This window comes from Algoriphagus pacificus (genome assembly GCF_017254845.1).
Classification (GTDB): domain Bacteria; phylum Bacteroidota; class Bacteroidia; order Cytophagales; family Cyclobacteriaceae; genus Algoriphagus; species Algoriphagus pacificus.
In genome coordinates, this window is sequence record NZ_JAFKCU010000001.1 from 858,445 (window position 1) to 1,319,817 (window position 461,373).

Annotated in this window: 383 protein-coding genes, 2 tRNA genes and 1 pseudogene (1 of these 386 only partly in view); 178 read left to right on the forward strand and 208 right to left on the reverse strand. The window is 39.3% G+C overall.

What is annotated here, in order from left to right; translation table 11 throughout:
- Together J0A69_RS03690 and J0A69_RS03695 are read left to right on the forward strand one after the other, a co-directional pair.
- On the forward strand, window positions 1-584 hold the final stretch of the coding sequence (locus tag J0A69_RS03690) for an NAD(P)/FAD-dependent oxidoreductase (protein ID WP_206585158.1). It extends 748 nt beyond the left edge of the window; 584 of the gene's 1,332 nt are visible here — the last part of the coding sequence; its start codon lies beyond the left edge, outside the window; it ends in the stop codon at window positions 582-584.
- An 89-nt stretch (window positions 585-673) separates the two neighbouring features.
- Window positions 674-1,108: a DUF4890 domain-containing protein gene (locus J0A69_RS03695; RefSeq protein ID WP_206585159.1), complete on the forward strand. Its 435-nt coding sequence runs from the start codon at window positions 674-676 to the stop codon at window positions 1,106-1,108.
- A gap of 92 nt (window positions 1,109-1,200) precedes the next feature.
- Here the strand turns inward: J0A69_RS03695 and J0A69_RS03700 are convergent, their stop codons facing one another.
- From J0A69_RS03700 to mutY, 5 genes are all read right to left on the reverse strand, one after another.
- Entirely contained in the window at window positions 1,201-2,679 is a 1,479-nt protein-coding gene (locus J0A69_RS03700; RefSeq protein WP_206585160.1) for a glutamate synthase subunit beta, read from the reverse strand.
- Window position 2,680: 1 nt separating this feature from the next.
- Window positions 2,681-7,171, reverse strand: coding sequence for a glutamate synthase large subunit (gene gltB / locus J0A69_RS03705; RefSeq protein WP_206585161.1), 4,491 nt, complete (start codon window positions 7,169-7,171; stop codon window positions 2,681-2,683).
- A 396-nt stretch (window positions 7,172-7,567) separates the two neighbouring features.
- Window positions 7,568-8,917, reverse strand: coding sequence for a gliding motility-associated protein GldE (gldE, locus tag J0A69_RS03710; RefSeq protein WP_206585162.1), 1,350 nt, complete (start codon window positions 8,915-8,917; stop codon window positions 7,568-7,570).
- Window positions 8,918-8,986: 69 nt separating this feature from the next.
- Complete coding sequence (locus J0A69_RS03715; RefSeq protein ID WP_206585163.1) at window positions 8,987-9,442, reverse strand: single-stranded DNA-binding protein; 456 nt, start codon at window positions 9,440-9,442, stop codon at window positions 8,987-8,989.
- 44 nt (window positions 9,443-9,486) lie between these two features.
- Complete coding sequence (gene mutY / locus J0A69_RS03720) at window positions 9,487-10,554, reverse strand: A/G-specific adenine glycosylase (protein ID WP_206585164.1); 1,068 nt, start codon at window positions 10,552-10,554, stop codon at window positions 9,487-9,489.
- 145 nt (window positions 10,555-10,699) lie between these two features.
- On the opposite strand from mutY, the gene J0A69_RS03725 reads away from it, so the two are divergent.
- From J0A69_RS03725 to J0A69_RS03735, 3 genes are all read left to right on the forward strand, one after another.
- On the forward strand, window positions 10,700-11,008 hold the full coding sequence (locus J0A69_RS03725) for an HU family DNA-binding protein (protein WP_074225800.1): 309 nt from the start codon (window positions 10,700-10,702) through the stop codon (window positions 11,006-11,008).
- A gap of 19 nt (window positions 11,009-11,027) precedes the next feature.
- A complete protein-coding gene (locus J0A69_RS03730; protein ID WP_206585165.1) occupies window positions 11,028-11,852 on the forward strand; it encodes a tetratricopeptide repeat protein in 825 nt (274 codons plus the stop codon).
- Window positions 11,853-12,033: 181 nt separating this feature from the next.
- Window positions 12,034-13,605, forward strand: a complete 1,572-nt coding sequence (locus J0A69_RS03735) for an Rne/Rng family ribonuclease (RefSeq protein WP_206585166.1) — start codon at window positions 12,034-12,036, stop codon at window positions 13,603-13,605.
- Window positions 13,606-13,702: 97 nt separating this feature from the next.
- On the opposite strand, the gene J0A69_RS03740 is transcribed toward J0A69_RS03735, so the two are convergent.
- From J0A69_RS03740 to J0A69_RS03785, 10 genes are all read right to left on the reverse strand, one after another.
- Window positions 13,703-14,809, reverse strand: coding sequence for a DUF4221 family protein (locus J0A69_RS03740; protein WP_206585167.1), 1,107 nt, complete (start codon window positions 14,807-14,809; stop codon window positions 13,703-13,705).
- A 33-nt stretch (window positions 14,810-14,842) separates the two neighbouring features.
- Entirely contained in the window at window positions 14,843-16,060 is a 1,218-nt protein-coding gene (locus J0A69_RS03745; RefSeq protein ID WP_206585168.1) for a hypothetical protein, read from the reverse strand.
- Between the two features lie 15 nt (window positions 16,061-16,075).
- Complete coding sequence (locus tag J0A69_RS03750) at window positions 16,076-16,828, reverse strand: LytR/AlgR family response regulator transcription factor (protein ID WP_206585169.1); 753 nt, start codon at window positions 16,826-16,828, stop codon at window positions 16,076-16,078.
- Window positions 16,809-17,906, reverse strand: a complete 1,098-nt coding sequence (locus J0A69_RS03755) for a sensor histidine kinase (RefSeq protein WP_206585170.1) — start codon at window positions 17,904-17,906, stop codon at window positions 16,809-16,811. Before J0A69_RS03755 ends, J0A69_RS03750 begins: the two co-directional genes overlap by 20 nt.
- 71 nt (window positions 17,907-17,977) lie before the next feature.
- Entirely contained in the window at window positions 17,978-18,622 is a 645-nt protein-coding gene (locus tag J0A69_RS03760; RefSeq protein WP_206585171.1) for a tetratricopeptide repeat protein, read from the reverse strand.
- Window positions 18,623-18,633: 11 nt separating this feature from the next.
- Window positions 18,634-20,793, reverse strand: coding sequence for a TonB-dependent receptor (locus J0A69_RS03765; RefSeq protein WP_206585172.1), 2,160 nt, complete (start codon window positions 20,791-20,793; stop codon window positions 18,634-18,636).
- Between the two features lie 146 nt (window positions 20,794-20,939).
- On the reverse strand, window positions 20,940-22,739 hold the full coding sequence (locus J0A69_RS03770) for a M14 family metallopeptidase (RefSeq protein WP_206585173.1): 1,800 nt from the start codon (window positions 22,737-22,739) through the stop codon (window positions 20,940-20,942).
- A 103-nt stretch (window positions 22,740-22,842) separates the two neighbouring features.
- Window positions 22,843-24,177, reverse strand: coding sequence for a glucuronyl esterase domain-containing protein (locus J0A69_RS03775; RefSeq protein WP_206585174.1), 1,335 nt, complete (start codon window positions 24,175-24,177; stop codon window positions 22,843-22,845).
- Between the two features lie 106 nt (window positions 24,178-24,283).
- A complete protein-coding gene (locus J0A69_RS03780; protein ID WP_206585175.1) occupies window positions 24,284-25,948 on the reverse strand; it encodes a carboxylesterase/lipase family protein in 1,665 nt (554 codons plus the stop codon).
- Between the two features lie 200 nt (window positions 25,949-26,148).
- The gene (locus tag J0A69_RS03785) at window positions 26,149-28,680 is read right to left on the reverse strand and encodes a M14 family zinc carboxypeptidase (RefSeq protein WP_206585176.1); all 2,532 of its coding nucleotides are present in this window, start codon (window positions 28,678-28,680) and stop codon (window positions 26,149-26,151) included.
- A gap of 221 nt (window positions 28,681-28,901) precedes the next feature.
- Between J0A69_RS03785 and J0A69_RS03790 the strand changes: the two genes are divergently transcribed.
- Both J0A69_RS03790 and J0A69_RS03795 read left to right on the forward strand, forming a co-directional pair.
- The gene (locus J0A69_RS03790; RefSeq protein ID WP_206585177.1) at window positions 28,902-29,213 is read left to right on the forward strand and encodes a rhodanese-like domain-containing protein; all 312 of its coding nucleotides are present in this window, start codon (window positions 28,902-28,904) and stop codon (window positions 29,211-29,213) included.
- A gap of 199 nt (window positions 29,214-29,412) precedes the next feature.
- Complete coding sequence (locus J0A69_RS03795) at window positions 29,413-30,384, forward strand: glycoside hydrolase family 43 protein (protein ID WP_206585178.1); 972 nt, start codon at window positions 29,413-29,415, stop codon at window positions 30,382-30,384.
- A gap of 248 nt (window positions 30,385-30,632) precedes the next feature.
- On the opposite strand, the gene J0A69_RS03800 is transcribed toward J0A69_RS03795, so the two are convergent.
- The 3 genes from J0A69_RS03800 to uvrA (J0A69_RS03810) form a co-directional block, all read right to left on the reverse strand.
- A tRNA-Val gene (locus tag J0A69_RS03800) sits at window positions 30,633-30,707 on the reverse strand.
- Window positions 30,708-30,894: 187 nt separating this feature from the next.
- Complete coding sequence (locus J0A69_RS03805; RefSeq protein ID WP_206585179.1) at window positions 30,895-31,425, reverse strand: hypothetical protein; 531 nt, start codon at window positions 31,423-31,425, stop codon at window positions 30,895-30,897.
- A gap of 139 nt (window positions 31,426-31,564) precedes the next feature.
- Window positions 31,565-34,381 (reverse strand): excinuclease ABC subunit UvrA, encoded by a 2,817-nt coding sequence (uvrA, locus tag J0A69_RS03810; RefSeq protein WP_206585180.1) that lies wholly within the window; start codon window positions 34,379-34,381, stop codon window positions 31,565-31,567.
- 140 nt (window positions 34,382-34,521) lie between these two features.
- On the opposite strand from uvrA (J0A69_RS03810), the gene pnuC reads away from it, so the two are divergent.
- From pnuC to J0A69_RS03825, 3 genes are read left to right on the forward strand one after another with little or no spacing between them, the layout of a single operon-like run.
- Window positions 34,522-35,136: a nicotinamide riboside transporter PnuC gene (pnuC, locus tag J0A69_RS03815; protein ID WP_206585181.1), complete on the forward strand. Its 615-nt coding sequence runs from the start codon at window positions 34,522-34,524 to the stop codon at window positions 35,134-35,136.
- Entirely contained in the window at window positions 35,126-35,656 is a 531-nt protein-coding gene (locus J0A69_RS03820) for an AAA family ATPase (RefSeq protein ID WP_206585182.1), read from the forward strand. The genes pnuC and J0A69_RS03820 overlap by 11 nt, the downstream gene beginning before the upstream one ends.
- On the forward strand, window positions 35,653-37,179 hold the full coding sequence (locus J0A69_RS03825) for an arylsulfatase (RefSeq protein WP_206585183.1): 1,527 nt from the start codon (window positions 35,653-35,655) through the stop codon (window positions 37,177-37,179). Before J0A69_RS03820 ends, J0A69_RS03825 begins: the two co-directional genes overlap by 4 nt.
- 24 nt (window positions 37,180-37,203) lie before the next feature.
- Here the strand turns inward: J0A69_RS03825 and J0A69_RS03830 are convergent, their stop codons facing one another.
- Entirely contained in the window at window positions 37,204-38,289 is a 1,086-nt protein-coding gene (locus J0A69_RS03830) for a serine hydrolase domain-containing protein (RefSeq protein WP_236032608.1), read from the reverse strand.
- A gap of 122 nt (window positions 38,290-38,411) precedes the next feature.
- Entirely contained in the window at window positions 38,412-39,953 is a 1,542-nt protein-coding gene (locus J0A69_RS03835) for a M20/M25/M40 family metallo-hydrolase (RefSeq protein WP_206585184.1), read from the reverse strand.
- A gap of 169 nt (window positions 39,954-40,122) precedes the next feature.
- Here J0A69_RS03835 and J0A69_RS03840 point away from each other — a divergent pair, with 169 nt between their 5' ends.
- Genes J0A69_RS03840 through J0A69_RS03860 form a run of 5 tightly spaced genes read left to right on the forward strand, consistent with a single transcriptional unit; the run spans window position 40,123 to window position 47,909 of the window.
- Window positions 40,123-41,154, forward strand: a complete 1,032-nt coding sequence (locus tag J0A69_RS03840) for a family 43 glycosylhydrolase (protein ID WP_206585185.1) — start codon at window positions 40,123-40,125, stop codon at window positions 41,152-41,154.
- Window positions 41,155-41,171: 17 nt separating this feature from the next.
- On the forward strand, window positions 41,172-43,313 hold the full coding sequence (locus J0A69_RS03845) for a beta-L-arabinofuranosidase domain-containing protein (protein ID WP_206585186.1): 2,142 nt from the start codon (window positions 41,172-41,174) through the stop codon (window positions 43,311-43,313).
- Between the two features lie 4 nt (window positions 43,314-43,317).
- A complete protein-coding gene (locus J0A69_RS03850; RefSeq protein WP_206585187.1) occupies window positions 43,318-44,850 on the forward strand; it encodes a glycoside hydrolase family 43 protein in 1,533 nt (510 codons plus the stop codon).
- A 40-nt stretch (window positions 44,851-44,890) separates the two neighbouring features.
- Window positions 44,891-46,744 (forward strand): glycoside hydrolase family 2 protein, encoded by a 1,854-nt coding sequence (locus J0A69_RS03855; RefSeq protein ID WP_206585188.1) that lies wholly within the window; start codon window positions 44,891-44,893, stop codon window positions 46,742-46,744.
- Window positions 46,745-46,787: 43 nt separating this feature from the next.
- Entirely contained in the window at window positions 46,788-47,909 is a 1,122-nt protein-coding gene (locus J0A69_RS03860) for an aldose epimerase family protein (RefSeq protein WP_206585189.1), read from the forward strand.
- An 8-nt stretch (window positions 47,910-47,917) separates the two neighbouring features.
- On the opposite strand, the gene J0A69_RS03865 is transcribed toward J0A69_RS03860, so the two are convergent.
- The 5 genes from J0A69_RS03865 to J0A69_RS03885 form a co-directional block, all read right to left on the reverse strand.
- On the reverse strand, window positions 47,918-48,574 hold the full coding sequence (locus tag J0A69_RS03865; RefSeq protein WP_206585190.1) for a transmembrane-type terpene cyclase: 657 nt from the start codon (window positions 48,572-48,574) through the stop codon (window positions 47,918-47,920).
- A gap of 506 nt (window positions 48,575-49,080) precedes the next feature.
- Window positions 49,081-50,163, reverse strand: coding sequence for a serine hydrolase domain-containing protein (locus J0A69_RS03870; RefSeq protein WP_206585191.1), 1,083 nt, complete (start codon window positions 50,161-50,163; stop codon window positions 49,081-49,083).
- A 9-nt stretch (window positions 50,164-50,172) separates the two neighbouring features.
- Complete coding sequence (locus J0A69_RS03875; RefSeq protein ID WP_206585192.1) at window positions 50,173-51,075, reverse strand: serine hydrolase; 903 nt, start codon at window positions 51,073-51,075, stop codon at window positions 50,173-50,175.
- Window positions 51,076-51,267: 192 nt separating this feature from the next.
- Window positions 51,268-52,188 (reverse strand): alpha/beta hydrolase, encoded by a 921-nt coding sequence (locus J0A69_RS03880; protein WP_206585193.1) that lies wholly within the window; start codon window positions 52,186-52,188, stop codon window positions 51,268-51,270.
- A 152-nt stretch (window positions 52,189-52,340) separates the two neighbouring features.
- The gene (locus J0A69_RS03885; RefSeq protein ID WP_206585194.1) at window positions 52,341-53,918 is read right to left on the reverse strand and encodes an amidohydrolase family protein; all 1,578 of its coding nucleotides are present in this window, start codon (window positions 53,916-53,918) and stop codon (window positions 52,341-52,343) included.
- A gap of 22 nt (window positions 53,919-53,940) precedes the next feature.
- Between J0A69_RS03885 and J0A69_RS03890 the strand changes: the two genes are divergently transcribed.
- Window positions 53,941-54,096 carry a hypothetical protein gene (locus tag J0A69_RS03890; RefSeq protein ID WP_206585195.1) on the forward strand — a complete coding sequence of 52 codons (156 nt, stop codon included), beginning with the start codon at window positions 53,941-53,943 and terminating at the stop codon, window positions 54,094-54,096.
- A gap of 27 nt (window positions 54,097-54,123) precedes the next feature.
- Here J0A69_RS03890 and J0A69_RS03895 read toward each other — a convergent pair whose 3' ends face one another.
- From J0A69_RS03895 to J0A69_RS03905, 3 genes are read right to left on the reverse strand one after another with little or no spacing between them, the layout of a single operon-like run.
- The gene (locus tag J0A69_RS03895; RefSeq protein ID WP_236032611.1) at window positions 54,124-56,610 is read right to left on the reverse strand and encodes a YbcC family protein; all 2,487 of its coding nucleotides are present in this window, start codon (window positions 56,608-56,610) and stop codon (window positions 54,124-54,126) included.
- Between the two features lie 60 nt (window positions 56,611-56,670).
- Window positions 56,671-58,338, reverse strand: coding sequence for a proton-conducting transporter transmembrane domain-containing protein (locus J0A69_RS03900; protein WP_206585196.1), 1,668 nt, complete (start codon window positions 58,336-58,338; stop codon window positions 56,671-56,673).
- 15 nt (window positions 58,339-58,353) lie between these two features.
- Entirely contained in the window at window positions 58,354-58,659 is a 306-nt protein-coding gene (locus J0A69_RS03905; RefSeq protein ID WP_206585197.1) for a hypothetical protein, read from the reverse strand.
- Between the two features lie 92 nt (window positions 58,660-58,751).
- On the opposite strand from J0A69_RS03905, the gene J0A69_RS03910 reads away from it, so the two are divergent.
- Window positions 58,752-59,645 carry a LysR family transcriptional regulator gene (locus tag J0A69_RS03910; RefSeq protein WP_206585198.1) on the forward strand — a complete coding sequence of 298 codons (894 nt, stop codon included), beginning with the start codon at window positions 58,752-58,754 and terminating at the stop codon, window positions 59,643-59,645.
- Between the two features lie 5 nt (window positions 59,646-59,650).
- On the opposite strand, the gene J0A69_RS03915 is transcribed toward J0A69_RS03910, so the two are convergent.
- A complete protein-coding gene (locus J0A69_RS03915; RefSeq protein WP_206585199.1) occupies window positions 59,651-60,247 on the reverse strand; it encodes a hypothetical protein in 597 nt (198 codons plus the stop codon).
- 597 nt (window positions 60,248-60,844) lie between these two features.
- Here J0A69_RS03915 and J0A69_RS03920 point away from each other — a divergent pair.
- Window positions 60,845-61,555 (forward strand): Tat (twin-arginine translocation) pathway signal sequence containing protein, encoded by a 711-nt coding sequence (locus J0A69_RS03920; RefSeq protein ID WP_206585200.1) that lies wholly within the window; start codon window positions 60,845-60,847, stop codon window positions 61,553-61,555.
- 70 nt (window positions 61,556-61,625) lie between these two features.
- On the opposite strand, the gene J0A69_RS03925 is transcribed toward J0A69_RS03920, so the two are convergent.
- Complete coding sequence (locus tag J0A69_RS03925) at window positions 61,626-63,809, reverse strand: xanthine dehydrogenase family protein molybdopterin-binding subunit (RefSeq protein ID WP_206585201.1); 2,184 nt, start codon at window positions 63,807-63,809, stop codon at window positions 61,626-61,628.
- 3 nt (window positions 63,810-63,812) lie between these two features.
- Window positions 63,813-64,274 carry a (2Fe-2S)-binding protein gene (locus tag J0A69_RS03930; protein WP_206585202.1) on the reverse strand — a complete coding sequence of 154 codons (462 nt, stop codon included), beginning with the start codon at window positions 64,272-64,274 and terminating at the stop codon, window positions 63,813-63,815.
- A gap of 313 nt (window positions 64,275-64,587) precedes the next feature.
- Between J0A69_RS03930 and J0A69_RS03935 the strand changes: the two genes are divergently transcribed.
- From J0A69_RS03935 to alr, 3 genes are read left to right on the forward strand one after another with little or no spacing between them, the layout of a single operon-like run.
- Window positions 64,588-65,811 (forward strand): ATP-grasp domain-containing protein, encoded by a 1,224-nt coding sequence (locus J0A69_RS03935; RefSeq protein ID WP_206585203.1) that lies wholly within the window; start codon window positions 64,588-64,590, stop codon window positions 65,809-65,811.
- Between the two features lie 13 nt (window positions 65,812-65,824).
- Window positions 65,825-67,813 carry a hypothetical protein gene (locus J0A69_RS03940; protein WP_206585204.1) on the forward strand — a complete coding sequence of 663 codons (1,989 nt, stop codon included), beginning with the start codon at window positions 65,825-65,827 and terminating at the stop codon, window positions 67,811-67,813.
- A complete protein-coding gene (gene alr / locus J0A69_RS03945) occupies window positions 67,786-68,964 on the forward strand; it encodes an alanine racemase (protein WP_236032614.1) in 1,179 nt (392 codons plus the stop codon). Before J0A69_RS03940 ends, alr begins: the two co-directional genes overlap by 28 nt.
- A gap of 57 nt (window positions 68,965-69,021) precedes the next feature.
- Here the strand turns inward: alr and J0A69_RS03950 are convergent, their stop codons facing one another.
- The 5 genes from J0A69_RS03950 to J0A69_RS03970 form a co-directional block, all read right to left on the reverse strand.
- Window positions 69,022-70,191, reverse strand: coding sequence for an alpha/beta hydrolase-fold protein (locus J0A69_RS03950; RefSeq protein WP_206585205.1), 1,170 nt, complete (start codon window positions 70,189-70,191; stop codon window positions 69,022-69,024).
- Between the two features lie 105 nt (window positions 70,192-70,296).
- Window positions 70,297-71,013, reverse strand: coding sequence for a hypothetical protein (locus J0A69_RS03955; protein WP_206585206.1), 717 nt, complete (start codon window positions 71,011-71,013; stop codon window positions 70,297-70,299).
- Between the two features lie 2 nt (window positions 71,014-71,015).
- Complete coding sequence (locus J0A69_RS03960; RefSeq protein WP_206585207.1) at window positions 71,016-72,170, reverse strand: serine hydrolase domain-containing protein; 1,155 nt, start codon at window positions 72,168-72,170, stop codon at window positions 71,016-71,018.
- A gap of 100 nt (window positions 72,171-72,270) precedes the next feature.
- Window positions 72,271-73,065 (reverse strand): LytR/AlgR family response regulator transcription factor, encoded by a 795-nt coding sequence (locus J0A69_RS03965; RefSeq protein ID WP_206585208.1) that lies wholly within the window; start codon window positions 73,063-73,065, stop codon window positions 72,271-72,273.
- Between the two features lie 162 nt (window positions 73,066-73,227).
- Entirely contained in the window at window positions 73,228-73,761 is a 534-nt protein-coding gene (locus J0A69_RS03970; protein WP_206585209.1) for a dihydrofolate reductase family protein, read from the reverse strand.
- A 507-nt stretch (window positions 73,762-74,268) separates the two neighbouring features.
- Here J0A69_RS03970 and J0A69_RS03975 point away from each other — a divergent pair.
- Entirely contained in the window at window positions 74,269-74,463 is a 195-nt protein-coding gene (locus J0A69_RS03975) for a hypothetical protein (RefSeq protein WP_206585210.1), read from the forward strand.
- Here the strand turns inward: J0A69_RS03975 and J0A69_RS03980 are convergent.
- On the reverse strand, window positions 74,460-76,031 hold the full coding sequence (locus J0A69_RS03980) for a phage tail sheath family protein (protein ID WP_206585211.1): 1,572 nt from the start codon (window positions 76,029-76,031) through the stop codon (window positions 74,460-74,462). The genes J0A69_RS03975 and J0A69_RS03980 overlap by 4 nt on opposite strands.
- 622 nt (window positions 76,032-76,653) lie before the next feature.
- On the opposite strand from J0A69_RS03980, the gene J0A69_RS03985 reads away from it, so the two are divergent.
- Window positions 76,654-78,399, forward strand: coding sequence for a pyridoxal phosphate-dependent aminotransferase (locus J0A69_RS03985; RefSeq protein ID WP_206585212.1), 1,746 nt, complete (start codon window positions 76,654-76,656; stop codon window positions 78,397-78,399).
- A 20-nt stretch (window positions 78,400-78,419) separates the two neighbouring features.
- Here J0A69_RS03985 and J0A69_RS03990 read toward each other — a convergent pair whose 3' ends face one another.
- From J0A69_RS03990 to J0A69_RS04085, 20 genes are all read right to left on the reverse strand, one after another.
- Entirely contained in the window at window positions 78,420-79,199 is a 780-nt protein-coding gene (locus tag J0A69_RS03990; RefSeq protein WP_206585213.1) for a DUF6090 family protein, read from the reverse strand.
- A 71-nt stretch (window positions 79,200-79,270) separates the two neighbouring features.
- Complete coding sequence (locus tag J0A69_RS03995) at window positions 79,271-80,038, reverse strand: DUF6090 family protein (RefSeq protein ID WP_206585214.1); 768 nt, start codon at window positions 80,036-80,038, stop codon at window positions 79,271-79,273.
- Between the two features lie 130 nt (window positions 80,039-80,168).
- Window positions 80,169-80,927 (reverse strand): hypothetical protein, encoded by a 759-nt coding sequence (locus J0A69_RS04000; protein WP_206585215.1) that lies wholly within the window; start codon window positions 80,925-80,927, stop codon window positions 80,169-80,171.
- Entirely contained in the window at window positions 80,924-81,718 is a 795-nt protein-coding gene (locus tag J0A69_RS04005) for a DUF6090 family protein (RefSeq protein WP_206585216.1), read from the reverse strand. The genes J0A69_RS04000 and J0A69_RS04005 overlap by 4 nt, the downstream gene beginning before the upstream one ends.
- Before the next feature lie 241 nt (window positions 81,719-81,959).
- Window positions 81,960-82,541, reverse strand: a complete 582-nt coding sequence (locus J0A69_RS04010) for a DUF6090 family protein (RefSeq protein ID WP_206585823.1) — start codon at window positions 82,539-82,541, stop codon at window positions 81,960-81,962.
- A 75-nt stretch (window positions 82,542-82,616) separates the two neighbouring features.
- Window positions 82,617-85,793 (reverse strand): WD40/YVTN/BNR-like repeat-containing protein, encoded by a 3,177-nt coding sequence (locus J0A69_RS04015; RefSeq protein ID WP_206585217.1) that lies wholly within the window; start codon window positions 85,791-85,793, stop codon window positions 82,617-82,619.
- A gap of 117 nt (window positions 85,794-85,910) precedes the next feature.
- Window positions 85,911-86,678, reverse strand: a complete 768-nt coding sequence (locus J0A69_RS04020) for a DUF6090 family protein (protein WP_206585218.1) — start codon at window positions 86,676-86,678, stop codon at window positions 85,911-85,913.
- A 578-nt stretch (window positions 86,679-87,256) separates the two neighbouring features.
- Window positions 87,257-87,859 (reverse strand): DUF6434 domain-containing protein, encoded by a 603-nt coding sequence (locus J0A69_RS04025; protein ID WP_206585219.1) that lies wholly within the window; start codon window positions 87,857-87,859, stop codon window positions 87,257-87,259.
- A gap of 24 nt (window positions 87,860-87,883) precedes the next feature.
- The gene (locus tag J0A69_RS04030) at window positions 87,884-88,246 is read right to left on the reverse strand and encodes a VOC family protein (RefSeq protein WP_206585220.1); all 363 of its coding nucleotides are present in this window, start codon (window positions 88,244-88,246) and stop codon (window positions 87,884-87,886) included.
- 247 nt (window positions 88,247-88,493) lie between these two features.
- The gene (locus J0A69_RS04035) at window positions 88,494-89,216 is read right to left on the reverse strand and encodes a DUF6090 family protein (RefSeq protein ID WP_206585221.1); all 723 of its coding nucleotides are present in this window, start codon (window positions 89,214-89,216) and stop codon (window positions 88,494-88,496) included.
- 240 nt (window positions 89,217-89,456) lie between these two features.
- Window positions 89,457-90,140 carry a hypothetical protein gene (locus J0A69_RS04040; protein ID WP_206585222.1) on the reverse strand — a complete coding sequence of 228 codons (684 nt, stop codon included), beginning with the start codon at window positions 90,138-90,140 and terminating at the stop codon, window positions 89,457-89,459.
- 70 nt (window positions 90,141-90,210) lie between these two features.
- Window positions 90,211-91,386: an amidohydrolase family protein gene (locus J0A69_RS04045; protein WP_206585223.1), complete on the reverse strand. Its 1,176-nt coding sequence runs from the start codon at window positions 91,384-91,386 to the stop codon at window positions 90,211-90,213.
- A gap of 528 nt (window positions 91,387-91,914) precedes the next feature.
- Window positions 91,915-93,132, reverse strand: a complete 1,218-nt coding sequence (locus tag J0A69_RS04050; RefSeq protein ID WP_206585224.1) for an agmatine deiminase family protein — start codon at window positions 93,130-93,132, stop codon at window positions 91,915-91,917.
- 433 nt (window positions 93,133-93,565) lie between these two features.
- Window positions 93,566-95,116, reverse strand: a complete 1,551-nt coding sequence (locus J0A69_RS04055) for a dienelactone hydrolase family protein (protein WP_236032617.1) — start codon at window positions 95,114-95,116, stop codon at window positions 93,566-93,568.
- 264 nt (window positions 95,117-95,380) lie between these two features.
- Window positions 95,381-96,934, reverse strand: coding sequence for an arylsulfatase (locus J0A69_RS04060; RefSeq protein WP_206585225.1), 1,554 nt, complete (start codon window positions 96,932-96,934; stop codon window positions 95,381-95,383).
- A 431-nt stretch (window positions 96,935-97,365) separates the two neighbouring features.
- Window positions 97,366-97,995 (reverse strand): hypothetical protein, encoded by a 630-nt coding sequence (locus tag J0A69_RS04065; protein WP_206585226.1) that lies wholly within the window; start codon window positions 97,993-97,995, stop codon window positions 97,366-97,368.
- Between the two features lie 15 nt (window positions 97,996-98,010).
- Complete coding sequence (locus J0A69_RS04070; protein ID WP_206585227.1) at window positions 98,011-99,300, reverse strand: condensation domain-containing protein; 1,290 nt, start codon at window positions 99,298-99,300, stop codon at window positions 98,011-98,013.
- 176 nt (window positions 99,301-99,476) lie between these two features.
- Window positions 99,477-100,424 (reverse strand): hypothetical protein, encoded by a 948-nt coding sequence (locus J0A69_RS04075; RefSeq protein ID WP_206585228.1) that lies wholly within the window; start codon window positions 100,422-100,424, stop codon window positions 99,477-99,479.
- A gap of 216 nt (window positions 100,425-100,640) precedes the next feature.
- On the reverse strand, window positions 100,641-101,213 hold the full coding sequence (locus J0A69_RS04080; protein WP_206585229.1) for a hypothetical protein: 573 nt from the start codon (window positions 101,211-101,213) through the stop codon (window positions 100,641-100,643).
- 5 nt (window positions 101,214-101,218) lie between these two features.
- Window positions 101,219-102,322, reverse strand: a complete 1,104-nt coding sequence (locus J0A69_RS04085; protein WP_206585230.1) for a ligand-binding sensor domain-containing protein — start codon at window positions 102,320-102,322, stop codon at window positions 101,219-101,221.
- 110 nt (window positions 102,323-102,432) lie between these two features.
- Between J0A69_RS04085 and J0A69_RS04090 the strand changes: the two genes are divergently transcribed.
- Both J0A69_RS04090 and J0A69_RS04095 read left to right on the forward strand, forming a co-directional pair.
- A complete protein-coding gene (locus J0A69_RS04090) occupies window positions 102,433-103,323 on the forward strand; it encodes a winged helix-turn-helix domain-containing protein (protein WP_206585231.1) in 891 nt (296 codons plus the stop codon).
- Window positions 103,324-103,808: 485 nt separating this feature from the next.
- On the forward strand, window positions 103,809-105,176 hold the full coding sequence (locus J0A69_RS04095) for a hypothetical protein (RefSeq protein WP_206585232.1): 1,368 nt from the start codon (window positions 103,809-103,811) through the stop codon (window positions 105,174-105,176).
- Between the two features lie 204 nt (window positions 105,177-105,380).
- Here the strand turns inward: J0A69_RS04095 and ggt (J0A69_RS04100) are convergent, their stop codons facing one another.
- The 43 genes and pseudogenes from ggt (J0A69_RS04100) to J0A69_RS04310 form a co-directional block, all read right to left on the reverse strand.
- Window positions 105,381-107,003 (reverse strand): gamma-glutamyltransferase, encoded by a 1,623-nt coding sequence (gene ggt / locus J0A69_RS04100; protein WP_206585233.1) that lies wholly within the window; start codon window positions 107,001-107,003, stop codon window positions 105,381-105,383.
- Window positions 107,004-107,476: 473 nt separating this feature from the next.
- Window positions 107,477-108,871 carry a sodium:solute symporter family protein gene (locus J0A69_RS04105; RefSeq protein ID WP_206585234.1) on the reverse strand — a complete coding sequence of 465 codons (1,395 nt, stop codon included), beginning with the start codon at window positions 108,869-108,871 and terminating at the stop codon, window positions 107,477-107,479.
- A 7-nt stretch (window positions 108,872-108,878) separates the two neighbouring features.
- Entirely contained in the window at window positions 108,879-110,069 is a 1,191-nt protein-coding gene (locus tag J0A69_RS04110) for a serine hydrolase domain-containing protein (RefSeq protein ID WP_206585235.1), read from the reverse strand.
- A gap of 257 nt (window positions 110,070-110,326) precedes the next feature.
- A complete protein-coding gene (locus J0A69_RS04115) occupies window positions 110,327-111,052 on the reverse strand; it encodes a DUF6090 family protein (protein WP_206585236.1) in 726 nt (241 codons plus the stop codon).
- A 96-nt stretch (window positions 111,053-111,148) separates the two neighbouring features.
- A complete protein-coding gene (locus J0A69_RS04120) occupies window positions 111,149-111,880 on the reverse strand; it encodes a hypothetical protein (RefSeq protein WP_206585237.1) in 732 nt (243 codons plus the stop codon).
- Window positions 111,881-112,268: 388 nt separating this feature from the next.
- A complete protein-coding gene (locus J0A69_RS04125) occupies window positions 112,269-113,036 on the reverse strand; it encodes a DUF6090 family protein (protein WP_206585238.1) in 768 nt (255 codons plus the stop codon).
- Window positions 113,037-113,258: 222 nt separating this feature from the next.
- The gene (locus J0A69_RS04130) at window positions 113,259-116,888 is read right to left on the reverse strand and encodes an amidohydrolase family protein (protein WP_206585239.1); all 3,630 of its coding nucleotides are present in this window, start codon (window positions 116,886-116,888) and stop codon (window positions 113,259-113,261) included.
- A 142-nt stretch (window positions 116,889-117,030) separates the two neighbouring features.
- A complete protein-coding gene (locus J0A69_RS04135; protein ID WP_206585240.1) occupies window positions 117,031-118,071 on the reverse strand; it encodes a response regulator in 1,041 nt (346 codons plus the stop codon).
- Complete coding sequence (locus tag J0A69_RS04140; protein WP_206585241.1) at window positions 118,068-118,463, reverse strand: response regulator; 396 nt, start codon at window positions 118,461-118,463, stop codon at window positions 118,068-118,070. Before J0A69_RS04140 ends, J0A69_RS04135 begins: the two co-directional genes overlap by 4 nt.
- A 74-nt stretch (window positions 118,464-118,537) precedes the next feature.
- On the reverse strand, window positions 118,538-122,266 hold the full coding sequence (locus tag J0A69_RS04145; protein WP_206585242.1) for a two-component regulator propeller domain-containing protein: 3,729 nt from the start codon (window positions 122,264-122,266) through the stop codon (window positions 118,538-118,540).
- A 452-nt stretch (window positions 122,267-122,718) separates the two neighbouring features.
- Window positions 122,719-124,101 (reverse strand): sensor histidine kinase, encoded by a 1,383-nt coding sequence (locus J0A69_RS04150; RefSeq protein WP_206585243.1) that lies wholly within the window; start codon window positions 124,099-124,101, stop codon window positions 122,719-122,721.
- A gap of 161 nt (window positions 124,102-124,262) precedes the next feature.
- Entirely contained in the window at window positions 124,263-129,005 is a 4,743-nt protein-coding gene (locus J0A69_RS04155) for an ATP-binding protein (protein WP_206585244.1), read from the reverse strand.
- Window positions 129,006-129,010: 5 nt separating this feature from the next.
- Window positions 129,011-132,397 carry a sensor histidine kinase gene (locus J0A69_RS04160; RefSeq protein WP_206585245.1) on the reverse strand — a complete coding sequence of 1,129 codons (3,387 nt, stop codon included), beginning with the start codon at window positions 132,395-132,397 and terminating at the stop codon, window positions 129,011-129,013.
- A gap of 91 nt (window positions 132,398-132,488) precedes the next feature.
- Window positions 132,489-133,253, reverse strand: a complete 765-nt coding sequence (locus J0A69_RS04165; RefSeq protein WP_206585246.1) for a DUF6090 family protein — start codon at window positions 133,251-133,253, stop codon at window positions 132,489-132,491.
- Window positions 133,253-133,975 (reverse strand): hypothetical protein, encoded by a 723-nt coding sequence (locus J0A69_RS04170; RefSeq protein WP_206585247.1) that lies wholly within the window; start codon window positions 133,973-133,975, stop codon window positions 133,253-133,255. Before J0A69_RS04170 ends, J0A69_RS04165 begins: the two co-directional genes overlap by 1 nt.
- A 4-nt stretch (window positions 133,976-133,979) precedes the next feature.
- Complete coding sequence (locus tag J0A69_RS04175) at window positions 133,980-136,361, reverse strand: ATP-binding protein (RefSeq protein ID WP_236032620.1); 2,382 nt, start codon at window positions 136,359-136,361, stop codon at window positions 133,980-133,982.
- A 32-nt stretch (window positions 136,362-136,393) separates the two neighbouring features.
- On the reverse strand, window positions 136,394-138,541 hold the full coding sequence (locus tag J0A69_RS04180) for a tetratricopeptide repeat-containing sensor histidine kinase (RefSeq protein ID WP_206585248.1): 2,148 nt from the start codon (window positions 138,539-138,541) through the stop codon (window positions 136,394-136,396).
- 202 nt (window positions 138,542-138,743) lie between these two features.
- The gene (locus J0A69_RS04185; RefSeq protein ID WP_236032623.1) at window positions 138,744-144,923 is read right to left on the reverse strand and encodes a S8 family serine peptidase; all 6,180 of its coding nucleotides are present in this window, start codon (window positions 144,921-144,923) and stop codon (window positions 138,744-138,746) included.
- A gap of 560 nt (window positions 144,924-145,483) precedes the next feature.
- On the reverse strand, window positions 145,484-149,209 hold the full coding sequence (locus J0A69_RS22705) for a sensor histidine kinase (RefSeq protein ID WP_317194833.1): 3,726 nt from the start codon (window positions 149,207-149,209) through the stop codon (window positions 145,484-145,486).
- 3 nt (window positions 149,210-149,212) lie between these two features.
- Window positions 149,213-154,537: an ATP-binding protein gene (locus J0A69_RS04195; RefSeq protein ID WP_206585249.1), complete on the reverse strand. Its 5,325-nt coding sequence runs from the start codon at window positions 154,535-154,537 to the stop codon at window positions 149,213-149,215.
- A gap of 311 nt (window positions 154,538-154,848) precedes the next feature.
- Complete coding sequence (locus J0A69_RS04200; protein ID WP_206585250.1) at window positions 154,849-155,040, reverse strand: hypothetical protein; 192 nt, start codon at window positions 155,038-155,040, stop codon at window positions 154,849-154,851.
- A gap of 239 nt (window positions 155,041-155,279) precedes the next feature.
- Window positions 155,280-156,008, reverse strand: a complete 729-nt coding sequence (locus tag J0A69_RS04205) for a DUF6090 family protein (RefSeq protein WP_206585251.1) — start codon at window positions 156,006-156,008, stop codon at window positions 155,280-155,282.
- Window positions 156,005-156,688, reverse strand: a complete 684-nt coding sequence (locus tag J0A69_RS04210) for a hypothetical protein (protein WP_206585252.1) — start codon at window positions 156,686-156,688, stop codon at window positions 156,005-156,007. Before J0A69_RS04210 ends, J0A69_RS04205 begins: the two co-directional genes overlap by 4 nt.
- Window positions 156,688-157,410 carry a hypothetical protein gene (locus J0A69_RS04215; RefSeq protein WP_206585253.1) on the reverse strand — a complete coding sequence of 241 codons (723 nt, stop codon included), beginning with the start codon at window positions 157,408-157,410 and terminating at the stop codon, window positions 156,688-156,690. The genes J0A69_RS04210 and J0A69_RS04215 overlap by 1 nt, the downstream gene beginning before the upstream one ends.
- A gap of 3 nt (window positions 157,411-157,413) precedes the next feature.
- Entirely contained in the window at window positions 157,414-157,941 is a 528-nt protein-coding gene (locus J0A69_RS04220) for a VOC family protein (RefSeq protein ID WP_206585254.1), read from the reverse strand.
- Between the two features lie 32 nt (window positions 157,942-157,973).
- A complete protein-coding gene (locus J0A69_RS04225) occupies window positions 157,974-158,741 on the reverse strand; it encodes a DUF6090 family protein (RefSeq protein ID WP_206585255.1) in 768 nt (255 codons plus the stop codon).
- Window positions 158,738-159,394 carry a DUF6090 family protein gene (locus J0A69_RS04230; RefSeq protein ID WP_206585256.1) on the reverse strand — a complete coding sequence of 219 codons (657 nt, stop codon included), beginning with the start codon at window positions 159,392-159,394 and terminating at the stop codon, window positions 158,738-158,740. The genes J0A69_RS04225 and J0A69_RS04230 overlap by 4 nt, the downstream gene beginning before the upstream one ends.
- Before the next feature lie 55 nt (window positions 159,395-159,449).
- Entirely contained in the window at window positions 159,450-160,520 is a 1,071-nt protein-coding gene (locus J0A69_RS04235) for a hypothetical protein (RefSeq protein ID WP_206585257.1), read from the reverse strand.
- Window positions 160,521-160,979, reverse strand: coding sequence for a YybH family protein (locus tag J0A69_RS04240; protein WP_236032626.1), 459 nt, complete (start codon window positions 160,977-160,979; stop codon window positions 160,521-160,523).
- Between the two features lie 9 nt (window positions 160,980-160,988).
- Window positions 160,989-161,525, reverse strand: coding sequence for a DsrE family protein (locus J0A69_RS04245; RefSeq protein WP_206585258.1), 537 nt, complete (start codon window positions 161,523-161,525; stop codon window positions 160,989-160,991).
- Window positions 161,526-161,546: 21 nt separating this feature from the next.
- The gene (locus tag J0A69_RS04250) at window positions 161,547-163,577 is read right to left on the reverse strand and encodes a S9 family peptidase (RefSeq protein ID WP_206585259.1); all 2,031 of its coding nucleotides are present in this window, start codon (window positions 163,575-163,577) and stop codon (window positions 161,547-161,549) included.
- Window positions 163,578-163,617: 40 nt separating this feature from the next.
- Window positions 163,618-164,916 carry an APC family permease gene (locus tag J0A69_RS04255; protein ID WP_206585260.1) on the reverse strand — a complete coding sequence of 433 codons (1,299 nt, stop codon included), beginning with the start codon at window positions 164,914-164,916 and terminating at the stop codon, window positions 163,618-163,620.
- A 141-nt stretch (window positions 164,917-165,057) separates the two neighbouring features.
- A complete protein-coding gene (ggt, locus tag J0A69_RS04260) occupies window positions 165,058-166,755 on the reverse strand; it encodes a gamma-glutamyltransferase (RefSeq protein WP_206585261.1) in 1,698 nt (565 codons plus the stop codon).
- 18 nt (window positions 166,756-166,773) lie between these two features.
- Entirely contained in the window at window positions 166,774-168,426 is a 1,653-nt protein-coding gene (locus J0A69_RS04265; protein WP_206585262.1) for an arylsulfatase, read from the reverse strand.
- A 138-nt stretch (window positions 168,427-168,564) separates the two neighbouring features.
- Window positions 168,565-169,896, reverse strand: coding sequence for a DUF418 domain-containing protein (locus J0A69_RS04270; protein ID WP_236032628.1), 1,332 nt, complete (start codon window positions 169,894-169,896; stop codon window positions 168,565-168,567).
- A gap of 47 nt (window positions 169,897-169,943) precedes the next feature.
- A complete protein-coding gene (locus tag J0A69_RS04275) occupies window positions 169,944-171,014 on the reverse strand; it encodes a DUF3500 domain-containing protein (protein ID WP_206585263.1) in 1,071 nt (356 codons plus the stop codon).
- A gap of 17 nt (window positions 171,015-171,031) precedes the next feature.
- Window positions 171,032-171,916 (reverse strand): dioxygenase family protein, encoded by an 885-nt coding sequence (locus J0A69_RS04280; protein WP_206585264.1) that lies wholly within the window; start codon window positions 171,914-171,916, stop codon window positions 171,032-171,034.
- A gap of 11 nt (window positions 171,917-171,927) precedes the next feature.
- Window positions 171,928-172,692, reverse strand: a complete 765-nt coding sequence (locus J0A69_RS04285; RefSeq protein WP_206585265.1) for a hypothetical protein — start codon at window positions 172,690-172,692, stop codon at window positions 171,928-171,930.
- A gap of 415 nt (window positions 172,693-173,107) precedes the next feature.
- Window positions 173,108-173,326 (reverse strand): annotated as a pseudogene (locus J0A69_RS22555) (methyltransferase); the annotation flags it as partial.
- A gap of 62 nt (window positions 173,327-173,388) precedes the next feature.
- Window positions 173,389-175,158 (reverse strand): patatin-like phospholipase family protein, encoded by a 1,770-nt coding sequence (locus J0A69_RS04295; protein WP_206585266.1) that lies wholly within the window; start codon window positions 175,156-175,158, stop codon window positions 173,389-173,391.
- A 189-nt stretch (window positions 175,159-175,347) separates the two neighbouring features.
- The gene (locus J0A69_RS04300) at window positions 175,348-175,764 is read right to left on the reverse strand and encodes a DUF3052 family protein (RefSeq protein ID WP_206585267.1); all 417 of its coding nucleotides are present in this window, start codon (window positions 175,762-175,764) and stop codon (window positions 175,348-175,350) included.
- A 4-nt stretch (window positions 175,765-175,768) separates the two neighbouring features.
- Window positions 175,769-176,887: a P1 family peptidase gene (locus tag J0A69_RS04305; protein WP_206585268.1), complete on the reverse strand. Its 1,119-nt coding sequence runs from the start codon at window positions 176,885-176,887 to the stop codon at window positions 175,769-175,771.
- Between the two features lie 131 nt (window positions 176,888-177,018).
- The gene (locus J0A69_RS04310) at window positions 177,019-178,071 is read right to left on the reverse strand and encodes a hypothetical protein (RefSeq protein WP_206585269.1); all 1,053 of its coding nucleotides are present in this window, start codon (window positions 178,069-178,071) and stop codon (window positions 177,019-177,021) included.
- Window positions 178,072-178,463: 392 nt separating this feature from the next.
- Between J0A69_RS04310 and nth the strand changes: the two genes are divergently transcribed.
- Genes nth through J0A69_RS04325 form a run of 3 tightly spaced genes read left to right on the forward strand, consistent with a single transcriptional unit; the run spans window position 178,464 to window position 182,124 of the window.
- On the forward strand, window positions 178,464-179,126 hold the full coding sequence (gene nth / locus J0A69_RS04315) for an endonuclease III (protein WP_206585270.1): 663 nt from the start codon (window positions 178,464-178,466) through the stop codon (window positions 179,124-179,126).
- 2 nt (window positions 179,127-179,128) lie between these two features.
- Window positions 179,129-180,904 carry an asparagine synthase (glutamine-hydrolyzing) gene (gene asnB / locus J0A69_RS04320; protein WP_206585271.1) on the forward strand — a complete coding sequence of 592 codons (1,776 nt, stop codon included), beginning with the start codon at window positions 179,129-179,131 and terminating at the stop codon, window positions 180,902-180,904.
- Window positions 180,901-182,124: a glycosyltransferase family 4 protein gene (locus J0A69_RS04325; protein WP_206585272.1), complete on the forward strand. Its 1,224-nt coding sequence runs from the start codon at window positions 180,901-180,903 to the stop codon at window positions 182,122-182,124. The genes asnB and J0A69_RS04325 overlap by 4 nt, the downstream gene beginning before the upstream one ends.
- On the opposite strand, the gene gldB is transcribed toward J0A69_RS04325, so the two are convergent.
- A complete protein-coding gene (gene gldB / locus J0A69_RS04330; RefSeq protein WP_206585273.1) occupies window positions 182,087-183,091 on the reverse strand; it encodes a gliding motility lipoprotein GldB in 1,005 nt (334 codons plus the stop codon). The genes J0A69_RS04325 and gldB overlap by 38 nt on opposite strands.
- A gap of 213 nt (window positions 183,092-183,304) precedes the next feature.
- Between gldB and J0A69_RS04335 the strand changes: the two genes are divergently transcribed.
- The 11 genes from J0A69_RS04335 (at window position 183,305) to J0A69_RS04385 (ending at window position 196,419) form a co-directional block, all read left to right on the forward strand.
- Window positions 183,305-184,204, forward strand: coding sequence for a radical SAM/SPASM domain-containing protein (locus J0A69_RS04335; protein WP_236032702.1), 900 nt, complete (start codon window positions 183,305-183,307; stop codon window positions 184,202-184,204).
- Window positions 184,205-184,333: 129 nt separating this feature from the next.
- Window positions 184,334-186,922 (forward strand): SLBB domain-containing protein, encoded by a 2,589-nt coding sequence (locus J0A69_RS04340; protein ID WP_206585275.1) that lies wholly within the window; start codon window positions 184,334-184,336, stop codon window positions 186,920-186,922.
- Window positions 186,922-187,989, forward strand: coding sequence for a GumC domain-containing protein (locus J0A69_RS04345; protein WP_206585276.1), 1,068 nt, complete (start codon window positions 186,922-186,924; stop codon window positions 187,987-187,989). The genes J0A69_RS04340 and J0A69_RS04345 overlap by 1 nt, the downstream gene beginning before the upstream one ends.
- A 12-nt stretch (window positions 187,990-188,001) precedes the next feature.
- Complete coding sequence (locus J0A69_RS04350) at window positions 188,002-189,291, forward strand: oligosaccharide flippase family protein (RefSeq protein ID WP_206585277.1); 1,290 nt, start codon at window positions 188,002-188,004, stop codon at window positions 189,289-189,291.
- The gene (locus J0A69_RS04355; protein WP_206585278.1) at window positions 189,275-190,210 is read left to right on the forward strand and encodes a glycosyltransferase family 2 protein; all 936 of its coding nucleotides are present in this window, start codon (window positions 189,275-189,277) and stop codon (window positions 190,208-190,210) included. Before J0A69_RS04350 ends, J0A69_RS04355 begins: the two co-directional genes overlap by 17 nt.
- A complete protein-coding gene (locus tag J0A69_RS04360; RefSeq protein WP_206585279.1) occupies window positions 190,201-191,604 on the forward strand; it encodes an O-antigen ligase family protein in 1,404 nt (467 codons plus the stop codon). The genes J0A69_RS04355 and J0A69_RS04360 overlap by 10 nt, the downstream gene beginning before the upstream one ends.
- A complete protein-coding gene (locus J0A69_RS04365; protein WP_206585280.1) occupies window positions 191,601-192,731 on the forward strand; it encodes a glycosyltransferase family 4 protein in 1,131 nt (376 codons plus the stop codon). The genes J0A69_RS04360 and J0A69_RS04365 overlap by 4 nt, the downstream gene beginning before the upstream one ends.
- The gene (locus J0A69_RS04370; RefSeq protein WP_206585281.1) at window positions 192,728-193,621 is read left to right on the forward strand and encodes a class I SAM-dependent methyltransferase; all 894 of its coding nucleotides are present in this window, start codon (window positions 192,728-192,730) and stop codon (window positions 193,619-193,621) included. Before J0A69_RS04365 ends, J0A69_RS04370 begins: the two co-directional genes overlap by 4 nt.
- Window positions 193,618-194,778, forward strand: a complete 1,161-nt coding sequence (locus J0A69_RS04375) for a glycosyltransferase family 4 protein (protein ID WP_206585282.1) — start codon at window positions 193,618-193,620, stop codon at window positions 194,776-194,778. Before J0A69_RS04370 ends, J0A69_RS04375 begins: the two co-directional genes overlap by 4 nt.
- Window positions 194,754-195,929: a glycosyltransferase gene (locus tag J0A69_RS04380; RefSeq protein ID WP_206585283.1), complete on the forward strand. Its 1,176-nt coding sequence runs from the start codon at window positions 194,754-194,756 to the stop codon at window positions 195,927-195,929. Before J0A69_RS04375 ends, J0A69_RS04380 begins: the two co-directional genes overlap by 25 nt.
- 76 nt (window positions 195,930-196,005) lie before the next feature.
- Window positions 196,006-196,419, forward strand: a complete 414-nt coding sequence (locus tag J0A69_RS04385) for an OsmC family protein (RefSeq protein ID WP_206585284.1) — start codon at window positions 196,006-196,008, stop codon at window positions 196,417-196,419.
- A 116-nt stretch (window positions 196,420-196,535) separates the two neighbouring features.
- Here J0A69_RS04385 and rlmF read toward each other — a convergent pair whose 3' ends face one another.
- From rlmF to J0A69_RS04405, 4 genes are all read right to left on the reverse strand, one after another.
- Window positions 196,536-197,489, reverse strand: coding sequence for a 23S rRNA (adenine(1618)-N(6))-methyltransferase RlmF (rlmF, locus tag J0A69_RS04390; RefSeq protein WP_236032631.1), 954 nt, complete (start codon window positions 197,487-197,489; stop codon window positions 196,536-196,538).
- 153 nt (window positions 197,490-197,642) lie between these two features.
- A complete protein-coding gene (locus J0A69_RS04395) occupies window positions 197,643-198,161 on the reverse strand; it encodes a CIA30 family protein (RefSeq protein ID WP_317194836.1) in 519 nt (172 codons plus the stop codon).
- Window positions 198,162-198,207: 46 nt separating this feature from the next.
- On the reverse strand, window positions 198,208-198,939 hold the full coding sequence (locus tag J0A69_RS04400) for an SIMPL domain-containing protein (RefSeq protein WP_206585285.1): 732 nt from the start codon (window positions 198,937-198,939) through the stop codon (window positions 198,208-198,210).
- Between the two features lie 101 nt (window positions 198,940-199,040).
- Entirely contained in the window at window positions 199,041-200,522 is a 1,482-nt protein-coding gene (locus tag J0A69_RS04405; protein WP_206585286.1) for a M14 family zinc carboxypeptidase, read from the reverse strand.
- A gap of 90 nt (window positions 200,523-200,612) precedes the next feature.
- On the opposite strand from J0A69_RS04405, the gene J0A69_RS04410 reads away from it, so the two are divergent.
- Window positions 200,613-201,626, forward strand: a complete 1,014-nt coding sequence (locus tag J0A69_RS04410; RefSeq protein ID WP_206585800.1) for a dipeptide epimerase — start codon at window positions 200,613-200,615, stop codon at window positions 201,624-201,626.
- A gap of 196 nt (window positions 201,627-201,822) precedes the next feature.
- Here the strand turns inward: J0A69_RS04410 and J0A69_RS04415 are convergent, their stop codons facing one another.
- Together J0A69_RS04415 and J0A69_RS04420 are read right to left on the reverse strand one after the other, a co-directional pair.
- Window positions 201,823-202,518, reverse strand: coding sequence for a response regulator transcription factor (locus J0A69_RS04415; RefSeq protein ID WP_206585287.1), 696 nt, complete (start codon window positions 202,516-202,518; stop codon window positions 201,823-201,825).
- Window positions 202,515-204,224 (reverse strand): sensor histidine kinase, encoded by a 1,710-nt coding sequence (locus J0A69_RS04420; RefSeq protein ID WP_206585288.1) that lies wholly within the window; start codon window positions 204,222-204,224, stop codon window positions 202,515-202,517. The genes J0A69_RS04415 and J0A69_RS04420 overlap by 4 nt, the downstream gene beginning before the upstream one ends.
- Before the next feature lie 212 nt (window positions 204,225-204,436).
- Here J0A69_RS04420 and lysA point away from each other — a divergent pair, with 212 nt between their 5' ends.
- The 4 genes from lysA to J0A69_RS04440 all read left to right on the forward strand — a co-directional run bounded on the left by lysA (window position 204,437) and on the right by J0A69_RS04440 (window position 210,416).
- Window positions 204,437-205,669, forward strand: coding sequence for a diaminopimelate decarboxylase (gene lysA / locus J0A69_RS04425; RefSeq protein WP_206585289.1), 1,233 nt, complete (start codon window positions 204,437-204,439; stop codon window positions 205,667-205,669).
- A gap of 231 nt (window positions 205,670-205,900) precedes the next feature.
- Window positions 205,901-206,944, forward strand: a complete 1,044-nt coding sequence (locus J0A69_RS04430) for a PorP/SprF family type IX secretion system membrane protein (RefSeq protein WP_206585801.1) — start codon at window positions 205,901-205,903, stop codon at window positions 206,942-206,944.
- 376 nt (window positions 206,945-207,320) lie between these two features.
- Complete coding sequence (locus J0A69_RS04435) at window positions 207,321-209,387, forward strand: T9SS type B sorting domain-containing protein (RefSeq protein ID WP_206585290.1); 2,067 nt, start codon at window positions 207,321-207,323, stop codon at window positions 209,385-209,387.
- A gap of 3 nt (window positions 209,388-209,390) precedes the next feature.
- Window positions 209,391-210,416 carry a PorP/SprF family type IX secretion system membrane protein gene (locus J0A69_RS04440; protein ID WP_206585291.1) on the forward strand — a complete coding sequence of 342 codons (1,026 nt, stop codon included), beginning with the start codon at window positions 209,391-209,393 and terminating at the stop codon, window positions 210,414-210,416.
- Window positions 210,417-210,491: 75 nt separating this feature from the next.
- Here J0A69_RS04440 and J0A69_RS04445 read toward each other — a convergent pair whose 3' ends face one another.
- From J0A69_RS04445 to J0A69_RS04465, 5 genes are all read right to left on the reverse strand, one after another.
- A complete protein-coding gene (locus J0A69_RS04445; protein ID WP_206585292.1) occupies window positions 210,492-211,424 on the reverse strand; it encodes a mechanosensitive ion channel family protein in 933 nt (310 codons plus the stop codon).
- A gap of 110 nt (window positions 211,425-211,534) precedes the next feature.
- The gene (locus J0A69_RS04450) at window positions 211,535-211,987 is read right to left on the reverse strand and encodes a hypothetical protein (RefSeq protein ID WP_206585293.1); all 453 of its coding nucleotides are present in this window, start codon (window positions 211,985-211,987) and stop codon (window positions 211,535-211,537) included.
- Window positions 211,988-212,072: 85 nt separating this feature from the next.
- Window positions 212,073-212,423, reverse strand: a complete 351-nt coding sequence (locus tag J0A69_RS04455) for a hypothetical protein (protein WP_206585294.1) — start codon at window positions 212,421-212,423, stop codon at window positions 212,073-212,075.
- 232 nt (window positions 212,424-212,655) lie between these two features.
- Complete coding sequence (locus tag J0A69_RS04460) at window positions 212,656-213,687, reverse strand: hypothetical protein (protein ID WP_206585295.1); 1,032 nt, start codon at window positions 213,685-213,687, stop codon at window positions 212,656-212,658.
- Window positions 213,688-213,695: 8 nt separating this feature from the next.
- A complete protein-coding gene (locus J0A69_RS04465; RefSeq protein ID WP_206585296.1) occupies window positions 213,696-215,447 on the reverse strand; it encodes a ferritin-like domain-containing protein in 1,752 nt (583 codons plus the stop codon).
- Window positions 215,448-215,583: 136 nt separating this feature from the next.
- Between J0A69_RS04465 and J0A69_RS04470 the strand changes: the two genes are divergently transcribed.
- Genes J0A69_RS04470 through J0A69_RS04480 form a run of 3 tightly spaced genes read left to right on the forward strand, consistent with a single transcriptional unit; the run spans window position 215,584 to window position 218,787 of the window.
- Window positions 215,584-216,150, forward strand: coding sequence for an OsmC family protein (locus J0A69_RS04470; protein ID WP_206585297.1), 567 nt, complete (start codon window positions 215,584-215,586; stop codon window positions 216,148-216,150).
- A gap of 1 nt (window position 216,151) precedes the next feature.
- Window positions 216,152-217,387 (forward strand): FIST signal transduction protein, encoded by a 1,236-nt coding sequence (locus J0A69_RS04475; RefSeq protein WP_206585298.1) that lies wholly within the window; start codon window positions 216,152-216,154, stop codon window positions 217,385-217,387.
- A 5-nt stretch (window positions 217,388-217,392) separates the two neighbouring features.
- A complete protein-coding gene (locus J0A69_RS04480; protein ID WP_206585299.1) occupies window positions 217,393-218,787 on the forward strand; it encodes an adenylate/guanylate cyclase domain-containing protein in 1,395 nt (464 codons plus the stop codon).
- A 94-nt stretch (window positions 218,788-218,881) separates the two neighbouring features.
- On the opposite strand, the gene J0A69_RS04485 is transcribed toward J0A69_RS04480, so the two are convergent.
- On the reverse strand, window positions 218,882-219,919 hold the full coding sequence (locus J0A69_RS04485) for a glycoside hydrolase family 43 protein (protein WP_206585300.1): 1,038 nt from the start codon (window positions 219,917-219,919) through the stop codon (window positions 218,882-218,884).
- A 364-nt stretch (window positions 219,920-220,283) separates the two neighbouring features.
- Between J0A69_RS04485 and ileS the strand changes: the two genes are divergently transcribed.
- The 5 genes from ileS to J0A69_RS04510 all read left to right on the forward strand — a co-directional run bounded on the left by ileS (window position 220,284) and on the right by J0A69_RS04510 (window position 229,507).
- Window positions 220,284-223,658, forward strand: coding sequence for an isoleucine--tRNA ligase (ileS, locus tag J0A69_RS04490; RefSeq protein WP_206585802.1), 3,375 nt, complete (start codon window positions 220,284-220,286; stop codon window positions 223,656-223,658).
- Window positions 223,659-223,672: 14 nt separating this feature from the next.
- The gene (locus J0A69_RS04495) at window positions 223,673-224,314 is read left to right on the forward strand and encodes a lipoprotein signal peptidase (RefSeq protein WP_206585301.1); all 642 of its coding nucleotides are present in this window, start codon (window positions 223,673-223,675) and stop codon (window positions 224,312-224,314) included.
- A 216-nt stretch (window positions 224,315-224,530) separates the two neighbouring features.
- Complete coding sequence (locus tag J0A69_RS04500; RefSeq protein WP_206585302.1) at window positions 224,531-227,455, forward strand: DEAD/DEAH box helicase; 2,925 nt, start codon at window positions 224,531-224,533, stop codon at window positions 227,453-227,455.
- Between the two features lie 185 nt (window positions 227,456-227,640).
- A complete protein-coding gene (locus J0A69_RS04505) occupies window positions 227,641-228,987 on the forward strand; it encodes a PhoH family protein (RefSeq protein ID WP_206585303.1) in 1,347 nt (448 codons plus the stop codon).
- A 274-nt stretch (window positions 228,988-229,261) separates the two neighbouring features.
- A complete protein-coding gene (locus J0A69_RS04510) occupies window positions 229,262-229,507 on the forward strand; it encodes a hypothetical protein (protein ID WP_206585304.1) in 246 nt (81 codons plus the stop codon).
- Window positions 229,508-229,587: 80 nt separating this feature from the next.
- Here the strand turns inward: J0A69_RS04510 and J0A69_RS04515 are convergent, their stop codons facing one another.
- From J0A69_RS04515 to J0A69_RS04545, 7 genes are all read right to left on the reverse strand, one after another.
- A complete protein-coding gene (locus J0A69_RS04515; RefSeq protein WP_206585305.1) occupies window positions 229,588-230,343 on the reverse strand; it encodes a LytR/AlgR family response regulator transcription factor in 756 nt (251 codons plus the stop codon).
- Between the two features lie 135 nt (window positions 230,344-230,478).
- Window positions 230,479-231,213, reverse strand: coding sequence for a LytR/AlgR family response regulator transcription factor (locus J0A69_RS04520; RefSeq protein ID WP_206585306.1), 735 nt, complete (start codon window positions 231,211-231,213; stop codon window positions 230,479-230,481).
- Window positions 231,214-231,227: 14 nt separating this feature from the next.
- Entirely contained in the window at window positions 231,228-232,280 is a 1,053-nt protein-coding gene (locus J0A69_RS04525; RefSeq protein ID WP_206585307.1) for a sensor histidine kinase, read from the reverse strand.
- 80 nt (window positions 232,281-232,360) lie between these two features.
- Window positions 232,361-235,192, reverse strand: coding sequence for an excinuclease ABC subunit UvrA (gene uvrA, locus J0A69_RS04530; RefSeq protein ID WP_206585308.1), 2,832 nt, complete (start codon window positions 235,190-235,192; stop codon window positions 232,361-232,363).
- 155 nt (window positions 235,193-235,347) lie between these two features.
- Window positions 235,348-236,625, reverse strand: coding sequence for a M24 family metallopeptidase (locus tag J0A69_RS04535; RefSeq protein WP_236032636.1), 1,278 nt, complete (start codon window positions 236,623-236,625; stop codon window positions 235,348-235,350).
- Between the two features lie 58 nt (window positions 236,626-236,683).
- Window positions 236,684-237,634, reverse strand: a complete 951-nt coding sequence (locus tag J0A69_RS04540; RefSeq protein ID WP_206585309.1) for a lytic transglycosylase domain-containing protein — start codon at window positions 237,632-237,634, stop codon at window positions 236,684-236,686.
- Complete coding sequence (locus tag J0A69_RS04545) at window positions 237,634-238,356, reverse strand: LOG family protein (RefSeq protein ID WP_206585310.1); 723 nt, start codon at window positions 238,354-238,356, stop codon at window positions 237,634-237,636. The genes J0A69_RS04540 and J0A69_RS04545 overlap by 1 nt, the downstream gene beginning before the upstream one ends.
- A gap of 163 nt (window positions 238,357-238,519) precedes the next feature.
- Between J0A69_RS04545 and J0A69_RS04550 the strand changes: the two genes are divergently transcribed.
- Genes J0A69_RS04550 through J0A69_RS04565 form a run of 4 tightly spaced genes read left to right on the forward strand, consistent with a single transcriptional unit; the run spans window position 238,520 to window position 240,675 of the window.
- Window positions 238,520-239,131 carry a YkgJ family cysteine cluster protein gene (locus J0A69_RS04550; RefSeq protein ID WP_236032639.1) on the forward strand — a complete coding sequence of 204 codons (612 nt, stop codon included), beginning with the start codon at window positions 238,520-238,522 and terminating at the stop codon, window positions 239,129-239,131.
- Window positions 239,132-239,191: 60 nt separating this feature from the next.
- Window positions 239,192-239,557, forward strand: coding sequence for a phage holin family protein (locus J0A69_RS04555; RefSeq protein WP_206585311.1), 366 nt, complete (start codon window positions 239,192-239,194; stop codon window positions 239,555-239,557).
- On the forward strand, window positions 239,547-239,924 hold the full coding sequence (locus tag J0A69_RS04560) for a hypothetical protein (protein ID WP_206585312.1): 378 nt from the start codon (window positions 239,547-239,549) through the stop codon (window positions 239,922-239,924). The genes J0A69_RS04555 and J0A69_RS04560 overlap by 11 nt, the downstream gene beginning before the upstream one ends.
- On the forward strand, window positions 239,896-240,675 hold the full coding sequence (locus J0A69_RS04565; RefSeq protein WP_206585313.1) for a geranylgeranylglyceryl/heptaprenylglyceryl phosphate synthase: 780 nt from the start codon (window positions 239,896-239,898) through the stop codon (window positions 240,673-240,675). Before J0A69_RS04560 ends, J0A69_RS04565 begins: the two co-directional genes overlap by 29 nt.
- Here J0A69_RS04565 and J0A69_RS04570 read toward each other — a convergent pair.
- The 6 genes from J0A69_RS04570 to panC form a co-directional block, all read right to left on the reverse strand.
- The gene (locus J0A69_RS04570; protein WP_206585314.1) at window positions 240,661-241,587 is read right to left on the reverse strand and encodes an AraC family transcriptional regulator; all 927 of its coding nucleotides are present in this window, start codon (window positions 241,585-241,587) and stop codon (window positions 240,661-240,663) included. The genes J0A69_RS04565 and J0A69_RS04570 overlap by 15 nt on opposite strands.
- A 141-nt stretch (window positions 241,588-241,728) precedes the next feature.
- Window positions 241,729-242,868, reverse strand: coding sequence for an acyl-CoA dehydrogenase (locus tag J0A69_RS04575; protein WP_206585315.1), 1,140 nt, complete (start codon window positions 242,866-242,868; stop codon window positions 241,729-241,731).
- Between the two features lie 97 nt (window positions 242,869-242,965).
- A complete protein-coding gene (locus tag J0A69_RS04580; protein ID WP_206585316.1) occupies window positions 242,966-243,652 on the reverse strand; it encodes a zinc metallopeptidase in 687 nt (228 codons plus the stop codon).
- A gap of 29 nt (window positions 243,653-243,681) precedes the next feature.
- A complete protein-coding gene (locus tag J0A69_RS04585; protein WP_206585317.1) occupies window positions 243,682-244,686 on the reverse strand; it encodes a lysylphosphatidylglycerol synthase transmembrane domain-containing protein in 1,005 nt (334 codons plus the stop codon).
- Window positions 244,686-245,033, reverse strand: coding sequence for an aspartate 1-decarboxylase (gene panD / locus J0A69_RS04590; RefSeq protein WP_206585318.1), 348 nt, complete (start codon window positions 245,031-245,033; stop codon window positions 244,686-244,688). Before panD ends, J0A69_RS04585 begins: the two co-directional genes overlap by 1 nt.
- Window positions 245,034-245,054: 21 nt before the next feature.
- Window positions 245,055-245,903 carry a pantoate--beta-alanine ligase gene (gene panC, locus J0A69_RS04595; RefSeq protein WP_206585319.1) on the reverse strand — a complete coding sequence of 283 codons (849 nt, stop codon included), beginning with the start codon at window positions 245,901-245,903 and terminating at the stop codon, window positions 245,055-245,057.
- 129 nt (window positions 245,904-246,032) lie between these two features.
- Between panC and J0A69_RS04600 the strand changes: the two genes are divergently transcribed.
- From J0A69_RS04600 to glmS, 3 genes are all read left to right on the forward strand, one after another.
- Window positions 246,033-246,845: a glycogen/starch synthase gene (locus J0A69_RS04600; protein WP_206585320.1), complete on the forward strand. Its 813-nt coding sequence runs from the start codon at window positions 246,033-246,035 to the stop codon at window positions 246,843-246,845.
- Window positions 246,805-248,178: a DUF4270 family protein gene (locus J0A69_RS04605; RefSeq protein ID WP_206585321.1), complete on the forward strand. Its 1,374-nt coding sequence runs from the start codon at window positions 246,805-246,807 to the stop codon at window positions 248,176-248,178. Before J0A69_RS04600 ends, J0A69_RS04605 begins: the two co-directional genes overlap by 41 nt.
- Window positions 248,179-248,299: 121 nt before the next feature.
- Window positions 248,300-250,141 carry a glutamine--fructose-6-phosphate transaminase (isomerizing) gene (gene glmS, locus J0A69_RS04610; RefSeq protein WP_206585322.1) on the forward strand — a complete coding sequence of 614 codons (1,842 nt, stop codon included), beginning with the start codon at window positions 248,300-248,302 and terminating at the stop codon, window positions 250,139-250,141.
- Between the two features lie 43 nt (window positions 250,142-250,184).
- On the opposite strand, the gene J0A69_RS04615 is transcribed toward glmS, so the two are convergent.
- On the reverse strand, window positions 250,185-250,487 hold the full coding sequence (locus J0A69_RS04615; RefSeq protein WP_206585323.1) for a helix-turn-helix domain-containing protein: 303 nt from the start codon (window positions 250,485-250,487) through the stop codon (window positions 250,185-250,187).
- A gap of 176 nt (window positions 250,488-250,663) precedes the next feature.
- Here J0A69_RS04615 and J0A69_RS04620 point away from each other — a divergent pair, with 176 nt between their 5' ends.
- From J0A69_RS04620 to istB, 11 genes are all read left to right on the forward strand, one after another.
- The gene (locus J0A69_RS04620; RefSeq protein WP_206585324.1) at window positions 250,664-252,187 is read left to right on the forward strand and encodes a vitamin K epoxide reductase family protein; all 1,524 of its coding nucleotides are present in this window, start codon (window positions 250,664-250,666) and stop codon (window positions 252,185-252,187) included.
- Between the two features lie 115 nt (window positions 252,188-252,302).
- A complete protein-coding gene (locus J0A69_RS04625; RefSeq protein ID WP_206585325.1) occupies window positions 252,303-252,527 on the forward strand; it encodes a hypothetical protein in 225 nt (74 codons plus the stop codon).
- Between the two features lie 230 nt (window positions 252,528-252,757).
- Window positions 252,758-252,982 (forward strand): hypothetical protein, encoded by a 225-nt coding sequence (locus J0A69_RS04630; RefSeq protein ID WP_206585326.1) that lies wholly within the window; start codon window positions 252,758-252,760, stop codon window positions 252,980-252,982.
- 73 nt (window positions 252,983-253,055) lie between these two features.
- Complete coding sequence (locus J0A69_RS04635) at window positions 253,056-254,168, forward strand: 6-bladed beta-propeller (protein WP_206585327.1); 1,113 nt, start codon at window positions 253,056-253,058, stop codon at window positions 254,166-254,168.
- 4 nt (window positions 254,169-254,172) lie between these two features.
- Window positions 254,173-256,374: a peptidase domain-containing ABC transporter gene (locus J0A69_RS04640; RefSeq protein WP_206585328.1), complete on the forward strand. Its 2,202-nt coding sequence runs from the start codon at window positions 254,173-254,175 to the stop codon at window positions 256,372-256,374.
- A 2-nt stretch (window positions 256,375-256,376) separates the two neighbouring features.
- Window positions 256,377-257,681 (forward strand): HlyD family secretion protein, encoded by a 1,305-nt coding sequence (locus J0A69_RS04645; RefSeq protein ID WP_206585329.1) that lies wholly within the window; start codon window positions 256,377-256,379, stop codon window positions 257,679-257,681.
- Between the two features lie 14 nt (window positions 257,682-257,695).
- On the forward strand, window positions 257,696-258,757 hold the full coding sequence (locus J0A69_RS04650; protein ID WP_206585330.1) for a glycoside hydrolase family protein: 1,062 nt from the start codon (window positions 257,696-257,698) through the stop codon (window positions 258,755-258,757).
- Between the two features lie 7 nt (window positions 258,758-258,764).
- On the forward strand, window positions 258,765-259,541 hold the full coding sequence (locus tag J0A69_RS04655) for a glycosyltransferase family protein (RefSeq protein WP_206585331.1): 777 nt from the start codon (window positions 258,765-258,767) through the stop codon (window positions 259,539-259,541).
- Window positions 259,542-259,577: 36 nt separating this feature from the next.
- Entirely contained in the window at window positions 259,578-259,910 is a 333-nt protein-coding gene (locus J0A69_RS04660) for a hypothetical protein (RefSeq protein ID WP_206585332.1), read from the forward strand.
- 262 nt (window positions 259,911-260,172) lie between these two features.
- Complete coding sequence (istA, locus tag J0A69_RS04665) at window positions 260,173-261,708, forward strand: IS21 family transposase (RefSeq protein WP_236032642.1); 1,536 nt, start codon at window positions 260,173-260,175, stop codon at window positions 261,706-261,708.
- A gap of 12 nt (window positions 261,709-261,720) precedes the next feature.
- Window positions 261,721-262,464, forward strand: a complete 744-nt coding sequence (gene istB, locus J0A69_RS04670) for an IS21-like element helper ATPase IstB (RefSeq protein ID WP_206585333.1) — start codon at window positions 261,721-261,723, stop codon at window positions 262,462-262,464.
- A gap of 43 nt (window positions 262,465-262,507) precedes the next feature.
- Here istB and J0A69_RS04675 read toward each other — a convergent pair whose 3' ends face one another.
- Window positions 262,508-263,227, reverse strand: a complete 720-nt coding sequence (locus J0A69_RS04675; protein ID WP_206585334.1) for a lantibiotic dehydratase — start codon at window positions 263,225-263,227, stop codon at window positions 262,508-262,510.
- Window positions 263,228-263,569: 342 nt separating this feature from the next.
- Here J0A69_RS04675 and J0A69_RS04680 point away from each other — a divergent pair, with 342 nt between their 5' ends.
- The 7 genes from J0A69_RS04680 to J0A69_RS04710 all read left to right on the forward strand — a co-directional run bounded on the left by J0A69_RS04680 (window position 263,570) and on the right by J0A69_RS04710 (window position 267,307).
- The gene (locus tag J0A69_RS04680) at window positions 263,570-263,875 is read left to right on the forward strand and encodes a hypothetical protein (RefSeq protein ID WP_206585335.1); all 306 of its coding nucleotides are present in this window, start codon (window positions 263,570-263,572) and stop codon (window positions 263,873-263,875) included.
- A gap of 27 nt (window positions 263,876-263,902) precedes the next feature.
- Window positions 263,903-264,316, forward strand: a complete 414-nt coding sequence (locus J0A69_RS04685) for a hypothetical protein (RefSeq protein WP_206585336.1) — start codon at window positions 263,903-263,905, stop codon at window positions 264,314-264,316.
- 3 nt (window positions 264,317-264,319) lie between these two features.
- The gene (locus tag J0A69_RS04690; protein WP_206585337.1) at window positions 264,320-264,766 is read left to right on the forward strand and encodes a DUF5675 family protein; all 447 of its coding nucleotides are present in this window, start codon (window positions 264,320-264,322) and stop codon (window positions 264,764-264,766) included.
- Window positions 264,766-264,957: a hypothetical protein gene (locus tag J0A69_RS04695; RefSeq protein ID WP_236032643.1), complete on the forward strand. Its 192-nt coding sequence runs from the start codon at window positions 264,766-264,768 to the stop codon at window positions 264,955-264,957. Before J0A69_RS04690 ends, J0A69_RS04695 begins: the two co-directional genes overlap by 1 nt.
- Window positions 264,958-265,162: 205 nt before the next feature.
- Window positions 265,163-265,414 carry a hypothetical protein gene (locus tag J0A69_RS04700; RefSeq protein WP_206585339.1) on the forward strand — a complete coding sequence of 84 codons (252 nt, stop codon included), beginning with the start codon at window positions 265,163-265,165 and terminating at the stop codon, window positions 265,412-265,414.
- Between the two features lie 197 nt (window positions 265,415-265,611).
- Complete coding sequence (gene prfA, locus J0A69_RS04705) at window positions 265,612-266,688, forward strand: peptide chain release factor 1 (RefSeq protein WP_206585340.1); 1,077 nt, start codon at window positions 265,612-265,614, stop codon at window positions 266,686-266,688.
- 85 nt (window positions 266,689-266,773) lie between these two features.
- Window positions 266,774-267,307 (forward strand): GNAT family N-acetyltransferase, encoded by a 534-nt coding sequence (locus J0A69_RS04710; protein ID WP_206585341.1) that lies wholly within the window; start codon window positions 266,774-266,776, stop codon window positions 267,305-267,307.
- 2 nt (window positions 267,308-267,309) lie between these two features.
- On the opposite strand, the gene J0A69_RS04715 is transcribed toward J0A69_RS04710, so the two are convergent.
- Window positions 267,310-270,120, reverse strand: coding sequence for a YCF48-related protein (locus J0A69_RS04715; protein ID WP_206585342.1), 2,811 nt, complete (start codon window positions 270,118-270,120; stop codon window positions 267,310-267,312).
- A 263-nt stretch (window positions 270,121-270,383) separates the two neighbouring features.
- Between J0A69_RS04715 and J0A69_RS04720 the strand changes: the two genes are divergently transcribed.
- The 9 genes from J0A69_RS04720 (at window position 270,384) to J0A69_RS04760 (ending at window position 284,987) form a co-directional block, all read left to right on the forward strand.
- Window positions 270,384-271,037: a Tll0287-like domain-containing protein gene (locus J0A69_RS04720; RefSeq protein ID WP_206585343.1), complete on the forward strand. Its 654-nt coding sequence runs from the start codon at window positions 270,384-270,386 to the stop codon at window positions 271,035-271,037.
- Between the two features lie 325 nt (window positions 271,038-271,362).
- Window positions 271,363-274,515: a SusC/RagA family TonB-linked outer membrane protein gene (locus J0A69_RS04725; protein WP_206585344.1), complete on the forward strand. Its 3,153-nt coding sequence runs from the start codon at window positions 271,363-271,365 to the stop codon at window positions 274,513-274,515.
- A 12-nt stretch (window positions 274,516-274,527) separates the two neighbouring features.
- Window positions 274,528-276,396, forward strand: a complete 1,869-nt coding sequence (locus tag J0A69_RS04730; protein ID WP_206585345.1) for a RagB/SusD family nutrient uptake outer membrane protein — start codon at window positions 274,528-274,530, stop codon at window positions 276,394-276,396.
- Between the two features lie 248 nt (window positions 276,397-276,644).
- Window positions 276,645-279,797 carry a VCBS repeat-containing protein gene (locus J0A69_RS04735; RefSeq protein ID WP_236032644.1) on the forward strand — a complete coding sequence of 1,051 codons (3,153 nt, stop codon included), beginning with the start codon at window positions 276,645-276,647 and terminating at the stop codon, window positions 279,795-279,797.
- Window positions 279,798-279,854: 57 nt separating this feature from the next.
- Window positions 279,855-280,814 carry a formylglycine-generating enzyme family protein gene (locus J0A69_RS04740; protein ID WP_206585347.1) on the forward strand — a complete coding sequence of 320 codons (960 nt, stop codon included), beginning with the start codon at window positions 279,855-279,857 and terminating at the stop codon, window positions 280,812-280,814.
- Between the two features lie 20 nt (window positions 280,815-280,834).
- The gene (locus J0A69_RS04745; protein ID WP_206585348.1) at window positions 280,835-282,148 is read left to right on the forward strand and encodes a Gfo/Idh/MocA family protein; all 1,314 of its coding nucleotides are present in this window, start codon (window positions 280,835-280,837) and stop codon (window positions 282,146-282,148) included.
- Between the two features lie 3 nt (window positions 282,149-282,151).
- Entirely contained in the window at window positions 282,152-283,069 is a 918-nt protein-coding gene (locus tag J0A69_RS04750) for a hydroxypyruvate isomerase family protein (RefSeq protein WP_206585349.1), read from the forward strand.
- Between the two features lie 8 nt (window positions 283,070-283,077).
- Window positions 283,078-284,106 (forward strand): WD40/YVTN/BNR-like repeat-containing protein, encoded by a 1,029-nt coding sequence (locus tag J0A69_RS04755; RefSeq protein WP_206585350.1) that lies wholly within the window; start codon window positions 283,078-283,080, stop codon window positions 284,104-284,106.
- Between the two features lie 146 nt (window positions 284,107-284,252).
- The gene (locus tag J0A69_RS04760; protein ID WP_206585351.1) at window positions 284,253-284,987 is read left to right on the forward strand and encodes a 1-(5-phosphoribosyl)-5-[(5-phosphoribosylamino)methylideneamino]imidazole-4-carboxamide isomerase; all 735 of its coding nucleotides are present in this window, start codon (window positions 284,253-284,255) and stop codon (window positions 284,985-284,987) included.
- Between the two features lie 60 nt (window positions 284,988-285,047).
- Here J0A69_RS04760 and J0A69_RS04765 read toward each other — a convergent pair whose 3' ends face one another.
- Entirely contained in the window at window positions 285,048-285,401 is a 354-nt protein-coding gene (locus J0A69_RS04765; protein WP_206585352.1) for a hypothetical protein, read from the reverse strand.
- Between the two features lie 80 nt (window positions 285,402-285,481).
- On the opposite strand from J0A69_RS04765, the gene J0A69_RS04770 reads away from it, so the two are divergent.
- A complete protein-coding gene (locus J0A69_RS04770; protein ID WP_206585353.1) occupies window positions 285,482-285,820 on the forward strand; it encodes a tRNA-binding protein in 339 nt (112 codons plus the stop codon).
- Here J0A69_RS04770 and J0A69_RS04775 read toward each other — a convergent pair.
- The gene (locus J0A69_RS04775; protein WP_206585354.1) at window positions 285,817-286,140 is read right to left on the reverse strand and encodes a Rieske (2Fe-2S) protein; all 324 of its coding nucleotides are present in this window, start codon (window positions 286,138-286,140) and stop codon (window positions 285,817-285,819) included. The genes J0A69_RS04770 and J0A69_RS04775 overlap by 4 nt on opposite strands.
- Window positions 286,141-286,255: 115 nt before the next feature.
- Here J0A69_RS04775 and J0A69_RS04780 point away from each other — a divergent pair, with 115 nt between their 5' ends.
- A complete protein-coding gene (locus J0A69_RS04780) occupies window positions 286,256-287,014 on the forward strand; it encodes a hypothetical protein (protein ID WP_206585355.1) in 759 nt (252 codons plus the stop codon).
- Between the two features lie 33 nt (window positions 287,015-287,047).
- On the opposite strand, the gene J0A69_RS04785 is transcribed toward J0A69_RS04780, so the two are convergent.
- From J0A69_RS04785 to J0A69_RS04795, 3 genes are all read right to left on the reverse strand, one after another.
- Window positions 287,048-288,190 carry a cysteine desulfurase family protein gene (locus J0A69_RS04785; protein WP_206585356.1) on the reverse strand — a complete coding sequence of 381 codons (1,143 nt, stop codon included), beginning with the start codon at window positions 288,188-288,190 and terminating at the stop codon, window positions 287,048-287,050.
- A gap of 40 nt (window positions 288,191-288,230) precedes the next feature.
- Window positions 288,231-289,625, reverse strand: coding sequence for a phosphoglucosamine mutase (gene glmM, locus J0A69_RS04790; protein ID WP_206585357.1), 1,395 nt, complete (start codon window positions 289,623-289,625; stop codon window positions 288,231-288,233).
- A gap of 62 nt (window positions 289,626-289,687) precedes the next feature.
- On the reverse strand, window positions 289,688-289,918 hold the full coding sequence (locus J0A69_RS04795) for a hypothetical protein (RefSeq protein WP_206585358.1): 231 nt from the start codon (window positions 289,916-289,918) through the stop codon (window positions 289,688-289,690).
- A 72-nt stretch (window positions 289,919-289,990) separates the two neighbouring features.
- Here J0A69_RS04795 and mazG point away from each other — a divergent pair, with 72 nt between their 5' ends.
- From mazG to fumC, 4 genes are all read left to right on the forward strand, one after another.
- Window positions 289,991-290,791, forward strand: coding sequence for a nucleoside triphosphate pyrophosphohydrolase (gene mazG, locus J0A69_RS04800; protein ID WP_206585359.1), 801 nt, complete (start codon window positions 289,991-289,993; stop codon window positions 290,789-290,791).
- 76 nt (window positions 290,792-290,867) lie between these two features.
- Complete coding sequence (locus J0A69_RS04805) at window positions 290,868-291,248, forward strand: RidA family protein (protein ID WP_206585360.1); 381 nt, start codon at window positions 290,868-290,870, stop codon at window positions 291,246-291,248.
- 6 nt (window positions 291,249-291,254) lie between these two features.
- The gene (locus J0A69_RS04810; protein ID WP_206585361.1) at window positions 291,255-291,740 is read left to right on the forward strand and encodes a hypothetical protein; all 486 of its coding nucleotides are present in this window, start codon (window positions 291,255-291,257) and stop codon (window positions 291,738-291,740) included.
- A 74-nt stretch (window positions 291,741-291,814) separates the two neighbouring features.
- Window positions 291,815-293,215: a class II fumarate hydratase gene (gene fumC / locus J0A69_RS04815; protein WP_206585362.1), complete on the forward strand. Its 1,401-nt coding sequence runs from the start codon at window positions 291,815-291,817 to the stop codon at window positions 293,213-293,215.
- Window positions 293,216-293,282: 67 nt separating this feature from the next.
- Here fumC and J0A69_RS04820 read toward each other — a convergent pair whose 3' ends face one another.
- The 5 genes from J0A69_RS04820 to J0A69_RS04840 all read right to left on the reverse strand — a co-directional run bounded on the left by J0A69_RS04820 (window position 293,283) and on the right by J0A69_RS04840 (window position 299,121).
- Window positions 293,283-294,611 (reverse strand): dicarboxylate/amino acid:cation symporter, encoded by a 1,329-nt coding sequence (locus J0A69_RS04820; RefSeq protein WP_206585363.1) that lies wholly within the window; start codon window positions 294,609-294,611, stop codon window positions 293,283-293,285.
- Window positions 294,612-294,629: 18 nt separating this feature from the next.
- On the reverse strand, window positions 294,630-295,706 hold the full coding sequence (gene aroC, locus J0A69_RS04825) for a chorismate synthase (protein ID WP_206585364.1): 1,077 nt from the start codon (window positions 295,704-295,706) through the stop codon (window positions 294,630-294,632).
- Entirely contained in the window at window positions 295,706-297,148 is a 1,443-nt protein-coding gene (locus tag J0A69_RS04830) for a BatD family protein (protein ID WP_206585365.1), read from the reverse strand. Before J0A69_RS04830 ends, aroC begins: the two co-directional genes overlap by 1 nt.
- Before the next feature lie 369 nt (window positions 297,149-297,517).
- Window positions 297,518-298,747, reverse strand: a complete 1,230-nt coding sequence (locus J0A69_RS04835) for an ammonium transporter (RefSeq protein WP_206585366.1) — start codon at window positions 298,745-298,747, stop codon at window positions 297,518-297,520.
- 35 nt (window positions 298,748-298,782) lie between these two features.
- Window positions 298,783-299,121 (reverse strand): P-II family nitrogen regulator, encoded by a 339-nt coding sequence (locus J0A69_RS04840; protein ID WP_206585367.1) that lies wholly within the window; start codon window positions 299,119-299,121, stop codon window positions 298,783-298,785.
- 278 nt (window positions 299,122-299,399) lie between these two features.
- On the opposite strand from J0A69_RS04840, the gene J0A69_RS04845 reads away from it, so the two are divergent.
- Window positions 299,400-300,305, forward strand: a complete 906-nt coding sequence (locus tag J0A69_RS04845; protein ID WP_206585368.1) for a nucleotidyltransferase family protein — start codon at window positions 299,400-299,402, stop codon at window positions 300,303-300,305.
- Between the two features lie 25 nt (window positions 300,306-300,330).
- Here the strand turns inward: J0A69_RS04845 and recF are convergent, their stop codons facing one another.
- On the reverse strand, window positions 300,331-301,431 hold the full coding sequence (recF, locus tag J0A69_RS04850) for a DNA replication/repair protein RecF (RefSeq protein WP_206585369.1): 1,101 nt from the start codon (window positions 301,429-301,431) through the stop codon (window positions 300,331-300,333).
- A 91-nt stretch (window positions 301,432-301,522) separates the two neighbouring features.
- Here recF and pdhA point away from each other — a divergent pair, with 91 nt between their 5' ends.
- The 5 genes from pdhA (at window position 301,523) to J0A69_RS04875 (ending at window position 305,760) form a co-directional block, all read left to right on the forward strand.
- The gene (gene pdhA / locus J0A69_RS04855) at window positions 301,523-302,542 is read left to right on the forward strand and encodes a pyruvate dehydrogenase (acetyl-transferring) E1 component subunit alpha (RefSeq protein ID WP_206585370.1); all 1,020 of its coding nucleotides are present in this window, start codon (window positions 301,523-301,525) and stop codon (window positions 302,540-302,542) included.
- Window positions 302,543-302,655: 113 nt separating this feature from the next.
- Entirely contained in the window at window positions 302,656-303,369 is a 714-nt protein-coding gene (locus J0A69_RS04860; RefSeq protein ID WP_206585371.1) for a tetratricopeptide repeat protein, read from the forward strand.
- Between the two features lie 86 nt (window positions 303,370-303,455).
- Window positions 303,456-303,932: a 6,7-dimethyl-8-ribityllumazine synthase gene (gene ribH / locus J0A69_RS04865; protein ID WP_206585372.1), complete on the forward strand. Its 477-nt coding sequence runs from the start codon at window positions 303,456-303,458 to the stop codon at window positions 303,930-303,932.
- Window positions 303,933-304,051: 119 nt separating this feature from the next.
- Window positions 304,052-305,371, forward strand: coding sequence for an aspartate kinase (locus J0A69_RS04870; RefSeq protein ID WP_206585373.1), 1,320 nt, complete (start codon window positions 304,052-304,054; stop codon window positions 305,369-305,371).
- 62 nt (window positions 305,372-305,433) lie between these two features.
- Window positions 305,434-305,760, forward strand: coding sequence for a DUF6787 family protein (locus tag J0A69_RS04875; RefSeq protein ID WP_206585374.1), 327 nt, complete (start codon window positions 305,434-305,436; stop codon window positions 305,758-305,760).
- 159 nt (window positions 305,761-305,919) lie between these two features.
- Here the strand turns inward: J0A69_RS04875 and recG are convergent, their stop codons facing one another.
- The 3 genes from recG to J0A69_RS04890 form a co-directional block, all read right to left on the reverse strand.
- Window positions 305,920-308,013 (reverse strand): ATP-dependent DNA helicase RecG, encoded by a 2,094-nt coding sequence (gene recG, locus J0A69_RS04880; RefSeq protein WP_206585375.1) that lies wholly within the window; start codon window positions 308,011-308,013, stop codon window positions 305,920-305,922.
- A gap of 79 nt (window positions 308,014-308,092) precedes the next feature.
- Entirely contained in the window at window positions 308,093-309,163 is a 1,071-nt protein-coding gene (locus J0A69_RS04885) for a phosphotransferase enzyme family protein (RefSeq protein WP_206585376.1), read from the reverse strand.
- Between the two features lie 90 nt (window positions 309,164-309,253).
- Window positions 309,254-310,774, reverse strand: coding sequence for a choice-of-anchor I family protein (locus J0A69_RS04890; RefSeq protein WP_206585377.1), 1,521 nt, complete (start codon window positions 310,772-310,774; stop codon window positions 309,254-309,256).
- Window positions 310,775-311,121: 347 nt separating this feature from the next.
- Here J0A69_RS04890 and J0A69_RS04895 point away from each other — a divergent pair, with 347 nt between their 5' ends.
- The gene (locus tag J0A69_RS04895; RefSeq protein WP_206585378.1) at window positions 311,122-312,897 is read left to right on the forward strand and encodes a sodium:solute symporter family protein; all 1,776 of its coding nucleotides are present in this window, start codon (window positions 311,122-311,124) and stop codon (window positions 312,895-312,897) included.
- Here the strand turns inward: J0A69_RS04895 and gldD are convergent, their stop codons facing one another.
- Window positions 312,898-313,470 (reverse strand): gliding motility lipoprotein GldD, encoded by a 573-nt coding sequence (gene gldD / locus J0A69_RS04900; RefSeq protein WP_206585379.1) that lies wholly within the window; start codon window positions 313,468-313,470, stop codon window positions 312,898-312,900. It abuts the gene before it with no gap.
- 77 nt (window positions 313,471-313,547) lie between these two features.
- Here gldD and J0A69_RS04905 point away from each other — a divergent pair, with 77 nt between their 5' ends.
- Window positions 313,548-314,078 carry a DinB family protein gene (locus J0A69_RS04905; protein ID WP_206585380.1) on the forward strand — a complete coding sequence of 177 codons (531 nt, stop codon included), beginning with the start codon at window positions 313,548-313,550 and terminating at the stop codon, window positions 314,076-314,078.
- Between the two features lie 38 nt (window positions 314,079-314,116).
- Here the strand turns inward: J0A69_RS04905 and J0A69_RS04910 are convergent, their stop codons facing one another.
- The 3 genes from J0A69_RS04910 to J0A69_RS04920 all read right to left on the reverse strand — a co-directional run bounded on the left by J0A69_RS04910 (window position 314,117) and on the right by J0A69_RS04920 (window position 318,573).
- Window positions 314,117-314,719 carry a nitroreductase family protein gene (locus J0A69_RS04910; protein WP_206585381.1) on the reverse strand — a complete coding sequence of 201 codons (603 nt, stop codon included), beginning with the start codon at window positions 314,717-314,719 and terminating at the stop codon, window positions 314,117-314,119.
- Window positions 314,720-314,786: 67 nt separating this feature from the next.
- Window positions 314,787-316,301 (reverse strand): S10 family peptidase, encoded by a 1,515-nt coding sequence (locus J0A69_RS04915; protein ID WP_206585382.1) that lies wholly within the window; start codon window positions 316,299-316,301, stop codon window positions 314,787-314,789.
- A gap of 31 nt (window positions 316,302-316,332) precedes the next feature.
- A complete protein-coding gene (locus tag J0A69_RS04920) occupies window positions 316,333-318,573 on the reverse strand; it encodes a TonB-dependent receptor domain-containing protein (RefSeq protein WP_206585383.1) in 2,241 nt (746 codons plus the stop codon).
- A gap of 230 nt (window positions 318,574-318,803) precedes the next feature.
- On the opposite strand from J0A69_RS04920, the gene J0A69_RS04925 reads away from it, so the two are divergent.
- From J0A69_RS04925 to J0A69_RS04945, 5 genes are all read left to right on the forward strand, one after another.
- Complete coding sequence (locus J0A69_RS04925) at window positions 318,804-320,852, forward strand: alpha-L-fucosidase (protein WP_206585384.1); 2,049 nt, start codon at window positions 318,804-318,806, stop codon at window positions 320,850-320,852.
- A 110-nt stretch (window positions 320,853-320,962) separates the two neighbouring features.
- A complete protein-coding gene (locus J0A69_RS04930) occupies window positions 320,963-321,532 on the forward strand; it encodes a gluconate 2-dehydrogenase subunit 3 family protein (protein ID WP_206585385.1) in 570 nt (189 codons plus the stop codon).
- Entirely contained in the window at window positions 321,525-323,234 is a 1,710-nt protein-coding gene (locus tag J0A69_RS04935) for a GMC oxidoreductase (RefSeq protein ID WP_206585386.1), read from the forward strand. Before J0A69_RS04930 ends, J0A69_RS04935 begins: the two co-directional genes overlap by 8 nt.
- A 361-nt stretch (window positions 323,235-323,595) precedes the next feature.
- A complete protein-coding gene (locus J0A69_RS04940) occupies window positions 323,596-325,062 on the forward strand; it encodes a hypothetical protein (protein WP_206585387.1) in 1,467 nt (488 codons plus the stop codon).
- On the forward strand, window positions 325,028-325,588 hold the full coding sequence (locus J0A69_RS04945) for a hypothetical protein (protein ID WP_206585388.1): 561 nt from the start codon (window positions 325,028-325,030) through the stop codon (window positions 325,586-325,588). Before J0A69_RS04940 ends, J0A69_RS04945 begins: the two co-directional genes overlap by 35 nt.
- Window positions 325,589-325,814: 226 nt before the next feature.
- Here J0A69_RS04945 and J0A69_RS04950 read toward each other — a convergent pair whose 3' ends face one another.
- A complete protein-coding gene (locus J0A69_RS04950) occupies window positions 325,815-326,765 on the reverse strand; it encodes a pyridoxal-phosphate dependent enzyme (protein WP_206585389.1) in 951 nt (316 codons plus the stop codon).
- A 253-nt stretch (window positions 326,766-327,018) separates the two neighbouring features.
- Here J0A69_RS04950 and J0A69_RS04955 point away from each other — a divergent pair, with 253 nt between their 5' ends.
- On the forward strand, window positions 327,019-327,687 hold the full coding sequence (locus tag J0A69_RS04955) for a peptidoglycan DD-metalloendopeptidase family protein (protein ID WP_206585390.1): 669 nt from the start codon (window positions 327,019-327,021) through the stop codon (window positions 327,685-327,687).
- Here J0A69_RS04955 and J0A69_RS04960 read toward each other — a convergent pair.
- Entirely contained in the window at window positions 327,684-328,454 is a 771-nt protein-coding gene (locus J0A69_RS04960; RefSeq protein ID WP_206585391.1) for a type III pantothenate kinase, read from the reverse strand. The two genes, J0A69_RS04955 and J0A69_RS04960, sit on opposite strands and share 4 nt — an antisense overlap.
- Before the next feature lie 75 nt (window positions 328,455-328,529).
- Between J0A69_RS04960 and J0A69_RS04965 the strand changes: the two genes are divergently transcribed.
- Window positions 328,530-329,006 (forward strand): GNAT family N-acetyltransferase, encoded by a 477-nt coding sequence (locus tag J0A69_RS04965; RefSeq protein WP_206585392.1) that lies wholly within the window; start codon window positions 328,530-328,532, stop codon window positions 329,004-329,006.
- Between the two features lie 68 nt (window positions 329,007-329,074).
- Here J0A69_RS04965 and guaB read toward each other — a convergent pair whose 3' ends face one another.
- From guaB to J0A69_RS04985, 4 genes are all read right to left on the reverse strand, one after another.
- A complete protein-coding gene (gene guaB / locus J0A69_RS04970) occupies window positions 329,075-330,553 on the reverse strand; it encodes an IMP dehydrogenase (protein WP_206585393.1) in 1,479 nt (492 codons plus the stop codon).
- Window positions 330,554-330,688: 135 nt separating this feature from the next.
- Window positions 330,689-331,141: an ABA4-like family protein gene (locus J0A69_RS04975; RefSeq protein WP_206585394.1), complete on the reverse strand. Its 453-nt coding sequence runs from the start codon at window positions 331,139-331,141 to the stop codon at window positions 330,689-330,691.
- A gap of 66 nt (window positions 331,142-331,207) precedes the next feature.
- Window positions 331,208-332,395: an RsmB/NOP family class I SAM-dependent RNA methyltransferase gene (locus tag J0A69_RS04980; protein ID WP_206585395.1), complete on the reverse strand. Its 1,188-nt coding sequence runs from the start codon at window positions 332,393-332,395 to the stop codon at window positions 331,208-331,210.
- Window positions 332,396-332,451: 56 nt separating this feature from the next.
- Window positions 332,452-333,282 (reverse strand): hypothetical protein, encoded by an 831-nt coding sequence (locus J0A69_RS04985; RefSeq protein WP_206585396.1) that lies wholly within the window; start codon window positions 333,280-333,282, stop codon window positions 332,452-332,454.
- Between the two features lie 56 nt (window positions 333,283-333,338).
- Here J0A69_RS04985 and prmC point away from each other — a divergent pair, with 56 nt between their 5' ends.
- Window positions 333,339-334,178 carry a peptide chain release factor N(5)-glutamine methyltransferase gene (prmC, locus tag J0A69_RS04990; protein WP_206585397.1) on the forward strand — a complete coding sequence of 280 codons (840 nt, stop codon included), beginning with the start codon at window positions 333,339-333,341 and terminating at the stop codon, window positions 334,176-334,178.
- Between the two features lie 3 nt (window positions 334,179-334,181).
- Here prmC and J0A69_RS04995 read toward each other — a convergent pair whose 3' ends face one another.
- Together J0A69_RS04995 and J0A69_RS05000 are read right to left on the reverse strand one after the other, a co-directional pair.
- Window positions 334,182-334,793 (reverse strand): thiamine pyrophosphokinase, encoded by a 612-nt coding sequence (locus tag J0A69_RS04995; protein ID WP_206585398.1) that lies wholly within the window; start codon window positions 334,791-334,793, stop codon window positions 334,182-334,184.
- A gap of 3 nt (window positions 334,794-334,796) precedes the next feature.
- Window positions 334,797-335,786, reverse strand: coding sequence for a dipeptidase (locus J0A69_RS05000; protein WP_206585399.1), 990 nt, complete (start codon window positions 335,784-335,786; stop codon window positions 334,797-334,799).
- A gap of 119 nt (window positions 335,787-335,905) precedes the next feature.
- Between J0A69_RS05000 and J0A69_RS05005 the strand changes: the two genes are divergently transcribed.
- Genes J0A69_RS05005 through J0A69_RS05015 form a run of 3 tightly spaced genes read left to right on the forward strand, consistent with a single transcriptional unit; the run spans window position 335,906 to window position 339,130 of the window.
- Entirely contained in the window at window positions 335,906-336,418 is a 513-nt protein-coding gene (locus J0A69_RS05005) for a 3-hydroxyanthranilate 3,4-dioxygenase (RefSeq protein ID WP_206585400.1), read from the forward strand.
- Window positions 336,419-336,466: 48 nt separating this feature from the next.
- Window positions 336,467-337,753 carry a kynureninase gene (gene kynU, locus J0A69_RS05010; RefSeq protein WP_206585401.1) on the forward strand — a complete coding sequence of 429 codons (1,287 nt, stop codon included), beginning with the start codon at window positions 336,467-336,469 and terminating at the stop codon, window positions 337,751-337,753.
- A gap of 24 nt (window positions 337,754-337,777) precedes the next feature.
- Window positions 337,778-339,130, forward strand: a complete 1,353-nt coding sequence (locus tag J0A69_RS05015) for an FAD-dependent oxidoreductase (RefSeq protein ID WP_206585402.1) — start codon at window positions 337,778-337,780, stop codon at window positions 339,128-339,130.
- A gap of 12 nt (window positions 339,131-339,142) precedes the next feature.
- On the opposite strand, the gene J0A69_RS05020 is transcribed toward J0A69_RS05015, so the two are convergent.
- From J0A69_RS05020 to tpiA, 6 genes are all read right to left on the reverse strand, one after another.
- The gene (locus J0A69_RS05020) at window positions 339,143-340,684 is read right to left on the reverse strand and encodes a GH3 auxin-responsive promoter family protein (RefSeq protein WP_206585403.1); all 1,542 of its coding nucleotides are present in this window, start codon (window positions 340,682-340,684) and stop codon (window positions 339,143-339,145) included.
- Window positions 340,684-341,421, reverse strand: a complete 738-nt coding sequence (gene lptB / locus J0A69_RS05025; protein ID WP_206585404.1) for an LPS export ABC transporter ATP-binding protein — start codon at window positions 341,419-341,421, stop codon at window positions 340,684-340,686. Before lptB ends, J0A69_RS05020 begins: the two co-directional genes overlap by 1 nt.
- Window position 341,422: 1 nt before the next feature.
- The gene (gene recJ / locus J0A69_RS05030; RefSeq protein WP_206585405.1) at window positions 341,423-343,147 is read right to left on the reverse strand and encodes a single-stranded-DNA-specific exonuclease RecJ; all 1,725 of its coding nucleotides are present in this window, start codon (window positions 343,145-343,147) and stop codon (window positions 341,423-341,425) included.
- An 82-nt stretch (window positions 343,148-343,229) separates the two neighbouring features.
- Window positions 343,230-343,424, reverse strand: coding sequence for a hypothetical protein (locus J0A69_RS05035; RefSeq protein ID WP_206585406.1), 195 nt, complete (start codon window positions 343,422-343,424; stop codon window positions 343,230-343,232).
- A gap of 1 nt (window position 343,425) precedes the next feature.
- Window positions 343,426-344,253: a 50S ribosomal protein L11 methyltransferase gene (gene prmA, locus J0A69_RS05040; protein WP_206585407.1), complete on the reverse strand. Its 828-nt coding sequence runs from the start codon at window positions 344,251-344,253 to the stop codon at window positions 343,426-343,428.
- Window positions 344,254-344,260: 7 nt separating this feature from the next.
- The gene (gene tpiA, locus J0A69_RS05045; protein WP_206585408.1) at window positions 344,261-345,022 is read right to left on the reverse strand and encodes a triose-phosphate isomerase; all 762 of its coding nucleotides are present in this window, start codon (window positions 345,020-345,022) and stop codon (window positions 344,261-344,263) included.
- Window positions 345,023-345,096: 74 nt separating this feature from the next.
- Between tpiA and J0A69_RS05050 the strand changes: the two genes are divergently transcribed.
- Window positions 345,097-345,612 (forward strand): regulatory protein RecX, encoded by a 516-nt coding sequence (locus tag J0A69_RS05050; protein ID WP_206585409.1) that lies wholly within the window; start codon window positions 345,097-345,099, stop codon window positions 345,610-345,612.
- Window positions 345,613-345,738: 126 nt separating this feature from the next.
- Here J0A69_RS05050 and crtD read toward each other — a convergent pair whose 3' ends face one another.
- A complete protein-coding gene (gene crtD / locus J0A69_RS05055) occupies window positions 345,739-347,205 on the reverse strand; it encodes a 1-hydroxycarotenoid 3,4-desaturase CrtD (protein ID WP_206585410.1) in 1,467 nt (488 codons plus the stop codon).
- 168 nt (window positions 347,206-347,373) lie between these two features.
- Here crtD and J0A69_RS05060 point away from each other — a divergent pair, with 168 nt between their 5' ends.
- Complete coding sequence (locus tag J0A69_RS05060) at window positions 347,374-348,363, forward strand: hypothetical protein (protein WP_206585411.1); 990 nt, start codon at window positions 347,374-347,376, stop codon at window positions 348,361-348,363.
- 63 nt (window positions 348,364-348,426) lie between these two features.
- On the opposite strand, the gene J0A69_RS05065 is transcribed toward J0A69_RS05060, so the two are convergent.
- The 12 genes from J0A69_RS05065 to J0A69_RS05120 form a co-directional block, all read right to left on the reverse strand.
- Window positions 348,427-349,893, reverse strand: a complete 1,467-nt coding sequence (locus J0A69_RS05065) for a glycine--tRNA ligase (protein WP_206585412.1) — start codon at window positions 349,891-349,893, stop codon at window positions 348,427-348,429.
- Window positions 349,894-350,037: 144 nt separating this feature from the next.
- Window positions 350,038-350,481: an outer membrane insertion C- signal gene (locus J0A69_RS05070; protein WP_206585413.1), complete on the reverse strand. Its 444-nt coding sequence runs from the start codon at window positions 350,479-350,481 to the stop codon at window positions 350,038-350,040.
- Between the two features lie 144 nt (window positions 350,482-350,625).
- The gene (locus J0A69_RS05075) at window positions 350,626-351,675 is read right to left on the reverse strand and encodes an oxidoreductase (protein WP_206585414.1); all 1,050 of its coding nucleotides are present in this window, start codon (window positions 351,673-351,675) and stop codon (window positions 350,626-350,628) included.
- Window positions 351,676-351,677: 2 nt separating this feature from the next.
- Window positions 351,678-352,304: a response regulator gene (locus J0A69_RS05080; protein ID WP_206585415.1), complete on the reverse strand. Its 627-nt coding sequence runs from the start codon at window positions 352,302-352,304 to the stop codon at window positions 351,678-351,680.
- Between the two features lie 63 nt (window positions 352,305-352,367).
- Window positions 352,368-353,126: a sensor histidine kinase gene (locus J0A69_RS05085; protein ID WP_206585416.1), complete on the reverse strand. Its 759-nt coding sequence runs from the start codon at window positions 353,124-353,126 to the stop codon at window positions 352,368-352,370.
- On the reverse strand, window positions 353,113-353,880 hold the full coding sequence (locus J0A69_RS05090; RefSeq protein WP_206585417.1) for a histidine kinase: 768 nt from the start codon (window positions 353,878-353,880) through the stop codon (window positions 353,113-353,115). Before J0A69_RS05090 ends, J0A69_RS05085 begins: the two co-directional genes overlap by 14 nt.
- Before the next feature lie 62 nt (window positions 353,881-353,942).
- Window positions 353,943-354,392, reverse strand: coding sequence for a hypothetical protein (locus J0A69_RS22565; RefSeq protein ID WP_236032648.1), 450 nt, complete (start codon window positions 354,390-354,392; stop codon window positions 353,943-353,945).
- Window positions 354,393-354,748: 356 nt separating this feature from the next.
- Complete coding sequence (locus J0A69_RS05100; RefSeq protein WP_206585419.1) at window positions 354,749-355,144, reverse strand: molecular chaperone DnaK; 396 nt, start codon at window positions 355,142-355,144, stop codon at window positions 354,749-354,751.
- 142 nt (window positions 355,145-355,286) lie between these two features.
- Entirely contained in the window at window positions 355,287-358,259 is a 2,973-nt protein-coding gene (secDF, locus tag J0A69_RS05105; protein WP_206585420.1) for a protein translocase subunit SecDF, read from the reverse strand.
- A gap of 92 nt (window positions 358,260-358,351) precedes the next feature.
- Window positions 358,352-358,711 carry a hypothetical protein gene (locus J0A69_RS05110; protein ID WP_206585421.1) on the reverse strand — a complete coding sequence of 120 codons (360 nt, stop codon included), beginning with the start codon at window positions 358,709-358,711 and terminating at the stop codon, window positions 358,352-358,354.
- Window positions 358,712-358,773: 62 nt separating this feature from the next.
- The gene (locus J0A69_RS05115; RefSeq protein ID WP_206585422.1) at window positions 358,774-359,394 is read right to left on the reverse strand and encodes a uridine kinase family protein; all 621 of its coding nucleotides are present in this window, start codon (window positions 359,392-359,394) and stop codon (window positions 358,774-358,776) included.
- 37 nt (window positions 359,395-359,431) lie between these two features.
- Window positions 359,432-360,007 (reverse strand): non-canonical purine NTP diphosphatase, encoded by a 576-nt coding sequence (locus tag J0A69_RS05120; protein ID WP_206585423.1) that lies wholly within the window; start codon window positions 360,005-360,007, stop codon window positions 359,432-359,434.
- A gap of 141 nt (window positions 360,008-360,148) precedes the next feature.
- Between J0A69_RS05120 and J0A69_RS05125 the strand changes: the two genes are divergently transcribed.
- Entirely contained in the window at window positions 360,149-360,712 is a 564-nt protein-coding gene (locus J0A69_RS05125) for an LOG family protein (RefSeq protein WP_206585424.1), read from the forward strand.
- A gap of 76 nt (window positions 360,713-360,788) precedes the next feature.
- Entirely contained in the window at window positions 360,789-361,292 is a 504-nt protein-coding gene (locus tag J0A69_RS05130) for a hypothetical protein (RefSeq protein ID WP_206585425.1), read from the forward strand.
- Window positions 361,293-361,305: 13 nt separating this feature from the next.
- Here J0A69_RS05130 and J0A69_RS05135 read toward each other — a convergent pair whose 3' ends face one another.
- On the reverse strand, window positions 361,306-362,235 hold the full coding sequence (locus J0A69_RS05135; RefSeq protein WP_206585426.1) for a LysR substrate-binding domain-containing protein: 930 nt from the start codon (window positions 362,233-362,235) through the stop codon (window positions 361,306-361,308).
- 100 nt (window positions 362,236-362,335) lie between these two features.
- On the opposite strand from J0A69_RS05135, the gene J0A69_RS05140 reads away from it, so the two are divergent.
- The 3 genes from J0A69_RS05140 to J0A69_RS05150 all read left to right on the forward strand — a co-directional run bounded on the left by J0A69_RS05140 (window position 362,336) and on the right by J0A69_RS05150 (window position 364,187).
- Window positions 362,336-362,893 carry a peroxiredoxin gene (locus J0A69_RS05140; RefSeq protein WP_236032649.1) on the forward strand — a complete coding sequence of 186 codons (558 nt, stop codon included), beginning with the start codon at window positions 362,336-362,338 and terminating at the stop codon, window positions 362,891-362,893.
- 80 nt (window positions 362,894-362,973) lie between these two features.
- A complete protein-coding gene (locus tag J0A69_RS05145; protein ID WP_206585427.1) occupies window positions 362,974-363,564 on the forward strand; it encodes a carboxymuconolactone decarboxylase family protein in 591 nt (196 codons plus the stop codon).
- A 287-nt stretch (window positions 363,565-363,851) separates the two neighbouring features.
- Window positions 363,852-364,187 (forward strand): hypothetical protein, encoded by a 336-nt coding sequence (locus tag J0A69_RS05150; protein ID WP_206585428.1) that lies wholly within the window; start codon window positions 363,852-363,854, stop codon window positions 364,185-364,187.
- Between the two features lie 161 nt (window positions 364,188-364,348).
- Here the strand turns inward: J0A69_RS05150 and gndA are convergent, their stop codons facing one another.
- On the reverse strand, window positions 364,349-365,761 hold the full coding sequence (gene gndA / locus J0A69_RS05155) for an NADP-dependent phosphogluconate dehydrogenase (protein ID WP_206585429.1): 1,413 nt from the start codon (window positions 365,759-365,761) through the stop codon (window positions 364,349-364,351).
- A gap of 311 nt (window positions 365,762-366,072) precedes the next feature.
- Here gndA and zwf point away from each other — a divergent pair, with 311 nt between their 5' ends.
- Window positions 366,073-367,599: a glucose-6-phosphate dehydrogenase gene (zwf, locus tag J0A69_RS05160; protein ID WP_236032651.1), complete on the forward strand. Its 1,527-nt coding sequence runs from the start codon at window positions 366,073-366,075 to the stop codon at window positions 367,597-367,599.
- Window positions 367,600-367,639: 40 nt separating this feature from the next.
- Window positions 367,640-368,356: a 6-phosphogluconolactonase gene (pgl, locus tag J0A69_RS05165; protein WP_206585430.1), complete on the forward strand. Its 717-nt coding sequence runs from the start codon at window positions 367,640-367,642 to the stop codon at window positions 368,354-368,356.
- Between the two features lie 41 nt (window positions 368,357-368,397).
- On the opposite strand, the gene ruvB is transcribed toward pgl, so the two are convergent.
- Window positions 368,398-369,429, reverse strand: coding sequence for a Holliday junction branch migration DNA helicase RuvB (gene ruvB, locus J0A69_RS05170; RefSeq protein WP_206585431.1), 1,032 nt, complete (start codon window positions 369,427-369,429; stop codon window positions 368,398-368,400).
- A gap of 122 nt (window positions 369,430-369,551) precedes the next feature.
- Here ruvB and J0A69_RS05175 point away from each other — a divergent pair, with 122 nt between their 5' ends.
- From J0A69_RS05175 to acs, 5 genes are all read left to right on the forward strand, one after another.
- Window positions 369,552-370,616 (forward strand): FAD:protein FMN transferase, encoded by a 1,065-nt coding sequence (locus J0A69_RS05175; protein ID WP_206585432.1) that lies wholly within the window; start codon window positions 369,552-369,554, stop codon window positions 370,614-370,616.
- A gap of 133 nt (window positions 370,617-370,749) precedes the next feature.
- Window positions 370,750-371,502: a ZIP family metal transporter gene (locus J0A69_RS05180; RefSeq protein ID WP_206585433.1), complete on the forward strand. Its 753-nt coding sequence runs from the start codon at window positions 370,750-370,752 to the stop codon at window positions 371,500-371,502.
- A gap of 181 nt (window positions 371,503-371,683) precedes the next feature.
- Entirely contained in the window at window positions 371,684-371,947 is a 264-nt protein-coding gene (locus J0A69_RS05185; RefSeq protein WP_206585434.1) for a DUF4212 domain-containing protein, read from the forward strand.
- 27 nt (window positions 371,948-371,974) lie between these two features.
- The gene (locus J0A69_RS05190; protein WP_206585435.1) at window positions 371,975-373,660 is read left to right on the forward strand and encodes a sodium:solute symporter family protein; all 1,686 of its coding nucleotides are present in this window, start codon (window positions 371,975-371,977) and stop codon (window positions 373,658-373,660) included.
- A 54-nt stretch (window positions 373,661-373,714) separates the two neighbouring features.
- Window positions 373,715-375,607 carry an acetate--CoA ligase gene (acs, locus tag J0A69_RS05195; RefSeq protein ID WP_206585436.1) on the forward strand — a complete coding sequence of 631 codons (1,893 nt, stop codon included), beginning with the start codon at window positions 373,715-373,717 and terminating at the stop codon, window positions 375,605-375,607.
- 45 nt (window positions 375,608-375,652) lie between these two features.
- Here the strand turns inward: acs and J0A69_RS05200 are convergent, their stop codons facing one another.
- A complete protein-coding gene (locus J0A69_RS05200; RefSeq protein WP_206585437.1) occupies window positions 375,653-375,826 on the reverse strand; it encodes a hypothetical protein in 174 nt (57 codons plus the stop codon).
- 105 nt (window positions 375,827-375,931) lie between these two features.
- On the opposite strand from J0A69_RS05200, the gene J0A69_RS05205 reads away from it, so the two are divergent.
- The 4 genes from J0A69_RS05205 (at window position 375,932) to J0A69_RS05220 (ending at window position 380,431) form a co-directional block, all read left to right on the forward strand.
- Entirely contained in the window at window positions 375,932-377,878 is a 1,947-nt protein-coding gene (locus J0A69_RS05205; RefSeq protein WP_206585438.1) for a DUF294 nucleotidyltransferase-like domain-containing protein, read from the forward strand.
- Window positions 377,879-377,922: 44 nt separating this feature from the next.
- Entirely contained in the window at window positions 377,923-378,546 is a 624-nt protein-coding gene (locus J0A69_RS05210) for a 3'-5' exonuclease (protein WP_317194840.1), read from the forward strand.
- Between the two features lie 135 nt (window positions 378,547-378,681).
- On the forward strand, window positions 378,682-379,923 hold the full coding sequence (locus J0A69_RS05215) for an LGFP repeat-containing protein (RefSeq protein ID WP_206585440.1): 1,242 nt from the start codon (window positions 378,682-378,684) through the stop codon (window positions 379,921-379,923).
- A gap of 19 nt (window positions 379,924-379,942) precedes the next feature.
- Window positions 379,943-380,431, forward strand: a complete 489-nt coding sequence (locus tag J0A69_RS05220; protein ID WP_206585441.1) for a HEAT repeat domain-containing protein — start codon at window positions 379,943-379,945, stop codon at window positions 380,429-380,431.
- Between the two features lie 48 nt (window positions 380,432-380,479).
- Here the strand turns inward: J0A69_RS05220 and J0A69_RS05225 are convergent, their stop codons facing one another.
- Window positions 380,480-381,880: a DUF4403 family protein gene (locus J0A69_RS05225; protein WP_206585442.1), complete on the reverse strand. Its 1,401-nt coding sequence runs from the start codon at window positions 381,878-381,880 to the stop codon at window positions 380,480-380,482.
- A 72-nt stretch (window positions 381,881-381,952) separates the two neighbouring features.
- Here J0A69_RS05225 and ytxJ point away from each other — a divergent pair, with 72 nt between their 5' ends.
- Window positions 381,953-382,297, forward strand: coding sequence for a bacillithiol system redox-active protein YtxJ (gene ytxJ, locus J0A69_RS05230; RefSeq protein ID WP_206585443.1), 345 nt, complete (start codon window positions 381,953-381,955; stop codon window positions 382,295-382,297).
- A gap of 118 nt (window positions 382,298-382,415) precedes the next feature.
- Window positions 382,416-385,280, forward strand: a complete 2,865-nt coding sequence (locus J0A69_RS05235) for an outer membrane beta-barrel protein (RefSeq protein WP_206585444.1) — start codon at window positions 382,416-382,418, stop codon at window positions 385,278-385,280.
- An 89-nt stretch (window positions 385,281-385,369) separates the two neighbouring features.
- On the opposite strand, the gene J0A69_RS05240 is transcribed toward J0A69_RS05235, so the two are convergent.
- The gene (locus tag J0A69_RS05240) at window positions 385,370-385,936 is read right to left on the reverse strand and encodes a fasciclin domain-containing protein (RefSeq protein ID WP_206585445.1); all 567 of its coding nucleotides are present in this window, start codon (window positions 385,934-385,936) and stop codon (window positions 385,370-385,372) included.
- Window positions 385,937-386,132: 196 nt separating this feature from the next.
- On the opposite strand from J0A69_RS05240, the gene pheS reads away from it, so the two are divergent.
- Window positions 386,133-387,161 (forward strand): phenylalanine--tRNA ligase subunit alpha, encoded by a 1,029-nt coding sequence (pheS, locus tag J0A69_RS05245; protein WP_206585446.1) that lies wholly within the window; start codon window positions 386,133-386,135, stop codon window positions 387,159-387,161.
- 85 nt (window positions 387,162-387,246) lie between these two features.
- Here pheS and ccsA (J0A69_RS05250) read toward each other — a convergent pair whose 3' ends face one another.
- From ccsA (J0A69_RS05250) to J0A69_RS05270, 5 genes are all read right to left on the reverse strand, one after another.
- Window positions 387,247-389,766, reverse strand: a complete 2,520-nt coding sequence (gene ccsA, locus J0A69_RS05250) for a cytochrome c biogenesis protein CcsA (protein WP_206585447.1) — start codon at window positions 389,764-389,766, stop codon at window positions 387,247-387,249.
- Window positions 389,767-389,792: 26 nt separating this feature from the next.
- The gene (locus J0A69_RS05255) at window positions 389,793-390,209 is read right to left on the reverse strand and encodes a cytochrome c maturation protein CcmE domain-containing protein (RefSeq protein ID WP_206585448.1); all 417 of its coding nucleotides are present in this window, start codon (window positions 390,207-390,209) and stop codon (window positions 389,793-389,795) included.
- 106 nt (window positions 390,210-390,315) lie between these two features.
- A complete protein-coding gene (locus tag J0A69_RS05260) occupies window positions 390,316-390,558 on the reverse strand; it encodes a CcmD family protein (protein WP_206585449.1) in 243 nt (80 codons plus the stop codon).
- Between the two features lie 3 nt (window positions 390,559-390,561).
- A complete protein-coding gene (ccsA, locus tag J0A69_RS05265) occupies window positions 390,562-391,236 on the reverse strand; it encodes a cytochrome c biogenesis protein CcsA (protein ID WP_206585450.1) in 675 nt (224 codons plus the stop codon).
- 142 nt (window positions 391,237-391,378) lie between these two features.
- Complete coding sequence (locus J0A69_RS05270; protein ID WP_206585808.1) at window positions 391,379-392,044, reverse strand: heme exporter protein CcmB; 666 nt, start codon at window positions 392,042-392,044, stop codon at window positions 391,379-391,381.
- 161 nt (window positions 392,045-392,205) lie between these two features.
- Here J0A69_RS05270 and htpG point away from each other — a divergent pair, with 161 nt between their 5' ends.
- The gene (gene htpG, locus J0A69_RS05275; RefSeq protein WP_206585451.1) at window positions 392,206-394,092 is read left to right on the forward strand and encodes a molecular chaperone HtpG; all 1,887 of its coding nucleotides are present in this window, start codon (window positions 392,206-392,208) and stop codon (window positions 394,090-394,092) included.
- A 242-nt stretch (window positions 394,093-394,334) separates the two neighbouring features.
- On the opposite strand, the gene J0A69_RS05280 is transcribed toward htpG, so the two are convergent.
- Both J0A69_RS05280 and J0A69_RS05285 read right to left on the reverse strand, forming a co-directional pair.
- Complete coding sequence (locus J0A69_RS05280; RefSeq protein ID WP_206585452.1) at window positions 394,335-396,125, reverse strand: Kelch repeat-containing protein; 1,791 nt, start codon at window positions 396,123-396,125, stop codon at window positions 394,335-394,337.
- 6 nt (window positions 396,126-396,131) lie between these two features.
- The gene (locus tag J0A69_RS05285) at window positions 396,132-397,202 is read right to left on the reverse strand and encodes a hypothetical protein (RefSeq protein ID WP_206585453.1); all 1,071 of its coding nucleotides are present in this window, start codon (window positions 397,200-397,202) and stop codon (window positions 396,132-396,134) included.
- 348 nt (window positions 397,203-397,550) lie between these two features.
- On the opposite strand from J0A69_RS05285, the gene J0A69_RS05290 reads away from it, so the two are divergent.
- From J0A69_RS05290 to J0A69_RS05325, 8 genes are all read left to right on the forward strand, one after another.
- On the forward strand, window positions 397,551-397,967 hold the full coding sequence (locus J0A69_RS05290; protein ID WP_206585454.1) for an RrF2 family transcriptional regulator: 417 nt from the start codon (window positions 397,551-397,553) through the stop codon (window positions 397,965-397,967).
- A gap of 75 nt (window positions 397,968-398,042) precedes the next feature.
- On the forward strand, window positions 398,043-398,315 hold the full coding sequence (locus J0A69_RS05295) for a DUF2061 domain-containing protein (RefSeq protein WP_206585455.1): 273 nt from the start codon (window positions 398,043-398,045) through the stop codon (window positions 398,313-398,315).
- Window positions 398,290-398,994 carry a phosphoadenylyl-sulfate reductase gene (locus J0A69_RS05300; protein WP_206585456.1) on the forward strand — a complete coding sequence of 235 codons (705 nt, stop codon included), beginning with the start codon at window positions 398,290-398,292 and terminating at the stop codon, window positions 398,992-398,994. Before J0A69_RS05295 ends, J0A69_RS05300 begins: the two co-directional genes overlap by 26 nt.
- A 98-nt stretch (window positions 398,995-399,092) precedes the next feature.
- Window positions 399,093-399,992: a sulfate adenylyltransferase subunit CysD gene (gene cysD / locus J0A69_RS05305; RefSeq protein WP_206585457.1), complete on the forward strand. Its 900-nt coding sequence runs from the start codon at window positions 399,093-399,095 to the stop codon at window positions 399,990-399,992.
- A 141-nt stretch (window positions 399,993-400,133) separates the two neighbouring features.
- A complete protein-coding gene (locus J0A69_RS05310) occupies window positions 400,134-401,393 on the forward strand; it encodes a sulfate adenylyltransferase subunit 1 (protein ID WP_206585458.1) in 1,260 nt (419 codons plus the stop codon).
- A 123-nt stretch (window positions 401,394-401,516) separates the two neighbouring features.
- A complete protein-coding gene (locus tag J0A69_RS05315) occupies window positions 401,517-403,616 on the forward strand; it encodes a nitrite/sulfite reductase (protein WP_206585459.1) in 2,100 nt (699 codons plus the stop codon).
- The gene (gene cobA / locus J0A69_RS05320; RefSeq protein ID WP_206585460.1) at window positions 403,613-404,383 is read left to right on the forward strand and encodes a uroporphyrinogen-III C-methyltransferase; all 771 of its coding nucleotides are present in this window, start codon (window positions 403,613-403,615) and stop codon (window positions 404,381-404,383) included. Before J0A69_RS05315 ends, cobA begins: the two co-directional genes overlap by 4 nt.
- Before the next feature lie 137 nt (window positions 404,384-404,520).
- A complete protein-coding gene (locus J0A69_RS05325) occupies window positions 404,521-405,096 on the forward strand; it encodes a precorrin-2 dehydrogenase/sirohydrochlorin ferrochelatase family protein (protein WP_206585461.1) in 576 nt (191 codons plus the stop codon).
- Between the two features lie 47 nt (window positions 405,097-405,143).
- On the opposite strand, the gene J0A69_RS05330 is transcribed toward J0A69_RS05325, so the two are convergent.
- Window positions 405,144-406,781, reverse strand: coding sequence for a DUF885 domain-containing protein (locus J0A69_RS05330; protein ID WP_206585462.1), 1,638 nt, complete (start codon window positions 406,779-406,781; stop codon window positions 405,144-405,146).
- Window positions 406,782-407,016: 235 nt separating this feature from the next.
- Here J0A69_RS05330 and metK point away from each other — a divergent pair, with 235 nt between their 5' ends.
- The gene (gene metK, locus J0A69_RS05335) at window positions 407,017-408,270 is read left to right on the forward strand and encodes a methionine adenosyltransferase (RefSeq protein ID WP_206585463.1); all 1,254 of its coding nucleotides are present in this window, start codon (window positions 407,017-407,019) and stop codon (window positions 408,268-408,270) included.
- Window positions 408,271-408,335: 65 nt separating this feature from the next.
- Here the strand turns inward: metK and J0A69_RS05340 are convergent, their stop codons facing one another.
- The 3 genes from J0A69_RS05340 to J0A69_RS05350 form a co-directional block, all read right to left on the reverse strand.
- Window positions 408,336-408,821, reverse strand: a complete 486-nt coding sequence (locus J0A69_RS05340) for a hypothetical protein (protein ID WP_206585464.1) — start codon at window positions 408,819-408,821, stop codon at window positions 408,336-408,338.
- Between the two features lie 216 nt (window positions 408,822-409,037).
- The gene (locus J0A69_RS05345) at window positions 409,038-410,021 is read right to left on the reverse strand and encodes a D-alanine--D-alanine ligase (protein ID WP_206585465.1); all 984 of its coding nucleotides are present in this window, start codon (window positions 410,019-410,021) and stop codon (window positions 409,038-409,040) included.
- A 168-nt stretch (window positions 410,022-410,189) separates the two neighbouring features.
- Window positions 410,190-410,429, reverse strand: a complete 240-nt coding sequence (locus J0A69_RS05350) for a hypothetical protein (RefSeq protein ID WP_206585466.1) — start codon at window positions 410,427-410,429, stop codon at window positions 410,190-410,192.
- Between the two features lie 106 nt (window positions 410,430-410,535).
- Between J0A69_RS05350 and J0A69_RS05355 the strand changes: the two genes are divergently transcribed.
- The 3 genes from J0A69_RS05355 (at window position 410,536) to atpC (ending at window position 412,979) form a co-directional block, all read left to right on the forward strand.
- A complete protein-coding gene (locus tag J0A69_RS05355; RefSeq protein WP_206585467.1) occupies window positions 410,536-411,015 on the forward strand; it encodes a C40 family peptidase in 480 nt (159 codons plus the stop codon).
- Between the two features lie 153 nt (window positions 411,016-411,168).
- The gene (atpD, locus tag J0A69_RS05360) at window positions 411,169-412,671 is read left to right on the forward strand and encodes a F0F1 ATP synthase subunit beta (protein ID WP_206585468.1); all 1,503 of its coding nucleotides are present in this window, start codon (window positions 411,169-411,171) and stop codon (window positions 412,669-412,671) included.
- 62 nt (window positions 412,672-412,733) lie between these two features.
- Window positions 412,734-412,979: an ATP synthase F1 subunit epsilon gene (gene atpC / locus J0A69_RS05365; protein ID WP_206585469.1), complete on the forward strand. Its 246-nt coding sequence runs from the start codon at window positions 412,734-412,736 to the stop codon at window positions 412,977-412,979.
- Between the two features lie 119 nt (window positions 412,980-413,098).
- Here the strand turns inward: atpC and J0A69_RS05370 are convergent, their stop codons facing one another.
- Together J0A69_RS05370 and J0A69_RS05375 are read right to left on the reverse strand one after the other, a co-directional pair.
- Window positions 413,099-414,232: a hypothetical protein gene (locus tag J0A69_RS05370; RefSeq protein ID WP_206585470.1), complete on the reverse strand. Its 1,134-nt coding sequence runs from the start codon at window positions 414,230-414,232 to the stop codon at window positions 413,099-413,101.
- 9 nt (window positions 414,233-414,241) lie between these two features.
- Window positions 414,242-414,412 (reverse strand): hypothetical protein, encoded by a 171-nt coding sequence (locus J0A69_RS05375; RefSeq protein WP_206585471.1) that lies wholly within the window; start codon window positions 414,410-414,412, stop codon window positions 414,242-414,244.
- Window positions 414,413-414,683: 271 nt separating this feature from the next.
- On the opposite strand from J0A69_RS05375, the gene J0A69_RS05380 reads away from it, so the two are divergent.
- The 5 genes from J0A69_RS05380 to J0A69_RS05400 all read left to right on the forward strand — a co-directional run bounded on the left by J0A69_RS05380 (window position 414,684) and on the right by J0A69_RS05400 (window position 418,823).
- Window positions 414,684-415,574: a glycoside hydrolase family 16 protein gene (locus tag J0A69_RS05380; RefSeq protein ID WP_206585472.1), complete on the forward strand. Its 891-nt coding sequence runs from the start codon at window positions 414,684-414,686 to the stop codon at window positions 415,572-415,574.
- A 135-nt stretch (window positions 415,575-415,709) separates the two neighbouring features.
- Window positions 415,710-415,904 (forward strand): 30S ribosomal protein S21, encoded by a 195-nt coding sequence (gene rpsU, locus J0A69_RS05385; protein ID WP_206585473.1) that lies wholly within the window; start codon window positions 415,710-415,712, stop codon window positions 415,902-415,904.
- A 117-nt stretch (window positions 415,905-416,021) separates the two neighbouring features.
- Entirely contained in the window at window positions 416,022-416,906 is an 885-nt protein-coding gene (locus J0A69_RS05390; protein ID WP_206585474.1) for a tyrosine-type recombinase/integrase, read from the forward strand.
- A gap of 35 nt (window positions 416,907-416,941) precedes the next feature.
- Entirely contained in the window at window positions 416,942-417,247 is a 306-nt protein-coding gene (hpf, locus tag J0A69_RS05395) for a ribosome hibernation-promoting factor, HPF/YfiA family (RefSeq protein ID WP_206585809.1), read from the forward strand.
- 67 nt (window positions 417,248-417,314) lie between these two features.
- On the forward strand, window positions 417,315-418,823 hold the full coding sequence (locus tag J0A69_RS05400; protein ID WP_206585475.1) for an ArnT family glycosyltransferase: 1,509 nt from the start codon (window positions 417,315-417,317) through the stop codon (window positions 418,821-418,823).
- Window position 418,824: 1 nt separating this feature from the next.
- Here the strand turns inward: J0A69_RS05400 and J0A69_RS05405 are convergent, their stop codons facing one another.
- Entirely contained in the window at window positions 418,825-420,495 is a 1,671-nt protein-coding gene (locus J0A69_RS05405) for an ArnT family glycosyltransferase (protein ID WP_206585476.1), read from the reverse strand.
- Between the two features lie 119 nt (window positions 420,496-420,614).
- Between J0A69_RS05405 and J0A69_RS05410 the strand changes: the two genes are divergently transcribed.
- Together J0A69_RS05410 and J0A69_RS05415 are read left to right on the forward strand one after the other, a co-directional pair.
- Window positions 420,615-421,595 (forward strand): glycosyltransferase family 2 protein, encoded by a 981-nt coding sequence (locus J0A69_RS05410; RefSeq protein WP_206585477.1) that lies wholly within the window; start codon window positions 420,615-420,617, stop codon window positions 421,593-421,595.
- 93 nt (window positions 421,596-421,688) lie between these two features.
- Window positions 421,689-422,528 (forward strand): lysylphosphatidylglycerol synthase transmembrane domain-containing protein, encoded by an 840-nt coding sequence (locus tag J0A69_RS05415; protein WP_206585478.1) that lies wholly within the window; start codon window positions 421,689-421,691, stop codon window positions 422,526-422,528.
- Window positions 422,529-422,530: 2 nt separating this feature from the next.
- On the opposite strand, the gene J0A69_RS05420 is transcribed toward J0A69_RS05415, so the two are convergent.
- Both J0A69_RS05420 and J0A69_RS05425 read right to left on the reverse strand, forming a co-directional pair.
- The gene (locus J0A69_RS05420) at window positions 422,531-422,977 is read right to left on the reverse strand and encodes a hypothetical protein (RefSeq protein ID WP_206585479.1); all 447 of its coding nucleotides are present in this window, start codon (window positions 422,975-422,977) and stop codon (window positions 422,531-422,533) included.
- The gene (locus J0A69_RS05425) at window positions 422,967-423,485 is read right to left on the reverse strand and encodes a hypothetical protein (RefSeq protein ID WP_206585480.1); all 519 of its coding nucleotides are present in this window, start codon (window positions 423,483-423,485) and stop codon (window positions 422,967-422,969) included. The genes J0A69_RS05420 and J0A69_RS05425 overlap by 11 nt, the downstream gene beginning before the upstream one ends.
- 131 nt (window positions 423,486-423,616) lie before the next feature.
- Here J0A69_RS05425 and pyrF point away from each other — a divergent pair, with 131 nt between their 5' ends.
- The 5 genes from pyrF (at window position 423,617) to J0A69_RS05450 (ending at window position 428,436) form a co-directional block, all read left to right on the forward strand.
- The gene (pyrF, locus tag J0A69_RS05430) at window positions 423,617-424,432 is read left to right on the forward strand and encodes an orotidine-5'-phosphate decarboxylase (protein WP_206585481.1); all 816 of its coding nucleotides are present in this window, start codon (window positions 423,617-423,619) and stop codon (window positions 424,430-424,432) included.
- A gap of 106 nt (window positions 424,433-424,538) precedes the next feature.
- The gene (locus J0A69_RS05435) at window positions 424,539-425,834 is read left to right on the forward strand and encodes a DUF2851 family protein (protein ID WP_206585482.1); all 1,296 of its coding nucleotides are present in this window, start codon (window positions 424,539-424,541) and stop codon (window positions 425,832-425,834) included.
- Between the two features lie 55 nt (window positions 425,835-425,889).
- Entirely contained in the window at window positions 425,890-426,528 is a 639-nt protein-coding gene (locus J0A69_RS05440; RefSeq protein WP_206585483.1) for an acetyltransferase, read from the forward strand.
- Window positions 426,529-426,598: 70 nt separating this feature from the next.
- Window positions 426,599-427,576 carry an oxygen-dependent tRNA uridine(34) hydroxylase TrhO gene (trhO, locus tag J0A69_RS05445; protein WP_206585484.1) on the forward strand — a complete coding sequence of 326 codons (978 nt, stop codon included), beginning with the start codon at window positions 426,599-426,601 and terminating at the stop codon, window positions 427,574-427,576.
- Entirely contained in the window at window positions 427,573-428,436 is an 864-nt protein-coding gene (locus tag J0A69_RS05450) for a nucleoside phosphorylase (RefSeq protein WP_206585485.1), read from the forward strand. The genes trhO and J0A69_RS05450 overlap by 4 nt, the downstream gene beginning before the upstream one ends.
- Window positions 428,437-428,442: 6 nt before the next feature.
- Here J0A69_RS05450 and J0A69_RS05455 read toward each other — a convergent pair whose 3' ends face one another.
- On the reverse strand, window positions 428,443-428,718 hold the full coding sequence (locus tag J0A69_RS05455; RefSeq protein ID WP_206585486.1) for a hypothetical protein: 276 nt from the start codon (window positions 428,716-428,718) through the stop codon (window positions 428,443-428,445).
- Window positions 428,719-428,830: 112 nt separating this feature from the next.
- The gene (locus J0A69_RS05460) at window positions 428,831-429,466 is read right to left on the reverse strand and encodes a response regulator (protein ID WP_206585487.1); all 636 of its coding nucleotides are present in this window, start codon (window positions 429,464-429,466) and stop codon (window positions 428,831-428,833) included.
- A 338-nt stretch (window positions 429,467-429,804) separates the two neighbouring features.
- Between J0A69_RS05460 and J0A69_RS05465 the strand changes: the two genes are divergently transcribed.
- Window positions 429,805-432,234, forward strand: a complete 2,430-nt coding sequence (locus tag J0A69_RS05465) for an outer membrane beta-barrel family protein (protein ID WP_206585488.1) — start codon at window positions 429,805-429,807, stop codon at window positions 432,232-432,234.
- A gap of 23 nt (window positions 432,235-432,257) precedes the next feature.
- Entirely contained in the window at window positions 432,258-432,974 is a 717-nt protein-coding gene (locus J0A69_RS05470) for a DNA alkylation repair protein (RefSeq protein WP_206585489.1), read from the forward strand.
- A gap of 227 nt (window positions 432,975-433,201) precedes the next feature.
- Here J0A69_RS05470 and J0A69_RS05475 read toward each other — a convergent pair whose 3' ends face one another.
- On the reverse strand, window positions 433,202-435,112 hold the full coding sequence (locus J0A69_RS05475) for an ABC-F family ATP-binding cassette domain-containing protein (RefSeq protein WP_206585490.1): 1,911 nt from the start codon (window positions 435,110-435,112) through the stop codon (window positions 433,202-433,204).
- Window positions 435,113-435,188: 76 nt separating this feature from the next.
- Between J0A69_RS05475 and J0A69_RS05480 the strand changes: the two genes are divergently transcribed.
- The 3 genes from J0A69_RS05480 (at window position 435,189) to J0A69_RS05490 (ending at window position 438,928) form a co-directional block, all read left to right on the forward strand.
- Window positions 435,189-435,674 carry a peptide deformylase gene (locus tag J0A69_RS05480; protein ID WP_206585491.1) on the forward strand — a complete coding sequence of 162 codons (486 nt, stop codon included), beginning with the start codon at window positions 435,189-435,191 and terminating at the stop codon, window positions 435,672-435,674.
- 152 nt (window positions 435,675-435,826) lie between these two features.
- Window positions 435,827-438,646: a carbamoyl-phosphate synthase large subunit gene (carB, locus tag J0A69_RS05485; RefSeq protein ID WP_206585492.1), complete on the forward strand. Its 2,820-nt coding sequence runs from the start codon at window positions 435,827-435,829 to the stop codon at window positions 438,644-438,646.
- Between the two features lie 24 nt (window positions 438,647-438,670).
- Window positions 438,671-438,928, forward strand: a complete 258-nt coding sequence (locus J0A69_RS05490; protein WP_206585493.1) for a DUF4834 family protein — start codon at window positions 438,671-438,673, stop codon at window positions 438,926-438,928.
- A 13-nt stretch (window positions 438,929-438,941) separates the two neighbouring features.
- Here the strand turns inward: J0A69_RS05490 and J0A69_RS05495 are convergent, their stop codons facing one another.
- Both J0A69_RS05495 and J0A69_RS05500 read right to left on the reverse strand, forming a co-directional pair.
- Window positions 438,942-440,129 carry a class I SAM-dependent methyltransferase gene (locus tag J0A69_RS05495; RefSeq protein ID WP_206585494.1) on the reverse strand — a complete coding sequence of 396 codons (1,188 nt, stop codon included), beginning with the start codon at window positions 440,127-440,129 and terminating at the stop codon, window positions 438,942-438,944.
- Complete coding sequence (locus tag J0A69_RS05500; protein ID WP_206585495.1) at window positions 440,129-441,118, reverse strand: aspartate-semialdehyde dehydrogenase; 990 nt, start codon at window positions 441,116-441,118, stop codon at window positions 440,129-440,131. Before J0A69_RS05500 ends, J0A69_RS05495 begins: the two co-directional genes overlap by 1 nt.
- Window positions 441,119-441,296: 178 nt before the next feature.
- On the opposite strand from J0A69_RS05500, the gene J0A69_RS05505 reads away from it, so the two are divergent.
- The 4 genes from J0A69_RS05505 to scpB all read left to right on the forward strand — a co-directional run bounded on the left by J0A69_RS05505 (window position 441,297) and on the right by scpB (window position 445,357).
- The gene (locus J0A69_RS05505; protein WP_206585496.1) at window positions 441,297-443,816 is read left to right on the forward strand and encodes a lamin tail domain-containing protein; all 2,520 of its coding nucleotides are present in this window, start codon (window positions 441,297-441,299) and stop codon (window positions 443,814-443,816) included.
- A 67-nt stretch (window positions 443,817-443,883) separates the two neighbouring features.
- Window positions 443,884-444,054 carry a hypothetical protein gene (locus J0A69_RS05510; RefSeq protein WP_206585498.1) on the forward strand — a complete coding sequence of 57 codons (171 nt, stop codon included), beginning with the start codon at window positions 443,884-443,886 and terminating at the stop codon, window positions 444,052-444,054.
- A 355-nt stretch (window positions 444,055-444,409) separates the two neighbouring features.
- Complete coding sequence (locus J0A69_RS05515; RefSeq protein ID WP_206585500.1) at window positions 444,410-444,793, forward strand: TraR/DksA family transcriptional regulator; 384 nt, start codon at window positions 444,410-444,412, stop codon at window positions 444,791-444,793.
- A gap of 3 nt (window positions 444,794-444,796) precedes the next feature.
- A complete protein-coding gene (gene scpB, locus J0A69_RS05520; protein ID WP_206585509.1) occupies window positions 444,797-445,357 on the forward strand; it encodes an SMC-Scp complex subunit ScpB in 561 nt (186 codons plus the stop codon).
- On the opposite strand, the gene J0A69_RS05525 is transcribed toward scpB, so the two are convergent.
- The 4 genes from J0A69_RS05525 to era all read right to left on the reverse strand — a co-directional run bounded on the left by J0A69_RS05525 (window position 445,358) and on the right by era (window position 448,529).
- Window positions 445,358-445,978 carry a SprT-like domain-containing protein gene (locus tag J0A69_RS05525; RefSeq protein WP_206585510.1) on the reverse strand — a complete coding sequence of 207 codons (621 nt, stop codon included), beginning with the start codon at window positions 445,976-445,978 and terminating at the stop codon, window positions 445,358-445,360.
- Between the two features lie 66 nt (window positions 445,979-446,044).
- Window positions 446,045-446,242 carry a hypothetical protein gene (locus J0A69_RS05530; RefSeq protein ID WP_206585512.1) on the reverse strand — a complete coding sequence of 66 codons (198 nt, stop codon included), beginning with the start codon at window positions 446,240-446,242 and terminating at the stop codon, window positions 446,045-446,047.
- A 77-nt stretch (window positions 446,243-446,319) separates the two neighbouring features.
- On the reverse strand, window positions 446,320-447,633 hold the full coding sequence (gene der, locus J0A69_RS05535; RefSeq protein ID WP_206585513.1) for a ribosome biogenesis GTPase Der: 1,314 nt from the start codon (window positions 447,631-447,633) through the stop codon (window positions 446,320-446,322).
- A gap of 2 nt (window positions 447,634-447,635) precedes the next feature.
- Window positions 447,636-448,529: a GTPase Era gene (gene era / locus J0A69_RS05540; protein WP_206585521.1), complete on the reverse strand. Its 894-nt coding sequence runs from the start codon at window positions 448,527-448,529 to the stop codon at window positions 447,636-447,638.
- A 329-nt stretch (window positions 448,530-448,858) separates the two neighbouring features.
- Here era and J0A69_RS05545 point away from each other — a divergent pair.
- The 6 genes from J0A69_RS05545 to J0A69_RS05570 all read left to right on the forward strand — a co-directional run bounded on the left by J0A69_RS05545 (window position 448,859) and on the right by J0A69_RS05570 (window position 454,911).
- A tRNA-Met gene (locus tag J0A69_RS05545) sits at window positions 448,859-448,931 on the forward strand.
- Window positions 448,932-449,299: 368 nt separating this feature from the next.
- Window positions 449,300-450,757: an IPT/TIG domain-containing protein gene (locus tag J0A69_RS05550; RefSeq protein ID WP_206585522.1), complete on the forward strand. Its 1,458-nt coding sequence runs from the start codon at window positions 449,300-449,302 to the stop codon at window positions 450,755-450,757.
- 117 nt (window positions 450,758-450,874) lie between these two features.
- Entirely contained in the window at window positions 450,875-451,924 is a 1,050-nt protein-coding gene (locus tag J0A69_RS05555; protein WP_206585524.1) for a DUF4249 domain-containing protein, read from the forward strand.
- A gap of 384 nt (window positions 451,925-452,308) precedes the next feature.
- Window positions 452,309-453,052, forward strand: coding sequence for a hypothetical protein (locus J0A69_RS05560; RefSeq protein WP_206585526.1), 744 nt, complete (start codon window positions 452,309-452,311; stop codon window positions 453,050-453,052).
- A 52-nt stretch (window positions 453,053-453,104) separates the two neighbouring features.
- Window positions 453,105-454,139 carry a sensor histidine kinase gene (locus tag J0A69_RS05565; protein WP_206585527.1) on the forward strand — a complete coding sequence of 345 codons (1,035 nt, stop codon included), beginning with the start codon at window positions 453,105-453,107 and terminating at the stop codon, window positions 454,137-454,139.
- Between the two features lie 55 nt (window positions 454,140-454,194).
- Window positions 454,195-454,911 carry a LytR/AlgR family response regulator transcription factor gene (locus tag J0A69_RS05570; protein ID WP_206585528.1) on the forward strand — a complete coding sequence of 239 codons (717 nt, stop codon included), beginning with the start codon at window positions 454,195-454,197 and terminating at the stop codon, window positions 454,909-454,911.
- 24 nt (window positions 454,912-454,935) lie between these two features.
- Here J0A69_RS05570 and J0A69_RS05575 read toward each other — a convergent pair whose 3' ends face one another.
- A complete protein-coding gene (locus J0A69_RS05575; RefSeq protein ID WP_206585529.1) occupies window positions 454,936-455,850 on the reverse strand; it encodes a TolB family protein in 915 nt (304 codons plus the stop codon).
- Window positions 455,851-456,061: 211 nt separating this feature from the next.
- Between J0A69_RS05575 and J0A69_RS05580 the strand changes: the two genes are divergently transcribed.
- The 3 genes from J0A69_RS05580 to J0A69_RS05590 are packed head-to-tail and all read left to right on the forward strand — an operon-like array spanning window position 456,062 to window position 458,014.
- A complete protein-coding gene (locus J0A69_RS05580) occupies window positions 456,062-456,499 on the forward strand; it encodes a Rieske 2Fe-2S domain-containing protein (protein ID WP_206585530.1) in 438 nt (145 codons plus the stop codon).
- A gap of 30 nt (window positions 456,500-456,529) precedes the next feature.
- A complete protein-coding gene (locus J0A69_RS05585) occupies window positions 456,530-457,450 on the forward strand; it encodes a DUF5777 family beta-barrel protein (RefSeq protein WP_206585531.1) in 921 nt (306 codons plus the stop codon).
- A gap of 18 nt (window positions 457,451-457,468) precedes the next feature.
- Window positions 457,469-458,014, forward strand: coding sequence for a YceI family protein (locus tag J0A69_RS05590; RefSeq protein ID WP_206585532.1), 546 nt, complete (start codon window positions 457,469-457,471; stop codon window positions 458,012-458,014).
- Window positions 458,015-458,027: 13 nt separating this feature from the next.
- Here the strand turns inward: J0A69_RS05590 and J0A69_RS05595 are convergent, their stop codons facing one another.
- Window positions 458,028-459,005, reverse strand: coding sequence for a GlxA family transcriptional regulator (locus J0A69_RS05595; protein WP_206585533.1), 978 nt, complete (start codon window positions 459,003-459,005; stop codon window positions 458,028-458,030).
- A 120-nt stretch (window positions 459,006-459,125) separates the two neighbouring features.
- On the opposite strand from J0A69_RS05595, the gene J0A69_RS05600 reads away from it, so the two are divergent.
- The 3 genes from J0A69_RS05600 to J0A69_RS05610 are packed head-to-tail and all read left to right on the forward strand — an operon-like array spanning window position 459,126 to window position 460,865.
- On the forward strand, window positions 459,126-459,551 hold the full coding sequence (locus J0A69_RS05600; RefSeq protein WP_206585534.1) for an SRPBCC family protein: 426 nt from the start codon (window positions 459,126-459,128) through the stop codon (window positions 459,549-459,551).
- On the forward strand, window positions 459,548-460,006 hold the full coding sequence (locus J0A69_RS05605; protein ID WP_206585535.1) for an SRPBCC domain-containing protein: 459 nt from the start codon (window positions 459,548-459,550) through the stop codon (window positions 460,004-460,006). The genes J0A69_RS05600 and J0A69_RS05605 overlap by 4 nt, the downstream gene beginning before the upstream one ends.
- A 10-nt stretch (window positions 460,007-460,016) precedes the next feature.
- Window positions 460,017-460,865 (forward strand): VOC family protein, encoded by an 849-nt coding sequence (locus J0A69_RS05610; protein ID WP_206585536.1) that lies wholly within the window; start codon window positions 460,017-460,019, stop codon window positions 460,863-460,865.
- On the opposite strand, the gene J0A69_RS05615 is transcribed toward J0A69_RS05610, so the two are convergent.
- Window positions 460,862-461,263 carry a DoxX family protein gene (locus J0A69_RS05615; RefSeq protein ID WP_206585537.1) on the reverse strand — a complete coding sequence of 134 codons (402 nt, stop codon included), beginning with the start codon at window positions 461,261-461,263 and terminating at the stop codon, window positions 460,862-460,864. The two genes, J0A69_RS05610 and J0A69_RS05615, sit on opposite strands and share 4 nt — an antisense overlap.
- Between the last annotated feature and the right edge of the window lie 110 nt (window positions 461,264-461,373).

Genomic DNA, 461,373 nt, shown 5'->3' on the forward strand with positions numbered 1-461,373 from the left:
ATTACGATGGAGAAACCGTCAAATTAGAAAGAAAAGATCCGATCCATACGCATACTTTGCTTTGGGCGGCAGGGATTAAGCCTAATTATATCGAAGGTCTTGGTCAGGAACATTACGCTCCAAATGGCCGAATCTATGTGGATGAATACAATGAAATCTTAGGAGAGAATGGCATTTTTGTTTTGGGAGATGTGGCTTTACTGAGAGAGGAAAACTATCCAAAAGGCCATCCACAAGTTGCTCAAGTAGCCTTACAGCAAGCGGAGAATTTAGGGAAGAACCTATTGAAGGTAGCTGAAGGAAAAGAGAGAAAACCATTTCACTACAAAGATTTGGGCTCGATGGCCACTGTCGGTAGAAAAAGAGCTGTCGTTGACCTACCATTTATGAAGTTTCAAGGGATGATGGCCTGGTTGACTTGGCTTTTTGTACACTTGATGGCAATTCTTGGGGTTAAGAATAAGCTGTTCATTTTTATGGATTGGGCTTGGAATTACCTGAGCTTTGATCCGAGTCTTAGGTTATTGATTAAACCTAAATATGTTCGGGCAAGTGAGAGAAAAGAGCTGATTGAGGAGAAATAGCCATTTAAGGTTTGTTAACAACAAAAGGGAGGTTCTGATTAAACCTCCCTTTTTTATTGCTGTCTAAAAGACAAACAAATCCATAAGACATGAAAAAATTAATTTTAGCAGCAGCACTAGTATGCATGGCAACATTTGGTGCTTTTGCCCAACAGCAAAAAAGAGGCGAAACAGCTACTCCGGAAGAAAGAGCTCAAAGACAAACAGAGAGAATGGCTGAGCAGCTTCAGCTTTCAGAAACTCAAAAAGCTCAGATTTTGGCAATCAATCTAGAGCATGCGAAAAAAAGGCAAGCAGAGATGGAAGCAAGAAAAGCTGAAATGGATGCTAAAAGGGAAGAAATGAAAGCGATGCGAGAAGAGATGAAAGCTCAAGATGAGCAAATCAAGGAAATCCTTACCGAAGAGCAAAGAGCAAAGTGGGAAGAACTAAAAGAAGCCCAAATGGATAGAAGAGGCCGAAGATCCGGAGGAGAGATCCGCGAAAGAGGAGAAATGCCTCAAAGAAAAAGAGGAGGTAATTAAAATAGGAAAGCCATCTGCCGAAGCGGATGGCTTTCTGTTTCGCAGGGTTGTCAACTAAACAGGGATTCTATTGGATTATTTGAGCTTTAGACTCAATCAATACCTGCGATTTCTTCTTCCACCTGAAAAAAGGATTCATCCTTTTGTGGTAGAGATGAGCTCCCCATTAGATATTCGTCTACTTTTACAGCAGCTTCCCTTCCTTCTGAGATCGCCCAAACTACTAAAGACTGTCCCCTGCGCATATCACCGGCAAGGAAAACTTTTGAGTTTGAACTTTGATAATTTTTAGATTTTGGAAGGGTGTTTTCCATGGTATCTACTCCAAAGGCTTCTAAAAGACCATTTTGAGCTGGTCCGCTATATCCAATTGCTATAAATGCACGATCGCAAGGAACCACTCTTTCAGTACCTTCTAACTCTTCGAAAGTCATTCTTCCGCCTTTTTCAACCCACTCAATATCGACGAGCTTTAACCCAGTCACTTCACCTTCATCATTTCCAATAAATTCTTTTGTGAGGATAGAGAATACACGTTCTGCCCCTTCATCATGAGAACTTGATGTTCTCAAAGTCATAGGCCATTCTGGCCAAGGGTTTAAGGTATTTCTTTGTTTAGGTGGTTTCGGTAAAAGCTCAAGTTGTGTGATCGAAGCTGCACCGTGTCGATTCGATGTACCGATACAATCCGAGCCTGTATCTCCACCGCCGATGACAATGACATGCTTGTCTTTAGCTGAAATAGGATTTTCCTTTATTTCTCCATTGATCACGCGGTTTTGGTTACCCAAAAACTCCATTGCAAAATGGACACCTTTTAATTTGTCACCGTTGATTCTTAGTTCTCTTGGTTGGCCTGCACCGGTAGAAAGTACGACTGCATCAAAGTTTCTAAGAATATTCTCCGCTTTGATGTTAAAACCGACTTCTGTGCCGCAAGTGAAAATAACTCCCTCTTGCTTCATGACATCAATTCGTCGATCGATAACCCATTTTTCTAATTTGAAATCAGGTATACCATATCGAAGCAAACCGCCAGGTTTGTTGTCTTTTTCAAAGACCGTAACCTCATGACCAGCTTGATTTAATTGATCAGCTGCTGCCAAACCAGCAGGTCCCGAACCAATGACTGCTACTTGCTTGCCCGTTCTTTTCTCAGGTGGGCTTGGTTGAATCAGTCCCAGTTCATAGGCTTTCTCAGCGATGCTTTTCTCAATCAGTTCGATAGCAACCGGGTCTTTGTTGATTCCCAAAACACAGCTTGCCTCGCAAGGGGCAGGACAAATTCTTCCTGTAAACTCTGGGAAGTTGTTTGTGCTTTTTAGAATCTGGATAGCCTGTTCCCACTCCTGATTGTAAACTGCATCATTGAATTCTGGAATCACATTGCCTAACGGACATCCGTTATGGCAAAATGGAATCCCACAGTCCATGCATCTTGCAGCCTGATGATTTAATTGCTCGCCAGAAAATGGCTTATAAATTTCCTTGTAATCGCCGATCCTTTCTTTTGGATCACGGCTCAAAGGAGTTTCTCTCTTGAATTGTAAAAAACCTTCTTTCGCTCCCATCTTACACCAATGATTTAGATTGTTGTTCAGCTCTTTTTTTCAAAACAGCCTTGTAATCTCTTGGGATTACTTTAATAAATTTCTCTTTTGATTGATCCCAGTCTTCCAAGAATCTAGTACCAAGCGCACTTTCAGTTAGCTTGACATGTCGCTTCAAGTAAGCTTTGATTGTGGCAAAGTCTTCTTCTTCTAAGATGTCAATGTCCACAAGCTCTGGGTTGATTTCTGTAATGTAATCTTTCAGGATATAAGCGATACCGCCACTCATTCCAGCAGCAAAGTTTCTTCCTATTTCTCCTAAATTGATTACCAATCCGCCAGTCATATATTCACAGCCGTGATCTCCGATTCCTTCGATGACTGTTTTAACACCGGAGTTTCTTACACAGAATCTCTCGCCACCTTTTCCGTTGATATAGGCTTCACCTGATGTAGCTCCATAAAATGCCACGTTTCCGATGATGATATTCTCTTCAGGAAGGAACTTTGAGTTTCGACTTGGATAGATGATCAGTTTACCACCGGAAAGTCCTTTTCCGAAATAATCATTAGCCTCACCTTCCAATTCAAAATTGACACCCTTAGTAAGGAATGCTCCAAAGGTCTGTCCTGCGGAACCTGTAAACTTAAACTGGATAGTATCATCTGGTAAGCCTACACTTCCAAAGATTTTCGAAATCTCATTTGAAAGCATCGCTCCAACAGATCTATCGGTATTTTTGATCTGGAAATTACCTGAAGAAGGTACAGCCTGCTCCAATGAAGGATGGGCTGCTTTGATCAATTGTCTGTCCAAAACCCGCTTCAATTCAAAATCCTGGTCAATTTGCTTGTGGATACCCACATGATCAGGAACTTCTACTCTGTGGAAAATTGGAGTCAAATCAACTTTATCCCACTTCCAGTGATTCAAATGACCTGTAGATTGTAAGATATGGCTTTGGCCAACCATCTCATCAACAGTTCTGAAACCTAAGGATGCCATGATCTCTCTTAGATCCTGAACCAAGAAGTTGAAATAGTTTACCACATGATCCGGATCACCGGTAAATAACTTTCTTAATTCTTCATTTTGAGTGGCGATACCCACTGGGCAGGTATTCAAATGACACTTACGCATCATGATACACCCTTCCACTACCAATGCAGCGGTAGAAATACCCCATTCCTCAGCACCAAGTAAAGTAGCTATTGCCAAATCTCTTCCGGTTCTCAACTGACCGTCAGTTTGAAGAGTCACACGGCTTCTAAGGTTGTTTTTTACCAAAGTTTGATGAGCCTCAGATAATCCAAGTTCCCATGGTAAACCAGCGTGTCTGATCGAACTTAGTGGAGAAGCACCTGTTCCTCCATCAGCTCCTGAAATCAGAATTACGTCTGCCATTGCTTTTGCAACACCAGCTGCTACAGTTCCGACACCAGCCTGTGACACTAGCTTCACATTGATTCTGGCCTTTCTATTAGCATTTTTCAGATCGTAGATTAGCTGAGCAAGATCCTCGATAGAATAAATATCGTGGTGTGGTGGAGGCGAAATCAGCCCAACTCCAGGAGTAGAATGTCTTACTCTTCCAATCCAATCATCAACCTTATGGCCTGGAAGCTGACCTCCTTCTCCTGGTTTGGCGCCTTGTGCCATTTTAATCTGCAATTCAGCGGCATTAGTAAGGTAATTACTGGTCACTCCAAATCGACCAGAGGCCACTTGCTTGATAGCTGAGCGTTCCCAATCCCCGTTTTCTTTTCTTGCAAATCGGATTTCATCTTCTCCGCCTTCACCGGAATTACTCTTTCCACCAATTCGGTTCATGGCTATTGCCAATGTAGAATGGGCTTCATGAGAAATAGAACCAAATGACATCGCGCCAGTAGCAAATCTTCTCATGATGCTTGATGCCGGTTCGACTTCATCAATCGGAACGGTAACACGCTTCTTGAATTCAAAAAGACCTCTAAGCGTCAAAGCGTCTTTGGACTGCTCATTTATTTTGCTTGCAAATTTCTTGTAAAGTGCAAAGTCGTTTAATCTTGTTGATTTCTGTAATAAATGGATGGTTTCAGGGTTGAAAAGGTGCTTTTCACCTCTTCTTTTCCACTGATACACACCACCAGTTTCCAATACAGGACTCTTGGTGCCGTAAGCGGCTCTGTGTCGAATCAAAACTTCTTCTGCCAATTCATCAAATGAAATTCCTGAGATTCTTGAAATCGTTCCTTTAAAACATCTATCTACTACTTCAGGACCTAAACCAAGTGCCTCAAAAATCTGGGCTCCCTGATAGGACTGAAGGGTACTGATACCCATTTTGGAAAGAACTTTTAGCAATCCTTTTCCGATAGCCTCTTGGTAATTGGAGAATAGCTTTTTCTTGTCAGTCACTTTGGTAAGCTGACCTTTTTCAAACATTTCCAAAAGTGACTCAAGCGCCAAATACGGGTTGATTGCAGAAACACCATACCCGATTGCAGTAGCAAAATGATGAGTTTCTCTGATGTCTCCTGACTCAAGCACTAATCCTGCTTTGGTTCTTATTTTCTTCTTCACCAAGTGGTGATGAACAGCTCCAATAGCCAATAAGGATGGAATAGGAGCCCATTCTTCATTACTGTTTCTATCAGAAATGATCAGAATGTTTTTACTTTCTTTGATTGCATCTTCCGCTTCTTGGCATAATCTGTCCAAGGCTTCCAACAATCTACCAGGCTGATGATCTGTCTTGAAATGGCTGTAGATTTTTTTACTTCTATAGCCCAGATGCTCCATGTTTTGGATTTTGTCCAGATCCTCATTTAGCAAAACAGGCTGAGAAATATGGATTTGACGCGTATGCTTAGGGCTTTCCTCCAGGATATTATGGCTTTCTCCTAAACGTGTAAATAAGGACATCACCAATCTCTCTCTAATCGGATCGATCGGAGGATTACTTACCTGAGCGAAAAGCTGCTTGAAGTAATTGGAAATATGCTGACTCTGCTTGGAAAGCACAGCCAATGGCGTATCTGCGCCCATTGATCCAATTGCTTCATAGGCGGTATCACCCATCGGCGCCAAGACCACTTTTACTTCTTCGGAAGTATATCCGAAAACAGTCTGACACTTTTTAAGATCCTTGGTATTGTAAGGATGAGAAAGCACTTCTGGATCTGGAATCAATCGAAGTTTGATTCGCTGATCAGCTACCCATTTTTCATATGGTTGCTTGGTACAGATTTCACCTTTTACTTCTTCATCAAATAACACCCGTCCTTTTTCCAAATCGGCCCAAAGCATTCTTCCTGGGCTGATTCGGCCTTTTTCCATGATCGTAGCTTCCCGGATTGGCAAAGCTCCTGCTTCTGAAGATAGGATTAGTCTTTTGTCTCTAGTGATGAAATATCGTAATGGCCTTAAGCCGTTTCTGTCAAGAGTAGCACCTACAGATTTTCCGTCTGTAAAGAGCAAAGCTGCTGGACCGTCCCATGGCTCCACAAGAGATGCATGGAATTTATAAAATGCTTTACGGTCTCTATCCATCACTTCATTGTCCTGCCAAGCCTCAGGTACAAGCATCATCATGGCATGAGGAAGGGATCTTCCGGTCAGAGTCAATAGCTCAACCATCGCATCCAGGTTTGCTGAATCCGAATTGGATTGATTAGTGATAGGTAGAAGCTTTGCAAACTCTTCATCGGAGAAGAATTTGCTCTTCATCAAGGTTTCCTTCGATTTCATCTTGGTGAGGTTACCACGAATGGTATTGATCTCACCATTATGAGATAGGAATCTAAATGGCTGGGCAAGCCTCCAGTTAGGGAAGGTATTGGTAGAGAATCTCGAGTGAACAATCGCAAAAGCAGATTCAATTTTGCTGTTTTGAAGGTCTTTGTAAAAAGCCAAAACTTGATCAGTTCTCAGCTGTCCCTTATATATAAGTGTATTGCTGCTTAAACTGGCAAAATAGAATGAATTGTTAACTCCAGGAATTTTAGAATTGATTTCCGAAGTAGCGTAGTTTCTTAATAAGTATAGCTTTCGCTCCAGATCTATTCCCGTCAGCCCCTTTTTGTGCTTCACAAATAGCTGCTCAATATTTGGCATTACTTCTAAAGCCCCAGATCCAGGAACTGTCTCGTCTACCGGAACCTCTCTATATCCAATCAATTCGAAATCAAGCTCGTTTATGATTTGATTTAGGAGTTCTTTTGACTTATGAAATAGCTGCTTGTTTTTTGGGAAAAAAGTCATTCCCACGCCATAATATCCCGCTTCCGGTAGGTCAATTTCTGACCGGAGTGTAATGTCTTTTAAGAATTGATGGGGTACCTGTATAAGTATACCTGCTCCATCACCTGATTTTGGATCGGATCCTCTGCCTCCACGGTGCTCCATGTTACTAAGCATGTATAAGGCATCGCTAATTGTCTCATGAGATGGTATTCCAGTCAAGTCGACAACTGCACCAATACCGCAGGAGTCATGCTCAAACTCCGATCGATACAACCCTTTTTGCATTTTTGGTAGAATTTAATAGGTTCAAAATTTCCAAAAAATACAGAAAAAAAATCTTTCATTAAAATTAAGGCAATGAACAGGCCTTCTAAATGCTGTATTTTTTATGGAATTAGAGTTTATTGATTTTTTGGCAATGAACTATTGGGTTTCTCAAATCCATTGACTTTATAAAATTTAATCAAAAATTTGAAAAGTGGGGTATAAAAGGGCAATAAAGTGGTCAAAAAAATGCGAATTCTGTAAAAACCGGTTTTTTGGAAAAAATTTTTAAAAAATTTAAAAAAATTTTCGACAAAATGAGGGCAGACCTATTTGTTAAGAAATCTATTTCAAAAACTGCAGAATAATATTTTGAAAAAGACAAAAAACTAAAAATTCAATTTTATAGCCTTCCCACTAGTCAGTATATGGTCCCGTGCTGTCTTTTTCTGACCCAATTAAATGTACCTTCACTTTTTTGATCTTTCGGGCATCGACTGCCAGAATCGTAAATTCAAACTCGTCAAATTTTATTTTTGTGCCATTCTTTGGAAGCTTGGAGTTCAATTCAAGTAGCAATCCACCCAAAGATTCACTTTCTCCTTTGACCTCTTCAAAAATCTGTTGATCTAGTTCTAGCTTTTTACAGAAATCATTTAAAGAAACCTTGCCTTCGAAGATAAACGTGTTGGGATCCAATTCCTGAAAGAAGATATCATCCGTATCGTCAAACTCATCATTGATTTCTCCGATGATTTCCTCGATCAGATCTTCAAGAGTTACAAGTCCCGAAGTGCCTCCATACTCATCCACGACTATGGCCATGTGTACACGCTTCAATTGAAAATCCTTCAATAAGCTGTCTACTTTTTTGTTTTCAGGAACAAAAAAACTTTTACGGATAAGGTCCTTCCAAGCAAAATCCTCATCCCGCTCTATGTATGGCAGAAGATCTTTGATGTAAAGGATTCCAGAGATATTGTCTATCGTTTCTTGATAAACTGGAATTCTGGAATAACCGCTTTTATTGATTTTATCCATCAATTCATGGAAATCCATCTCTTCATCGATAGCGGTAATATCCATTCTACTTCGCATTACTTGCTTGACCGTGAGAGTACCAAAGTTTACAATCCCCTTCAAGATATCCCGTTCCTCTTCTGGAGTATCTTCAGTTGTCATTTCCAAAGCCTGATTCAGCTCATTTACAGAAAGGGAGTAACCTCTTTTTTGTATGTTTTTCTCGATCAGATTGCTCATAGCCATCAAAAATACTGAAATAGGTTTAAGCAATGAGCTAAAGAAATTTATGCTAGGCGCCATGATGAGGCTAAACTGCATACTCGCTTTGGAAGCATAAACCTTGGGGACAATCTCTCCAAAGAAAACGATGGCAAAAGTAACTCCGATGGTCTGGATCAAAATGATCAAAATCCCTGTGGCATTCATTCCAAAGATGGACCAAGAAACAAAAGTGGTCAAAGTGACGATTCCTATGTTGATCAGATTATTCAAGATAAGAATGGTACTCAGAAGCTTTTTTGGGGATTCTACCAGCTTAATGACAGATTTGGCGTTCCCAGATTGATCCATTTGCAAGGATTCAAGATCTTCATTGGATAGGGAGAAAAATGCAACCTCTGAACCAGAAACAAGGGCAGAGCCAATTAATAGAATAATAAAAAGTAAACTGTTAATGATCAGGTAACTTACGCTTACGTCACTGATCTGAGCGAGTAATTGGTAACTCGGGTAGGGATCGTCCATGAATAATCCAGAATGTTTGATACAAAAGTAAAAAAAAATCCCCCGAAAATAGCTTTCGAGGGATTTGAATTAAAATGGAAGATCGTCATCTCCTTCGTCCATCACCATATTACCTCCACCAGTCTGCATCGGAGCAGGCGTTGATTTGGACTGTGGACTGCTCATTGGTGCATTGGATGGGCTTCCACCCTCCGGTTTACCACCCAGCATGGTGAAGCTGATCACTCGGATTTTGGTTCTTTTACGGTTCTGACCTTGTTCATCTTGCCAAGTGTCAGATTTGATTTTTCCCTCAACATAGATTTGGGAACCCTTTTTTAGGTATTGCTCAGCGATTTTTGCCTGACCATCCCACATTTCCAGATCATGCCATTCGGTTTGATCAACGCGGTTTCCGTTTCGGTCCTTGTAAGATTCGGTTGTGGCCAAACGAAGGTTTGCAACTGCCTTATCACCTTCTAGATATTTTACTTCTGGATCAGCTCCGAGATTGCCTAATAGAATTACTTTATTGACTCCTGCCATAATTTTTGATGATTAAATGAAAAAAAATGAAAGATTGAAGTTACTTAAATACCCTGATCAGTCAAAAAATTGACGATCAACTTTGGCTTTGCCAAATAGTCGATCTGTTCTTCATTGACAAGCAGAAATCCTTCTTCTTCACACCATGCAGCCAGTTTTTCTTTGTTTTTCTGGGGTATTTCCAATTCTGAAAATGTTGCGTTTAATTTTTGATGCGACAAGATATGTCGGTATTTTTTTGGGTATTCCTGTATTTCCTCCGCTTCAAAATCTTCCCAAGGATGTGCTTTTGTCGGTTTTTCTTTTTCAGATAGAGGAAAATCAAAAAGACCTTCCCAGATATCTCCAGACGTTCTTTTCTTCCAGACCCATTCATTCCCGCATTTGACAACGTAGTAGTGGAGATTTCTTTCTTTGACCTTGACTTTGTTGATTTTCACCGGTAGTTCTTTGACCATATTCTGCTGCTTTGCAAAGCATGAACCACTCAAAGGGCAAGACTCACAATCCGGATTCAGGGGAACGCATTGCCTGGAACCAAAATCCATGATAGCCTGATTGAATTCACCTGGTTCATCTTGGGGAATTATTTTGTTAGCTAGCGATTCAAATTCCTTTTTCGCTTTAGAGCTTGCGATGTCAGTCTCAATTCCGAAATAACGAGCTAAAACCCGGAAGACATTTCCATCTACCACGGCTTTGGCTTCTCCAAATGCAAAACTTGCAATAGCAGAAGCGGTATAGCTACCCACACCTTTTAGTTTCAGAAGACCCTCATAGCTTGTTGGAAATTTTCCATCCAACTCCTTATATATATAAATGGCGCAGGAGTGGAGGTTCCTCGCCCGGCTGTAATAGCCCAATCCCTGCCAGAGTCTCAAGACTTCCTCTTGGGGCGCCAAGGCAAGATCTTTGACGGTGGGGTATTGGTTGACAAACTTATAATAATATGGTAATCCCTGGGCAACGCGGGTCTGCTGAAGAATGATCTCCGAGAGCCAAATTTTGTAAGGATCTTGGGTTCCACGCCAAGGTAAATCTCTTGGATTTGATCGATACCAAAAAAGGATTTGATGCGAAAATGCCTGAAATTCAGAGTCTTTATAGTTCATTTAAGGAAAAATTCTACTATACAAAGCAAGCTAATTTTTGCCAATTTGTTTTTTAATTGCGCAGGTTCTCGTACATTTGCAGTCCCAAAAACACTTGGTTAATAGGTTGTTAAGCTTATTTCATAATTTCTAAATTAATATTACTGTGACAAAAGCAGAAGTAATCACTAAGATTTCAGACAAAACAGGAATCCAAAAGGATGATGTTACACAAGCCGTTGAGGCGTTCTTCAAAGTAGTGAAGGATTCTATGTCTGAGGGAGAAAACATCTACGTGAGAGGTTTTGGTAGCTTTATCAATAAGAAAAGAGCTAAGAAAATCGCCCGAAACATCTCCAAAAATACAGCTATCGTAATTGATGAGCACTACATTCCGGCTTTCAAGCCATCTAAAGTGTTTGTAGAGAAGATCAAGAACAGTAAGAAAATTAAAGAATTGGCTCCTCAGGATTAAGCTGAGAGGATAATTTGACATGAAAAAGACTCAACTCATTCTCATCGTAGTGGGAATCATCGCAATTGCAGGGCTTTATGCTCTTCCAAGTGTGGTGGTAGATAATGAGGGCGAAGTCAATGCTATATCCCAGGATAATGCAGGGGCAGAATCTTCAGAATCAAATCCAGTGGCTATGCATGAGGCTGAGTTGACTCCTGATCAGGAAGCAGCTGTAGCTTCTTTACGAGGTCAATTGAATCAGGGAAATACTGCAAATGCAGTAGAGCTCTTGGATTCACTTGGCAACATCTATCAGGAGTTGGGTAAATACGATAGTGCAGGTTACTATTTTGCCCAAGCTGCAGACGAAAGCAAAAGTTTAGCACTTGCTGAAAAAGCAGGGGAATCTTTCTACGAAGCTTTTACGTTTGCACTTGAAGCAGAAAAAGTTGCCTATACTGCCGAGGAAACCCGAAAGTATTTTAATCAGGTGTTGGAAAAAGATCCCACCCGATTGGATTTGAAAACCAAAGTCGCGATGACTTATGTTTCTTCATCAAACCCGATGCAGGGCATTACCATGCTTAGAGAAATTCTCGAGCAGGACCCTCAAAATGAGGATGCTTTGTTTAATATGGGTATCTTGGCGATACAATCAGGTCAGTATAAGCGTGCTTCGGAGCGATTTGAGGAATTGATCAAGTATCATCCTCAAAACCTTCAAGGACAGTTTTACCTTGGAGTAAGCTATTTTGAGGCCAATCAAAAGAATAAAGCAAAAGCTCAGTTTGAGGCAGTAAAGGAAATGACAGGAGATGAAATGATTCTCAACAGTATCCAGGGCTATCTTGACAGGCTATAAATTATTATATCACTTAAATTCTAAAAACTATGCCTTGCGGTAAGAAAAGAAAAAGACATAAGATCGCTACGCACAAGCGTAAGAAAAGACTTAGAAAGAACAGACATAAGAAGAAGTAATCACTTCTTCTTATGCCCGTTTTAATTAAACACGTTCATTTACATTATTATTAGACGCGATTTTGAGTACGGAATTATTAATTGATTCTGCTCAAAGTGGTAGTCGTATTGCACTCCTTCAAGATAAAAGCTTGGTTGAATTGCATTCCGAAGGAATGGATAATCAATTCAAGGTTGGGGATATATATTTGGGAACGGTCCGCAAAATCGTCAATGGGCTCAATGCAGCTTTCATTGATGTAGGTTATGAGAAAGATGCCTTTCTTCACTACCAGGACCTAGGCCCGAATTTCAACAGCCTGATGAAGTTTACCAAACTGGTAAGAAACAACAACTATAGCAATTACATGTTGAAGGGTTTCGAAAACGATCCTGAAATAGACAAGATTGGGAAAATCTCTAACATCCTGTCTAAAAATAATCAAGTGTTGGTTCAGGTCGTCAAAGAACCCATCTCCACAAAAGGACCCCGACTATCCTGCGAGCTCTCTCTACCGGGTCGCTACCTCGTGTTGGTTCCCTTCTCTGATTCAGTCAATGTATCAAAGAAAATCCGAAGCAACGATGAGCGTAAACGTCTTTTGAGACTCATCAACTCTATCAAACCTGCCAACTTCGGTGTGATCATACGCACAGTGGCAGAAGGTCAATCTGTCACAGAATTGGACAAAGACCTTCGTAATCTTCTCACTAACTGGGAAGAGGGAATGAAAAAGTTGCTGAAAGCAAAAAGCCGAGACAAGGTAATAGGAGAGATGAGTATGGCTTCCTCACTTGTGAGAGACCTCCTCAATGAATCCTTCGATGCAATCACCGTAGAAGAAGAATCAACTTACGATCAGATCAGATCCTACATCAGGTCCATAGCGCCTGAAAAAGAAAAAATTGTCAAGCTTTACAATGGTAAAGCGAAGCTATTTGAAAATTTTGGAATAGAAAAGCAGATCAAAAGCCTGTTTGGACAGACAGTCAGCCTTCCTCAGGGAGGTTATGTCATTATAGAACATACCGAAGCTTTGCACGTCATTGACGTGAACAGTGGCAACAAGTCCAACCAGGAAAGTGACCAGGAATCAACAGCATTAAAAACCAATCTGGTCGCTGCGAAAGAAATTGCCAGACAGCTGCGCCTCCGAGATATGGGAGGTATTATCGTAGTTGACTTCATAGACATGAGAAAGGCCGAAAACAAAAAGGTCATCTATGAAGCAATGAAAGAAGAGCTGAAACTGGACAGGTCTAAACATACTATTTTGCCGCTGAGCAAATTTGGGCTCATGCAAATTACCCGGCAAAGAGTAAGGCCGGAAGTAAATATTGTCACCAAAGAAACCTGTCCAGCTTGTAATGGAACCGGCAAAATTCAGGCATCAATCCTGATAGCCGACAAGTTGGAAAAAGATCTGGAACATATTGCTACTATCCAAAATGTGGCTAAAATCCACATCGGGCTGCATCCCTACCTGCACGCATACTTTACTACCGGTATTATCAGCCGCAGAGTAAAGTGGTTTTTCAAGTATTACAAATGGATTAAACTGATCAAAGATTCTTCCCTACCAGTGACGGAATACAGATTCCAAGACGAATCTGGAGAGGAAATAGAACTTCAAGTAAAAAGCGAGACTGAATAGTCTCGCTTTTTTTTTCGGCTTTTTTAACCGCAATTTTCATAAACAAAGCTGCTTTTGATTTGGTACTAGTATCCAGAAGAGGAACTATAAGCCCTGATTAGTTTGAAGTAATGATTTTCGAAAAGTCCAGTCTAACAAAAGCTACCTCATCTTCAGAATGAGGATAGCCAATATTGAGGTAGTAACCTTTTGGTGTAGAGAAACCCCTTGTGGGGAATGGAAGAGCCACTTCCATAGTCTTTTTAAAGGCGCTATTCAAGATTACTAATTTCGTCAAGGGTTTTCTTCCCTGACTTCTGTTTTCCTCGTTATCGGTAGTGACGATTGCTTGTCTAATGTACACTTGGGCTAAAGGATCGTAATCTACCCAGCTAAATTTACTTGAATTGTAATTGGGATGATATGCGATCCATTCTCCCTCTTGAGTAGTAGTGCCCGGGAAGAAATCCATTTTATCCTTGACACCTGCATACACTATTTGATTTTCATTTTCGGAAATAATTATCAAGGAGTCACTTGCTGGAAGAGATATTATTTCTTTACCGGAAGGAGTAAATGTGCTGTTATAAGGCCCTAGGTTCGGATCATCTAAAAATTTTCTATAACTATCAGGATACCTGAATTTTAAATGGTCCGAACAGAGATTTTGTGGGTTGAATTTTAAAATCCAGTTTTCATATTCCAAATTTGCCTCTTTTAATACAAATGGAACATCGGCTATAATTAATTCTTCTCCTGATTTACTAATTCTATTCCCATGCATTGTACTATAATTTGCTGCTAGCCTAGATTCAGAAACCTCAGGTAAATCAATTCTATTTCTGACTTTTCCGAATAGATCAGCTTCGATCAGTTTATTGTTTGAAAGAAACCAAACAGTGGTATCGTCCACAAAACTTCCGGATATAAAACTGCCGATACCATCTGGCCCTTCGGCAAAATAAAATTGATCTCGGACAAGCTTGCCTTCAGGATAACTGAACTCCAACAGTCTATTTTGGATAGCAGTTACCAGAAATTCCTCTGTTCCTTTTATTATAAACCTAAAGTCAGAGCCAATATCCTTAGTCAAGGTATCTTTTTCTAAATACAAGGTGTCTACTATCAAATCCTCCAAATCGAGTATGGGAACTATTTTTTCCGATTCTTTGGAGCAGGAAGAAAATAGCAGAATTAAGCTTAAAGAAATTAAGAGAACCTTCATTTCAAATTGTTTAAAGGGAAAAATCAGGATGTATTACTTCTTTATAAAACTGAATTTGGACCAGTTTTGACGGAACTTTACATCTGGAACATTATCCGTAAAACCATAAATCAGTAAAAGCTTTTCCACTCTAACATGATGTACACCCTGACTTAATTCCTTGATATCCAACACTCCTTGATATATTCTTTGTCCGGTTTCAGGTAGTCTGAACTTCTCCCAGTGATCGATTTTCACTAGAGAATCATCAATGTAGATTCGATGCAAATCAGCAGTTTCATCAAGCTGATGCCAATTCAAAGTGTCAATGGTTGTTTGAAATTGATTGTTTAAATCCTCAAGAATTTTTCGATCACCCTCGAATCTGGCAATTCCTAATTTTAAAAAATCCTCATTTATTTCTTCTGAGGGAATAAATACTCTTGGAAATCTTTTGTTCGGATCATGTAGGTCTTGAAAAGTTTGATTCTTGGCAGGCCACTCTTGCTCAAATTCATTGAGATTAGTTTCATTTGAAAAAAGTGAGAAGTCCTTCACATCAGAAGTGATGATTGGGGTAGCCAATACGAATATGAATAAGCTGTAAAATACAGCAAACCACTTTCCAAGATTACTTTGATAAATTGCTCCAATTGAACTGATGATTGTCTGGGAGTACCATGTTTTAAATTTTGATTTTTTCTTACTTAACTGTCCCAATGAGAGAATCAACAGACTTGTCATGAATATCAGATAGACCGTGAGATAAGTCAAATCAAACCAAACATAAACCGCTACTAATAGCCCTAAGTAAAGGGTAATTACAAGAATCGTAATGACAAGTGATAGTGGAAATGCGAAAGTCATGCTACAGATTTTCTCCATCCTCAACACCATCTGCTCTGGTTTTTGATAATTGTAATTCTGTGCTGCTTTGAAAAGTTTTTCATTTATCGCTCCATGAGGAAAAGCATAGCTTAAGCCAAGAAGACCAGTCCAAAAAAATCTTAAGCAAAGGTGTAAAACAAAGAATATCTTAAATACAGATATGATAGCGGTAAGATAAAAGACAAGGAGAAGACTGAATAAATACCCTACCCCAAGCTCTTGATTGATATAAGCGCAGAATTCATAAATTTTAGCTGGGAAAATAAACAAGAAAGCAAGCGTAATACCCGAAATGATTACTTCAGGTTCCCAGCTGTTCCGCTGAAGATTTTCCAACCAGGTTAATTCATCCTGTTTTTTGTCACTATCAAATTCTTGTTCCATTTTCTAAAAAATCATTTAGCCATCCAACCAATTTTTAAAGTCTGACACTTTCTCTCTACTGATTAAAATATCATCATCTTGACAATGATGTAATTTGATTTTCAGCCGACTGTTGGAATAGGTAAAAATATCTGAAATAGATGGATAGGAACAAAGGTATTTCCTGTTAATCCGAAAAAATTGTTTTGGATCCACTTGAGACTCTACTTGTTCCAAGGTACTGTCCAAAACGAATTTTTTGCCCTCAAAAGTCTGTAGAAATGTAACTCGCTCCTCGCTATAGAAAAAGGAAACATCCTCGGTTGAGATACTCTGGATTTTTTCTCCGAACCTAACCAGATAGCGGCTTTTATAATTTTTCTTGTTCTGCTCCAAATAACTGGTTAAGGCAGAAAAATCTAAGGCTGGCGTTAGCTGCTGAAGATTGAATTTGGAAATTGCTCTTTTTAGTTCTTCTGGGTCAATTGGTTTTAATAAGTAATCAACTGCATTCACCTGAAATGCCTTGATCGCATATTGATCGTAGGCTGTAGTAAAAATAATCGGTGTGGATAACTTGATGTTTTCGAATATTTCAAAGCTGATTCCATCCGCTAATTGGATATCGCAAAAGATCAAATCCGCAGGCTTGTTTTCTTGAAACCAATTGATACTTTTTTTGACGGTATCCAGTTCTGCAATAAACTCAGCTTCACTAAAATGGGGCTCTAATAGCTTTTTGAGCCGATTAGCAGCTGGGCGTTCATCCTCAATGATTAGTATTCGCATGTGGATAAGTCAATAATGGAAGTTTGACAAGAAATTCATTTTCAGTTTGGGTGATACTGATTTCTTCTTTGCTGAGATGGAGATATCTGAGTCGGATATTTTCTAAGCCTATGCCAGAAGAGCTTTCAATCCCTTTTGATTTAGGCTGAAATGTATTACTTATCCACAATTGATCTTCCTTCTGGATAATGTGGATAAACAAGGGATCTTCTTGGCTTGCCACGTTATGTTTGATGGCATTTTCCAGAAGCAATTGAAGGGAAAGTGGAGGCAGAAAAAAATCAGTTGTATTGGTGATTTCAAGCTTAAACTCCAATGCCTCTTCAAACCTGATCTTTTGGAGTTCCAAGTAGTTACCGGCAAAGGCAAGTTCTTTTTCCAAAGAAACCAGTTCTTCTTGCTGCACATCAAGAACATAGCGATAGATCTTTGAAAGCTTTTGGATAAAAGCCGCAGATCGGTCTGCATCTTCGTAAACTAAATTGGAAAGGGCGTTTAAGGAGTTGAACAAAAAATGCGGATTCAATTGGTTTTTCAAGCCTTGATAGGAGGCTGCTAATTTTTCTGATTTTAATTTTTCCGCTTCCAAAGCAGAGATTCTCCATTCTTTCAACCAAGACCAAGTAGTAAACAGTCCCATGAAAATCAAAGCTGCCCACATGGGCGTTTTTGTGTAGGGAATAAGTTCTATCCACGGGATATTATCTGCTTGGATTTGTCCATCCAAAATTGTTATGAAAAGGATGACAATGTATGAAGCTACAAATGCATAAGACATGTAGTAGATCACTGTTAAAACCAATCTTTTGACAGGTTTTTCAATCCAGGAAATCCTTTCGTCGAAATAGGTCACTACGAGATTTCCACCAAAACTCAAGACAGAGGAAAAAACAAATGAGGCAAAAAATTCCGGAACCATATTTTTGATCCCTTCCCAAGTTAACCAACAGCTAGGGCAAACAAATAGTAGGATAATCAAAGCTATTACAACCTGAACAGCAATAAATCTGAAAATATTGGAATAGCGCCAGACCCTATCTGATTTGAAGGATAAGCCAGCTTTTAAAAGGTTTAACATGGGACTGAAGATAATAAAAATGGCAGTACCGATATGTATTTCGGTCCTGCCATTAGTCTTTGGTTTAAATTTTATTGACAAACTTTTTCAAATTGAGATGCCATTCTTTCTCCCCAAGTCGGTAAGATGTAGGATTCGTTGATCTTACCTTTTTCTTTTTGGAGTAAATCACTTCCCATTCTTGCCACTCCACATGCTTTTTCGGGTCCAGAACCAAAGAATTGAGCCATTCCCAATTCCATTTGAGCCATAAGGAGAACTGCTCGTGGATTCTCTCTATCCAAAGCGATTGCTTTGCCAAACAACTGCATCGCTTCCGGTGTCAAGTTTTGCCCGCGATTGGCTGGATCCACACTGAGTTTACCCATCACTGCATACCCTTCTAATGCAGTCAATTCGGAATTTTCAGGGGCAATTTTTTTGGCCTTTTCGATGTACTCAAGGGCTTGGTCAAATGCCTGGTCTTTGTTTATATCAAATCGAAATGCGGATTCAATTTGTAATAAACTGGCATAATAAAGAGGAAGCCACTCTTCAGGTTGAGCTTCAGAAATTCTCAAAAAAGAATTGGAAACTTTCTGTGATTCCTCCAGAGTTTGGATGGTTGCCATCGCTTGAATTTGCTTGGACATTGCTTTTTCGAATGCAGGGTCAGAAGCATTTGCTACGTGGATACAGATAAAGGATAAAGCGAAAATCAGGATGTACTTTTTCATTGTTGGTAAGATTATAGGTTGTTTAAATTATTTGCTGTTTTGTCTTTTGATAGGGTAAGGAACACTCCCAAAAGCAGGAATCTAGGTGCAGCCTGTCCTGAAGGAAGAGATTCGTAAACTCCGCTTGCGTTTGGAGTTTGTGCATATTGGTAGCCGAAAACATTTTCCCTGCCCAGTACATTGCTCACTGCAAAGTGAATGATCAAATTGGGTTTAGGTAAGTAGCTCCAGCTTAGGCTTAGATTTTGGAATGAACGGGTCTTGGAGTTCATTTCACCTGACTGATTTGGATCAGTGTAAGCATAGCCGTCGTTCATGGAAAAACTCATTCCCAATTGTGACTGTAGCTTTTGAAATCCATGCTTTGCTACAACGGAGAAGTTGTGCCTTGGAGCAAAAGCCGGCTGAACCTTCGTGCTATATTGATCAAATTGTCTTTTGCTGTCCACAAAGCTGTATGTGACCCAGAAATCTGTGTTTTTGATCAATCGACTTTCTCTGTAGAACAGGTCAATTCCTTTGGCAAATCCTTTCCCTTCATTGATTGGTTTTTCAGGTGCCATTGGAGAGCCGTCAAATGTCACCAAGTTGTCATAGGACTTGTAGAATGCCTCTGCTCGTAGTGTTCGACCATTGGCTCCGTAGAGATAATTCAGAATCAGATGCTTGGACTTTACATTTTTCAATTCTGGGGTGAGAGCTCTGAAGTTTTCTGTAGGAACCTGGGAGAAAGTACCACCAGCCAATGAAATTTGACCATTTTCAGAAACTTGGTATGCGAAAGAGGCCCTTGGATCAACCCAGGTTTCTTGGTTCAAAGAGCTATTTCCGCCTCTCAGTCCTGTTCGGAATACCAGTTTTTTACTCAGGTAAAAGTCCCATTCTGTAAATCCATAAAACTGATGATCGGTGTAATCTCTTTCCAAATTGGCTTCAACTATTCCTTCGCTGTAGTCATTTTGGATATATTCTATGCCCGAGTTAGCAGAAATTCGATCTGAGAAATCCTTGATTCCTGTGAATTTTGCATGGATTAGCTTACTGTTCTTTTGAAGGTTGACAGAATCGTAGAAGATATCGTCTTTGTTATTGGAATAAGAGATTCCTGAGAAAAGCGTCCAGCCATTTTCATAAGCTTTCTTCCAATTAGTCTGAGCAAATGTGTAGCGGTTGTCAAGGTCAATGAAAACTCCTCTTCCTTCCTTTCCTGGCTGCTTTTGCCAAAGCTTCATACCCCCAGATTCAGTTCTTGCCATCACTTTCAACAAACTTCCATCGGCCAGTTTTTTTTGCGAAGCCATTTCCAAGTCCCAGCTATGAGGACCTCTTTCCCAGTCAATATTCTGCTTAACCAAGTTTTGATAAGGACCTAAGTCAAAGAAATTTCCAGTAAGAGTAATGCTTTGTTTATCTGATGAAAGCGTGTGAGAATACCCTCCTCCCAAAGACAAAAGGCTCAAATCTCCCTGACTTCTTGGAGAAATATCCTTGGAGTTCAGTGCCAAAGCAGAGGAAAGTGCTTGTCCATATTCAGCCGAATAACCACCAGTAGAAAAGAAGGTTCCTTTGAAAAGGTTAGGATTGAATCGTGTACGGGTGGGGAAATTGCCGGCGGTAGAGCCATAAGCATTTCCTACTCTCAACCCGTCAATGTAAATCCCAACTTCGCTGGCATCTCCTCCACGAACGAACAATCTGCCATCATTCCCAACAGTACTTGTACCAGGTAAAGTCTGAAATGCACCTATGATATCACCCATAGCGCTTGGGGTGGTTACGATATCCAAAGGTTTCAAAACAACAGCTTTGGAAGCATCGGATGCCTGCATTGCTCCGGCCGAAATGGTCACAGCATTCATATCCGTGATCATCTCTCTTAAAGATACATTTTGGAGGGAAATCGGACTGGAATCACAATCAATTGCAAATTCTTGGGTTTTGAACCCCATCAATTGATAGATGATCGTTTGAGATCCTTCCTCTTCTGTTTCGAATTCAAAGCTTCCATCCACATCCGATGTGGCTCCATCGTAGCTTCCTTTGATATAAATGTTTACTCCTGGAAGTGGTTGATTTTTCTCATCGAGTACTTTTCCGGAAAGAATGGTTTGGGAAAAAGCTCCCAAGTGGAATAAGAAAAATAGGGCAGTTAAATAATGTTGGCGTTTCATATCGTATCAATGTTTGATTCGAATATGCAGCCTTCAATTCGCCCTTAAAATTGAAACTGACTGAAGTGTAGATATCCCTGACTGAAATGTAAAAAGCGACAACTGAGTTTTTCAGATGTCGCTTCGAAATCAAGTAAAAACAGGAATTACCACTCTCTTCCAACTGGAATAACTTTCCAGTTTTGGTCTAAGTAAGGTGTTTGTTCATAAAACCATCGGTAAATCCTTCGAGGGGATTTGGCAAATGCTTCGTCTTTTGCCTTTTCCTCTTCAAACCTCTTTTTGAGGTCTGGGTCTTTTTCCAACATGGACTGGATCATGGGTTCCATCACATAGGTCTCCATGTATTCAGTCTGGGATAAAATCGTATTGAAATAGCCCCATTGAAAGAAACTATCCACAGATTCTGGTTCCATCAAAATCACTGCTAACTCACCAAGGTCCTGATCGGTTTTGACTCTGACTGAACCCGGTTGTAGCGTTACCTTTCTATATTCCTTCTCTAGTTCAAATGATTGAAACCGCATCAATCCCTCATAAGGCTGGCTCACCATTTTGAATTCTGTCACTGTGGAAAACTCCAAATTCAATTCTTTTGCCTCTTCCAAAACTTCCATTTCAATTCCATGAGCTTTCATTTTTTGGATAACTTCATGCCATTCTACTGGTACCCAATAGGCTTTTGGAACTGGTACTGAAGTGACAGGCTTGTCCATCAGGATGCTGGGCACTAATTGAGTATCGGGCTCACCTAACCAAGACACATATTCATTTCCTGTCAATTCTGACTTTACCTTTTCAGATTTTACTCCCAAAAATTCTACGGAATCAGCAGGAGTATCTCTAAATCCAAATTTCACAACAATGGATTCTTTTGGCTGATCTTGGTCGGATGCTATTGCAGCTTGCAATGACTCAAAGTGATTTCCGACCGATTTGATGGCTTGTTCCAAAAACACATAAGTTCCCAAAACCCGCTGCTCAAATGGTTTTAAGGAATGGTTTTCAATTAAAATAGATGGTAGGTGCCTGATGTCTCCATAGGTGTGGGAGAATCTAGGGCTGAATGAAAAAGCGATATTTCCTTCAGTAAAATCCTCGCCATTGGCAGCAAATAAAAGTGGACCAGGGATATGTCCCTGATCTTTTAAAGCCTGATCTACTTCTGGTTTGAAGTGATTGGACAACCATGAGGAAATTTCTGGTGAATAACCTCCAGTTTCCACAAATCCATAAGTCACATCATATTGGTAATCGGCTCCGTCCGTGACATGAATATCGATGTACAAATCTGGATCATAGTCTTTGATTACTTTGGCGATGGCTTTGATTCCTTCTGTTTCTAGTTTGGTGTAATCTCGATTTAGGTTCAGATTTACTGCATTGCTTCTCCAGCCCATGATCTTTGGACCACGTTGATTGACTCTGCCATAGGCACTTTTCCGTTCATGTCCATCTACATTCAAAATTGGGATAAACAGCAAGTTGGCATAATCCAAAAGCTCAAGTTTTTCACCCACATTGATATCTCTCAGTAGCATCATGCCGGCGTCTTTCCCATCAATTTCCCCAGCATGAATCCCCGCTTGGAAAAGAATCAGAGGTTTTTTGGATGTGGATAACTCTTGAGCAGTAAAGTCTTGATCTTTAGAAACCATCACCAGTTGAATCATTCTTCCTTGTTCGCTAGTTCCGATGGAATTGATGGCAATGTAAGGAGAGCTTTCACTTAATTTTTCTAGCCATGCCATGGTTTCATCATAGCTTGGAGATTCTGTTAATCCTGAGAGTTCACCTGGTGTGATCCAAGGATCTGAGGGTTCAGCAATGAGTGATTTGCTTTTTCCGTTCCAAGGAATTAAAGGTGGTAGAAAGTCCTGAGAAATTGCTTTGGTGGTAATCAAAACCAAAAAGAAAAGGGGAAGGAACGTTTTGAAAGAAGACATTTTAGGAATTATTCTAGTAAATGGGGTTACACTATTTGTTAGGTAAAAATAAGGTTAAATCTCATGGTATTATCATTCATTAAACTGGGATTTATCCACACGATTAGTGAAAATACCGCTTGGCAAACTCAATAAAATAGGCCCAGTTTGGACCTTCGGTATGACCTCCATCGTGTTGTCTGAAAGCTAAATCACCTTCCATCAAACCAATATTGGTACCAGGATACGTATCGGTTTCAATGCCTTTTTTTCCAAGGAATTCATAAACTGGCGTTGCAGCTACCGCAGTTTTGAACATGCCCACTGCATCTATCCAGTGTCCTTCCACCTCTGGATCTCCTCCAGAAATAAAAACAGGTCTAGGAGCACAAAGAGCTACCATTTCATGGGCATCGACGGGCAAATCCATAGGAGTCAATGGGCCTGCATATTTGATGAAATTGGGTGTAAACCAATGATATTCTCCAGAGGAAGCCAAATTCTCCACTTGTTCTCCGTAAACTCTTCTGAAGATTTTTGCCCCACCTGCTCCAGAGGAAGCTAAAAACCCAATGGCAAACCTTGGTTCATCCACCATTGCTACCAAAGCGGCTTTTCCGTATCTGGAAAGGCCTTCAATAGCCACCCGTTTAGCATCCACACTTGAATCGGTTTCTAAATAGTCCAAAGCCCTGCTTGCACCCCATCCCCAAGCTCTCAGGGTTCCCCAATCATCCAATTTTCTTGGTTGGCCTTTATTGACCAAACCAATAATTCCAGACCTCAAACCTGATCCGTTATCTACCTGAAAACTGGTTGGTATCAACATGGCAAACCCCCAGCCTTCTTTCAGCATCTGCTCTTGCCAAGTTGCACCTTGTGGCCTAGGTCGCTGCATACTTGCTGGCCAGATCCAGCTGAATTGCATCACCAGAGGAACTGCTTTTTTTACTTCCAAAGGAGTGGCCATCATCATTTCAATGGTTACCTCAATTTCCGGATAGGATGAGTTATCCACATGTCCGAGCAGCTTTTTAAATCTGGCAGGAACCTCGCCAAAAAGGCTATCTTTTTCTTCAATGATTTCCCAAGTTACAGAGGGAGTGTTTTCTGGAATCCGTCCATAGACCTCAGAAGCAAAATGCTCTTTGATTTCTAGCTTTCGCTGCTTCCAATCCCTTGGGCTTTTCAAAGGAATTCCATTGTCAAAAACCAATGGGTCAGGAAGGGAAGTATAAGGTGTGGCTTTAGACTCATCTTTATTGGCTGCATTAGGAGCTTCTGGATTGCCGGAAGGGCCAGGCCGAAAAGATTCTATTCCTAATTTTTGCATTATGAGTTGATGATCTTGCTGGCTGAGTTTTGCGATGCTGTCCCTAGCCTGTTGGGACATTTGGGCAAAAGAGGTAAAAGCTGAAATGAAAAAAATGAATACCAGAAGTAAGTTTACCTTTCTCATAGGGAATAGATTTTGGGTTGACCGCAGAGATACAATGTAATAAAAAAGTTCAGGCTCGCGTTAGCAAACCTGAACTGTGGTAAATTATTGATTTGTTGATTTTTAATTAGCTAGGAAGCGCCTCTCTGCCTCTTTTGTCAGGATTGTTTTTCAAAGCACTTGTATCATTGAGGATCATGGTTTCTCCACCTTCAGCAGTGTATTCTTTCCAAGTTGGCAATGCGCTAGCATTTGGATTGCCCGTTTTCATAAATGATAGGAGTGAAGCTGACATTGCTTTGGAAAGTTTCCTTGGACGGTCACCGCCACCCGTATGGGTGTACATTCTGTCGGTATTGTCAAACCAGAAACAAATATCGATACAGTGGAAAGCCTTCATTCTACCATTGTAGAGATCTGGCTCCCAACCAAACCATGCTAGATAAACTGGTGCTTTTTGCTTGGATTTGGCATTCGCAGTACTGATTGCTCCCTGCCTGTTAGAAAGAACCATGGCCCAAATATCCGCAGGCGAAGCATCAGGAAAATCCTGTCTATAGGCTTCAACGATTTTCTGTGAACTGTCACCAAATCTCGGTTTGATGTTTTCCACCACTCCGGCCCAGTCAATTTTTTCCAGTTCTGGTGAAGTTCTAGTAGGGTTCCATTCATGAAATGTGGTACAAATCAACATTGGAATGTCTGAAGCCAATCCGTTTGGATCGGAAAAGAACTCGCCTTTTGGAATATTTACTCCATCCGCCACCGGTCCAAATCCACCTCTGAAACCCGGAGTTGGATTGTCTTTTCTCATTTTTTCCAAGGCCTTATTGGCTACGTCAATGTATTCTCTCCAACTTAATTCCTGCAGTTTATCGATAGTGTCTGGAGTAAGACCAGCTTCTTTCATGACATATTCACCTAGTTTTCGGGAATATTCCTGATCATTTGCTCGAAGCATGGACCCACTCAAAGGGACTCCTTTGTGCACCAATCCTTTTGCTGCAGGCATGGACATGGTGGCAGTTACTTTTGCTCCACCTCCAGATTGTCCCATGATGGTGACATTACCAGGGTCGCCTCCGAAATTAGCAATGTTGTCTCTCACCCATTCCAAAGATGCGATGATATCTAGTTGACTGACATTTCCTGAATTGGCATATTTTGAGCCACCAACACCAGAAAGATCAGTAAATCCAATCGGACCTAAGCGATGGTTGATGGAAACAAAAACGATATCACCGTTTTTGCTGATGTTTTCACCATGATATCCATCTTGCTCGATTCCGTTTCCATTGGTAAAACCACCGCCATGCAACCAAACTAATACAGGTCTTTTCTTAGTGTCTAGTGCGGGAGTCCAAACATTCAGTTTGAGACAATCCTCACTGACATCATCATAGTTCCAATGGTCTGCAAAAGAATAATCAGGACTGGCATAACGGTTGTCCATAATTTGAGGAGCCGTATTTCCCCACCAAATAGTTGGCTTTACCCCAGTCCATTTTTCAGGTTTCTGTGGTGGCATAAAGCGGTTTTTTCCAGCAGTATTTGCTCCATAAGGCACACCGAGGAAAGTGTAAACGTCATTGAGGATATACCCTCTGATCTTACCAGAATCGGTATTGGCTTCTGCTATGCCATCTCCTATTTGAAGGAATTGGTCTGAAGGGGCATGGCGGAAAGAATTAGAAGTATTTGCAGTGGCAGCAAAAGGTACCGTCGCAGCCAAGCCAAGGCCTGCGGTTCCTACTCCCACTTTCTTAAAGAATTCGCGTCTGTTGTTTTTCATCATTTTGGGTTCTTGGTAATGGTTTGAAATTCAAGAAAATATAGCTTGCTATTTTTTGTAATCTCAAATTAAACAGGATTTCTTAATGAAGAATTATTTAAGTGGGAAAATATTGTTTCAAAATGAAAAAATAGAGGAAGAGCTCATAAAAAAAACCGACCACTCTTCAGCAGTCGGTTTTCTTTTACTCTCTTTAATCTTTATTGGCCAACCATAAAAATGGCATTACTCAATACCAATTTTCCTGATTCCCAGAAGCCTCTGAAGATTGGATCATCCACAAAATAAACGATTTGGCCTCTTCCAGCTCGTTCCGCTCCTACAGCCATAGACTCACCCATTTTGGATTTGATTTTAAAACCAATATATCCGGTTCGATAGGCATCGTTATTGGCAATGATACCGGCATTGACTCCATTATTTAAGAAGGCATATCTGCTGGAATTGTTCTTCAGGATATAATATTTACCACCTGTTCCATAACCTAATGGATGCGTTTCGTCCATGGTAACCTCATAGATTGCACCTGCAGCACCGCCAGAAATAGCCACACGCTCACCTTCCTGATAAGGGGCTAATCTTTCTTCTTTCTCAAGCGCAGAAGCTTCCTTTTCAGCAGCTTTCTTTTCCTCGTCGGTATCAAATGTTTTCAGATCAAAGCCTTCTTTGTTGGCAAATGCTCCTAAAGCACCATCGATGGCGATTAACTTTCCTCCACCACGAACCCACTCCATGACATTGTCCATGGCAGGCTTTGCTAAACCGCCGCCTCTGGTAGATGGCATGATCAATACATCGTATTTTCGCAGGTCATATCTGGCCATATTTTCCAGTTCGAGATTCACCAAAGGATAGTTCAGCTCTTTTTCAAAGAAATGCCAAATCGCTCCATAATTCAATGAATTGGTACCAGAACCCCCGATCAATGCAACTTTGGGTGCCTGTATGATTCTGATATTTGGTGAGCCAAAATCTTTGCCTTTGTCCATATATCCACTCATGGTAGTGGATAAGGTAACGCTATATTTATTCGCGATTTCTACTACTTTCTGGTCAAAGTTCGGAACATATTCATTCCCACCTTTGGTAATCAGCAAGGATCCAGCAGGGAAGCTTTTTCCTTCTACTTCGAATGGAAACTCTGGATATTTAACCCGGATTCCAGCATTGAGCAGTTCAGCAAGAAATGCCACATCTCTGGTTCCTTCCCATGCTGCCATGTAAGCAACAGGAGTTTTTCCCGCAGTGTTGGCGGTAAACTCAGGAGCTTTGTATTCTCCAGCAGGATCTATTCTAGTTTCGACAGCATAGGCTTCCAATCCATAAGCATAGGGTAAAGCCCAGCTGGTGATGTCATAGGTAATGCTATCATGTAAAGCAGGATTTGGTTCGAAGAAAACCTGCGCCAATACAGATTTTGGTTGGTAGGCACTGATGATGATATCTTCATCAGAAGTGGCAAAAGAACCACTCTTTCCTGTTTGATATTCATATCCTTTAAGGCCAGTTTTAGAACCTGCCTTTCCATATCTGATTCCATTCTTATCCAACAATTCCAATAATTTGGCTACTTGGGCTGGGTTGCTTTCTCCTTTGATGATAAAGCTTTTATACTTACCCTTTGGATTGGTGGAATTGTCTTTGTAAAACTTAGCATACTCTGAAAGTAATTTTTCAGCATTCTGGCTAGTTACTTCAGCAGCTGACATCGCTGCAGTATAATGTCCAGCTATTCTATAACTCAAGGTCACAGTATCACCTACAGAATTATAGCCACCAATACCAGCTTGACCGCCACCGCCTTGTTCGATAGTCATCCCGATGGCACCATTAAACATCGGATAGGAATCTCCATAGGATGGATAAAGTAAATCAAAGCGCTCTTTGGTGAAGTAAAATCTTCCAGCCTCGTCGAAGTACTTTGCTGTATTCCTTCCAAAAGTATCTTGGAACTCATGCTGCCAAGGAGTCAATTGCTCATGCAAAGGCTCTGCGGCAGGCGCCATATAAAAAGGGTTATTGATTCCCTGCTCATGGAAATCCAAATGCAACTGAGGCATCCATTGCTGATACATTTTTAATCTTGCCTGAGATTCTACTTGTACTTGCCAAGCCCAGTCTCTGTTTAGGTCAAACAAGTAGTGGTTTGCACGGCCACCTGGCCAAGGCTCATTGTGTTCTACAGATTGTAAATCCGGCTGAAGTGTGGTATTCATTTTTTGGTTGTACCACATGGCATAACGATCTCTACCGTCAGGGTTGATCGCAGGATCGATGATCACGATCTGATTTTTTAGCCATTCCTGAGATTTTGCATTCTGAGGGTTAGCCAAAGTATAAAAAGAAGAAATGGCTGCTTCCATTCCTACAGATTCATTGCCATGCACATTAAAAGACATCCAGTTGATAGGGATGGAAGTCGAAGGAGTTCCTTCCATTAAACCAGCTCTTTTGAGATTGTCCGTGCGGATTTGCTCTAGGTTTGCCATGTTTTCAGGGCTGGAAAGAATCGCAATGATCAAAGGGCGTTTTTCGTTCGTTTCCCCGTATTGGATCAATTTGACATTTGGGTTGTTGGCAGCCACATGTTCAAAATAATCCACCATTCTGTGGTGAGGAGTAAATCGATCGCCAGGTTTGTAACCTAAAAATTGCTCAGGAGTCTGAATTTGTGCCCAAGAGCAAAGGGTGATCGAAAAAACGAATAATGTGAGAAGTAGATGTTTTTTCATAAAGGTTGGTAAAGAATGATGCCCTGAAGTTAAAAGGAATTGTCTTTTTCATTGTCACCAATTAAAAAAAAGCTTGGATTGGCTGAGATATGATGGGCTTGAAAATCAGAATTATGCACTCAGGTTCTTTTTTGAGGCTTATGTGATAATTGTCGCTGTCTGGGAAGTGTTTCTAAAGCAAATTGCATCATCATATTTGAAACTTATAAACAACAATAGCGATGGGTTTTTTCTCAGCAATTTTCGGTGGCATTGATAATTCAACTCTCACCGAAGCAATCAAAGAAGGAGCATTTTTGGTAGATGTAAGATCTGCCGGAGAATTTGCTTCAGGTAGTGTAAAAGGCGCGGTGAATATTCCTTTGGACCGTGTAGGTAGTCAATTGGCGAACTTCAAAGGCAAGAAAAATATTGTGGTATTCTGCAGAAGTGGAAACCGAAGTGCTCAGGCAAAAAATATTCTTGAACAAAATGGCTTTAAAAATGTAATCAATGGAGGCACTTGGAGTAATGTAAATCAGTGCGTTGGATAATTGGTTTGGTTGAATGTATAAAAGGAGCATTAGGTAATGCTCCTTTTTTTATGTGTTAAAGATAATTTCCCAATTCTCCCTTTCTGAAAGTTGGTAAATACTTAGAGGGGGGCGATAATAGTTTGTCGGAGCGTACATTTTTTCAAGAAGTTTTTAAAAAATGCTCTTGTAGTCTTTTCTTGTAAAGAAACTTCTTGATATGTCACTTTCTGTTTTTCTAAGCCCATTCTTTTACCTATTCCTGTATTTGTTTTCTGCCTCTTCTGAAGAAAGCATTTATTTGGCGGACCCCAGTATTTTTTATTATGACGGGACTTATTACCTCTATGGAACAAGCGGTAAGGATTCAAATCAAGGATTTGAGGTATATATTTCAAATGATCTTGAGTCTTGGAAAAGGTCCCAAATCAATGATGGTTTTGCTCTAAAAAAAGGGGAATCATTTGGGGATAAAGGGTTCTGGGCTCCCCAAGTATTTGAATATAAAGGGGAGTTTTTTATGGCTTATACTGCAAATGAACAGATTGCGATTGCTAAATCCAGAAGCCCTTTAGGGCCATTTAAGCAGGAAGTTTTAAAGAGTATAGAAGCTCCGGTAAAACAAATAGATCCCTATGTTTTTATAGATGAAGATGGGAAAAAATACCTCTATCATGTCAGGCTTTCGGAAGGGAACCGACTTTTCGTAGCTGAATTGAATGATGACTTTTCCGGGATTAAAGAAGAGACTTTGAAATATTGTTTTCATGCGGAGGAGCCTTGGGAAAACACACAAAATGTGGAATGGACAGTTTCTGAAGGTCCTGCGATTTTGAAGCATGAAGGGCTTTATTATTTTATTTACTCTGCCAATGATTTTCGAAATCCCGATTATGCCCTAGGCTATGCGGTCAGTTCCAGTCCCCTGGGTCCTTGGCAAAAAAGCCCTGACAATCCTATATTCAATAAAGCTGATGCTGGCTTGAATGGTCCAGGTCATGGAGATTATTTTACTGACAGCAATGGAAAGCTCCATTATGTCCTACATACCCATTTTTCCGACAGCAAAGTTTCCCCAAGAAGAACAGCATTGATCAGTTTGGAATTTGAAAAAGAACAATCGGGACCTGATCTATTGCGAGTCGAAAAGAATAGCCTGAGATTTTTAAAGTATGAGCAGGAGGAATTTTAATCTTTAAAAAAGAAAAGGGTCAATCCAATGCGGGATGACCCTTTTCTGTGGGACCTAGGGGTCCCGATAGCTATCGTGGACGAACCCATAACCTCTTACTTCTCTATGGATTACTGACCACTTTTACTCTTAAAGATAAAAATCAATGTGGGACCTAGGGGTCCCGATAGCTATCGTGGACGAACCCATAACCTTTTACTTCTTTATGGATTACTGACCTCTTTTACTCTTATAGATAAAAATCAATGTGGGACCTAGGGGATTCGAACCCATGACCTCTGCCCTGTCAAGGCAGCGCTCTAAACCAACTGAGCTAAGATCCCAATAGACAATGCGCTTTAAACCTCCCGATAGCTATCGCGGATGAGCTAAGATCCCAATATACTTCTCCTGAATTGCTTGCGAATATAGATCAGCCAAAACAGCTATGCAAGATTGAATAATCAGATTTCAAATCAGGAGATTGTCAAAGAAATACAGAACTAAAAATAATCCTTTAATAAATATCAGCTATAAAGTCTCTGCCCGAAAACTATTCAAAATTGCAGTAAAAATGGGTTTGACGTTATTGTATTCGCCGGCAGGTGCCGAACCTACGATTTTGAAGTTCTGATTGAGCTTTTCGAACATATAAAAAACACCAACCTGGTCACCTTTTTCCCCATGTGAAAACTCAACCCATGAAGCTGGACTTTCATCAATTGTTGTATCGCCATTTTTGAGGACAGTGAAATTTTTATAGTCTTCGGGCAGGATATACTGTACCTCAAATAGAAAATCTTCTTCTACCGATTGACTTTCCAAAAGCGACTCAAATTTTTCTGTTCCTACTGCTTTTTCCACATAGGTGAGAGTTAGGTAGGCATCTTTTACGTCTTGGGATTCAATAATGTAATCGTACCCATCATCCCTTACCTGCCATCCTTCAGGTAGAACATAGCTGAATTTAATTTCAGGATCTTTGACCTCAACTCTATTTTGGGCAAATGAGATTAGAGGCAAAAAAGCAAAGGCAAGGATTAGTAGCAATCGGTCAATCATGATGAATTTTGAATTAGTTTCAGATTATACCTGAACTAATATATTCATCAGATTTTCCTTCAGAAAATTCTCGCTATAAATTTAAGGTTAATTAAGACTTTAGCTGTTAATAAGTACAGTTTTGTGCTTTCTTCAGTCACTACACAAAAGACTCCCTCAAATACTTCGCAGTATAATTTCCTTCTTCCTTCATCATATCTTCTGGGGTTCCTTCGAATGTCAAATGACCTCCTTTGTTTCCTCCTTCAGGCCCTAAATCAATCACCCAATCGGCTGATTTGATCACTTCTGTATTATGCTCGATGATGATGACAGAATGTCCCTGATCAATCAATGCATTGATAGAATGAAGCAGTTTTTTGATATCATGGAAGTGAAGTCCTGTTGTCGGTTCGTCAAAAATGAACAGAATATGATCTCCTGATTTGGTGCCACCTTTGCCAAGGAAGGATGCCAATTTCACACGCTGGGCTTCCCCGCCGGAAAGGGTATTTGAGCTTTGCCCCATTCCAATATATCCCAAACCTACCTCTTGAAGAGGAAGTAGCTTGTTGACAATTTGTGTTTTGCCCTTGAAGAACTCAATGGCTTCATCGATGGTCATGTCGAGGACCTCAGAAATATCTTTATCCTTGTATTTGACATCCAAAATCTCATTTTTGAAGCGCTTCCCTTTACAGGATTCACATGTCAAGTGGATATCTGCCATAAACTGCATTTCCACAGTCGTAATACCTTCCCCAGAGCAAGCTTCACATCGGCCACCATCTACGTTGAAAGAGAAAAATGCCGGTTTATAGTTTCGTTGTTTGGAGATTGCCTGTTCAGAAAAGAGTGCCCGAATGGCGTCATAGGCCTTCACATAAGTTACTGGATTGGAGCGGGAAGATTTACCAATTGGGTTTTGATCTACAAATTCAATTTGTGAAATAGATCGATAATCACCCTCAATTTTGTCATACTTTCCACTTTCATCTATGACAGTTCCAAGCATTTTCCCCAAAGCTGGGTACAACACTTTTTTCACCAAAGTAGACTTACCAGAACCTGAAACTCCTGTAACAACTGTAAGGGTATTCAAAGGGAATTTTACCGTGAGGTTTTTCAGATTGTTCTCCCTTGCTCCTTTGACCAAAATACTGTCTTTCCATTTACGGTTTCCATCTTTCTTGAAAATCTGCTCCTCTCCTCTAAGGTATTTCGCAGTATAAGTTTGGGCCGAAGCCATCAAGTCTTCGATAGGTCCCTGGAATAGCAATTCTCCTCCATTGACTCCTGCGTCTGGTCCAATGTCTATGATCTGGTCTGCGGCTTTCATGACTTTTTCCTCATGTTCCACCACAATTACTGTATTGCCCAGATCACGCAAGGACTTCAATACGCCGATTAAGCGATCGGTATCTCTAGGATGAAGTCCGATGCTTGGTTCATCCAAGATATACATAGAGCCCACCAATGCTGAACCTAAGGAAGTGGCCAATTTAATCCGTTGAAATTCCCCTCCAGAAAGCGTAGATGTCAATCTATTCAATGTCAAATAGCCTAATCCTACTTCATCCATGTAAGAAAGTCTGCTTTGGATTTCCTTTAAAAGACGATTTGCAATTTTGGCTTGATGGGAAGGGAGTTCAAGTTTATTGAAAAATTCCAAAGCCTCATCAATTGGCATCAGAACCAAATCAGTGATTGATTTTCCTTCGATTTTCACATAGGAAGCATCTTTTCTAAGTCGCGTTCCTTTACAGTCAGGACAAGTGGTGCGTCCACGGAATCGTGAAAGCATCACTCGATATTGGATTTTATGTGTTTTGGATTCCAGATCCTTGAAAAAGTCATCCAAGCCTTTGAAATACTTATTTCCAGTCCAAATTAGGTTTTGCTCTTTCTCTGTAAGTTCGTTGTATGACCGGTGGATAGGGAAGTCAAATTCAATTCCTTTTTTCAATAATGGCTCCAACCAGCTTCTGGAAGATTCCCCTCGCCATGGGGCAATCGCTCCTTCATAAACTGACATTTCCTTATCCGGAATGACCAAATCTGGGTCTATTCCGAGCACATTTCCAAAACCTTCGCAGGTTCTGCAGGCTCCATAAGGATTGTTGAAAGAGAAGAAATTCACTGATGGGATTTCGAATTGAATGCCATCTAGCTCAAATCGATCAGAAAAAGTGCGTGTTTCCTTACCTGGAACAGTAATTTTGCAATCCCCATGGCCTTCAAATAAGGCAGTTTGAACTGAGTCAGCAATTCGGAATTGATTGTCTTCATCATCCTTAATCACTGATGCCCGGTCTATTAAGATCTCGTATTTCCCTTTTGGCACTTTCTTTTCGCCCAGCAGATCTTCTACGAAATAAACCTCTTCATCAATCAAAATTCGGGTATAGCCCTTTTGCAAGAGCAATTCCAATTCCTGCTCGATTTTACGCCCTCTTTCCATTTGAAGGGGACAGGAAATCATGACTTTAGTCCCTTCTTCAAAAGACTGTACAAAATCAACAATGTCAGTTACTGTATGATGCTTTACTTCCTTGCCAGAAATTGGAGAGATGGTTTTACCGATTCTTGAGAAAAGCAACTTCAGGTAATCATAAATCTCAGTGGTAGTTCCGACTGTGGATCTTGGGTTTTTCGTGTTGACTTTTTGCTGAATCGCTATGGCAGGAGCAACACCTTTGATGTATTCCACATCCGGTTTTTCCATTCTGCCGAGAAACTGACGAGCATAAGAACTCAAACTTTCCACATACATGCGTTGCCCTTCGGCAAAAAGCGTATCGAAAGCCAAAGAAGATTTTCCTGAACCAGATAGGCCTGTGACCACTACCAATTTATTCCTTGGAATGGCCACGCTCAGACTTTTCAGATTATTGACCCGTGCATTTTTGATGATGATAAAATCCTTCGGATCAAGGGAGTCAATGTCGGTTTTAGCGGATAAAGTGCTCAAAGTCATAGCTGGCAAAGTTAATCAGGAAAGAGGGAAAAGGGTAATAAGTCCCAAAACTTGTTGATCAAACTTGATAAGTTTTGATCGGTTTGTTTATAACCAAAGTTTAGAGGGAATAGGTTTAGAAAATTTCACTTATTTCGGGTATGGATTTACAATGGTTCCTAGATGGCTTATCCGAAGGACTAAGAAACATGACTTGGCTGGAAGCTGTCGCCGTGTTTTTTGGAATTGCTTCGGTTTTTTATTCCATGAAGGAGCATATTTGGGTTTATCCTACAGGGATTATCTCCACGCTGATTTATGTTTGGATTTGCTTCCAATATAAATTGTATGCTGATATGGGCATCAATGCTTACTATTTTAGTATGTCAATTTATGGCTGGTATGTTTGGACTCATCCCAAAACCGGAGTAGATGTTTTGCCGGTAACCTGGCTTAAACCAAAAGGCTGGCTTATAGCTTTGGGTATATTTCTGATTTCCTATCTCACCTTATATTTTGTTTTATCCACATTTACCGATAGCGATGTGCCTTATTGGGATTCTTTTACCACAGCATCGGCTTTTGTGGGTATGTGGCTAATGGCAAAAAAGAAAGTGGAAAACTGGATTTTTTGGATCATCACCGATCTTGTGTCAGTTCCACTCTATTTTTATAAAGGTCTTATTTTGACAACGGTCCAATTTACCTTTTTCACTGTATTGGCTACCATGGGCTTGATTGCCTGGATAAAATCTGCAAAAGCCTATGAAGCCTGAAAGAATCTTAATTTTAGGACCCGAATCTACTGGTAAGAGCACCCTTGCTTCGGACTTATCCACATATTATAATGAACCTTGGGTTCCTGAATATGCCCGTGAATACTTGGATCAATTGGGTAGAAACTATGAATATGATGATTTATTGGAAATAGCTAAAGGCCAGGTTCGGCTTGAAGACCAATTGGCTTTGGAGGCGGATAAGTTCCTTTTTTGTGATACAGATTTACGAGTTATCCACATTTGGTCAGAGCATCGATTTGGGAAAACCCATCCTTGGGTAATGGAACAGATAGCCAAGCGAGACTATAGTTTGATTTTATTGACAGCTACAGATTTGCCTTGGGAACCAGATCCATTAAGGGAATATCCTGAACTAGAGATGAGGCAATATTTTTTTGAAAAGTATCTTAATTTGGCAAAAGCAAGCGGATTTCCTTTCGAAGTAGTCTATGGTAGCGAAAAGGAAAGGTTAAATCAGGCAATTGAATACATTTCCACCCATATTAATTTGAAATGAAACAGGCATTTATAATCCTCTTCGGAGCATTGGTGTTATTGGGTTGCAAGCCTGAGGAAGAGAAGAATCGAAAGCCCAATTTCGTCTACATTTTAGCCGATGATTTGGGATATGGAGAGGTTGGCTATCAAGGACAGGTGAAAATTCAAACTCCAAATATTGACGCTTTGGCTGCTTCAGGGATGGTTTTTACGAACCATTATTCTGGTGCTCCGGTCTGCGCTCCAGCAAGATGTATTTTGCTGACGGGCAAACATGGTGGGCATGCCTATATCCGAGGAAATGATGAGTGGAGAGAACGAGGGGAAGTTTGGGATTATGCCAAAGCTGCTGCGGATCCTAATTTGGAAGGGCAGAGACCCTTGCCAGGGGGAACGGTAACTTTAGCTTCAATTTTGCAGAAAGAAGGATATAAAACTGGAATTGTGGGGAAATGGGGTTTGGGTGCACCGACTACAGAAAGCATCCCTACCAAAATGGGCTTTGATTATTTTTACGGCTACAATTGTCAACGACAGGCCCATAATCTTTACCCTCCTCACCTTTGGGAAAACGAGACTAAAGTTCCTTTGAATAATCCCATAGTGGTTCCGAGCACAAAATTAGATTCTTTAGCTGACCCAAATGATCCTGCCAGCTACAAGAAATATCAACAGCAGGATTATGCGCCAACTTTGATGCATGAAAAGGCTTTGAGTTTTCTGGAAGAAAATAAAGATGAACCGTTCTTTCTTTACTATGCATCTCCATTGCCACATGTACCGCTTCAAGCCCCTTTGAATGATGTGGATAAGTATCACGAAGAATTTGGAGAGGAGGATCCTTACACCGGAGTTAACGGCTATTTTCCAAATAGATATCCACATGCCACTTACGCAGCTATGATTTCGCTTCTTGACCAACAAATTGGTGAAGTAAGAAATAAACTAAAAGAATTGGGTCTAGAAGAAAATACCATCATTGTAGTCACCAGTGACAATGGGCCCACCTATACCGGAGGAGTAGATTTTGATTACTTCGAAAGTTCAAAGCCTTTTACCAATGGCTATGGTCGAACCAAAGGCTTTGTTTACGAAGGAGGGATAAGGATTCCAATGCTGGTGAGCTGGCCTGGAAAGGTTGAAGCTGGATCAAAAACGGATCATATTTCCGCTTTCTATGATGTGCTGCCAACGATTTGTGATTTATTAGGAATTCCTGCTCCTGCCGATGCTGATGGCAAAAGCTTTCTTCCCACGCTATTGGGAAAAGAGCAAGAAGAACATGAATATCTGTTTTGGGAATATCCTGAATATGGTGGTCAACAAGCCGTGAGAATGGGAAAATGGAAGGCGGTTCGCCAGAATATAATGAAGGAAGAAAATCTGGAAATTGAGCTGTATGATCTATCCATTGATCCAAAAGAGCAAAATAACGTAGCAGCTGCCAACCCGGATCTTGTGAAAAAAATGGAGGAGATAATGCAAAAAGAACACTCCACTCCAATATTGGATCGCTTTAAAATGGCTGCATTAGGCGATTAATTCAATTGTACTCAATCGAATTGATTACCATTTTCCTAAAGAGAGTGTTGCTGCCTCTACCAAACGCATCATAACTGGATGGTAATTATTATTCAGAATAATGATGGTTTTATTCTCTTCGATGTAGCGTACAATAATGGTTTTATAGCCAGGATTATCTCCTGTGTGCATGACCATTTTTCCCAAAGGACTTTTCGGCTCCAATTCCCAACCAAAACCATAATAGCTTCTGGTTCCATCATTGAGTTTTGCTGGGGTGAATGCAAGCTCCATGGTTTCTTTAGAAACTAATTTTTCTCCATACAAAGCCTGATCCCACAACAACAGATCCTCGGCGGTACTGCTGACCCTTCCAGGGCCTTTTCTATTTCCTAGCCAAACAGTGTAGTCTGATGATCGGAAATTATTGGCATTGACATAAGTACCGTTTTCATCTTTGATATGGCCAACAGCAAAATTCTTAACCTTAGCTTTTGCTTCAGGAGATCGAATTGCTGTGGATTTCATATGAAGTGGCTTAAAAATCCATTCCTCTATCAAATCCACAAAATCTTTTCCAGTGGCTTTTTCCACAATGCTGGCAAGGAAAACGTAGCCAGTATTACTGTATTGATATTTTTCTCCCGGCTCAAAAAGCATTGGAGGCTGGTATTTATTCAGGTAGACTAGGATATCTGTATTTCCTGCTACTTTGCTCTTATCCCAATGCTCATCCATTACCGCCTGATAATCCGGCAACCCACTGGTATGATGCAGCAATTGACGAATGGTGATTCCTTTGTAGGGGATTTCCAGATACTTTTCCACCGGATCATCAAAATTCAACAGGCCTTTTTCCTGACACATCATGATCATCATGGCTGTGAATTGCTTTGAAACAGAAGCCATTTCAAATATGTCAGACTTCTTCAATGCCACATGATCCTCAAAGGATCGCATTCCAATTGCTTCCTCCATTAGGATCTCTCCATCTTGAGCAACTAGGATAACACCAGAAAAACCTTCTGATCTGGCTTTTTCGACAGCATCAACAAGAATTCGTTCTTGGGCGAACCCCGGAATCATGAAAAAAGAAAATACAAGAAAAGAAAGGGTTAAAAATTTCATCATGGGGAAGGCGTTAAGGTTATAGAAAAATACGAAACCTTTTCTTTTTCCACTAATTGGTACTTAGGACACCATAAAAAAAGCCACGAAAAATCGTGGCTTTAATTAGTTATTTAAGAAGGAGATTAATCCATTCCGCCTTTTCTTGTTGGAGATCTTTTGGTTGGCCATTCTGTTGGTTCACCATTTCTTCCAACCGGAATTCTAACTTCTCTGGAAACCATGTTGTCTTCTTCGCTAGCCAAATATGCCATGATAGCAGCCATGATTACATTGCTTTGCACATCATCAAAAACGATTTTATCATAGGTATCCAAATTGGTATGCCAAGTGTAATTGAAATAAGACCAGTTCAAAGAGCTCAAGGAGAAAGCTGGAACACCTGCTGCTACAAAAGAAGCATAGTCAGATCCGCCACCGCCAGGATTTCCTGGGAAGTTTGTTTCAATATCACGGGTGATTTCTCTTGGTACTTTAGACATCCATCTGCCTAAGTATTCGTAGCTGTCCACAAATCCTTGTCCAGAGACATTTGCCACTCGGCCGGTACCATTATCCTGGTTAAACAATACCTGGATTTTTTCCATCATTTCTGGATGATCTTCCACAAAAGCTCTGGATCCATTCAAACCTTGCTCTTCAGATCCCCAATGGCCCACCAAAATTGTTCTTTTTGGATTTGGATACACCTTTTTCAATACGCGCATCACTTCCATCATCATGATTGTTCCGGTACCGTTGTCGGTAGCGCCTGTACCGCCATCCCATGAATCAAAATGAGCAGATAGCATGACATATTCATCAGGCTTCTCTGTTCCTTTGATTTCAGCAATTGTGTTGAAAGTTGGTACTACGCCAAGATCTTTAGACTGTGCATTCAAATTGATCTGAGGTTTTTCACCACTTTCTGCCAATCTGAAAAGTAAGCCATAATCTTCTAAAGAAAGGTCGATTGTAGGAACTTTAGTGGTAGAAGCAGAGAAGATTTTATTGGCGCCAAAACCCTGAGACCAATAAGAAGTAATAATTCCCAAGGCACCAGCATCTTCAAGAGCCAAAGGCAATTCTCTTCTTCCTTTTCCGGTTTTTTGAAGTCTGGCGTTCCAAGCTCTATTCATCTCGGTACGCTCTTCTTTCATTTTTTCGAAGGATTCCTCAGTTGCAAATTCCTCCCAGTTGTAATCCGGTCTACCCGTAATCTGTGGAGCGGAGATCATTACATATTTTCCTTTGACAGAAGGTAGCCATGCTGCAAAAGCTGCTTCATCTGCCAAATCAGGAATTGTCACTACTTCACCAACTGCACCCCCTTGTGGAGAAGTTGGGCTCCAAGCCAATTGCTGACCAGCAAGAGATTTGGTCCAAGGAGCGATCATATCGATATGGGTGATTCCTCTTTCCCATCCTTTCCACTCACCCCACTGTTCGTTGCGGGCTTCAATACCCCAACCTTGATATTTTTCCACTGCCCAATCATGAGCATTTTTCATTTGAGGAGTGCCAACCAATCTTGGTCCGATTCCATCCATTAGCTCATGAGCAATCTGCTTCAGCTGAGAATTTTCAGTTTCTTCCTTGATGATTTGGTCTATGGTTTCATCTTGGGCCTGCACTTGTGACCCAAGGATCAATAGTAATCCAAGACCGAATAGGTAGTTTTTTTTCATTGCTGTTTAGTTTAGAATCTAAAAATATCTTTAGAAAGTGGTATTTCCACACCGCTGGTGGATTTGTGCTTAATCTTATCCTTTTCGGTATTGTTTTAAAAACAGATCAATTAAATTGTGACCCTTTGATTCAATGCACAGCAAATTCAGCTGAATTAACTTTAGACCCATGTCAATTTTTCTAATCCCCCTTTACTTGTTTTTTTCCTTTTCTGACTTCACCATGGAGCCAGAAGGCATAATTGAAATCGGAAGAATTTCCTATCAAAACCCGGTTTTTGAGCCGGTTCTAGCAGATCCTTCTGTCATCCAGGTTAAAGATGAATTCTATGCTTATGGTACCGAGGACAATTGGGGAGAGGAAGGTGGCTACCATTTGGTTCCGGTTATCAAATCAAAGGATTTGGTGCATTGGGAGCAGGTAGGAAATGCCATGGTCAAAAAGCCGGATTGGAAGGCAAAAGGAGGAATCTGGGCACCGGATGTCACCTTGGTTGGGAATCAGTTTTACATGTATTATTCGTTTTCTACATGGGGAGATCCTAATCCTGGGATAGGATTGGCAATTGCTGATAAACCAGAAGGGCCCTTTATAGATCAAGGATCGGTATTTACCTCCGAGGAAATCGGTGTAAAGAATTCAATTGATCCGTTTTTTATCGAAGAGAAAGGAGAGAAATTCCTAATCTGGGGGAGTTTTCATGGTCTTTTTCTGACAAAGCTTTCTAAAGATGGAAAAAAGGCAGTAGGGTCGAAAATCCAATTAGCAGGAAATCATCTGGAAGCTGCCTATGTCCATCAAAAGAACGGATACTATTACCTTTTTGGATCTGCTGGAACTTGCTGCGAAGGAGCGAAAAGTACTTACAGAGTATTGGTGGGAAGGTCCAAAAAATTGGAAGGACCCTATCTTGATCATGCCGGGAAACCGCTTTTAGAAGAGGGCTCTGGAAAATTGGTCTTGACTAAAAATAAGGAAGAAAATGGCTATGTAGGGCCGGGGCATAATTCAGAGATTGTGACAGATGCTAAGGGTGAGGATTGGTTTTTGTATCATGCCATGGATAGTAAAAATGCAAAACTCGCCAACGGAGTGAATAGGCGAGTTCTCATGCTCGATAAAATTCAATGGGAAGAGGACTGGCCTACCGTAAAAAATCAGGAACCAAGCACGGAGCAGACTGAAGCACCGGTGTTTTAGCCATAAATTCAATACTGATGAAGTTTAATTATACAATTCAAAAGGCTTTTTCTATCTCCCTCTTGGTTTTCATTTTTTCATGCGAAAAAAAGAACTCCATCTCGGATGAAGTCACCTTTATTGATCGGATTCCCAATGCCCAAACAAATGAGTTTTATGTCAGTAATCGGGCTCCTTTGGCACCAAGTGCTCTGATCAAACTACCTGTTGGCGCAGTCAAACCTGAGGGGTTTCTGAAAGAATATCTCCTTAGACAAAAAGATGGCTTGACTGGTAATTTGGGAGAAATATCCGCTTGGCTACAAAAGGAGGACAATGCATGGCTCTCTCCTGATGGAGAAGGAAAATGGGGCTGGGAAGAAGTTCCTTATTGGCTCAAAGGTTATGCAAATATCGGTTATATCCTTGAAGACCCGAAAATCATAAAGGAGGCAATGATCTGGATAGAAGGAACGCTTAAAAGCCAACGGGAAGACGGGAATTTTGGGCCAAAACACTTTGACGGAGATAATCAGGATTTTTGGGCAAATATGATCATGCTCTACTGCCTACAGTCCTATTACGAGTATTCGGAGGATCCAAGGGTTTTGGAACTCATGACTAATTACTTCAAGTATGAGCTGAGTGTACCTGATGAGAATTTTTTGGAAGGCTATTGGCAAAAACTGAGAGGGGGAGATAATCTTCGCAGTGTTTTTTGGCTCTATAACAGAACAGGTGATAAGTTTTTATTAGAGTTAGCAGAAAAAATCCACAGGAATACCGCGAATTGGGAAGGCAGAGATTTACCTCTTGACCAAATCAGAAACTACTATGAAGTCAGAGATGGTGGGGAAGTTCCGGATTGGTATCGCGATCAGGTCGATTGGCATAATGTAAATCATGCACAAGCATTTCGAGAGCCTGCTCAATATTATCTGCTTTCAAAAAATGAATCAGACTTAGAGGCCAGCTACGAGAATTTTAAAATTATCCGGGAACATTTTGGACAGGTCCCGGGCGGAATGTTCGGTTCAGATGAAAACGCAAGACCGGGTTATGCCGATCCTCGACAAGGGGTTGAAACTTGTGGGATGGTGGAGCAGATGAATTCTGACGAACATCTTTTACGGATTACCGGAGATCCATTTTGGGCAGACCACGCAGAGGAAGTTGCCTTTAATACCTATCCTGCAGCTGTCATGCCTGACTTCAAAGCCTTGCACTACATCACTTCGCCCAATATGGCTCTTTTGGATGCAGAGAATCATGCCCCTGGAATCTCCAATTCAGGTCCTTTTCTTTTGATGAACCCGTTTAGCTCCAGATGCTGTCAGCATAACCATTCCCAAGGTTGGCCATATTTTATTGAAAACATGTGGATGGCTACACCGGATAATGGGGTTGTCGCTGCTCTCTATGGAGAAAATACCGTGCAAGTGAAAGTGGGTGACGGGACAGAAGTGAAAATTGAGGAAAGCTCGCATTACCCTTTCGAGGAGGAAATAAATTTTGAGCTTTCGATGGAAAAAGAAGTGAAATTTCCTCTCTATCTAAGAATTCCTGCTTGGGCAAAAGGTGCTGCAGTATCCATTAACGGAGAGCTTGCAAAAGATAAAATAGACGGAATTGGTTTTGTGAAAATTGAAAGAACATGGAAAAGCCAGGATAAAATCACTTTGCAACTTCCCATGGAAATCAGCACAAAGCGATGGGAAAAGAACAGCAATAGTTTGAGTATCATGCGAGGGCCATTGACTTATTCTTTGAAAATCAGGGAGAAATATCTGAAAAAAGACAGTGATGAAACCGCCATTTGGGATTCTAAATGGCAGGAAGGAGCCGATACAAAAAAATGGCCTTCTTGGGAAATTCGCCCCGTTACAGATTGGAACTATAGCCTAGTAATTGATGAAAATGACCCAGCTTCATCATTGGAGGTCATGCATGGCAAATGGCCAAAGTCTGATTTTCCATTCACGCTTGAGGAGGTTCCCATTAAAATTGTGGCAAAGGCCAAGCAAATTCCAAAGTGGCAACTAGACCAATATGGTTTGGTAGGTGAATTAAAAGACCTTCCAACCACAAGTGATCAACCGATTGTAGATGTTACCCTGATTCCTATGGGAGCAGCGCGATTAAGAATAACTGCTTTTCCTTATTTGGAAAATAACCAATAAACCTATGAACCTAATTAGAATAGGGCTTTTCAGCCTCTTTTTTAGTTTAATAATCAATGCAAATGCACAAATCGGAGGGATTGCAAATCCGGTTTTGGCAGGAGATAGACCCGATCCAACAGTTGTGAAAATCGGCAATGATTATTATGCCTCGGCCACTTCGAATGAATGGGCACCGCTTTTTCCGATTTTCAAATCCAAGGATTTGGTTAATTGGGAGCTTGTCAATTATGTTTTTCCAGTCGGGGCACCTGATTGGGCTAAAAATAACTTTTGGGCACCTGAGCTTTCTTATGATGAGGAGCAAAAGAAAATCTACGCTTACTATACTGCTAGAGATAAGAGCAGCAATCGATTAAGCGTGGCTGTAGCTAGTGCTGATTCTCCGGAAAGCAAATTTACAGACCATGGACCTTTGGTAGCTCAGGAATATGGATCCATTGATGCTTTTGAAACGAGAGACGAGAATGGGAATCTATATGTGCTCTGGAAGGAAGATGGAAACAGTAAAGGTCAAAAAACTCCTATTTGGGCCCAAAGGGTAAATGAAGATCGGACAGAATTGATCGGTGAAAAACATGAGCTATTTCGCAATGACCAGGAATGGGAAGGTCAGCTAGTAGAGGGAGTTGCGATTTTTAGGAAGAATGGCTATTTCTATGCGACTTACTCAGCTCGTGGTTGCTGTGAAATTACTTGTGATTATGTCACTGGAGTGGCCAGAAGTAAATCGCTTTTAGGTCCTTGGGAGAAATATGATATGAATCCAGTGCTCAAGGATAATGAAAACTGGAAATGTGCTGGACATGGTACAGTGGTAGAAAAAGGCGGAGACCTGTTTATGCTTTATCATGCCTATAATAGAGAAGGAAGTGTTTATGTAGGCAGACAGGGCGTTTTGGAAAAGATAACTTGGACTGCAGATGCTTGGCCTGTTTTAGCAAACAATGCAGCTTATGAACGAAGCAAAAAATCACTCGAGTTTACAGATACTTTTGAAAACCGACTAGATCCTATCTGGCAATGGCGAGTAACTCAGGACATCCAATATGAAACCGGAAAAGATGGACTGAAGCTGCAGGCATCTAATGAAAATGAAGGTTTGGGGACATTGCTGGTTCAAGGCACTAAATCTCTAGACTATCAATACGAAGCTACTATAGTTCCCACCGAGGAAGCTCAAGCTGGCCTAGCTGTAATTGGTGGAGCGAATAATGGATTTGGGGCTCCAGTAGCCGGAATGGGGGTTTCTATCCTAGGAAATGAGATTACACTTTGGGAAACAATCAATCAGAGTACAAAAGTCTTGGGAACTCAGACAGTTCCTGCCGGTAAAGAAGTTAAATTGATCCTGAAAATGAAAGATGGATATCTAATGACCACTTCCGCCGAGGTTGATGGCAAGGAATATTCAATCGGCGAGGAGCAGGACGTCAAGCATTTGGTTCCCTGGGGAATGGGCTTCAGATTGGGCTTGGTAGCCAAAGGAAGCGATGATTCCTCCGTACAGTTTAAGACTGTCAAAATCCTTTATTAATGAATTTTTACCTATTTCAATTTTAAATAAACCTATTGTAATGAAGAAAACTTTGATTTGCGGAGCCCTTTTGGTCTTTGTCCAACAAATGAATCTGGTCCAAGCTCAGGATTGGAAACCTGTAGAGGGGAAAATTATGACTGAGTGGACTGAGAAAGTCACTCCGGAAAATGCACATCAAGAATATCCTAGACCACAAATGACCCGAGACAATTGGGTTAACCTAAATGGACTTTGGGACTACGCGATACAGGCGAAAGGAGCTGCAGCTCCATCAAATTTCGAAGGGGAAATTTTGGTGCCTTTTGCAGTCGAGTCTGCACTCTCAGGAGTGGGTAAAACCGTAGGAAAGGATCAGGAACTTTGGTACAACACAGAATTTGCAAGCCCAAAAAAATCAATTAAAGATCATGTGATTTTACATTTTGGCGCTTCCGATTGGGAGACTGAGGTTTTTGTCAATGGAGTTTCTGTTGGAATTCATCGTGGAGGATATGACCCTTTTGAATTTGATATCACATCAGCTTTGAAATCAGGAAAAAGCCAAGTTCTCCAAGTGAGAGTTTGGGATCCAAGTGATGATGGACCTCAGCCCCGAGGTAAACAAGTCAATAATCCGAGCGGTATCTGGTATACTCCAGTTACGGGGATTTGGCAGACAGTATGGATGGAAACAGTTCCTTCCAGTTACATTGCAGGGATCAGAAATGCTTCTGATTTAGAATCAAAGCAAATTCTAGTTACACCACAAGTGACTGCGGCACAAGCAGGCCAACAAGTGAAAGTTTCTGCTTGGAAAGATGGGAACATGCTTGCTGAGCAGACTATTGATCCAAATGGTACAGCGAAATTGACTATTGCGAATGCTGAATTTTGGGAACCTGGAAATCCAGTCCTTTATGATTTGAAAGTAGAATTGATCAGCGGAAAAAAGGTGCTAGATGAAGTAGGAAGCTATGCAGCAATCCGTGAAATCAAAATGGCTCCTGATGCTGAAGGTATTCAAAGAATGATGCTGAATGGTAAGTTTTTATTTCAATACGGTCCTTTAGACCAAGGCTGGTGGCCAGATGGCTTGTACACAGCTCCAAGTGAAGAAGCTTTGGTTTTTGATATTCAAAAGACTCAGGACATGGGCTTTAACATGATCCGAAAGCATGTCAAAGTCGAGCCAGCCAGATGGTACTATGCTTGCGATAAAATGGGAATGCTAGTATGGCAGGATATGCCTAGCGGTGACATGGGCAATGGCTGGGAAATGAAAGTTGGCGTTTTGGGTAGCCAAACTGATCGAGCTAGAACTCCCGAATCTGAGGCAATCTATCGTACGGAATGGAAAGAAATTATGGATGATTTTTACAGCTTTCCTTCAATAGTGGTTTGGGTTCCTTTCAATGAAGCTTGGGGTCAGTTTAAGACAAAAGAAATCACAGAATGGACCGAAAACCATGACCCTTCCCGATTAGTCAACAGTGCCAGCGGAGGTAATTTTGAAATGGAAGGCACTAAGATCACTGGAGATATCATTGACTTACATAATTACCCAGATGCGAAAATGCCGGATCCGGGAATTTTCGGTAAGGAAAATATCATCGTTTTGGGTGAATTTGGTGGTTTAGGACTTCCAGTTGACGGCCACGTATGGCAGCAGAAGGATAACTGGGGTTACCAAAGTTTCAAGAACGAAGAGGAATTGCTAAATCGCTATGCAGGTCTGATGAAACGATTGGAAGAGCTTATTTCTGATGGATTATCCGCTGCGGTTTATACTCAGACTACCGATGTGGAGGTTGAAACAAATGGGTTGATGACCTATGACAGAAAAGTAATAAAAATGAAGGCTGCCCAATTGAAGCCTTTACACGATAAATTGTATCAAGTTTCAGTAAAATAACTCCTCCTAGACCAGAAATGGATAGGGAAAAAGCCGCTATGCTATGAAAAAATTAACACAATTACTGACACTTAGTGCTGCGATTTTGATAGGCGCATGTGCACAAAAAAAATCAAATGAAATGCCCGTAGAAGCAACTGTAATGAAAGAAAGCCCTTATAAAATAATGACTTTGACTAACTCCAATGGAGTAAAAATGACAGTCACCGATCTTGGTGCCAGAGTGATGACTCTTCAGGTTCCCGACAAAGAAGGGAAGCTGGTAGATGTTGTTTTGGGCTTTGATACACCAGAGGAATACCTAACATCCCCAGAACCATTTTTTGGAACTGCGATTGGTCGCTATGGAAATAGAATTGCCAAAGGAAAATTCGACCTAAATGGGCAGACCTACTCCCTTCCAATCAATAATGGAGTAAATTCTCTGCATGGAGGACCTGGAGGGTTTCATAATGTTATCTGGAATGTCGAGGAAGCTGATGATTCTCACATTGTCTTTACTTATGTTTCCAAAGATGGTGAAGAAGGCTATCCTGGAACACTCCAGGTGAAAATGGTTTATTTTCTCACAGATGAGAATGAATTCAAAATCACTTACGAGGCCGAAACTGACAAAGCAACTCCAGTGAATTTGACGCATCATTCTTTCTTTAACTTAAATGGAGAGGGAACAACTGACGTATTGAACCATGAGTTGATGTTAAATGCCAGCAAATATACACCTGTTGACAGTACATTGATCCCTCTTGGAAGCGTTGATCCTGTCGCGGGAACTCCCTTTGATTTTACTTCTGTCAAAGCTATCGGTAAAGACATTGCAGTGGAAAATCAACAGTTAACCTTTGGAGGCGGATTTGACCATAACTGGGTCTTGGATAAGAAAGAAGAAGGAGGATTGGAAATGGCAGCAACAGTTTATTCTCCTACGACAGGGATTTCCATGGAAGTCTGGACTACAGAGCCTGCCATTCAGTTTTACTCAGGTAATTTCCTCGATGGAAATGCAAAGGGAAAAGGTGGAAAGCCTTACGAATTCAGAACAGCACTTTGTTTGGAAACACAACATTATCCGGACTCTCCTAATCAGCCGAACTTCCCTTCCACGATTTTGGAACCGGGAGAAAAATACGAGCAAACTTGTATTTACAAGTTTGGAACGAAGTAAAATTTAACTTAGGAAAGGGCGGAGACTTTGGTTTTCGCCTTTTTTTTGTCTTTCACCAACAGGTTGATATAAAAAAGGTCCACCACAAAAATGATAAGTCCCATGTAAAGGATATGATGGTTGATGCCACCAGCCGTTTTGGAACCGATCATTCCGATGAGTATTGTGGATGAGAAAGTGCCAAAGCATTTAGAAATTGCAATTAAAAGTGATTGTCCTTGGGATCCGCCTCTGCGATAAAACATCCGAATAAAGAGGAAGGACATGATAAAATTAATGGAGAAACCCACATACAAAGCACCTTTAACTATTCCCAACCACTGGTAAGTAAAGTGGTGAATAATGGAGCAAAGAATTATAAAAACAAAGGCCTGCCCATAGAATACTGGCGTACTGGCTTTCACTTCTTTTCTTCCGTATTTGAAATAGGTATAGAGGATCCCGATGTCTACCAAAACCCATAAAAAATTGACTATAGTGGAAACATGATAGCCAAAAACATGATAACCTTGGATGGTATAATGGATTTCCCAAGTGAAATTCAAAGCCAGGGTAATGAAGGGAATGGAGTAGGTTTTATCCTTGAAACCCAATCTTAAAGCATCCACGTACGCCACAATCCACCCTATTCCACACAAGGCTATAAACAAAGAACTAACAGTCATAAATCATTCATTGTAGTAGGCGCTTCAAAAACCTCTTGGCTTTATGAAAATTAGGATGTGGCGCTTTTAATTTAAAAACTTGGTTTACTCTTTCTGATTAAAATTTCCTCCTCACTTTGACCTCAAGCGGCATTTTCGTCTTCCGATTCGCCAAAGATAAAATCAATACAGCAATCACTATTCCTGTTTGGCAAAGAATCAGCTCGACAATTTCAGGACTTGCTTTATGGAAGCTTTGTTCTCTAATTCTACAACTTGGTAAAATCAAATCCCGATACCGCGCCTCAAAAATAGAAGAATCAGATCCAAATCGTAAAATTATTATTGCATTTAGCAGTTTAATTTTGGAAAAAGTCTCGGCGCTAACTCTTGCTTTAAGCTTGGATTAGTTCTTTTTTATACTGAAGATCAGTCTCTTATATGAAAAGGAAATGATGTTTATAGTGGAGAAAGGATTTTAATCATGCGTTTCTAGAGTCTTTGGAAAGCCAAGCCTTTAATGCGCTTTAAAATTGATCATATTCTTTCCAGTTTTTCATGATTTCTGGGTTGGAAAAAGTGTAGTCCAAGAGCCGATTCACAATACTAAGCCCATTTTGGCTATTCGTAAAGTAGACGAAGCCTTTTTTCTGTTGTGGTGAAATGATGAAAAATGCCCTGAAAATCCCATTGTCTCCCCAGTGCCAAATCAGCTCCTCGTTTTCAATGACATTAATTCCTACACCAAGTCCCCAAGCCAAACTTGAGTCGGATGAATCCATTAGGACTTGTTGTAGGATCATTTGCTCTTGAAGTGATTTTTTTAGACCTATTGGTTGTAAAAGCTCAATCAAGAATTTAGCATAATCTTCTGCTGTAGTATGCATGCTGTAGGCAGCATTTGGAGACTTTGGTTTGAATTTATTCCGAGCTTCTTTCTGGGGATTGTGACCGACCGCATAATTTTCTGTATCGGGGAAAATCAAAGAACTATTCGCTATTCCCAAAGGCTCAAAGAGCCATTTTTCAGCCAAACTATTCAAGTCAGTTCCTTCTATTTTTTCCATCACCTTTTGAAGAAAAACAAATCCTTCACCCGAATAACCGAAATGTGAACCAGGATCAAAATTGATTTTCATTTTGTCACTGCTTCGGTTTGCCCTCCAATTAGGAAACCCTGTGGTATGAGATAAAACCATTCTGGCGGTAATCAATTTATATCTCTCATCCCTCGCCACGTCTGGATATTCCATGTATTGGTAGAGGGGTTTGTCAAGATCCAATTTCCCAAGTTCAACCATCTTCATGGCGCAATAGGCTACAATCGGTTTGGTTAAAGAAGCCGCCTCAAATATGGTATTGACATCTATAGCTTCGCCAGTTTCCACATTTTTCACTCCTAAGGCCTCTGAATAGGAAAGTTTACCATTATCAATAAAGGCAATACTGATTCCCGGAATAGAAGCAGAATCAATTAGTTCTTTTAAAGGAAAAGCACCTTTTTCCATTGATTGGGATCTGGCAACGCCTGTAACCAATAAAAAAATGATCATTAAAAACCAAACGGAATATGATATTGGGTTTTGGAAAGCAGTGAAAAAGCGTTTCATAGGATTCATTTATTTTTCTTGCATATGCGCATAGATTGTCTTGGAAATTCCAGCTAGTTGTTCAGTTCCTTTTTCAAAGTCTTCTAGATTTTTAGATAGCAAAACCAAAACATAGGTCTTGCCATCAGGTAGATAGACAATCCCAGCGTCATGATGAACTCCCGTGATGGAGCCAGTTTTATGGGCTACTGATACCTCTTCGGGCAAATAAAAAGGGATGATTTCATTAAACTTTTGATCCTTTAGAATTCCTACCATTTCCTCGCAATCAGCTTCAGTCCCAGCTTTATTTTCTGCGATAGCCTGCATGATGATGAGCAGATCTTTTGCAGTAGTTGAGTTGCTTAGTCCCAGGTCATAAGCTTTTTGATCTTCCACACCTCGCAAAACTTCAATCTTTTCAGCGCCTAAACTACGCATGGTTGCAGTGACATTTTTAGCATCTACCAGTTCGATCAAAACATTTGTAGCCAGATTACTACTTACTGTGATCATACTGTAAATCAAATCTTTGATAGCTACTGTAGTTCCGATTTTACTGTAGATCACATCATCACTGTCATCCCCAATATCCATGCTGTAAGGACTTCCATCAACGATACTTTTAAACTCGTTGACTAAAAGCAGGCTGTCATCAAGATTTAGCTTTCCCTCTTCCTCTTGCTTATACAACTCAATCATCACCGGCACTTTCATCGTGCTTGCAGCATGAAACTCCTCATCAGCATTGATAAATAGGGTATCCGATGGATCTGAAAGATTAATAAATGCCACAGCCACATTGCCTTGGATGGAGTCCATTTGGGAAATGACGATTTCCCTAAAATCAATTTTCTGTTCTTCTTGTTTTTTGCAGGCTAGGATAGAGCTCAAGACAAGAAGGAAAGTGATTTTTTGTAGAGAAGAATTCATGATTTGATTTCTAGAAATGGATAGGAAGTCATTTGCCCATTCAGATGTAACAGGAAGTAAAAAGATAAGTGAAAATTCTGGTTTTGAAAACCAAAAGTCAAGCCTTCAAGGCCCCGAGCAAAAGATGGGAATAAAAAAATCCCCAGAAATTAACTGGGGATTTGAGATTTATAGGGATTGAATGATTTACTCTTATTCCGCTTTGGCCTCCGTAAATTTATTCACATCCAACCAGTGAATAAATGCATCGAACCATTTGTTGCTTGTACGATTTGGGTTTCCTAAACCGAAGCCATGACCACCATTTTGATACAAATGAAACTCAACAGGGATTCCGGCTTTGTACCAAGAATCAATCACTCCAAACTGTCCTCTGAAAAGGAAATCGTCTGATGCAATAACACAAAACATTGGCGGAGCGTCTTTAGGAACTTCTACCGGTCCCATACCGCCATAGATTGGACCAATAAAAGCCAATTTCATAGTTTTTGAATTCAAAGTAGAATGCATGGTCAAACCTGCCCCTGCTGAAAATCCAATCATCCCGATTCGGTCAGTATCAACTCCCCATTCCTCAGCACGATCCAAAATCATGGCATAAGCCGCTTCTGCATCTTCCAATTGATTGGAAAGATCCATAGGTGCAGGGCGTGGAGTAGCATCAGATGAAGCCGCAGGAGTAGCAGGGCGAGGACGATTCATCCAATCGCTAAAGTCATCCAGAGATTCTGGCGTGGGGTGAAGTCTGTATTTAAGTACAAAAGCAGCATAGCCTTGCTTTGCAAGAGCCTCAGCTACTTCCCATCCTTCATTTCCCATAGATAACCATCTGAAACCACCTCCTGGAGCGACAATTACAGCTGCGCCATTTGCTTTTCCAGGCTCTGGTAAAAATGGTGTTAAGGTAGCAGTGGAAATATTTCTGGCCATGGGATCTCCCCATTGACGAAACCAGGTTTCTGGTGCTGGCTGATCTTCAACTCCTCCGGTATTCAGAAGGATAGCTTTTGGCTCTGAAGGGTTTTCCAAAGGATAAATAGTGCCGTCTTGCGCTATAGCTGAGGCAGCAAAAACAAGTAGTCCCGAGAAGAGGACAATTTTTTTAATGTTCATAGGTTTGTTGGGTTTAGAGAACTTCCTGAAAGTTAGAAAATTAAAAATATAAGTTTCGCCTAAATAAAAAAATTCTCTTGGAGGCCTAGGGTCAAAATAAAACCCTCTGGAAAAGATCTTCAGAGGGTTTTTATAAGTTAGGACGAGCTTTTTTATTTTTCCTGATTTCGGACCATTGCTTTGATATCCTCCCGAAGTTGAACAGCATCGTAAACAATTCCATCTTTGATGGTGTATTTTACCCCGCCGACTCGCTCCATCTCTCCGGTCTCATCATTGAGTTTCAAGAAGCCTGTTCCATAAAGCACCTTGAGATTTTCTATTGGGTTTTCATCCACTATCACCAAATCCGCCAATAAACCTGGTCGAATTACTCCAAATTCAATCGGTTTTCCTTTTGGCTCAAAGATGGCCTGAGCTGCATGAAGTGTAGCTCCTCTTATAACTTCCAAGGGATGGAAGCCAGCCTCTTGAAGTAATTCCATTTCTTCAATCAACCCAAATCCCCAAAGATTATAGATGAAAGAGGCATCATCACTGACGGTTACGCGACCTCCCGCATTTTTGTAATCATTCAAGAAAGACATCCATACTCTGTAGAAATTTCGCCAAGCGGTTTCATCCCAAGACGTCCAGTTGTAAAAATAAGACCCATGGTTTTCACGGTTTGGTGTGTAAAAATCCCAAAGTGAAGGCAAAGTATATTCTTTATGCCATTCCGCATTTCGCTCTCGCATAAGATCTCTTCCTGCCAAATAAGCCGTCATGGTGGGATCAATAATAAAATCAAGCTCTAGGAATTCCTGAATCAGCGCGTTCCATTTCTCACTTCCCCTTGGATGGATTTTGTCCCATTGATAAGCTACTTGGCTAAAGCGATGCTGCTCATCATTGTAATTGAACTCAGCTGGCCAATGCTGAATGTCTTCATCTTTATACAATGCCTCAAACAATCCGTAATAATGAGTCATGTTGTCAAGGCCCATTCTCGCAGCATCCAAGGCATTGGTTTGCGCGACCATGGGTTGGGCAATATGTGCGACCGTTCCCATTCCATTTTCATGAGCTGCATCGATAGCTGCCTGAAGTACATCCGGATCATGGTTGAAAAATTTGATTCCATCTACTCCTTGGCTGGCAGCCCAAGTCACCCATTCTCTGGCTTTTTCTGGAGTATAAACAGCTCCTCCTTTCCAGTTTTCACCTTGTCCCAGGGTGTGAAAAGCAATGATTCTTGGAGCCACGATTTCGTTGGCTGCGGATCTTTTTTTCTCGCTTTGGGTCCAGGCTACATTTGCAGCTGGCACTCCTCTGATGGTTGTGACTCCATGTGCCAAATACAATTTATAGGGATATTCTGCATTTGGGGATTTTCTGGCCTCTCCTATGTGAGCATGTAGATTGATGAATCCAGGCATGATGTAAGATCCATGCGCATCGATTTCTTTGGTAGCACCTTGGGGTCGAGACTCATCGTCTATTGGGACATTGGGTACGCCAACTTGTCGAATCGCGACTATTCTATTTCCTTCAATGACAATATCAGCAGGTCCAGCAGGTGGCGCTCCCGAACCATCAATGACAATAGCTCCTCGGATAATTAAGCGTTCAAAAGGACCTTCTCCTTCATCTGCTCTTCTGTCTGGCGCAGGATTGAGTTTTACTTCTTGGGCAAAACCATAGGAGCTAGTCAAGAGGAGTCCAAGGCAAAAAGTAAGTAATTGTTTCATATGGCTGGGGTTTGGTTGTCCTATGAAAAACGTCAAAAACTCTTTGATTACCAAAGTATTGCAATTCAAAGATCAATTCTGGATGATTTTAAATCAATTGAAGTTTAAAACGCAAAAGAAAAAGGCTCCGATGAAGGAGCCTTTCGTGTATTTGGGAGCTGAATTATTCAGTTTCTAAATTCTGATTTTCAGCTAAAGCCACGTCTTATGCAGCATTTTGAGCTGTACTTTCCCAATTTAAATCGCCTGCATATCGGTTTGATATTTTTCCATTTTCATCCATGGCAAAGAGATAGATCCAGCCATTGTCACAAAGATTTTTGACAGATGGATTTCGCTCCAAGATGTTGTTCATGGCTTCCATCGGTGCATCTATAAAGACGTTTAATCGGTTCGGCTCATGCTGGTAATTTTCTCCATCATGGATTGCCTGAATCGGAAGTCCCACTCTCAGATCTCCTGAAAATCCCTCTAGAACTCCCAGCCCGGCTGTGACATTGTGTAAGGTTTTGTTTCCCGAACCGAAATTTTTGTTGTCCACTGTCGACCCAAAATATTGCAGGTTGATCCAACTGGTCACTACCATCGGCGCGGTCATTATGAGTTCCAGAACTTTAAATCCTTCATCTTTTTTCCAATCGTAGGAGTGGAGGAAGGATTTTCCTTCAAGATTCAAGTTTTTGGTTTTTTCCCGATTCGCAACTACAAAGGCTGAGCATCCTGCCAGACCCCATTCTGGTCTTGTTTCTGACCAATCCTTACTTTTAGCGAAAATCATCTTTTCAACACTAGTCTTCTTTTGATTCGCCATTCGAAGCGATCTTTCTGTTCTCGCGGCATGGCCAGCTCTTTTTAGAGAGTTTTTCAGCTCCTTCAGTTCCTGTGCTCTTGAAGCTGGAACCTCGTTTTCGTTGAAAATGCTCACCTCATCAGTCGTAGTATCATGTAGACAGGCAAGGAAAATTGTATTGATAGGGATGAAGATATTTTCCTGGAGAAGACCAGTTCTCACTTCTCGGTTATTTAGAACTGTTGCTGCTACTCTAGCATTTGCCTCTCCAGTATGTCCTCCACAAGCCCCGCAGTCATAGCCTGTAGCATGTGGGTTATTGACGGTGCTAGATCCATGGCCCACGATCAGGACAAATCTTCCAAAATCATCAGATAAAGACATAGCTTTCAGAGCATTTTTGGCCATTTGGATTTGTTGCTCCAGAGGAATTCCTGCAGTTTCATTTTGGTGTTCATGTGCCTCCAAATTGACCGTTTTGTTTTTTAACAAGTTGGTGGAAATTCCCACCTGATCAGGATGAGGAACCGGCCTGGTCCATCGGAAGGAGTCGGTAAAGATTTTTGGCAGGTATGAAAGTCCCATTGGGCTGACAAAGCTGAAGCAGGTGACAGCTCCTGATTTAAAGGACTTCCAGATTTTACTAAGCTGATGGGCAGAAACCCGCTCATTTATTGCCTGCTGGTTCTTTTCAGAATCTGGGATTTGCTCTAAAATTGTTGGTCCCGTTTTCAACAAAACCGGGCATTGAGCTTCGCCGATTTCATGTCCCAAGGGAACGTAATTGATAGGGAAAGCGAAGAATCCGGCAAAACCTAAGGTTTCTATTGAGTTGTCCACAAGTTCCAGGTTTCTTCGGAAGACCTCCGAGCGCACATCGATACAGAAAACTGCCTGAGCTTTGGCCTGCTCTTTTTGAGTCTTAGTTTCAACTTTGACTCTTTCAAATTTTTCTATCAGCTCACGTTGTGTTGCCAAATCGAAAGCTTCCTGTAGAATTAAATTATGTGCGAGTTGTTGATTTTCTTCTAGACCTTCTTGGTAGGATGCCCATTGCTTTTTTTCTTCTTCCCAAATTTTGAGAAGTTCTTGGTCTTGTAGGCTTTCCATCAAACAAGCTTCCCAGCAAATCAAGACCGCCAGAAGCTCTATCAATTGTCCATCTTTTCCTCCATAAAGCTCCTGATCCCAATCTAGTCTTGCGGTATGAGCTGCCCAACCGCCCTGTTTCAGCAGCAATCTATGGAGATAAAAGGAAGAGTTTTCAAGTTCTATCCCTAGCATGTCCAATGCTTTTTGAGTTGCCGAAATGGGGTTATTAGGAAGAGATTTAACAATTTTTCTAAAATCCTTGAGTCCGCTGAGTTCGGGCGTTCTATCGATTTCAGCTTCAATCTTCCAAGCTTTAAAAGGGCTTTCTTTTTGATCAGCAGCTATCCAGATTGCTTGTCCCTTATCAAAGTATGATGCAGCCCATTGTGAGATTCTGGCAGTAATAAAGCGATTCCAGTCCTTTTGAGTGACTTGAGTAGCCAAATCCCCAACCGTTGAAATCTGGATCATGGATCCTTCGGAATCTGAAATTTGTTCCAATGACTGGATAAATTCTCTATATCCAATCTTGCTATTCTTTTGGTTGAGTACTTTAAGAATGTCTTCTTTTTTCAACTTTCCTTCCTTTATTTTTTGAAGGTAGAACGAGGAAGGCATGGTCATGTGAATATCTCCTGTCGCAGCAAGTTCCTGTGCTACCCGATCAAATTTTTTCCCAGTAAAACCTAGGTAAGGATTGACCGCTACAAAATTCTCAAGAGGCCAGACCGGAGCGATTTTCTTACAAGCAGATCGCATGGTATTAACCAAGGATTTCTGTTCTTTTTCCATTTTTTCGATTGTATTCATGCTTGATGTTTTAGAAGGGATCATTCGATGACTTTTGATAGGTTGAATAGTTTTAGACAATTAGGATACTTCAGCAAAGGATTTTTCAAAGACCTTCTCCTGTTTGGATTCCTGTTTTAGAGGCTTTGTAACATAGATTGGCTGAGACTTTGGTTTGTGTGTGTATAAGGATCTGACAATTCTATCAAAGAGAGTATTTATGTATAGTCCGTTTCTCAAGTGGATGGCCAGTGCCAAATAGGCTGGACTAGAGGAAAGTTTAGGTGCCAAAATCTGGATCAAGACCACCCCTCCAAAGGCTACCAAAACCATCCCGATTAGAACGGTTTCTAAAAGAGTTGGCTGGATGAGTTCCGGAATCTGAGAAGAAAGAAGGAAATGTGCTCCTGATTCCAGCGAGAAGAATGAGAGGGTGACTAGAACTGATAAACCCGTTGCTTTCAAGATCAATTGCTTTCCTCCATCAGAATCAATTGCAGAGGAAAATAATCTGGAAAGTCCGAGGATGATCACTCCGCCAATTCCTAATAAGGCTAGTTCTTTTTGGGGGTCAATACCCCAAATCATCGCTACCGCTGTGTATAGTCCTAAGGCAAGTAAGATCCCGAGAAGAATTCTAAAAGGGCTTCCTATACGTTTAGCGTCTTTGACTTTCGAAGCCCTGATTACTTCGATTACACTTCCAGAGGAAAGAAAGGAATGTGCTTTATAAAAAGAATGTGCGACTAGGTGAAGCATAGCTGCAGGATAAACTCCCATTCCACAGGTCAGCAAGCTAAATCCCATATGAGCCACGCTCGAATACCCCAAGGCAGTTTTGATTGAAGTCTGGGTAAGGAAGGCAACTGATGCGAATAGGGCAGTAAAGCCTCCGATCACTAGTAAAATCAAGGGAGCATAGCTACTTGCATCCATTACAAAGGCCATGCGGATAATCAGAAATGGACCCGCATTGAGCAAACCCGCATGCAAAAGTGCTGAAACCGGTGTTGGTGTTTCCATAACTTCAATCAACCAACCATGAGTTGGGAATTGGGCGGATTTTAAAATTGCTGCCAATGCCAAGAGTATCGCAACTGACTCGATACCTGGCATGGAGATGCCAGAGGCAAGGTTTGCTTGGATGCTTTGAAAGATTACTTCTAGGTTGCCAGTCTCAAATTGAAAGTAGAGTAGGATACAGGCAGCTAATAAGCTGACATCTCCAAGTCTTGCCACAATGAATTTTTTACGGGCTGCGATGATTGCTCCAGGTCTATCCTTGTAAAATACCAGTAGTCTATGAAGGGACATGCTTGTCAAAACCCAAGAGATAAACAGAATTCCCAAATGACCGGATAAAACCAGCAGCTGAACCGAGGCAATGGCAGAAGCCAATCTTCCGATGAATACGCCTTGTCGAGCATCCCCGTCTAAGTAATTCAAGCTAAATCTGATTACAATGAATCCTAGCAAAGCAATCATGTTCAGCATTAAAATACTCAGCACATCCAGTCTGATGACGAATCCCCATGCTGCCAAGCCTTCCATTGGAGTTTCCAATAAAGAATATTTGGCCACAAAAAAACCGCTAATAGCGGCGATTGAAATACTTAGAATAGAAGCGACAGTCGCCAGTTTTTTCAGAAAGATTGGTCGGATCCCCGGTTGGAACCAAGAAACGATAACAGTCAAAATAAAGACTACCGGGGAAATCAAGGTTATAAAAGAAAGTAAGTTATGATTCATAGCTATTCCTTTCGATTAAATAAGTTCTAACGAAATACTTGAAGAGACTTTCAGTTTCTTGCCCTGTTCTTTCGCTTGTTGGATTACTGCATTTAGCGAGGCTTTACAGGCTTTTAGTTCTTGGATCCTTACAACTGAATGTTGATCCACTTCACCAAATCTGATTTGACTACTGAAATTTCTACGTTCGTGGAAATTGATCTTTTTGGAGATCATGTGATTGATGATTTCTGAGGCATTATCTGGAGTAAATTCTCCATGAATAAGGCTTTCTTCACTGATTGATGTGAGTTCCTTTTCTGTCAATTCTGATTGTATCATGCTTCAATTATTTTTTGTTTACGCCACAAAGTTTGGGAATCTTGTTTATAAATTTTTATTTATATTTATTATGATATACATAAACAAATGTTATGAATTACACGATTCATCAATTGCAGATCTTTCTCAAAGTGGTTCAGACAAAAAGTATCACGAAGGCCTCAGAGGAACTTTTTATGACCCAGCCAGCAGTTTCTATCCAGCTAAAAAATCTTCAGGATCAGTTTGAAATCCCATTGACAGAAGTCATTGGTCGTCAATTGTACATTACTGATTTTGGGAGGGAAATCGCGGAAGTTGCCGAGCGGGTAATTCAGGAATTGGATAATATCACTTATAAAACGCAAGCCTATCAAGGGATTTTGACCGGGAAATTGAGTATTTCCTCAGCTTCCACAGGAAAGTACGTAATCCCCTATTTTTTATCAGGCTTTATGGAAAAGCACACAGGTATTGACCTGATTTTGGATGTGACAAATAAAACCCGGGTTATCGAGAGTCTAAAGAATAATGAGATTGATTTTGCGATGGTTTCGGTTGTGCCTGATAAGCTTCCTGTGGAAGAAGAAGTCTTGATTGAAAACAAGCTTTATTTGGTGGGAAACCAGGATTTGAGAGATGAAAAAAAGCCATTGATTTACCGAGAGGAAGGTTCTGCCACCCGAATGGCAATGGAAAAATACTTTGAAGAGCATCAAGGGAAAAAGAGAAAGCGAATGGAATTGACATCCAATGAGGCAGTAAAACAAGCAGTTATTGCAGGATTGGGCTATTCCATCATGCCGATGATAGGGATCCATAATGAATTGGTCTCAAACCAATTATTTGTCCTTGATTCACCGGATTTACCCATCAAAACTGAATGGCGCTTGATCTGGCTCAAAGGCAAAAAACTCTCCCCGATCAGTCAGGCATTCCTTGAATTTATTCGGACCGAAAAGCAGAAGATTCTAAATGATAATTTCAGTTGGTATTTAGATCAGTGAATTTTTTAAGCCATATGACTGACCACATTTGCAAAGCCTGCTGCCCAAATGATAAACCCAACAGCTATTTGCCATTTTAGCTTTTTATGATACCAAATAAAAAGTCCATATATCAGGACAAAAAACAGGATCCATTCTAATCCGAAATCTCCAAATAAATGTCCCACGGCACGGTCCCAAGCGGGTTGAATAAGCATGAATGACCCCAACATAATATTTGCCTTGTGTTTATTTGTATCTTTTTTTCTGTTGTAATAGGCTAATCCAATTAAAATCGATCCAAAAACAAGTTGGCTAAAAACCATGATAGATAATGGCGCGAATTCTTTGAGGTAAAGGGGTAAGGTACTTAAGAGAAAACCTATGTAAATCAAAAAACCGATTTTCCCCGCTTTTTTATGGGCAGTTATATTTCCTTTTCTGATAAGTCCATTTTGAACAACCAGCATAGTAAACCAGCTAAATGCAAAAAATGCATGGATGAGAAATTTGGGTTGTGAGTTACTTGGTTGATGAATGTCAGTTAGCCAATTATCAGAAAAACCTATGACCATAATTATCCAAAGTACTATGCTGAGGACTATGAAGAAGTATTTTCTCATTTTATCAGATGTTTTTAAGTTTTTTTCAAATCCTACGGTTTATTTCATTCTAATTTCTTCCTCAAGTCCAGTCTATTATTTTGTAAAATACTCATTTTTAGGAATATCCATCAATATTTTGGTACTATGCAATTAGGGGTTTATTGAATCCTAGTGAAAAGGCGTTTTGTATTCTATTCATTTTTCCTCTTCCCTTTTTAGCCAGTTTTCTGTCCAAGCAAAAACTTAAAGATTGTCGAATAATTGATCTTTTGAACCAATACAATGGAGTAATTTTTCGGCCTATTTATCTGGTTTTCAGTACATCTAATCATATCACACAATTGTGTGATTTTTAAAAATCACTCATTAGAGTGTAGTATGCCCTTTGTCTTCTTCCCAACTTTGAGCAATCAGAAATTACTTTTTTGACCTGAAGAAAAGGGCTTCTGGTATCAAGCTTTCAAATTCAATTTTAAACAAAAGGGTAAAGAGGAATTAGGACTATCTGGTAAATCAGGGAAAGATCTAGGTTTGATATAGATCATTTTGCGGCTAAGAAGTCTCTTCCTCGAAAAGGCATTTTTAATCAATTCAAATCTCAAAACATTATTTATCATGAAAGAGGAAACATTACAATCACGCAGAAATTTTATTGGACTATTCGCCACAGGTGCCGTTGCAACGGGAATCAGTTTACTTCCGAATAGCCTACAGGCCAAGATCAAAACAGATTCATCTCCTGATTTTGCCATGAAAAATTTGGGAGCGGGAGGAGCTGAACTGGATGAGGAAATCAAAAAGATAGGGAAAAAACAACATCCAGTTTCTTATGATATTTCCCAAGCCAATCATTGGGGATTTATCTGGTCTAATGTGTACTATATGACCAATGCGGAAACCGGAACTCCAGGTGAGCAGCTGGGGATTTTCAATGTTCTTCGCCACCATGGGATGTTATTTGCCCTGAATGATCAGACAATTGCAAAATACAAGTTGGGTGAATTTTTTGGTTTCAATGACCCTATCACCAAGAAGCCGACATTGAAGAATCCATATTATATCCCTGAAGACGGAGTATTTCCACTTCCTGGACTCGCAGGAATTAAAGACTTGCAGGAGCAAGGCGCGGTCTTCTGCGTCTGTGATATGGCTCGGAAAGTAAATTCAATGTTTGTCGCTCAGAAAATGGGCTTGAACCAAGAGGAGGTATATCAGGATTTTGTAGCTGGGACGCTTCCGGGAATCTTGCCTGCTCCATCCGGAGTTTGGGCTTTGGGTCGCTTGGCAGAAAATAAAATTGCATACATCGATTCTAGTATTGGTTAAAGAAAAAACACCTTCTGAAGTGAATTTTCTTCAGAAGGTGCTTTTGATTATTTTGAAATTGCTTTGAGCATTAAGAATTCAAAGCTTCTAAAACCCGCTCTGGGGTGAATGGCATATGCCTTAAATGTTTTCCGGTTAATTGAAGGAAAGCATTGGCAATGGCTCCTGCCACCATGGGGGTGGCTGTTTCTCCAACTCCTTGGGGAGTTTCTCCAGATGGAATTAAAACTGTTTCAATGCTATCAGGGGAATCCTGCATTCTCAACAAAGAATAATCATTGAAATTACTTTGCTGGATCTGACCATCCACTACAGAAATTCTTTCTTTGAGAGCACTGCTGATGCCCATGATAATTCCTCCTTCCATTTGGGCTTTGACATTGTCAGGTTGAATGATGGTTCCGGCATCCAAAGCAATCCAAACGCGATGCACTTTGATTTCACCAGTTTCCTTATTCAGAGAAATCTCACAAACTCCAGTACCCAAAGAACCATGTTCCACAAATGAAATTCCTTTGGCATAACCCTCAGGTGAAGGTTGGGCCCAATTGGAAATTTCTACTGCTTTCTCCAAAGTAGCCAAAGCCCTAGGAGAATTGACCATTAGCTTTCTCCTAAGATCGACTGGATCCATTTTTTGGTCATTGGCAATTTGATCTAACATGGATTCGATGGCGAATTTATTCGGGCCATGTCCAACCGAACGCCAATGCTTCAATCGAACCCCGTGGGTAGTTGATCTCCAATCGGCAAACTGGTTCGGAATGGCATAGTGATCATTTTGGATTCCACTGGCTACCAAGTTTCCTCCATCTCCCACAACTGTATGGGAAAATGCATTGATATTTCCTAAAGCGTCAACACTTGCTTTGATACGTTGCAGCGACATCGGTCGGTAAGTACCATAGCGTAGGTCATCTTCTCTGGTCCAAATGAGTTTGACGGGTTTTGGAGCTACTTCTTTTGCTAAAACAGCACATTCTTCCACAAAGTCACTAAGGCTTCTTCTTCCAAAACCGCCTCCCAAATACTGCAAATGGACATTGACATTTTCAGGTGGGATTCCCAATACTCTTGGGACACCGAGTTTCGTATCCATTCCTTGTTGGCTGCCGACCCAAACTTCTGCTTTCTGCAAATCTTCCGACACTTGGATCACTGCATTCAGTGGCTCTAATTGAGCATGATAAACGTAATCGTTTTTATAATCGGCTTGGTAAACTTTGGAAGCATTTCGAAGGGCGTTTGAAACATCTCCTTCTTCTGTGATGACCTCTCCTGCTTGATTTTGAGCTGCAATTTTTTCGTATTCCTGATAGATTTCTTCGGAATTGAAGCCTGAAGCATCTGAGCTGCTCCAATCAATTTTGAGTTGGCTTTTCGCTTTCAAAGCTTGCTCTAATTTGGAAGCTATCACACCGATGGCATAATCATAGGGAACAACTTTGATCACTCCTTCCATACCCAAAATTTCAGATTCATTGAGCAAAGTAGGTTTTGCGCCATGGAGATTTCCTCTTTCCAAAACTCCATAAACCATGTCAGGAAGGCGGACATCAATGGCAAACTGCGCAGTGCCATCAACTTTTGAAGGTATTTCTGTCCTTGGGATTTCTTTTCCAATTAACTTGAATTTATCCGGGGCTTTCAGAGGTACCTCTGATATATCCGGCATAGACTCTACCGCAACTAAATAGGGAATCAACTCTCCGTAAGTAATCGTTTTATCCGAGCCAGTATGGGAAACCACACTGTTTTCCGCACTCAACTCTCCTACAGGCACTTTCCAATGCTGAGCTGCAGCATGGAGCAAAATAGCTTTTGCTTGGGCACCGGTTGTTCGCATCGTATTGAAATAGCTATTGGTAGTTCTGCTGCCTACCGTAAACATCATTTTACTGCCCGGAGCCCAGCCCGGAGAACCGTAAGTTTCACTTTCCTGAGGGGAAAACTCCACTTTTACTTTGGACCAATCGGCATCCATTTCTTCTGCAAAAATCAAGGGCAAAGAAGTCATGGAACCCTGGCCCATTTCTGATGCAGGATTATAAATTATGATCTGACCATCTTCTGAAATCTTTACCCAAGCTGTGATAGCATGCTTTTCGAATTGTTCTTGGATTTTCTTTGAGTCTGAACAGGAAACCAGTGCAGGGAAAATCCCAGAAGCTCCAATAAATAATGCGATTCCGCTTGATGATTTTAGAAATTCTCTACGGTTCAAGGTTCCGTTATTTTTTGATGTTGAAAGCATTGCTTATTGGTTTTGGGCTGCTAATTGGATCGCTTGTACTATTCTCAAATAAGTGCCACAGCGACAAATATTTCCATTCATATGCGCCTTGATTTCCTCTTTGGATGGACTTGGATTGTTTTCCAATAAGGCGGCAGCTTGCATAATCTGGCCTGAGTGACAGTAGCCGCATTGAGGTGCCTGAACTTCTACCCAGGCTTTCTGAAGTGGATGATCTCCTTGTTCAGATAAGCCTTCTATGGTTTTGATTTTTTCTCCATTCGAAAAATCCTCCACTGAAAGTACACAGGCCTTCATAGGCGAGCCATCTACATGAATGGTACAAGCACCGCATTGCGCAATACCACATCCATATTTGGTTCCTGTCAAACCTAAATGTTCTCGAAGCACCCAAAGCAGTGAGGTGCCTTTATCTACTTCTACTGTATGATTTTGATCGTTGACCGATAGTGTATAGGATGGCATAAATTGACTTGTTTAAATTTCAAATTACTGAAAATAAGCTGTTTGGTTAGCTTCTTTTAATGATTTCCAAGTCAATCAATTTACAATTTTGATTCGAGAAAGCAGCAATTTTCATCAATCCCTTCTATTATTCTAAGATTCCTTGCACTCAGTAAAGAGATTGAAATTTAATGGAACGATCCCCGGCTTAAGACCCTTGTATAAGTGGATGTCTGACTTATCGACTGTTCTGTCCAATTCTCTTTAACACAAGCCTGTGTTGCTGGAGACATCCGAGTAAATCAGTTTTTTAACCCCTAAATCCAATTTTATCATGGCTAAATGTTTCGCATTAATGGGCTGGAGTTTGCCCGTCATAGAAAGTATGCAAAAAACAGGAAGACCTTTTGTAGTGGTTTCCTTTCCAGATTTTGAATCCTACGCACAAGAAAATAATATCCCTTTCCTTCCTTATCAACTTGATGAGTGGAGTGATACTTCCAACTCTTTAGATCTTTTTGAAAAGCTTAAGGCATTTGATGCTGATGTTGCGGTGCCACTTTATGAAGAAACGGTAGAATGGGCAGGTGCTTTAAATTCAATCTATAGAGGAGATCCTAGAGTCTTAAACAGAGCCTTCCTTTTCCGTAATAAGGCAATGATGAAGCGAAAAGCCTTGATTGGAGGTCTTCGTGTTGGACTTTTTGAAGAGGTGTTTAATAAAGAAGGTGTGAAAGCCTTTATGAAGCGTCTGAATCAGGCTAATCTTCAGTTGGACGGAGAAGAAGATAGCTGGGTACATATCAAACCTTTCGCTTCAGCCGGAACAGTTGGGCACAGACTACTTCGCTCCATGAGTGATGTCGATGAGAAATGTGAGGATAGCGATTTCCCATGTTTGGCAGAAAGTCACTTGCCAGGCCGGGAGTTCTCCTGCGAGGCCTTTATTAACAAAGGAAAAATCAGATTCCTCAATATCACAGAGTATGTGAAGTTGGGTTATTCAAACTTTATCCCTGAAGGAAGATATCTGGAAAGTAAGCGAGATCTGATCCATAAAGAAGTGCAGAAGATGGTGGACATCTTTGGAATTGAATATGGAATGGTGCATCCAGAATGGTTCCTGACAGAAAAAGATGAGCTTAACTTCGGGGAAACAGCCTGCAGAATTCCAGGAGGGCACATTTTAGAACTCTGCTCCAAATCCTATGAATTTGATGCTTTGGCAGCTTTTGTGATCTGTCATGATCCGAATATTACGGAAGAGGAACTGGATGAAATCTTCCCTGCGAAAGACTTTAAGCCTAAAAATTATCATGGAAATGTGATGATTTATCCTCAGAAGCGCCAGTTCTCAAAATTGGAAATTCCAGAGTCTCTTAACAATGAACCGTATTTCGTTGAGCATACCTTGATTGCTCCTTATGAAGGCCAGAAGTTGAGTGCTGATCGAAATGGTTTCGGGAATCACTTTGGTACGATCAATTTCAAAGGAGAAGATCCAGATCGTATGACTGAGTTGCTCAAGCATTACGAAGAGGAAGAATTTTATGTATAATCTGAAGCAATAAATGGGATTGACGACCGATAAGGTATTTATTAATTTCGACCAAAGCCTTCAAGAGTTTGTCGACTCTGGAGCACTGTCCAAAAAAGAAAAGGCCACCAAATTAGCCAGTCACATTGATATTTTGAGTTTGACTCGGTCAGGGCTTGCCTACCTCTATCATAAAAGTGTGGAGTTAGAGCAAGCTGGCTTTTTCCAAGGGACTTCCTGGAATGACCCTGATAAATTGGTTCCTTTTTTAGTGAAAGGTACGCTCAAATATGGACATCCTTCTTCAAGTTTTGAAGCCCTATCCGAATTGAGAATGCTTCGATATGCCAAAGGAGAAGATGTCCATGAGCTGCTTTCTGCCGGTGATGCACAGAGTTTCATGGAAGAAGTGCTTGTTCATAATTTGGAGTTTGCCCTGCGTGAACCGACGGAGGAAACTCGCATGCGAATGACCGAACGTGAGTTGAAAAAAGCTTTTAATCTTTTTGGTTTTATCATGTCCGAAATGGACTTGAAAGGAGTCTATGAAAAGTTGGTCGACGAAGTGCGGATGCTTTGTGAGCAGCGACCGATCCGAACTCAAAAAGCTCGTGAACTGATCAGTTTAGTGAATCGGAGGTTTGACACTTCCGGTAATTCTGAAAAAGACAAAGCGATTCAAGTTTACATCCATGCTTTGTTTTCACCTTCCAAGAACTCTGAAAAGCATCAAGACAGAGATGCATACCAGCAATTTTTGGAAACAGCCAATGAAACAGCTTTAGCCTCAGAAGCTCATGAAATGGGAGAATACATGAATGCAACTGGATTAGTCAGTGGCTACCATGCACTTCTCCTGTTACATATTGTAGAAAAGAATCCAAACTTGGTTCCTATCTGTTTGGATCTGAACGATCGGGGAATTGCCGAATGGGAGAAATTCCATGAGTTGGTTTCGGTTCTGATTCTCGAGACAGTGAGCTGGGATAACTGCCAATGCATTTATGGTTTGGCAAGGATGCTTGGGAAAAACCTGTTCTCTAGAAGACCTGTCAGAGTGGGTTTGGAAAATCTCAGGAAAATCAAAATCAACCCTCAGGTAGAAAAGAGAATTCTGAAGTCGCTAACCGATCCAGATATGGATGTGACGGCTCTTCAGTACCTCATCGGAGGGACGATCAAGGTTTTGGGTCAGCCGCTAGGAGTTGGTCAGGGAAATAATCCGACTTGCCAATCCGCAAGAGGGATCAGCATGTGGAGTCAGCATTCACCTGCCAAATTGATCGATATGATCATTACGGTATCCACCCAAAATAACCTGATCATGCGATTTGAGAATCAAAATCTGATTTCCAATAATTTGATCAAAGGCTTAGTGGACCAGCTGGATTATAATCTGGATGTGGTTTCGGTGGTTTTGGTGCCTCACTTGGACAAGATCTACAATGAAATGATGCGGCTTTCCACAGGCAGATTGGATGATCCGCATAAATGGGTCAATCCAGCCATGTATGGTCAGTGGATTCAGGTAGGTTTTGCTTCCTGTTACGATTACATGAGTAACTCCATCATGGATTATCCCGGATATCTCAGAATCTTTTACGGGGCTTTTCATCCCAAGTACAATGGAAACCAGCAAATGGTTTATCCTAATCCGGTAGGGATTTTCATCACAAGCAATAAGGGAGATATGATAGGTTTTCACGCCATTTCACTCCTACGTGTGGAGGAAACCGATGCTGCGGAATTACGGGCTTATTTCCTCAACCCCAATAACGAAGGAAGGCAAGATTGGGGACAGGGAATCCGTCCTTCGGTGCATGGTAAAGGCGAAAAACAGGGGGAATCCTCTTTGCCTTTTCATCATTTTGCTGCACGAGTTTATGCTTTCCACTACAGCACCTTAAATGTGAGAAGCAAGCTGGATGAGGTGCCGCAGGAAGAAATCAACCAAGTGGAAAAGCTAGCCAAAGAAAGCTGGGGAAAATCATATCTATGGAATCAACAAACAAAATTATGGTAAGACATTCGTCGAGAATAGAACTAAGTCAATCTTCGCTGACGAATAATATTAATTTCATCAGAAAGAAGATCGGAGAGGGAGTGAGAATTTCCTCTGTGGTGAAAGCCAATGCCTATGGTCATGGGATCCGGTCTTTTGTTAAGATGGCCGAAAAAGCTGGGGTGGGGCATTTTGCTACCGCCTCTGCTTTTGAAGCGGAAGAGGTTTTGGATGCTAAATCAGATTCCAGTGATGTGATGATCATGGGGATTCTGTATGATGAGGATATTGTATGGGCTGTGGAAAATGAAATTGAGTTTTATGTCTTCAATTATGAACGCTTGGCACTTGTGCTGGAAGCCGCCAAGAAAACTGGAAAGCAAGCCAAAGTGCACATTGAAGTGGAGACAGGAGCTAATCGAACAGGGCTGACTAAGGTGGATTTTTTGCCAACCTTGGCATTTTTGAAGAAGCATTCCAAAGAAATCGCTTTCAAAGGACTTTGCACCCATTTTGGCGGGGCGGAGAACTTTTCGAATCAGTTTAAAATCAACATGCAGCATGAGCGCTTCAAGAATTTCTTAAAGCAATGCCATCAGAAAAATATCGTACCCGAGATCCGACATATTGCCTGTTCGGCGGCGGCTTTGGCTTACAAGGATACCGTGTATGACATGGTTCGGATCGGAGTGGCCCAATATGGCTTCTGGCCAAGTCCGGATATTTACTATTCCCATTTGCAGGAAATCGGGAAGCAATCCGATGGAGCGTTAAAGCGGATTTTTACTTGGAAAACCGATGTAATGGATGTTCGTGATGTTGAGGCTGGAGAATTTATCGGCTATGGTACTTCCTACCAAGCCTCGCAAAATATGAAAGTTGCCGTGATGCCTTTAGGCTATTCTAATGGTTACCCACGAGCCCAATCCAATAGAGGACATGTGTTGATCAAAGGGAAAAAAGCCCAAGTTGTGGGTTTGATCAATATGAACCTGTTTATGGTGGATGTTTCCCATATTCCGGATGTACAGGTGGGTGATGAAGTGGTGCTAGTTGGTAGACAGAATAACAATACCATTAATATCAGCTCATTTACGCAGGTGACCCAGCTTTTGAATAATGAGATGCTGAGTAGATTGCCTTCAGCTATTCCGAGAAAAGTGGTGAAGTAGGGAAATTTACCTTTGCTTTTTTTATCGATTGGAATTTGAATTTTTTAAAATTGGGATTTATTTCCCTTGGCTTAAAATTTCAATTTTGTTTTTGGCATGTTCATGGGAGGGATTAAGATTCAGTGATTGCTGATAACTCTCAATTGCCTTTTTAGAATCACCCAGAGTTTCATAAGCTTCACCCAGACTATCAAAAGCATTGTAAGATCCAGGGAAGTTTTTAGTATTTAAGAGAAAGAAGTCTAAAGCTTGAGCTTGCTCTTCTTGGTTTCTGCTTTGAAGGAAAGTGTAAGCGATTTGATTGACCAGAGATTCTGGTGGGGAGAAATCATAGGAAAGTCGTTGGGAAATCAATTGATAGTGCTGAAGCAATTGATCCAGGCTATTTATATCTCTGTAAGAGATCCCATATCCATCAAACATGCTGGAGATGCCCTGATAAAAAGCAATCGGAGGGACAGAACCATGATTTTCATTTTCGAAATACTCCAACTTGGCAGGGAATTCACCTGGGCTTTTGCTGTTCAAAGACTCATATAATCTCACATGTCGATCACGGTTTCGGATATTTCTTTTGCCCCAGTTTGCAGTTGCCAGATACAGGTATCGTTCAAAAGACTGATCGGTTACAGCCTCGAGTTTTTGGTCCATGGTTTCCGCATCCCAAGTTCCAAAGCTTGGATCTACTGCTATAAAGGCATTAAACAGCGTTTTTTCTTTCATATAGGCATGGGTCGCCAACAGACCTCCCAAGGAATGGCCGAATAGGATGCGATAAGAACCCGTTCTGTAGTTTGCATCCAGCTCAGGAATGAGTTCTTCTTCCAAGAAGCCTAAAAATTTCTCGCCGCCTCCGGATTTATTTTCTCGGACTGTGATGATTTTGTCTGGAGTAAAGTCCCTTCTTCTATCCACATTCTGAATGGCTACGACGATCATTTCCGGAATAACCCGATTGCCATTGTATCCCGAACTCATGTAGTTTACCATCCCGGTGATGGATCGAAAATGTGCATTTCCATCCAACAGAATCAGAAGTGGATATCTTTTGTATGAGTTGCCTTCTTCATGGTAAGATTCGGGTAAGTTGACCCAATATTCCCTATCCTCGTTGAGCTGATTGGAGTGAATTTGGTGAACAGTTCCGATAGAGATTTCTTTTGTTTCTTGGGCTTTGGCAAACTGAATGACTACAAGAAAAAATAGAAGTAGGATGTTTTTACTCATGCTTTTGGGCTGGGGTGATTTACTTCCCAAATATAAAAGAGTTTTATTTTTAGGCTTTATTCCGAATTGGGATCAAAATTATTGACGGGAATTGGAAGGGGAAGGTTAAAAACTTTTTAACCTCATGTATTTCCGTTGTATACCACGATTGCTGTCGGAGATTCCAGTCATTACTAATTCCTTTTCACTCACTTCGATTTTCCAGCTTTCGGGGCCTTTATCTCCTTGATGGGGAAGTAAGGTGATTTCTGGTCTATGCCCATTGATATGCCAATAGCCCGACATCCTTTTCCCTTCAGAAGTAAAATTATTGTAAATTCTGTCCCATCGAATAAACAACTTATGCTTGCCCTCTCCATCGAATTCACTTAAAATGGATTGCCCATTTTCCGTGATTTCCACCAAATCCCAAAACCCTTCGAGGTAATCAGTAGGTGACATCGGTAATTTTTCGATGGGTACTAACATCACTTTTACATGCATGCCTTCTTCCTCACGTTCGAAAATCATTTTTTCTCCAGTAAACGAGACGTCAAAAGCTCCGAATTCATCCCCCACATCTAAATCATCTTGTGCAGCATACTTATTTGTTTTCGAATCGTAATCCCATTGACCTTCTCCATTTTGTAGCCAGCCATTACCTGTTTGGTAGGTTCCATCTTGGTTTATTTTAAACCATTTGGCAACAGGCGTCATGTTTTCTTCCCCAACCGCTACATTTTCCACTTCCCAAAATCCGATGACCTTTTCTTTTTGCGCTTGAGCAGGGATAGAAAGGAGTAAGAGGATACATCCCAGAAGGTAGTTCAATTCTTTTTTCATCTTTAGTTTATTAGAATGTTTACAATTTCTTTAGCGAGTTGGATTTCATTTGTTTTACTTCCCACATTACTCAGGAAGCTGATTACATAAGCTCCATGATTGATGTTAATGAGCATGGCTTTGTATCCTTCCGTACTCCCCCCATGAATGATGTAGGGTTGGCTTATTCCCAAATCCACCATTCTACTCTTGTTTTCTTCGTCTATGATCACCCATCCATAGCCATAGCTGAAATTTTGATCTATGGTAGCTTGGTGATTTTGCTGCATCAAGGTCAAGGATTCTGCGGTGAGCCATCCCGGGTTATCCATGACCTGGGCCCATCGGTTCAAGTCAGAAGGGGTAGAAAATATCCTTCTTCCTAAGCTTAGGTCAATGAACCGATTCTCATGCCAGCTTCCTGTCTGCTCTTGGTAGTTATAAGCTCTGGCTAGTTGTGGGATGATGACTTCGTTTTGACTTTCAGAGATCGTATGTTCTAATCCCAAAGGACGAGTCAGTTTTTCCTTCAACAGCTCTGCAAAAGGCATTTCATAAGTTTCCTCCAAAAGGATTGCTAGGAGGTGATATGCAAAATTGCTGTAGTAAAACTGCTGGCCGGGGCTGTTGATCGGCTTCAGAGTACTGATGAAATCAACATAAGCTTCATTCGTAAATCGCAAGCGCTTAAAGGGCAAAAAGAAATCTTCCTGCAATTCTTTGGGTACCCCATCATAGTCAGGTAATCCCGAACTGTGACTCATCAGGTGATGTAAGGTAATGTCTGGGTGAAAACTTCCATGGTAAGAAAATGGGGAGAGTAAATCCACCAGTTTGTCCTCCAGGTTGAATTTGCCTTCTTCTACCCCTTTTAAAACAAGTGCAGCAATCATGGATTTGTTGACCGAGGCAATATCGAATTTGGTGTCATTCGCCACGGGTATTCCCCAGGTTCTATCTGCCAGACCCAGGTAATTTTCGTAAAGAGTTTCTCCTTTTTCAGTAATTACTACTCCCCCATGAAATTGGTCTTGTTGAAAATGTGCCTGGATCAGAGAATCTATTTTTTGAGTTCGATCCGGCAAAGAATCAAGAGATCCATCCTCTTTTTTTGATTGGCAGCCGATTGATAAACTCAAGAAAATTCCTAAAAACAGCAGGTTTAAAATGTTCTTCATTGACTTTCGTTTTTTACAAATATGAAAGCCTAGAATGCTGTTTAGCGAATAATTTGGCCCTTTTGGGGCGAAAAATTAACTGGAGGGACGAAACGAATGGTCAGTTGAGAAAGAGTTCTTGAAACTGCTTGGATACAGGCAAACTGTGACCATTTATTTCAACATGCACTTTCCCTTTGAGTTGCTTGATGGCTTGAATATTTCTTCTGTTTACCAAATAACTTCGGTGCGAACGCTCAATTTCGGCATGGTCTTTTAATTCCTCTTCCAGCACTTTTAAGGGTTTGCGGATCAGATGCTGCCTGCTTTGGTTTTGTGACAAATAAAAAATAGTGATGTAGTTATCCGAGGAGTTTGCAAACATAAAGTCACTCAACTTCACTTTCAGTAGGTCTTTGCCATTTTCAGATTGGAATAGTAGATAATCCGAGTCGATCCCTTTTGGTTTGGTCATGGCTTTTAGAACCAAATAAAAAGAAAGCGGAAGAACCATCATCAGCGGAAATTCCTTCATGATCAGTCCATAGGCTTCCAGGTTCCATTCCTGCCAGTTCCAGAAATAATTGAAAAGGAGAAAGATGAGATGGCTGCCTAAAATCACCAAACCGGCATACCAGAGTAATTTATTTTGCCAGCGTGCACTTGCCCATTTTGGCTTAAGCCAAGTTTCAAATAGCGTGAGATAAGAAAAAGTAAGCACTCCAAAGCTGATACTTCGAAATAGGTGGGAATGGCCCGAATAGGATAATCCTTTTTGAATGCCATAAGCCTCAAAGAAATACAGGAAAAAGAAAACCGAAAAGCCCGATAGAAGGCCAAGAATTATTGAAAAATAGGCAGAGGAAAAGAGTTTTTTTGAATAGAAATATTCTGATGTCAGAAAGTATTTGTTCATCCTATTTTCACCAGGTTTGAAATGTTTTTCTAGTACTCGTATTATACAAAGTTCTTATGATTCTTTCGTAATCAAAGACTTTCCAATCTCGGAAACCAAGGTAAAACCTTGCTGACAGCTCTCCAATTCCTTTTTTGCAAAAATGTTTTTGTTCCTAGACCTTTATTTTTCAATACTGTAAGTCAGGATTTTTAATCCTTCATCAAATGATTCTGTTTCAATCAGGTCCAATTTTTTATTAACTGTTGATTTTCCAAAAAGCCGAATTCCATTTCCAAGGATTATTGGATTCAGTTTCATTTTCACTTGGTCAATCAGATTATTATCCAGCAGCCAGCCTGCGAATTCTCCTCCACCACATAAATAAATGTCGGTTTTTGCCGTCTCTTTGATTTCAATCACTCGAGCTAAGGAGATTTTCTCGATATGGACTGATTTAGCCAGATTTTCAATTTCCAATGAATTGGAGAAAATGAAGTGTTCCATATGAGGATATGCGGGTTGTCCTGGTTCAAGTCCAAATTGATATCCAAATTCATAAGTTCTACGACCCATTATGACCGTATTAAACTTTTTTAGGTCGGATAAGTATTTATCGATACCCTTTCCTCCAATAGTATAGCTACTGATATCATCGTTTGGCCCAGCAATGAAACCGTCTATAGAACTGGCCACATAGTAGATAATTTTTGCCATTGGTTCTTGTTTTTGTGTTAAATGCGAAGACCTGATTTATCCTAAAATACCGAAAACTCCTTGCCTTGGTATTTGAATTATCCCCAATTTTTCTGAGGATGGATAGTCTAATTTAAGGAATTCGCCTGAAGTTGATTTTTAGCGAGTTTAAAATCCACCCTAAGTCTGAGGAGTATGAGTTGAAGCTCCGAGACTTTTCTGTTTATCAATTCCAAAAGATAATAAGTCAGTGTGCTTTTGTGAGCAATTGTCTGACATCCATAATGTTTTTCAGGATTTAGTCGGCTAACAAGCCAATATTAAATGATTTCAATCTCCAAAAAGCAAAAAGTATGCTTAACGATTGCATCAAAAATTGAGAGGGAGGAAATCTATAAGATCCGTCATTCTATCTGTGCTCAATAGCTATATAAGCATCCTATAAACACCAGCGAGCAGCTTATTGATAAGCTGGATGATGAGAATGATTATTTCGTAGCCAAACAAGGTTACCAGCTATTTGGATTTATGAGCATTGCTTCTTCCATTCCTGAAAAGTACTCTGATGAAAAGGACTTTTTCCGCAAAAGCATCCCTGTTGAAATTGATGAATATCAGCATGAAATCCATTTGCATGCGGTTTTCATAGAAAACAGGAACAGTATAACAGCCCTATTTTTAATGTTAGCGCCAATTTTTCTTTATCAAATCTCTATTGCCTAATCAGTAGTTGGTAATTGAAGTTCGAATGAAAAAACGATAAATTCTGCGGGACGAGTTAGTGCAACTCCTACTGATACTATCAAAATTCCATTTTCTATATCCACCGATGTCATGGTTGAGCCTAAGCCACATTGTACCGAAAATGCATCAGATGCTTTTGCACCCATTAATCCACCTTCTCTCCAAATTCCAGTGAGAAAAGATCCGATCATAGATTTGATTGAATCCCAGGTATTTTTAGTATTCGGCTCAAAAATATAGGCTTGAGCCGCTGATTTACATGATTGCTCTAAGAAAATCAAGGTTCGCCTTATTGAAATATATTTCATTTCTTGGCTGTTGCCATCCAATGTTCTAGCTCCCCAAATTAAAATCCCTTTTCCATTAAAAAACCGAATAGCATTAATAGATTTTCCAGAAACGACATCAACATTTAAGTCCTCTTGTTGCTCATTGGTAATTCTGATTGGTAAATCCACTGCTCCAAAAATTGAGGCGTTAGCAGGAGCTTTCCAAACCCCTTGCTGGATATCAGTTCTTGTGATGACTCCTGCGATTCCCCCACTTGCAGGCATTACATTGATTGATTTTAAAACTTCATTGATGATTGAGTTATAAGTTTTACTGGCAATCAGGAGCGATTTATGGTATTGAGTTATCGAAATCCGTAAGGAAGGATTTTTAATTTCATCTAAAAGTTTTGAAATCTTTGGGTTTTGATTGTCGGCAGGGTTAATAATAGATTCAAGCTGGCTAATATCTCCTCCAAACAAATTGGTAAAATCCACATCGGAGGCTTGCATGATTGTGGTTTCAATAAATGGGTAGTACGCAGCGCCATAACTCAACCCAATTTCTCCTGTATTATTTCTAAAATTTTCTATATCCTTTGTATAGAGTGTTGGGTCTGGGTTTCTGCCTCCAATCACATCGAAAATACTTATCGCAGTTTGAACTTCAGTATTTTGACGTAACATCTCCTGCATTAAAGTTCCATTTTCTTCTATTGATAGGAGTGTCGCTTCAGGACAAATGTACATCGTTGGCTCTTTCTCATTCTTTAATGAAGCGACTCCATTAATCAAGGCATTTAATTGAATATTTGGGTTTACAATTTGTTTGCCTGGATTGATTGGTTTTTTGGAAGGCTGGCCGTAGGTTCCAACAGAAACGATATATGCTTCGCCTCCACCATTTTCATAAAAAAGTCTAATGCTATTGTATAGGTAGTAAATCGTATTTGGATCAGGTAATACCGAATAGAAGCTTCCATCTATTGAGATAAAGTTGTCTTTTTTTGGTTGATTTTTTTGCTTTACAAGGTAATACTCAGGACTATATTGCTTAGCAGGATCTAGGGCTTTGGGAAAGTCAGAATAACCATAGATTTCTTGAAACTCTGCAAAAGAGCTGATTTTCTGAGGGACATTTTTATAAGATTTCTGCTTGAATTTTACCCTAGGTGTATATCCGATAAATGCTGGTATGGCAGTAGGGACTGGAACAACCGAATTTGGAAATGAATTAATTTCGGTAATATAAACGCCAGGCTTTTTGATTTTACCCATTATAATGTCTTTGAGAAAAAGTTTAATTTTTAAAATTAAAGGGGATTTTTAGTGATAATCAAAACTCCCTAACAACAGGATAAATGCTCAATCTATTGCTATAATCCTTAAGGTAGGATTTATTAGAGAATAAAAGTTTAGTTTACCATTGGTTATTTCAATCCTCTGGTTAAAAACTTTATGATTAAGATGAACTTACTTGTAATGGATTTCAATCCATTTTTTCATTTTCAAATATCTATCTAAAGGATTATAAGGATCCTCCTGTCTTTCGAAAGCCGCTCTGATTTTTTGTTTGTCTTCAACTCTTGTCGCAGATCTGTTAGGATCTTTTTTCCCATTTTCCTATCTATTAGGTCTTGATTCTAGGTATTTAACTGTGCTTTGGTATTTGAATTATCCCCAATTCTTCTGAGGATGGTTTGCCTAATCTAAGGTATTCTCCATAAGTTGATTTTTAGTGAGTTTAAAATCTACCCTTAGTCTGAGGAGTATGAGTTGAAGCTCCGAAACTTTTCTGTTTATTAATTCCAAAAGATCATAAGCATTGTGCTTTTGAGGTCAGATACCTGACATCCAATAATGTTTTTCAGGATTAAGTCGGCTAACAACTCTATATTGTATGATGTCAATTTCCAAAAAGCAAAAAGTATGTTTATCGATTGCATCAAAAATTGACAGAGAGGAAATTTACAAGATCCGTCATTCTATCTATGCTCAAGAGCTTAATCAGCATCCTGTAAACACCAGCGAACAGCTTTTTGATAAGCTGGATGATGAGAATAATTATATCGTAGCCAAACAAGGTGACCAGCTACTTGGATTTATTAGCATTACTTCTCCCATTTCTGAAAAGTACTCTGTTGAAAAGTACTTTTCCCGCGAAAACATTCCTGTTGCATTTGATGAATACCTGTATGAAATCCGTTTGCTTACAGTTCTCAAAGAAAACAGGTACAGTATAACAGCCCTTATTTTAATGTTTGCGGCATTTCGCTGGGTTCAATCACATGGAGGAAAGCATATAGTAGCTATCTGCCGTTCTGATTTATTGGATATGTATCGCAAAGCCGGTCTTCAACCACTTTCGCTCCGCACGCAGTCAGGAAAAGTCACCTATGTGTTAGCAATTGCTTCGGTTGAAAATTTACAAACGATTGTCGAAGAAAATCAGACTCTCTATGAATCATTGAGAAAAAAAATAGATTGGCAACTCCCCTTTCTATTTTTTGCCGTTTCCCCTTGTTATCATGGAGGGTCTTTTTTTAAAGCGATTGGCGAGGACTTGCAAAAGCTCAATCAGGCAAGTCAAATAATCAATGCGGATGTTTTGGATGCATGGTTTCCTCCTGCACCTAAAGTCTTGGAAGCTCTTCATGAAAATTTAACTTTTTTGATTCAAACTTCCCCACCGACCTATGCCGACGGGATGATCAAAAAAATTGCAGAAGCCAGAGGCATACATCCCCAATATATTTTTCCTGGAGCAGGATCCTCAGATTTGATTTTCCTATCGCTGACCAGCCTATTAAATTCAAGTTCCAATGTATTAATCATCGATCCATGCTATGGAGAATATATCCATGTTTTGGAAAATGTGATTAAATGCAAAATCACACGATTTAAACTCACTCTCGAGACAGGATTTGCTATAAATACAAGCCAATTACTGAATGAAATCAATAAGGGGTATGATCTGGTGGTATTGGTAAACCCAAATAGTCCAACAGGCGTGCATACTCCAAAAAAGGAAATGGAGGAGCTAATTCACCAAGTACCTAAATCAACCCTAGTTTGGCTTGATGAAACCTATGTAGAGTTTGTAGGCTCAGCACATTCTCTGGAACAATTTGCTGTCAAAACTGAAAATTTGATAGTCTGTAAATCGATGAGTAAGGTTTATGCACTTAGTGGTATCAGGGCAGCCTATTTATGCTGTTCTCCTCATTTTATAGAAATTTTCAAACAGTTTTCTCCCCCTTGGTCGGTCAGTTTACCTGCGCAGGCAGCTTCAATTGCTGCACTTCAAAGTGAGGAATATTATCAAGAACAGTATGCACTGACGCACCTCTTAAAGGAGAAACTTATCGAAAGTTTGAAGCTATTGGGTATCACCGAAATAGTGCCTGGCGTGGCAAATTTCTTATTGTTTTACCTACCCGCTAATTTTCCAGAGAAAGGTGAATTGTTGGAATCTTGTAGACAAAAAAACCTCTACATGAGAGATGTTGGAAACATGGGTGAAAATTTGGCAGGGAATGCAATCAGGATCGCGGTGAAAGATGAACTGACCAATGCTCGAATTATCCATATCCTTAAAAAATCATTGGCTGAGTTGATGGGGTTAAATTTGGGATCATTTTATTGATTGCCACTCTTCTGAGTGCTTTATTTTTCCTTTAATTCCTTCTCGATGAGGGCAATCATTTTTTCAATATTGCCTTGAAAAATAGCTTCATCAATCACATTTTCTTTTCTCCAGGCAACAATATTCGCTAAGAGATCTTCCATTTCCCTATTACTGAAAAACCAATAATAATCTGAGGAATAGGTTCCTTTTGGAAACTCATCATACCTTCCGGTAGTAGCTAAGCCATTTAAAGCACTGAGTTTGCCATCCGAGGCTGGCCAAAAACGCTCATTAAGTAATCTCCTTACAAAATCATCTTCTTGAACGCCATCTATAATCATAGATTCAAAAGAAGAAATGTATGATTTCAATTCAGAGTTTTGGATGTAATCAATTTTGTTTGATGAAATAAGGGACTTGATGTAACCATCTTTTGCTTCGAAGGAAAATCCACTGAGGACATTTGAAAAAAGTGAGTCTAGCTCCCTTACGGGCCTACCCGAAATATCAGTCCCAAAAAGGCTTAGAAGGTAAATTCCATTTTCCAGCTCTATTTGATGAGTCTCATTGATGGCTTTGAGTTCATTAAGATTGGATTGTAATTCTTGGTTTAGATTTTGAAGAATCTCAACTTCAGTATTTCTGATTTTTCGTTCTTCATTCCAAGTATTGATAGACAAGGCAATCAAAATTCCGATCACAACCAAAATTATTTCCCCGATTGCATACTTCAGATACCTGCCTACCGGCCAGGCAGGCCTGCCGGTATTTCTTTCCGAAAGTAGCTGTTGTCTGATTTTTCTGAAGAATTTTATCATTGTGATTTTTAGTCAATTGGAGGACAAAACCGATTTCACTCAGTTTTCTCAAAGTTGATATATTACTTTTTTTAATTGTTTTTCATATTGGATTCCAAAAGAGCAATTACCTGTTCGATATACTCCAACAAGGTGACTTCATTACTGGTGGTATAGGATTGGTTTAAGTAGATTTCATAGATCGCTCCATCTACTTCCAATGATGAAAAAAAGTCTTCATAATTAGATTTGGGAACTTCGATTGGATTAATTCTTAGCTCTCTTAAATAATCATTCCTGTCATAAGCTTTATCAAAATTTCGATAAGGAATATACTTTCTGAAAAGAGGGGAAGCATTATGAACAATATGATCTCTCCGAATAATGGCATCTTCTCCTAAATCTTTCAATTTTCCAGTCCAAAGGCTCAAAAGGGTTTTTAGGCTGTCATTTTGAATCAATCGCATCTTTCCAGAAGCAATAGTTTCGTCAAATACTCCCGTGCGGGCATCAAAAGTGGCATAATTCAATGCGGTGCCGATCAGGCTGTCCACCTCAGATGAACTCAAATCGCTTCTATTTTCCTGCAACAATGCATACCCTGCATCTAAGGAAGCTTGGTTCAACTTATGGTCTTTGTTGAGTTCTGTGAGGTTTATTTTAAATTCATTAGCCAGGCTTTTTAAGACATTCTGCTCTATTTCCCTATCGTTTTGGAGAGAATTCCAATTGTTGATTTGCAAGGCCAATAAGATCCCTATCACTACCAGAATGATTTCCCCAATTGCATACTTCAGATACTTGCCGGTATTCCCTTCTGAAAGTAGCTTCTGCCTGATTTTTCTGAAGAATTTTATCATGGTGATTTTTAGTCAATAGGAATGGAAAATATGAATAAAGATGTTTCTACTTCTGCGAAATGGAATCATCAAAAGTGTGAGCAAATAGGAGCTTATATTTTATAAGAAGCCTTAGTTCAAATTGACGGAGTTAGTGGTATTCAGCCATCACCTGATATAAATTCTCCAAATATGTTTTAAGTCTTTTATAGCTTTTGAGTTGACCATTTGTGCTATAAAATCGATTATCTATTAAGTTTTCAAACTCCAATGAATTAAGGACATTTAAATTGCTGTGATCACTGAATTTAGATTGACCTAATTGATCTGCATAGTCAGAAAATTCGCCATCCATTTGCCTAAAGCTAAAATGCTTATAGATAAATGGATAGAAATATTCATTTAGGTCTTCATTGTTATAGGCTTCTAATTTTCTAGTCTCTTCCAAGAGTGATGGTAAGCCATACAAGAGAGTTTTTAAAGAATCGGATTTAATAAGGGCCACTGTTCCGGTATTTAAACCTTCATTTAAGGTCCCAACCTTAAATTCCATGTTATTATTTGACATGGTGATGAAAATAAGGCTGTCCAAAGTCCGGGATGAAAGTTGTGTCTGATCTTCCTCATCAAACATTTTTAAAATAGCCAGTGAACTCTCAATTTCATTTTCTTTTCGTTGGATTTCTGCTTTTGTAAAATTGATATTACTCTCGATTTCTCCTTGAAGCCTTTTTACAAACTCTTGGGATTCTTTCAAATTATTGTGATTGACATTCCAATTGTTTATCTGTAAGGCAAATAGAATCCCGATTATCACCAATACAATTTCCCCAATTGCATACTTCAGGTATTTACCGGTGTTCCCTTCTGAAAGTAGCTTCTGCCTGATTTTTCTAAAGAATTTTATCATTCTAAATCTGTTAATTCACTACTTATAATCTGTAGAATTTCACCTATTCTATTTTGTAAACTCAGGGACTGAACGTTTGCAATTTTTGCATCTGTCGCACATACCGCGAGGTGATCTTCAAAAGCAGGATTCTCAAAAATGTCTAAGAAATCCATTGAGATAGAGGATTTTTTCAAATCAAATTTTGCTACGGTTCCTCGATCCAAATAAAAGGTTTCCATAGCATTCTGTTCCCAATATTGGTTTAGCACAGATCGCATCGAGCCATATTTTACCAGAAAGGGAGTATAGGAATGTATATTATATTCTCTCCAGCTTATTTCCTCCTCAGTAACCTGAACTATTTCGCTTGTCCACAGGGTTAAAAGTTCTTTTAATCGATTGTTTTGAATGAGTTGTATTCTTCCCGAGCTTATGATGTCATTGATGATGGGGTCAAAGGTTGGAACCATGACAGTATATACTAGATGAGTATTGACACTATCCAAATTCCGTTTTTCTGGGTAATCTATATAATCCAGCAGACTCAATGAGGCAGAGATCATATTGTCTCGAATCGTAATTTTATCGTTTAACTGGCTTTGGTTACTTTCAAATTCGGAGTACAGCTGCCTTAGCAAAGCCTTTTCTTCTATTCGCTCTTTCCGATCCTCGTTCCAGTTATTGATTTGCAGTGCGATGAGAATTCCTATTACCACCAGAATGATTTCCCCAATTGCATACTTCAGATACTTGCCGGTATTGCCTTCTGAAAGTAGCTTCTGCCTGATTTTTCTGAAAAATTTTATCATGGTTATGAGTTATTCTTCACCTAAGCTATTTTGTTAGCTGATGACTAGTTATTGTTTGGGTAAAGGAAATCACCCCTGCTAATCAGAATTTAGATTTCTAATTTTCAGTACTTAGTTCTTGATCCAAATCCTTAATCAATGCTTCCATGGAGAGCATCGTAGCCTTATACATTCTTAGGCCACTTTCTCTTTGGGAGATTATTTTTGCCAGAATATTGCTGAATTCCGTGTTCTTTTTCAGCTATTCAAAATCATTAGGCTGGGCTGTTTGCTTCGAGTTTTTAGGCCGGATATGTTTATTCAAGAATACATTGGAGTTTTGAATGATTCCCCATTCTCCTTTGTCATAGTCGTTGTACAGGACGACGAACTCAAAATCGTAAAGGGTAGCAATTTTATTTCGCAAGGGTTTATTGGATATGAGATCCAATCCCTTCGTTTTTAAAGTTGAAAATGCTGTTGTAATAGGATAAGGGCTTTGCCACTGACCAAATAATCCAAAAGCTTGATCCAATTCAGGGTCATAGGGAAGATCTTCTTCTATGTAACGTTCAATTTTCCGCAGTTCAAAAATATTCTCTGTGTTTAAAAGCGTGTCGTTTTGGAAGTTTATTAAGGTGACCTCCAGATTTGATTTTAATTCATTTAAAAGTCTGAATTCTTCGTTTTTAAGCTTTCTTTTTTCATTCCAGTTATTGATTTGCAGTGCAATCAAAATTCCTATAACCACCAGTAGTATTTCACCGATTGCATACTTCAGATACCTGCCAGTATTCCCTTCTGAAAGTAGTTTCTGCCTGATTCTTCTGAAGAATTTTATCATACATCATTTCTTATAAGACAACTCTATTTAGAAAAATCAGGCATTCTGTTGACTCTCCTTGATTCCAACCATTAATTAATTCTTTCCTACTTTCTCAATTTCAATTCGTCTGTCTTTAAGCTCCAGAGCTTTATTGAATTCCTGAATATCATTATTGATCAACTCAGAAAATTGAGTTATTGCAGCCTGCAATCGTACATCCAATACCTTGTACACTTCGCCTTGCTGGTTGGTTGGGCGATAATCAATTCCACTTGCATTGATATCACTGGCCAAAGCACTTAAGCGACCATAAAGTTTGATAGGAGAGCGGAAGGCATCTTCACGTGCTCCCGTCAGGTGGATGTCATAGAGTTTGGAGGCAACTTCTTCTGCCGCTGCTTTTAGCCTTAAAGCTTCTTGCTGAGTTTTTCGGTCTGATTCTTCGGCAAGGATGATATCAAGTTCCTTTCTTAAATATTCCACCGCATTGATATTACTTACTGCCAAATTCATAGCATCTCTTAATTGTAAAGAGAAAGCAACCTGGGCCTGCAAATCTTCCAGACTTCCTTCTGCATGGGGATCTTTCAAGACCATAAATTTTGTGGAGGTATTAGCCACCTCTTTCCCCGTTGTATCTGTCAAGATCAAAGTAGCAGAATACTCACCAGGAACTACTCTAGGGCCATATTGGCCTGCCATGAGATCTAAATCCCATTGCACCAGAGGTCTCCATCCTTCGCCGTTGAGCTGAACCCAAGGTCTACCAGGAGGAGCTACTCGAAGTTTCGGGGTGTAGGTAGGTTCGTATCTCAAGTCCCATTGAACTCGGTTGGCGCCCACTTTTTTATTTGCCGGTAGACTTCGAATCAATTCGCCTTTAGAATCTTTGATCTCGATTTTAGCATCGCCGATAAAAGTCTCAGGTAAATGATAATTCAGGCTGGCTCCATAAGATGGGTTCCGGCCTGAATTAAAACTTGCACCATCCGTTTTAATATTCTCCTTTTCATTGAATCGATAGGCATCCCTTACTTCATAGAATGCGATATCTTCTGTTTTATCCAGATTCCTGATCGCTGCCAAGTCATCCAAAATGTAATATCCGCGACCGTAGGTACCGACCACCATGTCATCAAAACGCTCCTGAATCTCCATCCAATAAACAGGAGCAGGGGGAAGATTGAGTTTTAGACGACTCCAGCTTTGACCATCATCATGACTGACATAAATGCCTTTGTCAATGCCGGCATAGAGTAATCCTTTTCGTTTTGGGTCTTCTTTTACCACATGAACAAAGCTTGACTCAGAGCTTGGAATACCCTCAGAAATCTTGCTCCAGCTTTGCCCATAATCAGTCGTTTTGAAGATGTATGGATCAAAATCTCCCATTTGGTGTAGATCCACTGTGATGTATGCAGTGGCTTTGTCATAGCGAGAAGGCTCAATGTTGGCGATCGTACCCCATTCTGGAAGATCAGGAATATTTGATGTCAAATTAGTCCAATTTTCGCCTCCATCTTTGGTTAATTGAACCTGTCCGTCATTGGTGCCTACCCAAATCACATCTGCTTCCAGCTTCGATTCTTCAATGGCAAAAAGAGTAGCCCCATCAAAAGTCATCAAGTTGTCAATGGCAACTCCACCAGAGCTTTGCTGATGATCTTTTAGGTTCAAAGTCAAGTCTGGAGAGATGATCTGCCAACTTTGGCCATCATCATCTGTCTTATGCACAAATTGGCTTCCCACATAGACTCTTCCCTTGGTATGAGGAGAATGAGCCAATGGAAAATTCCAATGCCAACGGTATTTCATATCGGCAGGAGCCCATCCATAGCCTGCTTCCGGCCATACGCGTACCTCCCTAGAATAACCTGTTCTCAGATCATGTCTTTCCAATCCGCCATCGTAGCAGCCAGACCAAATGATATTATTGTCAACCGGATCTGGCTTGGAAAAGCCACTTTCGCAGCCTCCGACACCTTTCCATAGTCCCAAAGGAATATATCCAGCTAAAGAATTGCTTGGTCCCATGTAAGACCAACCATCCTGTCTATTTCCAAATACATTGTAAGGGATCTGATCGTCGACAGCCACATGGTACATCTGAGCAATAGGTATGACAATCCGCTGAAAAGTAGCTCCGTGGTTATAGCTGATGCTTACTCCTCCGTCATGGGCAACCATGATACGATCCGGGTCACTTGGGTCTATCCATATGTCATGATTATCTCCACCACCACGAGGAGGTCTAGGATTCTTTGTTTTGCCACCGTCTAGGGAATGAACAAAGCGAACAGACATCGAATAAATTTCATTGGGATCACCGGTATTCACTCGGAGACGGGTGTAATAAGGCGCACGCTCGTTCCAGTCATGGTCCTGACTCATCAATTCCCAGCTCATTCCCTTATTTTCTGAACGCCAAACTTCTGGGCTTTCGGCCTCAAAAAGTGCATAAACCACATTCGGATCACTATGTGAAACAGCCACAGAAGTTTTACCAACTGGCCTTTCAGCCCCAAAAGTCAACCCATTCTTGCTCATTGGTTCCCAAGTGTCTCCACCGTCTGTGGACTTATAAATGCCACTTCCAGTTCCACCTGAGTTGAGCCCCCAAGTATTGATATGGATGGACCACATGGCTGCATAGAGAATATTGGGATTAGTTGGATCAATCGCTAAATCTGAAGCCCCGGTTCCCTCGTCAATAAAGAGTACTTGCTCCCAGGTATTACCACCGTCTTTCGTACGATAGATTCCTCTTTCTTTTTGGGGTCCATAGGTATGTCCTAGAGAGGCAGCATAAACTGTTTTGGGATCAGTCGGGTGAACTAAGATCCGACCTATTCTGCCAGTTTTCTCCAAACCTTTATGTTCCCAGGTTTTGCCTGCATCGGATGAAAAATAGATCCCATTTCCCATGGCGTGAGCAGGTCTAATAACAAATGTTTCTCCGGTACCCACCCAAACTTGTTTGGGATCAGAAGGCGCCAACTCCACCGCTGCAACTGAAGAAATATCTTGATCATCGAAAATTGGTCTCCAGTTGAAGCCCATGTCTTCTGTTTTCCAAAGACCTCCGGAAGCAGCACCGATATAGGCTACCTGTGGATTGCCTGGCTCACCAATCACGGCGATGGCACGATTGCCTTCGGGTCCGATAAAACGAAATTGATGATTATTCAATTGCTCATCGAGAGAGGTCTGAGCTAGTGAAATGGATGAGATCAATAAGAGTGATAAAAAACTGAGTAAAGCTCTTCTCATGGTTTTAAAGGTTAGCGAAGCTCAAAATAAGGAATATTCTTTTAGCATGGATTGGGACTAGCTCCATCTCCACTTCGATCCGGTCCTGTGGAATGGGGAAAGGTAAAAGCATGGGAATCATTCAATATTGGAGTCAATTATTTCTAAAGTTTCTGTCAGATATTTTTGAAAAACCTTATATGAATTCAGGACATACATGTAGTTCAAAGCATTATTGTACACTTCGTTTTCAAACTCAAAAGACCGAATAGTTTTCTCATAGTCCGGCTGAAACTCTGACTTGGAAATAGGAGGTAAGTCAAGATCTTCTTCGAAAAAGTCTGGAACAGACATGTTTCTCATTCGAACTTTGTCCGTCAAAGAGGGGATAAAAAAGTTGAATAAATAGTCCCGATAAATTACGATATCATCTTCTGTGTCGGAATAATAAAAAGACCAATTGGATATTTGTTTTCTAAGTGATGGGTCCTGGATTAAATTTAAAGCACCGGTATTGAAGATTTCATTGATCGATCCATTGATCAGGTCAAAGGACATGGTTTTATTCACAATTATATCAGTCAAATGCTCTACTTCTTCCGGATTGATATCCTGATCGCCTTTGATTATTTCGAGCAAATCAACCGAGGCTTGATATGCTTCCACAAAACTTTCAGAGGCCGTTTCTAGGTTTGCGATATTGTTTTGGAAATCTATCTGAAGGTTTTTTAAAATTGCTTGTTCTCTTAATCTGTCCAATCGCTGACTGTTCCAATTGGTCACCTGTAGGGCCAAAAGAATACCAACCATCACAAGCACAATCTCTCCTATTGCGTATTTCAGATATTTACTTGAATTGCCTGCTGATATGAGTTTTTGTCTGATTTTCCGGAAAAATTGTATCATTTTATTTGATTGGAACCTGAGGATTTAAAAGAACTCAAGTCTATTTTTTTATTGAATTCTTCCCCAAAAACAATTCAATAATGCCAAACTCACTGAGTGAAGAAAAAAAACGCTTCCCACTATTGCTTGATTTCTAAGGCTTTTCCAATGAATATAGGCTAAAAAGATTAGCGTTCCAATGACTGATAGTGTTTGTACGAATCCTTAAACTTCGGAGCATGGCAATGCCAATGAAAAAATTGTCTTAGTCTAGATTTAATTTTTTCAAATTGCGTTTTTTCAATTCAGTCTGTATTGCCGCGTATTGCTTAGGTTTCTTCAAAAACAGATAAATAAGAAATAAAGGAATCAGGGTTAGCAATCCCCAAGTGTTTGCGGCAATGCTGTAAATAATAATCCCTATTAAAAACCCAATGAAAAAGGCATCGATTAGGGGTGAGGGTTTCGAGCTTTTTGCTACCTCCAGGAGCTCTTTGTCTGATAATTGGGAAAGTTCTTCTTGGCTCATAAGTTCTATTTATACAGGTTAACTCTTAAAAGATAATTGATTCTCTACATGATTCCTGCAGTTGGACTGCCTACATCTCTTCAAGATTTAAGTCTGACTTTTCGTATCTCACAAATCCGTCTTTGGTAGGTAGTTGCTTTTTGAGCATCCAATATTTCCGGACAGAATCTATATTCTTTTCAGGATTGTCTTTAAGAAAATCTCTGGTGTATTGATTAAACATATTGTTGTCCGCAATCTTTCTTTCAAAATTTGGGTCCTCTTTTCTCTTCTCCAGCTGGTGATATTTTTGGATGGCATTTTCCAACGTTTTTCCTTCATTTTCTTTGACCCAATCCATAAAATCGCTTGTGCAGGAAAAACTATTTCCAATCTGACTTTTCATAAATGTCCTGAAATTCGGTCCAAAGGATACATTGTCAGTGATTTTGGTTTCTAAGCTTAAGTCCGCTTTTGCCCAATTAAACTTTGACCTCGGATTTTGCTTTTTAGGTTCTGCTTTTAGTTCTCCATTGTTATCCAAAGCATGCATAATCCTATCTCTGAGGTCGAATTTTCTACCAGTTGAGGGTAAACCTGAGCTTTTACAGATTGCTACCATTTCTTCCTTCAGCCAATACCATTTGTTGAATTCCTCTCCGGACTTAATACTTTCAAAATCTGGTCTTCCCATTAATTTTTGATTTAAACTCAGTTGCTACCATTGCTGGAACCTTATTCCAAGCTGCATATCCATTATGGCGAACTCTTTAGCACCCCAAGGTCTCAAGGTTACCTTGTCTAAGTTTGGATGTAATAATTCTGGATAGAATTCTGAGATTCTTGTATAGACCTCATCGATGGAATTTGTCACAAGCCTCAATTCTGGATGATGTTCTTTTGCTAATTTCTCATCTTGGAAAGCCATGAGGCCTATACCATCTTTTCCGAGTACACAGTAGGGATTTGAAATAGTCAACTCTTGATGTGTGATGGTAAATTGGAGGCAATCGACAAATAATTTCTTTGCGTCAGCAAGATCTTTATAAAAGATGCTGGGTACCAGTTTTGTAAAATTCATTTTCCTTAGATTTTAATAGTCCTATCCAGAAATTAAATTTTTCTAATTGATTTTTCTTGAATTCTGATGAAAGAATTTTCTAAGTTAATTGGGTTTGGTGGAGGTTGATTTGAATGTCTTGTTTGTGATTTGCTGTTACTTATAAGTTGCAATAGTTCTATCATGCATGGTAATGTCAATAAGCAATTGCTGCTATTTCCCTTCTAAACTCAATATAAGCAAAACGGATTATTCGAAGTTGCTCTCGTTATTTTTCAATCATATTACTTATCTCTTCAGCAAGTTCAATAGTCTTGGTATATAAATCAGTTAATATTTGTGCTTGATATCTTCTGTGATTTACCATTATTTCAAACCTCTTATTTTCTATAACACTTTTCAATTTGCTGTCAATATTTTCTACAGGTCTAGGGTCATCTTTATACATATCTGCTTGTCTGGGCCATGGATTTGTTTTGTTGTAAATCCAGTAAAAATTTGCCTTCACATAGGGCTCATACATTGTTTTTATTTCAGTATTGGCATTGATTTCTCTACTTTTTAACTGCTCGATATGCCTGTAATAATTTAATATTTTGACTTGTAAATCTTCATCTACAAATGCCATACTGTTAGAATTTAATAATGCAGTAAACCCACTGTCATTTACTTCAATATTCCTTTCGAACATCAGATAGATAATATACATCTGGATATTATTGTCAAATGGTTTTAGGGTCTTGAATTGGTCTAAAAAAATATTTGAATAATCAACCGTAGTCTGAGATTCTGCGAGTAGATTTTGCGCTTGAATTATGTCGTCATTAAGGTTTAGGCGAATTGTTTCCAGATGTTTATTCGCTTGATTTATGTTGTTTTCTTTTTCGTTCCAGTTATTAATTCCTAATGCGATCAAAATACCAATCACAACAAGAATTATTTCCCCAATGGCATAAAGCAGGTATTTACTTACTCGGTTATCCTTGATCATATTTTGACGTATTCTTCTAAAAAAGTTTATCATTGGTTAAAGGTTATGGTTGTTTAAGCAAATTGATTTGGTCTCAGAGAGTATTCCTCCTTAGGACTCTCCAGCAAAGGAATCAATCCGCTTAAATTTTTATTTTTTGGTTATAAACTGGCAACAAGCTAAATCAAAGCAATTGTTGGAATTTATTTTCTTTATTTAACCTAATCCTTGTTTTTAAATTTCAAGTTCCAGCACTTATTTCTAGAAGCTTCCGCCAGCCAAACGGAAAACATAAGCTGCAAAATCCATATAAAATTTACTTTCCGAGAATAACACTTGGAAGCCCTGTTCAATTATCACAGCAATTCCAACATATAGCATAACGGGATGTATTTTTCTAAAATAGGAGTATTCAATTAGCCAAAAAATTGGGATAGGTAACATGGCAAGGCCAAATCCAAACACATCGAAATTACCTTCAAAAGGTGGGAAGTAATATCTCAAGCGAACCCAAGCAACCCACAATAAAAGGATGGTGGCAAGCAGCATCAAGCGCTTGTGTATTTCAATTCTTTTTCTTTTAATAGTGCCAAATAATACCAAAATTCCGAATGTGAGGGAATCCAGAATTGTTCCTAGAAACGTTACTACATTATCGCTTCCCTCTTGCACCAGTATCCCAGACTGGGTGAAACCAACCAGTTGCAAAGAGATTACCAGGCCAACCATTATAAATAAGCCGAAGTATCCCAATTTCTTATGCAATCCTACATTTTGCTTATTAATTAATGTAGTCTGAACTAGGAAGAGAATCAACCAACAAGCTGCAAATAAACCGTGAAAGTGAAAGACCAATCCAAACTTTTTAGCTTCTAATAATGGTCTAAAATAAGTGGGTATAAATCCAACAATGGTTACCAATATCCCTATGATAGCAAATGTCAAGTAGGCTTTTGAAAGGTTTTTACGCTTGTTCATGTAGTCATCTAAAGGGGGTTAAAGCACTTATTTTTGCTCATTTCGTAGACCCGTTTTTCCATACCTGTTCTACTTTTCTAAGATTGGAAAGGTCAAGCAAAGGGTCGGCATTGAGAAGGACAAAAGTTGCCGGGCATCCTTCTTTTATTTCCCCTATTGGTAATTCAAATGCCTTGGCGGCATTTCCTGTAGCAGTTTTAAGAATTTCAAGGTTGGACAATCCTGCCATTTTATATAATTCTAGTTCCAAAAAATAGTCTTCCCCGAAATCCATTTGGCCTTCTTGAGAATCAGTACCTGCAACAATTAGTATCCCAGCTTCATGCATTTTTTTTACTATCTCAGCACTTTCTTGAGCATCCAGCAAATTGCTTGAAATCCATTCTTGCATAAATGGCGGAAGGCCTTCCGTCGGTTTTAAATTAATTCCAGCAGTAGGAATGACGAAAGCCCCACTCTTTGAAATAGCTTCGTAAAAGCTTTCTTCAATTGGAAGATCCTTTTTCATATTCAACATATGAACAAACCCATCTGGGTTAAACTTCGCGATAGTCTCCATTTCTTCAACATCTCCGACGTGAACCACAGCTTTTAATCCTTCATTATGTGCCTCTTGAATAAGATCATTTATTTGATCATATGCCAAAGTAGGGGGGGCTGGATCACCCATAAATCCTCCGTTGGTATGGATGATTTTTATGTAATCTACCTTTTTTGAAATCCGATGATTGATCCAATCTTCAATAGAAAGAGAGTCATTGATTGTTTCCATATCTGGACTGAATTGGGTGGGATGTCCACCTGGCACGGTGGCAGCATAACCAGCTCCATAAAGTGTAGAAAAGCCAAGGGAATCTTTCGTCATGGTCTTCCAATCAAGTTCCCGATCCTCCAGACCAGTATGCATGTTTAGCAGTGTCAAGATCCCTAATGAGTAACCTGCTTTTAAGTCTTCTAAGCTATTGACATGTACATGCCCATTGACCAGTCCGGGAATCATGAATTTACCTGATCCATCTATGATTGAATCCGCATTTAGTTCGTTGATGCTAATCGCAGCTATGGTATCATGATTAATAGCCACATTTACGGTTCCTAGGTCTTCATACCCATCAAATAAATTTACTTTTTCTATGACTATATCATATTTGGGTGATTCCTTACAACTTACTAGAATCAAAATAATTAAACTGAAAAATAGTAACCTTTTCATTTCATTGGTTTAATGTTTTGCAACACATCTGAGCACTCAAGTCTGACCAAACTTTTGCTCGGTAATTAATATTTACCACAAGGGTTTGGGTTTAAAATAAGAATTTCATGCCTCTCATCCTTCCCTTTTATAATAAAAAATTAATCTAAGGGTTTGAAATTCAAGGAGTATATGGTCAGGAATTAGAAAACAATGACAGGTACTTGCAAGCTGTAAAATCATCTGTTTTGAATCTTGTTTACTCCGATTCTTGTACGAATTCCTATCGAAGGAGCATCGAAGGAAAGTCGTAGCAATGTCGTAGGAGAGTCGTAGCAACCCAAGAGTATTTGGGGAAGTGCTTAGTATAGGGGTTTGGAAGCCTTCATTGGGTTTTAATGATTTCTATAAAATTAGTTGCCTTCTCTATTAGAAAGAAACCAAAATGAACTATCATCATTTATTTCACTATCAAATTTTTCAGTAAGTAAATCCCTTTCAATTAGTTTTGTCAAATGTTGACAACATATGTAAGATTTGTTCTTTTTTTTAAAAAGTTGCCCCAAAGGGTTGGTTATATGTTAAACAATGCAGTCCACCTCCTCCATTGTTATATCCTTCCATATCGATTTGAATAATTTTCTTATCAGGGAATGCTTTGCTAAAAATATCGAAAACTTGTTTATCCTTGATTTTCTTGGCCTCCTCTCTACCTTCACGCCAGTATTTTGCCGTAATAACGGCATCATTTACAATTAAAAAATTTAAATAGCTGGAAGCGGCAATAATGTTTATTGTATCGCCCTTATTGGCTTTTGGAAAATATGAACGGTTATAAGAAATGATGTCCTCGTATTTCATTTGAAAAATATAGTGTTCAGGCATAGGTACTCGGATAATTGAAAATGGTTTTCCATTTTGGTCAGTTGCATTTTTGAGAATTAAATAATTTTCCTCCATCCGCTTATAATTTTCAGCAGTGATCAAGTCTTTGTCCTTTTCCTCCTCCGGAACATAAGAAATCATTATTGTGCTGTCATTAACAAACCGGCAAAATTCATCGATATGAGCACCAGCTCCAATTGGCCAAATGTTACCCGGCAGTTCAACTCTATACTCGTCTTCCAACAAACCCTTCTTTAGCCATATTATTTTTTTCAGATTAAGTTTCCTTTTATACTCTTTCTCAATAGAGTCTTTAGAAAAATCAGGGTTTCGCTGAAACTCATGTTGTTCAACTAGAAGAAGTGTCCCCTTACTATTATTTTCTTTACCTCCTCCCTCCCAAACAAGATTTGACTTATCTATTACAGGAATGCTAAGGCTTTCTGCTAGTTTTACATCAATATTAGTATCCGAAAACTTAGCACACTCTTCCTTAGAGGAGGTAAGTCCATAACAAGCCCAATCAAAATCTACTGTTGCTAGCTCCCCTTTTTCATTTGTAAGAAATAGTGGACTAATATCTGTGGTTGCCCCAGGTGGATCTGCCTTAAGAAATCGCACTCTGGTTGTGTCTATTCCTTCCTGAATGAATCTCGATTTTATGATCTCAATAATAGATTCATCTGGAATTAATATAAGAATCTTAGAATAAGGTATTACTTCCTTACAAAGCTCAATAATGAGTGGATCAGCTGGGGGCATGCTCTTGTCAATCACACCTTCCATCCATGGAATCCAAACGTATTCAGTTGGCTCATATTCTGCAATTAGCCGATAACTATTAGGGTTTTTTAGATCACCACATCCAACTATTAAGATCAATAGAAAGGCGACTAGACTTTTCATTTTTTATGAATGGTTTAGGAAAATCTTCACTCAGATTTATGGTATTGATATTTTGACAAAATAATTCAAGAAATTATAATTCAATTTTACTTTTTTGCCCTAATGTTAACACCTGAGTAACCGAAGTCTATTAGCCTATTTTATCTCTATTGACCTTATGATTAGGGGTTTATGAGGCGAAATAACCAAATTAAGAATTCTAGGGATGACTTCAATGGGGATTTTTAATTGCATAGAATTAATCTTTCTATTTCAAAAAGTTTTCGATTGGAATTTCATACTCTTAAAAATAGAAAAGTGTAGATGTGCTTAACAGTAATCGTGGTCAACGCCTATCCTGGGGCTAAGAATATTGATTTTTGCTTGACTTATAGACCCGGAAATTTTCTTAGAAAACTTCCTTTTTCCTTTATTTTCTTAACTGCTCTAAACGTTTTATGGCGTTTTCATTTTGAGGATAAAGCTGCAGAGACTTTTCAAAGCTTGCAACAGCATTTTCTTTTTCTCCTAAGTACAAATAGCCTTCTCCTAGACTATCGTACAAGTTCGCTGAATTAGGATAAAGTCTCACAGCAAACAGGAATACCCTGATTCCCTGAGATGGATTATTGGGGTTGAAAACCAGCTGAAGTCCAAGGGTATTTAGGTTGCCTTCAGGAATTTCAAAAGAAGGATGCTTTTTGAGCACTGAATCATAAAGTGTTTCCAGGTTTTCATAATCTTGTCTGGATGCTAAATCATTAAAGTCCTGAAAAGTGAATGATTCTTCTTCTGCTCTTTTGACTTCTTGGGATATCAATTCCTTTGCTGAAGCTGCATAGTTATTTTCAAGAAAATTGGCTCCTTGAGGATCATCTTTTAGGGTTGCGTTAAAAAAATTCAAGACATAATTCGACATTAGCTTATAGGATTCCATTATTTCATAATCGGTCTTGTCCTGTCTTGGATCCCGATCAGCGAAGAGGACTCCCAAAGTGCTGAAATAACTATGTGTAAGCTTGTGAAATTTTAATTTATAGGCTGGGCTATGACTGAGGCTGTCGAAAAGCTGGAATTTCGTATTGAGGACAGCATCTATTTTATCTTCCTGCAAAACATTTTCCGGAATATCTTTTTGTGCCATGTGTATGTAGGGTACATCTAAGTTGCGAGGGTCAAAAAATGGGGATTGGCTCAATAAGTCATATTGATATCGCTCGGTTCCGTCCAAACTTACTAAAGCTTTTACTAGATCATTTCGATTCTGTGTGATTATCGCGCCTAAGCCCCCAAAGCTAAAGCCCATCAGGGCAATTTTGTCGGTTTCGGAAAGGGGAAACTGACCCGCTTCTTTCAGTAAAAACTCCACATCTCTTGCCTGGGTTTCCATTTCCTTGGATAGCTTATTGCTAAACCAACGAGTTTCGGTTCCCCGACTGGGACTTGACAATACTACAAAACCATGGCTAGCTAGGAATTCGCAAAGTGCAAAATTCTCAATGGAGGATGCCTGAAAACTGGAAGCATAAACAATGACTGGGAATTTTTGATTTCCTAGTTCTGCATGGGCGTAGGCAGTTGTTTTTTCATTTAAGTGATTTTGGTTTGATGGGGTATTCGGATAGTAAAACCAATTCAAGATCTGCTCATCGGGTAAATGTTCCCATTCCTCTTCTTCCTTGAGGATTCTCATGTAATCCAAAACCTGCATTGGCTCCAAATCGGTTGACAACTGTTCTGTTGGATACCAAATGCTAATAGGTATTGGTCTAGGGGTTATTTTGTTACTGTAATCAAAAACCCGACTGTAAGTTCTACTGCTATCCCATTTGATTTCATGTCGAAATCCTACTCCAAAAGGGCCATTTTCTAGACCGATTTCTTGAAGGGAAGTTTGTGCAACTAATGAGGTGAATTGAAAAAGTAAAAAAATCAGTAAAAAGGTTTGTCGCATCTTATACCTGCTAAAGTTCTTTTTCAAGATACAAAGATTGGTCTATTGTTATATTTTTTGGGGGAAAGCAGATGTATATGTTTCTTCAACCAGGAAGTTAAGATGCTTTTTCTTTGAAATGGTTTGCTCAGGGGAATTACATAATTAAGCCATGATTGGAAATGAGAAGCCAATAATCTTTTATCCAAACTTCCGAGGGTGTTGATTTGGTATTTTAGAATTGAGTCCAGCTAAAAGTATAAAAGGCGTTAATACGCCTTTTATACAGAATTGAAGTATGTTTTTTAATTTCTACTGTTTTCCTGATTGTAGTTGTTTTACCAATTCGGAAAAGTCTAGTGTAGCTGCTTTTTGTACGGGAGGGAATTCTTGAAGTGATTTGATATGCTCCCCAAGTATTTCCTGAACAGGCTCATTCAGAAATTGCTTTCGTTGTAAGATATCTGAGCGATCGGTTAGGTTATCAAAACTTTCATAAGGGTCAAAATGTATATTATAGAAGATCGGAAACTTCTGTTTTACATAGGGAGCATAATAATTTTCACTTGTTTGAAAATGAAGCTTCCATTGATTGACGCGAATGGCACGAATATCCGACTCATGATAGTAAATGAAATTAGTCCTATCACTTGTCTCCTTTTTGCCTAACCAATAATCCAGATTGTTTACACCATCAATATATTGATTGCGTTCTTTCATCATTTTCTCTGCTACATCAGGTACTCCTGCTGCTGCAGCCAATGTGGTGAAGATATCCATATGAGACTGAATCCCTCTAAGCACAGTTCCTTCTGGAATATGGTTTTTCCACATAACCATCATAGGTACACGAACTCCACCTTCATAAGTGGTCATTTTTTCACCCCTAAAAGGAGTGGTTCCACCATGGGTTCGAGCACTATGCTCGGGGCCATTATCGGTAGAATATACTACTATGGTATTTTCCAAAAGGCCCATCTCCTCTAATCGATCGAGTATATCCCCAACCATCATATCGTGTTCCATCATGCCACTTCCATAAAAGTCATGTTCTGTAGTGTATGGTAAAGCTAAATATCGGTTTTCCGGCTTGAGGTGGGTATACATGTGCATACGACTCGGATTAAACCAAGCAAAGAAAGGCTTGTCATCATCTTGGGATCTTTTGATAAAGTCAAACATGGCCTCTTCAAACTCTTCGTCTACGGTTTCCATTCGCTCTTTTGACAGTTGCCCCGTATCTTCTATTCGTTGTTTCCCTACTTTGCCGAATCTTGGGTCTACAGTTGGGTCATCTTTATCTGTGGCCCAAGTATGTAAAACTCCCCTGGTACCGTATTTTTTAAAGAATTCAGGATCTTGTGGATAGTCTTTTTGCTGGAATTCTTCTTGGGTATTTAGATGGTAAAGATTTCCAAAAAATTCATCAAAGCCATGTACCGTCGGTAGATGAGAATTACGATCACCAAGGTGGTTTTTACCAAATTGACCAGTTGTATAGCCTTGTCCCTTCAAAACCTCAGCTAAGGTTGGTGATTCTTTTTGCAGCCCCAATTCTCCTCCTGGGCGCCCTACAGTGGTCATACCACTACGAATAGGGTATTGCCCAGTAATCAAAGCTGCTCTCCCTGCTGTACAAGAAGGTTGTGCATAATGCTCAGTAAACAAAACCCCTTCTTTTGCGATTCTGTCAATATTTGGCGTGGTATAACCCATTACACCATTACCATAAGCGCTTACATTGCTCCAACCTACATCATCAGGGAAAATGATTAAGATGTTTGGTTTATCCTGGGCTATTACATTGATATGCAAAAAAAAGCCTAAGGCAAAAAGCAGAGAAAAGTAGATTTCTGTTTTTTTCATAACTAATTAATTAAAGTTTGTTACACCACTTGAATTTCATCCTGTCAAATAATCCATTTAAATATTTTTACTTGACCTTGGATTATTTGTAGTAATGGTAACCAAATTAGGAATTTCCCAGCTTACTTCCTTGGGATTTTGATCAGATCCTGAGTTTTTTGTCTTTCAATTTAATTTCTTAAAAAGTAAATTTTTGAGAATCAATCAGCTAGATGGGATATTTTTTTACTGTGAAATGACTTAGTGAAAGGATTTTCAAATTCAAAAAAACAAATGCGAATAAGGAACCGATAGTAATCCTTGTTTCGACTTAAAGAGATGTCTTTCCGTCACTTCTGAATTTAAACCTCTTTCAACTCTTAGGTTCATTCTAATTACTTTCTAAAAAATATAGGCACCAATATTCTGATTTGTTTTTTTTGCTCTAATGATTACCTAATCAGGACGGGAATATAAAATCCCTTTATCTTGCTGTCGAAGGTTACCACTCCAGGTTGAAATTGAATAATCCCTTTAGGATTAAACTTACGCGAAATATGTGCTGGAAGTGTAATGGGACGAGGGATTTCCAAGGTTTGAATCATCTCCATTTCTGAACCATCATACGTCATTCGCATGAATGTTTTTCCGTTTTCATCTTCTACGAGGGTTTGTTTAAAAGTATAAGTTGAAACAGGTTTTCCTTTGGTATCCTTCATAAAATTGCCAAAATCTTTGTTTCCGTTTTTCGGGCGATTTTTATCTTCCAAGTATTTTTTCGGAGACATCCCTTTGTTAGAGTTGCTTTCAGTTTTAATATTATTGACTACCAATCCTGGTCTTCCAGTTTTCCAGGCATTGTTCATTTTGAAATCAACGTACATGCCTTTTCCCTCTACTTTGTCATTAAGAGATAACTCAAGACCAAAGTAATCCATCGTATTTATAGAAAAGTCGAAACTCACTTCATCACTTATCTCAGCACGGATGTTGGGTATAGGAGGAAGGGGTTCTCTAATAAATCCCATCCAACCTAAATTGGTTATAATGAAAGCGCTTAAAAGGATTACAATCTTTTTCATCTCGTTTTAATTTACCTATTTATAAGGAGCATTTGCAATCTCTTCAAGGTTTTCTTTGATTTCTCCCATAATTTTTTCGGCTTGGTAGGCTTCCATTTCCGAAGTCAAATAGTTAAAATCCAGGCTGATAGATCCAAACAAGATTTTTCCAAAGGCGGAAAATTCGGGCCCCAATGGATTATTTGAGATAAATGCATTTACATTATGTAATTGAATCGAGCCATAATTTGATTCCAAATCCAACTTCCCGATAAAGCTGAGTGCTGCTACCCCAAGTCGCATATTTTTTAGATTCAACACCATCTTGATAACATATTTGCTCATTTTCGACATTAAAAACACATCACCTTGACGACTTGCCTTATAAATGTTGTTGCGAATATTTGTGGCCAATGAAAGAACAGACTGTTGAGGTGTAATTGGTATACTGAGTCTAAGCATAGAAATATTACAACCCAATTCTTTTTCAGAAACGGGAGGAAGCATAGACGAACGTAGATCTGCAAAACTAATCACTCTGGCCAGGCGATTTCCTTTGTCAAAATGTCTATGATGATATACTTTCTGGACTATTGCAGCCAAAAGCACACTGTTAAGGCTAAGTCCTTCTCGACCGATTCTTAGGCTTAATTTTCTGGATACTTCCGGTGACAATTTGAAGCTTAAGATGGCATTAGTAGAATTACTGGGAATCGGTGCTGTCACTCCTTTATTTTTATACCTCCATTCATCCTTCATTTGCCTACCCAAAAACCCCACCAGTCGTTTAGCCAAATTCCATTTTTGAAAAGAAGAAGGAAACTTTGAAATCGCAGGAACCTCCGAGGACTCCGGAAGTGATAGTCCTGCCGCAAGGCTAAGCAATTCGTGCAGGAGCAATCGTGCTGAAATCCCATCGATGATGGCGTGATGAAAACAAACAATCAATTCACATTTAGCTTTTTCAGGGCTTGGTAGGTACCAGCATTTCATTAACGGCCCAGCTATGTCAAAAGTCGTGTTCAACGCATCTTCAGTGACACTTCGCCATGTATCTTCATTAGTTCGATTAATCAAACTAAGTTCTACAGGTGAATTCGGGTTTAACAATTGAAAGTAGAAACCACCGTATTTCTTCACTATTCCAGACCGGAGTAATACGTGTCGAGCTTGCAGTTGCTGTAAGGCGACTTTTAGCGATTGGGAGTCTGGTCCTGATGTTAAATGAAGAGCGCATACGACAGACAAAGGAAATGATTCATTAGAGAAGGTGAATGCTTGTTCAATTTCGCTAAGGTGTCTGACGTAGGATTGCTTAAAATTCATATACAATCAAAGATAGAAAAATCAGGATAAGCGAAATACATAAGATTCGTAGTGGTTGTAGGGAGTGTTTTTAATGAATTCTTGATAAAAAGAACAGTTCAAACACTAATACTTATGTTTCCCAAGATCTTCTCCTTTCAAAAAGTAGGGCATCTCTACATTTATTGCTGTAGAATTTAATATACAGTGAAAGGCTTTATCATTCTCCTCTCAACCGCATTCGGGATTTCTGAGATTAACACATAATTACCTTTTTCAAGAGTTGCTTCAAAATAACCAGTTTCTCCTGTTGGTAAATCCTCAACCCCTCCTAAAAACAAAAAGCCATCAGGTTCAGGCGAACGAAATGCTTGAAAATCAACTACGTTTAACCAATTATTCAAAACAGATATTAAGCTGTCATTTTCAATTTTAACCAAATTAACATCATGTCCCATGAGGTGTTCGTATTGTTTTTGGTCTTCGAATTTTGCCTCAAATGTATAAGTTCCGGATTTTATTGAGTCATTAAATGTTATTCCCTGTTCACTTGATATCCCTATTTTGAAATCGGCTTTTGGGGGTTCATTCGCATTGGATTCCTTACTCACTTTTAGCTCTTTAATCATGCCCATAAAAACATGTCCCAAACCGTTTGGCATCCTAACATAGCATTCCATAATGTATGTCCCGGGCTCAAGAAATATTGTCGATTTGGAAGTTGTGTTTTTTGAGGTTAATCCAATTCCTCCAGCCAATTCCACTTTAGAAAACCATTGAGGTATTTTTTCAAATTCCTTCATACCGGCTTCCATTTCTCCTTTTTCAAAATGCTCAAATGCTGAGATAAAAGGTGGGAATAAGTCTTTTTTGTAGGTGGTTAATCCCAAAGTGTCGGGCATTTTTTCTAAAATGAAAAAGTGTGTATCAAGCGATTTGTTTATGTATTTAAATGTGGTCCAACCAGATTTAATTTCATCCACGGTTTCGAAATCCATTCCATTTGATATTACTTCTACGTAACTGTCTTTCTCTTCAACTATGGTCACTATTTCATTTGATTCCTTTTTCTCTTTGCATGAGGTAGAGGCCATTAATGTTATTACTGTAAAAATCAATATTGAGCTTTTCCTGTCGAATTTCATATGGTTAGATTTTAATCAAATTATTGCCAACTGTAGTTTAAACCCATTCCGTCCAATCTTCTACTTTCATAATCGTCTTGATTTCAATGGAATGGAGAGTTGTGGAAATCAATTTAAGGATTTCACATTCCTAAAAATAGATAAGCTTGGATATTCAGCTTCGACTAGCTGAAAAAAAAGCCCCATTCTCGGGCTTGGGCACTTAGCGCATTAAATCTAATTAACCTTATCGAATACGGTTGTCCAGGAACGCTCACTTATTTCAGAATTTTCTTTCGATCTGGTCTGAACAGTAATAGACTTACCATCCTTGCTCAATTTCCAAACTTCTGTTACCGCAACAAGCATTTGTTCCCTTGGATTTTCTATATAAGGATTATGGACCATCAGATGCACAATTGAGTTAACCGTCATAGTTTGACCATCAGCTGACCACTTTACGCTATATTTTTTCCCTCTTTCAGGACCATGATCAATTTTACTTTCTTTTCCATCGAAAGTTAGTGTCTCCTGGCCTGCAACTGGTTCTTTGCCAGGAAACGAGCTTGAAACTTCTATGTTTAGCGCATTTTCCTGCTGTGATATTTTCAAAAAATCAGCCAGCATTCGATCACCCTCGTCATAGATGCAAACAATATTTCCACCCATACTTATCGACTGGTTGGATTTCCATTCACCAGAAAAGTCAGCACGATGCCTGTCAGTTTTTTGTTGAGCCTGTAGGGTAAAATAAATTACTCCTGTTAACAGGATAGTCAGGCAGGTCAAAACGTTTCCTTTATTTTTCATATCTATCAGAATTGATTTATTGAATCTGCTTTGAAGTGAGTGATAGTGTTTCCCCCGATAGAATCGGGGCGGGTATCATAACGAGACACTCCATTAGAGCCAAACCAAATATTTCCATCATTAGCTTCAAAAATTCCGAAAAGCATCCTTCCTTCATTTGGATTTATTTCAGTTACGATGGGATTTCTATGGGACAATGATTTTTCATCATATTGGGAAAGCACCCATCCTTGAGGACCTTCTGAACTTGTCCAAATGTTACCCTTACTATCTTCGATTATATAACCAACAAAATTCTGCGAGAAATTGGTAAATATGTTGCCGTCATACTGCCAAAGTCCATCATTGCCACCGAGCCAAATATTGCCTTTTGTATCTTCGATGATAGTCCGAACATTCTTGAAAGGCTTACCATTATAGGAAATAGCGGTAAATGTTTTTCCATCAAAAACGAAGGTGGAGCCTCTGGTGCCAAACCAAAACTTGCCTGTTTTGTCTTCAATAATAGAAGTGACTTCATTAGGGGGGCGTGTAAAATCTGGAACAGTTTTCCCGGTTTTATCTTCAAAGAGAGAATCTTCAATCAACAAATAATTAAGAAACGATTTTCCATCTGTCCTGAGCGCAGCCGAAGGGTCGTAACGGCTTACTCCTCCATTTACCCCAAACCAAATATTGCCGGTTTTATCTTCGTAAATACTCGTAACCTCATTATTAACAAGTCCGTCCTTGGTTGTGAAATTTTTATATGATTTCCCATCGTAATAATAAACACCTGAGCCAATTGAGCCGAGCCAAATATTGCCTTCCCTATCTTCTAAAACAGAAAAGAAGCGAGCCGAACTCACTTCACTTGTCATATTTGTGAAAGATTTTCCATCGTATTGAAAAACCCCCTTGAAAGTTGCAATCCAAATATTGCCATTTCTATCTTGCTCGATAGTACGAGTGATAGAGTTAGGCGCGTTGGAAGTGATTACCTCTTTGATTTCGGGATTGATAGTTACTTGAGTAGGAGTTTCTTTTGGCACCTTCATCTGCTTTTGTCCACAGGAGCTGAGGGAAACTACAAGCAAGAATAAAGCGTAGACGGAAATGTATTTTATCATTTTTATTACCTTAGAATTATCTGATCTAGCAAATCTAGGTTGATATCTTCCTTCCGAAGAATGCTGATTGTAAATAGAAATGTAAACTTTGTAAATAAACTTTTGACACGATGCATCTCAGGCAAAATCCCTTTTCCAAAAAACCAAACTACCTGTATGCATCTGTCCTGCTAATTTTTATCTCTTTGATCTGTGTGGGTTACAACATAGTGGGCAATGATGTCTTTGATCTTGCCAGGCAGGAAATTCTACTTCGCAGAATCGGACATGAACTTCTCCTACAGTCGGGCGATAGTTCTTCACGGGTTCTTCCTATAGAAAAGATCGCCGAAAATGAATATCAGATCAGTTTTGAAAATGAGCTTACTTTTCAGCCCGACTCCCTCGTAAGTACCATTCAAGGTTTGCTAGCCAAGGGCTCTTTTGGGCGTGAATATGTAGTCAATGTTGTTAATACTGATGATGCCAGTGTAGTTTTTGGCTATGCTATTTCAAAAAATAAGAAGGATGACATTATTGCCTGTATGGGAAGAAGGCAACCCATAGGAAATTACGTGGTCCAAATTCAATTTAAACCAGCGCCTATATCCTTAGCAAAAAATGAGTACCTATTTGGTTCTTTAATAGCATTAGTGGTTGTTGGCTTTGTTTTTTTGAGAACTGTTAATCCGAGGAAGTCTTCACCTGAAGGCGAGAATAATAGTTTAATTACTCTGGGATCCATGTCATTTGATGCTGAGACCCGCATGCTCATAATAAATGGAAAGCACATTGATCTGACAAGAACAGAAGCCCGTGTTTTGCACATGTTTGCTTTGTCTCCCAACGAGGTGATAGAAAGAAGTCAGCTTCAGAAAGAGATATGGGAAGACGAAGGTGTAATTGTGGGCCGCAGTCTAGATGTCTTTATTTCAAAGCTCCGAAAAAAACTGGAACTGGATCCGAACATCAATATTTTAGCTATTCGAGGCAAAGGATATAAGCTTGAGATCAGGTCTTAAGAAGATCTCTCTTCTGTAAACTAGGGTAATTAGAAGTCTAATAAAATTTTAAAATTCTATTCCAATCCCAACTATACATTTGAGTAATTCACTGTCTTTTAAATAAGTATTTTTTTATTCTAGAATATTAGGCAAGGTTAGTTAGTAATACTACCGCTTGAATACCCAAAGAAACCACTGGAGCTTAAATTCATTGGTTGTAAAGTAGATTATATTTAGATTGATATAATTCCAAATACATAATCCGACCCAGAATATGTATGTGCTTCTATTCCTCTTTTAAATTGTTTTCATAAAAAGGGGAAGCTAAATGCCTGATTCGAGTACTAGGGAGGCAAAGAATATATTTTAATTTCCTTGAATTTTTTCCTGTGAAATGAATTCTCATTTCCAACTATTAATTAGGAAAATAAGGTTTTTAGCTTGATAAATGGAATTCAATTTCGATCGAAATGAGTCGATTAACATCAATTAAACCCAATTAAATGAGTAAAAAACTACTTGTATTGATTCTGAGCTTCTTTTCCTTGACTACGCATTCATTTAGTCAAACACTAGTTGATAATAATAACCTTCCCAATAGACTCAGAGTGTTTATCGATGGCTGTGATCGTAGAGATGGAGGTTGTGATATGGATTATATCAGGACTGAAATTACAGCGGTTGACTTCTACCGTGATAATCAATCAGCAGATATCTTTCTGCTGATTAACAATAATACCTCTGGCGGAGGTGGAAGACAATATCAACTTTTGTTTATTGGTCAACAAAACATCCATGCGGGAAGAAGCGACACGCTCTATGTAAATACCAAACAGACAGATACCGATTTTGAAGTGCGGGAAAAACTTACCCGGTTTATCAAATTAGGTTTAGCTCCCTACGTAGCAAAAACCAAAGCTGGAGAGGATATCGAAATCAATATGAAGACTGAATCAGGCAGTTCGGTGGATACTGTAGAGGAAAGCCTTGATCCTTGGAATTATTGGGTTTTTAACTTGGGTAGTGATGCCAACATTGAACTAGAGGAATTGAGCAAGCAAATCAATTACGGTGGAGAAATCAATATTGACCGGATCACAGATAAATGGAAAATATCCCTTTCCGGGAGAATAGATGAAAGGCTGAGAAGGACAATTCAAAAAGAACCAAGAGTGGATGACAATGGTAATCCGGTACTTGATGAAAGCGGAAACCAGATCATCGATGATGTCGAGAATAAATTTGATGTATCAGAATTTGGATTTAGCCACCAGCTGGTGAAGTCTATTTCACCCAAATGGTCTTATGGATATGATATTGCAGGGCGTCAGAATACCCGTTTTAATTATAAGTTTCAAACCAGTTTCAGACCAGCCGTGGAGTATAATTTCTTCCCGGAATCAGTGCAAAATTCCAGATTTCTAAGGGTAAACTATGGGGTTGAAGTAAGGAATAATAGGTATGTCGAAGAGACAATAAACGGTGTCCTTCAAGAAACCAGGGTTCTCCATAGTTTGAGAGCCAGTCTGGGACTAAATCAACGTTGGGGAAACTTGGAAGTGGGATATCGCCTGAGAAATTATCTAGATGATTTTAGCTCTTGGTCTACAGGTTTGAATATCAGTGCAGAAGTCCGAGTTACTGGGAATTTTTCTTTCTTTATGAGGGTAGAGGGTAACTACGTAAAAGACCAGATTTACCTGGCATCGGGAGATTTCACGGAACAGGATATTTTGAGCGGGAGGGTAACTCTACCTTCAGCATATAACATCGATTCCAGATTTGGATTTAATTACCGCTTTGGGTCTAACCTCAATAATTTCGTGAACCGGAGATTTTTTGGAAGGGCCAATTTTGTTGGGAATGATTAAGGAATCTAGGGATTAAAGGAAATAACGAAGCTATGATTGTAAAGTAGGTATTTCGAATTGTAGCTAACGACCCAGCTATGATGAGTGGGATTAGAAAGCACTAACCTCTCATCTGACACAAAGCCAAGCTTTGATTTAAATTTAAAACGTGTGACAGCCTTTCTAAGCTCCAAAACACAATCCTGATCGATAAAATTCTATTCATTACCAGTCATTTACTCGCCTGTCAACTCCCACATCGTATCCGGAAATCTGTCCTGTAGAATCATATAATAGCTTGATACCATGGGCATTTCCGATTCGTCGAGGCATTAGTTTATGTCCAAGTAAAGTAAGTGAGTCGCGCACTGATTTTTCATGCCATGGATCGCCAGAAATGATATCGGGTTCTACAAAGGCAATTTTTGGAGCTTCAATGGCTGTCTGCATATCCATCTCAAAGTCTATGAGATTGAAAATGATTTGAGGTACATTTTGGGTAATGGTATGTCCACCAGGAGAGCCCAAGGCAGCCCAAGGCTTTCCATCTTTCATGATGATGACTGGGCAATCGCCAGACAATTTATGTCTGCCTGGAAATGCATCCATAGGATTTCCTTTTGGTTCGAATGTAGAATACGCCATGGAATTGTTCATCCATATACCGATACCCTCTACCATGATACCACTTCCAAATACATTTCCCAAAGTCTGGGTAGCGCTTACAATATTGCCCCAGCGATCTATCACTACAAAATGAGTGGTGTTTTTACTTTCAGGTGAGTAAGGGGGAATAAATGTGCTGGCTGAATCGCTCAGGTTGGAAGCCAACTCATTTAAGATTTCCTTTGAAAGAAGGCTGTCTAAAGGAGCTTCTTTTATCTCGGGATCGAAGGAGTAGGCTAGCCGGGCTTTGTACGATTCCTTGGTCATTTCTGCAAGAAAGTGCAGATAGCGGGTAGAATTATGTTTCAATGATTTTGGATCCAATTCTCGCATAATACCCAGATTGACAAAGGCAGCGAAGGCATTGGAGGGTAAACCTGCAGTGTAAACTTCATAATTGCGATATTCCATTTTCAAAGGATCCCACCATTCGGCTTGGTTATTTTGAAGGTCTTCTAATGCCAGAAAACTGCCAACTTGCTGCATTTGCTCATCAATTTGTTTGGCGATTGCTCCTCGATAGAAGGAATTGACCCCTTCAGATTGAATGATACGAAATGTATTTGCCAGGTCCTTTTGGATTAGTGTATCACCCTCCTTTAGAGGGGCATCATTAGAACCGTAGAAGGATCGTGTGTATGGAGAAAAATCTTCAAAAGACCTACTTATACCAAATGCCAAGGAAGAAGAAACGACAAATCCCTTTTCGGCATTCATGATGGCAGCTTCAAACAGGCTTCCCCATGGCAACCGACCATATTCGGAATGCATGGCTTTCCATGCGTTAAGATTGCCTGGTGTAGATATGGATTTAGGTCCAACCCGATTGGACATAAAGTTCGGAGTAGGTTCTCGCATTAAGTCAGAGTTTGTAGCGACTGGAAATCGACCACTAGAATTTAGATACCTAATTCTATTTTCATCTTTTGAATAAATGAGGATAGTGCCATATCCGCCTAGACCAGACATTCCAGGTTCGACCACATTCAAAGTTGAGGCAACTGCAATCGCAGCATCAAAGGCATTGCCTCCTTGCTTAAGGATGGCTAGTCCGGCTTGGGTAGCCAGTGGATGTGCTGATGCTACTTCCCCAATGGCAGTTGGACTAATGTTGGTTTCTTGAGGTGGTTTATTAAAACCTAAAAGATGAATAAAAAGAAAGATGAAAAAAGTCTTTTTCATGACATGAAAATTTATGTTTTTCATTGTCGACAGACAATCGACCTGTTTTAGAATTTGCCTATCTAATTTACCAATAAGTAAATAGAAAACCTGAATTCTTCAATTCCAGGGAACCTTGATGGTAAACATCTGCCTTGAATTACAGAAGATAAGGATTAAAAGGCGTTGATTTTACATTTAGCGCGGAGTTTAGCTATTCCTCTTAGATTTGGGCATAGTCGAAACTACGGTAATTGATGTTTTTCATTGCTGTGCCTTTCTGTTAGGCAAGCTTTCGTTATTTTTCTAATTCAGATATCATCATCTTATTTAGATTTTTGAGGAACATTAATAACTCATTCTCTTCTTCCAAACCTTCTTCCCTAGCGGCTATCATGAATGTGTTCCTCGAGAACAGATTGGGGTTTCGAATTGGGAATTCCTTTTCATCGTTGGGCTTTTACTTACTCTTTGTAAGTCTATTTTCTTAAAGCCTAAGGTGCTAAATTCATCGCTTTCTTTGCCAGAAAAAAATCACTTACCAAATAGGAAAGTATACTAATTGAAAAAGCCATTAACAACTCTGGCATAATGGAACTGAAAAACTGTTTCCAAATAATGTAGGAAATAAGTCCTACCAACATAGATATAAGTGCTGATTGCCAATGCAACTTTTTCTTGAGGATTGAGAAAACAATTACGGGAATCATAACTGGAATATAATATTCGGTTATGATCATAATTACTTCAAGAATTGAAGACAAATAGCTAGCCAATATTATACAAATCACTCCCATCGAAAGGGTAAAAAGTTTTGCGATCTTAAGTTTTTGCTTTTCTGTCATCGGTTTCAATACGCCTATAATATCTTCGCTAAATAGGATACTTCCTGCATTTAGTACAGTATCCTGAGACGACATGACTACACCTAGCATGGCAATGATGAAAATGCCATAGAGGATGCCAGGAAAGTGTTCTGAAGCAATATGAAGTAATATTTGATCATTATTGTCAAGTTCAGGATACAAGTAATACCCTGTACTTCCAATAAAAACCATTAAGACTAGCCAAATAGCCATAAATACACCTGCGGCAACAGTCGAATTTCGACCAACTTTATTGCTTTTTGAAGCAAGAAACCTCCCCAGTCCACCTGAATCAAGGCCTGTTGAACTAAGAAGCCATAACAATCCGAAACTGAAGATCATAATTATTGGGTGCGAATCGAATGCACTTGATGTCTTGGAAGAAGTTGTCTCCAAGTAATCTTTCCAAATAAACCGCTCCTCTGATAATATCAAAATAGCCAATATGGGTATCAGAATTATAAAATGAACAAATTGAATTGAATCAGTTTGAATGGTTGCCCTAATACCACCAAAATAAGAATAGACTATTACAATTGTAGTTACTATTACTATAGACCATATTTTAGAAAAGCCAAAAACGTTATTTACCAATTCACCACCTGCATAACTCATCGCCACTGTGATAGATCCAAAAAAAAGAAGAGAGAAAACTCCAGTGACGATCCGAACTATTTTATGATTGTGACTTTTTATACCTCCAACTAAATCTCCAATTGAATAAATATCATTGAATTTATTTCTAATTCTGGGAACCAAAAAGACACCTACAAATGCCAAACCCAATCCGCAAAACGGAAGCAGGTAAGCCATAAACATTCCTGAGGAAAAACCTTCCCTCACTAACCCCATAGACCAACCTGGTCCTATAAAAGAAGCACAAAGCGAAGAAAAAATAAGAAAAAAGCCAAGGCCTCTTCCAGCTACTGAATACTCCTCAAAATTTCCTTTTTTTCGGGTAAAGAGGATGAAGCTAGAATACAATATTCCGAAAATAAGAATTACCAATTGGCTTGAGTTCATATGACCCTTATTGAGAGTTTGACTGAATCACAGCAGTTTTTGTTGCTTTCAAAATATCCTCTGTTTCTGCATCAAAAATATTCCAAGAATTGACTACTGCTATTGTTTTATATTCCGGAAAAACCAGAAGGTATTGATTGCCAAAACCATGACAAGCCCAAATTTCTATACCATCTTGATCGTCTCTCCACCATTGATACCCATATCCTTTTTCTTTGTCGAAAGAGACCTGTTTTGTGACACTATTTTTTACCCACTCAGGAGAAATTATCTGCTGTCCTTCCCATAGACCCTGATTTAGCATTAGGAAGCCTATTTTGGCTAAATCTTGGGCTTCTAAATACAATCCACCCTCAGTATCGGGATATCCAGTGGGTGTTTTTTTCCAGCGGTAGTTTTCTATTCCCAGAGGTGTAAATAGATGTTTCTCTGCATATTCGTCAATGTATAACCCTGTTGCTTTTTTGATGATCCCTGACATTAGGTGACTCGCCCCACTATTATAAACCCATTTAGTTCCTGGAATAGTGTCCATGGGTTGATTCAATGTAAACTGAATCCAATCTTGACTTGCTTCAAGCTGTCCGGTAGTATTTGTTGAATCTATTGGCCTGTCTATTTCATGCCATTCCATCCCCAGTTGCATAGTCAGCAAATCTTCTAAGGTTGCAGTTTTAAAAGATTCTTCGGCCATTGATAAATCGTAATCTTCAAAAAAATCAACTACTTTGACGTCTGTACTGCTAATTTTCCCTTCTTTAATTGCAACGCCAATCATGATAGAAGCAATTGATTTGGTAACAGATTGTAGGGTGTGAATCTTTTGATTTTGATAATAGGGATGCCAATTAGGATGATAGTAATTATAGTCTCCAAAAACTGTTGAATCCTCACAGGTTGCAAATCCGCATCCAAGAGCACCTGACTTTCCTTCACTTATTTTTTCATAGTCATTTGTAAATGATTGGTCAAAAACCAATTTCCCATTTTTTATTAAAAGCAGTTGGTCAACATTACCGTATACTCCATTTTCTATCCCACCTAGTAAATCATCAAAAGAAGCCCTATTTAAGCCTTCAGCTTCAAAAGTTGACTCTTTCCATGACTCTTTGGGAAACTGATTTTCTGTATTTTGATCATCACATGATAATAGAAAACAGAGAAGGATACTGGTAATAATTACATTCTTAAGATCCATTATTTTATTATTGATAATGCTTGAATAAATCAAAGTCCGGATAGTCTATTGGGTTTATTTTCAGGTGGTAAAGTATTTAATATAAGGGTTTCGGCCTTGACATCCTTGGCAATATGGAATAGTTTCGGTTTTATTTTTCCCCTAAAACAAATAAATCCCCCAGATCGTGTTCTGAGGGATTTATACATTTCTAATAAAGAAAAGCCTAGATGCACCCGATTGATATCGTGGTCTCCGTTTAGAGGGTCAGACTTTCGTTATTTTTCTATTTCAGATTTCATCATCTTATTTAGGTTCTTGAGGAAGAATAATAACTCATTCTCTTCTTCCAAACCTTCTTCTCTAACGGCTATCATAAATGTGTTCCACCAAATAAATTCTGGGTTTCGAAAAGTTTCTTTCGATTTAAAATTAAGGCTTTCAAAGTCAGTTACTTCTCTCTTTGAAGCTATAACCGGCCAGTAAAAATTATTTCTCATATCACCAATTTCTTCTGTGGATTCATTGGCGTCGACGATAGATTCTTGTACGGAAGATAACATGTACCTGATCTCTTTATTTTGAATTAAGTCCATTTTCCCCGAATTTATTATTGAATTTAGTATCCCTAATTTGGGGTCATAAGTCCAATTATAGTTCATTGTATTTAGGACAGAAATCAAATATTCCTCTGTTTCTTTTTCTAGCCTTACCGGGTCTTGTATTAAATTTCTAATTTCTATGGCGGCATCTAGAGACTTTTGGTGTTCGGCTATAATTTTTTCTAAAGATGAAATATTGCCTTCAAGTTCCATGTTCAAATCTTGTAAAATGATTTGTTCAGAGTTTGCATTAACTCTTTTTGTATTCCAATTATTAACCTGCAGCGCAATCAAAATTCCAATAACAACTAGTATTATTTCACCAATCGCATAAATCAAATATTTACTAAACTTGTTTTCAGTCAGCATTTTCTGCCTAATCTTTCTAAAGAATTTTATCATTGTTTTTTTGCATTTCCATATAAAGCACATTTCAGGTATAAACCCAAGTCCGACTTGTTTTTTGTTCCTTTCCGCATTACGAAGTAGGATAAGTAATTAGGCAATAATAAATGCTTCTAAGAAAGTTTGGATACTTTTTGATCGCCCGATTGGTTCAAGAAAACAGTTGAACAAGTTCACAGCAATAGCTAAATAGGTGGTGGGATGCTTCATTTTTCCATACTTAAGAGCAGCGCCAACTATCATTAGAAGAATCAGCCCTTGTCCAAAATAAAATGGAATCATTATATCGACATTCGGCCAATTCTCTATGTTTATACCCACATAAATGCTTTGAAGTCCTCTAGCGACAGCCGGTTCTATTATGATAAATACTGTTGAAATCAACCACCAAGCATGATTCTCTAAATTCTTTTGATGAATTATACTCATGATTACTGCATACCCAAATGATATGATCATCACAATTTCTAAAACTGCAACTCCATAAAAAAACCAAGGTTCGAAAGGTCCAAATGCGTCACGCCTCTCCATGGACATAATAGCGCGATCCATATCCCTTCCCATCATGCTCAACGCAGTCAAGCAAACACCACCTGCTAGAAACATTCCAATAATACCATTGGTGCGATGCTTTTCCAATTGCCCGTGTGTAGCAAAGTATGGCTGTATGATCAAATAGAAATACCAAATAGTACCTGTCCAATAATGAATATGCACAGACCATGCATTCTCTAAAAAGTCACCCCAATAATCTTTAAATATGCCAAGTTGCATGACTACAAAGGGAATCAGCATCCACTTATGCAAAGATTTGTATTGATTCATAAAGGGTTAATTTTAATGGGTTAAAATGTTACATAATACCTTAAAAAACCCAAGATCGACTACTCAATTGCGAAGCTATCCGCCTTGTCTCCAGGGGTATAGAATGTAAAGTAAGGATTTCGGGTTGGACTTCCTTAGGTATTTTGGATGGTTCGGAATTTATTTTCCAGCTAAAGCAAAAAATCCCCCAGATCGCTCTGAGGGAATTTCAAATTTCTAGAAATGGAAAAGCATAGATGCAATAGATAGTTTTCATGATAAACGCATAGAGGAGCTTAACTTCGATTTCACCACAGATTTCATTCTTCCCACAAAGGAAATCAAGACCTTTGATGTGTCTTATTTATTGCATACTTGCACAATGAATTATAACCAATTTGTTCTCTCGTTATTTTAACTTCTTTATTTCATTTTCTATTTGATCGGAAATTTGCTGATAGAAATCATTTGATTGATTGGTCACATTCTCAATAAACCAAAAATTCTGGTTTTTTAGTGTCTTTAAAAAATACCTAAACTCTGAATCTTTTTTTAGCTGCTCATAGTCATTTGGGATCATTTCACTTTGTGGATTATCGATTCTACCCGACCACATTTGATCAAAATGTTTACTAAATATTGTTCTTGAAGCGTTATCTATATTATCCGCATATCGTTTAGTGAAATTGGTCGCCAAATTTTCGGCATATCGATAGTAGCTAATGATATCAGACCTTAATTCTTCATTTGATATTAGATTTAGATCTTTAGCTTTTAAAGCTTCATAAGTTGAAAAGTCATATGACAGCCCCCAATCAACAGCTATATTTGCAAAATGGTATTTTAAAGAATCTCTATAGGGGAGGTCGTTTTCCATGTATGCAATCAAGTAATCCATAGATTTTCTTGCCTTATCGTATACTTCCGTACTTCTAGAACGATAGATAGAATCTGCATAAAGACTTTCTTTAAAATCTAATAATATTTTTAACTCTTGAGTTTTTAGTTTCCTGTTTTCATTCCAATTATTAATCTGTACCGCTATTAAAATACCAATAACAACAAGAAATATTTCCCCAATAGCATATTTCAGATATTTGCCTATCGGCCAGGCAGGCTTTCCAGATTTGTTTTCCACAAGTAAGTTTTGTCTAATCTTTCTAAAGAATTTTATCATTGATTATTTGGATTTCCTCTCGAGGCGCAAATCAGGAATAAACCCAAGTCCTACTACTCAATTGCGAAGCTATCCGCCTTGTCTATAGGGGTATAGAATGTAAAGTAAGGATTTCGGGTTGGACTTCCTTGGCGATTTAGGATCGTTTTAGTTTTATTTCCTCCTAAAGCAAAAAAAATCCCCCAGATTGCTCTGAGGGATTTCTATTAGTTCTAGAGTTTCTTACTTCAAACTGGTATTCGGAACCGGAGCCACTTTAGTCCAAGGACTTACATCCATCTTTCTAGGAGTTGGATAAACTTCATCCAAGGTATTGCCATCGTAGATTCTTCCGTTCTTCACCACATGGGAAATGCTATTGGTGTTTCGGATATTCTCCAATGGATTGCTATCCATAATCACCAAATCGGCAAGTTTGCCCACTTCGATACTTCCCAGTTCTTTGTCCAATCCCAAAGCTTCAGCTCCTGAGATCGTTGCTACTTTCAGCGCATCGTGTGCTTCCATGCCTCCGCTGGCAACAGACCAAAGTTCCCAGTGATAGCCTAATCCTTGTAACTGACCATGGGAACCTACACCTGCTAAACCACCTTGCTCGAAGATGGATTTGATGCCTTCTGCATGCTTCATAAATACATGGTCTTCCGGAGCAAACCAGCCACCTAATCCACCGGCTCTTCTTCTTGCCTTGGCATTCAGTTCCTCATAGGGAGTGAAGCGATTCAGCTTCGGATCATGAAGCGGGCTTTCGGTAGTGTAATAATAGTTCTCAGCCCAAGGTCCACCATAAGCTACCAATAGGGTAGGAGTAACCGCCATTTTGCTTTCTGCAATGGTTTTGGTCACATCCTGATACAATGGATGAATAGGAATAGAATGCTCATGTCCTGGATAGCCATCGATCAGTTGGGTCATGTTTAGTTTGAAATCCAAACCGCCCTCAGTCGTAGGCATGAGTTCCTGCTCTTTGGCAGCCATAATCACCCACTGTCTATGCTGACGGTTCCCTACCAGATACATTTTGATGTATTGGGTATTGTAATACTTGCTGTATTGCTTCAGTACATTTTTGGTCTGATCAAGTGACTTCAGATTATACATCCAATAGCCCACACCCGGGCCAGTGCTATAAACTCTTGGTCCCGGTACCATCCCAGCTTCCACCATATCTCCATAAGTCAACACGTCGGTAGTAGCTGTCTGCGGATCACGGGTAGTGGTCACTCCATAAGCTAGATTGGCTGCATAAATCCAAACCGAGTTTTTATGCAATCCCCAAGTTGGCCACATGTGCGCATGGGTATCAATAAAGCCAGGGGTAATAGTCTTGCCGGACATGTCCATGACTTTTGCATTTCCGGCATTCAAAGTACCTGCAGCACCCACAGCTTTGATTCGGTTATTTTCGATCAGGATATCTCCACGTTCGATGATTTCATCCCCTTTCATGGTGACGATTCGGGCATTGCTTAGCAAGACGGTTCCTTTCGGAATGTCTTTGGTATAGTAAACCGAAACCTGTTTTTCTACCGGTTTGTAGCTTTCTTTTTCTTTTAGCTCGGCTTTGTAAATGCTATCTGCTTTTGCTTTTTCTTTGTCATTTTTCAGCAATTCTGCCAATGCTTCTTTTTTGGCTTTGGCTACAGAATCGGCAGCTTTCACCGCTTCAGGTCCCAAAGCTTTCAAGGCAGCAACAGAATCCGCATCTGCCATCATTTTTGCTTTCTTGGCAGTCTTCACAGAATCCTCAATAAATACTGCTCTGTCTACATCATAGACCCAGTGACCATTGCCCAAAGACCAGTGAACTTTCTTGCCATCGGCTTCCCAAGCTGGCCATTCTCCTCCGATTTCGGTGAGTTGGCGGGAAGGGAAATTACTTGATTCTGGATTGCCCACGTTGATGCTTGGAGTCTTCCCAACTTTTGGGATTTGCACCACATAGATGTTGTTATTCACCTGAGCTACTGCCAAATCTCCTTCCGGAGCCATCAAAATGGTGCTGGCACTACTTGGTCTCATCTGTGGTTCCTGTGCGCTCGCGCCTTCAGGAAGCATGCAATAATTGACCGCGTCTGCATTGGATCTAGGCATGCCCATGACATAGCGAACATCCGTAGCTTCTGCTGGATTGGTGGTATGGCCGTGATCATCATGTGATTCTGCTACAGATCCAAAAGGAGTAATTCCTGTTATTTTTGCATATTCTTTTTCATCCGTCCCATCCCATCTTACACTTAGCAGTGTTCCGCCCGGACCATTCAAGAAAACACGGGAAGTGTCTTTGGTAAAATGAACGTTACCATGATTTCCTGCTTCCATGATTTTTCTGAATTCCCCGCCTGCCGCTGGTATCCATACCAATTCAGCTTCTGAACCATTGATTCCTGGTCCTTCTGCATCTTTCATCACTTGGTTGGAAGCTTTGAAGACTGCAATTCTATTATTTGGTCCCCAAGCAGGTTGCATGTATAGAGCGCTCTCATTGGTCAATTGGGTGACAGATCCTCTATTTCCCAGATTGGCCTTATAGAGTTTGCCTCCTTCGGTTTCATCCCAGCCTACAAAGGCCAGCTGGGTTCCATCTGGACTCCAGGTTGGCATTGCCTCGGTGAAATCGTTGTTGGTGATTCTTTTAGGTTCTCCATCCGGATAATCCATCACATACAATCTATTCAAAGCTGTAAAAGCCAGTTTTTTTCCATCTGGAGAAGGGACTGCATCACGGATTTGAGTTACTCTGGCAGCGGTGGTGTCTTTGATTTCATAGTTGAAATACAGGCGTGGACCCATGGCAAGATTGACATCTACTTCGAAAGGAATCTCAGTCGGAGCTCCTCCATCGATTGCGATTTTCCAGATTTTTCCTCCATAGGAAGCAATTACATTTTTACTATCTGGAGTGAATGCCATTGCTGGCAAAACCCCCTGAGGCGCGATAGATTCTTGCTCATCCCGTTGTACAGGGTAGGCTAGCCATTTTTCCTCCCCAGACTCGAGGTTTCTAAGAACCAAACCGGTTTTCTCTTCCCATCGGGAGCCATAAACCATCCATTTTCCATCATTACTCAAAGTTGGCGTAAAAGCCGAACCATAACGGGAGGTGATGCTGTTTAGCTCTCCTTTTTCAAAATCGTATGTTCCGATTTGATACTGAGGGAGCAAAGCATTGTAATTCCAAGCTCCACTTCTTTGGGAGAAGTATACCTTTTTGCCATCAGGGCTGACAAAAGGATCGATGGTTTTGATGCTGCTTGGGTTTTCATTTAGTTGAATACCGCCGCCGCCGTCTTTGTGGTACATCCAAAGTTTGGCGATTCTTCGACCTTTGCTGACCACAATGTATTCGGAATCTGGTGTCCAGTCTGCTCCTGGCACATCTCCGTTTTTATCCTTGGTGATCTGTACTGTGTCTTTTTTGACCATGTCGATATACCAAAGATTGTCGCTTCCTGCTCTGTCTGAAGTAAAGAGGATTTTCTCTCCATCAGGCGAATAACGAGGATGCGTTTCATAGGCCATTCCGGTTGTGATAGGAGTTGCTTTTCCACCTTCGATCGGAATGGTGTAAATATCTCCCAAAAGGTCAAAGGCCAGGGTTTTTCCATCAGGGCTTACATCCACGCTCATCCAAGTACCTTGTTTGGTATTGAATTTAATTTCGCGTTCAGCTTTAAGAGGAAGGTCTTTGAATTTTGGAGTAACGATGGAGTCTTTTTTGGTACTATCCACTTGGGAAAGAACTTGCCTCTCCATTGGCAAAAGTTCTTTGGGTCGATCGGGAACCAGTGCTGCAAAACTGACAGTAGCTCCCAAGGCAACCAAAAGTGCTGGTTGGGTAATTTTTTTCATAAAGTTTTTATTTGGATGAATAAGCTACAGTATTTTCTTCGAAAATATCTTAAAAAATTGCTCCTAGGGTTAAAATAGCACGTTTACGAACAATTTTTTCAATTGTTCTTCTTGGGAAGGGTGGAGGTTTTTCTTTGACTTTTTAGGAAATCACTTCGTAAACGGTGACCGGCTTGGCTTTATTTTTCAAAATCATCTCACCGATTTTCACATGCTCAAAATCATTGGCTACGTTCTCCTGATACTTTTCCAAGATTAAGATTTGTCCTGGATTGGCTTTGGATTGAAGCCTTGAAGCCACGTTGACCGTGTCACCGATGACTGTATAGTCCAGTCTTTTCAATGAAATGGAGCCGATATTTCCAGATACCATTTCTCCTGCATTGATTCCGATAGAAACTTTGGGCTGGAAGCCAGACTTTTCTGAAAAGACAGGCATTGCATTCATTTTATCTCGGATGGCAATACTCGCTCTCAAAGCTCTTTGTTGGTAATTTTCACCTTTGAATACAGCCATGACCGCATCCCCGATGAATTTGTCAATTATACCTTGCTCAGCGATGATTTCTCTGACCATCATATCGAAATAGGCATTTAATTGACCAACAACCACATTGGGTTCTTCGGTTTCGGAAATTGCCGTGAATCCACATAAATCAATAAATGCCACGGCTGCTTCCATGGTTTCATTTTCAATCATGCCACTCTCTATTTCCCTTCCACCCATAAAGTTCAAAACAGTTTCATCCACATACATTTTGAGGATGTTGTTTTCCTTCATGGTCTTCAGAGTCTCCTTAATCTGATTGATATAGGTGATTGTTTTCTCAATAGTAATCTCCAGATCCTGAAAATCCACAGGTTTGGTGATGAAATCAAATGCGCCCAGATTCATAGCTGTACGGATATTTTCCATGTCTCCGTAGGCAGAAATGATCACAGTCTTCATCAAGGAGTTTTGTTCTTTTACCTTGGATAAAAGTGTCAAACCATCCATTTCAGGCATGTTGATATCACTAAGAATCATATCGATGTTCTTAGATTCTTCCATCACCTCCAATGCTTTTTTTCCATTGAGGGCAAAGTGGAATTCGTATTCTTCTGCTCGAATCTTCTTTCTAAACTTTTGTCTGATAAGAACCTCTAGATCAGCCTCATCATCTACAACCAATATTCTGATCATGGCTTATTCGATTTATGTTTATTCATCAACGCAGCAATTTCATTTTTCAGGTACTCAAAATCGATGGGTTTGGTGAAAAACTCTTTCGCTCCTGAATCTATCGCTTTTTCGTAATTTTCGCTATCACCATAGGCGGAAATCATACTTACATTTATCTGAGGGAACCTTTCTTTGATTCTTTTGAGAAGTTCCAAACCCGTCATTCCGGGCATATTGATATCAGAAAATACATAGACAACCTGTGGAGGATTGTCCTGTCCCAAAAAATCAAGTGCTTCCTGACCCGAAAAAGCAAAATTTAAGGTCATAGCCCCGCTTCTGATTTCTTTTCTGAATTTTTGACGAAAAAGTATTTCTACATCCGTTTCATCATCTACAATTAAAATATTCATTTCTATTTAATTAAGTTAAAATAATGATGATTGAGGTACTTTAATAATTTATTCTCTGGTATTTATCAATCTATTCAATTTTCATCTTTGCTTGATTCCTCAAAAGGGATGTAAATCGTGAAAGCTGTTCCATGATTTTCCCCTGTTTCACTTTTTACCCGTAAATCACCTCCATGAGATTTGACAATGTCATAGCTCAAAGAAAGTCCGAGTCCAGTGCCTTTTCCAGTCGGTTTAGTGGTAAAGAATGGTTGATAAATCTTATGTATGATTTCCTTCGGAATTCCCGCCCCGTTGTCTTCGACGGTGATTTCAAAACCACCCAAAACTTTCTTGGTAGAGATTTTAACAGTCGGCATATAGCTCTCATCGTTAAGCTCTTTTGCTTTCTCATTGACTGAATAGAATCCGTTATTGACCATATTTAGAAGCACTCTTCCAATATCCTGTTGAATCACCTCAACTGTGCCAATACTAGTGTCAAAGTCAGTTTTAAAATCTGAATTGAAAGTTTTGTCTTTTGCCTTGATACCATGGTAGCTCAGGCGAAGGCATTCATCTGCCAAAGCATTGATGTCTGTTGGTTCTTTTTTACCCGTACCAACTCTACTGTGCTGAAGCATGGCTTTAACAATCGCATCTGCGCGTTTTCCATGCAGATTGATCCTTCCAAGATTGTCTTTGATATCTTCAGCAATGGCTTTAGTTTCTTCCAGATCTCCATTTTCCAATTCTTCCAACATTTCCTCCATCAACTCATTGCTGACATCAGAGAAATTGTTTACAAAATTCAAAGGATTCTGGATTTCATGTGCAATACCAGCTGTCAGCTCACCAAGGGAAGCCATTTTTTCTGCCTGGATCAACTGAGACTGTGTTTCTTTTAAATGCTCATGAGAAGCTTCCAACTTAGCATAGGCTTTTTCGATTTCCCGGGCATGGGCAAGTTCGCGTTCTTCTGCTTTTTTCTTTTCAGCTTTGAGGACCTGATTTTTTTGGTATTTGGAAATCGGGTAAATCAACGATAAGAACACCATTCCATAAATGACATATGCCCACCAGCTTCGGTACCAAGGGGGCAATACGGTAAACTTATAGCTCAACGGCTCAGTCCAGGCACCGGCACCTTCCAAAGCTGGCCCTGTATACCTTGCCATCACTAGGAATGTGTAAGTTCCCTCTTGAATATTACCAAAGGTGGCACTGGATTTTTTGAGGATTGGGCTCCATTCCTGATCGTAGCCTTCCAACATGTAGCGGTATTCAATCAAATAAGGTTTGGATACCTCATTTGTTGCAAAATCGATGTTTAGATGGTTGTTTTTATAGGGTAATACCAAATCGATTGGAATCGGATGAAAAGAGGAAATGCTATCAAATCTGATTTCATCAAATCTCAAGCGCATGGCTTCTCTTTCTTTTTGGCTCAAAGTTCTGCCAAAGGTGCTTACTTCCTCCGTAATCTGAGGTGCAGTAATTGCCTCGCTTTCCGGATTTGCAGCTGCCTGGGCTAATAAATTCCAGGATAGTGCTTCTTCATTGATCCGCACCTGCTTTATTTCAACTGCTGGAAGCTCTTCATTTTTAAGAAGGGAAGAGTAATTAAAGCGCGTCAAAGCAGTTTTATTACTACCTGTCCCTGCCCAAAGGATTCCCTTGCTGTCCAAAAACATTCCGTTTTGTCCATCAGTAAGATCCTTTACCGGGTAGCCTGTCTGGGAATTGAACAACTCTAGATTTTTGAGTTCGAGAAATGCTTCTCCTTCTTTAGGGCCATCAAAAAGAGCGATTCCCAAATTTGTTCCTACAGCAATCTTACCCTGTGGCATGGGTACAATTTGGAGGATCACATCGTTGGGTAAGCCTTCGGCCGAAGTGAATGTTTGGAATAGATTTTCTGAAAAATCAAAAGCAGGATCAAAGAGTTTGGACACACGATCAGCACTTAGGAAATTCAATCCATGCTCTGTTCCAATCCAGATATTTCCTTGCTTATCCTGTACCAATCGGATGACGCTGTTATCTACCAAGCCTTGGTTAACTGTGATATTGGTAAGAGAATTTCCGTCTAAAACGGAGATCCCACCATCTGCAGCTCCAAACCAAATTCTTCCGGCTTGATCCTCCAGCATACTGAGGACAACATAACCAGCTAGACCTTGATCTGAAGTAAAATTGGTAAAGGAAGTTCCATCAAATTTGCTGACTCCACCTCCATCAGTTCCCGCCCAGAGGTTGCCTTTGGAATCTTCCAAAATACTGTAAACTTCTATCGCGGTAAGTCCTTGGTCAGTGGAATAATTAGTAAAACTATTACCGTCGAAAAGACTTAATCCTCCATCTCCACCGATCCAGATTTGACCGGATTTGTTCTCCAAAATACTATAGACAATGTCAGAGGCTAAACCTTGGGTGGCGGAATAATTGGTGAAGCTTTTACCATCAAACTTACTGATACCACCACTGGCTGTTCCAAACCAAAGATTTCTATTTTGATCTTCTGTGATACTCAAGACTATATTTGCGGCCAGTCCCTGAGTAGTAGTATAAGTGGTAAATCCCTTGCCGTCGTAGCGACTGATTCCTCCTCCGTCTGTTCCAAACCAAAGTTTCCCTGCCCGATCTTCCGTAATGCTAATCACATTGTTTCCAGCCAATCCCTGTCTGTTAGTGTAGCTAGTAAATGTACTTCCATCGAATCGGCTGATTCCCCCTCCGGTAGTTGCAAACCACATGTTCCCCTCTTTGTCTTCAGCAATGTTTCGTACCAAATTGCTAGCTAGTCCATCTTCAATGGTGTAATTGGTAAATGTCCTGCCGTTAAAGCTACTTACACCATCCCCAACAGTACCAAACCAAAGCAAATCTTTGCTGTCTTTGTAAATGATTCTTACTCGGTCACCAGGAAGACCATCTTCTGTATTGAGGGTGGTGAATTTGCTTCCGTCGTATCGGCTGACACCATTTCCATAAGTGCCAAACCAAAGATTACCTTCTTTGTCTTCTTCGATACTGATAATTAAATCTCCTGCCAGACCATCGGCTGAGGTATAGGTTGTAAAAGTTTTTCCATCATACTTACTGACACCTGCTCCATTGGTTCCAAACCAGATATTGCCTTGGGAATCCTCTTTAATGATAAAAATGATGTCATCAGGAAGGCCATTGCTCGTGTTGTAATTTGTAAAGCTTTTTCCATCAAATTTACTTGCCCCACCACCTACGGTACCAAACCAGAGGTTGCCATTTCTATCCTCAATAATGGATCGGAGGTTATTTGCTGCCAAACCCTGAGCCGTGGAGTAATTGGTAAATCCGGTACCATCATAGTGACTCACGCCACCCCCTGAAGTACCAAACCATAAATGCCCTCTGCTATCCATAAAAGAGCAGCTGATAGCGTCAATTGCGAGCCCATTATCAGAAGTATAAGTTGTGAATTGGGCAATCCCGCCTTCACCTAGGATAAATGAGTTTTGATTTTCTCCTTCAACGATATTCCCTTCTTCATCTCTAAGGACCAAAAGCGGAGAGTATACCGGAGGCTCCAATGGAATTCTTTCAGCTGCACTATAATAGCTCGAGGAATTTTCTCTTTGGGATGGGAAACTAACACGTTGTGGAGGAACAACTTCAGCTAAGTTGATCATTTCTGGAGCAAGAGAATCGGGGAGCTGAGAAAGGTTGGTTATTTCCGGCTTTGATATAGCAATCTGGATCTCAGAAGCAGGTTTAATGGTGCTTTCTGAGCAAGAAGCCAGTGTAATTATTAAAAATATAAAAGCGAAAAAATTTACTTTCATCTTGATATTTAAATGGGCTAGGCAAAGCTTCAATCACTTTGGTACTAGCTAATTTTTTTATGTTTCATCCAAAAGGAATGTCTGCAAAACTCCTAAGAATACTCAGGAAGTAGTGATGGTCAGGTTAATGCCAGAGCTTTGAACAATTTTTTCTCGATTTAAAAATTTGGATTATTCTAAGCTTTTAGAGTTCGTTTTGGGCTTTCTGGAGGAATTAATGTTAGTTCATTCACTCCTTTTAGATATTCTTTTTATTAAATAATCACTTATTCCTGTTTGGTTTTTTAATCTACATCATATTACGCGATTTTCCATGGCTGAGATTGAATAGAATTTTAACTAAAGTATTCAAAATCAAGAGATATGAACAAAGTAAAAATAGGTTCAAGGCTCTAAAAATGAATTTCAAACAAAAAATTCCTTTTAAGCATCAAACAAAATGTCTCTTTAAATCATTCCTGAATAGGGAGGAAAATCGAGAAACTGGAACCTTCTCCTGGCTCTGATTCTATCTTAAGTTCACCACCATGCGCATTGACAATATCATAGCTCAGACTAAGTCCTAATCCAGTACCAGCTCCAGTTGGTTTGGTCGTAAAGAAGGGTTGGAAAATTTTATCTTTGATATGATCTGGAATCCCATGACCATTGTCCTGCACCACAATCAGTGCTTCACTCAATCCTGATTTATTCTGGCTGACCGAGGTAGTAACCGTTACTACAGGCTGAAATGCTTCTTGCGCTTCTTTAGCTTTTTCTTTGGCCTTTTCATTGACTGCATAAAACGCATTATTGATCAGATTTAATAAGACTCTTCCTATATCCTGCGGAATGACAGGGATTTTGGGAAGCTCAGGATCCAGATTCAATTTAAAATCCGCATTGAATGATTTGTCTTTGGCTCTCAAACCATGGTAGGAAAGCCTGATATATTCATCAGCCAAAGCATTAATGTCTGTCAACACTTTCTCCCCGGAATTGCTTCTACTGTGCTCCAGCATACCTTTTACGATGGCATCAGCACGCTTTCCATGATGGTTGATTTTCAACAAATTATCCTTTAGGTCTGCAAGAATTTCAGAGACCAGTTTTTCATCTCTTTCATCTCCGGTTTTTGCTCTTTCTTCCTCCACCTCGTCAATTAATTCCGAACTTACTTCAGAGAAATTATTTACAAAATTCAGAGGGTTTTGGATCTCGTGTGCGATTCCCGCTGTCAATTCTCCAAGCGAGGCCATTTTCTCTGCATGAATCAATTGGGATTGAGTAGATTTTAATTCGTTCAGGGTTTTGAGCAATTCCTCTTTTTGGGCAGTAATTTCTGCAGTCCTTTCCGCTACTTGAATTTCCAGAGCGTCTTTAAGTTTCTCAGATTGTTTGAATTGTAATTCCTGTTGGGCGGCTTTTATCCGCTCCATTTCCAGTGCTTTCCTTTGTTTTCTATTGATAAAATACTGGGCAAAAAGCCAGATCCAGGCAAATAAAGCTGCTGTATCGAACCAAGTTTCATAAGAATTATAAAATTCGGTGCTGATCAGCTTGGTGACATCCTGTACAAAATACACCACGACAATAGGCAAGAAGGCATTGACATATACCTTGATTGGGCTAAACTCCTGTCTGTTAAAAGCTGCATAGACAATTGCGAAATTGACTACATGTGCAAACCAACGCAAGAAAACATCAGGTGCATCTAAGGTTAGCTCTATGATAAAAAGGATCAATGCCGCAATGAAACCTTTGAAAAAAAGGTCTACCCATTGAGGGTAAAGATTTTTTGTTTGCTCATGTTTTTGAAGGTACCGAAAAGCAAATACCAGAAGTAGAAAATCCATTGTCGAATAGACCTAATGTTAAAAGTGATGAGATCCTAATAGGCAAAATAACAATAATTTCTGTTCTCTCTGTCACAGGATGGTTTTCATTTCCTATAATCAAATTTCCCAAATTCAATTTTGAAATGAAGAGATCTGGTTTTAGTCAAGAAAGTCATCACTTATTTTGGGTCTAGTGGTAAAGTGATGATCATCTCAGTCCCAGTACCCACAGAGCTATTTACTTTCAATTCTCCCCCATGGGCTTTGATGATGTCATGGGTAATAGAGAGCCCTAAACCAGTGCCTTCGGTTCCTTTTTTGGTGGTGAAAAATGGCTGCAGGATCTTTCCGAGAATTTCTTCAGGTATCCCTGGTCCATTATCTTCAATACTTAAAGCTACTTTGTCTTTTAGCTTGGAAGTTTTCACGGTAAGTTTTGGAGTGTATCTACCCGATTCTGAGGACTTTAATTTTTCCCGCATCGCATCAAAAGCATTGTTGGATAGATTTAAAATCACTCTGGAAAAATCCTCGCTGATTAATGAGATTTCACCAACTTCGGGACCCAATTGAAATTCTATTTCCACATTTATTGGAGATTTTCCTGCCCGCATGCCATGGAAGGAAAGGTTCACAAATTCCTTCACTAGTGGATTGAAGGCCTTTTCTTCTCGATTATTACCAGATGCCCTGCTGTGTTGTAGCATGGATTTTACGATGCCGTCAGCTCGGGTTCCATGCTCGTGAACTTTTGCCAGATTGCTTTTTACATCTTCTAGGATAGCAATGATCTCTTCTTTGGTATCGGAGGATTCCAGATTTTCTAATTCTTCAAAAACCTCTTCGATTAGTTCTCTGCTGAGGTCGGAGAAGTTATTGACAAAGTTCAGTGGGTTTTTGATCTCATGAGCGATCCCGGCAGTCAGTTGCCCAAGGCTTGCTAATTTCTCTTGCTGTACAAGTTGCTCCTGAGCGGCTTTCAATTCTGTAAGCGCTTTTTCAGCACGGGCTTTCGCTTTTTTAAGTCGCTTTAAATCTTCTTTTGCTTGCGAGAGATCTTTAAATCTTGAATAGGCTAAAGAAAAAACCAATGCTGCCCGATGTAAAAGATCCCAACTTTCGCTGGAAATTTCTCCTGGTGTAGCTGCTCCAATTGCTCCATTCGAAAATTTAGTCAAATGATACGTGCGTTCCGGGATTTTAGTACCGTAATAGCCATCAAGTTTCGGAGATTGGTTTGCACAGTAATTGATCCATTCAACTCGGTTTTCTCCCTTCATTAGAATGGAAGTTTTGGTCTGATCACTAGTATAAAAATCCAGCATTTGTCTCCCCACCCAAGTTTCATTGTAATTGAGGTTAAAATGATCAGCCAAATAGGTTTTTTTGCCATCTCGAATGTCTTTGATCGAATACCAGCATTCTGCTTCTCCGGCGGATTTGTTGATATAGATGGAGCTGGTTTCCAACTCTTCTACACCCAATAAACCCATTTCCTCTCGCATTACCTGAGCTACTTCTATGAGCTCTTCCGGTTCCTGCATGGCCATAGCTCGAGCCCTGACCCGTTCAAGTGCAAGTTCAATTTTTGCTTTTCTAGTCTGCTTTTCAGAGGTAAGTAAATCTTCAAAACGTCTATATGCCAAGTCAAACACACTGGCAAATCGGACCAAAGTAGCCAAAGATTCTTCAGGGGGATTTGGAACCTGACCTGGCAAACTGAATCCAATTTCACCATGAGTAGTTCGTGCTATCACAAAGGTCAGACCCCCAATTGACAAAATATCTTCTTCCGAAGGAGCGTGGGGATCCGCCAAATGATACTTGCCATAGGTGTTCATTTTATCGATATAATCCCAGGCCTCAGGCCCATTCAAATCCAAAGCAATGATGGGAGAGTCACTCTTTTCCCAGGCAGCTAGTCGGGGGATTTCATCATGTACAAACTTGGGTACCGAGATGATCATCCCCACTCTATCACCCTCTTCTGAAGTCATTGACATTTCATAGCTTTCAGGGGTCCATTTCATATGCCAAAAATAGTCTGCTTCATGTCCAAGAAGAACGAATTCCTTTCGCATGGATACTACTATATCAAAGAGTTCATCCGAATGGCTCATGGCAGTCACCTGTGCCCGAATGCGTTGGAGAGATAATTCCAATTTAGCTTCCTTGGCCTGAGCTTCAGCTTTGCTTAGGTCAAGGAATCGTGTGTAGGTCAGGTCAAAAACCTGGGCAAAGCGCTTAAAAATTTCCTCTTCCTCGCAAGGGACTTCCTTGATTATCACCAGGTACCCAGTCTTGAAATATGCCGCATGTAGGCGTTGCCATTTTGGACGTGGAATGCCTGATGCTTCCATTTCCTCAAATATTTGTGCTGCAATTGGGATTTTCATGAGCCAATCATAGTGCTCCTGAAGCTTCTTGTTTTCTAGGGTGACAGTTCTATAAGCTTCCCCCTTTTCCCAACCTTCATAGAGATTTTCATGGGCAAAGTCTCCCACATTCGGTAGAGAAAATGGTTGAATCAATCCATTATCTAAACTCAACCACCACTCATCTTCTTGCCTGTTTTTTTCACATAGTACAAATCCGCAAGTCCAAAGATTATCGACCAGTGCGTTCAGCTCTCTAAATAAAACTGTAGCTACTTCACCCAACTCTTCGGCTTTTTGCATTCCCATGGTTCGCGAACGTACTCGCTCTAAAGCTGCTTCGATGCGAGCTTCCTTCGCCTGTTCTTCTGCTTTTAGAAGGTCTATAAAGCGGGTGTAGGTCTGATCGAAAACTTTTGCGAAGCGCATAAATATATCATGAGCTTGGACATAGGGTTCAAGCGTAATGAAAAGTAGATTACCATGAGAAAAATTAAATACATGGTGAATTTGTCTTTCTGGCATTGGGTTTCCGGCAGCAATTGATATTTCAAAGGCCTTGTCTAAGAGAGGAAAGGATCTTAAATAATTGAAATAGGATTGCATCTCCTCACCCTTGAAATCTTTTAGAACAAAGCTTTTTTTATTTTTCCAATGCTTGTATTGTTCCTGATGCCATTCATTTTCTGAAATAGGCATTCTAAAAGGAGGGTTCATAGAGCCATCTGCATTGCACATCCACGAAATCAACTCATCCTTCTCCTCATCCCAAATAGTGAATCTACTGCTGTAGGTGTTCACTCCTAAATCATGCAATTGCTGAAAAAGTAAAGAAGATGCTTCCGCCAGTTCTTTGCTCTCTTGCATCGCCATAGTACGTGCCCTTACTCGCTCCAAAGCAAGTTGGATTTCTGATTCCCTAGCTTGTGCTTCTGCTTTTTGGAGATCGAGGAAGCGGCGATAAACTAAGCCAAAAACCTTTGCAAATCGAAGTCCTATACTCAATTCACTTTGCAAAAGCTTTCTCCTAGAAATGACATTAACGGAACCTTCGGCAAAAAAGAAACCATAATAAAATTCTCGTTCAGGAAATTCTTCTGGGGTGGGTACATTTAAACTAGTGGAGGCAATTTTGTAATATTCTATTAGCTCTTTGCCAACCATTTCAGCAAAAAAGTAGTCTTCGCCATTTCTGGCTGCCGCTATATAATTTCTGTAAAAATAATGTTGTCCTCCCTTTGCCGATCCCAAGATTTTGGTTTCAGATTTCCCATCTTTTTCAGCCACTAGCCAAAGTTCTGCTTCATCCTTTTCAGTATCTATTAAGGCAAGTCCTCCGCGCACAGAATCAATGCCCAATTTATTTAGCTCCTGAAATACAACTAGTGCAGTGTCCCCGATTTCTGAGCTGGAATGCATGCTCATAGATCTGGATCTTACTCTCTCCAAAGCAAGTTGGATTTCTGATTCCCTAGTTTGTGCCTCAGCTTTTTGGAGATCTAGAAAACGGGTATAAGCCTGCTCGAAAACCTTACCGAAGCGCTCAAGAATATCTAAATCCTGCTCGGAAATGTAATTTTCACTGACTGTTTGAAGGCCACTATATTTAAAAAATGTAAAGCCGGCTACATAGCGTTCAAGAGCTTTATTGGCATCTTGGACATGCTTTGGAAAACGGCTGAATTCTGTCTTTGAGTAGAGGTATTCATCATAGATTTTTTTCTCTTCTCCTTCTATGGTGTAAACAAATCGCTTTTTCTGAGCCTTCCAAGCATCCCACATCGCATCATGAAATGGATAATCTTCAAACTTCATGTAATAGGACTCCGGGTCTTTTCCCGTTTCCGGATTGGCCGCCCAGACCGTGTTACTCATATCTTCCTCATCAATCAGATTGATGATACAAAAGGTAAGTGTGAATTCCAGATTAGTAAACTCTTGAAGAAGCGTGTCCACAACAGATGATAATTCTGAGGAATGATGCATAGCCAGGCTTTGGGCTCTCACCCGTTCCAGCGCACTTTCGATTTCCAGCTCTCTATTTTTATTCAGTAGGTCTGCTGTTTTTTCTGATACTAGTTTTTCCAGTTCCTCGGCCTTCTTTTTATAATTTTCAATCCCCCAGGTATCCTTATCACTTTCAACTGGTTCGGGTTTGGAGCCATGCCAATGAATGACCTTCCATTGATTATTGCTATAGTTCAATACGGAAGAAAATCGAAAATACATTTCAATTGATTCTTCTTCATTTTGGATTGTTAAATATAAATCCTCAGCAAAAACCACTGTGTTTTCATCCGCTGAGGTGTATTGACCCATCGGCACAGTCCGCCAGGAAACTTGAAGTCCAGTACTTTGATTTTTTTGATTTTCCAGAAGTTTCTTAAACTCCTTCAAGCTTTGAACCTTTTCATCTATGGCAGTTCCAAACCCAACAATATTTTCATCAACTATTTTTTCTAATAGGCTGGGGTTTTCACCACTTATGCCCACATTCATAAATTCCTGATACGTATCGATGAGCAACTTATTTTTATCTCTTTCCATTTAAATCATTTGGGTAGATTGATGATGAATGTGGTGCCGCTACCGACGCTTGTGTTCACGGATAACTCCCCTCCATGTGCTTTGATGATATCATAGCTTAAAGACAATCCTAGTCCAGTTCCTGATCCAGTTGGCTTGGTAGTAAAAAAAGGCTGGAAGATCTTTTCTTTGATGGAGTCGGGGATGCCGGGGCCGTTGTCATGGACAGAAATTTCTACCCCTACCTGCCCGTCCGGCAGGCGGGAATCCCCTAAAGGGGACTTGGTCATCGTTGTTTTGACAGTTACTTCGGGTTTGTAGTCTTTGGGGGCAGAATTTGCCTTTTCGTTAACTGCATAAAAAGCGTTATTTATCAGGTTGAGCAATACCTTTCCGATGTCTTGGGGAATCACCGAAACCTTGGGAAGATCAGGAGCCAAATCTGTTTTCAACTCACATTTGAATTCGGGTTCCTTTGCCAAAAAGGATTGATAACTCAAGCGGAGAAATTCTTCTGCTATGGCATTTAGATTTGTTGATTCCTTTTGACCAGATCCTCTTTTGCTATGTTCTAGCATACCTTTGACGATGGCATCGGCGCGCTTTCCGTGGAGGGTGATTTTATCTGAATTATCTCCTAGATCTTTTAGAATAAACTTTGTTTCTTCGATATCTCCCTTTTCTAATTCTTCTACCGCCTCTTTTATCAATTCGCTATTCAACTCTGAAAAATTATTGACAAAGTTTAAAGGGTTCTGAATCTCATGTGCAATACCTGCTGTCAGCTCACCCAGTGAGGCCATCTTTTCGGATTGGATCAACTGGGCTTGGGTAGATTTCAGTTGGGAATAAGCTTTTTCTATTTCTTTTGCTTGGGCTAGTTCCCGATCCTTGGCCAATTCCCTTTCCTTTCGGATAGCTCTTTTCCGTAGCTCATTAATAATTACATAAACCAAAAGCACAAAAAAGACTAGATATAAAAAATACGCCCACCATGTTTGATACCAAGGGGGTAGTACCTTAATGGTTAATTGAAGTGGTTCTTCATTCCAGATACCATCTAAATTTGCAGCTTTTAATTCAAGAATATAATTGCCGGCAGGTAGGTTGGTAAAAACAGCGTTTCCATTTCCACTTGCATCTTGCCAATTATCATCAAAATTGACTAAGCGGTACTGTGTGATATTTTTCCCACTTCCCCCAAAGTGGATGGATGCAAAATTTATATTTACGGTTGTGATTCCCGGAGGAATAAGCAGCGAAGAAATTGTATGGTTTGGCTTCTTTTCTGTGGAATCTAAAAAGCTTTGGTAGCTTTTTCCGTCAAGTGTAATTCCTCGAATGATGATTTTAGGCGGAAAAGGATTCGTTTTAATTTCCTTCGGATCAAAAACATTCATTCCACCATTTCCTCTAAAGTAGATTTTTCCAGAAGGGCCTCGATTATTAGGTTTTGTTTCAAAAGAATTGGATTGCAGTCCCCTTTCAATCCCAAATCTTACCGTTTTCCCAGTTTCTGGGTTGTATTGAAAAATACCATTAGAAGTTCCAAAATAAAGGTAGCCATCCTCATCATAGCTGAATGACCTAATTTCGAGATCTGGATAACCAAATTCTTCAAAGCTCTTCCAGAATTTTAATCCATCGTATTCTTCATCAGTGTAACCAAATCCATTGACTGTAGCAATCCAGATTCTTCCTTTTGAATCCAGAATCGGTCGAGAGGTAGAATAACCTAAATCTTGGCCAAAGAAATTACCTTGTTTGATAATAGCTTTGGTTTTGGTGTCTATTAACATCCAAGAGCTACTAGATCCACTTCTTTGAACCAAAAGATTTTCTTTGGAATCTAACAACAGTCCTCGGAATCCAGAACCAGAAGTGTCTTTGACCACATGTGTGAATTCCTCTGTTTCAGGATCAAAAAAATCTAATCCCTTAATATTAATGATCCAGAGTTTTTCACGAGGATCTTTTTGTATTATCCTGACCCAGTTTTGGCCTAAGGAAGCGGAATCCTCTGGGTCATATCGATATCTGGTAATCAATCCTGTTTTTGGGTCTATTCGGTTTAGTCCTCCATTTTGATCACCCGGGGAGCCGGTTCCTACCCAAAGCGTAGAATCAGAGGTTTCCGCAATGGCCCAAGGATAGGGATGGGATAATTCTGATCCAAAAGTTTTGCCAGCAGGTAGATCGGACTGCGCAGCTCCAATTCTGTGGAGTATGGACTTTCCATCTGCAGCAAAATGGATGAGTCCATTTTCCATAGAAATCCGCTGACCTATCCAAAAAGATCCATCATTCAGTTCATAAGAAGAAAGGATATCAGGGATGATTTTTCCTTGTTCATCCCGTAAAAGGCCAAAATCAGATTGATAGGTATTTAAAAGACTGATTCCATTGGCGAATCTAGCAATCCAAATAACCCCTTGGCTATCCAAGTATAATTTGCATCCGTTATCACTGGACATTGGAAGTAGGTCTTTGCGGGTATTCGTACCAGAATGGATGGTTAAGGATTCCCCTGTTTCCACATTGATTTTGGTGATTGCATCGCGCTGGTTGAGCCAGATGAATTGATCATGAAAAACGTAAGATGCATCACTTCCAAGGCCTCTTTCCTTCAATTGTTCAGGTTCACTGAATTTTTTAAATGTCCAAGATTCAGCATCGGATTCCCGGGTAGCCAATCCATTCGGGTTTAAAAGAACTGTGCTTGAATTCCCGTAAGGAAGAATGATAGTTTGGCGGTATGTGGCAAAGGATGTTTTATTTATAGTGTTTTCATCTAATGGAAATTGTTCATAGCTAAATTTCCCGTCGGGATATCTCTTTCCTATTTTTGCACCTTTTCCACTTTCGAGAACTAAAATAAAATTCATTCTTCCGTCATCCCCAATTTGAAGATTAAAGACTTCACCTGATTCCTGCCCAGGCTCTAAAATAAATTTTTGAGTTTCTGAGTCAAGCTTCATGATTCCTTTTGTGGTGGAGGCAAATACTTCACCTTGCTTTCCCAAAAGGACTTGGAGATAACGCCTTTGAGGGTCAACGTCTGAGTAATATGTGAGACTGTCTTTATTTGAATCATAATAAAGTAAATTCCCAACTACAGCTTCTATCCAAACCCCTCCTTTTTCATCTGCTGTTACATACCTCCCTTCATGATAAATCTTCTTGTAGTTATTCCCATCAAACTGGAAAACCCCTTCCCAAGTACCCAGGTAAATAAATCCAAAACTGTCCTGAGTGACATCGGTAACTGAAGTGCTCGGTAATCCCTCATCTGATGTGATGTTGTTGAAAACTACATTTTGAGATATGTTTTGAGCATTCAGAGCCAAAGAAATCATGACTAAACAGCAGAGCTGAAACATCATAAAAAATGGTGCTTGGAATAGCTTTTTCATTAAAAAAACTGTCTAAATAAAATGTGTCAGAATGCCACAGGAGAGATCAACTAATGAATGAAGAGAGGCGAAAAACAAGAATTCAAGTTTGTTATTTCGCTGTTTGGTTTAGTTCTCCTTCAATCAAATCTATAATTCTAGTTAATCTCGGTGTGAAGATTCGCTCCTTGTAGCCGGCTTCAAGAACACTCTTTTGGATAATAATTTTCAGAAGATACTGAATTTCAGAGTCATTTGACATGGCTTCGAGATCAAATTTTACAGAAGCATAATTTCTTGACTCATTATCTGTGATGTTCACATCACCAAAATCCGGATCCATGTATTTCAAGATACGCTCTGAAAATTGTTGAATGGGGCCTTTGTTCCCATCTTCTATTCTGAAGCTGTATTCGAGAAAAGTTTGGTAATCAGCCATCCGCCTTTTCAGATCTTTATTATCGATAAGGCTTAAAGTCCCAGAGGATTTCATTTCCTCGTAGGTAGGAAGGGTTGGATTAAAATAATGGACAAAGCCAGTTCTTTCCAAAGCGAAGACTGTCTCTATACTGTCCACTTGAGAGGGGAGTTGCTCAAGTATAGCTAAAAGAGTTCTTGCATAAGCTTCTCTTTGATTAATAAAGCTTAGCAAAATATCCAGTCTATTTTGGTTTTCTTCAAATTCAGTTTTTAGACTTTCAAGGAGGATGACTTTTTGTTTTTTCAGTTTGTTTTCCTCATTCCAGTTATTGACTTGAAGAGCTATTAAAATCCCAATCACCACAAGAAATATCTCGCCTATGGCATAAACCAAGTATCGAGTGACTCGATTCTGATTAAGTAGTTTCTGGCGGATATGTTTGAATATTGGCACCATTACAAACCTTGTTCAATTAATTGAAGTGTTTCATCAATATGGGATAAAAGCTCTTCAAGACTTCTGGTTAATTGAGCATTCGACAAAGCAGTCAAGGCTACTACATTTTTGAATTCTTCATTATAAAGAAGAGAAATGACCTCATCTTTATTATAATCTTGGCCTCTTAGGAATGCATTGTATAACACTAAGTGTTGATTTTTGAAATAGAACCCGATAACATTTTCATTCCAAAGAGATCTAGATATATCACGAATTGAGCTAGCTTCATCATAACCATGTTTAATGGATCGTAGTTTATTGGTGAGATCGGGTTTATCTCTTATTAATTGGTCTGAACTTAATTCTTGATTTAAAACCGGCATTCCCACCCTTAACGAGGCATAACTGGTCATAAGAAGAATACGTTTGGGTTCAGCTTTTAGTGAATCCAAGTCAGAAGGGGATTGCAGGTAGCTATCAGCCCAGTAAAGAATCATTTCATTTGCCTCAATAGATTCTTCAATCTCTGATTTTACTTCTGATAATTCTAAACGCAATTTCTGAATAGTTCCGGCCGATACATTATTCGATTTCCGTTCCTCATTCCAGTTATTCACTTGAAGGGCAATTAAAATCCCAATAACGACCAAGAATATTTCTCCTATTGCATAAGCTATGTAGCGAGTAACCTTCTTCTGCTGGAGGAGTTTTTGGCGGATTTTTCTGAAAAATGAAATCAATGGTCTATAAATTAGTGAATTGAATAATAAATATTGTTCCCTTTCTCTCTTCACTTTCCACTTTTAATTCTCCTCCATGCGCTTTGATGATATCATAGCTTAAAGACAATCCTAATCCAGTTCCCGAGCCAGTAGGCTTGGTAGTGAAGAAGGGCTGGAAGATCTTTTCTTTGATAGAGTCGGGGATGCCTGAGCCGTTGTCCTGGACAGAGATTTCTACCCCTACCTGCCCGTCCGGCAGGCGGGAATCCCCTAAAGGGGACTTGGTCTTCGTTGTTTTGACAGTTACTTCTGGTTTGTAGTCTTTAGGGGTAGAATTTGCCTTTTCGTTAACTGCATAAAAAGCGTTATTGATCAGGTTGAGTAATACCTTTCCGATGTCTTGGGGAATTACCGAAACCTGTGGCAGATCAGAAGCCAAATCTGTTTTCAACTCGCATTTGAATTCGGGTTCCTTTGCCAAAAAGGATTGGTAGCTCAAGCGGAGAAACTCTTCTGCCAAAGCATTGAGATTGGTAAGTTCCTTTTGACCTGAGCCTCTTTTGCTATGTTCCAGCATGCCTTTAACGATGGCATCAGCACGCTTTCCGTGGAGGTTGATTTTCTCCTCGTTGGCTTCAATGTCAGTTGCGATTAACTTGACTTCTTCCAAATCGCCTTTTTCAATTTCTTCTTTAAGCTCTGAAATCAATTCTCTATTTACTTCAGAGAAGTTATTCACAAAATTCAGCGGATTCTGTATCTCATGGGCAATCCCTGCGGTCAGTTCGCCGAGAGAGGCCATCTTTTCGGATTGGATCAGTTGGGCCTGGGTGGATTTGAGTTCATTTAAAGAGATTTCTAGTGCTTCTGTTCTACTTTCTACCATATCTTCCAAACTAGTATACATTTTACCCATTTTATAGGCTATTAAGAATGTCATACTTAATGGAAGGATAGTTAAAAAAGAGATATCCCAAAAAATTGGTGGTGTAAAATCATATATATTAATATCGATTATACTCTCAAAAACTAAAGGAATAATCAAAAACAAAACCATTCCTATAAATCCAAAAGTGATAAACCCCACCCCTTTTATTTTTCTTTTCCGAGCAATAAGCAGGAGTATTAAATTTAGAATTAAGATAGCTGGTGAGACAATCGGCCAGACATTATCGATATTAAGGACTTGGAATAGAAGGAATATTAGAGGAGCAAAAAAGGGTAGGAACTTTAATTTCTCAAATTTCTCAAGCTTGAAAAATATAACTAAAGTGTAGGGGAGTAAGAAAAAAACAGCAATCCTTACAACCACTATTATTTTAAAGACAAAGAAGGTAATTAATCTATCAAACTGGGTAAACTCAAAATAAAATTGAACATAGTCATTAATCAAAAGCAGTAATAAAAGGACTGCTACTAAAAGATTTTCTTTTTGCTCCCTAAATAAATAATAGAGGTAGCCATGTAAAATAAAAACGACAAAATAGATCCCAAACAATAAGTAGAACTTTAGCTTACTTTCACTTATTTGATTGTTTCTAATGTCGTCTAATTCCTGTGAAATAAATGATAGTCGAAATCCCAATAAAAATGATTCATCATCCATTATCTCATAATATCTTTTCGCAGGATGGTAAGAAAAACGAACTGCAATTAGATGGGTGTCTTTAGGAGATAACCAAATAGGGGTATATTCTTTCAAGAGAGGATTATATCGCACTTCCTTATTTGGGTCCGTTGAGAAAGTGCCAAAGCGATTAATCAACTTACCATCAATATAGACCTCGGCAGCACCCCAGCTATATAACTGTAAATACCAAGGATTGAAATAGAATGTCGAATCTGCTTTAAAATAGGCACGGAACCAACCATGGCCCTGATTCCACAATGAATCAGGTAATGGTTCTGTGATATCGGAAGGATTAATTTTAATCCATTGGGTATGGTCAAAATTCAAATCAGCCCACTTGATATCATCCCCAGGACTAAAGTGCCAAACATTATCGTAATCTAAATAAATTCTTCGCTGGACTTTTTCCCTTTCAAATTCAATGATAAGTGGTTGCTCAGGAGGCTTTTTACCGATAGGTAATATTGATAGGCGAAATTTTGTTCCAACCTCACCCCAAAATAAGTTTGAAATTTCTTGTTCAGACTTTCCAATAAGATCAATCATTTCTCCTGATTCTCCCTCTCCAATTCCGACAATCAGGTCACCTTCGTTTAATTGTCCGCTTTTATCAAAAGAAGAATTTGGTGTGATAAAGGATATACGAGTTGAATCATTTTCAACTCTAAAAAATAAATCTTTAATACCACCTTGATTTCCAGAGAAAACAAATAAGCTATCTGTTGATGCTTGCAACTCAGCGGTAGCAAGTAATAAAAAAATACTTAATAGCATTTTCGCCTTAAAAAGATCTATGAGTTTGTTTCTCACGACAGGGGTAGCTGGATTATAAATTTTGTTCCTATTCCCTCTTCACTCTCCAATTTTAACTCTCCTCCATGCGCCTTTACTATATCATAACTAAGGCTCAGACCCAATCCAGTCCCTGAGCCAGCTGGTTTGGTTGTAAAGAAGGGTTGGAAGATCTTTTCTTTGATGGAGTCTGGGATTCCGGCCCCGTTGTCTTGGACAGAAATTTCAATTCCATTTTCAGACTTCTTTGAATTTATTACAACTTCTGGTTTGTAGTCTTTAGGAAAAGCTTTGGTTTTTTCGTCTACTGCATAAAATGCATTATTCACAAGATTCAAAATTACCCTGCCGATATCTGAAGAGACCACATTTACTTTTGGCAAATTAGGGTCAAGTTCCAGCTTAAAATCAGCATTAAAACTCTTTTCCTTTGCCCGAAGGCCATGAAAGGAAAGCCTGACGAATTCATCAATCAAAGAGTTTAAATCGGTAGGTGCTTTAACGCCTTTATTAACCCTGCTATGTTCCAACATGCCTTTGACAATTGAATCAGCTCGCTTTCCATGAGAGTTGATCTTAAAAAGGTTTGTTTTTAAGTCATTGCCAATAGCTTTAGCTTCATCTATTTTTCCTTTCTCCAACTCTTCATTCATTTCATCGACTAACTCTGCGCTTAATTCTGAAAAGTTATTCACAAAATTCAGCGGATTCTGAATCTCATGAGCGATACCCGCTGTAAGCTCACCAAGTGAAGCCATTTTTTCAGATTGGATCAGTTGAGCCTGGGTGGAAATTAATTTGTCATAAGCAGATTCTGCAATTTCCCTTTGAGATCGAATCTCTTCTTTTTGGAATTGAAGCAATCGATTTGCCTTTTGTTTATGTAGGTTGTTTCTGTAGAGATAGATACTGATAATGACAAACAGAATTAAAGCAACCAGTGAGGCAATTATTATAATCCTTTGATTAAATACAGCAGCATTTTTTAGCTCTGTATCCTTCTGCAGAATCTCAATTTCAGCTTCTTTTTTGTCCAATTGAAATTCGAACTGAAGTTGCTGAATCATCTTTTCTGTGCTGGTTTTTGCAATTATTTCCTTTACAGATTTGACATTTACTTCATTCTCATAAGCAGCCCTATAATCTCCAATTTGGGCATGAGATTCTGCCAAGTTTTGGTAAATTTCTACTAACTCAGTCTTGGCATCAATTTCTATTGCAAGGTTTTTTGCCCTCTCTAAACTTCTGATGGCTCCTTCAAAATTCTGTTGTAACTTCTGGGTTTTGGCTAGGCCAATTAGACTTTGCGCCATTTCAAATTTTGCCTCCGACTTTTCTGAAATTTTGATCGCTCTATTATGAAATTCATAGGCTTTTGTGAAATTTCCCAGATTTGAATTGATCTCGCCAAGTTGAGTCAGCGGAAAAGTGGCATCAATTGTTCCATCACAAAGCGTAAGAGCTACTTCATGATAATAGGTAGCCGAATCAAAGTTTGATTCTAAAAAGTAAACTTCACCAATATTCATGGCTGTAATAGCCATACCAGATTCCAAATTGATCTCTTCAAAGACCGCTAGTGATTTTTTGAAGTTTGTCAAAGCCTCATTGATAGTATTTGGGCTACTACTATAAACAGTCCCTATATTATTTAGAGCAGTCCCAATTCTTAATTTATTGTCTAGCTGTTCTGAAATTTTAAGTGATTCAAAATGGAGTTCCAGTGCCTTGGTATTATTTCCAAGCATGTAATAAATAGAACCAAGATTGCTGAGAATATTGGCTTCCCCGGTTGGGTCCTGAATCTCTCTGAAATAATTCAATGATTCCTGAAAACTTAAGATAGCGTCCTGTAGGTTTCCGAGTTGTGAATAGGCTCTACCTTTGGCATTATAGCCATCAGCCAATCCCTTTTTATAATTGATTTCAGTTGAAAGTTGGATCCCCTTTTCAAAATAATCAATGGCTTTAATTGTTTCTGTTCCTAAGAGATCTAAACCCAATTCTAAATAGAGGTTCACTTTTGTGCTGTCAGCTTTTGAATCATTGATAGCATTTAGTAAACTATCTGACTGGGAAGTCTGGGCTTCAGTTTCATTTAAAAGTGAAAAAGAAAACAGTATTAAAAATAAGTACTTATTGATAGTCAAAAATCGATTCATATCACCTTTGTAAATGTGAATTCATAGGCCTTGCTCAGATTGGTAATATTTCATTTTACCCCTTCGTTAAAAGGCTTCATTTTTATTTTATTTATGCAAAACTCTCATGATCAACTTATGAGTTTTTATTCAATTTTAATTTAAGAAAAGAAACGTATGAAATACTATTCCATACGTTTCTAGAAAGGTATTTTTCAAATAGTTAAGGCTCTTTTATCACATTGACCGATTTTATCCCTTTTACGGTGTTGATGTGAATTACATACAATCCAATATGCATCTGAGAGAAGTCTAATTGTAGTCGACTTTCATTTCCATTCCAGATTTTTGGCATATGCTGGATTCTTCCCATAGCATCCAAAACAACCAATGAATATTCTGTTGGCTCTTCTGTAACCAGACCTTTTAAGTTAATATTTAGTATGTCCTTAACAGGATTAGGATATGCTATAAAGTCAGTTGATATCTCTTCTTCTTCCTGTAGGTTGGTCATTCCCTCAGATAAGAGGATTTCCGTATTCGATTCATTCAGTATTGGAGCCTTTCTTACATTTTCGAAAGTTGTGGCTTTTGGTCGGATAGCAATCGCCTGAGATACCCAATGCTCACTTTCTGAAGCTGTAGCAATCAAATCCCCTGTTTCACCTGCTTCATTTTGGATAAAGTAAGCCATCATATTAGATGTTAAGCCTTGTTGATCATTAGGATCATCATAAACTTCAATAGTACCTGCTGGTGCCGTCCATGTTGCGTTTTTCTTATTTGAGTAGAATAACATCACCATGGTGTTGCAATCAGTGGTTGTGAGAGATGGTGCAGTTCCAATTAATCCTTGAGATCCAGATGCTCCGCTAAATGCTACAATTGGCCCATCAGGATGATCTACATCTGCTCCAGTGATTCTTGAAATTCCCATAGTCCATTTTGGAGCTTGGTTAATTCTGAACTCATAAGTCTCCGGCTCATTGTTATCTTTCACCACTTTGTAGTAAGTAACCATTGCCACTTGGTTCTCTTGGTTCACTCGCTGGATGCGAACCCAATTTTTATCAACTGGATTAACTTGAGGGGCCTCTCCTTTTTCAAACATCAATCCGACAATCAACAAATCTCCGACTTGTGTATTCGCAGGCTTCTTGATAACAGCAGGGTTACTTGTATTACCTGCCCCCATCGCAGTTTCAAAATCTCCCATCACGGGTGCCTCATTAATACATCCGACAATCAGTAAAGCATCCGGATTTGAACTGGCTGAATTATAATTTTCATTTCCAATAAAGGTTGCTATAACTTGATAGGTGCCAGGGAGAGTAGGAGCAAAAGAAGTAGGTCCATAGCTTATATCTCCAACTCCCATATATTCTAAGGTGATCAGATTAGGGTCTAGAACTTCTTCTTCCCCTCCAATTCCGAAGGCAGAAGCAGTTACCTCAATTGGTCCAGAGTTATATTCAAATATTCCTCCAATTACTGAAACCGTAGGTGTTGCTTTATCCACGGTAAGGAGACCTTTGGTAATGCTTGCTATGCTGTAGTTTGAAGGATCTACGAAACTAATTGTTGGATCAACCTCATAAATTCCAGCACCTATCAATCCATCATTAATTACATATGGATTACTATCCTTAAGAAGTGAATAGGATATCGAGCTAATTACCGATTCTTCATTCTCTTCCAGGGTTACTTCTATTCCTTCCGGATCAAGGAAAGTGGTGCTGATTTTAAAACCATCAAATTCAGTATTGTATGCTGGAGCGGGATCCCCATAGTTAATTAAATCTGGATCTGCAGAAGTAGTAGCAGTTAAAGGTGCCGGGGTAATAGTAAGATCGGCCGGCAGGTAAGATGAAATAAAGTTTCTGGATTCATATGTTCCCGGAATAATGAAATGATTACCAACATCTGTTCCTGTGACCATATTCACTGAGAAGAATTCCAGGTTGAAATCATCATCATTTTCACCTATTTCTTCACCAAAATCATAGTACTTACCTATTTCTGCATTTTCACCTTCTTCAGCCAATTCCAGATCAGATTCACCAAATATTACAAGGTTATTGTTCTCAACTTCTTCACCTTCTCCTCCAGTGCTATTGATAATCGTCCTTGAATTAATGATGGTTCTACCATTGATCATTGTGCGGGCATTGATGATGACGCGGCCATTGATAATAACTCTTCCATTGATCATTGTTCTAGCATTGATCATAGTTCTAGCATTGATTATTGGCCTTCCATTTATAGTTACAGATTTGAGATCCTGACTCAGTGGATCTTCCAGATAATCAAGGAAAGAAGAACCTGGAACATCGAATGCAGAATTAATGATCGGTCTGCCATTGAGGATAGTTCTCGCATTGATGATTGATCTCGCATTTATGATAGTTCGACTACTTACCATGAAGCTTTTATTGATAAAGCTATTTTTATTGATAATCACCCTACCGTTAAAAATACCTAGAGGTAGGCTATTATCTCCTTCTCTTTTGGCAAGTTCTAGATCCTGCATGTACTCATTGAGAATGCTGTTTTTCAGACCTTCGACATCATTTATTTTCACTATTCCTTCAGATTCAATTAGCTCTTCAGGAATGATGACTTCAAATTGTATTGCATCACTGATTGACTCACCGTACTCCAATGCCAATTCGCCAACCAGGTCAACAGGCTTGATGGTAATTGGCAGTGATTCCACAGTAATAATTCCTGGGCCATAATTCCCGAAGTCATCATTTGTTCCGTCATAAAAAAGAGTCCCATCTTCCTGCAAAACACCTACATAATTGTAGAAATCTGAGAAAAGAACGCTCGTTGGAGCGTGAGAGGCGGTAATTATATATGTTCCAACATCAGCCAAATCTCCATCGATTGTACTTGATAGAGTAACCAGCTGTAAATCTGGGTTTAGATTTTCTGGATCAAGCGTAAGACCTACATCGGCTAAAGTAAGATCACTTAATACCCAATTGTTGTCTATCCTTTCATAGACACTCGCAGAAAATGGCTCTACAACTTGAGCATACTTTTTAGTCACATCGTCTGCTCTGATAGCGATAGTCTTTTTGACAATATCAAAGAAGTATTCCGGACCGGCAGTACCTCCATCCAGTTCACTGTCAGAAATGGCATTATTTACCACTGTGACACCAGGATTTCCTTCAAAAGGAGGGACTGTTACTTCCAAGTACCCAGTTCCGAATTCATCAACTCCATAGATAGCCTCAAGCTGCTCTTCCCTTAAATAAACATTCGAGCCCTCATAGAGATTAGTCCCTGTTATGATCAATTGAAATTCAACCTCTCCAGGATTAATACCATCCTCATACACCAATTCTATATTGTCAGGATTAGGAGCGGCTAGCGTGAGCAATGCTTTATCTGCCCTAATAAGACCGGATCCAGATTTAAAATCATCTCCGGTTTCATGCATGTCTTGTGCGGTAGTTTTAAGCACTCTTCGAATGTCTTCTGGTAAACTCGCACCTACATCACCCACCCAATCTGTTGGTTTGGATTCAGGATAATATTTTACTCGTGCCTGCTTCACCAAAGCAGCAATGGCAGCAGCATGGGGAGCTGCGGCTGAAGTACCATAGAAGTTTGGAAAATCATCTCCTTCCAGATTTGGAGCGCCAAAGTTTACGGTGGTATTCACGCCATTTGGAGCGGTAAAATCCGGCTTACTTCTAATCGCATTATTGGTTGTCGTACCTCCTCTAGAAGAGAATGACGCAACTGTAAATGGCTCAGTGCCACTTGGAACCAATGCTGGATCAAATCCAAAAACAGAAGTGTTGGCATAAAGCACGGCTCCAACCGTCATAGCACCTTCTGCATTTGCGTGTCCAACTATTGTGGAAGCATTTATTCCATTTTGATCATTCGGGTCAAGCTCACCTCTGTAAACAATGTACTTAAACTTAATTCCCAAATTCGAATCCATATCAAGACAGCTTTCGCACTCCCTCGCAATCAAAAGTTCAATGGTGGTTGGTTGTGAAATGGTAAATGAAAGAATTTCTATAGGGTCACCATTTGCATTGTTTCTATTGAAACCAAACAATGGAACTCCGAAGTCTTTTAGGTAAATGTCAAGGTCATACAAGCTACCAACCTGGTCTATTGAATAGAGTGGATCCTCCCATTGAAGGGCAATCATGTAAACAGCAGGTCCATTTTGTCCTGGGAAAACATTAATTGATTGGGTTGTGCTTCCATCGCTGAATTGGTGAACTCGGCCACCATCCCAGGTACCGCTATTCAGTGGCAATTGAATAGTTGGGTCGGTTGTAGGGGTAAATAATCCTTCAAAACTTTTGCTGCCGAAATTTCCTGCAGAAGTGAAATAGGATACCCCACTTGCTGTGACTTCATTTACTGCTTTGGCCACTTTACCATCGCTAAAGACAGGCTCAGTCATATAGGATATATCGTCCACTAAAATATCACTTCCTGCAGCAGCCAAATCCCTAATTCCTTGGGCAAAATCACTTGCAGTGAGAACTCCAGTTCTAAATCCAAGTTCTGCGCCTGGGGCGACGTCATGAATAATCTGCATCATTGCACGACCTTCGTCAGTACCAGTTCCAAATCGACTCGGCATGTCTCTTAAAAAATAAGTGCTTGCAGGTAAATCTCCATTGGAAATATCGTTTTCTAATGTATTTACCCCTGCATCAGTTCGGGTATTATAACTGTCTGAAAATACGCCGATTTTTATGCCTGTTCCGTCAATTGGTTGATCCCCTTCAAAGTGAGAATATCCCGCTCTAACTAAATTGGAACGCATTACCCGGTCACCCTGAGTAGTTGTAGCTCCTTTATTGGCAACAGGCGGAATAGCTGGGCGAACGTGATTTAGGACTTCAGGATATTGATTTAATTCCAATAACTTTTCTATTGGGAAAAAGCCTGCAATAATCAATGAATTAGGATCTTGCTTTAATTCATCTTCTGTAGGAGTGACGAATCCTAAACTTTCAAGAATCACCTTAGCTTCGTCAAACTTATCTTTCATGTAAATTACCTCAATAAGGACTTCGTTTCCATCGATATAAAAGACTTCGTTTGATTCTACTATTTGGCCTTGATTGAATATTTCATGGAGAGCACTTAATTCCGAGCCTATGAGCTCATATACTTTTCCTTGAGTACAAATCCCGAATATTTGACGATCATTCACCGTCACTTGGAATGTTTCTGTGCTTCCACAATTTTCATTAACTGAAACTTCAATTACATCTCCATCAGTCACTAAAATAGATTCAGGAGTTTCAATAGTTTGTCCATTTCGAGTAAATATCAATTCCCCAAAATCCACAGATACAAAGGTGTTCAGATTTGCAATTGCTGTATTTCCGCCATTTTCTGTGCTACAAAGCACTGCATCAGTAACAGATATGACTGGTGGTGTAATCAAGCTTACATCAAGGGTACATTCAGTAGGTGCACAAGCTCCAATGTTATCGATTTTAACGGATACACTGCCTGATCCAGTCCATGTCACATTAATGCTGTTGGTTCCTTCTCCAGAGGTGATTTCTCCGTCCCCAGTCAGGGACCAGATGTATGAAAGAGAACCAGCAGGAACGGTATAGGTAGCAGAAGATCCTGCGCAAATTTCAGATTCTCCCTGAATAGTACATTCTGTATCAAAGTCAATTACTTCAGATGCTGCTTGAACAGAGGCACTTTGGCTACCAACAGATTTTCCATTTAATGAAACAACGCGGGTATGATAAGGTGAGCCATTTATACTCGAAGCTGAATTTCCATCGCCCCAATCCTGAGCTTTGGCAATGTGGCCTCCCCAAGCAATAACAACTGAATTATTTGCCCCGTTTTCACCACTTACCGAAAAGGTTATACTTAATCTTGTGATGGTGCTCGTGGAGGAATTTGTCTCCTGAAGCACATATCGGATATCATTAAATGTCCCGCCATAAATAGCCATTCTCCTTTCCTCTTGGGTAAGTTCATTGAAACTTGTAAAAGGTTGCGGAGTTCCGTTAGGAGTTGGGATGGAAATATATTCAGGATTTCCTGAGGTCGGGATGACATCTTCACAAATTCTATCGAAGCTAGTGATGTAGTCGATTGCGTATTTACTGTCCTTACTTGTGTCCCATTCAATTTCTACCGTATGACTGCCGGCTCTTAATTTTGAAATGGTAAGACGGTAAGGAATGGATTGTCCCTCGTAGAAATGGCTATTTCCGGAATTTGAATTTCCAGAAGACCAACTGACCGGGCTGATTGGGTCTTTATCAAATCCGCCGTTTTGACCCTGTTCCAATTTTACATCTTGGGCAAATGTGAAATTTGATAGGAACAATAAAATAAAAACAAGCCCCTTAGTAGTAGAAAGTAACTTTTGCATCATGGCATTAAAAGTTTAAAGAATTAAATATTAATCAGAAATGATATGGTTTTTGATAGAGCCTTAAATCAAAAAAAAGTATCAAAAACTATATTTTTCTGGTGGGATAAACAGAAATCTTACTAACAAAATGTATTTCTAAAATAGTCAAAAATTGATTGCCAAAATATTAAATATCAAATATTTACAAATGTTAAAAGAGAATTAAAAAACCGTTGCTAAAAATAAAGAATTGATTGTTCTCTACTAACTTTAACTATTTAGCACAATATCAAAATGTATATGAATATATTGTTATTGAAATTTAAAATTCTAAGAATAAACTAGATGATAAGAATTTTATTCTTTTTTTCAATTTTTGAATAAAAACTCCAATTATTATCTAATTAGTAGGTGATTTGAGATTTTTCTAGGAAGTTTCGATTAACTAAATGCCAGTAATTTGTTTTCGATTCTTTGAGAAGTATACTGGATCAAGGCTATAAATTCAGCGAAAAACAGCTACTGGTTTATCACCCAAATGAGTTTTGAAGTATGCTTGAACTTTCAAAACCAAAAACTTGCTAAGCTGGCAAATGGATCAAAAATGTAGTTCCTTCTTCTTCTTTTGATTCCACCCTAAATTCTCCTCCATGGGCCTTTACGATATCATAACTTAGGCTCAATCCCAATCCCGTTCCCGAACCAGTAGGCTTGGTGGTAAAGAAAGGCTGAAAGATCTTTTCTTTCAAGGAATCAGGGATACCTGAGCCGTTGTCTTGGACAGAAATTTCAATTCCATTTTCAGTCTTATTTGAGCTTATTACAACCTCAGGTTTGTAGCCTTCAATTCCTGTTTTAGCTTTTTCGTCAACAGCATAGAATGCATTATTCACAAGATTCAAAATTACCCTGCCGATATCCGAAGCGACCACATTTACCTTGGGTAAATTAGGGTCAAGTTCTAGTTTGAAGTCAGCATTAAAACTCTTGTCTTTGGCCCGAAGGCCATGAAATGAAAGTCTGACGAATTCATCAGTCAAAGAGTTTAAATCGGTAGGAGCCTTAACTCCTTTATTTATTCGGCTATGTTCCAACATGCCTTTGACGATTGAATCGGCACGCTTTCCATGAAGGTTGATTTTACTTAGGTTATCTTTTAGGTCTTTCCCTATTGCTATAGCCTCTTCAATGTCTCCATTTTCCAATTCCTCATTCATTTCATCGACTAATTCCTCACTTACTTCGGAGAAATTATTTACAAAATTCAAGGGGTTTTGTATTTCATGAGCGATGCCTGCAGTAAGCTCACCAAGAGAAGCCATTTTTTCAGATTGGATCAGTTGAGCCTGGGCGGATTTTAGTTCGCTAAGGGTATGTTCGATTTTTGATTTTGCATCTTCCAACTGCTTGAAATCTTCGTATCTGGCATAGGCAACTGAAAAAGTATCTGCAAGATTCTGAACTAACTCGATTTGCTCCGGAGATAAGTCTTCTGCACTTCCTACATATAACATTCCCTGAGGAAATGGAATAAACTGAAGGGTCAAGGATTCAGGAGGCTCCTCGCCTCCTTGATAGGTGGTAGGGTTCTCTATTTGTTGTTGTTTCAGCAATATTTTTGTGAAAGCAAGGAATTGCTCCTTGTTCCAATGGTCAATGTAAATCTGTTGCTTTTTCCAGTGTTTAACACCGTTAGAACTGATGTCATTACTGTCATAATTTAAATTGAGAGCAGCTAAAGGTTTTCCATCTGGAGTTGATAAATAAAAGCGGACTTTTTGTACTTTTTCATCGACGAACATTAATCCACATCGGAAGAAGGGAACCCCCAGTCGCAGCAATTCTTTCCAGATTAAGGGAGTAATACGCTGCAAATCCTCCGTGTTTCTCATCGAGGCAATTTCTGCTCTTACACGGTCGAGGGAAGATTGTTTGATGGCTTCTTTTTCGCGGGCTTCTGCTTGTTTGATATCCTTGAAACGTGTGTATGATTGGTCGAATACCTTTCCAAAGCGTTCCAGGACAGAAAATTTGTCATCAGATAAAGGTTCGATACAGGCAAGAAATAAGACTCCAAAATCATTAAATGTATTGTATAAATAGACTTTTTCAGGAGCTCTCATTGCTTCTTGGACTTCCTTGGGTAGTCTTCCCAATTCCATTTCATTGAAAAGTACATCACACCAGCTTACCATGTTTTCACCTTCCAAAATGTAAAGTTGCTTGGTCCTTTTTTCTTCCCAATATTTCCAATATTCCAGATAAACTGGATGATCCTGATTGGTAATTAAAAAGCTGTCTGTTCCGCTTTCCGCTTCTGGATTGGCTGCCCACCATCGGACAGAGCGGCTTTCCGGATAATAAATCCAAATGACAGCGCGCTCCATCTGTAATTCCAGATTGGTCAATTCCTCAAATACTTTTGCAAGTATTAAATTCAATTCACCAGAATGCTGCATAGCCATGGAGCGGCTTCTTACTCGCTCTAAAGCCGCTTCAATTTGTGATTCTCTGGCTTGTGCCTCTGCTTTTTTAAGGTCTAGGAAACGGGTATAGGATTGTTCGAAGACTTTGGCGAAGCGATCAATTAATGAATTCTCTTCTTTTGTGAATTGATGATTAGTAAAATTGAAAACCCAAAGGCCCGTGTTTTTCTGAATTCCCCAGGAAGTTTTAAATCCGTATTCTATGGATTGAATTCTTTTCCATCTTTCTTGTGTCACAGATATGCCAAGATTTGTTTTATCGTACAAGTGGTTATAAAAATCCAGAGTTTCTTGCCTCGTTAAATCAAAGCTTAGGAAAGTGTCTCCTCGATCTCGAGCTTCCCAAAATTTTGAAAATATTGGATGGTCAAAATAGGGGATATTCAAGCGAATAGGATAAATCATGTCTGGCGTTGCTGACCAAAAATGAAAGTCCTTTGATTGATCTTCAAAGGTGACTAATTGACAACCATCTATGGGAAGAGCTAAGCTTTGAAGTTGACGGAATGTTACCTCTACCACCTTCTCAAGCTCTTCACTACGATGCATTGCCATTGAGCGGCTTCTCACTCGCTCCAAAGCAGCTTCAATCTTTGACTCCTTTGCCAGGGCTTCTGCTTTTTGAAGGTCCAGGAAGCGGGTGTAGGTAAATTCGAATGCTTTGGCAAATCGGGAAAGGATTTCAATGGCTTCCTTTTTCAAAGGTTCAAAACTCATAATGCCTAGAAATCCTTGCAAAAAACCGGCATCGGTCATCACAATTTGATCAGGTGGATATTTAAATAGTTTTTGATAATCCTCATCCTTAGCAACATGGGGTAGGGTTGCAAGGAATGACATATAGTTTGCTAAATCCTCTTCCTGATAGATACGAGTATTAATTATTCCTCTGTCTTGCTTCCATTTCGTATAAAATGCTTTTAATTGTTCTGATTGAATCAATGGAGTAATATGGCTTCCAGCCATGACCCGTCCATCAGCATGAGTCATCCAGACTTTGACTGTATCTGTAAGCGTATTAACATGACTGAAATAGGTTCTTGCTTCTTTTGGTAGTAACCCTAAAAAATCAAATTGCTGAAAAAAGACTGAAACTGTTTCATTCAGTTCAGCACTATCTTTCATCAAAAGTGTTCGGTTACGTATTTTTCCAAGAGCTACTTCGATCTGTGCTTCTCTTGACTGGGCTTCTGCTTTCTGAAGGTCTTGGTATCGCGTATAGGTTAATGAAAAGACATCTGCAAATCGGGATAAAACTAGAAAGAGATCCTTTGAAAGTTCTTTTTCTGTCATAACCCAAAGAGAACCCTCAGGAATAATGACATTATTCAAATAAAGCTCTTTTGGGAAATTAGAAAGGTAGATAGGCGCTTCAAAAGTTTGCTGCGCATAAATACTTTTAAAAAATGCTTCTACCTCCGGTCCTTGAAGATGTGTGACATGGGTATTTTTCTTTTGTTGCCAATCTTGAAAAAGCTTCTTGGTACCTGGATGATGGTTCATATCTATAATACCACCTGCAATAAAGATCCCTTCATTTCCAATTGCAGCAGACCAAGATTCCATGGTGCAATTTGCTTGGATAATGTTGAGTCCATTGACGAAGCTTTCAAATCCAAGGTTTTCTAGTTCTTGAAATAGTTTATTTACTGCTTCGCCTACCATTTCACTGGAGTGCATGGCCATTGCCTTTGCTCTTACTCTTTCCAACCCAGCCTCAATCTCCAGCTCTCGATTTTTTGATTCCAACTCCTGAGCTTGTGCCTCGACTTTCAGTTGGAGCCTTTCAATTTCAGCTTCTATTTGGGCCTCGCTTTTCATGGCTTATCTTGGGTCTAAGGGTAATAAAATCGTCATTTTAGTTCCATCATTTACTTTACTTGAGACCAATAAACTCCCCCCATGCGCTTTGATGATGTCATGGGTTATTGATAGTCCAAGTCCAGTGCCTTCAGTTCCTTTCTTGGTGGTGAAAAATGGCTGCAGGATCTTTCCGAGAATTTCCTCTGGTATCCCTGGTCCATTGTCTATGAAATCCAGCATCACCTTGCCATTGGAACGATAAGTATTCACAGTCAATTTGGCTTCGTAATTTTCGCTTCCCAGCGCATTTATTTTATCCCGCATCGCGTCAAAGGCATTGTTGCAGAGATTCAGAATCACTCTGGAGAAATCCTCAGAAATGATTTTCAACTCGCCTACTTCCTCTTTCAATTGCAGGTCAATAGTTACATTGATGGGATTTTTGGCAGCTCTCATACCATGAAAAGCCAGGTTGACAAATTCTTTGATAATTGGATTGATGGCTTTGGATTCCATTTTGTTATTGGAAGCCCGACTGTGCTGCAGCATAGACTTGACGATCCCGTCAGCTCGGGTTCCATGTTCGTGAACTTTCGCCAGATTGCTCTTTACATCTTCCAGGATGGCGATGATTTCTTCTTTGGTATCAGAGGATTCCAAATTTTCCAATTCTTCAAAAACCTCCTCGATCAATTCCGAACTGAGCTCTGAAAAGTTGTTGACGAAATTCAGAGGGTTTTTAATCTCATGGGCAATCCCTGCGGTCAATTGTCCTAAGCTGGCTAGCTTCTCTTGTTGAATCAATTGCTCCTGAGCGGCTTTTAATTCCAATAGCGCATCTTCTGCTTTTTTCTTGGCGTCTTTGATCGCGATCAAATCTTTTTCGGCTTTTAGTGCATTTGCTTCGGCGATTTTTAGGTCATTGAAACGGGTGAAAGTCAGATTGAAAACAGAAGCAAAGCGCACCAAAAGTGATAGAGTACTTGCTGGAGGTAAAGTATGAGTGGTTAGCATCAACATCCCTTTGGAGAAGAAGGCGGCAGATTGCACGCGTTGATCCTGGAGTAGCTTTTTATCAAAAGGAATCCCAATTTCATTTTCACAATAGCTAACCCAACTCTGAAGTTCTTGCCCTTTTAATTGGACTGTCAAAGTTTCTTTTTCTTCTTTCCAAGCCCGATAAAGTTTATTGATAACAGTTGCCTCATGAATGCTGGCTTCAAATCGGGTTTTGATCAGATTTCCCCCCTGTTCGGTAGACCAAAATTCAACATTTTGATTTTCTTCAGAGACGATGGCAATGTTGATCCGCTCATGATCTACTCCAAGTGCAATCAACTGAGCAAAGAGTACAGCAGCTGTTTCTGCCAGCTCTTCTGAACTCTGCATAGCTAAAGTTCTTGATCTTACTTTTTCCAAAGAAGATTCAATCTGGGCTTCCCGAAGCTGCTCTTCCGATTTTTTCAAATCCTCAAAACGTTTGTATGCAAGATCAAATGCGGCTCCCATTTTAGTTAAAATCAATTCTATTTCCTCTGATGGGGGGTCCAATAAATCCAAGCACATTCTACCGCTTTCGAGCGTTACTGTCGGATGAAAAAGGTTTTTCATTCCGGTGGATTTGACAAATTGATCCGCCTCATCTGCTTCCTTGGATTTGCCATGATCTCTCAGCCATTGAAAAGTGACCTGCAAATCCTGTAAATCCTGGACTACCAAAAAGTACTTTTCTTTTTTTTCAAAAATGCGGTGTGCGTAAAAATTGGGATCTGTGTTTTCTAATTTGAAACTTATATCAAAAGGCAGGTGAAGTTTTTCATTTGTCAATTCCAAGGAAGAAAGATCCCACATGCGATGATTTCCTTTGGGTTCTTTGATGAAAATGGTTGAGGCGGCTACCCCGGGTATGTCCAATCCCATAACCTCTTGCTTGAGTTTGAAAACCACATCAAGAATTTCCTCGGATTGAAACATTGCCAGAGCTCTTGCTCTCACTCGTTCTACTGCCAAATTGATCTGAGCTTCTCGGGCTTGTTTTTCTGCTTTTTGTAGATCTAAGAAGCGGGTGTAAGTCTGTGAAAATACCCGGGCAAACCTGACCATAATTTGCTTTTGCTCCTCCTCAAGTTCTTCATCTGCCACAATATGTAAGTACCCATCTCGAAAATTAGCACAATAGAAATGGGGATTATTAGGCATCTCCTTAGTTGCAATTGCCTTGGCTACTTCCGAATCTAACTGGTCAAAAACCAATTGAAGGTGATGTTTAAATTGGTCGGTTGTTGCTTTTTGATGAAAAAAGGGTTCTTGATTTTTCCAGGCTTCATATCTGTCATTTAGAATAGTCTCTCCAGTTTTAGGTAGAGTAAACTCCTCTCTAGAGGTGCCGTCCGGCTTAGTAAGCCATAAAACCTGATTATTTTCTTCTTCATTATAGATGGCATAGCCACATTGATTGATATTCTGGATACCTAATCGGTTTAGTTCAGTATTTAGAACCTCGGCAGCTTCTTGAAGTTCCTCAGTTCGATGCATTGCCATACTTCTTGATCTAACCCTTTCGAGTCCCGCCTCAATCTGAGCTTCCCTGGCTTGTGCTTCTGCTCTTTTTAAATCCAGAAAACGCGTGTAAGTCTGTTGGAATACTTTCCCAAATCGCATGAGAATCGCATTTTCCTGGGGGGTATAGGGTTTACTTTCGAAATTTTCAATGTAGAGCCCGATGTTATCCAGCAAGACAGTAGAAATTGCCAGACCAGGGTAGGATAAATAGATTTCCCGAAGACCTTCAGCAGCATCTGGGATCAATTTAAAGAGGTCTTCATAAAATCTGTTTTTCTCTTCGAAAGTATGCAGGTTAGCGAAGAAGTTGCCTCCATTTTTCTTGGCCTCTAGAAAGCTATTCCAGTGAGGACAATCAAAGTAAGGAAGTGTGATTTGAGAAGGAACGCCGTTTTTATCAGCCAGCCAGATGAACATGTCTTCTCGGTCTTTGTAGTCCAGAATAAATCCGGTATGCTCCACTAGGATGTTTAAAGAGATAAATTGATCATAAACAACCTGAATCACCTCTTTTAATTCCTCACTTTTCTGCATTGCCATGCTGCGGCTTCGAACCCGCTCGAGCGCCAGTTCGATTTGAGTTTCACGGGTTTGATGCTCTGCTTTTTTCAGGTCCTCAAATCGCTTATAAGCCAGATCAAAGACTTTCGCGAAGCGAACCAAGGTATCCATAGCTTCTTTTGGAGGATTTGGAACTGAACCCGGCAGACTATATCCTATTTCCCCATGTGATGTTCTTGCCATCACAAAAGTCAAACCCCCAATATGGCGGATATCATCTAGCGTAGGTGCTTGAGGATCTACTTTTTCAAAATCCCCCCAAGTGATCATTTTATGCACATAATCCACAGCCGTTTCCGTCTCCATTGCTAAAACCAAGATGGGGTCTGTGCCTTTTTCCCAATCAGCTACCAATTGGATGTCTCCATGAATCCGTCTAGGTAAGCTCATGACCATACCAATCTGAGTCCCATCCCCAGAAGTCATAGCTTTTTCGTAGGATTCAGGTAGCCATTGCATATGCCAGAAATAATTGGCCTCGTGTCCCAAAGCAACAAATTCCTTCCGCATGGAAACCATGATTTCAAGTAGCTCTGTAGACTCTCTCATAGAGGCTACCTGACCTCGGATCCTTTCCAGTGCAGCTTCAATCTGTGCTTCGCGTGCTTGTTTTTCCGCTTTTTCTAAGTCTAAGAACCTTGTATAAGCTTGATTGAAAACCTTTGCAAATCGGATAAAAATATCATGTGCTTCTGGTACAGGTTTGTAGGTAATAAACAACAAATGGCCATGGTTGAAAAATGCGACATGGTCAATTTGTTTTTCGGGAAGGGGTACTCCAGAATTATGTAAATCTGTTAAAGCTTCTCCTAAGACAGGTAAAGTTTTGAGGTAATCATAATGCTCCTTGATGACTTCGGGGCCAAACTCCTGAATGTAAAGAGGGTTTCCTTTTTTACTTTCCTCATAGTACCTGAGGAAAATATTTTCGCGGGGAGTCTTATAGAAAGGGAGGATTCCAGCCATGGACGTAAACCATTCCAAATCCCAAGGCTTTCCACTGGTTGTTTCCTCATCGTAGATATGAAAAGCACATCCCCAATTCTCAATTCCTAACTTCCGGACCTCTTCTTCCAATAAAATGGAGGCATCAGCTAATTCCTCACTTTTTTGCATGGACAAGCTTCTGGCTCTCAATCTTTCCAATGCCGCCTCGATTTGCGATTCTCTCGCTTGGGCCAAAGCATTTTGGATGTCTAAATAGCGCTTATAGGTTAATTCAAAAGTGTTTTTGAATGACTTGAGAATTTCTAATTTATCAGAACTGATAGGCTCATAAGTGGAGATGCCTATGGAGCCAGCTGCGAAGGAAAAGAAATAATAGCTGAGGATGGATATGTTTTCCAGTGCGGGATCGTCATTTTCACCCATTCCTTTTCTATAATCTCTCCATTCCTGAAGCTTTTTCCCTTTTACCTGAAACTCAGAGAATATGTCTTTCGAACTTCGGGTTTCTTTAATTAAGTTTTCTGTTAAAGGGTGACTTTTGTATTGGATAGTGGTAAGTGTTTTACCAGAATTAGGAGAAAAATCATAATTGAGTAAGGAATCCAGCTGATCTTGATAAATATTGATCATGGTGTTTCGGAGTGATTCGAAACCATGTTTTTTCAGTTCAGTAAAAATACTTTCAGCGATTTCGAGCAGATCTTCGGGCTTGCTCATTCCCATGGCAATCCCTCTTATTCGCTCTAATGAGTTCTGTATTTCAAGGTCCCTGGTTTTGTTTTCAAGTTCCACGGTTCGCCGATTAATAGCTTCCCGTAGCTCCTTATTTTCGGCACTGATCTGGTCATACCCTATTGTTTCACCTTCTTCAGCATTGCCATCAGGCGTAGAGAAATGCTGGTATATAAAGAGCCAACCTCGCTCTGTATAATGCATGGCTGATGAAAACCGGAATCGATCGTAATAAGTCCATTCTGTCTCGTTCAGAAAGTATGCATCAAAAAAATGTGTTATTAAGACGATGGAACCCTGTTTCTCAAAAGTTTTCTTGTTGTTTCTAAGTTCTGTTTTACCTGCCAGTTGATCCGCAGTTTTTCTTAAAAAATCAGTCGTTTCCTTACGTGATAAATATTCCTCATTGTTAGTGGAGCCTATAAAATGATAAGCCTCATCGAAGTAGGAATCGTAAGTTTCTACGTCACCGGATATATAACTGCTGAGCCAGGTGTCATAAGCTTTTGATATGGCAGCAGTTTCTTTTTTACTCAAATTCATAGGCTCAAAAATTAAAATCAAGTTGATAGAAACTTGGATCTTAGCTCAGGGAAAATTATTCGCTTGCAAAGAGTCAGCGCCTAAACTCAAATAACTATAGTAGTCTCTTGCAAGGCTTTCTAAAAGAGTGAATTTGCCTTATTTCAAGAGAATAGTTGGAAATATTTTGTTTGGTATAAACAAAATACAAAATCCATTTCTTATCCCCATTAAGAACTTGCTCATTTTTAAAGAATTAAAAAAAATAGTGTGGAATTGACCTCCTGAAAAAGGCTGGTAAAAAGATAAAAAATGAAGTTGAAATAAGACTATTACCCTATCTCACCATCGCCATCGATGTCTGTACCTGATCTTTCTTCCAGGATTTTCAGTGTTTTGATAAGGAGTTCTCTCGTTTTTTGTAACTCAGCTTCCAGTTGTTCTACTCTGGCTTCCAGAGATTCAGCTTTGCCTTTTTGTTCTTCTATTTCACTTTGTTGGATTAAATCCCAAAACATTCCCATGATCTAAATATTTGATTGTAAGTGTAATGTACCTGAATTTATGTAGAATAAAGCCATTTATGAGCTTTCTTTCCCAGGCTAAGTACCTTTTCAATTCTAGGATTAGTGGGTTTTAAACTTATTCCAAAGTCCGGTTAAATCAGCAAAAATTTTGAGCAAACTGATTTCTTAAATAGCTTAAAAGGAACCAAATATTTGGATTTTGTTTGAGCAGTTTTTGTCTGATTTTTCGGAAAATGCTAATCATGGTCTTCTTGCTTGATTAATGCCAATGCCTCTTCCAAATCCTTATCGAGGTTTTCCAGTAAAACGAGAAATCGAAGATTAAATGAATTTGATGCTGCCACAAGATTGAGAAACTTCTCCTCATTCAGTATTTTTTCAATATCCTCAAAGGAGATAGGCCGTTCTTTCAAAAACCGATTATACACTACCGACATTTCTTCTTCAAGAAAGAAAGGGCCGACTTCATTGTTCCAAAAATTTTTGATGATTAACTCAAAGTCTACCGTTCGCAAGTAATCCTGAAGTGATATCCTTAATTTTTCATGAAGTTTTTCCCCACCAAGAATAGTTCTTTCAGAACTCAGCTCTTGCTCTGTAATAGTGAAGTTTAAAGTGGCGAATGCATAAGTTGTCAATCCGAAAATTTTGCCGGGATCCTTTTCCAAAGAATCCTTAGTCATGATCCCGTCTAGAAATAGGTCAGAATCATTTAAAATCCTTTTGTTGACCGAAATGATATTAGCTAGAGTTGAACGAGCTTCCTTGATTTCTTCTTCGAGACTTTGAAGGCTTTGGTCAGAGATTCTTTCCAATTTTCTACCCTCATTCCAATTGTTTACTTGTAAGGCGATCAAGATGCCTATTACGACAAGCATTATCTCCCCTAAAGCATAAACCAGGTATCTGGTGACGCGATTTTGCTGGAGAAGTTTCTGTCTGATTTTCCTAAAAAATGAGATCATTCTAGTTGTGATTTAATTTGAGCCTTCAAAGATGATATTTCGGCTAAGGCAACTCTCATTCTATAAATAGCTCCCTCGCGATTATCCTGAAACATCTTGAAAAGCACTATATGTTGTGGGTTTTCAATAAAAGCTTGTAAGTCATTGGGCTCCATACGATCATCGTAGTCAAAGTCACTAAATTCCTTTTTTACCAAGGGTATCCAATCTTCATTGAAAGAGCCTTCCACATCCGAATTAGCCTGATAAACCTTAAAGAGGATTTCATCATAATAATTGATCAAATCAATCTTTAGTTTTTGAACAGAAAGAAGGTCTATTCCTTTGGATTTCAACACTTCGAATCCACTTGATTGGGATTTAAAGCGTTCAAATCGAATTACCTTCCCCATCCATAGGTTGAGTGTTTCATCAAAAATTCCTTGATTCACTCGATTCAGAATGGAATCTGTTATTTGATTGGCCAATACTGCTTTTTGGTATTCTTCAGTGAGTAGAATCGAATCCTTGCTTAGGTTTTCATTGATGAGGGATAGAATTTCTTTTTCAAAAATCCTGTTCTTGTTTTGCTCGTTCCAGTTATTCAGTGCAAAAGCACCCAAGATACCGATGGTAATTACCAGGATCTCCAGAATATATTCCGGCCATTTTTCTTTGAGGATGGAGAGGATTCGTTTCATTATTCAAGTCTTTTGATTTCTTCATCCAGATCCTGGATCATAGATTCAACTGATTTCCTAAGGTTTGTATAAAAAAAATCGATATACGATCTGGTGCGATTTCGTTGGGTTCTGATAAAATAAAGGTACTCTTGGTCCCTTTTTAAAGATTCAAAGTCTATGGGAACCATGGTTCCTGAAAACGTATTATCTGAATTTGGATAATTCCAACCTGCTTCAAACCGACCCGGTAAGATATGCCTCATCCCATACTGTACTTCAGCCAATTCCTCTGCCTCACCTTGTAAAAAAAAATCATACTGCGAATCATAGATCGAAATCAGCTTTGTCCGAATATCTGGATTGGAGATAATGTCGAGACCCTTGGATTTTGCAGTTTCAAAAGAGCTGGTCGAATGAACAAAATGCATTGGAAGAATTGAATAATTGAAGTGAAAAGCAAGCGAGTCATGGTATTCACCGTCATTTTCTAAAACTTCCAGAATTAGGTCTAAAGCGCCCTTGCATTTCCTGAGCTCATCCATATTCCAATCAATTTCCGCTAGATCAGTCACCAATTCAATCTTGCAACCTTTCAGGATTTCAAGTTCAGCTTTTCGCCGGTTTTTGTTTTCTCCATAGTTTGCAAGCTCAAAAGCACCAAAGATACCTATAATCAGCACGAGTATCTCCAGGATATATTCCGGCCATTTTTCTTTGAGGGTGGAGAGGATGCGTTTCATAAGTTAAAAACTACCTGAAATGATTTGCATGAGTTCTATGGTTTCTCCATCTGGACCTGTGAAGAATGCGGTTTTGGCTTGGATGCTTTCCGTTTCTACCTGCGTTATCGGCCTTGTGGACAGGCCTCCCGCTTTTATTATTCGTTCACTAGCTGACTCAATATCTTCAACCTCTATCCCCACATGTGCATAGCTGGCCCTAGTATTATTGGGAAGAGAATCAAGAGTTTCTCCAATTTCTAATCCAAAGTAATGCCCCGGGAATTTTAATAAAGCTAAATTGATCTCCTGTTCCAAAGTCTGACCATCTTCCGAGGTCCGCTTTAATTTTTTGATATGCTTGGTCACTTCCAAATCGAAGGCTGAGGTATAAAAATCCAATGATCTATCCATGTCTGAGACGTGTAAATACACATGATTGAATTGAGGTGTATTCGGGCTACTCACAGGGTTAGATTGGCAGCCAAAAAGCCCTATTAATGCTAATAGTGAGAGAATTCGCCTTCGAATTGAAAGGTTAAGTGTTTTCATTTTTATTGATGTTTCATTAAAAATTCATTTAGCTACTTTAAATAGTCATCTAGGTTTTGGACCATCAGCTCAATATCCCGTTCGGCATCTAAATAATATCTTTTAAGGGTATTGTATCTGATAAAATGAAGCTTCAAACTTTGATTGAATTCAGGGTCTGATGATAGAGCCTCCGCATCTATGGTCCTAAGAATATTTTTATCAAGATTTTCTTGCGCCAAAAGCTGAGTTAAACTTTCGCAAGTTTCACATTTAGAGTCTTGTAGAAATTTTTTTGAGATTAAAATATTTTGGATTTCGTCCCTGTTTTTTGAAATGATGTTTTCTAGGTTTATAATCCTCATCAGATCCATTTCATAAAAATTTGTGATTTGAATCCTCAGTTCATCATCTTGGATTAAATCTATTCCTGCATTTTTTATTGACTCATAAGAAGAAATCTTGGCAAAGAGGGATCCTCTTTTATACAAAAACCAGAAATCTATAGTAATAGCATCAGGAGCTTCTTTTTTTAAATAGAGGGAACTGTAAAGAGAATCTGACATGGCTAAATGATCAGAAGCAATGACAATATCAGTTTTCAGATCTTTTAAAGTTTCTGACAAATCATCTTTCAGTTCCTTTAATAACTTTTGCTCGGTAGCCTTATTTTTTTGACTTTCATTCCAGTTGTTGATCTGCAAGGCAATCAGAATACCTATCACGACGAGGAAAATCTCTCCCAGTGCATATACTAAATACCGCGTCACCTGATTCTGGCTGAGTAATTTTTGGCGGATTTTTCTAAAAAATGAGATCATTCGTTTTCAATTAGATATGATTCAAGCATTACTATAAGTTCATGATTGACTATTAAAAATTCTTGACATTGTACTAAATAATTGATACCGTAATTTTTAAAAACATCAAACTTTGCAACCGTTTCCCTATCTTCAATTGCAAACCCCAAATCTTTTATGGAGGGGTTTTCAGGTAATTTTAGGATGTTATCGTAATATTTTATCTGTAGCGGAACACCATATTCTTCACAAATTCGATTATTCAATTCGATGGCATTTACTACGTAATCGTACCTTTTTTTGTATTCTCTTAATTTGTTTTTGAGATTCTCATGACTTAATAAATCGTAAGCATTGGGATTGTTAGCAATCAGATTTGATTGAAAGGCCAGTCGAAAAAAAAATGGGTCTGCATTTATTTTTTGATTTGAAATGGAATCTACAAACTGGCCATTACTTAAGTTGACCAAGTTATTGAAAAGTGTATCTCTTATTTGCTGAAGCATTATTCTTGATTCAAAAAATACGGAATCTGCTTTAGCGTCATTTAAAAGTTGCCTAACCAGTTCTGTTTGTTTGATATTAGCTTTTCGGTTTTCATTCCAGTTACTGACCTGCAAGGCAATCAAGATTCCAATTACCACCAATAGGATTTCGCCTAAAGCATAGACCAAATAACGGGTCAGCTTATTTTGGGCTAATAGCTTTTGGCGGATTTTTCTGAAGAGACTAATCATTGGATTCTAAGAATAAGTAACCGTTTTCTATTGCACCATATCTTTTGATGCAATCCCCATTTTTATCCAAAACTGTAACAAGTGTGTTATTGTCCCCATCAATTCCAAAGTACTCTGAAGAGGTACCAATCGTTACATCCATGGGCAATAAAATAAATCGATTGATAATCTCTGTCCCTTTATTATTGGTCAGTTTTAGGTGAACCGTATCCTTGGTAAAATTCCCATAGATTTCGCTTGCTCTTCTGGGTTTTAGGGATGGAAGTTCCTCTGAATCTACCTCGCATGGATATTCCTTAAAGAGATTCATACTCAAACTATCCAACATGTTGATAATCTGTCCCATGTTGTAGTTTTCCTTGTGCATTTTAATAGAAATCAACATGATAACAGTTTGAGCTCGATAACGGGTTATTTTATCATATAAATTCTGAGTATTGCCCCAGTAACCTAAAGCCATCGCTTCATATTCTGGATCATTTAGCATGTAATCCAAACGCTTTGAATTCGATATGGAATCGTATTTTACATTCCATGTAAATTTTGAAAGTGCGCTATAATTATCTCCAATATTGCTTTTGAGGTTATCCCAAGTGTCTAACAGCATCGAGGAGCTCAAAAGGATGTTTTTCGCAGAAATGATTATAGGTTTTAGCTCCTCAGAAACGACCTTTTCAGATTCAACAAATTGTTTTAGATTTTCTTCATTTGGAATAAGGTAATCCCAGTTAGACACAAAATAGCTCAGCTTATGAGAGGCATCATAATCCGCTTTCGTCAGTTTATGTGCTGCAATCAGCTTGGCTATTGAGTCCTGAACCATATAAAACTCTAGTACATCATTAGTGCTCTGGTAATTCAATAGTAAATCCTTCTCAATGTCTACAAGGAGTTGATTGATTTCTTTTTGTTTGTTCTTTTCCGTGTTCAGATTATTAAAATACAACGCGATCAAGATCCCGATGACGACTAAAAAAATCTCCCCCACTGCATAGGCAAAATATTGCGTGATCCTTTTTTGTTGGAGCAGTTTTTGGCGGATTTTTCGGAGGAAGGAGATCATTTATTCTCGAGGTAAAGTCACAAACAACTGCGATTGAATTAGCCAAGTACCTGATTTTTTGGTCCACTGAGCCGAATATTTTCCTCCAACGACTGATTCTTCTGACCCTTCTACAAACCCTTTCCAAGTTCCAGTTTCCCAAGCCAGCTTGGTTTCGGAATTGACAATGACCTCATCTGGTGTTCGAACCCAATACATTCTTGGTCCTTGAGCATTGTTGATATAGGAGATGAGTTCGGCTTTTCCAGAAAGTAAGGTGCCAGCTCCAGTTGTGATTAACACATCTTCGGTCAAAAATGTATTGTTCAATGCTTCATCAAAGCTTTTTAGAGCTTCATTTGAAGCTTCTCTTTGTTCCAGAATTTGTTTGATTTCGGTCTCCTGTCCATAAACATTGATAGCTAGAAGCATCAATAGGCCCAGAAATATTCTGAAAAACGGCTTTAAGAAAGGCTGCATGAGGAAAGATTAAAGACCAAACAATAAATATCCCTTGTTCATCAAATCAGTAGTTGCAGTAAACCTGGATACTGCCATATCAACTCCGGGATAGATCATTGCAGGAGTTAGATCCTGCTTCATCATGGATTGCCCGCATACGATTACTTTGACGCCATTTTTTTTAAACTCATCCAAAAGTTCAGCGTTTGGATTTTCCGCCCCATACTGCTTTTTGTGCTCTTCATTAGTAAGAACCATGGATGTGGAACCTGAAAATACCACGAAGACCAATTCAATATTCTCCTTTGGAACACCAGCATAAATGTGCAGATTATACATTCTGGCAGCATAGTCTAGATTACCAGAAACCTTTTTCTTGTCGTCAATTCTGCCACCGAATTCAATGACGAATTTATATTGCTGATTAGGATCTGGTTTGATGGTTTCAAATGGTACTTCGTTTACTCCTCCATACCCTTGGATGGCCGGATAAACAATTCCTTGAGCCTGAACTAGACCCCCAACGAGACAACTTAATAGTAGAGTTAAAAGATGCTTTTTCATAGCTTGGATATTTAGGTTCACTTATTTTTGATCTCTATAATGGTTAAACCAGCTCAAAATCGAGGCAGTCTTGCTCATCAGCATACTGGGTCTATTGACTAGGCCGTGTGAGGCATTAGGAATCCGTACCATTGCAGTTTCTACTTCCAATAATTTCAGTGCCGCATAAAACTGTTCCGACTCAGCAATCGGTGTTCTGTAATCCTTTTCTCCTGTCAATAACATGGTTGGGGTTTTGACATTACCGACAAAAGTTATCGGGGATCTTTTGGCGTAATTCTCAGGCTCTTCCCATGGATTTCCAGGAAACCAATATTTCGTAAAAAAGGCTGGATTATCCGCATATAAGACATGAGTTGACCAGTTGATCACAGGCTTTGCCACTACTGCAGCTTTAAAGCGATCTGTCTTTCCTACGATCCAAGCGGTTAACAAACCTCCACCACTACCACCTGTGACAAAGAGATTTTCGGTGTCTACATATCCTTTTTCGATCACAGCATCTACGCCTGACATTAGATCAGCATAATCGTGATTTGGGTAATCATGATGAATAGAATTGCCAAACTCCTGTCCATACCCGGTGCTTCCCCTCGGGTTGGAATAAAGTACAACATATCCTGCGGCGGCATATTCCTGAACTTCATAAGAAAACGCAGGTCCATACATGGCAAAAGGCCCACCATGGATTTCAAGGATGAAAGGGTATTTTTTGCTCGGGTCAAAATTTGGAGGAGTCACGATCCAGCCTTGGATTTTCAATCCGTCAAAAGAGGATTCCCACCAGATTTCTTCCACTTTTCCAAGATTACGGTAGGAGAATACATCGTCATTGAGCGCAGTGATTCTTTTGATTTCACCATCTGACCAAACAGCCAAGTCAGCCGGATGATCTGCTCCACCCAAGGTAAAGGCAAATTTGGTATTCGTAGAAACTGAATAATCACCGGCATTGTAAGGTCTTCCTAGATCCAAACCACCGAGTCCTTCTACGACTGTCCTGATTTTTCCAGTAAGGGCTACATGCCCGATTTTGGTGTCACCAAATTCATCGTACTGAAAATAGATTCCTTTTCCGTTTGCTTCCCATTGTGGATTTCCAGCATCTCTGTCCAGGTCGGCAGTCAGGTTTTTGACACCTGAACCATCCCTATTCATGACATACAAATTGGTCACCTGATACCCTTGATATGAGTCATCGAAACCAGTAAATGCGATCTGTGTTCCGTCGGGAGAAAGTACCGGTCCACTATCAGGTCCAAAACGGGAAGTCAAAGCTTTAATCGCACCTGATGTCAAATCCAGTTGATAGATTTCAGAATTGCCGGGTTCCAACTCATGGTTTTCATGCAGGTTTGCCGAAAAAATCAGGCTTTTCCCATCCTTGGCCCACTGAGGTGAACCATAATCAAAATCATCCGAAGTCCATTGCTTGGCTGTTCCACCTGCTAAACCAATGGTGAAAATTTCTTGATTTCCGTCTTTGTAGTATCCAGCACCATCACCCCGGTAATTCATCTCATCAATAAAGATTGGAGCCTCATTCCATGTTGCACCCTCAGGTTTACTTGGGATGTTTAAAAGTGATTTTTTGGACTTTGGGACAAATTGGGTGAAAGCCAGTTGCTGGTTGTCATAAGACCATGAAACCGAACCGGGAGCATTAGCTGAATTTGTCAAAGCAACGGATTCTTTGGTGTCCAGATAAAGGACAAAAAGCTTCATTTTCTCATCCTGATGATTGGACCTATAGGCGATTTTAGTTCCATCATGAGACCAAACAGGTCCCACATCGTTGTGATTTCCCTGTGTCAAAGGTCGATTTTGAGTTCCATCTATATTCGTGATCCAGAGATTGGAATAATCTCTATCAGTCATGATGTCTTTGAAATTCCGAACATAGACCACCTTGGTACCATCTGGAGAGATGGAGGGATTGGTTACATATTCCAGATCAAAAATGTCTTTGAGCTCTAAGTTCGACTTTTGTTGCGCCAACAAACTTGAAAAGGCTGCTATCAAGAAGGCAAAAAGAAGGGTGAGTTTTTTCATGATAAGGAATTGGTTTGGTGGAAGAATATTGGATTCATAGTTAGGATTTTGTTTTTCTGATGGCCTTAACCATGAAATAAATTACTGTTAGAGCCACGAAGAATATGAACAAGCCGGTTTTCTCATATCCAGTCAGGTTGGACAGGAAAAACAAGATGATGGCTGCAGATAAAATGGGAACAAATGGACCGAAGGGAATCTTAAAATCTCCTGGTTGGGATTCTTGTTTTTTCCTAAGCCAAATAACTGAAAGCGAAACTCCGAAATACACTAGGAGCATACTGGCTGATGCGATCACGGCTAATTGGCGGAAACCACCCAAAGCTGCCAAGGTAAAGCCCAATCCCGCATAAAGTAAGATGGCTAAATAAGGAGTCTTGAATCTAGGATGAATCGAGGCAAGCTTATCGATAGGAATAACCTTGTCACTTGCCAGACCAAAAATGACCCGAGGAAGGTTTAATATTTCTCCACTGAGCATACCAAACATGGAAATTCCTGCTCCGATCAAGAGCGCCGTGTAGCCAATTGGACCGAAAACAACATTGGCGACAGCTGCCAATGGAGCTTCTTTAAATTCCGGTAGTTGATCGCCCATGACTCCTTGAGCCACTGTTTGGATCAGCACATAGAGAATCAAGACAAAGAAAATCCCCATGAAAATTGCCTTTGGAACTGTTTTTTGTGGATTTTTTATTTCCCCACCAACGGTCAAGCCGGCGTCTCCTCCCTGAAAGGCAAAAAACAAGATCAGACAAGCTTGACCAAATTGATCAAAGGATGGTGCAGATTCCCAATACAAGTTTGAAAATGAGACATCTTTCCAACTAATGAAAATCAAAAGCAGGATGGGAGTGAGCTTTGCAACGGTGTTGATTTTGACCAGACCAATACCCTGTTTTACTCCAATGACATTCATAAAAGCCAGCCCAGAGAACAGGACTAGTAAGAGCAGAAATCTATTGACAGGATTTGTAAAGGCCGGGAAAGCCAAACCGATTAATTCCACCAAGGCATTGGCCACAGCGGCATCTGAGAACACACTTCCGGTTACTATAAAGATCGCTGATAAAAATCCCACATAGGGTCCAAAAGCTGTTTCCACATAGGCGTAACCGCCACCTGACCGGGTAACCTTACTGCCTGCCTCAGCAAAGCAGAGCATAACCAAGGCAATCAAAAACCCACAGAAGAGGTAAACGATGATTCCTGAGGAACCCATTATTTCTGCAACTATAGCTGGCAAAACAAAGATCCCTGCCCCAACGATGATATTGACTATGTTGGCGGAAAGCCCCCAGACACCTATTTCCCTTTTTAAACCCGTTTCGTTTTCCACCTTTATATTTTAATAGTTATCTGATAATTCCTTTTTGTATTCTAAATCTCCGATGTCAGCTTGAGCGGAGTCGAAAGCTATTTTTCCTGATTTTTTCTATTCTGATTACTGCAACCTGCGACTGTCTACTGCCTACTGAACTTAATATCCTCTTGCCGCTCCATCCTCACTGGAGGAATCTGCCGCGCCCATGTATACTTTCAAATTCGGATCATAGGTGATTCCCATTAGGACTCCAATGTTAGTGGTAGGTCTTAGTGTATGTCCCATTTCTTCCAAAGCTTTTCTGGTATCAGGAGAGAGTAGATTTCTTTCGTAAAGGATTTGATCCGGTAGCCATTGATGATGGATTTTCATGGCTTCAATTGCTCGGTCAATCCGCATGTCGTAGACCAAAACATTTAGAACAGTTTGGAATACGGTATTGATGATTGTTCTTCCTCCCGGGCTACCTATGACCAAATAAGGTTTTCCATCTTTTGACACAATGGTGGGAGTCATGCTAGATAGCATCCGTTTTTCTGGTGCTACCAAATTAGGATCCGAACCGATAAGTCCAGTGGAAGTAGTTACTCCAGGAATTGGGTTGAAATCACCCATCTCATTATTGAAAATAAATCCGAGTTTGGAGGATCCCATTTTTACTCCATAAGAATTCTCCAATGTATAAGTCATGGAAATCGCATTTCCATCTTTGTCCACTACTGAAAAATGGGTGGTATGATCTCCTCCGTAAAGCTGTCCATATTTTGAAGAGTCACTTTTGGAGGCATGTTTTAAATCCAGATTTTCGAATCGTGCTTTTGCAAAATCCTTAGAAATCAACTTATCAACAGGCATTTCGGGATTGAAATCCGGATCTCCCAGAAATTCTGCTCGATCTGCAAAAGCTCTTCTCATGGCCTCTGCTACCAAATGCACATAAGCCGTGGAGTTAAACTCTACTGAAGAAATATCAGCCGCTTCCAAGAGGTTCATCATTTCTATCAAAGCCACTCCCCCTGAACTCGGTGGAGGCATGGAGAAAATTTCAAATTCCTTAAACTTGGTTGTTACTGGCTTTCTTTCTACTGCTTCATATTTTGCTAAATCCTCTTGGGTGATGATCCCGCCATTGGCCTTCATGTAAGCTTCAATTTCAGCAGCAACTTTTCCTTTATAGAAACCATCTCTTCCATGCTTTTTGATTTCTTCCAATGTCTTGGCTAATGCAGCTTGCTTCCAAATCTCTCCGGGAGAAACCACTTCGCCATCGGCGTTTCGGAAATAATCTTTCATGATATCCCAAGATTCATCTCCTTCTGACATTCTCAAAGCTGCTTTGTATAAACCCCATGACATGGGGAATCCTTTTTTCGCCAATTGGATTGCTGGCTCAACCAAATCTTTCCAAGGCAGTTTGCCATATTTTTGATGGGCTTGGTAGAGTCCTGCTACTGTTCCTGGAACACCCACTGACAATAATCCTCGATGATTTGAATTGTCTTTGATTTTGCCATCCTCCCCAAGAAACATGGTTGGGCTAGCTGCCAAAGGGGCTTTTTCCCGAAAATCAAAAGTGGTCACATCCCCATCTGATTTCATGTAAACTATGAATCCTCCGCCACCGATATTTCCGGCTTCAGGGTGGGTTACTGCCAAAGCGAAAGCAGTTGCCACGGTAGCATCAATGGCATTTCCGCCTTTTTTTAAAATTTCTACTCCAACTTCAGAAGCTAAATAATGGTCCGAGACCACCATGCCGTTTTGACCATAGGTTTGGGCAAATAGGTAGGTAGGTAGGAATGTGCTTAAAAATAAACTAAGAGCTAAATAATTAATGTAATGGTTAATCTTCATGTAAAATATACTGGGGATTTAATTTGATTCTGGACTTGGGGTGGGATAAACGACTCCAACTTCTTTAGAAAAGCTTTCCCACTCCCGAAGCATTTCTTGATATTTTTCTGGGTGGATTTCCTTTAAATCTATTTGTTCAGCAAGGTCTGTTTTGAGATTCAGTAACTGGAAATTTTCTAAAAGAAATGGACGATCAATATTCACAATTTTCCAATCACCTTTTCTGATCATTGAATATCCTCGATGTTCCAAACCAAATACATAGGTAGAATCATGTACTGAATCAGATTTTCCGCTAAGCAGGGGTAAAATTGATTCACCAAGTAATGGTTTTACTACTTTTCCATTCCATTCATTCGGGTATTGTACATTGGCTAATTCATAGAAAGTGGGAGCAAAATCCATTAAAGTGAGAAATGAATGATTGATTTCGCCCTTATTTTCTACTCCTGGACCTGCAATGATCATTGGAGTGTTGATACCTCCTTCTGTGGTATATCCTTTGAAATACCGAAAGGGTGCTGATCCTGCTTCTGCCCATTGAGGACCATATGAAATAAAGCTTTTTTCGGTCCCCATTTCCTCAAAAGCATCTGTATAATGCTCCTGGATATAGGGACCGAAGAAAGAACTATAATAAAAATCATTTCCTGCTGCCCCATTGTCAGACATAAAGACAATCAGGGTGTTATCATACTCACCTTTGCTTTTCAAATGATCCAATATCTTCCCGATATTTTCATCCAAATTTTCCACCATTCCAGCATAAAGTTCCATTTTTCGGGCTTCCTTGGCTTTTTCCTCAGGGCTTAGGCTTTCCCAAGGTTTAATGGAAGGATGAGTTGCTGGCAGTATTGCGTCTTGGGGAATCAGACCGGACTTTTTCAGACTTTCAAAACGTTTTTCACGAAGGATTTCATAGCCTTCATCAAATTTTCCCTGATACTTTTTCCAGTAGTTTTCAGGCACCTGAAGTGGCCAATGAGGGGAAGTATAAGCGGCAAAGCCAAAAAATGGTTTTCCTGATTCCAGGTTGGCATCGATATAAGAAATCAGTTTCTCTGTATAGTAATCGGTAGAATAAGCCCCTTCTGGCCAGTCGGATTTTTCTCCGTCTTCGGAATAAAGCGACTTATGTCCATAGGTCAGTTCGGGACTGTCAGGAAACAGAAGCCGGTTGCTAAAATGATTTGCTCCACCTTCCAATGTCACAAAAGAACGATCGAAACCCTTTTTTGCTGGATTGTCTTCTGGTCTCAAACCGAGATGCCATTTTCCAGCCATAAACGTGAAATAACCAGATTGCTGTAGTAAAATGGGAAAAGGCACTATTCGGTCTGACAGATGGCCTTCATACCCAGCAACATCAGTCACCAGGTCTTGTGAGCCCATTCCTGCGACGTGGTTGTCATTTCCTGAAAGCAGCATGGCCCGTGTCACAGCGCAAACTGGAGCTGTATGAAATCTGCTAAACCGGATTCCACTAGCAGCTAAAGCATCAAGATTAGGTGTTGCTATATCTCCTCCAAAGGCACCAATGTCTGCGTATCCTAAGTCATCTGCTACTATCAATAAAATATTTGGGCGAGAATCTGAAGTTTCCTCAGCTTTTGGTTGGCAGAAAGAGACTAAAAAGATCAATCCAAAAAGAAGCGAAGCAGGAAATTTCATAGAAAAACAAAATGGTTTGGTATTCAAAATTTACTATAAAAATCTCAGGGAAGTCCTATTTCATAGGAATTAAGCAGGGGTTATTTCAAAAAACAATCGGTAGAAGGTGCTTTAGATTTGCCTTCTACCGACTGGATTTTACTGAACTGCAAGAGATGGAGGAGCAATTTTAGGCCTTTTAAACAATTGCCTTTTTTGATAGCTCAAGCTTCTCCAAAGCCATTCCATGGGTCCGAAATAGAAATACTTCAGCCAAATCGGGCTTAGAATTAACTGGAAAATCCAGATACTAAAGACCACATAGAGTAATTCATATCTTTGGAGTTTCCCAAACATCCCGAAACCTACCCCTGTAAAAATGATCATGCAGATGACAGAGTGCATCATGTAATTGGTCAAGGCCATTTTTCCTACTGCTGCCATGCTATGTTGAAAACCTGCTAGAATCCCTGATTTACAGAATAACATAATGGCACCAACATGCCCAAAGGAGATAAACAACCTCCCCCAAAAGTAGGTGATATTGGATTTAGAAAAGGACAATAAAGAAAAGTCTGCGTCCAAAATGGATTTTGTTTCATAATAATTGATAGCTAGGCCAAGGGCATATCCAATGAGAGCCATGGTTCCATAAAACCCAAAGGACTTTTCACCGGAAAGTACATTCCATCGAAAAAGTGCAATCCCTATTAGCATCATACTTAATACATCCCAAACATCATCGCGATAGGGCCAAATGGTGTCAAACTCAAAATTGGTGGGAGCAAGGAAAGCAACCACGCTAAAATATCCTTTGTGCATTTCGGCATTATGCTCAGCAATTGCTTCTTGGGAACGGTCTTTTTCTCTTTTTTCCCATCGCTCAGAAGCACCTTCCAATTCTTTTGTTAGCTCTTTGCCTTCAGCTTTGTAGACAGCCGCTTCTTCCACATTTGCTACAAACTTTTTAGTGTCTTTATAATCCACATAATTCCAAAAAGTACCAATGGAAATCAATAGAATGGCCACTGCTATCAATCTTTTTGGTGCCATTTGTCTAAAAGAGTATACCAAGAAACCCATCAAGGCATATTGATAAAGAATCTCACCTACCCAAAGCAAGAGGTAGCCGTGAATCAGACCAAAAACCAATAAATACATCAGTCTTCTGAAGTAGATATCTGCGGCTTTGATCCCTGCATCTTTTTTTAAAAGTCTGTCCAAAAATATATACATCCCCACTCCAAATAGTAGAGAGAATAAGGCTCGCATCGTGCCTTCAAAAAACATATTGGTGGTGATCCAAGTGTACAAATTATACCCGGTAGATCCACCGGCTACTGTTGGGTCACTATATGCTTTGGCCAGTCCAAAGCCATTGATATTCATCAGAAGAATACCAAATAATACAAAGCCTCTCATGACATCGAGAGACTGAATCCGCTCCATCCCTAGGGTAGCGGCAATTTTCGGTGGTGTTTGATCTTGCATAGTTGATAAAATGATTCATGGGTAAAAAAAACTTTTAGCTATTGATTTTAATTGTGGTTGTGATCCATTCGGTGTTTTCTCAAAATGTCGGCACCAAAGTCACTGTTATTTTTTCTGAGGATAGAATGGATATGGTTCGCATTATCCAAGAAACCTACATTGTCATATTCGATGATAAAATCAGGACTGTGTATGAGATAATAATGAGCTTTCATCGGTTCCAAACTTCCGATCCAAGAGAAATAGACCTCATCCAGTCCACCCTCATGCAGAATAGCCATGTATTCCTCAGCTTTTTGAGTTTCTAAATTCCCGATGTACTCCTCTATGAGGTAGTGTAGTACTTTTTGCTGCTCGGGATTCAGTTCAGATCCTTTGATCCCACGATATTCAGAAATCCACTGAGGTCGATCTGGGCTGGTAATGATATCTCCTGGTACTTTGTCTTCGAAAACTGCTTTTGCTTTTTGTTCATCGTTGAGTAGGTTCACAAACCAAAATCCATAGTCCTCTTCCTTACTTAAAGGTCTCAGTCCGGCGTATTGGGTTTGCTCTACCACGGCTGGATCGGAGCCAAAAAACAATGGCGTCAAGGAATATTCTGAGTTTGCCATAGTCAGGTTGATAGAAATATGATGGCCTTCAAATTTTAATCCCCAAGTGCCATCAGCAGTCGGTTCACCCCAAACAGCTGCGAAATAATTTCCATAATCCCAGTTGAGCCCACGGATCATCTTGATTGTGTTTTCTGGGATCTTACCTTCTTTGTATTGGATCTCAAATAGTTCATGCAAAATATCATCCACCTGCATGATGCTGAAGGATTTCAGATATCCCTGAGAGCTGAAAATTGCACTTAAGATTTTGTGGAACTTAATTTTAGATTCTTCGGAGAAATCTCCATATCTAAGGCCAGCTCTAGGGGCAAGGCCCAAGGGAAGATTGGTCCACTTAGATCTCAGGCTGTCGTCCATGGAAAGCATTACTTGAGATTTTTGCTCAGCATCGAGTGTTTTGAGAAAATCTTGGGTAGTAAGAATAATTTTATTGGCTGTTTGAGCTTTCAAAGTGGATACGGATATCACTAGAAAAGTTAAGAGGGTAATTAATTTTTTCATAAAATATTTAAATCGTTTTAAGATACTTTGATGAAAGATCGGGATTGAATTTCAGAACCAGGCTGAAACATTTCAATTTTCATCTTTCCATCGGTTTGGAAAATTATTCTTCGGTAAGATCCATCATGTACTCCCGGGTATTCGAAAGTATTGTCTCCCAAATAATCGTAGGCGGTCCCGAAGACTTCATTTTTTATCCAGAGTCTTCCCTCCTTTTGGAATAGTTCAACCTTCTGATCAGATCCATCTTCTGCCTTATATGAACCGATTAGCTTTTCCAAAGAAGCTTTTTCCATCCCTAATTTCTTTGAAAGACCCACGTTAAAAGTGACGGTATTCCCATTTTTGCCATCAGAAGTAACTTTCAAAACTCTGTTTTTTGCTGCCTCATTGGAAGCCCAAGGGTCTTTCTGCACATTTTCATCTCCGGAAAAATATAGTTGCGTTACCAAAGTTTGATAGCCTCCAGCTGTCACCATCATGTGAAAATGCGCTGGACGAATCAATCCTCCTCCGGCATCATATGGAACCGGTAAGATGGTATCAAATGAATATTGTCCTTTGGCATCCGTCATGACTGTCCCCCTGTAATTATAGGCAGGAGTAGAATTGTCATACAAACCTTCCTCATCGCAATGCCAAAGTTCTACTTTTGCATTAGCATAGGGAGTGGCACAATCATCATTTATGATAAGTCCAGTCAGATGAATTGGCTTACCCTTATTACCGGCAACGTTGAGGTTGCTTCTCATCGGGCTATCAGGTCTATAAAATGGTCCTAAAATATCCGTAGTGGTTTCACAGTCTCCGACAAACTTTTTTCCATCAAATCGAATAAATCCGAATGAGCTGACAGCAACCACACTGAGGGCAGAAGCTTCAATAAATTTTCTTCGTTTCATTTTACTTGGGGTTAAGTCAAAAGAAAGTTGGCCAGATTAGAATAAGGTTCTGTCTTCTGAATGAATGTGTAAAAGAGTTGAAATAGGATATAAAAGCCCAATGCAAAGGATATAGGCCAAATGTTTCTTCCTTTTCTGATATCCACAATCAAAAGGAAAAACAGAATGAGGTCAATTAGAAAAAAGGAAGCATACTCAATAGGAATTCCAGGAAGAATATGGGGCAATTCAAAAAGAAAAAACAAAATTCTATCTAAAGTAGGCCCCATAAATGTCAAGACAGCTGCTATCATAAATCGGGCATGAATAGCCGGTGATTTTTTATAGAGTATAGCCAGACCATAGAAGGTTCCTAACCATATCAGATAAACAAATCCGATTGCTTGATAGGAAGCCAGTAATGAAAGTCCTTCTTCCATGGTCATAGACTCATTGCCTATTGCAATATTTTCAGTAAGTGAAGCAAGCTGAGTTTGGTAACTAAACCGCATCATTAAAAAAGATGTAAAAATCACTACCGGTAGAACTAGATAACTGAGTTTGCCAAGGGTCCTGTGAAGTGCAAATTTCTTATTCCGGATAAGAAAGGGCTGCGAAATAGCCAAAACCATCCAAAGGCTCATGAAACCAAAATGAATATGAGTGACACTTGGGAATGAGTCAGTGAGTTTGGAAAAATAGGTGACATAAAAGCCTCCAAATACTCCCAATACAAATAATAATGTCCAATAACCCATAGAGGGATAAATGGAACTGATGGGCTGTTTGACTTGCATAGTCAAAAATTGAAATGTAAGTAATCCGTTTTTTTCGGATTGAAAATGTAGTTGTGGCCTAGTTAAATGCTATAAAAATTATCTTATACAATTGGGATCAAAAGTACTTTTACCCGGTATAATCGGACTTAATATACTAAAAAATGCAATTGATATTTAAATAGTGCAAAATTTTGATCTTGAAAAGTTAAATTTCAAAAAATAGGACAGTCCTTTCAGGACGGAAATTCTACTTTTTCTTTTTCTCTGAGAAATACCTAAAAATTAATCGTACACCTAGCCTGGCAACTAAAATCACTGCAATTAACAGTACAATATTTAATGGATCCAATTTGGGGTTTTTAAATGGTCAATAAATTCAACTAATAAAAGCATAAAGATATTGACCATTCCTTAGACCTCGATACCATTTTGCTTATTTGTATGCAATGGCTGCGCTGGCCGGTCCGGCAAGTGGTAGCATTTCGCAAAATTTAAAACCTGTAGATTTTGCCCATTTTTTAAAATCATCAAAAGTATAATCAAATCCCCCTTGCGTTTCAATCAGCATGTTTAGACTCATCATCATGCCAAAGAGGTTTTCTTTTCTGTCATTGTCGATAATATTTTTTATCGCCACAAAAGCACCTCCTTCAGGTAAAGCATCAAACTGATCTCATTTACGAACTGATCTTACCAAAAAAATATTTCAAAAAATTATAGCCAGAATTTATCTTCTACCGGAAGGTTCTCAATATAATCCATCGTTTGATTGTAGCCTTTTTGTTGAATTTGCCTCCATTTTTTATCGTCCATAAATCCAAATCCTTTCAGGTTCAACTCAAAATAATGGGAAACCTTTGATTTGGTGGACTCCTGTTTTTGAAGACTATTTAGGGTCAGTGAATTGATCATAATAGATGCTATTCCCGGAAGCCTATACTTTCTTTTTCCTGTGAGTTTATCCCAAAGCAAGGTCCAAGAAGCGGGGGATTCTGTGAATTCAACTTTCCTATCTGGCAGACCTGAAAGAGAAACTGCGATGATATTTGCGACTGGATAGCGATACATCGGTTCTATAGGTAGGTTATCCATTACCGCACCGTCCACATGGAGGTATTTGTCAATCACTACGGGAGGAAAAATTCCAGGAATCGCCATGCTGGCCATCACCTGTTTCCACATTAAACCCGTTGTATGAATTTTTGGGCTCGCTTTGGAGAAATTCGTAGAAACGCAATATGAATTGATCCAAAGGTCTTCCAAGTGAGAATCACCATAGATGTCCTTTAAAAATTTCTTGACTTTTTTGCCGGTCATGATAGATAGCAAGGGTAGGGCAAAATCATTGGAAGTAAGTTTCCGCTTTACAGAATCTTCACTGATCTCCTGTATTCTTTTTGATTCAAAGTCCACATAACTCATTGAGATCCCATAAATGGCTCCAGCTGAGGTTCCGCCGAGGAAATCAATTTCAATCCCTTCTTCCAATAAAGCCCTTACCACTCCCAAATGGGCATATCCTTTGGCACCGCCTCCTCCTAATACAATTCCCACAGCCTGATTGGATAGAATGCGACAAAACCTTCGCACATCAGCCTGATTGTTTTGACGGATATGGATATGAAGATTGATTTCTCGGTTATTTAGCCATTTAGCCGTGTTTTTTGGTCGATCCGCATTTTCCCTATGAAGCAATAACAGATATACTTTCTTGTTTAGAATGTTATGGGTGTATAGATTCAAATCTTCCTCAATCTGGTAGAGCGAAGGTTCGGCATCAAATTCTGTCGCGACAATAACCAAATCCGCATATACTAAGCATTGGTGTGACCAGTCTTTATTTTCTTGATCACAGACTAGGATATTCAATCCTTCATGCTGCTCCAAACTATCAAATAGCTCCTGATCATTTTGATGGTCTCCAGAGGTATGATCATAGATTTGAATGGGAGTATTTTTTTCTGAAAAATACTTTTCCATATCCACCGTCCATGGACTGAGATCATTATCTGGTTGGAGATTGATGATGGCTATATTTTTTGGAGGGGTACTTTTGTTTTGCTGAAATGTATTCCTCCTCAATCTTTGAATGACAAAATTCGTCAGGGAAGTAGCCAGAGCCGGATTTTTACCTACGAGTATCTGGTATTCTGCCTGATTGAATTCCAAGACCACTGATTTTCTAATGGCTAAAACCGATGCCATCCTAGGTTCATTGGTAAAGAGTGCAAACTCGCCCACGGGTTCTCCTTCTCCAATATCTCCAAGAATTCTATATTCTCCCTCAGACTCAATCAGGGCACGAAGTCTTCCAGATAAGACTATATAAAGGACATTTTCACGCTCCCCTTGATGGAATAAATAATCCCCCGTTTGAAGTTCAATCTGTCGACCGATTTTAAAAATTTGCTCTAAGGTGTGATCATCAATTCCACCAAAAAGCTTGTGAAAAAGCTGTTTTTGATGCGTTTTGTAAGCTTGCATAAAGTTATTCTTGGGTTTAGAAAATTGAAAAATATTATACTCCTAAGTAAGGGTGTGCTTATTGGAATATGTTGAAATTTAAGCCTTTCTCTTGAAAACTTAAACTTATCTTAAATTCTAAATAATATTATAGAAATCAAAAAGAAGTTAGTTTAAAGAGCTGTTTGAACCTTTGAACGGGAAATTTAATTAGCGGTCTTTTTTCCGAATCATAAATTTCAAACCACTCCATTGCTCGTCGATAGCAGCTACTTTGACATCAACGAGACCGGTGGATAAACCATAATTCATGATTTGGTATTTATCTACTCTGGTCTGAATTCCAGATGTCTTTTTTGGCCAACTGATCCAAATTGCACCATTCTTTTTAAGATGCTTTGAGGCATGAACAAAGGAAATTTCCAATTCCTCCTCATCCAATACAAATGCATGAATTAAATCTGCTTCGGGAGAAAAAGGCTGATGTAATTCAAGTTTAAAATTGGTAGGTAGGTCGCTGAAGAAATCTGAATAAGGCTTTGGGTTAAATAAAACCTGAACGAGGAAACCCTCCTTGATTCCTAATTTTTTTGCCAAAGGTGTACCCGAATATCCATAGGATTCCATCTTACTATTTGTTCTTGACCCATTCCAAGACCTGACCAACAGGTAATTTCTCTACCTGATGCTGATCTTTCCCTTTCATACTTTCAGCAGCAAAAAGAGAATTGATAATAGCCTCTTCTGTCGCTTCGATCACCGCCATAAAAAGAGGAGTCATGTCATCATTTCGGAGGTATGCGGCCTCTTCAAGTTTACCGGATGGCATTGAATAAGGAATTCTCAAACCTTCAGCGGTGCTGAAAGCAATCACATAATCACCAGAACCATTAGAGGCGATACCTCCGGTTTTTGCCAAACCCATCATCGCTCTTTTTGCCATTCGTTCAAGATTTCTATCCAGAACTGGAGCGTCTGTTGCCACCACAATCATGCAGCTGCCATCTGATTTTTCTAAGGCATCTTTGAAAGGGTATTTTCCTAATTTTTCTCCGACAGGAACTCCGGCAATTTGCAGATTCCCGCCAAAGTTTGTCTGTACGATCACTCCAACAGTGTAGCCACCCAAGCTTTCAGGAAGTTTTCGTGAGGAAGTGCCGATGCCACCTTTCCATCCAAAACAAACGGTGCCTGTTCCAGCTCCCACATTCCCTTCTGCTATTGCACCTGATGCTGCCGATTGGATGGCTTTTATGACCTCATCTGAACTGATGTGCATGCCTCGAATATCATTCAGGTATCCATCGTTTGTTTCACCCACCACTGCATTCACAGATTGCACATTTTCGTTTCCTGCCTGAGATAAACTGTATTTCACGACTCCCTCAATACCCGCTGCGACACTAAGCGTATTGGTCAAAATGATGGGTGTTTCGATATTACCTAGTTCCATGACTTGAGTAGTTCCAGCTAATTTCCCAAATCCATTTCCCACATAAACTGCCGCAGGAACTTTCTGCTGAAAGATATTCCCTCCGTGAGGGAGAATTGCTGTCACTCCAGTCCTGATGTTTTCTCCTTGGATTTTTGTGAAATGACCTACTTTGACGCCTGGCACATCGGTTATGGCATTCAAAGAACCTGTAGGCAAAATACCAAAGTGGACTGCGGCCTCTCTGGGCCTGGTTTGAGCCAGGGAAGTAGTCATAACAATAAGAATTAGGAGAAAAGTAGAGGCAAAGTGTTTCATGTGGCTAAGTCTAATTTAAAGATTGGATAGTTCACATTTAAATTAAGCTTAAGTTTTTGAGACAAAAAAAGAAAAGGCCCGGCATGGCCAGACCTTTAAGTTTCGAACTCTACAGATTTCAAATGGATTTACTACTGTTTCGTCATTTCAAGGAAATTATTCAATCCAGTATCAATCAGATCTTTCATTGCTCCAGATGCGGCATTGACATAGGCATCGTGATCACATTCAGCATAGTGTGAGGCAACTGTTTTTTGATCTCCGGAGGTCATAACCAATTGGGTATAGCCGGTTTTTGAAAACATATCGGATTGAGCTTGGGTAGTTTCTACAATCTTTTTGTCTTTGAAGACACCTTCAAATGAAAATGCTTTTTTAGGTTCGACTTTAGCGTGGAATAAAGGATTGTTTCCAATATCCAAACCAGAAACAAATCGTACTTGCGAAAGTAAATTTGGACCACTTCCTACTAATGATTTTTTGTTCTCACTTGGGTCAACAATCGGATCTATTCGATAATCAATTTTAGCTTTTACGGAAGTGGAATTGGTCCAAGTGGAAGCATCCGCATCCAAAGTGACGAATGGAAATACAAAATTTACTTCGGCAATGAAGACCTCACCCAAAGATTTGGATAATTTAGGTGTTGGGTCTAGAAAACTTCCACCTGATTTTTGTTTTCCGCTATTGGTTATTGTTTTGACCAGATATTCAAATCCGGTTGGGGTAACCATTACATAGCCAGGAGCTTGGGCATCTGATGAAGCTCCACCTTTGATTTTTGTCCATCCCTCAAAATATTCATTCTTACTTGCCTCATCAGCAGACATAATTTCAAAACCTTGACTTTTCAGTTGGTCCAAGAATGAAGCGTAAGCATCATCGATCATTTTCTGGAAATCATCCACGTCCACCCCAGAAATTTGGACTCCCATGCTGGTAGAGGTTCCGGATGTGAAAGTGGTGCGGTTTGCTCTTTCATTTTTGGAACCAGAGGTTTTTGCAGAAGCCTCTTCAAATACTTCAAATAGTGCATTGAAGCTTCGAATAAAGACTTTCTTTGGTGCTTTAGAACCTTGCTTCTTTTTTTCATAACTGGTGATCTTGATGTCTTTTTCAGACAATACCGAGTTTGGTACAAACCCTACAAATAGAAGTAATAATACGAGTAGTAAACTTTTCATGATGTTAGATATTTTGTCTCCAAATTTGATTGGAGGACAGCTAAGATCATATAAGGCAAATGCCTTATTTAGCATTCTGAGAAGGTTTTCCTCTAGTTTTGCTTGTATTTTAGAGTTCTCTTGACTTCGGATTAAAGAAAAATAAACTTCGACTAAAATTCTAAAAAAGCCTGATTTTTAAAAGGGATTTTGATAATCTTGAGTATGTTTATCAGAGACTTACATGAAGTTTCTAATGGTCAGAAAATTTAGAGTAATTAGGAAATTGTGACAAACAATAGCTTTTGAGAAGGTCATGATAAAGTTTCATGAAAATTCACCTAAATTTTCAATTTTCATATTTCAAATTTTTCAATTTAACTATCTTCAAAGCCTAAAGTAATTCTGAAGTCATGCTGAAAAAAGAACGATACGAAGCTTTCATTAATCACTTCTCTGAAAATATGCCTGTGGCAGAAACAGAGCTTCAGTATGAAAATCCTTTTCAGTTACTTGTTGCAGTTGTTTTGTCTGCTCAGTGTACCGACAAGCGGATCAACATGGTTACCCCAGCACTTTTTAAGAATTTCCCAGGTCCAGAGTATTTGGCAGCTTCAAATTTTGATGAATTATTTCCTTATATCCGTTCGGTCTCCTATCCAAATAACAAAACAAAACACCTGCTTGGGCTTGGTAAAATGCTTATGGAGGACTTCGGAGGAGAAGTGCCAGCTACTGTCGCCGAACTTGTGAAACTTCCCGGAGTAGGTAGGAAAACTGCCAATGTAATTACCTCTGTGGTCTGGAATCAGCCCAATATGGCCGTAGATACCCATGTTTTTCGTGTGTCAAAACGTCTGGGTTTAGTTTCCCAAACTGCTAAAACGCCTTTGGAAGTTGAGAAACAACTTATCAGACACATCCCGAAAGAATATGTGCATGTTGCGCATCATTGGTTGATTTTACACGGCCGCTATACCTGTTTGGCAAGAAAACCAAAATGTGAGGAATGCTCCATCACCCATATTTGCCGCTATTTTGAAAAGAATTATGGCAAAACTACACAAGCTCAATAAGTATGTGTGGAATCCATCTTATTTGGGGTAAAGGGGCGAATCTTACTTCCATCAAGTCTTTGATGGCTGAAAGTCACGATCGTGGGCCTGATCAAGAGGCTGCAATGAGTCCTTGGCCCGGCATGTGGGTAGGCGTCAATCGTTTAAAAATCTTACATCCAGGCCCCGATGCAGACCAGCCTTTTTGGTCCAATGATGGTAAATCCATGTTGATCTGGAATGGGGAAATTTATAATTACAAGTCCCTTCGGAGCCTGCTGACTAAGATGGGAAATGAATTTGCGACAGATTGTGATACCGAGGTTTTAATGAATTGGATTCGGGTATTTGGGGCAAAAGGATTGGAGAAATTAGAGGGGATGTTTGCTCTGATTTATGTGGATCTGAAAGACAGCTCTATCCTTGTGGCAAGAGATAAAAGCGGAGAAAAGCCACTTTATTATTCACAAAATCAGGATCGGCTGATACTATCCTCCGAGGCAAAAGGAATTGCTAAGTTGACCAAAGCAAAGTTTGATAAAGCCCAAATGGAAAATTACTTTTTCCTCAGGGCACCACTTCCTGGTAAGACTTTTTACAAAGGAATCAAAGAATGGAAAGCCAGTCGATACAGCCATATTCTTCAGCATTCAACATTTCGCTGGGATAACATTCCTTTGCCAAAGACCAAAGCTCAGGGCTTGAACAAAGAGGCCTTTTCAGGAATACTTAAAGAAGTGGTCGCAACTCAATTTCATGCGGATGTTCCCGTTGGAATAATGCTGAGTGGTGGAGCCGATAGTTCCTTGCTTTATACAAGTTGGTATCATCAGACGGGAACTCCCCTTCCAGCATATACCATACAGGTAGAAAAGAAATACCGCAGCAAATATGCCGATGGAGATGCTGCCATAGAACTTGTTAAAAAAGTACCCGCTGAACATCTTTTGATTCCTGTCGATCAAAAAATATTTTGGGAAAATTGGGAAAGGTTTGTTCAATCCATTGATTTTCCGATAGGGGATTCGGCAGGGTTCCTAACATGGATGATCGGAAAAGAGGCTAAAAAAGAAGTGAAAGTCTTGATCTCTGGTGCTGGGGCAGATGAACTTTGGGGAGGATATAAAAGACATGAGGCCTATGATTTTTATCTTCAAAATCATGCTTGGCTCTTAAAACTTAAGCCATTCTTACAGTCTCTCCCATTGGGAAGGAGTTTTGCAAAATTCATTAAGGCACTGGATCAAAATAAAGAGAAAACCTTTTTGAATTTCTCTGCCCTTGGACCAATCACTGATGATTTGGCTTCGGACTATGAGCGGATTTTTAATTCCAAATTGAGTCCTTACAAGACGGTTTTGGACTTTGATCGACAGATGTATCTGGTTCAGGATGTTTTAAAAATCCAGGATCAAATCCTCATGAGTCATAGTTTGGAAGGAAGATCTCCTTATTTGGACACAAAAATGCTTTCATTTTGGTCAGAAATCCAGGATGAAACAGTTCTCAAAAAGAAGCGTTGGATCAAGGAGTTGTTGGATGAGTCGGGCTTGAATTCAATTTCCAAGCGGGAAAAATTTGGCTTTGGTCTACCTTTGGAAGAATGGTTTGCAGAGGATGGTGAATTCTCGAAGCGTGTCTTTGCCAGCATCAAAGCTTTTGAGTCAAAACATGGTACCGCTTTTCCAGAAGAAATGAGACAGCTCTCAAGGTATCCTGAATCTGGAATCAAACATCATTTTCTGGAGCTTTACAACCTATTCCTTTTAGCAGAATGGGTTCAATTGCATCAGCTATGAGAGTCATTTATATTCATCAGTATTTTAGAACACCGGAGGAAGGCGGGGCAGTCCGTTCCTATCATTTGGCCAAAGGACTGGTCAAATCCGGAATAGAGGTGGAGATGATTACGGCTGGCAATCAAAAGGAGTATGATCAAAAATGGATTGATGGAGTCAAAGTTCATTATCTGCCAGTCTCCTATGATCAGAAATTCGGCTTTTTTAAACGTGTGAAAGCTTTTTTTGCTTTTAGTTCTCAGGCAAAGAAGTTATTGAAAAAACTTGTGAGGCCTGATTTGCTATACATTACCTCAACTCCTCTTACGACAGGTTGGATAGGCTTATGGGCAAAGAAAAATCTGGCTATTCCCTACATTTTTGAAGTTCGGGATTTATGGCCACAGGCTCCCATCGAAGTAGGAGCGATCAAGCATCCTCTGTTGATTCAATACCTTCGAAAATTGGAATCTAGAATCTACCAAAATGCCTTGAGTCTGGTTGCCCTGTCACCGGGAATTGCAGATCATCTTCGGAAAGTAAGTCCTGCCTCCAAAGTGAATTTAATCCCTAATTTTTCTGATTTGACCCTATTCGCTCCACAGAAGAAATCATCGCTTTTATTTAAGAAATACGGCTTGGGTGATCAACTGACTATTGCTTACACAGGAGCTTTGGGACAGGTAAATGCAGTCAATGAATTATTGGAATTGGCGAAATATGCGCAGGAGAAAAATAAAGACTGGCAATTTATCGTGATGGGACGTGGTAGCAAGGAACAAGAATTAAAAGCCTATGCAGCATTGCATCAACTAAAGCAGGTTAGATTTTTCTCTTTTGGATCCAAAGAAAAGGTGCAAGAGGTTTTGTCTCTAGCTGATTTTGCGTGGATATCCTTTGCACACCTGCCTGTATTAAAAACAAACAGTCCGAATAAATTCTTCGATGCAATTGCCGCTGGAAAAGCAATTTTGGTCAATCACAAAGGCTGGGTTGATCAATTGGTCAAGCAATATGAACTGGGGATTTCTTTTGTTCCAGGGAAGTTTGAGAAAAGCTTTGAAAAGCTTGAAGAATTGGCTTCTGATGAATTGAAATTGGCACAAATGGGTGAAAACTCGCGGAAATTAGCAGAGGCTTATTTTTCAAAAGAACTGGCTGTTTCAAAACTACTTAGAGCACTGGATCCAGAGCGATTTCCAGCTAGTTTTGGGGACGAGGCCTATATCCTGACTGCCTGAAAATCTCTTCTGCGTTGGCATTGTCCATCAGTTCTGGTAAAGTCACATCCTGATTAAACTGATAATCGTCTACGATATTCCAACCCAACCAACGACCCAATCTTCCCGGAGCTTTCGTACTAATGGCATCAGTAAAGGGAGCCTCTCCAATATATTTTGTGATGTCAAATGGATTCGTTTCGTATAGGAGTTCGTTTTCCACAAAATGAGCCCAGATGTATTCTTCATTGGCATAACACTCTGCAATTTCCTCTTCCGTGTATCCAATGATATACTGATCCGAAGTACAAGGCATAATTGCTTTTGTAAAATGATAAGCTTTGCCATAATAAATCATCTCGGCAAGCATGGTGTTGTCCTGAGGGTTGATCTGATTGAACTGGGATGAAAGAGCTGTGACTATCATCGGCACAATGTATGGGCGATCGTATCGCTCAGCCATGTATCGTGGCAAATCGGGCTGGAAACTATGAGTGGGAGGCAGGTAATAATCTAAACCAATAACAATCATATCCTCTGTCAGAATCAAATCAGAATTAAAGCCACTGAGGAAAGTGTAAACTTTTGGAATCTGAAATTCCGGAAAATAATGTTTGATGTATTTAAAGGCATTCTCTAGGTCCGTTTCAATGTCAGTAATATCCTGAAAGTTTACTTTCACGGAGTCATAAAGCACATTCATGGCAGAATCCTGATGAATCGCCAAGAGTTCTGAAATCAGAGAGTCAGGACTTGCATAAAGACTCCGGCCTAAATACCCCTCAGCAAAATCTGGATATTTTTCAATCAAAAACTCAAAATCCTCACTTGTTTCGGCCTGAAAGAATTCATCTTCTAGTCGGGTGATTTCGAGGTCGATATTTTGATCAAGAATTTCTTGGTCCAGTTTACATTCCTCACTTTTCTTTTCGCAGGAGAAAAGCAGAAGGATTGCCAAAGAGAAAAAAGAAAGTCTGAGAAGTTTCATGCCTTGTTAATTATTGTATTTCAAAAGTAATGAAACGAATGAAAGTACATTTTATTAATTCAAAGAATTCCGCTTTGTGGGCTAAGTGCAATTGATTTACTTGCTTCAGTGAAAAATAAATGGATTACGGCAAAAGCATTTTTTCAATACCTGACTTTAAATAAGTTCTGGAATTACCTGCTATTGCTTGTTTCATTTCAGGTTTCCAAGTGGATGGGGAAACCAATATTGTGGGGGAAGCCCACCACTTTGTCTATCGAACCCACGACCAGTTGCAATCTCCGATGTCCAGAATGCCCCTCCGGTTTGCGTTCTTTTACCCGGCCAACCGGCATGTTGCAGGAGCAATTATTCGAGAAAGTCATCGCTGAAGCAAAATCTCATTTGAGTTGGTTGCACCTCTATTTTCAGGGAGAGCCATTTTTAAATCCGAGGTTTCTGGAAATGGTGCGCTTTGCTGATCAACATAAAATCTTTACCTCGACTTCTACCAATGCCCATTATTTAGATGCGCAGCGAGTGGAGGAAGTTTTGGACTCAGGTCTCAAGCAGTTAATTGTTTCAATGGACGGAATTACTCAAGAGGTTTATGAAAAATACAGAGTGGGAGGAAATCTGGAAAAAGTCCAGTCTGGACTGGCTTTGCTGATTCAGCGGAGAGAGGAATTAAATAAAAGTTTTCCGAGGATCATCTTGCAGTTTTTGGTCACAGGGCAAAATGAGCATCAATTACCAGCTTTGAAAAAGTGGGCAGAGGAAAGGAAAGTGGATGAACTTCAGCTAAAAACTACTCAAATCTATGAGTTTGAAAATGGCTCTGAATTGATTCCAACCGATCTTGGGTATTCCCGATATATTCCTGCTTCAGATGGAAAATGGAAACTGAAAAAGAAGATTGAAAACAAGTGCTGGAGGATGTGGCAGGGAGCCGTGGTCACTTGGGATGGGAAGGTTGTCCCATGCTGTTTTGACAAGGATGCTGAACATGTGATGGGTGAGCTTCAGTCACAATCGCTCGCAGCAGTCTGGAGTTCACAAGCCTATTCACTTTTCAGGGAGCAACTTTTATCAGACAGAAGCCAATTAGAAATCTGTAAAAACTGCACAGAATAGCAAAAGCTGGAGAGTTCGGGAAAGTTGGTTTTTGGAACTATATTTGGTGGAAATTAGAAATTCACGGATTTTTAATCTTCATATTTGTTCGACATACACCCGGATTGATCGGATTACCACTCTTAAAGCATGATTTTAAAGAAAAGATTCTGGTACTTTTTTACCTTAATAGCTTTCCTCGGACTAGCGATTCCACAGGTCGTAGCACAGCAAACCACTGATTTGACAAAGATCCAAGTGGATGAAATGAGTGATACGGAAGTTCAGGAGCTAGTCAATCGATCTGCTCAAGCAGGACTTTCTATCGAAGAATTTTTGCAGATGGCTGAAATGCAAGGAATGCCTCCTGCTGAGGTTTCCAAACTCAAAGCAAGAATTGCCACCTTGGATTTTGCTGATTCTGGTTTCAAAAGATCTGGAGAGGCTTCCAAAAGAGACCCAAGACAACAGGCAGATTTTAACTTGATCATGGAAGGGATTTACCAGCCTCAGGCTGATCTGGATGGCATGGAAACAGAAAATCAGATCTTTGGCACATCACTTTTTTACCAGAAAAACAGAAGATTAAGCTTTGAACCTAGCTTGAATCAAGCCACTCCAAACAGCTACATCCTTGGCCCGGGAGATTTGATTTATGTCGATATCTATGGTCAATCCGAGCAATATTATGAGGCCACTGTCAATCCAGATGGTTTTGTACTTCTTGATAACATTGGACCGATTTCAGTTTCCGGCAAAACCATTGAAGAAGCGACTGGAATCATCAAAAACAGAGTTTCTAGATTTTACACCGGACTCAATGGCAGTAATCCAAATACATTTTTGAAAGTCACTTTGGGGAATGTAAGGACGATCAAAGTCCACATATTGGGAGAAGTCAGGTTGCCTGGTACATTTACCTTAAGTGCCTTTTCCACTGTATTCAATGCGCTTTATGCAGCGGGTGGACCTAATGCGAATGGTACGATGAGGGCGATAAAGCTGGTAAGAAATAACAAGCAAATCGCTGAGATTGATGTGTACGAACTCCTTATGAAAGGAACCGCAGATCTGGAAATGCAATTGCAGGATCAGGACGTGATTTTGGTTGCACCTTTCTTGTCAAGAGCTAAAATCAGAGGAGAAGTAAAACGTCCAATGACTTTTGAAATCGCTCCAGAAGATACCTTTGAGGATTTATTGCTTTATGCAGGTGGTTTTACAGATGAGGCTTTCAAAGACCGTGTGGCCATTTCTAGAATTACTGGAAATCAACGTTCAGTTTCAGATGTTTACCAAAATCAATTCAACTTATTCTTACTAAAAGGAGGCGATGAAATCACTGTTCAGAGGATTTTGGACCGCTACTCCAATCGAGTTCAAATTAAAGGAGCAGTTTATAGAGAAGGGATTTTTGCATTGTCTGAAGGACTGACGTTGACCCAATTGGTGAAAAATGCAGAAGGTTTGAGAGGAGATGCATACACCGCTCAGGCAAGTATCTTGAGAACCCAAGAAGATTTGAGTACGGAGATGATCCAAGTAAATCTCAAGGCAATTCTAGACGGAACTGCTCCTGATATTCCTTTGCAACGAGAAGATGTTGTGAGAATTGCCAGCATTTATGACATCAACAATGAGAAGTATGTTCAGATTTTGGGTGAAGTAAAGAGACCTGGAGTCTATCCTTATTCCCGAACCATGAAAGTGGAAGAGTTGATCATCATGGCGGGTGGATTGCAGGAATCTGCGAATACCCAAGATATCGAAATCGCAAGAAGGCTGGAAGATGCTGATTTAGGAACTCTTTCTGAAATTATTCCTGCTCAGGTCAACGAAGACCTATCTTATAATCCTGATGGCAAAGTACTCCAACCTTATGATCAAGTGATTGTAAGGAAACGAGCCAATTTTAACATGCAGAAACTGGTGGCAGTAGAAGGACAGGTAAATTCACCAGGGATTTTTGCAATTCAAACCAGCGAAGAACGAATTTCCGATTTGGTGAAACGCGCAGGTGGACTCAATCAGTTTGCTTATTCTAAAGGAGCTACTTTGATCCGTAGAACAGAATTTTTCAATACTGAATCAGAGCAGTTGAGAAGACAAAGAAATCTGGAAGAACTGAGATTACAGCTTTTGGCTGATCCAGCTAATTCAGAAGCTCAGGAAGAACTATTGGCGAGACTTTTCAAAGATTTGCCTAAAGAAAAACAATCTCCTGTTGATACGCAGTTGGCTCAGTCCAAGAAAGAGTCTCTGGATCAGATTGCTTCTGAAACTCCGGGTTTTGCAGTGAAAATCAAAGAGACTGAAGCTGTGGCCATTGATCTGGAAGCTATATTAAAAAATCCAGGATCTGAGGATGATTTATTGTTGGAGGAGGGAGATATTCTTTCGGTGCCAAAGCTTTTGCAGACAGTTAGAATGAGAGGGGATGTCGTTTATCCAACTACCCTGAGACATGAATCCAATAGAAGTTTAAAGCATTATATCAATGGAGCAGGGGGATTTGAAAGAAGAGCAAATAGAAAACAAACCTATGTGGTCTATGCTAATGGAGCGGTAAAACGTACCAAAGGATTTTTAGGCATCAGAAATTATCCACCTGTAGAACCTGGAGCTGAGGTGATTGTTCCAACCAAAGGGCCAAGGGTACCACTTCGTCTTGGAGAGATCGTAGGCATCACCACAGGACTGGCAACATTGGGACTTGTTATTTCTCAAATCAACTGGTAATGGCAGGAAGCAAGCACTTTTCAGACAATCAATTTACATTGAAGGAGGTTTTTCAAAACTTCTCCGATTGGATTTCCTATTTCTTGTCTCAATGGAAAATACTCATTTTGGCAGGTTTGATTGGAATGGCTTTGGGAGCATTGGTTTCTATCTTTAAAAAACCGGTTTTTCATGCGAATACCTCTTTTGTACTGGAAGAAGGAGATGGTGGTGGAGTTGGGCAAATGTCTGGTTTGGCATCCTTAGTTGGGGTTAATCTCGGCTCTTTGGGTAGTACCAGTGGGCTTTTTCAGGGGGATAATATCATGGAGCTTTACAAATCTGACCGGATGATTGATGAAGCTTTATTAAGTCCATTTAATGAGAATCAACTGTTGATTGATCGCTACATTGAATTTGAGGAACTGGATAAAAAATGGGCTTCGAAAGTAGATATCCCTTCCATGGATTTCTCCAAAGCCCGTGAGAATTTTACGGTTTCCCAGGATTCGGTAGTTAAAGAAGTTGCCAAATTAGTTCGGGACTATCAACTCAGTGTCACTAAGCCGGATAGAAAATTGAGTATCATTCAGGTGACAGTTTCCTCAAAGGATGAACTCTATGCGAAGGTTTTTAATGAGAGATTGGTCGAAAATGTAAACGAGTTTTACAAGGAGACCAAAACCAAAAAGACCAGCGAAAACTTATCGATTTTACAATCTCAGGCAGATTCAGTGCGAGCAATATTGGACCAAAGCATAGGGGCCTATGCCTCAGCAACAGACCGTGTTCCAAATGCCAACCCACTTTTATCTTCTGCAACTATCGATGTTAAAAAACGACAGATTGATGTGCAGGCGACAGGAGCGGTTTATGAAGAAATAGTCAAGAATCTGGAAATTGCTAAAGTGAATCACAGAAATAATTCTCCATTGATCCAGATTATAGATTCTCCAAGATTACCATTGGATCGGACAGAAATCCGCTTGGTCAAAGGAATGGTTTTTGGCTGTGCAATTTTGGGATTGCTGACTCTTTTATTTGTTTACTTCCGCCGTTTGTACCAAAAACATGTGCAGGAAAGCTAAAATCAAGCTGCCATGTTAGAAAAGCTTTCTCTTTTATCCATCGGAAGTTTCATTCGAAACAAATCCATTCAGAATTTTCTCTTCCTGGCGATCATCCAATCTTCCAATGTGCTGATTTCGATTATTTCCATGCCATTGTTGATCCAAAATATCGGAGTGGATCAGTTTGGTTTGGTGAACTTGGCTTTGGCGGTGATTATACTCTTAAACATCTTAGTCGGCTTTGGTTATAACCTAAGTGCTCCGCGTGATGTGGCGATCAATCAGAAAGATAAATCAGCGCTTTCTCATTTGGTTTCGAATGTATTTTCTGCAAAAATCCTTCTTGCCTCAACAGCCAGCTTGATCATTTTAGTGGCAGTCTTTGGATTGAATCTCTTCAAAGACTACCAGATGATCCTGGTATTCTCTGTGTTGATGCTTTTTTCGGAAGCCACTTTGCCTCTCTGGTTTTTTCAGGGAATGGAAAAAATGAAACTGATCAGCATTGCCAATATCTTTTCAAAGCTTTTGTTTTTGATGGGCATCGTGCTATTTATCCACAGCCCCAGCCAAAGTAAATGGGTCAATTTTATGATGGGGCTCACAGGTTTAAGCATTAACCTTTTGTTGCTTTTTTACATTCATGCATTTCTTGGAATCCGGGTTTACCGACCTGAGTTTTCCACCATATGGAGAAGCTTGAAAGCTAATATTTTGCTTTTCTTCAGCAATCTTGCAAGCCATATTTCCATTAATGGAGGCTTAATCATCTTGAGTTTTTTTTCCGTTGCGGAGACCTTGGGGATGTATAGTTTGGCAGAAAGAATAGTCATGGTCCTAAGGATGTTCCCTGCTATGATCATTCAGGCGATCTATCCCAATGCAGCCAAATTGTATGCTTCTGATGAGAAAGCATTTTTCAGATTCTTGAGGAATGTATATTTCCGGGTGGTTTTATTTGGGATTTTTATAGCAGGAATGACTTATCTCACGGCTCCTTGGACCATTCGGATTTTATCCCGTACAGACTTGCAGGAGTCAGTTACCTATCTTCAGATCCTTGCCTTAGTCCCCTTATTAGCTTGTTTGAATATCGCCAATGTGACTATGATGCTGGTGGCAGATTTAAAAAATTTACTTTTCAAGGCTTCTTGGATGATGTGTCTGTATATGATAATTGTTGCGACTATTCTTACCTATTTAATGGGTGGAGTAGGAATCTGCTTGGCTATTATCTCTACTGAAATTGCTGTTTTTATAATCTGTATGGTATTGTTGTACAGAAATAATCGAAAACTTTTCCATGGCTTTTACACCTGATCTTTCTGTAGCGATTATCCTGGTCAATTGGAATGGCTTTGATTTTACAGCAGCCTGTTTGCAGTCCCTGCGGAAAGTTGAGTTTCCCGATTTTCAAGTTATCGTTGTGGATAACGCCTCCGAGAATTCGGAAGGTAAAAGACTGTTATCCACATTTCCCGAAATTTTATTGATCGAAAATCCAGTGAACTTGGGATTCGCAGGGGGAAATAATTCAGGAATCAGAAGAGCTTTGGAAGATGGCTACACTCATATCATGTTGCTGAACAATGATACGGAAGTGGAACCTGATTTTTTGGGTGAAATGATGCTTGTATTTAAGATTCAGAAAAATTTGGGGATTGTTCAGCCTCTCATTACGTTTTTGAACGATAAAACTAAAATCTGGAGTGCCGGTGGTACTTGGAATAGCTTTTTGGGCAGAGCAATTACCAGGGGTGATCGGAATGAAATTTCAGCTTTTCAAGCCAAAGATGTGTCCTTAGACTGGGCAACTGGCTGTTGTCTCTTGATTAAGCGGGAAGCATTACTTGCAGCAGGTTTGTTGAATGAGGGCTATTTCGCCTATTTTGAAGATGTAGAATGGTCTTTGCGCTTTCGCAAAATGGGATATGGAATTGGCTTGGCCTCAAAAGCAATGGTATACCATGAGGCAGGTGCATCCTCTAAAAAGGAGCATGCAGAAGGAATTTTAAGTCCTCGGGTTTTTTACTTTCATGTGAGAAACCAATTTTATCTAATCCGGCAAAACTTAGAGGGATTGGCATTTGCAGCCTCTGTGACCTACCACATCTTCAGGTTTTTGGCTTGGATGGGCTATTTTTGTTTTCGGGGTAGGTTTAAAAAACTTCAAGCAGTAGTCCGAGGAATAAAAGATGGACTTGGAAATAAGTTAGAAAAAGCTCCAACATGGCCTTGATATTTTTCATTGTAATTGTTTTTGTGGTAGCTGCCGGATTATTTTGGACAGTTCAGGAAATGGTATTCAAAGGAAATTGGAAGTATTTCATCTATTTCTTAGCCGGATTTTTACCCTTTTATATCACCACATTAAGCCTTGTCTACCTTGCAACAGGATCCAGTGCTTTGGTAGGTGTATTCCAAGTGATCAAGGAGCTAATAGTCCTTTTGGCACTTTTTTCCTTTTTGATATATCAGCGGAAGATTTTTGAGTATCCATTTCGCTTCCAGTGGACGGATACTTTGATGCTGGCATTTCTAAGTTTAGCCGCCCTCTATTTACTCCTCCCGATTGGACAGGCCTCTTTTATGAATAAAGCACTTTATTACAAAGGCATGCTGATTCCCGGTATTGTATATTTTCTGGGGAGGAACAGTTCATTTAGCAAAGAGGAAATCAGAGGTTTATTTCAGATTTTTTTCTTTATAGCGATCAGTGCTTTTTTGGTCAATTTGTTTGAGAATTACCTTTTGGGAGCCCATTTGCAACAATTTACGGGTTATGCTTTATACAATCACGCCATTAATGATATTGATCCAAGTGGAAATTTTGGATTGACTTGGACGTTTGAAACTCAATCTGTCACCAAGCGATTGGCTAGTTTCTTTTCGGATCCGCTGGAAATGGCTAGTTCGGTACTGATGGGTTTTGCAGCGGGTCTGATCTGGTTTTTGACTAGTAAAAGAGAGTATAACTGGTTCTATATTTTGGTCATGGCCTGTTCCTTAGGAAGTCTGGTTTTTTCTGCTTCAAGGGCTGCTTTTGGAGCTTTTTTCCTGATGATCTTCTTTTTGGCTTTGGTTTTTGGGCTTTATAAACTAATTGCCGCTGGCTTTTTGAGCTTGCTGGCGTTTGCAGTATATGTGCTATTTTTTGCCTCCGATGATTTTTACTTTTTTGTATTGGATACCATCACTTTCGAGAACACCTCAAGTGTGGGACACGTGGTAGAATGGCTGCTGGCTTTAGACTCAATGGTTGGCAATCCTTTGGGAATTGGATTGGCGATGAGTGGTAATGCAGGGAGTGTTTCGGATGATTTACGTGTGGGCGGAGAGAATCAGTTTTTGATTTATGGAGTTCAGTTGGGGTGGTTAGGCATGATTCTTTATGTACTTACGCTAGCCTCAGCTGTGATTTTGAGTTTGAGAGTTTTTTATAGAACCGAAAATATCATGGAAGCAAGAATTGCTTTCGTGGCTGCTGCTGTAAAAGTTGGATTGTTATTACCGTTATTTACCGCCAATGCAGAAATGTATACTTATGTAGCATGGACAACTTGGTGGATGGCAGGTTATTCAGTGCATGCATACAGTAGACTTAAAACGGAAGAAAAAATGAGCCTTGCATGAAAGTATTGTTAGATCTCCAATATCTCAATGTTGCCACCACTGGGATCAAAACCTATATGGTAGAACTTGCCAAGGCGACCAAGGATCATCCACATCCTGAAATTGAGTGGATTTTTACCCATGATCCTGTCAAACAAGCGGCAGACAGCACTTTCAAAAGTCCCTCTTCAAAAATTCAGCGTCTCAATTATCATTTGGATTATTTCCGATGGAAAGAGTTTCAGCTACCTGATATGGTCAAAAAATACAAGCCAGATGTGCTGATTTGTCCTGATTTTGTTTCCCCGGCAGCCTCACTTCCCTGCCGTAGAATGACGGTTTTGCACGATGCGTTTTTTTGGCAAATGCCTCAGAATTATCCCCGTTGGTGGAGAAAGTACTTTCTGAATTTGATCAAAAAAGGACTCAAAGAAAACACAGAAATAATCACCACAACAGCTTATTCCAAAGCTGCTCTTCAGGAGCATTTGGGTGAGGAGCATCCAATACATGTTGTGTATCAAAGCCCCAAAAGTTTGAATGCTAGTTCTGATAGAGGTATTTTGGAAAGGAATAAATTAGAGATTAGATCGTATTTTTTTCACTTAGGGACTTTTGATAAGAGGAAAAACCTTCCGGTTTTGGTTCATGCCTTCAAAGCCTTTTTGGAAAAGGAGGGAAAAGACTTCAAGCTGGTTTTGGCTGGTGGGCCTGGACAAAGTGCTCAGATGAACGACTTTCCAATTGTGGATAAACTCGTTTCAGAACTAGGCTTACAAGATAAGGTGATCTTACCAGGCTATGTGAAAGATGAAGAAATTGTCGCCTTGTACCAACATGCTTTTGCTTATGTTTTCCCATCCGAAAATGAAGGCTTTGGGATTCCTGTAATCGAGGCAATGAAATTTGGGGTTCCAGTTATCCATTCTGACCAAGCTGCTTTGATTGAAATCTCAAAAGGAGCAGGTCTAGTTGCCAAAACAGGTGATGTCGAAGATTTGGCGGAAAAAATGATACTTTTGAGCCGGGATCAAGCCTTGCGGGAGGATCTTATCCAAAAAGGACTGCAGCAAAGCAAAAACTTTTCCCCTAAAAAATTTATAGAAGCTTTTCAGCATTTGATTTTGAATGCTGCTCCAGGATTATGAGGCAAATTATTTGTCCGGTATGTCATGCTGAACCTTCCTTCGCTCCGGAAGAATTTTCAATTATTCATTGCGATAGCTGTCGGGTTCGTTGGACTTACATTCCAAATGAAATAGACGCTGATGCGCTTTATGAAGATGAAGTGTATTCCGTTGTGGATAACCGTGAATCTATTTTTGAAAAAATCATCTTCAAAGAAGTAGAAAAAGTCCTAAAAAGGGCCAGAAAAATAGCTCCAGGTTTACATCATCTATTGGACTTCGGTTGTGGAAAAGGTCACTTCTTGAAAGTGGCAAAAGGGGAAGGATTTTCGGTGTTAGGAATTGAAACGGCTAAAAATAGAGCTGATTTTGCCAGAGAGAAATATTTGTTGGAAGTAAAAAATGAGTTCTATCGCGGAGGTAAAATCGAATCTGGAGATTTTGATTTTATTACGTTGAACCATGTATTGGAGCATCTTCCTGACCCGATGGGCTTATTGAAAGAGTTACTTGATCAAAATCTTTCATCTGGAGGATTGGCTTATATCGAGGTGCCCAGAGCCAATTCTTTGCAGGCAAACTGGTCAGGAAGTCACTGGATGCATTGGGATATTCCGAAGCATTTGACCCATTGGACTGAAACCATACTGGTCAATGAAATGGAAAAGATCGGATATAAAAAAGTTGGTTCGAGGAAGTTTTCCTTTCATCTTGGAGTATTGGGAATGCTTCAAACTTTACTTTCTAAAGTTGGATTTAAGGAAAATCTGATCTTAAGATTAAAACGTAAAAAGACAATTGGTCTTCTGTTTCTGATTGTGCTTTTTATCCCATTTGCATGGATTTTGGAAGGGTTATCCACAGTCTTCAATAAGTCAGGAATTCTTGGAGTTTATTTTGAAAAGAAATGAGCAAATCCAGAAATGTACTTTTTCTTCAAAGCAGTTCTGAGCTTTATGGTTCTGGAAAAATCATTCATCAGGTTTTAAGGATTTACAGAGAGGAAGGTTTTACTCCAGTCGTTGTATTGACAGGTAAAGGAGATCTTGCAGAACTCTTAAAAGCGGATGGATTCATTATCAGAATTCAAAATCTAGGAATCCTCAGAAGAAAATATGTAACTATTTCTGGACTTATCAACAGGTTCAAAAAGAACAAAACAGCCTATAAATTTCTGGATCAACTTCACCAGGAATTTGCCTTTGAGTTGGTTTATTCCAATACTTTGGCTGTTTTTATAGGAGCTTATTGGGCTAGTAAAAATAGGCTTCCTCATACTTGGCATATTCATGAGATCCTTCATGGACCTAAGCCATTGATTCAGTTTTTAAGCTATCTGTTGGATAGGTCTACCAAGTATCCTATTGCAGTATCAGAGGCTGTAAAAAATCACTGGAAATCAAAATTGGAGAAATCGAAAATTGAAGTTATCCACAATGGAATTCCATACGAATCCTATTTGCAGGAGGATTTGAGTTCAAAAGAAGAATTAGGATTGCCTGTGGAAAAGTTGATTGTTTCAATGATTGGTCGGATCAATCCAGGCAAGGGTCAGTTGTTTTTTTTAGAAATGGCACAAGCTATTTTAAGGACTTATCCACATGTTCATTTTGTCTTAGTAGGAGATCCTTTTCCTGGCTATGAATCAATCCAGGTAGAAATACAAAGCGTAATTAGCAGGGAAAAACTTCAGAATTCTATCACGGATTTGGGTTTTAGAAAAGATATTCCAAAAGTTTTAGCTGCTACTGATATATTTGTCCTTCCTTCTATCCTGCCAGATTCCTTTCCGACGGTTATTTTGGAGGCAATGGCATCGGGATTGCCTGTTGTAGCTACAAGATCGGGTGGGGCTGAAGAAATGGTGACTGAGGGAGAGACTGGATTCCTGATTCCTATTGGAGATATTGAGGAAGGTAAACTTGCCATTCAGAAGTTGATAGAAAGTGAAGCCTTGAGAAAAGAAATGGGATCGAATGGAAGAAAAAAGGTTTTGCAGGAGTACAGTTTTGAGCAATTCAAAGAAAAAATCAAAAACCATCTATGGCAAACAATAAGCGGAAATTGAAAGTGGCCATTATGGGCGCCAAAGGCTATCCGTATGTCTATGGTGGCTATGATACGATGGTCAAAGAACTCGGAGAACGCTTAGTTGCCAAAGGAGTCCATGTTCGGGTTTACAACCATAAATCTCTTTTCAAAGAAAAGCCTCGGTATGTTAACGGTATAGAATGCATCTACATGGGTGCGGTGGAATCTAAAATCGGGACTCAACTTTCTCATACCTTTTTCTCAATGATCCATGCCTGCTTTTCTGATGTGGATGTGATTTTTGTGGTCAATAGTGGTAATGGTCCAATTGGTTGGGTTTCTAGATTTTTCCGAAAGAAATCAGTTATCAATGTTGACGGTTTAGAATGGCTCCGTCCAAAGTGGAAAGGTATTGGTTCCAAGTATTTTTTCTGGGCCTCAAGATTGGCTACTAAATATTTTGACCGCATCATCAATGATTCGGATGAAATGCAGCGAGTTTACAAAGAGCTGTTTAATGCCGATTCTCAGGTGATTGCTTACGGGGCAGCTGTAAAAGAAGATGTGGAGATTGCACCTATTGAGAAATGGGGCATTGCTCCTCAGGATTATTTTCTGATCGTGGGTAGATTGGTGCCAGATAATAATGCCGATCTTATCATTAAAGGATTTTTGAAATCCGATTCCCAGAAGAAATTGGTTATTGTAGGGGATGTGCCCTTTATGGACGAATACGCTACTGTACTAAAAAGTCTGGAAGATGAGCGTTTGTTGTTTTTGGGCTATGTGACAGATCCTCATGAACTGGGAGCTTGGTATTCTCATTGCTATGCTTATTTCCATGGACATGAATACGGAGGAACAAATCCGGCCATGTTGAAAGCTCTGGGTTATGGCTGTGCAGTTTTGGCTTTGGATACACCTTTTAATCAGGAAATGCTTCAAAATGGAAAGCATGGTTGGTATTTTCAGAAAAATGTGGATTCTGTCAAGGATATCGTCGAGACGGCCGAGGCTAGTGAAGAGCGAATGGACTATTTCAGAAAGACCGCTAGAGAAGGGCTAATCCAAAAATATAATTGGGATTATGTCACGGAACAATACCTGCAGGTTTTTGAAGAATTGGCCGGTTTTAAGGTTTCTTCAAATTCCTCGGAAAAAGCGAAACTAAAGGAAATACAATCTTGATTTAGGGGAAAAACAATGAACCAAAACCCTTGTTTTTTCATTATAGACATAACTTTTAACCATAATAATTTTAACAATGATTAGAAAAGCAACCGCCGTATGGCAAGGAACTGGAAAAGACGGAAAGGGTCATCTCAGCACCCCAAGTACAGTTTTAGATAAAACACAATATTCTTTCAATTCCCGTTTTGCAGAAGGAGTTGGTACCAACCCAGAGGAATTAGTAGCAGCTGCACATGCAGGATGTTTTGCGATGAAATTAAGCTTTAATCTACAGGAAGCTGGTTTTGAAGCGAAGGAACTGGATGTGACTGCAAATATCACTTTTGAGGATGGTACTTTGAAAAAATCCCATCTCGTTTTGAAAGCTAAAGTAGATGGAATCGAGCAGGGAAAATTCGATGAATTGGTAAAAGATGCAGAAGCTAATTGCCCAATTTCAAGAGCCTTGAAAATGGATATTTCTGTTGAAAGTACTTTGAATGCTTGAGAAGTTGATTTTAGTAATTAGAAAGTAGAATTATAAACGGCACTTTGAAATTTTCAAAGTGCCGTTCTTTTTTCCAGTGGAATGTAAGTTTGAATCTAAAATTCGAAACTTCAATCTTATCCCCAGCGTCTTTTTCTCCAAGCTTCTTGTTTTTCGGGATTCAAAAAAGTCCAAGCCAAAATTCTACTTTTTTTATTTCCCTGAGCCATCTGGATTATTTTCCTTTCCGCTACTCTCGCTTTTTTTAAAGCAATAATCAGTTCTTTGAGATGCTCTTCTTTGCTGACCAAAGTAGTAAACCATAGGCAATTGTATTTATAAACAATGCTTTCTCGAATCATCTTTTGGATGAAAGCCAACTCACCTCCCTCGCACCAAAGTTCATTACTTTGGCCTCCGAAATTCAATTTTACTTTCTGTTCTTTTTTTCCTTTGAGGTTTTTGACTTTTCTGAGACTGCCTGCGGCTGCCGCTTCCGGTGATTCATGAAAAGGTGGGTTGCAGATGCTAAGGTCAAAAACATCATCAGATTTTATTATTCCCTCTAAAATGTGATCCGCATTTTCCTGAATTCTCAAAATGACTTTTCCCCGAAACTGAGTGTTGTCGTAAAGATTTGCTTGAGCTGCATCCAGTGCTTTTGGATCTATTTCAGAACCGACAAAAGACCAGTTGTAAATGGAATTTCCCAGGATTGGATAAATGCAGTTTGCTCCAGTTCCGACATCCAGAATTTTGATCTTATCACCCTTTGGAACCTGTTCATCATTATTCTGTGAGAGCAAATCAGCCATGTAATGTATGTAATCTGCTCTTCCGGGAATCGGCGGGCAGAGGTAGGCTTTTGGGATGTCCCAAGCTGAAATTTGGTAAAAATGCTTAAGCAAACTTCTATTGAGTTCGATGACTGCATTTGGATCGGCAAAATCAATACTGAGATCTCCGTATTTATTTTCTGAGACAAACTGACCCAGTTCAGGATGAGTGCTAATCAGACTTGGGAAATCATACCTTTCCCGATGAGCGTTTCTAGGGTGAAGTGTGGTCTTAGTATTTTCTTGTTTTTTCAATTTAATCTACCTCAAATAAAAGCTTCATGAATATTGGAGCAAATTACTTTTTATCGACCGGATTCATGCCTCATTAAAAAAGTAATCTCCATTTTAAGCTTTAATTAGATTTTAAGCTAGGCTTTTTCCTTCCAAACACAGGGAATCAAAAAATCACAACAATTGAATCGACTTTATTTCTAAATGAAAACCTTGTTCCTTTTTATTGCCTATCAAAAATGCCAACTCTTCAATCTGATCCTTGTCGAAGTTTGGAATCGAAAGTGTCCGACCTCTAAAGGCAGGGTACATCTTAGTGAGCTCAATTTCTATAATTTCCCATTCCCCACTTGTTTGAAATTCTCCTATATAGGAATGGCGATCATTTGAGTTTGCCTTTACTCGAAATTGATACTTGCATCCATCTCCTTTTAACTGGATTCTAATAATTTTTTGAGATTGAATTTGAAAAGTCTTCCTGTATCTCACTGAAGAAAAGCCACCATTATTTTCCAAGGATACAAAGCCTTCGAAAACTCCGTTTCCAGCATTATTGATATAGAAATTTCCAGATGATTTTCCGCCCATGACAACATCATCAACAATTCTCCAGTCTGTTTTGGGAGAATCTTTGTCAAATTGGTACAGTATGATTTTAGTGGAAATCAAGAATAGAATTAGTAAAGCTTTCACTAAGTCTTAAGAGACTAAGAGCTAAAATTGTTTGAAATGGATATTTTCAATCTACCTCGAAAACCAACTTCATGGTAATGGAAGCAGTTTTGTTTTTGTCAGCTGTATTAAAAGTTCCACCCCAGGAATAGTCTTCTCCGGAGTTTTGACCCGTGATCTGAAAGATTCCCATATTTGCCGAAATCAAATCCCCTAAATCGCCTTTGGAGTTTTCTGCGATTCGCTCAGCTCTGATCCGTGCATCTTCGGTTGCTTTGGCAATCATTTCCAACTTCAGCGATTCCAACTCTGTGTAGTAGTATCTAGGAGCCTGAGAATAAAAAGCGATGCCTTGATTTAGCAATTCTGTGATTTCACGACTGATTTTCTCTACTTTCTCCACCTCGGTGGATTCAATTTTTAAGGATTGATTTAAGGAATAGCCATCAAATGTTTGGCCCAAGTACCTTCCGTCATTGGAGTAATTCTGCTGATATTTTGGATTTGTATTCACTGCATTGAAAATGAGTTTTTCAGCAGGGATTCCTTTGGAAATCAAATATTCTGTAACCAGTTTTTTGTCTTTTTCAAGGTCCGCATAGGCAGATTTGAGATCAAAGCTTTCTCGGGTAAAATTCCCCTCCCAAACTACCAGATCAGAGGTGAAGTTGCTTTCGCCAAGTCCAGTGACATTGATTGTGCCCTGTGGTCGATTTCTATTGATAATCGCATTTCCCAAAACGATGGAAGCGATTACTATTGCTAAAGCAAATATGATAGCGGGAAGATTTTTGCTCATGATTTCTAAAAGTTTGTAATAAAATATCGATTGATTTAATCTTTATACCAAAAAACCCGCCAAGTAGCGGGTTTAGTAGGATCGGCAAGAATTTTTAACAATCAGTAAATTCGCTGCTGGTAGACTTGCTCTTTGGGTTGTTCCAAATCTATCAAGTACCCATTTACAACCGCATATTTAAGATTTCCATCTTTTGATAAATAGAAATTAGGAGCGGAGCTTGTTGTCCAACCCGAAGGAAAAGTATTGGTACTGTTCAATACCAAAATCGGTAGATGGTGGATTGTTTTTGGTTCACCGTTTTTCACTTTGACGGCTAAGAACCCTTCTTTTAATAATTCTAAAGCTTTGGCTTCATCGATAGCTTCAATGCTTTCAAATGTCTCTTCATAAACTGCCCCTTCTGTAAACTCTAAGCCGGTTGCATCTAAGGTTTCAGGAGCAAAATACACTTGCATGTCCCCAAGATCCTCAATGGATCCAGAAACATAATAACCTCCTGAGGTTTCGACTTCTCTTCTCTTGATAGCCAAATCAATAGGGTATTTTTTATCCTTTACGCTAACCAGCATTTCATTGATGATCAAATCCTGAAGCTTCGAATCATTGTCTGGGATTGAAAAATACTGATCGGTGCTGTATTGCTCATACCCTTTATTAGCAATTTCATAAAGGGTATTCAGGATGATCATAAAGTTCAGTTTCCGGATGTACTGCTTGTCTGGATCACCCCAGTATCCTCCCGATTCGATCAAAATAGTGCTTGTTCCCCACTTTTGAATATTGTCTCCAAATGCTCTCGGCTCAAATGCATCATCGTATTTACCTACTTGGCCAGGGACGACTTGTTGCAAAATTTGATTCATACCCACAATTGTCTGCATGGCTCTTTTCCGAACATCGTTTATATCTGTTGCTTCATTGTAAGCTGGCGCCAAAACGGAAATCGTCGCTTGCTTTGGTGTTCCTTCCGCATTGTAGTAGACCTGCTGGTCATGTAGGTTGAACCCAAATTCCGGCTCAAAATCATCCCTGGCTTTCTTCAGAATTATAGCTTCCGGAGATACCTGCGCTATTGCATCTCTGTTTAAATCAATATCCAGACTATTTCTCCTTTTGAAATCCTCAGCGCCATCTGGGTTGATCATGGGGATAAACTTGATATTCAAATTGCTTTTGAGATTTGATCTGATTTCGTCAAACTCATCACCTGAGCCTTCCAAAAAGTTGAAAAGATCGAACAAGGACATGGTCGCTGTACTTTCATTGCCATGCATCTGAGACCAAAGCATCACCTTGGTTGGCCCTTCTCCCCAAGAAAGGCTGGAAATGCTTCTTCCGTCAATAGAATTCCCGAGTACCTTAACTTCAAATTGGCTGGAATGCTTCTGAATCAAAGGTTGGATATCTGCATGCTTAAATCTGCGATGCGTGATAGCTGCTTCTTTAAAATTTTCATGCGCTGCTTCTAAAGTTGCGACAGAAAGTGGTTCAGTTGAATTTTTATTTGCAGTTTTACACCCAATTAGGGAAATGCAAAACAGCAAAAAAATGCTAAGGTATAAGCCCTTTGAATTTTTCATATTGGTTGGGGATTTCATCATTCTACAAAGTAAAACTAGCCAATGTGAATGAATTAGCACATGAATCAAGCTCAAAATTTCAATCGTACCATGAAGCTCTCTTATTTTGTTGAAGATTTACCATTGAAGCACACGTTTACCATTGCCCATCAAAGCAGGGATATTCAGGATACGCTGATAGTCAAATTAGAAGAGGATGGATTAGTGGGCTATGGAGAATCCACCACCAATCCATTTTATGGTATGACCGTGGAGAATATGAGCCTTGCTCTTGACAATTTTAAAGCAGAGGTGGAATCTGGAAAATGGGAAACACCAGAGCAGCTTTGGGCTATAGGTGCTGAGAATTTCAAGCAAAATCCATTCGCTCAATGCGCTTTGGATATGGCAGCATGGGATCTATTTACAAAGAAAAAAGGCAAAAAACTGTACGAATATTTAGAGCTCGACCCTAAGAATATCCCATTGACAAATTTTACTATCGGAATTGACACTGTTCCAAAAATGGTGGAGAAAATGAAAGAAGTTCATTGGCCAATTTATAAAATTAAGCTGGGGACTTCAGATGATTTGGCAATTGTGCGTGAATTGAGAAAGCATACAAATGCTGTTTTTAGAATTGATGCTAATTGTGCCTGGACTGCCCAGCAGGCGATTGATTATTCTTCGGAGCTGCAAAAGCTTGGAGTAGAATTTATGGAACAGCCACTAGGAAAGGATGATTTGGAGGGGATGAAAGAAGTCTATAAGCATTCCAAACTTCCGGTTATTGCGGATGAAAGCTGCATTGTCGAGTCTGATGTGAAAAAATGCCATGGTTTATTTCATGGAATCAATGTGAAACTGGTTAAAGCAGGAGGGATCACGCCTGGACTTAGAATGATCCATGAAGCCAAGTCATTGGGAATGAAAACAATGGTTGGATGTATGACAGAATCCTCAATCGGTATTTCTGCAATTGCCCACATTGCTCCGCTTTTGGATTATGTAGACATGGATGGAGCGATGCTTTTGGCTAAAGATCCTGCAAAAGGAGTACTTATAACACCAGAAGAAGTGACTTTCCCTTCAGGAAACGGGATCGGGGCTGAATTGCTTGGATAATTTTTTTTGAGTATCAAGTATCTAGAATCAAGTATCTAGAATCAAGTATCTAGATCTGAGAATTAAAAGCAAATAGATTTAGAATATAAAAAGGCCGGAATGAAAATATTTCATTCCGGCCTTTTTCTTCAAATAGTCATTCAAATTCTTTAAGATTCGGAAATCAGAAATCGTTTATCTAAAATCCGAAATCCTTTTAGTCTTCGCTGACAATCAATTTAAAACCTTCACCATGAACAGTAATGATCTGAACTTTTGGATCATCTTTTAACAGCTTTCTGATTTTACTCAAGTAAACGTCCATGCTTCTGGCGTTAAAATAACTGTCATCTCCCCAAATCTGCTTCAATGCATGGCTTCTGTTGACAAGCTTGTTGATTTCAGATGCCAGAAGTCGGATCAGTTCGTTTTCCTTTGAAGTCAATTTATGTTTTCCCAAAGGCCCTTCTAGATATTGCTCATCATAGTGCAAAACAAATCCTCCGAATTCATAAGTTTTTAATGGAGTGATTTCGGTGCTTTTTTGAGTTCTACGCAGGATTGCTGTCACTCGCAAAAGCAATTCTTCCATACTAAATGGCTTGGTGATGTAATCATCTGCACCGATTTTAAGGCCTTCGATGATATCATCTTTTTGGTTCTTTGCTGTCAAAAACAAAACCGGAAGATCTTCTTGTACCTTCTTGATTTCTTTTGCCAAAGTGAATCCATCCTTTTTTGGCATCATGATATCAAGTAGGCAGAGATCATACTTATCTTTTTTGAATTTATTCCAACCTTCTTCACCATCACGGCAGAGAGTGGGTTCATAACCTTTCATCTCCAGATATTCCTGAAGGATATCGCCTAGATTTGGGTCGTCTTCTACGACTAGTAGTTTTGCTTTGCTCATTGCTTTTTGGGTATGTTTATGGTGAACGTGGTTCCCTTTCCAACTTCACTTTCCACTTGAATACCACCATGATGGGCTTCAAGCATCGTTTTCACATAGGATAATCCCAATCCAAAACCTTTCACATCGTGAACGTTTCCTGTTGGGACACGATAAAATTTATCAAAAATTTTCTTCTGGGCATCTTTTGTCATTCCAATGCCATTGTCGGCAATTTTGACGATGATTTCATCTGCATCTTCGAAAGCATCCAAAACAATCGTAGGAGTGTTATGAGTGTACTTGATGGCATTGTCCAAAAGATTATTGAAAATATGGGTAAGGTGAAAAGCATCTCCTTCAACAATCGGCTCTTTCAAGCGATCTTTGAGTGTTAGGTTTCCACCTTTTTTCTCTACCTGTAGACTTATATGTTGCATGGTTGATTCCAGCAATTCACTGAGATTTACCTCTTCAATTTTCAATTTAAAGTCCTGCTTATCCAACGCCGCTGCCTGAAGAACTTTCTCCACTTGTGCAGTTAATCTTTTGTTCTCATCCTTGATGATTCCTAGATATCTCTTCCGGAACTTATCTTGTGTCGAAAGCTCTGGGTCCTGCAATGCTTCTACGGCCAGACTTACAGTAGCTAACGGAGTTTTGAACTCATGGGTCATGTTATTGATAAAATCATTTTTGGTATCCGAAAGCGCTTTTTGTCTAATGATGACCTTGATCGCATAGATAAAACAGAAAATGATTACTCCTATAAATAGGATTGAGCTTGAGATAGGAAGCCAGACTTGGCGAATGACATGGTAGTTTTTACTTGGGAAAAAGATATAGAGGAAGTTTTCCTGACCTAAAATATCATTGGGGAATAACTTGGCTTTAATTCCATTTTGAAGCAGATTTTCTCCTTGACTTACTGGGCCTAATGGCAAGAATTCTCCGTCATTCTTAACCAAACCCAATTCAAATTGCTCAGAAATTCCCCTTTCCATCAAATGGTTTCTAAGTAATTCCCGGACTTGTAATGTATCCAAACGTTCCAGAATTGCCTGCTGGCCAGCCGCCAATTCGTTCCAGGTACGTTCCACCATATCAATTTTGAAATTGGCCCTGCGGATTTTATCCAAAATATCGTCAGAGATATTTATTTCAGTAATCATCTCTGGCGAGTTTGGTTTTCTTCTAGCAGGAGTAGATTCCAATTTGCTCAAATAAGACAATTGCCTTTCTTTTTCTTCCAACAAAATGGCCATTTCATCAGGAGTAAACATGCTTGAGGCAAGCTCAGGGGTCATGTAAGTAAAGAACATCTCCAATTCCTTCAATAAGCTCATGTCAAAGCCTCGTGATTCCAGAATCCTTCGGAAAGTTGGACTTACTTCAGGCGCCGGTTCGCTAAACATTGTGTCCACAATCGAAGGCCTTGGTCTGTAGATGGACCTTTGCTGGACATCGTTGAAAGTAATCGGTTCAATTTTTTCGAAAAGAGATTCCTGTAGAACAGAATCCTTCATCAAGGAGCTTAAAAGAACATCAGAGGTTTCTCCTTTTTCCAGTTGTTCTACTGTGCCCGAAAGAGCCATGTAGACATTTTGATCAAATCTCTCCCGGTTGATACGCACGGCATTACTTACCCAATAGTATTGAAATCCCATCAAGCCAAAGCTTGCTAGGGACATCAAGACGATTATAAGCGTAATGTTTCCTTTAGACATGGTACAAATTTAGCCTGATTCTCAGGGGTGCTATAAGGCTTAACAATATTTAACTGGATCCAAGTAAGAAAGGTGATTCGTCTGTGAGAACAAATTGAAGAATCATTCCGTTCTTTAAGCATGATTTCTTAATTACATTTAGATAAAGGAAAAAAGGGGGCTTATGCCTCCTTTTTTTTTATTTGGCTATCTTTGGGCGCAAATTTCCTATTATGCCTTCATCACAAAATCCTATTTCTATCCAAGGTGTTTCTTTGGCTTCGATCGCTGAAGAGTTTGGTACTCCCGTTTACGTTTACGATGGTGAAAAAATCACCACGCAAATCCATACGCTACAGGAAGCATTTTCTAAAGTTCCATTGAGAATCAAGTATGCGACCAAAGCCTTGACAAATGTCAGCATCTTGAAATTGATCAAGCATGCGGGGGCAGAGGTAGATGCAGTTTCTGTGGAAGAAGTGAGGCTTTGCATGGAGGCTGGTTTCAAAGCTGAAGATGTCATGTATACGCCGAATGGTGTAAGCATGGAAGAAATCAAGGAAGTTGTGGAATTGGGTGCCATGATCAATTTAGATAACATCCCGATGTTAGATCTATTTGGTCAGCTTTATGGCAATTCTGTTCCAGTTTGCATTCGCATCAACCCACATATCATGGCGGGTGGAAATGCTAAAATTTCTGTCGGTCATATAACCAGTAAATTCGGGATTTCTATTCACCAGCTGGATCGAATCCTTGAGGTCGTCGATAAAAACAACATGTTGATTACTGGGCTTCATTTGCATACAGGCTCTGATATTTTGGATGCCGAAGTATTCCTTAAAGGAGCAAATGTGTTGTTTGAGGCAGCAATGAAATTCCCTGACTTAAGGTTCCTGGATTTTGGGGGTGGTTTCAAAGTGGCATATAAAGAAGGTGATGTGGTCACAGATATCATGAAAGTTGGAGACCGGGTTTCAGATGCTTTTCTTGAATTCTGTAAAGCATACGGAAGAGAGCTGGAGCTATGGTTAGAGCCAGGAAAGTTTGTAGTCAGTGAATCAGGCTACCTGATCGTGCAGGCCAATGTGGTGAAAGAAACACCGCAGATCACATTTATCGGCGTCAATTCTGGATTGAATCATTTGATCAGACCGATGATGTACGACGCTTATCATGGAGTATATAATTTGAGTAATCCCGAAGCGGAGAAAAGAAAATATAATGTAGTAGGATATATCTGTGAAACGGATACAATAGCGGCTGAAAGAGATATTTCTGAGGTGAGGATGGGAGATTATTTGGTCATCAAAAATGCCGGAGCCTATGGCATCAGTATGGCATCCAATTATAATTCCAGACTAAGACCTGCTGAGGTTTTGGTATGGGATGGCAAAGCAAATTTGATCCGTAAAAGAGAGAAGTTCAAAGATCTTCTTCATAACCAGGTCATTCTGGATATCTAATCCGGATTTATTTTCACCGTAAAATTTCTTTGGTATAGTTATTGATTTTCAAAGCCACAATTGACTTTGAAACACGGGATAATTGTGTTTTGTCAAGATGGTTTGGAACCCAATAAGATTGATAAACTCAATCGTAAGCCCTAGTAGTTTCACAACCTACATTTCATGTTAATTTCACGAATTTTCGTTGCGACTTCAGTAAATTGAACGTACCGAGTTGTGAAGAAGATTATGTTGAGGAAAGTATTAGGCATATTTTTAATTTGTATAGCTTTTTTTAGGGCTACTCAAGATTCCTATGCCCAGGATACACAATATTCTCAATTTTACGCCGCCCCTTTATATCTGAATCCAGCTTTAACAGGTGCAAGTGAAATGACACGAATTGGTGTTAACTATCGGAATCAGTGGCCAGGTTTGGATCAGAGTTTTAATTCTTACTCCGCTTACATTGACCATTATATTTTCGATTACAATTCAGGAATTGGTCTGATCTTCAATGGTAGTCAAGAAAGTATGGCCCAACTTTCAACCAATGAAATAGGGTTGTCTTATGCCTATCGTCTTCAGATTAGCCAGGATCTATTTTTCAGAGTGGGAGGCCAAGTGAGTTTCATGCAGCGAAATGCCTTTTTCTCCGATTTGGTCTTTGGAAGTCAGATAGACATTATTAATGGAACCGTGGGCGGTATTACGGATGAATTGAATGGCGTACCCTTGGATTCCAAGTATAGTTTTCTCGATTATGCCGTGGGAGGATTACTCTATACCGATAAATATTGGTTTGGAGTATCTGCACACCATCTATCCGAACCCAATAGATCTTTTGTAGAAGGCCAGATCTCCAAACTTCCTATGAAACTATCAGCTCAAGGCGGAGTCAAATTTGACTTGGGTCATGGAGGTAGAGACTTTTTCACCCATCAATATTCAGAGCGCTCAGTTTCTTTTGCATTTAATTACAAGCAGCAAGATCCATTTAGCCAGTTGGATGTAGGTGCCCAATTATATTTGGAACCTTTGGTTTTAGGGCTTTGGTATAGAGGATTGCCTTCTAAAAATTCACTGCCGAATAATGAAGCAATTATTGGTTTGGTCGGTGTTTCTCTCCCAAGTGGGCTGGATATTGGATATTCTTATGATGTAACTGCCTCTAAATTAGGGCTGAAAAATAGTGGTGGAGCACATGAAATCTCAATTAGATATACATTTTTATGGGGTGATCCCAAAAGTAGAAACCAAAGAGGAAGGGTAATTCCGTGCTTTAAATATTGATTTTTTGAAGTATTTCCATCTCTAATCAAAAAATAATTCAATTTTTTTTCAAAAAATCTTGATAGCCTGAAATTCAGGCTTTTGTGTTTTGTAGTCAAAAAAAAGCATCATTTGCATCCTTTTTTGATTATGGTAATTTTTTAAGAAAAATAATACTTTTTCCAGTCCAATTTCATTTTTACTCCGTATTTCAAAACGCTTGGAAATAAGAATTATTCTACATTTATTTTAAAAAATTCACCCATTTTAAGAATATCATTTTGTTGTATATGACTTACAAAAAATAATATTCTTAAAAATGAAATACAAAAACTTTACTATATAAGGCACTTTTACCCAATCGAAATCGACCTGTCACCCGAAAGGCTGCAAAAAGATGAAAAAGGCATTACTAACATATGGCTTGATGATAATCCTCCCCCTAATGGTGATGGATTTTGCCAATGTATCATTTGCCCAAAGATCCTTTGTCACTCCAGGACTTGCAGGAAGTAGAATTGAAAGCCTTGATGCAATTTCTGTAGAGGTTTCAGGAAAGCTAGCTCTTTGCTCTCATTCAGAAAAAGGACATATCATACTTACTGTCAATGGAGGAAAAGCTCCTTATACATATAAGTGGAATACATTAGAAACCACTAAAGACAGAACCAATTTATACGCAGGTACTTATACGGTAGACATTACAGATGCATTAGGAACAGTTCATACCGAAAGAATTGTTGTGCAGCCTCCTTTTCCGTTAATTCTAAATCCTATTACAGTAACTGATGCCACTTGTGGTTCTGGAGCTGATGGATCTGCAAAAGTTAGTGTTAAAGTTGGTCGAGGCGAACCTTATAAAGTTACCTGGAGTAATGGCGTCACCGATAAATGGGAAGTGAATGGCTTGGAGCCAGGAATTCACTCAGTAACTGTGGCGGATATTTACAATTGTGATGTAACTGTCTCTTTCGAAGTAAAAGCAGCTTCAGAAGGAATTTCAGCTAATGAAACTATTCAGGATCTATCCTGTGGAGGTGGAAATGATGGTGCAATTAACCTATCTGTTTCTGGAGGAGTTGCACCTTATACTTATAAATGGAGTAATGGAGCCACCACTAAAGACATCTCTGGAGTTTCTGAGGGAGCTTACAGTGTGATTATAAAAGATCAAAAAGGTTGCTCTTACACTGCAAATTATTTAGTAAAAACCCCGGTTTCCATGTCTGTGTCAGAATCCATTTTGGCACCAGCTTGTGAAGGAAATGCTACTGGTCAGATAGACTTAGCAATTGTAGGTGGAAAATCACCTTATACTTTTAAATGGAGCAACGGACAAACTACAGCTTCTGCATCAAGTCTTACTGCTGGAAATTACTCAGTTCTTATTACTGATGCATCAGGTTGTACTGTTGAAAAGCAATTCACATTAACACCAAGTTCTCAATTGGATTTGAGAGTGGTACAGCAAGAAAATGTTTCATGTTCTGGCAATGAGGATGGAAAAATCGAATTGGCATTATCTGGAGCATTCGGAACTTACCAAGTCATTTGGTCTGATGGAGTAGAGGGAGTTTTGAACAGAGAAAATCTGGCTGCAGGCACTTATTCAGTAAAGGCAAAAGATTCAAGTGGCTGTGAAGTTAGTAAGGCTTTTGAAATCAAAGGAGCTGGAAACATCGAGGCTAGAATTGAAAGTATGCTTGATGTGGATTGTGCAGAAGGTTCTATTACTGGAGTTGCGTGGGTTTCTATTCAAGGTGGTCAAGAGCCTTATACCATCGAATGGAATACTGGAGACTCCAATGCAAGAGAGATTAATTATTTCCAGACAGGGACATTAAAAGTAAAAATATCAGATGCTTCAGGATGTTCTGTTGTAACTGAAGCGAAAGTAGATTACCCAAAACAAAATGCACAGGGAGGTAGATTGAATTTCCAATATAGAAAACTGGAAATCACCAACGAACCAGAAGTGCAGGTTGACGAAGAGATCATTTTTGAAAGTGAAATTTCCGAAGAGTTTATCGCCTGGGAATGGCATTTTGGAGATGGTAAAAAGTCAACAGATAAAGATCCTATCCATGTTTTTGACAAAGCAGGATCTTTTGAAGTAACCCTTACAGCTTATGATATCTATGGATGTTCCAGCATTGAGAAAAACTTGGTGCAGGTAATTATCCCTGAGGATATGATTGTCATTCCAAACGCATTTACACCAAACGGAGACGGCCTAAACGATACGTTTATCCCTAAAGTTAAAGCCGTCTCAAATTTCTCCATGGAAATTTTCAACACCTGGGGAGAAAGAATCTATTCCACCACTAGCCTTGAATCAAGAGGCTGGGATGGTACTTACAAAGGTCAGGCGTCACCCGCCGGAAACTATTTGTACAAAATCACCTACACCTCTGCTGCTGGCGAAAACTTAAGCCGAACAGGGGGGATCACCCTTATTAGATAACATATGAAAAGAATTTTTACACTTATCATGATGGGTTTCCTGACTCTTGGGCTAAGAGCACAAGATGTGCAGTATTCGCAGTTTTATGCTGCTCCTTTGTATCTAAACCCAGCGATGGCTGGTTCTTCGGAAATGACCCGAATTGGTGTCAATTACCGTAACCAATGGCCTGGCCTAGATCAGTCCTTTACCTCGTATTCTGCTTATGTAGATCATTATTTGTTTAATATCAACAGTGGTATAGGTTTGATTTTCAATAAGTCTGAGCAAAGTATGGCAAACCTAAGCGTTTCTGAAATTGGCGCAGTTTATTCCTACAGAATGCGATTGGGTTTCCGCTCATTTTTAAGATTAGGAGGTCAGGTAACCTACATGGATCGCGACGCTTATTTTGGGGATTTGGTTTTTGGAAGTCAGATTGATGACCAAACAGGAGCGATTGGTGATTTTAGTGGCGAAAACCTTGGACATGATATTCGTCAGCAGTTTGTAGATTATAGTTTTGGCTTTCTTTATAACAATGAAAAAGTATGGTTTGGAGTTTCTACAGCGCATGTGACTCAACCTAATATGTCTTTTATCGACGGACAGAATTCCAGATTGCCATTGAAAGTTTCAGCACACGGTGGAGTTAAATTTGACTTATCCGGAGGCTCTTCTACTGCTTTCTACAACCAAAAGTCAGGAACAAAAGAATTGACTTTAGCTTTCAATTATAAAAATCAAAGACCTTTCACTCAGTTGGATATGGGTGCACAAATCAACATCCAGCCTTTGGTTTTAGGTGTATGGTATAGAGGTATTCCTGTTTCTAAGTCGGAGCAGCCAAATCACGAATCAATCATAGCCCTAGTTGGTATTTCTCTGGGTGGAGGATTAGATATGGGATACAGCCATGATTTTACAATTTCCTCTTTGGGTAATGCCAATACTGGAGGAGCTCATGAGATTTCACTTCGTTATAGCTTCCTATGGGGAAAAGCTTCTGGTGCTGGTAGAAAATCTTCTATGCCTTGTTTCAAATATTGATAAAGCAAAATATTCTGAATTTGATAGCTTGACTTTCGTTTGAAATCGAATGAATTCAGTTTGACAAAGGATTAATTAAGATAGAGTCTCTTTATCTTGTGACTTTTCTAATTGTACCCTTGTTTTAGGTAGGCTCTGAGGGTATTCCCTTTGAATAAATTCTATCATTTTTTCTCTTACATACACCCGTAAATCCCATGCTGTTGGGGAATTTTTGGCACTTACTAAAATCCGGGTTTCTACAGTGAACTCCTTAGCATCACTCACCTGCAACACTTTCACCTTACCATCCCAAAGCTTGGTGGTTTCAAGAATCCTGTCCAATTCCTTTCTCATTGCATCGAAAGGAATGGTGTAATCAGTGTATAAAAAGACCGAACCCAATAAATCTGCAGAAGTCCTGGTCCAGTTTTGAAAAGGTTTTTCTAAAAAATAGGTGGTAGGAAGCACTAATCTCCTCAAATCCCAGATTCTAACCACGATGTAATTCAAATTGATTTCTTCGATCCAACCCCATTCGCCTTCCACTACTACTGCATCTTCTAGCCGAAAAGGCTGTGTAATGGCGATCTGAATTCCGGCAATCAAGGTTCCAATGGCTTTTTGTGCAGAAAATCCAATAATAATCCCGGCTACTCCAGCAGAGGCAAAAATCCCAACTCCAACCTGACGAATTTCTTCAAAGGAGAGCAAAATTACCCCGATCCCAAATATGATAATAATGAAATTGGCTACTTTCTGAAGTATGTTTATCTGGGTATAGACCTTTCTGGCTTTTAGATTATCCTCTTGAGAAATATCAAAAGCTCTTAGGAAAGTCTTTTTGATTATCTGTATCAAGATAATGAGAGACCAAGCCACTCCTGTAATGATCAAAATCGTGTTCAGGTGCGGTAAATAAGAGAAAACCCCATCCCAGCTTTTGGCGTCTTCTCTCAAATATAGCTTGAGAAAAACCAGAGTGAGTGTTACAATAATGGGTAATATTAGCCGGGTATATCTTTTCATGATTCTCGTAGTTAAAAAGGATTTCATCAACACAATTGTTGACTGAAAACTGGATATTTTGGGCTAACTAAAGGGAGAAATTAAGTAAATAGGCTTAGAAAGCCAAAGATTTACTCTTGGTTTGGGACTTCCTTGAGTAAAAAGGAATTGTCAAAAGACAAGGAATCGAGGCTTTTCAACAGAATTTTCCCATCCTTTTCTTCAATGGGGCCAAAGCCTTCCCGCATCCCATCTTCGGTTTTTTTAAAGGCTACTTGACGTACCGAAACGGTCCCTTCAGATTCAAATTTATAATCGGCCACCAATAGATTTCCTTGCATTTCTCCATTGATAGTACCTCTACTTTTGTCTTTTTCAAAAAATGCATATTCCAATGTTCCGGTTATTTTTCCGTCTTCGTTAAAGGTTTGAAGTTTAATCAAATCTTTTTCATTCATATAGATGTAGCAATGACTTTCCTCTTTTGGGGAAGTTTCTACTTCAGGTACATTAGCTTCATTTTTTTGGGTACAAGAAAAAGTGGCCATAGAAAGCCCAAATAGCATAATTAGTAGTTTTTTCATAAGCTTGGGTTTTTAATCTAGCTCATTTAAAACAAAAAAACCGCCAAGATTCTTGACGGTTTCAATCAGAAATTTCAAACAGTTTCTACTGTGCCATACCTGTGGCTTTCCAAGTTTCCAAAGTCATGATTTGCTCTGCTGTCAAAGCAGGTTTTTTAAGTTGGAAAGGCATGAATCCTTTTTCATCCTGTGGTTTTTTGACTCTTGCGATGATGTCATCAATATTTGATGCAACTGCATTGTAGGTGTCTAGGTATTTCTTTTTGCCTTCATCTGGGAAGTGGCAAGGAGTACAACTAGCAATCATGATTGGTTTAATGTCTTTATCATAAGACACCGCTGCCAAAGAAGTGCTGGAAGCTTTTTTTGTACTGGTACAGGATTGATATACAATCAATCCAAAGGCCGCAACAAGTAGTAAGTAGCGTGATTTCATAGTGCTTTATTTTTTGGGTTGAATTTCTTTGTTGCTTCTTAGGCCCAGTCATAAAAACCTAAAGCCCATAGAAAAACTATAGTAATTTAATAAAATAAACCAGAGTTAAAGTTTAGAGAATTTATTTTCGGTAATAATTGATCTTTTTAGGCTCTAAATACCTGATCAAAAGGAAGTTTTAATTAGTGTTACTTGCCAAAATTGAACTCTTTGATCTCAATTTTCCCCATGTTTATTTCAATGGGATATCTAAAGTGCCGCTGCACCAACCTGCCATTAGATCTCCATCGTATTGACCTAGATAATAGAGAATTTTCCATTCTTTTTCAGTATCGATTTGATAGGGTCCAAAAAACTCCTGATCAGCAACCGGCACTGGATTCATACTCGAATTGCCACGGATGGTATGTGAATAGAGTTGTCTAAGCGGGATTCTACTCAATAATCTATTAGCCAAAACAGTAGGCCCAGTAGCCTGCGTGAAGAAATTTACTGCATACAAGCGAGATCGATAAGCTTCTGCCAACCCTTTTTTGTCAACTGCTTCAGCCTCGACTATTTTTCCCTTCAGCCAATTCATGCGGTTTTCGAAGTAAGTACTCAAAGTGTCCGAAGACCAGCCTATTTGAGCTAAACCTTCATCCGAAAGAGCAAATCGTTGATAGGGAAGCCTTCGGTCTACTATTTCATTTGGAAAAACCTTGTAAAGCTGCCTTTCTGGGTGTTCAAAATCCAATGGATCAAACCGACTCAATATTGTTTTGGAATCATCGGGAGTGGAAACAGTAAATACAAAGGGATTTACGGTAAACCTATCTGGATCCCCATCTGAGGTGATTTGATTACGGCCTTCAAAAATCGGCCCTTTGAATGGACCATTCGATTCTGGTCTATTTGCAAATCGGCAGAGAGCGCCTTTCATTTTTTGGTCAAGTTCAGGTGCAAGTTCTCCGTCGATTTCTACTTTATTTACCAGAATACCGATTCCTCGGGTATTGTAATTGACATAATCTGGAGATGCCTCTCTGATATTTTTGATATCAAACTGTGGATTAGAACGAAGTGGGTCCTGATATTCAGGAGCTTTCATGTCATATTTCTCTTTGATATCCTTGGCCTGAGACCAGATGGAAGGATCCAGTAATGTTTCACCTGCAACCGAGTAAGTGAAACCTGATATTCCTCGTTGTTCATTGGATGGATCGGGATCAGTAGCTAATCGACATTGGAAATACCCGTCGAAGGAAATGCTTAACGTTGCCATAAAAAGTATTAATTAAAATTGGTAGAATAGTTTTGAAAGCCTTTAGAAGAAATTGGAGCAACCATTTTTCCACACCAATAAGCCTCGAAGTTTAAACCGATTCGATAAAAATTCTCCTCTAGGTATTGAAAAGCAATGGGGAAATCCCGAGCATCTGGCTGTAGATAGAAAGCCATATGATATCCTCTGTTTTCACATTCGGTTTTGAGAGTTTTGGCTTGTTCCTGCATACTTTTGAATGCTGCCATATAATCTTGACAGTTATCAAATGGTTTTATAACTTTTTCTCTCTCAGCTGGGTCAGTTTGGACGATATCAAACAAAAAGTCTGGTCCTGCACATCGATCTGGTACTTTTCCTCCCTCTGGTACAAAGCTTTCATCCGCTGGTAATCTGCAAATCATTTCTCCTAGCGGGCGGATAATGTTAGTCATAAAAGGATAAAAAGCTGTTTGGAAATAGGCGTTTACTTGTGGAGGTCTAATTCCTGTGGTTTGATCAATTTCATAATGTCCGAAAAATCCACTCAGCATTTTGATCATTGTTGTATAAGCTTCGTCAAAAAGCTTCATGGCCTTGATTGCTACAGTATTTGTCACCTGATAGGTAGCATTCTCCGGCATGTTTGGAAGATTATTGATTAAATGTCGGTCTTTTAAAGTCGAGCATGTTGGGTTCCAAACAACAGGAAGCGCTGGTTCAAATGATAACTGATTTGATTTTGATTCTTCTTTCAATTCATCAATCACCGACTGGAATACCCAAAAATGGCTTCCCAAAGCTGGTGGGATGCCCCAAACGCCTTCTCCTTCTTCTATAATTTGCTCAATTGCTTCTTCCACATACTCTTCAAATTGGCCGATAACCAAGGGATTCAATGTGATATTGAAGCCATAATGCTCATCTACAATCCGTTCCATATTTTGACCTTCAATGATTTTATATTTCAGGCCTATTAGAAGAAATGCTCGAATGAATGTATAAAGCTGTTCGATGCTATCGAAGTAGGTGCCATTGGTTAATGGATCATGGATTTTGTCCATTACATCTTGGCTGAGTGAATTGGTCAAGAACTTTTTAAGGAAATCAATTGCTTCCTGATGGGTTTCAGGATGATTGAATTGGTCAGGATCTTTATGAGGAACTGTAAACAGATCCTTCAAATCCTCTGGAATTCCTTCAGCCTCAAGTGGGTCACGTACAGGTAAATGATCGGGCTTTTCCCAATACCGGAAAATCTCCAAGGCTATGGGGCTGAAAGGCATCAAGTTTACGGGCTTGCCCAAAGGAAAGGAGGTAGCCGGTACCGGGAAATTAGGGCGATACATGTATGGATCCTTGCCTAAAATGGCCAAAAGATTCATGTCATAGCAGAGGTGAGTCATTTCCTCTCGGGAAACCATCAACATATTAGCTTCCCATCTTCTGATTTTTTCTACCTGAGCCTCCCGGATTACATTTATTTTTTTTTCATCATCCGTCAAAGTCCTTTTCTTTATTAAAGAGGGATCACCCGTCCATACCTGTCCTTCCTCTATGTAATATTCGGAGGTATAATCTGAAAATTCTTCAGGATATTTTTTAAGGCTGAAACTTGTAAACAAGTATTGCATTGCCAATAAGTGTTCTGTTGTACTGGCTTGTTTCAGCAGTGAATAAATTAGTTCTACAAACTCTTCTTTTTCTGGATCGGTAATATTTTGAAGGATTCCATGCAGTTCAGCATCTGGTTGGATTTTTTGAAGTTTTTTTTGTGACATGTGGAATAAAAAATTTTAAGTATAAAAACTAAGCAATAGAAAATCAGTTGATTAAATATAAGAGTTAGTTTGGTCTAGCTCCTATTTTTGGTATATTTCATTTATTCTTTTTATCACTAATAACTTTTTTCAAAAAATGCCAAACATTAAAAATGGAGTGAATCTCGACAACATCGAAGCACTAACTGGAGCAATCAAAAATGATCCTAAAGTAGCACTAGTTCAGTTTAAAGCCCAATCCGAATGGAAAGGAGGCACAAAGGCTGCAGTAACAGTATCTGAGCTTTTTTCAAACGGGAACAACATCAGAAGCGAAGCAAGTAAGTTTAATTTAATGGTGGACGAACCCGCTGTTTTAGGAGGCACTGATGAGCATCCAAATCCAGTGGAATACCTTGCCTCAGCTCTCTGCGGATGTCTTACAGCTGGAATTGCTACCAATGCAGCTCTTTTTGGTACCGAATTAGAAAAAATCAACGTAGAGGTTTTCGTGAATTTTGATGTACACGGAGTATTGGGAATGGATAGATCCAAACCTAATGGACCTTTGGATTTACATTACAAAGTGACTTTGAAAGGTAAAAATGGAGCGAGCATGGAGCAGCTGTTGAAGTCAAAAGAGACATTGGATAAAAAATCTCCAATCAAGAATACTATTGAGCTGCCACTTCGAGTGACCACAGAAGTAGTTATAGAAGAATAAAATGGTAGCCGGTACTTCATTTGGAGTAGGGTTTTCAGAGTCCTCTGACTCTCGGAAGGCCGGGATTCAGGCTTCAAAGGAAGCATTAGCCAAAGCTGAACTTACTCATGGAGAGGTTCAGCTTTGTTTTTTGTTTTGCACATCCCGTCATGATCCTGTTGATTTTTTTGAAGGGGTGAAATCATGTCTGGGACCTAATACTCAATATTTCGGAGGCTTTGCCAATGGAACCTGTACCAATGAGGAATTGGGCTATGATGGATATCAAACTGTGGTAGGTCTTTTGGGCAACTCAGAAATTAAGTTTGATCTACTGATCGAGGAGGGAATCGGATTTCATGAATATGAAACCGGAAAGGCTCTTGGAGAAAAAATTGCTGCAAAAAATTACGCGAAGGATCCTCAGATTTTATTGCTTTTTGATGCAGTAAACCGACTGGAAGGCCGTTTTAGGATGAATTATGGGACACCTTTTATTCAAGGAATGAATGAAAGTTTTGACCAATGGCCTAATATAATCGGAGCCCGAATGTTGGGTGACATGAAATTTAAACCAACGCGGCAGTGGTGTGGAAAGGAAATGAGCCAAAATGCGGCGATGGCTTTGATATTTAGTGGGAATATCCGGATTGATACCCAAATTATGCATGGCTGTCAACCGGCAAGTGCCTATCACAAGGTAACATCCACCAAAGGAGCGAGTATTTTGGAACTGGATCATAAGCCAGCATTGGATGTAGTTGGAAGTATTTTGGGAGATGATCTTTTGGCTAACCCTCAAGAGCTGAAGTTTTTTGTCACCATGGGAAAAAATATGGGAGACAAATGGGAATCTTATAATCCCGGTAATTATATCAACCGAATGTGTGTGGGGGTGGATCCTGAGTCGAAAGGCTTATTTATGGCGGAAATTGATATTGAGGAAGGAACCGAGGTTCAATTGATGCGGAGAAGTTTTGAGATGGAGTATGTTTATAAAAGGACCAGAAAACTGATTGAAAAAATCAAATCCGAAAACAGAAAAATTATTTTTGGGATGTACATCAATTGTTCTGGTCGCGCAGCAGCTTACTCCAATCACACAGATGAAGATGTCCGACACGTACAAGAAGCAATAAATGGGGAATTTCCATTACTTGGGATCTATGAAGCGGGCGAACTTGCAGTGATAAAAAATGAGTTGCAAGTATTAGATTGGACAGGTTTATTTTGCCTTTTCAGTGAAGAAATGGTTTGAATCCAATGAGCGAAGAATCGAAAGACATTTTATTGGCAGAATTGCAAAGGCAAGTTGATTACTATCGACAGCTTTCCGATGAAGTTGCTGGACAAAATATCCGAAGTGACTCTCAGATTTCGCTCCTGAAGAGAAAGCTCATTCAGAAAGAAAATGGGTTTACGATTCTTTCGGCACTTCATGATGCCTTTGGCCATCAGATTTATGAAGACAATTTTTTCACAAATACCCTAGAACTGATTAATACCACCTTAAAAATGGACAAAACGGTGGTTCTTTGGGAATTGAGTGGGCATTCAAAAGGCTTTAGCCCCAAATTCCATATGGGGTACGAGCGAGAAGAAGTGGACTTGATTCATAACAGACAGTTGGATTTTTTGATCGAGGAAAGCCCAGTAATGAGGCCTTTTCTTGCTAACAAAAACACGAGAAGCAACAGTCTTATAGAGCAGCTTCGAGAAACTTTAATCCTACCATTTTTTATTGCTGTTCCAATCCGGATGCGTAATAAAATCATCGCTTGGATGGTGACCGGACGCGAAAAAGAGGCTTGGCCATTTTACCCTCCGCTAGATGAAGGGGATTTGGATACCTTGATTTCTATCTCTGGATTTTTGGAAGCCGGTCTTTCAAATAGCAGTCTGTATGCGAGTTTGGAGAAAGCGAACAAGGAGCTGGAAGCCTATAATCATGAATTGGAGCAGCGAGTGGCTGAGCGAACCAAAGATCTTAGAGCCAAAAACCTCGAATTGTTTGAGGAAAAGAAGCGTTCGGAAGATCTCTTGTTGAATATTTTACCGAAAGACACAGCAGACGAATTGAAGAAAAATGGCTTTGCCAAAGCCAAACTGCAGACAGACGCAACTGTCATGTTTACTGATTTTGTGAATTTCACAAAGTTTTCATCCCAGATTTCTTCTGAGGAATTAGTGGCCGAGTTGGATTTCTGTTTTAGGAATTTTGACATGATCACAACAAAATACGGTCTGGAAAAAATCAAAACCATCGGAGATGCCTACATGAGTGCCTGTGGTGTGACAGGGGAAACTGGATCTGCATCAGATGTGATTCGGGCTGGTATCGAAATGAGGGATTTTATAGAAGAATATGGAAGAGAAAAGCCAGCAGAACTTAAAGAGTATTTTAAAATTCGAGTTGGAATTAATACTGGGCCAGTAGTTGCCGGTGTGGTAGGTTTAAAGAAATTCTCCTTTGATATCTGGGGAGATACAGTGAATACGGCCGATCGAATTCAATCTGGTTCCATTGCAGGCAAAGTCAATGTTTCTCACTCAACATATTTAGCCTGTAAAGATGATTTTGTCTTTGAAAGCAGAGGGAAGATTTCTGCAAAAAACAAAGGAGAAATCTTAATGTACTTTGTCGAAAACAAGAAATAAAAAGGCTATCCCTAAATCAATCTTACCAAAAAAAATAAAAAAAACCGGACAAATCTCCGGTTCTTTTCATTTCAAAATTTTTTAAATCTAGTGCTTACTCAGAAATCGGGTTTGCTGCCACCCCTTCAAATGTCATTTTGATAGGCTTAATTGTCCCATCTTCATTAAATTCCATCACATCAATACACATCACACGATGATCTCTTCCTTCATTTGGAATTGGTCGACGGTGATATACCATATACCAATCATCGCTTCCAGGTTTTTGGAAAGCAGAATTATGACCAGCCCCTGTGGCAATAGTGGTGTCGGATTCCAGAATCGTACCGATTCTTTCCCAAGGGCCATTGATGTTATCAGACATTGCATAGGCCACTTTATAGCTGTCGTTCGTCCAGCCACCTTCTGACCACATAAAATAATATTTTCCGTTTCTGATAAACACAAAAGGGCCTTCTACATAACCTTCAGGAGTGATTTCATGGAAAAGTTCTCCATCTTCCCAAGGTTCAAAACCAGTAAAATCTGCATTTAACTTACCTATGTTACAATGGCTCCAACCACCGTAAAGCATGTAGTGAGTTCCATCAGTGTCTTTGAAAACAAACTGATCAATCGGTTGGGCATCATTGTAAAAGGTGTCTATTAGTGGTTTGCCAAGATAATCCTCAAAAGGACCAGCTGGAGAATCTGCGACTGCTACACCAATACCACCGTAATGGTTGATGTCATTATTCGGATCCCATCCATTTCTGCTAGGTCTTTGCACATCATTTGCGCCAAAGAATAAATAATATTTCCCGTCTTTTTCGATGGCAGCTGGTGCCCACATGGCTTGTCTGGCCCATTTGATTGCAGCAGTATCCAGGATGTTGGAATGTTTTTCCCAAGTCACAAGGTCTTTAGATGAAAAAGCATCAAAGTGCAACTGGTCAGTATATCCCGCAGAATATGTCGGGTATATCCAATATTCATCTCCAAATACAATCCCTTCCGGATCAGCATACCAACCCTCAGCAATAGGATTTCCTGAAAGTTTTGGAGCTTCCTCCTCTACAGTTGAGTTCTGAGGGGAATTACAAGCTGCAAAAATTGCAAACGCACTAAAAAGAATGGAATTTTTGATATTCATTTTAAAATCTTAATAATTGATTCCGAAAAATACTAAGTGAGATTGGGAATCCGCGACCCCTAGTGTAAATTCTCTAAAATGATACCTAAATCTTCCTGTTGAGAGATGCTTTTTCAGATTGAAAAAGTATCTAATTTCTGAGTTTGTAGGCCTTCAAATAACCAGTGAAATTCATGAAAGCCAATTTTTCAAACCTTTCCTCCCAAAAAGGGGGATTTCTCCTATCTTTGTGCCTGCTTTTGAGGAGTATGAATTTTACTTTAGTGACAGATGTTTCAACTGGAAGTCTGAAGAATAAGTGATTTCGACTGCTGAAAATTAAAAATTGTATCAAATCACCTACTTGCTTACAAGAAAGGATATTGTGAAAACATATAAAGAGTTCAAACAAGTTGATTACCCAAGTATAGGGGAAGATGTACTTCAATACTGGAAGGACAATCAAATATTCGAAAAATCCATCGCTAATAGAGAAGGTGCAGAAACGTTCACCTTTTTTGAAGGACCTCCTTCGGCCAATGGAACTCCTGGCATTCACCATGTCATGGCGAGAACTCTGAAAGATATTTTTTGTAGGTACAAAACTCTTCAGGGATATCAGGTTAAGAGAAAAGGTGGTTGGGATACCCATGGTTTGCCTGTAGAATTACAGGTAGAGAAAGAGTTGGGTATCACCAAAGAGGATATCGGCAAGAAGATTTCTGTTGAAGAGTACAATAAAAAGTGCCGTGAAACTGTCATGCGATTCAAAAATGAATGGGATGATTTGACAGAAAAAATCGGCTACTGGGTGGATTTGGATGATCCATACATCACCTTTGATCCAAAATACATCGAGTCACTTTGGAGCCTTTTGAAGAAGCTTTATGAGAAAGGTTTGCTTTATAAAGGATATACTATCCAGCCTTATTCTCCAGCTGCTGGTACTGGCTTGAGTTCTCATGAATTGAATCAGCCAGGTACTTACAAGGATGTAAAAGATACTTCCATCACAGCTCAGTTTAAGCTGAAAGGGGAAGAAAACACCTACATATTAGCTTGGACAACAACTCCTTGGACCCTTCCTTCTAACTCTGCTTTGGCTATTGGGGAAAATCTGGATTATGTAAAAGTGAAAACTTTTAATCCTTACACCCATGAGCCTTGCACTGTGATTTTGGCAAAAGCCAGAATGAATGCCTATCTCAATCCAAAAGCTGCTGAGCTAAAACTTGAGGATTACAAAGCGGGTGATAAACTGATCCCATTTGAAGTGGTTGGTGAGTTCAAAGGCAAAGAAATGCTTGGATGGGAATACGAGCAATTGTTCCCGATTCCTGGACTTACATTACCAAATCCAGCTTTTACGGTAGTTTCTGGGGATTATGTTACTACGGAAGATGGTACTGGAATCGTTCACTTGGCAAAGGCATTTGGTGCTGATGACTTTAGAACTTTGGTTCAAAATGACGTACCTGGCATCTTCGTAAAAGATGATCGAGGTAATGACCTTCCTATTGTGGATAAGCAAGGAAAGTTCATCAGCCTAGTAGGAGAATATTTAGTTGAGAAAATAGCAGAACATGGAATCACTGCCCATAAAACTTATGGAGCTGACGATTTCTTTGTCAAGAACTATACTGAGGATGATGAAAATGCTTCGGATTTTAAAAATACCGATGTCATCATTTCCATCATTTTAAAGAATGAAAATAAAGCTTTCAAAGTAGAGAAATACGAGCACAGTTATCCACATTGCTGGAGAACTGACAAGCCTGTATTATACTACCCAATGGATAGCTGGTTTATCAAAACCACAGCTTACAAAGACCGATTGGTTGAATTGAACAAAACGATCAACTGGAAGCCAGAGGCAACAGGAACTGGACGTTTTGGTAATTGGCTGGAGAATTTGGTGGATTGGAACCTGAGTCGATCTAGATTCTGGGGGACTCCTCTACCAATCTGGAGAACTGAAGATGGCACAGAAGAGCGATGCATTGGTTCTATTGCAGAACTCGAAGCTGCTATTGCCGAATCCATCGCTAAAGGCTTTATGGAAAAGTCTCCTTACGAAGGAAAAGAAATTGATTTGCACCGTCCTTATGTTGATGATGTGATATTGGTTTCTTCCAAAGGTGAGAAGATGGTCCGCGAATCAGATTTGATTGATGTTTGGTTTGATTCAGGAGCCATGCCTTATGCGCAATGGCATTATCCATTTGAAAATGAAGAAATATTCAAGGCAAACTATCCAGCAGATTACATTGCTGAGGGAGTGGATCAAACTCGTGGATGGTTTTTCACTTTACATGCGATTGCCGGGATGCTATTTGATAGCGTTGCGTTCAAAAATGTAATCGCAAACGGTCTGGTTCTAGATAAGAATGGAAATAAAATGTCCAAGCGATTGGGTAATGCTATTGACCCATTCAAAACATTGAAAGAGTATGGACCAGATGCGGTTCGTTGGTACATGCTCAGCAATGCGAATCCTTGGGATAACCTAAAATTCAATTTAGATGGTGTAACTGAAGTTCAGAGAAGATTCTTTGGAACACTTCAGAACACGTATAATTTCTTTGCGCTGTATGCAAATCTGGATGAGTTTGTCTATGATAAGACAAAAGCAATTCCGGTAAATAAAAGAGCAGAACTAGATCAATGGATCGTATCCAAGCTTCAATCTCTCATCACAGAAGTGGAAGAAGCGATGGATAATTACGATGCTACCAAGGCTACTCGTGCTATCATGAGTTTTACTGTGGATCAGCTATCCAATTGGTATGTGAGATTGGCCAGAAAGAGATTCTGGAGAGGAGATATGAACGAGGATAAGCAAGCTGCTTATGAGACTTTGTATGAATCTTTGTTGGCTCTTACCCAACTGATGTCTTCATTTGCTCCTTTCTATGCTGATTGGTTGTATCAAAACCTTACAGCCTCTGGGACTGATGCAAAAGCTTCGGTTCATTTGACAGACTGGACAAAAGCTCAAAAAGATTTGATCAATACTGATTTGGAAGAAAGCATGGAGCTTGCTCAGACGATTTCTTCTTTAGTCCATTCATTGAGAAAGAAAGAGAAAGTAAAAGTTCGTCAGCCGCTTCAGAGAATCTTGATCCCGATCCTAAAGGAGAAGACAAAAGCTCAAATCGAGCATTTGGCAGAATTGATCAAATCCGAAGTCAATATTAAGGACATTGAATTTATCGATGATGCTTCAGGCATCTTGGTAAAAAATGTAAAACCTAATCTCCCTGTTTTGGGTAAAAAATTAGGTCCTAAAATGAGATTTGTGGTTGGAGCTATCAATAATTGGAGCCAAAAAGAGATTGCAGAAATCGAGCGGGAGGGTAAAATAAATGTGGCAGTGGAAGGAGAAACTATCGAGTTGCTTCTTGAGGAAGTTTTGATTTCTTCTCAGGACATTCCGGGCTGGTCAGTTGCTTCAGACCTTGGAGTAACAGTTGCTTTGGATGTAACGATTTCAGAGGAGTTGAAGCAAGAAGGTGTCGCAAGAGATCTTGTAAATAGAATCCAAAATCTGAGAAAAGACATGGGGCTTGAAGTTCAAGACAAAATCAATATTTCATTTGATGCTGGGAATGAACTTGTCAATACCTCTGTCAAGAACTTTGGGGATTACATCCAATCGGAAACCCAAGCAATCAATTTGAATTCGGTTGCTAATTTGGCGGATGGAACGATCTTGGATATGGATGATTTTGAAATCAGTGTAAAAGTGGAAAAGGCCTGAGGTCTTAAAATAGCATGAATAAATACGTTAAATATTTTGGCATTGCATTGCTGGTGATCGTGATAGATCAAGTAGTGAAAATGCTTGTTCACTTTCAGATGGATTTCGGGTCTCCAGGTCAGATTCCGATTTTTGGTGACTGGTTTAAACTTCATTATACCACGAATCCAGGAATGGCTTTTGGGATGGAGATCGGTTCGGAATACGGAAAATTAATCCTTACTTCTTTCCGATTGGTAGCGATGGCAGGGATTGGCTATTATTTATATCATATTATTGAGAAGAAAAACCATCCTGTTTTCATCGTTTGTATTGCCATGATTTTAGGTGGAGCGATCGGGAATTTGGTTGATTCTATCTTCTACGGTGTTTGGTTAAATAATGCACCTTACAACGCACCTTCTCCATGGTTTCATGGTCAAGTAGTAGATATGTTTTACTTCGATATCTGGGAAGGATACATTCCTGATTGGGTGCCAGTTTGGGGAGGAGATTACACTGCACTTTGGCCGATTTTCAATGTTGCAGATGCATCTATTTTTATTGGTGTTGCAATTATTTTGATCTTCCAAGGTCGGTTTTTCCCAGAGCATAAAATTGAGGAGGAAGAGCCTGCAGAATCAGAAGAAATAAAATCTTCTATCGAAAACGAATAATAAAGAAGGCTTCATCTAATATTTTAAAAGATGAAGCTTTTTTATTTTTTTCATCAATTTTTTCAAAAAACCGCCTATCTCCCTCCATTCTGTGCAAATTTTATGTAATTTTCAAGCTGCATGCTCCACAAAATGTGAAGTGGAAGTCATTTTTGGTCTCTTTTATTGAATTCGTTAATCAATAATTGACCTAGCTGTTTTCCGAAAATCCCAGTTATGATAGTTGACCCAGACAAGCCTTTTGAGATTATTTATTCACTTTTTAGTCACGAATATCTAGGCTTATTACTTGATTCTTTTGTTATCCAATTAGATGAACAGGGCAGATTGTCTTTGGCCCATCAAAATATCAGTTCTGTAAACGCACACGAATTTTCTTCCAAATTAGATAAAGCTGACTTTGAATTGATCAAACTGATGGACAGCATGCAGCAGGAAGTTGTCGTGAAGAAATACAACAAAAGAAACCTCAAGCCAAAGGAGTTTCTGAGAAAAATCTATGATGAAAAGGGGGGAAACGAGTCCATTCAAAAGCTGATTGAAGAAAATCTTGAAATAACACGTTCCAAGATTTTCCCACTGCTGAAAGGAAAGAGATTTTTTGAAATGGGAAATGATGGTAATCCAATTTGGAAAGAAATTGAGGTGACTGATCAGAAAGCTACTGTGTTGTTTCACTTCAGGAAAAATGAGGAAAACACGCATTATTTTCCAACCATCAAATACAAAGGGACCAAACTTGAATGGCAATACAAACATGGATACTTGGTTTGCCATAACCCTGCTTGGCTTGTTGTCAACCAAATGCTTTTCAGTTTTGAAAAGGGAATAGATGGGAATAAGCTGAAACCTTTCTTGAATAAGAAATTCATTGTGATTGATAAGCGCTTTGAGCGTGAATATTATCGGAAATTTATTACACAGCTGCTTTCAGTTTTTGATGTTTATGCCGAAGGATTTGACATCAAAGTAGAAAGAGGAAATCCTGAACCCATACTTTGTATCGCTGATCTTCCAGGGAATTCCGGAAAGAATCTCTTTGGCGAAGAAGTGGAAAAGACTGCCGAAGACCAAGTTGTTTTCTCTTTGAAATACAAATACGGGGACTATGTTTTTGATTCGGCTGAGTCAATCAATAACTCCGTGAGATTGGAAGAAAATGGAGAACATTACATTTTCCATAAGGTAATCCGAAGCAAAGAAAAGGAAAAAGCGATCCTAAAATATCTTGAGGAGAGAGGATTGGATTTTGACCATGGTAAGAGAGGGATGGGTAAAACCAATGCCTTTGATTGGATCAGTGAGCATTTGGATCGCCTGGAAATCGAAGGATTTAAATTTGAGCAGAAGGAAAGCCCTCAGGGCAAGATTTATCATATCGGAAGAGCACAAATCTCAATCGAGGTCAATGAAAATATTGATTGGTTTGATGTAAATGCGCAAATCAAGTTTGGGATCTACCTGGTTCCTTTTGCGAAACTCCGAAAATTACTGGTTCAGGGTAAAACTGAATTTGAATTGCCAAATGGAGAGTATGCAGTTATTCCTGCTTCCTGGTTTGTCAATTATTCAGAGCTATTCTCTTTCTTAGAAGACAAAGGCAGCACCGGTCAATTGATGATGAGAAAACATCACTTGGCATTGGCGAAGACATTGGAATCTGGCAATCTGGTTCAACTTACACTCAGCAGGAAGTTGGAACAATTGAGGGATTTTGAAACCATCGAAGAGTACGATGTGCCTTCAAAATTTGCAGGAATTCTAAGACCTTATCAGCATGCAGGATACAATTGGCTGAGATTCCTAAATGAATTTAAGTTTGGTGGCTGTCTTGCTGATGACATGGGTTTGGGTAAAACTGTCCAAACTTTAGCATTGCTAGCTTATGAGGCAGAAGTAAATGAAGGTCAGACTTCTCTTTTAGTGATGCCAACTTCATTGATTTACAACTGGGAATTAGAAGCTCGTAAGTTCACTCCGGATCTAAAAATCTTGGTTTATACGGGGACTCAGCGAGTAAAGGATCCATATAGGTTCAGCGATTATGATTTGGTTTTGACTTCCTATGGAATCATCCGTCTGGATATTGATTTGCTGAAAGGATTTTTCTTCAATTATGTCATTTTGGATGAATCCCAAGCGATCAAAAATCCAGGAAGTAATATAGCTGCAGCTGTCAATCAATTGAAAAGCAAGCAACGATTGATTTTGACCGGTACGCCAGTAGAGAATGGAACCATGGATCTTTGGTCTCAGATGAACTTTGTCAATCCGGGTTTATTAGGGACACAAAACTCTTTTAAGAAGCAGTTTTTGCTTCCGATAGAAAAGCAAAATGATCGGAATAAAGCATTGAAACTGCATTCGATGATTAAGCCATTTATTTTGCGAAGATTGAAATCCCAAGTGGCAACAGATCTTCCTGAAAAAATCACGAACGTGAAATATTCTGCGATGACAACTGAGCAGGAGAAAGTTTACGAGGAAGTAAAGAGCTACTACAGGGAAAAAATTATCTCGGACATCAAAGCAACTGGAAGAAATACTCAGCAATTTACTTTGCTTCGTGGCTTGACCCAATTAAGACAAATTGCCAATCATCCAAAGATGGTCCGAGATGACTATACAGGAGAATCAGGCAAACTGGAGGATATTACTTACATGCTCCAATCTACCATTTCTGAAGGACATAAAGTTTTGGTATTTAGCCAGTTTGTGAGGCACTTGGCGATAGTGAAAAATTACCTTGAAAAGGAAAATATACCTTTTTCCTATTTAGATGGATCCACGAAAGACAGACAAGGGCAAGTGGAGGCATTCCAGGAAAATGACGATATCAAAGTATTTCTCATTTCCTTAAAAGCTGGTGGTGTTGGTCTCAACTTGACTAAAGCAGAATATGTATTCTTGCTAGATCCTTGGTGGAATCCAGCAGTTGAAGCCCAGGCTATTGACCGAGCTCACCGAATCGGCCAGGAAAATAAGGTCATTATCTATAAGTTTATTTCGAGGAATTCAGTGGAAGAGAAAATCATGGCTCTTCAAAACAGAAAGCTGGCCCTCGCTGGAGAACTGATCAGCACAGAAGAAAGCTTCATGAAGAGCTTGGATCAGGATGATATTGCGGCATTACTGTCGTAAAAAACACCGGCAAATGTTAAAAAGGATAGGATTTTGAATTCTATCCTTTTTTTATTGACTTGATAGTCAAATAAATAGATGTGTTGGGTAAATATTTAACCATAATTTCTTGGTAAAATGAGAACAATACAGCCAATATTTTTCTAAATTATCCTAACTCAGTACCATTAGAACCTACCGCACGCATGCCAAGAGCAAGAGCCGATAAAGATCGGAAAATCTTTGTGCTGGATACTTCAGTAATCCTATATGCACACAACTCCATCATGAATTTTGCCGAACACGATGTGGTCATTCCGATCACCGTACTGGAGGAACTGGATCAGTTCAAAAAGGGCAATGACACCAAGAATTTTGAGGCGCGAGAGTTTATTCGGCTACTGGATAAACTGTCGAAGGATCAGATGATTCATAACTGGACTCCTCTCAATGGGAAAACGAAAGGAAACTTTCGAGTCCTGATGAATCCTGAAAATCAGATCAACGCGAATGAGATTTTTGGTGAAGAGAAAAATGACCATAAGATTCTAAATGCTGCACTTTATCTGAAACAGCACGAAAAGAATCGTAAGGTCATTCTTGTGAGCAAGGATATCAATCTCCGACTGAAAGCAAAATCCCTTGAACTGTTAGCCGAGGATTATGAAACCGGTAAAATCAAAAACATTACCGAGCTTGAGAATACTGGGAAATATGTCTTAGAGGATGTAGATCCGGAAGCGATCAACAAGCTTTATGAGGTTGGTTATATCGAAGCTAAAGCTGTCTTAGGCACGAGAAAGAGAAAAGCAAACGCTTATTACATCCTAAAAAGCGACAAGAATTCAGTTTTGGCCTATTTCAACCCAGAGGAAAATATCCTGGAGCGAGTGGATAAAAAGCTGGCCTATAACATAAAGCCGAAAAATGCAGAACAGACTTTCGCTTTAGATGCTATAACCAATCCTAGAATTCGTTTGGTCTCAATCCAAGGAGTGGCGGGAACAGGTAAAACACTTTTGGCATTGGCAGGAGCATTGGAGCAAAGACGGGATTATAAACAGATTTTCCTTGCGCGTCCAATTGTGCCATTGAGCAATAAGGATATCGGTTACCTTCCTGGTGATATCAAGTCCAAATTGAATCCATACATGGAGCCGCTCTGGGATAACTTGAAATTCATACAAAACCAATACAAAGAAACCGATAAGGAATTTCAGAAAATCACAGAATTAGTGAATCAGGAGAAGTTGGTGATTCAGCCTTTGGCCTATATCAGAGGAAGATCCTTGTCAAACATTTTCTTTATCGTGGATGAGGCGCAGAACCTTACTCCACATGAGATCAAAACCATTATCTCTAGAGCTGGTGAAAATACCAAGATTGTATTTACAGGAGATGTGTTCCAGATTGACACGCCTTATCTGGACTCGCAATCAAACGGCCTTTCTTATCTGATTGACCGGGTAAAAGACCATCCTCTCTACGCACACATCAAGCTGGAAAAAGGAGAGCGATCTGAATTGGCGAATCTAGCAAACGAATTACTTTAATCTATTACCCAATTTCTTTATCTGAAAAATGCCTCTTTATAGAGGCATTTTTTTGACCGTTAAGGAATAGCCTCAAAATAAATATCATTTTTCCTGCAACCTTTCCAAATTTTGATTTGTACGTTTTTTTGTTCGCAACTGGCAGATAGGTGTACGATTGTGTACATATCATTTAGCGCTATATGATTTAAATAATTGAAAATCAGATATTTAGAAATTTGGGTCGCTTTTTGGCATATAGCTAACATCGAAATTAAACCAACTTATTACTGCCATGATAGCAACATACTTATCTCAGAAAAACATTTGTGCTGTACTTGGCTTACTAATGGCTTTCACCATTGTTTGGAAAGCAAAACTAGAAGCAAGTTCCTACGCACAAGAGCATACTGCCCGATTTGAAAATACTAAGCCAACGAAAACTATCGGACAAAAGGTGGATGTTTACCACATCTCCACAGAAACATTAAAGCCTGAAAACCAATTAGAAGAATTGGAATTCAGGCCTGTAGAATCTTAAAGATTATTACTCGTAAGGGTTAATTTGGTTGATTGTTTGGTTATCAAATAAGGTGGGTTTTGCCCGCCTTTTTTGTTTTATCAACTTTCAGTAATTGTATTCAATTTTGCCAAGAAGCTGTTATAATACTGTCTACCAACCTGTACGATACCACCTTGTTTCAGTGTGATTTCTTTGGTATTGAAATATTCAATCTGCCCCAAATGTACTATGAATGATTTTTGAACTCTTAAGAAATATTGAGAAGGAAGTATATCCTCTATTTCTTTCATGGATTTTCTAATGCTGAAATCCCTGTTTTTGGTATAGATGGTGACCATGTTTCCATTGGCCTCCACATAATAGATATCATTGTAAGGCACTCTTTCAAAAGCATTGTCTGCTTTGATAAATACCGCATCAGTAACTAAGTATGGACTGTCGTTCGGGTTTTTTACTACCGCAGCTTCAGTAGCTGGCTTTGTTCTTTTATTGTAAAGGACGATCTCTACAATGGCATGAATATCATTCGTATTGAATGGTTTCACTATAAAACCTGCCGGGTTGATTCTTTTTGCCCGCTCAATAATCGTAGGATCACTGTAAGAAGTCACATAAACCAAAGGAGCATCCACCATTTGCTTGACGATTTCTCCTAGCTCGATTCCATCCTTATCTCCTTTCAATTTGATATCCATGAATATCAGATCAGGACGATACTTCTTAATTACTTTGATACACTGATTGGCCGAGTTGGCAATATCAATATTGACGTATCCCAGAAGTTCAAGAATTTCCTGAATGTTTTCTGCGATACTTAGTTCGTCCTCTACTATTAAAATCCGCTCTTCTTTCATAAGTAGCTTGTAGGCATTCGATTAAGTTAGTGATAGGTCATTTGATGGGGTATCAAACTATATTCTACACTAATTACATAATTTAATTTGGGAAATCAAATGCTTTTTTTTGACCATGAAATTTTTTAGAGGGATTTAAAGGCTCATCATTTCCTTAAATCTAGCCGCTTGTCTTCTGCTGACTTCTATTCTGTCGCCCCCTTTAAGGGTCACAACCAAACCTCCATTGAACCAAGGTTCTATGCCTTCTACCCAGCCTAAATTGATGATATGTTTTCTGCTAGCTCTGAAGAATGATTTCTCGTCCAATCGCTCATCCAAGGCATTAAGGGATTTGTGAATCATTGGTTTGAAGTTGTCAAAATAAACCTTGATGTAATTACCATCTGATTCGAATAAACGAACATTTGAAAGCCTTACAAACCAACATCTGTCTCCGTCTTTTACAAATACCTGATCGTCCAGCGTTAATTTCTTCTGGTTTTGAGAGTAATCGTATTCTTCTTTTTTGGATGAACCATCGATTTTCAAAGACAATTTATTGATAGCTTCTTCCAGTCTTTTTGGTTCGATAGGTTTCAATAAATAATCGAGTGCGTTTACCTGAAATGCTTTAAGTGCATATTCATCATAAGCAGTTGTAAAGATCACATGCGGAACCTGGTCTAATTCTTCCAGCAATTCAAAACCGGTTTTTTCAGGCATTTGGATATCCAAGAAAATAACATCAGGGCTTAACTGCTCGATTTTTTCTTTGGCATCATCTACATTGACGGCTTCTCCTACTACTTCTACACTTTCCAATTGATTTAAAAGGGTGATAAGCTCCTTTCGAGCCAGTCTTTCATCGTCTATTACAATTGCTCGCATGATATATGGATTTGTTATTCTAAGTTAATTCTTTGTTTTGGGATTTTGATTTCGGTGATTACAAACTGAGTCCCAGAGTTAAAGATACGTAAACTGCTTTTATCTCCATAAATCAGTTTCAGTCTTTGCATGGTATTGCTCAAACCATGTCCTCCTTCTCCTTTGGCCTTAAGTGTGGGTGGGGTGATAAGTCTTCCACTATTTTTCACCTGAATATACAACTCATCATCGATACCTTCCCTGCATTTGATCTCAATAACTCCTCCTTTGACCAAATTAGAAATCCCATGCTTAATAGCATTTTCTACGATGGTTTGGAGCATCATAGGTGGGATTTTGTAGCTGTAGGCTTCGTCTTCGATGATATAAGTTACCTCAAGCCTTTCCTCAAAGCGGATTGTTTCCAGTGCCAGATAATCTTTGACCGTGTTCAATTCATCAGCAAATTCGATAACCTGCTTTTTATCCATCATCAAAGAAAATCTCAGAATATTGGATATTCGGGTAATTGCAGATTTAGCTTTCACCGGGTCCTCGTCGACCAAAGCTCTCACACTATTCAATGCATTGAATATGAAATGAGGGTTTAATTGGCTCTTTAAATGATTCAGTCGAATTTCATTGATCTTCGCTTCATATTTCAAAGAGGTGTTGTAATTATCCAGAAAGTGGAATAAGAAATACGAGAGAAACCAAATGGCATAAAAGAGAAAACTCAAAAATAGGTTGGCTGATATAACCAATATTTTAAAATCCTCTTCGGGGTTTAGAGTTCCAAAAGCAAGGTTAATAAATACCTGGGCTATGGTATTGATTAAACTAAGTGCCAAAAGGGCGAGTAGTGCTTGCAGTAATAATTGAGGGATGGCCAGCTTAAACCATTCATAGGATTTTAAGATGTATCTTAAAAAATGGGTAGATACCAAATAGAAGGCTGCCAAAACAACGAAAGCCCAGATTTGGACCGGTGTTATCCCTTTAGAGAGCTCTGCAAAGAAAATATTGACGAAGGCAAAAAAGCCCCAACCCAATATCTGCAAAATCCAATATAAACTGAATCTATTCATTCCCCGCCAAAGATAGCTAACGCTCTAAATTGATCTTATTTATTGTGATAGATGGACTAAAGCCCTGATTTTTATTCAGATCAGAGGTTTAATTCACTGCGAAGGAATCTTGCGGTATGGCTCAATGGGTTTTTAGCAACGTGCTCAGGAGATCCATGGTCTACTATTGTTCCTCCTTTATTTCCTCCTTCAGGTCCTAAATCAACCACATAATCAGCCATCTTGATGACATCCATATTATGCTCGATAATCAAGACAGTATTTCCTTTATCGACCAATCTATTTAATACCAGCATCAATAAATCTATGTCTTTGAAATGGAGGCCAGTAGTAGGCTCATCCAAAATATAGAAAGTCTTGCCAGTATCCTTTTTGGATAGTTCTGTAGCAAGTTTTACCCGCTGTGCCTCTCCTCCGGAAAGTGTGGTGGCATGCTGCCCGAGGGTGATATATCCCAGACCGACATCATTCAGCGTTTTTATTTTTCTGAGAATCTTTGGTTGGTTTTCAAAGAATTCTACAGCCTGCTCAACAGTCATATCTAGGACATCTGATATAGATTTTCCTTTGAATCTGACCTCTAAGGTTTCCCTATTGTATCGTTTCCCTTTGCAAGTCTCGCAAGGAATGTGGACATCCGGAAGAAAATCCATCTCAATTAACTTCATGCCTGCTCCCTCACAATCCTCGCATCTGCCACCTTTGACATTGAAGGAAAAACGACCTGGCTTGTATCCGCGGATTTTTGCTTCCGGAAGTTCGGTGAAAAGTGTCCTGATATCTGAAAATACTCCAGTATAAGTAGCTGGGTTTGATCTAGGTGTTCTACCGATAGGGGACTGATCCACTTCGATTACCTTATCCAATTCTTTGAGACCATCTATGCTTTTAAATGGCATTGGATCTTTCTTGGAATTATAAAATTCACGGTTTAGGATAGGGTAGAGCGTTTCATGGATCAAGGTACTTTTTCCACTTCCCGAAACTCCCGTAATGCAAATCATGGTTCCGAGAGGAAGTGTTAGATCTACATTTTTGAGATTGTTCCCACTCGCACCTTTTAATGTAAGATTTTTCCCTTTTCCTTTTCTTCGGGCTTCAGGCACTGGCAGACCTAATTTTCCGGTTAAATATTTTGCTGTAGTTCCTTCCGAATTAACAATTTCCTCAGGGGAACCAGAAGCTACCACATGGCCACCATGTCTTCCGGCACCAGGTCCCATGTCCAAGACAAAATCTGATTCCAGCATCATGTCCTTGTCATGCTCTACTACGATGACTGAATTGCCCAAGTCTCTTAAACTTTGTAGGGCTTTGATCAACTTCACATTATCTCGCTGATGCAAACCAATACTTGGTTCGTCCAAAATGTATAAAACACCGACCAACTGAGTTCCAATCTGGGTTGCCAATCGAATTCGTTGAGCCTCACCACCAGAAAGAGTTCGAAGCGGACGGTTTAGAGAAAGGTAGTCTAACCCGATGTCTAAAAGAAAGCCGATCCTTTTTCGGATTTCCTTAAGCACTTCCGTAGCAATCAGATTTTGTTTTTCGGTTAGTCGATCTTCAAGTCCTTCAAACCATTCTCCCAATCCTTGGATATCCATAACTGCCAACTGGCCGATATGCATGTCATCAATCTTGAAATTCAAGGATTCTTTCTTCAATCGGTAGCCTTCACAATCAGGACAAACTTGGGTGGTGGTAAACTCACTAACCCATTCCTGAATCTTGTCTGAACTTCCTTCTTGATATTTCTGAAGGAAAATAATAATTCCTTCAAATGTTGTATGCCATTTAGTACCCGGATGCTTGACGGAATCTACCGCTACTTCAATTTTGTCTCCATTGAGCAAAATATCAACGACCTCTTCTGGAAGATCTTTGATTGGTGTGCTCATGGAGCATTTATAATGCTTTAGAATCGCCTCAATTTTCTTAAAAATCCAGATGTCTCTATACTCTCCCAAAGGAGCAATTCCACCTCTGGTGATACTTAAACTCGGATCTGGAATAATACTTTCTCGCGTGATTTCTTCTTTTATTCCCAGTCCATTACATGTGGGGCAAGCTCCGTAAGGGCTGTTAAAAGAGAAATTGTTAGGAGCTGGTTCGTCGTAAGAAAGACCTGTTTCGGGATCCATCAGATATTTAGAGAAATGATGGATTTCTCCTTCTTCATCACGGATCATGATGACTCCTTTTCCATGCTGCAAGGCAGATTTCAAAGATTGGGTGATTCTGAATCGATCAGACTCATCCGCCACGATTCTATCAATGACGATTTCAATATCATGGATTTTGTATCGGTCAACTTGCATTTTGGGAACCATGTCCATGACCACACCATCCACTCTTACTTTGGAGAATCCCATTTTTCGGATCTGCTCAAAAAGCTCCCGATAATGTCCTTTTCTTCCTTTGACAACAGGCGCAAGGATGTATAGTTTCTTATTTGGGAATTTGGAAAAAAGCTGATCGATGATCTGATCTTCCGTTTGTCGGATCATTTTTGCCCCTGTGAGATAGGAAAAAGCCTCACCTGCTCTTGCATAAAGCAAACGCATGAAATCATAGATTTCAGTTACAGTTCCTACCGTTGATCTAGGATTCTTGGAGGTCGTTTTCTGCTCAATGGCAATTACAGGAGAAAGTCCATTGATTTTGTCAACATCGGGTCGTTCCATTCCACCCAAAAATGATCGGGCATAAGCAGAAAAAGACTCCATGTATCGTCTTTGTCCTTCTGCATAGATGGTATCAAAAGCCAAAGAGCTTTTACCGCTTCCACTTAGGCCAGTAATGACCACAAGCTTATTCCGGGGAATTTTTAAATCCAGGTTTTTCAGATTATGCTCTCGGGCACCAAAAATTTCTATAAATTCTTCCTGATTAGAAGTTGATTGACTCATAAATCGGTGGGCAAATACAATCGGCGAAGGTACGAAATTTAGAGGGTAAGAGGTAGCCGAATTCCAAGATAGTAACCCGAATTTCAAAGGGATGGTTTGAAAGCAGACAGTTTACTTCAAAATAATTCCAGATATAACATGAAAGCTCTCAATTCCTACTCAAAAGGTTGTGAAATAGAGGGGCTAGGTTTTGAAAACCAAACAGGTCCAGATTCGGTCATATAAACACAATCCTCATGTCTCACACCAAATTCACCCACAATTGAGATGTTTGGTTCGATGCTGAAACACATGCCTGGTTCAAGAATTAATTCATTTCCTCTTACTGCATTGCCCCATTCATGTCCGTCCATTCCTATGCCGTGACCAGTTCGGTGTGGTAAACCAGGAAGTTGATAATCCGGTCCAAAACCAGCATCGGTAATGACTTTTCTAGAAGCTGCATCGATATCACCCATAGGTGCGCCGAGTTTGGCAGCCTCAAACCCTGCTGCTTGAGCTTCTTTTTCCAAATTCCAGACTTCCTGTTGTCTAGCTGTTGGTTCCGCTCCAAAAACGATGGTTCGGCTGATATCTGAATTATAGCCTTCGACCTCACATCCACAGTCTACTAATACCACATCACCCTTTTTTAGGATTTGGGGTTGAATACTGCCATGGGGAAAAGCAGATGCTTCTCCGAAATTGGCTAAGGCAAAAGCATGTTTTGCACCCATTTTTTGATGTGCTTGAGCCACTGCAGAAGAAAAATCAGAAGGACTTCCTCCCTCTTTCAAAAATGTCAAACCAATTTTGATGGCTTCTATGGTGATTTCAGTAGCCCTTTGCATTAGAGCAATTTCATTAGCCGATTTGATCAATCTACATGGGATGGTTACCGGATCAGCACTTACTAATTCAAACTGAGGAGCGATTTTTTTGAAGCCATCGACAATGAAAAACCGAACTCGCTCTTCTATCCCAATAGTGCCTGACTCGATACCATATTCAGATAGCGCATTTTTTATCTGCAAATAGGGGTTCTCATCTTCTTGCCATGGATAAACTTTCTTTCCAATTATGATTAATTCATGAAGTCTTTCCTCTTCAAAACCAGGACAGATATAGCTCACTTCACCCTTTGCTGGTATAATTGCTAGCATCGGGCGTTCACTTCCTCCCCATTTCATCCCAGTGAAATAATCCATGGATGTTCCGGCATCTAAAAGAATTGCCTGGATATTGTTTTTATCCATGAGGTCTTGAGCTTTAGCAATTCTTGCCATTCGCTCTTCTACCGAAATAGGCTTGATATCTTTTGTTCTGGACGTAAGTTGATCCAATGCAGACATGGGTGTTTCTGCTTGAGATGAAGCCTCGCAAGCTGTGATGCTTCCTAAAATTGTTGCTCCGGTACCTAATGCGCTGACATTCATAAAATCTCTTCTTTTCATTTTTATGGTGGTGGTTTGTGGTCAACCAAATTAACCAATAAAAAGAAGTTTGGAAGGATTACTTAGAAGATTCCGGAAGCATAATTTCGTAAGATTTTCCGCGCTTCACATTTAGGTCTTTGTCTCTCAGCCAAGGGTTATAGAGTTTCAAATCTTTATAGCTGCTACCTTGTTGTCTAGCCCAGTTTGCAAGATTCTTAATATCGGAAGAAACAGAGACAGCCTTTAAGGTAGGATTTTGATAATAATCGCTTTCTCTTAAGTGAAATCCAAAGTGATCTGGATTTTCAAAAATTACTTTGAAAGCCAAAATCCTGAACATATACCTGCTTGTCTCATCATTGAGATACAAGTCATAATAGTCATCCAAGTACTGCTCCGCTTGTCTTCTTGCAAAGCCGGTTTGGCCCATGTTATAGCTAGCAGCTACAGCCGTCCAGTCTCCGAATTTCGCATGGGCTTTTTTCAGGTATTTAGAAGCTGCTATGGTTGCCTTTTCTAAATGGTAGCGTTCATCTACGTCTTTCGAAACTTCCAAGCCATATTCTTTGCCAGTGGATTCTAAAATTTGCCAAAAACCTCTTGCACCAGCAGGAGAGGCAACATTCATTAAACCGGATTCGGCCATTGCGAGGTATTTGAAATCATCAGGCACACCTTGATCCTTCAGTATTTTTTCGATGTCAGGAATGTATTTGGTAGACCTTTTCATCAGTAAAATCATGTTGGATTGCCAATAAGCATTGACATAAATTTCCCTTTCCAACCGTTCTTTTACATCAGCTATTTCCAGAGGTACTTTTTCTCCTGCAAAAGTCAGGTTTTCAGGTAGATCAAATAGCTTTACTGTATCCCTAGATGGCCGGGGCATATTTTGAAGCATGTTTTCACCGGCAATAGGATTTACATAATTTGTTGTGCTTTGAGGATTTTTGAAGATTGCATAACCTGCCATTCCCAGTGAAATGAACAACAAGGCATAAATCCCATATAATTGATTTTTGCTCATTAGAAATTAGGACTTAGAAGGTATTTGCTGTAGAATTCATCAATTACCTTAACCGCTTCTGTAGGGTCCTCGACAATGCTGAAAAGCTCCAAATCCTCTTTATTGATGTAGTTGTTTTCTAGAATCGTATCCTTGATCCAATCCAATAACCCAGTCCAGTATTTTTTACCAACTAAGACGATTGGGAATCGACCGATTTTATTGGTTTGGATCAATGTCAAAGCTTCGAAGAATTCATCCATTGTTCCAAAGCCTCCCGGTAAGACAACAAACCCCTGTGAGTATTTGATAAACATGACTTTTCTGACAAAGAAATAATCAAAGGTCAAAAGTTTATCCCGGTCAATATAGATGTTGTTAAACTGCTCAAATGGCAAGACAATGTTTAAGCCCACAGACTTACCACCTTCAGAATGCGCTCCTTTATTTCCAGCCTCCATGATTCCCGGTCCGCCTCCTGTAATCACTCCATAACCGTGGCGAACAAGCTTTGCAGCGATTTCCTCTGCCATTTTATAATGAAAATGATCTCTTGGAGTTCTGGCTGACCCAAAAATAGAAACGCAGGGACCGATCTTGGCGAGCTTTTCGAAACCTTCGACAAACTCTGACATCACTTTAAAAATTGCCCAGGAATCAGAGCTTTTGATTTCATTCCAATCTCTCTCTTTGAATGCTTGTCTGATGCGTTCTTCCTGATTTTGCTCTTCCTTTGTGCTCATAAAATACTTTGTTTATTAAAGAAAACGATCTCTATCCAAAAATGGACAGCCACTGGTAAGATTAATGATTTTTGCCATGCTTAAATAGCTGAAAACCAATGTAAAAAAATATATGACCAATTGAGAATCTTCTGTCATTCCTTTCTCTACCTTCGCGAACTATTTGAACAAAGAGTTGAATCTCGAAGAGAAATCTTTAGCTGTTTTGGAGGTTTTCAAAGAGCTAGAGGCAGAAGCAAAGCAATTTACTTCTGAAAGTGGCTTAAGCTGTATGACGGGTTGTGGAGCATGCTGCGCCAACCCGCAGATACCTGCGTCTCCGCTCGAATTTTTACCCTTGGCATTTGATTTTTATCGCAAAGGCATAGCGGATTCTATTTTATCATTTCTGGATTCGGAGGAAGCTTCTGAAAATTGCATTGTTTATCGGGCTCATTCTATGGATGGAAAGCTTGGGTATTGCAGTAATTATGCTTTCAGAGGGATGATTTGCCGACTTTTCGGGGCATCGGCGCGAAAAAACAAATATGGCAGCAAGGATATCATCATTTGCAAAATCCTGAAAGAACAGAAAAAAGAAGCCTTTCAAGCTGCAACTCAGCGAATCAACCAAGACTTAGAAATCCCCACTGCATCTAGATATTATATGTATTTAGATGAAATTGATGAATCCTTAACCAGACAGATGCCTATCAATAAAGCTATAGCATTTGCATTGGAGTTGGTTTTGAGATATAAATTTTATGAAAAAGGGGAGATGATGGAGGAGACCTAATTTTTTTGCTCCTGTGATTTCAAGTATATTGTGACTTAAATCAGAACCAGATTTTACTGTATGTTAAAAATTGGAGAAATAATCCAGACATTAAAAGGAATTGTTGAGACTAAAGTAGAACTCATAAAACTAGAGATTCAGGATGAGTTTTTGGGTGTGATCTCAAGGCTACTTTTATTGTTTTTAATGAGTGCCATCTGCCTTTTGGTGCTTTTGTTCTTTAGCTTATCCCTCGCATTTTACCTTAGTCAATTTACGAACTCCCCATTTATGGGATTTCTACTAGTGGGCTTGTTGTATTTGGTCATTTTGGCATTTTTATATCTCACCAGATATTCCAAATCTATCCAAAGAAACATTCAGGATGGGATGAAAGTGTTTATTTTTAATGCAAGAAAAATAAAGAAGGATTCTGATGAACAATGATCTTGAAAAGAAGTCTGAAGAACTGGAGCAGACTTTGGCAAAACAATTTGATTTACTCAAAAAAGACTCTGAAGAGTGGTTGAAAATTGGAGGGATTGTTTTGGTTGGAGGGCTTCTGACATATGCAATTGTAAGGAGTAAGAAGAAAAAAAAGGATAGGAATACCGATAAAGCCATAGCGCTTTTGGAGAAAGAGGGGCTTCTTACTGAGGATTTAGAAAATAAGCTGAAAAGCCATTCAAAATCGGCTGGAATCTGGCCATCATTGAGACAAAGACTTTTGATCCTAGGTTTAGCTTATGCCAAAGAGAAGTTTTTGCCAAACTTGTTTAATGGAGATGAAGAAGCAGCCGAAAAGGATCAGTAATCTTCTAAAAGACCTACACAAAACAAGGAGAAAAGGACTGGCTTGGCTAATCGACCCGGATAAGTTATCAGACACACAACATTTCATTTCCAAATTTCAATGGGTTAAGGACTCTGGATTGGAATTGATTTTCGTAGGGGGAAGTCACCTAAGCAAAGATAATTTTCAATCAGTGGTAGAGGCGATCCGAAAAATTGCCGGAAAGATTCCTGTAGTGATTTTTCCTGGTTCGCAGATGCAACTCTCAGATAAGGCAGATGGGATTTTGTTTTTGTCTTTGATCTCGGGTAGAAACCCGGAGTTTTTAATTGGACAACAAGTAGCTGCAGCCCCAATTGTGCTATCCATGGGGATAGAAGTTCTACCTACTGCATATTTGCTAGTGAATGATGGGGAAATAACCAGTGTTCATGCAATAAGCCAAACTTTACCAATTCCCAATTCAAAGCCCCAATTAGCTAAAGCAACTGCATTAGCAGGCCATTTTTTAGGGATGAAATATTTATTTCTGGATGCAGGTAGCGGTGCCAAAACACCTGTTTCAACAGAAGTGATTCGCTTGATCAAAAAATCCATTTCAAGTCCATTGATCGTCGGAGGCGGAATAGATTCCATGGAAAAATTAAAAAGTGGTTTTGATGCCGGAGCAGATTTGATTGTTTTGGGCAACACCATAGAAAAAGACCCCGACTTTTTGGCCGAGGTCTTGGATTATAAAATCTGGTATAATTTATCTTTAAACGTTAATTAAAGACTCTCTTCTTCTCATTTTACCTGCAGGAACTCCGTACATCATCTTGAAACGACGGCAGAAATAAGCCGTGTCTTTGTATCCAACTTCTTTACCAATATCCCGAATTGATTTTTTGGTGGTACGAAGCAATTCTACAGCTGCTTCCATCCTTTGGTATTCAATGTAATCCTGTGGATTAATTCCAGTTAGCATTTTGAAATACTGTCCCACATAATCTTCAGATACATTTGCCACTTTGGCAAGAATCTTATTCGAAAGATCACCACCCAGGTTGGTTTTGATATAATTGAACAAGTCAATCAAACGTGGATCTTTGAAATAGGTGGAATTAGTAGAAAGCTCCTCTAGGAATAATCTGTTTTTCAGAATATGTCTGAGCAATTCAATCACGAGCAATTCCGTCTGGGATTTCAAAGCTCTTTCTCTCCCCACATGAGTTTGCTCCATCTCTTTCATCAAATCTTCAATAATTGTAGCTAAGCGGTCATTAAACCGGATAATAAACGGAGGAATGTCCAAGGAATTAAAGAAATTCACCACGTCAAAAACCTTGGATTCAAAGCTTACCATAGAGATGCAATCATCTTCGGTATTCTTGATTTCCCTGAAACTTAAGCTTTGAAGGTGTTTCTTTTTAGATTCGGTAAATTGATCTAAAGTGATTTCACTTTTCTTGGCACTACTTCCGATGGTAAGTGCAGTCTTTTGACCACCTGGCAAGAAGAGTACTTCACCCTCATTTACAAGCTCCTGGTCATCTCCAAATTTGAGAGTACCATGGTGTAAAAGGACCAGAGTATTTTCGGTCTCTTCGTAGTTGACAACTGTTGCCGGCTTTTCGACACGGTAATTATTACCTCTGACGAAGCGAACATTTATTGATTCTATGACTTTGTTGTAATATTCCATTATTTTTTAGAAGAAAAACAGAATTTCAAAAATATGACTTTTCTCACTTAAATACTTAAAAATTTGATAAAAGGTGTTAAAAAATAAAAAAAGGGTATAATTAGTTGTAATTATACCCTTTCATTTATTTCAAAAACTGGATTATCTCAATATTCCTCTGGATATAACTATTTTTTGTATCTCAGAAGTACCTTCATAAATCTGGGTAATTTTTGCATCCCTCATTAATCGCTCCACATGATATTCTTTAACATAGCCATAGCCTCCGTGAACTTGGATGGCTTCAACTGTCACGTCCATCGCAACCTGTGAAGCATAAAGTTTGGCAATTGCAGAAGCTTGTGAATAATCCTCTCCTTGGTCTTTGGTCCAAGCTGCTTTATAAACCAATAATCTAGCTGCTTCAATTTGTGTGGCCATGTCTGCCAATTTAAACTGAATGGCTTGGTGTTGACTGATTGGCTTACCGAAAGCTTTTCTTTCTTTTGAATATGCCAATGCTAACTCATAGGCTCCAGCAGCAATCCCCAAAGCTTGGGCAGCAATCCCAATCCTGCCTCCGTTTAAGGTTTCCATGGCGAAAGTAAAACCAAAACCTTCATCCCCTATCCTGTTTTCTACCGGAACTTTCACATCCGTAAACATTAACGAGTGAGTATCCGATCCACGTATACCAAGCTTATCTTCTTTTTTGCCTACGACAAATCCTTCCCAGCCTTTTTCAACGATAAAAACCGAAATTCCCTTATGTCCCAATTCTGGGTGGGTCTGAGCTATTACTAAATAGATATTGGCGGAGGAGCCATTTGTGATCCAGTTTTTAGTCCCATTCAAAACATAATGATCGCCTTCCAACTTAGCCTCTGTTCTTTGGGATGTTGCATCCGATCCAGCTTCAGGTTCAGAAAGACAAAATGCTCCAAGGACTTCACCAGATGCTAAAGGCTTCAAATATTTTTCTTTTTGTTCCTCACTACCATATTTTTCAAGTCCCCAGCATACAAGGGAATTGTTAACAGACATGGCGACTGAGGCAGAAGCATCAATTTTTGATAATTCTTCCATGGCTATGACGTAGGATAAGGTGTCCATTCCTCCACCATGATACTCTGGCTTTACCATCATGCCTAAAAATCCAAGTTCTCCCATTTTCTTCACCTGTTCTTTTGGGAAAATTGCATGGGTATCTCTATCTATTACTCCAGGAAGTAATTCTGACTGGGCAAATTCTCTTGCCGCTTCACGGACTGCGATATGTTCTTCTGTCAGTTCAAAATTCATGATCAAATTGTGGGTTTATGTTCTCGAATGGAAGATATACCAAAAAAAGAAGAGGGGCAAAAGCTCGCCCCTCTTCGAAATTCTTATTTGATCTGTATCAATCCCTTCCGCCAAAGAATACCATAATATAATAGGCTAGTGTAGTCAATGCTGCTAATGCTGCAACCACATAGGTCATAGCTGCCCATTTCAATGCGTCTTTTGACATTTCATATTCTGTCGGTGTGACAATGTTCCTAGTTTTTACCCAGGCCAAAGCTCTATTACTCGCATCAAATTCTACTGGTAAAGTGACTACTGTGAATAGAGTTATGATAGAGTATGAACCTACAACAATATACCCGATAAAAGGGATTGGTAAAGCAAATGCCATGTATCCAATAAATGATGCGATCAATACGATATTCAAGATTTTACTTGCGCTGTTTTGAATTGGTACAAGAGTGGATCTCAAATTCAACCAAGTATAAGAAGTAGCATGTTGTACCGCGTGACCGCATTCGTGTGAAGCGACTGCCGCTGCTGCTGCATTTCTACCATAGTATACATCTGGGCTTAGATTTACAGTCTTATTTGCCGGATTGTAATGATCCGTCAATTGGCCTTCTACACAAACCACTTGCACATCATGGATATTATTGTCGGCCAACATCAATTTAGCGATCTCTGCTCCTGACAAATTTGCCTGCAAAGGAGTCTGGGAGTACTTTTTGAATTTACTTTTCAGCCTGTTGCTAACTACAAAACCAGCGATGGCGAAAATGATAATTATGAAGATAATCATAGTGTTTTTATTTGCTTTTTGCTAACGATTTATGTGGTCTCAGGTTGTTTCCAAGTTGGCAATTTCATCATAATTAGCCAACTGATTATTCCCAATATAAGCACTAATAATAATTGAGTACCATGGATGATGGCTGCGAAAATTTTTCCATCAACTTCTGATATTCCAAACTGGATCAAAATAAAGGCCACAAGTGCATGAAAGGTACCAATACCCCCTTGAACTGGGGCAACCATGCCAATACTTCCCATAACCATGACCAAAAGTACTTCGCCTGAAGACAAATTGGCAGTGCTTTCGATTCCTAGTGACACTGTATACATGGTCAAAAAGTAGATAACCCAAAGAATAATGGAGCTACCCCAAAACCCTAAAGGATTTCCAAGGTTGCCGATACTTTTGAGTCCTCCCCCAATTTCTCTAAAGAAATGTTGGATTTTATTGATCAAACCATGGTCACTATACCTTTTGAAGACAAATCGAATGATGAGTATTACAACTACCAATCCACCTAAAGCAATGGGTAGATTAGAACGGAGACTCATTAGTAAACTTTCCAAATTCACAAGCTGACCAGCTAGCTCTAGGAATAGTTTATTTTCTATTACAAATGCCAGTAGGATAGTGCCAATCAGACAAAGTAGGTCTACGCTTCTTTCAAGGATTACAGTTCCCAGTAATCTTCCAATAGATATTCCATTAGTTCTTGTCAAAACACCACATTTAGCCACTTCACCAGCTCTGGGGATCATTAGATTTACCAAATACCCAACCATAGTAGCATGATAGGCTCTCATAGGGCTCACTTGTTGCCCTTCTTCAGCTTTGATCAAAAGGGTCCATCTCCATCCTCTTAAAAAATATCCAAAAAAAGAAATGAATATGGATGTACCGATCCAAAACCAGTTGCTGGATTGAATTTGCTGGATTAAGCTTTCAACTGCGATATCTCTATATAAAAACCAAAAAATCCAGACTGCAATTCCCAATGAAATTACGACCTGGATCCATTGTTTAAGTTTTTGATTGATCATCAAATTAGTTTATTTCTATCATCTGGAAAGATGAGAACGGGTTTGTGTTTTTTTGCTTCCTCTATTTCCATCCCCGCATAAGAGATAATAATTACAACATCTCCAACTTGGGCTTTCCTAGCTGCAGGACCGTTTAGACAAACCTGACCGCTCCCTCTTTCTCCGGTTATAACGTAAGTTTCCAATCTTTCGCCATTGCTTACATTGACGATTTGGACTTTTTCATTTTCAATCAGATTGGCAGCATCCATTAGATCCTCGTCAATAGTAACTGACCCTACGTAATGTAATTCTGCTTGTGTAATCTTAACCCGATGGATTTTGGATTTTAATACTTGGATTTGCATTGTTTGAAATTTGCCGCAAAATTAAGGATTTATTGGAAGGTTGTCTATCAATCTGATATTTCCAATATATGCCGCTACGCAAATAGAAGCTTTTTGACTTGAATCAAAGGAGTTCATAACAGTGAATTTCTCTGTTTCAACGAGTTCAAAATATTCTAATTTGGCCAATGGCTCCTCCTCAAATCTTTGCTGAATTTGGTTTCGAACTTCCAACCAATTTGTACCTTCTAAAAGTTCATTTTTTGCGGAGCAAAGGCTTTTATATAGGATTAGGGATTTAGCTCTTTCTTCAGAATTCAATCGGAGATTTCTAGAAGACAAAGCAAGTCCATCTTCTTCCCTACGAGTAGGTACTGTTATAATTTCTACAGGGAAACTAAGGTCTGCAACCAATCTTTTGATGACAGCAACTTGCTGTAAATCCTTCTGGCCAAAAAAAGCTTGGTGCGGTCTTATGATATGAAAGAGCTTTGAAACTATGATGCCTACTCCGCTAAAATGTCCTGGTCTAAACTCACCTTCTAAAATTGTTTCCAATTCACCGAACTGAATGGAAATAGAGGGTTTTTCCGGATACATTGTTTCCAATTTGGGCATGAAAACAAAATCTACATTTTCTTTTTCTAGTAACTTTAGATCCTGTTGAATCAAAACTGGATATTTATCAAAATCCTCCTGATTATTGAACTGAATAGGGTTTACGAAAATGGAAACAACAGTTATATCACTAGATTTTTTGGAATTTCTGATTAAGTCTAAATGACCTTCATGAAGCGCTCCCATGGTAGGTACAAATCCAATTATTTTGTGGCTTTGAAGCGCGTGGAGCCAGTTTTTTTGCCATTCGGCCCCAGTATAGAAAACCTGCACGAGATAGGGGTATTTGATAGGTAAATAGCAGCAAAACTAGATTAATATTTAGAAAAACAAGGCATTTAAGGCTTTTTTTATTATCTTTGTGCGTTGTTTATCACCTAATAACGCTAAAATCCAAAGAGCATGTCTAAACTACGTATTCTCTACGTTGCCAGTGAAATCAACCCTTTTCTCCAAACTTCCGAAGTCGCAAATTTCTTAAGATCGCTTCCTCAAGCTATGCAGGAACGTGGTATGGAAATCCGTATTTTGGTTCCTAGATTCGGCTTGATCAATGAAAGAAAAAACAGATTACATGAAGTGGTTCGACTTTCAGGTATCAATATAGCTGTAGGGGAAGAGGAAAAGCCTTTAGTAATTAAGGTAGCATCAATTCCAAATGCGAAACTTCAGGTTTATTTTATAGATAATGAGGATTACTTCCAGCGCAAAAGTGTATTCCACGATAAGCAGCAGAAGTTCTATGAAGACAATGACGAGAGAGCAATCTTTTTCTGCAAAGGCGTTATTGAAACAGTTAAAAAATTAGGTTGGGCACCAGATATCGTGCATTGCAATGATTGGATGACAAGTTTGATTCCAATGTATTTGAAGACGACTTATAAAAATGAGCCTTTATTCAAAGATACTAAATCAGTATTTGCGATCTATAACAACGGATTTTCTCATACCTTTGGCGATGATTTGTTAAACAAGGTTAAGATGGTGGATATAGATGACGCAATTTTAGCACCTTTGAAAAGCAAAGACTTCGAAGGCTTTATAAGCATGGGTATGCAATATGCAGACATGGTTGTTAAAGGTGGAGAAGTGTCAGATAAATTGAACCAACTAATAGAGGATTTCTCAAAAGACAAGAAGTTTGAAATCAGCATCGAAGCAGAAGAACAAGCTCATGAAGAGCTCTACGGCATATACACAAGTCTTGCCGGCTAAATTGGCCTTAGTGGCCCTCTTGTCCCTAATTCTAACCAGTTCTTGCAGTGATCCTGCCACAGTAGGTATCGAACTAGCTCCGGAAAATAACCAGATTGGTGTGTTTTTCGAAGAGATCGATCTATCTGCTGAGGTGGTTTTGTTGGATTCGTTTAATACGACCAACAAAGGGAATGTGATCGTGGGAGTGGAGCAAGATGATTATTTTGGTCGAACAGAAGGAACGGGATATTCGAGATTATATATTGATGTCACCGAAGACAGACCAAGCTCTGAAGCTATTCTGGATTCCATGATATTTAATCTAGATATCATTAGTGTGAATGGAGAGGATTTGGATCAGCCAAAATTCTTTTCAGTTCATAGGTTGACACAGCCTATTCTAGATACAGCCTATTATAATTTTGATAAGCTTCAATACGAAGATGCGGCAATTGCCTTCGGAGAAGTAACATTTGACGAAGTTCAAGACACTGTTATTTCCCTTCAGGTTTCAGAAGACTTCAAGGAGGAATTGTTTGGTAAAATTAAAAGAGGGCTTGAGTTTGAAGATCTTTTCAGATTTAGACAATACCTTCCAGGTATCGCTATTAAAGCAAGAGATGGTGATAACACCACTGTTGGGATTGGGTTAAGTGCCAACACAAGAATAGCAACTTATTATCATTTGACTGAAGCAGATACTGTTTCACAATTATACGAGATAAACACTACTTCTTCCCGTTATTTCAGTGGTATAGAAAGCGATCGCACTGGCACACCTACAGAGGTTGTAGTTGAAAAAGGAAAGAATTATAGTACCGGTTCCCAAGTAGGACTTAAGGCAGGTTTGGGTATGATGATAAAAATCGATACCAGTCCCCTTGATCCGTTTTTGGATACACTAACAGGAATTACTTTTAACCAAGTAAATCTTGAGATCGGTGAAATAAAAGTGCCAATTGAAGGAATGACCCCTCCATCTGGACTTTCGATTTACCTAACAGATAATACTAACAAGTTTATTCCAAGTAAAACAACAGTTTATTTTACTGTTCAAGCTGATGGACAACCTCAAGTATATATAGATGAGGACGATAATGAATTGCCAACGGTATCAGCACCAACTTCAGTTAATTATGACTCCGAGGAAAATTTATACAGTCAGCTTGTTAGTTCACATGTAAATGCAATTTTTCGAGGGCAATTGACTAGAAAAGATTGGTTACTTTATGGCGGCTACACTAGTAGTAGATTAGCTAGCAGTGGAGATCCATTTAGACAATCAATGAGACAGTTTGTGGTAGATAAAGACAAAATCAAATTAAAGGTGATCTATTCTAAGATTAGGTAAATATTCACTTAAATAAATTCATTGTAGCCCACTTCTTTATTTTAAAGAAGTGGGCTATTTTTTTTGGCATGAATACTGTTTCTTTGCGGAAGTCTATTACATCAATCATGAATTTTTAATTATGTGTGGAATCGTCGCATATGTGGGGCAACAAGAAGCTTTACCAATTATTATCAAAGGTCTAAGAAGGTTAGAATACAGAGGGTACGATAGTGCCGGTGTGGCTTTATTGGACGACCAAGGTCTGAGTATCTATAAGAAAAAAGGAAAAGTCTCTGAACTTGAAAAGTTTTTGGAAACCAGTGGAAATTTAAAATCCACTATCGGAATAGGGCATACTAGATGGGCAACCCACGGTGAACCCAATGATGTCAATGCACATCCTCATTATTCTTCTTCTGAGCATTTGGCTATGATTCATAATGGAATCATAGAAAACTATGAGGTCTTAAAAAAAGACCTTGAGAAAAAAGGATATCACTTTCAGAGTGAGACTGATACAGAAGTATTCATCAAGTTCATCGAGGACATTTATGCCAATAATGATTGTAGTCTAGAGGAAGCGTTAAGATTGGCACTTCATAAGGTAGTTGGTGCCTATGCTATTGTTTTGATTAATAAGGATGAACCGGATACTTTAATTGCAGCAAGAAAAGGTTCTCCATTAGTTATAGGAGTAGGAGAAGATGAATATTTTCTGGCTTCAGATGCTACGCCGATAATTGAATACACCAATAAGGTAGTTTATCTGGATGATTATGAAATTGCGGTAATTCGAGACAACAAGCTTCAGGTGAAAACCATAGAAAATGTGGAGACTAATCCATACATCAATCAGCTTGAATTAGAGCTAGAGGCAATAGAAAAAGGCGGTTACGATCATTTCATGCTTAAAGAGATCTATGAGCAGCCTAAATCCATCGCAGATTGTTTGAGAGGAAGGTTGGATGCGAAATCCGGCAGACTTGTGTTGGGAGGATTGAGGGATTACATGAATAAATTCCAAAATGCAGAAAGAATCATCATTACTGCATGTGGGACATCTTGGCATGCCGGTCTAGTTGCTGAGTACCTTTTTGAAGAATTCGCTAGAGTGCCAGTAGAAGTAGAATACGCTTCGGAGTTCAGGTATAGAAATCCTGTGATTAGCGAGAAAGATTTTGTAATTGCTATTTCTCAATCGGGAGAAACTGCAGATACCTTGGCGGCTATCGAATTGGCAAAATCAAAAGGAGCTACCATTTTCGGTGTTTGTAATGTGGTGGGTTCATCCATACCAAGAGCAACACATGCGGGATCTTATACCCATGCTGGACCGGAAATTGGAGTTGCTTCTACTAAGGCATTTACAGCCCAGATTTCTGTATTGGCCATGATGGCATTAAAGCTTGGATATCAAAGAGGAACCTTGACAGAAAGCAGATACATTCAGTTGTTACATGAATTGGCTTCCGTTCCTGCAAAAGTCGAAAAAGCATTGCAGTCTAATGAAGTCATTCAATATATCGCTGGCGAATACAAGGATGTTAGAAATGCATTGTACCTAGGTAGAGGCTATAATTTCCCTGTGGCATTAGAAGGAGCCTTGAAGCTTAAAGAAATATCTTATATCCACGCTGAAGGATACCCAGCAGCAGAAATGAAACATGGGCCTATTGCATTGATAGATGAGGAAATGCCTGTCATTTTTATCGCAACGCAAGACAGTTCTTATGAGAAAGTTGTATCCAATATTCAGGAAGTTAAAGCTAGAAAAGGTAAAGTGATAGCTGTAGTTACAGAAGGTGATACCACTGTAAAAGGAATGGCAGATCATGTGATAGAGATTCCAGCAATCCATGAAGCATTTGTGCCACTTGTTGCTGTAGTTCCACTTCAGTTACTTTCCTATCACATTGCTGTGCTGAGAGGTTGCAATGTGGATCAACCGAGGAATTTAGCGAAGTCGGTAACTGTAGAATAATTAGAAAGGCTGTCCGAAAAGGGCAGCTTCTTTAAATTTATGGTTACTTTTTTATAAACATTGTTCCTGAAATTTTTGATAGAGTCTGCCTTAGTATTTGGATTTCCTTTTCTGCTTTTTCAAACTTTTTGGATGTGGTAAAGTGAATCCCTTCTTTATTCAGATATTGAATTATATCAATGTCATAGATTTTTTCCATTTTAGATAATTGCTCAATGGAGGGTTTTGATTTCCCGCTTTCAATATTTGAAAGTGTTTTTTGTGAAATTTCTAATAGATGAGCTATTTCACTCTGGCTGAATCTTTTGGTTTCTCGAGCCTTTTTTAAATAATGTCCAATTTTCATGGTTAAACAGGTTTGTGTTTAAGGAAAAATTTACTAAGAATTAGTAAGAAAAGAATAGTTTTATAAAAGCTTAACGTTCAAATTTATGTAAATAATAATTAGCTCAAAATTATAGTTAAACTTTTTATTAGGAGTCAATGGATAATTGTTTAATAACCTCTACAAGATTTCTGAAGTTGGTAAACGTAACTTTTACCAAGCAATTTTTAAAAGAAAAGATCTTTAGTCACCCACAGTATCCTAGTCTTCTTTGCTTAACAGACACTTTGGAAGAATATGGAATAAAAACGATTCCCGTAAGTATAGGTGTTGAGAGGTTGATTGAAATTCCACTGCCTGCTATTGTGCAAGTATCAAATTTAAATGGCTCAAATTTTAATATAATCACATCAATTTCTAAGGATAAGGTTACCTTTTATGATGAAAATGGAAGACTTAAGGATTTGTCAAGTTTGGAATTTCAAAAGAACTGGACAGGTGTGAGTTTATTGATAGAATCACTCAATGGATCAAGAGATCCTGAAATCTATAATAAAGTTAAAACTAATAGATTTATTAAATCTTCTTTTCTAATTGTTTGTTTGAGTTTTTTACTATTGCTAATCCGATCAATAATAATTAGTGAAGTTAGTGTTTTAATGCTTTCCTATTTTTTACTTAAGGTCCTTGGAATCTCAGTCTCATTTATTCTTCTTTGGTATCAACAGGATAAGGAAAATCCTTCTCTCAAGAAATTTTGTACAAGTAGTAAAAATGTTGATTGTAATTCCATATTAGAGTCAAAAAAATTTCAATGGTTAGATGGTGGAATTAATCTTAGTTTAATTGTATTCTCTTATTTTATTGCTGGATTGGGATCCTTAATTATATTAAACTTTTCAAATATTACTTTTCTTGCATGGTTAAGCTTAGTCACTTTCCCTGTGGTAATATTGTCATTCTATTTTCAGGCTTTTGTTTATAAAAAATGGTGCAAATTCTGTTTGTTAATTCAAGCTTTGTTAATAAGTGAATGTTTCTTTGTAGCTATTGGCTCTTTTTGGAAAGGAGATTTGAATCCAGATGGAGGACTATTATTTCTTTTCCTATTCGTTTGTGTAATAATAGCTGGCGTTTTAATAAAACCGATGATTAGATTGCAAGAGCAGGTTTTTCAATCTAAAAGACAATTATCAAAGCTAAAGAGTAACAAGGAATTATTTCAATTCTCACTTTCTCGATCCAAAAAAATGATAAATGATTCTCAAGGGATTGGAATTTTATTGAAGGGGAAAAATCCTAAATATGATATAATTAAAGTTTGTAATCCTTATTGTGGCCCTTGTTCTTTAATCCACCCAGAATTAGAGAATCTTTTTGATAAAGGAAACATTAACCTGCAAATAATTTTTTCATCGAGTGGTGGAGATGAAAGAAAGGAGAAAACTGTTCAACATTTGATGGCAGTTGACTCCAAAGGAAGTTTGGACTATATGAGAAGTGCACTTGATGATTGGTATGGAACAGAGAGGAAGGATTATAATGAATTTGCCATTAAATATCCTATATATGAAGACCTCAGTAAACAGAAAGAGAAGATAATAGCAATGGATCAATGGTGTAAGCAAGAATCAATTTTGCAAACCCCTACATTATTTATTAATGGATATGAACTCCCAAGTACATACAGCATAAGTGATTTAAAGTATTTACTTTATTAATAGTACTTGCAATATTCGTACAAGAAAGAGGTTATAAAATTAGGACATATACCTAGGTGTCCAAAAAAACTGTCTAGGAAAATCTTTTATGCTTAAATTAATAATTATGAAGAAAATGAGTTTGGGGAAATTGAAACTCTCTTCAGATGAAGTCTTGAAAAGAGATCAATTATCAACTATTTATGGTGGTTCTGATGATATTCCGCCATGTCACTATGTGATTTATTGTGCTAGTGGGTCAACAGTAGGTCCAATTTATGGATGTTGTGGAACAGCACCTGGTACTTTTTGTGATGATTATGGAGGGGTGATCAATTGCGTTAATTCACCTTGTTATTAACTAATTTTATGCAATGTAATCTAGATATTTTAGATTACATTGTATTATTTCTTAAAAGAAATTTAATTAAAAAAAACTGGGAAAATTTCTAAATAATATTTAATAGAAAGTTTTTTTGAAATGTAATAATGGGTCTGGTGATCCAAAATAGATATTCGTCGCGAAGAATGGACATATTTCTTGGATGTCCTTAAACGACCAAGTATTGTTTTATTTAATTTATAAATATTATGAACAAGTTGAGATTAGGAAAATTAAACCTTAATTCAAATGAAGTAATTGAAAGAAGTGAACTTGCTTTGATTTATGGAGGTTCAGAAGATTGTTTTAATTATATTTGTCATTGTGAAGATGGTGTAGAGTTTTCTTTAACTACCGATGGAGATCCTTATACAGATGCAGGGTGTTCAAGTGGATGTGCCTCTGGATGTAGGACAAATTGTGCAGTAGCTTAAATTTTATCCAAGTTAGCGGACTATCATTTGTGATAGTCCGCTTTATATAAATGTGTATTGTTTTTTATAAAATATGTTTGTTCCTATACATAAGGATCTAATTGAATTTAAAATCCGTAGTTTACATTTGTTGGTTTTCGTGTTGTTGTTGGTTTTTATATATGTATTTTCAAGTTGTTCCAATGATACAAGTTCTGGAATTAATTCAATAAAAATCCCCAAAACAAATAATTCAAATTTACATTTGAATGATCTTGCTAAGAATGTTAGTAAAGTACCTCTAGAAACTAAAGTTGGTGCTTTTTTAACTTCTATTTTAGAAGTAAAAAGATTTAATGGAAATCTTTTAATTCGCGATACTAGCGGTAGTGTGCGGATTTTTGATTCCAAAGGTAATTTTGTTGGGAAATTAGGGGTAAGAGGAGAAGGACCTGGTGAGTACAGAAGCGCATATTCCATTGAAACTGATCAAGAATTAGGCTTAATTTATTTAGGGAGTATACGGAAGCTATTGGTATATGACGAGAGGTATGAATTCGTAAAAGAAAAGAAATATTCCGATTTTATCACTTATATAAGTATTGTTGATCATAAGCCAATTTTGATTTTTGGAAGAGATTGGATTCCTGTTGAAAAAGGTTTCTCTAACCAAACTTTATTATTTGAATTATCCCCTGACCTTGATATAACTGACAGTATCCTATTGAGGAACACAATCCTAAAGGAAGCTGCTGGCATCAGATACACGAGTAAGCATTATTTAAGCAATAGTCGCGATGGTTCATTTTTATATACTCCTGTTTTGACCCAGGAGAATATTTTGAGAGATACGCTTTATAAATTTGAAAAGGATTCGATAATTCCTCATTTAAAGTTTGAATTTGAAGAGCCTCATTTTGACGAGAATGGCAAGAAGGCAGTTGATATTTATAATATTATGCACTCTTCTTCTTACATAATTTGTGAATATGCTCGAAATAAGGATAAAAAACTTTTTATATATAGTAAAAAGGAATCCAAGGGATATAATTTTGATTTTGGAGTATTAGATGAAGATGATCAACCAGTAGTTCTAAGACCTCTGGATCTAGAAAATGACATATTCTATTATGTAAAAGAAGAGAAGTTTCAAAATACTACAATGGAAGAAATGAATCCAGTTATAGGCATTGTAACATTAAAGTGAAAAATTGAAACCTTCTTTTCCTTATTACAAACAACCTGATTCCAAAGATTGTGGACCTACTTGTTTACGGATTATTGCCAAATATTATGGTAAACTCATTTCTCTAGAAGAGATTAGGAAGCTTTCCGAAACTACGCGGTCTGGAAGCAATCTACTCAAACTTAGTGACGCTGCTGAAGCTATTGGATTTAAGAGTATTGGGGCAAAACTTGACTTTAAAAAATTAGAGCAAGCCCAATTTCCTTTGATAGTATTTTGGGACAAAAACCACTTTGTAGTAGTGTACAGGATAAAAAATGGTAAAGTATATCTTTCAGATCCTGCTTATGGTTTGATCCAATTGACAAAAGAAGAATTTATTTCGAGATGGATTGGAAATAATGCTACAGAACAAAGTAAAGAGGGCATTACTCTTTTATTGGAGCCAACTCCTAAGTTTAAAGAACTTAAATGGGAAAGATCTAATCATCTTTCCTTAAAGTTTCTTTTTCAATATCTATTGAAATATAATAATCTTATTATTCAGCTGACAGTTGGTTTGTTGGTGGGTAGTTTGCTTCAATTAATTTTTCCTTTTTTGACACAAAGTATTGTGGATATTGGTATTCAAAACCAAGACATTGGTTTTATTTATTTGGTATTGACTGCGCAATTGATGCTATTTTTTGGAAGAACCAGTGTAGAAGTTTTTCGCAGTTGGATACTATTGCATCTTAGTACAAGAATTAATATTTCCCTTGTTTCCGATTTCTTCATAAAATTAATGAATCTTCCGATTTCCTTTTTTGATACTCGGATGACGGGGGATATTATGCAGAGGATCAACGATCATAAAAGAATTGAAAATTTGCTTACTGGATCAACTCTTAACACACTTTTTTCCTTCTTTAATCTTTTTGTATTTGGTGTTGTACTGTTATACTACAGCCCTTTGATTTTTTTGATTTTTATGGGTGGAAGTATATTATATATATTTTGGATTCTCTATTTTCTCAAGCGAAGGAAAGAATTGGATTACATGCGTTTTGGACAACTTAGTCAAGAACAAAGTACTGTTATAGAGTTAATCAATGGGATGCAAGAAATAAAACTGCACAATGCCGAGACTCAAAAGCGGTGGAAATGGGAGTTTGCACAGGCAAGACTGTTTCAGGTATCCATAAAAACACTTGCTTTAGAGCAAACCCAAGGAGTTGGATCTTCTATAATAAATGAGCTAAAAAACATCTTGGTTACTTTTTCTTCCGCTCTTTTGGTAATTGAAGGGCAACTAACGCTTGGGATGATGCTTTCTCTCCAATATATTATCGGTCAACTTAATGGCCCAATAATGGGGATAGTAACCTTTGTCCGAACGTATCAAGATGCTAAAATAAGTTTAGAACGTTTGAATGAAATCCACGAAAAAGAAGAAGAAGAAGCAAAGGATAGACAGCTTCTTTATGATATTAAACCACAAGAAGATTTGATTATAGAGAACCTTAGCTTTAGATACATGGGAGCTGAGGAAAATGTACTTAAAGGAATAAATCTTAATGTCCCTTGCAATAAAATAACTGCAGTAGTAGGTGCAAGTGGGTGTGGTAAAACAACCTTAATGAAACTTCTTCTCAAATTTTATGAGCCAAATAAAGGAAAAATTCAATATGGTCAAAATAATTTTGATTCAATTTCAGCAAGGAGTTGGAGAGATCATTGTGGTGTAGTGATGCAAGAAGGATATATTTTTAACGATACCATAGCCGCAAATATCGCTGTTGGTGAAGAAGTGATTGATCTCAATAAATTAGTAGTGGCTGCTCAAACTGCTAATATCGACGATTTTATTCAATCACTTCCCCTAAAGTATAATACTGTAATTGGAAATGAAGGAATTGGGATTAGTACAGGACAAAAACAACGTTTATTTATTGCTCGTGCAGTATATAAAAATCCTGAAATTCTATTTTTTGACGAAGCAACTTCAGCCCTTGATGCTAAAAATGAGAGGGTTGTCATGGAAAATCTAAATAATTTTTTGAAAGGTAAAACGGTATTTATCATTGCGCACCGCCTTAGTACTGTAAGAAATGCTGATCAAATAATCGTAATGGATGATGGAGAAATTAAAGAGTCTGGGACTCATGAAGAATTGATTTTACTATCGGGGGTATATTATAATCTGGTTAAGAATCAATTGGACCTAGAAAAAATCAGTGCGAACTAATAATGCCATTAAGAAATCAAAATATAGATGATTTAAATCTGAGATCAGAAGAGGTTCAAGAGATTATTTCTACACCCCCATCTTGGCTTATTAGATGGGGAATTACCTTAGTATTTATTATTACTTGTTTTTTGATATTCTTATCCTTTTTTATAAAATATCCCGATTTTATTAACTCTAGAATAATGGTTACCACCCTAGAGCCTACTGAAAAAATAATAGCTGTAAACTCAGGTCAAATTGAAAAATTTTTTTTAGCGAATCGAGAAAAGGTAAAGGCTGGGCAGCCAATAGCAATTATTAAAAACGCATCTGATTTGAGAAGTGTTATGATGCTTAAAAAAATAATTGAAGGTATCACCTTCACCGAAAGTAATGATTTTTATTTTCCTATGGACTCTTTGTCAGGTGCTGACTTGGGAGAAATAGAACCTGCATTTGTGGTTTTTGAAAGGAATTACTTAGAATATAGGCTGCTTAAAAGGCTTCAGCCCGCTTTGATTCAATTGGAAAGGAACAAAAAGTCAATTCTAGAAATTCAAGAACGCTTAAATAGTCAATACGCCCAAAAAGAAATATTAGAAAGAAAGTTGATTATAGTAGAGAAGGATTTCAATCGAAATTTGTTGCTTTTTGAAGATGGTGTTATTGCTGAAAAAGATTTCGAAAGAAAGGAATTGGAATATCTTCAAATGCAAGAACAAGCAAATGGGATTGCAATAACTATTTCGCAACTTCAAGAAGCTCTTTTTAATGCTGGTCATTTACTTAAAAGTACTCAAATGACAAAGGAACAAGAGGAATCGAGAGTTTTAATTAGTCTTATTCAGTCCTATTATGCTTTAAAAAGGGCATTGAAGGAATGGGAACGCAATTATCTATTGATTTCCTCTACTGATGGTCAAGTTAGTTTTCAAGGGATATGGGGAGAGAATCAATTCGTAAAAACAGGGGAACATGTATTTACAATATTGCCCGAGCAGCGTTCAGATCTTTTAGGTAAAATGATTGTCTCTTCTAAAAACACCGGAAAAATTAATGTGGGGCAACGTGTATTAATTAAGTTAGATAACTTCCCCTTTCAACAATTTGGTACCATTAGCGGAAAAGTAGGGAGTATATCTGTCTCTCCTGATGAGGAAGGGAATTATTTGGTTTATTGCACTCTTCCACTTGGAACAAGAACCTCGTTTGGGAAACAGATTCAAATAAACCAAGAACTTTTGGGAACAGCCGAAATTATAACGCAGGATTTAAGTGTTGCGGAAAGATTATTTTTCAAATTAAAATCGATCAATGAATATTAAAAGAAATTATTTACATGAAAAATCTTGATGAAATCAATAAACTTTTATTAGTCAATGCAAAAGAAAATCATGTTTTAGGTTTATTGAATGGTAAGTTGGGTTTAACCATTTACTTTTACCATTTTGCAAAAAAAAATAAAAATCATAAGCTTCAAGAATTAGCAGATCATTTGGTTGGGGAGATTTTCGAAAAATCGAGAGAAGCTCGCCTAGAAGCTGATTTTGAAAATGGTCTGGCAGGAATTGCTTTTGGAATCACTTATTTGGTAAATAATGATTTTGTTGATGCCGATCTAAATGAAACGTTGAGTGAATTGGACGATAGGATTTTTAGATTTTTAGATGATCAAAGAACCAATCTTCAAGCAAATTTAAGAAACGGCATTTTAGGTTACTTGATTTATAGTCTTGATCGATTGAAAAGTTCAATAGAATCAGGCAACAATTCAAATATTTATATTTTTAAAAACCTAACTGCTAGTTTGATTAATCAGCTTGGGAAATTGATTGAAGAAGAAAAAATCCAAGACAGAGAACCGCAACTTTTCAATATTTATTGGGATTTGCCCCTTTCACTAATTGTTCTAGGAAGAGCAAAAAATTTGAAAGTAAATGATTCTAAAATTGATCGAATTATTGATTATCTAATACCAAATTTAATAACCCTATTTCCCAGTCTTCACAGTAATAGATTATATCTTTTATTAGGGATAGAAACATATTTAAAAGAGACTGATTGCCCTGAGCTAAGAAAATATGCGGATTTTTTGATTAGGGAAATTGATCTTGAGCTGATTTTAAATACTGAGTTAAAGAATCTAAATATTTCTGTTAATGATGGTTTAACTGGTTTAAGTTTGATTTCAAATAGACTAAATGAAATAAAAGGAAATAAAGAGCTCCTAATTTCAGATGAAAAAGTTTATCAAAAAGCAATAGAATTAGAAAAAGGTGGGAGAAATGAATTTTATGACAAATTCAAAGAAAGTATTGGCTTTGCATCTGGATTGACAGGACTAGCGTGGGCTATCTTTGAAATAATGGAATTAAATGAAAAATCTCTAAAAGTAATTTGAAAGTAATATGAGAAAAATAAACTTAAAAGACTTTACCGTTTTAATTCCATTACGAATTGATACAGTTAATCGCTTGGAAAATACATTAGTAACTGTAGACTATTTAAATTCAAATTTTGATACGCAAATTAGTGTATTAGAGGCTTCTGAAAGAAATTCTCATCTACTAAAAAGATTATTACCGCAAGAGGTAAACTTTAGCTTCATTGAAGATCTTGACAATATTTTTCATCGAACAAAATACATTAATCAATTAGTTAGAACTGTTAAAACTGAATATATCATAGTTTGGGATACAGATATTATAATTCCTTTTGAACAGATTGAAGAATCAGTAAATTTATTGAGAAAGAGAGAAGCTGATTTTGTAATTCCTTACAAGGATAAATTTTTGGATACCTCGAAAATTTTAAGAGATCTTTTTATACATACTAAAGAAGTTAATCTTCTTAAAGCTCACCAAGGTAAAATGAAGATATTATACAACCCTAATCCTGTTGGAGGAGTATTTATGGCAAATTTGAAATCATATGTGGAGGCAGGAATGGAAAATGAAAAATTTTATGGATGGGGTAGGGAAGACGGAGACCGTGTTAATCGCTGGAATATTATGGGTAAAAAACACAAACATGTTGAAGGGGTTCTATTTCACCTTTCACATGAACGAGGAGTAAATAGTTCCTTTCATAGCCCAAATCAGGACAGCCGAAAAATGGTTGAAATTCACCGTTCTTTTGTCATGTCGAAAGAAGAACTTCAAAAGGAAATAAAAACTTGGTGGTAATTCTAAACAGGCACATTTCTTTATTTGGAACTGGAAATGGAAAACCTATCAGGAAAGCCAGTATACCTTTCAGAAGTTCAGCAACGGAATATCAAAGGCCCATACTTCACATTTTTGCTTCAAAATGATCAGGGTAAAACCAAAAGAAGCTTATATGAAATCCGGGAGGCATTTCCGACCAAGCTAGAGATCAAAGATGGGCAAAGTCTTATTCGCTACTATCGAATGAGCCTTCAGCCTTCAATCATGAACATCAAGCTTTACCTCCGATATCGTGTTATTATAAAAAATGGTATGGCAACTGAAACAAAAGGAATCTGGGTAATCCCATCGGAACTTGAGAATATTCCTTTTAAGCCGAGGAAATAAGTTTGGAACTTTGCAGCCTGGAAAGATGTATTTTTACTTATAATCTCCACTTTCAGCGGAATCTGTCGACCTCTCTTCTAGGAGAGAGCTTGTGCAAAATCCGGTCAAATTGACCCCATCTGGCCGGGGCAAATTGACCCCCGTTAGTCGGAGCAAACTGACCCCCTTCGGTTAATATTTTTTTGGGAATGGAATAGTGGTCTTGCGAATGCTGTTGGTGCAGGATTAAAACCCTGTAATGATGGCTAACCGACCCCTAACCATGAATAAGATTCGACAGATTTTGAGAGGCCATTTTGAAGGCCGTGGCACCAAACAGCTGAGCCAGATTACCGGGGTAGCCCGTAATACTGTTAAAAGTTATCTCAGACGGTTCAAAGAAACAACACTGACTCACCAAGAAGTGGAATTGCTGTCTGATGAAGCACTTTCTGAGACGATTCTCGGCCCCCCTGCTCCCCAGCAGCAAAGTAAGCGACAGGAAATCCTGTCCGCTCTATTGCCCAAGATCTCCAAAGAACTCCGGCGCAAATGCATGACCCAGCAGCTACTATGGGAGGATTACATTGCCAAACACCCCCAGGGGTACCGCCCTAGCCAGTTCAAAGCCTATCTGAGCGAATACCTGAACCGGAGGAGCCTGACGATGCATTTTGAACACAAGGCCGGAGATAAGGTATTTATTAATTATGCCGGCAAGCCTCTCTACATCACCGACCCGGAGACAGGAGAGCATCTCCCCGAGCAGGTGTTTGTAGGCGTGCTTGGGTGTAGCCAATACACCTATCTGGAGGCTACACTGAGCCAAAAGAAAGAGGATTTTACAGAAAGTTGCCGCAGGATGCTGGAGTACTACGGAGGTGTTCCCAGAGCTATAGTCCCTGATAATCTGAAGTCGGCAGTTCAAAAGGGCAGTAGGTTTTCCCCTATACTTAACGAGACCTATGAATCCTTTGCAGAACATTATGGCACCGCCATTCTTCCCACACGTCCTCGCCAGCCAAGGGAAAAATCACTAGTGGAAGGCGCTGTTAAACTGGTTTATCAGCGGATCTATATTCATCTTCAGAACAAGGTGTTCTTTTCATTGGAAGGGCTCAATGAAGCATTAAAGCCACTTTTGGCTTCCTATAATGAACGTGCCCTCCGTGGAGAAGAAAGCCGCAGGGAACAGTTTGATCAGCTCGAACGGGAAAGTCTACAGGCACTTCCTGCCCTGCCTTACCAACTCATGCAGGTCAAAATCTCCACGGTAATGAAAAACACACACATCTGCCTGGCCGAGGATAAGCACTACTATAGCGTTCCCCATCAGTTCATCGGCAAGAAAGTCAAAGTACTCTACAACAACGACCGGGTAGAGATTTTCTACCGGTACCATCGCATAGCCCAACACAAAAGAGACCGGCGCAAGCACAAGTACACCACTTCTGCAGATCACCTGGCAGCAAGTCAGCGGTACGTATCCAGCTGGAATTATGACTATTTTGTCTGCGAAGGGAATAAGATCAGTAGTGAGGTCGGTGATTACATGGCCGCTCTGATGGAAACCAAACCCCATGCCGAGCAGGGCTACAAGTCCTGTGCAGGGATCCTCCATCTGGCCAAAAAAGCCGGAACCTCCCGGCTGATCCAAGCCTGTAGACGGGCTGCCGAGTACGGGATCTATACTTATCCAATCATACAGGATATCCTTTCCAAGAACCTTGACGCCCTCAGCCCTGCTGAAGAACAGCCGGAGGACAATGCACTGACTCCCCACCACCATAACATCCGGGGTAAAGAATATTACAGTTAAAACCAAAAACAAATGATCGAACAAACACTTGAAAAAATGAGAAAAATGAAGCTCTACGGTATGGTCCGAAGCTTTAAGCACGTAACCCAAACCCCGTCAATGGATCAGCTCACCCCAGACGAACTGATCCACTTATTGGTGGAAAACGAATGGGATGAACGCAAAAACAGGAGTATGGAACGAAGCCTGAGAAACGCCAGATTCCGGTATAAAGCTACCATTGAGGGCCTTGACTTCCATCCGGAAAGAATGCTCGACAAAAATCAGCTGCTCCGACTGGCAGACGGCGGCTACATCAAAAAGGGAGAGAACATACTGCTGACAGGAAGTACCGGAACAGGGAAAAGCTACCTTGCCTGTGCGCTGGGTAATCAAGCCTGCTCACAAGGGTACAAAGTACTATACACCAGTACCAACAGGTTGCTCACTCATCTGAAAATGGCAAAAGCTGATGGATCATCCATAAAAGAAATGATCAAGATAGAAAAGCAGGATATACTGATTTTGGATGATTTTGGAATCCAACCTCTGGACATTCAGAGCAGAATGCTGCTGATGGAAATCATCGAAGACCGGCACGGGAAAAAGTCAACCATCATCACCTCTCAACTACCCGTTAACGCCTGGTATGAAGTGATCGGTGATCAGACCTTGGCAGATGCAATTCTCGACAGGATCGTGCACGATGCACACCGCATGGAACTCCAGGGTGAGTCTCTGAGAAAAAAACGAAAAATAAACCAAGACAACTCTTAAATTAGCCGCAAAGAAAACCCACTTTTCTGACCCAAAAATACAACTAACTCAAGGGGGTCAATTTCCAGCGGCGACAGGGGGTCAATTTAATCGGCATATGCACCAAGGGAACTGTTGCTTGGTTTTTAATGAAAATGGATGTTTCTGATAATTGTTTGCTCCATAAATCACTGTGATAATTTACCAGTAACTGACTTTCTAGTAAATAGTCCCATATGATCTCTTTGTCATGGAATGATACATCAGGGAAAGCTCTTAGTACACGGGCTTGGTCCAATTCTGGATCATGAAAGGCCAATTCTTTAAGTTTTTGAATCAAGGGCCCATCTTGGACTTTTGAGTACCTCCATTCTTCCTTTTCTCTATCGAAGTTCCAAAATCTCCATCCATCCGACCATGGCTGTATACTTGGGTTGAGCCAGTAAAACCCCGAATTATCTTTATACTCTTTGATTTGTACTTCTTCAACTGAACTTGCAGATGGAATTTCAGAGCTCTCATTCAATTCATTTTCCCAATTTGCAATTCCTACTCCCGCCCATTTTCCAAACGGAGTGGGTCTATATCTCCCTCTTATTAGATACTTATAAACTGACTTTTGTTCCTTGTCAGAAAGCTGATCCGGTAGTTTTTTGTGAATGCTCTTAAATAGATCCTGACTTGATAGCTGGATTCTTTCAAGGATTTCAGGCCAATGTTTTTGAATGGCCTCAAAATCATGAATATCAAAATTTATAAGAGGAGATCTAAATAGGAGAGACATGCTTTTTTCTCCCAATCCTAAAAGTTTTGGATTCGAATTTCCAGTTCATTTGATTTATCATTGAAATCAAAGGACAAATCCGAAATCTCAAAGGATAAAAGAACTGCATGCTTTACAGATTTTGTAGATCTTGACAAAATCCTAGGTATTGCAAAGCTATAGCAAAAGGGATGCATCCTAATAGCTCCTTTATATATACGCAATAGATAAGCTGGGTTTAGTCTATATTTTCTATACAGTGCTCAAGTTTTACTTTGTTTCCATAGATTCCACTTTTGTTTTGATTTACAGATAGATAGCTCCAGATTTCTGCCATGTTTCACTAAAAAATAATAGAACGATATGGCTAAACAAGCTGGATATATCAAACTGGAAGGCACCATGGGTGACCTGACATTTTATAAAAACCGTGATGGAAAATTCATCGCCAGGCGTAAAGGTGGGGTCTCTAAAAAAAGGATCCAAAATGATCCTCGCTTTCAAAGGACTCGGGAAAACCTAAAGGAATTTGCGGTCGCTGCTTCATCAGCCAAATTCCTCAAAAATGCTTTCAGGGAAATTGAATTAAAGTCCAATGGAGGCAAACTTCATAACAGACTTTACTCAACTGCGATGAAAGTCGTCAAATCAGATCCTGTTTCACCATGAGGAGAAAGAAAATTTGAATTGGGAAATATGGATCTCTTAAAGGGATTTGAGTTCTCTGAAAAGTCGGCTTTGAGAAACGTGCTTAAAGTCAATTTGGACGTGATCGAGGATGCTGCTTCTGTATCAGTGACGATTCAAGAATTGGTCCCATCAAAATATCTGGTCTATTCACAGGGATCTACTTATTACCGGATTTCATTGATCAGGGCAGGTGTTGACTTTACTCTTCAATCTTACGATACAGAAACGGCTTCCACTCCTGCAATGGCAATCGTGAATGTTACTGTTCCAGAGGTAAGCTTGACTTTGCCCAAACCAGGTGTCGCTGGCAAGAAGTATTTCTTCGCTCTTGCAATAGAATTCTTCCTAGATGTAAATGGAGATCAGTACGACATGAACGACATCTCCCAAAATCCGGCAGCAATCCTAGCTGTCAGCTAAACAATGGACTTGGTATTGGACCGGGAATATTTTCCCGGAGGAACGAACGGTGTCTTTTTGCTGGATGGGAAAATTCTTTGCTATTGCATCGAGGCCCCATCTGACTTCTTCAGGCAGGGAATATCCTGCATTCCCGAAGGAATTTATGAACTGGATTTGATTTCAAATAAAACATCAAAGGAAATCAGACTCTTCAATTGTCCTAATGGGATCAGATCCCATGAAAGTTCTGAAGTCGCAATAAGCACCAGAAACCTGGATCAAAACATCATCCTGGTGTCTGAAATTACAGGAGAGGGAATGGGTAAGCCCAGTAAAAAGGCGGAAACTAGCTTCCTTCACTTGATAGAGCAGGCACTAAAGAAAGGTGAAAAGGTCACACTGGAGATAAGGAGCTGTCCAGATAATGCCTTGAACCTGACCTGCCATCAAATAGAATGGATGGACTGATGTTTCAGGCAGTAGGAGGGGTCATCGCACTCCTCCTCACTGTCATTGCCTACTTCCTGAATCTCCTTATTCAGGATTTCAGACAGCTGAATAAAGAACTTTCAAAACTGAAGGAACTCTTTATCAGGTTGGAAGCCGAGCAAATTCTGCTCAAGAGTATGGTTCAACGCACCCGCAGTCCGCCAAGTTAGTAATCAGCCAACCTCGTTGCGATCCCGAGAATCGAGAGAAGCAATCTCGTTCTACTGGAGCTTGATTAGAAGACAGGTTTCAGTTTACATTGGTCTACAACAAGTCGCAAGTTGTCGATTCCTAAACCTTCATGGGGTGTAGAAATACATCCGACTCCGGTCATATGACATCATATATCATACACCATAAATCATACATCAAAAAATGAACATTCTAAATGAAATAGCATCTAGGGCTTCCGCCCCAACACCTCCGTTTTTCCAAAAAGTAAAGAAAATCGGATTGATCATCGCAGCAGTAGGAACAGCTGTGATCACTGCACCGGGCAGTATCCCGGCAGTCCTGCTGACCTATGCAGGTTATGCAATCACAGCTGGTACAGTGCTGGTCAGCATCGCCCAACTCACAGTAGATGAGGAAAAGCAGGAAATAAATTTTCATCAGGTAGTGAAGTAAGTTAATCTAATTAAAAAGGCAGGAATCAATGTTTTCCTGCTTTTTTAAGAATGAATTAAGTTAGAACTTCACATTTCTATAACTCTAGATAATTTGTGTTATCTAAAGTTTAGGGGTTTTCCGCTCCTATTTTCAAGAAATATGAAATAGGACTGCTGACGATAATTTTTCTATTTTTGCAAGGCGAAAGAAAAATTATGCTGGATAAATTACAAGCCCTAAAAGATAGATTTGAAGAGGTCGGTCAATTGATCGTTTTGCCAGAAAGTATGGCAGATATGAGCAAATACACCAAGCTGACCAAAGAGTACAAGGATCTGGAAAAGATCGTTGAAGTCTATGATGAATATCGCTTGGTATTACAGAATTTAACCAGTTCCAAGGAGCTTTTGGATAAGGAAAAAGATCCAGAATTCAGGGAAATGGCAAAGGCTGAAATTGATGACCTTCGAGATAGAAAGGAGCTACTTGAAGAAGATTTAAAACAACTTTTGATTCCAAAGGACCCGAATGATTCCAAAGATTGTATCCTTGAAATACGAGGTGGATCCGGTGGAGATGAAGCTTCAATTTTTGCTGGGGATCTTTTTAGAATGTACGAGCGCTTCTGCGAAATGCAAGGTTGGAAGCTGACAGTATTGGATTTGACTTTTGGTTCTGCTGGTGGATACAAAGAAATTATTGCTACTGTTTCTGGGGCAGATGTCTACGGTATGTTGAAATATGAATCGGGTGTACATCGGGTTCAGCGAGTGCCTGCCACAGAATCTCAGGGTAGAGTTCATACGTCTGCTGCCTCAGTGGCAGTACTTCCGGAGATGGATGAAGTGGAAGTTCACTTGGATATGAACGACGTCAGAAAAGACACATTTTGTTCCTCAGGACCAGGTGGACAATCCGTAAATACTACCTATTCCGCGGTTCGTTTAACACACGCACCTACGGGTTTGGTGGTGACCTGCCAAGATGAAAAGTCTCAAATCAAAAACTTCGAAAAAGCATTGAAAGTGTTGAGGTCCAGAATCTATGAAATAGAATTGGCTAAACACAATGAGGCTGTAGGAGCGCAAAGAAGATCAATGGTTGGAAGCGGAGACCGGGCTGATAAAATCCGGACTTATAACTATTCGCAGTCCAGAGTGACAGACCATCGAATCAATAAAACTGTCTATAATCTACCAGATGTAATGGATGGGCATATCGAGGAATTTATATCTGCTTTGCGTCTTGCCGAAAATCTTGAGAAGATGCAAACCAGCGGCATGGAAGATTAGGTAGATTGTTTGTACGAATATTTGTTGCAATTTTATTGTTTCTGAAATAAGCCTATTAACTTAAGGAATAAACCAAACGACTTTTATGAATATCGCCGGAGAAAGAGAAATTAATTTAGTGACTTGGAATGAATCCCATTTCCATCAGCTCTATCCCCTGGCGAATAATCCCAAAATTGCCATGAACCTGAGGGACAGTTTTCCTCAGCCTTACACCATTCACGATGCCAGGCATTGGATCGAGCACAATCAAAAATTCAATCCACCTCAAAATTTCGCCATAGAATTTGAAGGAAAATTAGCAGGAGCAATTGGATGCGATCGAGGGAAAGATGAACTCAGAACCAACATGGAATTGGGTTTCTGGATCGGTGAACCATTTTGGGGTAAAGGAATCGCTTCTGAAGCTGTAAAGCTTTATACCAAATTCATTTTTGAAAAATTCGATATTCAGAGAATTTATGCCCAAGTCTATGATTTTAACGGGCAGTCTATGAATGTTTTAGAAAAAGCCGGATATATTCCTGAGGCTATCCTAAAGAAAGCTTTTATAAAAAATGGAATCATAGGTGATATCTTCCAATATGTGATTGTAAGAGGGGAATCGGCGACTCCATAAACCTAATTAACAATCAGTTTTTTAGTATAAATCTTCTTTTGATTTCTCAATTTTAGTATCAAAACACCTCTTGGCAAATCCTGGAAATACAATTCTAATTGACCTTCAAGAATTCCTTGACTGATTATCTCCTGCCCAAATGCATTGATAATTGATACTTGTGTGTATTCTGATAGGGTTTCAGAAATTATGGAAATACTTCCTGTGCTTGGATTTGGAAAAACCTTTATGGTCGGATCCACTACAGGTTCCAGACCTGTGATGATATTTACATTTACGGGTAGTTCTCTGGAAGTTCCTTCATTGCAATCGTTTTGAGGAGTTACTTTTAAGACAAAGTCCCCTTCCAAAAGCCATTCTACATTCACCTGATTGGATCCTTGCCCAGAGACGATCCTTCCTCCATTCCCAGAGATGCTCCATTGATAATTTACATCAGGTATATCCTCAACCTGATAGGTTTTTTCCTCGAGGCCAACCAAGTTTTCTCCTGTAATCGTGCTCGGCTGCGCAGGAGGAGCTCCAATTGTTATGGTTTTTGTTATTTCTGGAGATTTTCCGCACTTATTTTCTAAAATCACGGATACTGAATTAGAACCGGCTGTTTCCCAAAGCACGGTTACTTCAGAACTTCCTTGCCCTGAAATAATTTCTCCACCTGTAATGCTCCAAGTGAAAATATTGGAATTAGGATCCTCAACTTTATAAGTTTCTATTTGGTCAGTGCAAGAAATACCTTGGCCTAGGATTTCATGATTGTTAGTTGGTTTCATTTGGACATTCACCTCCAAGGCAGAAGTTTCTCCATTCCCGCAAAAGTTTTGTCGACTTACAAAAACAGCTTGTCTGCCTGCAGTAGTCCAAGTTACTTGGATAGTCGAAGTTCCTTGGCCAGAGGTAATTACACCACCATCAACTCTCCATACAATTGCAGAACCTGTGGCAGGATTGTCTACTATACTATACATAGAAGCTCCCATGCAAACGTTGGTCTCTCCTGTAATTTCGCTGACACCTGCTGGAGTTACGCAAGTATAATTTAAAATTGTCCCTTCTTCCCCCACTGCGAAAGCTACCAATGGGTTTCCCATACTTACTCCTAACAAGTTTCTTTTTGTTCCGCTTTCAATACGAAACCAGGTTTCTCCCCCGTCTTTTGTTTGTAAAGTAAATCCGTTTTCACCGACGATAATGCCAAGATTTTCATCCCAAAAGTCCACGGAATTCAGGTTTTCCTGAAAGTCTGTTGGGATTAATCTCCAGGTTTTTGCTTTATCCTCCGATTTTAAAATGACTCCTTTATCACCCACGACTACAGCAGAATTGGAATCTAATTTTGCCAAAGCATTTAAATCAAAATCCGTGAGTTTGGGTAGAGTTTCCCATACATTTCCCCCATTGGTCCAGCTGATTTGGCCATTATCACCAATTGCAAAACCTATCTGATAATCGAAATAAGTGACATCTTTCAGGTTTTCGCTCGTGTTGGTTTGAATATTTGAATCCCAAGTCCCTCCGGAATCAAAAGATCTTGCTATGTATCCATTGGTCCCAGTGATATAAGCTACTGAAGGTGCAAATAGGTAAAACCCTGTGATGCTTTCTGAGGTTTGGGCAGGTACAGCAACCCAGGAGCTTCCTGAATTACTACTTCTATACATTTTTCCATCTAGTCCAGAAGTATACCCAAAGCTGGTGTTCCAAAAATCCATAGAAATAATATCCATGTTTTCGGGTAAAGGACGGCTTACTATAGTGCTTGCACCATTGGTGGTTAGAAAAACCTTTCCGCCTTGGCCAGCAATGTATCCCGTTCTATCTGATTTGAAATCTGTACTTCTAAAATCTGCTCTAACACCGGCAAGTCGGGTACTATAACTTGTTCCAGCGTTAGTTGAACTGATCAAATAACCGTCTTGACCAACAGCCAGGACTTGGTTCGTTTCAGGTAAAAAATTAAGGGCTTTGACTGTTCTCAGATTTCCTGCCCCCAAATTGGCCTTGGAGAAAGAAGTCCCTGAATTGGTGGATTTGATAGAAGTGGCTTCTTTGCCAACTGCAATAACAATTCTATTGTCACGTGGATTTATAGTAATGTCTTGCAAATCACTGCTCACCCCTGAAGCTAAAATGCTCCAGCTTTCCCCAGAGTCCGTTGTTTTTAATATTGTTCCTTGATTTCCGGCAGCATATCCAATTTCCTCACTTGAGAAAGAAATTGCATTCAAATTGAGATTGGAGGTAGAATTCAGTTTGGACCAGCTTTGACCAGCGTCTTCGGTACGAAGAATAACCCCACTTTCTCCAGCAATATATCCTTTGCTTTCACTAGGAAAATGAAGGTCGTAAAGATTAGTATTGACAGGGGAGGTTATTTTATTCCAGGTTTTGCCTTTGTCTGTTGACTTGTATATAGATCCATTTTCTCCAATAACAAAAAGAGAATTAATCTCTAAAAAATAGGCTTCTTCTAAAGAAATGGAGTTTGGGAAATCCTGTTTATTCCAAGTTTCCCCTCCATCAGCAGTGGAAAGGACCAGGCCGTTATTACCAACTGCTATTCCTATTGTTTCATCGAAAAAGTGAATGGAATTGATTCTTTCCAGCATTGGAATTGAAACTTCCACCCAGGTCAATCCAGCGTCTTCCGTTTTGATTAGTAGATTTTCTCCACCCACAAACCCTTTAGTTGTATTTACCCAATGGATGGATTCAAAATCCAGACCCCAGCTTTGCATTCTTTTCCATGTCTGGGCAAAAACCACATGACATAAAAATAGGTTAAACAATATCAGGTAAAGAGTCTTTCTCATAGAATCATAAAAGAGTAAGAGCAAAAATACGCGAATTCCTAACTTGGCAAAGGGACCCAAGTGATATGACTAAATCTTTTATTGGTTTATATTATTTAATTAAACACTTAATAATCTTGATATAAACTTCTTATTGTTATTCAAATTCCTATAAACTCAATTAATCCTTAATAAAATCAGTCTAAGTCCTTGTTTCCAATAGAGCTACATTACTTATTCCTCTGAAGCATTCGTATTTTTATAGGATGAAATTTACCATAATCATGAAAAGCCTATCATTTTCTTCAATTTTCATTTGTTTGATTTTCTCTTGTGGGCCTAGGGAGAAAGTTTCAAAAGAGGTTTTTGAGGAAGTCAATAAGAATATGGAAGTCAAGAGGTTACTGGAGGTTGATATTTTGGATGAAGCAATGATTTGGGGTGATTCCATTTCAATTGAGGAACAAAATAATCTGATTGCAAACCTTCAAAAAGCCATTGAAGATGGCGGATTAGAGAATGCTATTTCATATTGTAATGTGAACGCTTCTAAAATTGTGGAGGAAGGGCTTAATAATCCTGAAATTAATATCAGAAGAGTTTCGACAAAAAACAGGAATCCGAGTAATAAACCGGACGAAGATGAAGCTCCTATTCTTGATGCCTATGCCTACAATGTGGAGAATAATCTTCAAACTGATCCAAGCATCCAGAAAATAGAGGATGGCGAGGTTTATTTATACACTAAAGCGATCATTTTCCCGGGCGGAATCTGTCAAAATTGTCATGGTGATCCAACTTCAGAGGTGTCTTTGGGAGTACAAGAAGTTTTGAAAGAGAAATATCCTGCTGATCGTGCTTTAGGATTTAAAAAAGGGGATTTACGAGGCATGTGGTCTATTCGAATTCCCAAAAAAGAGGTAGTTAAAAGGTTATGATTTTAGTCTTTCTCAGAAAAGTATAATTTAATTCTGTGTCAGGCAGTTTTTTTGAAATTTTATTAACGATTGTTAAGACATGTTAAATTTTTGTTAATAAATCGTTTGAATATTTTCCGATTTCAAAACGGAAAGAAACTTCTTTTGCTGGATTTTCTCGTATTATCTTCCAAAAATCCAATTTAATGCGCTTTTCAATTTACGCAATCGTTTGAATAGGGCAAAATTCAGTCAGAATTCAAAAATATACAGTGAGAAATTGGCTAATATTGTATAGATTATTACAGTCTAGTTTATTTAATGCAACCCAAACCAATAACCGCGTATGAAAAACTCTACCCGTTTTAGGCTTTTTAGCTTAACATTTTTAGTTTTTCTGGGCTTAATGAGCTCAGTTATGGCGCAGACCCGGGAGGTGTCTGGTGTCGTGATTTCTGGAGAGGACAATTTGCCGCTCCCTGGTGTTTCCGTCTTAGTTAAAGGTACCACCACAGGTACTGTTACAGATGTAGATGGAAAATTTAATGTCAATGTTTCTGGTTCCGATGCTACATTGGTTTTATCATTTATCGGATTTACTACGCTTGAAGTTCCTGTTGGGGACAGATCCACATTCGATCTTACCTTGCTTCCAGACACAAAGTCACTTGAAGAAGTGATTGTTGTAGGTTATGGTGAGCAAAAGAAGGAAACAATTACTGGTTCGGTTGCTACCGTAAAAGGTAAGGAACTGACCAAGTCTCCAGCCATGAACTTATCCAACTCTCTTGCCGGTAGAATGGCTGGTGTTGTTGCGGTAAACAGATCTGGTGAGCCTGGTTATGACGGTTCCGGTATCCGAATCAGAGGTAGCAATACTCTTGGTAATAACGATGCTTTGGTAGTAATCGACGGAATCCCCGCAAGAGCAGGTGGTTTGGAGCGATTAAATCCAAATGACATTGAAAGTATCTCTGTATTGAAAGATGCTTCTGCTGCGATTTATGGTTCAAGAGCTGCAAACGGTGTAATCCTTGTAACAACAAAAAGAGGTTCAACTGGTGCGCCTGAATTGACTTTCCAAGCAAACCAAGGTTGGGCGCAACCTGCACTGCTTCCTAAATTGGCTAATGCTGCTGAGTACGCTAATGCTTTGAATGAATTGAATATTTATGAATTGCCAACTTCTGAGTGGGCTGCTGCAAATGAAGCTTTCAAACAGAATGGTGAATTCACAAGACCAAATGGTCAGGTTAGAACTGCTCCATATTCTCCTGAAGAAATCGAATTGTATAGAAATGGTTCTGATCCATGGAATTATCCAAATACTGACTGGTATGGTGAGACCTTGAAAACATGGTCGCCACAAAGCAGGTATAATTTGCAATTAGTCGGTGGTAGTGATAATGTGAAGTATTTAACTTCTTTGGGCTATCAAAACCAAGATGCATATTATAAAAATGCTGCAACTGGTTACAAGCAGTATGATTTTAGAATCAACTTGGATGCAAATGTTAATAAGTACGTAAAAGTTGGCCTAGGAATTTTAGCTAGAGAGGAATTTAGATTCTTCCCTACCCAGCCTGCTAACGCAATTTTCCGTATGCAGATGAGAGGTAAGCCAAATCAGCCAGCTTATTGGCCGAATGGATTACCGGGACCAGATATTGAAAATGGTCAAAACCCTGTAGTAATTACTACTAACCAAACTGGTTATGACCGTGACAAGCGTGACTATATCCAGACAACCGGTAATTTGGAAATCAAGATTCCAGGAGTGGAAGGTTTGAAATTTACAGGTACTGCGGCGATCGATAAATACATCAGATATACTAAAAGATGGCAAATTCCTTGGACTCTTTACCAAAGAGGTAATGGGTTCGAAGATGACGGCGTAACCCCGGTTTTAGTACCTAGCAGAAGAGGTCCTGCCGAACCTAATTTGAATGAATTCACTTCTCAGCAATTAAATATCCTATTAGGTGGTGTATTTAGTTACGATAAAACCTTTAAGGATGTACACACTTTAAATGTTGTGGCTGGTGTTAACAGAGAAACTATTGATGGAAATGACTTCAGTGCCTATAGAAGATTCTTTATCTCTACCGCTATTGACCAAATGTTTGCTGGTGGTGACCTTCAAAAGAACAACAGTGGTGGTGCATTCAATAGAGCCCGTTTGAACTACTTCGGTAGAGTTGCATATAACTACAAAGAAAAATATCTAGCAGAATTTCTATGGAGAAATGATGGTTCTTACATCTTCCCTGAAGATACAAGATTCGGTTTCTTCCCAGGTTTGATGTTAGGTTGGGTTGTTTCAGAAGAAAACTTCTGGAAGAATTCTCTTGGCGGAACTTTCGACTTCTTCAAAATCAGAGGTTCTTGGGGTCAGTTAGGTAACGATCAAATCGGTGAATACCAGTTCTTATCTACATATGGATTTAGTTCATATATAATTGGAGGTACTGAAACAAAGACTTTATTTGAAACTAGAGTTCCTAATACTTCGATTACCTGGGAAGTTGCAAACAACTCTAACCTAGGTTTTGAAGGTCAATTCTTGCAAGGAAAAGTGTTCTTCGAGTTTGATTTATTTTATAATAAGAGAACTAATATCCTTTGGCAGAGAAATGCATCTGTACCTCAAACTACAGGACTTTCCTTACCGGCAGAAAATATCGGAGAGGTTGAAAACAAAGGATTTGACTTGAACTTAGGATTAAGAGGTGGAAAAGGTGAATTCCAATATACTGCTAGTGTCAATGGAGGTTATGCTAAGAACAAAATCCTTTTTTGGGATGAGTCCCCAGGTGCTCCAGACTGGCAAAGATCTACTGGTAGTCCAATGAATACAGGTTTGGTTTATCAGTATGATGGTGTTTTCCCTGACCAGCAGTCTATTGATTCTGAAACTTTAGATTATTCTGCAATCACCAACAATTTGCGTCCTGGTGATATGAAATACAAGGATTACAATGGTGATGGTAAAATTACTCCGGATGATAGAGTACGATTGGATAATAACAACATACCATTGTTCCAAGGCGGGATTAACCTAGGTGCAAACTGGAAAGGTTTTGATTTAACTATTCTTTTCCAAGGTGCTTTAGGAGCTAGACAATGGATAAGTGCAGGTGAATCAGGAAACATTGGTAACTACCTATCTGATATCTATGATAACAGATGGACTATAGATAACCCAAGTTCTACTGATCCAAGATTGGCTAATAGAAATGATCAGTATTGGTCTGGTGGTAATACCTATTGGTTTAGACCTTCAGATTATTTAAGACTGAAGAACTTGGAAATTGGGTATAACCTTCCTGCTACTTTGACTGAGAAAGTAGGTGTTAAAAATGCACGTTTCTATGTAAATGGATTGAACCTGATTACATGGAGTAAGTCGAAAGTATATGATCCAGAATCCGACGCTGCTACAGGACAATATTATCCACAAGCTAGAGTAATCAACACAGGTATTTCTGTTTCATTTTAAAAAATTGACAACATGAAAAATAGATTTAAATATTTAATTATAGCAGTAACTGCATCTTTTACGATGCTTAGCTGTAACAGCGATTTCTTGAATACACAACCATTAAGTGAAATTTCAGAATCCGCAGTTTGGACAGATCCTGCATTGGCAGAGGCCTTTGTTACCGGAATCTATCAAGGCCTTGGGCAAGGAGGATTTAATGAAGAGATGCTGGCATCATTTACTGATGAGGCAATCTTTACACATCCTGGTCGCGGGATAACAACTCTTACAGAAAGTCGTGTAAACTCTGCCGATGTTGGTTGGAATAATGCTGGTAATAGAACTTGGAACTGGGACAGACTCTATAGTTATATCCGTAGAACCAATATTGCAATCGAAGAACTATCTGAACCTCAATTTGCAAATGATGGTGGTATCGTGGATAGATTGCTTGGTGAGGCTAAGTTTATGAGAGCTTATTATTACCATGATCTATTAAGATACTTTGGTGGAGTTCCAATTGTAGATAGAGCCTATGGACTAGGTGAAGATTCATATGAAATTCCAAGAGCAACTTTTGAAGAAACAGTTAACTTTATTTTAAAAGATTTAGATGATGCAGCTTCTATGTTGGCTGGAAAATCTATGGCTGCAGGTAGAACTTCTGAATTGGCTGCTCTTGCTTTGAAATCCAGAGTTTTAATTTATGCAGCTAGTGATCTTCATGATGGACCAACTGCAAAAGCTAAATCTTCACTTTTAGCAGGATATCCTAATATTGAACTTGTCGCTTATCCGTCTGGAAATAGAAATGAAAGATGGCAAAAAGCTCAAGCTGCTGCAAAAGCTGTATTGGATAAAAAGACTGGAAATCTTTATGGGCTTTCAGAACCAGTTTCTCATGAAGAAGGAATTCAAAACTACATCAACAACTCTCTATCCAGAAATGGTGGTCAGAATGAGTTGATTATGGCTAGATATTTCATCAATTTGAAACAAGAAAATGGTGGTCGACAAGGTTTGTACAATGGACCTAATGGTTATAACAACTGGGCAGGTAACAGCCCTGTACAACTGTTGGTTGATGATTATGAAATGATGGATGGAACTAAGTTTGACTGGAGCAATCCAGAGCATGCAGCTAATCCATATGAAAACAGAGATGCTCGTTTCTATGCTTCTATCCTTTATGATGGAGCTCAATGGAAGCCAAGATCTAATGCTAATAAGCCAAGAGATCCACTAGGTCAGATCCAAACTGGTACTTACGAAGTAACTGATGAATCAGGAGCTAAAGTAACCCACTTTGGTTTGGACACTAGAAACAGTCCAATTGAAGACTGGAATGGTAGCTATACTGGCTATTATGTGAGAAAATTCATTGATCCAAATCCAGCAATTGTTGATCAAAATACTTGGCAAGAAGTTCCATGGCCAATCTTAAGATATACTGAAGTTGTTTTCAACTATGTTGAAGCATCTTTGGAGCTAGGTCAGGAAGATGAAGCAAGAGCTTGGTTGAACCAGATTAGATTCAGAGTAGGTCAGCCAGCTATCACTGCAAGTGGAGAGGAGCTAGTTGAAATTTTCAGAAATGAAAAAAGAATTGAAATGGCTTATGAAGAGCAGAGATTCCATGATGTACGTCGTTGGATGATTGCTGAAGAGACTATTGGAAGAAAAGCTAATACAATTAGTATCACTGGTACTTTGAAACCTGGTGCTACACTTTCTGTATATCGTTATGATCCTACACTTTACAACTATGTATACAAAGTTGTTCCGATCGATCCAGGTAAGGAAAATAGACAATGGTTAGATAAATCTTATTTCACTCCTATTCATAGGGATGAATTAAACAGAAACTCGAGTCTAATCCAAAACCCTGGATTCGAATAAGTTTCTTAAATTTCCAAGCAGCTCAAATTTGGGCTGCTTGGATCTTTAATTCAGTTATGAAAAAGTTAATACCCAGCATTACCCTAATAACCCTGCTATTTTTTTTTTCTTGTTCCAATAAATCGGATAATGGGAGTCCTGAACAAGTTGAACCTAAATGCCCAACACTTTTCAAATTAATAGATTCCTCAACCTCTGGAATTGATTTTCAAAACACTTTAAACGAGTCCTTAAACCTGAATGTCCTCATGTATGAATACCTCTATAATGGAGGAGGTGTTGCTGTCGGGGATTTAAATGGGGATGGATTAGAAGATATTTATTTTTCTGCGAATGTCTCTGGAAACAAACTCTATTTGAATAAGGGTGATTTTCAGTTTCAAGATATAACGGAGATTTCCGGAGCAATAGGACGACCTGGGCCATGGAAAACCGGTGTGACGATGGTAGATATCAATGGAGATAATCTAATGGATATTTACTTATGTTATTCTGGAAATTTATCACCCGAAAAACGTAAAAATGAGCTTTTTGTAAATCAGGGAACCAACTCGGAAGGTATACCAATTTTCAAAGAGATGGCCGAAGAGTATGGTATTGCATCTGGCTCACCAAGTACATCTGCTAGTTTTTTTGACTTTGATAAAGATGGTGATCTGGATTTGTTTTTATTGAATCACAATACCAAGTCTACCCAGATTTTAGACTTGGCTGTAACCAAATCTGCCCTCAAAGAAAAACACGAAGCCGGACCACAGCTTTTTGAAAACAAGAATGGAAAATTTGTAGAAATCACTATCCAGGCTGAGATTTCCAGTTCCAGTTTATCCTATGGATTGGGATTGGCCATTTCGGATATCAACAGAGATGGATGGCCGGATATTTACATCGGCAATGATTACACCATTCCTGATTACCTATACATCAATCAAAAGAATGGAACTTTCAAAGATGAAATCCTGACGATGATTGATCATGTTTCTAATTTTTCTATGGGAAATGACATTGCAGATATCAACAATGATGGATTAGTTGATATCATGACTTTGGACATGATGCCCGAAGGAAACGAGAGACAAAAATTGCTTTTGGCACCTGATAATTATGAGGTCTTTGACTTGAATGTAAAAAAAGGATTTCATCATCAATACATGAGAAATATGCTTCATGTAAATAATGGAGATGGGACATTTTATGAGATTGGTCAGGTGGCAGGAATATCAAACACTGACTGGAGTTGGGCAAGTTTATTCGCTGATTTTGATAACGACGGCTGGAAAGATCTATTTGTCAGCAATGGTTATTTGAGAGATTACAATAATATGGACTTCCTCAAATACATGGATAACTATGTACAGACTTCCGGTGGGAAATTAAAGAGAGAGGATCTGTTGAACATGGTGAAAAATATGCCTTCATCAAATCTGACCAATTACATCTACAAGAATAATAGCAACCTTTCTTTCAAAAATGTTACAGATTCTTGGGGATTAGACAGGCCTGCCAATAGCAATGGAGTGGCCTATTCGGATCTTGATAATGATGGCGATTTGGATTTAGTAATAAACAATATCAACTCAAAGGCCTTCGTCTATCAAAACCAAAGCAGGGAACAGAATGCTGGAAATTTCCTCAAAATAAAACTGCAGGGAAATTCTAAAAATACTCTTGCCCTCGGAGCAAGCGTAAAAGTTTATGCAAATGGAGAAACCCAGTTTTTGGAACAAAATATTTACAGAGGTTTCCAATCTTCGGTGACACCTATTTTACATTTTGGTCTTGGAACAGCAACTTCAATCGACTCGTTGATCGTCACTTGGCCTGATCAGAAAGTCACCATCATGCAGAATGTGCCCGCTAATCAGGAGTTAATTCTTTCGCAAGATGAAGCTGTTCAAAATTCTAATAAAGGAAAAGATTCTTCAAAGGTTTTGTTTTCCAAGGGGCAGGAAATAAAGATCACTGGTGAGCGAAAAATCAATGATTTCAAACGTCAGCCTTTATTGACAAATGCTATTTCTGGAAATGGAAAAGCATTGGTAGCGGAGGATTTTAATGGAGATGGAAAGAAAGATTTGTTTGTTGGAGCAGGGCCAGGTGTCAGTGGGAAAGTCTTTTTTCTAAACGCAGCGGGTAACTTGGTTCTCTCAGACTCAAGCTCTTTTGTGGGAGCAAAGGAATCTGAGGACGCTGTAGCCCTAAGCTTCGATGCAAATGGGGATGGATTTCCGGATCTTTTTGTAGGGAGTGGGGGTGTTTATGATTTTACAGAGAATGATCCAAAGTTAGCTGACCGACTTTACCTGAATGACGGAAAAGGAAAGTTTTCAATCCTATCTGAGGCTCTTCCGAATGATGTATTTGCAACAGGTACAGCATTAGCTCATGATTTTAATGGAGATGGAAATCTGGATCTTTTTGTAGGAGGAAGAGTGGTTCCTGGACAATATCCTTTATCTCCTGGTTCCAGGATTTGGCTCAATAATGGTCAAGGCAAATTTAAAGATGGGACAAATCAAATTGCTCCATTCTTGAAAGAACTTGGGATGGTGACGGATGCCCAAATGGCAGATTTGAATGGTGATGGAATTGATGAGTTAGTAGTAGCTGGTGAAGCAATGCCGATTCAGGTTTTTGAACTAAACGCTGGGATGCTACAGGATGCCACATCCAAATATTTTGACGAACTTCAAATAGGATTCTGGAATTATTTAACTATCGAGGATTTTAATGGAGATGGGAAAATGGATCTTTTGGCTGGAAATCTGGGGACCAACTCACAATTACAGGTTTCCGATCAAAAGCCTGCAGAATTACTCTACAAAGATTTTGATGGAAATGGATCCATCGATGCTATTTTAAGCTCTTATATCGGAGATGAGAAATACCCCACTGTAAGTAGAGATGAATTACTTGGTCAGGTGAATTTCTTAAAGAAGAGATATTTGGACTTTAAATCTTTCGCGACAGTTAAATCGGATGAAATTTTCACTGCGGAGGAAAGAGAAGGAGCTAAAAAAATATCGATAAATAATTTAGGGACCTCCCTTTTCGTTCAAAACCAAGTAGGAAAGCTTGTTCAGAAAGAGTTACCGATTCAGTTTCAGTTCTCTCCGGTGTTTGCATCAGCTTATTTGGATGTAGATGGAGATGGTAACAAGGATTTGGTGATTGCTGGAAATATGAATCAGACAAAATTGCGCTATGGTAAGTATGACGCCAATCATGCAATGGTTTTTCTGGGTGATTCTAAAGGTAATTTCACCTATTTACCAAAGATTTTGTCAGGGCTTTCTATTAAAGGAGACACCCGTAAAATTGTTCAAATAGACGATAATTTGCTTTTTTTAGTCAAAGGAGAGGGTTTAAAATCCGTTCTTATCCATTCGTCAAAAGAATAATAAATAAAAACTATTAAATACCTATTTTAACCTGCTAGAGATTAGCGTACGATTACAATGAAAAAGTTGATTTTGCCAGTAGTTCTGGTCGGAATTTTGGCATTTTATGGGCTAGATAAACCCATTTTTGAATCCTATAGCCAAAGAATACCTGGAACACCTGTCACATTTGATATGACTCCCATAGAGGGAGGAACATTTAAAATGGGTTCATCCTCAAGTCCAAATGAAGATGAAAAACCAGTTCATGAAGTAACGATTGACCCATTTTGGATGGGTACACATGAAGTGACTTGGGATGCATTTGAGCTTTTTCTAGATAAAAATTATGAATTAGCTGTTTCAGAGGAACCGATTGGTGCAGTAGTAGATGGATTGACTAGACCTAGTTTACCTTACCTGGATATGACTTTTGGGATGGGAAAAGAAGGAAAACCAGCGATCGGAATGACTCAATATGGAGCAATTCAATATTGTCATTGGTTGTATTTGAAAACAGGAATATTCTATAGACTACCTACTGAGGCAGAATGGGAGTATGCTGCCAAAGCAGGTTCAGATACAAAATATTTCTTTGGTGATGATGAGTCCATGCTTTCTGAATATGCCTGGACCAAAGAAAACAGCAATGAGGAAACTCATAAAATAGGACAGAAAAAACCAAATCCTTGGGGTTTATATGATATCTACGGGAATGTTTTTGAATGGACTTCAGATCAATATGATCCTGAATTTTATAAAAATTCACCTTCTAAGAATCCTGTAAATCCTTCTTTGAAATTGTACCCTCGGATTGTTAGAGGGGGAAGCTATAAGACTCCAGCTGAAGAGGTGAGCTCTTCTAAAAGATTTGTAAGTGAGGCTAAATGGAAACAATTGGATCCACAGATCCCTAAGAGTCAATGGTGGTTTCCTGAAGCTCCTTTTATAGGATTGAGATTGGTGAGGCCATTGAACCCGCCAAGTCCAGAAGAAATTAACGCTTATTATAACGCAGAACCTATTGCGGATTATTGAAACCCTGAAATACCAACATCATGAAAAACACTAGAAGAGATTTTATCAAAGCTTCTGCCCTAGCGACAGGAGGAGTTCTTGCAGCTCAATCATTTGTATTGCCAGGTGCTTATGCAGCACCAAAAGAAACACATTTGAAACTTGCCTTGATCGGTTGCGGTGGCAGAGGTACAGGTGCTGTTTTCCAAGCCATGGAGACCGGCCATCCTATTAAATTGGTGGCAATGGCTGATGCTTTTAGAGATAGATTAGACGGAAGCTTGAAGCCTATTTTAGATAAATATGGTGCTGAAAAAGTAGATGTACCAGAAGATAGAAAGTTTGTCGGATTTGATGCATACAAGCATGCAATCGCTGAAGCAGACGTTGTTATTTTGGCTACCCCTCCAGGCTTTAGACCAGATCACTTCACTGAAGCAGTGAAGCAAGGAAAGCAGATTTTTATGGAAAAGCCTGTTGCGACTGATGCGGTAGGTATTAGAAAAGTTTTAAAAGCTGCTGAAGAGGCTAAAGCTAAAAAGTTGAATGTTGTAGTTGGTTTACAACGTCACTATCAGGATAACTACAGAAAAACCATTGCTAAAATCCATGCTGGAGAAATCGGTGATATTATCGGTGGTCAAGTGTATTGGAATGACGGTGGAGTATGGGTTAGACCTCGTAAGCCTGAGCAAACAGAAATGGAATACCAAATGAGAAACTGGTATTATTTCAACTGGCTTTGCGGAGACCATATCACTGAGCAGCACGTTCACAACATCGATGTGGCTAACTGGGTGAAAAAAGGATATCCTGTGAAAGCTGAAGGTACTGGTGGAAGAATGGTAAGAACTGGAAAAGAATTCGGTGAAATTTTTGATCACCACTCTGTTCTGTTCACTTACGCTGACGGGACAGTGATTCAAAGTGAATGTAGACACTTTCCAGGCGCTGCTAACCGTGTGGATGAGTCATTCCAAGGTACAAAGGGTAAAGCGTATTTAAGTGCTGGAAATCATGGTGTATTGACCGATTATGCCGGAAATAAAATTTACGAACACGATAGAGAAAATAATATCAACCCTTATCAGCAAGAACATAATGAACTATGGGCTGCTATTGTTAAGGGAGAATATAAGTTTGCCGATGCGGAAAATGGAGCAAGAAGCACCATGACTTCGCTTTTGGGTAGAGCTGCGACCTATTCAGGTAAAGTAATTACCATGGATGATGCGATTAATTCTGAGATCAGCTTATTCCCTGAAACTTTGGCTTGGGATGCTGCTCCTAAATTGCTTCCTAATGCAGATGGTTTCTATCCTCATGCAATTCCTGGAAAAACCATTACTGTTTAAACCATGGAAAGAAGAAAATTTATTAGAAATCTGGGTTTAGGAGGTTCCGCCTTCACCCTTGCTGCAGGTTCGGTTTTACCAACTTTCGCAGAAACCAAAGGAATGACAGAACCTACTTTCAAGATGGATTTTGCTCCTCATTTTGGAATGTTCAGAAATTCAGCTCCAGGTGGAATAGTAGACGAATTAAAATTCATGGCTGATCAGGGCTTCCGATCTTTAGAGGACAATGGAATGCTTCGAAGATCTGTTGAGGACCAAACTTTAATAGCAAAGACTATGGAGTCTTTGGGAATGAGAATGGGTGTGTTTGTTATTGATGGTGGAGATAACTGGAAGGTTTCTCTTACTTCTGGCAAGCAGGAGTTTATGGATAAGTTTCTTGAAACATGTAGAGAGTCTGTAGAAGTTGCCAAGCGTGTTAATGCAACTTGGATGACTGTAGTCCCTGGTTACTTTGAGAGAAATCTACCCATAGGAGTTCAGACTGGTAATGTCATTGAAGCCTATAAGCGTGCGGCAGAGATTTTTGAACCTCACGGTTTGGTGATGGTCATGGAACCACTAAGTGATAACCCTGATCTTTTCCTAAGACATGCGGATCAATCTTATATGATCTGTAAGGCTGTTGATAGCCCAGCATGTAAGATTTTGTACGATATCTATCATATGCAGCGAAATGAGGGGAATCTCATTGCGACCATGCAGAAGACTTGGGATGAAATTGCATACATCCAGATTGGTGACAATCCAGGAAGGAAAGAGCCAGGAACTGGTGAAATCAATTATGGAAATGTTTTCAAATTTATTAATGATAAAGGTTTCAAAGGAATCTGTGGAATGGAGCATGGAAATGCAATTCCTGGAGCAGATGGAGAAAAAGCCTTAATTGAAGCTTACAGAAAAGTAGATATAATGTAATTTCGCCTATGCGGAAGATTTTATGTGTTTTGTTCTGCGGGATTATTTTTTCCTGCCAAACAAAAGAAACGAATACTCCTGAAAGTCCATTGGGCTGGGAGGTATACGAAACACCAGTGAAAGCCTCCTTAAGGGGGCTTTCGCCAGTTACAGCTGAAATAGCCTGGGCTTCAGGTAGCAATGGAACATGGCTAAGAACGATCGATGGAGGGCTGACCTGGGATCATGGTGTAGTAGGTGGCTTAGATACGGTTGATTTTAGATCTATTCATGCTTTTGATGCGCTGAAAGCTGTCGTTGTTTCTGCAGGCCAGCCTGCTGTTATATTTAAAACAGAAGACGGCGGTCTTACTTGGTCCTTAAAACATCAGGAAGGTGAGGAAGCATTTTTGGATGGAATATCATTTTCTAGTCCAGAGAGAGGCTATGTTTTTGGAGACCCTGTAGATGGGAAATGGACGATTTTGCAAACAGCCAATCAAGGTGATTCTTGGTACCCAGTGCTCAACCTACCCGATGCAATAGAAGGCGAAGCCGGTTTTGCTGCCAGTGCTACTTCATTGATTTCAGAGGGATCCAGGATTTGGCTAGGAAGTGGAGGTATGGAAGCTAATCTTCATTTCTCACCGGATCATGGAGAATCTTGGGTAAAGTGGAACTCTCCTTTTGTCCAAGGCGAACCTTCCAAAGGAATATTCTCATTGACAAGTTTAGGAAATGGAGAAATCTTTTTAGTGGGTGGCGATTATGTTGCTATGGATGATACCACAAATAATGCAGCGACATTTATAACTGAGAGAAATGAATGGGTTGCCCCTATTTCTAGACCTAAAGGGTACAGATCTGGAGTTGCGTATTTTCCACGCTTCCATTGGTTAGTTGCCGTTGGGCCAACTGGTTCTGACTTTTCAAATGATGGCGGAAATAGCTGGAAGAATTTTTCGGAAGTTGGTTTCCATGCTGTTAAACTCGGTCATGCAGAAGGCGCAATTTGGGCTTCTGGATCTGAAGGTAGAATAGCAAGGTTGAAATTCTGATTGGGATTTTGACTTTAGCTTTTGGGGTTGACTCTATCAAAAAAATCATAGAATTAAGGGTTGGCTGAGTGAGAAAGTGCCACTCTGTATTATCTTTAAGAAAAAGTTATATTTTCAAAGGCTCTATAAACTTATTATTTTAATACATGTTTGAGATTATTCCATCGATTTGGCTTATAAATGGCAAGTGCGTCCGCTTGAAAAGAGGTGATTTTGCCACTGAAGAGGCTATTTCCAACAATCCATTAGAGATTGCCCAGGGATTTGAATCTATTGGAATCAAAAGGTTACACCTAGTGGATTTGGATGGTGCAAGACGAGGCGAACCTAAAAATTATCATATTCTTGAAGCAATTGCTGGGTATACAAACCTGATAATTGATTTTACAGGAGGTATTTCGACTGATGGAGATGTTATCAAATGTTTGGAGTTTGGTGCTAAATCAGTAACTATTGCTTCGGCAGCTGCTAACCATCCTGAGCGATTCAGCCAGTTTATTCTTTCTTATGGAAGAGAAAAAATCAACTTAGCAGCAGATACTAATCCAGAGGATAAAAAGATAAAAATTAAAGGCTGGCTTAAGAAAACAGAAATAGATCTGTACGATCATATAGAGTTCTTTTATGAAAGAGGGCTGAAATATTTGAAATGCTCAGATGTGACAAGAGACGGAGTAATGCAAGGACCAAACTTTGATCTTTACGCAGATTTGGTAAAGCGTTTTCCAAACTTGCATATTGCTGCTAGTGGGGGAGTCCGAAACATTGATGATTTTAAAAGGCTTAAAGATATTGGGCTAAGAGCTGCAGTATTCGGTAGAGCCTATTATGAAGGAATGCTTCAATTAGATGATCTGGAAAAATTCATAAATGAAGTTTAATCTTAGGAGGGATAAATAAAAAAGAGGCTCGAAGCCTCTTTTTTATTTATCTTGATTTCTTTAATCAGCTTTGAACTTGTCAACTATATAAAGAAAAATATTAAATGATAATGTGGAAGGAGTTGCCTCGTCTTTTTTTACTTCTTTGTCAACTCCACCAGCTGGAAGATCTCTTTTAACAGCAACCTTATTGTTGTTATTATTTTGCAAAGGCTTAGGGGCCAAAATTTTAGGTGCTAAAGATTCAGAATTTGCACCTTGATCATCAATCACTGGCTTATCTGATGATTTAACGTTTTCCAAATCAACCTTCTCTTGACTGCTCTGCGCAAAAGATTCCTCTGCAAAAAAGCATAATCCCAGTACGAAAAGTGCTGATAAGCTAATTTTATAAAAAGGAAATGTAAGTTTCATGAACGTTTGTAAAATTGTGTCCTATTAATGTAAACTACAGTATTTGCAAAAGGTTCTTAAAATTATAAAAAAATTTGTCTATGCAAACGATTGACTATAAAGATTTCGACAAAATTGAATTAAGAGTTGGGACAATTACACATGTAGAAATTTTTGAGAAAGCCCGAAAACCTGCTTATAAAATTTGGATTGACCTTGGCGAAGCTTTGGGAACCAAAAAATCTTCTGCTCAGGTTACGGACCATTACAGTCCCAAGCAGTTGATTGGAAAACAGGTTCTATGTGTTTGTAATTTTCCTCCTAAACAAATTGCAGATTTCATGTCTGAAGTTTTGGTAACGGGCTTTACCTCAGAAAAAGGAGGGATTATTTTAGCTACAGTAGATGGCCAGGTTCCAAATGGAGCAAAGCTTCATTAAGGAAGTAGAATTATTAGGCCTTTATTGGTTAACTCCGTTGAGTAGATTTCTAAATCTGAGCAATATCCAGCCCTAACGCTACCTGTTTTCAAATCGAATCGATATTGATGTAGGGGGCAAATGATTTCTTCCAATTGATTGATGCTGCCTTCGAGAAGTGAGGCTCCTTTGTGTGGGCATGAAGATTGGAACGCATGGAATCTATTTTCAATCCTCAACAGGCCTATTGATTTATCGCCTACCAAAACTTTCTTTAAGGTCCTTTCGGGAATTATCTCAAGTATGTTTTCCCTTGAATTACCTAGTGTGAATTTTTTCATGTGGGTTTGGTAGCAAAACTTTTGGTTTTAAATCGCAATAAGAAAAGAAATGATTGGTTTTTTGGTATTTCTTGATGAATTTTCAGAATAAAGAAGTTTTTAACCCATAGAAACCATGAAAATATTTGCTTTATTCTCTTTTCTCTTGATTTTTATTGGTGTTCAGGCCCAAGATTTGGAAGGAGCCTGGAAATTGACACACCAAGACGGACGCGAAATAACTGAAGAAGAATATGTAAAAATCTATCAGGACAATTATTTCACTTTTGGTGCTAAAAAAATTGCGGATAACCATTTCATCAGCGCAGGTGGTGGCCCATTTGAATTTAAAGACGGGAATTATTACGAGACCTTGGATTTCTTTACGCTTGATCCATTCCAAGTTGGAACCACTAATAAGTATAAACTAGATCTTGCAAATGGTAAAATGGTCATTTCATCTGAAATCAATGGGAGAATGTTAGTAGAGATTTGGGAGAAAATTTCAGATGAAGAAAATGAGCTTACAGGCAATTGGGTGATAACAGGAAGAAAAAGAGATGGTGAGATTTCACGATCTACTCCCGGAGCAAGAAGAACCATCAAAATGCTTGGTGGCGGTCGGTTCCAATGGGTTGCTTTTAATTCCGAGACTAAAGAGTTTTCAGGATCAGGAGGTGGGACTTATACCGCCGAAAATGGGAAGTATGTTGAAAATATTACCTTCTTTTCAAGAGAAGATAGCCGAGTAGGAGCGAGTCTAAGCTTTGATTTTGAAGTGATAGATGGAGAATGGCATCATTCAGGGAAAAGCTCTACAGGCAATCCTATTTACGAGATTTGGACACCATACGCCATCGGGTATAAACCAGCTACTATGATGGCGGAGCAATAAACAAAAAAGGAGCTTTTTAAAGCTCCTTTTCTTTTATACTTCTACAGCATATAATTCTTTCAATTTAGCAATGGTATAATCTATTTCTTCGATGGTATTATACCTGCTGAAAGAAAATCTGACAGCATCTCTTTCAGGTTTATGATTCAATGCTCTTAATACATGAGAACCTACTGTTGCGCCTGAGCTGCAAGCGGACCCGCCTGAAGCTGCAATTCCTTCCAAGTCTAGATTGAACAATAACATGCCGCGATTAGCTTCTGATGGCGGTAAGCTAACGTTGAGGACTGTGTACAAGCTTTTATCCAATTCTCCTGAGAGCCCATTAAATTGTACCTCTGGAATTGCTTCTGAAATGCTCTTGATAAAATGACTTTTGAGAGAAATAACATGAGCTTGATGGCTCTCCATTTCCTCATAGGCAAGTTCAAATGCTTTGGTTATCCCGATGATACCAATTACATTTTCAGTGCCTCCTCTCATATTTCGCTCTTGAGCACCTCCATGAATGAAAGGATGGATTTTTTTATCCTTTTTCACATACAAAAAGCCTGAACCTTTTGGGCCATGAAATTTATGACCTCCTGCTACTAATGAATCTACAGGAAGAGTTTTCATATCATGGGTATAATGCCCCATGGTCTGCACAGTATCGGAATGGAAAAATGCCCCGTATTCCTTGCAAAGGTTACCAATAGCATTCAAATCGTTCAAATTTCCAATTTCATTATTGGCATGCATCAAAGAAACCAATGAATTGGGATTTGCTTTCAAAAGCTCTTCCAGCTGATTTAAATCTATTTCGCCCTTTTCATTGACGTTTAAGATGCTCAGCTTGATATGACCTTTCTTTTCACACACTTCCAAAGTATGTAAAACCGCATGATGCTCTAAGGGAGAAGTAATGGCATGCTTGATACCGTGGCTTTCGATTCCACATACCAAAGCTGTATTATCTGCTTCTGTTCCACCCGAAGTAAAGAAAATTTCTGAAGGTGTGGCATTCAATAATTCTGCTACTTTTTTTCTAGCTCTTTCAATGGCTGTTCTAACTTCTCTTCCTTGACTATGTACTGAGGAAGGATTGCCATAATGGGACTTCATAAATGGAAGCATCGCCTCGATCACTCGATCATCCATTGCTGTAGTAGCAGCGTTATCTAAGTAAACTTTCATTTTAAACTATATTCGGGGTTATACGCTTGGTTTTGGAATCTTATATCAAAGATTCATTGACGATCTCTTTGATATCCTGCATGATTTTTTTTGCCAAATGCTCTGCAGTTGCCTCAGATTCGGATTCAGAATAAATTCGGATAATTGGCTCAGTATTAGACTTTCGCAAATGTACCCATTCTTTTTCGAATTCTATTTTCACCCCGTCAATGTCGTTGATAGGCTGTTTCTTATATTTTTCCTTAATGTCAAGAAGGATCTTATCTACATTGATTTCTGGAGTAAGTTCAATCTTGTTTTTGGAGATATAATAATTTGGATAAGTTGCCCTAAGTCTTGAAATAGTCTTTCCAAAGTTTGCAAGATGAGTCAGGAATAAACCAATACCCACCAAGGCATCTCTTCCATAATGAGAAGCAGGGTAAATGATCCCGCCATTTCCCTCACCACCGATTACTGCATTAACGGCTTTCATCTGGTTTACCACATTTACTTCACCAACGGCTGCAGCGGTATAGGTGCCTTCATGACGCTCAGTTACATCTTTCAGAGCTCTAGTTGAACTCAAATTGGATACTGTATTCCCTTTTGTTTTGGATAGCACATAGTCTGCCACAGCGACCAAAGTATATTCTTCTCCAAAAGCTGAACCGTCCTCATTTATAAATGCCAATCGGTCTACGTCTGGATCAACTACAATCCCAAGGTCGAAACTGCCTTTTTCCAGTTTATGGGAAATATCTCTAAGATTTTCTGGAAGTGGTTCGGGGTTGTGGGGGAAATGCCCATCTGGAGTACAATACATTTCCTCAATCTCAGTTACTCCCAAGGCCCTGAGAAGCTTTGGAACAGCGATACCACCAGTTGAATTAACAGCATCAACCACCACCTTAAAATTTCTGGCTGCAATGGCATCTTTATCAACCAATTCTAGATCCAAGACATGCTGAATATGTCTATCGATGTAATCGTCGATAACTGTGTATTCTCCGATTTTTTTAACCTCAGCAAATGAAAAGTTCTCTTTTTCAGCTTTGTCAAGAATATCCTTTCCCTCTAAGTCTGAGATAAACTCGCCTTTCGAATTCAAAAGTTTAAGAGCATTCCATTGGATAGGATTATGACTGGCTGTCAAGATAATTCCGCCACCGGCTTTTTCTAAAGGAACTGCAAACTCAACGGTAGGAGTGGTACTGAGACCAAGGTCAATCACATGGATTCCCATGCCTTGAAGGGTCGCAGATACCAACTTGGAAATCATTTCTCCAGAAAGTCGAGCATCTCTGCCGATGACGATTTTTGGATTTCCGGTATTTTCAAGTACCCAAGCTCCGTATGCTGAGGTGAATTTTACCACATCGACTGGGGTAAGGCCCTCGCCAGCTTTACCTCCAATAGTACCTCTGATTCCAGAGATCGATTTGATTAGGGACACGTAGTGTAATTAGTTTAGTTAAAAATGAGAATGTCCTGAATAATTTTTTGTCAGGAAGATTTTTATTTGAATTTGGCCATCACTTTGTCTACTTCATTGTCAGGATTGCCGCAGCCGCTTGTCGCGTCAACGGTTTTCCCACAATAGCTGCAGGTTCCTCCATCTTTATTCAAATAAGGGTTTTGTGAGGCACAAGTGCCTTTAAACTCTCCGTTTTTGATGAAAATGAGTCTTACTGACATCAAAATGAAGAATAATGCCACAAAACCTAGGGTAAGATATACAGTTGCCATAACGGATAAATTTGCGCAAATTTAAAGCTTTACTTCGAAAACGTCCATAATTCCAGCTTAGTTTCCTTCACCATGTCAAATTTGAGTACAAGAGCCCAGCAGCTGGCTGCTTTTGATAAATTATTAACCATTATGGATGAGCTAAGAGCTCAGTGTCCATGGGATAAAAAACAGACGACGGAAAGCTTAAGGCATTTGACAATCGAGGAAACTTTTGAACTCTCAGATGCGATTTTGGAAGGAAATCCTGATGAAATCAAAAAAGAGTTAGGGGATATTTTATTGCATATTGTTTTCTATGCGAAGATAGGTTCCGAAGAAGGTAATTTTGATATAACCTCTATGATTGACTCACTTTGTGAAAAATTGATCAGGAGACATCCTCATATCTATGGTGACACGAAAGCTGAAGATGAGGAAGCTGTCAAACAAAACTGGGAAAAAATCAAACTGAAAGAAAAAGGCAATGTTTCTGTTCTAGGAGGCGTTCCTAAATCACTTCCTGCACTTATCAAAGCGATGAGAATTCAGGAAAAGGCCAGAGGAGTTGGGTTTGATTGGGAAGAAAAGCATCAAGTCTGGGAGAAAGTGGAAGAGGAAATGCAGGAATTTAAAGAGGAATTTAATGCTGCAGCCGATGAAGAAATCGATCACGAGAAGGCCACAGGCGAGTTTGGGGATTTGTTGTTTTCACTGATCAATTACGCCAGATTTATTGAAATTAATCCAGAAGAAGCTTTGGAAAGGACCAACTTGAAGTTTATCAAAAGATTTCAGTTTCTTGAAAATGCGGCAAAGGCATCTGGAAAGAGTCTTGCCGATATGACTTTGGCAGAAATGGATGTTTATTGGAATGAGGCGAAGAAACAGTGATCGGAAGCCTTATCGACTGATAAGAATTCAAAGTAGAATAAATAAAGATTTTAAAACGAATAGGAATTAGTAACAAATGGCAAATCAGATAATTTTCACAAAAGAAGCGCCGGCACCCATCGGGCCATATTCTCAGGCAGTTTTATCTGGAAATACTCTATATGTTTCTGGACAGATAGCTTTAGATGCCGAGACTGGAGATTTAATCAATGAAAATATCACAGAGGAAACACATGCAGTGATGAAGAATCTGGAAGCTGTGTTGAGAGCTGCGGGTTTTAGCTTTTCCAATGTGGTGAAATGCACCATTTTCATTAAAAGTATGGACGCATTTGGCACAATCAATGAAGCCTATGGACAGTATTTTAAATCAAACCCACCGGCAAGGGAAACCGTGGAAGTAAGTAAGCTTCCCAAAAATGTGAATGTTGAAATCTCCTGCATCGCTGTAAAATAGAATTAAGTGAACCTCCTTCCCTTCCATAGCGAAACATTAGTCAGTGCCCTATCCAAGCAAGAGGTTTTGGGGCATTTGATTCGTGTTACGGCGGAAGTTAATTACCTAGATCAAAGGACAAGAGGAGACAAAACTATTTTATTCAATGGGATGGTTGGCCAAAAAGGTTTCAGGATTTCCAAAGTGGTGGACAAAGGAGATACATTTTTACCCTTGGTTTTAGGGCAAGTGGAAGAGACGCCAAGAGGAAGTATTATTTTCTTGAAATATAAATTGTTTCCCGGTGCTCTATTCTTTTTGGCTTTTTGGTCAGTTGTCCTACTTGGTTTTGCTGGATATTATTTTGGCCTGATCCAGAATTTCTTCTACGGAGGAATTTGCCTTTTCCTGAGTTTATTAAACTATGGCTTGGCAATTTATTTTTTCAATAGGCAGGTTAAAGCCTCAAGAACCGTTTTCTATAAATTAATCAATTTGCAGTTAAAGGATTAATCCGCTGCATGCTAGGGAAAAAAGTAAGTAGCAGTTAATTTAGCGCCCAAAATAAATTCAATATTCCTGAAAATATGAGCTACAGAATAGAAAATGACACGATGGGGCCTGTGGAGGTTCCTTCAGACAAATATTGGGGTGCCCAAACCCAGCGTTCTATCAATAATTTCAAAATTGGTGGAGAGAAAAACAGAATGCCTATTGAAATCATCAAGGCATTTGCCATCCTTAAAAAAGCTGCGGCTTACACTAATGCAGAACTTGGAGTTTTGGATAAAGAAAAGGCAGAGATCATCGGGAAGGTTTGTGATGAGATCCTAGATGGTAATCACGATGATCAGTTTCCGTTAGTTGTTTGGCAGACTGGTTCTGGAACTCAGTCAAACATGAATGCAAATGAAGTGATAGCTTACAGAGCTCATGTTTTGATGGGAGGGTCTTTAAATGATTCCAAGAAAAAAATCCATCCAAATGATGATGTGAATAAGTCTCAATCATCCAATGACACTTATCCTACAGCCATGCATATTGCTGCCTATAAAATGGTGGTGGAAACAACTTTACCAGGAATCAAAAAACTGAGAGATACGCTTGCTGACAAAGCTGAGTCTTTCAAAAAAGTTGTAAAAATTGGCCGAACTCACTTTATGGATGCTACTCCATTGACACTTGGGCAAGAATTCAGTGGATATGTAGCTCAGTTGGATCATGGGATCAAAGCCATCAACAATACACTAAGCCATCTTTCTGAATTGGCTTTGGGAGGAACTGCTGTTGGTACTGGCCTTAATACTCCACAAGGATATTCAGAATTAGTAGCTCAGAAGATTGCTGATATTGCAGATCAACCTTTTGTTACAGCGCCAAATAAATTCGAAGCATTGGCTGCACACGATGCGATGGTGGAAACACACGGAGCATTAAAGCAGGTGGCTGTCAGCCTAATGAAGATTGCTAATGATATCCGTATGCTTTCATCAGGTCCAAGATCAGGAATTGGAGAAATCCTTATCCCTGAAAATGAACCAGGATCATCCATTATGCCAGGCAAAGTAAACCCTACTCAAGTTGAAGCTATCACAATGGTAGCAGCTCAAGTAATGGGAAATGATGTGGCGATTACTATTGGTGGTGCTACAGGTCATTTTGAGTTGAATGTATTTAAGCCACTTATTGCTGCTAATTTCTTGCAATCAGCTCGATTGATCGGAGATGCTTGTGTGTCATTCAATGATAATTGTGCAATTGGAATCAAACCAAATGATGCAGTGATCAAACGTCATTTAGAAAATTCTTTGATGCTTGTGACAGCATTGAATCCATATATTGGATATGAAAATGCAGCAGCTATTGCCAAGAAAGCACACAAAGAAGGAACAAGTTTGAGAGAAGCTGCGATCGCATTGAATTTGGTAACAAACGAACAATTCGATGAATGGGTAAAACCAGAAGATATGATCGGGAGCTTGAAATAAAGGTCCTAAAAAGTAAAAAAGCCGGCTCAAAAATTTAGAGCCGGCTTTTTTTATGGATTAATACGGATTATTCATTTGGGGTCAAGGGATTTGATTTTCTGATCAAACCATCAGGTAATTCCCCTTCAGTACTTGCTACAATCGTACAAACTGTGGCGTCTCCTGTGACATTCACCACTGTTCTAAACATATCCAAAATTCTGTCTGGAGCAATAATCAAGGCAATCCCAGCGGCTGGGACACCTATCGATTCTAGGACGATAATTAACATGATCAATCCTGCTCCTGGCACGCCCGCCGATCCAATAGATGCCAAAGTAGCAGTAAGCACGATCATCAATTGTTGTGTCAAACTGAGATCCATTCCCAAAGCCTGAGCGATAAACACAGCAGCTACGCCTTGATATAAACTCGTTCCGTCCATGTTAACAGTAGCACCAAGTGGCAATACAAAACTTGAGATTTCTTCTGAAACTCCCAGCTCTTCTTCAACCTGCTTCATAGTCACAGGCAGAGTAGCCGAACTTGAACTGGTAGAAAATGCCAATAATTGAGCTGGACGGATTGCTTTAAAAAAGTCCTTGTATTTCACTTTTGTGAATGACATCAAAATCAAAGGATATACAACCAGCACCATGGTAAATAAGCCAGCGACAACCACTAGACTGTATTTTAATAGTGCTAGAAGTAATTGAACTGCAGAATCAGGATTATCTCCCGCTATTTCTACAATCAATGAAGCCATCAAAGCAAAAACCCCATAAGGAGCAATCATCATGATGTAATTCACAATCTGGATGATCACATCATTCATTCCATCAAAGAAAGCGATAACTGGTTCTGCTTTAGACTTCTGGATTTTAAGGAGAGAAACGCCTACAATGATGGCAAAAAATACCACTTGAAGCATGGCTCCATTATCTGTTGTGGCTTGGAAAACGTTTTGCGGAACAATATCCACTAAAGGTTGCAATGGACTTTGTTTCTGCAATTCTGCTGCTTGACCAACCCGAGATCCAGCGTCACCTTCATAAAGTGTCATCAGGTTTTCTCGCGTTTCTGCAGGTAAGCTTTTTCCAGGTGCAAAAACATTTACCAAAACCAATCCAATGGTCACAGCGACTACAGTAGTAATAAGGTAGGTAGCAATGGTTTTGCCCCCAATGCGGCTGAGTTTAGAAATGTCTCCCAGATTGGATACCCCGACAATCAAAGAAGCCAAAACCAATGGTACGGCTATCATTTTCAATGCATTGATGAAAATTGTACCAACTGGCTTGATGTAATCCAGTGTAAAAGAATTTGGAATTGCAGTCTTGATGACGATCAAACCAAAAACCAAACCTAAGACTAGGCCAATGATGATCTGTGTGTGTAAGGGTATCTTTTTTAACATCTAAAAGGCTTTTATAACTTAAAGTTTGTTGCTTTTTGCTAATAATATATTGTCTGCTATGACCAATGCCGCCATGGCTTCCACAATCGGTACTGCTCTAGGCACAACGCATGGATCATGACGTCCTTTTCCTGAAACTATAATTGTTTCACCGGCCTCATTGATGGACTCTTGATCCTGCATGATCGTTGCCACAGGCTTAAATGCTACTTTAAAATAGATGTCTTCTCCATTGGAAATACCTCCCTGGATGCCACCTGAATAATTGGTTTTGGTTTTGACTTTATCACCCTCTTTGAAAAATGCATCATTGTGTTCTGAGCCTTTCATAGTGATTCCCTCGAAACCACTTCCATATTCAAAACCTTTTACAGCGTTGATACTAAGCATGGCTTTTCCCAATTCTGCATGTAACCTGTCAAAAACTGGTTCTCCAATTCCTGCAGGAGTATTTGTGATGACACAGGAAACCACTCCTCCAATAGTATCTCTTTCCAGTCGGACGGAATCTATTAGTTGAATCATTTGATCAGCAACCTCAGGATCAGGGCATCTGACGATGTTTTCCTCTGCCAAAGCAAGATTCATTTCCTGATAGGGTTTCTCTAGTCTGAGGCTGCCTACTTGACTTACATAAGCTTGAATGCTCACTCCATAATGCTCCAAAAGTTGCTTGGCAATTGCTCCGCCCGCAACTCTTGCTGCAGTTTCTCTAGCACTACTTCTTCCTCCTCCTCGGTAATCACGGATGCCATATTTTTCAAAATAGGTGTAGTCGGCATGAGATGGACGGAATTTATCTGAAATATGAGAATAGTCTTTACTCTTTTGGTCAGCGTTTCTAATGACGATCCCTATGGGTGTACCAGTAGATTTTCCCTCAAAAACTCCTGAAAGTATTTCTATTTCATCTTCTTCTTTCCGTTGGGTGGTGATCTTGGATTGCCCCGGTTTTCTCCGCTGCATTTCTAAGCGAATTTTTTCCTCGTCAATAGTTAATCCAGCTGGACAACCTTCAATGATGACTCCTAAAGCTACGCCGTGAGATTCGCCGAATGTGGTGATCTTGAATAGCTTACCAAATGAATTACCCATTATTTCTTTCTTATAATCAACACTGCCAATAATATGACTGCTGCCAAAAGGAGTATGTTGATTCCTGTGGTAAAATAGTATTTATATTGCTCGTTTAAAAACCGGTTGTCTTCAACATCTATCCTATCATAAAGTCCTCCTAATCGTTGACTTGATAAGGCTTGATTGACTTTACTCTCTCCTACAACTTTGATTTTGGCCTCTGGTCGCAAGGTATCATAAACCGCTCTAGCAGGGTCAAAATAAATCCATTCAAAATGATCTGCCAAATTTATATCGCCTGCTTCGTTGATCGTGATGTAATAATTAAACTCTTTGATACCTGAAACACGCCCATAACCGCGGTTGATTTGCTGTCTTACATCAGGGTCGTAAGTATTTAGGTTTGCGCCGGAAAGCCTTCTAGGAGGTTGGATGGCATTGATGTTACCCACGCCGCTAATTCCAAAATTGTAATCAAAGCCTTGGCCAGTTTCTACCTCAATATTTTTGATATTTTCACGGATCTGGTATTCCCCTACACTCACCTCATTTTTCAGTGGATGTGGCGGTAATGGTTTTACTTTGATGGTTTTGGCACTAGAAATAAATGTTTTGAAGTCTTCTTGTCTATTCGCTCCAAAGAATGTCGGGTTCTTCGCGACACGATACTTGATCATTTCCCAAGAAATCCGAGGTATTTCAATTTCTCCTTCTGAAAAAGGGAAGAAAGTTGCCTCGAACACTTTATATCTCGTCCATCTTTTGCCATTGATGGTGACCTGCTCGGGTTCAATATTGGTGATGTTGTAATTTTCCTCCCAAACATTCGAAGGCTTTACTTTTTTTAGAATTTCATCTAACTGTCTTCCTGGCTCATAAAATTGAAAAGGAGCTTGATTGGCCTCAGACATATAGAAAGCCAAATTTAGATTAAACCCTTCTCCTACATAGACCTCATCTTTATCAACTGCCAAAGAAAAAAATGCATCATCTTCCACCTCCACAAATTCGGGTTCCTCCGTGGCAGATCTTCCGAAGAAATTGGCAAAGGGGTCTTGGGCTCTCGAAGCAGATGAACTTGCGGCATCTCCCACAGTGATGGTTTTTCCTTGGGAGGAATACGCGTTACCATTGATGATAATATCAAAGCTAGGAAGAGTGAAATTACCTTTTCGAGAGGGCTTGTAATATTGAATGATACTATTGGAACTACTCATTTGCCCATTGATCAGGTTCATGGACGAGGATTGAGAGATTCCTTGTTTCTGGAAACTTGGGATATCTGGAAACTGATCGTAGGACTTTATTTTGTCATTGGATAGGGTTACTTTAATCGTAAAGGTTTCATTTAATCCAATTTCATCCGGACCCAGTTCAATTTCTACATTTTGGGCTTGAGCGCTAACAAATTTTAATAAAGTCAGGCATACCAAAGCTGTTTGAAGGATCGTTTTAATCATAGTTGCGAAATTAGGGATAATTCTATTTTATGACGCCTTTAAATAACGTAACAATCGGATAAATGCTTCCGTACTCTTATATAATTTCAGTTAATAAACCCTAAACTCTTTAAACTATGATAGAATATGTAAAGACCATTCTGCAAAAAGTCAGCTTTAGTACTTACTTATTTGAACGAGAGCTGAGGAAAGGCCTGAGGCTTATTTTACCAACAGAATTTGAGGAATTTAGAGTATGGTGTTATGACACCTTCGGTAAAATCCACCAAAGTACCCTCAATCGATATTTTCAACCAGCATATTAAATTGCAAAAGCCCCGTTCCATAAAGGTTCGGGGCTTTTTCTTGGTTGGTGGTAGTTAGTAATATTTAATCTTTTGTATTGAAATCCGGATAGGCACTCATGGAGTGTTCATTGATATCCAATCCTTCAGTTTCTTCTAGTTCATCCACACGGATGCCTGTTGTTTTCTTCAAGACGAAGAAAATAATGCCGCTGAATAGTACGCAGAATACTCCAACAGCTGCAACTCCGATCAATTGAGAAATAAATTGACCCATTCCTGCTAACTCTCCGAATATCCCTACAGCTAATGTTCCCCAAATTCCGCCTACTAGGTGAACAGAAATCGCACCTACAGGATCATCCACTTTGATTTTATCGAAGAATACAACAGCGAACACAATCAATCCGCCTCCTATGAAACCGATGATGGCAGATTCTCCTACGCCCATCTGATCAGCACCTGCGGTAATTCCTACCAGACCGGCAAGGATACCATTAAGTACCATAGTGATATCGTAAGTTTTGAATTTCAAGAAAGAAACAACCAATGCTCCAAAAGCTCCAGCAGAAGCTGCGATACAAGTAGTCACAAATACTTTGGAAACCAATCCTGGGTCAGCACTCAAAACAGAGCCACCGTTGAATCCGAACCAGCCAAACCAAAGCAAGAATACACCTGCTGTAGCCATTGGGATGTTATGTCCAGGAATTGCAGTCATTCCTTTTTCAGTATACTTTCCAAGTCTAGGGCCTAATAGATATGCACCTACTAGTGCTCCCCAGCCACCTACAGAGTGTACAATGGTGGATCCTGCAAAATCGTAAAATGGAGTCTCAAGAGTGTTTAGGAATCCTCCACCCCATTTCCACATGCCTACGATGGGGTAGCAGATAGCAACATAAAGGATTGAGAAAAATATGAATGGTCCAAGCTTAACTCTTTCTGCTACAGCTCCAGAAACAATCGTAGCTGCAGTAGCTGCAAACATGGCTTGGAAAATAAAATCTGTGAAGAAAGTATATCCAGCATTGTAATTACTTGAATCCCATCCTTCTGGAAGCGGTAATCCGAAGCCTGCAAATCCAAAGAAGGATCCAGCAAAGTCAGCACCAGGATACATTAAGTTGAAGCCTACAAAAGCATAAGTTAAAAGGCCGATTGCAGGGATGATTGTGTTTTTGAAAAGGATGTTTACTGTATTTTTTGCGCGTGTCAATCCAGCTTCCAAACTGGCGAATCCTAAGTGCATGATGAATACCATTGTTGTGGCAACCATCATCCAAAGGTTATTGACGGTAAATAATTCTTGCATAGGTTTGAATAAGTCAGGGGTGAAAATGAATTTGATTAAAGAGCGTCTTCTCCTTTGTCGTTATTTCGGATTCTGTATGCATCCAAAACATCGTAAACAAAGATTTTTCCATCACCAATTTCCCCTGTTTTACCTTCTGTCAGGATACAATTGATTACAGGTTCTACCAGCTCTTCTACTGTTACGATTTCCAATTTGGTTCTTGGAATGTAAGCTGGTTCATAGGCTACACCTCTGTAGGTTTGTTGACGGGCATGTTCCAGCCCCATACCTTTTACCTCATAGAAGGTTAAAAACTTCACACCTAGGCCAGCCACGCATGCATGAATCTGGTCAAATCGAGAAGTTCGAATAATCGCCTCTATTTTTTTCATTTTTCACAATGGGTTTAGTGGTTTATTGAGATTTTGGCATGAAGGTAATAGAAAAATTAAATCAAAATCAATAGCTCGTTAAAAAAATAACTGCTTTGATCAAAAATTGCAGAATATTATTAGGAGCATGGGTGTACAGGAGATTAAAGTTCTTCAAAAACCATAAAATATATCAGAAGTTGGTTTTTTGACAAACCAGGTTTGTCCATTCCTTAGATTACAGAAGTTTGGCTCGCTGCAATAAAAAATTAATTTTGCAGGCGCATTACCAATATATTATGAATCAGAAACCAACACTTTTAGTATTAGCAGCCGGAATGGGTAGTCGGTATGGAGGGAACAAACAAATTGATGGGTTTGGACCTAGTGGAGAGACTATTTTGGAATATTCAATTTATGATGCGATCCAAGCTGGTTTTGGCAAGGTAGTTTTCATCGTTAGAAAAGAGATTCTCGAAGAAGCCAAAGAAATGTTCCTTCCTAAAATGAAGGATAAAATCGAGGTTGATTTTGTAGTTCAATCTTTGGATAGCTTTGTTCCAGAGGAATTGAAACAAGCGGATCGTAAAAAGCCTTTTGGAACAGCCCATGCTGTTTTATGCGCTAAAGATGCGATTAAAGAACCTTTTGCTGTAATCAATGCGGATGATTTCTATGGCCGTGAAGCTTTCGTAGAGGTAGGTAAATTCCTGACTTCTGAAGTTAAGCCAGATTTAAACGCCATGGTTGGCTATGCTATTCAAAATGTGCTTTCTGAAAATGGTACAGTAAGCCGTGGTGTTTGTGATACCAATGAAAAAGGTCATTTAACAGGAATGATAGAAAGGACTTCAATCGCTCGAGAAGGTGAAAAAATCGTTAGCCGAGGAGAAAATGAAGTACTGGAAATCGCTGAAGATACTCCTGTGAGTATGAATTTCTGGGGATTTCATCCGAGTGTTTTTCAGGAAATCGAGTCCATGTGGAATGAATTTCTTCCAGCCAATTTGGAAAACTTGAAATCTGAATTCTACATTCCTACCGTTGCAAATAATCTGATCCAATCAGGAAAATCAGCTTTCGAAATCCTTAAAGGAGGAAAAGTTTGGTTTGGCGTTACTTATACAGAGGATAAACCAGTGGTTATTGAAGCATTAAAAAAGCTTCATGCAGACGGGGAATATCCCGATTCTTTATGGAAATAAATGAAAGAGGCTTCGGCCTCTTTTTTTATGCAATAATCTTACCCTTTTCCAGGTTGAAGAATGAAACCTCTGAATCGATTTCAGCCAAAATCTTCTTAGATCGCTCCGGCCTCGCATCCGTCAAAAAGATCTGTCCAAAGGTATGCTGAGAAATCAATTCCATCATCTTGGCAATTCTCAGATCATCTAGCTTATCAAAAATATCATCCAGCAGCAAAATCGGTTTTTCACCTTTTTCCTTTTCGAAGATTTTGAACTGAGCCAATTTCAAAGAAATAATAAAGGACTTCTGCTGGCCTTGGCTTCCGATTTTTCGAATGGGATGATCGCCGATCAAAAATCCAAAATCATCCTTATGAATTCCCGCATTGCTGTTTTTTGTAATTAGATCTTTCTTCCGAAGGCTTTTGAAATAGGTCTCAAAATCGCTGCGCAAAGTTTCTGTTTCATAATTAATAGTGACATGTTCCTGCCCTTGGGAAATTTCTGCATAGTGAGCCTGAAGTAGGGGAGCGACTTCTTCAAGCAATTCTTTTCTCCTATTGGAGATCCAAAGGCTAAGCTCAATCATCTCTGAATCATAGCTGTCCAGCAAAGTGAAATCTCTTCTTCCTGTCTCAGCAAATTGCTTTAATAAAGCATTTCGTTGTTTTAGGAAATGATGGTATCTGATTAGCTTATCGAGATAATACCTATCTAATTGCGATAAGAGACCATCAAAAAACTTTCTTCTTCCCTCACTTCCCCCTTTGATCAGATCAGTATCATCCGGAGCAATCAAAACAACCGGAAGTAAGCCTACATGTTCTGAAGTCTTGTCCAGTGCTTTCCCATTTTGATAGATCAGCTTTTTTTTACCAAGTTCCACAGTGCAGCGAACTTCCAAAGGTTTTTGATCGAGTTCAAACAGACCTTTGATTAAAAAAAAGTCTTTGTCATGCTGAACGTTCAGGCTGTCACTGGATTGAACAGCACTTTTGGTCAAAGAGAGGTAATGAATCCCATCCAAGATATTGGTTTTTCCACTTCCATTTAAGCCAACGATACAATTGATTTGGGCAGAAAAATCCAGTTTAGTTTTCTCATGGTTTTTAAATTGTAAGAGCTCCAGAGACTTGAGGTACATGAGATTGGGGAATTATTTTGGCCGTAGCCTGATTTTTAGGTCGGGATGATTATATTTGAGGCCTAAAATAGCATATTTTGATCATTACGATATGGCAAAGAAAACTGCAGCGACCAAGTCTAAAGTAAAATATTCGAAAGAAACCTATTCCTATTGGTATGAGAGCATGCTCTTAATGAGGAGGTTCGAAGAAAAAGCTGGACAACTTTACGGTCAACAAAAAATCAGAGGATTCTGTCATTTATATATTGGACAGGAAGCTTGTGCATCAGGAGCGATTTCAGCTTTGACTAAAGATGATAAGTGGATCACAGCTTACAGATGTCACGCTCATCCACTGGGATTGGGTACAGATCCTGGTGCAGTGATGGCAGAGCTTTTTGGAAAAGCAACTGGAACTACCAAAGGTAAAGGCGGCTCCATGCACATTTTCGACAAAGAAAGAAATTTCATGGGAGGTCACGGGATTGTAGGTGCTCAGGTACCTATGGGTCTTGGAATCGGCTTCGCAGAAAAATATAACGGCACCAAAAATCTTTGCATTACCTATATGGGTGATGGTGCGGTTCGTCAGGGAGCCTTTCACGAGGCATTGAACTTGGCGATGTTGTACAAAACTCCAGTGATCTTTGTGATCGAGAATAATGGCTACGCAATGGGTACTGCAGTTAAGAGATCTTCAAACGTGGATGATTTATCTACTTTGGGTGAATCCTATGACATGCCTTCATTTGCAGTAGATGGAATGAATGTAGAGGCTGTACATGAAGCGGTTTCTGAGGCCGCTGAAAGAGCCAGAAGAGGAGACGGACCAACATTGTTGGAAATGAGAACTTACCGATACAAAGGTCACTCCATGTCAGATCCTCAGAAATACAGAACCAAAGAGGAAGTAGAAGAATACAAACAGCGCGATCCGATCGAGCAGGTATTAGCTACTATCAAAGAAAATAAGATTCTTACTGAAGACGAAATAAATGAAATCGTAGATCGCGTTAAGAAAAAAGTGAGCGAGGCAGTGAAATTCGCTGAAGAATCCCCTTGGCCTGACGGAATGGATGCTTTTAAGGATGTTTATGTCCAGGAAGATTATCCGTTCGTGATGGAATAACACGAAAAAAACATAGTCCAGAAAGCCATGAAGTTAGAAAGGCTTCGTGGCTTTTTTATTTGACTTTGTGTAATTCATAAAAAGCGTATATTTGCGCTCGAAAATTGAGTATCATGGCAACGAAACAATCAAAAAAAGTAAATCCTCATCATCAGACTGATATTCTGGAGAATCCAGAAGAAATCGCAGACAGATTGACCAGAGGCGAAGCTTTTTTAAAGAAGAACAGTAAAATATTGGGAGGCGTGATCATCGCCGCGATAATTTTGATTGGTGGAATTCTGTTTTTCCAATTCAATACCCAAAACCAAAATAAAGCTGCACAGGCAGAAATGTTCCAGGCAGTTTATTTCTACGAACAAGATTCTGTTGATTTTGCACTAAATGGTGACGGAATCAATGCTGGCTTCTTGGCTATCGTTGATGAATATCCAAGAACTGACGCCGCTAATTTGGCTCATTTCTATATTGGTTCTATTTATCTATCTGAGAGAAAGTTTGAAGATGCAATTACGCATTTGGAGCAGTTTTCTGCAGATGATTATCTGATCCAGGCTCAGGCTTATGCTTTGACAGGTGATGCGTATTTAGAATTGGGAGATAACGAGAAAGCGATTTCGTTTTTCAGCAAAGCAGCATCTTATGAGCCAAATAAATACTTTACTCCAAAGTATTTGACCAAGTTGGCTATTGCTTACGAAGAAGCAGGTCAGATCCAGAATGCGATCGATGCATACGGAGAGATCGAAGAGAAATACTTCGAATCATATGAGTTTTCTGCAGCACGAAAACAAAAGGCGCGCCTAGAAGGCCTTGCCGCTCAATAATGCTGCTCTAAAAAGCATACTAAAGAGAAGAGTAAGGCCCAAAGTCTTACTCTTTTTTTGTTTATACATTTTAAAAATTTGAGAATATGGCAACTTCCTTAAAAAGCCTAAGCGATCATTCGTCTAAAAATATAACAGATATCAGTACCAAAACTTTTGGGATCATTGTTTCGGAGTGGAATGAAGAAGTGACAGAAGCACTTTATTCAGGAGCTTTACAAACTTTGCTACAGCATGGAGCAAAAAAAGATAATATCATCCGGAAGAATGTTCCTGGATCTTTTGAGCTTTCGCTTGCGGCTCAGTGGCTCGCGCAAGAGGAAAGCGTCGATGCTGTTATTTGTTTGGGATGCGTGATCCAAGGAGAAACAAAGCATTTCGATTTTATCTGTGATGCTGTGGCACATGGCATTACAAATGTCAGCCTGAAATATAACAAGCCCGTGATTTTCGGAGTTTTGACTCCCAATACGCAGCAGCAGGCCTTGGACCGTGCAGGAGGAAAGCATGGCAACAAAGGCGATGAAGCAGCGATCACAGCGATAAAAATGCTTGGATTTTAATACTCAATCAAACCTATACAATACACTTTATGAATTCACGCATGATTCAAGACTAGCCAAAAGTGGTGATGTCATGCATGCGAGATTCTTAGTGGCCCTTTAAAAACCTAATTAATCACATGAAAATCATGAAATTCGGTGGGACCTCAGTAGGTCGACCCGAGCGAATGCATCAGGTTAAAGACCTAATTACTAGAGGTGATGAACCTACTATTGTAGTCTTATCAGCACTTTCCGGTACTACCAATGCTTTGGTGGGAATCGGGGAAGCTTTGGCATCAGCTGATAAAATCCTTGCTAAAGAAAGAATCGATACGCTACATGCACACTACTTGGTGTTCTACAAGGAGCTTCTAAAAACAGAAGAGGCTCGCACTAAAGCTGAAGCGATCATTAAAGAGCATTTTGAGTTTTTGAATATCCTTTTGAAGATTTCATTCAATGAAGCAATCAATAGAGATATCTTGGCTCAGGGAGAATTACTTTCTACCAAGCTATTTTATACGCTTTTGGAAGAATTGAATATTCCTGCAGTATTTCTACCTGCTCTGGATTTTATGAGCATTGATGAAAATTCTGAACCTGAATTGGGAAAAATCTCTGAAAAGCTGAAAGCAATCTTAGCAGAATTTCCCGGCGAAAGAATTTTTGTGACGCAGGGATATATTTGTAAAAATCACCGAAATGAAGTCGATAACCTGAAGCGTGGAGGAAGTGATTACACCGCTTCTTTGGTTGCAGCAGCAATCCAGGCTTCTGCCTGCGAAATCTGGACAGATATCGATGGAATGCATAACAATGATCCAAGAATCGTTGAAAAAACCAGGCCAATCGCGGTTATGTCATTTGATGAGGCGGCTGAGTTGGCTTATTTCGGAGCAAAAATCCTTCATCCAGCTTCCATCTGGCCAGCACAATTATATAATGTGCCTGTGAAATTGCTCAATACCATGCAGCCAGAAGCTCATGGAACCTTGATCAAAGCCGAGGTTGATGCGATTGGAGTGAAAGCTATTGCAGCAAAAGATGGAATCACTGCAATCAAGATCAAATCTAGCCGTATGCTTTTGGCTTACGGTTTCCTTCGCAGAGTTTTCGAAATTTTCGAAAAATATAAAACCCCAATTGACATGATCACCACTTCAGAGGTGGCGGTATCGGTAACCATAGATGATTTGAGCCATTTGGATCAGATATTGGCTGAATTGGATATGTTGGGGTCGGTTGAAGTAGACAAAAACCAAGCGATTGTATGTATCGTGGGAAATCAGATTTCTGAAACCAAAGGAGTTATCAAAGCAGTAATGGATTCTTTGGAAGATATTCCTGTTCGAATGGTTTCTTATGGAGGCAGCAGGCACAATGTATCGCTCCTAGTCGATGCTAACTATAAGAATGAAGCATTACAGAAATTAAATACAGGAGTTTTTTCTTGGTAAAAAAATAAGAGCCGGTTATGTACCGGCTCTTTTATTTAGAATCATTCTGATTACTTTTGTGCATGTCAGAATCAAAAGACCGACCAGGCTTCCTTCAACGACTTCAAGCTAAATGGCAACTGAAGAGTGTTTTTCAGGTAGTTTTGGTTTTGGTGGTTTTTGCCTGTACAGGTTTTACCATTCTCTTTATCAAAGGACCAATTCTTGATTTTTTCGGAGTAGAGAAAGGGGGATTTTGGAATACTCTTCTTTATTTACTTTTAGTTTTACCACTTTACCAGATTTTCCTCTTGGTATATGGTTTTATTTTCGGCCAATTCGATTTTTTCTGGGAAAAAGAAAAGCAGATTTTCAGGAGGATTGGATCCTTATTTTCTAAAAAGAAATAAGGAAACTGAAAGTCCTTTGTAAGGTGAATCGCCAATTAGTTTTTTTGAAGATAGATTTAATATCCCAATCACGCTGTTCACTTTTCAATTCGGCAAATACTTGATAATAAGGCTTGAGGTGCATTAAAGCCACGTAAATCCAAAATCGTACTTCGTCAATTAACTGATTCTACTCCAATTAACTGCGGTTTTCTTTTGTTGCTTTACTTGTCGAAGAACAGGTGCGTTTTCAGGTAAACTTAGTGTAGGGTCCTGCGCCAATAATTGCATGGCGGCATCTCTTGCCAAAGTCAATATTGGAGCGTCTTTACTCAAATCCGCTATTAATAAATCAGTCACTCCACTTTGTTGGGTTCCCATCAAATCACCTGGTCCGCGAAGCTTCAGATCCACATCGGCGATTTCAAAGCCATCATTTGTTCGGACCATTGTTTCCAACCTAACTCGCCCTTCTTTCGAAAGCTCGTATTTGCTCATCAGAATGCAATAACTCTGTTCTGCTCCTCTTCCAACTCTTCCTCGAAGCTGATGGAGTTGTGATAATCCAAATCGTTCGGCATTTTCTATGACCATGACGGAGGCATTTGGGACGTTCACACCTACTTCGATAACTGTAGTGGCTACCATGATTTTGGTTTCGCCTTTTACAAAGCGCTGCATTTCGTAATCCTTGGCTTCTGCTTTCATCGAGCCATTCACAATGCTGATCGGGTAATTGGGAAATGCTCGGGAAATACTTTCGAACCCGTCCATGACGTTTTTTAAATCCAAGGTCTCAGACTCTTCGATCAAAGGATATACAATGTAGACTTGTCTTCCTTTTTTGATTTCTTCATTGATAAAACCAAAGACTTTCAAGCGGTCTTTATCATATCTATGGACTGTTTGAATAGGCTTTCTACCTGCGGGTAATTCATCGATAACAGATACATCCAGGTCACCATAAAGTGTCATGGCCAGGGTTCTGGGAATTGGAGTAGCTGTCATCACCAAAACATGAGGGATGAATTCTTCATTTTTAGCCCACAACTTTGCCCGCTGCGCCACACCAAATCGGTGTTGTTCGTCAACAATTGCCAAACCTAAGTTTTGGAATTGAACCACATCTTCTAGCAGGGCATGAGTTCCAATCAAGATTTTCAGTTCTCCTGAAAGCAGTTTTTCATGGATGACTTTGCGTTTGGATTTTTTGACTGAGCCAGTCAGGATTTCAATTTCCAAACCCATCATGTCAGCATATTCTTTTAATCCTTCATAATGCTGATTAGCTAAAATCTCCGTTGGTGCCATTAAGCAGGCTTGAGCCCCTGAACTGATAGCAATCAGCATGCAGATAAAAGCAACCATTGTTTTTCCACTCCCTACATCCCCTTGGATCAATCGATTCATCTGTTTGCCGGATTTCATATCGGCAAAAGCCTCACGAATCACTCGCTTTTGGGCATTTGTCAATTCAAATGGAATATGATTCTGGTAGAATTCGGTGAGCAATTCAGTATTTCCGAGAGATTGCCCTTTGAATTTCTCCGTTCTGGTGACTTTAAGCATTAAAAGTCTCAGCTGCAAAAAGAAAAATTCCTCGAATTTTAGGCGTTTCCTAGCCCTATGCAATAAATCGGGTTTACTTGGAAAGTGTATCTGGCGGATAGCCTCCTGCTTGCCGATCAACTGGTATTGATGTAGAATCTCTTGAGGGAGAGTTTCATGAATATGAGGGAAACATGCCTGCACCAGCACTTCCATGATTTTGGAAATACCTCTGGAATCCAGAAATCTTGCTCTCAACTTTTCTGTGGTGGAATAAACCGGCTGGAAATTATTTCGTTGTTCGTTGGCTGCACTCAGCGGCTCCATTTCCGGATGAGCGATACTCCATTTACTCCCATATCTTGCAGGCTTGCCAAAGAATATATAAACTGCTCCGACGGGTAGTTTTTTTTGCACCCATTGAATTCCCTTAAACCAAGTCATTTCCATTTCCCCAGTCTCATCTGCGACATGGGCAACCAGCCTTCTTTTATTTCCAACTCCGATGAGTTCGACTTTTCGGATTTTGGCAATTATCTGGACATTTTCAAGCTCGGGATTGAGCTCTCTAATTTTGAAAAAACGAGTTCTATCCTCGTATCGGAAGGGATAATGTTGAATGAGCTCCCCGAAAGTAAATATATTCAATTCCTTATTGATCAGTGCCGCACGTTGGGGGCCCATGCCTTTTAGGAACTCAATTTTCGTGTCAAAAATGCCAGACAAAAGGGATTGCGATTAGAGAATAAGCAAATTAAAACCAGTCTGCTCAATTGCCAATTTAAATGACAAGAAATGTCAAGGCTTAGGTGTCCAATCCAGTGATTCTTTTCCAGATATTTTTTAACTGGACTTTTTGGTCTTGTTGACTTTTCAAGAAAATCATTTGGTTTTTGGCGCGATGTAAATTTTGGAGTGGATAGGCTACTTTATAGTAGATATTGCCCTGAAGATGATCAGTAAAAAAGCGGAGACCCATAATACAAGTCATCACTTCCCCCGCAATTAGAAGGGATTTAGCTTCTTCCGAGCTCGCCATATCTTTAATTCCTTCCCAATATCCTTTTAGCAGTTCTTCAAAAATTCCCGGTCTATGAGCCAAGTTATTCCAATTTTGACTGGTTTCTACTTCAGTACAAGCTACTGTTCTTACCAAATCGCCAAAATCATACAGCAAAAGTCCACCCATCAAAGTGTCCAAATCAATGACAGCAGCCACATTTTCCAAGCTTTCATTGAAAATCAGATTATTGATCTTGGTGTCATTATGGGTGATTCTCTGAGGACAAGATTCATAGGACGCCAGATAATCATTTACAAGAGGTTTTTGGCTTAAGTAAAAGTCTAAAATTTCTTGTTCTTCCGAATTCAGGGAAGAGGAAGTGCCTGCGGCTTTTTCAAGATTTTCAAAACGCCAATCCAGTCTATGAAACTTTGGTATAGATTCCTGCATTTCAGAGGCAGAAATTTCTTTTGCCCAGTCCGCAAAAACTCCATAGGCCTTAGCTGCTAAATAGGCTTGATTCTGGTTCTGGATTTGTTGAAGTGTTTCTCCTTTGACAAAGTCGAAAAGACGGAAAAGTTTCTTTTCAATACTTATTAAGGAATCTCCATTTTGATTCAGTCTCGGAAGGGGCAAAGCAAAAGGAAGTTGGGAAACATCTCCTTTTTCACCTAATATAAAATGATTGTGGGCGATTCTTTCAGGATACCGAAATACAGATGTATTGAATTCCTGAAGAATGAATTTAGAATCCGAGCATTCGATAAGGTAAGTGCCATGAATCAGGCCTGAACCAAATACCTGAAAGCCGTATTCTTTATCTTTTAAAAAATCATACTGGTTTAAAATTGCTGAGATCCCCTCTTTTTTCATCCTGCAAAGCTAAATTTTCTGCTTTATTAAAAATCAGAGAGGCATAAAAAAACCGACCCTAGAGCCGGTTTTTTGTTCAATTGTCTGTGTTTAATTTTGGTAGACTGTTATTCTTCCATCTCCTTCTGAACTGACAATGAAAATAGCTCTTTCAGTTGGACTATCTTCCGCAGAAATAAATAGCAATCCTTCTGGGGCATCATGACCTTCTGAACCTAGACCTGATTTTCCGTCCAAAAGCTGAAGGAATTTGAGTCCTGATGCTCCATTTAATTCATAGACCATGATAGCATCGGATCTTTCCAGACCAACAAATACGATGGTTTTGCCTAACACTTCTCCAACTTCAACACCTTCTGGCTCCACTCCTTTGTTGTCACTTCTTCCATCATCGTATAATGAAGAGTTTGCTGAAATTAGATCTCTTTCAAGGTTCACATAATCTCTTACCATTTCTCCGTTTCTACCATTCCAGATTGTGAATGATCTGCCACCAATCCCGTATAAAACATCAAAATCACCGTCTCCATCCGTATCACCGGCACTAGTAGTGACAGTGTATCTTCCCATGTATTCATCCTCCTGAAGAAGCTCAGCATCAGGGAAAGCTACTGGGTCAAGATCTAAATCTTTTACTCTGGATTCTTCTCCATAGCCATCATAGTCTCTTGTATCCCCTTCGTTAGCAGTGATTAGGAAGTTTGTCTTGCCAACCATGAAAGTTTCAATAGCATCCGGCATATAATAAGCTAAGATTGGCCAGTTTTGGAAATTACCAGCAATTCCGTCACGATCACTCACATCTATTTCATTTCCGGATACTAAGTGGTCTTTCAATCCCATTGGGAAAATATCAGTGATCATTTTAGCATTCAGATCCACTCGGGCAATCCCATTATTTTCCTGCAAGGTTACCCAAGCAAAATCAGAGGAAGGATCAATGGCAACGTATTCAGGTTCGATATCCTGAGCGAAACTTGCATTTGGGCCGAAAATTCTAAATCCATTGGCAACAAGGCTAGCTTTCTGGCTTTCGAAAGATTCAAATCCCAGCGTTGTAACCTGGAAATCCATCTGCGTATCAATGATAGAAATCGTTCCTTCTGGATCAATGGCATAATCGTCATTTGGCTCACCTTCGTTTGCGGAAACAATGTATTTTCCATCTGGGCTGAATGTCACCATATCAGGCAATGCACCGACCATCAAATTTGCAATTGGAGTGGATAGATCTGAAGTGTTGTAAACTATGATTTTGCCTGGGTCAGTTTTTTCAAATCCTTCGATAGCAGCCGCCAACATTCCGTTTTTAACAGCTACAGAATTTACACCTCCACCAAATCCTGAGATAATAATAGGAGATAATGTCATCATATTTTCTGGATCAGAAAAATCAATAACATCGATTTGGGAAAGACCATCACTGTTGTTGACAACAAATAGTTTGTTGGTCATAGGGTCAAAAGCAGTGATTTCAGCTGCTGCTTCACCACCGATTTTTAGACTGCTGATTTCCTCGAAAGAAACCCTCACAGGTCCCGGCGCAGAAATCCTTTCTCTACAGCTTGCCGCAAAAATTGCGATAGCAAATACAAGATAAATTTTCTTCATTTTAAGTAAGGTTTGGTATAAAAAATCAAACAATGAAGGTACTCATGGGAAAAAATCATCTTGTAAAACAGTGATTATGTTTTGTTTAAAAAACCGTGAAGGAAAAGAGCCTGAATTAATAATGGCGTAGCATTAAAATAATTTGTGTTTTTATGCCTAAGGCTGTAATCATTCTGCCAAATCAATTCTTTACTTTTGAAAAGCGCTATTTTTTATACTTTTTACTTCGAAATGATCAATAGATTATCTCTGGATTAAAAAAAATAAATACATTAGTGAAAAATATTGATTAAGTATCTCTCATTTTTAAAAAAAATGAGAGAAATAAAGTTTAAAAACCCAGAACTATGAATGTAACCGCCTTAGATTGGGGCATCATCGCCGCCTTCTTTGTTATCTCCCTGTTAATTGGACTCTTCACTGCCAAAACCGCCGGAAGCTCTGCAAAGGAATTTTTTCTTTCGGGTAGAAACATGCCCTGGTGGTTATTAGGGGTTTCGATGGTTGCAACCACCTTCTCAGCAGATACACCAAATTTGGTTACTGATATTGTCAGAAAGAATGGCGTTGCAGGAAACTGGGCCTGGTGGGCTTTCTTGCTAACAGGCATGCTGACAGTTTTTGTTTATGCCAAACTATGGAGAAGATCGGAAGTGACTACAGATTTGGAGTTTTACGAACTGAGATATTCTGGAAAGGGAGCGGCTTTCTTAAGAGCTTTTAGAGCGATTTACCTTGGTGTCTTTTTCAATGTTGTGATCATGGCAACTGTTTCTTTGGCTGCCATCAAAATTGGAGGGGTTATGTTAGGATTAAGTCCTATCCAAACCTTGCTGATTGCCTCCATTGTTACGGTGATCTATAGTTCTTTGGGTGGTTTGAAAGGAGTGCTATTAACCGATTTCTTCCAATTCTTTATCGCTATGATCGGTTCCTTTGGTGCTGCTTATTTTATTTTGGATTTACCTGAAATCGGATCTTTAAGCAATCTGTTAGCTCATGAAAATGTAGCAGATAAACTTAATTTCTTGCCTGAGTTCTCAGATCCGAATATTTATGTTCCCTTGTTTATCATGCCTATTGCCATACAGTGGTGGGCAACTTGGTATCCTGGTGCAGAGCCTGGCGGTGGGGGATATATTGCTCAGCGAATGCTTTCTGCGAAAGATGAAAAGAATGCAATCGGTGCAACTCTCTTCTTTAATATAGCGCATTATGCTATGAGACCTTGGCCATGGATTTTGATTGCTTTGTCCTCTTTGGTTATTTTCCCGAATATTTCAGATTTGCAGGCTGCCTTTCCTGAGATTCCAGTGGACAAATTGGGAGATGATTTGGCTTACTCGGCTATGTTGACTTACCTACCAACAGGTTTGATTGGAATTGTGCTGGCTTCTTTGATAGCTGCGGTAATGTCCACGCTTTCTACACATTTGAACTGGGGTTCTTCCTATATCGTGAATGATTTTTACTTAAGATTCATGAAACCAGAAGCAACCGACAAGGAATTGGTAGCTGTAGGTAGAATTTCTACAGTGCTTTTGATGGCTCTTTCAGCGCTTTTGGCTTTGGCACTTTCTTCAGCTCTTGATGCATTTAATATCTTGCTTCAGATCGGAGCGGGTACCGGTTTGATCTTTATTTTAAGATGGTTCTGGTGGAGAATCAACGCATATACAGAAATTTCTGCAATGGCTATTTCATTTGTAGTTGCGGTCTTTTTCGAAGTAATAAACCCTAAAGTCAATTGGATTTTGATTCCGGAAAACCAAGCTTACTTGAAATTGATTTACAGTGTAAGTATTACCACCATAGGTTGGTTGATCGTCACTTTCATGACCCAGCCAGAAAAAGACGCTGTTTTGTTGTCATTCTATAGAAAAGTAACTCCTGCCTCTTTTGGTTGGAAGAAAGTATTGGACAGATTCCCTGAAGAAAAGCAGGAAATCGGTCAGTTGCCAAAGGAAATCGGATTAATGTTGATCGGTACTGTGATGATTTATTCAGCCCTATTCTCCACAGGTTTCTTTATTTATGGAAACGTCTTGGGTGGAATCATTGCGGCAACTATATCGATTATAGGAGGTGTGATTCTTATGCGCTCCTGGAAAAATTTAAAATAATCACTCTTGAAATTTGACGGAATTCATCAGGTGGGCCATGTCCACCTTGATGTATTCTATCACAGGCGCAAGCGAATCATTTTTCATTGCGGTATTAAAGTATAAAGCTCCTCTTAAAAAGTTTTCGGTAGAGTCAGTTACGAAAAACTGAAACTGAGTTGGAACTTCACCTTCCAATTCTGCAATCACTCCAGTGTATCCTTCAGGGGTAAGTGCAACAGACTCTTGAATTCCATAGGCCTTGATCTGATGCTTTGCCGTAAGCTGAAAAGCATCATTTGATAATTTTTTAAAAGTAACCCCGTTTCCAATCTTTTTATAGGTTAAATGGACTTTTGCCCCGAAATCAACATAGTGCAAGTTGATCCACTCTTCCTCTTCAATATTAAATGAGTCTGCTTCGATTTGGCTATGCTTTGAATATTCTAAAGTATAAGGATACCCTTCGGAAAGACTCTGGAAACCGTGTTCCGGCAAATCTATTCGATTATAACCTGGAGGTTTTGGAAGGTAAGTTTCCTCACATGAAACCAAGCTAAGGCCTAAGACCAAACAAAAAAGAGTTCTACGCATGGCTTAAAATTAGGTATTAGGTTTGAAATGATCGGGGAATAGTGGAAATTTAACAAAAGAACCAAACCCTAAAATCCATGAAAAAGGTAGTACGATTATTTTCAGGAGCTTTTTTAGCTTCACTTTTGATGCTTATGGCTGGTGCTGTAAATGCACAAACTACAGTTGAAGAGTTTATGATGAAATGGGATAATAGCAAAAAATACACCTTAGATGTATTAGCTAAGATGCCAGATTCAGGAATGGACTATAAAACTGATCCAGAAGCAATGTCTTTCAAGGAACAAATCCACCATATCGGAAATGCGATTGTGGGGATTTCTCAGGGCTTTTTGAAAGGCGGAGATCCAGGATTTCAAATCAATTTGGAATCTGCTACAAGAGCTGAGCTAGCTGATTATGTAGCTAAGTGCTATGATTATGGTAAAAAAACCATGGCAGCTTTGACGCCGGAGCAAATGGCTGAGAAGCAAGATGTATTTGGAAACAGCGTTTCTAGAAGACAAGTAATGGCTCTTTTAATGGACCATTCTACCCATCACCGAGGAGCAGCGATTGCTTACCTCAGAGTAGAAGGTGCTGAGCCGCCTGCTTTTGTGGGTTTTTAAAAATTAAGAAAGGCTGGTCGATGAAGACCAGCCTTTTTTTATTCTGTAATCCAAGCTACTTTTTCGTCCATGTTATCTCGTTTACCAACCGGCCAATTTTCTACTGCGGGTTTTGCCACGTAGAAAAATCCCATCAGCATATCTTCTCCTTCCAAACCAAAATCTTCCCTTGCTTCCGGCCAAAAAGTCGGTCCACCTGTGCCCCAATAGGCTGCTAGACCATGTGCTGAGGCAGTCAAATACATATTTTGAACAGCCATCGCGACAGCTGAAATCTCCTCCATCAAAGGAATACCTTCTGATCTCTTCATTAAAATAGCGATCACGTGAGAGGCTTTCTGAGGATTTTCAATAAACTTATTGTAGGTGGCTTCAAGAAAAGGAGTGCCATTTTTTTCAGCTCTCATCTTATACATATCAGCTTGATATTTACCAAAAGTCTTTAGACCCTCACCTTTATATACTATAAACCTCCAAGGCTGTGTCAATTTGTGTGTGGGTGCCCATCTCGCATTTTCAAGCATTTCCTCGATGATGATGTCATCTATAGGATCATTTTCTTTGAATTGTGCGACAAACATGGATCGTCTTCCACGGATAATTTTATTGACTTCTTCTATGTTGAAATCGGGTTTCTGCATGGTGATTAATTTATTCTTTATTTCAAATCAGATTTTGAGGCAGTAAAGTTCACAGTTTCCTGATCTTTTACTGAATCATTTGAGTAATAAAATTTCGGATGTCTTTTGCCAATGCATCAAAATCTTCCTGACGATTGTACATCATGTGACCCGCTTCATAGTATTTCATCTCGATCCTTTCTTGCGGGAAGTTGTGCCTTGCAAAAGTATATTCAGCATCGAAAAACGGAGTGATTAAATCATAATAGCCATTGGCAACCATGACTTTCATAGCGGTATTTCTATGCATGGCTTCGCTTAGAGATCTTGCTGTACTGACATAGCTTGGTTCCCAATAGGCTCCATCTGGCACTGGCTTCCAATTCCAGTTTCCTCCCATACTAGGAGCAGAGGTATAATAGGGGCGATCCATCACCACTCCCAATTCTCTGGTCAAATAATCATTCCAAGTTGAAGTATAAGCCGCACTGGTCATATAACTACTAGGATCTCCTAAAACAGGTCCCTCTGCAGCCTTATCGGTTTCAGTTGCCAAGTATCGTCCATCCAAAGTTCCAATAGCTTTTCCTTGATCCCGTAACAATTCCTTTTTGAATCGGTGCATCAGGATTTGGTTGTCTGATCTTAGGATAAAATCTTTTTCTAATCCTGTGAAATAAACAAGTCTGTCGGCAATGGCAGATTTCTCAGCTTCAGATTGCTTCTCACCTTTATATAGCGCAGTCAAATAATCACCATAAGCATATTCTCTCGCTTCTTGAACAAATTCCTCCAGTGTTCTTCCCTCACCTGCTTGCTTATGGTACCAAGCGGTGGCAGCCATGGAGGGTAAGTAGGTGAAAAATGAAGTCAAATTGTCTTCCCAGGACGAGGAACCGGCATAGTCTAAAGCTTGAGATATCAAGACGATTCCGTTGATTGCCATGGTTTGTCCGCCGCCTTCCAGCACTTCTGCGATTTTAGCAGCTCGGGTGGTGCCAAAGCTTTCTCCGGCAATGAATTTTGGTGCTTGCCATCTTCCGTTTTGGGTAACCCAAATTCTCATGAACTGTGCGATAGACCGGGCATCCTCATTCAGCCCCCAGAAATCTTCATTTTTCCCAACGCCTTCCACCTGGCTGAAACCAGTGCCAATTGGATCAATAAATACCAAGTCTGTGATGTCCAATAATGCCTGAGGATTATCTACAAAAGTGTAAGGAGCAGAGCCATCATCCACAGTAGCTCCAGAGTCTGTTTTGACAACTTTAGGTCCAAAAAAGCCCATATGCAACCAAAACGAAGCCGAACCAGGACCTCCATTGAAAATGAAAGTGACTGGTCTCTTAGAAGAATCCACACCCTTGCGGATATAGGAAGTACTCCAAAGCCCTGCAGTCACTTGGCCTTTTGAGTTGCGGAGGAAGGTCTCTCCCACGATGGCTTGATAGTCCACTTTTTGACCATTGAAAGTCCCAGAAAAGGATTTCTCAAACTTGATTGGTTCTCGGGTGACTTCTTTGGCTTCTGTTTTTTCTTCTTGAGCAAAAGCTAAAAGGCAGCTTGCCACAAAAAATGGCAAAAAGAATAGAATCTTTTTCATGATAGGTGGTTTTATGTAAAGAAATTTACAATTAATAATTGAATGCCACTTTTAGACCTCCATACCAATTTCTGGTTGGTGCAGGTTGATAATACCTTCCTCCAAATGGATTGAGATCATTTCCTAAAGAATAGCTTTCATCCAATAAATTGTCGATACCTCCAAATGCCTCAAGTTCCCATGCTTTTCCTATCCACTTCGCCCATCCAAATCTCAGATTGACCAAATTGTAAGAATCCTGAAATATGGTATTGGCGTCATTTAGTGGGATTTCGTCTGTGAATTGGTGCGTGAAATTGATATAAATTCCTGGGGCTGTTCTTAAATCAATTCTACTGACCAAAGTATTTGGTGCTACACCTGTCAAGTCATTTCCTGAAAAGTCATCATCCCTTTTTTGGTAGTCTTTGAATTTGAAATAATGACCAGTAAAAGCAGTACCTAATTTTAAATCTTTGACAAACCCGGTTTGATTTTGGATCAACACATAATCAAGTGCCAACTCGATTCCTTTTTGATCAGTTGATCCAGCATTTCTGAATAGAACCACTCCTTGGGAATTGGTGTAGGTTGTGATGGTTTGCTTCAACTGAAAGTAGAACGCTGTGGCTTCAAAGTTTAAGCGATCTTTTCCAAGACGATATCCTAGCTCAGTATTTAATCCTTTTTCAGCTTCCAAATCAAGATTTAGGCTTCCTTCATTCGTTCTTACTTCATCGATTGTTGGCGGCGAGAAACCACTACTCAAACTGGAAAATATCGATGAACTTACATTGAGTTGATAATTGAAAGCCAATCGAGGAACTAGAATGGGATCAAATTTTCTTTTTTGAAGACCTAAGGGTCCTCCACTTGCATCGATTTGCCTGTCAATTTCGAAGCTTGAAAAGTTTTCGCTTAGCCCTAAAGTGACCAAGAGTTTCTCACTTCCTTGCCATTCCGCTTGCTGGAATAGAAATCCCTGAGTAGCTCTTAGCTTATCAGCAAAACGAACTGTATCTGCTACTCCGCCACGATTACCAAAATTCTGGGCATCTGTAAAACTGGTCTGATATTCCCCTCCAGCAATAATTCTCAAAGCTTTTCCACCAAGTTCTGTGTCAAATGTAAACTTGCTTCTTCCGCCGAAGCCGAAACCAAGCTCCTTTTTATAATCTAAATTGAAAGGATTTTCAAAGTCATTGGTATTCAGATAAAGGACAGTATTGTTCTTGATTTGTTCAGAGAATTTATAAACCTGAGAAAAGGAAGCAAATACGGATTGTTGGGAAATCGAGCTGTTTTGAGCAACTGAACCAGGTCTTGCTTGTTTTGGATCTTCAGCCAGCTGATCAGCATTCAAAGCACCTGGAATTTGATAATTCAGATCAGAGATCAGCAATTGAGTACGGATTTCCTGCTTTTCAGAAACAGGAAAAAATCCACCTAGTTGGAAGACTTTTCTGTCCATGGCAGATTGCTCTCGGTATCCATCAGATTTTTGTTGAACATAAGATGCATCAAATCCGCCATTTCCCACTTTTTGGGATAAGCCAAGCCTGAATCTTGATAATCCAAAACTTCCGGTCATGAAATCGGTGCTGAGTCTTCCGCCGATAGGATCGGATTTGCTTTCCAGATTGACCACTCCGCCATTGCCTGCTCCATAAATACTTCCAGAAGGACCCTTGATGATTTCCGCGGTGCGAATGTTTGTCAAGTCCAAAAGATTCAAAGCGGTGGTGCCGTCCGGAGATGTAAATGGAACATCATTCCAATAAACTTTCACATTTCTGACTCCAAATGGAGCTCTCAAAGAACTTCCTCTAATTGAGATTCTATAGGATGCAGGAGCTCTTTCTTCAATTCGGATACCTGGTTTTGTATTGAATGAATTGACAATAGAAGTTTCGTTGAATCGATTAAAGTCTCGTTCTGAAACCAAGGCAATGGAAGCGGATTGCTCCAAAAGTTGCCTTTCGGTTTCAAAAGCCGAAACTGTTATAGTAGATAGAGACATACTTACAGGATCTAAATAAACTTCATATTCCCCGGGACTGAAGGTTTTTTCTTGGGATTCATAGCCTTCTTTCGCAAAAGAAATCAAGGTAGATTCAGTGGATTGAATCTCTACCTTACCCTCATCATTTGTTTGGAGTATTTGTCCCCCTTTGGCTTTTACTCTGACGTTCTCTAGAGGTTGTTTAGAATCCGAATCCAAAACTTTTAGCTGTATCTGAGCCGAAAGTTGAAAACTTAGAAATAGGAATAGTAGCGTGATTGCTTTTTTCATAATGGAAAAATAAAAGGAAACTTGGAGAGTAAAGCCAGAATCTTTGACAAAGGTTCTATTTGATGAATTTAAACCAATTAGATCGATTGGCTTTTATTGATTAAACTTTACTTCTAGGAATAAATCGCTTGTAGTTATTATTTTTTTTATAAAAACACTCCCATACTTAGTATAAAATTTTCTTTAATATTCGGTCCAAAATCGGTAATATCAAGGCCGAATTTGAATTTATGAAAAAGTATATTTTACCTGCTTTATTGCTGGGACTTACCTTTTGTCAAGAAAAAGGAGAGCCAATTGCTCCAGTCGAACCGACACCTGCCCCGCGTCAGGTTGCTTGGCAAGAATTTGAATATTATGGATTCCTGCATTTCAATATGAACACATTCTCTGATCGGGAATGGGGCTTTGGGGATGAAAAGCCAGAGCAGTTTAACCCGACAGCGTTGGATGCCAGACAATGGGCTAGAGTAGCCAGCGAAGCTGGAATGAAAGGATTGATTATTACCGCCAAACATCACGATGGTTTTGTTCTTTGGCCATCTGCCTACACAGAGCATTCTGTCAAAAACAGCCCTTGGAAAGATGGAAAAGGCGATTTGATCAAGGATTTATCTGAAGCCTGTAAAGAATATGGTTTGAAATTCGGGATTTATTATTCACCATGGGATCGAAACCATCCTGATTACGGAAAGCCGGAATACATCACCTATATGAGAAATCAGTTGACCGAGCTGTTGACCAATTATGGGGAGATTTTTGAAGTGTGGTTTGATGGAGCTAATGGCGGAGACGGATATTATGGCGGAGCCAATGAAACCCGAAAAGTAGATAAGTTGACATATTATAAATGGCCTGAAGTCTATGAGTTGGTGAGGGAATTACAGCCAAATGCCGTGATGTTTAGTGATGGAGGTCCAGATGTAAGATGGGTTGGAAATGAGCACGGAGAAGCTTTTGAGACCAACTGGGCAAATTTAATGCGTGACTCAGTGTACGCTGGAATGCCGGAATATCCTCAAAAATATGCGCCGGGACAGGAAAATGGTACTCATTGGGTTCCTGCAGAAACTAATGTTTCCATCCGTCCGGGATGGTATTACCATACTTATGAGGATCATAAAGTCAGAAGCTTAGCCAACTTGGTGGACATCTATTACAATAGCATTGGGAGAAATACTTCCCTCTTGATCAATTTTCCAGTTGATACCCGAGGATTGATTCATGAAAATGATGAGGAAGCGATTTTGAAGTTGGGTGAAAAAATCAAAGAAGATTTTGCTGTCAATTTAGTGTCTCAGGCCGCTGTTTCTGCGTCTGTGGAAAGGGGCTCAGATTACGTGGCAGAAAACGTTCAGGATGAAGATTATGAAACCTATTGGTCGGTTCCAGATGGGCAAAATTCAGGAAGTCTGGAAATTGATTTTGGTAAGCCGACTGTTTTCAACAGATTATTGATTCAGGAATATGTGGTTTTAGGCCAGCGAATCAAAGCTTTCTCTCTTGAAAAAGAAGTGAATGGAACCTGGGAAAAAATAACAGAAGCCACCACAATTGGGCATAAAAGGATTTTAAGATTCCCGGATACTGAAGCCCAAAAAATCAGAGTAAACTTCTTGGATTCCAAAGATGTGCCTGTGATTGCAGAGGTGGGGGTTTACCATGCACCAAAGCTTTTATTACCTCCGACCGTGAAAAGATCCTCGACAGGAGAGGTGACTTTGACTGCTCCTGATACCAATTTGGAATTGTACTACACCCTTGACGGAAGCAATCCTACCAAAGAAAGCCAAGCTTATACTGCTCCTATCGCAGTGAAAGTGGCCAGCACATTGATTGTTTCTTCCTATGATCCAGCTTCAGACAAAATGAGTGATCCGCTTAGATTGGATCTGGATCTTCCAAAAGCAGGATGGAAAAATGTGGAGGAAGATGATTTAAAAGCCTTTGACGAGAACAGCTATAGCTATTTCACCAGTAAAAATGGGATGCTGACGGTTGATTTGGGCGAGACGATCCAAATCCAAGGCTTCAGCTACATGCCGATGCAGGCCCGATATCCGAGTGGAATCATTACCAACTTTGAGTTTCAGGTAAGTGAAGATGGAAAAGCTTGGAATACTGTCGCTTCCGGAGAATTTTCAAATATCATCAATAGCCCGATTGAGCAGTTGGTTCGGTTTGATCCGATCCAGGCAAAGTTTATCCGATTGAAGGCGATCAAAACAGCTGATGGAAACGGAGCAACATTTGGTGAAGTCGGTGTTTTGACAAAATAGATAGTTGGTAAGAAGGGTTTTTTGAACCAAAGGATTAAAAAAGGTAGAAATTAAGATCCTTTTTGGTTACATTATTTGCCCGATTTAATCTTACCCAAAATAATTTATTTATGAATAGAAGGATTGCCTTGAGGCATCTGGCACTGATTTCAGGAGGTTTGGCATTCATCCCTTCCTGTGATTTCAGCTCAGATGATATCCTCACCGCCTATGAAAACCTAAAAATCACCCAATCTCAGAAGCAATTGCTGGGAGATATTTCCAATGTTATTATTCCTGCTGGAGAAATTAAAGGAGCTTTAGATATTGAGGTACCTGATTTTATTTTGGTCATGGTAGATGACTGTTTGGATACAGATCAACAGCAGCTTTTTACAAATGGATTGGCAGCTTTTCCTGATTTTGCGAAAAGTGCAGGCAGTAATTTCCAAAAATTAAGCACCAAAGAGAAAGATGCTTTGATTCTTGCAGGGCAGAAACTCGAAGGGGATGATACTTCAGCAGGGGAGCAAAATAAAGCAATTTCTTTCTTCCTTAATACCACAAAAAGATTTACCGTTCAGGGCTACATGGCCTCTGAATACATCCAATCCGAAGTGATTCCTTATTCACTGATTCCGGGAGCCTACAATGGTTCTGTGTTGATTTCGGATATCCAAAAACCTAGAATTAATGGCTAATTTAAATATCCAAAGTAAAGAACAACGTACCTACGAAGCCATTGTCATAGGATCAGGGATCAGCGGTAGCTGGGCTGCCAAAGAGCTATGTGATTTGGGAGTAAAAACCCTGATGCTGGAGAGAGGGAGGAATGTGGAGCATATCAAGGACTATCCAACAACCAATATGCTTCCCTATGAATTTGAGCATAGAGGGCAGATTCCGCAGAAAATCAAAGATGAAAATCCAGTAGTAAGTAAGTGCTATGCATTTCGTGAGGATGCGATGCATTTCTTTGTCAAAGATGCCGAGCATCCTTATGTTCAGGATAAGCCATTTGATTGGATCCGTGGCTATCAAGTGGGAGGAAAGTCTTTGCTTTGGGCGAGACAGGTCCAGCGTTGGTCTGACTTTGATTTTGAAGGACCAGCAAGAGATGGATTTGCAGTTGATTGGCCAATTCGATACAAGGATATTGCTTCTTGGTACAGCCATGTGGAAAAGTTTGCCGGAGTTTCTGGTAACAGAGACGGGATTGATACGCTTCCGGATGGAGAATTTCTTCCTGGATATGATCTGAATATTGTCGAAAAGCATTTTCAGGAGCAACTGAAGAAAACATATGGCAATGATCGGCATTTGATTTCTGCTCGTTGTGCGCACATTCATGAAGCAAGGCCAGAATTTGCCGCGCAAGGCAGGGCTTTTTGCCAAAATAGAAATCTCTGTCAAAGAGGATGTCCTTTCGGAGGCTATTTCAGTTCCAATTCATCGACGATTCCTTGGGCTTTGAAAACCGGGAATCTGACGCTTAGACCAGATGCTGTAGTGCATTCAATTATTTATGATGAACAGGCTGGAAAGGCAACTGGAGTAAGAATCATTGATGCGCATACTAAAGAAATGGAAGAGTTTTATGCTCCGGTGATTTTCCTCAATGCAGCAGCTTTGAATTCCAATTTGATCTTAATGAATTCCACTTCCAATCGTTTTCCAAATGGATTGGGGAATGACAATGGTTTGCTTGGCAAATATGTAGCATTCCATAATTACAGAGCTCAGGTTTCTGGTCAGTATGAAGGTCATTTGGAGTATACCACATCGGGAGGAAGACCTACAAGCGGGTATTTCCCAAGATTCCGAAATGTGTACAAGCAGGAAACGGATTTCCTACGGGGTTATGCAGCCGGATTCTCCGCTAGTCGTGGGGTGAGACCTAATACCGAAGGAATCGGAATGGATTTGAAAAACAACTTGCTGAATCCAGATCAGTACGGTCCTTGGTATGTGGGTTCGCATATGATGGGAGAGACCATTCCAAAGGAAAGCAACTATGTGGCTTTGGATCCAAACTTGAAAGATCCGTATGGTATGCCTCAATTGATAATAAATGTGGATTACGATGACAACGACGAGAAGATGATCAAGGATTATCAGGAACAGATGTCAGAGATGTTTGAGAAAGCCGGATTTACCAATATTCGGGTGAATGACGATCATCGGGTTCCAGGTTTGGATATTCACGAAATGGGAGGAGTGAGAATGGGAAAAGACCCGAAAACATCCCTTCTGAATGCTAACCATCAACTTCATGCTGTACCGAATGTGTATGTCACAGATGGAGCGAGTATGACATCCACTTCCACACAAAACCCTTCATTAACCTATATGGCTTTTGCGGCTAGAGCAGCGCATCATGCGGTTGCAGAAAGCAAGAAATAAGTCTGAAAGCTGAAATAAAATAGCCATTTCGACTGAAGCTTGCGAAAGGAGAAATCTCTAGTTTTTAATTAAAATCCTAAAACCCTCTTGGAAGAGATTCTGGGAGGGTTTTTTGCAAAAAAAAATAACTAACTATTGTTTAATTTCTTTAAAACTATTATTTTAAAGAATCTATTAATTAGTAATCTAACAAATTTCATGAAAAACACTTTTACCCCCCCCCCCCCACAAGAAAAAAAATCTGATTAACTTTTCGTCAGGCTTATTTTTGATGCTATTTTTAGTGACATCTTTTCTTTTTACTTCCTGCGTGGAAGAACCTGAAGCTCTAAAAATCCAATCCACAGAAAATGGACAGCTGATGAAAGTCAAAGCCTGGTTTGAAGAGAATAAAACGAAACTGAGACTTCCTGAGCGAGGCTCAAATTTAAGATCAGAATCTCAGGAATTAATTTTACCATTTTTTGAAAAAGAACCCGATTGGGACAAATTCCATCATTATTATTTTCCGGATGGGAGAGAAGTTTATGAAGTTAATTTACAAAATAAGGAAACACCAATTTTTGGCAATCTATTAGATAGTATTCGTTCTATACCTTCAGAAGAATTAGTTATACAAAACATTATGTTTATTAAAAACCCAGAATTTGAAAGATATGACCCCATAATTGCAAGATATTATCCAAAAGGAGAATTGGATGTAAAGAGTTTCAAAAAAATGAATTATACTAAAATCAATGAATATTGGTCAGGAAAATTAGAATTGTTTACATATGATGAGCATCATTTTATTGGATTTGAATTTGAGGAAGGAAAAATAATAAACGAAATAACTTATTCTAAGAATAATACTGGTGCTAAAGTAAAAGATTATAAAAATGCAGATGTAAGATGCACAACCTATGTATTACCGGTTACAAACTGTGTTTTAACTTCCAGCGGAACCTATTGTTCTTCCAATTATAATGATTTGGTTAATGTCACTTATTGCTCCACAGGTGGTTCTGGAGGAAATTATATATATACCTATGGTGGAAATGATGGTACAGGAAGTGGTACGTATATCGATCCAAGCGGTGTGACTGGTACTGAGTATATTGTGCCTATAATTCCTGCGCCTGAAACTTTTATTTTAAATCAATTTTCAAATCCTTGTGGTAGTCAAATATTCAAGCAATTGATGAAGGCATCTATTTTGAAATCTTCTATTGGAAACTTGAATCAAGCAAATGCAATTATTCAACTTCTACAGGATGCAAATGATGTGGAATTTATTGTGAAAAATTCAGATTTAACGAGTGCGACTGGTAATACTACGAAGACTAAACGTTACATTAATTCTACTTCTGATAAATTAGAGATTTTGATTGAGTTTGACAATGATTATTTAGAAAATGCAACTAGACTATCTATAGCTAGAACAATGTTGCATGAAACGATTCATGCCTTTTTGGTTTATAATTTTTATAAAGATCCGACTGGGGAATTTAAGCAGGGATTACAAAATTTTGCAACTACAAAAGGCTATACGGACATGAATGATGTTCATCATAATTTTATGCCTCAATATGTAGATGCAATTGGTTATTCTTTAGCAGTCTGGAACCAAGTTTATGGTAATTCAGGAAATATTCCTAGAAGTTACTTTGACGATCTTGCTTGGGGTGGTTTGACATTTAGTCAACATAATTCTACAACAAATCAATATACTTGGCATGATGTTTTTCAAGATTTAGTTCCATCTGAAACCGAAAGAATTAGAATTCAAAATGTTATAAATAATGAAGCAAATAATGAGTATTCAGCAAAAGGTGAACCTTGCAATTAGTGTTTTATTTGTTTTAATGGCATGCTCGAGTCAAAAAAATATTCAAATTAAAAGCGATGAATATGATTTGATCAATTTTCTATTAGAGCAGAATGATAATTATAAAGTAAGTCAGGATTTCCTAAGTTGGGATGAAAATAGTTATTCTACATATCGTGATTTTAATCCTTCTGAAATTGAGGAATTTGACTTTTTGGCAATCAATAAAGAGCTGGACTTAGATAGCCTATTTACTTCTGAAGAAATCGATCAATTGAAAAATAAGATTGATTCAGAAAAACCAATGAAGCTTAAAAAAAATGCAGTTATAGAACCTTCAAAATTAGTAACTAATAAAATGGATGTTATTTACCCAGCTTCCATAATGGGGGTTGCCTATCCTATAATTATTCAAGGGACTCGTGGTAAAACTTTTGGGTTTATTCTATCTAGTTTCAGCGAGAAAGGTACTTATTATTCTATTTATAAAAAGAAGGATGAATTTGATTGGGATATTATTCATAAGACAATGATTGCAATTGAATAAAATGATTATCCCAACTGTTATGAGTTCAGCTTTTTGAAGTTACATAAAACAAGAAATAATTTTGAAAGTCAAAAAGCTAAAGTGAAAAATCTAAAAACCCTCTTAGAATAGATTCTGGGAGGGTTTTTCAATGAATTTGCTCTTCGGTTCCCGATTATTATCAGACTAAGCTATTTCGCCTATGTTTCTATTTGGTTAAAATCCCTTTGCGTGCTCTGCGGTAAAATCAAAAAGGCAACTTACCCAAATCCACATTTCCACCGGAAAGGATAATCCCTACCTTTTTTCCTGCAAAGCGGTCTTGATTGGCTAATAAAGCAGCTAGAGGAACCGCACAGGAAGGCTCGATCACGATTTTCATCCGCTCATAAATCAAGCGCATAGCTTCGATAATCTGAGGATCAGTGGCCAAAAGAATATCTGAAACATAATTTTGAATCAGCTCGAAATTCAAAACACCTAAAGAAGTTAAAAGTCCATCAGCAATGGTATTAGGGCCTGATTGTGGGATTATTTTACCAGCCTGAAATGATTGAAAAGCATCATCTGCACCAGCCGGCTCTCCAGCAATTACTTCAGTATTGGGAGAAAGGTAATGCGTTGTCAAAGCCGTGCCTCCCAGCAATCCTCCGCCTCCTACAGGAGCCATAATAATGTCTAAATTGGCTTGGTCCTCGATCAGTTCCAAAGCACAGGTAGCCTGTCCTTCGATCACATCCATAAAATCATAAGGAGGTATAAATGTTGCTCCAGTTTTTGCAACCACTGCCTCCAAAGTTGTTTCTCTTGCTTTAAGGTTTGGTTCGCATTCGATGATTTCCCCGCCGTATCCTTTTACTGCCTTTTTCTTAATCTCGGGCGCGTTGGATGGCATCACGATATAAGATGGTATACCCGCTACACTTGCGGCTCTAGCCAAAGCTGCTGCATGATTTCCTGAGCTATGAGTTGCCACTCCCTTTGCTTTCTGTTCTTCGGTTAATTTCATCACAGCATTGGCAGCACCACGGGCTTTGAAAGCACCTACTTTCTGGAAGTTTTCGCATTTAAAGAAAATCCCACAACCGGCAATTTCATTGATGGCAGTGGAGGAAAGAATCGGAGTGCGATGAATAAAAGGCTGAATTCGGGCATGTGCTGCTTTGATTTCAGCAAGAGAAGGAAAGGTATGGCTCATGGCATGAAATTAGGGAATTGAGGAGATTTTTTGAATTATTTTTTTTGTCAGAAAGTGAATCGAATATTGATGTCAGTCCGAGCGGAGTCGAGGACAATTAAATTTTCTTGTTTGAACAAGGCTTCGACTCCGCTCAGCCTGACGCCTTAGTTAAATTTAATCAATCGACTAAAAAACAAAACCCATTAACAGCTCCACTCAAATTGTTTTCAGGTACAATTCAAACAATACCACGGAGTTTTTATCTTCAGGCATGAATTGGAATGCCCTACAATTTTTCCCTGTCATGGGAGAAGCTTTAACAGAAAATAATACTTTGAAATTGGATTTTAGTCCAGCTAATTCGGAATTGGATTTGATCGACTTAGGAAATACGGAGGAATTCAATTCCTATGTTTTTGGGCAGCTTTCTGGCCAAAACAAGAAATATGGAATTGGAGGCTATTTTGAGCATCGAGCGATTTACAGAAGATCGGAGGTTTTTGCCACGCAGGAGTCTGACTTTCGGAATATCCATTTAGGAGTAGATATTTGGGCTGAGGCAGGGAAATCGGTTTTTGCTCCTATGGATGGGATAATTCATTCTTTTCAGGATAATGCAGGATTTGGAAATTACGGCCCCACGATTATCCTGGAGCATTACATTGATGGCCAAAAACTCTATTCCCTCTATGGTCATTTGTTTTTAAGCGATCTGGAAAAGCTTAAAGTAGGTCAAGAAATGAAAGCAGGTGACTTACTTTGCCATATCGGACCATTTCCCGAAAACGGTGATTGGCCGCCGCATTTGCATTTTCAATTGATGCTGGATATGCTAGGAAACGTGGGGGATTTTCCTGGTGTTTGTTCCCAACGGGAAATAGAAAAATATAAAGCTATTTGTCCGGATCCGAATCTGATCCTAGTCTGTCCTTTGATCTAGGTATTTGCTTTGGTGATCAAACGTAAACCCTCCAAAGTCAAATTTCTGTCAATTTCATCAAAAACCTCTGCCAAAGGAGTGAGTACAGATGACAATCCTCCTGTTGCGACTACTTTATAGTTTTCTTGGGTTTCCTGCTCAATTGTTTCGATCATGCCTTTGACCAATCCGGTATAGCCATAAAGAATTCCGGCTTGTATCGCATGGATGGTGTTTTGTCCCAATGCAGATTCAGGCATTTTTAACTCCACATTTGGAAGTTTGGAGGTGTTTTGAAACAAAGAGTTAATGGCTGTTCTCAAGCCCGGCACAATATTCACCCCTTTGATTTTACCTTTTTGATCTACCACAGTAAAAGTCAGAGCCGTTCCAAAATCCACTACAATCACGGGTTTTTGGTATTTGGAATAGGCTGCCATCACATTACACATCAAGTCGGAGCCGATTTCACTGGGTCTTAAGGAAGTGATAGGAAGGTTTTGATAGCTCTCCGGCTGAATCAAATAAGGATTTGTTCCGAAGTAGTTTTGACAAAATTCTACAATTGTCCCATTCACTTCCGGAACTACTGAGCTAAACCCAATTTCGGAGATTGCAGCAGGTGAGATTCCATGTTCCAAAAAATAAAGCGGTACCTTCTTACTCAGCTGGGAATTGAGCTTTGGGCCTTTTGTTTCTACACGGAATTGATTGGTCCATTTTTTCTCTTTCTGATCAAAAAGGGCAAAAACTACATTACTATTCCCCGCATCTATTGCTAAAAACATTGTTTCTTTGATTTCATTAAATTTAGCTTTTCAAAAAAGGAAATTCCAAATAATAACCTCCTAATCAAAATAGAAATGTATTCATTACGAGAAGGGACAATAGATGACCTCCCAAGAGTTTTAGAATTGATAGAAGAACTGGCATTGTATGAAAAAGCGCCTGAGCAGGTGACCAATACCCTAGAAATGATGAAAGAAGATGGCTTTGGTCCCAATCCAGTCTATGCCATGTTTGTCTGCGAAAAAGACGAAACCAAGGAAATTATCGGGATTTCAGTCTATTATTATCGCTATAGCACTTGGAAAGGAAAGAGACTTTATCTCGAAGATTTGGTAGTCACCCAGTCAGAAAGAGGAAAAGGTGCCGGAAAATTATTGTTGGAGCGAACCATGGCCAAGTCATTGGAAGATGGCTGTACTGGCATGATGTGGCAGGTATTGGACTGGAATGAACCGGCAATTAATTTTTATAAAAAATATGGGGCAAGTATAGAAGGTGGTTGGTATAATGTCCATATCCAGGACTACGAAATCAAAGAAATTCTAAAGTAGTACCAAGTTTAAGAACAAAAAAAAATCCGGCTCAATGGCCGGATTTTTACTTTTATGGGGATTTGTTATTATCCTTTCACGCTATAATTAGGAGCTTCTCTGGTGACGCTCACATCGTGTGGATGCGATTCTTTCACACCAGCAGCAGTGATTTTTACGAATTTTCCGTTTTTCTGCAAATCTTCGATGGTCTGAGTACCACAGTATCCCATACCTGCCTGAAGTCCACCCACTAATTGATAAAGCACTTCTGAAACCAATCCTTTGTAAGGAACTCTTCCTACGATACCTTCTGGAACCAATTTCTTGATATTGTCTTCAGCATCTTGGAAATAACGGTCTTTCGAACCGGATTCCATGGCTTCTAATGAACCCATACCTCTGTAAGACTTGAATTTTCTTCCTTCGAAAATGATCATCTCACCTGGAGCTTCTTCTGTTCCTGCCAAAAGAGATCCGATCATGATTGAGCTACCGCCTGCTGCAATTGCTTTTACCAAATCTCCAGAATAACGGATACCGCCATCTGCAATAACTGGTACTCCACGATCTTTCAATGCTTCAGCACATTCGAATACTGCGGATAACTGAGGTACACCAACTCCGGCAATAATTCTTGTGGTACAGATTGAACCAGGTCCTACACCCACTTTCACCGCATCTGCCCCTGCATCTGCCAAAGCAATAGCTGCTTCTGGCGTTGCAATGTTTCCGACGATTACTTCCAAATCAGGAAATGCGTCTTTGATTTTTCTACAGGTATCGATTACTCCTTTGGAATGACCATGTGCCGTATCGATGGAAACGACATCTACTCCTGCATTTTTCAGGGCTTCTACTCGCTCCACAATATCTGCTGTAACACCAACTGCCGCACCCACTCTCAAACGACCGTACTCATCTTTACAAGCATGAGGCTTATCTTTTCTCTTCAGGATATCCTTGTAAGTGATCAAACCTGTCAGCTTATTATCCTCGTCTACAATCGGAAGTTTTTCGATTTTATATTCCTGAAGGATTTCTTCAGCTTGTTCCAAAGAAACTCCGGACTTGGCAGTGATCAGGTTTTCAATCGTCATGATCTCTCTTATCGGACGATTTTGGTCTTTGATGAAGCGAAGGTCACGATTGGTGATGATTCCTTTCAAAGTTCTATTTTCATCGACTACAGGGATACCTCCAATGTGGTATTCACGCATGATGGTTTCCGCATCCCTTACTTTCGCGTCAATATGCAGCGTGATCGGGTCAAGGATCATTCCTGCCTGAGAACGCTTCACTTTACGAACTTGAGCAGCTTGCTGCTCAATCGACATATTTTTGTGAATAAATCCCAATCCTCCTTCCAGAGCAATAGCAATAGCCAATTCAGCTTCAGTAACCGTGTCCATAGCAGCGGAAACCAAAGGAATGTTTAACCTGATTTTCTTAGTGAGTTGGGTGGAGGTATTCGTGTCGCGTGGTAGGACTTCTGAATAACCTGGGACAAGAAGCACGTCGTCGTAGGTGAGTGCTTCGTAAAGGAACTTGTCTGAGTTTCGATTCATGGCAAATATTGGTTGTAGGTAACCCTATTTGCCCGTCAAAATTACAAACAAAATCCTTTACGAAACTAATCCTTGGCAAAATTAATATTGAAACAAGGCATAAAAATTCAGGAAAAGGAAAGAAACTTTTAAAAATTAAGAAATCAAACGATTAGAAAAGGGTTCTTGAATCAGTTTTTTGGAATGAATCATCCGAATCAAAATGTAAAGCAAAAGTCCAGTTGGCCCTGCCATAAAGGTCAAAACCAAACATGGAAGCAGGATCCATCTATTAATTCCCATTTGGTCGGCATTATGGGATATCCACATCCCAACAAATAAATCAAAAGTCAGGTAGTGAATCCAGCCTGCTAATAAAGCTTCGTCGCTTGAAAATAGTAATTTGACATTTGCCAAAGTATCAAAGCCTCCACCAGTTTCTGCACCCATACCGATCACAATAAAGTACAGGTAGGTGAAACTCATAATCAGAAAAATAATGCTGAATAGCAGTTTATATACCCAGCGCTTTTGGTCGAGTACAAAAAGAAAAATCCAGCATGAGAATGCTATAGAATTCGCAATCGTAAAAATCAATTCTAACTTCATTACTTTAAAAATTAAGCAATGAAGTTAGAAATAACTTTTTGATTTTGAGCTAAATAAGATTTAAAACTATTTTTTAAGCAGTCTTGCGATGTAAAAACCATCAAAGCCACTTTCATGGGAAAGAACCTTCTGGTCCTCGATCAATTCGAAGTCTTTTCCTGCTTCAGAATTCAAAAACTTCTGTACCTGTTCCTGGTTTTCTGAAGGCAAAATACTACAAGTAGCATAGACCATTTGTCCACCTGATTTCAGCATAGAAGGGTAGCTTTGAAGGATTTCCTGTTGGGTTTGTCGGACCTTTTCGATGGATTCCAGACTTAATTTCCACTTGGTGTCAGGGTTTCTTTTCAAAACTCCCAAACCAGAGCAAGGTACATCCAAAAGTAATCTATCAGCAGATTCTTTAAGGCGTTTGATTGTCTTGGAACCCTCGATTACTTTTCTCTCGATGATAGAAACTCCATCTCTTCGAGCTCTGAGTTTGGTTTGTTGTAGTTTCCATTCTTCCACATCCATAGAAAGAATTTTCCCTTTATTTTCCATCAAAGCTGCCAAATGAAGGGATTTTCCTCCGGCTCCGGCACAGGCATCGATCACACGCATACCTGGTTCAACTGCCAAAGATTCGGCCACAAGCTGTGAAGAGCCATCCTGAACTTCAAACAAACCTTCTTTGAAAGCAGGATGTCTGAAAACATTTTGGCGCTCATCGAGAATCAATGCGTCTTTGTAACCTTTGATGATATGAGTGGAAATGTTGGACTCAGCCAACATATTTTTGAGTCTCTCCCGGGTGGTTTTTAAAGTATTCACTCTTAAAACCACGTCTGCTTCCTGATTCAAGCTGTGGATTTCAGCTTCCCATTTATCTCCAAGTTCTTTTCTGCCGAGCTCTTCCAACCAATCAGGAATAGATTCGATCAAGGCAGGATCTTCCAGCTTATCGTATTTGCCTTTCAGTTTTTCTGGCTGAATTTTCTCGAATTCTTCCCATGGCGGCAAGCTATGTCCCTGCATCAACCAATAAGTACCGAAGAGATCATACGGATTATTTGAAGGACTTAAATAATTGATCAATCTCCACCAGCGCACCATTTCATAGGTAGTTTCTGCGATAAAAGAACGATCCCTTGCTCCCCATTTCGGGTTAGATTTTAGGGTTCTTTCGATCACTTTATCAGCATACTGACCTTCTTCGAAAATAGCTGCAAGTGCGGTATGCACTCCGCGGATGGTATTGTTGTGTAGTTTCATGAGAGAGAAATTCTCCACAAAGGTAGGTTTTCTTTCTGTTCTCTCAGAATCGGATTTTAAAATGGGCTAAAGATCAGACCAAAACGGATTCCTTCTCTGGCTACTGCTGATCCGATGTCGTAATGGTTTCCAAAATATTGGGTGGTGGAAGCGTAGAAAGGGTCATAAACATAATCTACAGTTTCATATGTTTCTCTCTGGTCCTTTAAGATCTGTTTTTTGTACTCCAATAAATTTGCACGGGCTTCTATCGCAAGCCAAGATTTGATCTGATAAGCGAAAGCAAGATCTAATCCCACCTTCCAATTGGTTTCCGACATTGGGATTTCATATCTCGAGTAAGCAATGCTCAAACAATTGGCGCAATAGAAACTACTATAGCCGGGGTAAGGATAATAATAGTTTGTGAAATCAGGAGTTATTAAGACATTCCCATCCTTACCGGATTCTTTCATGCCGTAAAGAGTGAAGTTTAGGGAGGTCTTTTTCCCTACAGGAATGTGTTTTTTCAAAAAAAGACCGAATCCGCTTAGGTCATTTTTTAAAGAAGCTTCTTGGGAACTAAATCTGTAACCAATAACCGGGTAATAGTTTTCCTCATTTTCTTCCCCATAAATTGGGAAACTAACTTGAACTGGACTTGCCTCTGTTTGATAAGAACTAAAATTGGAGATAATACCCAGAGACCAGTTTTTTTCAAGGTTTAAGCCAATCATGGGACGAATACTTCCTAGCATATTTCGCTCCACTGCGAGTGGACTGGAAGGGTGGATAGCACGTTGCCAATATGTACCATCAAAGCCAAACCAGAATTTAGAATCAGATGTCTGGGCTTGTGCTGCCAAAGTAAAAAGCAGGCCGAAAATCAGGAATAGAATTTTTTTCATACGGAAAGAATTGGGATTGCTACCTTTACGCTGAAATAAGGCGATTCGCTACAGCTATGAGCAACTATAACGAACTGGTAAAAAACTGGGCAGCAGAGCTGACCATCTACTCTCCTGAAGAGGCAAATAATCTGGTAAACTGGCTTTTAGAATACCATTTGGGTCTTCGGAAAACGGATATGATGAATTCTTTGAAAGAGGATGATTTGTCTGAATCCTTGTTTGAAGATTTTGAGCGGCTTAAGACCGGTGAACCTGTTCAATATATTATCGGTAAAGCTCCCTTTTATGGGAGAGATTTTTTTGTCAATGAATCTGTGCTGATTCCAAGGAATGAAACTGAGGAATTGGTGCATATGATCATCAAGCAAAATCCAACTCCTGGTATGAAGATTCTGGATATTGGAACAGGCTCAGGATGTATCCCGATCAGCTTAGCGCTAGAAATGAAAGATGCAGAGGTCTATTCAGTGGATGTTTCAGAAGACGCTTTGGAAGTTGCAGGTGAAAATGCGGATCATCTAGAGGCAGAGGTTACTTTTTTCCACATGGACATTTTGAAAGAAACCCCGAATGTGCCTCAGCTGGATATTTTGGTTAGTAATCCACCTTATGTTCCGGAAGCGGAATGGGTAGATTTGCATGCCAATGTCCGGGATTTTGAGCCTGGATTAGCTTTGTTTGTGCCAGATCACGATCCATTGTTGTTTTATCGGGTGATTGCTGAGAAAGCCTTGAAATTGGTCAAACCAGGAGGTAAACTCTATTATGAAATCCATAATAATTTTGGACCTCAGACTGTCGAGTTATTGGCAGGATTAGGTTATTTAGAGATTGACCTTGTAAAGGATCTGAACAATAAAGACAGAATGGTTTCTGCCAAGCTTCCTGGTTAAGATTTATCTGATTTTCTCTCCAATCCAGAAAATAGAAGAGGAATTGATTTCAGTGATTCCTTCAGGAACTTCTAGGAATGTAGTATAGGAAATCGGTAAAATCAGCTTTCCGTTTTCATTGTCTATTTCTATTGGAAGACCTTCTTTTGCATGGATGTGGATTTCTGATTCTGAAAACCATTTTCTGAATTTACCTGACTTTACCGGATAATATTTCCAGTCTCCATCGATAATAGTCAGATCCATGAATTCGGTTTTAGATTCCAGTTCCAAAGCTTTTAGATGTGGAATGCCGATCAAATGAGCTGCAAAATGTTTGCTTGCAACCAGATATTGCAAACCTTCCTCTAGGGCGGTGTCAAGTGTTGCTGTCAGGAATTTGACTGGATATTGCTCTTCTAAAAGATGCTTGTTTTCCTCTTGAAATGTATCTGAAGCCAGAATTACATCGATTTTAATTCCCCAGCTTAATACACGATCTAAAGAATTTTCAGCTACCAAAACTGTCGGAACCCATTCTAAAAGCGAAGAAATCTGATCAAACTGAATCTGACTCGCATCTAAAATAAAGACTGCTGGCTCCTGTTGTTCTTTGACAAAATGGTGTGAGGACATTTCTTAGCTCCAAAGTTTTTTGTAAAAATTCACTGCATTCCCACAGGCGAGATTGCTTAGCTGCTTTTCATCTAATTCAGTTTCCAAATGATCCAGAAGGAAGGGGTATTTGCCGGAATTCTCCGCTAAAGGAAAATAGAATGGAATTCTAGAAGGATCGCCAAAGTTTTTGGTGTAAAAGAAGTCTGCCCCAAAGCACATCGCATTTTCCCCGCCAAGATGGAATCCATGCAGTAAGTGCTCAAACAAACGTTCGGGTACCTCTGTATCCAAAAATGCTCTTAGAAAATTCACCCCAATGATACCTTCCCGATGGATGATTTCCTTTGCGAATTCATTGGTAAGATTTCTTCGATGATTCCAGATTTCTCTGAAATTAGAGTGACTCGCGATCACTGGTACATCCAGATTATTACTGTCAATATGATTCAAAATTCCTTCGGCCAAAAGGTCTGAAGTATGTGATAAATCAATTGGGATTTTCTTTCCAGACATATAGTCCAAAATCTCTTTCCCATCGTCTTTTAAACCGATTCCATCAGTATAATTTCCTCCTCCAAAGCGATTTTCGGTATGATGGGTAAGACTGATGTAGGCCAGTTTCTTAGTCTTTTTTAAGATACGGTCAAACTGTTGCAAGATTTCCGGCATCGCAGCCTGCTCATTTCCAAGGCCTGCTGCATTTTCTATAGAGGCAATAATTCCAACCTTGTTTTGCTTTTTCCAACTAGCTAAAAAATCTTCATCCACAAAAGCCAAGTCACCGCTGTGTTCGCTCAATAATTCTTCAAACAAATCGGCTTGTTTCAAAGCCAAATTCATGGAATCTGGATTGACATCTGTGTAAATAGCCATTACCTGCATCCTGACCCCTCCTGTTTTCAGAAAAGGGACGGCACAAGCTATATCATCTTTTGAATAGGGATTCGCTGCGGGAACTTTGGCAAGGTAGGAAAGCATGTCGCAGTGAAGGTCGACTACTGGTAGGCGCATGTTTTTGGGCTTTGGAACAAAGTAAACCAAAAAAGCACATGATTTTTAATACTTTTAAGCCTGATATTTGTTACATACTTTGAAAGGCAAATTTCATTTTTAACCGAAATAAAAAGCTAATGGCAATTGCAAAACCCTTCAATTTTAAAAAGTGGATTGACGAAAATAGACATCTGCTAAAACCACCTGTTGGAAACAAACAGGTTTATGTTGAAAACGAGGATTTTATCATCATGGTAGTGGGTGGGCCGAACTCTAGAAAGGATTACCATTACAATGAAGGGGAGGAGTTTTTCTACCAAATCGAAGGAGGAATTAACTTGAAAATCATAGAGGATGGCAAGCCAAAAGATATCCATATCGAAGAGGGAGAAATTTTCCTTTTACCTCCTCGCGTACCTCATTCACCAAGAAGACCTGCCAATACCATTGGTTTGGTTATCGAGCGCTATAGAAAAGCTGGGGAGAAAGATGGCTTTATCTGGCATTGTGAAAACTGTGGTGAAAAGCTTTATGAAGAATATGCGGATGTCACAGATATCGTCAATCAGCTGCCTCCAATCATGGAGCGATTCTGGTCAAACCCTGAAAATACAACTTGCAAAAACTGCGGTACAGTGATGGAGAAATAGGTTTGACCTGTTTCTCTTTCTTCTTTTAAAATTCGAGTTCCAAAAAATATGACCCAAATCAACTATCAATTCACAGAGGACTTCGCAAGACAAATGGATGCGGAAGACCCTTTGAGATCATTTAGAGATAAGTTCCTTTTTCCTCAGGTAAATGGTCAAGAAGCAATCTATTTCTGTGGAAATTCTCTTGGCTTGCAGCCAAAATCTGTCAGATCGTACCTTCATAAGGAATTAGAAAACTGGGCAAACCTTGGGGTTGACGGACATTTTCATGGAGAGGATGCCTGGTATCACATTCGACAAAAATCAAAGCCGGCTTTGGCAGATATTGTAGGAGCTCATACGCATGAAGTGGTGGCTATGAATAACCTGAGCTCGAATCTTCATTTTTTGATGGTTTCTTTTTATCGACCTACCAAAGAGCGTTTTAAAATTATTGTGGAGGCTGGTGCTTTTCCATCGGATATGTACATGCTGGAAACCCAGGTTAAATTCCACGGATTGAATCCTGATGAGGTGATTGTGGAATTAAAGCCAAGAGAAGGTGAGCATCTATTAAGAACAGAAGATATCATAGCTGAAATCGAGCGACAAGGTGAATCCTTAGCTTTGGTCAATATGGCAGGTTTGCAATATTATTCAGGTCAGTTGTTCGATATGCAGGCAATCACTGCAGCAGCCCATGCAGTGGGTGCTTATGCTGGGTTTGATTTGGCTCATGCCGTAGGGAATGCGCCTTTGAAATTGCATGAATGGGAAGTGGATTTTGCTACCTGGTGTAGTTACAAATACATGAACTCAGGACCAGGAAATATCTCCGGGATTTTTGTTCATGAGCGATTTGCAGATAGACCTGATCTGCCCCGTTTTGGGGGATGGTGGGGACATGATGAGGCTCAAAGATTTTTGATGGAGAAGGGATTTGTTCCCATGCATGGAGCGGATGGATGGCAAGTCTCCAATACAAATGTATTGGCTTTGGCAGCACATCAGGCCTCTCTGGATATTTTTGAGGAGGCCGGAATGGATAGATTAAGATCTAAAAGCGAGCTTCTGACCGGATATTTAGAATATCTTATTGAGCAAATCAGCGGTAAATCAGGCATTTTGGAAATTATTACCCCAAAAAATCCTCAGGAGAGAGGTTGTCAACTATCTTTGCACATTCATCGCGGAGGCAAGGCGGTCTTCGATGAATGGTATAGTCAAGGAGTGGTGGGCGATTGGAGAAATCCTAATGTAATTCGATTGGCGCCTACTCCGCTGTATAACAGTTTCTTGGATGTTTTCAGATTTGGTCTGATTTTGGAACAAAGTCTGAAGAAATTCGCTTAAAGAGCTGGGATAAAACTTATCCGAATGAAGAAAAATGAAATAACCGTTCTTGGTGCCGGCCTAATCGGTTCCTTGATGGCAATATATCTTAAGCGCCAAGGTTTGGATGTCACCGTTTATGACAAAAGACCCGACAAACGCAAAACTCCCTATTTCGAAGGCGGTAGATCCATCAATATGGCCTTGAGTCATAGAGGTTGGAAAAGTCTGGAAGAAGTAGGGTTAAAAGATAAGGTGCTTCCTCTCGCGATTCCTATGTACGGTAGGAAAATACATGACGAGCATGGAGGAACCTCTTTCATTCCTTATGGCAAAAAAGGTCAAGCGATCTATTCCATTTCACGCGGAAAATTCAATCAACTTTTAGCTGAGGAAGCAGAAAACCTTGGAGCTGAATTTAAATTTGAGCACAAGTGTCTGGAAGTCGATTTCAAAAATCAAGAGATAACTTTTCAGACTCCATCAGGAGAAATGAAGCTTGAGGCTCCGGTTATTGTTGGAGCTGATGGAGCTTATTCTGCTCTTCGCTTGTCAATGCAAAAGCAGATTCGCTTTAACTACAAGCAAGAATATATTTCCCATGGTTACAAAGAATTGACCATCCCGGCAACTGCTGAAGGTGAATTTGCCATGGATCCCAATGCTTTGCATATCTGGCCAAGAGGAAAGTTTATGCTGATTGCATTGCCAAACCCTGATAAATCTTTTACCTGCACGCTTTTCCTTCCTTTTGAAGGCACTAAAGTTTGCTTTGAAAAGATTTTGGATAAGACTGATTTGATCAGTGTATTCAAAAACTACTTTGACGATGCGTATCAATTGATGCCGGATTTGGTTGATGAGTTTTTCAGAAACCCAACTTCCGCTTTGATCAATGTAGATTGCTATCCTTGGGTACAGGGCAAGAGCTTGCTGATTGGAGATGCATCCCATGCAATGGTACCTTTTTATGGTCAAGGGATGAATTGCGGATTTGAGGACTGTAGTATCCTGAATGGCTTGATTGACAAATTGGGTACGAACACATGGGATTTGGTATTTGAGAAATTCCAAAAGAACAGAAAGCGTGATACGGATGCAGTTTGTCAGTTGGCAATGGAGAATTTTGTCGAAATGCGGGATTCAGTCGCTGATCCAAAATTCTTATTGAGAAAAAAAATCGAAGCCAAGCTTCACGAATTATATCCAAACGATTGGATTCCACTTTATACAATGGTTACGTTTTCTGATATCAGTTATTCTGAAGCTTATGCCCAGGGCAAATTGCAGGAAGCAATTATGGATCGAGTGATGGCTGACCCATTGATTACAGAAAATTGGGACAAGCTTGATTACGAAGAAATTATATTCCAAATGGAAACAGCAAAAGCGGTCTAATGACCGCTTTTTTTATTTGATGTTTTCAGCCTGACTATTATTGAGGCTTAATATTTCGTCTAAATATTCCCTGCTATTGGATAAGCGTGGAATCTTATGTTGACCGCCTAGTTTTCCTTTTTTTCCTAACCAAAGCTCAAAAAGTCCTGAAGAAGCCTGGTGCACAATCGGAGCGACTAAGGCGAGATCTTTGTAGCGTTTTGCGTCGTAATCGGAGTTGATTTCCCGTAAATGCTGATCCAACAATCGATTAAATTCCTCTTGATCTGAGGGAGGTGTATGGTATTCTATGAGCCATTCATGCGCTCCTTTTGCTCCGGTAGTATCGAAATAAACCGGGGCAGCAGTGAAGTTAGCAATGGTTGCATGAGTATGCTCAGCAGCAAACTGGATAGCTTTTTCAGCATTTTCTACAATTACTTCCTCACCGAATGCATTGATGAAATGCTTGGTCCTTCCGGAGATTTTGAAGCGATAAGGTTTAATGGAAGTAAACTTGATCGTATCTCCAATTTTGTATCTCCAAAGTCCGCCATTGGTGCTGATAACCATGGCGTAATTCTTACCTATTTCTACACCAGCCAATGGAACAACATGAGGATTTTCTTTTTCCCATTCTTCCATTGGGATAAACTCATAAAAGATCCCATAATCCAAGAGTAGCAAAAGCTCCTCTGAATTCGGCTGATCCTGAATCCCAAAAAATCCTTCTGAGGCATTGTAGGTTTCCACATACCTCATTTTATCTGAAGGGATCAATTCTTTAAACAAACTTCTGTATGGGCCAAAAGCCACAGCTCCATGGAAGAAAACCTCAAGATTTGGCCAGACCTCCAGAATATTTTTTGCCTTCTTTAATTCAAGAATTCTCTGAATCAGTACTACGGTCCAGGTCGGCACTCCAGCGATGCAGGTTACATCCTCGTTCATGGTCTCTCTGGCCATCTTCTCGATTTTGGACTCCCATTCGCTCATCAATGCAGTCTCTAGAGATGGAGTCCGGACGAATTGTGCCCAAATCGGCAAGTTTTGCATGATCACAGCAGAAATGTCTCCAGCTCTTGCAGTTCCCTGAGGGTTTAAAGGATTTTTCTCCAAGGTTCCACCAATTGTCAGACTCTTTCCAGCAAATAATCGTGAATTTGGATAATTGGCTATGTAAAGAGAAACCATGTCTTTTCCACCGCTGTAGTGGCAGTTTTCAAGACTTTCATTGGTGACAGGAATGTATTTGCTTCGGGATGAAGTAGTGCCTGAGGACTTTGCAAACCATTCGATTTCAGTATTCCAGAGAACGTATTGAGTTCCTCTCATGGTTTTGTCTATGTAAGGTTTTATCCCTTCGTAGTCCAAAATCGGCACTTGTCTAGCAAAATCATCGTAATTTTTTATGGATTTGAAATTAAATTCCCTTCCAAACTCTGTTTCCCTTCCCGCTTCAAGCAACTCAAAAAAAGTAGTGTCTTGAACCTGAATAGGGTTCTTTTTAAAGTTTTCTATCTGACCTATTCGATTCTTAAAAATCCAGGTCATAAAGGAATTCAATACCTCCATTAATTAAAAATTTTGCGTTTCAGCTCAAATTGACTTCCCAAATAAACCTTTCTTACCTGTTCGTCGGCAGCAAGTTCTTCAGCAGTTCCAGCCTTCAAAAGTTTGCCTTCAAACATTAAATAAGCCCGGTCTGTAATTGAAAGCGTTTCATTTACATTGTGATCGGTAATCAAAATACCGATGTTTTTATTTTTGAGCTTTGCCACAATAGTCTGGATTTCCTCTACAGCAATCGGATCAACGCCAGCAAAAGGTTCATCCAATAAAACGAATTTTGGATCCACTGCGAGGGCTCTGGCAATTTCAGTTCTTCTTCTTTCGCCGCCAGAAAGAACCATTCCCAGATTTTTTCTGACATGAGTTAAACTAAATTCTTCAAGGAGACTTTCTACTTTTTCTTTCCGCTCTTGCTTAGGCATTTTGGTCATTTCCAAAACCGCCATGATGTTTTCTTCCACGGAAAGTTTCCTGAAAACTGAGGCTTCTTGTGCCAAATAACCAATTCCCAGTTTCGCTCTTTTGTACATGGGGAGACTGGTGATGTTTTCATCTTCTAAAAATATTTCCCCTTCATTTGGCTGAACCAAGCCTACAATCATGTAAAAAGAAGTGGTTTTTCCGGCACCATTTGGACCTAATAAACCTACGATTTCACCTTGTTTTACTTCAACAGAAATATCATTCACCACACGGCGACCTTTATAAATTTTGACTAGGTTGTCGGCTTTTAGAATCATATCAGTCAAATTTGATGTCTTTCACATAGAGTTGCAAACTCGATTTGTCGCGGAAGAAATTTTCTCTCATTTCCGCCACGATGTCAAATCTCATTTTGCCTTGGAGCATTTTTACGATCGTATGATCAGGATCTTTCGCCCGATCTGCCAATCCAAAACCCAAGCAAACGGGTTTTGTCACTTGCCCGTCTTGCACTATGTTGAAGCGCAAATGTTTGTCTTTTAAAATAATCACATTTTCGGCATAGGCCTGGGAAATCCTCAAAATCGGTTCGGTATTTCCAGGCCCAAAAGGAGCCATTTGCTTCAAGATATTATAAAACTTGTAATTTATTTGATCTAGAAGCAATTCATCATCAATTTCTATCACAGGCTTGCGGTGTGCTTCCTCAATCCGGCTTTTGACCACTTTCTCAAACATCGCCTGAAAATCTGTGACATTTTCGACAGGCAAAGTCAATCCAGCAGCATATTTATGTCCCCCAAACTGGTCCAGAAGATCAGCGCATTCCGCTATGGCTTCGTAGATGTCAAAATCCACTACAGATCTGGCGCTACCTGTAGCTTTGCCATTAGATTCGGTAAGGATGATGGTGGGTCTATAATATTTTTCAATACAACGGCTGGCTACGATTCCAATTACACCTTTGTGCCAGTCTTCCTTAAAAAGAACAGTTGAATTCCAGGAATTCGATTCTTCACGCTCGGCAATCATTTCGAAAGCCTCTTTCGTGATATTTTCATCGAAATTCCGACGGGTCGTATTGACCTCATCCACCAATTTGGCTCGCTCGATGGCTAAGTCTAAATCAGTTGATATTAACAGTTCCACGGAAGCTTTGGCATGTTCCAATCTACCTGAAGCGTTGATTCTAGGGCCGATTTTAAAGACGATGTCTGAAATGCCAATCTCTTTTTCGATTTTGGCACTAAGCATCAATGCTTTTAATCCGGGTCTTGGGGTATTATTGATCCGATCTAGACCATAGTAGGCCAAAATCCTGTTTTCCCCGGTAATTGGGACGATATCCGCCGCAATACTTACCACCAAAAGGTCCAAATAAGAATATAGTGCAGACTCATCAATTCCTTTTCTTTTTGCTAAAGCCTGAATCAACTTAAAGCCTACTCCTGCTCCACTGAGCTCTTTGTAAGGATAATCACAGTCATTTCTTTTGGCATCAAGAACTGCTACTGCCTGAGGTAATTCATCTCCTGGGGTGTGATGGTCGCAAATGATAAAATCAACACCAAGCTCTTTTGCGAGGGCAACTTTCTCAATGGCTTTGATTCCGCAGTCCAAAGCAATGACCAATTTGTAGTCGTTTTCAGCTGCAAAACGAACGCCTTTATCAGAAATGCCATAGCCCTCTTTGTAACGGTCTGGAATGTAAAAATCTACCTGATCATAAAAGGTCTGAAGGAAGCTATACACCAAAGCAACCGCTGTGGTGCCATCCACATCGTAATCCCCATAAACCAAGATTTTTTCTTCATTTGCTATGGCTTCTTCAATTCGATCTATTGCAGCGGTCATATCCTTCATTAAAAAAGGATCATGAAGTTGGCTGAGACTTGGGCGGAAGTAATTTTTTGCAGTTTCAAAGCTTTCTACACCTCGGTTGATGAGCATGTTTGCCAAAATAGGATTGACATTGATCTCCTTTCCGAGTTGCTCGATGAGTTGTGATGATGCTCTAGGTGTCTGCCTCCAAACGTACTCCATGGGTTGCTATCTGGGTTTCAAATTAGAAAAGTATATCCTCCTTAATCTCCAAAAGTGGTCAAAAAGTTCTACAAAAGCAGGATTAAGACTGAGCTTTTCCTTTTTTGTATTGAAACCAAAAATAACCCGGAAATAGAAGTGCTTTCAATTTCCAGTCATTTTTTTCATGAAAACTGAGGGTTGAATCCTGATGAACAGTACGATACATTTTGCCAGCCAATAAGCAATGTCCTATCAGCAAAGCAAAAATCACCGCATAGATAATCAGTTCTGTCATGTTAATCTTTTTGTAAAATAAGGGCTGCCCAATTGTCTTTACTATGCATTTGAATTAATGATAGCCCAAGTGGTTTTGCACAAGCTGTCAAATCGTCTACATCTTCTGTATAAAATCCGCTTAGCAACAAATGACCATTGGGAGCCAATAAGTCTGAATAGATACTCATTTCATCCAAAAGTACATTCTTATTGATGTTGGCTAGGATGATTTCATATGGTCCCTGAGGATTTACATCTCGGATAGTTCCAATGTCCATTCGAGTAGATAAGCCATTGAGGTCGAAATTTTCATTTCCATTCTCAACACACCATTCGTCGATGTCAAAAGCTTCCACTTCTTTGGCTCCACATAAATGTGCCATGATAGCCAAAATTCCTGTTCCTGACCCAACATCCAGCACTCTTTTGCCTTGATGATCGATTGCGCCTTGATGCTTCAACATCTGGAAAGTAGTGGCATGGTGACCCGTTCCAAATGACATTTTGGGATTGATGACTATTTCGTGCTTAAATCCAGCGGCAGGTTGATGGAAGGATGCCCGCACATAAACCAAATCTTCTACGGCAATGGGATCATAGTTTTTTTCCCATTCTTCATTCCAATTGACTTTGGGCATTTTGCCTTCTTGCAAAGAAACCTGAGCTGGAAGCCTGTATTTTTCAAGTAATTGATCAAAGGCTTCCCGATCAAAATCAGGTTCCGGAGCATAGGCATCAATTCCTTCATCTGTTTCCAAGAAGGAATCAAAGCCTATTTCCGCAAGTTCGGCAATAAGGATTTCCCGGAATTCCTCCAGGCATGTGATTTTAAATTCCAGGTAATCCATATTGAATTTAGAAGGATTTAATAATGTCCATGAAATCTCTTGATTTCAAAGATGCTCCACCGATCAAACCACCATCTACGTCAGGCTTAGAGAAAATTTCCTGTGCGTTTTTCGGGTTACAACTACCTCCGTAAAGGATGGAAGTATTAGCAGCGATATCTTTTCCGTATTTGCTGGAAATGTGTCTTCTGAGTGCCAAATGCATTTCTTGTGCTTCATCAGCAGAAGCAGTCTTTCCTGTGCCAATAGCCCAGATTGGCTCGTATGCGATTACAATTTTGCTGAAATCCTCTGGGCTAAGGTCAAATAAGCTTTGTGTTAATTGGAATTTAACGTTTGGTTCGTGTGTACCAGCAGTTCTGATGTCTAATGATTCACCGCAGCAAAAAATAGGTTTCAGGCCATTTGCCAACGCCTCTTTTACTTTAATTGCCAAGAGATCATTGTCTTCATTGAAGTATTCTCTTCTTTCACTATGTCCGATGATGACATATTCTACTCCGAAAGAAGCTAAGATTTTAGCAGAAACCTCACCTGTATAGGCTCCGGCTTCTTTATCAGAGCAGTTTTGCGCCCCAATTGAAATTCCTTCTACATCACCAATAAGTTTTTTTACCGGGAAAATATGTGGAAATGGAGGGTTAAGAATCGCAATGACATCTTTTACATTTTCATCTTTATACATGTTGACAATTTCAGAGGTCAATTTCTGACCCTCATCAAAAGTCATGTTCATTTTCCAGTTTCCGGCAACGATTTTCTTACGCATGTTCGTGGGTTGTTTTAAGTGATTCGGTTTGAAAGAATATAATTCAAGGGTAATTTGTGTTAAAATTAAAGAAAATGTCCGTGTGGCGAAAAAATAACACAGATCCCTCCGTAAAAAAGTCCTGGACATTGGAAGAAGCCAAGGAAAAACTTTCGACTTTTTGTGCTTATCAGGAGCGATGTGAATGGGAAACCCGGCGAAAACTTTATGAAAAGGGAATCAAAGATTCCAATGCAGATGAGTTGATTCAATATTTGATCGATGAAAAATTTATTGACGAGGAGCGATTTGCTAGATCTTTTGCACGAGGGAAATTCAATTTGAAAAAATGGGGAAGAAACCGGATTTCAATGGAATTGAAGATGCGTCAGATCAATCCTGAAAATATCCGAAAAGGACTTTCTGAAATAGATCCAGTAGCTTATTATGATATGCTTCAGAATCATGTAGAAAAGCAATGGGAACGAATCAAAGAACCTGAACTCTACAAAAAGAAATTTAAGGTGACTCAATACCTGCTTTCGAAAGGTTTTGAGCAGGATTTGATTAAGGAAGCAATTGAGGAATTATTAAATGATCAGTCTCAGTAAACATTTTTCAGTAAGCTTTAATTAGCTGATTTGCCTTAGTCTAAGAATGTTTTTTGATTTATTCCTTCCTTGCTAATAAGTAAAACTGCCAACGTTGTCACTGCGCCTGAGACCGCAAACTGGCCACTATTCTTCTATCATTTTACTCATGATCTTAGCGGAAAGCAAGCAAAGTGGGATGCCACCTCCTGGATGAACAGATCCACCACAGAAATATAGATTTTTAATAGAGGAAGAATAGTTAGCATGGCGAAGGAATGCCGCAAACTTATTATTGGAAGAGTTTCCGTAAAGAGCACCCTGGGCAGAAGAGGTTTTAATCTCAATTTTTCTTGGATCCAGTATTTCTTCCACTTCAATTAACGGTTCCACATCCGTTTTCAAAATCCGATTGAGTTTATGGATTATATTTTTCTTTGCCTCGGCTATCAATTTATCCCAGTCTTGGCCTTGGTTATTAGGGACATTGATCATGGTAAACCAATTCATGCAGTCAGCAGGAGCATCATCTGGTTTATAGACTGAGGTGATGTTTATATAAACAGTTGGATCATGATAGATGCTGCCCTTTTTGAAAATGTGGTCAAACTCTTCCAGGTAATTATCAGAGAAAAATATGTTGTGTAAGTCAAGCTCTGGGAACTTTCGCTTGATACCCCAATAAAAAATCAAAGCGGAACTTGATTTTGGTTGGTTAAGAAGAAGTTTCGGTTGTTTTTGCTTTCTGAGAATGGATTTGTAAGCATTCACCATATCCATGTTGTTGATAACCAAATCTGCATGGATATGCTCATTTCTTACTTTGATACCGATTGCCTTCTTATTTTCTACCAAGACTTCCTCCACCTTTTGGTCAAAATGATAGGTTACACCAAGGTCTTTTGAGAGTTGGAATAAGCTTTGGGTAATGGCATGCATTCCTTTTTTAGGAAAATAAGCACCAATATTAAACTCAAGATGCGGAATGATATTCAGCGTCGCTGGAGTTTCATAAGGGTTGGATCCGTTATATGTGGCATACCTATTAAAAAGCTGAACCAATTTAGGATTATCAAAAAGCTTTTCATTCGCCTCGTTCATGGTTGAGAAAATTCCCAGCTTCCCCATTTTCAAATACGATTTCAGTGCATCGGGATTAGTCCAGGTCTGAATCTGATGCAAGGAGCGATGCATAAAAAGCGGAGCCAAATGCTCATAAATGAAAGCTGATTGACGAAGTGACTCTGAAATATGGGAACCAGGCTCGCCTAATTTTCTTTCGACTTCATCAGCAAACTTATCTACTTCAGCAAAAGCATTTATCCTGGTTCCATCCTCCCAAAAATAATTGCAGGCTACTGGGAGCTTTATATACTCGAAGAATTCTTTGGGGTTTTTACCTGCTAAAAGAAATAACTCCTCCACTTGTTCTGGAAGAGTAAACAGCGAAGGGCCAGCATCAAATCGGTATCCTTTGATTTCTATTTCTGAGAGTTTTCCTCCCGGAAAGGGGTTGGCTTCAAAAACCTCGACCTCATAACCCTTAACTGCTAATCGGATGGAAGCTGAAATCCCGGCAATTCCAGAACCTATGATGACTGCTTTTTTACTCATAATCGAAGGGAAAGATACAAAAATTAGAAACTCATTTATTTAGGAATGTTCTTTTGACTAAAAAGAGGAGCTAATTGAAATATTTTTAGTCAAATTTGATGAACGGCTTTTTTTTGTATATAAAAAACATTTATCTTTCAACATAATTTAAAAACCCATTACACGTATATGAAAATTTTTACTACAAAAATGTTGGGGTTAGTAATCTCGGCATTGCTCTTGGGAGCTTGTAGCCAAATGGCTACCTATGAAAATGAAGATCTGACCAATGGATTGGAAAAAGCAGATCAGCCGGGATTCAAATTGAGTCCTTTTGGTTCGAAAGGATTTGAGAATGCAGTTCTATCTGATTGTAATGATTGTATTACTGAGCCTCAAATAGCAACAGGAATAATTTCAAAAACAACTGGACAGGGAACAACTAATTATGGCGAGTATTCAGTTTATAATACTCCAGATAAAATTGTTTTAACTTTTAATATGTTCGGTACTGTAGGAGCTGATTTTATGTCGGTTGAAATCAATGGTTCAATCTATACTTGGAGTAAAGATTTGGCAAAAGATCCTGCATTTACGAATGTCACTACGGCAGTAAACGGTAAAATATTAAGTTTTGAAATCGAACAAATGTTAGATGTTAAGACTGCTTGTACTGAATATGAAATTGAAGTTTCTTATGAAGGAGGGCCAGGAGGGTCTTTATCTAGTAGCTCTTCTTATGCTATTTATGAATATTGCTCTGAAGAGTGTGATGAGGAGTCTTTCTCATATGTAGCAACAGTAGCTGGAACCGATATGGTTAACGTAATTTTCACTTATGATGCTGCTGAAGCACTAGAAGATGCCGTAGTGAAGTTCACTTTCCCACAAATTCAAGACGCAAGTGTTGATGGTATTTATACCGGACCTGACGGTAAGAAATATTCGGTGAATAATAATGGAAATAATACTGTCTTTACTTGGGTAGGTGATATTGGTTGTACAAATTTAACTGGTGAAACTTTTGAATTTGAAGTTACGGCAGATTGTAATTCCAGTGATAAAGCTCAAATATGGACAAGTGCTTCTGTTAATGATATTGTTGTGAAAAATGAGGACACTCCAAATATTCGTTTCTACTGTTCAACCCAGGAAATTGAAGAGACTAATGAAGATTAATATGAAATAAACAAAAAAACCTCTGAGAGTGATCTCAGAGGTTTTTTTATGCCTTTTCGTTTTTTATAACTTCTCGAAAACCCTTCTAAAGCTTGTTGCTTCAGCGATTCTTCCATGAAGCTCAGAGATAGGAACTCGCTCTTGCTCGGTAGTATCACGATAACGTATCGTTACCGTGTTGTCTTCTAAAGTCTGATGATCCACTGCAATACAGAATGGTGTGCCAATCAAATCCTGACGAGCATATCGTTTACCGATAGAAGCAGCATCCTCATAGATGATATTGAAATCGTATTTCAACAATTCCACAATCTCTTTTCCTTTTTCAGGCAGACCATCCTTTTTAGTGATTGGAAGTACTGCAGCTTTAACTGGTGCAATGGAAGGGTGTAGCTTTAAATAAGTCCTGCTTTTTTCTTCTGTATTTTCTTCAGTATAGGCATTGCAAAGCGTCAATAAGAACAAACGATCCGCACCGATAGAAGTCTCGATCACATAAGGGATGTAATTCTGATTTACCTCTGGATCAAAGTATTGCTGTTTCTTTTTGGAATATTCCTGGTGTGATTTCAAATCAAAATCAGTTCTGGAATGGATTCCTTCTACTTCTTTAAATCCAAATGGGAATTCATACTCGATATCCATGGCGGCATTGGCATAATGAGCCAATTTCTCATGGTCATGCTTTCTTAGCTTTTCAGCAGGAGTTCCTAAAGCCAAATGCCATTTCATACGGGTTTCTGCCCATACCTTGTACCATTCCAGCTCTGTGCCAGGGCGAACGAAGAATTGCATCTCCATCTGTTCAAATTCACGCATACGGAATATAAACTGACGGGCAACAATCTCATTTCTGAAAGCTTTTCCGATTTGGGCAATTCCAAAAGGAACTTTCATTCTGGCAGTTTTCTGAACATTGAGAAAATTGACAAAAATCCCCTGAGCTGTCTCTGGTCTCAAATAAATCGTGGAAGCATCCTCGGCTACAGATCCAACCTGTGTTGAGAACATCAAATTAAACTGACGCACGTCTGTCCAATTGGAAGTTCCAGAGATCGGACATTTGATGCCTTCATTGATGATCAAATCGCGAACACCAGCCAAGTCTTCTGCTTCCAATAAGCGGGCAAGAGCTCCAGTTAAGGAATTTGCTTTTTCAATATCACCGGCTCTCTCAAAAGTAGCAGCATGCTCTTCAACCAACACATCGGCTCGATAACGCTTTTTGGAATCTTTGTTATCGATCATCGGATCGTTGAAACTATCCACGTGTCCGGAAGCTTTCCAAGTAGTAGGATGCATAAAAATCGCTGCATCAATCCCGACAATATTTTCCTGGACTCTGGTCATGGTTTCCCACCAAAGTCTCTTAAGGTTATTTTTTAATTCCACTCCATACGCTCCATAATCGTAAACAGCCTGAAGACCATCATAGATTTCGGAACTAGGATACACAAAGCCATACTCTTTGGCATGGGAAATAATATCTTTCAATTGGGCGTTTTCCGCCGGAGTTGCTGTTTTTGCCATGGCGGCAAAATTAAAGAAACAAATTGATATCTGGGGATCATAAAAAGTCTTTAATCGCTAAAAACGCGGGAATATCTTTCTCTAAAAAAGAAAAGGCCAAATTTCGATAACGAAAAATGGCCTTTACGCTGGGTTTATATTGTCTTATCTAAAGGTGTATTTCACACCAACTCCACCTCGAAGGTAGCTATGGGAATGATCTGCGAATACCGGAGCTGCCTCAACCAAAAATCCAAGATTTCTGGTATTATTGAATGGTTTAATTAGGACTCCTACAGGAATAGCCAAATAAAGGTCATTATGGTCGTCATGATGTTTGTGATTATGATGATGTCCCAACAAGCCTAATCCTGCTCCAACATAGGCATTGACTTCTGTCTTTCTGACAAAATTATAGCCACCCATCAGTTCTAATCCGATATCATGCCCAATACCAAGTCTTGCTTCTCCAAAAAACTCTTTGTCAGGATCAGTACCAACTGTAATAAATGTATCGGAACTCTGGAAGTTAATCCCAACGGCAACCTGTGCCTGAGAGATTGATATAAATGCGAATAGCGAGAATGCTAATAAGATTACTTTTTTCATGTGATTTTAGTTTGGATCTTTTAGTCACATAGAATCTTGCATTTAAATAAAATTCACTAAACAGGGAATCTAATTAATGCTCGATTTCATGGTGGTTTAGTTTTAATTTCCAATCCTATATCCCAAGAAAGAGCCAAACTTAATTTATTCCCATTTTCCCTCAGATTTTACAATTGCTCTTTTCTCTTTTGAGCTTAAAAAAGAAGCTTCAATCATTTTTAAAACGCTGATAGTCTGATTTATAGTGACTTTTAAAGGGCTTCCATTTAAAATTGCATCTGCTACGTTTTCATAAAAAATCCTATAATCTCCCCGGACTGAAGGATATGAATAAGAATCCTCATTGAGGAAAATTTTTCCCCAATTTTCCTCAGGTTCTACACCCCAATTCTCACCTTCAGGCTTTACTCCGTTTTTGAAGGCCTGTTCCTGCACATCCATTCCAAATTTCAAGTAGGAGCCTTTTTCTCCCAAGAGTAAATATTTTGGTGTGGGAGCATTCACTAATACCCCAGCAGTCACTCTGGCTTTGAAGCGCCCATAATCCATGAAAATATCAAAATGATCATCAGCCATCGCTCCTGATCTCTGTTTTCTGATATCTGCTTGAATGGAATCTGGTGAGCCAAATGTGATATAAACCTGATCGATAAGATGTGAGCCCAAGTCATAGGTAATTCCGTTTCCTGGCCCATCTTCTTCTCTCCAGTTCCCTGAAAGTTCCGGTCTGAATCGATCAAAATGTGATTCTAAGTAAACTAAATCTCCTAAAGTATTTTCTGAAATCAGTTTTTGAATGGTCAGAATATCTCCGTCCAATCGTCTATTGTGAAAAACGGAACAAACTTTACCTGTTTGTTTTGCAAGCTGTTCCAATTCTTCGGCTTCATGGGAGTAAATCGTCACAGGCTTATCTACCACTACATGCTTTCCTGCCAAAAGACATTGCTTTGCCATCGGGAAATGAAAAGTATTGGGAGTCGTAATGACTACCAAATCGACATGATCTCCATCCAGGAGTTCTTCGAGACTTCTAAAAATCTTGACTTCAGGATATTTTTTCTGACTGTTATTGGTTGATCGCTCTACGACTGCCACCAAATCCAGATCTGGACAAACGGTAATCAAGGGAGCATGCATTTTTTCAGCTACAGATCCAAAACCTACAATAGCTGTTCTGATTGGAGTTTTCATGCTTATAAATTCATATCCTGAACTTTATTGACTAGTTCTATACGTGAAGTTACTTGGAGTTTGGAATGAATATTTTTTCGATGGGTCTCAACAGTCTGCACACTGAGGCTGAGATCATCTGCGATTTCTTTGTTTTGGCGTCCCTCTTTGATCAGTTTAATGATTTGAACTTCCCTTCTTGAGAGTTTGAACTTCTCTCTGAATGCATCATAGAAAGAACTCTGGTTCGCCTGCTGGATAACTCTTTGGAAATTTGCCAAATGCCTTCCTTCAAATACTTCATGGATGGTATAAACCAATTCATCTGGATCGGCATCCTTCAAAATGAATGCATCAGCACCTTCATGCATGCATTTTTTGTAAATCTTCTCCTCATCGTACATGGACAAAACCACTATTTTGATATGAGGGTGGTTTTTTTTCGAATATTCCAATACGCCGAAACCATCAAGCACAGGCATGTTCAGGTCAGTCAGGATTACGTCAGGAAGATCGCGCTCGATTGATTCAATCAGTTCTTTCCCATTGGGATAAAGCCCTGTGACAATCAAATCATCGTGTTCCTCCAATAAACCTTCTAGTCCTTTAGCGAAAAGTTTATGGTCATCAGCCAAAGCTAGTCTGATCATTTTCTGGGTGGGTAGGGTAATGAAGCTTTAAACTAAATTGTTACTCAAATTACACCCTGAATTTCAATTTGGCAACAATAAATGGATAAGTGTTCCATTTCCTACACTTGAGGTAATCTGGAACTCTCCGCCAATAGTTTCCATCCTCTTTTTAAGGTTATACATACCACTTCCATCAGAGGCAACCGTAGTGTCAAATCCTTTTCCATCATCCTTGATTTCAATGATGTGCCGCTCATTTTGCAGGTAAATTTGCACCTTAATAAAATCTGGAGTGGCATGTTTGATGGCATTATTAAGGATTTCTTGGACCACTCGGATCAAAACCAGTTTATGATCTTTTGGGAGAAAGTTTAATGAGACATCCCCCTTTTCCAATTCTACTTTGCAATGGCCAGTGGAGGCAATTTTCTCAAGTTGCTGCTCAATAAACTCAGGAATGGTGAGAGATTCTACCCAGTCTAAGTTTAGGTTTTTGGATAGAGCTCTGACTTCTGTGATCACTTGGTTAATGGTCTCTCTCCCTTCTGCCTGCTTTTCAGCCTTCGATGATCCAAGGTAAAGCTTTGCCAAAGAGAGTAATTGCCCGATATTATCATGAAGCTCTCTGCCCACATGGGTTAGAGTTTCCTGCTGGATTTCGTTTTCAATATTCAGCAAGGTTTTTTCATGTTCAGATTTGATCTGTTCAAGTCTTTGTTTGTTTTGTGCCTGACGCTGACGATGGATAAAAACCATAGCCACCACGAATGTTGACATCAGACCTCCCAAAAAGAGTGTGCTGAAAATGATGACGTAAATCTGATCTTCAGTTGGATTCATAAAAAGGTTCTTTATCAAATATATTCGGAAGGAAAGGAGAAGCAATACTGATTGTTAAAATAGCCAATGTTAAAATCCCCAAATAAATACCAACAGCCTGCAGTGCAGTACCTAAAACTGGATTGACTTCATAAAGATAAATTAAGGCCACTGAGCTTATGTAACTTAAAGTAAACATGAAAATAAGAGCGGTCATTTGCCAGAATGAGACTAGTCTCAAGGGATTGCTAGCTAGATAGGAGGGAAAGGTAATCAAGTCTGTAAAATACAAAGCACTTCCAATTAAGATCATGTTTGCCCCGATTGCAAAGATGATAGGCTGATTCAAATAAATGGGTTCAATTCCTGAGAACTGAAGAACCAATGCTATCAGTATAAATAAATAAATCATCCAATTGATAATTTTTCTTTTGAATGGTCTTAAATAAGATTTAATCAGGATTAAATAGAGAATTGTTCCTATTTGTCTTTCAGCTACATTAAATAGCCAGAGATTAAAATTTGGGTACTCGGTATTTCCAAAATATGCGTTTACTGATCTTTTGAATTCAAAATTGTAGTTCGTGTAACTTCCTAGATTTCCATAAAAAACCGTAAAGCAAAGGATTACAAAGGGAAGTAAAAAATGGATATGACGTTGTTTTTCCTTTGGCAATTTTATGTAAACAAATATTCCAATCAGGAGGAGCAGATCTGGTGGTATGGTGTATTGCGGGTAGGCAGTAAAAAAGGCTTCAATCAATCTTTGGTCCATCACTTGTTATTTTGGGTCTTTAGTCAAAGCCTTACAATCGTGATTTCTACCTAGATTAATCATCAAATTTGAGGGGATAAATCTGGTACTTTTTCAGTGTTTTTAGATTGCTTAAACTCGAAGTAGGGTTCTCTTTCAAAAAGATGGGGAAATCTTGGTGAAGCTACAGTTAAGACCAAAATCGCTAAATTTAATACTCCCATGACCCAATCAATTTTTAAAAGAGAAGCCAATAATTGAGGGTAATTAGTATAGAGGTACATCAGTGACGCTGATGAAATATAAGTCAATGAATAGGTAAATAAAATAAAGGTCATCTGCCAAAAAGATAATAATCGAAGTGGATTGACCGATAAGTATTGTTCATTAGTCATCAGACCGATAAAGTAGAACCCACTTCCTAATAAAATTAAATTGGCTCCAACAGTAAAAATGAGTGGTTGATTTAAATAAACTGGTTCAATACCAGAGAATTGTAAAATTAGAATCACTATAAAAAAAGTAATGATCATCCAATTGACATATTTTTTTTTGTAAGGTTCCAGCCAGGATTTAATTAAAAAAAGGAAAAGGATTGTTGAAATGTGTTTATTGCCAATGTTAAAAATCCAGATGTTAAATCTTGGGTTTTCAGTATTTCCTAAGAAAGCATTTGCTGCTTTTCTAAACTCAAAGTCATATAAAGTATATGCACCGAGATTCTCATAAAATACGGTAAATGACAAAATCAAAAAAGGGAGCCAATAAAAACTATTGGCTCTCTTTTCTTTGGGAAGTTTTAAGAAATAAATGATCCCAAGTACTAGTAAAATATCGATTAATATTAAATACCAGTTTACAAATGCTTCAACAAACCTACTATCCATGTTTAAGCATCAGTAGGCTCTGGATCACAAAATGGAGGGCAGATTGTGCCATGGTTTGCATAGTCATCCTCTCCAGCAGTCAAAGAAAGTTGCCCCTCATCCAAATTAGCAGGTCTCATCACTAGAGCTAGCGCTCCTGTTACTTTGTCTACATCATTTGGATAATATTTTGTAGCTACCTCTTCGGTATATTCAGTTATGTAAAACTGAATTCCACCTTTTTTGGGATCCTGGTCAGCTTTGGCAAGAAGGCCTTCTAATGTCTCTCTGTCAAAAAAAATCCAATTCGTTTGATCCGTTTTATCTTTGCCGTTTTTGTCTTTGGCAGGCTTGCCCTTTTTGACCTCTTTGTCATACTTCGCTCTCATTGACTCGAAGTCCGCTTTTGAAATTTTCATAGAAAAATCTTTTTTCGTTAAGTGATAAATCCAGTATTAATCTTAAAATATTTCAAAAGATAATATTTTTTTCCCCTAAAGGTCAATAAAAAAGGAGCGAGATGATTCTCGCTCCTTTAATTGGAAATTTAGCTTTTGGTGATTAAGCCAACTTTTTAGATTCTTTAGCCTCTTCGTGGTCAATTTCTCTCTTCATCAAATCCACTACAATAGGAGTAGCAATGAATACAGAAGAATAAGTACCTACGACGATACCGATGAACAAAGCGAAAGAGAAACCTCTCAATACCTCACCACCGAAGACCAACAAGACAATAATTACAATCAAAGTAGTGAATGAAGTAATCAAAGTTCTACCTAATGTCTGGTTGATCGCATCGTTAAATACTTTCACCAATCTGTTGGTTCCTCTACTTTCGATGTTTTCACGAATACGGTCAAATACAATTACCGTATCGTTGATAGAGTAACCGATTACAGTCAATACCGCTGCGATAAATACCTGGTCGATTTCGAATGTTGCACCAAATGCACTTGCGATTGCAAATGCAGCGATTACAAACAGAGTATCGTGAATCAATGCAATGATAGAAGCAAGTGAGAACTGCCATTTACGGAATCTCAACAAGATGTAAAGGAAGATCGCAATCAAGGCAGCAATCATGGCTTCTCCAGAAGAAGCTTTGATGTCATCTGCCACAGTAGCACCTACTTTAGAAGATCCTGTGATAGCGAACTGATTCGCTGCTAGGTCTTCAGCATTTTCAGTAAACTGGAATCCAGTGATTGTCGCGATACCTTCTTTTACTTTAGACTCAACTTCAGCATTTGAAGCGTCATCATCTTCGTTTATCAAATAAGAAGTAGTTACTTTCAAGACGTTTGTAGCACCGTAAGTTTTTACTTCTACAGATCCATCAAACTCTCCGTCAAGACCAGTCTTCAGCTCAGAAGCTGCAACTGGTTCTGCAAATGCCACGATGTAAGATCTACCACCTGTGAAATCCACACCAAACTTAAGACCGTTGATTGCTGCGATAGCAAGACCCACGATGATAATTCCGGTAGAAATCAAATAAGCAACTTTTCTCTTTCCAAGGAAATCAATGTTCAAAGTGCTTAATGCATTTTTAGCAAATGGAGTGGCAAAGCTGATAGAGCTTTTGTCTCCTTTTTTGCTCATCCAAGAAACAATCACTCTGGTGATAAATACTGCAGAGAAGAAAGAACAAGCGATACCGATCATCAATACGATAGCGAATCCTTTTACAGGACCTTGACCCAAAGCATATAGAATGGCACCGGTAAGGAATGTAGTGACGTTGGAGTCAAGAATTGCGGAGAATGCTTTGTTATACCCTGCATTGATGGCAGCGATTAGACCCACGCCATTTCGGAGTTCCTCTTTGATACGCTCAAAAATCAATACGTTCGCATCAATGGACATACCAATAGTCAACACGATACCTGCGATACCTGGCAAAGTCAAAGAAGCCTGTAACTGTGCCAAAATCCCCAAGATGAAGAAGATGTTGAACACCAAAGCTGCAATAGCAACCAATCCGCCTTTAGCATAGTATGCTACCATGAAAAGAACTACAATAGCCAAACCAGCTACCATAGAGATCAAACCTTGATTCAAAGCTTCTTTACCCAAAGTTGGACCGATGATGCTTTCTTCTACGATCTGAGTTGGGGCAGGAAGAGATCCTGACTTCAAGATGTTCGCTAAATCCTGAGCTTCCAATAGCGTAAAGTTTCCGGCAATTTCTGATGAACCATTCGGGATTTCTCCATTTACAACTGGTGCAGTATATACATAGTCATCCAATACTACAGCGATTCTTCTACCAATATTGTCGGCAGTCATTTTTCTCCATTTTCTAGCTCCATCAGCATTCATCTGCATAGATACTGCTGGACGAGAAGTTTGATCCAATGCTTGACGAGCATCAGTTACCACATCACCTTCAAGAGGAGCCTGATCAGATCCTTTCGGGATTTTGATCGCATAAAGTTCCAATGCCTCTGTTCCATCTTCCAAAGTCTGAGGTTTTACACCCCAAAGCAATTTGATATCCCTTGGTAGTAAAGCTTTGTAATCATCGTTTTTAAGGATTCTATTGATAGTCATGGTGTCTTTTACATCATACACCAATCCATAATTAGCTTTTAGCAAGCTGAAGAGTGGAGAAGTTCCAGCATTTGGATTCATAGGATCGATTTGATCCAACTGCTCTTCCAAAGCTTTTCTCAAAGAATCTTCTGGGGTAAGTTGTTCTGTAGATAAGGTATCTGCAGCTGCAGTTTCAGAAGTAGTATTTCCTTGGTTAGCCAAGTATGCGCTGTTGATTGCCTCCAAAGAAGCACCAAATTCATTTACTTCGGCTACTTCCCAGAATTGAAGTTTTGCAACACCTTGAAGCAAGTTTCTTACACGCTCTTGGTTGTCAACACCTGGAAGTTCGATCTGAATACGGCCAGAACCTTGGATTCTCTGAATGTTTGGCTGAGAAGTACCGAATCTGTCGATACGGGTTCTTAGGATATTGAAAGAACGCTCAATTGCATTTTCGATTTCAGTATCTAGAATGTCTAGGATTTCGGCATCAGAAGTTTCAAGAGAGATTCTTCCTCTGTTTGCTGCTGTTGCGAAAATAGAGCTAAGGTTTTTACCAGAGCTATTTGCTTGCCATGCAGAGTAAAACAAGTCTACAAACTTCTCATCAGAAGTCTTAGCAGCTTCTTTAGCTTCATCTACTGATTTATTGAAGGCGGCATCTTTAGGATTTCCAGCAAGACCTTTCACAATTTCCACTGGGGAAACGGCAAGAGTCACATGCATACCACCTTGAAGATCCAGGCCAAGGCCTAGTTCTGTTTCTTTAACTTCCTGATAAGTGTAATCAGCACCTAGGAAATTGTAAACTGGCTCTCTCCAGACAGAATCAAGATAAGCTCTTCTTTTGGCGAAATCTACGTTGCCAGAAGCGTCCGTAGCATAAGCTTCCGCTTTCTGCTGTACGCCATTTGATACAAATGTGAATGACAGATAATACAGACAAAGTGCTGTAATAATCACTGTCAAAAACACAATGACACCTTTATTTTGCATAAGGATTAGGTATTAATTAATTGATTTGTAAATACAGATTTAGTGCAATCCTGGAATCAGGATGCAGGGAAAAGGGAATCTTGAAATGAGATTCAGGGACCTTTGGTCGAAATAATCCGCTCAAAAAGGATCTCTACGAGCTGGTTCGACTGGGGGAAAGTGCTTGTTTCGAAATGAAAGCCTTGCTTTTCTTCGTTTTCTATCTGATAGATCAAATAAAGCACTGTATGAGAAACATGCACCACAAAAGGTACAACTGCATCAACAGCTACATTTAAAAAAGTCTGGTTTTGATCTTGATCAGCCTGATTAGCATCCTGTTGCTCAACAGAAACAGTGTCAATTGACTCAGGAATGTATTCAACACTAGAAATGAAGAGACAGAATAGCAAAGCCAACATCATGGTGATGCGCTGTTGGAATAATTTGCTATGTTGATTTCTGCTTTTCATGCGGCGCAAATATAGCCAATATTTGAAATTCTAAAGAATTCAGGGAACTTTTTTGCGAATTACTACTTGCCTGATCTCGCTCGAAGGTAGGTTCTTATGACTTCCAGGGCTTTGTCAAAGCTATGGTTGTTGGGTACAATCAAGTCGGCTTCATTTTTAAATGGCTTGATGTACTTTTCATAGGTTGGCATCACATGCATTTCATACCTATATAATACATCATCCAGATCGTAACCACGCTCCACCTTGTCACGGATGATTCTTCTCTTTAGTTTGATATGATCCTTGGCGTCAATAAAAATCTTCAGGTCAAGAAGCTCTGCCAATTCAGGATAATAAAGGACAAAAATTCCTTCCACTACAACTACCGGTGCGGCATTGAAGGTCAGCATCTTTGGTGTTTTGGAAGCATTATTAAAAGTATACTCCTCTCTAGTTACTGTTTCGCCCGCCTGGATTTTACGGATATCAGCCGCATATTCTTCAAAATCGATACTCATTGGCGTATCAAAATTATGAATTCCTTGCGCATCAATCGGCTGTAGATTTCTAGGCTTGTAATAATTGTCTTGAGAAATGAGACAAACTTCGCCAGGTTCGAAGGTATTGAGCAGTCTTTCCAAAAAAAGTGTTTTCCCTGAGGCAGACCCTCCTGTAATACCGACGATAAATGGTTTTTTCATGGCGCAAAGTTAAATTAAATTCAGGCGTTTCTCAGAATTATCTTTGGTTCAAAAACTCAATTAATGCTCTGACGGCTTTCCCTCGGTGTGAAATTTCATTTTTTTCATCAAGACTTAATTGGGCGAAGGACTTGGAATAACCCTTCGGTAGAAAAACCGGATCATATCCAAATCCACCATTTCCAGTTCGCTCTTTCAAGATTTCTCCTTCAGAAATTCCTTCAAATTTGTATTTGTCTTCTCCGATCAAAAGTGCGATAACGGTTTTGAATCGAGCCGTTCGGATACTGCTTTCACCAAGATTTTTTAGCAAGAGATCAATGTTTCTTTCATCAGACCTAGGTTCTCCAGCATATCTGCCTGAATAAACTCCAGGTTCCCCTTCTAAAGCATCCACTTCCAGTCCAGTGTCATCAGCAAAGCAGTCAACACCAAAATGGTCTTTGACATATTGAGCCTTTTGAAAAGCATTATGTTCTAAAGTGTCTCCTGTTTCCGGAAGCTCTTCTCTACATCCTATTTCCTCCAATGATACAAGTTCAATTTGAGGTCCTAGCGAAGCTTTTACTTCTTCTATTTTCTTGGAGTTGTTGGTAGCAAAACAGATTTTCATGGGTTAAAAATAAGGCATCCATTTGATTTGGCTTCGGTGAAAAGCTTGATTTCTGTTAACAAATCATGAAACAGATCTTTCACTTGGGCAATCCTATGGAAAAGCTTTAAATTCGATTTTTACTTTTTACAAATTACTACCATGAAAAAAATCACCATCTACTGCGGGTCCAGAAAAGGAGAAAGCTCGGTTTATGAAGCTGCTGTCAGAGCATTAGCTCAGGAAATGATCAAAAGAGATCATGCTCTTATTTATGGAGCTGGAAGGGTTGGCTTGATGGGAATAATTGCAGATGAAATGCTACACGCCGGTAAAGAAGTGATAGGGATAATTCCTCAAAAATTGGTGGACCGTGAGGTAGCGCATAAAGGTTGTACCGAATTGGTGATCGTAGAAACTATGCGTGATAGAAAATGGCTCATGGCAGAGCGTGGAGATGGATTTATTGCGATGCCAGGCGGTATTGGGACACTGGAGGAATTATTTGAAATCATGACTTTGAATCAGTTGCATTACATCCAAAAACCATTGGCTCTTTACAATGTCAATGGATATTATGATAAGCTGATCGATTTTCTAAACCATGCGATGGAGCAGGGTTTCCTGTATCCCGAGCAAGAGGAACTTTTGATTATTTCAGATGATCCTGTGGATATTTTAGACCAAATGGCTGCTTATCAAGCAAAACGTCCCTCAGATTGGTAGTGAAAGAGTGGAATTGTTTTTGATTTGAAGACTCTTAAAAATTAATTTTCTTATTTTTGCGCAGCAACCAGCGATTATGATTCAAAAGTTATTTCCACTCGATAAAAATTACATTCTCCGTCAGGCGCAGTCTGTGCTTGAAGAAGAATTGATTGATCGGATGATTTTTGAACTTAAGCGTTCCTACACACTTTTATATAATCCGTTGCGCTTGATGGATGAGACTTTTGCGCAAATCCTTGATAATTATGAATTTCCAAGAGAACGAGTTCGTATGATTTATCGTCAACTCAGTGGAATTTATCGATTCAAGCATGGGGATAATCAATTAGAATTACTTTTTGATGGTAGGACTCATTTCGAGAAATTCCAGGAGGATTGGTCCGCAGCATTCGTTTCCTATGTTCAGGATTTGGGGATTTATGAGCAGTATGTGAAAACAATGCTTCGAATGACTTTGCTTTATGATACAGAAACCCGTGCCGAATGGGCGGAAAATCACTGCAAGGCATTTATTAATCAACACTTCGCCTGCAAGGTCGTAAAACGTCAGGGTGAGCTCCGATTAAAAATCGGTTGATTTTTAAGACAAATCACCTCCATTTCACTTTAATGTATTGATCAATCTTTTGGAATCTTTCCGGGATTGATTTTAAAATCGAGTTTCTTAAAACTTCAATCAATGCTTCTTTGGTGAAGCTACTCTGCACAACCAGACTGATTTCTCTGACTGGTTCAGGTGAGTCGAACCTTCGAATTCTTTCATTATCAGTTTCAAAAAGTACCGCCATTTCAGGTACTAAAGTGTAGCCGACACCTTTGTCCACCAACCGGATCAAAGATTCAATGGAACCACTTTGATATTCAAACCCAAAGTTGTTTCGGGTCCTGTCGCTTTCGCAAATAGCTAAGGTCTGCTCTCTAAAACAATGTCCTTCATCCAAAACGAGCATTTGATTTGGGTCCAAAACAGATGGGGTAATGTGCCATTTTTTGGATAGGGGATGATCTTCTGGCAAATAAAGTAAGAAGGGTTCGTTGAAAAGCGAGATTTCCCGAATGGATTTTTCTTCAAGAGGTGTTACCAAAATTCCAATATCCAAGGTTCCTTTTTGAAGTTCTGAAATAATCTCTCCAGTCTGAAGTTCTCTTATTTTGAGCTTGGTTTTGGGGTTTGATCTGACAAACTCGGGAAGAAACATCGAAAGAAGGTAAGGAGCTAGGGTGGGAATTACCCCAATAGTAAATGTTCCTTCCAAAGATTCCTTTTCATCCAAAACAAATTCCTTTAAATCCGCCACTTCTCTCAAAATCTGCCGGGCCTTTAAAAGGATCTGTTCTCCTGCAGGAGTAGGTTTGACGGGTTTGGCATCTCGATCAAATATTTTGACTCCAATCTCATCTTCCAACTTTTTGATTTGAGTTGTGAGGTTTGGCTGCGAAACATGGCAGCTTTCGGCGGCTTTGACAAAATGCCGATGAATATCCAAGGCCAGAATATACTCTAATTGATACAGTGTCATATAACTCAAAGTTATAAAGAGATAACAAATATTAATTTGATTGATGAGAAATCCTTGAACAACTTTGTATAACAAATTTGAAAACTAACCCACACTATTTATGAACAGCAGAATGCTAGGCTTGGGAGCAGAATTCCCAGCTTTCGAAAAAACCGCAGTTGTATCAAGAGAAAAAGGTAAAGAGTTCCAAACAATCAGCAACGAAATCCATACTGCTGAAGGCAAATGGATGGTGATGTTCTGGTGGCCAAAAGATTTCACTTTTGTTTGCCCAACAGAAATCGCTGAATTCAACAAAAACGCTGGTGAGTTCAAGGATAGAGATGCTGTTTTGGTAGGAGCTTCTACTGATTCTGAATTCGTTCACTTGGCTTGGAGAAACAACCACGAAGATCTTCGCGACCTTAAATTCCCAATGCTTGCGGATACTTCTAAGTCTCTTGCAGAGGAACTAGGTATTTTGGAAGCAAATGAGAAAATCGCTTACAGAGCTACTTTCATCATCGATCCTCAAGGAATCGTTCGTTGGGTTTCTGCATACGATCTTTCTGTAGGAAGAAATGTGGAGGAAGTATTGAGAGTGCTTGACGCCCTTCAGACTGACGAGCTTTGCCCATGTAACTGGGAAAAAGGAGAAGCTACTTTGAACTTGAACTAATTCAGGATTCATAAAAAATAAAAAGGAGGTTTCCGGACCTCCTTCTTTTCTCTCCTCTTATTTAAACCAACAATTAAAAAATGGAAGCTTTAGCAATCAACGAATCAGCTGCAGAATTACTGGAAGTAGTCGGCCTACCAGAAACTTTTACAAATCAATCTATCCAAGCTTTGGGAGATGCTGATTCGAGGTATCTAAGAGATTTGAAATTGAATTTCAAGACAATTCTAAAAGGTGATAAGCTAAATGCAAAAGAGGTTGCCTTAATGGGAGTTGCTCTTGCATCAAATGCCGCAAATGATCCATTGTTGACATTTTTTAAAAAGCTAGCTGTTGAAAAAGAAGCAACTGAAGCTGAAATCGGAGAAGCTGTAGCCTGTGCTTCCCTTTTGAGTAGTAACAATGTCTTGTATAGATTCAGACATTTTGTTTCGAAAGAGAAATATGGACAGATTCCAGCTAGACTTAGAATGAATATCATGATGAGTCCGGTTTTAGGCAAGGAATTTTTCGAATTGATTTCCTTAGCTGTTTCAGCAGTTAATGGTTGTCAGATGTGTGTTGCCTCCCATGAAAATTCATTAATGGAGCTTGGAACTACGGAAGAAAGAGTCTTCGAATCCGTGAGAATGGCATCCGTAATTACCAGTATGGTAAAAGTGATTTATTAAAAATATTTATAGTCCGGTCTGAATTTCGAAAACCTCCTGAGAGACAAGGAGGTTTTTTTTTAACCGCAGCGTGCGGGAAGGACAGCGCTGAGTTCCTAAATTTTGATCTTGGAGTACACTTGGAAAGAAACTAAAGTTGACCAACGAAAGTTCTTTCAACCTTTAGCACGTCTCAAATTTTGTCTCCAATGGAGAATGCGAGAATAAATAGAGAGTTTAGGTAAGTTTTTGTTAATTGAAACGATAAAAATTCCAATATTTTTAAATCAACAATTTGTATTCTTGAAATGAAAAAATCAATCTGGTTTCTTTTGATGCTCCTTATTTATGGCTGTTTTGGAAGATTCAATTGTGAATTAACTACTCAAAAATTTGATTTGAATAAGCCGTTTGAAGAAAGTCTGGATTTTAGTTTTTGCAACTTTAATCCGAATCATTTTCAGCTACATATTTCTGGTGAATTGGAGGGAGATATCCTACTATTAGAAAACTATAAATTTTCAGGAAATGGAAAAATAGATACTTTGATCACTTCAGATTACTATGCAAATGAATTTATTTTCAATTACCGTCCAATTGGAGAAGTAAAGGGAGATTTGGAATTCAAGATTTCTCTTCACTAAATATGGGTTTCTGAAGGTTAAAAAGCTGATATAGAATTTACCTAGATTCTGAATTACTATATAAAAACTAAAGCTCGCCAAGAATATTAGCGAGCTTTTTTGTATTAATTTTTGATTAGAAAAGCAGTCTACTGAGACTGCTTTCTGAGTACTGTGACTTTCTATTTTCCCCATTCGGTATGGAAAATTCCTTCTCTGTCTATTCGCTCATAAGTATGCGAACCGAAATGATCTCGCTGCGCTTGGATTAGGTTGAGCGGAAGTTTTGTAGAAGTATAGGCATCAAAGTAACTCAAGGCAGAAGAAAGTCCCGGAACAGGAATGCCATTGGTAGCTGCAAAAGCAACAACTTGACGAACTGCTGGCAATGTTCCTTGTACTTTAGGCACAAAAGAAGGGGATAACAGTAAGTTTGGAATGGAATTATCCGCAGTGTAAGCTTCAGCGATATCTGCCAATAAACCTGCTCGGATGATACATCCTGCTCTCCAGATCTTTGCTATTGTGGACATGTCCAGATCGTATCCATAATCTTTAGATGCGTACATCAATTGATGCAAGCCCTGAGCATAGGCTATGATAAAAGAAAAATACAAGGCTTGTTCTGCCTGCGCGATTAACTCTTCTTTGGCTATATGGGCAACTTCCGGTCTGGAATACAAACTGTCTGCCTTAACGCGCTCATCTTTCAAAGCAGAAATTTCACGCATACTGACAGCCATATCAATGGTTGGTACAGGGATTCCCAAATCCATCGCGTTCTGAGAAGTCCATTTACCCGTACCTTTTTGCTTGGCCTTGTCCAAAATCATATCCACTAGATCTGCAGAAGTCAACTCGTCTTTTTGATTAAAAATCTCAGCGGTGATTTCTACCAAGAAAGATTGCAAACGTCCTTTATTCCAAGTGTCATAAACTTTGTGAAGCTCCTCATTGGAAAGATCACAGGACTTTTTCAACAAATCATAGATCTCAGAAGTCAGCTGCATCATGGCATATTCAATACCATTATGAACCATCTTCACATAATTCCCTGCTGATTTTGGACCTAAATATGCAACACATGGTTCTCCTTTATATTTTGCAGAGACTGCTTCGAAAATAGGCTTGACATGCTCATAAGCATCTTTATCCCCACCAGGCATGATGCTTGGCCCTTTTCTGGCTCCTTCTGCACCGCCGGAGACTCCAGATCCGAAGAAATGAATTCCTTTTTCTTTTAGATAGGCTTCTCTTCTATCAGTATCTGTGAAAAATGAATTTCCACCATCAATAATGATATCATCTTTCTCCAAATGAGGAAGTAAGCTTTCGATTGCCTGATCTACAATTTTTCCTGCAGGAACCAATAGCATGATTTTTCTTGGAGTGCTGAGCGCCTGAACAAAAGTTTTGATATCAGTGGAAGCACTGACCTTTGCCAAGTCTCCCCCTTCTGTTTTCAAAGCTTCAACTTTTTCAGCATCCAGATCATATCCAAATGCCTTGAAGTTGTTGTCGGCTACGTTCAAAATAAAATTACGTCCCATTACTCCCAGACCTACCAGGCCAAAATCATAGTCTCTGTACTCCATTTTCTTTTTGTATAGTTCTTAAATAATCAGGGTAATCCCTTCTTCGGATGCGTTGTAAGAATAAATAAGCCTTAATTTTGCATCCGGAAACAAAATTAAATGAAACTGGCGATTGTTCGCCTTATTTATAAGAATCTATTGGCTTTGCCCAGAAATTTTAGGAATAAGACCTTGATGGAACTACCTCACCAGGAAGAATCCTAAAAGTTTTCAATAACCTTTCAAACTGAGGAACCAGAATGCAATAAATTTCATTTGGAACTCGAAGCTTTTACAAACTACCTGCGAAAACAGAAAACTGAGACCCGCACATGAAAAAAACATTAAACCAGATGCTCATTATATTTGGAGCTTCCGGAGACTTAACCGCTCGAAAACTAGTACCAGCACTATACAACTTATACAAGGGAGAGCATCTTCCTGAAAACTTTGTGGTATTGGGAGCGAGCAGAAGTAATATTTCGAATGAAGATTTTCGCAAGAAAGTAGTTCAGGAAAGTGAATTTTTAACTGAGCAGATCAGTAAAGAGGACAAAGCTTATATCGAAAAATTCTCCGACAAGCTATTTTACCATGATTTGGGCAGCGAATATGACTCCGATTACAAAACTTTGGCAGAGAAAATCGCCAAATTAAACAAGGAGTTTGGATGTGATGAAAACTATATTTTTTACTTATCCACTCCTCCAAGTTTGTACGAAGTGATTGCCAAGAATCTTTGCGAAGCTGGTCTAACCAAAGAGGATAATGGCTGGAAAAGAATTATCGTTGAGAAGCCTTTTGGCTATAGTTTGGAAACTGCCAAAGAGCTGAATGAAGGCTTGCATAAATATTTCAATGAGCCACAGGTTTATAGAATTGACCATTACTTAGGAAAAGAAACTGTTCAAAATCTCTTGGTGACTCGTTTTTCAAATTCGATTTTTGAACCGACTTGGAACCGACGTTACATTCACCATGTAGAGATCACCAATGCCGAAACGGTGGGTGTAGAAAAGCGTGGAGGCTATTATGATAAATCTGGCGCTCTTCGTGACATGTTCCAAAGTCATTTGCTTCAGGTCCTTTCTCTAATTGTGATGGAGCCGCCAATCAACTCCAGCGCTGAAGAAATCCGAGATGAAAAGGTGAAAGCCTTGAAATCACTAAGAATCATGAAGGATGAAGATGTTTTGGCTACTCACACGCTAAAAGGGCAATATGTAGCTTCTACTATCAATGGCAAAAAGGTAAAAGGCTATCGTGAAGAGGAAGGAGTAGATCCTGATTCTAAAACGGAAACATACGCGGCGATTAAGTTTTTTGTGGACAACTGGAGATGGAAGGATGTGCCTTTTTATGTGAGAACGGCTAAGTACATGCCTACTAAAGTAACTGAAGTTGTGATTCACTTTAAATCACCGGCCCATGAGGTTTTCAAAAGTCATGATGCCTATCGCAAAGACAATAAATTGATCATCCGAATCCAGCCAGACGAAGGAATTCTGATCAAGTTTGGAGTGAAAGTTCCGGGACTCGGATTTAATGTAGAGCAGGCGAATCTCGATTTTTATTATTCAGACCTTGATTCGGCTCAGGTTATGGATGCATATGAAAGGCTTCTTCTTGATGCCATGCAAGGTGATGCAACTTTGTATGCCCGAGCTGACGAAGTGGAGGCTGCCTGGAAATTTGTGGATCCGATTTTGAAATTCTGGGAGAATGAGGATGTTCCAACCTATGGATATGCAGCTGGTACATGGGGTCCAACTAATTCAGATGAATTGTTTGATGGTCATTTTGGCTGGAGAAATCCAGGGAAAAAGCTTACTGACGAAACCGGATTCTGTATTCTCTGATCAGATAAAAACTTATTTATTCTAAGCAAATCAACAAGTAATGAATATCACCATATCAAGCTCCAAAGAGGAATTAGCTGAAGATTTTGCAGAATATCTTCTTCAATTATCTGAAACCGGAGAGCAAGTTCATGTTGCACTTTCCGGAGGAAGTACTCCAAAAGCAATTTTTGATTTTATCGCAGAAAACCTTGGAGATACAATCCAATGGAAAAATATCCACTTGTATTGGGGAGATGAACGCTGTGTGCCACCAACTGATCCAGAGAGCAATTTCAAAATGACGGTGGATCACCTGCTTTCTAAGATTGAAATGCCAGAATCTAATATTCATAGAGTTTTAGGTGAAAATGATCCGGCCTCAGAAGCTGTTCGCTATGGAGCTTTGCTAGAAAAGAATTTGCCTAAAAATGATGGTATCCCTCAGTTTGATTTGGTGATGCTGGGAATGGGTGATGACGGTCATACTGTTTCTATTTTTCCAAATGCAATAGAGTTATGGGACGCTGAGGAAAACTGTGTTGTGGCAACTCATCCGGATTCTGGTCAAAAGCGCGTAACGATTACAGGTAAAATTGTCAATAATGCAAAAGCTGTGGCGTTTTTAGTAACTGGGAAAAATAAAGCAGAAAAGCTGGAAGAGATCATTTACGAGCATGGTGATTTCGAATCTTATCCTGCAAGCCTAGTGAAACCGAAAAGCGGAAATCTAATTTGGTACGTGGACGAAGAGGCTGCGGCAAATCTGGAAGTCTAGAATAAAAAAGAGTCTGTTGAATTGACAACAGACTCTTTTTTTTAGCTATCAAATAAGCTTCCCATTCCTTGGGAAGGCTTAATATTGAGATGTTTGTAAGCCAATTCGGTGGCCATCCTTCCTCTGGCTGTTCTTTTTAAATAACCCTCCTGAATCAAAAAGGGCTCATATACTTCTTCTATTGTTTCGGCTTCTTCACCACATGCTGTAGCAATGGTGCTCAATCCAACAGGACCTCCTTTGAATTTTTCGATAATGGTCAAAAGAATTCTATTGTCCATTTCATCCAATCCATTCATGTCCACATCCAATGCATCCAAAGCAATTTTTGCAATTTCAATAGTGATAGTGCCATTGCCTTTTACTTCAGCAAAATCCCGGGTTCTTCTAAGGAGCATATTTGCGATTCTCGGTGTTCCACGGCTTCGTCTTGCGATTTCATAAGCTGCAATCTCATCGATTGGCGTCTGTAAAATACCTGAAGATCTCGTGACGATATCAGTCAATAATTTGGCATCGTAATATTCCAGTCTGGAATTGATCCCAAATCTGGCTCGAAGAGGGGAAGTCAAAAGTCCCGAGCGTGTTGTCGCTCCGATCAAAGTAAAAGGAGCAAGGGAAATTTGGACAGAACGAGCATTTGGCCCAGAGTCCAGCATAATATCAATTCGAAAGTCTTCCATCGCAGAATACAAGTATTCTTCCACAATGGGATTCAAGCGGTGAATTTCATCGATAAATAAAACATCACCTTCTTCGAGATTGGTGAGCAATCCTGCCAAATCAGAAGGTTTATCCAATACGGGGCCTGACGTGATTTTTATTCCTGCCTGGAGTTCATTGGCGATGATATGACTAAGCGTGGTTTTACCCAAACCCGGAGGTCCATGAAGTAATACATGGTCCAATGGTTCACTTCTTCTTTTGGCTGCGAGTACAAAAACCCGCAAATTCTCAACGATTTTGAACTGTCCGGTAAAGTCTTCAAAACTCAAAGGGCGAAGCGCCTTTTCGTATTCTTTGTCTTTCGAACTTAGATGTTCTTCGTCACCTTTCAGATAATCTTCTCTCATAGCAATAGCGTACTCTTACAAAGATAGAAAAATACCCATGCGGGAAACGGGATTTTTGAACTGGCTTCATTCCAGAGAAACTGAAAAATAAGCCTTAACTTCGCAGCGAAAATCAGAATTGTATGCGTCCCAATACCCGTAAAAACATCGTTTATTCCCTTATTCTGTTGGCAATGGTTATCCTGGTTTACACTTGGAGAAACCAAAAACAAAGTGAGCAGGAAGAGGATCAGCAAGTGGAAGTTTCTGGAAAATTGACGCTTTCCGGAAAAACTATGGGGACGACTTACAACATTACTTATCTGGACGAAGACGGACGTGATTTTCAACCTTCCATAGATTCTATTTTGGTGGTTTTCAATCAAAGTCTTTCTACTTATATCCCGGATTCAGAATTGAGCCAGTTTAACCAAAAAGATACACTGGACTTCAATTTGCCATACTTCCCAGCAGTACTTCAAGCCAGCAAAGATGTTAACCAGAAAACCTCAGGAGCTTTTGATCCTACCGTTGGGCCTTTGGTGAATATTTGGGGATTCGGTCCTACAGGCCCTGAATTGAAAGACAGTGTGGATATCCAAAATTTATTACAACTGGTTGGCTTTGATAAAGTAGACTTTGATTCCAAGCAGGTAAGAAAAAAAGTGCCGGGTATTTATCTTGATTTTAGTTCTATTGCCAAAGGCTATGGCGTTGATGTGGTAGCGAGGTTGTTGGATCAAAAAGGAATCAGCAATTATTTAGTGGAGATAGGAGGGGAATTGGTAGCTAAAGGAGTGAATGAAAACGGAGAGCTTTGGAAGGTGGGGGTGAATAGACCAGATGAAACGGCAAGTGCTTCAGACCTGTACAGCATCATCGCCCTTCAGGATAAGGGAATGGCGACTTCAGGAAATTATAGAAATTTTTATGTCAGAGATTCAATCAAAATCTCCCACACTATTAATCCAGCGACAGGATACCCTGTTGCCCACAATCTTTTAAGTGCCACAGTTATTGCAAATGACTGTATGACTGCGGATGCTTATGCTACTGCTCTGATGGTCATGGGAACTCAAAAAGCGATTGAGTTGGATTCTGCTTTGGATGAAATCCAGATTTTCCTGATCTACAGCGATGAATCAGGAACTTATAAAACTTTCGCAAGTGAGGAGCTAAAACCATTTCTTTCCTTCCTTCAAGAATAGGGACTCTGATTTTTATCTTATTTAGATTGGAAGGAAAAGGCTTCAATAATTTTAAATGCAACATTATTGAATTTTCTTACCTTTGCCGGGGTTATACCTCCAACTTTCCATAAAAGGAAAGCAAAACTCGGACATGGGATTAAATTTTCTTCTGCTTTTTGTAACTGCTCTTGGCGCTGGATCACTGGTTTTTATAGCACCAAAATTCCGAGATAAGTATTTCAAACTTGTACTTGTATTTGCTGGTTCCTACCTGTTTTCAATAACGATCCTGCATATCCTTCCTGAATTATTCCATAGTGGCTATGAAGGAGGAAAGATGGGCCTTTACATTTTGATTGGATTTTTACTCCAGCAATTATTGGAGTTTTTGTCCTCAGGAATAGAACATGGGCATATTCACCATCATCATGGAGAGACCAAATCAGGGATTTTCACTGTTATGATAGGCTTGTTTATCCACGCATTTCTAGAGGGAACACTTCTTTCCCATGGATCCTTGATTGGTGCAGAGTCAGAGGCTTTTGGTCATGTTCATAATAGCAAAACTGTACTGTTGGGAGTGATTATGCACAAAGGCCCGGCAGCATTTGCCTTGGCTGCAGTCTTAAGCAGCTCTCTCTCTAAAAAATGGACCTTAATATTATTGGCATTATTTGCTTTTGCTTCACCTTTGGGGATGTTTTCCAGTGCATTTTTATTCCAAAATGGCTTGCTTGAAAAAGAAGGTGTCGGGATGTTATTCGGCTTGGTAGCCGGTGGTTTTTTACATATCTCCACAACGATATTCTTTGAAAGCAGTCCTCATCACAAATTCAATTGGAATAAATTGCTTGTGAGTTTCTTCGCTGCAGGTCTCGCCATCTTGTCTGAATATTTTATTTAAGACAGAAATTCTTTTACATCTATCAAGGAATGTGATTTTGTGTAAGTGGAGGCTTTCGAAATAAAATCATGTTCTCCGCTTCAAATACCTTAATTTTTCATTAATTAATGGAAAATGGGTTGCTTTTCGTCAGAATCTGCCTTTACTTTTAAAATTGATTTTAAAATAAACCCCAAAGAACATGGCGCAGGATCCTGGCAAAATGAAAGCCTATTGGAAAAAGAACCTGAAGACTCTTTTTATTCTTCTTTTTATCTGGTTTTTGGTCTCCTTCGGGTTTGGGATTTTATGGGTTGATGAACTGAACAATATCAGATTGGGAGGATATAAACTTGGGTTTTGGTTTGCTCAGCAAGGCTCTATTTATTCATTTGTTGTCCTGATTTTTATATATGTCTATCGAATGAATAAGCTAGACAAGGAATTTGACGTCAACGAAGAGTAATCAAACCACCCAAAATCACCTGAATCAATGGATATTTTAACCTGGACTTATATACTTGTCGGACTCTCGTTTACCTTATATATAGGTATTGCCATTTGGACGAGAGCTGGATCAACCAAAGAATTTTACGTGGCGGGAGGTGGAGTTTCTCCATTGGCTAATGGCATGGCCACGGCAGCAGATTGGATGTCAGCGGCCTCATTCATTTCAATGGCTGGAATCATTTCTTTTGCCGGCTATGATGGATCAGTTTATCTCATGGGATGGACTGGAGGCTATGTTTTGCTGGCTTTATTATTAGCTCCTTACCTTCGCAAATTCGGAAAATTCACAGTTCCTGATTTTGTGGGAGATCGCTATTACTCCAATACAGCCAAGGTAGTGGCGGTAATCTGTGCGCTCTTTATTTCATTCACCTATGTAGCAGGGCAAATGCGCGGAGTTGGAATCGTTTTTTCTAGGTATCTGGAAGTACCAATTGAATGGGGAGTAGTGATAGGAATGTGTATTGTTTTTTTCTATGCTGTTTTGGGTGGAATGAAAGGAATCACTTATACCCAAGTGGCGCAGTATTGTGTATTGATTTTTGCTTACATGGTTCCTGCCATTTTCGTTTCCATGCAATTGACAGGCAATCCGATTCCACAGTTGGGTCTTGGAGGAGAATTAGCTGACGGAACGGCCCTCTTAGATAAGCTAGATGGGGTTTTGGGAGAATTGGGGTTTGCTGAATATACTGCCGGGCGAAAAGGGATGATGGATATTTTTATGATCACTCTAGCCTTAATGGTAGGCACGGCTGGTTTACCTCATGTGATCGTAAGATTTTTTACGGTGCCCAAAGTTAAAGATGCCAGGCTTTCCGCAGGTTATGCGCTGGTTTTCATTGCAATTCTTTATACAACTGCGCCAGCAATCGCAGCCTTTGGAATCTACAATGCAATCAACAGTACTTCAGAAAAAGAGATTTCTACCTTACCAGTTTGGGTTTCCAATTGGCAAAAGACCAATCTGATAGCTGTGGATGATAAAAACGGTGATGGGAAAATTCAATATGTGGCAGATCCAGCTACCAACGAACTGACAATTGATCGGGATATCATGGTTTTGGCAAGTCCGGAAATCGCAGAGCTTCCCAATTGGGTTGTAGGACTGGTAGCTGCTGGCGCAATGGCAGCAGCACTTTCAACAGCTGCTGGTTTGCTTTTGGTGATTTCCACTTCGGTTTCCAGAGATTTATTTAAGACTTTTAGACCTGATATTTCTGAGAAGAAAGAATTGAGGATAGCTAGAATTGCAGCTGCAGGTGCAGTTTTATTGGCAGGATATTTTGGTGTGAATCCCCCGGGATTTGTCGCCCAAGTAGTAGCTTTTGCCTTTGGTTTAGCCGCTGCCTCCTTTTTTCCCGTAATTATAATGGGCATCTTCTCTTCCAGAATCAACAAGGAAGGAGCTATTGCAGGGATGATTTCTGGGCTGATTTTCACTTTGGCCTACATCATCTATTTTAAATTTATAGCCCCTGAACTGAATACTGCGGACAACTGGTGGTCTGGAGTTTCTCCTGAAGGAATTGGCTCCATAGGCATGTTTATCAATTTCTTGGTTTGCATTGTCGTTTCAAAATTCACACCGGCACCCCCACAGGAGGTTCAGGACATGATCCAAGAAATTAGAATTCCAAGAGGTGCAGGAAAAGCCATAGATCATTAAGCTTTACTCAGCCTTAAATAATGAAAATTAGATTATCGATAACCCAATAGTATCATGAGTGATAGAATACATACCCTGAGCGGGTACCTACATGAATATCAAAAGAGTGTTGCACAGCCTGAGGAGTTTTGGGCAAGAATAGCTGATTCCTTCCATTGGAGAAAAAGGTGGGATAAAGTGCTGAAGTGGAATTTTGAAGGGCCTGATGTAAAATGGTTTTTAAACGGCAAGTTGAATATTACCGAGAATATTTTTGAGCGATACTTATTCACCATAGGGGATAGACCGGCTATCATCTGGGAAGCCAACGATCCCAATGAAGCGGGTAGAACCCTAACTTATAGAGAGCTTTACCATGAGGTTTGTCGCTTTGCAAATGCCATGAAAAAGAAAGGTATTGGCAAAGGGGACAAAGTGATTATTTATATGCCGATGGTGCCGGAAGCAGCTATCGCAATGCTTGCCTGTGCCAGAATCGGAGCCATTCATTCTGTGGTTTTTGCGGGATTTTCCAGTAATGCTTTAGCTGATCGGGTTAATGACTGTGAAGCCAAAGCCATTTTGACATCAGACGGAAACTACCGTGGCAACAAAAAAATACCTGTAAAAGCGGTTGTAGACCAAGCTTTGGAAAAGAGTAAAGTAGAGACTGTCATCGTATATCAGCGCACCAACCAAGATGTGACAATGCAGGAAGGAAGAGATTTCTGGTGGCATGATGTCATTGCGAATGAATCTGACGAAAGTCCTGCGGAAGAAATGGATAGCGAAGACATGCTTTTCATCCTTTATACTTCAGGGTCTACGGGTAAGCCAAAAGGAGTAGTGCATACCACAGGAGGATACATGGTTTACACTAAGTACTCTTTTGAGAATGTCTTTCAATACTCCCCAGGAGATGTGTACTGGTGTACGGCAGATGTTGGATGGATTACAGGTCATTCGTACATCGTTTATGGACCTTTGCTGGCCGGCGCGACTACCTTGATGTTTGAGGGAGTGCCGACATTCCCAGATGCAGGAAGATTCTGGGCCGTAGTGGAAAAATATAAAGTAAACCAATTCTACACCGCCCCAACAGCAATCAGAGCATTGCAAGCCTACGGAACTGAATTATTCCAGAAATACGATTTGAGTTCATTGAAAGTATTGGGCTCTGTAGGAGAACCAATCAATGAAGAAGCTTGGCATTGGTACCACACTCATGTGGGCAAAAACAAATGTCCTATCGTTGATACCTGGTGGCAAACTGAAACGGGTGGAATTATGGTTTCGCCGATTGCAGGAATTACGCCTACGAAACCTGCATATGCTACCCTTCCGCTTCCAGGAGTTCAGTTGTGTATTGTTGATCCGGAAGGAAATGAATTGACGGGAAATTCTGTTGAAGGAAACCTTTGTATTAAATTTCCTTGGCCATCTATGATCCGTACAACCTATGGAGATCATGAGCGCTGTAAGCAGACTTATTTCTCCACTTACAAAGGAATGTATTTCACGGGTGACGGTGTCAAAAGGGATCACGATGGATACTACAGAATTCTAGGTAGGGTGGATGATGTAATCAATGTTTCAGGTCACCGAATGGGTACAGCTGAGGTAGAAAATGCCATCAACGAACATCCAAAAGTGATCGAATCAGCAGTAGTCGGATATCCTCACGAAGTAAAAGGGCAAGGAATCTATGCTTATGTGATTTGTGATATGACCAATAGAACGGAGGATAATCTGATCAATGAAATCAAAGAGATGGTTTCCAGTATCATTGGGCCGATTGCAAAACCCGATAAAATTCAGATTGTGCCTGGATTGCCAAAAACCAGATCCGGTAAAATCATGCGAAGAATCCTGAGAAAAGTAGCTGAAAACAATTTGGATAATATGGGAGACACAAGTACGCTCCTAGATCCAGATGTGGTGAGTAAGATTATTGAAGGAAGGAAATAATCCAAAAATGAAATGAAGAGTCAAGATTAAGTCTTGGCTCTTTTTTTAAAGTTTTGGTGCTGAATCTTCTTCTTCCGCATCAATCTCTATCGAAGAAGTAATTGAATCTGGGGAATCCATCTCTTGCTTATAGAAGTTATGAACGCCAACCATGAAGGCAACCAACAATGCCCAGCATAATTTTCGGAAGGATTTGAAGGCTTTTTTCAGGATTTTCATGGCAAAGGTTTGAAATCTTTATTTATCAAAGCCTGTGCCTCAGTAATTTAAGTGCCAAAATGTCTGAATTCATATGAGTATTGCCGGATTTAGTATATTTCACCTATGGCCAATGTAATCATCCACAGGGTTGCTGAATTTCTCAAGAACTTCCCTCCTTTTTCATTTTTGAGTCCTGAAGATCTGGAAGCTGTGGCTTCAAAGGTTGAGATTAAATACTTTGAAAAAGGAGAAAAGCTATTTTTGCAAGGAGAACCGGCCAAGCCTCATTTTTTTGTTTTGCGGGAAGGAGCGATAGAATTATCGGAAAACAAATCGGGTGGTCCTGAAATCAAAGAATACTGCGAGCAGGGGGATGTTTTTGGAGTCTTGGCATTACTTGGGAAAAGGCCTTATGTTTTAAATGCCATTTTTTCCGAAGATAGCCTGGTCTATTTTATTCCTGTGGAAGTTTTTGAGTTGATTTTAGAGCATAATAGCAAAGTTGCCCTCTATTTTGCTGCGGGTTTTGCGAGTGGGCAGGTTGTTTTCAAACAAGATCTTTCTGAGGGTCAAAAAGCAAGAGGATTACTAAGAGGAGAAACTTTGGACGATTCTCTTTTGATTTTTTCTGATCCAGAGTCAATAAAAGTTTCCGAAAATGTCTTGTGCTGCAAAGGAAATACATCGATACAAAAAGCAGCACAGCTAATGACTCAAGCGGATGTCAGCAGTATTGTCGTTGTGGATTCTAATAATTTTCCTTTAGGAATCCTGACCGACAAGGATTTCAGAACCCGCATTGTTTCTGAAGCTTTATCATTGGAGCATCCGGTTTCTGAGGTTATGACCTCCAACCTCATTGTAAAGAGGAGAAGCGCTTCTTTTTCAGAATTATACCTGAGTATGATTAAAAATCGCCTTCATCATTTGATTTTGACGGAAGATGGAACTGATCAAAGCCCAGTCGTTGGAATCTTATCAGATCACGATGTGCTGCTTTCTATGGGAAATAGCCCCGCTGTTTTGATTCATGCGCTATTGAATACTTTCGATCTAAACGAGATAAGGGAAATCAGAGACAGAGCAGAGCAGATGCTTCGGTATTATCTTGAAAATGAAGTTGCCATGGATTTTGTCGCATCTGTTATGACAGAGATAAATGATGTGATCATCTCACAAGCAACTCAGCTGGCAATCAGGAAACATTCGAAAGACTATCCTGAATTGGAACAGGTAAAGTTTTGCTTCTTGGCTTTAGGAAGCGAGGGGCGTGAGGAACAATTACTCCGAACAGATCAAGATAATGCTTTAGTCTACGAGGATGTTTCCGAGGATTTGAAAACAAGTGCTTCAGAATATTTTCTGAAAATAGGGAGTGAAATCGTAGAGGTTCTGATCCATAGTGGATTTTCCCCTTGTCCCGGAGAAATCATGGCCAGTAATCCAAAGTGGGTTCAACCTTTGGCGGTTTGGAAGGAGTATTTTACAGATTGGATTGTGAAACCAACTGAACAGGCAATTTTAAACTCTTCTATTTTCTTTGATTTTAGGCCAGTAGCTGGATCAAAAATTTTGGCAGAATCACTCACAGATCACATTTATGATGAGGTCGGGAAGAAGCATTTCTTCTTGAATTTTCTTGCCAAGAATGCCTACATGAACCCTGCTCCTTTGGGCTTTTTTAAAGGGTTTATGGTAGAAAAGTCAGGTGAGCATAGTGATCATTTTGACATCAAAGCCAGAGCGATGTTGCCATTGACTGATCTCGCTCGATTGCTGACATTAAGCCATGGATTGGTTAGGATCAATAACACTTTTAAGCGATTTGAAAAGTTAGCTGAATTGGAACCCAATTATTCAGAATTGTTCCTACAGGCAGGAAAGGCCTACGAAATTCTTATGAGAATGAGAGCCTTGGAAGGGCTCCAGCATAAGAATAACGGGCGATTCATTGACCCGGAAAAGCTTGGGAAACTTCAAAAACAGCTACTGAAAAACACTTTTTCTCCTATTTCAGAGCTTCAGGAAATTGTAAAAGTCAGGTTCCAATTGGATTATTTTGCGAAATGAGTTGGTGGCCATTTAATAGCTCTAAGCCCGTTCAAAAGGATTTTGTGAAGGAATATCTAAAGAATTCCCAAAAGGAAATCCCGGGTATTCGTCTTTTTGATCAGCTTTCATTTGTCGTATTAGACACTGAAACAACTGGTCTCAATCCAGAGACAGATCATGTGTTATCCTTTGGTGCGGTGAAAATCAACTCGCAAAGTATTCAGGTTGCAAGTGCAGTAGAATGGTATTTGAGTTCATCTAAGAAAGGAAAGGAAGCCATCCAAATCCATGAGCTAATTGGGAATAAAATGGTATTAAGTTTAGCTGATTTTTCCTCTCAATTTCTTCAATATATAGGGAATAATATCATTGTCGGGCATCATGTAGGCTTTGACTTAGAAATGCTTAAAAAAATAGTAAAACCCTTTGGGCTGACTCGCTTTCCTAACCCATGTATAGATACAATGAATTTGGCGATCAGGCTTGATTATGGATTGAGAGCAGATCGAAATTTGATCCCCTTAAAAAACTATTCTCTGGATGCTCTTTGTGATCGCTATGGAATTAAAACAGAAGATAGGCATACTGCTGGAGGTGATGCTTTTCTCACTGCCAATTTACTCCTGAAGCTTTTGAAAGCTGCTGAAAAAAAAGGGATAAACAACTGGAGCTTACTCAATAAGTAGGGAGAGTTTTTGTTGAGCTATTTTAATAAGTTTTGAATTTTTTAAAGATTCGTATAAAAACTGTAAGTATTTTAATATCAGATAATTAAACGTATATTTAAGAGGTTTTTTTGTCTAATTTTTCAATACAATTCTATGTCAAAATTTAAAATAGACCCACAATTACAGGTTCAAAATGAACTTTTAGAAAAACTGAAAAATCTGCAAGCCATTCCTGTTCATCCGATCACGACTAAATACTGGTCACTAGGTGGTTCTGGAGGATGGCTAGGTACTTCTACCACCGGAATTCTGAAATGTCCGGATGGAATTGGATCTTTTCAGCATTATGTCAATGGTTCCATCTACTATCATCCGTCAACCGGTGCACACGAGGTACATGGTTTGATCAGGGCTAGATGGAAAAGTTTAGGATGGGAAAGAAGCTTTTTGGGATATCCCAAAACTGATGAAACGGCAACCCCGGATGGAATCGGAAGATTCAACCACTTTCAAGGAGGAAGCATTTATTGGTCTCCGTCTACCGGAGCTTGGGAAGTTCATGGAGCAATCCGTAGTAAATATTCCAGTTTGGGTTGGGAGAGAAGTTTCCTTAGATACCCTTTGACCAATGAGACTACTTGTCCGGATGGAGTTGGTAGGTTCAATCATTTCCAGGGGGGAAGTATTTATTGGACTCCCAGTACTGGTGCGCATGAAGTTCATGGAGCAATCCGCTCTCATTGGGCATCGTTGGGTTGGGAAAGAAGTCCATTGGGATATCCAACTTCAGATGAATTAGTAGTTTTCGGAGGAGATGGAAGAATTTCACATTTCCAGCACGGAAGTATCTATTGGTCTTCCACGGCTGGAGTCAGAGTATTGAAAGAACGCATTCGAGTGCACGTCAAAATATTGACGATGCCTACCCGCTTTACAATCAATGAGCAATTCGCAGCTATGCAGGAAGTGTATGCCATGGCTGGGATTCGGGTAGATTGTGCCACCACAGAAAATCTGAATTTGCCTTCTTTGGCTGATGTGGATGTTGGCGGATGCACAATGGGATCTGTGACAGCAGAGCAAATCACATTATTTGGCAACCGTAACTTTGTCGGTTCAAATGATGTCGTCGTTTACTTTGTCAACAGTACAGTGCCGGGATACAATGGATGTGCAGCATATCCATCAGGAAGACCCGGTTGTGTGGTAGTTCGAACAGCTAGTCGCTGGACATTAGGTCACGAATTTGGGCATGTTTTAGGATTAAATCATGTCAATAACAATGACCGATTAATGACTGGAAATGGTACATTTAATATTACCAACCCTCCACCGAATCTGACTTCGGGAGAATCCAGTACCATGCGATCCAGTGGACTTAGTACCAATCTTTAACCCAAAATTTTTAGAACTTATGGCACAATCAAGAAAAAAAGCAGCCACAACAGGCTTTGATCCACAGGAACTTTTGGATTTCCTCAGACAAGATGAATTAGATTATCCAGCAGGTGCGGCCAAATTTGGGAAAGAAGCACTTCCATTGTTAAAAGAGCTGATAGCTGGTTCTGACGAGAATCTTTCTATGAAAGCAGCTTATCTGGTCGGATACATCGATGATGAAAGTGTTGGAGATATTCTGAAAGAAGCAGCAGAAAAAGGATCTTCCACTATTCGGATTGCAGCAGCCTTTGGGGCTCAAAAAAGATCTCCGGAAGTGGCAGAAGCAATTTTGAGCAAATCTCTTGACGATACAAATCCTTCCGTTGTGAAATTTGCAATGAGGTCAGTTTCAGCGATGAAATTGGGTAAAAACCTAAAATCTAAAATCGATCATATCTCGAAGAATTTCATGGATGAAGACATCAAGAATTCGGCAAAGGATCTCATGAAAAAGATTAAGTAATAGTAAGTTGTACCCTGAATAAGAAGGAAGTGAAATTCACTTCCTTCTTTATTTCCAAGTCAAATCCACTTTTCCAGTTGCCTTAATATGAATCGTCAGGCCATTTTTTGTAGGATAAAAATTCTCAGGGACTATTTGAAGGTTTAAGATGCTGAGATCTGCAATTCCGGTTTTTAAGCTCAACCTTTCTTGAATGTTACCAAGTCCTTCTTCAAGGGTATCTCCCAACGGGAAAACTGCTCTTTTCTCGATTTGCTTGATGATTTTCCGTTTTTTCAATCCTACACTTGTTTGAGCTCCGAGATTTCCACTTTCCATTTTGAAATTAATATCTGAGAAATAGAGACTATTGGTTGCTTCATCAAAGGAAGGTTTGCCGATTATGTACAGTTTTCCATCGAGATTTTTTCCGTTTTCCTGAGCAGCAAAAAAGTCCATGTTGATTTGCAGGTATTCTCCGAAAGACTGACTTTGGATGTTACTCGGCGTAAGGACTGTTTTTTTATCCACTCTAATTGGGACGTTGTTCAGATTTTCGCCCAATAATCTGTCTAGCTGAGAATAACTCAAAGTCCATGGAAGCGTGATTTCAAGCTTGTTTTCTGAAATATTGTTTTCTGTAAGCTTGGGCAAAGGAAATGCACGACTTGGGGCAGCATCTGCAGGATGTGTGTTTACCCGGCCATTTAATCCCAGCCAAATGTTCAGGTTCTGATTTTCATCAAAAAATTCTTTCAACTTAACTGAATCAGGCTGAATGGAAAAAGCTGAACGCTCATCTTCCCAGCCGATAAAAAACGGTTTACCTACCTGGTTCCAAGCTAGGTCCACAAAGCTTTTAAGGTTCAAAAGGGAATTAGCTGAATTGAGATTTTCTGCAGCCCATTTTGTGATTTCTTTTTCAACAATACCTGAAAGATCTACTTGCATTCCCAAAACCTCTAGATTGATTTTGCCTCCCAGATCCACTAATTCAAAATCTTTAATTGCAAGACTCCAATCCGGATTGATAGTGGGATTGACGATGAACACTGGAGAAATAGCTTCGTCGAGAGGGATTTTGGTCTGTAGAAAACTTCCAAATCCTTTCTTTTGCAGTCCCACTCGCCCTTGGATTTTCAGCGGAAGAGTTAATTGGATCCGTTGGCTGTCCAAAGAAGTAAAACTTGGATTTCCATTTCGGCTCAATTTCAAACTACCTTCTGCACTATTCCCCATTTCCAGATTTTCTTCTTCCAATAAAACAGCCGGAATCGCCTGGTTAATGATTTTATATAATGAATTTTGAGGAACTGTAACCGGTAGATTTACAGAAGAAAAAGCAGGAGGGGCTTGAAGAGGAGTTGGGTTTTGATGCGGATTAAATGATTTACAGGAAGCAAGCATCAATAATCCCAAAAAGAATAGATTTAGATGTTTTCTTCGTATTAAGTTGGTTTGTATTTTCATTTTTTGAATTCCTTCTTGATTAGGGAACTTTATTAACACCAAAAATATTGCCCAGTTATAACGTATCAGAAAATGAATTGGAATAAACTTACCCAAGAGGGGCAGATTTCAGATATTAAAGCTTTGAGCGAGGATGTTCCCGTAATGATTTTTAAACATAGTACTAGATGCTCTGTTAGTAGCATGTCATTAGATCGCTTGCTGAGAAACTGGAAAGAAGAAGACCATCAAAATGTAGTTCCCTATTACTTGGATCTCATACAAAACCGTGCACTCTCTGACCGTGTTAGTGAGGTATTTGGAGTAAGACATGAATCTCCGCAAGTGATTCTGATAAAGAATGGAGTAGCGGTTTACGATAACAGTCATTTCGGGATTTCTTATCCTGAAATTATGCAAGAAGCTAAAAATAATTAAATTTTTAAATGGCTATTTAGCCATTTATCCTCCCCACGTTCCATTCCAATTTTTCTTTAGTTGTTGACTAAACCTTTGCCATTTCTCTTCGGTCAAAGAGTTAGATATTTGCGCAACTATGAGAAACATGTATAGATCATTTTTAATTATTTTTTGCCTTTTGCTAGCAGCTAGCGTATACGGGCAACGTCCTCAAGGTCAAGGTCAAAGGCCTCAAATCAAATTGACCGGAGTCGTAATGGATGGAGCGACTAATACCCCGATGATTGGAGCCAATGTATTGGTTAAGACTTTGGCAGATTCTTTATTGCTTGGTGGAGTGACAGATGGACAGGGCAAATTTGAAGTGAACCGTCCTATGATTCCGCAGGTGAAAATTGAAATTACTTTTGTCGGATATGAGACCATTTCCAAAACTCATAGTTTCCGTGATCCGGCGGATTTGGGCACCTTGGTTTTAAAAGAAGATGCTCAGGTTTTAGGCGAGGTGGTAATTGAGGGCCAATCACCAGTAGGTGAAATGAGAGGCGATACTACTTCTTTCAATGCCTCAGCTTTCAAAACACAACAAAATGCGCAGGCAGAAGACTTGATTAGAAAGCTCCCTGGTGTAACGATTCAAAATGGACAAGTTCAGGCTCAAGGAGAGGCAGTTCAGAAAATATTGGTTGATGGAAGAGAGTTTTTCGGCTCCGATCCAAGCATCGCTTTGAGAAACTTACCTGCAGATGCCATCGATAGAGTGGAAGTATTAGATCAACGGTCTGACCAAAGCAGGTTGACGGGTTTTGATGATGGAACCTACACCAAAACGATCAATATCATTTTGCGTGAAGACCGCAAAAATGGCCAGTTTGGTAGAGTTTATGGAGGCTATGGTACTGATGACAGATATACAGGCGGGGGAAGCGTAAACTTGTTTAGCGGAGACAGAAGAATTTCTATTCTTGGTCTGGCTAATAATGTCAACCAACAGAATTTCTCCAGCCAGGATTTGGCAGGAGTCAATGCAAATAGCTCCGGAGGTGGAGGTGGTTTTAGAGGAAGAGGAGGTTTCGGTGGAGGAAACAATAATTTCAGTGCTGGAAGTAATGATGGTATTAATACTACCAATTCGATTGGTCTTAATTATTCTGATAAGTGGGGAAGCAAGGTGAATTTCACAGGAAGTTATTTCTTCAACAATTCAGCAAATAAACTGCAACAGATAACTAATAGAGAAACCGTTATCAATGAAAATCTCCGCCAGTTTTATCAGGAGAATTTGATCAGCACCACTGACAATTATAACCATCGAATGAATGGTCGGATCGAGGCTGATTTAAATGAAAAGAATTCTATCATCATCACTCCAAGTATTTCATTCCAAAACAATACTAGCTTTAGTGATAGGGATGCATTGACTACTGCAAGTACAGGAGATTCATTAAGTGCTTTGCGTTCAATTTCCAATGCAGAAAGCAAGAACTACAGCATTTCAAACAATTTTACTTATCGCTACAAATTCGATAAAAAAGGAAGAACCTTTTCTACCGATATCAATACTTCCTGGAATAAAAATGATCGATTTTCGGATCTCTTAGCTGCAAGTGTTGATTATAACAGAGTGCGTTTGGATACCACATTGCAAGAAACTGATGCACTTTCCAACGGCTTTAATTACAGGATCAATGCTACTTTGACTGAGCCATTGGGAGAGAAATCCATTGGTACCTTTGGTTATCAAATCGGAAACAACAAGTCCAGATCAGATCAAAAAACTTATGTATTAGGAGCTGAACAAGGTTCTTATTTGCTGGATACCGCTTTGAGTAATGAGTTTGATAATAAATTCATCACCCAGCGTCTCCGATCAGGCTATGCTTACAATAATGCGGGGCTGAACCTGAATTTCAATTTGGATTATCAAAACGCCAAATTGGATAACGAGGCATTCTTCCCAGTGCCAGGGACTTTTAAAAGATCATTCAACAATCTTCTTCCTGGGGCGAGTTTCAGTTATAGAAATCGTGAGTCAGGAGTTTCTTACAGAGTGAGATATCGTACCAATACCGACGAGCCAAGTGTAAGGGAACTTCAAAATGTGGTAAACAACCAAAACCCACTGAACTTAAGTGTGGGTAACCCGAATCTAGGACAGAGTTACAACCACAATATTTTCTTGAACATGAGCAAAGTGAATATGGAGAAAAACCATACCATGTTCATGTTTGCCAATTACTCAGGAACTTCTAATTATATCGGAAATAGCACTTTCTTGACTGCTCAGGATACCTTGATCAACGGTGAAATCCTATTGAGACCAGGAGGACAGATTTCACAGCCTGTCAACTTAGATGGCAATTTTAGAACTACCTTCTTTTTCACTTACGGAGCACCGATCAAAGGAATTAAGACTCAGTTCAACATGAATACGAGAGTTAATTTCAACAGAATCCCGGGTTTGATCAATGGAGAGAAAAATCTGAATGACAACCTTTCCTTAGGTCAAGGTTTGACTTTTACTTCGAACATTTCTGAAAATGTGGATTTCACCATCAGCACTACTGGTACTTACAACATTGTAAACTCAAGTTTGCAGACAACTCAGGACAATAATTACTATGTACAGGAATCCAATATCCGTCTGTATTATTCTCCAAATGGAGGAAAGTTATTCGTAGGTAACAATATCAACCATAGTTTGTATTCCGGACTTTCTGAAGGTTTTGATCAGAACTTCTGGCTTTGGAATATCGAGGGTGGTTACAGATTCGCGAAAAATAACAAGGCTGAATTGAAGGTTGTGATCTTCGATTTGCTGAATCAGAACAATAGTATTCAGAGAACTATTTCTGATGTGGCTGTGACCGATGTGTTTACCAATGTGCTGACCAGATATGGCATGTTGACATTCACTTATATCATTGGAAACTTTAAGCAGCCTGAGCCTTCTAATAATCCTTGGGAGCGTGGCAGACCAGGTGGAGGAAGAACTTGGTAAGAAAATGAACAAACAAAAAAGAGCTGACCAGGATCAATTGGTCAGCTCTTTTTATTTTGACCGATCTAATCGGTCCTGATAATTTGGTCTTACATTTTAGGAAGTACGACTGTATCCACAGAGTGAATAACTCCGTTTTTCTGCCATACATCAGCAATGGTTACTTTTGATTGACCACCATTCTCATCTGTGATGTAAAGATCTTTACCTTTCATCCAAGCAGTCAATTTTCCGCCTTGCACAGTCGTCAATTCAGCTTTTCCGTTTCCTTTTTTGATTGCAGCAGCAATGTCTTTAGCTCCCATTTTACCAGCTACCACATGGTAAGTCAAAACTGCTTGAAGAGTAGACTTATTTTCTGGCTTTAGAAGAGTTTCTACAGTTCCCGCAGGAAGTTTTTCGAAAGCAGAATTCTCAGGAGCAAAAACTGTGAAAGGTCCTGCACCTTGCAAAGTCTCAACCAATCCAGCTGCTTTTACAGCGGCTACCAAAGTAGTATGGTCTGCAGAATTCACGGCGTTTTCCACGATGTTTTTAGAAGGATACATTTCTGCTCCACCTACCATTACTGTTTTTTCCATTTGTGCAAAAGCTAAGTTTGCAGAAAGAAAAATGAAGGCTGCGAAAGCCAGTTTAAAGAAATTTTGAATTTTCATGATTTGTGTTTTTAATGATTATGTGATTTCTTATTTGGAAGGAATTACGCGCAGAGTTGGAATTCTGGATTTAGTAGAAACAGATATATTTTTTAAAATCCCGTTCTTGCCTAGGAATTAGTGTTGATTCCATCCTTAATTTTTGTCCAAAAAAGTCTAAAAGGCTTAGCTTTGTGGCTTGATTAATTTGGAAGGCATGTACCAGGAAAAAATAGAAGCGATCAAAGCTGCCATTGTAGAGGCTGATGCAACTACACCCGACGAACTTGAAGCATATAGAATGGAGTTTATCTCCAAAAAATCTGTTGTTGGGGAGCTTTTTGCAGGAATGGGTAAAATCCCAAATGAAGAAAAGCGTGCTTACGGTCAATTGGTGAATGGAGTAAAACAACTGGCTGAAGCAAAATTCCAGGAATTGATAGAGAAAGTCAGTGCGGTAAATAAGAAATCAAAATCTGCTGATATTGACTTAACCTTACCACCTTCCAATCATGATTTAGGTGGAATCCATCCTTTGACTGCTACCAGACAAAGAATTATTGAGATCTTTGAAAGAATCGGATTCAACCTTTCCGAAGGACCTGAGATCGAAGACGACTGGCATAACTTCACTGCTTTGAATTTCCCTGAGAATCACCCTGCCCGCGAAATGCAGGATACCTTCTTCATTGAGAAGAATCCGGATATCGCTTTGCGTACACATACTTCTTCTGTGCAGGTTCGTGTGATGGAAAACCAAAAGCCTCCGATCCGTACACTTTCTCCTGGAAGAGTATATAGAAATGAAGCGATCTCTGCTCGAGCGCATTGCATCTTTCATCAGGTAGAAGGATTATATGTGGATGAAAATGTAGGCTTTGCTGATTTGAAAAACACCCTTTACCATTTCGCCAAAGAGATGTTTGGTAAAGGAACACAGGTTCGTTTTAGACCTTCCTATTTCCCTTTTACAGAGCCAAGTGCTGAGATAGATATTACCTGTTTGATCTGTGGAGGAAAAGGCTGTAATGTCTGCAAAGGAACGGGCTGGGTAGAAATCGGTGGTTCTGGAATGGTAGATCCGAATGTGTTGGAAAACTGTGGAATTGACTCCAAAAAATATACAGGGTTTGCATTTGGTATGGGAATCGAAAGAATTGCCATGTTGAAATATCAGATCAAAGATCTTCGACTATTTACGGAAAATGATGTTAGGTTCCTCAAGCAGTTCAGGCCCATTTTATAGAAAAATTCAACCATCACAAATCAAAAAAGCCCGGGGTCAATCGGGCTTTTTTATTACTTAATATTTCTGAAAAGAGATTTTGATTTTACTCTATTCCTTTGTCTCGCATCTTTTTAAACTCATCAAATCTTCTGAAAATCGCTACAGAAAATCCAGTCAGCATAACGATTGTACCAATCCAAAGCACATTCACATAAGGCTTTACGATTGCTTTCATTACCACATAATCCTTTTGATATTGGTTGACTTTGAATACGAATTTATTGTCTTCTGGAAGTATGTTTTCCAAAGATACTTTGATTCCTAGCTCTGAATCCACAACCGGGATTTTACCAATCTGATTATTTCGGATGATGAAAGTTGGCTCTAATACCTTTTCAACGTCGAAATCCAGAATTCTAAGTTTTGCTTTGACAGCCACATCACCCTCTTGCAAAACGTAATCGTCTAGTTCCTGCAATACCTCAGCTCCATCAAAATAGGTTACAAAGTCAGCAACATGAAACTGTTCACCAGGAGCAACCTCATAGATTTCGTCGTCTTTCCAATCCGGGTCCTCGTAGTCATTCATAGCTGCCACATAGGTATACAAATCTTTGTCAAAATAGATTTTTGAATCCGGTGAAGAAATCAAACCTCCCATGCTGGAATTGAACTGAGACATAGGATTCAATGAGAACTGTAATTTCTCATTTTGATAATAGTCGATTTTGAAATAGTCGTTTTCTTCCAAAACCAAATTGACAGTATCTCCTTTTTGGAAGTAATCCTTATAGCCTTCTAAAGCTATCGTTTGGTTTACATTTCCTGTCGATTCAAGGATTTTAGCAGGCACATATTCAGGAACTCCCACGACTTTTTTCTGGCGTCCTCTATAAGTTACCGTATAATCCTTCATCTGAGTCGGCTTATTGATCCACAAGAGAACATGTTCTTTGTTGAGCTCATCCTCCCAGCTATTGCTGTAAGTCAAGCCTGACATATTAATGGATATCACATCTGAATAGCCAGAACTAAACATAATTCCGATTAGCATCATGCCTAAACCGATATGTGCCAAAGAACCTCCAGCTAATTTGAAAGTTGATCTTTTCAGGATTTTTGAAAGGATTACAGCATTGGCAACGATGGTAAATGTACCCGCTAGTACCACGATGATATATTTCCAATCGTAGACTTTTGCTAGTACAATGATCCCTGCGGAAAGTAATACCGAAGCGATATAAGGCGTGACAAGCGTATCTTTCAAGGTTTGCTTATCCATTTTCTGCCACCAGAAAAACTGACCTACAGCTGTCAATAATGCCAAAGCCACTGCAAACCATAATTGAAACTTGGTGTAGAACTCAACCTGATCTGCTGGAGGAGCCATATTGGATATTCCTCCAAAGCTTTCAACCAAAGTATTCCAAACCGGAATGGAAGTAGGTAAAATCACCTGGAATGCCATCAAACCTAAAGTAGTGGCACCGATGAAAACCCAAAATTCGCGAGAGTAAATAGAAGCTTCTTTTTCAGAAGTTGGAATATTTTTCCAAGCTCGAATTGACAATACCACCGCTACCAAAGCGAAAAACAACAAGTAAATAAGAAGCTGACCGGATAAACCTAAGTCTGTGAAAGAGTGCACTGAAGCATCTCCAAGAATACCTGATCTAGTTAAGAAAGTAGCATAGAGCACCAAAATAAAGCTCATAATCACCAAGACAATCGAGGTCTTGAGAGCTGTGGCACTTTTCTTGAAAGTGATCATGGTGTGGATTGATGCCACCAGAACCAACCAAGGAACGTAAACGGCATTTTCCACTGGATCCCAGTTCCAATAACCTCCAAAATTCAGCGTTACATAGGCCCAATAAGCACCCATAATGATGCCCATTCCCAGAATCATAGCTGAGAAGATTGCCCAAGGAAGTGCTGGACGAATCCATTCTGAATATCTTTTGGTCACCAATCCGCCCATCAAGAATGCGAATGGTACCAAAGTCGAAGCATAGCCTAAGAATAATGTTGGAGGGTGAATCACCATCCAGATATTTTGCAATAGAGGATTCAACCCTGTTCCATCTTCTGGGACAAAATCAGGGTTCATCTGGAAAATAGGAGCTTGTGTTGCATCTCGCAATAGGATAAATGGCGAGCTTCCGATTTTCAGATCACCAATCACCACTCCTAGAATCATGGATACAAGAAATGCCTGAACCAAGGCAAAGACAACCATTACAGGAGCTTCCCAGAACTTATTGGTATTGATCAGAATAACTCCTAAAACCACATTCCAGAAAATCCAAAGGATAAATGCGCCTTCTTGCCCTTCCCAGAAACTGGAAATCATGTAATGGACCGGCAGTGCTTTGGAACTGTGGGAATACGCGTAAAAATACTCGTATCGATGATTGTAGATAATTTCAAAAAGTGAAATAGCAATTAAAGTAGCCGAAACTCCGTGGATGTAAAAACTGATTCTGCTGAATCTTCTCCAGCTAGCCTTATCTATTTCATTTGCCCGGAAATACTGCATATAAGCATAGGCCGTAACCAATGCGCTGACAAAGGCCACTATGGTCATCATGTGGCCAAGATTTCCTATAAAGGTATTGATCATGGATTTTTTATTCTAGCTTCTCAATCTCACATTCCAGCCGCCTGCACCTCAGTTTCCTGATATTTGGATGGGCATTTCATCAGGATTTTATCTGCAACGAAAATATCGTCTGTTTTATATTGACCTATTACTACGACCGATTCTGATCGGGTGAAATCGGCAGGTACAGGCTCATTGTAATATACTTCTTGTTCGGTTCCGTCATTGTCCACCAAAACAAACGTAAAGGAAGTTTTGTCTTCTCTTACATTTAATCCGGTAACCTCTCCAGTCCCGTCTTTTTTCAATTGACCCACTACGTGAATAGGCTTGTCATTTCCGTCCTTTTTCATTTCAAGGGCTGTGCTGAAGCTTTCGTAGCTACTGGCATCTCCAATGGAACTCATAATAATGACAATTGCCACTGCTATAATTCCGATTCCTATTAAATGTCCTTTTTTCATCTGTCAATAATTTATTTTTCAGTGGTCAGATGGAATCTCGCATTTCACAAAGTCATTCCAATTTAAAAGGTGCTTTGATTTGCTCGATTTCATGATTTCCGACTGGTTAGGATTGAATTGACTTTTCTAGTTTGCTGATCTTCCTATCGGTACTTATCAGATACACCGTGATTCCCGCAAAAATCAATACGATTACACCTACCAAAACATAGATTTTTCCATCTGCACGCATGGCATCTGCCATCTCTACAGACGTATTTGAATAATCAGATTCAGTTACCGGGATTTTATCCTGTGCCATTGCAGCAAAAGATAAAACCATCATCGCTAGTATCAGTAGTTTTTTCATCAATTAAGAATTAATCATTCGATCTTCAAGTGTCCTTTCCACCCTACGCATTCTGACTCTCACAGTTGCAATCCAAGCCCCCAAAAGTGTCCATGCTATGATAGCCGGGTAGAATACCATTCGGAGTTTGGAATCCAGGTCATAAGCATTGAAGCCTGGGTTTCCTCCATTTCCTGGATGTAGACTGTCTGTCAGTCGAGGAAGTACAAATATCAAAGGGATAAATGCAGCAAAAGCAAAAATGTTATAAATGGCACCGATTCTTGCACGTTGCTGGGTGTCGGTCATTGAGTTTCGAAGAATCAAATAGGCAAAATACATCAAGATGCCGATGGCAGCCGCATTTTGCTTTGGATCTCCACTCCAGTAATCGCCCCAAGTGAATTTTGCCCAGAGCATTCCGGTCACGATCCCTAAAACCCCAAACAAAATCGCAGCACCAGCAAATTCAATAGCCATGTCATCATGTTTGATTTCATTGGTCCGTAAATACTTGATGCTGTAAAACACAGAAACAAGTAATAAAAGGATCATCCCAAACCACATGGTTACATGGAAATGTAGGGCTCGGATCGTTTCGTTGAGGATCGGAAGTCGGGGCACATCCATCAGCAAGCCTGCAGTTAAGGTATACAGCAGCAGGGCGATGGTTAGAATTTTCCACCAGCTTTGGCGCATAGGGTATTTTTGCTAATTCAAGCGCAAAAATAAGTCATAAGTTCCTGAAAACGCTGCTTTTTCTGAGTTCTTTTGCTATTAATAAGAAGTAAAAGCAAAGCAATTTTCAAATCTTACAATTTTTCAATTTTCAATTCGAAAATTACGATCTCCACAAATAAGGAAACAAAATATATCCTGCCGCAGCGACTATGGCATTGATGGCTACAAGGGAGAGAACTTTATCCGCACTCACACTCCAATCCAATCCGTCTAAAGCATTTTTGGAAATTCGGATGGCCATCAACAAAATCGGAATAATCACTGGAAAGCTTAGAATGGCCATTAAGGTAGCGTTGTTTCCAGCTTTTGATGCAATACCGCTTACCATGGTTAGGCTTGCAGAAAAACCCATAGCTCCTAAAACCAGGTTCAATAAAAACAATCCATGGTCTTGAACTTCATTTCCTAAAATCAGAGAAAAAACACCGTAACCTAAAAGTGCCAAAATCAAAGTAAGCCCGGTATTGTAAATCATTTTGGAAAGGATAATCGCTTCAGGGGAAGCAATCATGTAATAGTAGAGTTGGCGACCTTGATGCTCTTGGACGAAGCTTTTGGCAACTGCGTTTACAGCCGAGAAAAGTATGATGATCCAATAAAGTGCATTCCAGGTAGGAGGTGAAATATTGCCACCTCTAGCACCTACACTTAAATAGGTGATGAATACTGCCGAAACCACATACAATAAAATCCCATTCAGAGCGAATTTCTGTCGCCACTCTAGCGTGACTTCTTTACTGATCAGAACTGAGATTTCTTTCCACATCGCCCAAAGGTAAGTCAGAAGTATGATGTGAGAAATATGAAACCAAGAAATTTTAGATTTCTGACTTTCATTTCTGCCAAAATGACACCAAAACTGCTTTGGAACAACACTTGCAATCCCCTTCGCAGTCAAAAAGTGTTTAACTAAACTAATTTATAGCCATGCAGGAAAAAGGCACGATCTCGATTCATACCGAGAACATTTTCCCGATTATCAAGAAGTTCCTCTATTCCGACAATGAGATTTTTCTCAGAGAACTTGTTTCCAATGCTGTCGATGCGACACAGAAAATCAAGAGACTTGCGACATTAGGTCAGTATACCGGCGAACTTGGAGATACGACTGTCGAAGTAAGCTTTGATGAGAAGAAAAAGACGATTACCATTTCTGACCGCGGTCTAGGTATGACTGCCGAGGAGATCAAAAAGTACATCAACCAAGTAGCTTTCTCAGGTGCCGAAGAGTTTGTTGAGAAATTCAAGGACGCAAAAGATGCCAATGAGATCATTGGTAAGTTCGGTCTTGGATTCTATTCGGCTTTCATGGTTGCTGATAAGGTTGAAATCAATACCCTTTCCTATCAGGAAGGTGCAGAGCCTGCCAAATGGACTTGTGATGGGTCTACTTCTTTCGAAATTTCCAAAGGGAAAAGAAAAGAAAGAGGAACAGATGTGATCCTTCACATCAACAAGGACTCTGAAGAGTTCGTGGACAAATGGAAGCTACAGGGGATTTTGGACAAATATGCCAAGTTCTTACCGGTGCCTATCAAATTCGGTACAAAGACCGAATCTGTAGAAGATGGAGTGGATGATAAAGGTGAGAAGAAGTGGAAGTCAGTAGAAGTTGATAATATCATCAATACCACTGCTCCGATCTGGACCAAATCTCCAAGCGATCTTTCTGATGAAGATTACCTGAAATTCTACAAGGAATTATATCCGATGTCTGAGGATCCGCTTTTCTGGATTCACTTGAATGTGGATTATCCTTTCAACTTGACGGGAGTACTGTATTTCCCGAAAGTGAAAAACGAATTCGAACTTCAGAGAAACAAGATCAAGTTATTCTCCCGTCAGGTGTTTATCACAGATGAGGTGAAAGATATTGTTCCGGAATTCCTGATGCTACTTCACGGTGTGATCGATTCTCCGGATATTCCATTGAACGTATCCAGAAGCTTCTTGCAGGCAGATGGAAATGTGAAGAAAATCAATTCATACATCACGAAAAAAGTGGCTGATAAGCTTGCTGAGCTTTACAAAAAAGACAGAAAAGCCTATGAAGCAAAGTGGGATGATATCGGATTGTTTGTGAAATATGGAATGATCTCTGAAGAGAAGTTCTACGAAAAAGGAAAGGACTTCGCTTTGCTTAAAAACACAAAGGATGAATACTTCACGATCGAAGAATACCAATCCAAAGTAAAGCCTATTCAAACCGATAAGAATGAGCAAACCATCATCTTATATGCAACAGATGTAGAGAAGCAAGATAGCTTTATCCAGTCTGCCAATAAGAAAGATTACGATGTTTTGGTATTGGATTCACCGATTGATAGTCATTTTATCCAGAATTTGGAATCTAAGTTGGAGAAGACGCAATTGAAACGTGTAGATGCCGACGTGGTAGAGAAACTGATCCAAAAGGAAGATGCTTATGCGAATTTGCTGACTGAAGACCAGAGCAAAGAAGTGAAGGAAATCTTCGAAAAAGCGATTGGTAATAAAACCTATACTGTAGAAGTGGAAGGTTTGAGTCCGGAAGAACTTCCAGTGACTATCACGATGGAGGAGTTTATGCGCAGAATGAAAGACATGGCTGCTACTGGTGGCGGAGGAATGGGCTTCTATGGCCAACTTCCAGATGCTTACAAAGTAGCGATCAATGGAAATCACCCTGTGGTAGATAAAGTGCTAAAAGCAGAAACAGAAGAGGAGAAAACCAAACTGGCCAAGCAGGCATTTGATTTGGCTAAGCTTTCTCAAGGATTACTAACTGGTAAAGACCTGACTGCTTTTGTAAAAAGAAGTGTGGAATTGCTTTAATTAAAAGTAGAAACCCTCCAAGGCTTCCAAACCTTTGTTGAGTTAAGAAAACAAAAAATCCCCGAAATTCTCGGGGATTTTTTTGGTCATTCAAACATCTGAATTTACACTGTTTTTCAATATAAGATGACTAAATGTTAAATGATTAACTGATAATCAAAAAAAGGGATATTATTTTATAGTTTATACAATATACCTTTGAATCTAGTATCAAGATAGAAAGGGGTTTTTAACATTTAGATTCATTTAGATTTTTTGAGTTTATAGATTTTTTCATCGATAAGCAAACCATTTCCATCGTGTAAAAAGACAAATACCAAACCACCAGAACTGCCCCAAGGTATGGCATTGGATAAAGGAACATTTGAAAAGCTCTGTACCGGTTTTTTTATACCATTTTCAAGATCTATTTCAAAAATTCCCGAAGCCCAATAGGTCAAATATAGGCTGTTTCCTTGGATTAGAATTTTTGGGGTTGTGTTAGCCCAGTAGCTAGTTGCAAATACTTCTGGTGCTTCTCCTAATTTATATCTATAAACTGTGTTTTCACCTAAATTTTCTAAGTAATAAATATATTCATCCTTAACAACTACCTTAAAGTTACTATACCTTAGTTGTGCTGGAATCTTATACTGACTTTCGCTCCACGTCAAACTGCTAGGGTCAAAAACAAAATAATTAGGATACCCATTAATTTCCATGTAAATTTTTTCTTGATACTCAAAAGACCGGTTTATTCTTGTGCTTTCAAATGGCGAAGGCGGTAGACTTTCCCAAATTCCAGTAGTGAGATCCAGTCTGCTGAAATCATTATATATAACTTGATTTTGATTATCTCCTGTTTGCCCCAGTCCGTAATATAAGTATTTGCCTTGCGCACCGGCCATGACTCCCAAGTATCTATCAAAAGGCTTTGATATTGGTTCAATTTGATTGGTTTGATCACTTAAAAGATCGTAGATAAAAATTTTCTGGTCACTACTTGGGTCACTATTCCAATACAGCATTTTGTCCCCAATTATAAAAGTTGAATAATCGAGCAGGTTATAAGGAAGTTTGGAGCTATTTCTATAGGTTTCCCAGCTATTCAGGATTTCTAGATGATCAGGATATTCATAAGAGAAATCGTAGCTACGTAGGCTGATAGGATATTTTCCTACTGGTAGATTTCCAATTTGCAATACAAATTCTTGGTCTGTAATTTGATCAATAGGGTAAGATATCGAAGGATACACATTATAACCGATGTATAATTCTGAATTTATATTGTAGGTATTTGGATTGAATTTCACCTTAATTTCATCGCCTACATAGCCCACAAGGGGATAAATGGTTTCAATAAAAGGATATCCCATCGTGAAATAATCTTCTACAACAATAGTTTTGCCTCCACTGGTAAGATGAAGACTAAATTTTTTGTCAGAACTTGGAAAAGGCAAATAAGTGCGTGACAATCTGAATTTTATTTCAGTCCTGCTTACACTAAGTATTTCGATATTGAAATAACTCTCAAAACCAGGTATTTTAATCTGGTTATTTTCAAGCCTGGAATTGAAATAATCACCTGTAATGGTTATTTCTGTGGTATTTAGAATAATGGATTGGGATATTTCTTTGATCTCTGGAGCTTTTACTCCCATACTTTGAAAGAGGATCCCCTCCCCATAAACAGTGTTTGCACCTGACTTAACAAAAGGACGTGCAATGTATTCTTCCCCTGCAATCATATCATATTCGATTTTGACAGTTTCTACTAAACGGGAAGGTCTACCGGGTTTTTCAATTATAAAGTATGGAGTGGTATTATTAACAAAATTATGTCTTTTTGTCTCAAGATATTCGATCCCAAATCCAGTTATTTCTGCCTTTCCATCTTTTAGGATTTCGAAATCAATACTTGCACCGTTTTCATTTATTGAATGTGCAGAGAGACTATTTACAAATGCATAGTTTCGGGGGGTGATTGTTTCCTCCAAAGTACAAGCTGAGAAGACTAAGATACAAAGCCAAGTGAACCTAAAAATTCTGTTCATTTCTATTTAAAATTTAAATCCGGTAAAGAGTGAAAAAGAAATGATTTTTTGGGAATCTCCTGAATCCAAATGTGTCCTTCTTATGCCCGCTGCAATACCATTTGATTTTTCAAAATACTTTTCAAGACCTACTCCAAATGTAAATCCATTGGAATGGCTTTCTAATAATAAATCCTGATGGTATGTTGTGATTGAAGCCCCTTCTTGTTGGGCTACATACATTCCGGTTTTTTTAAAATCTGTGAATGAAAAGACATATCCTGCTTCTAAAAATGCCCTAGTTCTATTTGGTTTGATATCGAGGTAAAACTTTCCTGTAATTGGAAGTTGAATAGTTGAGAACTCCATATAAATATCAGACTCAAAGAAATAAGGGCCGTTTGTATAATTAGTTAGTGTTTTTAATCCAAATGATGACCATGAAGGACCAAGATTGAGTGAAATATTTCTTTTGAAATTCAGGAATAATTCTCCATTGAAACCAATGTTAGCACCTGATCCGCTTAATGTTGCAGCTTGTAAACTGTTTGGTATATTGAATTGATTTTTCAGAAAAGTAATTCCCACAAAAGGTGTAAAAACTAACATGGGAGTATAGGTTCTTGTTTCTTCATGTCGTGCTGCTGTATTGAAAAAGTAGGTCAGGTCATACCAATTTAGACCGGTGATGGCTATCAATGGTTTTAAGTCAGAATTATCAATAATTTCTTCCAGAACAATTGGATATGACTCATCCAGGTGAATCAATTTGTCCTCGGTTTCTATAAAGAATTCGTCCTTTTCTTGATTCAATTGCCACAGTTTTATCTTATCAAACTCTTGTGGCAAAAGTTCCAGGTAAACGGTCTTTGTGATCCCATTACTTTGAACAGTTTTTCTAAAAAATTTCCGCTGGTTAAACATTAATTCATCCACTTCATCAATGGAATACCTTTTAAACCCCTCCCGAGATCTAATTTTAAAATAGACAACAGTATTTTCTTCAGAAGGGAGATCTCTAATTATCCCTTGCGTGTAGGCTTTGCTTTGGATTACAATATAGTCTCGCTTTTGAGCTATTGATTCATGGTTGATCACAAAGAAACCAATTAAACAAATAAGAAATAATCTGAAATATTCAGGAAAAGCAGGGATATGAATGTTTATCAATTGAGCTTTAAATTAGAATTAGTTAAAAATTTGTCGAAATAAAGCTATTTTAGTTAGAATAAAAAACATCAAACTAATTATTATGGATATAGGTTTTTTGAAAGTTTGTAAAAGGCATATTAAGGTTGTACGGAATTTATTTTGGCAACCAGATAGCATTAATTGGTTTAATCTGAGCTCCAAAATTTGCTCGGATAATTCATGGTATAAAGATATCATATTTATAAAAGCCTAGTACCATACTAGGGTATTACCCAAAATAGCTTATTTTTGCTTATGCTTTCTAAAAAGACCAAGTACGCCCTGCATGCCCTAACTTACCTAGGTAAGCATAAGGATGAAAAAACTGTTTTGATCCAAGATATTGCCGAGGAGCATGGCATTTCCCATAAGTTTTTGGAGAACATCCTTTTGGAACTCAAAAAAGCCGGTATGCTAGGAAGTAAGAAGGGTAAAGGTGGAGGATATTACCTGATCAAAGAACCTAAGGATATTCCTCTTTCCAAAGTAATCCGTCTGCTCGATGGACCTATTGCTCTGCTACCATGTGTAAGTTTAAATTACTACGAACCCTGTGCTGAATGTAAAACGGAAGCGCTTTGCGGAATTAATAAGGTAATGATTCAGGTAAGAGACGAAACACTTAAAATACTGGAAAACAAGACCTTAGAAGATATTTTAAAAATAGGATAAAATTTTTTCACCATAAACCCTATAAAATAAATAGGGTTTATATACTTTTGTGCTTTACGCTCGTATAAACCTGATATGATTTTAGACCAACCACTTAAGAAGCTATTTAGCAGTAAGCCTGGCAAAGACAGCAATGTAAAGAGTCTGCTAAAATCCATTTCTTGGAGAATTGTCGGTACGATCGATACTATTATTATCTCCTACTTTGTGACAGGAGAATTTGTAATGGCCTTATCCATTGGATCGGTAGAAGTATTCTCTAAGATCATTTTATTCTATTTCCATGAGCGAGTTTGGGAATCTGTACCTAAAGTAAAAGCCGATGACACTCAAAAAGAATATGCATGAATTAGAGGCTCAGCTTAGTGAACTGAGCGCACAGGAAGGGTTGGCTTTGATTGCAGATTTGTTTCCTGGAAAAGTCACTTTCTCAACTTCTTTGGGACAGGAAGATCAGGTGATCACGCAATTGATTGCTGCGGCTAATTTGCCAATTTCTATCTTTTCACTAGATACAGGAAGATTATTTCCTGAGACTTTGGATCTACTTTCCAGAACTGAGGCTAAATACAAACAAAACATCAAAGTCTATTACCCTACTACTGAATCAGTAGAAAAACTGGTTTCAGAAATTGGTATCAATGGGTTTTACGACTCTGTAGAAAATCGCAAATCCTGCTGCTTTGTAAGAAAAGTAGAGCCTTTAAAAAGAGCTTTGGCAGGAAATGAAGTTTGGGTGACTGGTCTTCGTGCTGAGCAATCTGCCAACAGATCGGGAATGAAGCGAATTGAATGGGATGAAGGCAACCAGATCCTAAAATTCAATCCCTTGTTGGATTGGACTTTTGAAGAAATGATCGCCTATATCTCTGAAAAGAATATACCATACAATCCTCTCCATGATAAAGGTTTTATCAGTATCGGTTGCGCTCCATGTACCCGTGCAATTATGGAAGGAGAAGATGCCAGAGCAGGTCGATGGTGGTGGGAAGACTCTAAAAAAGAATGTGGCCTGCATGCCAAGTGAGATATAAGATTTAAGACGTAAGATTTCAGAAATAATTACTTCGAAAAAGGTCCTTTTGGAAATAATGAAGTCAATTCGAAGACATAAATAGTAAGGAAATGAACAACCTATTAATACCTAATCCAAAAGAAGCAGAATCGATCCACATCATTCGTGAGGTGGCGGCGCAATTTGAGCGTCCGGTTTTGCTTTTTTCTGGAGGAAAAGATTCCATTACTTTGGTCAGGTTAGCACAAAAGGCATTTTACCCTGCCAAAATTCCTTTTCCATTATTGCATGTGGATACAGGGCATAATTTTCCTGAGACGATCGAATTTCGGGACAAATTGGTGGCGGAATTGGGATTGGAATTGATCGTGAGAAATGTGCAAGATTCCATTGATCAGGGAAAAGTAAGAGAAGAGCGTGGAAGGTATTCCAGTAGAAATTCCCTTCAGACTACGACGCTTTTGGATGCCATCGAAGAATTCAAATTTGATGCTTGTATCGGAGGAGCAAGAAGAGATGAGGAGAAAGCAAGAGCGAAAGAAAGAGTCTTTTCGGTAAGAGATGATTTCGGTCAATGGGATGAGAAAAACCAACGTCCGGAGCTTTTCGATATGCTAAATGGCAAAATCCATGTGGGACAGAATGTGCGTTGTTTCCCTATTTCCAACTGGACCGAATTGGATGTTTGGGAGTATATCAAAACCGAGAATATTGAGATTCCTTCGATCTATTTCGCTCATGAACGCGAGGTTTTCTTCCGTGACGGAATGATCTGGACAGCCAATGAGCATGTTTTTAGAGAGCCTCATGAAGAAGTGATGGTTAAAATGGTTCGTTTCAGAACTGTGGGAGACATGACTTGTACTGCCGCTGTACTCTCGGAAGCAGTTTCCTTGGATGATGTAGTAGGAGAAATCAGAGAATCCACCATCTCCGAAAGAGGAGCTAGAATCGACGACAAGCGATCCGAAGCTGCGATGGAAACCAGAAAGAAAGTGGGATATTTTTAGAAGATAAAATGGAAATACAATTGAAATAGATCCCCCAAGCGGGATAAGATAAGGATAAATTATCGCTATGTATTTCGCTGAACAAAGTGAAGCCTATTTCAATAGTTTTTCTACAGTATTTCGTCAAGAAAAAGAACAATAATGGATATACAAGGAAGAAAACTAATCAAAATCGCTACTGCCGGCTCTGTAGATGACGGCAAAAGCACATTGATCGGACGATTATTATACGATACCAAATCTTTGACTACTGATAAAATCGAGGCAATCGAACGCAGTTCCAAACAACGCGGGTACGATTACTTGGATTTTTCTTTGGCAACTGACGGCTTGGTAGCTGAGCGTGAGCAGGGAATAACTATCGACGTAGCTCATATTTACTTTAATACCGAAAAGACCAATTTTATCGTAGCCGATACTCCTGGTCACGTCGAGTATACCCGAAATATGGTGACTGGTGCATCTACCTCTCAAGTTGCTATTATTTTGATTGATGCGCGAAAAGGTGTGATTGAGCAAACTTATCGTCACTTTTTCATTGCCAATTTGCTTCGCATCAGCCATGTCGTAGTTGCGATAAATAAAATGGATTTGGTGAATTATGACGAGGAGACATTCCTGAAAATTAAATCGGACTTTGATGTCTTGGTGGAAAAGTCTGATTTTTCTGAAGATCAAATCACGTTCATTCCTGTTTCTGCTTTGAAAGGAGAAAATATAGCTTCCAAGTCTGAGGAAATGCCTTGGTATGTAGGAAATACATTATTGGATCATTTGGAAGTGCTTGAGCCTGAAGATTTGCAGGAAAGCTCTGTTGCCAGATTCCCGATTCAATATGTGATCCGACCAAAAACTGAAGCGTTTCATGATTTTAGAGGATTCTCAGGAAAACTTTATGGAGGCAGTTTGAAAGTTGGAGATGAGGTAACCTTGCTTCCTTCTTTGAATACTTCTAAAATTAAAAGCATCCACTTCTTTGATCAAGAAATCGACGAAGCAGCTCCGGGTAGCTCGATTGCTGTGACTTTGGAGACTGAAGTTGATTTGAGCAGAGGGGATATGCTGGTCAAAAGCTCCCATGTTCCACAAAGTGAAAAGCAGATCTCTGCTACCATTTGTCAGGTAAACAGCAAAGCTTTACGCGTTGGGGCGAAGTATATTTTACAACATGGAGTCAACCGTGTTTTGGCCAAAGTGGATCAGATCGAAGCAAAAATCCATACCGATTTTTCTGGAACAGAGGAAACAGATCAATTAAAGCTCAATGATATTGGGAAGGTTCGTTTCAGACTGAGCAAGCCAATACACTTCGATTCTTACAAGGATAATAAATCCAATGGAAGTTTTATCCTGATCGAAGAAGGGGATTTTGACACAGTTTCTGTCGGATTTATCGATTAAGCAGCAACCTAGGTAATCGATTGAAACACATCGATTCATGAATACAAAAACGTCCGGAAAAACCCCGGACGTTTTACTCAAACATTTTAACCACAATCCCTATAGGGAAAAACAAGTAAAGCCATGCAAAGCTTTAGAACCGAATTAGAAAATCCAATTGTAGAGCAAGATATCATTGATTTAGAGCGTAAAATCGCACTTTTCAAAGAGGGTAAGATTGACGAGGAAAAGTTCAGAAGTCTCCGCTTAGCCAGAGGTGTCTATGGACAGCGACAGCCTGGAGTTCAGATGATCCGCATCAAATTGCCTTATGGAAGGGTGAGTTCGGATCAATTGAGAAGGATTTCTAAGGTTTCTGAGGAATATTCCACTGGAAGACTACATATCACCACACGACAGGATATTCAAATACATTATGTAAGTCTGGACCGAACTCCAGAATTATGGGCAGAATTAGAGCGGGATGATATTACTCTGAGAGAAGCTTGCGGAAATACGGTCAGAAATGTAACTGCTTCCGAAACTGCCGGGATCGATCCAAATGAACCATTTGATGTGACACCTTATGCAGATGCTACATTTAGGTATTTTTTGAGAAATCCGATCTGCCAGGAAATGGGCAGAAAGTTCAAAATGGCATTTTCTTCTTCTGATGAAGATACTGGTTTGAGTTACCTGCATGATCTAGGATTCATTCCAAAAATCAAGTCCCAAAACGGTGAGGATGTTCGTGGATTCAAAGTGTTATTGGGTGGAGGATTAGGCTCTCAGCCAAGACATGCCGATGTGGTGTATGAATTTTTGGAAACAGATCAGATCATCCCATTTATCGAAGCTGTCCTAAGAATTTTTGATCGACATGGGGAGCGAGCTAGAAGAAATAAAGCCAGAATGAAATTTCTGGTAAAAGATCTAGGTTTGGATGCCTTCCTGGAACTGGTTGAGCAAGAGAAGAAAGCTTTGCCTTTCACTTCTTTTCCAATTGACGCCACCTCATATGAGGCTTCCCAGACTTTGCCAAATGCTCCTGAAGCAACTTTGGATAGTGAGCCTGGACTGGATTATGAATTATGGAAGCTGACCAATGTCCTTCCACAGAAACAAGAAGGATTTGTCTCCATCGGCGTGCGGGTTCCTTTAGGGGATTTTTACATTGATCAGGCTAGGAAGCTGGCTGATTTGGTGGAAAAGTATGCCAATGCTGAAATCCGATTTACCCTTCGTCAGAACTTCTTGATTCGAGATGTTAGAGCTGATTTAGCTCCTTACTTCTATCAGGAATTGAAGAAAATAGGTCTTGCAGAGCGAGGATATAATACACTTGCAGATATTACTGCTTGCCCAGGAACTGACACCTGTAATCTAGGAATTGCCAGCTCTACCGGTATTGCTGCAGAGTTGGAAAAAGTGATTTTGGCGGAATATCCTCAATATCTAAAGAATAAGGACCTAGTCATCAAGATCTCTGGCTGTATGAATGCTTGTGGACAGCATAACATGGCGCACATTGGATTCCAAGGCATGTCCATGAAAGCTGGAAAAGTTGTGATTCCTGCCTTGCAGGTATTACTAGGTGGAGGAAATCTGGGAGATGGAAATGGAAGGTTTGCAGATAAAGTAACCAAAATTCCAAGTAAAAGAGGTCCTGAAGCTTTGAGGATTCTGTTGAATGATTTTGAGACAAATGCTCAAGGAAAAGACTTCCTAAGCTATTATGATGAGAAGGGTCAAATCTACTTTTATGAATTGCTTAAAGAACTTGGAGATGCATCTACTGTAACACCTGCAGATTATATCGATTGGGGTAATTCGGAGGAATATAAGATTGCAGTGGGAGTTGGAGAATGCGCCGGAGTTGTTTTGGATTTGGTTTCCACATTGCTTTTAGAAGCCTATGAAAAAATGGATTTGGGAAAAGCTTCTTTAGATGAAGGAAGATGGTCTGATAGCATTTATCATCACTATGCTGGTTTGATTAATGCAGCTAAAGCTTTATTGCTTGGCGAAGATATTTCTACGAATAGCTACGCAAATATCATTTCAAAATTTGATGAGCAATTTACTGAAACCAGTAAGATCGAGTTAGGAGGAACTTTCGCAGAGAAAGTTTATGAAATCAATAAAAATGAACCTACGGAGGCTTTTGCTAAGGCCTACGCGGCGCAGGCTCTTGAAATTTATGGAAAACTAAAAAGCTTCAGAGAAGCCGAAGTAGAGGCATGAAAATAGAATTCAAACCTAAAGTAACATTGGTTGGAGCAGGTCCGGGTGATCCGGATCTGATCACCCTCAAGGCTGTGTTGGCTTTGAATAAAGCAGATGTGGTTTTGTATGATGCATTGATAGACCCTGTTTTGCTGAAGCATGCTCCAGATACTGCAATCAAGATATTTGTAGGCAAGCGTGTTGGTAAGCATTCCTATCCACAGCAAGACACAAATGAACTTTGCGTTGAGATGGCCAGAAAACATGGACATGTGGTTCGCTTAAAAGGCGGTGATCCTTTTGTATTTGGAAGAGGTGCGGAAGAATTGGATTACATAGAAACATTTGGCATTCCAACAGAAGTTGTACCCGGGATTACATCTGCTATTGCTGTTCCAGCTGCTGCAGGAGTTCCTGTTACAAAAAGGGGCGTTTCCGAAAGTTTTTGGGTGGTTACAGGCACAACCTCTGCGGGTGAATTATCCAAGGATTTGGCTCTAGCAGCTCAATCAACTGCTACTGTGGTAGTGCTGATGGGTACAAAAAAGCTTTCTGAAATAGTGAAAGTCTATAGCCAATTTGGGAAATCAGAATTGCCGATTGCAATCATCCAAAGTGGAACTACCAGAGATGAAAAAATTACTGCTGGGTACATCGGAGATATTGAACAAAAAGCAGAAGATAACAAAGTGGAGGCTCCTGCTATTATTATCATTGGTAATGTAGTTCGCGAAAGTTTGAAGCTAGCTGAAGTTTATCGGGAAGCTGTGAAGTATAACCTCTGAGGTTTTTTTCTGGCCTCGAAGGTTTTGTAAAAATAAAATAGTACGTTGTTTAAAAGGTTTGTATCTACTAAACCTTCGAGGAGATTTCTCAATCGTTCCTCATTCGAAATGACATCTCAAAGATTATCCGAAATCCAATGAATCAGCTTTATCCTATTTTCCTAAAAGTGCACCAACTCAATATCCTTTTGGTAGGAGGAGGGAATGTGGGTACTGAGAAGTTGGAATTTCTGCTAAAATCCAGTCCCAAAGCCCAAGTAACTGCAGTTTCACGGGAGTTTTCGGAAAGTTTTATTTCCCTTGCAAGCAAAACGGATACAGTGACAATGATTGAGGATGTCTACCATGAAAAATACCTTGGAGCCAAACATTTAGTCATTGCAGCTACTGATGATAAAGCTGTAAATAAACAAATTCATGATGAAGCAAAAGACCGGTATCTACTAGTGAATGTAGCAGATACTCCTACTTTGTGTGATTTTTATCTGGGGGGAATTGTCACAAAAGGCAATTTGAAAGTGGCAATAAGCACAAACGGCAAATCTCCAACAGCCGCTAAAAGGCTTCGACAATTGTTAGAGGAGGTTTTGCCAGAAGAATTAGACGAACTATTGGATAACCTGAATGCGTATCGCGATACCTTAAAAGGAGATTTTGAATACAAGGTGAAAGCGATGAATGAAATCACCAAAGGTCTTGTCAATAAGGATTGATACCGACTTTGGTATTTTCAGATCTCAACAACAAGCTCTCGGCTAGCTTACTTCATGATTTTCTGTTGATCAATTCCTGTCATTTGCCAATGGCTTAAAGAGACTGGAATACTTCCAATGGAATTGAGTTGGTCAAAAAATTCTTTTAAAGGGAACTCTTCATTTTCATGCAGCCTCGTATAATCTGCCATAGCCTGTTCCAGTAGATATTTACCAGTAATATAGCTGCTACCATATCCAGGCTGTCTCATATACAAATGCTGTTCAAAAAGCAGCAACTCTTTTTCAGTTTTCATCCATCCTCTCGGAGTATAGTTGGAATGAATGCCACCTGCCTCAACCATGGTCATCTCGTTTGCCTGCGCATAAAGAGATCCTAGACCTCTTGCTGCTCTTTGTGCAATCATGATGTAGACGATTTCCCTGCTTCTTGGAGAATCTTCGTATAATCCTGCATCCATAAAAATCTCTTCGACAGCAGTTGCTGTGCCCTCATTTCTAGAATCCCAAATATTATAAAGCAAGGGATTTCTTCTGATGAGTTTCTCATGCGGTTCGAGATCCATTCTTGCCAGTTCAAACCAATGGTAGAAATGAGAATACAAAGGACGGGGATCAAAATGCATCCCAATGGTGAAAAAGTTGCGTTTCTCTTTTGGTATAAATGAGCCTTTGTGTTCTCGAAGAGCGGGCTCAAAGTAATCCTTTACAGTTACGATTTCCTTTTCATCAAGAAATGTCAACAGGCTTTTGATTGACTTCTCGGCCATGGCATCAAACTCCTCTACACTTTTTGCATCCTCCAACTTTGGAAGCGCTCGATTTCTTTGCTCTTCCAGTTTTAAAGAAGCCCAGGCTCTGGCAAGTTCTCTTTTGAGAATCATCACCTCATCTTCCCAGGTCAAAGGAATTAAATGCACGTTTTGGATGTACCAGGTATAATTTTCTTTGCCGATTCCAGATGGGCCTGTTTTTGTTTTTCCTTCGGCAATCAGCCAGTTTACGAATTCTGAAGTAGAGTTTTTGGCCTCAATAATTGCGTTTTTCAATTGGTCATCTTCTTTGACCCCTTCCTGCTCAAGGATATATTCTAAATCTTTAATCTGCTCTTGGATACTTGGAATTCCTGCAGCCCAGAGTTCTTTTGCATTTCCTACAAGATTGATTTTTGCCTGATCATTCAATGGTTTGATTCCCTTGATTTCCTTTAGAAACTTTGCTTTGGCAGATTCTTCCAGGGGAAAAGAATATTGCCAAAATTCCAGTACCCCATGATGAGTTGGGCCTTCGTGAGCGGGAACATCACTTCTTTCCATCCAGATTGTTTTATAAAAAGCCGGGTCTCTTTCCCATGGTTTAAGGATGCGGTAATTGAAATCATAGCCATTCATTTCAGCCCAAACGATCCGATAATCTACCTGATTTTCAATCGACCAACCAGTTGTATCAATTTTCAAAAGCTCAGCCTGCAGTTCTAAAAATTTTGCATATCTCTCATCGAATGTTGCTTTGGTGTAATCAGGAGCACCTAGCAAAAAAGGTGGAACTTCAAATTCTCTCCACTTTGAAAACAGCTGGACTAAATCATCATAACTGGCTTCATTTTTTGCGGCCCATCCTTCAAATGAGGCAAAGAACATTGAAATGAAAATGAGAGAAGGAAAAAGTAAAAATTTAAATTTCATGATAAGAGGAGGTTTTCTTGCAAAGAAAGATAAGGTATGAAACCCAAATATCCTTTTCCTTCTTTTGATTATAAGACACGATGAAAATAGATGTTTCAGGTTTGGAAGGATGGAAAAACAGAAAGCTTAAATCAATTTCTATCTGGGTGACTATAGCTTTCCTTTGAAGTTTTTTATTTCGTCTAGTTCCTGTATTTTTGGGCTTCCTAAAAATAAGCATTACAAATTCATATTTATGGCATATCTATTTACCTCAGAGTCAGTTTCTGAGGGGCACCCAGATAAAATTGCAGATCAGATTTCAGACGCGTTAATTGATAATTTTTTGGCCTTTGACCCAAATTCCAAGGTGGCTTGCGAAACTTTGGTTACTACAGGTCAGGTTGTTTTGGCAGGTGAAGTGAAGTCTGAGATCTATCTGGATGTGCAGAAAATCGCGCGTGACGTGATTAACAGAATTGGATATACCAAATCTGATTACATGTTTGAAGGCAATTCTTGCGGTGTTCTTTCCGCCATTCATGAGCAGTCTCAGGACATTAATCAAGGTGTAGATCGTCAAAATCCGGAAGAGCAAGGAGCTGGAGATCAGGGAATGATGTTTGGCTATGCAACCAACGAAACTGAAAACTTCATGCCTTTAGCATTGGATCTTTCTCATATGATCCTTCGCGAACTAGCTGCTTTGAGAAGAGAAAACAAGGATATTACCTATTTAAGACCTGATTCAAAGGCTCAGGTTACCATTGAATATTCTGATGATAATGTGCCTCAGAGAATCGAAGCGATTGTAGTTTCTACACAGCACGATGATTTTGACGAGGAAGCAGCGATGCTTGCTAAAATCAAACAGGATATCGTTACTATTTTGATTCCTCGAGTGATTGCACAGTTGAAGCCTGAATTGCAGAAATTGTTCACTTCAGATATTAAATATCATATCAATCCTACCGGAAAGTTTGTGATCGGTGGACCTCATGGTGATACTGGATTGACCGGAAGAAAAATCATCGTTGATACTTATGGAGGCAAAGGTGCACACGGTGGAGGAGCTTTCTCAGGTAAGGATCCTTCTAAAGTGGATAGATCTGCAGCCTATGCAACTAGACATATTGCTAAAAATATGGTAGCAGCGGGAATTGCTGACGAGATGTTAGTACAAGTTTCCTATGCGATTGGTGTTGCTGCTCCAATGGGTATTTATGTAAATACTTATGGTACAGCTAAAGTGGGAATGAACGATGGTGAAATTGCTAAAAAAGTGGAAGAGCTTTTTGATATGCGTCCTTATGCAATTGAACAGCGTTTGAAATTGAGAAATCCTATTTATGAGGAGACAGCTGCATATGGCCATATGGGTAGAACCAACGAAGTGATCACTAAAACATTCCTTTCGCCTTATAGAGATGAGATTACCTTGGAAGTGGAGCTTTTCACTTGGGAAAAATTAGATTACTTAGATAAAATCAAATCCGCATTTGGATTATAAATGAGAAAGCCTTCCAAAATCAATTGGAAGGCTTTTTTTCTGTCCTTTAAAAGTATGCGCTCAGATTAGGTATTTGAAGGCTTCGATTCCAGATTACACTTGGTTTGAAGTTCTTCTAATTTGATCAACCACAGATCAACATTAGCTTTTGCTTTTTTGGCTTCCTCCTTCAGGGCTTCAAGATTTTCATCATCTTCATTAGTCCATTTTCCGGCAGTCATATGAGTCGTAAGATCTTCTACACTGTTAGTGTTCTCTTTCCAGGAGATGATCAATTCATCCACTTTTTCCCTCAAATTAGAGTATTCAGTTTCGCAATTGCTTGCTTCTCCATTGACACTGATAGGGATAGCTTCTGATGCTTGATCGTCTTCCTTTTTAGTTTCTAGCAAAAACATTTGATCTCCAACTTGGCTGGAAAGATCGTTGATAGATTTTGAAGTGGCTTTCCATTCGGTAAGAAGGTTTGTTAGCTTGTCTACTTTTTGCTCGGATGGACTACAGCTAAAGATCAGTCCGATTAGAATGAAAGATGCTATGTACTTTTTCATATTGAATAAAATTTAAAGTGAAGTTCACTGACCAACAAATTCCTGAAATTGGGCATGTAGATTCCCAGTTGGATCAGCTTCGCCTGAGTAGTAATCCCCATTTAGAGACGGGAAACGGCGAATTGGAGAACTTTGAATAGTTTCTACCTATAATGGCTCAAATAATATTCCAGCCTACTTTAGGTTTAAGAAAAGTCACAGCTCTACTCAAGAAAATCAAAACATCTCTTCGATGATCTGGGTGTAAAAGTCTTTTACTTCCATTCCGATTGCCCGCACTTGTTGGGAAATCAGACTGGTTTCTGTTTGACCAGGTACGGTGTTAATTTCGATGAAATAAAACTTTCCGGTTTCATTTTGTAAAAAATAGTCAACTCGAACCGCCCCTTTGCAATTCAGTTTTTCATAAATCTTAGGGATAATTCTATTCACTCGCTCCACTTCTTCCTCATTCATTCTTCCAGGAGTGATTTCCTCTGTTACTCCAGCCACATATTTCGCTTCGTAATCAAAAAATTCTTTACTGCTAACGATTTCAGTTGCAGGCAGAACGGTAATCACACCTTTCCCTTTGAAGCACCCGATTGAAAACTCCCGTCCTGAGACAAATTCCTCTACTAAGACCTGCTTATCTTCTGCAAAAGCTTTATCCAGAGCTTCTGGTAATTCTTCCCAAGTTTTGACTTTGCTCATGCCTATAGAGCTACCTCCATTATTGGGTTTGATGAAAAGGGGTAAGCTTAATTCGCTTTTTACTTTTTCATGGTTTTCGGCAGAGTTTTCAAAAAGCTGAAGGGATTTTGCGATATGTAATTCCTCGATGTCATCCACAATGGCTTTAGTATAGCCCTTATTCATAGTAATGGCAGAAGTCAATTGGTCGCAAGTGGTGTATGGAATTCCGATCATGTCAAAATATCCCGCCAACTTTCCATCTTCTCCAGGAGATCCATGAAGAATATTGAAGACGCCATCAAAAGTTATTTTTTGACCTTCCAGTTCAATACTGAAATCATTAAGGTTTACTGGGATTTTAATTCCAGAATCATTTAAAAAGTACCAATCTCCTGGATAAATGAGGATTTTATAAATGTCGTATCGCTCCCTGTCTATGGTTTTTTCAACGACAGCAGCACTTTTTAATGATATGACTGATTCACCGGTAAAGCCACCAGTTACAAGAGCTATTTTCTTCTTCATTTATTGTAAAAATTGATGCTACGAATTACTTGAATTTTATTTTATTTCCCGCAAAGTGCAGTCAGATTATCGCGGATAGCTTTCTAAGATTTTTCAAGAATTAAGAATTGCTTTATTGTCAAAGTATAAAAACCAGCAGCTTTTTCTTCGGGTATCTGAGGGAATTTATTAAGCTAGTTTAATCTGATCCAGATAAAACTTCATTCTGGAATGGTCCCTAGGCAAAAAGTCAATCTTGTCGATTTTATCCAACTTATGGTTGTAAAAAACCTCTACATATTCGTTGTCTAGAAGGTATAAATTCACTTTGTGTTTGTAGTAGCGAATACCCACGACAAATGTGCCCTCCGTATAGAGGGTATTGATTTTTTTATGAAAGGGGAGGTTGTTAAATTCTTCTCTACTCATATCCTTCGCTTCCTAGCACAATATAACGAATTGAAAGCCTGTTTTTGATACATTAAGGTTGATTCCTGTCGCCAAGAATCTTATACTTGAAAGACCAAATACGAGAATGCACACTCAAAGATTCCCGATTCCACTTTTTCTTGCTCTATTCCTGGTATTAATAGCCAGCTCATGTGCCTCCAAAAAAAAGGTGGCCAGCGATCCTTTTGATGTCGTTATCTCCACTGCCAGAAGTTATACAGGCACTCCTTATAAATATGGAGGAACTACTCGGGCAGGAATGGATTGCTCAGCTTTAGTATATCATGCCTTTTATAGTGTAGGTGTGACAATGCCCAGGATTTCTGCTGACCAAAGCAAAGTAGGCAAGAAGGTAGGGGCAAAAGATTTAGAGCGAGGAGATTTATTGTTTTTTGCAACTGGCAGGAAGAAAAATCAAGTCACCCATGCCGGAATAGTCACGGAGGTTTCAAGAAATGATGTCCGATTTATTCACTCTTCTACTTCGTTGGGCGTTTCAGAGGATTATTTGAGTAATCGATACTGGTCGAAAGTCTTCCTTTTTGCCAGAAGAGTCATGGAATGAGTTTTTATTGGAAACAGGATTTTATCCATTGGGATGAGTAATTAATTGAGAAGCTTCAGATTATTTTCCAAATATCCTTTGGGATTAGGCTTTATTGGTTAATTTTGCGGACGAATTCAAAAAGCATATCCTTTTTACATTTCATTCTATCAAATGGCAAATATTGGAAAGATAACTCAGGTAATTGGACCCGTAGTGGACGTTTCCTTCGAAGGCGGTAAACTGCCAAACATCCTTGACGCGGTTGAAGTAACCAAAGAAAACGGCCAAGTGGTCGTAATGGAAGTTCAACAGCACCTTGGTGAAGACAGAGTAAGAACCATCGCGATGGACTCATCTGAAGGGATGGTTCGTGGTATGGAGGTTACTGATATGGGACAACCTATCTCAGTTCCTACTGGTGAAGCTATCAAAGGTCGTCTTTTCAACGTAGTTGGTGAAGCGATTGATGGTTTGCCTCAGGTTCCAGCCGGAAAGAGATTACCTATTCACAGATCAGCTCCAAGATTTGAGGATCTATCTACCTCTACAGAAGTTCTTTATACAGGTATCAAAGTAATTGACTTGATCGAGCCTTATGCAAAAGGTGGTAAGATCGGTTTGTTCGGTGGTGCCGGTGTAGGTAAAACTGTATTGATTCAGGAATTGATCAACAACATCGCAAAAGCTTATGCAGGTCTTTCTGTATTTGCTGGTGTGGGTGAAAGAACAAGAGAAGGAAATGACTTGCTTCGTGAGATGATCGAATCAGGTATTGTAACTTATGGTGAAGAGTTCGTACACAGCCTTGAAGAAGAAGGTGGATGGGATCTTTCCAAAGTTGATTTGAAGAAATTAGAAGACTCTAAAGCAACCTTTGTTTTCGGTCAGATGAACGAGCCTCCAGGGGCGCGTGCTCGAGTGGCTTTGACAGGTTTGACTTTAGCTGAATATTATAGAGATGGTGACGGAGAAGGTGCTGGTAAAGACATCCTTTTCTTCATCGATAACATTTTCCGATTCACTCAGGCAGGTTCAGAAGTGTCCGCACTTCTAGGTCGTATGCCATCTGCGGTAGGTTACCAGCCAACTTTGGCAACAGAGATGGGTGCGATGCAGGAAAGAATTACCTCTACTAAAAACGGTTCCATTACTTCCGTACAGGCAGTTTACGTACCTGCGGATGACTTGACTGACCCGGCTCCAGCGACGACTTTCGCTCACTTGGATGCTACCACGGTATTGTCAAGAAAGATTGCCGAATTGGGTATCTACCCAGCGGTGGATCCATTGGATTCTACTTCTAGAATTCTTTCTCCAGATATCTTGGGTGAAGAGCATTACGGATGTGCACAGCGAGTTAAGGAGATTCTTCAGCGTTACAAAGAATTGCAGGATATCATTGCGATTTTGGGTATGGAAGAACTTTCTGAAGAGGATAAGCAAGTCGTACACAGAGCGAGACGTGTTCAGCGTTTCCTTTCTCAGCCATTCCACGTTGCAGAGCAGTTTACAGGCTTGAAAGGTGTATTGGTAGACATCAAAGACACCATCAAAGGCTTCAATATGATCATGGATGGTGAGTTGGATCACCTTCCAGAAGCAGCTTTCAACTTGGTAGGTAGCATCGAAGATGCGATCGCTAAGGGAGAGAAAATGTTGGCAGAAGTTAAATAAATAGAAAATAGAGCAGCGGCTGAGGTTTCTTGGCCGTTTGCTTTTATATAAATCCGAATCAGATGCATTTAGAAATCGTCACACCGGACAAAAAAGTATTTCAGGGTGAAGTGACCGAGGCCAGTTTCCCAGGTGCCGGAGGTGCATTTCAGGTTCTGAATAATCACGCTCCGATCGTTTCAGCTTTGGCAAAGGGAACTGTTTCCTTTGCCACAGCAGAAGGCAAGCAGTCCATGATCGTAGATGGCGGAGTAGTAGAAGTAAAAGACAATGTAATTGTATTGCTAGCTGAGAAAGTAGTCGCTTAAGCAATTTATCCGAATTTAAAAAAAAGGTCTCCTATGTAAATGGGAGACCTTTTTTTGGTTTTCACTTTGCCTCAAAGGCTGCAAAGAAATCGCAAAGAATGGGGATGGGAATAAGAACCTTATTCTTCTATTGGTTTTAAGATTGCCCTTTTTATATATTTTTCGTCGTGTTTCATCAAGCTTCCTTCATAGAAGTAGAGAGTGTCATTGACTACTCCTACGAATTTGCCTATGTCCAGAATATTTTTTGGATTTGATGTTTCGAACCATTCATAATTGATTTTATCGAAAGTAAATAAGTGAGAAAGAATTTTATTGTTAGGAGCTTCCTCATTATTGCTCATCCAAGTGGTTATAATAATAAAGTTTTTATTTTCATAGATTGTATTGAAATAATGGCTTCTAGGTACAGCAATATCGAGACCTTTTCCAGATTCAAAAATCTCTTGAAAGGAAATGATTGTCTCGGAAGACTTAGGAGAATAATCAAAAATATTGCTAGGTGGTAAGGGGATTTCTTCAATAAGCTTAAATGGGTTGGATTGGTTGTATCTTCGGATTATTTGCTCTTGGGGAAAAGAAAGGATAAGGCTTTGATCATATTTGGCTGAGACTAAATATTCAATTGGACTTAGTGAGCCATTTACTTCTTTTAGTTCTTTAGGAAATTCCAAGAAAGAGTCTATGACCACTCCGTCCTCATTAAAAAAGAAAACTTGATCACCACTTTTTCTGAAGTAATCTGGATGATAATTGTCGTAAATAGCAGATTCCAATTCAATAATATAGCCATCTGAATTTTTTAAAAACTTCGATCCTGCTAACTTAATTCTCTTATCACTAGGGATATTAAGTTTTACCTTGTCAAGAAATTGTTGTCTTTGAGCATCAAAAATTAGTATTGATTCACTTCTTTTATCAAGTATATATAATTTAGGGTATTCAGATACATCAAAAGAAGATGGGAGAAAAGGCGCAATTGGGAAATCTTTACTTGCAATTTGAGCTATTTGCTTACCGCTAATCTGAATTATACTTATCGCAGGTGTTCTAATAGAAGAAATTGCGATAAGACTATCTCCTATCATTTTAACATGATGCAAACTATTTGTGAAGAAGGAATTTTCCTCTACCATTAGTGAGTCAACGATGACCAGATCCACTTGATTTGGGTAAGCGCTCTTTTCTTCTGAAGCTGTGCAAGCAATTAAAGAAAAGAACGCTATTGAAAATAAATAACGCGTTATCATCATTTAATTTACTTAAACATCACACTCTATTTGTGTTGTTCCACCTGGACATCTCCAAGCGATGCATTCGCCGCAGTCTGCATAATCACATCCCCATTCATCACTAAAATGTACGCAGTCTCCACTTGCCTTTACCGGCTGCACTACTGCAAAGCTACCCAGAACCATACCTAGTACGGCCAAGGCTAAAAACATCGTTTTTTTCATTTGAAATTAAGTTAAAATTAAAGAACTATTAAAAAGCTAGCTTACATTAAATCTAGTTGAAAATTTTGAAACTAGTTTCATCGACAACCTAAATCCAATCGACTTTGTGATTGACGGTTAATTTCAATGGGGGGGGTAAAAATTTAGTTTGAGATGATTTAATATTTGCTTTGGTGAAGTTTTGATTGTTTGATTAGTACTTAGAAGAGGTGTTCAGGATGATTATAGTTTTGTACTATATTCGATTATGAAATTTCTCCTTTTTCTCCTTCTTACTGCGACAGTTTTTTTTGTGAAAAGTGATTCTCATAAGTACCATAAGTCCTTTCACGAGGATTTTTCGAAATCAAAATCCAAGTATTTTTATTATGGTTCCACCGGGACAAAATCCGATTTTAAGTTTAAAATGGGAGTAGAATCTTCAACTGAGCCAAATTCTAAAATTCTTTCCTTTAAGCTAGATCCTTTGGACAAAGCAGGGCCAGGAAAAGGTCCAGAGATAATTTCAAAGAAATTCACACATTTCGGGACTTATTCCACTCGCTTAAAAGTGCCCGATGTAAAAGAAGAACAACCCAATGTCGGGGCTGTTGTGGGCTACTTTACCTATCATGAAGATGATCAAGAAGGGTTGAGCGAAATAGACTTTGAATGGCTAATTGCGGATCCTAGGATAATTTACGTTGGAACCTGGACAGGAGAGCATGGGAAGCTTCAGCGCATCGGGAGGATAATTAATTTGGCCAAAGGAGAAATCATTGAGACGATTTCCAAGATCAATTATGATGGTGAGCCAACTTCATTAGAAGGATTACAAAACATGCCTGAAATGATCCCAGCAATTGAGAATTATGACGCTTCCGCTCAGTTTTATACCTATGGTTTTGATTGGGAAAGTGATCGGATGAGATGGTGGATGATCCATCCGGAAACAGCAGATACGGTTATACTTTGGGATTACCAAGGTTCCAAACTAGGGATCCCACAACATGCCTCGAAGTACCGAATGAACTTTTGGCATACGCAAGATTGGGCTGTCGAAGGGAATCCCAATTCGCTAGAGAAACCGAATTACCCATTTGAGTTAGAAGTTGATTGGATGGAATACCAACCCAAAAGAGATTCCAAGAATCCTTAGAGAAATTTGAAATTGTGATTTATCTGGAAGGTTCTACTAAGGTGAATTTTTGGCTTTTACATTTATTTTTTAGCCATAATATTGTTTCTAAACAATAATCCATACCTTTGCAGTCGCGAAAGGAGGTGTATAAATATGATCGTAGTAAACGTAAAAGAGAACGAATCTATCGAGAAAGCGCTTAAGCGTTTTAAAAAGAAGTTTGACAAGACAGGTGCTGTCAGAGAACTAAGAGCTAGACAAGCGTTCACAAAACCTTCTGTTAAAAGAAGAGCACAGGTCATCAAAGCGGCTTATAAGCAGAAACTTCAAGAGGAAGCTAATAAGTAATCGTTTTTGACTAAATGATATTAGCGCATTTACTTCGGTAAGTGCGCTTTTTTTTGTGCCATATGTTACTTTATTTCCATGATTTTTGCTGTACATTATCTATTGTAAATTCAATAGATGCTAGACTCTTTTATCAATTACCTAGAATTCGAGAAAAAATCCAGTACCCATACTGTGCTGGCTTATCAAAAAGACTTGGAGCAATTCCAGGAATTTATTTTGACTTCATTTGAAAAAGAGGACATAGCAACTGCAGATCATTCCGAAATACGGGCTTGGGTCATTGACTTGGTGGAGAACGAGCTGAGTACCACTACAGTTAACCGTAAAATCGCCACCCTGAGGTCATTTTATAAGTTTCTGCTTAGATCCAGGGTGATTTCAAAAGACCCGACTTACAAGTTAAAATCCCTTAAAAACCCGAAAAAACTTCCTGAATTTTTACAGGAAAACACCATTAGTTCCGTTTTAGAAGAAAGTGTTTACGAAGACAATTTTGAAGGTCAGCGGGATCGGATGGTGATGGAGTTTTTGTACCTGACTGGGGTACGTCTTTCAGAATTGACAGGATTAAAATGGGAGAATATCAATCTCCAGGAAGCAGTGGTCAAAGTATTAGGAAAGCGAAAAAAGGAAAGAATAATACCTCTTACAAAGGGGCTTGTCCGAAATATCATTTTGTATAAAAAAGTATTTGAGGAAAGGTTTTCAAAAGTTACTCAAAGTGACTATTTTATTGTTACAAATCACGGAAAGCCAAGTTACCCTATGATGATATACCGTGTAGTCAGACATTATCTGGACCTTTTTGCACAGACTTCCAAGCGCAGCCCTCACATCCTGCGACATACTTTTGCGACTCATCTATTAAATAAGGGGGCTGATCTAAATGCTGTAAAAGATTTATTAGGGCATGCCAACCTCGCGGCAACGCAGGTTTACACCCACAACTCACTAGAAAAACTCAAGGCTGTGTTTGAACAGGCACATCCTAAAGCGTAAATAAATTATTGTTCAACCACTAAATGCAAATCAATATGAAACTGCAGATGCACTCAATCCACTTCGATGCCGATCGTAAATTGATCGACTTTATTCAAAAGAAAGCAGACAAGTTGGACACCTATTATGATCGTATCATAGACGGTGAAGTTTTTATGAGGCTCGACAAAAATGACAACAACTCAAATAAGATTGTTGAAATTAAACTCAACGTGCCAGGAAAGCAGTTTTTTGCCAAACATCAAACTGATTCCTTTGAAGGGGCCGCTGACGAAGCAATAGAAGGATTAAGAAGACAAATCAAAAAGCATAAAGAAAAGGTCGTTTTAGTAAGACAATAAGAAACCCTAAAATATTCTTTGAACCCTCGGAACTCCGAGGGTTTTTCTTTTTCTTGCAGACTTTTCCATGAAGCCAAAAATTTCATATTCTGCTGCATTTTGGATAGCGAGTCTTGCTATCGCTCTGGCAAAAATTATTTTCCTGCTGCGTCCAGAAATTGACCTATTTACCGAAGAAGCACAATATTGGCTTTGGTCCAAAAATTTAGCTTGGCATTATTACTCCAAACCTCCTCTGGTTGCCTATCTCAATTTCTTGAGTACTTCAGTCTTTGGGATCAATGAATTTGCAGTGCGACTGATTCCAATCATTTTCGGAATGGGTACATCTTGGATTACGTTTCGATTTGGCTCGTATCTACATGGCGAAAAAATCGGATTCTGGTCTGCTATGATCTTGCAAGCCATGCCTTTCTGGTGGATGATATCCACTTTTCATACGACGGATACGGCTTTGACATTCTTTTGGACAGCGACCTTCTACTTGCTTTTTAAAGCACTAAAAGAAAATAAAAAGCGATTCTGGGTATTTGCCGGGATCACAGCAGCAATTGGCTTAATGGCCAAAGCTGCCATGCTTTTGGTACTTCCTTTTCTGATTCTCTATTTAATTCAGGAAGGAAAGTTTGGCAGACGTTTGAAAAACTTGATTCTATTCACCCTGCTCCTTAGTCTTGGCTTTATCCCAATATTGGTCTGGAATTTTCAAAATGACTTCATCACTTTCAAGCATTTGGCGAACCTTGCAGGAGCTGGAGAAGGTCAAAGTTCCGCTTTTTCAATAGGAAAGTCCTTAGAAAGTTTTGGCGGATATTTAGAAGGGCAATTGGCCATGGTTTCTGTTTTTTTATTGCCATTGATTTTCGGCGCGATAAAGCAGGTATTCAAATTCAGAAGTCAGGAAAAATTCTATTTGATCCTTCCTGCCCTGTTGACTTTTTTCGGTTTCGGCTTCCTTAGCCTTTTCAAAGAAGCTCTCGTCAACTGGCCAGTTTTTACCTATGCTGGTTTGGCAATCTTAAGCAGTGCCTGGGTTGCAGAGCAAACTGATTTTTGGCGAAAAATGAGAAATTATGGAGTAGCAATTAGTCTGGGCCTCCCTCTTCTAATTCTCTTACCTGATATCACGTTTTTCAAATCCATTCCGCCTATTAAAAAAGGCGAAAAGCAGCTGTTCAAACGAATGTCTGGATATGATCCTTTGGCTGAAAGAGTCGAATTTTTGCAAGATAGCTTGCAACTGGATGAGGTGTTTATTTTTTCAGAAACCTATCATATGGCTTCTGAGCTTTCTTTTTATTTAGAAGCCCATCCCCAAACGTACATGCTAAACATGGGAGCTAGAAAGAATCAATTTGATTTGTGGCCTGGCATGGAGCAATTTGTAGGGAAAGACAATACAGGAATTTTTGTCAGCTGGAATTATGATTCACCTGGGGAATTTGCCGAATTTGATTCGTTGCTTTATGAGGAAAAATTCCAAGTTTATTTTAGAGGAGACTCCCTTAGAGCTGCGAAAATTCAAGTTTGGAAAAACCTGAAGGAATTCAATCCTTATCAGCCTGAGACTTATTAACCTACTTTTTTTTCAGCCAATAATAGATCTTCCCATTTTCTTGCAGGAGTGACTTAAAGTTTGGATCTCCAAGATTTTGAAGTAAAAACGGAATTCGCTTGGAATCCCAATTGACCGCAGCAGGAGACGCTACATAAGCTGCGGTATCCAGTTTTTCAAGGTATTTATCCTCAACTATCAAATGGCTAAACTTCTCAGCCTTTTGCTTAATCTGCTCATCGGTGATTGATTTTTCACCCGTTAAATCAGTCATGTAAAATTCCGTCCCCAGATAAACCCTTATTTTGCTACTGGTGTGAATGTTCCCAATAAAACCGATGGGTTCAGTTGAGTCGATTGAATTGGTTTTGACAAATTTAGCGAATTGTTCCCCTTGTTCCGGAAGAGAAATCTTAGCTGTTGCCGTGGAAAGTAGGAAGAATACCAAAAGGAAACCATACGATATGGCCTTTGGCAATTTGATTTTTTTGAGTGTGAGAGAAAGCAAATAAGCCCAAATAATTAATCCTGCGAGGAGTTGGATGTATATCCAAGCTGAACTTCCCAATTGAAAGTTTAAATAGAAGCCAAAAGCACCAACGATAAAGGAAAGGATCAGGAAGAACCAAGAACTTATTTTGAGTCCGAGTTGGCGCCCTTCAAAATTACCTCGTACAAGAATCCAAGCCAAGAAAACTGCCAGAACCGGAGAAACAGGAAGTAAATAGCGTTCATAGAATTTGGTGGTCATCGCTCCCATTCCAAGGATTGCTAGCCCCCATAAAATCGCAAATCCAAAGAAAACCAAGTTTTCGCTTCGGACCTTTATGAGGCTTTCTTTAAGTTTTGGAAAGACCAATAATACCCAAGGAATAAAAACTGCCAGAAGAATGATGGTGGCCAAAAAACCATTTTTCAATATCAGAAGGTATCGTGAGGCAACTCGGCCACCCACTTGATCTTGCAAGAAGCTATCCAGATAAGTTGGACCATGAATGAGGTACATGGCGACAAACCAAAATAGGGCAATTACAATTGCTGGAATTAAAGAAGGAAGGTGGATAAATGTCTTAAAGGATACCCTTTTCCAAGGATTAGCTAACAGATATAAAATTCCAATCCCTCCTAGGGCAACCGCGGGAAGACCTTTGACCTCAAAAGCAATTCCCAAACTTAAGTATAGAATCCAAAGGTATTTTTTTGGACTTTGGTCGCCATATCGAATCAATCCAGCAAAACCCACTGCACTCAAGGTCATAAAAAGTCCCAATAAGACATCTGGTATGGATCTAGTGGCTGCAAATATCAAAACCGGATTTGAAGCGATGATCAGCGCTGAAATACCTGCGATTTTTCTGTCCTCAAATAATACCTTGGCTAGCCAATAGCTAGCCCCAACAGTCAAAGCTCCAGCCAGTAAAAAGAAAATCCTTGAAGAAAAAGCACTGACTCCAAATAGCTTAAATCCCGCCAAAACTACCCAATAGGTTCCAATTGGTTTTCTGAATCTCAATTCATTATTTCCTAAATAAGTGGTTAGGTAGTCTCCATTTTGCAGCATTTTTACTGCAGCGTCCGTATAGTACATTTCATCAGGGAAATGCATATGAAAGCTTAATGCAAAGGGAGCAACCAATGCAGTGAAGACTGCCATGACAACCCAAGGATTGATTTGGTATTCTTTTAAAGACATCCTGCAAAGATAAGATGAATGAACCTTGTGTCACCAAATTTCCTTCTGCTTAGCAAAGCGAATCTGTGCTTTTTTGTCATAGGAAGGAATTTACCGTATTTTTGCCCAAATTTTATAGCATGAACAAGCCCCTTTTGTCCGTAGTAATTACCGTTTACAACGAAGAAGAAAATATCAAACCCTTGTTGGAAGCAACCTATGGAGCGCTTGCAGCCATTGATTACGAAGTGATTTTAGTAGAAGATGGAGCCACAGATGGCACTGTTTCGGAAGTAAAGAAATACGCTAACAGCCGAACCAAACTGGTTATTTTTAATCGGAATTATGGTCAGACCACTGCTTTGGCAGCTGGAATAGACATGGCTACCGGTGAATATATTGCCACTATGGATGGTGACTTGCAAAATGATCCGACTGATTTGCCGATCATGCTTCAAAAAGCTATTGATGAGGAATGGGATGTAGTGGCAGGTAGAAGAGCTAACAGAAAAGATGGGTTTGTATTGCGAAAGATTCCAAGCAAAATTGCCAACTGGATCATCAGAAATACAACCAAAGTTTATTTGAATGATTATGGATGTACGCTTAGGGTTTACAAAGCTGAAATTGCCCAAGGCATGGGATTGTATGGGGAGCTCCATCGTTTTATTCCCGTTTTAGCAAAGCAACAAGGGGCTAAAATGACCGAAGTGGATGTGAAACATCATCCAAGAATTCATGGAGAATCTAAATATGGATTAAGCCGGACTTTTAAAGTAATGGCCGATTTGATCCTGATGTTGTTTTTTCAAAAGTATTTTCAAAGACCCATTCACTTGTTTGGTGGAATTGGTTTAGTCGCTTTTTTGATAGGCATGTTGATCAATGTTTACCTTTTAGTTCTCAAGATATTTGGAGAGGATATCTGGGGTAGGCCAATCATGATTTTGGGCTTTATTCTGGTTTTAGGTGGTATTCAGTTTATTACAACTGGAATTATCGCAGAGATAATCGTTAGGACTTACTTTGAGTCTCAAGACAAGAAAACCTATACAGTTAAATCGATTTTTCTTGGAAACTCTGAAATATTAGCTGAAGAGGTTAAAAATGAGACGAATTGATCATCAATTCTTTTCATTGAATTTTGAATCTTAATTAGACTCAAGCCTGATTTGAATAATTATAAAAAACCACTGAAAACATTGCTAAAGTTGATGCTTACAGCTTTAGCCTTGTATTTGGTTTTTAGGAAAATCGATACTGAGCAACTCCTGTCCATTGTCAAAACCATACAATGGCTTTGGTTGATTCCTGCAGTATTGTTATTTGTGTTGAGTAAAGTGTTTACAGCTTTTCGCCTCAATCAATATTTCAGGAATATCGGGATCCAGATTTCGGAGGGGTTGAATCTCAAATTGTACCTCATAGGCATGTTTTACAATCTTTTCCTACCTGGAGGAATCGGAGGAGATGGATACAAAGTCTACTTGTTAAACAAACACTTTTCAACATCAGTAAAGAAATTAATCCAAGCTTCCTTATTGGATCGTTTGGGAGGCTTGGTAGCAATCCTGTTTTTGCTTTTCGGACTTTTTTTGATGGTAGACATCCAACTCGAAGAATTGGAAACTCCAGTTTGGAATGGTTTAATGGTTGCAGGAGTTGCCTTGACCATCCCAGGATTTTGGCTGGTTCAAAAACTTTTCTTCAAAGACTTTTTGCCATCATTTTGGACTGGAAATGCTTGGTCTCTCGGTGGGCAAATCGCACAATTGGTTTGTGCTTGGTTTATTTTGAGTAGTTTGGGTATCACAGAGAATATCCTAGCCTATCAACTCGTGTTTTTGCTTTCCTCAATCGTCTCAGTTTTACCTTTGACTATCGGGGGAGTCGGGGCAAGAGAATTGGTTTTCATTTATGCGCATGCCTATGCTGGTATTGAAGAAACTGCGGCTGTAGCTTTTAGCTTGATTTTCTTTTTGATTACAGCAGGAACCTCATTGTTAGGTGCTTTTGTAAAAGTTGATCTGGCAGTAGAGGAAAATGAGAGTTGAAATTATTTTTTAAATACTGCGTCAAAAGGAAAGTAAAATTGTCCATCTGGTTTTAGGATTTCCCAAATGATCTGATCCTTATCTGGTTCATATTTGATTTTTAAGTCTGAAAATTCCTCACTATAAGTACTTTTGATTTTTCCGATATAAGTGTTTTCAGAGGTTTTTTTTAGGAAAATTGATGAGCCTTCCATTTCACAATCAATCCTTCCTCCATTGTAATAAACTCCGCAATGTTGTCCTATCAAATCATAGATTCCATAATACTCACTCTTCTTTATGGGGAATTTTAGTGTTACAGTAACTAGACGGTCCTCTAATTCCACTCCATACCTATAAGATCCTTCTATGGATTGGGAAAAGGCGGAAATGCAATTGGAAAAAAGGAAAATGGCAAGAACTACTGCTATACCAGATTTAGGGAGAATTTTCAAAAATTTATTGTACATGGAACCGGATTAGTGTGACTATTAGTCCGTTTGTATTAATTGATAGATGACAACAGTCAACAAGAGTGTCACCTGTTTTTATATATCCTCCATAATAGTTTCTTTTTTTATTGAATCCATCAAAAAGACTATCAATAGAGGATATAGGGTCGCCCACCTTTATTGAATTCTCGCCAATAATTAATTGAATGGAAGTTGTGTTTAAATCAAAAGAATGCAACTTTCCTTCTAAAAAGTAGATTTCATTTCCATCATATTGATAGCGCATAGCGTACATTTCATCTATTTCAAAATAGTATTCTTCAGCTTTGGTTGGCTTTCCTAAAACTTGAAATAACCTATCTGAAGAATTTCCGAATTTCAGTTTTTCAGTAGATCCCGGAATGGATAGACTAATGCTAGAAATTTCTATGGCAGGAATGTTTTCGGTTGAAATTTCTTGTCCATAAGTGAAATTGGGAAAGTGTATATAGAAAAACAAAACGAGAATAATTGGTAGTTTTTTCATTTTGATAGGATGTTTAATGAATTAAAAAGTCTCAAATCAATGCTCAAATATTCCATTCTATAATCGAGCCAAAAGAAATCAATGTTTTCTGTTGAACCTAGATTCCCTACCTTTGGGCAAAATAATAATTCATGAACAAGGCAGCTCTTTTCTCACAGATCCAGCAAAAATCCTCCTTTTTATGTGTTGGCTTGGATGCTGATATGGATAAAATTCCTGCTCATTTGAAATCAGAAAAAGATCCAATATTCAGTTTTTGTAGGCAGATTATTGAAGAAACAGCTGATTTTGCTGTGGCATACAAACCGAATATTGCATTTTTTGAAGCTTTAGGACCACAAGGTTGGGAAACTCTCCAGAAGGTGCTAGAAGTAATTCCAAAAGAGATTTTTACGATAGCTGATGCTAAAAGAGGAGATATCGGGAATACTTCAAAGCTATATGCCAAGGCATTTTTTGAAAAGATGGATTTTGATTCCGTCACTGTAGCTCCTTATATGGGTGCGGACAGCGTTACGCCATTTTTAGAATTTGAAGATAAGTGGGTGATTTTGCTTGCCTTGACTTCAAATGCAGGTTCTATGGACTTCCAATTGATCAATGATTCAGAAGGAAAACCATTATATCAGACCGTATTGGAAAAAAGCCAATCCTGGGGATCGGATGAAAATATCATGTATGTGGTGGGAGCAACACGAGGAGAGCTGATTGGTGAGGTTAGAAAAGTGGTGCCAAATCATTTCTTCTTAGTGCCAGGAGTTGGTGCACAAGGAGGAAGCTTATCGGAAGTAGCCAAGTATGGAATGAACTCCAGTTGTGGACTTTTGGTGAATTCTAGCAGAGGAATTATTTATGCCTCTCCAGAAAAAGATTTTGCCAAAGTAGCAAGATTTGAAGCTGAGAAACTACAAATAGAAATGAAAGAACTTCTAGATAAATACCTGTAAACAAAGGGTATTACAAGTCCAAAAGAAATATTAGAGCCAGTTTTTAATTGGCTTTTTTATTTTTCAACTTTTTAATAAATTAAATAAATTTTTAGGTATAACTCGAATGGATTTAAGAGAAGATTTTTTACAACTTGTCTGGAAGTATCAATACTTTGATAAGAAAAACTTACAGACTGAGACCGGTGAGAAAATAGAAATCGTACAGATTGGATTTCACAATTTTGGAGAAGGGCCGGATTTTCATGACTCAGTTATTCGTTTGGATGGAGTCACTTTGCACGGGCATGTAGAAGTTCATAAGTTTTCGTCTGACTGGAAGCAACATGCACATGGAGGTGATCCAGCTTATAATTCTGTCATTCTGCATGTGGTTTGGGAAAACAACCAAGAGGTTCTTCGCAACGATGGGACCCCGATGCCGACAGTTGAACTCAAGGGAAAGATTTTTTTGGATGTCTGGCGAAATTATGAGCGACTTCTGGATTATAAATCTGAGCTGCCATGCGCACATGCTGTCAGAAATGTTCCCGAGATCATTCGGTTTTCAACTCTCGAAAAAGCTTTGGTGGAGAGGTTACATGAGAAATCTGAGTTGATACTTTCTCTTTTGAATGCAAATAAAGGAGATTGGGAAGAGACCACTTATCAATGGCTTTTTACCTGTTTTGGTTTTAAAATAAACGCCCAATCTATGAGTGAGCTTGCTTCAAAAGTACCCTATAAAATCCTTCATAAGCACCGTGGACAAACAGCAGTTATTGAATCAATGCTAATGGGCAATGCAGGTTTATTACCGGAAGAATCCGCGGAGACCTATGTTCAATTTCTGATTCAGGAATATAAATTCTATCAAAAGAAATACAGTTGGGATAGTCAATTGAAAAGACAGAATTGGTCATTTATGGGTGCTAGACCTAGCAATTTTCCAACTTTGAGAATCGCTCAATTGGCGGCGATCCTATCTAATGCCCCCAATCTATTGCAAGCTGTGATGGAAGACTCCAGAGATTTTTTAGCATTCAAAAAGCTTCTCCAAGTAAGAACTAGCGATTATTGGCAGTACCATTACAATTTTGGTAAAGCATCCGAAAAGCAGGTGTTAAAAGGAATTTCTGAAACTGTCTTGGAGCTTCTGATAATCAATTTTGTGATTCCAATCTGGTTTTCCTATGGCAGGTATTTCCAACAGCAAGAGTGGCAAGAAAGATGTTTTGATTTGCTGCAGGAAGTCAAATCAGAAAAAAATCATATCATTCGAAAATTTGAATCTGCGGGATGGGAAGCCGCTAATTCCTTTGATAGCCAAGGGATGATAGGCTTGTATAAAACTCAATGTCAGGCAAAAAAATGTCTTCAATGTAAAATTGCGCAGAGTCTGATCAAGTCAGAAAGCAAATGATTTTTGTGTAAGCTCATGATTTCCCGTACTTTTGCACTCCGAAAAGGAAAAAACTATGGAAAAACCAGTAATTATTTTGGGAGCAAAAGGCATTGCTCATCCAGCTCTTGAAATATTTAACAGCAACCAAGTCATTGTTTACGGATTCCTTGATGAGGATGAAAGTATTCATGGAACAGAGATTAATACGGTTTCTGTTTTGGGAAATCCGGAAGATGATGGATTCTTGAAATTAATTGGAAAGAAGACAGAAGCCTTTGTTGCTGTCGATGATACCAAATACAGAAAATTTTTGGTAGAGCTGCTCAACGAAAGGAGGAAAGTTCAACCGATTAATGCAATCCATCAGACAGCCTATATTTCCACTGACGCGATCATCGGCCATGGTAACTTTATCAATGCAGGGGTCATGATTGGGGCAGCAGCAGAAATCGGACAGCATTGTATTTTCCATTCAGGAGCGATCATTGATCATAAAGCAAAAATCGGAGATTTTGCTCAAATAGGTGCCGGGTCTGTGATCAATTCTGAAGTGATTATCGAGGAAGGTGCATTTATTGGCTCTGGAGTCACAATTGTATCTGGAGTTACAATCGGCAAAAACGCTAGAGTTGGGGCAGGGTCAGTAGTAATCTCTTCGGTTGGTAACAACGAAACTGTATTTGGAAATCCAGCTGCAAAAATTAAATCTTAATACATAAATTTGAGATTTCTATTCTGAAATCGTAAATCCTTAAACACCCTGCCGCAACAGGGCTATCGTTATGGAAGAAAAAAACTATCAAATCCTCCTTTATTACTGCTATGCCAGGATCGAAAATCCTGAGGAATATAGAGAGCAGCATCATCTTTTTTGTGTTGACAATAATATCCGAGGTCGGATTATTATATCTGATGAAGGATTAAATGGTACTGTTTCAGGTCTAAAGGAAGACTGTGAAAAATACATGGCATATATCCATGCTGATCCAAGATTTGCTAAAACAGAATTTAAGATCGATTCGCATGACAAACATGCTTTTACCAAAATCCACGTTCGATATAAACCTGAAATTGTCCATTCAGCCTTAAGGCATTTGGATCCAAACGTTCGAACTGGAAAGCATTTAGATCCGGAAGAATTTAAAAAACTGAAAGATCAGGAAGACGTGGTCATTTTGGATGTTAGATCTAATTATGAGCATGAGCTTGGCAGGTTCAAAAATGCTTTGACTCTTGATATCGATAATTTCAGAGACTTCCCTGAGAAAGTAAAAGAGCTGGAGCACTTGAAGAACAAGAAAGTTCTGACCTACTGCACTGGTGGTATTAAGTGTGAAAAGGCATCCGCTTTTCTTTTGGAGCAAGGCTTTGAAGATGTGTATCAATTGCATGGAGGTATCATCAAATATGGCATGGAGGCCGGTGGAGAAGATTTTGAAGGGAAGTGCTATGTTTTTGACAACAGGATAGCAGTGGATGTGAATAAGGTCAATCCTAAAGTGATTTCAACTTGTCATGTCTGTGGTACACATTCTGATCGAATGGTCAACTGTGCAAATCCAAGTTGTAATGCCCATATCCCAATGTGTGAGGAATGTGGTTGGAAAATGGAGGGCGCTTGCTCCGATGAATGCAAAGACCATCCTGAAAAGAGAGTTTATGACGGTACTGGCTATTATCAGAAAAACACCAATGGCTACAATCCTTACAAAGGATTGAAACGCCCTTCTTCGAAAGAAACCTCAAAAGCTAGCACGTGAGCAGGATCATACCAGCATCAGAATTAATCCTAAACGCTGATGGAAGCGTATATCATTTACATTTGAAGCCAGAGAACCTGGCTTCACTTGTTTTTACAGTGGGAGATCCTGATCGGGTAGAATTGGTTTCCCGCTATTTTGATCAGATTGACTTCAAAACCAAGAAGAGGGAATTTGTCACTCATACAGGTAGAATCGGCTCCGAAAAAGTAACCGTCATGAGTACAGGGATGGGGACAGACAACATTGAGATTTTAATGACAGAACTAGATGCCCTTGTCAATGTTGACCTCCAAAATAGAATTCTGAAAACTTCGCATACACCTTTGCAAATAGTCAGATTAGGAACTTCTGGAGCAATGCAAGAGGATATTCCCGTAGGATCACTTCTTGCTTCTGAAAAAGCTGTGGGACTAGATACATTGATGCAGTTTTATCCTGAACTATCGGAATCCCAAGAGTGGGGGATTCTTTTGCAGGAGAAATTGAATTTGGGTTTTACACCCTATCAAGCTGCTGCCAGCGAATACCTGATGAATCAATTACCCGAAGATTTTTTTAGGGGAATTACCCTGACATGTCCGGGCTTTTATGCACCTCAGGGCAGAAGTATCCGATTAAAGCCGAAATTGGATCAAATGATTGAAAGGATTTCCAAATTGGAGATTGAAGGCAAACGTCCGACCAATTTTGAAATGGAAACAGCTGGGTATTATGCGATGGGACAGCTGCTAGGTCATGAAGTACTAAGTTTGAATGCTATCGTAGCAAATCGGATAACAGGTGAGTTTGATAAAGAGGCTGAAAAAACCGTAGATACAATGATCCGCGCAGCTCTGAAGTCGTTTACAAAAAAATAATCACCCTTACGCTAAATATTTTTGAAAGGAGTTTTGCTCTTCTAGCCTAAAATCCTCCCATTCGTTGTAATCTATGCCTTGCATGAGTTTGGCAATAAAGGAATTACACTCTTGTTTGCAGAGATAAATCCCAAAGAGGCCTTCCGCCTTATTTACCAAAAACGCCCTTTTGCTTTCAAATGAATTGACAATGTCAATCCATGATCCCAATACTAAAAGTTCATCCCGATTCTTGATCGTCTGAATGATTTTAAAATTCCCTTTTGGTGTTGATATTTTCATGACGTAAAAGTTGGTTTAACCTGTTTGTTTATTCAAATCTAGGTCAAAAAGTAGCCCGCTTCAATACGTATTAATACCTATATTTTCGTTTCGAACCTCTTAAAATGCATTTTCAATCTATTATTTCGCGGTTTTTTTGAGCCCAAAGTAAAAGTGAGTTATGCTTTTTTTCCAGTTTAAGTTTGGAAATCATATTACTTCGATGCTTGTCCACGGTTCGCTCAGCAATGAATAATTTTTCAGCTATTTCTTTGGTAGAACAACCCTCCGCGATTAACCTTAGGATTTTTTTCTCTGAAGGTGTCAAATGTGTCTGTTCTGATTCTTGGTTGACTATTTCTTTATCCTCAAAGATTTTTTCACTAAAAAATTGCTCGCCCCTCAATACAGCATCTATTGCATTGGACAAATCATTCAAGGCAAACTCCTTTAAGATATAACCGGATAGATTCAGCTCCTTTGCCTGATGATAGAGGTACAGTTCTTTGTGGAGAGTCAATAAAATTATTTTTGTCGGAAGCTTTAACTTTTTGCATTCTGCTGCAATTTCCAAACCTGTAAGAAAAGGCATTTCCATATCCAAAATAGCCAGTTGTGGAACCAGATTTTTGATTTTTGCCAAAGCATCCTTTCCATCCACAGCAGATTCGAGAACATCGATATTATTTTCCAAAAGGAAATCCTTAAGACCTTTTAGTAATAAAGGATGATCGTCGGCAATAACTACTGTAGCGATTTTTAAAGACATGATAAAAAATGGTCAATGAATTCTTTTCGTAATCGTTGTGCCAGGATTGGAACATTTAGCTGGTTCGTAAAACCTGAATGGTTAAAGATAAGAAAACTACAGCGGGAAATATTGATACACTTACAGATGAAAAATTCCTACCCGTTTAAAAGACTCCTCTACAATTCATCCTGATAGCAGTCCGAATACCAAATATTCTAGTTTTTCTAAACTAAGCCCTCTGTAATGAGTTTAATAAAGCAGGATTCAAGCTGATTTTTAAATTTTTAATTCCCTTGATTATAAGGGTTTTAACGCTGGATTCATTGAAAACTATATCCAAACCAACCAATTACGAGATGTTTAAACGCTTATCTGTCATTTTCTTTTTTGTCACTTTTGGCTTTGCAGAAGCACAAGAAATAAAGCTAAAGGGAAGAATTCAAGATGGTTCCAGTGGAAATCCCCTGGAGTTTGCCAATGTGGCTTTATTGAATGCTCAGGATTCATCCTTGGTAACGGGTGGAATGAGCGATCTTGATGGTAGCTTCGAATTTAACGCCAAAGCCGGGAAATACATTTTTAGAGTTGGGTTTATCGGTTATCTGGAATTTTATGAAAATATAAGTTTAGGCCAAAAGCCAAATGTCAATTTCGGCACCATCAAACTGCAACCAGATGCTCAAAATCTGGAGGAAGTAGTTGTGGAAGGAGTTACCTCTATGTTTGAATCGGATATCGATAAGCGAACGTATAATGTGGAAAACAGCATCGTGGCAGAAGGGGCGACGGCTTCTCAATTGTTAAGTACTTTGCCATCCATCCAAGTCGATGAAGAAGGAGGTATTACAATGAGAGGCAGTGGAAACATTCTTATTTATATTAATGGTAGGCCATCTAATTTATCTGGGGATGATGCTGAAAGTATTCTTTCTCAGTTTCCTGCGAATAGTATCAAATCCGTAGAATTGATCACGAACCCATCTTCACGATATGACGCAACAGGTGTGGGGGGCATTATAAATATTGTCTTAAAGAAAAATGAGAATTTGGGCTTCAATGGCCAAGTCAATGCTTCTATCGGGACAAGAGAAAAATATCAGGCTGGGATAAACCTAAATTATGGTACAGAAAAGGCCAATTATTATGCTTCCTACAATTGGCAGAACAGATGGCAGCGAGAGAATGGATTTGGAAATAGGACTACTTCATTGCCTAATTTTTCTCCAACCTTAGAGCAAGTTCAAGATGGATATGAAAAAGAAAAGACCCATTTAATCAGAGCCGGAGTTGATTATTCCTTGACTGAAAATGGGACTTTAGGAATTTATTTCCAGGGAAATTTTGATGATGAAACAGAGTTTGCAGAAATCAATCAGGATAACCTTAGTCAAACGGGATCTCTCGATTCAAGCTTTGTCAGGATCAACAATGAATTGAGTAATAGTTCCAATTATGAGGGGGGAATCAACTACACTTGGAATATTGATTCCTTGGGACAAAAGTTATACACTTCACTGTCTTATGCCTATGATGAGAGGTCACAAGTGGAGTTTTATAACCAAGAGTTTTTCACTTCCGAAGGAGCTTCTGATCCATCGAAGCGCTTATCTCAAGTCAATGACAGACCGAGAACCAGTCATTTGTTTGTCGGTCAACTAGATTATGAAAAGCCATTTAATGATAAAGCAAGTATTGAATCTGGATTGAAAGCTACCTTGGGAGATTGGACATGGGGCCAGGAGTTTTCGCAAGGGGATCAGACCAATGACTTTAATCCAACGCCTGTCGATACGCTGACAGATACCTATTATTTCGATCAAAATGTTTATGCGGCTTATTTTACTTTTAAAAATAAAGCCGGAAAATTCGGTTATCAGCTGGGCTTAAGGGCAGAGTATACCGACCAACTTGGAGAAACTGACCGAAATAATGAATACATCCCGACTGATTACTTCAATCTTTTCCCAAGTACATTTTTCAGCTATACCATTGCATCTGAAAATGAATTGACGGCTAATTACACGAGAAGAATTTCCCGACCTAGTATTTGGGATTTGGCACCGATCTACCAAGTCAGAGATCAGTATAATCTGAGCATTGGTAATCCCTATCTGAAGCCTGAATTTACGGACAGTTATGAGTTGGGCTATATGAAAGGTTGGGAGAGATATCTACTAAATGCAACTGTTTATCATCGATTCAGCACCGATGTGGAAACCAGAATTACCACATTGACGGACGATAATGTAGCGATTCAAAGCAGAGAAAATGCAGACACCAGAGCCAGTACAGGTTTTGAACTGATTAATCAAATTCAGATTTCCAATAATTTTGATGCGACCTTAACCGGGAATTTCTTCTACTCAAAAATCAATGCAAACAATGTGGAGGGCAGGGATCTAAGTAATGAAAATTTCAGTTGGACACTAAGTTTACTCGGAAATATACTGGTGCCAAAATGGTTCAGCGTTCAGCTTCAGGGAAATTACAGAGGTCCGATTGTTTTGCCACAAGGTCAAATAGAACCACAGGCTACGCTTACGGTAGGTATGAGAAAAGATCTGTTTAATAACAAAGCAACTGTCAGCTTAAATGTCAGCGATATATTCAATACCCGTAAATTCATGATTACAACGGAGGACCCTCGATTTACTCAATACAGGGAGTTCCAGCGAGAATCTAGAATTGGGACGCTATCCTTCACTTATCGATTTGGAGGATTTAAGGAAAAAGGAGCTGAAAGAAGTAGAAGAGAAGGTGGAGATGATTTTGGGGATGATTTTTAATTGAGCATCTCTTATCTTGGAGAATGACTTTACTTGTAGAACAAATCAAAGCAGCTTTGAAGGATAAGGCAATTCCTGAAAAGGCTGCTTTTTTTCCTAAATTCTTTAAATCCGGACCAGGTGAATATGGGGAAGGGGATAAATTCTTAGGAGTTAAAGTTCCCGAGCAACGGAAAATAGCCAAGTCTGTTTTCAAAGAAATAAGCCAAGCTGAAATAGAGACCTTGATGCATGATGATTATCATGAGGTTAGATTGACTGGAGTAATGATTTTGGTCTATCGCTATGAAAAGCTGAAATCAGACGAGGACCGAAAGAAGTTGGTGGATTTTTACCTTTCGAATTTAAAATGGGTAAATAATTGGGATCTGGTAGATAGCTCTTGCCATCATATTTTGGGGCATTATTATCTGAATCGAGACAAATCGCTTTTTTATAAATTGGCTGCAAAAAATCATCTCTGGAGTCAGCGTGTAGCCATGGTCAGCAGCTATTATTGGATCAAAAGAGGTGAGTTTGAAGATGCTTTAGCCTTGGCTGAAAAGTTTCTAGATCACCCACATGACCTAATGCATAAAGCTGTTGGATGGATGCTTAGAGAGATTGGAAATCAAGATTATGAGGTCGAATATGCATTTTTGAAAAAGCATTACCAACAAATGCCTAGAACCGCCCTACGCTATGCTATCGAAAAATTTGATGAGGATGTGAGGCAGGATTTTTTGAAAGGAAGAGTTTGAAGTCAGAAGTCTAAAATCAGAAATCTGAATAAGTCAGGCTGAGCATCCCGACAGTTGTACGGGATTGAAGCCCTTGTAGCCTCAGACGTATCTTTTCTTTTTAAAAAGACAGCTCTTGAGCAGATATTAAAAAAGATAGCTACGCAGAAAAAATGAAAATCAATTTTATCTCCCGAAGCGTAACTCTCCGCAGGCATATTTCAGTGGAGCTGTATTTCGCTTTAGCCCTATTCTATTCCTTCCAATTCACTTAATTCTAACCAAGTCAATTCCAATTCTTCTAGCTGAGCATCTATCTCCGCTATCCGATTCGATTGCTTGATCAATTCCTCATGATCATCGATTCCAGCAGCGATTTTATCAGTGATGCTGGACTTTTCCTTTTCCAATTTGGCAATTGAAGCGTTCACTTCCTTAAACTCCTGCTTCTGCTTGTAACTAGCTTTTGCTTTTGTCTGGTTGAGCGGAGTCGAAGCCTCAACTTTAGTGTCGGCAACTTTATTCTCTGGTTCTTGAATCTTGGTTCTTGAATCTAGATTCTTGTTTTCTTTTTCCCACTCTCGGAAATCAGTATAGTTGCCTGGGAAATCTTTGATCTCTCCTTCTCCTTCGAAAACAAACAAATGCTCCACCAATCGATCCATAAAATATCGATCGTGAGAAACAATAATCAAACAGCCTGGAAAGGAATCCAAAAATTCCTCCAGTGTGTTTAGCGTCATCAAATCCAGATCGTTGGTAGGTTCATCGAGAATCAGGAAGTTTGGATTCTTGATCAAAACCATCAAGAGCTGAAGTCTTCTACGCTCTCCACCGCTGAGTTTGGCAATCGGAGTATGTTGTTGCTTTGGAGGGAAACCAAACTGGGTCAAAAACTGCGAAACGGTGATGGTGGCACCTCCTGCGATATTCACGACTTCAGCCACGTCCTTGACGATATCGATCAATCGCTTTTCCTCATCAAAGCTACTTTCTTCCTGTCTGTAATAACCAAACGCAGTGGTTTGTCCAATCGAGATTTTCCCGGCATCCGGCGCCAATTGACCGGTAATCATATTAAGGAAAGTGGTTTTTCCGGCACCATTTGGTCCTACAATCCCCACACGATCTTTCTTCCTGAAAGTATATGAGAAATCATTGACAATAGCTTTGTCCCCAAAGGACTTTTGCATTTTCTCAATTTCGATGATCTTATTTCCAAGGCGCTGCGTAGTCACGGTCAACTGGATGTCCCGCTCTTCACGCTTCTGAGAGGCTTTTTCTTTGGTTTCTTCGAAAGCATCTACCCTATATTTCGCTTTGGTACTTCTTGCTTTCGGCTGGCGACGAATCCAATCGAGTTCTTTTTTGTAAAGACTTTTAGCTTTCTCTAGCTCAATATCTTCAATCTCCATCCGTTCGGCTTTCTTGTCCAAGAAATAGCCATAATTACCCATGTAGCGATGAACTTTCCCTTGATCAAGTTCTAAAATTTCATTGGTCACTTTCTCTAGGAAATATCGATCGTGAGTAACCATAAAAAGGGCAAGATTCGCTTTTGCCAGATAATCTTCAAGCCATTCGATTGTTTCCAAATCCAAATGGTTGGTAGGTTCATCGAGTAAAAGCAAATCAGGTTTTTCCAGAATGGCTTTTGCCAAAGCAACTCGCTTTCGCTGACCACCGGAAAGTGTTCCAACAGGCAATTCTGTGTCATGTAGTCCCAGTTTCCCCAAAACTTCCTTTACCTGATATTCAAAATCCCAAGCCTGGAAGGCATCCATTTTCTCGAAAAGGACAGCCATTTTGTCGGAGTTATCAATGCCCCTTTCTGCTTCCAGCATGGCTTTATGATAATCCTCTATTACCTTAAGAATTTCAGAATTACTTTGATCAAAAATGGTCTGGTAAATACTCATTGTACCTTCAAAAACTGGGTTTTGGTGCACATAAGCGACTTTCACCTGTTGGTTAATTCCAACTTGACCTGTGTCAGGAATCTCTAAGCCCATGATGATTTTCATCAAAGTGGATTTTCCTGCACCATTGATACCCACTAAAGCGATTTTCTGGCCTTGGGAAATGCCAAAAGAGATATTGGAAAAAAGCTTGCGTTCCCCGAAAGCTTTACTGAGGTTTTCGACCGAAAGGTAATTCATGCCGCAAAAGTAGGGAAAAGGAAAGGGAGTATCTGTATGACTTCCTAAGTTTCAATAGAAAAGCTATTTTCAATCTATGAAAACCATCCACGACATTCTCAAACTCGGCGATCCTAGACTTTACGAAATATGTGAGCCTGTTTTAGAATCAGAATTAATCCAAGTCCCAAATTGGGCTCAGCAACTTCATGAGGCCATGGAAGATATTCGAAGTGTGTATGGTTTCGGCAGAGGAATCGCAGCTCCACAGTTGGGGATTATGAAGCGGATGTTTTATCTAAACTTGGATAAACCCTATATTATCCTTAATCCTGAACTGAAAAACCTTAGTGAGGAAGAGTTTGAGCTTTGGGACGATTGCATGAGTTTCCCAAATTTACTCGTAAAAGTAAGCAGGCATCAATCTTTAACTTTGGTCTACAGAGATGAAAACTGGAAGCAGCAGGAATGGGAAGTTTCAGGAGCTATTTCAGAATTGATCCAGCATGAATACGATCATCTCAACGGTGTTTTATGCACAATGAGAGCGATTGATCAGAAAAGTTTTCGCTGGAAAGAATAGCTTGAATTAACTTTGTGATTAGATTTCTAGTTAACGAATTGCCAATACTTTGCCAGATTAATTGTAATTAACCCTTCCCCTTCGGGATTTTTTTTCTAATTTTGCCCCAATTTGGACGTAAGTAATTTCATCTTTCTATTCCCCCTCTTGTAATGCCAAAAGATAGTAGCATCAAGCACGTACTCATCATCGGTTCTGGTCCCATCGTCATAGGTCAGGCATGTGAATTTGATTATTCAGGTTCCCAAGCCGCGAGGTCTCTTCGAGAAGAAGGGATTATAGTGACATTGATCAATTCAAATCCTGCCACCATCATGACTGATCCGGTGACAGCAGATCATGTGTATTTGCTTCCACTGGAGAAGAAATCTATCATCAAAATCCTAACTGAACATCCGGATATTGATGCGGTACTTCCTACCATGGGTGGGCAGACAGCTCTTAACCTTGCAATAGATTGCGAAAACGCAGGTATTTGGAAGAAATTTAATACCAGAATGATCGGTGTGGATATCGATGCGATCGATACAGCCGAAAACAGAGAAAAATTCAAAGCACTGATGGAAAAAATCGGTGTGGGTGTTTGTAAAGGATCTACCGCAACTTCTTTCCTTCAGGGAAAAGAGATCGCTCAGGAAATTGGATTCCCTTTGATTATCCGTGCTTCATACACCTTAGGTGGAGCAGGTGGAGCTTTCGTAGAGAAAGCAGAAGATTTCGAAAAACATCTTAGTGCAGGACTTCAAGCTTCTCCGGTTCATGAGGTTTTGATAGAGCAAAGTATCCTCGGTTGGAAAGAATACGAGTTGGAGGTAATGCGTGATAACATTGGGAACATGATCGTAATCTGTTCTATCGAAAACTTCGATCCGATGGGTGTTCACACAGGAGATTCAATCACAGTGGCACCAGCATTGACTTTGCCAGACACAGTTTATCAGCGCATGAGAAATTATGCGATTACAATGATGAACAGCATCGGAAACTTCGCAGGTGGCTGTAATGTGCAGTTCTCCGTGAGTCCTGATAACGAAACCATCATTGGTATCGAAATCAACCCTCGTGTTTCCAGATCCTCAGCTTTGGCATCCAAAGCAACAGGTTACCCAATTGCTAAAGTTGCTGCGAAACTAGCCATCGGATATAATTTGGATGAACTTCCAAACTCTATTACCGGTACAACTTCCGCATTCTTTGAACCTACCATTGACTATGTGATTGTAAAAATCCCACGCTGGAACTTTGACAAATTCAAAGGGTCTGACAGAAGACTGGGACTTTCTATGAAAGCAGTAGGTGAGGTAATGGGAATTGGTAGAAACTTCCAAGAAGCACTTCAAAAAGCCTGTCAGTCTCTTGAAATCAAGAGAAATGGCCTAGGCGCTGATGGAAAAGAGCTGAAAGACCAAGATAAAATTTTATACTCTTTGGCGAATCCTAGCTGGAACAGACTTTTCCATGTGTATGATGCTTTCAAATTGGGTATTTCTTTCAGAACCATTCATGATTTGACTAAAATCGATAAGTGGTTCTTGAGACAAATTGAAGAATTGGTTCATCTTGAAGATGAGATCGAAAAATATGACATCGACACCATTCCATATGAAATCATGGATATGGCGAAGAAAAGAGGCTACGCGGACCGTCAATTAGCTCATTTGCTAGGTTGTCTGGAAAGCGAAGTCTTCCAAAAAAGATATGAGGAAATGGGTATCAAACGTGTGTACAAGTTGGTAGATACTTGTGCTGCTGAATTTGAAGCCCAAACTCCATATTATTATTCCTCTTTCGGAGAAGAAAACGAGTCTATCAAGACGGACAAAAAGAAAATCGTAGTCTTGGGTTCAGGTCCTAACCGCGTAGGTCAGGGTATTGAATTTGACTACTCTTGTGTTCATGGGGTATTGGCAGCGAAAGAATGTGGCTACGAAACTATCATGATCAACTGTAACCCTGAGACAGTTTCTACTGACTTCGACGTGGCTGATAAGTTGTATTTTGAGCCAGTTTTCTGGGAACATATCTACGAAATCATCCTTCACGAAAAGCCAGAAGGTGTAATCGTTCAGTTGGGTGGTCAGACTGCTTTGAAATTGGCAGAAAAACTGGAGAAATACGGAATTAAAATCATTGGTACCAGCTTTAAAGCTTTGGATCTAGCTGAGGATAGAGGATTATTCTCTACGCTGTTGAAGGAAAACGATGTTCCTTATCCAGAGTTTGGAACTGTTCACAATACAGATGAAGCTTTGGAACTTTGCAAAACTATCGGCTTCCCATTGTTAGTAAGACCATCTTACGTATTAGGTGGACAGGGGATGAAGATTGTGATCAACGAAAAGGAATTGGAAGAGCATGTGGTAAATGTGCTAAGAGACATTCCTAATAATGAAATCCTCTTGGATCACTTCTTGGAAGGTGCTATTGAAGCAGAAGCGGATGCCATCTGTGATGGAGAAAATGTATACATCATCGGAATTATGCAGCATATCGAACCTGCTGGAATTCACTCAGGTGATTCATATGCGGTACTTCCTCCATACAATTTGGGCGATTTGGTAATCAGACAGATTGAGACTTACACAGAAAAAATTGCCTTGGCTCTAAAAACTGTCGGCTTAATCAATATCCAGTTCGCAATCAAAAATGACAAAGTTTACATCATTGAGGCGAACCCAAGAGCATCCAGAACCGTTCCGTTTATCTGTAAGGCTTATCGGGAACCTTATGTAAATTACGCCGTAAAGGTGATGCTAGGAGAGAAAAAAGTGACAGACTTTGAATTCAAACCTTACAAAAAGGGTTATGCAATCAAGGAACCTGTGTTCTCTTTCCATAAATTCCCGAATGTCAACAAAGAATTGGGACCTGAAATGAAGTCAACCGGTGAAGCGATTTACTTTATCGATGACCTGATGGACGATTATTTCTTGAAAATCTACTCAGAGCGAAATCTCTACTTGAGCAGATAATCCTGATAAAAAATTTAAATAGTTTTGGTAAAATTTCTTGTCATATTACTTGGAGTCGGCTGGCTATTAGGCCAGCTGATCCGGTATTTTCTCCGATCTAAGCTTGCTAAGTTTGCGCAGCAAGTGAATGAAGCTGCCAAAGAGCAGCAACGTGCTCAAGCTCATGCGTCTCGATCAAAGGACGAGGTAGTAGTAGACTATGTGCCTCAGCAGTTTAAAGAGAAAAGGCAGAAAGATATAAAAGGAGGCGATTACGTCGACTACGAAGAAGTGAAGGATTAACCTTTCACTTTTTTTATTTTACCCGCTTGCACCAGAATAACTTAAACCCTTGGACAGTCTTTGTTCCAATGAGGAAATCCTCTCCTCCATCTTTTAACCCAAACTTCTTTTTGATCTCTTCTGGCTTAGAACTGTAATTTCTCGTCAGGACATTTACTTTCCTTCCAGGAAATATGGATTGAATTTCTTTCTTTTTTGGAGTGACTTCCTCTTTTATCTCAAAAATCCTAGCCGGGATATTTTCAGGTATCTCCGAACAAGTATACAAATGGCTGTTTACATCAAGTTTTTGGAGCCCAAATCGTTTTCCAAAAAGTTTGAATGAGCCGGATTTTAGAATTCCACTGATAGGTTCAATGATGTATTTTTCCACATCAGCAATCTGGGAAACAGCACGCTCTTCCTCCTCTGGGGAAAAAGTAAAAGCGGGGTTATCACTTCCTAGATCTTGAATAGTTATTTCCCGAGGTTGATTTGGATTGTTTTTGTCCCAAAAAAGCAAAAGCTCTTTGACCTCATTCTTAACTGATAGAATGGTGATTTTCTGGATTTCAGGTAATTCTTCCCAAGCCTGAGAAATATCCAGCATTGGGGAGTGTTTCAGAAGGATTTTACCAGCTTTTGATTTCAATAATTCCCAAGAAGAAACCAAATTTGGCTCACAATCTTGGATTTTATAAAGTTTCTGATTTCCCTTTCCTCTTCTGGCAGGATCTGCATAGATCAAATCAAAATGCAGATTAGACTGAGCCATAAACTCCAAACCATCTCCCTGAATGAATTCAAATTTTTCTGGGGCAAGCTTTTCAAGATTGTGTTTGGTCAGTTGAAAAAGTTCAGGTTGCTGCTCGCAATAAATTGCTTTATCAAATCCCTGACTCAAGTAAAAAGAATCCACTCCAAACCCACCTGTTAAGTCGATTATGGATGCTCCTTCCAGACCTACACTTTTATATTTTGCTGTCTCTTCTGAGGAAGACTGCTCCAATGAAAGAGAAGCTGGAAAGATTAAGTCAGGATTTTTTGTCCATTCTGGTAGCTTTTTAGCTCCTTTTTGTCTGGAAGCTATTTGCTGGACAGCTTCTTTTAGACCAAATGTAACTTTACCATTATGCTTTAAAAGCAAAAGTGCAGGATCTTCATGGAGATGATCCTGCACAAATTGTTGAAATTCTGGGTTATGAATTTCTGGCCAGCTCATTAAATCAAGCTATTTGCCACTAAATATTCAGCGATTTGAACAGCATTGGTAGCAGCACCTTTTCTCAAGTTGTCAGCCACAATCCACATGTTCAAGGTGTTTTCCTGAGATTCATCTCTTCTCAATCGACCCACAAATACTTCGTCCTTTTTATGTGCATTGATTGGCATAGGATAAACAAAGTTTGCAGGATCATCTTGAACAATCACACCTGGAGTTTCGGAAAGTAGTTTTCTTACTTCATCCAAATCGAAATCTTCTTTGAATTCCACGTTTACAGCTTCAGAGTGACCTCCCATGGTTGGGATTCTCACGGTAGTGGCTGTTACTTTGATGGTATCGTCAGAGAAAATCTTCTTAGTTTCGTTAATCATCTTCATTTCCTCTTTGGTGTACCCATTTGGTTGGAAAACATCGATATGAGGAAGGACGTTCATGTCAATTTTGTGAGGATAGACCATTTCAGGGGTCTCTCCGGCACGTTCAGCCATCATTTGATCTACGGCAGCTTTTCCCGTACCTGTCACAGACTGATAGGTAGAAACAACGATTCGCTTGATGCCATAACGCTGTCTCAAGGGTTCCAAAGCCAATACCATTTGGATTGTAGAGCAATTTGGGTTGGCAATGATCTTATCTGTTCCAGAAATTTCTTTTGCGTTGATTTCTGGGACCACTAATTTTTTGCTAGGATCCATTCTCCAAGCTGAAGAATTATCAATTACTACGGTTCCAACTTCCGCAAATTTTGGTGCCCATTCTAAAGAAGTACCACCTCCAGCAGAGAAAATTGCAATTTCAGGTTTCAATGAAACAGCCTCAGCCAATCCGATTACAGTGTAAGGTTTACCCTTATACTCGATCTGTTTACCTACAGATCGCTCGGAAGCTACCAATAGCAATTCGTCAAAAGGGAAGTTGTGCTCATCTAGCACTTCAAGGATTTCGGAGCCCACCAAACCGGTAGCTCCTACCACTGCTAATTTCATCAGACTGGTTTTTAATAGGTTGTTTTTATTTTGGAATGCAAAAGTAAGGGCTATGCATTCATTTTCAGGATAATCTGCTAATATTTTTATATGGAAAAGGAGAAAATTTTTATCATGACCTACTAATCAATTGGGTTTCATTCTTATATTTATCTATTAACTTTTTAATAGATGAAAGATGAAATCGCTATTTTTTTTCGGTTTTAGCTGTTTATGGACTCTTCTTTTAGTGTCTGTATTTTTTAATTCGAAGGTCTATTCCCAATCCCAGACATTTGAGGAGAATTTCAATATTCAAAATTTGCCAGAAGAATTCCTTCCTGGTTGGTATGGGAATGAGCTAAGAGCTACCAGCGCAAGAATTTTTCAAGCTCTAGGGAAAGGTAGAAATGAAAGTAAGGGCTTAGCAGTTCAGCCGATTTCAACATTTGATGGGGAAGTAGTTGTCAAATTATCCCCTTCGGTATATTCTGATCCAAAAGTTGTTTTTTGGGCTAGTTCTATAAGAAATGGAAGTGGCAACCGTCCAGCAGTTGTCTTGTACGCTTGGTCAGAAAGCTTGGAAGGAGCTTATGGGGAAGCAGTGCTCTTAGATCAGGAGACTGGATTTCCAAATGAAGATAGGGAGTTTAGAAAGTTTGAATTAGCTATTCCTGAGTCTTTTAAAAAGCTTGATACGGTCTATTTAAAATTTTATGTCAATTACGGACCGGGATCTGGAAGCTGTGCACGTTGGGTTTTGGATGATTTTGAATTTGGAGACATAGAGTCAGATTCTACTCCTCCTTCTATTTTGAATGTATTGGGATATGATGAAGATCAAGTTCTGGTTCATTTTTCAGAACCAGTGGATCCTATTTTTTCTGTGATTCAATTAAATTATAAACTAGAAACGCTTGAACCGGTTGATGCTCAATTGGTTTCTGATTCAACCGTCCTTTTGACTTTTTCTGAAGATTTATTACCCCAAAAGAATTACAGGATAGAGGTTTCTCAAATACCTGATTTGGCAGGAAATTTCATGGAGCCTTCAAATTTTGAATTTCAGTTTTTCGATCCAACTGAAATTTCTTTCAAAGATTTGGTGATTAACGAGATAATGCCTGCTCCAAAACCAGATTTAGATCTTCCGAATGTAGAATATGTTGAGCTGTACCATGTAGGTGATTATGCAGTGAGGTTGGAGGGTTTGATTTATGGAAACAGTAGAAATGAGGTGGTTCTAGATGAATTCTGGCTTGAGCCAGGCGAATATTTACTCTTGGTTCCAGAAAGCCAAATTGAACTCATGAAAGGTTTTGGAAATGTCCTTCCAATCAAAAATTGGCCAACTCTACTAAATAGTGGTGATCGGATTTTCTTGAAAGATTCAAAGGGCAAGCTGATCGACCAATTATTCTATAACACTGCCACTTGGGGAGGATCAGAATTCTCTGGCGGAGGATTTAGCCTAGAAGTTTCTAATCCTTTCATCACCTGTGAGCAAACCTCTTTTTTAAAGTCTTCCATCGATCCTTTAAGAGGAACTCCGGGGAGGGAAAACTCAATCTTTGATCTAAGCACTGAAATTATTCCTCCAGTTTTGGAAGCAGCCTATTTTTTGGATTCGGTTTCTATAGTTTTAGAATTTAGCCAGCCTGTAAGGTCAGTTCAAGATGCTTTTGAAATTGAAATTCCTGATTTGGTTATTGATTCAGTTTTTCAACTTTTACCGAGCTCGATTCAGATCAATTTAAATGTCCCAGCAACTCCTTCTCTTATTTATGAGCTTAGCTTGGATCAGCTAGCTGATTGTTATGGAAGCCTAGTTGAGGTCATGAATCCAATTAAAATAGTATTGCCTGAAAATGGGGTGGAAGGTGATGTGGTCATTAATGAATTACTTTTCAATCCTCAGACCGGAAGACCAAAGTTTGTCGAGATTTTTAATAAAAGCGAAAAATACATTGGGCTTTCAAGTTTAGTGTTAGGCAATTTTGACGATGAAGGAAATCCTGATCAATTCAAAGTCTTCTCTAATTCTTCAAGAGTTTTGCCTCCAAAAAGTTATTTAGCCTTAACCACTGACACCTTGAAGTTGAAAGCTGATTTCCCAAAATCCTCAGGAAACCATTTTATTCAAATCCCAAGTTTACCGAGTTACCCTATCAGTGGAGGAACTGTCGTACTTGCCACGGAAGAAAAGGAAATCTTGGAGACTTTTACCTATAATGAAAAGCTTCACCATCCGCTTTTACGGGATCCTAAAGGAGTTTCTTTGGAGAGGATTTCAGCGGACTCCCCAAGTGATTTATCCTTCAATTGGCAGTCTGCTTCCAGTTCGGAGGACTATGGTACTCCTGGAAAGAGGAATTCTCAAGATTTTGAAAATGAAATGGCAACAAATCTTATTCAAATCGAACCCGAGGTTTTTGATCCGGAGGGGAGCAATGGAAAAACCTTTACCACAATTTCCTATGAGCTAGATCAAACTGGATGGGTTGGGTCTTTTGAGATATATGATATTTCGGGTAGACTGATCTATTCTTTGGATAGGAATGTGATTTTGGGTCCGAAAGGAATTTATACTTGGGAAGGTACAGATGAAGTGGGAAGAAAAGTGAGGCCGGGATATTATATACTGCTGGTGGAATTGTTTGATTTAGAAGGAGAAGTAATTCGGATTAAGAAAACTATTGTGGTGGCAACACGATTTTAACTTTCTTAAAAATTTTCTATTAGTTCCGAGATAAATTCGATAAATTGAATCATTAAACACCCCGGTTATGGAAAGAGGATTGATCAATCAGGCCATTCAAAAAATTTGCGTTCAAGAAGGAAAAGAGATTTCTGAAGCTCATCAATATTTATTGATGAAATATAGGATTGAAGTAGATCTTCTCGTTTTGAAAAAGCGCTATGAAAAAATGCTAAATGAAGAAAAAGCTGTCGCATGACAGCTTTTTTTGTTTGGATTGAGAATTACACTCTTTTAAAATTTCCGTTTGAAAGGACAGATTCTTCTGATTGATTTTTTAGCTTTCAAAGCTTTGTTGGATATACGTTTGAACTTTTATGATCAAAATCATAAACTTTAATTAAACCAAAATTTTTGATTTATTTTGATTTTTTAGGACTAAATGGTTGAATATGAGGCCGGTTTTTCCGACTGCCAAGATAAGAATGTAAAAAGAGGTGATTTTATAAATCTTTGCTTGTCTCAGCCTCTTTGTAATTAAGCTAGCTAAATGTATTTTAGAGAACATTTACATATTTTATCCGTCCCAATACTATCATTAAACTGAGCGAAAAATGAGTCAGGAAGAAAAGACAGCCTACTCCTCCGAGGAGTTGAAGGAATTCGAAGCAATCATCCTTCAGAAATTAGCTTCTGCAAAGGAGGAATTAAATTCTTTGAAAGAATCTTTGAGTAAGAAGAATGATAGTGGGACTGATTTTACAGCATCGACTTCCAAATTATTGGAAGATGGAGCCGACACACTAGAAAGAGAGAGCTTAAGCCAGTTGGCAGCAAGACAGCAGAAGTTTATCATCAATCTGGAGAACGCACTTATCAGAATCAAAAATGGCACTTACGGTGTATGTGTGGATACTGGCAAGTTGATCTCCAAAGAAAGATTGAAAGCTGTTCCTCATACTATGCATTCCATCGAAGCAAAACTAGCCAAGAAATAATACTTGGAGTTCCTTCATCGGCATATTGAAGCATTAATTTTTTGTGCTCCTTCTCCCCTGAGTAGTGAGGAGATAGGGAAGTGCTTGTCGGAAATGTTTGAAGCTGAGGTTCCTATAGATCACATTGATCAAGCCATCCAAGAACTTACCGAGAAATACAATTCTGAAGATTTTTCCTTTGCCTTAGAAAATTTAGGGGGAGGATATCAATTTTTGACCAAGCCCGCATATCAAACCAGTATTGGCATATTATTAAAGCAGCAATCGCAAAAGAGGCTATCTACCGCTCAGTTAGAAACCCTTTCGATTATTGCTTATAAGCAGCCAGTTACCAAAGGTGATATCGAGCAAATCCGGGGAGTCAATTCGGATTATTCGGTCCAGAAGCTTCTTGAAAAAGAATTGGTTGAGGTCAAAGGTAAATCAGACGGCATTGGAAGACCTTTGCTTTTTGGAACTTCCGATAAGTTTATGGAGTATTTTGGGATCAACTCCATCCAAGACTTACCTCAGCCTAAAGATTTTTCCCAACCAGAAAATCAAATCGGAGAGGAAAGAGAGTAGCTATAGCGGTTGAACTTTTGCAAGTACTGCAATCAAAAATTTCTTTCCGGATTTTATTTCGAGACAAACCGATCTTGTTCTACGGGTTTCGCCTTTTTCAAATTCCCTTCCTGAAATCAAAAATCTGCTTCCAACTTTTAGGTCTGAGAGAAACGTCACCTCTGAATAATCTTTTTTGAGATCGTATTTACTCATTTCTTTCATCAAGAAAAGGTCCGCTGCCGAACTGGCTTTTGGATTTTTCATGTGTTTCCTCAAAGGAATAAGAATATCAATGGGAAAAAATTGCTCTGCTAAAATCGGGAATAGTAAGCTTTGGAAAGTCGATTTCCATTCTTTTCCGTGTGGGCTGATTTGAAAGCCGAATTTGACGAAAGTGTAGAGGTGAGCGACCTCATGGATATAGGTCAATAAAAACTGGTAGGGATTTAAGTCTACATTTAAAGTAATGGTCTGAAGCTTTTGATCTCTTCTGTACCTAAAATCTCCCAGTTTTGACTTGCGACTTGAAGTGACTTTAAAATGGAAGGGTTGTTCTTTCCATAATTTGAGACAATAGGAAATGGCCGCCGGAGGTAGGTGTTTGGAAAAAATCTGTTCCAAATGGGAAGCTTCAAGCATGGTGAAAAATACAAAAAAAAGAGTCCCGAATAATCGGGACTCAATCTTTTTTGGAAGTGGGGTTAATTACTTAACCTCTTCAACTGTTTCTTCAACGATAACTACTTCAGTTGTGTCTGTAGTAGCTTCTTCGATGATAACTTCTTCTTCAACAGTTTCAACTGTTTCAGTTACCTCTACAGTCTCTTCTTTAACTTCTTTGTTACCGCAAGAAGTAGCGAACATTACGCCAGAGATTGCGAAAATTGCAAATACCTTTTTCATTTGTTGTGATTTTCTTAATTACAATGCAAAGTTATTATTACTTTTCGCAATAAAACAAGAAGCCGTTTAAATATTTTTTATTTGTTTTTGTAAATAATTTTTACAGGCACTCCATCGAAGTCAAAGTTCTCTCTCAAGCGGTTTTCAAGGAACCTGGTATAAGGAGATTTGATATACTGAGGAAGGTTGCAGAAGAAGGCAAAAACAGGGTTTTTGGTCGGTAACTGCGTGACATACTTGATTTTAATGTACTTCCCTTTCCAAGCTGGAGGAGGATATTTCTCGATTTCAGGAAGCATGACATCGTTGAGTTTTGAGGTCTGTACTTTCCTGGTTTTATTTTCGTAAACTTTAACCGCAAGTTCGATTGCTTGGAAAATTCTTTGCTTTTCTGTCACTGATGTAAAAATGATTGGAATCCATTTGTTTTCACCCAGTCTTTCCAGCATATCTTCTTTCACCTTGTTCATCGTCTTGTGATCCTTTTCAATAAGATCCCATTTGTTGACCATGATCATGATGCCTTTGTTGTTTTTGATTCCCAGGGAAATCAAATTCATGTCTTGAGCCTCAAGCCCTCTGGTCGCATCAACCATCACAATGATTACATCCGATTCTTCAAGCGTTCTCAAAGAGCGCATTACAGAATAAAACTCAATGTCTTCTGTTACTTTGGCTTTTTTCCTGATTCCGGCCGTATCTGTGATAATAAAGTCCTGTCCAAACAGTTTGTATCGAGTATGGATAGCATCGCGAGTTGTGCCGGCTTCGTTTGTGACGATTGAGCGCTCCTTGCCTAGAAGGGCATTCAAAAAGGATGATTTACCAACATTCGGTCTTCCCAAGATTGAAATTTTTGGGATTCCAGCATCTGGATCCTCCTCACCTTCATCTTCAAAATGAGTAACGATGCTATCTAAAAGATCTCCAGTTCCGCTTCCGCTAGCAGCGGCGATCGGAAACACCTCAAAATCAGATAATCCCAAAGCATAGAATTCTGCAGACATAAAGCTTTTCTCCTGATTATCGGCTTTATTGGCGACGATGTAGATTGGCTTTTCTGTGCTTCTAAGTTCGTTGGCAAATTCTGTATCCAAATCAGTCAAACCATCATGGCAATCCACCACAAACAAAATCACATCAGCCTCCTCAACGGCTAATTTTACCTGCTTGCGTATCTCAGCCTCATAGATGTCTTCTGAGCCAGTTACATAACCTCCCGTATCAATTACCGAAAAGAATTTGCCCGTCCACTGGGCATGGCCGTAGTGTCTGTCACGGGTAACACCGCTCATGTTATCCTCAATAGCCTTTCTCTCTTCCACCAATCTGTTGAATAAGGTGGATTTTCCCACGTTAGGCCTGCCTACAATTGCTACAATATTTGCCATAATCAAGTTGGGTCGTACCCAAATTTTTTCAATTTCAATTTATTTTTTCTCCAGTCAGGCTCCACTTTGACGAATGTTTCCAAGAAAACCTGTTTTCCAAAGAATTTCTCCAGTTCTTCTCTAGCCTCAATTCCTACTTTTTTGAGTGCTTTGCCTTTGTCTCCAATGATGATACCTTTTTGGCTATCACGCTCTACGTAGATGGTGGCTCTGATCCGGATAATTTTATTTTTAACATGAAACTCCTCAATGTTCACTTCAGAACTATAAGGAATTTCTTTTTTGTAGTTTTTGAATATCTTTTCACGAATGATCTCGGAGGCAAAGAACCGCTCAGAGCGGTCGGTTAGTTCCTCTTTGTCATAAAAAGCCGGGTGCTCGGGAAGTCTATCAAGAATTTCCTGAAGGATTTTGTCAGTATTGAATTTTTCTCCTGCTGAAATCGGGATAACTGTAGAAGCCTGTATTCTAGAAGTCCAGTATTCAGTTACAGTTTGCAGTTGGCCTTCTTTTGCAAGATCAATCTTGTTGATCACCAAAATCACAGGAATACCTGAATTGTTGATTTTGACAATGATCTCCTCTATTTCTTCGTCAGTCTCATAAAGATCCGTCACAAATAAAATGACATCGGCATCTTCCAGAGAGATATTGACGAAACTCATCATGTTTTTATGAAGCTCGTATTGAGGCTTCAGCATACCTGGAGTATCGGAAAAAACAATCTGATAATTTTCGGAATTCGCCAAGCCAAGAATTCTGTGACGAGTAGTCTGCGCTTTAGAAGAAATAATCGAAAGTCGCTCACCGACAAGGATATTCATCAAAGTAGATTTTCCTACATTGGGTTTACCGATGATGTTTACAAATCCTGCTTGGTGTTTGGCTTGAGTCATTCTGAGAAATTTTTGACAAAGGTACTTGATTTTTAGACAATACTGAGGATTTTTAGTTTTCTACAAAATAAAATTTGGCAGAATTTTAGGGAGGATGATTTTCTTGATGCTGTGTTTAAGCTCTTGTTTTTGTGTCGTTTAGCCCACTTGGTGAAATAAAGTCTGGAGAAAAATATACCGTAATGCGTGAACGGATGATGGGTGATCAATAAATAAATTTTTGTCTGGCAGTTTTGGATTTGAAATTTAAACTACTACTTTTGTATCACAATTGGCCACAAGGGCAGATTTAGAACAGAAAATTTAGCTTTAAAAGCTTAAAAATATATCGCGGGATGGAGCAGTTGGTAGCTCGTCGGGCTCATAACCCGAAGGTCACAGGTTCGAGTCCTGTTCCCGCTACTACGAAGCCGATCAGAAATGATCGGCTTTTTTTGTTTCAAATAATTAGTTCTTGGGATCGACAATAGTTAGCTATATGGATTGATTCTATTTACAAAGAAAATGAAAATGGATCCTAAAGTAATTTTTTTCAAGATCCATTAAATTTTCAACCTGTCACTTATTTCCTCCTTTTTGTATTAAATGTTTTGCCAATATACTTCCCATCTAATTCAAAATTTGAAAACTTAAAATTTTGGATATTTACTGTAGTAATAAGAAAATACTTTGACTGCATCTATTTTGACTAGTTGTTTAGTAAAACATTTTTTTTTACTTTATAAGTCTATTGTTTTCATTTTTTATAGCAACCTGGCGATATGTATGATATGTTAAAATCTCTACGATTTGTACTTTTTTGTTTTGTGATCTTTTTTTATTCATGTACAGAAGAAGAAAATACTACGACAGTTATTGTTACTGAAGAAATACTTTATTCGAGTAGTGAAAATCTTCGATTATTAGGTAGAATAATTACAAATGAATTGATTGAATTGAATGATCATGGATTTTACATTTCAGAAGAAGAAACCTTTTCAGCACCAATTATTATTTCCCTTGGATCAAAAAAAGGGCCTGGGAGATTTATTGGGGAAACAGATGGCTTAACAAATTCCAAATCATATTATGCTAAAGCATTCATGGATGTAGGAGGAGAGATTCAGTATGGAAATGTAATCCAATTAAAAACCCTAGCACCTTCAATAAAAAGTTTTAGTCCTTATTTTGGGGCTGAGGGAGATGACTTTATTATTAAAGGCACAAATTTCACAAAGGATACACAAGTATTTTTTGGTGACACTCAAGTTCCAATTACTTCAATAGTTGATGAATCAACAATTCATTTAAAAATTCCTCCTCCAAAAACTGTTAACGTTCCAATAAAACTAATTTGTCAAAATGTTGAGTTAGAGTTTTCAACATTATTTGAATATAAAACCGGAACGTATGAAATAATAAGTGTATATCCTGATCCCTTCAGGTTAGCTGATGCAATTTTTTATTTGAAGGATGGCAATTTGGTTTTAGGTTTAGGTAATATGTCAATCTTTGCTCTCTATCCTAGAATGAAAAGGTTTGACCTTAAATCCCAAGAATGGTTTGATATTCAATATTCTGGATCTAACAGATCTTATGGTTTTTCTACTGAAAACTATTTAGGGGGTGGTACTTCTAATTTGGATACGCTTGGCTACAAGATCAATTATACTTTTTTCAAAATAATTGGGAATGATTTTGAAAAGTTAGAGGATTTGAAATTTATTTCAAGGGAATCAATTGCTTTTGAAATTAAAGAGGAGCTATATGTTATCGGAAGTTTAGAAGAAGATTTTTTTGGAGTTAGAAAATATAATCCAACAAATAAGACTTGGACTCGAATCACACAAGCACCCGCAATCCTTACCAAGTCAAATCCATTTTTTGTTTATCAAAACAAATTCTATGTAGTAGACTCGGATAAGTTCCTCTGGGAATTTGATCCGAATACTCTTTTTTGGAGAAAAGTTTCTGTATTTCCGGGGAACCTTGGTTTAGGATATGGAATGGGACAAGTAATAGGTGACAAAGCCTACATTGGACTTTATAAAAGGACATCTGAGTTTTGGGAATTGGATATGTCTAATTTTTCATGGAAAATAAAGAAGGATATACCAGGATCTATTACAGAGGTCACTGTAGCGCATTATTCATATGGGGGCTCAATTTATTTAATACGGACACCTGATAGAATAATTGCGGGAAATTACCCGATGAATTTGTACAAGTTTGACCCTGATGGATTTTGAACAGAAAATATTCATAACAGCCATTTTTCACTTTGTTGAAATAATTGGAAAGCCATTCGATGAATTAATATATGTGTCCTATTTCCATTAGAAGCCGAACTACTAAGTTTTAATAAGATGCGGAAAAAATATTTTTATTTGATTTTAATCTTGCTTTTTGAAGCTTGTATAACACCTTATGAAATAGAGGTTGAAGAAGGTAAACAACTACTGACTATTGATGGTATGATAACGAATGGACCAGGTCCACATTCTGTTAAACTGTCCAAGAGCACAACTTATGGTAGTGTTTTCGAAGGGGTGATTCTTCCTGAGAGGAGTGCAAAGGTCTTTGTCAGAGATGAGTTTGGAGAGATTACTTACCTCACAGAAGATATAAATGAAAGAGGAGTCTATAGAAGTCCGGAAGATTTTTCAGCAATTGTGGGTAGTTCATATACATTAAACATCCAGTTAAGCAATGGTAGCAAATATGTGTCACTCCCCGAGGTTGTAAAACCTGCAATTCCAATTGAGAATTTCTCTATCGTAGCTGAAGAAATTCCTGTGGAAGGGGAATTATTTAACGATTCTGGTGCCGGAATCTATGTGGATTTTAAAGATCCTGGAGATGAAAACAACTTTTATTTCTGGAGAAACGAACCAGCAATTTACGAATTGAATACAAGGCCAGATTTATATTATCCACCAAAATCTTTGACACCGGCACCTAAACCTTGTTGTTATACTTGTTACTTGGAAGAAGAAGTGGGTAATTATGAGATTTTTTTAACCAATGATGACAATTTTAATGGTTTAAACACAAGATTTAAAGCAGCTTTTATTAAAGATGACGGACTTCGATTTATATCAACATTTAGAGTCGATATAAATCAGTTAAGTATTTCTGCTGATGCTTATCGATATTTGAGGTTAGTAAAACAGCAGATAGAACTAACAGGCTCTGTCTTTGATCCACCGCCGGCAAATATCAGAGGGAATATGATCAGTTTGGATGATCCAGATGAAGTGGTTTTGGGATTTTTTATTGCCGCAGGCGAGTCTAAAAAGAGAATATATATAAATCGGGAAGATTTAGAGTTTCGTCAACCAGATTTCACAATTGCAGATGATTGTAGAGTTGTGGAAGGGGCAACTGTGATTCCCCCAGATGATTGGCTGAATTAGTTGTTAAAATTGCTTTAATAAAACCAACTACAAGAAATTCAATTTCACATATAAAGCGAGCCCGACTGCTTATTTAATAAAGTATTGGAAAATAGGTGTTTTTTATATCCCCGCTCACATAACTTCGAAGGCTATCAGAAATGATCGGCTTTTTTTGATTGCAAAATTTTAAAATCTCTCTGGTTTTTTGAAGTTCTAGAAAAATGGGAAGGGTGAGATTACTTACATAACCAAACACCGTCTCCATTTTTTGTCTTTGAGGATTTGGTCTATTTCCATTTTTCATCCATCCATTTGAAATATTCCTTTACTCATTTGAATAAGGTGTTTTGAGAACTGAGCTTGATCTAGTTTTGATCATCAATTATTTAAAACACTAGACACATGAACAAGGAACTTATCTTTCTCAGAACATTCGCAGTAACTGCAGCAATTAGCTCTTCTTTTTTATTCTTCTCTTCATTTAAAGGATCAGGAAGTCAGCAGTTTGAAACCATAGATGTGCAAAGAATAAATGTGGTGGAAGCTGACGGAACCGTAAAAATGATCATCACGAATGCTGGACTTTTTCCAAATGGTGAGGATAAAATAAATGGGAACAACACCAACGCCGATCGAAAGAAAAGAGCAGGAATGCTTTTTTTCAATGAAGATGGGTTGGAATGTGGAGGATTCATCTATGATGGAGAGAAAAAGGAAAATGGGCATAGCTCAGGTCTATCCTTGACATTTGACCAATATGATGGAGATCAGGTTATGCAGTTGTTAACGACAGACTCCCAAAAAGGCGAGGATCGATATGTGAGTTCAAGTTTGGTCTTCAATGACAGACCGGCGAAAGAATCCCAGGAAAAAACACGTGAGATCATGCTGGAATTAAAGGAACTCAGAAAGACAGACCCTGAGGCGTTTAAAACAAAATACTCAGAATACCAAGAGCAGGAACTGCTTGGAGGAGCTCCTAGAATTATGTTGGGCAAATCAAGAAGTCAAAATAACGGGTTATTTTTGTTTGACGATAAAGGGATGCCAAGAGCTATGTTCTACATCGATAAGGACAATAATCCTAAGTTGGAGGCATATGATGAAAAAGGAAATGTGACTAGTACTTGGCCAGAACAGAAATAAATAAATCAAAGATTAAGGTGGGAGAATTCTTCCACCTTCTTTTATAAATCCTATGAAAAAGCTGCTGGAGCGATTACAACTTTCGTCAGAATTTTTACTCTTCATTGTATTTTTCTCCTATCTAGATTCTATTAAGTCTAGAATCGGTCCCGGGCAAGTGATCAATCTGTACACTTTCACTCCTGAATCGGTTATCACGGCAATTCCAAACATCTTAATTATTGTTTTGCTGCTCCGTTATAGCTTTTTGAAAATCCATGGAAATCAATTTCCGCTTCAGAAGGAAAAAGCTTTGCTAAGCTTCCTGATGGGATTATTAGGCTGGATATTGATAAGTGATGCCTTCTCACTTTTCATTGCTCTTGCTTTCGGGAATTTTGAGAGGAATTTTATAGGTGAGGTGGTTTTACTGTCAAATTTTACCCGTGTCCTGGATTTTATGATCTATGGTGGGTTCTATTTTGCCTTCTTATTATTCAGGAAATTTCAGGAGCATCAAAAAATCCTAGCAGATTACGATCAGGCAATGGCCGAATCCACGATCCATCAGCTGAAGCAGCAATTAAATCCTCATTTTTTGTTTAACAACCTCAATGTGCTAGATCAATTGATAGAGGAAAATCCAGCGATGGCATCAGAGTTCTTGCATAACTTTTCTGAGATTTACCGCTATGCCTTGGAGAATTCAGACACCTCTCTCGTTCCTTTAAAGGAAGAATTGGCCTTTTCTTTCAATTATTTTCGGTTGTTGTCCAGAAAATTTGGTGCGGGTTATAAACTTGAAGTGCCAAATGAAATCCCTGATTCCTGGATTCCTCCTTTAACCTTACAGGTTTTGATAGAAAATGCGGTTTTTCATAATCAAGGAAGCGAAAATGAACCCCTCATTATTTCCATTCAAGTCAATGAAAAAATTGAGGTAAGCAATAAATTAAAGCCATATAAGCATAAAAAGCATAGTGGAGGAAGAGGTTTGGAAAACCTAATAAAACAATACGGTCTGCTCAGTAAAGAACCTTTGGAAATACTTAAGAACCATGATTCATTTACTGTGGAATTACCCTTGATAAAAGAAAAAGTAATATGATTCGGGTAGTAATTATAGAGGATGAAGTGCCTTCAAGAAATAAGGTCAAGCGATTTTGGAAGGGCTAGAGGAATCCGTCGACGTAATTGCTGAGTTGGATTCGGTGGAATCAGGGATTTCCTTCTTTAAAAATTCACCCAAACTTGATCTATTGATTTCAGATATTGAATTACTGGATGGCAATGTTTTTCAGTTGTTTGAAGAAGTCGAAATTAATTGCCCAATTATTTTTACCACAGCCTATAACCAATTTTGGATGCAGGCTTTTGAGGGGAATGGGATTGAGTATTTACTGAAACCATTCAACCAAGAGCGGTTTATGAGCGCTTGGGCAAAGTTCAAAAGATTGTCATGGTCCCAAGAGGAACAATCCTCCATTTTGGAGAAATTGCAGCGGGTAATTGGGAATCAAGTTTTAGATAAACCTACTTTCAAAAGCAGGATATTGGTTCCAAACCACAAAGGAGCTTATTTTTTGTCATTGGATGATGTCAGCTTTTTCTTGGCAGAAAACTCATTGGTTTGGGCAGTGGATCAATTTTCGAAAAAGCATTTACTCAAAGAGTCTACTTTGAGGGAATTGGAAGAGCAATTAAGCCAGGATAAATTCTTTCGAATCAGCCGGAGTCATTTGGTTCATAGTAAATTTGTTTTGGGACTGGAACGATACTCCAAAAACTCAGTTGCAATCAAAGTGCAAGGAGAAAATAATTTATTGGTATGTAGCCAAAGTGCCACCCCTGATTTTATTAAGTGGATATCAGAATCTTAATTTGAATTTTGAGGGCTTTGGAATTTACATATCCTTCAACGCATATCGCACATAAGCAAAGTGGGTTCCTTCAGGATTCCAAGAAGGCACATTGATAGTGCCTTGTCCTCCATAAAACTCTTCAGTAAGATCCTTGATTTTCATAGTTTCCAAATCAAGCAGTCTGAGTTTTACCTGCCTGCCAAATGGATGCCCTTCTTTTTGATCTTCGATGTAAGTAATGATTGTTGCCACCTTATTGTTTGGTGAAATATGGGCAAACCAGTTGGAGTGATTGTCAAAAGTCATTTGTTCTGGATCGGAACCATCAGGTTTCATTCTCCAGATTTGCATCATTCCAGATCTTGAGGAATTGAAATAAATATACTTGCCATCTGGAGAGTATTCAGGGCCATCATCCAGGCTTGACTCTGAAGTCAATCGGATTTCTTCACCACCTTCAGTACTGATCTTATATACATCAAAATTATTATTTCTCTGCGCACAGTATACGATGTCTTTTCCATCAGGAGAAACTCCATGCCAATAGGATGGCGTGAGTTCGGTGATCAATTCGGGTGTTCCGCCATCAGCATCTACCTTATAGATATAAGAGCCGCCCCGTACATCAGGTTTTCCGCTGGATATAAAAAGGGTTTTCCCATCAAAAGTATATCCATGGTCGTTATTTGCTTTTTGGATTTCTCCAGTATTCAAAGTCCCTAGGTTTTTCCCGTCTAAGCCGATTTTCTCCAGTTTTCCTGCGCTGTTTATTAAGAGGAAAGTACCATCCGGCGACCAGTTCGGAGCTTCAAAATGGCGGTCCTCTTTCATTACTAAAGTGGATTCACCTGTTTCTAGCGTATAAATGTAAAGTGAACTTACCACCTGCTTTCCTTCAGGGACTTGTGCTAACAAAGTATGACTTAGAAATAGAAGTATTAAGGTTATTCTTTTCACGGGGAATTGATTTAGGGTTTATTCTTTGAAAACTTAATTTACAATATTCTATTTTGGTATCTCTGGAAGTTGTGATTAAAACTTCTACAGGGTCACAAACTGATTTTCTTTTTTATACGTAAATGGATTTTAAGGAAATCTTAATAATTGTCGAAGCATTGCCTAAACTTAGATTTCCCACCTTTCCCTCTCAAACCAATTTATTTTAGTGATGGAAGATAAAATTTCACGTAATGAATTCTTGAAATCTCTTGGATTCAAAGGAGCTTCTTTGTTAGCCATTTATTGTGGCGCGTCAACATTAACTTCTTGTATAAACGAAGCGGGAGACCCTTCTGGGAATGTCGGGCTCGATTTCACTTTGGATTTAACTGATCCAGCCAATTCCAAATTGAATTCAGTTGGCAACTATCTTATCGTAAATAAGGTAGTAATCGCTAGGGTTTCTGCTGATCAATTTGCCGCTGTTACTCAAATTTGTTCACATGAAAATAAATCGAAGGTGATTTATCAGGGTACAGGTTTCTACTGTACAGAGCATGGAGCAAAATATACTATTGAAGGAGTCGGGTTGAATTCAGAAGGAAAAAAAGGCATCAAAGCATACAATACGCAACTGACTGGTACTACACTCCGGATTTTTGCTTAATTTCTAAACAGAACCTTTTTCTTATAAACCATGCTGAAAAAAATATTCCTGAGCTTTGTGTTTGCACTGCTGGTGTCATCGGCTTTTGCACAAGATGATCTGCTGAATATGCTCAATGAAGACCTATCCAAAGAAACGGTCTATACACAAGCAACATTCAAAGCGTCCCGATTGATCAATGGACAAACGATAGAGACCCTCTCTAAAAAGCATCTTAATTTTTGGATTTCCCATCGCTTTGGCTCAGTCAATAGTGGCTTCCTTTCCAATTTCTTTGGTTTGGATGAGGCTAGAATTCGGCTGGGATTAGAATACGGTCTTACTGATGAGTGGCTTATCGGCGTGGGAAGAAGCTCGGAGGAAAAAACCTATGACTTCTATACGAAATATAAACTGCTCAAACAGTCTAATCTCTTCCCTTTTACTTTGTCTGCCTTTGGTAGTTTGGCTTTGAACACGATGCCAACTGGGTATGTGATGAATTCAGGAAGTGAAATGAAATTTTTCAACAACAAAGAAAGACTGACCTATACCACCCAAGCATTGATAGCCAGAAAGTTCAGTGATAAATTTTCATTTCAATTAATGCCCACTTTCATCCATATAAACAAAGTTGAAAACAACCTGTTTGACAATAATCTCTTCTCTTTGGGAATGGGAGGTCGGTATAAAATCAGTTCCAGAGTTACTTTCTCCATGGAATATTACTACAATTTTGTGGATAGAGATACCTATCAATTGGAAACAGGTGTTCCATATCCTTACCATAATTCACTTTCTATGGGATTTGATATTGATACTGGTGGTCACGTGTTCCAATTGCACTTTACCAATGCAAGAGGGATGATCGAAAGACATTTTATTGCGTTGAATACAGGTACATGGGAAAACGCAGACATATTCTATGGCTTTAATATCTCACGGACATTCAGCTTTGATAGAGGTCGGTGAGCCTAACAAATGACCAAAATGAAAAAAATCAATCTAGTACTAGTCCTCAGTTGTTTTGTTAGCTTTTTGGCTTCCGGACAAACCTTATTTTCAACCAGCACAGGACAAGTATCCTTTTATTCTGATGCGCCTTTGGAAGATATCGAGGCGGTCAATAAAGCCGCTGCTGGAATCATTAATGGTGATAATAATGAAATAGCCGTTCAGATGCGGATCACGGATTTTGAGTTTCCGAACAAATTGATGCAGGAGCATTTCAATGAAAACTACTTGGAGAGCGAAAAGTATCCAACTGCGGTTTTCAAAGGTAAAATCAAAGAAGCCATCGATGTCAAAGCTGCAGGAACTTATGCAGCCACTGCGGTGGGAACCATGACCATTCATGGAGTGACTAAATCTGTGAATATTCCTGGTACAATAGTCTCCAATGGAAATCAATTGAAGCTGGATTTTAAATTTCCGGTCAAGTTGGAAGACTACAAAGTGGATATACCAACCATCGTTTTCAATAAAATCGCAGAAGTGGTGGAAGTGACTGGGTCGATGACCTTAGTGAAAAAATAAAGAATAAGCTGCTTCAGTTTTGAGGCAGCTTATTGTATTTATTTCGGTATTCTAGCGGGGTAAGTCCTGTTATTTTTTTGAAAGTTGTCCGGAAAGCTTTGGTATCTGAATAGCCAACATCAAACATCACCTCCGAAATATTCTTCATAGTCGATTCAAAACTTCTTTTCGCAGCCTCGATTTTCACCCGCTGAATATATTCCAGCACAGAATTATTCGTGACTCGTTTAAATCTCCTTTCGAAGCTTCGTCTGCCCACTGCTACCTTATCTGCCAGCGTATCAACAGAGATTTTATCTTCAATCATTTCCTCAATCAGTTCTTGAGCTTTCTTGATAGCTTCATCTTGATGAGCTTTTTGTCCCGAAAAAATCGCGAAAGCAGATTGGCTATTCCTATCAATGTCAATCGCAAAATATTTTGATAAAGTGATTGCAGTATCTCTATCTGTATATTTTTCAACCAGATGTAAAAGTAGATTCCAATAGGAATTTGCACCTCCGCTGGAATAGATGCCTGATTCCTCTGTGACTATACTGCCATCCTGTACATCTACTTCAGGATACATTTCCCGAAATAAATCCGTAAATCCCCAATGAGTAGATACTTTTTTTCCGTCTAGCAATCCAGTTGCCCCCAGAAAAAAGGCTCCTAGGCACAAAGAGGCAATTTCCGTCCCTTGATGATATTGTTCTGTCATCCAAGGTAAAAACTCTTTATTGGACTCAATCGCAGTAGGGATGTCACCAAACAATGGAGGGATGATGATCAAATCTGCTTTTTCTGTCTCTTCTAAAAGTAAATCTGGTGTAACGGCAAAGTTTGGCCCAAATGGGAATACCTGATTTTTCAAGCCCAAAAGCTTGACATCAAAAGCTGCCTCCTTGCCAGCTTGTAATTGAAATTGATTAATCGTGGCAAAGCAGTACTGCGTCCCTGCAATCACTTGAAGCACAGAGTTCTCAAGAGCCAGAATATAGATTTTCTTCATCCTTAAAAATAAAAATACCTGTCGTAATTCACCCCATTATTGTCTAATTTGTACATCACTTTTATTATTTAAGGAACCTAAATTTGAATTATTAATTAGTCAACCATTTAATTAAAAGCTATGATGACTACAGAAAAAACTAAAATCACTGTTCAAGTAGTAGTAAATACCACGATGAAGAAAGCCTGGGATAGCTGGAATAATCCTAAGCACATTGTCAATTGGTGCTTTGCAAGTCCGGATTGGCACTGCCCTAAATCAGAGAATGATTTGCAGCCAGGAGGAAATTTTGTTTCAAGGATGGAAGCAAAGGATGGGAGCTTCGGATTTGATTTCGGGGGAGTTTATCAGGAGGTAGAAAATCAGAAATTTATCTCTTACATAATGGATGATGGCAGAGGAGTAAGCATAGAATTTTCAGAGACTGCCGATGGGATTCTGGTTAAGGAAACATTCGAAGCGGAAGCCACAAATCCTGTAGAAATGCAACGTACTGGCTGGCAAGCTATCATGGATAATTATAAAACTTATACTGAATCCTTATGAGCAGATTTGACAGATTACATTTTGATATTCTAATAGATGCACCAGCAGAAAAAGTTTATAAGCTGATGCTGGATAAGCCCACCTATGAGGTTTGGACGACAATATTTTCCCCAACTTCTACCTTTGAAGGTAGCTGGGATGAGGGAAGTAAAATCTTGTTTGTGGGTGAGGGAGAAAATGGAGAAAAAGGTGGAATGGTGAGTAGAATTGAGGTTAATAAGCCTGCTGAATATGTAAGCATTGAGCACTTGGGTGAATTCAAAAACGGAAAAGAAATCTTGGATACGCCTGAAGTTCAGCTTTGGGCTGGGGCGCATGAAAACTACATTTTCGAAGCCAAAGGAAACCAGACTTTATTGAAAATTGAGTTGGATTCCAATAAAGAGTATGAAGAGTACTTTGCAGGGATGTGGCCAAAAGCTTTGGTTAAATTGAAGGAAATTTGCGAAAAATAAACTCTTCCACATGCATGAGTTAATTTATCCCTGCTTTTGGTTTGATGGAAAAGCAAAGGAAGCAGCAACATTTTATTGTCAGGTTTTCTCAGATTCAAGGATTTTGGAGGAAAACCCGATGGTTGTGACTTTTCTTTCTGCAGGTCAAAAATTCATGTGTTTGAATGGAGGACCTAAGTTTACAATTACTCCGTCGGTTTCAATTTACACCATCCTATCAGAGGAAGAAATTCATAAGACTTGGGATTTGTTGATTCAAGGCGGGGAAGCAATGATGCCACTGGACACCTATCCATGGAGTAAAAAATATGGATGGGTGAAAGACCGTTTCGGTGTCACTTGGCAACTAACTGTGGATAAGCCTGCCCACTCAGATCAAAAGTTTATTCCTTGCCTGATGTTTTCCGAAAATAACTTTGGAAAAGCAGAAGAAGCTATTCAGCATTACATTTCCATATTTGATAAATCTGAGCTGGTTTTTGCGGCAAAATATGGCGAAGAAAGTGCTGGACAGGAAGGAAAAGTCATGCATGCCCAATTTTTCCTTCATGGGATGCTATTTGCGGCCATGGATAGCTCAATAGTCCATGGATTCAATTTCAATGAAGGTTTATCTTTTGTTGTGAGTTGTAAAACCCAAAAGGAAATCGATTTTTACTGGGAGCAATTATCAGCTGGCGGATCTACAAATAGATGTGGCTGGTTGAAAGATAAATATGGGCTTTCTTGGCAAATTGTGCCAGCTCAACTGGGAAAACTCGTATCAGATCCGAAAAAGGGAAAAGCTGTTATCGAAGCATTTATGCAAATGACCAAGTTTGATATTGCTGACTTAGAAGCGGCAGGTGATAAGTCTTAGAAAAGGCTTCTTTTTTTATTCTTGAACCCATCAATGGAATACTTTCCGGCTCCCATAATCAGGATTGCTACGAAAAGCACAAAGAACAACAAGGGCTTTTCCTTGGTGCCAAAAGGATCCGCACGATGCGCATAGAAAGCAGCAGTCAGCATGGTAATCAGCAAAGGAACTGTGGCAAGGCGGGTTTTAAAACCAACCAAGATTAAAATACTGCAGACCACTTCTGCAAAAATTGCCAGAACCAAAGATATTTCCGGACCCAATCCAAATGGGTCTGAAAACCTAATCGGACCATCACCAAACAGACGGTTGATCTTTGGGATTCCGTGGGTCAACATCATTCCGCTAGTGGCGAGCCGAATGAATAACTTTCCTATGTTTTTGAGTGCTGGTTCCATTTTGATTTAATTTTCAGACTTAAATTAAAGGAAGTCAAGGATAATTGAAATTAGATTTATAGCAGCTGCCTTATTTTTTAATAGTCGGCAAGGAAGTATTTACTAGTAGC

What these genes read in the sequence shown, in the direction of transcription:
- J0A69_RS03695 (WP_206585159.1), top strand. Translation starts at nt 674, where the DNA reads ATGAAAAAATTAATTTTAGCAGCAGCACTAGTATGCATGGCAACATTT.
- J0A69_RS03700 (WP_206585160.1), bottom strand. Translation starts at nt 2,679, where the DNA reads ATGGGAGCGAAAGAAGGTTTTTTACAATTCAAGAGAGAAACTCCTTTG.
- gltB (WP_206585161.1), bottom strand. Translation starts at nt 7,171, where the DNA reads ATGCAAAAAGGGTTGTATCGATCGGAGTTTGAGCATGACTCCTGCGGT.
- gldE (WP_206585162.1), bottom strand. Translation starts at nt 8,917, where the DNA reads ATGGACGATCCCTACCCGAGTTACCAATTACTCGCTCAGATCAGTGAC.
- J0A69_RS03715 (WP_206585163.1), bottom strand. Translation starts at nt 9,442, where the DNA reads ATGGCAGGAGTCAATAAAGTAATTCTATTAGGCAATCTCGGAGCTGAT.
- mutY (WP_206585164.1), bottom strand. Translation starts at nt 10,554, where the DNA reads ATGAACTATAAAGACTCTGAATTTCAGGCATTTTCGCATCAAATCCTT.
- J0A69_RS03730 (WP_206585165.1), top strand. Translation starts at nt 11,028, where the DNA reads ATGAAAAAGACTCAACTCATTCTCATCGTAGTGGGAATCATCGCAATT.
- J0A69_RS03740 (WP_206585167.1), bottom strand. Translation starts at nt 14,809, where the DNA reads ATGAAGGTTCTCTTAATTTCTTTAAGCTTAATTCTGCTATTTTCTTCC.
- J0A69_RS03745 (WP_206585168.1), bottom strand. Translation starts at nt 16,060, where the DNA reads ATGGAACAAGAATTTGATAGTGACAAAAAACAGGATGAATTAACCTGG.
- J0A69_RS03750 (WP_206585169.1), bottom strand. Translation starts at nt 16,828, where the DNA reads ATGCGAATACTAATCATTGAGGATGAACGCCCAGCTGCTAATCGGCTC.
- J0A69_RS03755 (WP_206585170.1), bottom strand. Translation starts at nt 17,906, where the DNA reads ATGTTAAACCTTTTAAAAGCTGGCTTATCCTTCAAATCAGATAGGGTC.
- J0A69_RS03760 (WP_206585171.1), bottom strand. Translation starts at nt 18,622, where the DNA reads ATGAAAAAGTACATCCTGATTTTCGCTTTATCCTTTATCTGTATCCAC.
- J0A69_RS03765 (WP_206585172.1), bottom strand. Translation starts at nt 20,793, where the DNA reads ATGAAACGCCAACATTATTTAACTGCCCTATTTTTCTTATTCCACTTG.
- J0A69_RS03770 (WP_206585173.1), bottom strand. Translation starts at nt 22,739, where the DNA reads ATGTCTTCTTTCAAAACGTTCCTTCCCCTTTTCTTTTTGGTTTTGATT.
- J0A69_RS03775 (WP_206585174.1), bottom strand. Translation starts at nt 24,177, where the DNA reads ATGAGAAAGGTAAACTTACTTCTGGTATTCATTTTTTTCATTTCAGCT.
- J0A69_RS03780 (WP_206585175.1), bottom strand. Translation starts at nt 25,948, where the DNA reads ATGAAAAACAACAGACGCGAATTCTTTAAGAAAGTGGGAGTAGGAACC.
- J0A69_RS03785 (WP_206585176.1), bottom strand. Translation starts at nt 28,680, where the DNA reads ATGAAAAAACATCTACTTCTCACATTATTCGTTTTTTCGATCACCCTT.
- J0A69_RS03790 (WP_206585177.1), top strand. Translation starts at nt 28,902, where the DNA reads ATGGGTTTTTTCTCAGCAATTTTCGGTGGCATTGATAATTCAACTCTC.
- J0A69_RS03795 (WP_206585178.1), top strand. Translation starts at nt 29,413, where the DNA reads ATGTCACTTTCTGTTTTTCTAAGCCCATTCTTTTACCTATTCCTGTAT.
- J0A69_RS03805 (WP_206585179.1), bottom strand. Translation starts at nt 31,425, where the DNA reads ATGATTGACCGATTGCTACTAATCCTTGCCTTTGCTTTTTTGCCTCTA.
- uvrA (WP_206585180.1), bottom strand. Translation starts at nt 34,381, where the DNA reads ATGACTTTGAGCACTTTATCCGCTAAAACCGACATTGACTCCCTTGAT.
- pnuC (WP_206585181.1), top strand. Translation starts at nt 34,522, where the DNA reads ATGGATTTACAATGGTTCCTAGATGGCTTATCCGAAGGACTAAGAAAC.
- J0A69_RS03820 (WP_206585182.1), top strand. Translation starts at nt 35,126, where the DNA reads ATGAAGCCTGAAAGAATCTTAATTTTAGGACCCGAATCTACTGGTAAG.
- J0A69_RS03825 (WP_206585183.1), top strand. Translation starts at nt 35,653, where the DNA reads ATGAAACAGGCATTTATAATCCTCTTCGGAGCATTGGTGTTATTGGGT.
- J0A69_RS03830 (WP_236032608.1), bottom strand. Translation starts at nt 38,289, where the DNA reads ATGATGAAATTTTTAACCCTTTCTTTTCTTGTATTTTCTTTTTTCATG.
- J0A69_RS03835 (WP_206585184.1), bottom strand. Translation starts at nt 39,953, where the DNA reads ATGAAAAAAAACTACCTATTCGGTCTTGGATTACTATTGATCCTTGGG.
- J0A69_RS03840 (WP_206585185.1), top strand. Translation starts at nt 40,123, where the DNA reads ATGTCAATTTTTCTAATCCCCCTTTACTTGTTTTTTTCCTTTTCTGAC.
- J0A69_RS03845 (WP_206585186.1), top strand. Translation starts at nt 41,172, where the DNA reads ATGAAGTTTAATTATACAATTCAAAAGGCTTTTTCTATCTCCCTCTTG.
- J0A69_RS03850 (WP_206585187.1), top strand. Translation starts at nt 43,318, where the DNA reads ATGAACCTAATTAGAATAGGGCTTTTCAGCCTCTTTTTTAGTTTAATA.
- J0A69_RS03855 (WP_206585188.1), top strand. Translation starts at nt 44,891, where the DNA reads ATGAAGAAAACTTTGATTTGCGGAGCCCTTTTGGTCTTTGTCCAACAA.
- J0A69_RS03860 (WP_206585189.1), top strand. Translation starts at nt 46,788, where the DNA reads ATGAAAAAATTAACACAATTACTGACACTTAGTGCTGCGATTTTGATA.
- J0A69_RS03865 (WP_206585190.1), bottom strand. Translation starts at nt 48,574, where the DNA reads ATGACTGTTAGTTCTTTGTTTATAGCCTTGTGTGGAATAGGGTGGATT.
- J0A69_RS03870 (WP_206585191.1), bottom strand. Translation starts at nt 50,163, where the DNA reads ATGAAACGCTTTTTCACTGCTTTCCAAAACCCAATATCATATTCCGTT.
- J0A69_RS03875 (WP_206585192.1), bottom strand. Translation starts at nt 51,075, where the DNA reads ATGAATTCTTCTCTACAAAAAATCACTTTCCTTCTTGTCTTGAGCTCT.
- J0A69_RS03880 (WP_206585193.1), bottom strand. Translation starts at nt 52,188, where the DNA reads ATGAACATTAAAAAAATTGTCCTCTTCTCGGGACTACTTGTTTTTGCT.
- J0A69_RS03885 (WP_206585194.1), bottom strand. Translation starts at nt 53,918, where the DNA reads ATGAAACAATTACTTACTTTTTGCCTTGGACTCCTCTTGACTAGCTCC.
- J0A69_RS03890 (WP_206585195.1), top strand. Translation starts at nt 53,941, where the DNA reads ATGAAAAACGTCAAAAACTCTTTGATTACCAAAGTATTGCAATTCAAA.
- J0A69_RS03895 (WP_236032611.1), bottom strand. Translation starts at nt 56,610, where the DNA reads ATGAATACAATCGAAAAAATGGAAAAAGAACAGAAATCCTTGGTTAAT.
- J0A69_RS03900 (WP_206585196.1), bottom strand. Translation starts at nt 58,338, where the DNA reads ATGAATCATAACTTACTTTCTTTTATAACCTTGATTTCCCCGGTAGTC.
- J0A69_RS03905 (WP_206585197.1), bottom strand. Translation starts at nt 58,659, where the DNA reads ATGATACAATCAGAATTGACAGAAAAGGAACTCACATCAATCAGTGAA.
- J0A69_RS03910 (WP_206585198.1), top strand. Translation starts at nt 58,752, where the DNA reads ATGAATTACACGATTCATCAATTGCAGATCTTTCTCAAAGTGGTTCAG.
- J0A69_RS03915 (WP_206585199.1), bottom strand. Translation starts at nt 60,247, where the DNA reads ATGAGAAAATACTTCTTCATAGTCCTCAGCATAGTACTTTGGATAATT.
- J0A69_RS03920 (WP_206585200.1), top strand. Translation starts at nt 60,845, where the DNA reads ATGAAAGAGGAAACATTACAATCACGCAGAAATTTTATTGGACTATTC.
- J0A69_RS03925 (WP_206585201.1), bottom strand. Translation starts at nt 63,809, where the DNA reads ATGCTTTCAACATCAAAAAATAACGGAACCTTGAACCGTAGAGAATTT.
- J0A69_RS03930 (WP_206585202.1), bottom strand. Translation starts at nt 64,274, where the DNA reads ATGCCATCCTATACACTATCGGTCAACGATCAAAATCATACAGTAGAA.
- J0A69_RS03935 (WP_206585203.1), top strand. Translation starts at nt 64,588, where the DNA reads ATGGCTAAATGTTTCGCATTAATGGGCTGGAGTTTGCCCGTCATAGAA.
- J0A69_RS03940 (WP_206585204.1), top strand. Translation starts at nt 65,825, where the DNA reads ATGGGATTGACGACCGATAAGGTATTTATTAATTTCGACCAAAGCCTT.
- alr (WP_236032614.1), top strand. Translation starts at nt 67,786, where the DNA reads ATGGAATCAACAAACAAAATTATGGTAAGACATTCGTCGAGAATAGAA.
- J0A69_RS03950 (WP_206585205.1), bottom strand. Translation starts at nt 70,191, where the DNA reads ATGAGTAAAAACATCCTACTTCTATTTTTTCTTGTAGTCATTCAGTTT.
- J0A69_RS03955 (WP_206585206.1), bottom strand. Translation starts at nt 71,013, where the DNA reads ATGAAAAAAGAATTGAACTACCTTCTGGGATGTATCCTCTTACTCCTT.
- J0A69_RS03960 (WP_206585207.1), bottom strand. Translation starts at nt 72,170, where the DNA reads ATGAAGAACATTTTAAACCTGCTGTTTTTAGGAATTTTCTTGAGTTTA.
- J0A69_RS03965 (WP_206585208.1), bottom strand. Translation starts at nt 73,065, where the DNA reads ATGAACAAATACTTTCTGACATCAGAATATTTCTATTCAAAAAAACTC.
- J0A69_RS03970 (WP_206585209.1), bottom strand. Translation starts at nt 73,761, where the DNA reads ATGGCAAAAATTATCTACTATGTGGCCAGTTCTATAGACGGTTTCATT.
- J0A69_RS03975 (WP_206585210.1), top strand. Translation starts at nt 74,269, where the DNA reads ATGAGCATTGCTTCTTCCATTCCTGAAAAGTACTCTGATGAAAAGGAC.
- J0A69_RS03980 (WP_206585211.1), bottom strand. Translation starts at nt 76,031, where the DNA reads ATGGGTAAAATCAAAAAGCCTGGCGTTTATATTACCGAAATTAATTCA.
- J0A69_RS03985 (WP_206585212.1), top strand. Translation starts at nt 76,654, where the DNA reads ATGATGTCAATTTCCAAAAAGCAAAAAGTATGTTTATCGATTGCATCA.
- J0A69_RS03990 (WP_206585213.1), bottom strand. Translation starts at nt 79,199, where the DNA reads ATGATAAAATTCTTCAGAAAAATCAGACAACAGCTACTTTCGGAAAGA.
- J0A69_RS03995 (WP_206585214.1), bottom strand. Translation starts at nt 80,038, where the DNA reads ATGATAAAATTCTTCAGAAAAATCAGGCAGAAGCTACTTTCAGAAGGG.
- J0A69_RS04000 (WP_206585215.1), bottom strand. Translation starts at nt 80,927, where the DNA reads ATGATAAAATTCTTTAGAAAAATCAGGCAGAAGCTACTTTCAGAAGGG.
- J0A69_RS04005 (WP_206585216.1), bottom strand. Translation starts at nt 81,718, where the DNA reads ATGATAAAATTTTTCAGAAAAATCAGGCAGAAGCTACTTTCAGAAGGC.
- J0A69_RS04010 (WP_206585823.1), bottom strand. Translation starts at nt 82,541, where the DNA reads ATGATAAAATTCTTCAGAAGAATCAGGCAGAAACTACTTTCAGAAGGG.
- J0A69_RS04015 (WP_206585217.1), bottom strand. Translation starts at nt 85,793, where the DNA reads ATGAGAAGAGCTTTACTCAGTTTTTTATCACTCTTATTGATCTCATCC.
- J0A69_RS04020 (WP_206585218.1), bottom strand. Translation starts at nt 86,678, where the DNA reads ATGATACAATTTTTCCGGAAAATCAGACAAAAACTCATATCAGCAGGC.
- J0A69_RS04025 (WP_206585219.1), bottom strand. Translation starts at nt 87,859, where the DNA reads ATGGGAAGACCAGATTTTGAAAGTATTAAGTCCGGAGAGGAATTCAAC.
- J0A69_RS04030 (WP_206585220.1), bottom strand. Translation starts at nt 88,246, where the DNA reads ATGAATTTTACAAAACTGGTACCCAGCATCTTTTATAAAGATCTTGCT.
- J0A69_RS04035 (WP_206585221.1), bottom strand. Translation starts at nt 89,216, where the DNA reads ATGATCAAGGATAACCGAGTAAGTAAATACCTGCTTTATGCCATTGGG.
- J0A69_RS04045 (WP_206585223.1), bottom strand. Translation starts at nt 91,386, where the DNA reads ATGAAAAGGTTACTATTTTTCAGTTTAATTATTTTGATTCTAGTAAGT.
- J0A69_RS04060 (WP_206585225.1), bottom strand. Translation starts at nt 96,934, where the DNA reads ATGAAAAAAACAGAAATCTACTTTTCTCTGCTTTTTGCCTTAGGCTTT.
- J0A69_RS04065 (WP_206585226.1), bottom strand. Translation starts at nt 97,995, where the DNA reads ATGAAAAAGATTGTAATCCTTTTAAGCGCTTTCATTATAACCAATTTA.
- J0A69_RS04070 (WP_206585227.1), bottom strand. Translation starts at nt 99,300, where the DNA reads ATGAATTTTAAGCAATCCTACGTCAGACACCTTAGCGAAATTGAACAA.
- J0A69_RS04075 (WP_206585228.1), bottom strand. Translation starts at nt 100,424, where the DNA reads ATGAAATTCGACAGGAAAAGCTCAATATTGATTTTTACAGTAATAACA.
- J0A69_RS04080 (WP_206585229.1), bottom strand. Translation starts at nt 101,213, where the DNA reads ATGAAAAATAAAGGAAACGTTTTGACCTGCCTGACTATCCTGTTAACA.
- J0A69_RS04085 (WP_206585230.1), bottom strand. Translation starts at nt 102,322, where the DNA reads ATGATAAAATACATTTCCGTCTACGCTTTATTCTTGCTTGTAGTTTCC.
- J0A69_RS04090 (WP_206585231.1), top strand. Translation starts at nt 102,433, where the DNA reads ATGCATCTCAGGCAAAATCCCTTTTCCAAAAAACCAAACTACCTGTAT.
- J0A69_RS04095 (WP_206585232.1), top strand. Translation starts at nt 103,809, where the DNA reads ATGAGTAAAAAACTACTTGTATTGATTCTGAGCTTCTTTTCCTTGACT.
- ggt (WP_206585233.1), bottom strand. Translation starts at nt 107,003, where the DNA reads ATGAAAAAGACTTTTTTCATCTTTCTTTTTATTCATCTTTTAGGTTTT.
- J0A69_RS04105 (WP_206585234.1), bottom strand. Translation starts at nt 108,871, where the DNA reads ATGAACTCAAGCCAATTGGTAATTCTTATTTTCGGAATATTGTATTCT.
- J0A69_RS04110 (WP_206585235.1), bottom strand. Translation starts at nt 110,069, where the DNA reads ATGGATCTTAAGAATGTAATTATTACCAGTATCCTTCTCTGTTTTCTA.
- J0A69_RS04115 (WP_206585236.1), bottom strand. Translation starts at nt 111,052, where the DNA reads ATGATAAAATTCTTTAGAAAGATTAGGCAGAAAATGCTGACTGAAAAC.
- J0A69_RS04120 (WP_206585237.1), bottom strand. Translation starts at nt 111,880, where the DNA reads ATGAATCAATACAAATCTTTGCATAAGTGGATGCTGATTCCCTTTGTA.
- J0A69_RS04125 (WP_206585238.1), bottom strand. Translation starts at nt 113,036, where the DNA reads ATGATAAAATTCTTTAGAAAGATTAGACAAAACTTACTTGTGGAAAAC.
- J0A69_RS04130 (WP_206585239.1), bottom strand. Translation starts at nt 116,888, where the DNA reads ATGAAAAAAATTACCCAACCAGCACTTTTGGTTGCCTTGGGAGCTACT.
- J0A69_RS04135 (WP_206585240.1), bottom strand. Translation starts at nt 118,071, where the DNA reads ATGATCAGAATATTGGTTGTAGATGATGAGGCTGATCTAGAGGTTCTT.
- J0A69_RS04140 (WP_206585241.1), bottom strand. Translation starts at nt 118,463, where the DNA reads ATGAATATTTTAATTGTAGATGATGAAACGGATGTAGAAATACTTTTT.
- J0A69_RS04145 (WP_206585242.1), bottom strand. Translation starts at nt 122,266, where the DNA reads ATGAAAGTAAATTTTTTCGCTTTTATATTTTTAATAATTACACTGGCT.
- J0A69_RS04150 (WP_206585243.1), bottom strand. Translation starts at nt 124,101, where the DNA reads ATGGATTTTCTACTTCTGGTATTTGCTTTTCGGTACCTTCAAAAACAT.
- J0A69_RS04155 (WP_206585244.1), bottom strand. Translation starts at nt 129,005, where the DNA reads ATGGAAAGAGATAAAAATAAGTTGCTCATCGATACGTATCAGGAATTT.
- J0A69_RS04160 (WP_206585245.1), bottom strand. Translation starts at nt 132,397, where the DNA reads ATGAAAAAGCTATTCCAAGCACCATTTTTTATGATGTTTCAGCTCTGC.
- J0A69_RS04165 (WP_206585246.1), bottom strand. Translation starts at nt 133,253, where the DNA reads ATGGTGCCAATATTCAAACATATCCGCCAGAAACTACTTAATCAGAAT.
- J0A69_RS04175 (WP_236032620.1), bottom strand. Translation starts at nt 136,361, where the DNA reads ATGCTATTAAGTATTTTTTTATTACTTGCTACCGCTGAGTTGCAAGCA.
- J0A69_RS04180 (WP_206585248.1), bottom strand. Translation starts at nt 138,541, where the DNA reads ATGAATCGATTTTTGACTATCAATAAGTACTTATTTTTAATACTGTTT.
- J0A69_RS04185 (WP_236032623.1), bottom strand. Translation starts at nt 144,923, where the DNA reads ATGATGCAAAAGTTACTTTCTACTACTAAGGGGCTTGTTTTTATTTTA.
- J0A69_RS22705 (WP_317194833.1), bottom strand. Translation starts at nt 149,209, where the DNA reads ATGAAAAGCGAGGCCCAAATAGAAGCTGAAATTGAAAGGCTCCAACTG.
- J0A69_RS04195 (WP_206585249.1), bottom strand. Translation starts at nt 154,537, where the DNA reads ATGAATTTGAGTAAAAAAGAAACTGCTGCCATATCAAAAGCTTATGAC.
- J0A69_RS04200 (WP_206585250.1), bottom strand. Translation starts at nt 155,040, where the DNA reads ATGGGAATGTTTTGGGATTTAATCCAACAAAGTGAAATAGAAGAACAA.
- J0A69_RS04205 (WP_206585251.1), bottom strand. Translation starts at nt 156,008, where the DNA reads ATGATCTCATTTTTTAGGAAAATCAGACAGAAACTTCTCCAGCAAAAT.
- J0A69_RS04210 (WP_206585252.1), bottom strand. Translation starts at nt 156,688, where the DNA reads ATGAAACGAATCCTCTCCATCCTCAAAGAAAAATGGCCGGAATATATT.
- J0A69_RS04215 (WP_206585253.1), bottom strand. Translation starts at nt 157,410, where the DNA reads ATGAAACGCATCCTCTCCACCCTCAAAGAAAAATGGCCGGAATATATC.
- J0A69_RS04220 (WP_206585254.1), bottom strand. Translation starts at nt 157,941, where the DNA reads ATGAAAACACTTAACCTTTCAATTCGAAGGCGAATTCTCTCACTATTA.
- J0A69_RS04225 (WP_206585255.1), bottom strand. Translation starts at nt 158,741, where the DNA reads ATGATCTCATTTTTTAGAAAAATCCGCCAAAAATTACTCAGCCAGAAT.
- J0A69_RS04235 (WP_206585257.1), bottom strand. Translation starts at nt 160,520, where the DNA reads ATGATCTCCTTCCTCCGAAAAATCCGCCAAAAACTGCTCCAACAAAAA.
- J0A69_RS04240 (WP_236032626.1), bottom strand. Translation starts at nt 160,979, where the DNA reads ATGCAGCCTTTCTTAAAGCCGTTTTTCAGAATATTTCTGGGCCTATTG.
- J0A69_RS04245 (WP_206585258.1), bottom strand. Translation starts at nt 161,525, where the DNA reads ATGAAAAAGCATCTTTTAACTCTACTATTAAGTTGTCTCGTTGGGGGT.
- J0A69_RS04250 (WP_206585259.1), bottom strand. Translation starts at nt 163,577, where the DNA reads ATGAAAAAACTCACCCTTCTTTTTGCCTTCTTGATAGCAGCCTTTTCA.
- ggt (WP_206585261.1), bottom strand. Translation starts at nt 166,755, where the DNA reads ATGAAGATTAACCATTACATTAATTATTTAGCTCTTAGTTTATTTTTA.
- J0A69_RS04265 (WP_206585262.1), bottom strand. Translation starts at nt 168,426, where the DNA reads ATGAAATTTCCTGCTTCGCTTCTTTTTGGATTGATCTTTTTAGTCTCT.
- J0A69_RS04270 (WP_236032628.1), bottom strand. Translation starts at nt 169,896, where the DNA reads ATGCAAGATCAAACACCACCGAAAATTGCCGCTACCCTAGGGATGGAG.
- J0A69_RS04275 (WP_206585263.1), bottom strand. Translation starts at nt 171,014, where the DNA reads ATGAAAAAATTAATTACCCTCTTAACTTTTCTAGTGATATCCGTATCC.
- J0A69_RS04280 (WP_206585264.1), bottom strand. Translation starts at nt 171,916, where the DNA reads ATGAAACGAAGAAAATTTATTGAAGCTTCTGCCCTCAGTGTGGTTGCT.
- J0A69_RS04285 (WP_206585265.1), bottom strand. Translation starts at nt 172,692, where the DNA reads ATGCAAGTCAAACAGCCCATCAGTTCCATTTATCCCTCTATGGGTTAT.
- J0A69_RS04295 (WP_206585266.1), bottom strand. Translation starts at nt 175,158, where the DNA reads ATGCAAGCTTACAAAACGCATCAAAAACAGCTTTTTCACAAGCTTTTT.
- J0A69_RS04300 (WP_206585267.1), bottom strand. Translation starts at nt 175,764, where the DNA reads ATGGAATCCTATGGATATTCGGGTACACCTTTGGCAAAAAAATTAGGA.
- J0A69_RS04305 (WP_206585268.1), bottom strand. Translation starts at nt 176,887, where the DNA reads ATGAAACACTTTGCCTCTACTTTTCTCCTAATTCTTATTGTTATGACT.
- J0A69_RS04310 (WP_206585269.1), bottom strand. Translation starts at nt 178,071, where the DNA reads ATGAAAAGTTTACTACTCGTATTATTACTTCTATTTGTAGGGTTTGTA.
- nth (WP_206585270.1), top strand. Translation starts at nt 178,464, where the DNA reads ATGCTGAAAAAAGAACGATACGAAGCTTTCATTAATCACTTCTCTGAA.
- asnB (WP_206585271.1), top strand. Translation starts at nt 179,129, where the DNA reads ATGTGTGGAATCCATCTTATTTGGGGTAAAGGGGCGAATCTTACTTCC.
- J0A69_RS04325 (WP_206585272.1), top strand. Translation starts at nt 180,901, where the DNA reads ATGAGAGTCATTTATATTCATCAGTATTTTAGAACACCGGAGGAAGGC.
- gldB (WP_206585273.1), bottom strand. Translation starts at nt 183,091, where the DNA reads ATGAAACTTCTCAGACTTTCTTTTTTCTCTTTGGCAATCCTTCTGCTT.
- J0A69_RS04335 (WP_236032702.1), top strand. Translation starts at nt 183,305, where the DNA reads ATGGGGAAACCAATATTGTGGGGGAAGCCCACCACTTTGTCTATCGAA.
- J0A69_RS04340 (WP_206585275.1), top strand. Translation starts at nt 184,334, where the DNA reads ATGATTTTAAAGAAAAGATTCTGGTACTTTTTTACCTTAATAGCTTTC.
- J0A69_RS04345 (WP_206585276.1), top strand. Translation starts at nt 186,922, where the DNA reads ATGGCAGGAAGCAAGCACTTTTCAGACAATCAATTTACATTGAAGGAG.
- J0A69_RS04350 (WP_206585277.1), top strand. Translation starts at nt 188,002, where the DNA reads ATGTTAGAAAAGCTTTCTCTTTTATCCATCGGAAGTTTCATTCGAAAC.
- J0A69_RS04355 (WP_206585278.1), top strand. Translation starts at nt 189,275, where the DNA reads ATGGCTTTTACACCTGATCTTTCTGTAGCGATTATCCTGGTCAATTGG.
- J0A69_RS04360 (WP_206585279.1), top strand. Translation starts at nt 190,201, where the DNA reads ATGGCCTTGATATTTTTCATTGTAATTGTTTTTGTGGTAGCTGCCGGA.
- J0A69_RS04365 (WP_206585280.1), top strand. Translation starts at nt 191,601, where the DNA reads ATGAAAGTATTGTTAGATCTCCAATATCTCAATGTTGCCACCACTGGG.
- J0A69_RS04370 (WP_206585281.1), top strand. Translation starts at nt 192,728, where the DNA reads ATGAGGCAAATTATTTGTCCGGTATGTCATGCTGAACCTTCCTTCGCT.
- J0A69_RS04375 (WP_206585282.1), top strand. Translation starts at nt 193,618, where the DNA reads ATGAGCAAATCCAGAAATGTACTTTTTCTTCAAAGCAGTTCTGAGCTT.
- J0A69_RS04380 (WP_206585283.1), top strand. Translation starts at nt 194,754, where the DNA reads ATGGCAAACAATAAGCGGAAATTGAAAGTGGCCATTATGGGCGCCAAA.
- J0A69_RS04385 (WP_206585284.1), top strand. Translation starts at nt 196,006, where the DNA reads ATGATTAGAAAAGCAACCGCCGTATGGCAAGGAACTGGAAAAGACGGA.
- J0A69_RS04400 (WP_206585285.1), bottom strand. Translation starts at nt 198,939, where the DNA reads ATGAGCAAAAATCTTCCCGCTATCATATTTGCTTTAGCAATAGTAATC.
- J0A69_RS04405 (WP_206585286.1), bottom strand. Translation starts at nt 200,522, where the DNA reads ATGAAAAATTCAAAGGGCTTATACCTTAGCATTTTTTTGCTGTTTTGC.
- J0A69_RS04410 (WP_206585800.1), top strand. Translation starts at nt 200,613, where the DNA reads ATGAAGCTCTCTTATTTTGTTGAAGATTTACCATTGAAGCACACGTTT.
- J0A69_RS04415 (WP_206585287.1), bottom strand. Translation starts at nt 202,518, where the DNA reads ATGAGCAAAGCAAAACTACTAGTCGTAGAAGACGACCCAAATCTAGGC.
- J0A69_RS04420 (WP_206585288.1), bottom strand. Translation starts at nt 204,224, where the DNA reads ATGTCTAAAGGAAACATTACGCTTATAATCGTCTTGATGTCCCTAGCA.
- lysA (WP_206585289.1), top strand. Translation starts at nt 204,437, where the DNA reads ATGCCTTCATCACAAAATCCTATTTCTATCCAAGGTGTTTCTTTGGCT.
- J0A69_RS04430 (WP_206585801.1), top strand. Translation starts at nt 205,901, where the DNA reads ATGTTGAGGAAAGTATTAGGCATATTTTTAATTTGTATAGCTTTTTTT.
- J0A69_RS04435 (WP_206585290.1), top strand. Translation starts at nt 207,321, where the DNA reads ATGAAAAAGGCATTACTAACATATGGCTTGATGATAATCCTCCCCCTA.
- J0A69_RS04440 (WP_206585291.1), top strand. Translation starts at nt 209,391, where the DNA reads ATGAAAAGAATTTTTACACTTATCATGATGGGTTTCCTGACTCTTGGG.
- J0A69_RS04445 (WP_206585292.1), bottom strand. Translation starts at nt 211,424, where the DNA reads ATGAAAAGATATACCCGGCTAATATTACCCATTATTGTAACACTCACT.
- J0A69_RS04450 (WP_206585293.1), bottom strand. Translation starts at nt 211,987, where the DNA reads ATGAAAAAACTACTAATTATGCTATTTGGGCTTTCTATGGCCACTTTT.
- J0A69_RS04455 (WP_206585294.1), bottom strand. Translation starts at nt 212,423, where the DNA reads ATGAAATCACGCTACTTACTACTTGTTGCGGCCTTTGGATTGATTGTA.
- J0A69_RS04460 (WP_206585295.1), bottom strand. Translation starts at nt 213,687, where the DNA reads ATGGCAACGTTAAGCATTTCCTTCGACGGGTATTTCCAATGTCGATTA.
- J0A69_RS04465 (WP_206585296.1), bottom strand. Translation starts at nt 215,447, where the DNA reads ATGTCACAAAAAAAACTTCAAAAAATCCAACCAGATGCTGAACTGCAT.
- J0A69_RS04470 (WP_206585297.1), top strand. Translation starts at nt 215,584, where the DNA reads ATGCCAAACATTAAAAATGGAGTGAATCTCGACAACATCGAAGCACTA.
- J0A69_RS04475 (WP_206585298.1), top strand. Translation starts at nt 216,152, where the DNA reads ATGGTAGCCGGTACTTCATTTGGAGTAGGGTTTTCAGAGTCCTCTGAC.
- J0A69_RS04480 (WP_206585299.1), top strand. Translation starts at nt 217,393, where the DNA reads ATGAGCGAAGAATCGAAAGACATTTTATTGGCAGAATTGCAAAGGCAA.
- J0A69_RS04485 (WP_206585300.1), bottom strand. Translation starts at nt 219,919, where the DNA reads ATGAATATCAAAAATTCCATTCTTTTTAGTGCGTTTGCAATTTTTGCA.
- J0A69_RS04495 (WP_206585301.1), top strand. Translation starts at nt 223,673, where the DNA reads ATGAATAAATACGTTAAATATTTTGGCATTGCATTGCTGGTGATCGTG.
- J0A69_RS04500 (WP_206585302.1), top strand. Translation starts at nt 224,531, where the DNA reads ATGATAGTTGACCCAGACAAGCCTTTTGAGATTATTTATTCACTTTTT.
- J0A69_RS04505 (WP_206585303.1), top strand. Translation starts at nt 227,641, where the DNA reads ATGCCAAGAGCAAGAGCCGATAAAGATCGGAAAATCTTTGTGCTGGAT.
- J0A69_RS04510 (WP_206585304.1), top strand. Translation starts at nt 229,262, where the DNA reads ATGATAGCAACATACTTATCTCAGAAAAACATTTGTGCTGTACTTGGC.
- J0A69_RS04515 (WP_206585305.1), bottom strand. Translation starts at nt 230,343, where the DNA reads ATGAAAGAAGAGCGGATTTTAATAGTAGAGGACGAACTAAGTATCGCA.
- J0A69_RS04520 (WP_206585306.1), bottom strand. Translation starts at nt 231,213, where the DNA reads ATGCGAGCAATTGTAATAGACGATGAAAGACTGGCTCGAAAGGAGCTT.
- J0A69_RS04525 (WP_206585307.1), bottom strand. Translation starts at nt 232,280, where the DNA reads ATGAATAGATTCAGTTTATATTGGATTTTGCAGATATTGGGTTGGGGC.
- uvrA (WP_206585308.1), bottom strand. Translation starts at nt 235,192, where the DNA reads ATGAGTCAATCAACTTCTAATCAGGAAGAATTTATAGAAATTTTTGGT.
- J0A69_RS04535 (WP_236032636.1), bottom strand. Translation starts at nt 236,625, where the DNA reads ATGAAAAGAAGAGATTTTATGAATGTCAGCGCATTAGGTACCGGAGCA.
- J0A69_RS04540 (WP_206585309.1), bottom strand. Translation starts at nt 237,634, where the DNA reads ATGAGCAAAAATCAATTATATGGGATTTATGCCTTGTTGTTCATTTCA.
- J0A69_RS04545 (WP_206585310.1), bottom strand. Translation starts at nt 238,356, where the DNA reads ATGAGCACAAAGGAAGAGCAAAATCAGGAAGAACGCATCAGACAAGCA.
- J0A69_RS04555 (WP_206585311.1), top strand. Translation starts at nt 239,192, where the DNA reads ATGTTAAAAATTGGAGAAATAATCCAGACATTAAAAGGAATTGTTGAG.
- J0A69_RS04560 (WP_206585312.1), top strand. Translation starts at nt 239,547, where the DNA reads ATGAACAATGATCTTGAAAAGAAGTCTGAAGAACTGGAGCAGACTTTG.
- J0A69_RS04565 (WP_206585313.1), top strand. Translation starts at nt 239,896, where the DNA reads ATGAAGAAGCAGCCGAAAAGGATCAGTAATCTTCTAAAAGACCTACAC.
- J0A69_RS04570 (WP_206585314.1), bottom strand. Translation starts at nt 241,587, where the DNA reads ATGGAATATTACAACAAAGTCATAGAATCAATAAATGTTCGCTTCGTC.
- J0A69_RS04575 (WP_206585315.1), bottom strand. Translation starts at nt 242,868, where the DNA reads ATGAATTTTGAACTGACAGAAGAACATATCGCAGTCCGTGAAGCGGCA.
- J0A69_RS04580 (WP_206585316.1), bottom strand. Translation starts at nt 243,652, where the DNA reads ATGATTATCTTCATAATTATCATTTTCGCCATCGCTGGTTTTGTAGTT.
- J0A69_RS04585 (WP_206585317.1), bottom strand. Translation starts at nt 244,686, where the DNA reads ATGATCAATCAAAAACTTAAACAATGGATCCAGGTCGTAATTTCATTG.
- panD (WP_206585318.1), bottom strand. Translation starts at nt 245,033, where the DNA reads ATGCAAATCCAAGTATTAAAATCCAAAATCCATCGGGTTAAGATTACA.
- J0A69_RS04600 (WP_206585320.1), top strand. Translation starts at nt 246,033, where the DNA reads ATGTCTAAACTACGTATTCTCTACGTTGCCAGTGAAATCAACCCTTTT.
- J0A69_RS04605 (WP_206585321.1), top strand. Translation starts at nt 246,805, where the DNA reads ATGAAGAGCTCTACGGCATATACACAAGTCTTGCCGGCTAAATTGGCC.
- glmS (WP_206585322.1), top strand. Translation starts at nt 248,300, where the DNA reads ATGTGTGGAATCGTCGCATATGTGGGGCAACAAGAAGCTTTACCAATT.
- J0A69_RS04615 (WP_206585323.1), bottom strand. Translation starts at nt 250,487, where the DNA reads ATGAAAATTGGACATTATTTAAAAAAGGCTCGAGAAACCAAAAGATTC.
- J0A69_RS04625 (WP_206585325.1), top strand. Translation starts at nt 252,303, where the DNA reads ATGAGTTTGGGGAAATTGAAACTCTCTTCAGATGAAGTCTTGAAAAGA.
- J0A69_RS04630 (WP_206585326.1), top strand. Translation starts at nt 252,758, where the DNA reads ATGAACAAGTTGAGATTAGGAAAATTAAACCTTAATTCAAATGAAGTA.
- J0A69_RS04635 (WP_206585327.1), top strand. Translation starts at nt 253,056, where the DNA reads ATGTTTGTTCCTATACATAAGGATCTAATTGAATTTAAAATCCGTAGT.
- J0A69_RS04645 (WP_206585329.1), top strand. Translation starts at nt 256,377, where the DNA reads ATGCCATTAAGAAATCAAAATATAGATGATTTAAATCTGAGATCAGAA.
- J0A69_RS04650 (WP_206585330.1), top strand. Translation starts at nt 257,696, where the DNA reads ATGAAAAATCTTGATGAAATCAATAAACTTTTATTAGTCAATGCAAAA.
- J0A69_RS04655 (WP_206585331.1), top strand. Translation starts at nt 258,765, where the DNA reads ATGAGAAAAATAAACTTAAAAGACTTTACCGTTTTAATTCCATTACGA.
- J0A69_RS04660 (WP_206585332.1), top strand. Translation starts at nt 259,578, where the DNA reads ATGGAAAACCTATCAGGAAAGCCAGTATACCTTTCAGAAGTTCAGCAA.
- istA (WP_236032642.1), top strand. Translation starts at nt 260,173, where the DNA reads ATGAATAAGATTCGACAGATTTTGAGAGGCCATTTTGAAGGCCGTGGC.
- istB (WP_206585333.1), top strand. Translation starts at nt 261,721, where the DNA reads ATGATCGAACAAACACTTGAAAAAATGAGAAAAATGAAGCTCTACGGT.
- J0A69_RS04675 (WP_206585334.1), bottom strand. Translation starts at nt 263,227, where the DNA reads ATGTCTCTCCTATTTAGATCTCCTCTTATAAATTTTGATATTCATGAT.
- J0A69_RS04680 (WP_206585335.1), top strand. Translation starts at nt 263,570, where the DNA reads ATGGCTAAACAAGCTGGATATATCAAACTGGAAGGCACCATGGGTGAC.
- J0A69_RS04685 (WP_206585336.1), top strand. Translation starts at nt 263,903, where the DNA reads ATGGATCTCTTAAAGGGATTTGAGTTCTCTGAAAAGTCGGCTTTGAGA.
- J0A69_RS04690 (WP_206585337.1), top strand. Translation starts at nt 264,320, where the DNA reads ATGGACTTGGTATTGGACCGGGAATATTTTCCCGGAGGAACGAACGGT.
- J0A69_RS04695 (WP_236032643.1), top strand. Translation starts at nt 264,766, where the DNA reads ATGTTTCAGGCAGTAGGAGGGGTCATCGCACTCCTCCTCACTGTCATT.
- J0A69_RS04700 (WP_206585339.1), top strand. Translation starts at nt 265,163, where the DNA reads ATGAACATTCTAAATGAAATAGCATCTAGGGCTTCCGCCCCAACACCT.
- prfA (WP_206585340.1), top strand. Translation starts at nt 265,612, where the DNA reads ATGCTGGATAAATTACAAGCCCTAAAAGATAGATTTGAAGAGGTCGGT.
- J0A69_RS04710 (WP_206585341.1), top strand. Translation starts at nt 266,774, where the DNA reads ATGAATATCGCCGGAGAAAGAGAAATTAATTTAGTGACTTGGAATGAA.
- J0A69_RS04715 (WP_206585342.1), bottom strand. Translation starts at nt 270,120, where the DNA reads ATGAGAAAGACTCTTTACCTGATATTGTTTAACCTATTTTTATGTCAT.
- J0A69_RS04720 (WP_206585343.1), top strand. Translation starts at nt 270,384, where the DNA reads ATGAAAAGCCTATCATTTTCTTCAATTTTCATTTGTTTGATTTTCTCT.
- J0A69_RS04725 (WP_206585344.1), top strand. Translation starts at nt 271,363, where the DNA reads ATGAAAAACTCTACCCGTTTTAGGCTTTTTAGCTTAACATTTTTAGTT.
- J0A69_RS04730 (WP_206585345.1), top strand. Translation starts at nt 274,528, where the DNA reads ATGAAAAATAGATTTAAATATTTAATTATAGCAGTAACTGCATCTTTT.
- J0A69_RS04735 (WP_236032644.1), top strand. Translation starts at nt 276,645, where the DNA reads ATGTATGAATACCTCTATAATGGAGGAGGTGTTGCTGTCGGGGATTTA.
- J0A69_RS04740 (WP_206585347.1), top strand. Translation starts at nt 279,855, where the DNA reads ATGAAAAAGTTGATTTTGCCAGTAGTTCTGGTCGGAATTTTGGCATTT.
- J0A69_RS04745 (WP_206585348.1), top strand. Translation starts at nt 280,835, where the DNA reads ATGAAAAACACTAGAAGAGATTTTATCAAAGCTTCTGCCCTAGCGACA.
- J0A69_RS04750 (WP_206585349.1), top strand. Translation starts at nt 282,152, where the DNA reads ATGGAAAGAAGAAAATTTATTAGAAATCTGGGTTTAGGAGGTTCCGCC.
- J0A69_RS04755 (WP_206585350.1), top strand. Translation starts at nt 283,078, where the DNA reads ATGCGGAAGATTTTATGTGTTTTGTTCTGCGGGATTATTTTTTCCTGC.
- J0A69_RS04760 (WP_206585351.1), top strand. Translation starts at nt 284,253, where the DNA reads ATGTTTGAGATTATTCCATCGATTTGGCTTATAAATGGCAAGTGCGTC.
- J0A69_RS04765 (WP_206585352.1), bottom strand. Translation starts at nt 285,401, where the DNA reads ATGAAACTTACATTTCCTTTTTATAAAATTAGCTTATCAGCACTTTTC.
- J0A69_RS04770 (WP_206585353.1), top strand. Translation starts at nt 285,482, where the DNA reads ATGCAAACGATTGACTATAAAGATTTCGACAAAATTGAATTAAGAGTT.
- J0A69_RS04775 (WP_206585354.1), bottom strand. Translation starts at nt 286,140, where the DNA reads ATGAAAAAATTCACACTAGGTAATTCAAGGGAAAACATACTTGAGATA.
- J0A69_RS04780 (WP_206585355.1), top strand. Translation starts at nt 286,256, where the DNA reads ATGAAAATATTTGCTTTATTCTCTTTTCTCTTGATTTTTATTGGTGTT.
- J0A69_RS04785 (WP_206585356.1), bottom strand. Translation starts at nt 288,190, where the DNA reads ATGAAAGTTTACTTAGATAACGCTGCTACTACAGCAATGGATGATCGA.
- J0A69_RS04795 (WP_206585358.1), bottom strand. Translation starts at nt 289,918, where the DNA reads ATGGCAACTGTATATCTTACCCTAGGTTTTGTGGCATTATTCTTCATT.
- mazG (WP_206585359.1), top strand. Translation starts at nt 289,991, where the DNA reads ATGTCAAATTTGAGTACAAGAGCCCAGCAGCTGGCTGCTTTTGATAAA.
- J0A69_RS04805 (WP_206585360.1), top strand. Translation starts at nt 290,868, where the DNA reads ATGGCAAATCAGATAATTTTCACAAAAGAAGCGCCGGCACCCATCGGG.
- fumC (WP_206585362.1), top strand. Translation starts at nt 291,815, where the DNA reads ATGAGCTACAGAATAGAAAATGACACGATGGGGCCTGTGGAGGTTCCT.
- J0A69_RS04820 (WP_206585363.1), bottom strand. Translation starts at nt 294,611, where the DNA reads ATGTTAAAAAAGATACCCTTACACACACAGATCATCATTGGCCTAGTC.
- aroC (WP_206585364.1), bottom strand. Translation starts at nt 295,706, where the DNA reads ATGGGTAATTCATTTGGTAAGCTATTCAAGATCACCACATTCGGCGAA.
- J0A69_RS04830 (WP_206585365.1), bottom strand. Translation starts at nt 297,148, where the DNA reads ATGATTAAAACGATCCTTCAAACAGCTTTGGTATGCCTGACTTTATTA.
- J0A69_RS04835 (WP_206585366.1), bottom strand. Translation starts at nt 298,747, where the DNA reads ATGCAAGAATTATTTACCGTCAATAACCTTTGGATGATGGTTGCCACA.
- J0A69_RS04840 (WP_206585367.1), bottom strand. Translation starts at nt 299,121, where the DNA reads ATGAAAAAAATAGAGGCGATTATTCGAACTTCTCGATTTGACCAGATT.
- J0A69_RS04845 (WP_206585368.1), top strand. Translation starts at nt 299,400, where the DNA reads ATGAATCAGAAACCAACACTTTTAGTATTAGCAGCCGGAATGGGTAGT.
- recF (WP_206585369.1), bottom strand. Translation starts at nt 301,431, where the DNA reads ATGTACCTCAAGTCTCTGGAGCTCTTACAATTTAAAAACCATGAGAAA.
- pdhA (WP_206585370.1), top strand. Translation starts at nt 301,523, where the DNA reads ATGGCAAAGAAAACTGCAGCGACCAAGTCTAAAGTAAAATATTCGAAA.
- J0A69_RS04860 (WP_206585371.1), top strand. Translation starts at nt 302,656, where the DNA reads ATGGCAACGAAACAATCAAAAAAAGTAAATCCTCATCATCAGACTGAT.
- ribH (WP_206585372.1), top strand. Translation starts at nt 303,456, where the DNA reads ATGGCAACTTCCTTAAAAAGCCTAAGCGATCATTCGTCTAAAAATATA.
- J0A69_RS04870 (WP_206585373.1), top strand. Translation starts at nt 304,052, where the DNA reads ATGAAAATCATGAAATTCGGTGGGACCTCAGTAGGTCGACCCGAGCGA.
- J0A69_RS04875 (WP_206585374.1), top strand. Translation starts at nt 305,434, where the DNA reads ATGTCAGAATCAAAAGACCGACCAGGCTTCCTTCAACGACTTCAAGCT.
- J0A69_RS04885 (WP_206585376.1), bottom strand. Translation starts at nt 309,163, where the DNA reads ATGAAAAAAGAGGGGATCTCAGCAATTTTAAACCAGTATGATTTTTTA.
- J0A69_RS04890 (WP_206585377.1), bottom strand. Translation starts at nt 310,774, where the DNA reads ATGAAGAAAATTTATCTTGTATTTGCTATCGCAATTTTTGCGGCAAGC.
- J0A69_RS04895 (WP_206585378.1), top strand. Translation starts at nt 311,122, where the DNA reads ATGAATGTAACCGCCTTAGATTGGGGCATCATCGCCGCCTTCTTTGTT.
- gldD (WP_206585379.1), bottom strand. Translation starts at nt 313,470, where the DNA reads ATGCGTAGAACTCTTTTTTGTTTGGTCTTAGGCCTTAGCTTGGTTTCA.
- J0A69_RS04905 (WP_206585380.1), top strand. Translation starts at nt 313,548, where the DNA reads ATGAAAAAGGTAGTACGATTATTTTCAGGAGCTTTTTTAGCTTCACTT.
- J0A69_RS04910 (WP_206585381.1), bottom strand. Translation starts at nt 314,719, where the DNA reads ATGCAGAAACCCGATTTCAACATAGAAGAAGTCAATAAAATTATCCGT.
- J0A69_RS04915 (WP_206585382.1), bottom strand. Translation starts at nt 316,301, where the DNA reads ATGAAAAAGATTCTATTCTTTTTGCCATTTTTTGTGGCAAGCTGCCTT.
- J0A69_RS04920 (WP_206585383.1), bottom strand. Translation starts at nt 318,573, where the DNA reads ATGAAAAAAGCAATCACGCTACTATTCCTATTTCTAAGTTTTCAACTT.
- J0A69_RS04925 (WP_206585384.1), top strand. Translation starts at nt 318,804, where the DNA reads ATGAAAAAGTATATTTTACCTGCTTTATTGCTGGGACTTACCTTTTGT.
- J0A69_RS04930 (WP_206585385.1), top strand. Translation starts at nt 320,963, where the DNA reads ATGAATAGAAGGATTGCCTTGAGGCATCTGGCACTGATTTCAGGAGGT.
- J0A69_RS04935 (WP_206585386.1), top strand. Translation starts at nt 321,525, where the DNA reads ATGGCTAATTTAAATATCCAAAGTAAAGAACAACGTACCTACGAAGCC.
- J0A69_RS04940 (WP_206585387.1), top strand. Translation starts at nt 323,596, where the DNA reads ATGAAAGTCAAAGCCTGGTTTGAAGAGAATAAAACGAAACTGAGACTT.
- J0A69_RS04945 (WP_206585388.1), top strand. Translation starts at nt 325,028, where the DNA reads ATGAGTATTCAGCAAAAGGTGAACCTTGCAATTAGTGTTTTATTTGTT.
- J0A69_RS04950 (WP_206585389.1), bottom strand. Translation starts at nt 326,765, where the DNA reads ATGAGCCATACCTTTCCTTCTCTTGCTGAAATCAAAGCAGCACATGCC.
- J0A69_RS04955 (WP_206585390.1), top strand. Translation starts at nt 327,019, where the DNA reads ATGAATTGGAATGCCCTACAATTTTTCCCTGTCATGGGAGAAGCTTTA.
- J0A69_RS04960 (WP_206585391.1), bottom strand. Translation starts at nt 328,454, where the DNA reads ATGTTTTTAGCAATAGATGCGGGGAATAGTAATGTAGTTTTTGCCCTT.
- J0A69_RS04965 (WP_206585392.1), top strand. Translation starts at nt 328,530, where the DNA reads ATGTATTCATTACGAGAAGGGACAATAGATGACCTCCCAAGAGTTTTA.
- guaB (WP_206585393.1), bottom strand. Translation starts at nt 330,553, where the DNA reads ATGAATCGAAACTCAGACAAGTTCCTTTACGAAGCACTCACCTACGAC.
- J0A69_RS04975 (WP_206585394.1), bottom strand. Translation starts at nt 331,141, where the DNA reads ATGAAGTTAGAATTGATTTTTACGATTGCGAATTCTATAGCATTCTCA.
- J0A69_RS04980 (WP_206585395.1), bottom strand. Translation starts at nt 332,395, where the DNA reads ATGAAACTACACAACAATACCATCCGCGGAGTGCATACCGCACTTGCA.
- J0A69_RS04985 (WP_206585396.1), bottom strand. Translation starts at nt 333,282, where the DNA reads ATGAAAAAAATTCTATTCCTGATTTTCGGCCTGCTTTTTACTTTGGCA.
- prmC (WP_206585397.1), top strand. Translation starts at nt 333,339, where the DNA reads ATGAGCAACTATAACGAACTGGTAAAAAACTGGGCAGCAGAGCTGACC.
- J0A69_RS04995 (WP_206585398.1), bottom strand. Translation starts at nt 334,793, where the DNA reads ATGTCCTCACACCATTTTGTCAAAGAACAACAGGAGCCAGCAGTCTTT.
- J0A69_RS05000 (WP_206585399.1), bottom strand. Translation starts at nt 335,786, where the DNA reads ATGCGCCTACCAGTAGTCGACCTTCACTGCGACATGCTTTCCTACCTT.
- J0A69_RS05005 (WP_206585400.1), top strand. Translation starts at nt 335,906, where the DNA reads ATGGCAATTGCAAAACCCTTCAATTTTAAAAAGTGGATTGACGAAAAT.
- kynU (WP_206585401.1), top strand. Translation starts at nt 336,467, where the DNA reads ATGACCCAAATCAACTATCAATTCACAGAGGACTTCGCAAGACAAATG.
- J0A69_RS05015 (WP_206585402.1), top strand. Translation starts at nt 337,778, where the DNA reads ATGAAGAAAAATGAAATAACCGTTCTTGGTGCCGGCCTAATCGGTTCC.
- J0A69_RS05020 (WP_206585403.1), bottom strand. Translation starts at nt 340,684, where the DNA reads ATGGAGGTATTGAATTCCTTTATGACCTGGATTTTTAAGAATCGAATA.
- lptB (WP_206585404.1), bottom strand. Translation starts at nt 341,421, where the DNA reads ATGATTCTAAAAGCCGACAACCTAGTCAAAATTTATAAAGGTCGCCGT.
- recJ (WP_206585405.1), bottom strand. Translation starts at nt 343,147, where the DNA reads ATGGAGTACGTTTGGAGGCAGACACCTAGAGCATCATCACAACTCATC.
- J0A69_RS05035 (WP_206585406.1), bottom strand. Translation starts at nt 343,424, where the DNA reads ATGACAGAACTGATTATCTATGCGGTGATTTTTGCTTTGCTGATAGGA.
- prmA (WP_206585407.1), bottom strand. Translation starts at nt 344,253, where the DNA reads ATGGATTACCTGGAATTTAAAATCACATGCCTGGAGGAATTCCGGGAA.
- tpiA (WP_206585408.1), bottom strand. Translation starts at nt 345,022, where the DNA reads ATGCGTAAGAAAATCGTTGCCGGAAACTGGAAAATGAACATGACTTTT.
- J0A69_RS05050 (WP_206585409.1), top strand. Translation starts at nt 345,097, where the DNA reads ATGTCCGTGTGGCGAAAAAATAACACAGATCCCTCCGTAAAAAAGTCC.
- crtD (WP_206585410.1), bottom strand. Translation starts at nt 347,205, where the DNA reads ATGAGTAAAAAAGCAGTCATCATAGGTTCTGGAATTGCCGGGATTTCA.
- J0A69_RS05060 (WP_206585411.1), top strand. Translation starts at nt 347,374, where the DNA reads ATGAAAATTTTTACTACAAAAATGTTGGGGTTAGTAATCTCGGCATTG.
- J0A69_RS05065 (WP_206585412.1), bottom strand. Translation starts at nt 349,893, where the DNA reads ATGGCAAAAACAGCAACTCCGGCGGAAAACGCCCAATTGAAAGATATT.
- J0A69_RS05070 (WP_206585413.1), bottom strand. Translation starts at nt 350,481, where the DNA reads ATGAAAAAAGTAATCTTATTAGCATTCTCGCTATTCGCATTTATATCA.
- J0A69_RS05075 (WP_206585414.1), bottom strand. Translation starts at nt 351,675, where the DNA reads ATGAAAACTCCAATCAGAACAGCTATTGTAGGTTTTGGATCTGTAGCT.
- J0A69_RS05080 (WP_206585415.1), bottom strand. Translation starts at nt 352,304, where the DNA reads ATGATCAGACTAGCTTTGGCTGATGACCATAAACTTTTCGCTAAAGGA.
- J0A69_RS05085 (WP_206585416.1), bottom strand. Translation starts at nt 353,126, where the DNA reads ATGAATCCAACTGAAGATCAGATTTACGTCATCATTTTCAGCACACTC.
- J0A69_RS05090 (WP_206585417.1), bottom strand. Translation starts at nt 353,880, where the DNA reads ATGGACCAAAGATTGATTGAAGCCTTTTTTACTGCCTACCCGCAATAC.
- J0A69_RS22565 (WP_236032648.1), bottom strand. Translation starts at nt 354,392, where the DNA reads ATGATCATTACTTTTTTTATAGTGATTCTAATTTTACAATTCTCTGGT.
- J0A69_RS05100 (WP_206585419.1), bottom strand. Translation starts at nt 355,144, where the DNA reads ATGAAAATTTCAAAAGCGGACTTCGAGTCAATGAGAGCGAAGTATGAC.
- secDF (WP_206585420.1), bottom strand. Translation starts at nt 358,259, where the DNA reads ATGCAAAATAAAGGTGTCATTGTGTTTTTGACAGTGATTATTACAGCA.
- J0A69_RS05110 (WP_206585421.1), bottom strand. Translation starts at nt 358,711, where the DNA reads ATGAAAAGCAGAAATCAACATAGCAAATTATTCCAACAGCGCATCACC.
- J0A69_RS05115 (WP_206585422.1), bottom strand. Translation starts at nt 359,394, where the DNA reads ATGAAAAAACCATTTATCGTCGGTATTACAGGAGGGTCTGCCTCAGGG.
- J0A69_RS05120 (WP_206585423.1), bottom strand. Translation starts at nt 360,007, where the DNA reads ATGAAAATCTGTTTTGCTACCAACAACTCCAAGAAAATAGAAGAAGTA.
- J0A69_RS05125 (WP_206585424.1), top strand. Translation starts at nt 360,149, where the DNA reads ATGAAAAAAATCACCATCTACTGCGGGTCCAGAAAAGGAGAAAGCTCG.
- J0A69_RS05130 (WP_206585425.1), top strand. Translation starts at nt 360,789, where the DNA reads ATGATTCAAAAGTTATTTCCACTCGATAAAAATTACATTCTCCGTCAG.
- J0A69_RS05135 (WP_206585426.1), bottom strand. Translation starts at nt 362,235, where the DNA reads ATGACACTGTATCAATTAGAGTATATTCTGGCCTTGGATATTCATCGG.
- J0A69_RS05140 (WP_236032649.1), top strand. Translation starts at nt 362,336, where the DNA reads ATGAACAGCAGAATGCTAGGCTTGGGAGCAGAATTCCCAGCTTTCGAA.
- J0A69_RS05145 (WP_206585427.1), top strand. Translation starts at nt 362,974, where the DNA reads ATGGAAGCTTTAGCAATCAACGAATCAGCTGCAGAATTACTGGAAGTA.
- J0A69_RS05150 (WP_206585428.1), top strand. Translation starts at nt 363,852, where the DNA reads ATGAAAAAATCAATCTGGTTTCTTTTGATGCTCCTTATTTATGGCTGT.
- gndA (WP_206585429.1), bottom strand. Translation starts at nt 365,761, where the DNA reads ATGGAGTACAGAGACTATGATTTTGGCCTGGTAGGTCTGGGAGTAATG.
- zwf (WP_236032651.1), top strand. Translation starts at nt 366,073, where the DNA reads ATGAAAAAAACATTAAACCAGATGCTCATTATATTTGGAGCTTCCGGA.
- pgl (WP_206585430.1), top strand. Translation starts at nt 367,640, where the DNA reads ATGAATATCACCATATCAAGCTCCAAAGAGGAATTAGCTGAAGATTTT.
- ruvB (WP_206585431.1), bottom strand. Translation starts at nt 369,429, where the DNA reads ATGAGAGAAGATTATCTGAAAGGTGACGAAGAACATCTAAGTTCGAAA.
- J0A69_RS05175 (WP_206585432.1), top strand. Translation starts at nt 369,552, where the DNA reads ATGCGTCCCAATACCCGTAAAAACATCGTTTATTCCCTTATTCTGTTG.
- J0A69_RS05180 (WP_206585433.1), top strand. Translation starts at nt 370,750, where the DNA reads ATGGGATTAAATTTTCTTCTGCTTTTTGTAACTGCTCTTGGCGCTGGA.
- J0A69_RS05185 (WP_206585434.1), top strand. Translation starts at nt 371,684, where the DNA reads ATGGCGCAGGATCCTGGCAAAATGAAAGCCTATTGGAAAAAGAACCTG.
- J0A69_RS05190 (WP_206585435.1), top strand. Translation starts at nt 371,975, where the DNA reads ATGGATATTTTAACCTGGACTTATATACTTGTCGGACTCTCGTTTACC.
- acs (WP_206585436.1), top strand. Translation starts at nt 373,715, where the DNA reads ATGAGTGATAGAATACATACCCTGAGCGGGTACCTACATGAATATCAA.
- J0A69_RS05200 (WP_206585437.1), bottom strand. Translation starts at nt 375,826, where the DNA reads ATGAAAATCCTGAAAAAAGCCTTCAAATCCTTCCGAAAATTATGCTGG.
- J0A69_RS05205 (WP_206585438.1), top strand. Translation starts at nt 375,932, where the DNA reads ATGGCCAATGTAATCATCCACAGGGTTGCTGAATTTCTCAAGAACTTC.
- J0A69_RS05215 (WP_206585440.1), top strand. Translation starts at nt 378,682, where the DNA reads ATGTCAAAATTTAAAATAGACCCACAATTACAGGTTCAAAATGAACTT.
- J0A69_RS05220 (WP_206585441.1), top strand. Translation starts at nt 379,943, where the DNA reads ATGGCACAATCAAGAAAAAAAGCAGCCACAACAGGCTTTGATCCACAG.
- J0A69_RS05225 (WP_206585442.1), bottom strand. Translation starts at nt 381,880, where the DNA reads ATGAAAATACAAACCAACTTAATACGAAGAAAACATCTAAATCTATTC.
- ytxJ (WP_206585443.1), top strand. Translation starts at nt 381,953, where the DNA reads ATGAATTGGAATAAACTTACCCAAGAGGGGCAGATTTCAGATATTAAA.
- J0A69_RS05235 (WP_206585444.1), top strand. Translation starts at nt 382,416, where the DNA reads ATGAGAAACATGTATAGATCATTTTTAATTATTTTTTGCCTTTTGCTA.
- J0A69_RS05240 (WP_206585445.1), bottom strand. Translation starts at nt 385,936, where the DNA reads ATGAAAATTCAAAATTTCTTTAAACTGGCTTTCGCAGCCTTCATTTTT.
- pheS (WP_206585446.1), top strand. Translation starts at nt 386,133, where the DNA reads ATGTACCAGGAAAAAATAGAAGCGATCAAAGCTGCCATTGTAGAGGCT.
- ccsA (WP_206585447.1), bottom strand. Translation starts at nt 389,766, where the DNA reads ATGATCAATACCTTTATAGGAAATCTTGGCCACATGATGACCATAGTG.
- J0A69_RS05255 (WP_206585448.1), bottom strand. Translation starts at nt 390,209, where the DNA reads ATGAAAAAAGGACATTTAATAGGAATCGGAATTATAGCAGTGGCAATT.
- J0A69_RS05260 (WP_206585449.1), bottom strand. Translation starts at nt 390,558, where the DNA reads ATGAAAAAACTACTGATACTAGCGATGATGGTTTTATCTTTTGCTGCA.
- ccsA (WP_206585450.1), bottom strand. Translation starts at nt 391,236, where the DNA reads ATGCGCCAAAGCTGGTGGAAAATTCTAACCATCGCCCTGCTGCTGTAT.
- J0A69_RS05270 (WP_206585808.1), bottom strand. Translation starts at nt 392,044, where the DNA reads ATGTGGAAAGAAATCTCAGTTCTGATCAGTAAAGAAGTCACGCTAGAG.
- htpG (WP_206585451.1), top strand. Translation starts at nt 392,206, where the DNA reads ATGCAGGAAAAAGGCACGATCTCGATTCATACCGAGAACATTTTCCCG.
- J0A69_RS05280 (WP_206585452.1), bottom strand. Translation starts at nt 396,125, where the DNA reads ATGAACAGAATTTTTAGGTTCACTTGGCTTTGTATCTTAGTCTTCTCA.
- J0A69_RS05290 (WP_206585454.1), top strand. Translation starts at nt 397,551, where the DNA reads ATGCTTTCTAAAAAGACCAAGTACGCCCTGCATGCCCTAACTTACCTA.
- J0A69_RS05295 (WP_206585455.1), top strand. Translation starts at nt 398,043, where the DNA reads ATGATTTTAGACCAACCACTTAAGAAGCTATTTAGCAGTAAGCCTGGC.
- J0A69_RS05300 (WP_206585456.1), top strand. Translation starts at nt 398,290, where the DNA reads ATGACACTCAAAAAGAATATGCATGAATTAGAGGCTCAGCTTAGTGAA.
- cysD (WP_206585457.1), top strand. Translation starts at nt 399,093, where the DNA reads ATGAACAACCTATTAATACCTAATCCAAAAGAAGCAGAATCGATCCAC.
- J0A69_RS05310 (WP_206585458.1), top strand. Translation starts at nt 400,134, where the DNA reads ATGGATATACAAGGAAGAAAACTAATCAAAATCGCTACTGCCGGCTCT.
- J0A69_RS05315 (WP_206585459.1), top strand. Translation starts at nt 401,517, where the DNA reads ATGCAAAGCTTTAGAACCGAATTAGAAAATCCAATTGTAGAGCAAGAT.
- cobA (WP_206585460.1), top strand. Translation starts at nt 403,613, where the DNA reads ATGAAAATAGAATTCAAACCTAAAGTAACATTGGTTGGAGCAGGTCCG.
- J0A69_RS05325 (WP_206585461.1), top strand. Translation starts at nt 404,521, where the DNA reads ATGAATCAGCTTTATCCTATTTTCCTAAAAGTGCACCAACTCAATATC.
- J0A69_RS05330 (WP_206585462.1), bottom strand. Translation starts at nt 406,781, where the DNA reads ATGAAATTTAAATTTTTACTTTTTCCTTCTCTCATTTTCATTTCAATG.
- metK (WP_206585463.1), top strand. Translation starts at nt 407,017, where the DNA reads ATGGCATATCTATTTACCTCAGAGTCAGTTTCTGAGGGGCACCCAGAT.
- J0A69_RS05340 (WP_206585464.1), bottom strand. Translation starts at nt 408,821, where the DNA reads ATGAAAAAGTACATAGCATCTTTCATTCTAATCGGACTGATCTTTAGC.
- J0A69_RS05345 (WP_206585465.1), bottom strand. Translation starts at nt 410,021, where the DNA reads ATGAAGAAGAAAATAGCTCTTGTAACTGGTGGCTTTACCGGTGAATCA.
- J0A69_RS05350 (WP_206585466.1), bottom strand. Translation starts at nt 410,429, where the DNA reads ATGAGTAGAGAAGAATTTAACAACCTCCCCTTTCATAAAAAAATCAAT.
- J0A69_RS05355 (WP_206585467.1), top strand. Translation starts at nt 410,536, where the DNA reads ATGCACACTCAAAGATTCCCGATTCCACTTTTTCTTGCTCTATTCCTG.
- atpD (WP_206585468.1), top strand. Translation starts at nt 411,169, where the DNA reads ATGGCAAATATTGGAAAGATAACTCAGGTAATTGGACCCGTAGTGGAC.
- atpC (WP_206585469.1), top strand. Translation starts at nt 412,734, where the DNA reads ATGCATTTAGAAATCGTCACACCGGACAAAAAAGTATTTCAGGGTGAA.
- J0A69_RS05370 (WP_206585470.1), bottom strand. Translation starts at nt 414,232, where the DNA reads ATGATGATAACGCGTTATTTATTTTCAATAGCGTTCTTTTCTTTAATT.
- J0A69_RS05380 (WP_206585472.1), top strand. Translation starts at nt 414,684, where the DNA reads ATGAAATTTCTCCTTTTTCTCCTTCTTACTGCGACAGTTTTTTTTGTG.
- rpsU (WP_206585473.1), top strand. Translation starts at nt 415,710, where the DNA reads ATGATCGTAGTAAACGTAAAAGAGAACGAATCTATCGAGAAAGCGCTT.
- J0A69_RS05390 (WP_206585474.1), top strand. Translation starts at nt 416,022, where the DNA reads ATGCTAGACTCTTTTATCAATTACCTAGAATTCGAGAAAAAATCCAGT.
- hpf (WP_206585809.1), top strand. Translation starts at nt 416,942, where the DNA reads ATGAAACTGCAGATGCACTCAATCCACTTCGATGCCGATCGTAAATTG.
- J0A69_RS05400 (WP_206585475.1), top strand. Translation starts at nt 417,315, where the DNA reads ATGAAGCCAAAAATTTCATATTCTGCTGCATTTTGGATAGCGAGTCTT.
- J0A69_RS05405 (WP_206585476.1), bottom strand. Translation starts at nt 420,495, where the DNA reads ATGTCTTTAAAAGAATACCAAATCAATCCTTGGGTTGTCATGGCAGTC.
- J0A69_RS05410 (WP_206585477.1), top strand. Translation starts at nt 420,615, where the DNA reads ATGAACAAGCCCCTTTTGTCCGTAGTAATTACCGTTTACAACGAAGAA.
- J0A69_RS05415 (WP_206585478.1), top strand. Translation starts at nt 421,689, where the DNA reads ATGCTTACAGCTTTAGCCTTGTATTTGGTTTTTAGGAAAATCGATACT.
- J0A69_RS05420 (WP_206585479.1), bottom strand. Translation starts at nt 422,977, where the DNA reads ATGTACAATAAATTTTTGAAAATTCTCCCTAAATCTGGTATAGCAGTA.
- J0A69_RS05425 (WP_206585480.1), bottom strand. Translation starts at nt 423,485, where the DNA reads ATGAAAAAACTACCAATTATTCTCGTTTTGTTTTTCTATATACACTTT.
- pyrF (WP_206585481.1), top strand. Translation starts at nt 423,617, where the DNA reads ATGAACAAGGCAGCTCTTTTCTCACAGATCCAGCAAAAATCCTCCTTT.
- J0A69_RS05435 (WP_206585482.1), top strand. Translation starts at nt 424,539, where the DNA reads ATGGATTTAAGAGAAGATTTTTTACAACTTGTCTGGAAGTATCAATAC.
- J0A69_RS05440 (WP_206585483.1), top strand. Translation starts at nt 425,890, where the DNA reads ATGGAAAAACCAGTAATTATTTTGGGAGCAAAAGGCATTGCTCATCCA.
- trhO (WP_206585484.1), top strand. Translation starts at nt 426,599, where the DNA reads ATGGAAGAAAAAAACTATCAAATCCTCCTTTATTACTGCTATGCCAGG.
- J0A69_RS05455 (WP_206585486.1), bottom strand. Translation starts at nt 428,718, where the DNA reads ATGAAAATATCAACACCAAAAGGGAATTTTAAAATCATTCAGACGATC.
- J0A69_RS05460 (WP_206585487.1), bottom strand. Translation starts at nt 429,466, where the DNA reads ATGTCTTTAAAAATCGCTACAGTAGTTATTGCCGACGATCATCCTTTA.
- J0A69_RS05465 (WP_206585488.1), top strand. Translation starts at nt 429,805, where the DNA reads ATGTTTAAACGCTTATCTGTCATTTTCTTTTTTGTCACTTTTGGCTTT.
- J0A69_RS05470 (WP_206585489.1), top strand. Translation starts at nt 432,258, where the DNA reads ATGACTTTACTTGTAGAACAAATCAAAGCAGCTTTGAAGGATAAGGCA.
- J0A69_RS05475 (WP_206585490.1), bottom strand. Translation starts at nt 435,112, where the DNA reads ATGAATTACCTTTCGGTCGAAAACCTCAGTAAAGCTTTCGGGGAACGC.
- J0A69_RS05480 (WP_206585491.1), top strand. Translation starts at nt 435,189, where the DNA reads ATGAAAACCATCCACGACATTCTCAAACTCGGCGATCCTAGACTTTAC.
- carB (WP_206585492.1), top strand. Translation starts at nt 435,827, where the DNA reads ATGCCAAAAGATAGTAGCATCAAGCACGTACTCATCATCGGTTCTGGT.
- J0A69_RS05495 (WP_206585494.1), bottom strand. Translation starts at nt 440,129, where the DNA reads ATGAGCTGGCCAGAAATTCATAACCCAGAATTTCAACAATTTGTGCAG.
- J0A69_RS05500 (WP_206585495.1), bottom strand. Translation starts at nt 441,118, where the DNA reads ATGAAATTAGCAGTGGTAGGAGCTACCGGTTTGGTGGGCTCCGAAATC.
- J0A69_RS05505 (WP_206585496.1), top strand. Translation starts at nt 441,297, where the DNA reads ATGAAATCGCTATTTTTTTTCGGTTTTAGCTGTTTATGGACTCTTCTT.
- J0A69_RS05510 (WP_206585498.1), top strand. Translation starts at nt 443,884, where the DNA reads ATGGAAAGAGGATTGATCAATCAGGCCATTCAAAAAATTTGCGTTCAA.
- J0A69_RS05515 (WP_206585500.1), top strand. Translation starts at nt 444,410, where the DNA reads ATGAGTCAGGAAGAAAAGACAGCCTACTCCTCCGAGGAGTTGAAGGAA.
- J0A69_RS05525 (WP_206585510.1), bottom strand. Translation starts at nt 445,978, where the DNA reads ATGCTTGAAGCTTCCCATTTGGAACAGATTTTTTCCAAACACCTACCT.
- J0A69_RS05530 (WP_206585512.1), bottom strand. Translation starts at nt 446,242, where the DNA reads ATGAAAAAGGTATTTGCAATTTTCGCAATCTCTGGCGTAATGTTCGCT.
- der (WP_206585513.1), bottom strand. Translation starts at nt 447,633, where the DNA reads ATGGCAAATATTGTAGCAATTGTAGGCAGGCCTAACGTGGGAAAATCC.
- era (WP_206585521.1), bottom strand. Translation starts at nt 448,529, where the DNA reads ATGACTCAAGCCAAACACCAAGCAGGATTTGTAAACATCATCGGTAAA.
- J0A69_RS05550 (WP_206585522.1), top strand. Translation starts at nt 449,300, where the DNA reads ATGTTAAAATCTCTACGATTTGTACTTTTTTGTTTTGTGATCTTTTTT.
- J0A69_RS05555 (WP_206585524.1), top strand. Translation starts at nt 450,875, where the DNA reads ATGCGGAAAAAATATTTTTATTTGATTTTAATCTTGCTTTTTGAAGCT.
- J0A69_RS05560 (WP_206585526.1), top strand. Translation starts at nt 452,309, where the DNA reads ATGAACAAGGAACTTATCTTTCTCAGAACATTCGCAGTAACTGCAGCA.
- J0A69_RS05565 (WP_206585527.1), top strand. Translation starts at nt 453,105, where the DNA reads ATGAAAAAGCTGCTGGAGCGATTACAACTTTCGTCAGAATTTTTACTC.
- J0A69_RS05580 (WP_206585530.1), top strand. Translation starts at nt 456,062, where the DNA reads ATGGAAGATAAAATTTCACGTAATGAATTCTTGAAATCTCTTGGATTC.
- J0A69_RS05585 (WP_206585531.1), top strand. Translation starts at nt 456,530, where the DNA reads ATGCTGAAAAAAATATTCCTGAGCTTTGTGTTTGCACTGCTGGTGTCA.
- J0A69_RS05590 (WP_206585532.1), top strand. Translation starts at nt 457,469, where the DNA reads ATGAAAAAAATCAATCTAGTACTAGTCCTCAGTTGTTTTGTTAGCTTT.
- J0A69_RS05595 (WP_206585533.1), bottom strand. Translation starts at nt 459,005, where the DNA reads ATGAAGAAAATCTATATTCTGGCTCTTGAGAACTCTGTGCTTCAAGTG.
- J0A69_RS05600 (WP_206585534.1), top strand. Translation starts at nt 459,126, where the DNA reads ATGATGACTACAGAAAAAACTAAAATCACTGTTCAAGTAGTAGTAAAT.
- J0A69_RS05605 (WP_206585535.1), top strand. Translation starts at nt 459,548, where the DNA reads ATGAGCAGATTTGACAGATTACATTTTGATATTCTAATAGATGCACCA.
- J0A69_RS05610 (WP_206585536.1), top strand. Translation starts at nt 460,017, where the DNA reads ATGCATGAGTTAATTTATCCCTGCTTTTGGTTTGATGGAAAAGCAAAG.
- J0A69_RS05615 (WP_206585537.1), bottom strand. Translation starts at nt 461,263, where the DNA reads ATGGAACCAGCACTCAAAAACATAGGAAAGTTATTCATTCGGCTCGCC.